A 455,830-nucleotide genomic window follows, 5' to 3' on the forward strand; every position below is an offset into this window, starting at 1 on the left:
ATCCACATCTTCACGCTTGTCCCGACGCAACAGGTAGGGGCTCAGCGCCGATTGAAAGGCACTGGCAGTCACCTGATAGTGCTGACGGGCAGTGTCACTGGAACGCCAATGGGCGCGCAGATGACGAATGGCCTGGGCAAAGTCATTGATCACCGGTTGCAGGCGATCACGCACCGGCTCGTCGAGGCCAAGCCGCTCGAAGGTTTGCCGCCACTGCTCGACATCAAGCTCCACCGGGGTTGCGGTCATGCATAAACGACGGCTCTGCAACGTGCTCTGCAGCACATTACCGAGCAATCGGCTCAAGCCGCTGTCACTGCCGCGACTTTTGTGCGCCTCATCAATCACCACCAGGTCGAAGGTCCCCAGGCCAAACCCGACCACCTGTTCCAGCCAGTCCCGATGCGGGGTACCGCTGCTGTAATCCGTCTGATTTCTGGGATCCGGCCAAGCATTTTGGTTGTTGAGGTTGGCCAGCCAGGTGCAAGCCGGTTGCCGAGGATCTTGGTTGATGTGCTTGACGATACTCGCGGCCGCCTGCTCGACCCAAGAATCATAAGGACAGGAGGCATGGAACCCGTTGGGGTATTTGAAACCTGCGTCCTTGCGCCAGCGCGCCAAGACTAACGGCAGCAACTCTCGACGCCAGCGCGAGGTGTGCTCGCCCATGCGCCAATTGGCAAAGGCCTGCGACAGCACCAGGGTGGGCGCCTCAAACCAGGGCTTGTCTGGTGTGATTTCTTCACCACTCCAAGCTTCAAGGTAGCGGTAAAGCCCACGCAGCATCGCCGGGGCATCGACGCCGCCGCGCTTCAACTCGTCATGCCACTGATAACCCAGCCCAGGTGGGGCCACAACGGCCACGCGACCGCCAGCGTGGTTAACCGCCCGAATCAACTCCACCGCGATACGGGTCTTACCCATGCCGACCTCGTCAGCCAGCACCACGCCGTGGTCGCCAATACGCTCGGCTAGCGCATGCAGACTGGCGCGCTGACCTGGATTCAGGTGGGCGGCCGCCTCACCCTCGGCACAGGCGAGTTGTTGCTGCTGGGACGCCCTTTCGCGCAGTGCAACCGCAACCGTTGCCCAGTTAAACGTTCCAGACGTCATGCTGGGGCTCCCAGGGGGTGTGAGTGATCTAGCGCCCAATGCGCCTCGATATGGTTCAACGCCGCCTCGTAGCGCTGTCCCGCCAGGTGCTCTGGCGTTTCCGCGAAGTGGGGCCTGAACGCTGCCTGGCGCAAGGCATGAATCGGGTTGAGCTTGAGGGCCAGAAACGCTTGCAACAACTCGCAGCCACTGGCCTGGATGAGCGATTGCTCCAGACGCGCACACCAGACAGGCCAATCGATGGGCTCAAGCGCGGTCTGTTTCGCCGCAATGCCCTCAATTAACGCCATCATTTGCCGGATTGGATAACGTGCCGTCTCTTGAGCACGCCGAGGGCTCTCCTGCCGGCTACCTGAACGCAGGCTGTGATCAAAGGCGTCGGGCAGCTCCTCCTCACTGGGCAGCTGCGGAAAACCCTCGAGCTGACGCCATGCATCCTCCAGGCTGATGTCCGGCAGTTCCGTGGCCGCCAGGCGACCAAAGCCATCGAGCACCGGCACGGCCATAAACTGCTCAGTATTTTCCACTTGCCAGCGTATGAGCACCTGACGTGGCCGCTGACCACACCATCTAAAACCTTGCCCGTCGACGTAAGTGCACGGTTGATGCGAAGGATCGAGCACCACATAATCAACTTCTAAGTCGTCTTCACTGCTTAACCAGCCTTGCTCCGGCGTTTGCGCTTCCCGCCACACCAAGTATGCCACGCGGGCCGCACTGAACACTTCGCTGCCCACTTCAAACGCCTCACCCGTCTGCAACGCTTCAGGCCTGCATGTGAGTTGCCGTTGAATCGGCAGGTAATAGCCAATCGACTCAGGGTCGGCGACGGCCATGTGTTGCGGGTGCCAGTTCAACGGCGTCGGTGCGAACACCACCCCAGCCTCAAGATTGCCCAGGTGACGTCCCATTTTCAGGGTAAAACCCTGCGGGGTAAGATTGCCTGACCCCAGATACAGCCAGGGATTGGCAGTCTTGTTCGAGTGCCCCGTCTCACTGGCGCTGAAGATAAACTTGGCATGTAAAGTACGTTTTTGCGCGTGGGAAAAATACCCCGGCTGAGCCGCTGGCCGCACGCTGATGTCGGCCGCAGTCAACATCGCCAATGCCTCAACAACACCCTGACAGCCGCCTTCGTTGACGAACAGATTGACATCGCTGGACATCGTCAACAGCCGCGGCCCTCCCCCTTCACCGCGCAAACCGCGGACAACCTGCAACGGCACCGACGGCGTTTTTCCGAGCAATGAGGACTCGTAAAATCCCGATCCCATGGCCAGGTAGTTACGCGCAACCCCTCGCCCCGAAGCGCTCACCACCTTCGCGGGCAATTGGGCGAGCAGCGACGCTGTGCGGTTATCGAAAAACCGCGCGCTCAAACCAGAGGCTTTCAATGTGATCTGCTTGAACAGCAGCGTATCCATATCCGTGATGGCTTTTGCCGTCAGCGGGTTGGCGAGTAGTACACGACTGTCGTATTGCTGACGCAGCCACGACAGTAAATCCCAGGCACCAGAGATGTCCGTGCGCGCCTGCTGCGTCGTTTCGGTAGGTGAGCGCAGGTCATCACTGTGCAAGTCCAGACGCCAGACCAGGTCAAGACTGTGCTCCAGGGTCTGGCGAGTCCAATTACCGGTGCAGACCAGCAAACGCACACTCCAGACGTCACTCCGGGCGGTGCTGCGGTAAGTCAGCACTGCCACCTTGGCGTGCATCAAGTTGAACGGCAAAGCAGCTTTCGCCCAAGGTAAATGCAACAGCCCGGGGACTTCGATGGGAGTGATTTGGGGCGCACGTGGATCCAGTAATAACGCCAGTGAGGTATCCCCAGTGTAGGCTCGCTGGTTGGCTTGCCGGAGAGTGAAGCGTTCAAGGGCATCGTTAAGAAAGCTATCGTCAGCCGAGAAGCCACACAACCAGCCGAAATGGCCGGTAAAACCATCTGGTGTTTCGAAATGCTGAGCCAGTGATGCCGGAACCTGACTCATAGACTCACCTCGGCCACTGCAGCGGATGGGGTCTGCGCGAGCCAGATGTCCAATTGGCCTTGCAGGTCCAGATCCAACTGATATAGGCGTTCCACACGCGGAGAAATCCAGGCCGGTAGCGCATTCTCGGCGACCTGACCTTGAGGTTCGCCAGCAGGTTGATCGGTGACCGCCAACACCTCAAACTGAAAGGCACTTCCAGGCAGCACCTGCGTGCCCTGCAAGCGCAGCACCCGACCGTCTCGGCTCACCAGGCTGGCCAGCACATGGGACTCTTCAGGAGCACTGCAATCAAGGCAAAAGCGCGCGGCGACCGCATCGGTTCGCTGCGCCAAAGGGTTATCCAAAAACAGACGGGCCAGCTCGCGCAAATGCCCGATACGGGTTGAGATCAGCTCGGGGATGCTCTCCCCTAACCGAAACTGTGGTCGACTCGATGCCGCCATGTACTGCTCCAAGCCATCCAGCACCTGGTAGGCGGCATCCTGAACCTGAAAGAACAGCGCCCCGTAGTGCAAGTCGTTCCAGTGTTCGACGTCAATGTCATTCGGCCGAGCGCCCCAGTCAAACACCGCAGGATGAGCGTCGCGGGCCTGCACCCAGCGGCGTATGGCAGCGCGCTGCAACCCACCACGGGCAGACGCGAGGTCGGTATTGAGGCGACGCGACAACAATGCTCGCGCTTGGGCAGGTAATAGCTGCAAGGGTGAAAGCACTGCCGCAGTGGGAGCTTTCAATTGATTGACCGAACGGCCCTTTTGCGCCCATTGCAATAAGAGTTCCAACTGCGCGCCGTCATCCCCACAGCAGGCGTTAATAAACTCATAACCAAACGCCGTGCACATAAAGGCATTGAATCGCTCTCCCTGGGCACGTACCAAACCCAAGGTCAACAACGCCTGGCCAGTGCCCATGCGCATTGGCTGGCTGACATAAAAGCCAGGTTTGCACAGCGCCTGGAAATCAAAATCGGCCTTGCCGCGCAGCTTTTCCGAACCCCGCACGCGGGAATCACCCTGGCCCTGGTTGTGCTTGAGGGCGAAGTAACAACCCAAGGCTTCAATAGCATTGGCAACCGTAATGTTCGACACATTGACCTGGCGCTCGCGCAACTTTTGAGCAAGTGCAATGCCCAGCATCGCCAGCAGCAGCTGTTTGGCGTACCACACCCCGCCCATGCCCGGTACCGCACGCTCATTGTACTCACGCACAGCAGCACCAAGGTCCAAGGTACGGGTTCGTCTCTCGCCCCCCAATTGCTCGGGGCCCAAAAGCCCCCACATCATGCTCATCAAGAGGCTTCCTTAGCGGTTTGGTCGGTGTACTGTCGGCGTAGTCGAGAACACGAGGCACTTTCGTGCAGGGTCCGCTAAATGCCAGCGAGGATAGAGGGGGAAGTGTGAACTGGAGCTCACTTCCGGATGACGGGCGAGCGCGCAAATTTACGCATGGCCAAGAACAGTAGCAAAATGCCACAATTGCGTCCATATCTGCCTTGGGACGGCTTGCAATGCCCATCCCTTCATAGCATAACCGTCTGCGCGCACAAGGAAGTTGCCCATGTCTGCCCCTGCGTTGATTGATACCCCTCTCATACCTGCACCGTCAAAACGGACATCCACCCTGCTCATATCAGCGTGGGTTCGGCACACTGCGCGCCCTGCACCCTGATACCGGACACGACACAAGATGTCGTCGGCAGGCTCGATCCTCACTCGCCTGTTCTCCATACAAATTAGCGAGAGATACGTTCATGCCTGAGTCCTTCTACCCATCACAAAAACGCTCGCGACATCCAACCATGTTCCTGGCCATCGACATGTGGGGGATCGAAGGCGAGTACGCTGACGGGAACTGGCATGTTTTGCTTCACCGGTTCGCAGTGGACTGGAGCCAGAAGCATCCTGAGCAGGCCACTGCCACCCTGTGGTCAAGCGTTCAACCCTGCAGCATTTTCACCAACGGATCTTCCTGCTACATCGCTGGCAGCGCCCACTTACCAGATGCTTTTTTTCAGCAACTGGAGGTTTTTCTGCGCGCAGCATTCGGCGACTGTGCACGTATTGGCGGAGAAATTCAGGTCAACGTGGATGAGTGGCGGGTGTACCTGCACTTCGAGAGCGGTGGTATCTGGGAAAAATACAACAGTTACGAATGGCGCGCGCTCGAGTTGTGAAGCGCCTTAGGCAGCAGTCGACGAACACATATTCATAATTAGACGCAAGGATTCGTACTGCGATGTTGAATACTCAACGCACCTACCTCAATTACCTGAACGCCATTTTTCCTGTTATTGCAGATACCGCTCTCCAGTCCGATGAGGTAACGCGACTGCAGAACGATATCGAGCATACCGAACTGCTTGTTCCTGTAATCGGTGCCTTCAGCGCCGGCAAAAGCAGTTTGCTGAATACTTTTCTGGGTGAAACTATCCTCAGTGTTGGCCTGACACCTGAAACAGAATTGGCCACAGAGTTGCGCTACAGCAGCGACCCGCACCTATTGGCCATGCGCCTGGACGGCAGCGCTGAACGCATGGACATCACGGCGCTGGCCACCCTCAAGGCGCGTGCCCACGAATTCACGCACCTTCAGTTGTACCTGGACAACCCACGTCTCAAGGCCTTGCCCTCACTGGTTCTGGTCGATATGCCGGGCTTCGGCTCTTCGCTGTCCAACCACAACAAAGCCATCGCCTATTACCTGCCCCGTGGTGTGCACTTCATCGTGGTCACCAGCGTTGAGGATGGCAATATCACTCAGTCAATGCTGCGCCAATTGGACGATCTGCACACCTACGGCCGCGCGTTCACGTTCCTGCTGAACAAGACCAACCTGCGCTCAGATGAGCAGGTGCAGGACGTCGCCGAACTGGTCGATGAACAGATCAAGATCAACTTTGCCGATACCCGTCCATTGGTGCGTGTTGGGCTCGACGCAGCCCCTCGTCTGACCGAAGTCCTGGCCTCACTGCAACCGGAACAGATCATCCGTGATGTGTTCGAAGATCGCCTCAAAGACCTGACCCACTCACTGCTCAACCAAATTAATCTGGCACTGGCATCATTGCAAAAAACCCAGGGCGAAAATCAACACGCACTAAACGAACTGGCCCAGGGCATTCGAAAAGTCGAGCGCCAGCGCGACAACATTCTCGAAGACTTACGCGATCAGCAACTAGAACGAACCGTGGAATATTGCCTCAGTGCCGCGGGTCGCGAGCTGGATAGCGTGCAGTCGGAACTGGTCAGTGCGGCCGTCGCGGGGAATCAGGAAGCGTTTTCGCGAATTGTCTCAGAGGTCGTTCGCGGCTCAATGACGCGCTCAATCAAGGACCAGATGGACCATCTCAGTAGCACCGTGGTGACGGATTTTGCTCAAGCCTTGGGCGATCTGGGCCAGAGCATGGGACAGTTCAACAATGAACAGAACTGGCTCGGGCAGATCACAGACAGGATCAACCGTACGCTGCACAAGACCGGAGAAACCCTGGGCCACTGGAATGGCACATTGGCTGAGCGCAATGGCCGCGAGCTGGAACGCCTTAAGCAGGAAACTGGCTGGGAGCATGGAAAGCCGCTGCCCCGTGTGACATACCAAGGCTTGACCACTGTTCTGGCAGTCACTACCTCGGTGGTCAACCCCCTCATCGAACTGGCGATCATCTTCCTCCCCAATATTCTCGCGTTCATCAATGAAGGGCGCCTACGCGAGCAACTGCGTCAGAAGGTAATCAACGAAGTAATTCCTGCGGTCAAGCGTGAAATGCGTGAGCGCCTGCACACCCTGCTCCACGAACAGATGAACACTTTAGTGACCCAGGTTAGCAGCGAGTTCGAGCGGGAGATCGGTGAAAAACAACGCCTGATTGACGAGATGATAGCTAATCGCCAGCATGATGCCGAGGCAGCACAGCAGCAGCTCGAGCTCTTGATTCAGTGCCGGGAACAACTGCAACAACTGGCCAAACAAGCCCTTTACGAGGTTCAGTCATGACCCCGCAACACGTCCTTGAACTGAACCAGCGCCTGCACCAGTGGATGCAAACCTACCACCCGGAGCTGGAAAAAGACCTTGCGCCCATGCTGAACCGGCACGCCATCGATCGCAGCGAAGACCTGGAACAAGCCTTCAGTGATCTGGTGGAGGAAAACCGCCTGCTGCAAATTGGTGTCGTGGGTCGCGTCAAGGCTGGTAAATCCTCCCTGCTCAACGCTTTGGTGTTTGATGGCCACGCCATTCTCCCCAGGGCTGCAACGCCGATGACGGCAGCGCTGACCACCCTGACCTACGGCGACACGTTCGGCGCCGATGTACAGTTCTACAGTGCAGCAGACCGGGACAACATCCAGCAGGATGCCTTGCGCTATCAACAGCGCTACCAGGAAGAACTGACCAAAGCTGTAGAAACCTTACGTCAGCGCCGCCAACGCAGCGGCCAACCGGTCGATGACGCAGGGCTTTATCGTGATGCAGAGAAGAGCGCCAAACGAGCCCTGCAGAGTGAACACACTCTGGTGGCCGCCAGTGAACAATGGCAGCACATTGAAGCCTCGACCGTTGACCTCGGGGCACTAGACGCCCTGGGCCACCTTCAAGCACCTGACGCGGCCACCTTGGCCGTTTTGCTGAGCGATTATGTCGCGGTGGGCGGAGCCTTTATGCCGTTGACCAAGAGTGTCGACATCTTCCTGCCGCTGGAGTCGCTGCGTAACGTGCGCATCATTGACACCCCCGGGCTTAACGACCCAGTGCAGTCCCGCGAAGAGCGCACCACGGCGCTGCTGAAAAACTGCGATGTGGTGTTTATCGTCAGCCCGGCCGGCCAGTTTCTCAGTGAACAGGACATCGAGCTGATGAGCCGAATCACGCAAAAGGAAGGGATTCAGGAACTGGTACTGATTGCCAGCCAGGTCGACAACCAGCTGTATGGCAGCGACACTCATCAACCGACACTTCAGGGCGCACTGGATAAAATCACCCAAACCCTCAGCGTGCATATGGTCGATACCCTGCAACGCTTGAAGGCCCAGCATCCGGAAATCGGCGCGACTTTCGACAACCTGATCCAACAAGGTACAGGCAAGGTGCTGTACACCTCTGGCATGTGCCACAGTCTGTCCGAGCGTTTTGACCAACAACACGCCTGGGACAGCGCTGAACAAAAAGTCTGGGAGAACTTGCGCACCCACTACGCCGATTTTTTCACCCCGGAACATGCCGATCGTTGCCGGGGCAACCTCGATCTGCTGGCGAATACCCACGCATTGCGCGCGGTATTGGACACTGTGCGCGAGCAGAAAGACCACATCATCGAACAGCGCCGTACCGAGTTAGTCCGCGCCAAGTTGACCGCCCTGGAAGCGCTACGCACCGACCTGTTGACGTTCAGCCGGGACAAGTATCAAGAAATCCGTAACACCGATATTGAAAAACTGAAGGCCGCACGCCACGAGCTGGACACCACTATAGTGACCGCCTCCTACGACCTCGACGTTATGCTTAGCAAATGCGTTGCGGAGTTTCGCGAACAACTCAAACGTGAACTCACTAAACACCTTGATGCAGCCTATTTCACTACAAGCAAGGGCGTCGAAGGCGCCTCGCAGGAAACCTCACATTCCAGGGAGGTGGTCCGCGACAGCACTTTTGCAAAAATGGCTAACTGGATGTGGGGCGGTGGCACTGAAACCCAGCACTACACCGTATTTAAATTGTTTTGGCGTCAGGTCCATAACCAACTGGAGGAGTTTGCCGAGGGACTGAGCGGCACCCTCAAGCATTCAAGCGAAACTCTAACCCAAACGTTTCGCGACAATCTAATGAAAGAGTCGACCCGAGTTGCCCGCCTGCACCTGAAGGACAATCTCGATGCCGGCTTGATCATTCTCACCAATCAGAATCTGGCAGCGGGCTTTCGCCTCCCAGCATTTGAGTTAAACAGCCAGGCATTAGGCAAGCTCAAGGGCTCCGGCAGTTATCTGCTGGATGACGCCGCACGGCAATTTCTGGATGACGCCAAGCATCTGCTGCACGACCTCAATGGGCAAGCCAAACGTCAAATCCGCCATCTGATCGATGACGTCACGCATTCACTGCCGCACTCTTACGGCAATGCGTTTTTCGCTGATTTGCAGGCCCGCATCAGCCAACTTGAGGCACAAGTCAGCAATGTTCTGCATACACTCGACCGCTTGCAACGCATGGCCCAAGAACTGGAGGCAGCATGAATAGCGAGCTGTTTCCGCCTGCGTTGCTGGCACAACTGGACAAGATCGGCCAACTGTTCGTCTGGCGGCGCAAGACTCTGCGCGACAGTATGATCGAGGCACTGCAGGTAGCAAATCGCAGTCACGAAGCCCTCGCCCTCGACCATCAAGCGACCCTGGCACGTTTGCAGGCCTTGAACGTGGAGCATGCGCAACTGACCGAGCTCCAGGCCAGTACAGTCGCTGAACTGAGCAATACTTGCCAGACACTGCAGGGCCTGCAGAATACCCTGACCCAGGCACAGGCCCAGCATCAGCAGGCTCAGGAACATGCCCGATTGCGTTTTGACAATTTGTCAGTCAGCTATACCCAACTGGTCGGGGAGCGTAACGGCATCGAAGCCGCTCGCCTGGCGCTCGAGCAAGCCCAGCAGCAAACTCGTCAGGCGCTCGAGGCCGAGCACACCCGTAATGCCCAGCTGACGCTCGAGCGCCAGGCGCTACAAGCCAGTCTTGACACCCTTAACAGGGAGCATGAGCGACTGACCGAGCATCAAGCCACCACCGCCGTCGAACTGAACCATACCCAAAGAACCCTGGAAGAGGTCCAAGCGTCGCTGGCACTGGCCCTGGATCAGCATCAACACCAGCAGCAACAGGCCGCCGAGCGCTTCGAAACCCTGTCAACACAACACAGCCAACTGGAACAGGCCCGCAAAAGCATCAAAGAGGACCTGGACCAAACTCGTCAGAACCTCCAGGTGACGAACGACACATTGCTGGCTGAGCACGCCCGCAATGACCAATTACTCCTCGACTGCCAGGCGCAACAAGCCCGCCTTGACGCTTTGAACGAAGAGCATCAGACCTTGAGTGAGCGCCAGGCCGCTACTGTGGCAGACTTGAATAACACCCGTCAGGCCGTACTGAACGTGCAAGCGTCGTTGGCGCAAGCCCTTGACCAGCATCAGCGCGCGGAGAGCCAGGCCGGTGAACGTTTCGAAGTACTGTCGAACCAACACCAGCAGCTGGAACAGGATCACAACCGTCTCCAGTTGGCCCGTCAAACGCTCGAACAGACACTTGAGCAGGCGCATCTTGAGCTGCGCACCACGGGAGAATCACTTATTGCGCTGCAACAGGCGCATGGCCAGGAGCAACAACAACACGCGCAACTGGCAGACCAGTTCCAATCCACCTGGACTCGCTTTCAGCTGATTTCACGGCTGCTGGCCGCCAAGCCGCGGGAAAGTGCCGGGCTTGCCCGTTTCAGGGAGTTACTGGACAACGACTACATGACATTTGCCGACGGCGAGTCGTGTCTGGGCGCGGAAGCCAAAGCCCTGAGAATGTTGCAATCGATCGAACAGGAACTGGCTTTGCTGGTCGGATTCCCCGATATTCACGAGCGCACCATTGTCGGGATTGTCGGCGGTTTCAGCAGTGGGAAATCCGAGTTTATCAACAGTTTCATTCGCGACCCCGAGGTGCGCCTGCCAGTAGGTATGCAGCCCGTCACAGCGATCCCCAGCTATGTGCTGGCGACTGATCAGCGAATGATCCGCGGCTACTCTGCGAACGGTGGCCACATGGAGCTGGATGTGGCCTTTTACAAAAACATCTCCCATGCGTTCATCAACTCATTCAGCTTCGACTTGAAGAGTTTAATGCCGTTCATGTGCGTCGGCGTGCAAATGGCACCTGAGCTTTTCAGCAACATCTGCTTCATCGACACGCCAGGCTACAACCCGCCTGCCACTGCGGCCGAACACAGCCAAGGCGACAAACGCACGGCCATCCAGTTCGCCCAACAGTGCGAGGCCATTATCTGGCTGATTGGCCTCGATGCCAACGGCACTGTGCCAGTGTCCGACCTGGACTTTATCCATGAGATCGGTGTGGAACAGCGCTCGGTGTATGTCGTGCTGACCAAGGCAGACCTCAAGCCGGAGGATGAGATCGAAGAGATCATGGACGAAGTCCAGGATGTGCTGCAGAGCGAAGGCATTAATGTGGTAGGGGTCAGTGCATACAGCTCGACTCAACGTCACGAGATCGCTTACCGGGACACACCACTGCTGGAGTATTTCTCACGGATCAACCAGCAAGGAGATTCAAGCCAGCACCTGGAAGGCCGACTGCAGGAAATCTTCACTATGTATGAAGACGCCATCCAGACAGATATCAACGGTATTCGTGCGCAAAAAACCGCTATCAACGGATTGCGCCTTGACTGCCTGGAGGTTGGCGGAGCAGACGTCTATGGCCGGATGTTCGAGCCTATTGCCAAGCTTGACCGCCATCTGGACACCGCACCCCAGGAAGGCTGGCTCAAGGAATCCAGGCGACTGCTGGAAGACTTCCGCGAGGCGGTACGCATGACTGCCGCCCCCCAAAAGACTCAAATTTAATGGACATCCACGAGCACCGACGCATAAGGCTGACTGCTCGCGGACAACTGCCACAGTTCAATGTACGCCCCAACATTTGAAGCGAGACAACATGTCAAACAATGCCTTTGAAAAAGACTACTCAGACGATTCGTTCTGGGACAAAGTGAAAACGTACGCCAAATCTGCCGGCGAGACCGCACTGGAACCAGCACTGAAGATGTATTACGCAGCCACCGACGCTGACACTCCCACCTGGGCCAAAACAACGATTTATGGCGCCCTCGGGTACTTTATCTCGCCCATTGACGTCATTCCGGATATCACCCCATTTTTGGGCTACACCGACGATATTGGTGTGCTGTGTGCGGCATTGGCCGCGACTGCGAGCCATATCAAGACCGAACACGTGGACAAAGCTAAAGACACCTTGAAACAGTGGTTTTCCTGACTTAACCGTCAACGCTAGGCTTACAGAACGCTGAACTGGGATCAGGCACGACCGAGCATGTCGAGTCTGATCCCTTGCCAAGCAGGATTAGTACGACACATTTTGACTCCCGCTGGCCTCATCCTGCTGACTCCACTGCATCAGGAGACTCAGCATGGGCAGACGCCTATCCCCCTTTGCACACGGCAGCCGCCGTGCTGCTGATACTTGTACGCTCTCGCTGAAGTGGTGTTATCAACTGCTGCTGGATCTGGGGGGGCATCGTAGCTTTATCAACCGCCACGGTCTGAGCGAGGATGATTTGGCTCACGAGCTGGGCCTGGCCGAATGGTTAGACGATGACCAGTACAGCCCTGCCCTGGCGCTGACGACACTGCGCACCCGCGCTCGCGCCTTCAATGCCGAGCACATGACAGCCCTCTATCCGAACAACCTACAGAGCAACCTGGAGGCGCTGGGGGCACTGTTAGGCTTGGGTGAGTCAGGACTGCAAGTACTCGGTTTCTGCGTGCTGATGCACAGCGACCCGACACTCAGTGATGCCACAGACCAGTTGGGCATGCTGGGGCTCAACCGGGCAATGAAAGTGCTGTCTGTACTATTGGGCCTACCGCTGGCAGAAGTCGAGGCATGCCTGGCACACAATAGTCCACTGATGCGCACGGGCCTGCTGGATCTGACCACCAATCACCGCGCCGTCATGGCACTGAGTTCAACCTTGTCGGTGAGTAATCCGGATCTGCCTGGCCTGCTACGTTTTAGCAAAGGCACACCGCTGGAGCTCTTCGCTTATGCGTTTCGTTTAAGCCCGCCAGGTAGCTTGAACAGGGAGCATTACCGTCATATCAGCCAAGCGCTCACGATCGCCGAGCGCTACCTGAGCAAATCCTTGGCCCAAGCGCGACAGGGCGTGAATATTTTGCTCTACGGCCCACCCGGCACAGGTAAAACTCAGCTTAGCCGGCTGATTGCTGAAACACTGGGCTGCGCGCTGTATGAAGTGGCCTGTACCGACAGCCAGGGCGATCCCGTCAGCGCCAAGCAACGTCTGTGCTCCTTGCGCGCGGCCAACAGCGTACTGCGTTCGCAACCTGCTCTGCTCGTGCTTGATGAAATCGAGGACATCTTCCAGGCCGCCCCTTCCGCGCCCAATAGCCATTCCCAGAAAGGCTGGATCAATCGCATGCTGGAAGAAAATAGCCAACCGTGTTTCTGGCTAAGCAACAGCATAGAGACTATTGATCCGGCACATATACGCCGTTTCGACCTGGTGATTGAAGTGCCCAATCCACCCTTGGCGCAGCGCAAACAAATGCTGCACACGTGCAGCGCCGGCAAGTTGAGCGAGGTCTTGATTGAACAGCTCTGCGCCCATGAGCAGATGACGCCGGCGGTTCTAGAGAGAGCCGTGCGCGTAGGGCGCAGCGTGTCACAACGCGCCAGCAAAGCACTGGACAACACGATTCGATCGATCGTCAATGGCACGCTCAAAGCGCAAGGCTTCGCTTCGCTACAACAGCACAGCAATGGTTTACCGAGCTTCTATTCGCCAGACTGGATCAATACCGACCTGCCCCTGCATGGTTTGATCGAAGGGCTGCGCGCCCATCCACAGGCGCGGCTGTGTTTTTACGGCCCGCCCGGTACAGGCAAAACCGCATTCGGCCATTGGCTGGCTCAGGAGCTGGGCAAACCTTTGATGGTCAAACGGGTTTCCGATCTGGTTTCCCCGTTTGTCGGGGTGACAGAGCAAAATATGGCACACGCCTTTGAACGCGCCCGGCAAGAGGACGCGATTCTGTTGCTCGATGAAGTCGACAGCTTTTTGCAGGACCGACGCAAGGCGCGACAGGGCTGGGAGGTTACGACCGTCAATGAAATGCTCACTCAAATGGAGAATTATTCAGGCCTGTTTATTGCCTCCACCAACTTGATCACCGACCTGGACGAGGCCTCCTTGCGCCGCTTCGACCTGAAGGTGCATTTCGGTTACCTGACGACGGAGCAAGCCCAGGCATTATTTGCTGAACACCTCAAGGCTTTGGCACTAAAGGATCCACAGCATAATGCCGCCCGCCGCTTGCGCGCCGAGGCACATCTGACACCTGGCGACTTTGCAGCAGTCGCGCGCCGAGGCCGTTTCAACCCATTCACCAATGCCGACGAATTGGCCCGTGCACTGTTGGCCGAGTGTCGCTTGAAACCCACTGGGCAACAACGGCCCATCGGCTTCGTACATTAAGCCCATTAAAGGTTGCCGGATTGACGCCGATAGGTGAGCAACCGACTTTCTTACTGGCTATAGGCCAGCCTGCACCCTACAAGGATGATTCTCTTGCCTTCAGCCAAGACCCATAGCGCCCTGAGCCGTCAGTGGGAACTGCTACAGCACCTGCCCAAACGCGCACCTGGCATCACGGTGAGTGAACTGCTCAGTCGCTTGGTGAGCGCGGGTTACTCGATCAGCCGCCGCAGTGTCGAGCGCGACTTGCGTGATCTGTCCGTGGTGTTTCCCTTGCAGTGCAACAATGGCGGGACGCCTTTTGGTTGGTACTGGAAACCAGGCGTAAGCGTGGAATTGCAGGGCATTACACTGGCAGAGGCGGTCAGTCTGACCCTCGTCGAAGATGCGATCCGCCCCCTCTTGCCCGGCAGCATGTTGAGCGTACTGGAGCCACGATTCGAGCACGCCCGGCAAAAACTCAAAGGCCTTGAAGACGGCAACCCCACTGCCCGCTGGCCGGATAAAGTGGCCAGTGTTCGCCCGGACTTCAATCTGCACGCACCGCAAATCCTGGCTGAGACCCTGGAAGCCTTGCAGCACGCCGTGATTAGCGAACAACAAGTACACTGCCACTATTACTCGGCACACACCAATAAAATCAGCGAACTTACCCTCAACCCGCTGGCCATTGTTCAGCGCGGCTTAATCACCTACCTCATAGCGACGGCAGCGCCGTATACCGATGTTCGTCAATTCGCCGTGCATCGCTTTCGTGAAGTAACGGTACTCGACACTCAGTGCCAAGGGGTGGCGTCATTCGAGTTACATACCTACTTGGCCAGCGACGCCTTGCAATTCGGTAACCCGGAAAAAATCCTTTTCAAAGCGTGGGTCAGTGAACACCAGGCGCGTTTGATTCGAGAGACGCCCTTGAGCGCGGACATGGTGCTACAAGCACTGCCAGACGGTTTTCAGATACAGGCGACCGTCAGCAATACCTGGCAACTGCACTGGTGGATTCTCTCCTTGGGCGCTTCGTTGGTGGTGCATGAACCAGCGGCATTGCGACAGCAGGTGGGCGACACCTTGCGACTGGCCGCAGCAGCCTATGGCTCTGAAAGCAGTTCGAAGTCATCTGACTAGTAGGGCCAACTGGGCTCACGGAAAAGGCTCTGAAGCCTGATTGACAACGCTCATGTCAAAGCACGCTTGGAGGACATGAGTCATTGGCTGATGCTCCCCGCCTGATTGCCCAACCTCAGCAACTGCGGCGGACGCTCTGCCGCTTTACCAAGCAACACCAACACACCCTACTCATCAACTGGCTCCCGCACCACGTTAATATGCATCACTCGTGCCCCACACTGCCTGGCGATATAGGGGATTTGCGCCGTAGGGTGAACCAGCCCGATGTACCGACGCAAATTAATACGTCCGCCTCCTTAGCCACCGCCAGTGCTTGGCGCCACGCAGGTTGAGTCGTGACAGGGGTTCCGCGGGACGCATTGGCCAAGCCCCCCTAACGGCGTAATCGGGTAAACCATTGCGCCAACGTACGGTCAACGACGCCGGCTATCTGCCGGGTCAACACGTCACTGCCACAGCGCTCACACCGCTCACACCAGTCGAGGGGCCCCAGTGCATCACTGAGCGGTGCAACGGTTTTCTTCCAGTGACACGCCTGACATACAAAAGTGAAAGGCTGTGGTCGGATAGGCATGTTCTTGCTCCTCTGCCACGCCTGTAGGTGCACGTGGCTATGGGTCATTGTCTAAGGCTGAGAGGTTGATGGCACTAGGGCTTGCAGGTTTTCGAGCTTTCGCTGGAGCTGATCGACGTGTGCATTTTGCGCCTGGAGCGCCGCTCTTAACTCTCGATTTTCCTGCGCGTGCCAACCCACCCGCCGCTCGCGCTCTTGCGTGGTCACCTGCCAGTGCGTGAGCAAATGCCACGTTTTATGGCCTTGTGAATACAGTGCGCAAAGGATTGCCAACATCAGCCCCAAGACCGCAATTGCCACCCAATACTCAATACCCATAGCCTGCCCCACTGAATGCGACCTTGGAGGTGATGGGCGATGCACAGACCCAGCGCAATCCGCAAACCAAATCAGAGCCAAGCCACAGCAGGCGCTCAACTTCTGCTCGTGCGGTACTCGGAACAAAGCAGACATTTAATGTTGGGGGCTTCTAGGCAGCCTTTACGTGAGTTATTCGATAGAAGGCATTATCACAATGGCTCACGACAGTTTGTGTCGTTACCGCGCCCTCCTCTGCACTCCAGGTCAAAACTCCTGAATGCCGCCACTAAGGCACTCTGGGTCTGGGTAAATAAACGGCTATCACACCTTCCGAACTTCGCTAGATAAACCATTGAGGCTATCGGCTGAAGATGTCTATGGTGCCGCGGGCAAGTGAGATTCAGGAACTGCTGTCGCATAGATGGCAAGCGATTTAATTGCGCAAGACGGAATTCCCGGACGGCCACATTAGAACTAAAAATTCCAATAGAACAATATGAAGATCATTTTTGCATAAAGGGCTATAAGATCAAGCAAGGAAGTCGCTATCACGCCAAAGGAAACAGAATAACTATAACTGACGGCGACATGAAAAACACAATAACCACAATAAAAAACACATCTGGAAAAAATAGAGATTCTTTGTTGCTCGAAGAGCCATGTAAACCATTAGAGCTCTGAGCGCAAACAATTGAACTCAACCCCAAAAGCCACCTTCTTAAAAAATGCCAAACATAAGTATCTTCGTACCTTTTAACTTCAAGGGCTTATTGGAATCTGAAAATACCACAACATGAAAGCTAGGCGCCGTTTGGCGCCTGCCCCCTGCATCAAGCGCCAGCTTACTACGACTAATACCTTGAATTTCCTAATGGCGTGTGAGTGGATCCAGAATCACTTTATTGCAATTATGATTGCATATCACGAGTGGTAGCAATCGGCCAGAAGTCACCAATTGGCACTCGCACATAAAAAAGCCATGAAAACCTCTTTAAAAACCCCTAACTACTGCTTCTGATTATTAATTACATCAGGTACTTTTAGGTAGTTAGTGATCTTTGAAATGGTATCATGAATGTAAATTTGCCCTTGAACCTGAAGTATCATCGTGGTCTCAGGGGACGCCGAGTTCTTATAGTTATTCACCAGATATGAACTTGGATGCACAAGCTTTGAGAACAGTTTGTAAACGCTTTTGTGCTCATCGCTAGAGTCTAGTTTTTTTGCTATTTGCCCTGCTGAGGCTGGGGTATTAATTTCTGGCAAGCTATATTTTTTTCTGACTTTTTTAAGCCGGTTAATCTCTTCGATTAATATTAATCTCTGATCAGCCAAGTCAGATGCAGTATTAATACTGAGTATCCCCTCCAGAACTTGAATATTGTCAGTAATGGCCTCTGAATTCCATTCGTCGAGATTATTTTTGCTACCGATTATCGAGCGGGCTATCAAGTTGAGCTCGTAAAGATTTCGGGTTGCAAGTGCCAGAATTGAAATATGGTTACCAATTGCTGTTTGAAAAATGTTTACACACTGTGAATTAGCGGCCAACAAATTTAGCAACGCTATATTTTCATCGTTTCTGGGGCAAGCAGCATCCACCCAGTCCATTATTAAAAGAATCTTATCTTCTAGGCTTTCTAGTGCAAGCTTTAGATCATCCTCAGTTCCAGATGCTACATAATCACTGATTGGTGCGGTATTATACATATCTAGCATCCTGCTGTTAATGTTTGGCGTTAACTATGGGGGATTATGCCATATACTCAGCAAACAAGTAATCGCCAATCGCAGGACTGAGGCAGCTCCCTATTAAGGTCATGCAGCATTCTGCAGACAACCGTCTGGCAATATCAGTAAATTGCGTTGCTACTGCTTGATCGTCTGCAGGCTCTGGGGTTTTTTGAACTTGGCGCGAGTAGAATCGACTAAAGCCTGACTGAAATTACCGCAACGGTTGACGCTCAGGACGTTTTTCATGCAACCGATCAGCAGTTTTTTCATACCTACTGACCAAGATCGTGATGCTCTCGTGCATCATCGATATAGTGACCAGTCAACAGCGCGGCATTTACAACTCGCTGCAAATCTTGATCGGCGTGGCCAAGCTTATGAATTGCAGATCATATTTAGCAAAGAGAGTGCAATGGTAATAAATTTCGGCTAGGTGTGAATGGCCCTTGATTTCTTAAACGCTTTTGACTAGCAGCTTTTGTCCGATTCTGTAGAAAAAGTAACTCCCCTGCCTAGTCTGCGGCAAGATTTCTGGATTGGACGACAGGGGATCACACAGCATGAAGGGACTGTTATCGAGTGGGCAGGGGCGGATGTTTTACTCGTTTAAATTTAAAGATCAAAGGTCGCGGTAGGGATGGCAGTTACCTGCCACCCCCCGCACAGATCCGTACGTGCGGAACTACCGCATACGGCTCCTGCCTTGGGTGCGTGACGCGAAGCGATCCTCAGGATACGGGTGTGCGTTCTTTGGGCTCGGTATGTAGTGATCTGTGAGCAACCCGAAGCGAGACCATTGCAGCCGATTTCGCTGGCTGCGTCGCCCGAGAGCCTGACGCCAATATCAACCTCGATATGGCGAGCATTCTCGCCTAAATGGGTGTCCGGTTTCATTAGACCACTACAGACGGATACAAAGATAGAAAGGTAGCGTCCACTTTATCTTAGGTGGACACCTTTCTCTGGCTCATTGAGTGCTTGGCTTAGCTCACGAGCAGGCTCATGTAAGTGGGCCAATCACCGTTGGGACTCATTTGCGCCATTTTATATTTCTCCAGCATTTGTAGCGCTTGGCTCTCGTGGTTAGCACGGAAGTCAAACCCCATCTGGTCGCGATACGGCAATTTACCTCGCCAGTATCCCATTCCTTGATCAAGGAAAACTTTGCTGCGCTTACCCGACACCCAATCTACTGTTATCACTCTCGCGTGTTGAAGTTCCCGGCTTCGTTCTTTGATTTCAATTTCAGGTGAGATGGAGAACTGGCTACCCAACCAAAGCTTAAGAAGTGCTTCTTGATCAAGTTGGAACCTCCAGTCATGACTAATTTGATTGCTGGACTGATCGCCACTGGATGCTAGCGTTTGAATTCGAAGCGACTCAAGCTTTTCATTTTTGAAAAGTTCAAGAAAACCGCTTAACAACATTAACGACCATGGTGATTTCAAATAACGGTCGGAATAGCTGACCACTGTTGCTTGATCCGTGGCAATCAACTCAGTCAATTCGGGCGCGTGCTTCTCAATGAGAGTAGCGAGACGCCTATGCAAGCTGCTGATAGGACCGTCAAGTTCGTGGGTGATTTCGATGACCCGTGCACCCTGCTCAAATTGGCGCCAGGTCCGGACGTCGATAGGCTGACCACCGCAATCAGAAACACAGTTGCTTCCAGCCCATACTATTCCATCGTTGCTACTCAGCCATCCGACTCCTGGAGTCGCAGCGGAGGCATCGCTGCTAAAAAGACTTTTGATGCCCGACTTGGAACGAATTTGAGCCACCAAGTAAGGTTTGATCGGTGGAAGAGTGTTGTCCATATCCTCAATCACCACCCCAAGACTAGCCAGGTCAAAGAGGGTGTTCTTCTGTGCTTTGCTTAGCGACGCTCCTGAAGGAATTGCCAGTTTCACCTTGAGTTTGTCAGCGATTGCCCAAGTGAGGATTTTTTCACGGAAGTAAGGGTGATCTAGGTCCCAGTCCTCTGCATCGCCCCTCATCACCAAGCAAATAGAGGTGTCATTTTCACTGCGATCCGCTGAATTGATCGCAGAGGACAAATAGCGGATCGGGCCGGTCGAGCAATAACTAGCCCCCACCACAGTCTCAAACTCGCAGGGCAAGTCTAAATGTTCAATCAGGCCCGACACAGTCAGCCACTCCATGGCGCGCCCACGATCTAGCTCCTCTCGCTCCACTCGACTGTCTTGACCTGCAAGACAGTGCGAGCAGACGTTTTCGCAGTTAACCGGGCAATGCAGCTTCCCTAACGCTTTACGTAATAGTTCCGTGGTATTCGCTAAGCCAGCCAGGACAAACCCAGCTCCTCCGCTGACTTCATCGAATAGCTGAATAACCGTTCGCTCTTGTCCACTTTCGATATCACGATCAAGACGGAAACCAAAGCCCATTTCTGTGCTGGCAATACCTAAGAGTTCGGCGATTACGTCGCGTAGTGCAACGGCAAGGGTCGTGGCTATGATTTGCTCTGCCAGACTATCCCCGAGCCACAGGCCTGTCTGGGGACTTCTCAAGTAAAGCTCCATGACGTCAGTGCGAATTTGATAGCCCAGGAAAAGGTTAGGCTTAACTGCCGTTCCGGGGCAGTCGAACTCTTTACGACTGCCTGTGATCCCGCCCACTGGCCGGTGTAGCTGATCTGGAAGCAGATTTTTAGGAATGTCTCCGGAGGCGAGCATTGAATCTGCACGTCCGCAGGTTAGGCACACGGCGTAACCTTTTTCGTGTTCACCGGATGAATGATGAAACACACTGCCATCGTGACCAAATCGAACGAAACCACACCGCTTGTCGGGCAGCGAGATCGTCTCGCCAGTCAGTTGGATGCGAGGTCGTTCAACTCGGATGAACTTCTGAGAAGTGATGTCGTTTGTTGTGGACTCATAAAAGTCGGTTACAAAGCCGCCAGGGCGAAGGACGGTTCGGCGCTCGCTTGGTTGAATTGCGTGCATGCAGTGTGAGCACGTTAGCTCGGAGCTGTTGGTATAAGCGTTTTCGATTACGCCTGTCGCTCCACAATTTGAGCATCGCCAGGCGATATCAAATTTTTGTGCTTCGTTTACTTGGCCTGACGAATGCCATTGCAAACTGATTCCTGCCGAACGATAGACTCGCCCATCGATTACCACTTGCGACCCAGGTGCATACTCTCGGATCGCAATGTTTAAGCCGCGAGACGGAAGCTCTTTGTTGTTGAAAATGCTGTCTTCACGACTCTCAGGATGAGTTCGCTGGTGCCTGAAGTCCTCAATATTGTAGGTATTGAGTGTCACGACATCGGTAGGGAATCCATATCCTGGAAGGAACGCACGGGACGCGAGATCGCGAAGCAAGTACTCACCGTCGTGACGTTTTTTCTCCAGCTCTAGCGCTTTTTTGTACGGCAAATCTGTCGCCGCTTGCAGCTTAGCGTTGAGCTTTCGAGACTCTTCAAGCCACCGGTCCTCCAGAATACGTACGCTTTCCTGAGTCTCTGCTGAGATTGTGCTGAGCAGGCAGCCATCTAAGCAGGTTCCGCTGACAAGGCGTTTGATTGGGTCTGCGAATTCTGCCTGACAACTAGTCAGCCAGCTTTTGAATTGCTGGCAGGGTGAGTCGTCCCCGCCAAAAAACCATTGGAGAGTCAGCCTGGTTCGATCACCGTCACTACTAGTTTTTGATTTTAGGAAAATAGACAAGAGCAGCGAATTGACGTGCCTCCGAACAATGCGAGAAGAGCTTAAAGTAATGGTGGGCGCGGGAATGGCGGTAATGAATGGCCACTTAGGCTGTGCAAACGCGCGCTGGTTATGAGGGTCCGCTTTACATAAGGTGTAGGCTATTGCGCGTGCCTCACTACGGCGTCCGGCGCGTCCCGCCCGTTGCAAATAGTTGGCAGGGTGGGGCGGCAGATTGTTCATCACTACAGCAGAGATGCCCCCAATATCTACGCCCATCTCCATAGTCGTGGAGCAGTTGAGTACGTTGATATCACCCTTCTTAAACAAATCAACATAGTCATCGAGTCGCTGCGCCGACTGCTGAGCCGAATGTTCTGCGGTTCGATAGTAAAATCCGCCTTCTACGGTACGGTCGCTAATATCGGTCCAGAGATTCTCGGACCGAAGGTGCTGGATGACCGGATCTTGTAAGACCTGCGACCGGATCTGCAATTGCTTGGTCACGGCGCTGCCATCTATCTGGAGGTTAGCTAGCGAGGCGAGTTGGATTTTCTGGCAACGGTAGTCTTGCGGACGCAACTTTATGGGTAAATAGGGGGTTAGCCCACGAAAAGTCGAATCGAAAATTCGATGCGTTATCGGGCAGAGCCACCCCTCTTCTAATAGCGAAAAGGTCAGTGTTTCTAGCTTGAGGCGATGCCCTGGATCTGCGGGTTCCAGGATGAGAGCCTGTGTTAGAGCAGACCATGCGGCCTCTAACCAAGCATTGATTTTGTCCGCATCTGTAGCGACCGTCCGATTCAATCCGGTGGCTTGTTCCAGTAGTTTTACTAACCGATGCGGATTCCCAGATTTAATTTGAGGCCATTTTTTTACTGTTGTGCTTTCTTCCATCTCGATTTTTGGAGAGAACAGCGATTTGGGGGTAAACCTGCTGCCCATCCAGGATTGCATGTCGCGATCCATGTTTATAAAGGTGTTCTCGCGCACGTAAAAATCAAGTGCAACTTTAAGGTAGTCTTGCCAATCCTCAAGCGTTAAGCGAGTTTCAGGCACCGAAAATGCTCCTGTCGCCGGTACGGCTTTTGTTTCTGTCCACATCGGCGGTGTAGAGCTAATTTCTTTGAGACCTCGGTAAGTTACTTTTACAAGGCCGAGAGTCTCCGTACTGTTTTGATTTTTTGGGCGTCGGGAAAATTCCCGAGCTAAAAGTAAGCGAGCCATGGTTGCGCCACCTTGGCTCCCGTCAAAAAGGACAGGGTTAGCGTAGCGGTTGTAACGCAGGATTGACTGCTCTACATCTTTGGAGGCCGCGAGCTCATACACCATGCTTGCCCAATCGACGCTGACGATTCGTTTTTGTAGGGCGCTGCCGGATCGTAGCGCGGCCGCTTTTCTGCGTAGCTCTGCCGCCATTACACCCATTCCCGACTGTTCTAAGCCTTCGGCCTGGTGCATCAGCAGATCATAGTCGCCAGTAGGAACGTCTTTAGGTTCCGCATCAGCTTTGGCCTGAACGTTCCGAAGCGTTTCAAATACTAAGCCACGCAACCGCGAACGCTCGGCTTCTTGTTGCATGCGCACGGCCATACGTGCCGTACCTTGACGGCTATCGGTGAACGTAATTAGCTTGCGACCCCGACCGGGTAATTCTTCTGGGGAGCGCTCATTGCTGTCTTTTTTGTCGGCATCTGGGCAAAACTCCAGCACCGTCGGGACTGCATTCGCAACATAGAATGGAGCGCCCAGGTACGCTTTTCTCAGAAAGCTTTTTTTGTTTGGAAGTTCGTGATCGCAGTGACTACAGCAAGCCGCTTTCTCTTCAGCGATTGTAATGTTGATAGGGCGCGCTGAGTTAGTAGCACATAACCCATGGGTGTCGAGATCGAGGCTGACGCTGAAAAAGGGATCTTGTGCGACCTGCAACCCGGCAATTACCAAACGTTGTGCGTAAGCACGACTAGTAGTGGGGCCGGTTGCCTCACGTTCAGGCGACGTCTCTTCTTCGCCGCTTTCGTAGCTCAGAGAAAACTCATCTCCTGCGTACGGACTCAATTGGTGAAGAACCCCGTTGCGATCCTCCGCAATCAAATGCGGAGTTTTACAGTCATCGCAAAATCCTAATTCGTACACTGGGGCGTTGCATTCGCAGCGTGCACGTTGATGAACGTAGACGTTGCCAAATGGCCATTCACTCAGACTGGCAGATTTGGCAGTGCAATTGGGGTCTATGCAGGACCATAGTCCATGAAGCATTCGTTGAAAAAGATGGGTCCGTAGCTTAAGAAACGGCGGTTCGTCCTTATGCCGTCGGGTGCCAGTTGATACATCGAGCCAACCTAACACTTCCCGTTGCTGCTCCAGCCGCGAGCCAGGCATCAATTCGGATTTCAGTATCGTCAGTAATTCATTTAAATCTAACGGTTTGGTCGAGTTAACAATCGCATGCCTTAACGAGCGTGCTATTGAATTGCGTCCTAAAGAATCAAAACGGGTCGGTGATATTTCTTGTTTATCCTCGATAGACTGCACGACCTCCAGCGAGGCCTTTTCGACTTTCGAGTCGAACAAGATATCCGGCCAAACACGAGATCCTCCAATGACGTCGACTTGTTCTAGCCGCACTCCTGCGAGATCTGCAAGGTAGCGTTTCAACTTTTCTTCGGCCTCACCCCCGGCGATGGTGGCCGATGTCGCGACAAAACGAATTTCCTCAGGATCTTTACCGAATGCTTGAACGACCCGGCGCAGCAGGAGAGACATTTCTGCGGCTTGAGAACCAACGTAAGTGTGTGCCTCGTCGAGGACAATCCAGCGTAGAGACTGCTGTTGCTTTGAAATCTCCAAGATAGGATTGTCTACCTGACGAACCAGCATGTATTCGAGCATTGTCGCGTTGGTCATTAATATTGGCGCGGGCTCTTTGCGCAAAAGCTCGCGTGACAAAACCTGGTTGGGTTTCTGTTCTTGAATCTTACGAATGACCCCTTCGCGTTCTTCAGTTTTACCGTTGTATAAACAAAACCGAATATCTTTACCGTACGCACGGGTCCATGCATCTAATCGCTCCTGTTGAGAGTTGATTAGGGCGTTGAGAGGATAGAGAAATAGCGCTCTCACCCCAATCAAGGATGACTGATTTCGCTCACGCTCCCGGATTAGATCTTCAAGGATAGGCACCATGAAACATTCTGTTTTTCCCGAGCCGGTGCCACTGGTAATGATGGCAGATCGAGGTTTCTCGTTAAGCAACGTTCGCCAAGCCTGAAGCTGGTGCGTATAGGGATGGGCTTCTCTTGGAAAGTCATACGCATGGGCGTTTTGTAATGTATTGAGCAGGCTTTTGGAGAGCAATGACCCCTCTAAGTCGAGAAGACGCTTTTCCGACTCTTTCCAACCAAACGTATGTTCGAAAACCGGCGGAGCCAAAAAACAGCCATCGGCCCCCAATTCATCAACCATTTTTTCGTTCAGATGACGGCGAAGCCCCGGTTCGTTAACTCCTAGGACACCTAGGGTTGCTTCCCGCGTGCGGTTAAGGCTTTGCTCAATTAAATCCGTGAAGAAACGCATCGGAACTCCTTATGCCTCGTCTTCGGAGGCTAGCAAATACGAAACCATCAGTGCGTGAGTAGGTGCGAACCATCCCTGACGGTCAAAATCAGAAACCAATCGAATGGCGAATTTTAGGTACGCCATCGGCACAGGAAGATCATCTAGGGTGGCTTTGCCTGCCGTCACATACGCCAAAAAAATTGGTAAGTAAGAAACCGCTTTAGGGAAACCAACAGGGGTAATCTCTCGCAAGAATTCAGGTACCGGATTCTGAAGGAGCCAGCTAGTCAACTCCGCAGTAAGATCGGTAGGCCACTGTCTGTCGGTAGCGTGTTGTTGGCGTAAGGCTTGATTCCAGCCTGGTACCACCAATTGGGGAGGGATTTTGGTCAGACTGCTTTTATTGCCAGTACTTAGGTAGTCGCCTAAATAATCAAAGCCGGAAACCACAAGTCGCAACACGGCCGCGCGATTCGTTTCAAGGTTCTTGATAAGAATCTCCGGCAAGCCACATGCTATCAGCCCTTGTAAAAATCGTGCATGCGCTTCGAACCAAATGGGGAGAGGAATTGCTTCCCAGATCACCGCCAACTCATCGCGAATTCGAGCGCAGAACGCGTCGTCCATTTCTAGTCGGAGCACCGCGAATGCCAGCGCGTCTGGTTGCTTTGACAGTGCCTTCCAGCTTTCAAATGACGACAACGGCAGGTGCGCGTAATGTTGCTTCAAATCCGCTAAATATTGCCAACCACTGTGCCCGAACTCTTTGGCCATGACGGTGATTTGTTGGCTGATGGCGTTTGGGTTGGTTTTTGGGTGGAAAACCTGTGTCGCTTTGTGCAGGGAAAAAACTTCAGTTTGAATTTCAGTAATCGACGAAGCCGACGCGAACAGTGCAGGGCGAAATTGAGTTTTACTATCTTTGGCTGGATAGATTAGCCATGGACCATCACGTTGCATGGCGTGGGGTAAAATAAATCGCCCGGTGCCAACATCCTGACTCTTGAGTTCCTCAATTTTGACTGGCGCTTGTTTAGGATCAGAAAGCAGCATTGCTTCAACTTCGGTGTCATTCAAAATTGTCGCGTTATTTATTTCGCAGATCGTGAATGTGTCTCGACTTTCCCATTGTAAGCGGCCGTTGTACCGTCTGATATTCAGGCTGAGCGCACGCTTTTCGGTTTCTAGAGTAAGTCTGATAAACGCATCTTGTTCGTCGACTGCTCCTAGCATTTGCAGCATGTCATTTTGGTAGCTAAATAAATTTAGCAGCGTGGGCGATGAGCTTACTTTGATCTCATAGTGCCGTTTTGGATGTGGCAGCGCCTCGCACACCAGTTCTAGTTGCATGTAGAAACATTGCCCTTGAGTTTGCCCTGAGGTCAATGCGATGCGATGACCTATCAGCTCAGGTAACGTAAGTTCGTGTACTCGTGAGGGCCGGTCGTCTGGTCCAATAAGCCGGGCTCCTTGATACGGGTATGGGAGGCGAAGTCGTAGTGGCTGATTGCTGTTTTTCTGGTCGATCTCCAGCGTAAAACCAGCAGGAGGTGTATCAGATCGATGAATAAGGCTGAAAGTGGTTGCGGAGTGATCAGACTCCAATCGCTTGGCCATTAGCAGCGAGCTGTCGATTTTCAAGTCAAGCTGGAGCGCACCTTTAACCTGCAATCGAGCAGGTTTTTCAGTGGTCGCAGGAAGCAACGAGGTACTGAATTCTTTGGGTAGGACGGCAAAGCGTCGTGTTAAAAGCGTTTTTCCCGTGCGATTTTTCAAGGTGTAACGAACGACACCGAAGGGCCCGGTACGGCGAAGAGTGTCCAGGGGTTGCCCATTGGCAAATTCTAGAATATCGCCCAACCCAAACTCATAGCCTTCGGGCAACTCCAGTCGTGGCCAACCCAAATATACAACACCTGGGTTACTGTAATAGAGCCCCTGAACACCAGCCAGAGCGGGTTTTCGGTGTTCGTTTTGATTCTGATTTAATTCGATTCGATAGAGGTCAGGGCCGTTTTGGAGCGATACATCGGCCCGTAGATCCAGCCACTGGCCGTTCTCTTTGTCGGTAGTCAGCAGGGATGGTGCGAGGCCGTCTGACGTAAAACTAAATTTGGTCGGAATGCGCATACGTGCGGACTCACCAGCGACACCGCAAGATGATGTTCCGACCAGTTGCCAGCAATCAGCCCGCTGTTCAAAAACTAACGGCGTTTCTTCGTAGTCCAACTCGCTGCCGTCGAATTGGTAACATTGAACAACTCGTCCATTGTCGAGTAAGCGCAGCGTGACAGGTTCGCCTAACCGGCGACGTTCTATTGATATTGAGGGCTTGGAGAAGCGGATCGTCAGACGCGACTCGTTCAGCTGGGCATACACTGCAGGCCCCCGAGTTAATATGTGCTCACCTTCGTAATAGGCTTGATCGAGCCGAGTGCTACCCAACTGCTGGGCATCAATATCAAATGAGTGTTCCTTTGGCAAGGCCAGCTCTGTCCTAATCCTCCAGTCCGGCAGTGCGCCTAATAGAAAATGCTCACAGGTGAATGCTCTGGATTGAATGAGGGCCTCATTCCTATCAAGCCGCTGCTTGCCAGCATCATGTAGCCAATCATTAATCAGGCCTCTAGCATTAGTTTCATCGAGAGGGATTGGAAAGGCTTCTGTCCACTCAGGAGCGACTTTATCCAAGTAAGCAGCAGGGTCTTTCTGATCCTTAAGCGGATATTGCCCAGCCAGATACATCAACTGTTCAACAATGCCGGCAAGCAGCTGTCTGGTTTCTAGATTTCGAAAGGAAATTGGCAATTCATCTTCGTGCGCCGCTATTAGGTCAGCAGTTGTTCGGTGGCTGCTCCCTGCACTGAAGAGATTAATACCTCGATTGACAGCTTTGCCAAAGCCATGCGATTCCTTTTGAACCAGGGGCCAAGGTAGCCCACCTTCTGCGAAAAGCGACCCTAACCAATCCCTACCGTTTTCACGGTACCGAATAGGGCGTTTCCAGTATTCCAGTCCTTTACTGGCCAAGGTTGCATGCTGGTTGTGTGAAAGTGAAACTGCTAACTCACTCTCAGCGCCTGACCAGGACCATGAGCTGTTGTAATTTCTACGATACTGCTCACTGACGAATAAACAAAAACATGCTCCCAGGTGTATGACCTGAACTGGACTGGACGCTAGCCGTAGGTACTTTTGAAGTAAATTGCGTAAGGATGCGTACTCGTGTTCGGACAGTTGGTAGCTGTACAGAGGTTTGCCGTTAGGTCCTTTGAATAGCTCGCGGGTGAGCAAAAACTCGCTGAGCCAGGCTTTTATTGGATTTACAGCAGGAGTGAACGCGGTCATTGACGCAAATCCTTATGCTGACGATTCAAAAGCATGCAACGCAGCACAGACGTCTCAGCGACGTCTACAGCTGCACCACCTCAGTTCTTGAGGCGTATAGCACTGTGCCATCTTAGAGAAACGCCGTCGACACTTGAATCTTGATAGGTCGGAGGCTCCAATCGGCATTTGTGCTCGCAATAGCGCCTCTGTTCATTCGGCAGGGCACTCTGCCCATGAGTTTATGTAACGCTTACTGCAAACCGCTTGCGGGTTGGTGGGGAACTCGACTCATGAGTGGGACTCACTATCGGGGGAGCCGAGGCGATTGTGGACTGAGCTTGACGTAAGCGTATGGGCATCCCATCTTGCGCATCTAAGTCGGTTGCCACCGTGGGGCAACAGCTCTCAGATATTACTCGCCCGCTGCGTGGGCAGACGAGCTACAACATCCTTCAAATAGGCATACTGGTCATGCCCGTTGAGCTTGGCCGACTGAATCAAGCTCATCAGCGCCGCCGCACGTTGACCACTACGTAATGATCCGGCGAACAGCCAATTCTTGCGTCCGAGCGCCCATGGCCTTATATGATTTTCGATGTGGTTGTTGTCTATGGGCACCGTGCCGTCGGCCAGGTAACGGTTCAATGCAGCCCAACGTTTGAGGCTGTAGTCCAATGCCTTAGTGATCACCAAATCACCATCGTCATCGAAGTGGCCGACGACCAAGAGCTCAAGCTTGCGTTGCAATCATTGCGCGGCCAGCTGACGGCCACCCTGATTGGCGAACCTGGGGATCTGCAGCGGTACCAATGGCTTGTGCCCGTGCTGGAGCAGAAGGTCGGGCGAATCCTGGTCAATGGTTATCCGACCGGCGTCGAAGTCTGTGAAGCCATGGTCCATGGCGGGCCATCCCCGGCCACCTCGGACTCGCGCGGCACGTCCGTGGGGACCCTGGCGATCGATCGTTTTCTACGCCCGGTCTGCTTCCAGAACTATCCCGATGCGCTTCTTCCCCCTGCCCTGCAAAACAGCAACCCCTTGCAGCTCAAGCGCTTGATCAATAGTGAGTGGAGCGAAACGGCAATTGGTTAACGCGTCGCGGATTGTTTAGCTCTAAAGTCTGCGGCGCAGCCCATTGCGCCGCAGGCTTGTAAAACAAGCCAGTTCCGTAGCCTGCTGCCTGAACAACATGTGTCGTCGAGGCTCAGGAGCCCCCGGCAAACCATTTAGGCCTTATCTGCTGAGACAGTTGCTTAAATTGGCCGACAAGTGCTTTGGCAGCGCCTCCTGAACTGGCAAAGTTTGCCATCATCGATGACAAGCGGGCGACATCGGCCAGCTTCAGCATGCCAGTGCCAGGCCTACAGATTGGCGACTCCGCCATCAACCAGCAATTCCGTTCCAACGACGAAACGTGATTCATCGGACGCGAGAAAAACAGCCGCCCTGGCCAGTTCCCAAGGGGTTCCCATGCGACCGACAGGTACCAGTTCACGTATCTGTGCTCGTAAAGCGTCCTGCTGCTCTGGGGCCAAACCCAATTTGTTCAGGGCAGGTGTTTCAGTCGGTCCGGGGCTCAGGCCGTTGACCCGGATCCCGCGCCCCAGCAACTCTCCCGACAACGTGCGTGCCAGTGATAGCAAGCCCGCCTTGCTCGCGGCATAGGCACTGCTTTGCGGCAAACCAATATGGGCGCTGGTTGAGCCACACAAGATCACCGACGCCGGGTTGGCCAGCAGCGGCAACAACGACTGGATCAGGAAAAATGGCCCCTTCAGATTGACAGCCATGAGTCGATCCCACACTTCCTCGCTCCACTCCTGCAAAGGCAAATGGGTCACGTCGCCCGCGTTGGCGTAGACCACATCGAGTCGCGGCCAGTTCTGCGCCAATGCTTGTGCCAGGCGGCGCTGATCATCCATGTCACCGGCATCACACTTTATCGCCAGAACGGTATCACCCAGCTCATGCCTTGCGCTCGCGAGTCCCTGTTCGTTTCGTCCCGTAATGGCAACCGTCGCACCTTCAGCCAAAAACTGGCGTGCTGTTTCCAGGCCAATTCCGCTGGTACCACCTGTGACCAAGGCGAACTTATCTTGCAATCGCTTCATGCTTGCTTCCCCATGGTTCTGTTGAGAAAGCAGCAGTATTTCCCCTACAGTATCCTTTGGATAGTAGGCACCAATTGGATACTAACGAGGCCAATGGAAAGTCATGTCGATTGAAAACGCTCCAGAAAGTACGCAGTTGCCAGCGCCTGTGAGCCAGGGCGAACCTTGCCCAATGGCGCAGTTCGTCAATCTTGTTTCCGGCAAGTGGGCCATTCCGATCCTGTATCGGCTGATGGTGTTCGACGCGCCTGTGCGCTTCAGCAACCTGCAACGCGCTGTTGCACCGATCACGCAGAAGGAATTGACCCGCCAATTGCGTCTGTTCGAACACCGCAACCTTGTTCAGCGAACGGTGTATGCCGAAGTACCGCCCCGCGTGGAATACCAAATCACCGAACTGGGCAAGTCATTGCGGCCGACGCTGGATTCTCTGGCAAGCTGGATGCGGGAGAACGCCGGGCAATGGGTTGATGATTGAACACAGAAATTAACCCATTGCCCGAACTGAACGAGTAAAACAGTCTCTCTTGTCCGCTCGACAATTGCCCCATCATGCTGCGAATCCTCCCGCTGGCCGATGACCTGATTTTTCCGCAGGCCAGTCAGGAGATCTACTTTTTCACAGAATAGGCCAGAAGCAGCCATACGTGGCCATGTTCAGACCACTTTGCACGTCAACCACGCCGCCCAGAAAAGGCTGCTGAAGAAACGGGTAGCGTTTCCAAATCCGGCGTCATGCAAGAGTCTTTGAACCGCTGCCTCGGAATGTGGAGGATCAGCGCCTAGAAGGATTTTCCCGAGCTTCACATTCACTTCATCCGCGCTGGCTCGATGCTGCCGCCACCGTTGCCCCCAGGCCGCTAGTAGTAACAGCTGGCTGGCATAGCCAGCAGCAGTTGTTGCCGTGTAATCGAAATGGGTTTGCCCTGCTTGCCGCCGTTGCATTCAATGGTGGTGATCCAGCCGCTTTGGGGGAAGACCTGCTTGACCGAGTCCACCAGGTACTCGCCATCAAGACCGGTTTTAAAGCCCTGGGCGCTGATGCTGCGCGCGGCAAAACGGTCGGTGCGGCCGGGCATTTCCAGGCGTACCGCAGCGGTGGAGCGGTTGAAGGCAAACAGCCGGGGCTTGGTCGTTGTCCAGGGGGATGATAGCCAACTTACCGGTTTTTTGTCCTGATGCTGGGTGGTGGGCCGGACAACTCGACCTCGTCCACGGTGTAACGCCCAAGACGGGTTAAAGCGGTGCCGCTGTAACCGAGAAATACCTCAATGCTAGCCCAGCTCAAAACCGTCGGATTCCATTCCGGGTTTGTTGATGGGGCGCAGTAGCAGCAGGCGGTCGTTGAGCAAGGTGGTGGTGTCGGCACCGTCGGCGATGATGCTGAAGGTGGAGTTCATGCAGACTACTGCCGGGAAAGATCCCACATAAAACGCGGATTAGAGGAAGGTTTAAAAGGCTCTAAAAAAAGCTAGTTTTGCTGCGCGCCATCGGTCTCTTTCTCACCAGTCACGGCTTGCCTGCTTATTTTTTTGTGAGTACGATAAAATAATGATCGTTTTCGACGAAGTAAAACGCCAAACCAACCTTGCCAAGCATGGTCTGGATCTGGCGGATGCAGGCTTGGTGTACCACGCGCCGAACAAGATCACGCTCTGCTCGCCGCGTCAGGGTGAACACCGGTTGATGGACGTGGCGATGGTCGAGATCGTGAATATCGTCCTTGTGCTCGTCTACGTTGAATGCGACCAGGACATCCGCGCAATTTCTTTGCGCCGCGCGTCAAAACAGGAGAGAAGATATTATGCAAACCTCCAGCAAGACTGACTGGGAACGGGTCAAACGCGAAGCGGCTGCCGATGCGCCAATCGCTCGGGAGCCCGGAGGGCTGTATGACCCTAATGATCCGGCAGCTGTTGACGCCTTTTTTGAGCAGACAACGGTGCGCCGCCGTGGCGAGCGCGGTCCGCAAAAAGCGCCGGTCAAGGAGCGGGTCACCTTGCGTCTTTCACCTGAGGTAGTGGACTACTTCAAGGCTGGCGGCAGTGGCTGGCAAACGCGGCTGGATCAAGCGTTGCAGCAATATGTGCAAGAGCATCAACGTTAATGATTTGCCCTGTTTGCGGTGTCACTGTGCTGGTGCGTGAAGCCCGTGACCTGCCCTACTCCTATAGGAATAAATCCACCTCGATAGCGGCGGTGACGGGCGACTTCTGCCCGGCCTGCGGGGACGCTCTTCTGGATGCCAGCGAATCGGCCCGTGTCAGCGCCGCGATGTTGGCTTTCAAAGAGCAAATTGACGCGACCAACTGACCGAAGCGCCTACTACCCCCACAACATCACCCCCTCCTCACTCGGCACCACCAGATCCGGCAGGACAATCATCACCCCTGCCCGAAACGGCTGCACCTCATCGGACAGCCCCTGATTCGCATTGAGCACCGCCTCAATCGAGCCATTGAGGTGGCCGTAGTAATTCTGGCAGATCGTGTCGAGCACGTCGCCGCTAGCGGTTCTGCAGGTCGTCGCCATAGGCTACAAACTCCAGGGTAAAGGCTTGTTTGCGCGGGATGCCGCCCTGCAGGAAGGCGCCCTGCTCTTCTTCAATGCTTTTCAGGCACCAGTTGCCCAGCACTTCGCCGTAGCCGGTTGTCAGGCCTAACGGCTGCAGTTGGGCGCCGATGCTGCGCAGGGTGTCCAGTTTTTTGAGTCCGCCCGAGACCCGGCGCAATCGCATGCTCAACATGATCGAGTGGTGGATCTGCCTGAACATGCCCCCGGACGAAGTTGAAAAAATCTCCCGTTTCCGCGAACTGACGCCCGCGTAAAAAGCCCTGATGCTCTCGGCGCGCAAAGAAAGCGGCAAATACACCGAAGGCGTCCTGCTCTCCAAGAGCATGGAAGTACTGTTCCGCGCGGTACCGCCCAGCCTGTACCTGGCGCTGGCCATGACCGAGTCAGAAAAAAAGAAAGAACGCTACGACATCATGCAAAGCCAGGGAGTCAGCGAACTCGATGCCGCGATCCAGGTCGCCGCCCGTATCGACCGCTTGCGCGGAATCGAACCTCACGTCATTACCTTCCTCGAACCCATCACGGCCTTGGAGCCTCCGGTATGAGAACGCTAAATGGCCTGACCCAGAATTTGATAGAAAGCCTGACCCTGTTGCTGCAAAAGCCAGGGGAAGATGCGCTGCTGCGCACTCAATCTTGAGCGTCGCCGTTACGGAGAGCTCCGCGTATGCCCATTGATCTATTTTCCCCTCAGGTCACCACCGCAGCGCAGCATCCGATCTTCAAGATGATGACGAGGAAATCTATGGCCCTGAGCGCGCGGCGCTGTCTCAATGGGCCGAAGGTTTCGTAGATCGTGATGGGAAGTTCGTAAAGGAACTTCAAACCACCTTCGAATCTTCGTTTTGTGAGCTGTACCTGTTCGCAGCGCTTAAGGAATGGGGGCTGCCGTCTGATCCTCGTCATCATGCGCCTGATTTTGTCGTCGAGGGTGAAGTCCCATTTTGCCTAGAAGCGACAATCGCAAATCCCTCGGCTGGCGGGCAGCCTGCTTACGGCTTCTCTATGACCCACCACCCCAAAGACTTTACCGACTTCAACATCGAATCCACCTTGCGGATCTGCAACAGCCTCGATACGAAAGTCAGGAAGTACAGGAAGTACAGGAACAGCTACTCAAAACTGGAGCACGTTCAAGACAAGCCCTTCGTCATCGGTCTCGCATCATTCGACAGACCGCACGCGCATTTTGCAGCTGGGCGTCCGATCATGGCTGCGCTTTACGGGCTCTATCACGATGAAGCCGCGACCACGCCCGGGGATACTCACGTTGCTTCTTACAACGTCACAGCAGCCCCAAAAAATGCCAACACCAACATCGAAGTGGGGTTATTTTGCGATGACACTTATGCGGACGTTTCCGCTGTCGTCTACAGCAGTCTCGCGACCTGGGGGAAATTGAGGGCGTTGGCTGATAATTCTGATGCAATGTCCGCGTACTTCACGCTTCACCCCAATCCGGGCAATCTGTTACCGATCATGCGTTCAGCGATGAAGAAAGACTACAGCGAGCACCTGATGGATGGGCTGTATGTGCTCCACAATCCCTTCGCTCGGCATCCCCTGCCATCGGGACTGCTGAGCCACCCTCGCCTGCGCGAAGTCAACGCCGTGTCGGACGGCGAGCTCATCATGGACTGCCCCCGACGATTTCCTGCTGCTGAGAATGATCAAAACGATAAAAGTGACTGACGTCCCCGGGCAGGCGTGACCATGGCCAACGCTTCAGGGCGGCGAGATGGGTGGCCAGCCTACTTAGAAACTGCTTAACCAGAAGCTCAGCGGATTGCGGGATCTCGATTGTAAATTCGTCCATCGAAACTGAACACGTCGCGCGGCCTGATTCGATCATCGGTGTCACATAGCGTCGTGTAGAAGCTATCGACCGGGTCCAGTAACCGAAGGTCTTCTTCGCCATTAATGCCAACTCGAATCACTTCAATGTCGTAGAAGCCATCTGAGCGCGGGACGCTACGCAGCGTGCTTTCCCATCCCTTGTTGTCCAACGACTGAAAAACAATCAGTTCGAGCACCTGTTGGAATCTATCGCCCATAAGAACGTGCAATGACTTACGACCGACCGACAGACCTTGGTTCGTGCTGCCATCCTGCTGTATCACACCAAACTTTGTTCTTGAGACAGGGATAACCGAGATCTCAGGCGGCTCACCCCATCCACCGCCTTGGAATACGCCAATATCTTCGCTTACGAGTGACCAGCCTGCATTTTTCTTGTGGTACTCGAAAAAACTGATATGCGGGGCGCAGGCATGGCAGTCATCACCAACAGTTTTCGTACTGTAGGCCAAGACAATGCCATCTTTGTCGGGGTAATGGAGGTTGTACTCGCCTGCGAAGTAATGCCCATAAGGTTTTTCGAGGTCAGGCACGAGAGCTTCCCAGTCAGCCTCATTGAGGAGCCTTTCGGCTATCTGCCGAGCCGCCAGCCCGTTCCACTTTCCCGGAAAATCCGCTACCTCCGGAGGCGCAGGGGCTGAAGCGTGATAGTGGTTCGTCAAGGTTACCTGACTGTGCGTGGCATTAACCAAGGTGCTTTTTTCGCCTGCGGTTTGATTTACAGACGGGTTCGAGGCGTCCTCTGAGGTTGGATTTTTTTTCCTCCATGGGCGCTTCACAATAAATAGGATAAAGCTGCCAACAGCTGTAGCAATGGTCGCGGCGGCTCCCACGTTCTGCACACTGAAAATATCCATATCGGTCGACATTACGAATCCGTAACTAGGTTTCGCCAGCGTTGCTGCTAAGGTGCGGCGGACCTGATTGATTAAGGCGCGTAGGATGCTCTACCCCGCTAGGTCAAATCAATCGCTCATCTACCTTGCGGGATGAACTGAGGCTGTACGCGGGCAGATACTTGCACCAGGCTCGAAGAAAACTCATCGCGCCTACGTTTGGGCCTATGCGACGACTAGGCTGCCGATATTAAGGCAGTGGTTTATGACTTCAACCCTGGTCGTTCGGGCGAGTATGCCCGCAACTTTCTGGGACACAGGAAAGGCAAGTTAGTCTGCGACGACTACGGCGGCCACCAAACTTGCTTTGCTCTGGGCGTGACTAAAATCGGCTGCATGGCCCATGCCCGGCAAGTTTTACGAGTTACACGCCACCAAAAAAGCATCCTCGCGGAACATGCATTTCAGTTGTGCCTAAAAACCAACAAGGAGACGTGGACCGCAATCTGAACCTCAACGTGCCGCCACCTTGACAGCTTCTGTCACGTCCACCTTGGCATCGTCCAGCCCTGCCGCATGGCGGGCCACTCGCCAGCCAAACACAATCGCCGGCCCCAGGGTCGTTCCCGGGCCTGGGTAAGTGCCGCGGAAAATCGAGGCCAAGTCATTCCCGCAGGCATAAAGCCCTTCTATCACCTGCCCCCGGATGTCCAGCACCTGACCATCGGCGTTGCCGTTCAAGCCGGCGCTACAGGCAAGGTCGGCCGGTTGCACAGTAACTGCGTAGTAGGGGCCCTCGCCCAGCGGGCGCAAGCAGGGGTTGGGTGTTTGTTGCGGGTCGCCGTTGTGGCGGTTCATGGGACTGCTGCCACGCTTGAACACCGGATCGTCGCCGCGTGCGGCGGAGACGTTGTAGGTGTTGACCGTGCTCGCAAGTCCCTCGGCATCAACCTTAAGCTTGCTGGCAAGCTCGGCAAGGGTGCGGCCTTTAACCAGGTAGCCAGCCTTTACGAAGCTGGCGATATTGACAGCGCTGCGTAGCGGCATCACCAGGCCCAGGCCGTAGCGGCGCAAGAATATTTCGTCGCAGATAAGGTGGGAAGTGGCGCTGCCATCGGCGAGCATGCCCATGACGAAGTCGTGGTAGGAGTCGGACTCATTGACGAAGCGCAAGCCCCGGCCATTCACAGCGATCAGCCCTGGTTTGGCGCGGTCTAGCAGGATGTGTGGCCAGACGGCCTGGTAGCCATCCTTACCTGTGCGGATCGAGCAGGGCATCCACAGACCGGGGCTGTCGTGGCCGTTGTCGAGCTGGGCGTTGGCCTTCAGCGCGCGGTCGATGCCGTCGCCGGTATGGGTCGTGGGCGCCAGTGAAAGGGGTTGGGCCGCAGCCGGGAACAATTGCTTACGCAAGGTCGGGTGGCGGGTCACTCCACCGGTAGCCAACACCACACCACGGCGGGCGCGGATGCGCTGGGACTGGCCGTTGTGCAGCACCACGGCGCCCACCACCTGGCCGTTTTCCAGGATCAATTCGTGCAAGGGGGTTTCATAACGAATTGCCACGTTGCGCTGGCGCAGGCTATAGAACAACCGGGCGACCAGAGCGTTGCCCATGACCAGGTTTGTGCCGCGAGGGTAACTCAGGCGGTCGATGCAATAGCGGCCGACCACACTCAGGGTGCGGGTCAGGTTTTTCATCGAGGCAAATGGCGACAGCAGCGCATCCAAGTCGGCGCGCGGCACCATCATACCGCCAAGCCCCATGAACTCCCGGCGTGGTGGTCGCACGCGGGCGAAGTCTTTGCCCAGTAACCTGCCGTCGAACGCAAGTGGTGCCAGGGCTCTGCCCCCGAACGCTGCGCCTGGGCCGCTGACGTAGTCGGGGTGGGCGGCTGCAGCCACGAATTTCACTTCGCTGATGCGCTCCAACTCATCAATTGCCTGCGGCCCGCTGGCCAGAAAGGCTTCGCGCAAGGCTTCACCACCGCGCTCAGCGACCACTGCCTTGAGGAAGGTGGCGGCATCCACCACGGTGTCCGGCACCCCGGCGCGCCGGCTCTGGGTGGTGCCGGGCACCCATGTGGTACCGCCCGAGGTCGCACTGATACCGCCCACGACCGCGGTCTTTTCACACAGCAACACGTCCAGCCCGTGGTGGTTAGCCATCAATGCGGTAGTCATGCCCGCAGTGCCTGCACCGAACACCAACAGGTCGACTTCCTGGTCCCAGTGCGGGGGGGTGTGGTTGATGGTGTTCTTCATGATTTCTCCTCAATGGTCAGGGCGAAGGTCTTGGCTGCAAACGACATGGTGGATACTTCGAAGGTTAAGGCCAGTAGTCTGGGCGTGTGGTTATTCGTAGGCTGTGGCCCCAGCCAGGTGGCGGCCGGCGATATAGCCGAACGTGGCGGCTGGCCCCAGGTTGATACCGCCAGCTGGGTAGTGGCCGCCCATGATGCTGGCCATGTCGGATCCAGCTGAATAAAGACCCGCGATCGGCTGCCCTTCACGATTAAGGACTTGCGCATGGGCATTGGTCTTGAGGCCCGCGAAGGTGCCGAAGCAGCCCGCTTCGACCTTCACCGCATAGAATGGACCCTGCTCGATCGGCGCTACGCAAGGGTTGGGCTTGTGCTGCGCATCACCCTGTTTGCGGTTGTAAGGTGTAGTACCGCGACCGAACTGCAGGTCTGCACCGTTGCGGGCGTGGCGGTTGTACTCGGCCAAGGTCTGGCTGAGACCTATGGGGTCAATGCCGCACGCCGTCGCCAACGCCTCGATGGAGTGGCCGGTCTTCAGATAGCCGGTGCGAATGAACGGCTCAACTGGCAGTGGGAATGGCCGGGAAACACCCAGCCCGTAACGCCGCTGAAATGCGTGCGTGCAGATCAACCAGGAGGCGACCTCGGTGCCGGGCGCGGCGGCGACCATCGCAGCAACATAGTCGTAGTAACCATTGGCCTCATTGACGAAACGCTTGCCGTTGGCGAGGACGCCGATGATGCCCGGCTTGCCACGTTCGATAATGTGCGGGAAGTGGCCGACGCTACCGTCCTTGTAGGGCACTCGCGACACGGGAGCCCAGGCGGCGGGACTCACTAGGTTATCGGCGACCTGTCCGCCGACGCTCTCGCCCAAGCGCAAACCGTCACCATTGACGCCCAGCGGCGGCAACGCCAGATGCTCATGGCCGGTTGGCGTGCGCGGGAAGAGTGCCTTTCGTCGTTCGATGTCATTGGCAAAGCCACCCGCAGCCAGCACCACGCCCTTGCGTGCACGAATGGCGATGCGGCCCTTTGCGGTTTCGACCACGGCCCCTGTGACGCGGTCGTGCTCATGGATCAGCCCGGTGGCCGGTGCCGATTCCCATAGCTGGACGCCAAGGTCTTCGGCCGACTTGGCCAGGCGGGCAATCAGAGCGACGCCGTTGACCAGGTACATGGCCCGCCCCTTGAGTGTCAGGTCGATCAAGTGTTTGCCGAAGCGTTTGATCACATGCAGCAGCGACGGCCAGGAGCGCGTCAGGGTAAGGAAAGCCGTCAGGTCACGGCCAGCCATGATTGGCATGCCCATGAATGAGGTTTCGCGCATGGTCTTGCGCAGCCGATTGAGCAGTTTGCCTGCCTCGTAGGCATTGTAGGGCGCGGCGATCACCGACCTTCCGCCGGTACCGGCGCCAGGTGTGTCACCGTGAATGTCGGCAATGGCGTTGCCGTCGGCGAATTGCAATGCAGTATGGCGCTCGAAAAATGAGACCATGTTGGGTGCTGCTTCGAGAAAGGCATCGATCATCGCCGGATCGAAATGTTCACCCAATTCGTGTTCGAGGTAGGTGCGCGGTAGACAGCGGTCTTCAATGATCCCGGCACGCTGCGCCAGCGGATTGCAGGGCACCCACATCCAGCCACCGGACCAGGCAGTGGCACCGCCGAACACCTCGTCCTTCTCGACCACGATCACCCGCTGGCCATGCCAAGCGGCGGTCACGGCTGCGCTGAGTCCGGCTGCGCCGGAGCCAATGACCAGGACATCGCAGTCCACCGTGGCGTGCAGGGAAGTGTCGGCATGCATTCAGCAGTCTCCTAGTGTGGTGTGTTTAGACATACGTCGATGATTTACAGCGGCTCAATGATTGCCTTGGTGGCGGCCAATGCCTGTCGGGCCCACGTCTCCACCCCCACTTGTGCAACCCTGCGGTCATGCGGGATTTCGATACTGAGCGGAACCTCAGCCGGGAGGTTGCGCCAGATCCTTGCCAGATCGATGGCACCTTCGCCAGGTAACAAGCGCTCGCAGCGAGCCGCGTGAATTAGCCCCTCATGGGTGTCCGGTCGTAGTGCAGGGCCATCGCATATTTGTGCGTAGTGCAGCCACTTAGCAGGGATTCGTTGCAGATCCTCGAAGCGGCTGTCGGAACGATCAAAGTGCAAGGCATCGACCAGAATGCCAGCGTTGGGTCGGTTGGCCTGTTCAACAATATGGAGTGCACAGGCCAGGTCGTTGACGGCCGTCCAGGGCATGAATTCAAGGTTTGCTGAGAGGCCGAAGGGCTGCATAGCCTCGCATAGCCGAGTGTAGTGCTCGATCAGTCGGCCTTGTTCCGGATCGTAGCCGGCCACCAGTACGGCCTTGGCCCCGAGCTGCGCACCGACCTCGAAAAAAGGCAGGTAACGTTGCACATCGAATTGCACATCGAGGCGAAGTATCTCCAGATCAAATACCTTCACCCCGGTGTCGTTCATCCGCGCGAGCGTTTCACGCAGCATGGGTTTGTCATCCATCAATGAATAGGCCACAGCACCTGGAACCACCGGCAGCAGGCGCACACCAGCCTGGTCATAGCCGGTGCGGGCAGCCAGTTCGATCATTTCGGGAGGACTGAAATTGAGAGCGGTGAGTTGGGCAATTGAATAGCTGGCATGCATGGCATGTCTCCATAGAGGGATTGAAAGCGCACTGGGTTTAGTGGGTTGCAGTGAGAATCGCCGGCGTTTTACGCTTGCGGCCTTTGATCCACAGCGCCGTGGCGCCCATCAGGGAAGGGATGGCGAGGAACATGAAGACTTGGCTGAAATTCCACTGGGCGGCGAGCATGAGCGCGCCGATGCCAGCGCCACTGATTGCACCCAGCCGACCGATACCGGTCGCCCAACACACCCCGGTGGCACGAATCTGGGTGGGGTAGAATCCGGCGGCCAGCGCGTAGCCACCGACGTTGACGCCATTGAGGAAGTAGCCCAGTAGCAGAATCAACGGGCAGAGAACCTGCATCGTCGGCTGCTGCAGTGCGATGAGTACCGCGCAGGCGCCACCACCAAACACCGTCAGACCGACCACCTTATGGTGATCCCAGCGGTCCATCTTCATGCCTACGGTGAAGTTGCCCAGCATCCCGCCGATCTGCAGCAACGAGCCCAATAGTGCCGCCTCACCCATGCTCAGCCCGGCATCGCGGCTGAGCAGCGGTAGCCAGCTTGATAACAGGTACATCGTCAGCAGGCCCATGAACAGCGTGACCCAGATCATGCAGGTACCAAGGCTGAAGCCGGACGCGAACAGCGCGCTGACCTTACCTGTCTCCTTGATCGACACTTCGCTGCTATGGAATTGGGTCCTGGTGTTGGCCAAGCCCGGGACAACCTTGTTGATCTCCTTGATCAGGCGCTCCTTTAAAGCGCTTTTTTGGGCCAGAAAGCGAATGGACTCCGGAAGGCTGAATACCAGCAAGAGGGCAAAGGCGATAGGCAGTACACCGCCGACCACCAACACTGATCGCCAGCCAAAGTGTTGGATCAGCCACTCACTCCCCAAACCACCCAAGGCCGCACCAAAAGCGAAACCACAGTAGATGAACGAGACCATATGAGAGCGATAACGCTTGGGCGCAAATTCGGAGATCAGAGTCGCGGTATTAGGCATTGATGCACCCAGACCGACCCCGGTCAGAAACCGCAGCACTGTCAGGCTGAGAATCCCGGTGGACCAAGCCGAAACCAGACTCCAGAAACCGAAGAGCAGTACTGATCCGATGATCACTGGCCTGCGGCCAAAACGATCAGCCAACGGGCCGGCGGTCAATGAACCGAAAGCCAGTCCGAGCAGGCCGCTCATCATCACGGGCCCAAGGTCTTGTCGCAGCAAACCCCAGTCATCGATCAGTGCGGGTGCGATGAAACCGATCGACGTCGTATCGAAGCCATCAAAGACCAGCACCATGAAGCCCAGGAACAGCACCACCCATTGCCTGGCGCTCATCTTTCTTGAGTCCATAAAGGTGCTGACATCGAGGGTTGAAGAGTTCGACATAGGTGACTCCTGTATTTTTTATTTTTATCAAAATGCCTTTCTTTGCCATGGCATTTTTCTGAGGGTGCCGAAAGCAATTCGAGAATTGTGGCGATGATACTATCATTATTGGAATATCATTCCACAAACAAAATACATTCCATTTGTGTTTTTGCTCGGCAGGAATCCTGCGCAGTGCAAAAGCGCTAGATATCAAGGTTTCGTTTGAGGATGCGGCCAGGTCGGGACGACAGGCCGCGTTCGATCGCAGTGACCGATCAGTCGTCCTATTCGCTGCCTCTGGAGGTCAGAGTCGACAGTTTGGGAAGACTGTCCAGGTTGATTGCGGTGATTTCATCAGCCGCTTCGAGCAACGCCGCTTTGAGGGTCTGCATACGCTCAGGGGTTAGGCGAACGCTTGGGCCGGCAATGCTGATGACGCCGATAACCTGATGCTGCGAGTCTCGGATCGCCGCTGCCATCGCCGCCGCGCCAATTTCAAAACTTTCGTCGACTGAGGCATAGCTTTGATCACGTGCGAGCTGCAGATTTTTGAGCAGATGGTCGATTGTGGTCGCTGCGTTAGGTCCATATTCACCGGGTTTAGCCAGGCCTTGACGGTAAACCAGTTCCAGTGCGCGTTCGTTGCTCAAGCTGCTCAGCCAGGCAAGTCCTGAGGCTGTGCAACAGAGTTTGGCTTCAGCCCCCGAATCAGGGTCGTAGCGCAGCCCGGAGCGCGTGCCTTGTGCCTTGGAGATCCATACCAAATTATCGCCATCTACAATGCTCAACCGCACGAGTTCACCGGACAGGCGGGCGAGGCGATCAAGTATCGGTTTGGCGAGGTCGACTATGTTGCTCTGGGACAGGTGCTTAAATGCAAGCGAGACTACTTTGAGGGCAAGAACATAATTGCCATGCTGATGGTCTTGGCGCACAAAACCCTGTTCGACCAAGCAATTAAGCATGCGGTGAGTAGCGCTCGGCGGAATGTCCAAGGCTTCAGCCACTTGCTGAAGGGCTAGCCCGGTGCTTTTTCCGGCCAACAGCTCAATAGCGTGCAGGCCGCGTTCCAGCGCATTACTCATTGTTGTTCCTTAGCGTGTGAGAGATAAGCTCCCGACGAAAATATATTGGAATACTATTCCAATCGTTATGAGGCTGCAAACCAAGGGCGTCGCCTCAATTTTCAGCCATTCGCTGCGGTAGCTCATGATTCATTGCCACGCAGAAAATCACTCAACGCTGCTGTCAGTTTACCGGGCCGCACAAATGAGGGTAATCACGCCAGTGCCGAGGATCATGGTCGCGAGGGACTCAGATCCCGAAAAACGTCTTGTAGCAGCCTAATTGCTCATTGAGCATGTAGCTCCCTGGCTGCACAGGGTGGCCCGCCGCATGCGCCTCGCGAAGCAAGCGAGTCTCGACGGGTTGCATGATGATATCTGCCACCAGTGCTCCGGCAGACAAGTTGGCGAGATCAATAGGCAGTGGGTCTTCATCCGAAAGCCCTAACGGCGTTGCGTTGATGGCAATGTCGACTAACTTAAGGTGTTGCGGCTGAGCAACCTCGCAACGCCCTGGCCAATGTTGATCCAACCTGGCGAGCAGATCTTGGGCTTTAACCGTATCCGGTTCTTGCAGATACAACCGGTCTATTCCTGCTTGCAGTAATGCTGCAGCTATCGAACTTCCCGCACCACCTCCTCCGGCCATTACGACAAGCTTCCCCGCCAGTTCGTATCCCTTGCGCTGCATGCCCAGGGCAAAGCCTGCACCATCGAAGTTATCAGCCTCCCACACTCCTTGTTCGTTGCGCCGCAATGCGTTGGTGCTGCCGGAGACCTGAACGGCGAGGCTTACCTTATCCGCGAATTCACGAGCGGCAAACTTATGAGGAATGGTAATCAGCATTCCCGAAAAATTTTCCATCGCTTGTAGGCCGCGAATCACGGTAGCGAGCTGTTCAGGCCGCGCATGCACCGCAATCATCACCGCATCCACGCCTTCCTCGGCGAATACCTTGTTCAGTAACTGTGGAGCCTTCACCTGTATTACCGGATCACCTACAACCGCAAAAAATCGGGTATTGCCTGTAGGACTGGGTATCAAAAACTCAGACATCACGTTCTCCTAGGGTATTCCATGGCTTTGTCCGGCTACTATCCGCCTGGGATGAAGGCGATGTGGGCCCGGCTAATTGACGAATGAGCATCACGTGTTGCGCACAGAGCCAGCGCTTTACGCAGTGCCTGGGTCGGCGGTAAAAACCTACCATATCAATACTGGAATACTATTCCAATAAAATAATTGATTCCTTTTAGCTAGCGCTGATGCAGGCCTACGCTTCCGTTTTGAACAATAATCCATGATCGATTGGTAATTTTTCCCATGTCATGTCAGCAGAGTCACGAGCTGCTCGGCTGGGTTCGTGCAATGACACCAACCGGTTGTTAACGCAGTGCTTCCCTAAAGGAACCGACCTTGTCGTAAGGCAGCTAAATAGCCGTCCTCGCAAGACACTAAACTACGAAACATCCGCTGAACGATTTAGCCCATCTGTTGCATCGTAAGCGAATGGTTCAGCGTTGAACGGCAAGTGTGTGGCGAGTGGGTCTGCAACGACTGCGAAACCATGATCCAAGCACCGGTTCCCGCGCCGGTCATTGATAAAGGCATCACTACAACCTTGGCCCAGTGGGTTGGTACCTACGGTGTGCAACTGCAGCCCTGGTCGATCGGGCGAGTATGCCCGCAACTTTTTGGCGACTGGAAAGGCAAGTTGGTCTGCAACGACTAGGACGGCTACAAAGCCAGCTTTGCTCTGGGCGTGACTGAAATCGGCTGCATGGCCCATGTCCGGCGCAAGTTTTACGAATTGCACGCCACCAAGAAAAGCTTCCTCGCGGAGCAGGCGTTGCAGTACATCGCTGCGATATACGAGGTTGAGCGCGAAGTTCGAGACCTTGAGCCTGATGAGCGACGACGAATACGTCAGGAAAAAGCAGTTCCGCTGATGGAAACCTTACATGCCTGGATGATCGATCAGCGCGGGCTTGTGTTTGAGGGGTTGGCCATCACCAAAGCCTTGGATTACAGCCTCAAGCGCTGGGCGGCGCTGTCGCGCTACCTCGATGACGGTGCTGTACCCATTGATAACAACTGGTGCGAAAACCAAATCAGGCCTTGGGCTCTTGGACGCAAAAACTGGCTCTTCGCAGGGTAGTTACACAGTGGCAAACGCGCTGCTGCGTTGATGAGCCTGATCCAGTCGGCCAAGCTCAACGGGCATGATCCGTATGCCTACTTGAAGGACGTTTTCACTCGTCTGCCGACGCAGCGGGCAAGTGAGATTCAGGAGCTGCTGCCGCATCGTTGGCAACCGGATTAGTTGCGCAAGATGGGATGCCCGGACGGTTACGCAACAACCAGGGGAAGATGCGCTGCAGACGCTGGAGGTGTGCGCGCCGGTGCTGGTTGAGCAGTTGCAGGAGGTGTTGGTGCGGGCGGTGGAACGTCGGGATTTTGAAGTTCAGTTGCGGGCTGTGCTGGAGGTTTGGTTTACGAAATACCCGCAATCTTCAGCAGCCGAGACGGCTTTGTTTGAAGGGTTGCTTAGGAGTGGGTTGGTGAGCCAAGCATAGGTAACAACGCTTTGAGGACAAAGAATTGGTGGAGATCTGTGATGGTTAATACATACAAGAGTGACGTATTTGAGTCGATTCACAGCTCCGCTGCTGCACTGCTGGAAATCGGTGCCATATACAAATCAGCTATGTGTGAATTCGACGCATCCTGTATCGCCGACGTACCTGCCGAATTAAAACCTGACCAGATTAAGCAGGCCAGCGCAAACTGAATTGCCCCGAACCTTCTAGACAGCAAGCCCAACCGATAGCCCTCAGTATTTCCCCGAGTTCCGACATAGTCCCGGTGCCGTCAGGCACGACGTAGATCCTTTTCTACGCGCTGCAAGCGTTTCAGATCCAACAACGGGTTGCCGTAAAGAAAGCTTGGTGCGATCTCCTCGTTTTTTTTCGAGGGCCGCTCATGTTCATGATCGGGAAAAAATGGCAAGTCAGGATGATCGGGCGCCGAGTCGGCACGGTAGATCTCCTTGCTTGCACCTGGCGGGTACAACATGTACGCATAGTCCATTAGTGTATGCAGGCGCAGCAACCAATGCCAACCATCCGATAGAGCAATGCGCAGGTGCCAGCCGCGCTTTCGTTTCAGCGCAGTACCAACCGTGCCGCCCAAGGCCTCGGCGACCATGGCGTGCAATGATGCGATCAGCTCATCCGGGATCGCCTCCCTTCGCTCGACCTCCGGCAGTCCAAGCGAGATCGAGAATAACGTTTCTAGAAAGAGCGCGACACACGGATACTCTTGGGCGGCCTGCAGGTGTTGAGCACATAACGGCAATTGAATCAGCAGACCATTGTCGGTGGCGCTGCTCAACGTAGTGCGTGCACTGGCGACGGAAGGCGCCTTACAAGCCAGACAACTGCCCACTCCAGTAAAAATTATCGATCGGGAGACTGCGGTGTTCTCAAAGCGTCCTTCAGCCATCGCGGCCTGTTCTGCCGTCGCGCGGGTCATCCAGGCCTGCCAGGCATGGAACACAGCCGCAGCCGCCGGCGTGTCGAGTTGTGCGTAAAACGTCTCAGGTGTCGACACAGCGCACCAACCCATGTCTGCCGAATCATGTTCGCCGATGCCCTGTGCATGCCGATATCGATAGGTTCGCACGCAGCCGCAATGTTCGGTCTGTGCAAAGACCAGCACCTCTTCTTGGGTCTGGCGGATCCTGAACTTCGCGGGGGCAGCGTCCACCAACGTCTGCCAAGTCACGGCTTTATAGGTCACGCTTTCAAGCACGAATGGTAGTCGCCGGGCAAAGCCGTCGAAGTTCTTAAAGGCGAGTGACGCAACAAATAGATCCAGGGTTTCGCCAGTGACCACTTCGTCCTGAAGCTCCTCGAGCAACAAATCGATATTGAACAACTGCGGCATCTGAGTGTGTGGCATGGCAGTTTCCTTCTGCTGGATAATAATACCGTGATAGTGCTTGTCCCCCGACTGCTGCAGGCGGCTGGGCACAATCATCGATCCAAAGCTGACGTTGGTGGAAGGCAGTTGTCGGCCAAAAGGAGCAAGTCGAGACTTTTACACATAAACACAGGCGTGGAGACTAGTCACTCAGCAACAGCCCTCCGTCGTAAAGCATTACGGAGGGCTTAGTCTCTTAGATCATCGGAGTAGTTCTAATTCATAGAGCCGGTCTTTAGCAAGGCCTATTCGACACTCAACATTATCGACGCGGGAGCCTTTTCACCGAAAAGATTTTCTCTACGTTTTTTCTGGACCTTGACAACCCTGTTACCGATCTCACGAACTGAATCGCCCCGGGTTTCCTAGACACCTCTTTGCCTTAAAATGAGGCCAATCAGGAGGTGCCATGAGCAACCCACGTAATCCCGAAGAATTCAAAATCCAAGCAGTCAATCAAGTGATCGAAAAGAAGCTGCCTGTCGCTGATGTGGCAGCACGTCTCGGTGTATCGACTCACAGCCTTTATGCGTGGGTAAAGCGCTACAGCAAGCCACAGGAAGAACGACAGCAAGGCGATGATCAGCAGGCTGAACTTCGACGTCTTAGGGCGGAGCTCAAGCGGGTCACTGAAGAGCGAGACATATTAAAAAAGGCCGCCGCGTACTTTGCCAAGGAGTGCGGTTGAAGTACGCCTTTATCAAGCAGCAGGCTGCCGACTACTCCGTTCGACGGCTTTGCCTGACGCTCAAAATCCACCCCAGTGGCTACTACGCTTGGTTATCGGAACCGCAATCTGCGCGCGCCAAAGACGACCAGCGCCTGTTGGGGCTGATAAAACATTCATGGCTGGAGAGCGGCGGCGTTTATGGCTATCGCAAAATCCATGATGACCTGCGTGAAATCGGTGAGGCTTGCGGTCGCCATCGGGTTGCCAGATTGATGCGTATTGAAGGTCTGCGCTCTCAGACAGGGTACCGCCGACGTCCAGGGAAGTACGGAGGTAAACCTGCGGTGGCCTCACCCAACTTATTGAAGCGTCAGTTTGATGTGGTGGAACCCAACACGGTTTGGGTCACTGACATCACCTACATCCGCACGTACGAAGGCTGGCTGTATTTGGCAGTGGTACTGGACTTGTTTTCTCGCCAAGTAGTTGGCTGGTCAATGAAACCGCAAATGACAAGCGATTTGGCCAATGATGCATTATTGATGGCCGTTTGGAGGCGTAAACCAAAACAAGAGGTGATGGTTCACAGCGACCAAGGCAGCCAGTACAGCAGCTCCGATTGGCGTAGTTTCTTGAAGGCGAACAATTTGGTTGCCAGCATGAGTCGTCGAGGTAACTGCCACGATAATGCTGTCGCAGAAAGTTTTTTCCAGCTTTTGAAGCGAGAACGGATCAAGCGAAAAATCTACATCACACGGGAAGATGCTCGTGGTGATGTATTCGATTACATCGAGATGTTTTACAACGCAAAACGTCGTCATGGTTTCAACAATCAGCTGTCCCCGGTAAAGTTTGAAAAGCGTTACGCAGCGAGCTTGGAGAGTGTCTAAAGAACCCGGGGCGATTCAGTGAGGTTCTACGAGACTCCTCCTGTCCTACAGACTGCTAGAGCTTATCAAACAGCAAGAGGGGAACAGTGGAGCGTGTACTGACGATTGGCATTGATGGTTGTGTCGACTAAGAACCGGTGAATATTTCCGGATACAGAGACGTCAATTTCATCTACCGTAAGCCCTGACTCACCAAGTTCAACAGAGATTTTGGTGCCGCTATCACAGCTCTCGATCTCTACGTCTCTATCTGGCAGGATGACCATTCTTCTGGGATTGCTATATAAGCAATGGAGCGTTAAATCAGCCTTACCCTTGTAGTTCATCTTGCACCTCCTATGTCGGTAAACCCGAGCGTATCATATGTGTCGAGCAATAGACGTTATGGCTGAATTCTCGCTGGGGCTTTCCGATTTTCCAAGATCGTATTCCGACTGTCCGGGCGCCCTTGCTACCATAACGTCGTTCCATAAGCGAAGCACTACAATCCTAATTTAGCATTGCAGATGCCTGTTTTTTTGCGTGTGTGATATTGTCTGTAGCATCTCCACAAGGACAATAATCGAACATGCTGCTTTATCATTTCACCCGTGCTGGTGCTATCAACGACATTCTCAAAAACGGAATTCTCCCTGGTAAGGTTCCATGTCAAGAGAACGGCAAACCGAAGCTTGTCTCCCTAACATCAAGGCTTGACCCGAGCGGACATGGATTGATAACCGGACAATTGCTTTACGAGCAGACGTCTCCAGAGTTCCAATTCATGGCCAGCGTTTATCCTCAACTGATCACAGGTCAATCGCCCAATAGACAGTTGCAACTATTCGACCAGACAGAGGTAGTTGTAGAGCTGGACATTAGCGATACAGATCCAAATTTATTGGACTACAACAGCTTTATTAATCTAATACTGACGCAGATGAACTACTCGAAAATACATAAAAACCTTTTCAAAGCAGCTATTCTGGTCAGCACTCGGTATCCATTAGGTCATGATCATATAGCAACCAAGAAATATGATAAGGAAGTACGAGATGTTCAATATTCAGGTGCCATCTCCGACCCTGGCTGGTTCCTCTATGATGGAACAATTTCGCCCAATATGATTAAGTGCATCAGGACTCGGGACAATCAGACCGGAAAATATATTTGATCACGGTCATGTAAAAATTAAATTTTCTACTAGCCGATCAATAAAATCTATAGAAGTCGGCAAGATATTGGCGAGAGCCTCTCTGATCAGGGCATCGATCAATTTTGAGTGAGCGTTGGTTTTTCGGACAAGCACGACTTTAGAGTTGGTTCAATCCTAGGCGATTGCAGATTTAGGGAAATAGTAGCTTTAGGGCCCTGAATTCATAGAATAAGCGCAACGCTTGAAACGAGAGGCAGAGAGCCAGCCACCGGTAGAATCCAGGCTCTCACACCGAAGGATTCAAGCGCAGATGACTACGCATTACCGGCAGCTGACTCAGGGACAACGTTACCAGATTGAGGCTGGCTTGAGCGCCGCAGAGAGCCAGGCGAGCATTGCAAAGCGGGTCGGCGTGCATCCCTCGACGATCAGTCGCGAGGTTCGCCGCAACAGCACCCAGAATATCTACAAGGCTGTTTCTGCGGCCCATGAAAGTGATGCTCGTCGAGCGGGTGCGCGCAAGTTTTGCAAGCCGGCGACATGGCTCAGCCATCATCTCCCGGTGTGGCTCAAGCATGGCATGAGTCCGGAGCAGATCGCCCAGCGGTTGAAGCAGGAGCAGCCAAGCCGGGCGGTCAGCCATGAGTGGATTTATCGGTTCATTGCCGCCGAACAGCGCGCCGGTGGTGAGCTTTATACCTATCTGCGACATCGCCGAAAGCGCTACCGGAAACGCTATGGAAGCCACGATCGGCGCGGGCAGCTGCGTAATCGCGTGTCAATCAGTGAACGCCCAGCCGAGGTCGAAAGCCGCGAGCGCCTGGGGGACTGGGAGGGCGATACGGTACATGGACTGGGCGGTAACCTGGTGACCCTGGTTGATCGCAAAAGCGGCTATCTGAGCGCCTATCCGGTCAAGCGCAGAACGCGCCGGCAGGTAACGCGGGCGATCAATCTGATGCTTCAGGGCCATGCCGCTCACACGCTGACGCTGGATAACGGAAGGGAGTTTGCCGGGCATGAACGCATCGCGCTACGGAGCCAGTGCCAGGTCTTTTTTGCAGACCCCTATTCATCCTGGCAACGTGGCACCAATGAAAACACCAACGGTCTGCTCCGCCAGTATTTCCCCAAGGGCAGCGACTTCAGCAAGCTGACCGTCGAAGCCGTCAATCGGACAGTAGCGAGGATCAATCTACGCCCGCGCAAGCGCTTGGGCTGGAAGACGCCGTACGAAGTGCATACAGGGGTGAGCGTTGCACTTATGTGTTGAATTCAGGGGCGGTTACAGCCAACCACCCTAAAGCTTTACTAAAATAGCCCCCCCAAAGCCTCCTGCTCCCAATTCATCACAATCAACTCTCCCGTCACCTCAGCCTTCCCCTGCCGCTGATTCGTGGTCGTGTACCTGATCTCGGTTGTCTCAAAATGAAACCCCTCAAACACTCGCCGAATGTCCGGATGGTCGTTGATGCTGACCATCACCTTACCTTTGCAGCGACGCATAAAATCAGCCATGCGCTCGTAGTTTTCAAAAGGGAAGTCCACACCGTAACCAGCGGTCTGCCAGTAAGGCGGGTCCATGTAATGGAAGGTATGCGGCCGGTCGTAGCGCTCTGCGCACTCAAGCCAGGGCAGGTTTTCAACGTAAGTGCCGGCCAGGCGCTGCCAGGCTGCAGACAGGTTTTCTTCAATGCGCAGCAGGTTGATTGCAGGAGCTGTAGTTGCGGTACCGAAGACCTGTCCTGTGATCTTGCCACCGGAGGCATGGTGCTGCAGGTAGAAGAATCGGGCCGCACGCTGGATGTCGGTCACGCTTTCCGGGCGGGTCATTTTTTGCCACTCGAAAATCTGCCGTGAGCTAAGGGCCCACTTAAATTGCCTCACGAATTCTTCCAAGTGGTTCTGCACCACGCGGTACAGGGTCACCAGGTCACCGTTGATGTCGTTTAGCACTTCGCAAGGCGCGGCCTGAGGGCGCAGGAAGTACAGCGCCCCGCCGCCGGCGAAGACTTCGACGTAACATTCGTGGGGTGGGAACAGGGGGATAAGGCGGTCGGCCAGGCGGCGTTTGCCGCCCATCCAAGGGATGATGGGTGAAGACATAATGCGCAAGACCTTTGCTGTATGGATAAACAGGTGTTAGGCTCGCTCCGCTTTGTGCACGAAGCAGGAGCCTTGACTGGGCTTGCAGGGCTAATCTGCGGGTTTGGTGGCCGGGTTGGATGTTGATGCATCCAGTTTCGACCGCTCCTTTTACTTTGTGCCTGATACTTCTTTGGCATAGGTCTGACAGGCCTGCAGCGCGATCAGTCCTTGATCGCCGTCGCCGGTGATTCCGATAATTCGTTGAGCATGCGCTGGGTCAAGTCGGGCTCTATGGGCGCCATAAACCATGCCGCTGGTGCAGGTGGTGGTTTGCACTGCGTCACAACCAGTTGCGGCGGTGGCGTCGAGTTGGACTGACAGCCGCAGGTCAGCAGTAGCAAGGCGATCACGCAGACGTGCCTGTTTGGTTTTCTCATCGGTAAGGGCTCGGTAATGGGATTGATCACTGGCTGCCAGCAATTGCTCCAGGCCGAGACGCTTGCCCTGCTCTGCCAGGATTTGCGCAGAGTTGGCATTGGCCAGATCGGTGCGTTCGGTTTCGGGAGGATCAGCAGCAGTTGCCGCGCTGTGATGGGCATGAGTTTCTTTAGATAATAAAAAACCCGCACTCGGCGGGTTTCTTTGAATCGGTGCAGGTATTTACTGTGGCTGGATACCTTTGATTTTCTCCAGGCGCATTGGATAGCCATTGGCTGGCTGAACCACAGTTTCGCTTTCAACCGTTTGAATGATCTTGCCGTTGGCATCTTTCGTCACTGAAATAGTCTTGCTATAGGTGCTCTGCACCACGCAGCCATTCATCAACAATGCCGCGCCGACTACAGCCAAAAACTGGATGCCCTTCACTTGGTACTTCCTTACCTGGATAATTTCGGCGCCGACTGTAGCAGGCTTTATGCCATCACTGCCAACGACATAGGCTGAAGCCTTGTTTCGCTGGAAGGCATGCCTATCTCAAGACAAATAAAACCCGCACTTGGCGGGGTTCGGTACTGCAGTTTCACTTCAGCAAGACATCACTTGTTCAGCCGTTCTGCCAGTCGCGTCATCAGGTCCATGCGTTCATGCAATATCGCCACAATCAAAGCAGGTGCACCTTCACGCGGCAGGGCAAATGCGTAATGGTGTTCGCAGTGAGCCATCAACAACGTCGGGTAGAGGTCGCTCATGTCCCTGTACGCGCCTTGACGGGCGGCAAGGCGCGCGATCCCGCGTTCCAGTCTGCCGATGTACACACGCACCTGCTGGTCACTCCACTGTTGGCGCGTGTAGCGGATGATCCCGCGCAAGTCGGCTTCAGCCTCAAGCGTGAGAACGTAGGCACCGCTCAAGCCCGGCTTTCCCCGGACAGTTCTTCGTCGAGGATGTCACCAATGCTCCTGTCTGAAACCTTGCCCGCCAGGCCATCATTGATGCGGGCGGTCAGTACGCCTCTGAGCTCTTGCCATGCCGGATCATTGTCGACATTGCCCGGAAACAGGCGCTCGATGGCGTATTGCTTGATCGTCTTGCCCTGCAAGGCGGCCAACGCTTTCAGGCTCTGATGCTGCTGCTCGGATATGTCGATGGTCAGGCGGCTCATGTGGCAACTCCATACGTGATCTACGCCCTGATCTTCGCACAAATGTGGGAATGTGGGCCATTGACTGGACGACCGGGACTTCTCCCAGGCTAGCTTGGGCGTAATGGCCGCATGTTTGAATCGGGATAGCCCTCTGCATCCAGCTTCCAGGCTCGAATCTGAGTACGGTAGTCGCGCCACAAGCGCTCCGTACCCGCACCTGCTCGCCATCCTCGATGGCCTCCAACTGCTCATCCACAAACTTACGCTCCTGCTCGATCCACTGAACTTCGACAGCAATCAAAGGCGCCAACCGCGTCCTGCGCGAAGATCACCCCCTGCGCCATAACTGATGATGCGTATACCCCATGTGATCAACATGCCATCTGCAAACTTTATAAAGCTGCCGCTGGCATTCGTCCCTTGATCAATAATCGCTCTGCTCGCCACGGAACCCACAACAGCTGCAAACGCTGCGCTTTTAAGCGCTGCTGCCTTGTCGTATAGCTCCCGCGTCATAAAGTTAATCTTCTGATTGGCCACACGCGGTGGGTCACCGGGAGGAGATTTACCTGCGCATTCAGGCATAGCGCAGCCTGAACGGAAAGCATCACTGCAGGCCGCTCGCTGAGCAGGTTGGAGGGAATGAAAGCTGTGGAAAGTCTACGGTGAAATGTCAGCCATCATAGAAAAGGTTTACCAGGCTCACGGACTAGAATTAGTGAGCTGAACATAAATACAAAAACCTGCAAGCAGCGCCCAAAAAATTACAAATAGCCATGGTGTCCTCATAGAGAACATTAGCGATTTGCGATACCCCTGCTGACTCGATTCTTTTTCGTTAAATAAGGGTGAGTCATCATAGGCCTCCCCCATAACCGGGTCACTGCGCAATAAGTGACTTTGTTTGAAATGCCAATGATCAATGATGACATACGAGGCCCTAAACCCAGGCCAGGCATGCAATGAGCTAAATATTCCTAGGATGGCCATCAAGGTTGGTACAACCAAGGTAAAAAGCTCGCCCCATCTGGGATTGAGGTTCGCCATTGAAGAGGCAAACGCAATAACCAAGAACGATTGGGCCGTTAAATATGCGTTCGTTCTATTCGAGAGCAAACTTGTTTCATAGTGAATTTCTCTCCGATAGAAATCTAGACGATCTTTAGGAGTGCCAAATAGAAAAACGTCTGAGGGCGACTCCTGATGAAGCCGGATTTCCTCAGTAATGATCTTAGTCACAGCACGCCTCCGATGGACTGAATGACTTTAGAAGCTCTCCCCTTCAAAGGGTTCATTAAATTTCAGCGCATAAATACTAAATCCTAGCCAACTTCAAAAACTCATTTCACCCCCATGAATGTCAGCGAAAGAAGTGAAGATGAATAATCCACAGCTCTGCAGGCGACCATGACCCCAAGTCAACGCGCTTACTATGATGTAGCGCTCGCAATAAACCAGCGCCGCAATATGTTCGTCGCGCTTCGCCTGGGCTTGACGGCGCCACCCCACCGAAGAACGCCCCGCGCTACCGGGTAGAGCCAGTGAGTGGCGAGTTCTTCCACATCGTCGATACCGGTACCGGCAAGGTGAAAGGCTTTCGCCGCGAGCATAACGATGCCTGTGCTTTCGCACGTAAACTCGAACAGGAGCCGCTGCCATGACTGACTTTCTGGATACCGTCGAAGGCCCGGACTTGCTTTACGATGCCATCAACAGCCTGATCTGCGGCGACACCGTCACGGCGCCGCGCCCCTTCGGTAAACAGGTGACATTGGTGACACCACAATCACTATACGAAGCACTGGCCGAACACCTCGGCGCACAAGAACACATCGCCCCTCTGCTGACCGACAACCGCGAATATCCGATCGAGCAGATGATTTGCGAAATCGTTGCCGGTGGACGCTGCATGCACGGCAAGGTCTACGACCTGGCCTGCACGGCTCTGGACCCAGCCAAGTCCAGGCAACACCCTACAGCCCTGCATGATCTTGCCGAGTCACTGATTCGTCCCCGAGCCAATGAGTACGGCCAGGCCCGCGCCGAGGAACTGGCGACAGACCTTGCTGCCGACCGGGCGGATCAACGCAAAGCCGACGTTGCGTAAGGTCAGCCCTTGCCTTTGTTCTTGTTCTTCGCTGCGCCCTGGCGAGCCTTGAATTTCGGATTGGTTTTGCAGATCACATAAATACGGCCACGGCGCTTAACGATCTGGCAGTCACGGTGACGATTTTTCGCTTCTTTGAGTGAGGACAGCACTTTCATCGGTGAGGCTCCTTGCGGTGAGTTGAAACGTAATAACATATCTTAAATACGAATGATAATGTTTAGCAACTCATATTTCCCCTACCCCTTCTTGATGCTGCGTAGATCGCGGCAAGGATTTTGTCGTGTCCATGAATATGCGGATCTGGGATCAAGTCGATAAGACCGATACCCGGTGCACAAAAGCTGCTTTGGCTGGACAGCGTGCCCATGCTGACAAAACTGGAAGAGAAGAAATCGAGCCGCAAGCCCTACCCCATGTCCTGGGAAGAGCAGTCGATTCTTTTTGGGGAGTTGCCCGCCCACTTGCAGACGATGGCCTTGTTCAAGGTGAACACGGGCTGTCGCGAGCAGGAGGTTTGCACATTGAAGTGGGATTGGGAGATTGCGGTAGCGGAACTGGGCACCAGTGTGTTTCTGATACCGGCCGATTTTGGCGGCCGGCATGAGCGGTCGGGAGTGAAGAATGGTGATGAGCGTCTGGTGGTGCTCAACACCGTGGCCATATCGATCATTGAGAAGCAGCGTGGTATCAGCAAGGAATAGGTGTTTCCTTACAACCGTACTGCGCTGCACCGCATGAATGACTCAGCCTGGAAGAAAGCCCGAGTGAGAGCGGCGAAACTCTGGCAGGAGAAAAACCTTCGCCCCGCTCACCCTGGCTATCAGTCGATCAGGATTCACGACTTGAAACACACGTTTGGCCGACGGCTTCGGGCAGCAGGCGTAACCGAGGAAGACCGCAAGGCATTGCTTGGACACAAGAACGGCAGCATCACCAGTCACTACTCCGGCGCCGAGTTGGGGCAACTGATTGAGGCTGCAAATATGGTATCGGCAACCGACTCACGAGGTCCGGTTCTGACAATTTTGAAGAGTAGTCAGGGATGAAAAGCGGAAAAGCCCCGAAAATCTCCCGAAAATGAAAAAGGCCAATGTCGGGGACATTGGCCTAAGTCATTGAAGAATATGGTCGGGACGGAGTGATTCGAACACTCGACCCCTAGCACCCCATTCAAGCTGGACTTGCTCAGCGCCAGAAAATACGGGACTTCAGCAACAGGTGCTCGCTGCAACGACGCCCAACGCTGCTAGACAACGAGTGACGATGTCACTCGAAAAGTCACTGAGGGTTTTCTTAACTCTCCCGGAGCTCTGCCGGGCAGGCAACCCCAAAAAAATTAAAGCTACAACGAGGGTCTTAAACCCCCCCGCTCGTAGCGGCGTCCCGGTTCAATTCCGGGTTCGGGCACGAAACAAATCAAGGGCTTGTATGAGACTCTTCGTGCAGACAGTTTGTTTTTTGCACCGCAAAAATTCAGACCGCTCCGCAATTCTGTTTTACCCCTCCCCTGGCGCCCTGCCACCGTACCGAAAATCCAAGGCACCCCAACCTCAGCCAAACTCCTAGGCCCTCACTCTTGTCCGAGGCAGTTTTAAATTATATCTAGTTCTTGATTGCTGATTAAACTGGTGACAGGATTGGATGGCCCAACAGGCAATTAATTACAAGTTAAAAAACTCAAAAGATATACTTTGCACCTCACGACAAGGAAAGTTCATGAACACAAAATTCAATAAATCCGACAAATATCCTGACCCCGCAAGCACATTTAGCTTTAGATTAGATCCAATCGACGACATGCGACAAACCTGCCTATTCGTCCTAGATACGAATATACTATTGTTACCATACGGCACAGACAACGAAAGCTTAAATACAATAGAAGCCGTGTACGAAACACTATCAGCTCAAAAGCGCATATTCATCCCAGCACAAGTTGCTAGGGAGTTTTTTGATAACCGCCCTAACAAGCTTTCAGCCATTCACGACGACCTTAAAAAGAAACAAAGCAGCGAGCTCCAGCTTTTCAAAAAACACCCTTTCCTTAATGAAGTTAATGAATTCAAAAAGGTTCTCGAAAAAGAAGTTCAATTACAATCATCATTCAAGGCATGGAAAGACGAAATAAATAAAACAATCGCTGTCGTTCAAGGATGGGGATGGGATGACCCAGTAAGCAAAATGTACCACAAGGTTTTAAAAAGCTCCGTCCTACCTGACATCGACTTCAACGACAAAGAATTCGAAGCTGATTTAGCCAGAAGAAACACATTAAAAATCCCTCCCGGATATAAGGATAGTGGTAAAACAGAAAATCAGGCGGGCGACCTTCTGATTTGGCATGAAATCCTCAAGCTTGGTTCACAACACAAGCAACATATCATTTTTGTATCGAGTGATGACAAAGCCGATTGGTGGCATCGAAGCAGTGGCAAACCACTATATCCACGATTTGAACTAGTAGATGAGTTCAGAGCAAAATCTGATGGCAAATCATTCCACATAGTCAAGCTATCCCAATTATTAAAGTGGTTTGATGCTGACAAAGCAGTGGTAGCCAGCATTGAGAACACAGAGCGCGAAGCCACAATACCTTCCCCCACTCCTGACATAGACAACGATTTATTCATTCGCGGTGCGCATAACTTTATCGACACTCTAAGAAACCATATCAATATATACGAACTAGAAATTAGAAGTATCGCCCAAGAACGCAACGGCTCACCAGAAACTGCAGAAAATAACAGACCATCATTCATATCACGAGAATTGAGCGCTACTCAAAAGCTAATGCAAGAATATAACCAGCGACATCATGAAGCGATTATCTTTAGAGACGGGTTGATCAATATACTTCCACAGTCAGCTAGCGCAAACAGATCTACAAGCTGGAAAGAAAAGTACGCAAACCCTGATGACCCAGTAGCTGTTAGAGAAATAACAGATGATCTTGCACAGCTGACTTGGGCTGTAGAAACTTACTAGCCGTAATAATAAAACATAGCGCCACCTGCAAAAGTGGCGCCCCTCCCTCAAATACTATTTCTCTCGATCTATTATCATAAATGCACAATAGCATAGTCGCATAAAAACTCCTGTGCCCAACTCCATCTGAATCTGTCACATGCAACTATCACGCACATACGCCTGTATACCTTTCAGAGCTGCCCGATCTTTTATGATTTCGGCCCTGATATCGAAAACAATCCGTCTAGTAGCTCCAGCGAGTTCGATGGCTGCGCCATCATCCAGGCGGGCGGTGCTGGTGGTAATGGGCAGATTACCGATGTCGGCACTACAGCGCCCGGCGATGCGCAGCCGGCGATCACCAGCGGCAACATCAGCGCGCAGCTTTTCATTCTCAGCAAGATCACGGGCTTTCTCCGTTGTGGCTTTATCGTCGAGTTCGGCCAGGGCCTTTTGGGTAGCCTGCTGCTTATCCAGTGCTTGGCGCACCTGGGCGGCTGCAGCGTTGGAAATGGTCGTCAGGTCGGCTTGATGTGACGCGCTCAGGTCGGCCAGCTGCCTGCCGTAGCGCCAGGCGTCCACTTTCCATGTGGCAAAACAAGCACTGGCCAGCAGCAACGCAAGGCCCAGCCAGCGAGCCAGGCTCACGCCAACACCTTCAGTGCCAGGGCGTACAGTGCCTGACGGTCAGCCAACCCGCTCAGTCCGCCGTTGATACGCCGGGTGATGGTTTCAATGTCGCCCGTGTCAGCCAGTGAGTTCAGCCCGTTACTGCCCCAGAACCACGCAGCGGCCATACAGGCTTGCTGCGGTTTCTCCAGCAGTTCAGGCTGTGCGAGCAGGTCCAGGCCCAGCGCTTCGCCGCACAGTTGGTAGTTGGTCTTGCCGGTGAGCTGGATCAGGCCGCGACCGCGATACTTCCAGCCGTTGCCCGGCGCGGTATTACCCATGCGCCCGGCGTAGACGTTGTTCGCGATCTGTTCAGGCTTGCCCGCAAGGCTCAGGCCCAAGGCGTTGGGCTTGTTGCGCAGCCTGTCTTTGACCATAACCTTGAGGTAGCCACCCTTGCCGTCTGGCTCGGCGTAGCGATTGGGCCAGGTGTTGGCCAGCCCATCTGCGCTGTAGTTCAGATTCTCTACCTGGCGCGTCATTTCGCCGGATTCGTGGCCAACTTGGGCAATGAAGGCCGCTATGCGTTTCTGGCCCACGATCTGGTACCGGTTCATTGCGGTGTTTAAGACAGGAACAAAAACGCTGGCAACTTGGCCGGCACTGGGGAGAATCTGCAGCAACTGCAGTGCTGTAACACTCATAGTGGACTCCATTTTCACAATACTTTACACAAGGAGCTATATCTCTCACTGGTATCAACTTGCTATGATTTTTGTCCAAATAGAACCAGCAGGAAGGCGAGCTATGGGCAGGCTATCTAAACGTGGATGGGCATGGGCGTACCGGAAGATTCGTGAACAGCATTGTTCCAGACTGTCTTCCGCCTATAGAGCATTTTTGTTTGTCATTCGAGGTGATACAGGTAGATTTCGTAGCGAAGTTACGTGGCAAGTAATTCGCATTCGGCGCTAAACAGTCTAAGAACTCCCAGTTGATACACATGACGTTTTCCAGGCAAAAAAAAGCCCGCACAGGGCGAGCTTTAAATTACGACTAGTTCGATCAAGTTAGCGCTCTAACACTGCTCTTTCTAGCAAATATAGAAGCTACTTTTTTTCCAGCATTCATCATAGGCTTTTCGAGATAATCAAACACTAACCAGCTCAGAGCTAGCGTGGCTAAAGCCGAGGCTGTGTAGCCAGCAGCGGCACCAAGCCCCAATTTTACGGCTAGACCGACCACTACCTTTGCTACAACTGGATGCAACAAATATATGGAATAACAAGCTGATCCAAAAAAACCAAGAACTTTTGCTGGCGCGGCTTTAAACGAAGGGTTCAAGAAATAGATCCCAGCTACAAAAGCCATACAGGAGAAAGAAAATATAAAACGCTCAACACCCGTTACTATTGAGATTGAATCTCCAGCCACAGGATAGAAGCAAAAAACCAAGAAGGAAGTCAACAATATGACTATCGACACAAAACCTGTCACCCTGATCATTTTCCCATAGACGCCAAGCGCAACACCACCCATGAACAAAAACAACTGATTAAAAGGGTTAATATAAGTACCCCACTGCTCTACGAGTGACCTGTCAGAGCCAAGGTAATACACAGCAAAGTAAACACCAGCCAATAGACTAAAAAGAATTGTTAGAGGCAGAGCCCATACAAACCGAACCGACAGCAAAAATACTAACGGAAGTATCGCATAAAACACCATTTCATTGCCAATGGACCATGCGCCAATATTAAAATATGCTGAAGGATCAACGAACCCAAACAATAACGAGTAATTAAGGAAAACCTTGTACAGATCAAGTTCGCCGGCCTTTCCGCCCAAAATACTAGCTAGCATCGTGGCTGTCAAAACCAACCAAAAAAGCGGGAAAATTCTGAAAATCCGTTTAATTATAAATGACCCAACGTCTCCTGCTGATGTAATCCTACCATAATAAACCAACCCCAAACTCAGCCCGCTTAGTATGTAAAACATTGACACGGCATAAATCCCAAGCTTGCCAATCAAATATTCACTACCTATCGGACCACTGCCCCAACTTATATAATGATAAACCATTACTGAGAGTGCCATGAGCCCTCTTAAGTAATCCAGCCCTTCAATTCTTTTCAAGGCAATATCCAAGGTTATGAGTGTTGATTTTTTTGGAATTTTATCCTTACCTATGGCCAAGTGCCAGAGTTTCTGTGCTCTGTTATTTTTTGTCTGAAATTTTATCTGGTTTTCGCCATAAAAACTCGCCGGAGCCCGGATTTATTAAAAGGTCGCCCCTCCAGCGTCAAGGGATCGTTCAATATCGATTGAGATTGAGCTAGCTGCAGCACCCGAATTTCGTAATGTCAAAATCATCTGGGTTCCGCCTAGAATTGCAGAGTCAACGACCCAGTTATTGTTCGCATGACCGCTAATTTTGGTTACGGTAATAGCGCACCCGAAGTCCCCATACTGAATAGGAATATATAAATCTCCAAACGCAGCTTGTCCATCACTATTACGCGAAACCCACTTCCCATAAAACAATAAGGTATTAAAAGTAATTGCAGGATAGGAATAATCAAGCGTTAGAACTATCTGGACTGTTGCCCCTATCGCAACGTTTTTCGCATGACCGCGATTTTTTCTCGGAATGTTGTTATACCTGGCCATATGCCCCATACAGCCTACGACCGTTTGACGCCACAAGCTCCCATGGTCTTCAAAGGCAACAGTTTTACTCAGAGTGCGCCAGAAGGCAAAAATATTATTTATACAATCACTACCTATCTGAAACACCCCAGCATAGTTGCTACCCGTATTAATATTACTACCACCTATCAGAGCATTTTCACTTGAGTCGCCCTCAAACTTCATGCCAACAGCATTTACATTCGCATTATTACCAATTTTCAATATATATGTACTCACAAGTCGAGCGCCACGCTGATCGTTAAATACAGCACCGGCAATACCTGGAGTATCAAGAAATAAATCCGAAACGTTTACTGGGGCACCGTTACTACTAAAACGTATAAGAATTGGAGCACGAACCAAATGAGCTTGTATTGACTCAAGCCCATGGCCATCGACATGAATGCAATATTGAGCACAATCTTGAATTAATGTGTTATTTAAAACCGTATCCCACGCCTTTACCCTTACACCGATGTAACTGCCAATAATGAAACCATCTTTTATGCTCGTCTCTCTTCCAAAAGCCACATCTATTCCGTAACGACCACCATTAACCCGAAAGTCCCGAAGGGCATTACCAAATGCGTTATCACTATCTACCTTGAACCCATCTACCGCAACTCCTGTGCCTGTTGTAGGATTGTAAACTTCAATGGGTATATTAAGGCCCATATTTTCAATTCGTGAAAAGGAAGCCGATATTTTCACCATCGCACTTTCGGCCGACACTGCCGGCGAGGCTATAAGCTTTGTTGCGTTCGGCCCTCCGCTGCCTTTAAATAGTCTATCCCCAAATAATTGGATGCCTTTGCTGAGATAGGCTCCCAGCTTAAGAGTTACTGATGTACCCCAGGCTCTGCTTGGCGAGTCAGTGATTATTGTATTCAAAGCAGCTTGTATAGGGACTTCCTGCGAGTCAGTGACCGCGTCACCGTTAGCATTGAACTGCTTTGATGATATTTTTCCGCCCGGGAAAAGCCCTTTAGCCTGAGCTCCTACTACGTTAATGAATTGGCCGCCATCTTCAATACCTGAACCCGCCGGCACTATTAAGTACTCATTAGCCCCGGCATCCCCGATAGCACTGTAACCCATGGTTCGTACGCGCTGCCCTATCTTCCAGCCACCCATGGCCACCATATCGGCCACAGTGCCTAGCGTAATGATGCTGTTTCCCAGCTGCCCAGTACCTTTAGAAGCGTCGACACTGGACGCCAACTCTTGACGGAGGGAGTCGTCGCCAACCAATTTAAACTTTGATTCATCAGCTGCCCAACTGGTGGTTAGCAGCGGCAGAAACTGACTTTTAACTCGGTACTCATTGCCAAGGTAGGTGACTGTTTGAGTTGTTCTGACCAGATCGAGGCCTGAGACATATGGCACAGGAGGCTCATAGCCGCTGGCATCCAGTAGCGCAGTGAACTGTGCTACGCGCTCAGCCTGGTCGCCCTCAAATTCGGAGTCACGATGGCCTTTATCTGCAGCGTACTCTCGCTCCATTCCCTTCCAAGACTTGCGTCCTACACCCTTACGATCTCGGTATGAAGGATCATCCCCTAGCAGTAATAGATCAAGATTTTGGGCGTTATCGGACAAGTCTTTTGGGGAGGTCGACCCAATTGGGTTGCCAGTGTTGTGAGCCATGGGCATTTTTCTCGCAGGCGCGCCCATGCCACCGCGAAGAGTGCGGAAGCGTGAACGCTGTTTTTAGTTCCCGGCGAGCTGCCGGTGGAATATGTGTGGGTACTGTGGTCAGGGTCGGTTGTTACAGGGCTGGTTCTGCCTTCGGCCACTTCTGGTTCATGGCAATATCGAAGATGTCAGCCATTGCGATGTAGTCCGGCGCCTCGATGATCCACTCGGCATCCATAATCGGGCGTTTGAACAGCTCAAGCTTCGCGGTAAAGCGCCAAAAGCTCTCACCGACCAGAATCGGCCCCTCGTAGATATCAACGAATCGCGCCCTGTGCTCATCCATGCCCAGGGGCGTTTTGAGCGGGCACTGGAACCACAAACTGCCCGATAGCAGGATGTGCTCAAACCACCCCTCAAACAGTTGCGCTTCTCCGTCATCCATCAACCAGGTGACTGACGCCACCGTGGGAACCGAGGTGAACCGCCGTCGCTGCCTGGCGCGCCCGCTCTGGAGTTCAGAGCGGGCCATCGGGCTTACCGGCTGGAAGCCATAACCGTCACGCTGCGGCTCGGGCAGACACTCGGGATATGCAATCATTTACTGCCTCTTTGTGCCGCTAGTGGGTTCATGTCGGCGCGCTGTTGTCGTACTGATAAACCCGGGCGTCATAGGGCATGCCTTCTACCGTGACGTTGCCGCCGCTCGATGGGTTCACTACGGTGACCAGCGTGGGGTAGCTCCAGCGGTTGACCGGGCCAAACAGCAGGTGTGGCGGCTCCGGGTCCCAACTGGTGTCAGGGTCGAAGTCCAGGCTGTTTACGCTTACCCGGTAGTCATCGACCTGGGTCGCTGGCCACGGGCCCGAAAGCGTGCCGTCCTGCCTACGCAACGCAATCACATGCGACCCGCCGGCGGACCAGTCGAATGGCTCGGTGCTTTCAAGCGCGATCCCACCAGGTACTGCCTCAACGCTGAGCAAAATCGAACTCTGGCCGTACCCCGGCACATCGTCGGCAACCGCCGCGTAGCTCATGTAACCGGAGTTGAGCGCGTCGAGCTCGGTTTCCCAGCGATACGTGTCGTTGCGATATTTCTGATGGCCACGGCGGCGCATACCGATGCGCCAGGCGCGAGTGCGATCGGCGATGCCCGGCACCTTGACCTTCTCGACCTTGTTGCCAAGGTCACCCGGCCATCGGCATTCGACGGTCTCCCACGCCCAGGTGATCGAGCTGAAGTACTCCACATCAACACCGTCAAAGTCGTCGCTCGATGGAAACACCAGTTGCCGCTTGAGGCCTTTGGTCATGTTCTGCGGCGTGTACATATGCTCAAACTGCGTGCGCGGCTCGTCGCGTACCGGCAGCAGCAGCCCGCGATTGATGGTCAGTTCGGAGAACCCGGCGGCCAGCGCGTCGTTCATCGCGTCCTTGACCGTGCTGGCATCGTCAATGGTCATGTCGAAGGTATCGCCGCGTGCGCGGTACACATCGTGCAGGCGGTCCAGTTCGGGCAGATCCAGATCGGCATCGGTGTACCCGGCCGACTTGGCGATGTACAGGAACCACGGCACGATATCCCGCGTCGGTGTCTCCACGGTCCAGGCGCCACCCGAGCGCACCGGCAGCACCCGGGTTGCCTCGACACTGACCAGGCTTTCAGATTGCGCCGAGAGCCGGTCACCGTTGCGCACGCGCACGGCAATCACGGTCATGTCGTTGTAGCGCGTCGGCGCGCCCATCATCTTGCCGCGCAGGCCGTACCACATGACGTCATCCATCACTTCGCCCGAGTTGACCCCACCCACCTTGGGCATGCGTTTGATGCGGCACTCAGGGCGCATGGGATAGGGCAAGGTCTGGCGATAGGTGAAACCCTGGGCATCCATCGAGTTGCCCGTGACGGACTGGGGCAGCACCGTCCAGGCGCCTGACGTGGCCATGTCCCGATACTCAAACTGGTGACTGGAGGAAACGGCGTACTGGTCGCCCTTTTTACCATTGCCGATCAGGCCGCCGGTGAAGAACACGTCCCACTCAATTTCGGTGACCAGTTCGCCTTCAGGGCACGCGGCGAAGGAGCCGCGATAGCCGCCCTCAAGGTTTGATGAGTCCAGTTCGATACGGCCGTGAATCGTCTCCTGCAGGCTGAACCCGGGCCAGTCTTCGTCGATATCGCCGCTGGACGTCAGGCGCTCCACTGTGAGGGTGCCAACAGCGGTGGTGATGATTCTGTAGCGCAGGCCACGCGGGCCGATGGTGGCCAGGCCCTCCCCCATTGCCAGGCCGTTGACCGGCTGGCCGCTGTCGTAGTTGAGGGTCATCTCGGCGCGGCGCTCTGAGGTGCCGCTGCTTGTGGCTGCGCCCTTCACGCTGACCGGGCTTGAGCCGAGCACACTTGAGCCGCCTGACGCAGCCAGGGCCAGCCCGGTGAACGGCGAAAGCTCGGTGATCCGCAGCCGCCCGGATGAAGCGCTGGCAATAAATGGCGCGGATCCTTTGGCCGAATTGAAGGCCACGACCAATCCCGCCAAGTCCGTCACATCACTCGTCAGCTCGACCGAATACGGCGTGGTGCCAAGGCGCACGGTGAATGTCAGCGGCGTGACGTCGAAGTCAAAACGAGACGGCGCTGCGCTGCCGGTGATCGTTGAGGCCGTGCCCGCGCTCGGCGGGATCGCCGGCGAATACGGGATGTATGAGTGCACCACATAGTTGCCCGCGTTTTCCCCGTTGACCTCGATCAGCATGCCCGGGTACGGCGCAAGCATGGCCAGGTCGCCGGTAATGATGTCCCGCCCCTCACCGCCATCAATCACCGTGTACGGATAAGGCGACAGTACGTTGATCAGCAGGCTGCTGGTCCAGTCCTCCGGGAAAAAGCCGGAGCCTGTTGGGATCGAGATGCTGTAGCCGTTGAATTGCAGCACGGACGCGGTGACAAAGCGGGTCAGGTTCGTGGAGGCGGTCAACTGCAAACCGGCAGAACCGTTGGCACTGGCGCCCACTTCCGGCGCGCTGTGCCACCACTGTGCAGCCGTCTCGCCGGACAGGTCATCGCCCGGGTTGAATAGGGTGAATTGCGCGTCGGCGCCCAGGCTGATCAGCGGGGTTTCGCCCACCTTCACCTTGTTAAGCGGGATCTGGTACTTGCCCTTGCCGACATACAGCAGCATTTCCACCCACTGCGCCCGGCGGTCAACAAAGCGGCGCACGGATGGCGTCAGGTAGCTGGGGTAAACCCGCTGATGGCCCGCAATCTCGCGGATCAGGTCGCCCAGCTTGACCTTGTTACCCTTTGCCGAAACTTCATCAAGCCCCTTGCCCTGCCCCATGGTCGCGGTGCCGGGGATCACCGCCATATTGCGCGACATGACCACGGCTACCAGAATCGCCGCGATCACCGCCGCGACAGCTGCCACCACGCCTTTGGGCTCAACGCGCACTTCGACGTCATCGGCAGCCGCAAACTCAAACTCGGCCCAGCGGTGCGCCTCGATGAGCTCGCCATTGACGGTGATGCTCACCGGCGGCGCCTCGCGGGGCTCGTAACTTGGGGCGATGGTTTTCAGCCAGGCAGCCAGGGTCATGCGCCGGCTGGTTTTGTGCACCTCAAGGGCCGCACCGTCGAGCTTATTGGGGAATACGCTGATCACGGTAATAAATAACCTTCAGGTAAGTGGATTCAAACTGCCGCAGGTACAGCCAGCGCGGGCCGGAGTTGGGGTTGGTTTCCAGCGCCGCCAGGCGACCGTCGATATCGACCACCACACCCACATGGATGCAGAGGTCACCGCGCAGCACCGCCGCGATTGCGCCGGGCTCAGGCTCGCAAACCTCCATCACACCCGAGAGCATGCGGAAGGCTTTGGTGCAGGCCTTGGGGTTATGCCGCCCTACACAGCCCAGGCTGGGCAGCAGCTGTAAACCAAACAGTTCGTGACGCACAGCAATGCAGAGCCCCCAGCAATCGAACGCAGCCGGGCCCCGCCCGCCGTCCACATAGGGCGCGAGTAAGAATTTGTTGAGCATGGGTTTGATCCGTTACAGGTACTTCATGCAGGGCGCATTAAGCGTGGTCAGCTTGTCGCGAGGGAATGCCCGGTTGATCAGGTCGCCGTAGCCCGCAGTGATTTGCACGGTGGTGCCCTCGATACCGGCGCCGAAGGCCTTCATGCGGATCGGCGGCTCTGCCGGTGCCGACAGGTCACTGGCCAGGTAACGACGGTAGGTTTGCGTGATCGGCGCCCCTGCCGCCTTGGCCTGGTCCATTTTCTGCTGCGCCTCCCCCAGCACGTTGTCGATAGCGAAGTTGAGCGTCTGGCTTGCGCTGTTGCTCTTCTTCGGCAGTGACACGTCGATGCCAGCAGCAATGAGGGGCAAACTGCGGCCATCTTCTGCGGTGCAGGCCACATCCTCAAAGCCGCCACAGATCAACACCGGTTCCGTCCAGGCCGGGCACGTCAGCTCCAGGGTATCGATGATCACGTCACCGCCCGAGGCATACACACGCTCGATCAGACTCATGCGCCTCTCCTCATGCCGTGGTAGGTGCCTTCGATGGCCCGGGAGTACGACGAGTCGCCCGAGGACACACCGCTTAGAAAGTCCTCGCGGACTGCGTCGATGATGACCTGCAGCTCACCTTTACGATCCTGCTTGGTGCGCACCTGGCTGTTGCTGTTGTTGATGATCTGGACGTTCATGCCGCCGCCGGAGCCTTGCGACATCTGATCCAGGGTTTGATCGAGCTTGGCGCTGGTTTGAGCGGTGGTGACCCGCTCCCCTTTTTCAAGCAACCAGGTGCCAGTTTGCGGAACCGAGTCGATGCCGTTGTGCGCCATACCGACCAGACTGCTCAGTCGGTCGACGCCGATGCGTTTGGTGTTTTCGGCATCCACCACAAACTCCTGGCCGTGGACCACGCCTACCACTTCGTTGACGCCGCCGGGGCCGGTATAGCCGCCCTCCTTGAAGCCCTTCATCAGTGCGTAAGCCGCAATCAACGCGGTACCGCCGACAACTGCAGCGGCGCCAAACGAACCAATCGAGGCAACAAGTGCCGCTGGCAGCCAGGCCGATGCCGTGGTTGCAGCTGCTGCAATTTGAGCGGCAGTGGTGGTTGCCGTTGCGGCAAGGGACGAGCCCGTGGTGACTGTATCGGCCGTGACTTTAGCAGCGGTTTTTGTCGCCTCGGCTGCAACCGTTGCGCTGGTTTCGGTGGCGATGCCGGCCATCTTCAGCGCCTGTGTTACAACCCACTGGGCAGCAATATCAGAGAGCGCACCAAGGATCGAACTGCACATGGTGCTGCCGAGACTGATAAATGCAGAACCCAGATCAGTGGTGCCCTTGACCAACCCCTGGAACTGATCAGACAGCGAGGACGTGGTATCGCCCAAGATGCCCGTGGTCGCGTCGCTCGCCTGCTGGCTGTAGTCGGTGGCCGTTTCCAGATAGCTTTCCCAGGCAGAAGAAACGCCGTCCAGCCAGTTGGACTGCGCCTGATCGAGCTGGTTGTAATAGTCCTGCTGCATGACCAGCCGGGTCGCCAGCGCTTCGCTGAGCAGCTCTGTTTCGCTCTCGTAGAGGCTTTCGCTGATTTTCCCGCTGTTCTGCTGCTCCTGCAGGTCGCGCATCTGCTTGTTGAAGTCTTGCTGGATGGCCAGCGTTTCCTTCAAGCGCACCTTGTACTTGTCACCGCGCCCTGCACCTTCCAGCTCAAGGGCAAAACCATCGGTCTGGGTCTGGATATCGAGTTTGAGGGTTGAGTCGAAGGCGGAGAGCTTGGCGGCGTCTTCAGATGCCACCTTGATTTTGTTCAGCGCATCCAGCTCGGCGGCCAAGCCTTCAAGACGCTGTTGCTGTTTGGCATTGATGCCTACCAACTTACCACTGGTGATCTCGAACGACAGCTTGGCGACTTCAGTAGCGTTTTTCTGCTTGTCGGTGGTGGTGTTGATCAGCTCAATTTGCCGCTGATAGTCCTCTTCGGTGCTGTCGAACGCTTTCTGGTTGGCTTTGACCGCCGAGGTGTTGTCTTTGGTTGCCTTGGTGGCTGCTTTGTTGGCATCGGTCTGCGCCTTGATCGCATGACTTGTCGACAAGATGGCAATCCGGTCGCTTTCAGATAAGTCCGTATGGTCTTCAATGTGCCGGGTCGCTTCCTTGACGGCATCACCGTTGTCCTGAAGCTTTTTAAGTTGCTCCTGCAACGTTGCCAGGTACTTTTGCCCACCGGCAGTCATCCCCGCTTTGGCTTGGGTGTTGAGCTGGGTTTCGGTGGTATTTCGGGTGAGCGAATTGCTGAGCACATCGAGGCGCTCGGTTGTTTGATCAAGAACCTGCTGGGCATCACCGACCTTGCCGGCCAGATCGATCCAGTTTCTTGCCGCTTCGGGACGCACGCCGGGGTTGCTGGCCAGCTCATCCAAAATAGGCGTCAGTGACTGGCCATTGGCGCGCGCATCCTTGAGGCGACTCGACAACTCTTCAAACGCTTTCAGCTGCTTGCTGTGTTCCGGGGACCGGACATTGGACAAGCTGACCATTGATGACTTGATTGATGTTTCAAGATCGTCGTAAGCGTCCTGGACCGCCAGCGTCGCCCCAAGCTGCTTGTCTTTCCACTCGCTGATCTTGGCGCGCTGCTGATCCTCGTTGAGCCCGGCAAAGCTTTGGCGCAGTTGATCGACTGTGGTTTGAAGATCGCTCAAATCACCCATCAGTTTTTGGGATTTACTGCTCCAGTCAACAAATGAAAGGGCTACAGCGCCCGCAATAAAGGCCAGCCCCAGCGGGCCGCCCATCATCGTCAGCAAGCCGGCACCCGCCGCACGCAACCCCGCAAAGGCGCGAGCTGTAACGCTTGCTGCGGCCGCTGCCCGGTCAGATGCCACAACTGCAGCGTTCACCACCGCCGTTGTCTCGCCATAAGCCAGTGTCGCGGCCGTGCGCATGGCATAGCCAGCCTGGATCTGGGCAGAGGTGGCCGATGTAGTGGCCGCGAGGGACCGCTCGGCGATTTCGACCTGCTTTATCGTCGCAACTTCAGCCAGTCGCAACTCCGCCAAACGCGCAATCGAGAGCGTGCGGCCCTTTGCAGAAATTTGCGCAAGTAACCGCTGTTGTTCCAAATTGCGCTCAGCAGTAAGCGTTGCCTGCACTGCTTGTAGATTGGCCAGTTCGGAAGTCTGTCGCACCCGGTCGGAGGCGAGCTTGCCTTGTGCTGCTGCAATTTCAAGTTCAGCCCGGGCAACCATGGCCTTGGCATCGATCTGTTTGGCCTGGGCGGCCCACAAATCCTGCTTTGCCGTTCGTGCGCTGGCCGTGAGTGCGGTTTGATTTGCCTGGGCGGCGTACAGCGCTGAAGCACCTTGCTGTGCATACCCGCCTGCAACCCGGGCAAGGGCTACAAGCAGCCCTGTAGTAAGCGCCTGAGCCAATGCATCTGAATTGTTTTTAACCCCTAAAATAGCACCCGGCAGGCTGCCATCAATGGCCTTGGACACACTGACAAATGCGGTCGCGATCTGATTGCTGGCTCCTGTGGCCTGATCAAGCTCGCCCACAAAGTGGGTCAGTGAGTTGCCAATTTTGGTGAAGCTGTTGCCAATAGTGGTCGCCGTTTTGTCGAACAGTGCATCCACTGCGCCGACCTGACTTTGCAGGGCTTTAACCACTGCCTGGGCGGTCAGTTCGCCAGCCGCGCCCATCGAGCGCAGCTCGCCAACGGTTTTGCCCATACCCGCCGCAATGGCCTGGGCCAGTGCAGGCGCTTGCTCCATAACGGAGTTCAGTTCTTCACCACGCAGCACACCCGAGGCAAAGGCTTGGCCCAATTGAATCAGTGCAGCGTTGGCACTTTCAGCGGACGCGCCGGACACCGCGAGTGTTTTACTGATGGTACCGACGACACCTGCCACACCCTCACCGGAGAGCTTTAGCGCTTCCTGGTTGGTGGCAATGCGTTGATAAAGCTCTGCGGTCGAGGCCAAAGGCTGAGCCGATGCCTGAGCGATGTTGAACACCGCCGATTGAGCAGCTACCAACTCCGCTGAGCTGCTGGTCACAAGCTTTAAACGGTTTGTCAGAGTGCCATAGGCCTCTGTCATGTCGTACACGCCCTTGACGCTCAGGGCTGCAGCCAACGGCCCTGCAATACTGGCGGCGACACTGGCCAACGACCTGAAGCTATTTTGCAGTGTGAGTACTTCCCGTGAGGATGCGCTGGCCACCGACGCAGTCCGGGACACAGAGCGGGAGGCGCGATCCATGCTCTGCTCAAAGCCGCCAATGCGCGCAATGAGATCGAGCGTCAACGTGCCAAGTGAGCGCGAGGCCATTTATCAATCTCCAAATGTGAAAAAACCCGCCGGGGCGGGTTTGATGTCCTGTTTTGGCTGGATCTCGAAAAAGCCGCAGCAGCGCCCTTAAGCCTCACTTCCATGTCGCCATGGCCTCTTCCAGACTGATCGTCCCTTCTGCCTGGCTGTAAACCATGAAATCGCTCAGATCCATTTTCCCGCCAGCCACCCTGCTGGTCAGGTGACTGAGCAACGCGAAATGACGCTCCAGACGGCGGTTTTGATCGAGAGTGCCGTACTTTTCTCGATAAGCGATCCAGTCCAGCACTTCGCGGTGGGTCAGCCGCTCCTTGGCTTCGGCAATGGTGCTGCCTCCGATGCGGTTCAGCACCAGTTCGTGCCAGAACTCATCGGAGGCGCTTAGTTTTTTGCCTGATCCTTCCCGGTGCCGTTGGCTTCATTGACCGCGTTGAGAATCGCAAAGCCCAGGGACGATTCCAGATTGAAGGCGTCTTCATAGGTGAGGGGTTCGGTACCCTCTTCGCCCAAAAGAACGCTGCCTGAAATGTACTTGGCATTTCGGCTTTGCTCGGCTTCGCCCGGAGCAAACAGGCGCTCGATGACGCCGAACGACTGACGGCGGATATGCACATCGAACTTCTCAGTTACTTCCTTATCGGTTTTTGAGTCGATGTGAACCCAGGTCACTTCCTTTTTAACCAGTGCGCCGTCGACGATGCCGCCTTTGGCTTTGAGTTGCTTGAGGTTCATGGAAAGCCCTTAGATGGTTTTGCGGATCCAGGCGAGACCGCCGGAACGCTGAATGGAAACGGTCGAGGCAACCACTGCGTTTGCCGCGAAAGAAAACGGGAAGTCGGCCACATAACCCTCAAAGGCACACCATGTGCGCGTTTTGGGAAATTCAAAGTCATCACCCGCCTCATTCAAGGTCGGCGACGCAGCCCCATCGGCCCAACCAATGGCCCACTTGATGTTGTCCTCGTCATCCGCTTCGGAAAGCTGATGCACACGGACGTGGCTTGCATTGGTGGGGTCAGCGTTGAGGCCAATGGATGCTTGGCCGGGCGTGCGCAAACCCTTCTTGTAACGGCGATCTTTATCGCTGAGGCACGTGTCTTCAATCTGGTCTGCCGGTGAGCCCGCCGGGTCGAAGGTGGTGATGCACTCCACCTCCATGACGGTCAGCGGACCGGTACCGGGCGCGGCCTGTACGAGGATGTAGGCCTGCGTGCCCTGTGTGAGAACGGACATGGGTGTCTCCTTTAAACGAAAAAGCCCGCTCAAGACGGGCCGGGGGTCGGTGTTGGGTTAGCGCGGTACCAGCCAGTCCACATCGAAGCTGTAGCGGTAGGACTTGGTGACCGGGTCACGAGAGTCGCCACCCCAACGCACAATATTGGCCTTGAGCTCGATGGCGTTTCTGATGGCTTGGGCCGTGTCACGGGTCTGTGTCACGGACACGCCATAAACATCGATTTGCAGGCTAAAACCGTCGACATCCGGGCGTTGCGCCAGATAGTTTTCAGGGTTGCCGCCGACCGTTTGCCATACCACATAGGGCTTGACGACACCTTCGGGCGCTTCGCCAAAGGGGTAGATCCGCACAGGCGAAACACCCAGCAAGGCCGTTACTGCCGGGTCAGCGGCGCACACAGCGAAAATCGGTGCGTACATCAGCGTGCCCCCAGCAAAGCGTTGATTTCAGTGTTCAGCACCGCGACAAAGCGATCGGTAACAGCCTGCACGTTGCTGGAAAACGCCGGGCGCATAAACGGCACCGCCGGGTTGTGCTCGGTACCGAGTTCAATGTAACGCCAATGCCGGGTGTCGCCGCCGGGGTTGCCGGAGGCGTCCTTGCTGTGCTGATTTGATCCCGAGCCGCCGCGCACGCCGACCCTCATCACAACCCCGCCTTCGCGCCTGGACTGCTTGCTCGATTCCTGGGTTATCAGGTTGCGGAACACCTTCTCTTTGGTGGCCGGGTCGTCGATTGCCTTAGCATTAGCTTTCGCGGCATCACGCACAATGTTCATTGCCGCCCGGGCCGCTTTGCGCAGGCCTTTCTTTTGCAGCCGTGGACCCAGAGTGCGCATTTTGTCGACCACTCCATTGAGCCCTTGGATATTGAACTGCATACCGTCAGCCATCATTCACCCCCGTAGCGACAACAAGGGTCAGGTACTCCAGGCCCGAGTTTCTGTCCGGGAGAGGCTGACCGATGATTGTGAAAATTTGCCCGCGATGCAGGATGCGCATGGTTGGCAGCACGCCCGGGCGATAGCGGATGGTGATACGTCCGCTGGCCAGGGACTGGCTGGCTTGCGCGGCAATCAGGTCGCGGGCGCTGAGTGGGTCGACTGCCGCCCATACACGCGCAAACTCAACCCAGGCCGTTACTACCTCGCCTGTGACCGGGTCTTGCTGTGTGGTTTGGTGCTGGATGACGATCGGGTGTCGCAGATCCCCCGCTCTCATGGCTCAGGCTCCTTTCTGGCCGGGCCTGTGAAGTTGCGGGACGACCACAGCAACGACTCTACCCCGAGCGGCACCTTGTCCGCCGTGGTGCCCACAACAACCGCTTCGCGGACGGCGTAGGAGTTGCCAAGCAGCAATAGCAGTGCTGATTTGAATGATGCGGGTATGTCGCTGGCTTGAAGAAATGCAGGGTTGTCGCAGAACCACAAGGCCCAGGCCAAAGCAGACTCGGCATACAGCTCGATCAGGTCGTCGTCCTCCTGGTGATCGACCCGCAGGTGCTTGCGCATCAGCTCAATCGACAGCAGATCCGCAACGGTGATGGTCATTTTTTCGAGCCTTTCTTCTCAAGGTCGACCTGAGTTGTGGGCTCTGGCTCTGGCTCTGGCTCTGGCTCTGGCTCTGGCTCTGGCTCTGGCTCTGGCTCTGGCTCTGGCTCTGGCTCTGGCTCTGGCTTCAGGATTGGATCGGCCTGGACCTCTTCTGCCAAGCCCATTCCGATCAATGCTTCTGCATATTCGTCTTTAACCACCCGCACTTCGAACTGGTTGAAGCTGCCAGCGTGATAGTGCGAGAACTGACGCAGTGCGCGAATTTTGGTCATTGCGGTACCGGGGCAGTTGCCTGCCCCGCCTCGATAATCAGCCGCCTGCAGCTGGGTTGAAAGTGCCTTTGATGATCGCGGTTGGACGGTAGTGAGCCAGGGCCAAACGCTCTTCACACAGGATGGTCAGCATGTTTTTGACGAAGTTGTCGCGATCCTGATTGCTGACCTCGACCGTGGCGTCCATGCGGTCCCATACCTGCGAGGCAAGGTCAAAACCGCCTACCGTGAAGGTGCCCAGCGCCTGAGCTTTGGTGGCCACCACCGGCAAGCCCCACATGACCTTCGCCGCAAATGCAGCTGGACCGCCGAAAATGTAGCGACCATCCGCGTCTTTCAGCAGCGCAATGGCGTGCCAGTCACGGGGGTTAAGGATCAAGCCAGAGGCTTCAAACTCGGACTCGCTGGTCTGGAAGATCGCATGGGCAATCTGGTCGGCGCGGGTATCGCCCTCGACATCCAGGCCTGCATCGTAGGCCGTGGCCACCTTGTTCAGGCCAATCAGGTTGTCGCCAGTGCCGTCACCGTTGAGCAGTTGGCCTTCTTCAACAAGCGCCAAACCAAACAGCAGGCGGTTGTTGACGTAGGACTCCAGCATCGGCGCGTCGTCCATCACCTGGCGCGATGCCTGAATCCAGTGAGCGATGGTTTTGACGTTGGCGGTTTCTTTGGTGAAGGTCAGCTGAGATTCAGGCTTCAGAGTGCCTTCGGCCACCGATGCGGCGCTGTTGACGAAGACGTTTTCACGAACGTACTCGATTGCATTGGACGTGGTCCGGCCCTGAGCCAACAAGTCACGGATGGTCAAGCGGCGCAGGCCGGGCATCAGGATGCCAGGGTTTTGCTGCGCCTGAATCAGCGCTCCCGCCGAGCCCGCGCCACTGCCCAAAGCCTTGTTGAACGTCTTCACGTCAACTTTCCCGGAGGTCGAGCCGTTCCAGGACTTCTTGAGGTCTTCAGCGGTGCGCTCGGCGAAGGACTTCTTCGTCTCAGGGTTGTCCAGGCTGCCAGCCGCCAGTTTCTGCTCCAGATCAAACAACCGGGTGCTGGATTTAGTCAGATCGGTCTGGACGGCCTGCAGGTCAGTTTGCAGTTTCTTGCTGATCTCGCCGGTGGCGGCGATCTCTTTTTTCTGCGCATCGAACAGTTGGGTCATGTTCGCTTGCGCGGTTTCGATTGCCTTTTGGATATCAGCCAATTCGGACATGAATTAGTTTCCTACAGATGGGAAGGACTTGATGCGATCAAGGATCGCGTTGATTTCGCCACCTTCGGAGTCGCTCCGAACTGCGGACTTGATGCGGGCGATAAACGCCAACGCTTCCGACTTGGAGAGCCCGGCGGAATCTCTCAGCCAGTTCTCCGCATCACGGATGGTTTCAATGGTGTCCATGCTCTTGAGCGCCGATACCGTGGCGTGCTCATTCGCGGGGAAGGTGCAAATGCTGATTTCGCTTAGCCGGGAGACGCTTTTGAACGAGTAGCCGGTCGCAATGGGCGCGCAGTCACCTTTGGCCGCCGAGAAGCCCACCGACATACCGCCCACGGTGCCGTGGATCATTGCCGCCTTGAGGGCGTCCGACTGCGGGTTACCGGGGGTCAGCTCACCCCGGACATGCAGGCCGGTGCTGTCTTCTGACAGATCCAGCCACTTGCCCACCGGGATTTCATTGCGCCGGTGGTTGAAGAACATGGCCACGGCCCGGGATTGGGTTTTCAGTGCGACAGCAAAGGCACCCGGCTCCATAATGTCGCCGTCGCTGTCAACCACGCTGAAGACACTGGCATAGCCTTCGAAAATGCCCTGGGCGCCGCCGCTGGAAAACTTGATTGCGGCCTGATCGAAGGCCAGTGTTTTGCAAATGCTCGGCATTTCAGTCTCCAGAAAAACTAAACCCCGCTGGGTGCGGGGTTAGTTTTGCCAAGTTGGGTAAGCGGCACGTTCTGAGACTGCCGGGTTGCGACGTCGCCGCCGGGAAGTGGAGGCCGGTTACCGACACGCCTGCCTTCGTTTACTGTGAGCAGACCCGTATCGATTTGGGTTTTCATGTAATTGGCCCGAGCCGTCGAGTCACCGCTCAACAGTCCGTCGCGGTTGTGTTCGGCGTGGATGCGGCCCAGATCGGCGGGCTTAATCAGCCAGCGCAAAATGCTGGTTTCCCAGATTTCGAGATATGGGTCCAAGGTGTACTGCAAGAAACCGAGGTTTTGCTGCTCGATGCCGGAGCCCCAACTGGTGGACTTTTCGACATCGCCCACCAGGTGCGGCGGCACGCCGAAGAACCGGGCCAGTTCGCTGACCTGAAACTTGCGCGCCGCCATGGTTTCGGCGTCCTGCGGGCTGACACCGATGGCCTGGGTGGTGAACCCCGCCTCCAGCACCCATAGGCGCTTTTTGACAGGCCCACCGGAGATCTCCTTGAAGTTCTCCTCAAGCTGATCGCGCTGGGCCTTGTTGAGCGTCTTGCCGTCGCCGGTCATAAGGATCTGCGGCGACTTCGCGCCATTGGCATAGAAGTCCCGCTGCTGATCTTCCATCGCCACAGCCACACCGGCTGTCTTGGCGCCAAAGGCAATCGGGGAAAGCCCCACCAGCCCGTTAAAGCCGAAACCCTTGAGGTGGAAAATATCCGACTGTTTGAAGTCGGCGTATTCACTGTCACGGCGGTAACGGTACACGACCCGCTTACCTTCGAGTCGCACGTCCATATTGACCGACATCAGCGGCACCAGGCTGATGATGTCGCCCACGCTATTGCGCTCGATCAGCGCGTAGGCGTTGCCGTAGTAGCAAAGCTGCATGGTCATGGCGGCGCGAAAGTCGAAGGCGGTCATAAACTGGTTGGGGCTGTAGCGCAGCAGGCGTGCCAGCGGATTATCAAAGCCAACCTTGGATCGATCCTCACCCTTGGTTTCAAACACATCCAGCGGTAGGCAGGCCGTTACGCTGGAGATGAGTCGCACGCAGGCGAACACGGTGGAGATTTGTAGCGAGCGCTCATCGTTGACGACTGAGTCGCCCACCACGCCAGTGGCGGAGACAGGCCCGGTCTGCGAGCCCTTCTCGGGAGAGACCAGGCGCCCACCAACGAAAAAGCTCGCCATACGCGCCCAGAAAGGACTGCGGGTGCGCAGGTCAATGCTGTAGTCGGTGTCTGCCATTACATACTCATTGGTCGGTTGAGAAAGTCATCGATGTTTGCCGAGGGCATTGGATTCAGTGACAGCAGCGTCACCGCGTTAAACGTGGCCATCAGCGGATCGATCTTGGCCGAGCCCGAAGCCTGCTTGGTGATCAGGATCGAGTTACCGCGTGGCTCGACTTTGGCGTTGCCGCAGCACCAGGCCATCATCGGCTGGCCGCCGTGGATCAAGGTGCCTTCGGCAAGCTTGCGCTCGGCGGTTTTGATCGCACCGCCCAGCTTCCAGCCCTGTGAAATACCGATAACCTTTTCTTCGGGTACGCCGGCTTCGACCAGGGCGTCGAGAATCGCGCCGATACCCGCCGGGTCGAGCCCGACCTTGTCCAGCAGGCCGGATTGCTCAACCCGGGCAACCAGATTGGCTACCTGCTCCACGTCCTGACCGATCTGGTCGACCAGGGTGAGGTTTCCGTCTTTGGCAAAGTCGTGGAAGTTGGCAGCGACGGACTGGCGACGGACCAACACCGAGGGGTGAGCCCAAGCGTGATTCCACAACAACCACTCGCGTGTCACCCGATGCCTACCAGCCGCTGCAAAGCCCAGCAAGTCATCCAGCCCGCCGCCGTCGATGCCGATATCAATCACTTCGCACTGGCGTAGCAGGTCATCGAAGCTCAAGCCAGGGCGCTTGCCCTGCACCTCCCAAAAGTCCGCCCCGGCCCAGCGTTCGGACAGCAGCGCCAGACCGACTTCGATATTGGCGTGCTTGGCCAGAAAGCCGCGCAGCTCTTCTTCGCCCGCTTCCTGCGCCATTTTGAAGCTGCGCAGCAGGAAGGCTTCATCCACCGAGAACCCCATGTTCGGATTCACCAGGTGGAAGTTTTCAACCAGGCGGGCTTCGCCGCTTTTGATCATCGCCTGCGGGAATTCGTAGATCACAGGCAGGAACTGGTTGTCATCGATACGCCCGTCACGCACGGCGCGGGAGTACTTGAGCTTTTCGCGGAACACACCGGCAGGCGGCTCGTTGGACTGCGTAGTCAGCCAGATAACAAAGCCTTCAGGCCGTGACGCCAAGCCGCCGGTGGCCTCGCGGATAATGTCCGGCGCCTTGACGTTCTTGCCGAACAACCAGGCTTCGTCGATCAGCACGCCCACGGCCTTTTTGCCGCCCACCGTGTCGCCATCGGCAGCCACCACTTTGAGCGTGGCGCCGGTTTCGCGATGAGTAATGGTGCGCAGATGCGGTTGGACGTGCATCAGGTCGCGCAACTCTTCATCGTGCTTGACCATATCGGCAGCAGGCTTGAATGAGTTGTCAGCAATTTCCTTGGTCGGGGCCAGGATGATGAACTCGGCCGACAGGCGCCAATTGCGGATCAGCGCGGTAAGCATGATCCCGGCAGCAATGGTCGACTTGGAGTTCTTCTTCGGAATGCACAGCATGTATTCCGAGATCATCCGGCGCCCGGTGGTGTAGTCGTAGGCGCCGAAGATCGCCCCGGCAAAGTCGAACACCCACTCGGCGCAGGACTCGCCAATAGTCGGGCTGCCTGGGGCGTCGACGATCTTCAGTTCGCGCAACACCGCCAGACCGGCTTCGGCCTCCTGCGGGAACAGCGGCGCCGGGATGATCGATTGCCCCAGGCGCAATTTCTGCTCCCAGTCCGAGCAGGCGGTCGTCCATTGCATTTACTTGACCGCCTTCAATGGGGGTGGGCTTGAGCCAAAACGCCCTGCCCCGGCAACCTTCGCCGCGTTTTCGCGCTCGGTCTTTTTGCCGGTCTCGCCTTTGCGCGGGTGCATAAAGGGCATCAGTGCTTTGGCAGCATCGACCCGCAGCTTTGCCTCAGCTTCATGGTCATTCATGGCAGCCAGCAGGAACGCTTTCGGGTCAGAGAATGACAAGGCCCTGTTCAAATCGAAGCCCGGGCCGTCATCGGGATCAGCTGCTTGTGTCGCATCAGCAGCCGGTTGTTGCGCTGCTGGAGCTTTAACAATTTTGTTAACTTTTTTGTTAAAGGTCGTCCCGGCCATGGCGGCCATGACGTAAGGGTCTTTTGCCAGCCGTGAACCGGCGGCCGATGCGCTGGAAGCCGCGTAGCCTGCGGCGATGGCTGCATCCTTATTTGAGGCACCGCCCCGCAAAGCGTCGACGAATGCCCGCTTCTTGGGTGTTAAAGCCATTAACAAAAATTCCTGAAAAGGGGAAAAAATGTGCACGTGCGGGGATGGGTGGTCTAGGAGCAAAAGGCCTCTGGAGTTTTACCCTCCCCCCTCCACCAAATGAGAAATATTCCCATTAAATCAAATAAGAATCATTCTCAGATTCATAAATGCGAATTAATTGCAACAACTTTATTGATACACATTCTTATTCGCATATCTTCACCCGAATCGCACAATAAAGTTTGACATTACAAGGTCGTGCAACCTGCTGATTCCTCACGCTTTTTGACGATATCGTGGCAAGGTCTGCACAGCGACTGCCAATTGCTCCGATCCCAAAACAGCGCCATGTCGCCACGGTGCGGGATGATGTGGTCGACCACGCTGGCTGCTGTCACCCGGTCATCACGCTCGCAGTAGACGCACAGGGGATGGGCATTGAGATGCACCAGCCGCGCCTGTTGCCATGCGTAACCGTAACCGCGTTGGGTCGAGGTGGCCTTGTCACTGCGCCATGACCCAGGCACTGCGGTTGCTATGCGATTAGCCTGGGGTTGCAGGCGTGTGGCCAGTGTCTTGAGGCGGCTCATGCTGGATGGCGCGGTGCGCCGCTCATGTAGGTCAGAGGCTCTGACTCGGGGTCCTGCTCAATCCCCTCCTCGGCCAAGGCTGTGATCAACTGGGTCTGTTGGGTCGCTATCCGTTGGAGGATCACTGTCTGCTTCATCTGTTCCGCCAGTACCTGGCTGAGCAGGCCAGCCAAAGAGTTCTGCTGCGCGCTCATATGCGATCGCCCTCCATTTGTTGAGTTGTTCGCGCCGGGCGGCGCAGCTGCTGCAGGCCATCACTCGGACCGCCGTGGTAGCTTGAAGTCAGCGAAGCGGTCAGCCAGGTCGGCGATCTTCTTCACACCCAAGAAACCAATCCAGATGCCTGCCGGTGTGGCCAGGCTGGACGGCAGGCCGAAGTACTCCAGCACGGCAATCAGGCTGGTGGTGAGCAGCATGCAGATGGTTGCTTCGAGCATTGCCTGCCGCCGAGTGCCGCCGCCGTAAATGATCCGCAGCGCCGCCATTACAAAGGACAGTGTGGCGGCATAGATCGTCGGCGAGTGCTGACTCAGCCACGCGAGCGCTATCACCCAGGTGTCTGGCTTATCAGGCATATGAGGCATCCAGTGTCCTCCCGAGCAGGGAGTAGAATGGGTTCGGCCCCGACAACACTCCCAGCTTAGGGCGATGGGTGTGGCGGGGCCGAAAACGAAAAAGCCTCGGCAAATGCCGAGGCTTCAGTGGCTAACTTAAGTTGAGGGAACTCAGAAAATTTTTCTTAACACTGACACCACCACTCGAGTCGCAATGTTTATAGCAACCTTTTGGGCTGTTTTCTTCATAGCTGGCGATAACAAAGGCTTTGTTGCTTTTCCATAAGGCTTCGATTGAGATTTATCGAACGCCAAGCCTTCACGCTGTTCGGCGCTCAACAGCTTTACTCTGCTGGTATTAGGTTTAGCTTCCTTAACAACGCTATCAACTAGCAAATCATCTTTATGCTCATCAACTTCGGTCAAAGCTTCCGGCACATGAAGTGGAAGGGCGGCCTTGCACTGCTCCCCTCCAGCCACTCGCGGAGCAGATGATGGCTGATGTACATAACCCGTTGCAGCCATCCACTTAAGGTGTCCCGAGGCAGTATCCTTACGAAGAGAGAGCATTTCGATTATAGAATCCACATTGGATATGTAGCTATCGAGAGCTCTCTGATCTATTTGAAATACGTGTTCATGCATGGCCTTGTTTCGCAGCTCGTAGACACGACGCATGCGGATAACACCAGCCTCATCGAATAAGTGGCTAACACTTTGGCTTAGCTCCTTAAGACCAGCACCTTGGGCACCCGCTTCGCGCAATTCACTTTCAAGCAGCTTACTTTTAACGGTAATTAACCCAAGGGCTTTGATTTGATCTGTCATGTCGTTTCCTCGTGATCCACTCGATGATAACGAAATAGTGGCTCTTCAGAAACGCAAAAGCCCAACGCAATGGCTGGGCTTTGGGGTTTATTCTGCGTTGCTGAGTACTGATCAGTATCACAGCACGCAAAATCGACATGATTGGATTAATATACGATCAAACCGCCATCATGGTCAAGCAGCATCTATAAAGATTTCTTCCCGGTCAAAGATCTCGGTTGCATGTATGGCAGCGTCCTCCTCCAATCGCTCAAGACATTTGGCAATGTCAGTCTTCCAACGGCGCCTTGTGGACTCAGGCTTGCCTTCAGTGTCCCAGGTGTTCATGTCATAGAACTCAGCTGGCAACACGATCATGTCAGTGGAGCGCTTGATGTATTGGTCACGCCCAACAGTCACATCAATCGTCCGGCCTGAAGCGATCATTTTGCCCACAGCCGCATGCTCAAGATCGTCGCGAAGGCTTCTGCTTACAACCTCTCGCCCTGTACGAGCAGGCACCTGTAGCCCTTTCATCTTGGGTATAGCCCAAGCAGTGACCGCTTTGTAGACGAACAACTGCGGGGCCGGGGATGTAATGCGGCCGATAAGCCGCCCAATTGCCCCGACCTTGTTGGCCTTGTGCGTCGAGTACTTCGCCACCAGCACATCCCACTGAGCCGGGGCCAGCTCACGGTGCAGCAGCGCATACAGACAGCAGTCATAGTCGAACTTGTCCCGCACCGAGATACCGGCGCCCTGCCCACCTGAGCGCAACTCAGCATCGATCAGTTTCTGCCAGCTCTGCTTGGTGGAGTTGTCGATGTTGTCTGCCGCAAGCACACGCACCAGGGTGCCCATTACGTCTTTGTACATACCCATCACTTGATCTCCAACGCTACTGACTGGGTGGACTTCAAAGCCCGCACACCACATCTGGCCAACACCATGTTCTGGCAGGCATGAATAGCGCTGCAGAACTCTTTCTGTTCCATCGGATGCTCGATGGGCAGCTTCAGGTATTCATTCCAAGCATCCCCCAGCATCTGAGCAACCTTGGCTTCTTGATCAGTCAACTCAGCAGCTGCGGTGGCCATTTTTAATCCTCACCTATGGTTGTTTTCTGAATAGCGCTGCAAGCCTTACCGTTAGCGGCCTGCAGCGTATTACGGGATTCTCCGAATCTAACGTCTGTCTGCCCGTGGATCAGGCTGAAACCCTTCTCGTCTAGATGGGCGTGCCACTTCTCCAGCGCGTCACGCTTGCGGTTCATCACGTCAGACTGGATGTACACCTTCACGTTGTGGCCCATCGCATGGTTGATCAGCAGCTCACCAATCAGGTGGTCGATGCCGAGGACTGCCCAGCCCGTGCGAGCCAACTTGCGCAGGTCGTGGCTGGTCCAGTCGCCCTTGCCCAACCGGGTGAACACGGCACTGGCCTGCCCTTCGCTCAAGGCCTTGCCGTTGCGCGCCGGGAACAGGTACTGGCCGTCATAGCCACGGGCGGTTTGGGTTTCGCGGTACTGGATCAACAGTTTCCGTACCTGGTCAGTCAGTGGCAGGTGATGCTCCACGCCGGTCTTGGTGTGCTCGGCTGGAATGAACCACTCGCGTTCGGCCAGGCTGATATGCGGCCACCGCGCTTGCCGGGTCTCTCCTATTCGCGTGCCGTGGCACAGCATCATCAGGGCCAGCATCGCGTCAGCCGGTTCGCTGTCCATGACCTGCTCCAGCTCGGCCAGCAGATCCTGCAGTTGCACACCACGCAGGCGCGAAGGCTTGATCCCGACCTTGGCTTTGGAGAAGTCGCTGAACTTGATACCCGCCATCGGGTTGGATGAGATCAGGCCCAGCTTCAACGCCTGCCGGAATGCCAAGGCCAGCAACTGGAACGCCAGACGCACATAATCGATTGAAAGGGCTTCCTGAAGGGGCCACATGAACAGGGTATCGAGCGTGGCCTTGTTGACCTCCACCAGCGGCAAGTCCCCCAGGCGCGGCAGCAGGTGGCACTTCATGGCCGAGGCGCCAGTGTTCTTGCGCTTGGCCGACAGGCTGCGGTCACGGGCCATACGATCGGCATACCAGGTGAGCAATTCGCCCGTGGTGACCCATTGGGAAATGGACGCCCCCGCATCAGCCGACACACGCAGGCGCACGGCTGGCAGCTCGGCCAAAACCTGCTTTGCGCTCAAGTCCGGAAAGGCTCCGATGCGGTGCCAGCGGCGTTTGCTTAGCAAGTACCAGGAGCCACGGGTGCGGTTCTTGGAGAAGCGAAAGTGTAGCGCCGGGTGGCCGGCATCGCGCAGGTCGCGCACATGCTCGAGCTTGGAGTTGCGGCCAATTTCCGCGTCCGACAGCTTCACGGTCAGGGTTTTGATTTGGGTCTTCAGCTCGCGCTTTTCGGTGGTTGACTGGCTCACTCGATCACCACCTTGCGCTCAAGCTCAATCAGGATTTCAAGAAAGTGCTTCGCCTTCTCCAAATCGGCAATGCCACCTTTGTCACGCCAACGGGTCACGTACTTGATAACGCTGCCCTCGGCAAACGGAATGCCATTAGCGTGAATGAACTCAATAGGTTGAATTTTCAACGACTTGTAGTGATCGCCAGACACCTGTTTTTCAAGTGCGCTCATCAGAACTTCTCCTTGCTGTATCGGCTAGCCATGCTGGTGACCTTCTGAACCGTTGGCGTCTCAACCCAGCCCGCCGCCAGTTGTTCGAATCGGCTGTACTGGCCAAGAAAGGCCGTGCGTACAGTTCCGGCTTCAATATCTCGGCCCTTGCCGATGATGATTTCTGCGATGCCTTTGGCGTCGCTGTGTTCGTGGTAAACCTCGTCGCGGTACACAAACAGGATGATGTCCGCGTCTTGCTCGATGGCGCCGGACTCGCGCAGGTCTGAGCACAGCGGGCGCTTGTTGGGGCGCTCTTCGCATTTGCGCGAAAGCTGGCTGAGCATGATCACCGGAATACCCAGCTCGCGAGCCATCAGCTTGGCGCAACGAGTCATGTAACTGACCTCCTGCTCCCGGCTGAACGTGCGCGAGTCGGATTCCAGGAGCTGCAGATAGTCGATCACGATCAAATCCAGACCGTGACGGCGCTTGTGACGGCGGGCAGACGAGCGAATCCGATTGATCGTCATCGAGCCGCGATCAGAGATCGACAACTTGGAGTGCTTGAGCTTTCCGGCAGCGCTCATCAGCTCGGCGCCGTGGCGCTGCGGTGCTGTACCGTTCTTGATCAGTTGCAGGGGGATACGCCCTTCGGACGCCATAAAGCGATCCATAAGGCCGGTTTTGTTCATTTCCAGACTGAACACCATCACGCTCTTGCTCTCGCGAATGGCGGCATGGGAGGCGATGTTCATGGCCAGGGTGGTCTTACCCATCGCGGGGCGCCCGGCGATGATGATCAATTGCTCGGCCTTGAGCCCTTGAAGCTTGGCGTCCAGATCAGGAATACCGGTAGACAGGCCGTCGATGCCCTCCCCGCGATCTGCCCGGGCCTGCAAAACCTCGATGTAGTCATCCAGAATGTCTTCGGCCATCACCACTTCGGACGTGGCCGACTGGCTATCGATGGCCTGGGCCTCAGCCTGCACAGCCGCGACCTTGTCCACGGTCGGCTGGTCGCTGTGGGCAATCTCGTTGATGCGATCGCTGAGCGCGATCATGGCCCGATCGAGGCTGCGCTCGCGCACGGTGATGGCGTATGAGGCGGCATTGGCAGCGCTTGGCGTGTTGCGGGTGATTTCAGCCGCATACCAAGTGGCGTTCTTGCTGCTGGGCAACTCACCCAAGTAAACGCCCACCGTGACGGCATCGGCCGGCTTGCCTTCGGCGTGCAAGGCCAGAATGCCGCGATACAGGGCTGCGTTGTCCTGGTAGTAAAAATCATCGACAGCCAGGTCCGCACTCAGGATGTCGATCAGCTCAGGGCGCAGGAACATCGCACCCAGCACGCCGTGTTCGGCCTCAACGCTGTAGGGATCACGCATTGTAATTACCCTCCACAACCTTGACGAAGTTGCTCGGGGCGATCAGCCAGTCGAAGGTGGCGCGGAATGGCTTGCCGCCGTTGCGGCCTTCACCCTGCCCCATCAGGAATTCACTTTCTCCAACCAGGGCGAAGAAGTCAGCCCAGAAATCCAGATCCTGGTGCACGTCACTTTCGTTCCAGCGCGCATTGATCTTGGTTTTTCGATCCTTGGTGAGCATCGCCACTTGTGGCAGCCCTGGAAGGGTGTTGTTGAACAGGTCAACGATGGCCTGTGGGTCGCACTTCGGCTTCGAGACTTTCAGTGGATTCGAACCATCCCCGAGAGGTGACGGTTCAATTGATGGTTCCTTTACGGTTCTGGGGGCAGCTGCTGCCGGGGTAACCGGCACCTCCTGCCGGGGTGGTGGGGCATCTGCTGCCGGGGGGCATTTAGTGCCGGGGGCATATCCTGCCGGGGTTATCGTGTACCAGGTTGACCGGCCATAACGCTGATTGCTGACCAAAACACCGGCCTCTTCCAGCCAGCGCAATGCGCCACGAACAGCGCGTTCTGACAAGCAAGTGCGAATACCGATGGTGTTGATCGAAGGCCAGCAAACGCCCTCATCGCTTGCATTGTCGGCAAGGCTGATCAGCACAGCTTTCTGGGTGGGGCTCATGCCTTGCAGCGGCCAGCAGGCGCTCATGATGATCGTGCTCATGCAGAAGTCTCCTGCCCAGGCACAAGCGATGCTTTCAGGTGTTCAAGGCACTCCCGACTGAACTGGGCTTTGGACTCGCTGGAGTACTGGTAACGCACCAGGAGTGCAGCGCGCATGGCCGCGGACTGGTGATTTCTGCCGGATTGCGCTGCGTTCTCAGAGGTGTTGCTTGATGATGGAATGGTGCTCATAATGACCCCGCAAGTGTTGTACTGAAGCCGGTCTAGCCACCGGCTTTTTTTCGTCTACGATTTGATTACTGGATGGATTAACAGCTAATCCGAGGCGCTGTTTATCGATCTCTAAGAGGCCGATAATTCGCTTATCAAATGGATTGGCTGTTCAGACTCAGCCGCAATTTCGGCCAGCCTCGGAAAAAAAGAGAACGCCGAAATCTCACCGGAAGTAGCCTTGTGCAGTTTTGCGGCAACGTACTCGGACGGCTTTCGGTGGCCCCCAGCGATCAGCCAGAGGTAGCCAACAGAGATCCCTGCTTCGTCGGCAACCCGCTGTCGCTCGTCGTTACAGGCTTTTGTGAGCCATCGCTGCATACCGGGAATCGGAATTTTCATGTGCAGTGCCTTTGCTGGATATTTATCAAATTTATCTCATTGATAATTTCAAGGCAAGAAAGCATTGATCGTTCTGATTATTTATCAGATAGATAAAAGGAGGGATCATTAGGGTATGGACACCAACAGCATTCGCAGAGAAAACCTCAGAGCCCTTGCAGCCACGCACAAATCCCAAGCGGATTTCGCAGCGGCCTGCGGAACAGCGGCATCGGTAATTAGCCTGATCATTTCCCCCAACCCAAAACGCAATTTGGGGCACAGGCTGGCCAGAAAAATCGAAGAGGCCCAAGGCTTGCCTCTGGGCTGGCTGGATAGTGAGCATTCCGCTTCAGCTGAGCCGCCAATAGAAGTTGATTTTCTGCCGGCCGCCCTGGCACAGAAAATTTCGTCTTACCGACCCGTAATTGAAATCGAACGCTTTGATGTAGCGGGCTCGATGGGCTCCGGCTCTGAACCGCCTGAATTCAACGGCGTTGTAGAGGCCATGAGCCTTGACGCCTCTTGGGTGCGCCAAAACCTGGTGTTCACATCCATCGACAATATCAAGCTGATTTCTGGTCGCGGGGACAGCATGTCACCCACTATTCGCAGCGGCGACCCGGTACTTGTAGACATTGGTGTTGTGTCGGTTGAATCAGATGCGATCTATTTTTTCCAGATGCGCGGGCAACTCCACATCAAGCGCATACAGCGAGACCTGGATGGGCTGACGATCATTTCTGACAACGACAAATATCAATCCATCAGGGTTCCTGCGGACCGCGAAGATGATCTGACCATCATGGCGCAGGTAATCTATTGGTGGAATGGCCGAAACTTTTGATGGCCCTGGCAGCATCTCGCTTCCCTTCGAGCATTAAGGCCACCCCATAGCACCTGCACAGAATTGATACACACGAAATCCCGCCGTCGAGCGGGATTTTTTGTGTCTGTGATAAAGCAATTGATCAAAAAACCAATGAACGCGGAGATAAATTTATCAAAATGATATTGACAGTAATTTATCGCAGAGATAAATTCACTCCATCGCCGGCCAACACCGGCAACGCTGCAGAGATGCCAGGGGCAACCCGAACGCTCTTTAACAACGAACAGCTACACAGCGCCGGACGGGAAAGGTCGTTAGCGCACTCAAAGGCTGGAGCCTCCCTGAGTGTTGCCGTATCGACCTCGGTAAGACGGCGCGCAACAACACACCTCAGCAAATGGAGGGTTTGCAGTCATGCACATGTGAGCGATTCACCTGCGTGGAGCGGAAAGCCTGAAGGCCGCTCCCAATACCTGGTCAGGCAGCGGACAGCGGGGCCGACGATGTGACCGCGCATCAGCCGAAAGGCAGGCCCAACCCAACGTACCAAGCAAACTTGATGCAACAACCCCGGGCCGTCGCCAGTAGCGAGCCCGGGTGCTTCACGGACAGTTTCACTTCTGCCACCGCATCGGTGGCAGCGGGAAAACAACCGGGTAAACATCATGGAATCGACAATCGTAGACGGTGCATGGAAAGGCCACCTCGGCCGAGGCCTTGCGCCGCGGGAACTGCAATTTCTTCTTGCCGTGGCACAAGGCATGACCGCAAAGGAAATCGCCAGAGCGTTCGGCATTGCGCCGGGCACCGTGGTCAAGCGACTGGCCTGCGCCATGTTCAAGCTCGGCGTTCACCGTCAGGGCGCTATGGTCGCCGAAGCGATGCGCCGCCAGATCATCACCCCGCTCTGCCTGCTGCTGGTCGCGGTGATGACCATGCAGGGTCTTGATGACAGCGGGATAGCTCGCCGTGATCGTCGCCCAACTGAGCGCCGAGGTGGCGAGCTGAGAATGGCGCGCCGCGCTGACTCTTTTGATCTGGTCGGTTAATCGAATCAACCAGCGCCACGACAGCCTGTCGCTAACTGCCCGAGCCCCTGGTACTCCCCAGCACCAGGCCGTATCGGTCTGATCTTCGGCATATTCCGGCCAGAGTACAGACCGATGCGGACGCCAACCCAGCAGACGCTGGAGACCTGCATCCCCCTTCCCTACAGACGCTCAAACCGGAGGACTCAGCCATGCACAAGTAACCAAGACGGGCACGCCCGCACAGCCAGGCTCTTACATACGGTGGCGTTTTAAGAGTGCAACACAGCCCGGTTTCGACTGGGCTTTTTAATACCTGCGTTTATCCGTCAGCAGTCCATTGCGCGCCCAGCGGCAAACAGTGTGATGCCTGAGTGCTGACGAATAACCGTAACCCTGTCGAGGATCGACCATGCACCCATCAATCGCCCAGCGCATCACCGTTCTCGACGGGTTGCGCGCACGTGCCCACCAGGCCACGGCCGAGTTCTACCAAAAGCCCGGTGTACAACCACCACCGCTGGCCCCGCTGATCATCGTCCGGCCGAGCGGCAACAACACCTTTTCGCTGATCAATCGGGCTACAGGCGTGGTTGTGGCCGAGCGCTTCGGCCACAACAACGCCACCAGCCATGCCCGGGCGCTGGAAGCCAAAGCGGCGCAGTTCGGCATCAAGCAATTCGGTCAGCTACTGAGAGACTGGGCATTACGCATCAGCGCAATACTGGCCGTACTTGCCCTTTTCAAAAGTCATCTGTGAAGCATATTAACACCTCAGTGGTACGCCACCCTCCCTAAGCCCAGTACCAATTGCGACTAAGCGAGTTTGAAATCAAGGGAAATAGCCAAAAACATCCACCGAAAAGGAGCGCGAACAGCCCGACCTCCATAAACGCCTGCAGCGAGTCCCAAACGATCGTGCGGAGCAAACCTATGAGCTTTATTATGTGACAAATTTGAAAACATACCGAACCCCCTGTAGCTCCGGACTAAAGTAATACAAGCCAACGATTGAAAATATCGAAACAAATATAACAAAGGCCAGAGCAAACCAAATAATTTTTACGTTTGAAAAAACCTTAAACTGAACTGAAATCATGATATTGAAACCTATGAGCAAACACCAAAAAATCAAAACAAGCACAGCCGCAGACACAACGCTTTCCGCCTTTGAGAAAACATTTATTGTTACTGCAATGAACGCAAAAAATGAAACAAAAACTGACAGCGCAGAAATCGCATTACCCTTTATATACTTCACCTCTTCCTGCAATTCAGCTTGAAGCTTTTGAGAGTTACTAGTCTGCGACTTAATATTTTCCAAGCTCAAATTAATAGAGGCAATTAAAGCTTCTGAACTTTCCAATCTTTGAGAAACCTTCTTCTCAGACTGCTGAACAAAAACTAACTTCTCAGTGAAAATTTCATTGATTTTCGCAGCAGCCGCTGCAGTTGACACCTGAATATACTCATCTATCTTTCTACTGATCACCTCTTCCGCAGTAAACGATGACGATCCTCCTACTGGTGAGTTTGGATTTACTGATCCCGTGTTGGTTGAGGATGATGGGTAAAAAGGAGATCCATTTGAGTTTGTAGATGACGTACTATTATTTTTGTTGTTAACTGCTGAACGATTACTTTTTTGGTTAGCCCCAGAGCTCTCATCTTTTGACATTTCATTACACCTTAATAAAGTCTTTTAAACTGCCGAGTTCAGTTAAAGCGCTGGCTTCAAGTACATAATCGATAACTTCTTTATCATCCAAACTCGACGAATCTGAAAGATCTGTATTTATATCCCTATTAAATGCGACTCCCGACTCACCAAAATCATTCTGCCCAGTTGAAAAAATAAAAATATTATTACTTTGCTTATTTGCACAAATTACTTTTTTTGTTAGCGATATAGTGACCTCACAGATATCATCAGAAGACACCTTCATCAATTCATCTATCAAAAAATCAGCCTTTGCTTGAGCAATAAAAAACAACCTAACAAATCCAACTCTTGAAAATACAATTTTCTTCTCGGATAGAATTGACATCAAACTTTGACAGCTAAGAATAAAAGAACAGATATCACCGTCATCTATTCCTAGAGGTAACGCTAAAAACAAATCAATTCTACTTTTACTCATAGCTAATCGATAGCCTTCCGAGGTATTAATTTGAAGCCTAGGAAACTCATCTGGCATCCCGGCCATTTCTGGAATAATCATTGGCTCAAACTCCCCAATATTCATTCTATTCCTAACAGCACTACTAAGCTCGTCTGCTCTGATCGATCCAGAACTTATAAATAATGCAAGCTGAACAGAGAGAGTTCTAATTCCTTTAAGCACGGTAATTACTCCTAAAAAATGGCCGACCATTATAGCATTATGATGCCATGATAAAAATCTACGGCGATATAGCCATTTCTAATATGACAGGTCAGGCTTACGTACAGGAGTGAGCGCTAGCAGAAGACGATGAGGCCGACATCAAAGTAAGGTGACTAATTTCAGCAACCTTTGGAGCCAGAATGGTTTGACGGCCCGAGGATGAACCCGCACCGATTCAACTGTGAGGCGTTTACAAACACGGCGCAGCTCATTGTCCTGAAAGAACGAGGGTAGTTCTGTTAAGGCTCGGTCAATGTACGTGTCCCGCTCGATATAGCTGAAGATATACGTAATTCACCTTCAACTGATCATCCTTACGGGGCGCATAGTGAGCCGATGACGAAACTTATCGGCGATGAGTGGTGGCACCTGTCTTGCGACTCCACCGAACCAAACCAATACTACATATCCCTTGAGCGAATCATTCTCGCGATCCAGCTTGAACTGGGCCAAGAACAGCATCACGCAGCAGAATGAGCGCATACGACAAATAAACCAAATCCAGCAAGTTGCGTCAGAGTGAAGCAGCTTATTCGTCACATGATCAAGACCTAGCAGATACTGCTGACAGCCAAGGTCCATATAGACCGCAACGTCCAGCGCTCCGAAGTGGTATCACGCCGCGATAGCAATGATATGTGGGCCATGGCCGAACAACTCGAAGCAATCGCCAAACGTAGCAGCAAGAAATACCCATAACCCCTCCCTCCCCTTAAATGCCTGCCGGTTATCGGCGGGCGAGGTACTCCTATGTCTGCACTTCAGCGATTCCACCAGGCGGCCAATGACACATTGGTAAAGCTGAGCGAGCACTGCCTGCCAGGCGCCAAACTAGCCTTGGTGATCTACACCACGGGCGAACCAGAGCGGGACATTGTCCTTGAGGATCAAGGCCTCGATAGAAATGAAGTAGTCAGCGCCCTGCGCCGGCGCGGCCTAAGCATTGATGGTGACAACGCCTACAAGCGCGACTTGTGCGACTCGATTGTAGGAGCCTTGGCCTCTGGCGCCCAGAACACCAACCCACCGCCGACCGATCACTGGGGCCAACGGTTTTGGAATATCGGTCGCGAGGAACGATCTTCCACCGAAGAACTGCTGAAAGCATTTATCAAGTTGGCCGAAATAGCCCGCGAATGTGAACAAATCGCCAGCAACTACAGCGGCACCATTGACGGGATTTTTGAACACGGCGGCGACGACCACGAAGACCCGAGCTGCGCAATTTTCCACAAACTGCATTACGCCATGTTCGATGCACGCACCGCCATCGCCAAAGCCACCCGATAACCCGTCCTATGCCGCCCAGCGCGGCGGCTTGGAGTATTTCACCATGGCAAACGCAACAGCCGCAAAGGTCGGACAGCACCTGCCGCGCATTCTTCGCGCCGGCGAAGCACCAGGTTACCTCGGAATGTGCCGCGGCGAATTCGACAAAACAGTCAGACCCCACGTCCGGGAATTTCGTATCGGCACCCAGGGTGTCGGCTTTGACCGGATCGAGCTGGACGAGTGGGTAGATGCGTACATCGCAAGCAAGCTGATTGAAAAAGCAGTCAATCAGGACAACAATCGGCCTCGCAGCGAGCGCCAAGGCAAAGATAACGGAGCTACGCCATGGCCCAAAAAGCAATCACCGGCCTCCAGAAAATGCCGAGCGGCATCTGGAAAATCGACAAAAAGTACAGAGGAGAACGAATTCAAGAGAGTACTGGCACTTGTGACCGCCAAGAAGCCGAGCAGTACCTGATCCACTTGCTGGAAAAGCTTCGACAGGAAAAGGTCTACGGTGTCAAAAAGGTAAGGACGTGGCGAGAAGCGGCTACCCGCTTCTTGCTGGAGGTGAAGGATCAAGCGTCAATCCATATATCTGCAACCTATATGGCTCAGCTTGATCCGTTCATTGGGGACATGCCGATCACGCACATCGATGACGACTCCCTGGCACCGTACATTCATTCCAAGCTGCACCCTGCCGAGGGCAAGCCTGTAACGAATCGCACGGTCAACATTGCCCTTCAACGGGCAATCAGGGTTCTCAATCTATGCGCGCGCAAATGGCGTGATGATGAGCGCAGACCATGGCTAGATGTTGTGCCGATGATCTCGCTCCTGGATGAGAAGACGAACTGTCGCAAGCCCTACCCGCTTTCTTGGGAAGAGCAGTCGATCTTGTTCGCTGAACTGCCGGCACACCTGCAGACCATGGCCATGTTCAAGGTCAATACGGGGTGTCGGGAGCAGGAGGTTTGCAAGCTTCAGTGGGATTGGGAAATCGCGGTACCGGAGCTGGATACCACGGTGTTTTTGATTCCGGCCGGGTTCGGCGGACGAAGCGCAAGGTCTGGCGTGAAGAACAGGGACGAGCGCCTGGTGATTCTCAACACGGTGGCCAAGTCGGTCATTGAGAAGCAGCGAGGCCAGCACAAGCTCTACGTCTTCCCTTTAGGCAAGCCAGACGGCGAAGGCGACGAAACAATGGTTCACCGCATGAATGACTCAGCCTGGAAGAAGGCCAGGGTCAGGGCGGCGAAGAAATGGCAGGAGAAGTATTTGCGGCCGGCACATGATGGTTTCGCCCGGATCCGCATTCACGACCTGAAGCACACCTTTGGCAGAAGGCTGCGTGCAGCAGGCGTGACTGAGGAGGATCGCAAAGCTTTGCTCGGCCATAAGAACGGCAGCATCACCAGTCACTACTCAGCGGCAGAGCTGGACCAACTGATTGAGGCGGCAAACAAGGTATCAGTAACCGACTCACGCGCACCAGCGCTGACGATCCTGAAGAGGAGGCAGGGATAACAGGAAAACCCAAGGTCACTCGAAAAGTCACTAGGGTAGAAATGAAAAAGCCACCGAGAAGGTGGCTAAGTCATTGAATAATATGGTCGGGACGGAGTGATTCGAACACTCGACCCCTAGCACCCCATGCTAGTGCGCTACCGGACTGCGCTACGCCCCGACTAGGCGTTACAACTTGCTAGAACGTTGAGAAATATACCTTAAGCTTTTGAAATACGAAAGTATTTTAAATGCCTCGGTTATTTCTTCAGTACCAGCAAGACATCCTCCAATTCGGAGATCGTTTGGCGGATCAGCTGCTTGTATTGCGTGGTGTCATCTTTGGCTTCATCACCGGAAAGCCGCAAGCGCGCACCTCCAATGGTGAAACCCTGGTCATAAAGCAGCGCACGAATCTGCCGGATCATCAGCACATCCTGGCGCTGATAATACCGGCGGTTTCCGCGACGTTTTACGGGGTTGAGCTGAGGGAATTCTTGCTCCCAGTAGCGCAGCACATGCGGCTTTACACCGCACAGCTCGCTGACTTCGCCTATGGCGAAGTAGCGTTTGCCAGGGATCGGCGGGAGCTCGTCGTTATGACTTGGTTCCAGCATAAGCCTCTACTCGGGCCTTCAACTTCTGCCCTGGACGAAAAGTGACTACACGGCGAGCCGTGATCGGGATTTCTTCTCCCGTTTTCGGATTGCGGCCAGGCCGCTGTCGCTTGTCACGCAGATCAAAATTGCCAAAACCTGACAGTTTGACCTGCTCGTTGTCTTCAAGAGCGTGCCTGATTTCTTCAAAAAACAGCTCGACCAATTCTTTGGCCTCGCGTTTATTCAGGCCCAACTCTTCGTAAAGACGTTCCGCCATCTCAGCTTTTGTCAGAGCCCCCATACGTCACTTCCTTAGCGTGGCGTTCAACCTTTGTTCAAGCGAGGTGAGGATATTTTGCGTTGCGGCGTTCACCTCATCGTCATTAAGAGTGCGCGATGGATGCTGCCAGGTCAAGCCAACTGCAAGGCTTTTTCTATGCGGATCAATGCCTTTACCCTGGTAAACATCAAATAACCTTAGGTCTGTCAGCCATTCGCCTGCATTTTCACGAATTACATCCAGCACAGCACTGGCTGCAACGTCACGATCGGCCAACAACGCCAGGTCACGACGCACTTCAGGAAAGCGCGATAACTCATGGAATTTCGGCATTTTACCTGCCGCCACTTCTGCCAGAACCAGTTCAAAAACAAACACTGGACGGTCAAGACCAAGGTTTTTTGAAAGCTCAGGGTGGATGGCACCGACATAGCCAACTTCGCGACCGTCACGCTCGATACGTGCAGTCTGGCCCGGATGCAGAGCAGGATGTTTGCCCGGCACGAAGGTAAACGCGTCCAGGGCACCGGCAAAACCCAGCACCGCTTCTACATCAGCCTTGACGTCGAAGAAGTCGACAACATCACGACCTTGAGCCCAGCCTTCAGGCAGACGACTGCCGCAAACAACACCCGCCAGCATCGGCTCTTGTTTCAGACCCTCAAGCTGGCCAACAAAACGCAGGCCGCTTTCAAACAGGCGAACGCGATCTTGCTGACGGTTCAGGTTGTGCTGCAACGACTTGACCAGGCCGGGCCACAACGAGGCACGCATGGCAGCCATGTCGTTGGAAATCGGATTGGCCAGCAACAGCGGTTCAACACCCGGGCTAAACAGTTCGAACTGTTTCGGGTCGATAAAGCTGTAGGTGATTGCTTCCTGATAACCACGAGCAACCAGCAAACGACGCAACTCTGGCAGGTCGCTACGCGCCTCTGCTTTGGCTTGCGGTGCCAGACGGGCCTGCGGGTAACGGACCGGCAGGCGGTTGTAGCCGTACAGGCGCGCCAGTTCTTCGATCAGGTCAACTTCCAGGCTGATATCGAAGCGATGGCTTGGCACTTCTACGCGCCATTGCCCTGCCCCTTCAGCGGTGATGGTCAGGCCCAGGGCGCTGAGCAGACGCTCAACTTCCGCCGCGTCCATTTCCATGCCGAGCATCTGGCTGATACGCGCTGCACGCAAGGTGATCGGTGCAATCGATGGCAGATACTGCTCGCTGACGGTTTCAACGATCGGTCCAGCTTCGCCGCCAGTGATTTCCAGCAGCAGGCCAGTGGCGCGCTCCATGGCTTCACGGGCCAGTTTCCAGTCCACGCCACGCTCGTAGCGGTGCGAAGCGTCGGTGTGCAGGCCGTAGGAGCGGGCCTTGCCAGCAACGGCGATCTGATCAAAGAAAGCGCTTTCAAGGAATATGTCGCGGGTCTTGTCGGTCACACCGCTGTGCTCGCCACCCATTACGCCGGCAATGGCCAAAGCGCGGGTATGGTCTGCAATCACCAGCGTGTCGCTGCGCAAGGTGACTTCCTGGCCGTCGAGCAGTACCAGCTTCTCGCCTTCTTCAGCCATGCGTACACGAATGCCGCCATTGATCTCGGCAAGGTCGAACGCGTGCAACGGCTGACCCAGTTCCAGCATGACATAGTTGGTAATGTCGACAGCGGCATCGATGCTGCGCACGTCAGCGCGACGCAGGCGCTCAACCATCCACAGCGGCGTTGGCCGGGACAGGTCGACATTGCGGATCACACGGCCCAGGTAGCGCGGGCAAGCAGCAGGTGCCAGCACTTCAACCGGACGCACTTCCTCGTGTACCGCAGCAACTGGCGCAACCACCGGGCGAGTCACCTGGGCGTTATACAGAGCGCCCACTTCACGCGCCAGACCTGCCAGCGACAGGCAGTCGCCACGGTTCGGCGTAAGGTCGACTTCAATGCTGGCGTCTTCAAGACCCAGATAGACGCGGATGTCCTCGCCCACCGGTGCATCGGCCGGCAACTCCATCAGGCCGTCATTGCCCTCGCCCACTTGCAGTTCTGCTTGCGAGCACAGCATGCCGTTGGACTCAACGCCACGCAGCTTGGCCTTTTTGATTTTGAAGTCACCCGGCAGTTCGGCACCGATCATGGCGAACGGGATTTTCAAGCCAGGGCGCACGTTGGGCGCACCACACACTACCTGAAAAGTCTCGGCACCATTGCTGACCTGGCAAACACGAAGCTTGTCAGCATCAGGGTGTTGCTCGGTGCTCAGCACCTCGCCCACAACCACGCCACTGAATACACCGGCGGCCGGCGTAACGCTGTCGACCTCAAGACCGGCCATCGACAGACGAGCAACCAGCTCGTCGCGACCTACCTGCGGGTTTACCCAACCACGCAGCCATTGTTCACTGAATTTCATCCTGCTCTCCTAAGAATTCGTTACGACTAGCGAAATTGCGCGAGGAACCGCAAGTCGTTGTCGAAGAACAGACGCAAGTCGTTCACGCCGTAACGCAGCATGGCCAGACGCTCAACGCCCATGCCGAAGGCAAAGCCCGAGAACTCTTCCGGGTCGATCCCGGACATGCGCAGCACGTTCGGATGAACCATGCCGCAGCCCATGACTTCCAGCCAGCCAGTCTGCTTGCAGACACGACAGCCTTTACCGCTGCACATCACGCATTCCATATCCACTTCAGCGGAAGGCTCGGTGAACGGGAAGTAGGACGGACGGAAACGCACGGCCAGTTCTTTTTCGAAGAACACCCGCAGGAACTCTTCGATGGTCCCTTTCAGGTCAGCGAAGTTGATATCGCGATCGATCAGCAGGCCTTCGACCTGGTGAAACATCGGCGAATGGGTGATATCCGAGTCGCTACGGTACACACGGCCCGGGCAGACAATGCGGATCGGCGGCTGCTTGGATTCCATGGTGCGGACCTGTACCGGCGAGGTATGGGTGCGCAACAACATGTTGGCATTGAAATAGAAGGTGTCATGCATCGACCGGGCCGGGTGATGGCCTGGGATGTTGAGCGCTTCGAAGTTGTGATAGTCGTCTTCAACCTCAGGGCCTTCGGCGATGCCGTAGCCAATATGGGTAAAGAACTGTTCGATACGTTCCAGAGTCCGGGTCACCGGATGCAGACCGCCAGAGGTCTGGCCACGGCCAGGCAGGGTCACGTCAATGGACTCGGCAGACAGTTTGGCGGCCAGTTCGGCCTCTTCAAACAACGCCTTGCGCGCATTGAGAACCTCTGTGACACGCTCCTTGGCAACGTTGATGAGGGCACCGACTTGCGGACGCTCTTCTGCTGGCAAATTGCCCAGGGTCTTCATCACCTGAGTCAATTCACCCTTTTTGCCAAGGTATTGAACCCGGATTTGCTCCAGGGCATTGATATCTTCAGCGCTTTGCACAGCCTCTAGTGCTTGAGAGACCAGCGCATCCAGGTTTTCCATGTACAGACTCCAGATACAAAATAGGGGAAGAGCTTGAAGGCTCTTCCCCTATTTATGACGTTTAGCACCCGGGCTTACACAGGCAAGCCCAAGTGACTGTCGGGGGTACTTAAGCCAGAGTGGCTTTAGCTTTCTCGACAATCGCAGCAAACGCCGCTTTTTCGTTCACTGCCAGATCAGACAGAACCTTACGGTCGATCTCGATGGAAGCTTTTTTCAGGCCGGCGATGAAACGGCTGTAAGACAGACCGTTGATACGAGCACCAGCGTTGATACGAGCGATCCACAGAGCGCGGAACTGACGTTTTTTCTGACGACGGTCACGGTAGGCGTATTGGCCTGCCTTGATTACCGCTTGCTTGGCAACACGGAATACGCGTGAGCGTGCGCCGTAGTAGCCTTTAGCCAGTTTCAGAATTTTTTTGTGACGTTTACGGGCGACAACGCCACGCTTTACACGAGCCATGAGTTACTTCCTCTAGTCTTAACCAAAAATTAACGAAGGCGCAGCATGCGCTCGACTTTTGCCACGTCAGACGGATGCAGCAAGCTGCTACCGCGCAGTTGACGCTTACGCTTGGTCGACATTTTGGTCAGGATGTGGCTCTTGAAAGCGTGCTTGTGCTTGATACCGTTAGCAGTTTTCAGAAACCGCTTAGCAGCACCACTTTTAGTCTTCATCTTTGGCATGTTCGGATACTCCGCATTCAGTTGATAAACATAATCAGAAGGCCTGCCGTGCCCAATTGATTACTTCTTCTTTTTCGGGGCGATGACCATGATCAGCTGGCGTCCTTCCATCTTAGGATGCTGTTCGACGGTACCGTATTCCGCAAGGTCAGCTTCAACCCGCTTCAACAGTTCCATACCCAGCTCCTGGTGGGCCATCTCACGGCCGCGGAATCGTAACGATACCTTGGCCCTGTCCCCATCACTCAGGAAACGTACCAGGTTGCGCAGTTTTACCTGGTAATCCCCTTCCTCCGTCCCTGGACGAAACTTGATTTCTTTAACCTGAATCTGTTTCTGGTTTTTCTTTGCAGCAGCAACCTGTTTCTTCTTTTCGAAGATAGATTTGCCGTAGTCCATCAGCTTGCAAACTGGGGGTACTGCATCAGCGGAAATTTCCACCAAGTCCAGTTTGGCCTCTTCAGCTTTAAGAAGCGCGTCTTCAATTGACACAATCCCAAGCTGCTCGCCTTCAGCCCCAATTAACCGAACCTCGCGTGCCGAGATATTCTCGTTGATCGGGGCTTTCGGTGCAGCTCGTTTATCTTGTCTCATTTCACGCTTAATAATAATTACTCCGAATCATGGCGACCACGCCGGGAAACCGCTTGTGCGAGGAATTCAGCGAATTGCGCGACGGGCATCGAGCCCAGGTCAGCACCTTCACGTGTACGCACAGCGACAGTCTGCATCTCGACTTCCCGATCTCCGATAACCAAGAGATAAGGAACCTTGAGCAAAGTATGCTCGCGGATTTTAAAGCCGATCTTTTCATTTCTCAAGTCAGACTTGGCACGAAATCCGCTCTGATTGAGAGTTTTTTCAACTTCAGCAGCAAAATCTGCCTGTTTGTCAGTGATATTCATGATCACTGCCTGGGTTGGAGCCAGCCAAGCAGGGAATGCGCCTTCGTAATGTTCGATCAGGATACCGACAAAACGTTCGAACGATCCAAGGATCGCGCGGTGCAGCATAACCGGGTGCTTACGGCTGTTGTCTTCGGACACATATTCTGCGCCAAGACGGATCGGCAGGTTGAAATCGAGCTGCAGGGTACCACATTGCCAGACACGACCCAGACAATCTTTCAGAGAAAATTCAATCTTGGGACCGTAGAAGGCACCTTCGCCCGGTTGCAAATCGTACGCCAGGCCAGCGCTATCAAGGGCTGAAGCCAATGCGCTTTCGGCGCGATCCCACAGCTCATCCGAACCCACACGCTTTTCAGGACGCGTCGACAGCTTGAGCTCAATGTCCTTGAAACCGAAGTCAGCGTAGACATCCAGCGTCAGCTTGATAAAAGCTGCCGACTCGGCCTGCATCTGCTCTTCAGTACAGAAGATGTGGGCATCGTCCTGGGTAAAGCCACGCACACGCATGATGCCGTGCAGGGCGCCCGACGGCTCGTTACGGTGACAGGCACCGAATTCGGCCAGACGCAGCGGCAGCTCGCGGTAGCTTTTCAGGCCCTGGTTGAACACTTGCACATGGCAAGGGCAGTTCATCGGCTTGATCGCGTAGTCGCGGCTTTCCGACTGGGTAGTGAACATGTTCTCGGCGTAGTTGGCCCAGTGCCCGGACTTTTCCCAGAGGCTGCGATCAACGACCTGAGGAGTCTTGATCTCCAGGTAGCCATTGTCGCGCTGTACTTTGCGCATGTACTGCTCAAGTACCTGGTACAGGGTCCAGCCATTCGGGTGCCAGAACACCATGCCCGGGGCTTCTTCCTGGGTGTGGAACAAGCCAAGGCGCTTGCCGATTTTACGGTGATCGCGCTTTTCGGCTTCTTCGATACGCAGGACGTAGGCCGCCAGCTGCTTTTTGTCAGCCCAGGCCGTGCCATAGATACGCTGCAACTGCTCGTTCTTGGCATCGCCACGCCAGTAGGCGCCCGACAGCTTGGTCAGCTTGAACGATTTGAGGAAACGCGTGTTCGGCACGTGAGGACCGCGGCACATGTCGACGTATTCTTCATGGAAGTACAAGCCCATGGCCTGCTCGTCCGGCATGTCTTCGATCAGGCGCAGTTTGTAGTCTTCACCACGGGCAGCAAACAGTTCGATCACTTCGGCACGCGGCGTCACTTTCTTGATGACGTCGTAGTCTTTTTCGATCAGTTGCTGCATGCGCTGTTCGATAGCAGCCATGTCATCCGGGGTGAACGGACGCTCATAGGCGATATCGTAGTAAAAGCCTTCGTCGATGACCGGCCCGATGACCATTTTGGCCGTCGGGAACAGCTGCTTCACCGCATGACCGACCAAGTGGGCGCAAGAGTGACGAATGATCTCCAGCCCCTCTTCATCCTTGGGCGTGATGATTTGCAAGGTGGCATCGTTTTCAATCAGATCACAGGCATCCACCAGCTTGCCGTTGACCTTGCCGGCCACGGTGGCTTTAGCCAGGCCGGCGCCAATTGAAGCGGCAACCTCGGCTACTGAAACTGGATGATCGAAAGAGCGTTGACTGCCGTCGGGAAGAGTAATAGTTGGCATGGCGCCTCCTCTCCTAGTGGTGACCCCTACCAAAGGTCACGTGGGTTGGGATGAGCCAGTACGCGATTCGGTGGTATGCCTGCCTCACAGTGGCAGGAGCCTTGCGGCGAACCTAAAACCGAACCAGAGTGACTGGAGTTCAAATCAAAAAGGTTAATGGCACTGCATGGCGGTTCAAGGAACACGCGAATGCAGGAAATAGCCAGGGCGGCATGCTAGCACAGATGGATACGCCTGTTGCGCACCCCTCCCCGCATCCGCGAGAAAACGGGGTTTTTTACAAAAGGGTGAACTTGAGCTCCACTTACCTTTCACATACTCAGTGATACACACTCGGTTTTAATGCCTACAAGGAGCATCTTATGCGCACGATCCGCTTACTCGCCTTCGCAGCCCCCCTGGCGCTGCTGCTACCCCTGAGCGCCCAGGCCGATAACTGGCCTGCAGGCGCCAAAAAAGACTACATGAAGGACTGCGTAGCGGCAGCCAGCCAAAGTGTTGACGCAAAAACGGCCCAACAGCATTGCGCATGCGGTGCGGACAAGCTGTCCGAGAAGTTTACAAGCGCCGAAATCACACAGCTGATGAGCAAGACAACCCAGCCTAGCGCAGAGCTTCGCACCCGGGCTCTGGACGCCATCCAGGCTTGCCGGGCCAAGAAATAACCACCCTCCTCACGGCTCGAATTGAGCCGTGAGGAGAGCAAAAACAGTCAAAAACGCTTTTGCACGTAAAAAATATTGATTCTCGACTGCTTTTTTTCTAACAGCCTTTAGCCCTCAACCCCCCGTAAACCGGGGGTCTTGAGCATTTCAAAGAGCAGACGAGGGTTAACATTGCAGCAATCTGTAGCTCAGGGGGGCTCCCAAAGCGCACATTTCGACTATGATACCTCGGTGTGCCCAGTTGGCCTGAGCAGCACAGTACTACTGAAAATATAAGTTTCTTGGAGATACACCATGTCTAATCGCCAAACCGGCACCGTAAAATGGTTCAACGATGAAAAAGGCTTCGGCTTCATCACTCCTCAAGGTGGCGGTGACGACCTGTTCGTACACTTCAAAGCTATCGAAAGCGACGGTTTCAAAAGCCTGAAAGAAGGCCAGACCGTTTCCTTCGTGGCTGAGAAAGGCCAAAAGGGTATGCAAGCTGCACAGGTTCGTCCGGAGTAAATCTCCCGCGAACAAAAAAACCCCGTCCATGTGACGGGGTTTTTTATGCCTGACGCAATGTCAGGCCAGGTTAGCCGCAGTTAACCCGGGTAATGATGCCAGCGTCGTCCGCGTTGAGATTGAGACGGTCCGAGCGGTACTCAAGCGTCATCACGTCATGCGGCATCAAAATACGCGCGTTCTGCGCACCAGCCTTGATACGGGCCTGCTCCAGAAGCTGCGCCGAAGCCTTTTGACCGACTGCAAATGCTGCTGATTTAGCATCGCAACGGCTATGCCCCGCCTCGGCGACAGGCTCCTTGACCGAACTTGCGGTGCTGCATCCGGACAGTGCCAAGACCGCCAACAACGAACCCAATGACACTAGCTTCCAAGACATGAAGCCTCCTTAAGATAAATAGTCTGAACCCTTGCGACAGCTTTTTCGCACATAGGTTGCATGACGCCTCTCAGCGCCTTCTGATTTGCCAGCACCGGCAAGTGTGCCCGAGCCGACTTTTACCGTGCACCCCTAATCATTGCCAAATATGTTCAGGTGTCAGTACACATCAATGTAATCGAACGGCGGATTAGGCCAGTTGTCCTTGAGGGCATTGAATATCTGCATGACCCAGACCTCATCGCTTGCTGCAACTTTTCCGACATAGCCAGAACCTGCCGCCCAGGTCTCCAGCCTGAAAAGCAGACCGTCGATATCGACACCGCCCACCACACCCGAAGAAATATAAGCGATACCCGTCTTGGTCACGCGCAACTGTGTATGGGCATCATCACTGGCCGAGGCCAGCAACTGACGCACAGCGCCAAGAGTAAAGCCCTCAGGGTTGTTTAGATCAATTTGCATGGCCTGCACCGCTCCCAAAAAGTGCAAGTGTGGCACGCAGTGCGGGGGTCATGGGCTGTTGAGGGTGCAAAAACCAATATTTACTTTGGTCTATTCATAGCGAAATGACGACTTTTTGCTAAAATCGCCTTTTCACGCCCCCTTCCCATGAGCACCCCATGACAACAGTCAGCATCGATGCAGATATCAAGGCCAAGTGGCATCAAGGACAGTGCTCATACAGCCCTGGCAGCCCTGAAGAGCTGGCCATTATCGGCATCGACCTTTTGGTTAAAGAGCTCGGCACGGAAGCTGCCCGAGCGTTCGTCAGTCAGGTGTTCGAAAAGTACAAACCGGCCGAGCCCGTCAGGCTGACCTGACGGCGCGCAACCTCACGTCACTTGAGCCGGCCCAGACGCGCGGTAAGCAAGTCAAAAAAGCCCTGCGCGTCACCGCTCTCGACCCAAAAGGCGTTTTTGGGCTGGTTCAAGGTGTTGTACCAGTCCGGGATAGTCTGGCCAAAGGTCGGCCCCTCGCGAGTATCCACGACCAGGTTGACTTCACGCCCGGAGAACAGCGCAGGATTGAGCAGGTAGGCAATGACACTGGCATCGTGAACAGGCCCGCCAGGCAGTCCGTAGTGCACCATGTCGCCTTTCACATATTCATTGAGAATATCGCCCACCAGTTTGCCGGCCGTATTGCCCAGTGCAGCGATCTGCTTCAGTCGCGCCTCGCTGGTAAGGATCTTGTGTGTCACATCCAGCGGTACATAGGTCAGTTTCACCCCGCTCTTCAACACCACGTCTGCCGCATGCGGATCGGCATAAAGGTTGAACTCGGCAACCGGGGTGATATTACCGCCATTGAAATGGGCGCCGCCCATGACCACGACTTCCTTGATTCCCTGCGTGATTTCCGGGGCCTGGATCAAGGCCAGGGCCAGGTTTGTCTGCGGGCCGAGCATGGCAATGGTCACGCTGCCTGGCTTGGCTGCACGCAAGGTATCAACCAGGTAATTGACCGCATTGGCCTTTTCGAGACCTTTGGCCGGCTCATGCACAGGCACACCGGTGACGCCTTCCTGGCCGTGAATGTTCTCGGCGTAAATCGGCGTACGCACCAGGGGTTTAGGGGCCCCGGCATACACCGGCACGTCTTCGCGCCCTGCCCACTCCCGGGCCAGCCGGGCATTGCGCGAGGTCTTGTCGAGCCGTACGTTGCCCGCCACGGTGGTAATGGCCCGCACCTGTAACTGCTCCGGTGAAGCCAGTGCCAGCAGCAGAGCGACCACATCATCGGCGCCGGGGTCCGTGTCGATGATCAAATCGATCTTGTCTGCGGCTTGAACACTCGACATCGTGATGGCGGACACGAACAAGACACTCCTGATCAATGGCTGAAAAATCCGGGTAAAACGTGGCATCACAACTCCCTGGTTATTTGTCTAAAAAGTCACGCCAGAGACCAAGGCAATATTGCAGTACGGGCGACACTCTCCAGTACGAACAATCACCTTTGCCTGCAGGCATAGTTCCTTGAAAGCATTATGGGTGAGCAGGCTCCTTGAGCCCAACTCCCCCTTGCCTGCATATTCGTCGATACATGACAGCGCCGGGCATGGCGCCTGCAACAACTCAGTGGCGAGCACATGGCTTTGCACCTGCATCTCACTGAGCAGGGCGCGCAACGTGCTGGCAACATCAGGCACGCCTTGAGTCAGGGCCAGATCAATCAGTTCGATGCCCTTGGGCACCGGCAAACCGGCATCGGCAATCACCACGATGTCGCCATGCCCCAGCGAGGCAACCAGCCGCGACAAGGCGATATTCAGCAGCGGTGTTTTTTTCATGGTGCTTTAAAGCCCTGAACATCACGCAACAATGGAATCGAAGGCTGAGCCCCCGCCCGAGTGACCGATAACGCGGCGGCGACCTGCGCAAAGCGTATCGCGTCGTCCTCTTCCATACCCGCCGCCAGCGCGGCAGAGAAGCCGCCGACAAAGGTATCGCCCGCCGCCGTGGCATCCACCGCCTCGACCTTGGGCGCAGTAAAGTGCATCACTCGGTGGGCACTGACAAACAAGGCCCCCAGCGCGCCCAGGGTGACAATCACCTTGCCCGCGCCCAGCTCGACCAACCGCCGGGCAGCCCGCCCGGCCGACTCAAGGGAATCAACCGGCACACTGCTAAGCGCCCAGGCCTCGCTCTCATTCGGGATCAGGTAGTCGATGGCGCCATACCAGTGCCCCGGCAACGGAGCACTGACCGGGGCGGGATTGAGGATCACCACTTTGCCCAGTTCACGTCCACGCGCCAGCACGCATCCGACTGTTTCCATCGGCACTTCAAGCTGGCAAACAAGCACTTGCGCACCTTGCAAGACGTGATCAAAGGCGCGGATATCTTCCGCGGCCAGGCAGCCATTGGCACCCGGCACCACCACAATGGTGTTCTGGCTGCAGGCATCCACCGTGATAAGGGCCACGCCGCTGGCACAATCAGGCACGGTGCGCACTGCCACACAATCAACCCGGTCAGCCAGCAAGCCGTCGCGCAACTGCACGCCATAGGCGTCACCGCCGACACAGCCGAGCATTGCCACCCGGGCACCCAGGCGCGACGCTGCTACCGCCTGGTTCGCGCCCTTGCCACCGTGCACGGTGGTAAAGGATTGCCCGAACACCGTTTCCCCCGGGCGCGGCAATCTCTCGGTACGCGTGACCAGATCCATATTCAGACTGCCTGCAACCACAACATTCGCTTGCATGTATCGACACTCATCCAGTGATTGTAGGGGGGGATTTCAACGGTGCTTGCGCATAAGCCCGGGTGGACTCGCGCAGCACAATGTCGGGCTTGACGATCCGCTGCTCCACCGCCCGCCCGGGTACGGCAATGCGGCGCAACAATAACTGGGCAGCGATCTCGCCCAATTGCAGGATCGACTGCCCGACAGTTGTCAGCGACGGATAGACATAACGGCTCATCTGTACATCATCAAAACCAATCACCGACAACTGCTGGGGTACCCGAATATTGCGCTCGGCCGCCGCTCGCAATACGCCGATGCCCATCATGTCGTTGCAGGCAAAAATGGCCGAGGGCGGGTTGTGCTGCAGCAAGCTGACCGCCGCGTTGTAGCCCCCGACACTGCTGAAGTCACTCTCGACCATCCACTGCCCCTGAGGCGTTATACCCGCCTCCAGCAGCGCACGCCGATACCCGGCCATACGCAACTGCGCGACACGGGTGGCGGCGGGCCCGCCAATGCAGGCAATGGCACGATGCCCCAGATCGAGCAAGTGCCGCGTAGCCAGATAAGCCCCCAGTTCGTGGTCGATGCACACCAGGTCAGCCTCAACCCCCTCAAAGCTGCGATCGACAATCACCATCGGCGTGCGTACGCCGACCAACCCGCTGGCCATCCCCAGGTCGCCTGTGGACGAAGCGACCACCAGCCCGTCCACACGCTTTTCCAGCAGCACCCGCAGGTAATTGCGCTGCTTGACCGGGTCATCATCACAGTTGCACAGGATCACGCAGTAATTGTTGCGCTCACAGTAATCCTCGATACCTCGCGCCAACTCGGCAAAGTACGGGTTCAGGCTATTGGCCACCAGCAGGCCGATGGTCGCTGTGGTCTTGGCCTTGAGCGAGCGTGCTACCGCGCTGGGTACATACTCCAGGTGTGCAATGGCTTGCTCAACCTTCAAGCGCACAGGTTCACTGACAGGGCGGGTTTTATTCAAAACATGAGAAACCGTCGTGTACGAAATGCCTGCCATTGCCGCGACATCTTTAATCGTTGCCATTGCTCAATTCCGTCGCTGTGCGCGTTGACTGCGGTAAGTGTCCAATACCACTGCTATCACAATGACAGCACCGGTAATAATACGCTTGGTGGGTTCCGTCGCGCCGATTTGAGCCAGCCCTGCGGCCAATACTGAAATAATCAGCACACCAAAAAACGTACTGATCACCGAACCGCGCCCGCCCATCAAGCTCGTGCCACCGATCACCACGGCCGCAATCACCTGCAGTTCAAGGCCCGAACCGGCATTGGGGTCTGCCGCCTCGAGGCGGGATATCTGAAACAGCGCCGCCACTCCTGCCAACAACCCCATCAGGCTAAAGACCAAAATCTTGTAGGGCTTTGGATTGATACCGGCCAGGCGCACGGCTTCTTCGTTGGTGCCAATGCCAATCAGATAGCGCCCAAACACCGTGCGCGTCAGCACCGCCTGGGCGATGACAATAATCAGCAACGCAATAATGAACGCGGGCGAGATGCCAAAGGCAACCGGATTGGCAAGCCAGGCGAACGCGTCGCCGATATACGCCGTGCGCGATCCTGTAAGCTGGTAGGCCCCGCCCCGGGCCATTTCCAGCACCCCCAGCGAGACAATAAAAGACGGGATTTTCCAGGCCACCGTGATCGACCCCGTAAGGGTCCCCGCCAGGGCCGCACAGCCCATGCCCAGCAAAGCGGCAGGCAATACACTCCAGCCCCAGCCCAGAATCGCAACGCTGACCGCCGACGCTGCCAGGGCCAACACCGAGCCGACCGACAGGTCGATGCCGCCGATGATCAGCACAAATGTCATGCCGACCGACAACACCATCAAGTCGGGGATCTGGTTGGCCAGCGTACTGAGCGTGTCATAGGAGAAAAAATGTTCACTCAGGCTGGAAAACAGAATGATCATGGCCAGCAAGGCGCCCGCCAACCCGAGGTAGGTGCCCATTCCGTAGTAGTTATGTGCACTTTTATGCGGCACGCGGGTAGGGTTCATGAGGCTTCCTTTGGCGTGGCTTCAGCAAGCAACGCATCTCGTTTTTGATAACCGGCAAAAGCTGCCGCCAGTAACTGTTCCTGACTCCAGCTGTCACGTTCAAAGGTATCGATCAGCCGGCCCGCAGACAGCACGCCAATGCGGTCACAAATCAGCATCAACTCGCGAAGATCGCTCGACACCACCACCAGCGCCTTGCCCTTGCGCGTCAGCTCGCCCAGCAGCCGGTAAATATCGAACTTGGCGCCAATATCGATACCGCGCGTAGGCTCATCGAACAGCAGAACCGAACAGTCGCGCTCCAGCCAGCGGCCAATGACGACCTTCTGCTGGTTGCCACCGGACAGTTGCGACACCACTTGTTCCGGGCCGCTGCTGCGGATGCCCATGGCGTCTATCTGACGCCGGGCCAATGCGGCCTCCTGCTCCCGGTTGACCAAGCCACGGCTTGAAATCCGATCCATATTGCCCAGGCCGATGTTGGCACTGATCGACTGGGTCAGCAGCAAGCCTTCACCCTTGCGGTCCTCAGTAATCAGTGCAATACCCTGCCGGACAGCATCTGCCGGCGAATGGATGGTCACTACCTGCACAGGAGTACCCACTGCAACCGTGCCGCTGTCGGCCACATCGGCACCATAGATCAGTCGCAGCAGTTCGGTGCGCCCTGCCCCGATCAGTCCGGAAATCCCGAAAATCTCGCTTTTTCTGACTTTAAACGATACATCTCGTACCTTGTCCGAGCGGCTGATACCACAGACTTCAAGTGCCGTTTCACCCAAGCTACGTTCGCCCAAATCCAGCTGGTCACCCAACTCGCGGCCCACCATCAAGTTGACCAGTTGTTCGCTGTTGTAATCGGCAATGGGCTCGACGCACACCAGGCAACCGTCGCGCAGTACGGCAATCCGCTGCGCCACCTGTGCCAGCTCTTCAAGTCGATGGGAGATATACACAATCGCCACGCCACGGGCCTGCAGCCGTTCGATTTGCACAAAAAGCATTTCAACTTCACGGGCGGTGAGCATGGCCGTGGGCTCATCGAGGATAAGCACATGGCAATCGCCGATCAGGTTGCGCGCAATCTCGACCATCTGCTGATGGCCAATGCCCAGCTCCCCGACCAGGGTGTCCGGGTCAATCGCCTCCAGACCCACCTGGCTCATGGCCTCAATGGCCGCTTTGCGCAACTGCTTGCGGCTGATCCAGCCCAGGTGGCCGGGCAATTTGTCCAGAAACAGGTTTTCCGCCACCGTCAGCGTGGGCAGCAGGTTCAGTTCCTGCATGACCATGCGCACACCCAATTGCTCGGCCTGCGCACGACTGCCCGGGGCATAGGCCTGGCCATTGAATTGCATGCGCCCGAGAGTCGGCACCTCCAGGCCACCCATGATCTTCGATAGTGTGCTTTTGCCAGCGCCATTCTCACCCGTCAGGGCCAGAACTTCGCCGCGATGCAACGACAGCTCGATAGCAGCCAGTACCGGCTGCTGAGTGTAGGTTTTACCAATCCCGCTGACCGTGAGGACCACGCTGGCATCAGGAGCAGACATGACATTTCTCCGGGCACCTGCCCGACCGGGCAAGTGCCTGCGACAGCGAGTGGGATTACTTGTTGATGACCAGTTCGACAGGGGTATCGATGACACCGTCCTTGAGGTTTTCAACCGGTTCTTTTTTGACCAGCTTGAGCGCCGTTTCGATGCCATAAACCGCCTGTTTGGCGGCAGCCTGATCGGCCGTTGCCAGCACACGGCCATCCTTGAGCATGGGTTTTATCGCATCGATGTTGTCATAGCCGACCACTTGCACCTTGCCGACCTTGCCTGCAGCCCGGATAGCCGATACCGCGCCCAGCGCCATGCTGTCATTGCCCGCCAGGATGGCCTTGAGGTTTGGATACTCGCTGAGCATGCCCGCCGCAACCTTGTTGCCACCGTCGATTTCCCAATTGCCCGACTGCACCGGCACAATCTTCATCCCGGCAGCGTTCATCGCATCCGTGAAACCCGCTGTGCGCATTTGCGCATTGGTCGTGGTCGATACACCCTCGATGATCCCGACCTCATCACCGGCCTTGAGCCTGGTGGCCAGGTACTCGCCGACCTCACGAGCCCCCTGCCTGTTGTTGGGCCCCACAAAGGGTACTTCGAGCCCTTTGCTTTTCAGCACCTGGGGGTCGAGCTGGTTGTCGATATTGACCACCACAATGCCACGGTCACTGGCCTTTTTGATGGCAGACACCAGCGCCTTGGAGTCTGCGGGCGCAATCACCAGCGCATCGACCTTGGCGATGATCATCTGATTGATGATGTCGATCTGGCCCGCAGTGTCCGTTTCATTTTTGATCCCGTTGGAAATCAGGTCGAAACTGGCGGCATTGGCCTTTTGATAATCCTCGCCACCCTTTTGCATGGTGACAAAGAACTCGTTTGCCAAGGACTTCATGACCAGGCCGACTTTGGGTTTTTGTGGCGTATCGGCATTGGCGACAGGGAGGGTAAGGGATGCCGCAGCCAGCATGGCGACAGCAAGAAGGCGTCCAGCAAATGGCAGCTTCATGGGGGCAACTCCGATCTTATGATTATTGTGAGCAACGTCCTGCTCGCACACGCCTGAGCGCCAAAAGCTGGGTGACTGGCATCAGGTCCTGCCTGACTGCCAGAAATACAGACTCAAGAAAACGGCGCAAACGTTTGCTAGGCCCTCACTATGGAAAGCCACCTGTTATTTGTCAATGTGAAAAAAAACGCGATCAGACACATCGATATTCGACTCTCCGAACAAAAAAAACGCTTCTGTTCGGAAAACCGTCCGATTTCTTTTCCAGAAAGCGGATCGTGGAAATAAAGACCCATAAATCAATACGTTGTGTGCGCCCCGAGAAACTTCGCTTAGTGGCACAAATAGTGCTTTCCAGTCTCTATGCATGGTCAATAAATGGCACATGCCGAGCAAAGTGTGCAGTCATCGGCATACTCACTAATAAGAGAAAAAACAATGAAAAATGCTGTTTTGAAAACTTTTGTTCCGGGCGCACTGGCCCTGCTGCTGGCACTGCCGACCGCTCAAGCGCAAGAGGCTGTCACCAAGCCCAACGTCATCATCCTCGCCACTGGCGGCACTATCGCCGGTGCAGGTGCCAGCGCTGCCAACAGCGCCACTTACACGGCCGCTAAAGTCGGTATCGACAAATTGATCGCCGGCGTCCCCGAGCTAAGCCAACTGGCCAATGTGCGTGGCGAGCAAGTGATGCAAATTGCATCCGAGAGCATCACCAACGAAAACCTGCTGCAATTGGGCCGCCGGGTCGCCGAACTGGCTGACAGCAACGACGTTGATGGCATCGTTATCACCCACGGTACCGACACCCTCGAAGAAACCGCCTATTTCCTGAACCTGGTCGAAAAAACCGACAAGCCCATCGTGGTGGTCGGCTCCATGCGTCCGGGCACCGCCATGTCGGCTGACGGCATGCTGAACCTGTACAACGCCGTTGCCGTTGCCGGCAGCAAAGATGCGCGCGGCAAAGGCGTGCTGGTCACCATGAACGACGAAATCCAGTCGGGCCGTGATGTCAGCAAAATGATCAACATCAAGACCGAAGCCTTCAAAAGCCCGTGGGGTCCGCTGGGCATGGTCGTTGAAGGCAAGTCCTACTGGTTCCGCTTGCCAGCCAAGCGCCACACCATGGACTCCGAGTTCGACATCAAGAACATCAAGAGCCTGCCAAACGTTGGCATCGCCTACTCCTACGGCAATGTGGACGACACCGCCTATAAAGCGCTGGCCCAATCCGGTGCCAAAGCCATCATCCACGCGGGTACCGGCAACGGTTCAGTGTCCTCCAGCGTGGTGCCGACCTTGCAAGCCCTGCGTAAGGATGGCGTACAAATCATTCGTTCTTCCCACGTAAACAACGGCGGTTTCGTACTGCGTAACGCAGAACAGCCTGACGACAAAAACGACTGGGTTGTTGCCCATGACCTGAACCCGCAGAAAGCCCGCATCCTGGCCATGGTCGCCCTGACCAAGACCCAGGACAGCAAAGAGCTGCAGCGCATCTTCTGGGAATACTGAGTGCTTGCTTGACGCCTTGGCGCGCTGAATAAGCAAGGCCGCCTCCCCTATGGGAGGCGGCCTTTTTATTGGCCGGACAAAAGCTGCGGCACAACCGGCAGTTGCACCAAACAGTTGCCAAACGTGGCGCAGTTAAATACTGTATGCGCATACAGCACACCAAGGATTGCATCATGGCTAAAAAAGCAGCAAAAGAGCCGACTCCGCCAAGCCCCTATGAAATTTTCGGCACACGTATACAAAAAATCATCAGCTCGCCAAAAGCTCAAAAAGACAAAATGGCGGTGCTTGAGCGACTCGAAGGCGATAACCCTGAGTTCTGGGAACGCCTGCTGGAAGAAATTTCTGAAAACGATAACGTCACTGTCGCCCACCGCGATGATGGCGGCGTGAATGTTTTCTGGACCGTGCTTGAGGAAGACTGAGTCAATGAGGGTTTGTTTACTGGTACTGCTCGGTCTTTTCACCGTTGCAAGCGCACAGGCCGCGGCCCCGAATACCTTCAGCGAAGCCAAGAAGGTTGCCTGGAAGCTCTACGCGCCGCAGTCCACCGAGTTCTACTGCGGTTGCAAATACACCGGCAACCGCGTCGACCTGAAAGCCTGCGGTTATATCCCGCGCAAAAATGCCAACCGTGCCGCACGCATCGAGTGGGAACATATCGTTCCCGCCTGGCAGATCGGCCATCAGCGCCAATGCTGGCAAAGTGGCGGGCGAAAAAACTGCACTCGCAACGACCCGGTGTTCAAAGTTGCTGAAGCCGACTTGCACAACCTGGTACCCAGCATCGGCGAGGTCAACGGGGACCGCAGCAATTTCAGTTTTGGCTGGTTGCCCGAGCAAAAAGGCCAATATGGTTCGTGCCTGACACAAGTCGATTTCAAATCAAAAAAGGTCATGCCCCGCCCCTCCATTCGCGGGATGATCGCGCGCACCTACTTTTACATGAGCAAGCAATACAACTTGCGTCTGTCCAGGCAGGACCGCCAGCTTTACGAAGCCTGGAACAAAACCTACCCGGTTCAAGCCTGGGAGCGCCAGCGCAATCAGGCGGTGGCCTGCGTGATGGGCCGTGGCAACGAATTCGTCGGCCCGGTCAACCTCAAAGCCTGCAGTTAAAATCCCCCCTGCCTGCACCCGCCTTGAGCCCTGGTTAAAACTGCGGTTCAAGGTGCTGTCCCTGCCCTTCGACGTTCGCTTTCGGCCAATCATTGTCCGACTGGATTCAGAGGGCGAATATTGCCGAACCGACAATGCTGAGCTATTACTTTCGGCATGATCAAACAGGTTCGATTCAATAAAAAACAACGGGTGGTAGACGAACTCGTCCACCGTATCGAAAGCGGGCTTCTGGCAGACGGTCACCTGCTGCCGGAAGCAGACCAATTGGCTCAAGAACTGCGTGTCAGCCACAGTACGTTGCGAGCAGCACTGGCCGAACTGGAAAAGCGAAAATACATTGCCAAACGCACCGAGGGCGGCGCCATCGTCACCTACGACGGTATTACGCTCGACCAAAACAACGGCTGGACACAGGCCCTGGCCAACACCGGCGCCCGTATCCACACCGAGCTGCTGCGACTCGAGGCCATAGAGCGTGCGGACCTCCTGCATCGTTTCGGCTTGAGCCAGTTCGTGATCCTTGAGCGCCGCCGTCGCCGCGATGATGGCACTGCGATTTCTCTGGAACGCTCGTTCGTGCCCGCAACAGGTGGCCTGGAAGGTCTGCCACGTATAGGGCTGATTGACGACTCGCTCACCATTACGCTGGCGGCCTATGGCTTTGTCGGTGATCGTGGCGACCAATGGATTGGCGCCGAGCCGCTCGATGAAGAAGACGCACTATTGCTCGGCCGCCCCGCCGGCACGGTTTTTCTCAAAGCCCTGCGCACCACCTACGACCGCCAAGGACGCTTTATGGAAATGGTCGAGAGCTGGCTGGATCCTGTGCACTTTCGCATGTACCACTCATTTGGCACGCCAACATGACGCAGCCGGATCTCGCCCTTGGCGCACTGTACGGCCTGGCCCTGGGTGATGCGCTGGGCATGCCGACCCAATCGTTCAGTCGCGGACAGATCCAGGCCCGCTTCGGGCGCATTACAACCCTTGAAAATGCCCCGGCCGATCAACCCATTGCGCCAAATATGCCCGCGGGCTCAATCACCGACGATACCGAGCAGGCAATACTGGTCGGCCAACTGCTGGTTGAAGGCAAAGGCAATATTGACCCCCACCAGCTTGCCCGGCGCCTGATCAGTTGGGAGTCCGGCATGCGGGCCAAGGGTTCCCAGGACCTTCTGGGGCCATCAACCAAGCGCGCAATCGAGATGATCCTCGCTGGCCACAGCCCCACCGAATCGGGCCGCTACGGCACCACCAACGGCGCGGCCATGCGCATTGCTCCGGTAGGTATCGCCAGCGATATCAACCAGCCGGAACGCTTCATCCATTGTGTGGTTCAGGCGTGCCAGGTGACGCACAACACCAGCCTGGGGATTGCCAGCGCAGCCGCAGTGGCCGCCGTCATCTCCAGTGGCATAAACGGTAAAAAACTTGAGCACGCCCTCAATGCTGGCACTGAAATGGCCTTTATCGCCGAACACCAGGGTCACTGGGTTGCCGGGGGCCGCATCGGCCCGCGTATTCGCTGGGCCAGGCAGGCCAGCAGCGAGTGCAACCCCGACAATTTTGGCGACCTGCTCTATGACGTGATTGGCACTTCGGTCGCCTCCCAGGAGTCCGTAGTAGTCGCCTTTGCCCTTGCCCAACGCGTGGCCAGCGCAGGGCTGAACCGTTTCGATGCCCTGTGCATGGCCGCCAGCATCGGTGGCGACACCGACACCATTGCCGCCATCCTCGGTGCCATGCTTGGTGCCTGTGGAGGAATGCAACAGTGGCCCGCGACACTGATCGAACAGATCACAAGGGTCAACGACCTGCATCTGCAGCCTCTGGCACGCGATCTGTTAGCCCTGCGCCTTGCGTAAAAAACCTGCCATGGACAGCAACACGACGGGCCTGGCACAAAGTCAGCGCCACACACAGCCTGCGACAACGATAACAAGCGCATCAGGAGCCATACGCCATGACTTCCCCTGACCCCGGGCACAGTGCCGGGCAACTGGAAACACGCGGCATCGAGCCGGTTCCCGAAAACGAGTGCAACGGCAACCCCGGGCAGCTGTTCTGGGTATGGTTTGCTGCCAATATCAGCATCCTCGGCCTGCCACTGGGCGCCACGCTGGTGGCCTTCCATCAACTGGCCATCTGGCAGGTGGTCATCGTCGCCTTGATCGGGGCTGGCGGCTCGTTCGCCCTGGTCGGCGTCATCTCCATCGCCGGTCGACGGGGCCGAGCACCAAGCCTGACCCTATCGCGAGCTATATTCGGCGTACGGGGCAATATAGGTCCTACGCTGGTTTCACTGATTTCCCGTGTCGGCTGGGAAACCGTAAACACCACCACCGCGGCATTTGTGCTGCTGGCCTTGTCTTCAATCCTGTTCAATACCCCCACCGAAGCCAAAAGCGCACCGGTGCTCACCCTGGTGTTTATCGCCCTCTTCACCCTGCTGACCCTTGCGGTTTCAGGCCTGGGCCACGCCACGCTGCTGCTGATCCAGAAGTGGGCAACTTATGTGTTCGGCGCGCTCAACCTGCTGGTCGGCGGTTTTCTCTGCGCCACCATCGACTGGCCAGGCGTCTTCAGCGCCAGCCCGGCACCCGTCAGCGCCGTGATTATCGGGATTGGCATCATGGCCGCGGGCACCGGTATCGGTTGGGCCAACGCCGGGGCTGACATGTCGCGCTACCAAAAATCCAGCGTCAGCGCCGCGCAACTGGTGGCCAGCGCAGCCTGGGGCGCAGGGATTCCACTGGTTCTGCTGATTACTCTGGGGGGGTTGCTGACGGTCGGCAACCACGCGCTGGCATCCGCAACCGACCCCATTGCAGCAATCCGCAGCCTGCTGCCCTCCTGGATGGCGGTTCCCTACCTGGTCAGCGCCTTTGGCGGCCTGTTGCTGTCCAATCATCTGTCCGTCTATTCGGCCGGTCTCACTACCCTGACCCTGGGTGTAAGGATCAAGCGGGTGCAGGCCGTCGTCGTGGATATCGTGGCGATTTTCTGTGGTTCGATTTACTTCATGCTATTTGCCGACAGCTTTTACGGCCCTTTCATCACTTTTATTTCACTCACTGCCATCCCGATTACCGCCTGGGTAGCGATTTTTGTCGTCGACCTGCTGCACCGTCACTGCTACAGCGCCAACGACTTGCTCAACGTCAGCCCCAGCAGCGCCTACTGGTACAGCGGCGGCATCGAATGGCGGGCCTTGAGTGCCTGGGCCGTGGCCCTGCTGCTGGGGTTATGCTTTACCCGGGTTGGCAGCAACGATGCCGACTGGTTTACCGGCCCGCTCGCCGATTCCTGGCTGGGCCACAACGGCCTCGGCTGGGTCGTGACTTTCATCGTGGCTGGCGGCCTGTATGCGCTGCTGGGCGGCGCCAGAGACCGCCGCCTGCCAGCACAGGACAGCGCCCATGCCTAGATTGCTGCACACAGGCCAGGTGATCATCGATCTGGCCATGAGCCTGGACACACTGCCCGCCTCCGGCGGCGACGCGCTGGCCCACAGCGCCAGCTTTCACGCCGGTGGCGGGTTCAACGTAATGGCCGCTGCCCAGCGCAACGGCCTGCAGAGTGTGTACCTGGGGCGTCATGGTCAGGGACAGTTCGGTGACATGGCTCGCCAGGCCATGCACGCCGAGGGCATACACATGACCCTGCCAGTAGACCCGCATAAAGACACCGGGCTGTGCGTCGCACTCACCGAAGCCAGCGCCGAGCGTACTTTTATTTCCTGCATTGGTGCCGAAGGCGGGTTGTCTGCCCACGACCTCGCGCACGTCAGCGTGCAGCCCGACGACCATCTCTATGTCAGCGGTTACAGCCTGCTCCATGTCGGCAAGGCGAGGCCGCTTTTGCAGTGGATACAGGGCCTGGCGCAGAGTGTCCAGGTGACCTTCGATCCCGGCCCGTTACTGACCGATATTGACCCGCAACTGCTCGACGCCCTGCTCCCGCGCCTGAACCTGTGGACCGGCAACACTGCCGAAGCGCTGAGTTTTACCCATGCCCCCACACTGACCGACGCCCTGCCTGCCCTGAGCGCACGCCTGCCCACACACTGCCTTGCGGTTGTGCGCGACGGCCCGCAAGGCTGCTGGATCAGTGACCGCCACGGTCAGCAACACATCGCCGGGTTCAAGGTGCAGTGCATCGACAGCAATGGTGCCGGGGATGCTCATACAGGCGTGCTGATTGCCGCATTGGCGGCCGGGCATCCCGCACCGCAAGCGGCGCAACGGGCCAATGCAGCAGCGGCAATCGCCGTGACCCGTCGGGGGCCTGCCACAGCGCCGGGCGCTGGCGAAATTGATCGTTTATTGGGCGAAAATGGTTTTCATTGATCGAAAAAGAATTCCCCTACATGCAAATACGACTATAGGCCTGCCCACAACAGGACTAAAGACTGTAAAAAACATCTGCAAAAACATGATGAAACGTTAGAAAATATTCAAAATACTGTTTTAACCCTAACCAGGCTCACGGAATGCAACTCCAGCGCCCGATAACTCTTCTAGAGGTCGGGCCATTTGTGCGTGTTTGCAGGGCTGCGTTTCTCCTGAATTGTGAAGATACTCTTGAAACTCATCATTATTGCTGTCTACGTCTTGTCCATCGCCTATGTCCACCTGCGGGGCAAGGTTCGCCATAAGCTCGGGCGTCAACTGACCGATCACTCCTCCTTCCTGGCTCCGATCAACTGCTTTTTGTATCTGTTTTCCAAAGTGCCCGGCCAGCCCTACCTCAAACCTGCCGATTTCCCGGAACTGCAACCCTTGCAGGATCACTGGCAGGAAATCCGTGAAGAAGCGCGAAACCTGATGCAGGCGGGCGAGATCAAGCGTTCCGAGCAACCCAACGATGTCGGCTTCAACTCGTTTTTCAAAAGTGGCTGGAAGCGCTTTTACCTGAAGTGGTATGGCGACAACCACCCTTCGGCGGTCGAACTGTGCCCGCGCACCATTGAGCTGCTCAACAGCATCGGTACGGTCAAGGCCGCCATGTTTGCCGAATTGCCCCCTGGCTCCAAACTGGTGCGTCACCGCGACCCCTACGCCGGATCGCTGCGTTTTCACCTGGGCCTGGACACCCCGAATGATCCAGGCTGCTATATCAACGTTGACGGCCAGAACTACGCCTGGCGTGACGGCGAGGCGGTGATGTTTGACGAAACCTTTATCCATTACGCCGAAAACACTACCGATAAAAATCGCATCATCCTGTTCTGCGATGTCGAGCGTCCGATGCAGTATCGCTGGGCCAGTGCCTTCAATCAGTGGTTCAGCCGCACAGTGATGGCATCCGCCAGTTCGCCTAACGATGCCAGTGACAAAACCGGCGCCCTGAACCGCGCATTTACCCGGTTATACAAGATTCGCCTGCGCGGCAAAGAGCTGAAAAAGCGCAATCGCACGCGTTACTACGTAGAAAAATGGTTGGTGTTCGGCGGGCTGCTGGGTGTGTTTTTGTTGGTCTAGCCTTGAAGCCGCTACGAGGCACGAAGCTGCGAAAGGCTGCGTAGCGGGCCCGCACTTTTAGAGTCCTGCGGCCCTTAATGCAGCCTCGCACCTCGTCAGCCGCTACACCACCAGCGGCGGCAAGGTGCCCAGCAATGACACGGCGGCGACTGCCGCCAAGCCAAACAGCCATTCCAATGCAACGCTTCTGCGCATCAGGGTGAAGCGACCCGCACGACTCATCAGCAGATTGAACAGCGCCAGCAGCAACATCACCCCCACCAGGGTCACCTTGATCAACAGAATCAGGGCGAAGCCTTCAAACAAAGGTGAAGGCCAGAGCGCACCGGTCAGCACGCGGGTATTGATCAGCCCGGTAAGAATAATCCCGGCGACCAACATAAACCCCAGATTGCTGAAGCGCTGCAACACAGCGCCCACGTCCTGACCGACAGGCCGCACAAGGATAAGCTGCAACCCCAACAGACCACCGATCCAGGCCCCCACACACGCCAGATGCACCCACTGGTTAAGCATCAGCAATTGCCCGCGCCAGCCATCCAGCATCGCGCCGTGACCCACCGGAGCCAACGTGCCCAACAACAGAAAACTCAGCAACCAGATAAGGTTAAATCCGCTACGGGCATACAAGGCGAGCAACAACAGCACGCAAAACAGCAGATGAAAAGCCCACACCTGGCCGAAAAAGGTACTGCCCAACACCAGCCACAACGTCGCCGGGGCCAGGGTTTCAGGCCAGCTTCCTGCCATCGAGTGGGTGGTCAACAGTAACCAGGCAAGGCCGCTGGCCAGCGCCACCCAGGCCAGCACCCGGTTGACCTTAAGCAATTGGCCATCAATGTCGAAGGATGGCCATGCCCCGCGCAACAGAGGCCTGAATGCACAGGCTCCGAAGATCAGCAACACCACACTGAAATGCACAAACCGGCAGATCACCATTGCACTGAGCATCAACTCAGTTGCTCACCGTAAAGCTGTAATCGCCGGCACTTTTGTGGGTATCGACAGACACGGCGTTCCATTTGACGTTATAGGTACCCGCCGGCAACGGCTGTGCCGGTGTCACAATCAGGGTTTTCTTGTTGCCGGGTTCGGTCTTGATGCTGCTCACCGGCACCGGCGCCTGGTCATGGCTGATCACAACCTGGGTAAACGCCTGCTCCACGCCTTCACTGAACACCAGGCGCAGTTCGTTGACGCTGTTCACCGTGCTGTCGGCGGCGGGGGTCGCCTGCTCCAGATGGGCATGGGCAAACGCAGCCCCGGCCCCGGTCATCAGTGTCAGTAACGCAGCCGTATTAAGAACTTTCTTCAAAAAAGCAGCAGCCATTGCACAGTACCTTGAGAGTGAATTACACGGTCATAATACTCGCCTAAACTGATTTGAAGGGCGAGCGCAGACAACACAAACACAACGTCTCCCCCGCAAGGATTCCGGTATGCCCACCCGCCTCAGCTTTATTTGTCATGCCCGCACAGAAGCCCAGCGTCTGGGCCGCTTTGCGCTGGATGAGGCGGCTGACCCGAAAGGTCTGCTGTTGGCCGCCGAATTGAGTGCCAGGCTGAAAAAGCCGGTACGCATACTCTGCGCGCCCGAAACCCGCACCCTGCAAACCGCGCAGGCACTGGGTGGCGAAATCGAGATTGTCCCGGCCCTGGGCGACTACGATATCGGCGACTGGCAGGGCCAGCGCCTGTCAGACCTGCAACAAAGCATGCCCCAGGCGCTAGCCAACTGGATCAGCAACCCCGATGCCGCGCCCCATGGCGGTGAGTCGATACAGGCCCTGTGCCTGCGGGTCAGCGCCTGGCTCGACGAGTTTCGCGAAGAGGGTCATTTTGCCGTGGTGACTCATCCTTTTGTGATCCGTGCTGCCATATTGCACGCCCTGGCAGCGAGCACTGCCTCCTTCAACCTGATTGACGTAGAGCCACTGGCGGTGGTCGACCTGCGCTTCAACGAGCGCTGGCGCTTGCGGGTGTAATTCACTCCTCCAGCGTCAGCCCGCCAGGAGGCAATGGCAGCGCAGTTTTGTAGCGCACCTGTTTGAGGGCGAAGCTGGAGCGGATATTGGCCACGCCGGGCACCTTGGTCAAAAAGTCCATCATGAAACGCTCCAGCGCCTGGATGCTGGGCACCAGCACCCGGATCAGGTAATCCGGGTCGCCGGCCATCAAGTAGCACTCCATGACTTCATGGCGATCGGATATCGCCGCTTCAAAATGCTGCAGGGCTTCCTCGACCTGTTTTTCCAGGCTCACATGGATAAACACATTGACATGCAGCCCCAGCATATCGGCGTCAAGCAGGGTCACCTGCTCGCGGATCAGGCCGCGCTCTTCCATGGCCTTGACCCGGTTGAAACAGGGCGTCGGCGACAGGTTGACCGAACGCGCAAGGTCCGCATTGGTGATGCGCGCATTCTGCTGAAGGCTATTGAGAATCCCGATATCAGTTCGATCTAGCTTGCGCATGAGACAAAAGCACCTGTTTTTTATGTTTATGCAGAATTCTTATCCTTAAACGCTGCAAAGCACAATGAACTACAGAGAAATATTCTTCGGCGTCAGGAATATGATTGTTGTAGGACAAGATCTTGGTTTTTATCAGACAGATCTTCGACAGTACTACCTAGCTCCCGCGCCTATAAACACGACAAGATCGAGCGTAGAGAAAGCCATGAATGAATATGCACCGCTGCGCCTGCACGTTCCCGAACCGTCCGGCCGCCCAGGCTGCAAGACCGACTTCAGCTACCTGCGCCTGACCGATGCCGGTCTGGTGCGCAAACCCCCGATCGATGTGGAACCTGCCGACACCGCAGACTTGGCCAAAGGCCTGATCCGTGTACTCGACGACAAGGGCCAGGCCCTTGGCCCGTGGGCCGAAGGCGTATCGAGCGAAGTGTTGCGCGAAGGCATGCGCGCCATGCTCAAGACGCGCATTTTCGACACGCGCATGGTGGTCGCCCAGCGCCAGAAAAAAATGTCGTTCTATATGCAAAGCCTGGGCGAAGAAGCCATCGGCAGCGCCCAGGCCCTGGCCTTGAACATCGACGACATGTGCTTCCCCACCTACCGCCAGCAAAGCATCCTGATGGCTCGTGATGTGCCGCTGGTCGACCTGATCTGCCAATTGCTCTCCAACGAACGCGACCCGCTTAAGGGTCGGCAGTTGCCGATCATGTACTCGGTGCGCGACTACGGCTTTTTCAGTATTTCCGGCAACCTCGCCACCCAATTCGTACAGGCGGTTGGTTGGGGCATGGCCTCGGCCATCAAGGGCGACACCAAAATCGCCTCGGCCTGGATCGGTGACGGCGCCACCGCCGAATCGGACTTCCACACTGCCCTCACCTTTGCCCACGTTTACCGCGCCCCGGTGATCCTCAACGTGGTCAACAACCAATGGGCCATTTCGACCTTCCAGGCCATTGCCGGTGGCGAGTCCACCACCTTTGCCGGACGCGGCGTGGGCTGCGGTATTGCTTCGCTGCGGGTCGACGGCAACGACTTTATCGCCGTTTACGCCGCCTCGGCCTGGGCCGCAGAGCGCGCGCGCCGCAATCTGGGCCCGACCCTGATCGAATGGGTCACTTATCGTGCTGGCCCGCACTCCACCTCCGACGACCCGTCCAAGTATCGTCCGGCCGATGACTGGAGCCACTTCCCGCTGGGCGATCCGATTCTTCGCCTCAAGCAGCACCTGATTGCCACCGGCAACTGGTCGGAAGAAGAGCACGCAGCCGTCAGTGCCGAGCTGGAAGCGGAAATCATTGGCGCGCAAAAGGAAGCCGAGCGTTTCGGCACCCTGGCAGGTGGGCAGATCCCCAGTGCCGCGAGCATGTTCGAAGACGTGTACAAGGAAATGCCCGAGCATTTGCGCCGGCAACGCCAGGAATTGGGGTTATAACCAGATGAACGACAACAATAAAATTCAGATGGAGAACGCCGTGAGTACCAGCACCATGACGATGATCCAGGCCCTGCGCTCGGCCATGGATGTGATGCTCGAGCGCGACGATAACGTGGTGGTGTTTGGCCAGGACGTGGGCTACTTCGGCGGTGTGTTCCGCTGCACCGAAGGCCTCCAGGCCAAGTACGGCAGTTCGCGGGTGTTCGACGCACCGATCTCGGAAAGTGGCATCGTCGGTACCGCCGTGGGCATGGGCGCCTATGGCCTGCGCCCGGTGGCCGAAATCCAGTTTGCCGACTATTTCTACCCGGCGTCCGACCAGATTGTTTCTGAAGCGGCGCGCCTGCGTTACCGCTCTGCCGGCGAGTTTATCGCACCAATGACCATCCGCATGCCCTGCGGCGGCGGGATTTACGGTGGTCAGACCCACAGCCAGAGCCCCGAGGCCATGTTTACCCAGGTCTGCGGCCTGCGTACCGTGATGCCATCCAACCCCTACGACGCCAAGGGCCTGCTGATTGCCGCCATCGAGAACGATGACCCGGTGATCTTCCTCGAGCCAAAACGCCTGTACAACGGCCCGTTCGACGGCCACCACGACCGTCCGGTAACCCCCTGGATGAAGCACCCGGCCAGCGCCGTGCCCGACGGTTACTACACCGTCCCGCTGGACTGCGCCGCCATTGTGCGGCCCGGTACTGAAGTCACCATCCTGACCTACGGCACCACCGTTTATGTGGCCCAGGCCGCCGCCGAAGAAACCGGCATCGACGCTGAAGTAATCGACTTGCGCAGCCTCTGGCCGCTGGACCTGGACGCCATTGTCACCTCTGTAAAAAAGACCCGCCGCTGCGTTGTTGTTCACGAAGCCACCCGTACCTGCGGGTTTGGCGCCGAGCTGATCGCACTGGTTCAAGAGCACTGCTTCCACTACCTGGAAGCGCCGATCGAGCGCGTAACCGGCTGGGATACCCCCTATCCCCATGCCCAGGAGTGGGCCTATTTCCCCGGCCCGGCGCGAGTGGGTGCTGCACTACAACGGGTTATGGAGGTCTGAATGGGTACGCACGTTATCAAGATGCCGGACATTGGCGAAGGCATTGCGCAAGTAGAACTGGTGGAATGGTTTGTCAAAGTCGGTGACATGGTCAGCGAAGACCAGGTGGTCGCCGATGTGATGACCGACAAGGCCACGGTAGACATCCCCTCCCCCGTGGCCGGCAGGGTCCTGGCCCTGGGTGGCCAGCCTGGCGAAGTCATGGCCGTGGGCAGCGAACTGATCCGCATCGAAGTCGAAGGCGCCGGCAACCTGCGTGAAAGTGTGCAAGCTGGCCCTGCAGCGGAACCTGTGGTCGCCGTAGTAAAAGCCGCCCCTCAAGCTCGCGTAGAAGTGGCCGTGGTGGCCGCCCCACCGATCAAGGCGGCACCGGCACAACGATCGGCGCCTGTGGCCCGTGAAGCCAACGAGCGCCCGCTGGCCTCCCCGGCCGTGCGCAAGCGCGCCTGGGATAGCGGTATCGAGTTGCGCTTTGTGGTTGGCAGCGGCCCGGCGGGCCGTGTCCTGCATGACGACCTGGATGCATACCTGGCCCGCGACACCGCAACCAGCGTGGCACCGGCCAGTGGTTACGCCCTGCGCAACGACGAGCAACAGATCCCGGTGATCGGCCTGCGCCGCAAGATCGCCCAACGCATGCAGGACGCCAAGCGCCGTGCCGCACACTTCAGCTATGTCGAGGAAGTGGACGTCACCGCCCTGGAAGAACTGCGTGCCCAGCTCAACCAAAAATGGGGGGACAGCCGCGGCAAACTGACCCTGTTGCCGTTTCTACTGCGGGCCATGGTCGTGGCCTTGCGCGACTTCCCGCAGATCAACGTGCGCTACGACGACGAAGCGCAAATCATCACCCGCTTTGGCGCCGCCCATATCGGCGTCGCCGCGCAAAGCGACGGTGGTTTGATGGTGCCTGTGGTGCGCCATGCCGAGACCCTCAACCTGTGGGGCGCCGCCGATGAAATCGCCCGCCTGGCCAACGCCGTACGCACCGGCAAGGCTACCCGCGAGGAACTCACCGGCTCGACCATCACCCTGACCAGCCTGGGAGCCTTGGGCGGAATTGTCAGCACACCGGTGGTCAACCTGCCCGAAGTGGCGATCATTGGCGTCAACCGCATCGTCGAGCGCCCGGTGGTGGTCAAAGGCCAGATCGTGGTGCGCAAAATGATGAACCTCTCCAGCTCCTTCGACCATCGTGTGGTCGACGGCATGGACGCGGCGCAATTTATCCAGGCCATGCGTGGCTTGCTCGAACAACCTGCCACCCTGTTTGTGGAGTGAACATGCAGCCAACCCAACACACCACGCTGCTGATTATCGGCGGCGGCCCCGGCGGCTATGTGGCAGCGATCCGCGCCGGCCAGCTGGGCATTCCGACGGTCCTGATCGAAGGCCAGTCGCTGGGCGGTACCTGCCTGAACGTCGGCTGCATCCCGTCCAAGGCCCTGATCCACGTTGCCGAACAGTTCCATGCCACCCAGCGCTACAGCACCTGTACTTCACCGCTGGGGATCAAGACCCAGGCCCCGACCCTGGACATCGGCCAGAGCGTGCAATGGAAAAACACCATTGTTGATCGCCTGACCAGCGGCGTCGGCGCTCTGCTGAAAAAGAACAACGTCAAGGTCATTCACGGCTGGGCCAAAATCCTCGACGGCAAGGCGGTTGAAGTCGGCGGCCAGCGCATCGAATGCGAACATCTGTTGCTGGCCACCGGCTCGCAAACGGTCGACCTGCCGATCCTGCCCATTGGCGGGGCGATCATTTCGTCCACCGAAGCCCTGCAGCCCACCACCATTCCCCGACGCCTGACCGTGGTTGGCGCTGGCTATATCGGCCTGGAACTGGGGATCGCCTACCGCAAGCTGGGGGCCGAAGTCACGGTGGTTGAAGCCCGTGACCGTATCCTGCCAACTTACGACAAGGACCTGACCTTGCCCGTGGCAGAATCCCTCAAGGCACTGGGGATTACCCTGTATCTGGAGCACAGCGTCGAAGGTTTCCAGGCCAGCAGCAAAACCCTGTCGATGCGTGACCGCATGGGCCAGAGCCAGACCCTGGAAACCGATCAGGTGCTGGTGGCGGTGGGTCGTCGGCCGCGTACACAAGGCTTCAACCTTGAAGCGCTGGCGCTGACCATGAACGGCCCGGCGATTCGCGTCGACAACCGTTGCCACACCAGCATGCGCAATGTCTGGGCGATTGGTGACCTGACCGGCGAGCCGATGCTGGCCCACCGGGCCATGGCCCAGGGTGAGATGGTTGCCGAAATCATTGCCGGCAAACAGCGTGAGTTCAGCCCTGCGGCGATTGCCGCGGTGTGTTTTACCGATCCCGAAATCGTCGTGGTGGGCAAAACCCCGGTTGAGGCGCAAGAGGCCGGTCTGGACTGCATCAGCGCCAGCTTTCCGTTCTCTGCCAATGGCCGGGCCATGACCCTGGAAGCCAAAACCGGCTTTGTGCGGGTTGTGGCGCGCCGGGACAATCACCTGATTGTCGGTTGGCAAGCCGTGGGGGTCGGTGTTTCGGAGTTGTCGACGGCCTTTGGCCAGTCATTGGAAATGGGCGCCTGCCTGGAAGACATCGCCGGCACCATCCACGCGCACCCGACCCTGGGCGAAGCCGTCCAGGAAGCCGCGTTGCGTGCGCTGGGGCATGCGTTGCACCTGTAATCCCCCCCTTACTGTGGGAGCGGGCTTGCTCGCGATGCAGGCGACGCGGTTTATCTGATAGACCGAGTGGCTGCTATCGCGAGCAAGCCCGCTCCCACAGCAAGTCAGGCCCTGCGCAATCCAACACTGGGCGTAATGGCTCAACACCAGTAGAATCGCGCTCTTTTTTCCAGGGCGCTCGCCATGACCTCTCTTAAAACCCCGCTCGAAGCCGAGTCCCAAACCAGCGAGCTGGTCTTAGGTCTTGAAGACCGTCCCAAGCCGTGGATCGCCTTTCTGGCCGCCCTGCAGCACCTGCTGGCCATTATTGTGCCGATCGTCACCCCCGGCCTGCTGATCTGCCAGGCCCTGGGTGTGTCCAGCCGTGATACCAACCTGATTGTCTCCATGTCGCTGGTGATCTCCGGTATCGCTACCTTTGTTCAGTGCAAACGCTTTGGCCCCTTTGGCGCCGGGCTGCTGATCGTCCAGGGCACCAGTTTCAACTTTGTCGGCCCGCTGATTGCCGGCGGCGCACTGATGGTCAAGCAAGGCACGCCGGTTGAAGGCGTGATGGCGGCGATCTTTGGCGTGGTGATTGCCGGCTCGTTTGTCGAAATGGGTATCTCGCGCATCCTGCCTTTTGTAAAACGCATGATCACCCCGCTGGTCACCGGCATCGTGGTGCTGATGATCGGCCTGACCCTGATCAAGGTCGGCCTGATCAGCATGGGCGGCGGCTTCACGGCCATGGGCAACGGTACCTTCGCCAACGGCGAAAACCTGATGCTCTCGGGTGTGGTGCTGGCCATTATCGTGATCCTTAACCGCATCCCGCTGGTGTGGATGCGCAGTTGCGCCATTGTTATCGCCCTGGCCGTGGGCTACGCCCTGGCAGGCTACCTGGGCCGCCTGGACTTCACCGGCATGCACCAGGCCGAGCTGTTCCAGGTGCCAATGCCCTTGCATTTCGGCCTGGGGTTTTCCTGGGCGCTGTTTATTCCCATGCTGGTGATCTACCTGGTCACGTCGCTGGAAGCCATCGGTGACGTCACGGCCACCAGCAAGGTGTCGCGCCAGCCGGTCGAAGGCCCGGTGTGGATGCAGCGCATCAAGGGCGGTGTGCTGGTCAACGGCGCCAACTCGTTTCTGGCGGGTATCTTCAACACCTTCCCGAGTTCGGTGTTTGCCCAGAACAACGGTGTCATTCAGCTCACCGGTATCGCCAGCCGCCATATCGGTGTGTGGATTGCCGGCATGCTGATCCTGCTGGGCCTGTTCCCCAGCGTTGCCGGTGCGATTCAGGCAGTGCCTGAGCCGGTACTGGGCGGTGCGGCCATGGTGATGTTCGGCGCCGTTGCCGCTTCGGGCATCAATATTCTGGCCAGCATTACCCTGGACCGCCGCGCCCTGCTGATCATTGCCGTGTCCCTGGCGCTGGGCCTGGGCGTATCGCAAGTGCCAGAGTTCCTGGCGCATATGCCTGCGGCTCTGCGTAACGTACTGGAGTCAGGTGTGGCTACAGGCGGTATCTGTGCCCTGCTGTTGAACTGGTTCCTGCCGGAAACAGAGAAAAAACCGACGTTGTAAGCGACGCAGCCAGGCAGGAGTGCCTTTTGCCCTCCTGCTTGTGCTTACAAAAACGGGTCGTTATTCACCGCCCATCTTTCCCAATTTCTTCATTTGGCCTACTATTTTTTCAAACCCTTTATGCCTGACATAGGCGATGTTTATGAACACATACGGTGAGCGACTCAAACATGAGCGTTTGCGCCTGAAACTGACACAGGCACAACTGGCGGATGCGGGGGGTGTGGGGCGCCATGCACAAAGCTACTATGAACGCGATATCACCTTGCCCCGCGCCGACTATCTGGCGGCCATTACTCTGCTCGGTATTGATGTGGTGTTCATCATCACCGGCAAGCACACCCTGCCTGTTTACGAGGAAATCAGTTGTGACCGAACCCGGCACCCGGCATCAAAAAGCACTTGATCGCTTTCTCAGTGACCACCCTGAACTGGTCGTGGCGCTTGAGACATTGAACCCATTGGCCGCCCGCGCTATCGGCCAATCGATAAAGGAATATCGCCAGGAACGCTTGAACGAAGCCTTTGAGGCCGAGGCTGAGCGTCTGGGTTTTTTCGCCTGGGAGCTGACCCTGCAATTGACCAGCGCAAGCCCGCAAGAATTCGAGGCCCAGCGCCTTGAAGTGCATCGCGAAGTGGCGCAAATGGCCGGCATGGAATGGGTTGAATACTGCGAACTGCATGGCCCGCTCCGTAGCAGTTGACGAGCCGTGCGAGGCTAGGGCAGCCAGATACTCGAACATACCTTCTGCAACAACGCCTTGTTGTGACTGAACACAATCATCCCCAGCTCCCGACGCCTGGTCTCTTCGAGCAAGACTTGCCACACCTGCGCCTGTACATGCGCATCCAGTTGCGCCGTCACTTCATCGGCAATCAGGTAGCGGGTGCGCGGATCCAGCGCCCTGAGCAAAGCGATACGCGCCAGTTCTCCGCCAGACAATTCGTCCGGGCGACGGGCCAACCACCCGGGATTCACCGCCAGGCGTGCCAGCCAGGCGGCATCTGGCGACCAGGCATCACGCAGGCTCTCGCCCGTTGTGCGATAAGGGTTGAAGGTCTGTTCAGGATGCTGCGGCACCAGCTGCACCGGGCAATAGCCCTTTTTCGCAAGCGCTTTGCCATCCACGGTGATGCTGCCCGAGGTTGCTGACTGCCATTGCGCCAGCACCCGGCCCAGGGTGGTTTTGCCATAACCGCTGGGCGCCGAGATGCCCTGACGCTCCCCCGGCCGCACCTGAAACGACACACAGTCCCAGAGCTGCTGGCCATCCTGGACAATGCTTAACTGCTGGACCTCAAGCATATTCCGGCACCCGCCGGGCAAAAAACTGTTGTTCCGGCAAGGCTGCCCACAACGACTGCAACCAGGGGCTGCCGCCGTTTTCGCGCAGTTCCAGGGCACTCAGGGTTTCGTGCAACTCGCCCTGATGCAACACAGCGATCCTGTCGGCAAAGCGCGCCGCCAGGGCCAGATCATGGGTCACCCACAAAATCCCCCGACCTTGCAGGCAAAAGCCCTTGAGATGGGTCAACAGTTGGCAGGCATGTTCGTCATCCAGCCATGAGGTGATCTCGTCCGCGAGGATATAACGCGCAGGAGTCAAGGCCGCGCAACTGGCCAGAACGCGCTTGGCCATGCCCCCTGACAACATGCGCGGGAATTCGTCCACCAGTTCTGGCTTGAGGTTGTAGTGCGTGAGCTGCTCGGCCACATCGCCAAGCCCCAGCCTGACCCCGCTCAAGTGCGCAGCACGCTGCAATTGCGGCCCGACCTTGATCAGCGGGTTCAGGGCGTTGACACCCTGGGGTACATAGCACAGGGCTTTGCCCCGCTGATTGACCTTGCCGGCCTCCCCCAACACCTGCCCGTCGAGCACTATTTCGCCGCGACAACGCATGTTTTCCGGGAGCAAGCCCAAGGCACTTTGCAGCAGCAGGCTTTTGCCTTCGCCGCTGGAGCCCACCAGCGCCGTCAATTCTCCGGGGCGTACTTCAAGGGAGATATTGCTCAGCAGCGGATGCCAGGTTTTATGGCCCAACCAATGATAGTGCGCAACGTCGATCGCAAACCGGTCGAATTTCAGCATCAGGTAATCCTTATCCAGAGCTGCTGCAATGCCCGTGCAAACTGGTCAAAAACCAGTACCAGGCCCACCAGAATCAAACCCGGAAAAAACGCCAGCCACCAGGCACCACTGCTCAAATACCTTAGCGCATCGGCCAGCAACAGGCCCAATGACGGATCATGGGGCGCCAGGCCGAAGCCCAGGAAACTCAACGCCGCCGAATGCAGAACTGCGTGGGGGAACATCAACAGGATACCGACGATCCACTGCGGCATCAGCAACGGCAACAAGTGATGACGCCAGCGATAGAAGCTGCTGTTGCCCAGGCGATGGGAGAGCATCACAAAATCGGTCTCGCGGATACGCAGGATCTCGCCGCGCAGGATCAGGGCCAGGCGTGGCCAGTGGGTCAGCGCCACGGCCAGGATGACCCCCTGCTTGCCACCGCCCAAGGTGAAGCAAATCAATACCAGCAGCAACAAATGCGGCAGCGCCAGCATGCTGTCGATCAGCCCGCGAATCAGGTAATCCAGGGTTTTGTTCAGCGCACACAGACTGGCGGCCAGCATCGCCAGAAAACCGCTGCTGAACGCTGCGGTCAGGCCGATCTGCAGGCTGGTGGTCATCCCCTGAAAACACCGCAGCCACAGATCACGGCCCAGGCTGTCAGTGCCAAACCAGTACTCGGCAGACGGTGGCAGGCGCCGTGCCAGCAGATCCATGGAGACATCAATATTGATGATTGAGATACCGTAGGCGATCAACCCCAGCAGCATCAGCAACGAGAGGCAGAGCCTTAGCAAGGCGCGATTGGGGTTGTAGGTCATACCTGGCGCGCCGCCCCGCGGTTAAGGCGCAGTAACAGCGCGTTGGCAATGCTGTTGCCGGTGAATACCAGCACCGCACAGAACATCACGATCCCCATCAACAATGGAATATCGCCGCGTAATCCGGCATCGATCGTGGCCTGCCCCAGGCCTGGATAAGCGAACACTTTTTCAGCCAGCAACGAACCGCCGATCAACTCCCCCACCGAGGCAAATTGCAGGCACAAGGCCGGGGTGATGGCATGGCGCAGGATATGAAAGTTGATCAGCGGCCAGCCTTTGTCGCCCTGGGCATGGGCGAAACGAATAAATTCGCTGTTCATCACTTCAGCCACCCGCGAGCGGGTATGCAGGGCGATATTGCCCACGCCCAGTACACCCAGGGCCAGCATGGGCAGGATCAAGTGTCGCAACTCGTCGCCCCAGGTTGCGGTTTCGGCATTGCTGCCGGGGGTCCAGGCGCAGCAGATCGGCGCCCAGTTGAGCGTCACGGCAAACAGTGACAGCAACAGCAGGCCAATCCAGAACGTCGGCATGGATGCCAGCACATAGGACAGCGTCGAAATAAGGCGGTCAGGCCAACGGTTCAAATAACGCCCGGCCGTCAGCCCCATGGCCAGGCCGACGATGCCGGAAAACAGCCAGGCCGAAAACAGCAGTGCAAAGGAGGTGGCAAAACGCTCTCCAATCACCTGCGAGACCGGCGCGTTATAGAGCATTGAATAGCCGAAATCGCCTTGCAGCATTTGCCCGAACCAGCGCAAAAAGCGCTCCCATAACGGCAGATCGAGCCCCCAGCGCGCCGCAATCAATGGATATTGCTCGGGCGGTACATGCAACAGATCGTTACCTATATAGGCCCGGATCGGGTCTACCGGAGAAAAACTGAGCAAGGCAAAGGTGCCCGCTGCCGTTACCAGCAGCAGGCCCAGCAAACGCAGCACAAACAGCGATAGGCCGCGGATCACCGGCAGGTCCACTTCCAGTGATCAACGCTGTTGAGCAGCGACCAGGAACCGTGGATTTCCGGGGCGCCCTTACCCAGATCGATGCACTCATCGGTGAGGTAAGTGTGCTGAACATTGAGCAACCAGGCCCAGGCGGCATCTCCTTTAACGCCGACGCCGGTTTTGCCGTCCCACTCCACTTGCTGCCAGAACGGCACCGCCTGCTGCCAGGTCGGCGCATCGAGGGCTTGCTGCAGATGCTGATCGACAACCGGGTTCTGGTAATAACCGGGGTTGTAGTATTCCACGCCTGCCGCCTTGCTGCTGTAGTGATGGTAAAGCTCCATCGGGTCGAGGCTGCCCCAGCCAAACAGGGTCGGGTTGGCGTGCATGTTGCGCTCAACGGTTTCCCAACTGCCGGACTTCAGGTCTACGTCGATGCCCACGGGCTTGAGCATTGAGCGCACGGCCTGGGCCAGATCCCGGCGAGTGGCATCGCCACTGGCGTACCACAGGGTGATTTTGGCCGGCAGGCCGTTTTTTTCACGGATGCCATGGGCGTTTTCAATCCAGCCTGCGTCTTCCAGTATCTGCCGGGCTTTGTCGGTATCGCCATCCTTGAACAGCGCATCCGGGTTATCCCACGGTAAACCCTGCACGCCGGTGTAGGCCGGGATCGCGTGGCCTTCGAGAATCTGATCGGCAAGCAGTTGGCGATTGATGGCGTAGTTGATGGCTTTGCGGATGGCCACATCAGCCGTCACATCATTGCCAATCGGGTAGCCCTGGGCATCTTTTTTACCGGACGCGAGGGTTGGCATCACGATGCCACGGTTTTCCACACTGGGGCGAACCCACAGTTTCATGCCCGCGGCAGGCGTCACGGCCAGCGCAGGGGCGATGCGCACAATACCCAGCTGCTTGCTTTGGGCGGCAGCGAAAGCGCTGTCTTCATCCAGGAACACAAACACCAGTTTGTTGAAATCGTTCTTCTGCCCTGCGTAGTACGGGTTGGCCTCAACGATCAACTGCTGACCCGGCTGGTAGCTGACCAACCGATAAGGCCCGGCGCCAATCGGCTTTTGCGCGTAGGTTTTGGCGTCGTATTGGTCTGCCGAGACAATCCCCAGCGAACCGAGCACATTGACGAACGTGCTTTGCGGCGCCTTGAGCTCAATACGCACCGTGAGCGGATCAACCGCCTCGGCCTTGAGGAAGTTGCCCATATCGACCTTGCCACCACTGGCCGCCGCATTGTTGTAGGTGTAAGCCACGTCCTTGGCGGTCAGTGGCGAACCGTCGGAGAACTTGAGGTCGGGCTTGAGCTTGAGGGTCCAGGTCTTGCCATCCGCGCTAGCCTGATAATCGCTGAGGAGAAAACCGCTCCAGGACAAATCTTCGTTTTGCTTGAGCAAAGGGCTGTGCAACAGCAGATAACTGCCGTGGCTCCAGCCCAGCATTGGATCAAAGCCTTCAGTGGGCTCATCACCAATGGCCAGTTGCAGGGTGCGATCCTGCGCTGAGACAACAGGCGCTGCCAACACACTCAACAAGGCCGCAGCCACCAGGGTGTTACGCATCCATGCGGGTTTTGACATCTATCCTCCTGATATGAAATGGCCTCGCCCAAACGGGCCGTACGCAGGTTATCGCGCCCCACAGTAATAGCAGGCTGATTTTAAATAGCCAGTTATGCATCTGATTTTTTAGGGGTTTTCCAGGCGATACGTCTTACCTTGTAACAATTGCCACAGGTCAGGTTCCCCGGGCATGACTGTGCTATACCAATGGGTACGCTTATTCAGTCACGCCATACAGACACAGCTGACAGAGGTTCGCATGTTCAAAGGATTAGCCGGTCACCTCACAGAAAAAAACGTTCACTCGATCAACACCTTGCCGTCCAACAATATCGAATTGTTCGACTGCTATGCCGGTTTGATCCTGGGCCACCTGTACCGTAACTTCCCCTTGCCCATCACCCTGACTGCCGAGCGCTTTATCGACTACAAAGGCCTGGCGGACAGCAACCGCGAGGCGCTGGAAAAAGAAGAGAACCTGTTCCTGGCCACGGTCAAATGGCTGGCGGATATTGGCTACATCCACTTCGACGGCATGTCGGGCGTAGCCTTTTACGAAGTGGTTCTGACCAACAGCGGGCTGCTGATCCTGCGCGCTTACCCGGAAGGCACCGACACTGCGCCGACCCTGGGCGAAAAACTGGCGCAGTGCGTCAACAACGAAAACACCGCCGATATGAGAGCGCTGGTAACCCAGGCACTGAGTCTGGGCGTGCGCATGATCAGCCCGATGAGTCGGTCGGGGATTTAAGCCAGGCCCATCAATGCACTTGGCCATGAACGCTCACCGTGACCAAGTGCATTTAAACAGCCATTATCCTCCACTCACTACCCGCCGCCCTCCCACCCGCCACCCCAGCTGAATCCCGGCTGCCGCGATTAAAATCGCCGCCACGCCCACCCATTGCAGCGGTTCCAGGCGATGGCCAAAGGCAAACCAGTCCACAAATATCGCTGCAATGGGGTAGATAAAGCTCAGTGCTCCGATCAATGCCGTGGGCAGTTTCTGGATTGCTCCGTAGAGCAGTACATACATCAAGCCGGTATGGACTACGCCAAGCGTCAGTAAGGCGCCCCACGCCTGTGCGCCAGCAGGCAGCTCAGTGACGTTGGCCAGGGGTGCCAGCAGCAGTGCGCCGGTGCTGACCTGGATCAGCGCGATCAGGTGCGGGGGGATCCCGCGCAGGCGTTTGATGATCAGCACGGCCACGGCGTACATCAAGGCCGCACTCAGCGCCAGGGCAATCCCCAGCAAGTACTCACTGCCGCTCTCCCCTTGCCCGTGGTGGGCGCTGACGATCGTCAACATGCCCACAAACGACACCACCAGCCAGGCCAGTTTGTGCAGGGTTATTCTTTCACCCAGGAACAACGCTGCCAGACCGAGCAGGATAAATGGCTGAACGTTGTAGACCGCCGTACCAATGGCGATTGAGGCCCTGGAGTAGGACGCGAACAACAACACCCAGTTGGCAACGATGGCCACGCCGCTCAAAACTACCAGCGCAAAGGTAGTGCGGTTCAGCAGACCGCGGCGTAAAAAACCCATCCGCGCACAGATCAGCAGCAACGTCACCGCGCCAAACACACAGCGCCAGAACACCACATCCAGCACTGCTTGCCCGCTTAGCAGGACAAGCCAGCCAATGGTGCCGGAGATAAGCATGGCTGCGACCATTTCCAGCGAACCGCGTTGCGTGGTTTTGTCCATATTTGCCTCCCTCAAAGTAGGAAACAGTATGGCAATCGCGATTCATGCAGCGCCATAATCCAGAAAAGGCAATTCGTCATTTTTGCCTTTAGTGTTAAGGCATTCTGCCAATTTGGCCTAAGGAGCAAAGATGAGCGACGAGATAGATCAGCTGTTGATCAGCGCACTGATGCAAGACTCACGCAGCTCCCTGAAAACACTGGCCAGCCTCAGCGGCCTGTCGTCACCCAGCGTCGCCGAGCGCATTCGCAAGCTCGAAGAGCGCGAAGTGATCAAGGGTTACACCGTGGAAGTCGATCCCAAAGCCTTTGGCTATCAACTCCAGGCCATCATCCGCATTCGACCGCTACCGGGGCAGTTGCAGGAAGTGGAGCGCCAGATCCAGAACATCCCCCAGTTCACCGAGTGCGACAAGGTGACGGGCGATGACTGTTTTATTGCCCGTCTGCATGTGCGTTCAATCGAGCAATTGGACAGCCTGCTTGATGGCCTCAATGCTTACGCCGAAACCAATACGTCGATCATCAAAAAAAGCCCGGTCAAACGCCGGTTGCCGCCCATGGCCTGAGTGCGCCCCTCCCTAAGCATGGGCCTGAACCACCCACTTCACTTTCGCGAGGCCCTCACGCAGGGCCGTCATGCCCACCGAGCCCAGCGCCAGCCTTATCGCATGGGGCACATGGGCCGAAGTTGCAAAGGGCTGCGCGGTCGACACCGAGACCTGCTCACGCGCCAACGCCGCAACAACCTGGTCCGCCCGGGCGTCCTCTGACAGAGGCAACCAGACAAAGTAGGACGAAGGATGGCGGATCCTGTGCAACCCCGCCAACTGCTCATCAGCAATGAGCTGCCTTGCCTGTGCGTCTTTGCGCTTTTGCGACTCCAGCCGGGTCACGGTGCCATCGTCGAGCCAGGCACTGGTGATAGCGGTCATCACACCGGGAGCATTCCAGGCAGTCACTCGGATTATCCGCTCAAGGACACTGACCTTTTCTGCGGGCGCGACGATAAAGCCCACGCGTAAACCCGCTGCGACACTTTTGGAAAACCCAGACACGTAAACGGTTCTTTCCGGCGCCAAGTCAGCCAAAGACGTCGGCGGGTTATCGACCAGAAAAGCGTAGGCCGCATCTTCGATGATATGCAGATCATGTGCCCGGGCGATCGCGACCAAGTGTTGGCGCTGCTCCAGGCTCATCACCCACCCCAACGGATTGTGCAACGTCGGCATGCTGTAGACAGCACGCACAGAGCGACGGCGACACAGCCTGGCGAGGGCATCCAGATCCGGCCCGCTTTCCGTGCTCGGGATGGGCAGCAATTCAAGGTGCAGGGCCAGCGCCAGTGCCTTGAAACCCGGGTAGGTCAAGGCGTCCACCGCGATCACGTCACCAGGCTGGAGCAGTGCCATCAGCACCACGCTCAACCCGTGTTGTGCGCCGTTGACGATCAACACCTGTTCGGCGGGCACATTCAACCCGCTCCTGGCCAGGTGCCTCGCGACCGAGGCGCGCTCATGCAGGCGCCCGCCATGGGGCTGGTAGCGCAACAACGATTCCAGATCGCCAGACAACGCCAACTGCCGCAGCGCAGTACGCAACAGTTCGGCCTGGCCCGGCAAGGAGGGATAGTTGTAATTGAGATCCAGCATCCCCGCGATCACGTCGGGCTGGTCTATACCGTGGCCTGGTGGTAGCGAGGTTTCCCGGACAAAAGTGCCACGCCCGGTTTCGCCACTGACCAGCCCCATGGCCTCTAGCTCGGCATACACGCGACTGGCCGTGACCAGCGCCAGCCCTTCGCTGGCTGCGAGCTGGCGATGGGTAGGCAAACGCGTACCCGGCGACAGACGGCCTGAGCGGATATCGGCAGCAAAGCCGTCAACCAGCGACTTGTAGCGGGAACGGGACATCGGGCTTTGTATCCATGACAATTTTTTGATTGTCATTAATCATCAGCCATAGGATGGACTGTATGCAATCCCGCGATTGGCCTTGAGCGTGAGACTCGATGGAACGTACTTCCAACTTGCAAATCCCCACCACCGAAAAAAACCTCAGCGGCTGGATCAACGGCTTTATCGGCGTGGTCATTTTCAGCGCCTCATTGCCCGCAACCAAGGTGGCGGTGCTGGAGTTCGATCCCGTGTTCCTCACCCTGGCCCGTGCCAGTATTGCCGGGGTACTGGCCCTGGCCATGCTCGGGTTGTTCAAGGCCCGGCGGCCGCAGCGCAACCAGCTGGTGCCCCTGCTGCTGGTGGCAACCGGGGTGGTGGTGGGGTTTCCGCTGCTGACCGCGCTGGCTTTGCAGCATGTGACATCGGCCCACACCATTGTCTTCCTTGGCCTGCTGCCGCTGTCTACCGCCATTTTCGCCGTGGTGCGCGGGGGTGAACGGCCACGGCCAGCATTCTGGCTGTTCTCGATCCTGGGCAGCGCGTGCGTCGTGGCCTATGCCCTTGCGCAGGGTCTGAGTGCAGCGCCCGAGGGTGACATCCTGATGCTCCTGGCTGTATTGATCTGCGGTCTTGGCTATGCCGAAGGGGCCAGGTTGTCGCGTACGCTGGGCGGCTGGCAGGTCATTTCATGGGCACTGGTGCTGTCACTGCCATTGATGGCTCCGCTGGCATGGTTGTGGGCCCCCGCTTCGTTCAAAGGCATTAGCGCACCTGCCTGGCTCGGCCTGGCTTACATCTCGATCTTCAGCATGCTGATAGGCTTTGTATTCTGGTACCGGGGGCTGGCCCAGGGCGGGATTGCCGCCGTTGGGCAGTTGCAGCTGCTGCAACCATTTTTTGGCCTGGCACTGGCTGCCACCTTGCTGCACGAGACTGTAAGCATGGGCATGTTTGGTGTTACAGCGGCGGTGATCCTGTGCGTTGCCGGGGCCAAAAAGTTCGCCCGGTAGCCTGTAGCCCCCGTGCTTGACCTCTGAGAAGTCGGTACTGACTATGCCGATGACACTTTTGGAGCGAATCGTTTCAGCCGCTGCCTCGATAATCATTGCTTACTGAGGACAGGTCGAGGTGCAGCATGACAAGCGTATCCATAGAGCAGGTCAGCCCTGAAACGCTGAGAAAAGTGATTGTCGCCGCCGCCATCGGTAATTTCGTCGAATGGTTCGACTTCGCCGTCTACGGTTTTCTGGCCACCACCATCGCTCAGCAGTTTTTCCCCAGTGGCGATGCCAGTGCCGCATTGCTCAAGACCTTTGCTGTGTTTGCGGTGGCCTTTGCCTTTCGCCCCCTTGGCGGGATTTTTTTCGGCATGCTGGGGGACAGGATAGGCCGCAAGCGTACCCTTGCCATGACCATTTTGCTGATGGCCGGGGCCACTACCTTGATCGGTATATTGCCCACTTATGCTGCAATCGGGGTTATGGCGCCGATCCTGCTCACCCTGATTCGTTGCGCCCAAGGCTTTTCTGCAGGCGGTGAATACGCCGGGGCCTGTGCCTATTTGATGGAGCACGCCCCCAGCGATAAAAGGGCCTGGTATGGCAGCTTTGTGCCGGTTTCGACATTTTCCGCTTTTGCCGCTGCGGCCGTAGTGGCCTACGCCCTTGAGGCTTCGTTATCCGCTGAAAGCATGGGCAGTTGGGGCTGGCGCCTGCCGTTCCTGATTGCTGCGCCACTGGGCCTGGTAGGGCTTTATTTGCGCTGGCAGCTGGATGAAACCCCGGCCTTCCAGGCCGTGAAGGAGGAGCATGCGGTCGCCCACTCCCCACTCAAGGACACCTTGCGCAACCATGGCGCGGCGATCTGCTGCCTGGGAGCCTTTGTGTCGCTGACGGCACTGTCCTTCTACATGTTCACCACTTACTTCGCGACCTACTTGCAGGTCGCGGGCGGCTTGAGCCGGGCAACCGCTTTGCTGGTGTCGCTGATCGCCCTGCTCTTCGCCGCCGCCATCTGCCCGCTGGCCGGGCTGTATTCGGACCGGGTCGGGCGGCGGGCGACCGTGGTGACCGCGTGCGTTCTACTGATGGTCGCGGTGTATCCGTCGTTCCTGATGGCCAGCTCGGGCGGGTTCGCAGCGTCCATCGTCGGTGTCATGCTGCTGGCAATTGGCGCGGTGTTGTGTGGCGTGGTGACCGCAGCTTTGCTCTCGGAGACGTTTCCGACCCGCACTCGCTATACCGCTTCGGCCATCACCTACAACATGGCGTACACCCTTTTTGGCGGCACCGCACCGCTGGTGGCGACATGGCTGATCAGCACCACCGGCAGCAATATGTCGCCCGCGTTTTATCTGATGGCCGTTGCACTGCTCGCCCTGGCTGGCGGCCTGGCATTGCCGGAGACCTCGCGGATTTCCTTGCATGATGTGGCGACACCCGAAAATGCGGCGCAAGCCGTCGCTGCGGTCTGAGGGGCCAAGAGGCTGAGAGTGCCGGGGCTGCCCGGCACTCTCTGCAGAAGATCATTCACCCTGCCCCCTTGAGCACCGGCAACACAACCCTCACCGCCAACCCGCCACCCGTGCGGTTGCTCAGGGTTAGCGATCCGCCGTGTTCCAGCACAATCGCTCTGGCTGCCGACAGTCCGAGCCCCACCCCGCCGGTGCTTTTGTTGCGCGATTCTTCAAGCCGATAAAAAGGCACAAACACCTGCTCATGACTTTGGACAGGAATGCCCGGCCCCCGGTCAAGAACGAAAACAGTGACCTGCTCATCGTCCCGACTCAGCTCGATGGCCGGCTCGCCTGCGTACTTGATAGCGTTATCCAGCAGGTTGGTCATCACCCGTTTCAGGCCAAGCGGCCGGCCCAAATACACCAGGTGCTCAGGACCGTTGAAGGCAATGTCAATGGACTGGTCGCGGTAGTCATCAATCAGGGTTTGCAACAACCCTGCCAGGTCAAATTGCGTGGCCTGCTCCAGCCGGGCATCGTCGCGAAAGAACTCCAGGCTGGAGTTGATCATGGCCTGCATCTCGTCTACATCGCGAAACAGACGCTGTTGTTGGTCCGGGTCGTCAATAAACTCACCGCGCAGTCGCATGCGTGTCAGCGGGGTGCGCAAGTCATGGGAAATGGCCGCGAGCATCTGGGTACGGTCTTTGATGAAATGCTGCAACTGCGCTTGCATGGCGTTGAACGCAAGAATGGCCTGACGGATCTCCCGGGGGCCAATCGGTTCAATGGGCGGCGCACGAAAATCGACACCAAAACGCCGAGCGCCCTCGGCAAATTGCTGTAAAGGCCTGGCCAGATGGCGAGTGGCGATCAGCGCCACAAGCACCGTGGACAACAACACCAGCAGGATCAAAATCAGGTTTCGCTGCCATTGGCCCAGGCCCCAGCTGCGCGATGCGATGCTGAACATAAGCCATGAGCCATCCTCCAGTTGCACCAGCAGGGCGTAATGCCCGTTGTGCTGTGGCCAGTCATCAGGCTGATAGGCTTCGAGGCGTCGCTCTGGGCTATTGAACAGTCGCTGCGCCAGCGGCGTGGCCGTGCGACTGGCCGCTTCGGCCACCTGCGGCAAATCCAGGCCGGCACGGCTGGCATGCCAACTGATGCTCAGGGCGCTGTCAGTGGCTGCCGCAGCCAGACGTTGGCGCTGTGGCGCCGGCGAAGCTTCGATCAGCTTGGTCGTCAGGGAAATCTTTTCCAGCAGCCCGATTTCACTCAGCGGCGGGTAAGCCCAAACACCCGCCAACTGAGTAAACAGCGCATTGAATGCCAGCGCCGTAAGCATCGCGACAATGGTGGTCAAGGCAATCCAGCGTGCGATGGTGTTGCGTGAGCGCAGGCGCCAGCCTGAAATCCAGCCCGTCACTGACAGGTCACCCCGGGCGTGAACAGGTAACCGACATTGCGCACGGTGCGAATCATCTCGACCCCTTTGCTGTCGAACTCCAGCTTGCGCCGCAAACGGCTGACCTGTACGTCGATGCTGCGATCGAACGCGTCATGGCCAGCGCCACGAGCCAGATCCAGCAACAGTTCGCGAGTCAGAATGCGCTGGGGATGTTCGACAAACACCAACAACAAATCGAACTCTCCGGCAGACAAGGGAATCATCACCTGATCCGGGGAACGAAGTTCGCGGCGGGTCAGGTCCAGTTGCCAGCCCGCAAACTTCATCAGTGGCCGCGGCACCTGCCCGACCGAGGGCTGGCCCTGCCCTGCCCGGCGCAACACGGCACGCACCCTGGCCAACAGTTCCCGGGCATCAAAAGGTTTGCTCAGATAATCATCGGCGCCCATTTCAAGACCGACGACCCGATCACTCAGCTCACCCATGGCCGTCAACATGATGACCGGCGTGGGGTATTGCTGACGCAAACGCTGACACAGCATCAGGCCGTTTTCGCCAGGCAGCATCAAGTCGAGAATAATCAGGTCCGGAGGTTGCAGCGCCATCGCCGCCCACAGTGACGTGCCATCGGTGGCCACCTCCACCGAATATCCGTGTTGTACAAAAAACTTCTTCAGAAGCGCGAGGACCTCCAGGTCATCGTCCACGATCAAAAGGCTGCTCACCGGCGCATTCCACTTAAGGTATGTAAAGGCTTCCATCTAAAACTATTCGTCCCGCTGCGTCATATATTTCAACTTGGTAACAAAGTTGCGGCCAGGCAAAAAAGCAGACATATCCAGGCAAACCGCGAATGCGAGGATCAGACCTCTTTCCTGCCAAGAACGCGTGTACCCATGCCTTGCGAAAACCCGGCCATGATCCTGGAGCAGCGACTGGTAAAGCGTGCCAACGCCGCCCTGCACTGTCGCGAAACAAGCCTGCGCCTGTCGAGCGATCGCGACACGCTGGTACTCAGCCGCTATATCGAGCATTACAGCCATGAAGGTGTTCAGTGGGTCGAGAGCACCCATACAGTGCCGGTGAGGGCTTTGCTGAAATGGATGATCAGCCACGGCGAACCGCAAACCCTGAGCCAGGATAAAGACCTGTAGCCATCTGGTGACCCCGGCGCAATAGACTTAGCATGGTGCTCCCTATCCCCAGCCAGAGGAACGGCCATGCCCCTGATCAAATCCGATGCGGCACTGATCATCATCGATATGCAAAAAGGGATAAGCCTTCCCGGGCTTGGTCGCAGAAACAACCCGCACACCGAGCTCAACGTACAGCGCCTGCTGGAAACCTGGCGGCATGTACAGCGTCCGGTAGTCCATGTCCGGCATATATCCCGATCGCCTGCCTCGGTATTCTGGCCCGGCCAGCCTGGCTGCGAGTTTCAGGAGGGGCTGGCCCCGCTCGATAGTGAGCACGTGGTTGAAAAGAACGTACCCGATGCATTTACCAACACAGGCCTGGAACGCTGGTTGCGCACGCGCGGGATTGAGCAGTTGGTCATCGTCGGCGTGATCACCAATAATTCCGTAGAGAGCACGGTTCGCTCAGCAGGTTGCCTGGGGTTCGATGTGATTGTGGGATCGGATGCCTGCTATACATTCGATCAGATAGACCTGAATGGACGCCTGTGGCCTGCCGAGGATGTACATGCACTGTCGCTTGCCAGCATGGCAATGGATTACGCCAGGGTCCGGGACGTCAACCAGATACTTGAACAGCAGGGCTAGGAAGGAAGCCGCCGAACTTGCGTTCGGCGGCAGCCGGGGTCAGGAGACCGCGTCCAGCGCGGTTTTTTCCGCCTTGGCCAGCGAGCGACTGCGCAGCCAGCTGAAGCAAATGGCGAGGATCAGCGCAAAGCCTACGTAGCCCAGCAGCGGATACACGGTGCCCACCAACTTGCTGAAACCACCCAGGCTCAAAGCCAGGCCGACACAAACGGTCACTGCACTAAACAACTTGAAACGGCCCGATTCCGGCTTGGCAAAGCGTGCACTGAAGGCAAAGAACATCCCAACCGCAGTGCTGTAGACCATGCACACCAGTGCGATGGACATCACCACCGAGAGTAGTGGCGAGATGCGTCCGGCCAGTGCCAGGGACGGCATTTCAATACCCTGCAGCTGGTTGATGTTGGCAAACAGGCCGATGTTCAACAACAGGATCAGGGCGCCCAAACCAAGCCCGCCGAGCACACCGCCGAGAGCGGCCGCCTTGGGTTGTTTGGTCATGCCACCGATCACTGCCAGCATCGGGAAACCTACCGCGATATTGAACGAAGCGTAGAGCAAGGCGCCGACAAACCAGTTGCCAGTGACCGTCTCGTTGTTTTCACGCGCCACAGCATCCAGGGTCTCGATTGGAGCGTTGTAGCTGAAAATCGAGTAGGTCGTGATGATTAGCACCATCGCCAGCAGAAAAGGCATGACTGCGCTGATCAGATCAATGATGCGCTTGACGTTCATGCACAGCGTGGCGATCACCAGCACGGTCATCAATACACCGCCAAACAATGGGGGCAGATCGTACTGCTGGGCAAAAATCGAACCGCTACCGGCCAGCATCACCACACCAACCCCATAGAGGAAGAATGACAGCACCACATCGACGACCCAGCCCAGACGTGCGCCGAACAGAGCGTAGAGTACTTCCTTGTGCGAGTTGGCCTGCATCTTCGAACTCATGCGGGCGATCTGCATACCGAGGAAGGCAAACATCAAACCGCTTACCAGGGTGCCCAGGATACCGATAAGCCCATAGCCGGTGAAAAACTGCAGCACCTCCTGCCCGGAGGCAAAGCCACCACCGATAACTACGGACATGTACGCAAGCGCAATCTGGATCGACTGTTTATTCATTACACTTTTTCTCATTCTTAGACTTATTAGGTGCAGGAAACAAGACGACGCGGACACCACCTCATTTACGCAGGGTGGCTATCGCCATAGCAGTTCGATCACTCATCGTGATTGGCTGAACTGTACAGGTACGTAGACACCGCGGGCAGTATAGGAAGTGTTGCGCAGGTAATTTCACCATATACACAACAAAATTCAGCTAAAACGTCATGCTGGAGAGGTTTTACCCTATCAATTATCTCGCAAGCGGCATTATTGACCGCAAAACCATCAGAAACATTTAGATACATGCTTATTTTTATAAATCAGTCACTTAGCTTATTTCTGTGCTGGCCTCTGCGCATTTTTGCACGCCCCCGCGTACAGCCCCGGGAACAGCCAATGACCACAAGAAAATGATGGAATGAACGAACAACATAATAACGACACACTAAACAAACATGACACACATTAAATTTCGCACAAATATGAAAAGAAATGAACCACGCAAGTAACAGAAAAAAACTACATACTTTAGCGAGCCCAAAAATCTATTGTTTTTACGCAGAAAACTTAAAACATGAACACCTAAAAACGTCTGACTCGCACAGCCAATCAAGCGTCATAAACCGGAAATCAAATAATGAAAGGCACGCCCCCAGCCATATTTATGTTGAGTGCCGTCCTCTGGGCGGGAGCTGCCATCGCAGACATGCCAACACCCGCAAAGTCTGACGTGTTGCAACGAATCGACATGCCTGATACCCACTATCAAATGGGCTTGCAAAAAGCAGTACTCGCCCCGAACGAAGTCAAGGCTCGCCACATACATACAGGACCAGAAGTCGCCTATGTGCTTGAAGGCGAGGTCATCATTACAATGGATGGGCAGCCTGAAAAGCGAATAAAGGCCGGTGACAGTTTTCAACACCTGGCGCACGAACCCCACATCAGCAAAGCGGGCCCGCAGGGCGCTACCGTTCTTGCCACCTGGGTAGTGGAAAAAGGCAAGAGCTTTTCTGTCCCTGCACCCTGATCCAGCGACTGCGCATCACACCGGGCAGCATCTTGCATGGCTAACATGAGGTAAATTAGGGGGAGGATATACTGCTTCTTTTTGCATGGTCACTGAAGACATTACAATGGATCCGTACTCTCATTGATGACCCCCCTGATGTTTAATCCGTTTCAATCAGCAGGCACAAAGTCCGCGACCTTTAACTTGGAACGCACATCCAAAAACCAACGACTCAGTTGCGAATCGAAACCCTGAGCAATCCGGTCTGCAGCATGGAGTGCCTCATCAGCGCTTCCCCTATTGCCCAGCCCTTGGCAAGCTTTAGACACTTGAAGCAGCAAGAATGCCCTGTCCACCTCCTCCACCCCGTTCGATTCGATAATGACCAGTGCCTTGCCAGCACTATCCAGAGCACTCTGCCACTGCCCGAACCGGTTAAAAGTCAACGCACATAAATAAAGGCTCCGCTCATGGTTCAACCAGGTTCCAAACTGCATCCAGAGCCGCTCACACACAACAGCCGCATCCATGATGACGTTTCGATGGGACAGCTCGTCACCCTGAAGGCGGGGGTCATCAATCAGCTTGGAAATAATATTATTCAAGGCCGCCGCCGCACCTTTACCCACCAGTGAATTCGACGGCTTACCCAGCAGGTCGACGCACCCTTCCACTGCGTTAACCGACTGAGCGATATCCACAGAACCTTGCAAACTTTGTACGCATAGCAAACCAACATGCGCCTTGGCCTCTATCAAAGAAGCGCCTGTAAGTTCGGCATATTCAAGTTCGGCAGCAAACGCATGCACAGGATGTGCAGAGCAATAGGCCGCACAGGCCAAAAACTTGAAATAAATAGCGGAGCCTTCCCACCTATTGCATAAAAGCAAGTCAAAAGCCGCGACCCAATCAGAAAGCAACTCTCCAACCACATGATTGACCAGCCAGATAAAAGTATTCTTCTCTTGATCAGTCAAATCACTAAAAACAATAGACTTCAATAAAACAGCCGCCAACCCTGGATCTTCATCATGAATATCCAGGACTCTTTCCAAACTGGACATGCAAGCACCTGACTTATAATAAAACGGCCTCTGACACCGCACAAACAACTCCATGTATTACACCGACCACAGACCTGATCGCACCCAACAGGACATCAACTTAGAAGAGCATTACACCACTGTCAATTAAAAACCAACAAGCCCATAGTTGGGCACTCACATTGCAAACGCATTATTTCAGTGCATACCTTGCATAAGACTTTGGCCTATTCACGTCTATAGCGAGGTTATTTCGGTGCCGCGAGCGCACCAAAAACCATCCCGGGCTTCTGGTGCACTCAGTTGGGGCTTGCTGTTACTTATCCAGGCTCACCCCGTAGAACGGTGTCAGCCCAAAGGGGCTGATTTTGAAATCAGTCACTTCCTTGCGCAGGGGCTGGAAAACCGTCGAGTTCGCAATGGGTGTAATCGGAACTTGCTCCTTGAGGATCTTCTGCGCCTCTTGATACAACTTGATGCGTTGTTCGCGGTCGCTGCTGAGTTTGGCTTGCTGCACCAGCTTGTCATAGTCTGGGTTGCACCATTTGGCGTAGTTGCTGCCCTTGACCGCCGCGCAGCTGTAGAGCACGCCGAGCCAGTTATCCGGGTCGCCGTTGTCGCCCGTCCAGCCGTAAATCATCACGTCGTGCTCGCCGTTCTTGGCGCGCTTGATGTACTCGCCCCACTCGTAGCTAACGATATTGGCCTTGATGCCGACCTTGGCCCAATCCTGCTGGATGATTTGTGCCGACATACGCGCGTTCGGGTTGGAGGCGCGTTGAACGGTCATCGCCCACAGGTTGATAGTGGTCCCTGGTGCAACCCCAGCTTCTTTTAAAAGCTGCCGGGCCTTGACCGGGTCGTAGGTGGCATCCTTGATTGTCGGGTCATAAGACCACTGCGCAGGTGGCAAGGCGTTCTGCGCCAATTGCCCTGCGCTCTGGTACACGGCCTTGATGATTGCCGGCTTGTCGATGGCCATGTCCAGGGCCTGACGCACCTTGAGTTGGTCCAGCGGCGGATGTGTCACGTTGTAAGCCAGAAACCCCAGGTTGAACCCGGCTTGCTGCAGCACTCGCAAGTTGGGATCCTGCTTCATCACTTCGATATCCGCCGGTCGCGGGTAACCGCTGACCTGGCACTCCCCGGCTTTGAGTTTCTGCAGGCGCGACGCCGCGTCAGGGGTGATGGCAAAAACCAGGTTGTCGAGTTTCACATCCTCGGGCTTCCAGTACTGTTTGTTGCCGACGTAACGAATCTGCGAGTCCTTCTGATAGCGCTTGAACACAAACGGCCCGGTGCCCACCGGTTTCTGATTGATCTCTTCAGCCTTGCCCTGCTTGAGCAGTTGGGCTCCGTATTCGGCGGACTGCACCGAGGCGAAGCTCATGGCCAGGTTTTGCACAAAGGCGGCATCAACGTTATTGAGGTTGAAACGCACGGTTCGGTCGTCGAGCTTGTCGACGCTCTTGATCGTGGTGTTCAAGCCCATATCGGTGAAATAGGGCGATTCGGACGGGTAAGCCTTGCGGAACGGACTCTGGGCATCCAGCAGGCGATCGAAAGTAAACAACACGTCATCCGCGTTGAAATTCCGGGTCGGGGTGAAGAAATCGGTGGTATGGAACTTGACGCCATCGCGCAGGTGGAAGGTGTAGGTCAGGCCGTCATTGGAGACATCCCAGCGGGTGGCCAGGCCAGGTTCGACTTCAGTACTACCCCGTTTGAACTGGATCAGGCGGTTGAATACGGTTTCGGCGGAGGCATCAAAATCGGTACCGCTGGTGTACTGGCTGGGGTCAAAGCCGGCGGGGCTGGCTTCGGAGCAGTAAACCAGCGTGCTGGCGGCGTGGGCCATTGGCATGAACGCCAGGAGGCCGGCGACGAGAAGGAGCGGTTTGAAGGCGATTCTATCCATGGAGACCCTTGAAGTTGCAGACATAAATATGCGCCTAGACGAAACCGGCACCCACCGAGATTAACGTCGTTGCCGAACATCAGATAGCGGAAACCTGAATTATTGGAGAACGGACGGCATACACGCCTGCAGAACTTCGAAATCAAGGGCGATAGAGTCGCCTCAGCGCCCTGGACACCTCCAGCCCCGAAAAAACAGCGGCCAGGCTCATTTCGCTGTATGTACAGCACAGGAGCCTTGAGTGGGCGGGAAGTTGGCGCACCCGGCTTTTGGCCCCGTATTTTATTTCGTGCCTGATGCTTCCTTGCCACAGGCTTTCAGCGCGATCAGGCTGATCATTGGTTGAGCATGCGCTTGGTCAAGTCGGGCTCTATGGACACCCTAAATCACACCGCCGGCGAGGCGGGTGACTTGTAATAAATAAACCCCTCGAACTGTTTCAGTCGTGCACTTTCAAGCGTAGGAATTCCTCTGAATAATCCACCATCGGGCTGCACACCCTCATGACCGCTTAGACCTGAACATGCCAATACCAGCCCTTGTATCCCCCTGCATACTTTAAACAGACGCCGCACAGGCCACTGCTTAGCGATGGCGCTGAGTGTTCTGTATCGCAAATCGTACAGGACACAATTAACAGCGGGCGCGGCAAAGTGCAGACAACAAACACCTTTATTCTGCAAGTGTGCCGCACCCACTTGAATAGTGACCCATCGAAACTTAATACATATTTGTCAAGACCACACCCGTAAAGTAATTACATCCGCCGCCGGATTCATCCAGAAGAGACACTTGCTGGCCTGTCAGCTTCGACAGGGACAGCATATTAAGCAGTGCATAACCTGTGGGATCATTCAGATTGCGCTCCCCATGAACTGCCCACCAGCGCGTTCCGGTCGAAGTTAACATTACGCTGATCCCATTGCCGCTGTCGTAGTTACCTGCCCCTATATGTATTTGCTTCACCGTGCCCTGCGCGCACTTTATATCCCGACTCACACCCATCAAGCCAGGCTCTTCGGCAAAAGCATTGACACTCAACACCAACAACAAGGCTGCAAGACGCATGCTCATACTCCTCAACGTTTATAGCTCATCATGGTTAATAATGGAGGTACTGCTGTTATAAACAGACTCCAGGGTAAACATTATTGCTGGAATATCTTGCTTCAGATCCGAACGCGACGCAGCCAGGCACGCCCCGACCATCGGGATCATGCCCAACCAGGTAGGCCTTCTTTCTCGTGGGGCTTCACCGTTGAAATAGGGCCTGTTCGTGGCTCGGGTATTATCGGCCACATAACGGGGGTTAACCTGAGCAGTTGAAACTTGCAACTCACCGTCGACAACAATATAGGACTCCACATCCCTGATATTTTGAGTAGGAATGAGGGTCGGCGTTATATATTCATTGGCTGCCCGTGAGGGATGGTAGTTCAAGGGGGTGATCGGGACTTGCGGGTTGTTGTCATGCAATGTCCGCAATGAGGCCTCGGCATTGAAGAAGTTGCTGTCCGGCCTGACGCGATAAAGATAAATACGCTGACCGGGTTGGGCAAAAGCCCTGGCAGCTGCGGCAGTGCGAATGAACTGAAAGTTTGCCGCGGTTGAGACAAAGCCTGAATCTCGCTGCCCCTGTTGCCTGTTGACGCATGACTCGCCGGTCACATGGTCATGAACATTAAAGTTACTACCCCAGGCCTGGAAACCAGCGTGAAATATCAGCTGTTCCGGCCGGGTATCCATTCGCCATACCGTACCTGGTGGCTCGGCCCATGAATAAGGAGCCTTTAATATAACTGTCACAAAAACCCATAGCAAAACCCCCAGCGTCTTCATGATCCCGCCCCCCGATAATTAAAGAAATGCCTGCAAAGCACACGCACTTAATTAATTTTACCGAAAAACAAATTACCCGCTATTCATTATGAGCCCCCACAGAACCATAATAAACTCAAAATATTGCATGACTGACCCCATACTTTTAATTACCCCCCACGCAGCACCTCGGCGTACAGAATCTCTATGACTGTTTCGTTAAAGTAGCAGGGCTACGTTCAATATTTAATTTAAAGCACAGACTGTGCGTGCTGGAACTCAAGCTCAAGACACCGCAGTACGTCGATGACCGCGGCAAACTACCCTTTTGCCTTGTGCTCATGCCCAAGAAGACGAGGCTCCCACCAACAACATCTCGTATCACCACAGCGCGTGTCGGTTGCGCTGGACGACCTTTAGTCTGAGTTTGATTGGCCGCGGCTTCCAAGAAGCATATGGGTATATGGCTGGCCAGCTCGAAGTCATGACGCTTCCTGCTCCTGCTTGCCAACCCGCTGATGCGCAGCTACTGTCAGCTCCATGAATCAATTACGAGTTGCCTTGACCACGACTACCACGACCGCCGAAGGCGGGTCGTGAGAGGTATCGTGAGGCCATAACGCACGAACTTCAAAGGCCCGCCAGTGATGGTAAGGGCCTTTTCTTTTGCCCTTGTGTCACTGGCCAAAACGCAAGGAAAAGCCCCATGTATGCACTGTTGATTCTTGATATGCAGGTAGGATTGGTGCATGGCCCGGACAAGCCATGGGCTGGCGAGGCCCTGTTGGACACATTGAACACGTTGCTGGATAAAGCCCGGAGCGCAGGTGCCCCGGTCTTTCTCGCCCGCCATGTCGGCCCTACCGGCTCACCGATTGAACCGGGAAGCCCGTTGACCCAACTGATACCGGAACTGGTGCTACAGGGCAACGAAGTGATTTTCGAGAAAAACCGCCCCAACGCCTTTGCCAGGACAAACCTGGCCGACCAGCTACAGGCTCTTGGTGTTGAGGGTGTGGTCATCACGGGCATGAAAACCCAATATTGTGTCGACAGCACCTGCCGCGCGGCACGAGACCTTGGGTTCGACGCAGTACTGATTGCCGATGGCCATACCTGCAGTGACACCCCTGCGTTGAAGGCACAGCAGATTATCGCTCATCACAATGCAACCCTGGCGGGGCCATTCTGTCGTGTCATCAACGCTGAGGACTGGGGGTTTTAGTCTCGGTCGACAGATCAGGCTGATCCAGGCTGATCCAGGCTGATCTGTTGCTAAAACAATGAGGCACAGAGGTAAAAATCGAGCGCTAATACCTGTCGAGGCCGGCTGCTTTCAAGACCTCTATGGAGAAATACAGCACGTGGCCTGTAGGCCACGTGCTATGTGGGAGTATTTTTCTTCCAGGCCGGTGTTTTTTTCAACTAAAAATCTATGGGGCAGTTGAATCAAGATCGAATTTCACGATATTGATCTCACCATCAACTTTAAACAATGAAATATTGTGAAACCCATAAATAACCCCATCAACTTTTAGTTTGACCCGATCATCTAAAACCTCGCGAACAGCTGCAGAGCTTTTTGTAACAAGGAATGGGGCGGTCTTCTTTGCTTCCTGAAGCGCTTCTTCATCGCCAGGTTGAAGATTCATCAGGAAATACCTATAGACAACTGGCACCGTAGCGCCACCAGAATCATATAAGACCTCATAGATGGCCCCGCCATGGCCAACATTTGTAACTGAAGTAATCTTGACAGGATTAGGTCTGCCTGGAGCAGACATATATATGTACAAAGCTTGCCCAAGACAAACAAAAAACAAACTCCAAACAACCCACTTAATACCCCTTCGACTTCGCATAATCTATTCCTGCTTTAATCCATACTTGATCAACAGGATCATCGCCGTAAGGAGCCTCTGACCACCATTTATCGAATTCTGCCTGAGAAGTCCCAGCTAAGGACTGTGCAGCACCAGCTGCTCTTAAAAGTACCGTTTCAGAAATCCCAGCTGCCGTACCAACAGCACCATAATTAAAATTGCCGAAGCTCTCATACTGAGGCTGGCCTTTTTTGTAATCCCACTCGCCCTTGTTTCTGACTTGGGTGTAAAACCAGCTGAGCAAAAAACCTCTACCTTTAATACTAAAGTATGCTTTTTGGCTTTTCGCAAATTCTAGGTTCTCATCTAAAGAGACGCCGGGTGGAGCGCTAGGATACTGTTTATGTCTGGCTTGCTCTTTCGCATCGCGCAGATTTGTCGCTTTAGCCACCTCTATGAGAGCCAATTTCTGCTGCTTTTCTTTCAAGCGTCGGGCCGTTTCTGAATAGACCTCAGACAACCTGGCAAATTCATACCTCTGTGCCCAATCAAGAAGTTTAGGTGTATTAACTATGACCCTCATCTTCCCGGCCTGAGTAAAACTCCCCGCACTTGGTCTTTTTTGAAGCTTGTACATCACTGCCGTCCCCAGAACCTTTAGAAGCCTTAACCTTTCTATCAGCCTCATTCTCTTTAGCCATATATAGTGTTACCAGGATATTTTTCTCTCTTGTGATTATTTTTCTTGACGTGGATACATCCATAGGCATATTTAGCCCGCCTGCACCCTTGATTTCCTGGTCAATCTCAAAATCTATGGCCGCAATATTATCTTTGTGCTGCATATCAAATCTATATGCATTATCAAAAATCCATTGAGTTACATTCTCAAGCGCCCTTATCAATAGACCGAGTATATCATGCATATAATCTGGCATCATAGACTCTCTCGATGTGCCAGGAATGGAGAAGTCTATTATTCTCCCCACAACAGATATCGGACCAAGCTCTAATGGCATATTCATACTCCTTATGAATCAATCCAGACTTTATATTATTCATCGAACTCCCTACTCATACAAATTTATAAAGTCACAACATATGTTCAGACCGAAATTTTAGTGACGAGTTTTTTTGTACGCATAATACGAAATGGCGCCTTCATGAGTTCATGGCAATAACGGCTCTCAAGTATATTGAATACTTTGCTTTCGTAGGCAAAACGAAAGCAGGTGAGGTACACGGGTATGCTGGTAACGGGGACTGTTTACATACGGGTTGTGAAAATTGTGAACGCTACCTGTTAAATCGGCGAAAAGTGCACAGCTAAAAAGCACTTTCCCTCCGACTAAAACACAGCCGTTAAAAACGCTGGATCGGGCTCTAAAATTGCCCCAGATGCGGACACGGTCTGAAGCTATGCGAAAACGACGAGCTCGGTGCAGCGCCCTTCCCCACCCCCCAGAAACGACAAAGCCCGCCAAAAGGCGGGCTCTGCGGTGTAGCAATATGGCGGAGGCGATGGGATTCGAACTCATGGACCTGTTACAGTCGACGGTTTTCAAGACCGTTGCCTTAAACCACTCGGCCACACCTCCTATACGTTGTTTCGGGCGCCATAATACCTGAATGAAACACGTTGTCAAACTCTCTTGATCGCTTGTTTCAGAGCCTCTGCTATGATCTTTGCTACTTAACATTTCTAAACACAGGAGTATCGCCATGCGCGAACAGGATTACGCAGTTAATAGCAGCGTGCAGGCCGAGCAGCTAGAGGTTAGCCGCGTCCTGCGCAATACGTACGGTTTGCTGGCCCTCACCCTGGCTTTCAGCGGTGTGATGGCTTATGTCTCGCAGCAGCTGCGGGTCGGCTATCCCAATATTTTCGTTGTGCTGATCGGGTTCTACGGCCTGTTCTTCTTGACCAACAAGCTGCGTGATTCGGCATGGGGCCTGGTTTCTGCCTTTGCCCTTACCGGTTTCATGGGCTTCTTGCTGGGCCCTATTCTCAACCGTTACCTGGGCATGCAGGGCGGCGCCGAGGTGGTCAGTTCTGCCTTTGCCATGACGGCTCTGGTATTTGGCGGCCTGTCTGCCTATGTATTGATCACTCGCAAGGACATGAGCTTCCTCGGCGGTTTCATCACTGCCGGTTTCTTTGTTCTGCTGGGCGCTACGCTGGCGAGCTTCTTCTTCCAGATCAGCGGCCTGCAGTTGGCTATCAGCGCCGGTTTTGTACTGTTCTCGTCGGTCTGCATTCTGTTCCAGACCAGCGCCATCATTCATGGCGGCGAGCGCAACTACATCATGGCTACCATCAGCCTGTATGTATCGATCTACAACCTGTTTATCAGCCTGCTGCAAATTTTCGGCATCATGAGCCGCGACGACTGATCAACAACCGCTATACAAAAGCCCGCTTCGGCGGGCTTTTTGTTGTCTGCCACAAGCATCTTTGGGCATCTGGCTTTATCATTGCCCCAGATTTGCCGACAGAGCCCACCATGAAATTCGCCATTGCCCTTTATTCAGCGGCCCATGCCCCCTCCTCCCGTCGAGCCTTGCGCTTTGCCGAGGCAGCGCTGGCAGGCGGCCATGAAATTGTCCGTTTGTTCTTCTATCAGGACGGTGTTCATATTGCCTCGAGCAATATCGTCACGCCGCAAGACGAGCAGGACCTTGCGCAACAATGGGCAACTTTTGTCAGCCAGCACCAACTCGATGGTGTGGTCTGTATTGCCGCTGCCTTGCGCCGCGGTGTACTCAATGAAGACGAGTCCGCACGCTATCAGCGGCCCGGGGTCAATGTTCATGCACCCTGGGAGTTGTCCGGACTGGGCCAATTGCACGATGCCATTCAATCGGCCGATCGATTGATCTGTTTCGGGGGACCTTGAAATGCCCAAGTCACTATTGATTATCAGCCGTCAGGCACCGTGGTCGGGGCCCGGCGCCAAAGAAGCACTGGATATCGTGCTGGCAGGCGGTGCATTTGATTTGCCGATTGCCCTGCTGTTTATGGATGACGGTATTTTTCAGCTGCTGGCGACTCAAAATGCCGCAGCCATCCAGCAGAAGAATCTAACGGCCAATCTGCAGGCCCTGTCCATGTTCGGCGTTGACGATCTGTTTGCCTGCAACCACAGCCTTGACGAACGCGGCATCTCAACCGAGGGGCTTGCGGCAATTGATGTGCAGCCCTTGTCGACTGAAGCTGTCCGCGCTCTTATTGACCGTTATGACCAAGTGATCACCCTCTGATGTCGACTCTACATGTTGTGAGCCACTCACCATTTTCTGACATACGCCTGAGCAGCTGTCTTCGCGTGTTAGGCAGCGACGATGCCCTTTTGCTCTGTGGCGACGCGGTGTATGCCCTGCAGCTTCAAGGCACTGCTCTCACAGCCCTGACTGGAAAAACCGTATTTATCCTTGAAGAGGACTTGCAGGCACGCAACCTGGAATGTCCGCCATGGGCGGCCTGCGTTGATTACCCGGCTTTCGTCGAGCTGTCGATTCGTTACGACAAGGTCAACAGCTGGCTATGAATACGCTCACCCTCAACGGTAAAAATATCGAGCTGGACAAGGACGGTTATCTGCTCGATCTCAACGACTGGTCCGCTGATGTTGCTCAGGCACTGGCGGCGCAGGCAGGTATTGAGTTGAGCGCCGAACACTGGGAAATCCTCGAGTTGTTGCGCAGCTTTTATCAGGAGTTCGAGCTATCGCCTGCCACTCGCCCTCTGATCAAGTACACGGCACTCAAATTGGGTCCAGAAAAGGGCAATAGCCTGCATCTCAACCGACTGTTTAACGGCACCCCTGCCAAACTCGCCGCCAAGCTGGCGGGCCTGCCCAAACCGACCAATTGCCTATGAACACTCCCGCTGCGCTGACACTTGAAACTCCCGCCGAACACCCTTTTGCGCAATTTGTACGCATCCTGGGCAAAGGCAAACGGGGTGCCCGCAACCTGACTCGGGAAGAAGCCCGCGAAGCCATGGGCATGCTGCTTGACGACAAGGCAGAAGACACGCAACTGGGCGCCTTCCTCATGTTGCTGCGGCATAAAGAAGAAAGCGCAGAGGAAATGGCCGGTTTTACCGAGGCCGTCAGGGAGCGACTGACACCTCCCGCGATCAAGGTCGACATTGACTGGCCGACTTACGCCGGTAAAAAACGCCACCTGCCCTGGTACTTGCTGGCAGCCAAGTGCCTGGCACAGCACGGTGTACGCATTTTCATGCATGGCGGCGGCGCCCATACCGCGGGCCGAATGTACAGCGAGCAGCTTCTCGACGCGCTGGCCATTCCACTGTGTCGCAACTGGCAAAGTGTCAACGAGGCCCTGGATGCGGGGAATCCGGCCTTTATGCCGCTGCAGGACTGGGCGCCACAATTGCAACGCATGATCGATCTGCGCAACACCCTCGGGCTGCGCTCGCCGATTCATTCATTGGCTCGCATACTCAACCCGCTGGGTGCGCGCTGCGGCCTGCAAAGCATCTTCCATCCGGGCTATCAAAGCGTGCATCGCGAAGCCAGCGGTTTGCTGGGTGACACCAGTATTGTGGTCAAGGGTGATGGCGGCGAAGTCGAAATCAACCCCGATAGCGCAAGCCATCTTTACGGCACTACAGCTGGTGTTGACTGGGATGAAGAATGGCCAGCACTGTCTTCACAGCGCCATGTCAAACCAGCGTCACTAGACCCTGAACACCTCAAGGCATTGTGGCGTGGAGAAGTCCAGGACAGCTACCCGCAACTGGCCTTGCTGTCGACCATGGCCCTGGCATTGCGCGGTCTGGGCACACCCCGGGCGCAAGCTTTTGAACTGGCTCAGCATTACTGGGACAACCGCAACAAGGCGATTTAAGCCCAAGGCCAACCACCTCAACACGCTTGTTTACGAGAGCCCAAGATGCTTATCCCCTACGACCAGCTTGAACCCGACACCCTCACCCGCCTGATCGAGGACTTTGTGAGTCGCGACGGCACGGACAACGGCGATGACACTCCCCAGGAAACCCGTGTACTGCGGGTTCGACATGCATTGAGCAAAGGCCAGGCAGTAATTTTCTTCGATCTGGAAAGCCAGCAATGCCAACTGATGCCCAGGCACGCGGTACCGAAGGAATTTTTTGATTAAACCTTGGCCGAAGATCCGGTTGCCTGCTGCCCGACGGGCTGGTTTTTTATCCGCTCATAAATTTCCGAGCGATGCACGCTGATATGCCTGGGAGCTTCAATCCCCAGGCGCACGTTGTTGCCGTTAACGGCGATGACAAACAGCGTTATATCTTCCCCGATTGAAAAATGCTCTCCGACGGTTCGACTCAGTATCTGCATGGCTCTCATCCTCAAGGGTGGGGAGCCACAAAGACTGCACGGCATAAAAACCGGCTTCAATACTTACAAGTTAATTCAGTTACAACCTACTGCATACAAGGCTTATTCCTACGTACTCCCTACGGAATTTTCCCTTTACGAGGGGGTAAAACGCGGTCCCAGCAAGATGATGGTCGCGCCAATCACGCACAGTCCTACCCCGAGCCAATCTGAGCCCAGTGGCCGGATACGTTCCACTACTGCCAGCCAGGCAATGGATGTCACGATGTAAATCCCGCCATAGGCCGCATAGGCCCGCCCGGCATAGGCTGCCTCAACCTTGGTCAGCAGCAGGGCAAACAGCACCAGGCTCAGAATAGCGGGCAAAGCCCACCAGGCACTTTTGCCCTGACGAAGCCACATCCAGAACCCGTAGCAGCCTGCAATTTCAAACAGAGCAGCCAAAAAAAACCAAACGTAATTGAGCATGTGCAGTGTTTCCAGGTGGGCAGCGCGCCACCCTACCTGCGCACCTGCCACCGATCAAGGCAGAACTGTTTTTGAGTACGGCATGAAAAAAGTTGAATTATTCATCGAGCTGGAGAGTCGGATTTTATAAGCACTGCCCATCCTTGTTCCTGAAGCGGCGCCCCGTAAAACTGAACGTTGGCGGAACACCACAAAAAGGAAATGCTCATGACCACAATTCTTCTGATCGTCCTGATTTTGCTGTTAATCGGCGGATTACCTGTGTTTCCGCACTCCAAAAGCTGGGGCTATGGCCCCTCAGGGATTATCGGTACCGTACTGGTTGTACTGTTGATATTACTGTTGCTCGGCAAGATTTGACCCAATAAAAAAGAGGCCCTGAGGCCTCTTTTTTATTTAACTGGCTGATTATTTCGGATCAGCCACACCTGCGGTGTTGTCCAGCAGGCTCTTGGTCGCGGTCTGCAGGAAGGATTCGAGCTTTTTCTTCAGCTCGGTCGCTTCAGGCGAGTCAGTGACCACTGTCGCTTCAGGGTTGGCACCCAATTTGTACTGCCAAACCTTGGCCGGCATGTCTTTAGGCTGCACCAGCAAGTGGTCGTCACTGATGATCGCCACGGTCTGGTCACTGCCAGACGGCTTGATCACACCACTGCCTTTGTCACCCTCAGGCAGAGTCAGCAGGTCACGGCCCCAGCATTGCTGACGGAACTCACCACCCAGACGCCCCATGATGGTTGGCACGATGTCGACCTGAGTGCCCACGATATCAGTGCGTGTACCAAACTTCTCCTGGATACCAGGGCCGATCAGCAGCAACGGCACGTTGAAACGCCCCAGGTCCATCTCGGAAATCTGCTGCTCGTTACCGAAACCGTGGTCGCCCACGATCACAAACAGGGTTTCCTTGAAGTAGGGTTCTTTGCGCGCTTTTTCGAAGAACTGCCCCAGCGCCCAGTCGGAATAACGCATCGCCGTCAAATGCTCGTTGAGCGAACCGCGATCGGTTACCGGCTCGACCGGCAATGGCGTAGGCAAGGCATACGGCGTGTGGTTGGACAGGGTTTGCAGCAGCGCATAGAAAGGTTCTTTGCCTTCACGCTTTTTCAGCTCTTCCAGGCCGCGGTTGAACATGTCCTGGTCGGACACACCCCAGGTAGGATCAGAGAACACCGGGTCAACGAAATCGTTACGACCTACAAAAGTGGTCATGCCCTGGTTACTGAAGAAACCAGACTGGTTGTCCCAGGCAAAGTCGCCGTTGTAGACATACACGTCATCGAACTTGCGAGCGCTGAGCAGTTCCGGCAAGCCGGACAGCTTGTGGCTGCCTTCCGGGGTCTGCATCAGGTATTCAAAACCCGGCAGGTTCGGGAAGCACGCCATGGTGGCGAACATGCCCTGGTGGGTATGGGTGCCATTGGAGAAGAAGCGCTCGAACAGCAAGCCTTGCTTGGACAGCTCATCGAAGTACGGGGTGATATTGCCCGGACGACCCAGCGCACCCACCGAGTGACCGGCGAAGCTTTCCATCAGGATTACGACGACGTTCTTGATAGGCAGGGTTTTTTCCGCAGGCGGCGTGGTATCGCGACGCACAGGAGCGGTATCAGGATCAACCAGCTTGTCATTTTCAGTCAGCAGCATGTCGCGCACGGTCTGCGTCGCTACGGGCTGCTCAAGGGTAGCCTTCCAGATATTGGTGCGATCGTCACCGAAGCGACTTTTCGCAGCGGCAATCAATGACAGAGAGCCGTTGAGCCCCAACTGATTGGCGAAGTTGGAGTCGGTTGTGTAGGCATCACCCCAACGCAGCGGAGGACCCTGACGCAATGTGCCACGGGCCAGGACCACACACACCAGCAGCAGCACGACAAATACCGCTGCACGGCCGTAGCAGGGCGCCACCGCACGCGAAGTGCCAGCAGCCGCGCGGGTAGCGCTGGAACGGGTCACGCGGTCGGCGCCGCGGAAGGCAAAGTACAAAATGACAGTGCCGACAGCCCAGGACAGCAGGTAACGCACCACCGGGAAGCCATACCAAAGCATGCTCATCACGGTTTTCGGGTCTTCCTTCACATACTGGAAAACCAGACCGTTAAGACGCTGATGGAACTCACGGTAGAAGTCCATCTCCATCAGGCCCAAAAACAGCGCCAGGCTGGATGCTGCAGTCAGCCAGAAACGCAGCACACCGCGCATGGCCATGGCCTTGACACTGAGCACCGCCAGCAGCAGCGGAATACTGAAGTACACGACAATCCGCGCGTCAAAGCGCAGACCGTTGCCGAAGGCTTCAAGGAACGTCGATGCCGGGGTGTCGAGGATCATTTCCCGGTTGTAAACCAGCAATGCCACCCGCAACAGGGTGAACATCACCATCATGATCAAGGCACAGAGCAGCGTAAACGCCAGATGCGATTTGACGGTCGGTTGCAACACACGCGTGGCCGCGTGCTGTTGGCTTGGGGCGTCCGGGTTTGCCATGTCGTTTTAGGACCCATTGGTTCAAGTTGAAGTGGCTTTATCACCGGTGGCTTGCCACGGGTGCATCGCTCTTTAATTACACAGATTTTGACCCGAGACCCACCAGAAACGCCTGAACTGAGGCGTTTACGAGTAGACAGGCAAAATTTTGCGTGCGAATTGTCTTAAAGGTACCGTGAAAATTTCGTGCAGAGCACATCTTGAAACATAAGAAAGGGCGCTCATTCCCTGTGGGAGCGGGCTTGTTAGCGATTGGAGCAACGCGGTCCAACTTTAAACCGCGTCGCCTGCATCGCGGGTAAGCCCGCTCCCACAGTTCTACAACTGACGCCCTGCCTTGCTACTGCACAGCCTCAGTCGTTGCTTGGCTTGTTGATAGCCTGCAAAACATATTGCGGCAAGGCGAAAGCACCGATATGAACTTCCGGATTGTAGTAGCGGGTCACGATACCGCTACCGGCAAAACGTTGACGCAGGGTCTCAAGCGGCAACTTGCGATAGCTCGCATCAGTCGAACCCCAGGCGAAGGTCATGGAGCCGCCGATATAGGTAGGCACGGCAGCCTGGTAGAAATGCCAGTCAGCAAACAGGCTGCGCATGCGCCCGGCGGTGGTCTGCACTTCCTGCAACTGCATAAATGGCGTGCCGTTCTGGGTGACCAGTACACCCCCTTCATTCAGGCAGCGATGGCAAGCCTGGTAGAAGTTCTCGGAGAACAGCACTTCGCCCGGCCCGATCGGGTCGGTGGAATCCGAGATGATCACGTCGAATTTTTCTTCGGTAGTGGCGACAAAACGCATGCCGTCGTCGATCACCAGATTCAGGCGTGGATCGTCGTACGCACCCTTGGAGTGGTTGGGCAGGAACTCTTTGCACATGTCCACCACGGTGCCGTCGATCTCGACCATGGTGATGTGCTCAATGCCAATGTGCTTGGAGACTTCGCGCAACATGCCGCCATCACCACCGCCAATGATCAGCACGCGCTTGACTGCACCGTGGGCCAGGATCGGCACATGGGTAAGCATTTCGTGGTAGATGAATTCGTCCGCTTCGGTGGTCTGGATCACGCCGTCCAGAGCCATTACGCGGCCCATGACCGGGTTTTCGAAGATCACCAGATGCTGGTGATCGGTTCGCACTTCATGGAGCAGCTTGTCCATGCGAAAGCGTTGGCCATAGCCTTCGTAAAGGGTTTCGAGATAGTGGTTGTCAAGCGATTCGGCCATGGGTAGTCCCCTTGAATGCTGGTGGCAACGGACGGTCACCCGCCCATGATCGACAGCCGAACCTCATACCGCTATCGCGACACGGGTCCAACTGCCCAAGAAAGGCGCGCATTCTACGTCGAGGAACATGACAGGTCGAACCTTGACGCCGACAATCTAAGCGGGCAACCACGATTTACCGTCGCTGCCCGCTGGCAAGCAGCTCAAATACGCACATTGCCCCGCGGCCCGGCGATGGCCCAAATCACCAGCCCCAGTACCGGCAGGAACAGAATCAGCAGCACCCAAAGCACTTTCGCGCCCGTCCCGGCGCCGCTTTTGATTACGTTGATGATGGCCCAGATATCCAGGGCCAGAATAATCAGACCGATCAGACCATTAAACGTTGAACCCATGATGACGCTCCCGAGTGAGTACTTGTGCTCATAGGATAGTCACCCGCGGCCAGGGTTCCGTTTTTTATTGCAGCAGCCAGGGTTTCAGACGTGGACGGCAACCTTGAGGGCTTCCAGCGATGGCGCAGCGGCGATGCCGACTTCGGCACACAGTTCCAGCACGCGCGGCACGTCATTGCCGTAAACCAGCACCACCTGGATTTCGTCGTCCAGCGGCTGGCTCAGGTTGACCAGCACATAACCGCCCTGCTCCGGGCTCATGCTGCCCATCTGGATCTGGATGCGGTTGAGCGCGGTCAGCGCTTCGGTCTTGGCCAATTGCTTTGGCTTGATATTGAACGCTACATCAGGACCGAAAGAGGCGACGATCTGGGCAAACAGGTCCATCCAGGTATCGGCCTGGAACAACACCGTTTCCGGCAAGCTGCCCACCACAACCCATTCACCCAGCGGGATCGGGAAGCTGTCGTCGTAGTTGATGTCCGGGTTGGCAAGCAGAAATGCTGCCTGATCGGCGTAGGCTTGAGCCGCCTCGTCCGCGATGGAGGCGATTTCGTCGTCGCCCATGCACCCAGAGCTGATTTTGCTGATGAGTTCAACGAGAGTGGTTTTCATGGGCGAGGCCTGTCACAAGGAAAATTAAGGGCGCGCAGGATATATCAATTGCGCCCTTCAAGGGGCGATCAGCCCAACAGCTTCTCAAGTTGCGCCACGGTTTCGGCTGCGCCCATGGTCCTGGCGGCATCCAGGGCGGTGATGCCATTGGCGTCCTTGGCTTTTGGATCGGCGCCCTTGCTGATCAGGTAATCGATGATTTCCCCACGATTGAACATGGCGGCCATCATCAGCGCTGTACGGCCATCAAATGATGCGCCTTCAACTTGTGCGCCACCTTCAACCAGGGTCTTGACCATTTCCAGGTCGCCCTTGAAGGCAGCACCTGCAATCGGGCTCTGGCCATTGTCATTGCGGATCTCGGGGTCGGCATTGTGCTCAAGCAGCACCTTCACCGCTTCAACGTGGCCGTGATAGCTGGCCAGCATCAACAGGGTATCGCCCTTGTGGTTGCGCAAATTGGCCGGCAAGCCCTTGCTCAGCAAGGCTGCCAGCATTGCAGCATCACCATCCCGTGCCTTGTTGAACACCTGCTCGGCAAAGTCGGCGGCCTCTTCCGGGGTCATCTGGCGGCTCTGGTCTGCTGGCTTGTTCTCTGACATGTAAGGTTCCACCCTGGCTACAAAAAAAACCTAGTTTCCTGAGACGCAGACACGGTGTCACCCCTTTTTTGCTCAATGCACCCATAGGAACAATCAATCAGCTGTCTGAGCCTGATACCGACTGGGCAAAATGCAGGATGCACGATGGCCACTCATGCAAAATGCACGATAAATGCTTTTTGCATAAATTATAAGCTGTTGATTTATATGGATTTTTTAAAAAAAGAATAGTGGCACAATCACTGCAATCTCTACTCCATACAAGCATTCAAGCGCTAATGGAGCTGAACATATGAGCCTGATCCAGGAAAAATTCGCATCGTTGTTCTCCAACCACACTGTCACCGTTAAACCCCGCCCGGATGGCGGCGTGCTGCTGACATTGTGTGACAACGAAGGCAAACAGACCCAGCGCACACTTTCTTACACCCAACTGCATACCGCCGAGGAACTGACCTGGGCCATCAGCGCGATTCGTCGTGACCTGGCAGGCACTGCCAGTGAATTGCCGACCATTTCGCTGCTGCAAAGCCAGCATCGTTTTGCCCTGCCGACCTATCACACCCGCTAAATCCAAGGGTAGTGCAAAGCAGTCCGCGATAGAGAACGGCATGACTGTGGGAGCGAGCAGGCTCACTCCCACAGCAGTGTTGTTTAAATTGCGGCAGGGTCAATCTCGGCAAAACTGCTCACGGTTTTATGTCCCGCCAGTTCCCCACCCTCACGGGCCAGGCCGCAGGTCAGCATGCCGGCCGCCTGTGCAGCATCGAGTTCTTCAACGATATCCGACAAAAACAGGATCTTCCCGGCCGGGCAGCCTATGGCCTCGGTAATGTGGCGATAGGATTGCGCCTCACGCTTGGGCCCGGAGGTGGTGTCAAAGTAGCCACTGAACAGTGGCGTCAGGTCACCCGCCTCGGAACAGCCAAAAATCAGCTTTTGCGCCTGTATCGAACCTGACGAGTAGACATACAGGTCATACCCCTTGGCATGCCACTCGCGCAGCGCTTCGACCGCGTCCGGGTAAACATGGCCCTTAAGCTCACCCGCGGCGTATCCCTGCTTCCAGATCATCCCTTGCAAGGCCTTGAGTGGTGTGGCCTTGCGGTCTTCGGCCAGCCATTGCTGGAGGATCTCGATGACCCGTTCGACATCGGCCTCAGGCTCGCCGCTATCCAGGCGTACTGCGCCCAGCTGCATGGCCACTTCAGGGTCTTCGGCATGCTCGCGCACAAACCCGGGCAGATGTTTGGCCGCATACGGAAACAACACGTCAAATACGAAGCTGACAGCGCTGGTGGTGCCTTCGATATCGGTCAGGATGGCTTTGATCGGCATGGGAGATCCTTAGTCTTCGAGGCGCGGGAAGCGTTCAGCGATGTCTTCGCCGGTAAAGTTGGCAACCCAGCCTTCCGGGTTGTTGAACAGGCGGATGGCGACAAAATGCGGATGCTCACCCATGTCGAACCAGTGCGGCGTGCCTGCGGGTACAGAAATTAGATCGTTCTTTTCGCACAACACCGCATACACATAGTCGCCAATATGTAGCGTAAACAAGCCACGACCGGCGACGAAAAAACGCACTTCATCTTCGCCATGGCGGTGCTCGTCGAGGAATTTGGCGCGCAATTCGGCTTTTTGCGGGTGATCGCTGTTGAGACTGATCACGTCCACGGTGACATAACCACCCTCGCTCATCAGCCGGTCAATCTGCACGCGATAGGCGTTGATCACTTCATCCTGACTGGCCCCCGGCTGGATCTGCGTGGCGGCCTGCCAGCGGTCAAAGCGCACGCCCTGCTCGGCCAGTGTTGAAGCGATATCATCAAAATGGGTGAGCACCTTGTTGGGGAGTTCCGGGCTCGATACGTGATAAACGGACAAACTGCTCATGGGGCGTGGTTCCTCGGCTTCGGCGCGCATTCGGCTTTTACAGGCCGTTCAGGCAGACCGTTCAAATCAGGGTGTGAGCTTCTTCACGGTGAAGTCAGCGTTAACGATTGAGTATTGCGCGAGCTTTCAGTTCGCATTCAAACAAAAACTCGAAGGCTTCGATCTGGCGCAAGGCGTCGCTCATGCGCGCGCCCCACGTGTAAAGGCCATGCCCGCGAATCAGATAGCCCACACAGTCCGGGTGGGCTTCAAGCCATGGCTGAACCTTGGCCGCCAGCCGCGCGATGTCTTGATCATTGTCAAAAATCGGCACCAGCACACTGGACTCATGGGTCGAGACGCCACTGAAAGCCTTTTGCAGTTCGTAGTCTTCAAATTCAATGCTGTCGCCCGGCGTCAGGCGCGACAGCACCGTGGCATTGACCGAATGGGTGTGCAGCACCGCGCCAATTTCGGGGCGCCAGCTGTACAACTGGGTATGCAGCAGGGTTTCAGCGGAGGGTTTCTTGCCTGGTTCCAGGCTGTTGCCTGCCAGGTCAGTGGCAAGCACATCATCAGGTCCCAGCTGGCCCTTGTGCTTGCCCGACACCGTCAGCAGCGCCTGGCTGGCCGACAGCCGGGTGGAATAGTTGCTGCTGGTAGCCGGTGACCAGCCACGCGCATATAAAAAGCGCCCGGCTTCAATGATTTCCAGGCTCAGGTGTTCACGGGTAAGGCTCATGGCCTGTCCTCTTGCAGTCGGGTGGCAATGATAACGGCTGCAGCCAGCGCTGCGACGCTCGCCATACTAAAGGTGAAAGCGGGGCCCAGGGTGTTCCAGCTGTAACCGGAGTACAGCGCCCCCACGGCGCCACCGATACCGGCCAGCGTGGCGTACAGGGCCTGGCCCTGGCCTTGCTGGCCGGGACCGAAACTGCGTTGCACAAAGGTCATGGCCGAGGCATGAAAACTGCCAAAGGTGGCGGCGTGCAGCAGCTGCGCCAACAGCAACACCCACAGGTGCTCGGCAAAAGACCCCAGCAACAGCCAGCGCAAGGCAGCGAGGATAAAACTGAACATCAGCACCCGGCGCACAGAAAATTTCAGCAGGATACGGCGCATGGCCAAAAACATCAGCACTTCGGCCACCACTCCCAGGGCCCAGAGCAAGCCGATCACACCACGGCTATAGCCGAGGTGTTCCAGATGCAGAGTCAGAAATGTGTAGTACGGGCCGTGGCTCATTTGCATCAGCGCCACACAGGCATAGAACGCCAGCACGCCCGGGCTGAACAGTTGCTTCAAGAACCCGCCTTCCACCTGCTTGCGGCCCAGGCTGGAGGGCTGCGCATTGGGCACCCACAGGCTGCACAGCACAATGCCAGCCATGATCACGAGCAGCGCCACCGGGTAGATATCCAGGCTCAGCCATTCGAGCAGGCGGCCCAGGATCACCACGGTAAGGATAAAACCGATCGAGCCCCACAAACGAATCTGACTGTAACGCTCAGGCTGCTCACGCAAGTGGGCAAAGGTAATGACTTCAAACTGCGGCAACACCGCATGCCAGAAGAACGCATGCAGCGCCATCACCAGCGCCAGCCAGGCATAGCTCTGGCTGACAAAGATCAGGGCAAAACTGCACAAGGTGCAGAGCGCACCCAGACGCACGATCAGCAGACGCTGACCGCTGTAGTCCCCCAGCCAGCCCCACAGGTTGGGCGCAACGCAGCGCATCAGCATCGGGATGGCCACCAGTTCGCCAATACGCGCACTGGAAAACCCCAGGTGATTGAAGTACAACGCCAGAAACGGCGCTGTGGCACCCAGCAAGGCGAAATAGAAAAGATAGAAGCCTGACAGACGCCAGTAAGGAAGTGTCGCCACGGCCGTCAGACCGTGACGCTCAACAATCCTTGCATTACAACTGGCCCAGTACGGGCGTGCTGACGCGTACGTCGGCGTTCTGGCCGCGATGACGCAACAGGTGATCCATCAGCACAATGGCCATCATGGCTTCGGCAATCGGCGTGGCACGGATACCCACGCACGGGTCATGACGACCCTTGGTAATCACGTCCACCGGATTGCCATGCACGTCGATCGAGCGGCCCGGGGTGGTGATGCTCGAGGTTGGCTTGAGCGCCAGGTGGGCAACGATCGGCTGGCCAGACGAAATACCACCCAGGATGCCGCCGGCGTTGTTGCTCAGGAAACCTTCAGGGGTCATCTCGTCGCGATGCTCGGTGCCGCGCTGGGCAACACTGGCAAAACCGGCGCCGATTTCAATACCTTTTACGGCATTAATGCTCATCAGCGCATGGGCCAACTCGGCATCCAGACGGTCGAAAATCGGCTCGCCCAACCCCGGGATCACGCCTTCGGCGACCACGGTGATTTTGGCGCCAACCGAGTCCTGGTCACGGCGCAGTTGATCCATGTAGGCCTCAAGCTCCGGCACTTTGTCCGGGTCAGGGCTGAAAAAGGCGTTTTGTTCAACCGAGTCCCAGGTCTTGAACGGGATTTCAATCGGGCCCAGCTGGCTCATATAACCGCGAATCACGATGCCTTGGGTGGCCAGGTACTTTTTCGCGATGGCACCGGCGGCCACACGCATGGCCGTTTCACGCGCCGAACTGCGCCCGCCGCCGCGGTAATCGCGCTCGCCGTACTTGTGGTGATAGGTGTAATCAGCGTGGGCCGGGCGGAACAGATCCTTGATCGCCGAGTAATCCTTGGACTTCTGGTCAGTGTTACGGATCAGCAGGCCAATGGCGCAGCCGGTGGTGCGGCCTTCAAACACCCCGGAGAGGATTTCAACTTCGTCGGCCTCCTGACGCTGGGTGGTGTGGCGGCTGGTGCCGGGCTTGCGTCGATCCAGGTCACGTTGCAAATCTTCAAGGGACAGCTCCAGCCCTGGCGGGCAGCCATCAACAATGGCGACCAACGCCGGACCATGGCTTTCGCCAGCGGTGGTGACAGTGAACAGCTTGCCGTAGGTATTGCCGGACATGCAGGGCGCTCCGCGAAAATCAGCCGATAAAGTTCAGCCCGGGATCAGTTCAAGTCTTGTTGCAACACAACAGATGTTGAACAGATCCCAGATAACCAAAAGCGCCAGTATACGCAGGCTACCTCTGTAGTTCATCCTCGAACCTTACTCATCCGGGTTTGTCCAACCGGCACACTAGACAATGATGGCGCTATGATGCTGCGAATACTTATATTAGCACTGACCCTGTTTGGCTTTGGCACCCAGGCCCTGGCGGCCCCGCCCTCCAATGTCTTGCTGCGGCCCATTGAGCTCGATACCGGCTCCGGCACGTTGTATGGCTCGCTGGTTTTGCCCAAGAGCGACAAGCCCGTACCCGTGGTGCTGATTATTGCCGGTTCCGGCCCGACTGACCGCGACGGCAACAACCCTATCGGCGGGCGCAATGACGCCCTGAAAAAACTGGCCTGGCGCCTGGCCCAGAGCAATATTGCCAGCGTCCGCTTCGACAAGCGCGGCATCGCCCAGAGCCAGCCTGCCGGGCCTGACGAGCAAAAGCTCAACTTCGATCAGTATGTGTCCGACGCCGTGGCCTGGGGCGAGAAACTCAAAAGCGACCCGCGCTTTGGCAAGGTGTTTGTGCTCGGGCACAGTGAAGGCGCAATGATCGCTAGCCTGGCAGCCCCACAAATCGGTGCTGCCGGCGTGGTTTCGATTGCCGGTACAGGGCGCCCGGTGGGCGTGCTGTTGCGCGAGCAACTGCAACGCAATCACCTTCCGCCTGCCCTGCTCAAACGCAGTTTTGAGCTGATCAGCAGCCTGGAAGCCGGCAAGACCGACGACAAGGTGCCCAAGGATCTGCAAGTGATCTTCCGCCCCAGCGTGCAGCCGTACATGATCAGCCTGCTGCGCCATGACCCGGCTGCCGCTTTCGCCGCACTGAAAATGCCGGCCATGATCATTCAGGGCACCCACGACATTCAGGTAGAGGTCAAGGATGCCCGCCTGCTCAAGGCCGCCAAGCCCGATGCCGTACTGACACTGATCAATGGCATGAACCACGTGATGCGCATCGTGCCAATGGACATGAAGCGCCAGGTGCAGTCCTATAACGACCCCAATCAGCGTCTGGCAGGCGAACTGGGCGACCGAACTGTGCGCTTTATCACGAAAGTCAATGCGGGCCAGCCCTACAGTACTGCGCACAACGGCCGATAAACCGGTGTCGGCCGTCTTTGCTTGGCTGACATCCAGCACAGGATCGAGCCGTTATGAGCGACACCCCAACACAACCCGCCGGGCCCGAGGCACCGGAAGTGCCCGAGGCCCCGCCGCTGCCTTGGGCCGATGTGCAGCCCGAGCATTTGCGCATGCTGCGCCTCGCCCCCCTGCCCACTGACCGCAACACCGGGGCACGGCCGTTACGCTTTGTGCAGTTTGGCCACGCCACACGCCACAGCAAAGACCTCAGCCTGCTGCGCATGACCATCACCCTGCCGGGCCAGCGCGTGCGCAGCGAACAGAACCAGCTTGACCTGTGGGTCGACCATAGCACCCACCGCGTGCGTTTCAGCCCTGAGCGCGGTTTGCAAGTTGAACCGGCGAACCGCGGGATCGGCCGTTTTCTGCTGGCTCAGGCCGCGTTGTGGGCGCAGAAAAAATGGTCGCACTACCGCGTTGACGGCACCGACCTGGCCAGCCGGGACGCCCTGAATGAAGACAGCCGCCTGCGCCGCGATCATGTTTTGCGGGTGCAGGGCTTTGATGTGGTGTATGCCGACGCCCAGTTTCTCAAGGCACGGATCGAAGACGTGCAAGTGGGCGAGTTGCTGGACAGCTGGAATGGCGAAAAGCTTCAGTTCCTCGACATTCTTGAGACTGCGCAAATGCTCCAGCAAGCCGAACAGAACTTGCAGGAACAAGAGGTAAAACTGCGGGAAAAAGAAGAAAAACTCGGCAGGTACCAGCGCGAAGAAATGGGCCTGCGCTTTACCATCACCTGCCTGGTAGCCTTTTCGGTGTTCCAGGCAGGGTTGTTGATCTGGATTGCGACGCACCGCTGATGGTACCCACCCGCTGCACAGGGTCACTATGGGTTACGGATAGCCAAGACCTGTTCCCCTGGGGTAGCGCAACGCCCCCGGCTGGCTGCCATCGGCCAGGGCAAAAATATCAACCGGCAAACGCCCCACGGGGACGCTCCGCCCCAGCATGACATCCACAGCAGCCGGCAAGGCTGGCCCCAGCAGACCTCGGTCATACCCCCTGGACGAGTAGGTCGCCAATGTGGCGCCGGCGATATCGTCAAATTCCACCACATCGTAGGGCGAGTTCATCGTCAGATGAATAGCCAGCTTGCCGCGGGACGTGGCGTATTCCATGGCACAGCGCAGCCATTGCAAACTGCTCTGCACGGTTGCTCCTGACAACAACTGATCGGCATGCGCATTTCGCACGACAGCACTGACACCGATTGAAGAGGTACCGAGAATCACCGTTTCTGCGGCGTTGATCGCCCGCTTTATCTCAACCCAGCCAACGCCTCTCAGCGCCTTGCCTGTCAACAGGAGCGCAGGATAGCCGGCCTCCTCGAACCTGCGGCGCAAGGCTTCGGCCTGCTCATTCCTCGGGGTCAGGATCAAGATCCGCGCGCACTGGTTCTTCAGAGGCAACGCGGCGCACTGATTACGAATCAATGTAATGGATTGCGCGGTAATACGTTGCTCGAGCGCACGATGTGCCGGGCTGCCAATTATATTCAACTCAGGTCGAGGCCTGGCGCCCTGCTCGGCGGTAATCCCGTTGCGCAACTTCATTCGCACAATCCGCAATACCGACTGATCCAGTTCCTGTCGATCAATATCGCCCGCCTCGACAGCCGCTACCACCTGATCAACCAACCCGGACAGGAGCCCGGCCTGGCGAGCGGTACGAAATTCAATGGGCATCAGGGCGATATCCACATCCGCCTGAAAAGCCTTTATCACGGCGTCGGCCTGACCGAAAAAACCGGCAATGGCCTTCATATCCATCGCATCCGTGATGCTCACGCCCTGAAAGCCAAGCTCACCCCGTAGAATATTGTGCTGAATTTTCCGCGACATGGTCGCAGGTGCAATAATCGGTTCACCGGTGCGCGTCTGAACCAGGGTGCTATCGAGCGCAGGATATTGAATATGGGCGGTCATGACCATTTCTGGCGCTTCACCCGCTTCAATGGCCAAACGATAGGGCGCCAGATCAATTGCCCAGGCATCTTCACGGGACTTGTTCACCACCGGCAGCCCGATATGCGAGTCCGTTTCCGTATCCCCATGCCCCGGGAAATGCTTGTACGCCGCGATCACGCCCTGTGCAGCCATACCTTGCATCATGCGTCGGGCCAACAGGCTGACCGTGCGTACATCATCACCAAAAGCGCGCACATTGATGACGGGGTTGAACGGGTTGCTGTTGACGTCCACCACCGGGGCAAAATTCAAGTTAAACCCCAGAGCCGCAATCTCGGCGGCCAACACCACACCCTGGTCATAAGCCATCCGCTCGTCACCACCGCCGTGCCAGGCCGCAGCCAATGCCATGTTGCCCGGGAAAACCGTGGCCGCCCTGCGCGGCAGGCGAAACACTGCCCCCCCCTCCTCGTCCACCCCCAGCAACAGGCCGAGTTCACCCGCGACCGGGGGCACAGCGCGCAGATCATCCAGAAGGGTTCTGCCCTGCTCAAGCGAACTCAAATTGTTACCAAACAAAATCACCCCGCCAATGGCGTTGTTACGCAGGGCATCGCCCATGGCGGAATTGAACCGGGTGGTACTCAGGGTGCACGCTGGCTGGTCGTCAGGACACCAATAACGAAAGGCCACGAGCAACTTCTGCCCGATTTTTTCGCGCAGGGTCAAGCCCTCAAGGAGGCATCGGGCGCGCGTGTCGAGATCAGTGTCGCTGGGAGCCAAAGGAAACCGGGACGCTTGTGTCATGCTTTGATCCTCGTATACAAACCAATACGGGCATCAAGCAGGCAGCCACTTCAGGGAGATGCGTGCCAAAACCGCTTCGCTTGATGCCCAGCCGTTGTCGAATGTATCGAGTTGCGGACGAACAAAAAGCGAAGAGGTATTGCAGCGTTTGTAATGCTCTTGCCTGATCAGATTCGAGAAGCAAACAGCCCCTGATGGGCACGGCACTGTTCGGCGGTCAACATGAATACACCGTGCCCCCCGCGCTCAAAATCAAGCCAGGCGAAGTCGACTTCCGGGTACAGCGACTCAACGTGTATCTGGCTGTTGCCTACCTCAACGATCAGCAAGCCTTTTTCGGTCAGATGATCAGCCGCTTCGGCCAGCATCCGGCGTACCAGGTTCAGGCCGTCGTCACCGCAGGCCAGCCCCAATTCCGGCTCGTGCTGATACTCGGCCGGCATGTCGGCGAAATCTTCGGCATCCACATACGGCGGGTTGGACACAATCAGGTCGAAACGCTGCCCCGGCAAGCCATCAAAGCCGTCGCCCTGCACGGTGTAAACCCGTGCGTCGACACCGTGGCGCTCGATGTTCTGGTTGGCCACTTCAAGGGCCTCAAAGGACAGGTCAGCCAGTACCACTTCGGCGTTCTGGAACTCGTAGGCACAGGCGATGCCGATACAGCCCGAACCGGTACACAGGTCAAGAATGCGTGCAGGTTCAGCACCCAGCCACGGTTCAAAACGCTTTTCAATCAGCTCACCGATCGGCGAGCGCGGGATCAGCACGCGCTCATCGACGATAAACGACATGCCGCAGAACCAGGCCTCACCCAACAGATAGGCCGTGGGCACGCGCTCTTCGATACGGCGCTTGAGCAGATGTTGCAGGTTCACCAGCTCATCGTCTTCAAGGCGGCAGTCGAGATAACTATCGGCAATTTCCCACGGCAGGTTCAGCGCACCCAACACCAATTGACGGGCTTCGTCCCAGGCATTGTCGGTACCATGACCAAAGAACAACTCTTCCCCATGAAAGTGGCTAACGGCCCAGCGAATATGGTCGCGCAGAGTGCGCAGGCGGGAAGTGATCAATGGTCTTACTCCTCAAAATCGATTGGCGATTCTAACAGCCAAACTCCGACGCGCCAAAGGTGGCCGGACGACTACACGTGACGGCGTTTCAAAAAGTAAGACCGTGTACAATAAAAAACTGAAATCGCTCCATTTTGTACATTTTATGGCTACAACATATTTGCTTGACATCGCTACAGGCCAGCAACCACAAGGCCTGCACGACTAGTCATTCACATAAACGCTCCGCCAGTGGAGAATGTCGCAAAAGCCCCATTCAAAGGAGCCCCCGAATGCCCGCTTTAAAGACGATGTTTCAACTCACAGGACGTGGCTATGCCGCAGCCAATCTGAGCAACGCCAGCCTGCTGATCATCGATGCGCAAAATGAGTACTTGAGCGGGCCATTGGCCCTTTCCGGCATGGACGCGGCCACCGCCAACATTGCCCGTCTGCTTGAAGCTGCCCGCAAGGCAAAGCGCCCGGTCATCCATATCCGTCACCTGGGCACCGTTGGCGGTATGTTCGACCCTCAGGGCGAGCGTGGCGCCTTCATCAAGGGCCTGGAACCACAGGGTGATGAGCAGATTATCGAGAAGCGCATGCCCAACGCATTCAACGACACCGGGCTGCAAAAGGCCCTGGATAACCTCGGCTCGCTGGATGTGATCGTCTGCGGCTTCATGAGCCACTCCAGCGTCAGCACTACCGTGCGTGCGGCCAAGGACTACGGCTTGCGCTGCACCCTGGTGGAAGACGCCTGCGCCACCCGCGACCTACCGACCGCGGACGGCATTATCAGCGCCGAGCAAGTGCAAAAAGCCGAAATGGCCATCATGAACGACAACTTTGCCACCCTGACGTTGACCCAAAACCTGATTTGATCTGAACCGGACGTTGACGGGCGGCCCCTGCAACCGCCCATCCCGGACCAGCTCCAGCCTGCGGGCGCTTTCCTATTTCACTACACTCAGGAACAACCTGACGAAGTCCCTGTCGAAGGGCCGATACCCTTTAAGGAAAGATCGGAATGAAGATCTCCGATGGTTTTGATGCTCGGCGTTTGCGCCCCAAGGCTCATCGCGACTGGCGCTCGCGCCTGGTACTGATGTTTGCAGCGCTGCTGGCACTGCTTGGCATGCTGTTGCTGTTGGCGGGTGCCGCCAGCCTGATTGGCCATCCAACGGCACTGGGCGAGCTCAATGCCAGCCCCGCAGGTGCAACACTGGTGTTGGTGTCCGGCCTGTTGGTGTGCTGGCTGGGGGTATGGATGTGGCGTCGACGCCGGCGCCTGATGCGCAAGCCATTTGGCCTGAACATGGCCCCGCACCTGATGAAAAAACACGACTGACGCATATCCGCCGCCCGATTGTCGTCGACTTGGGTAAACTGGCAGCCCTTCGCGGAGGCTGACATGCAAGACGACGATTTTTCCCTGTTCAAAAACGAGATTCGCGGTGTCAAACCGATCAAGCATGATCGTGCCGACACCGGCAAACCCAAGGCTGACCGTGCGCAGCTGGCCAAGTTGCGCCAGAACGCCATTGTGCGCACCAACGCGACCATCATCGACGGCCTGTCAGACCAGTTTGTGATTGATGTTGGCCCCGAGGACCAGCTGAGCTGGGCCCGTGACGGCGTGCAGGAAAGCCAGATGCGCAAGCTCAAGCTGGGGCAGATCGCCTTTGAAGGCAGCCTTGACCTGCACGGCATGACCGTTGAAAAGGCCCGCGAAACCCTTTGGGAATTCCTCGGTGAAGCCGTGCGCCTTGAAGTACGTTGCGTGCGCGTTACCCACGGCAAGGCCGTGCGTCTGGACGGCAAGCGCCCGATGATCAAAAGCCACGTCAATACCTGGCTGCGCCAGCACTCACAGGTACTGGGCTTCTGCTCCTGCCAGGCCAGGCATGGCGGAGCCGGCGCGGTCTATGTGATGCTCAAGCGCACCATGATGGAGGGGCGTGACGAGTAACAGCGTGTCATCACGCTTGCAGCGTCGTGTCAGCCCCCGTACCCTTACTCTTTGCGAAAAAACCCACAGGTAGATTAATGTCCCTGGAACAAAACTACACCGCGATCCTCGGTCAACTCGGCGAAGACGTTTCCCGTGAAGGCCTGCTGGATACGCCAAAGCGTGCCGCCAAGGCCATGCAGTACCTTTGCCGCGGCTATGAACAAACCCTGGAAGAAGTCACCAACGGTGCCTTGTTCAGCTCAGACAACAGCGAAATGGTGCTGGTCAAGGACATCGAGTTGTACTCGCTGTGCGAACACCACCTGCTGCCGTTTATCGGCAAGGCCCATGTTGCCTACATTCCGAGCGGCAAAGTGCTGGGCCTGTCGAAAGTGGCGCGTATTGTCGATATGTATGCCCGTCGCCTGCAGATCCAGGAAAATCTCAGTCGCCAGATCGCCGACGCCGTGATGCAAGTCACCGGCGCCCTGGGCGTGGCCGTTGTGATCGAGGCCAAGCACATGTGCATGATGATGCGCGGTGTCGAGAAGCAGAACTCGTCGATGATCACTTCGGTGATGCTGGGTGAGTTCCGCGAAAACGCCGCCACGCGCAGCGAGTTTCTCAGCCTGATCAAGTAACTGCGGCACAGAAAAAACCGGCGTTTATCGCCGGTTTTTTTTCGCCTGCACAATTTCAGGTAAGCTGCGTCCCTTCTTAATTTGCCCATGAGGCTTTTACTGTGTTTATCAAAGCGCTTCGCGTAGGCCTGGGTCAGCTCATCATCGCTGGCGATTTCGTGACACGTCCAAGCAAAAAGCAGCGCCCTGCCGCCGCTCAGGCGCAGGTCGACCAGGCTGCCAAGGGCCTGACCCTGTTTCAGTTCCACGCCTGCCCTTTCTGTGTAAAAACGCGCCGCACCCTGCGCCGCCTGAATGTGCCAGTGGCCCTGCGTGACGCGAAGAACAACGAGCAGGATCGCCAGACCCTGCTGGAGCAAGGGGGCAAGATCAAAGTGCCTTGCCTGCGCATCGAAGAAGGCGGCAAAACCACCTGGATGTATGAGTCCAAGGTGATCATTGACTACCTGAACCAGCGCTTTGCCAACGTTTAAGGCCATCCCCCGGTCTACCCTCTCTGTGGGAGCGAGCCTGCTCGCGAACGACCTTCGCGAGCAGGCTCGCTCCCACAGTTGAAGTTTCCTTCAGACCTCGTCAGCGGCTACAGAATGTGCGCACAAAAAAAACCGGCACTTGGCCGGTTTTTTTAAAGGGGCGATTTGCTCAATCGAGCATTCCCACATGCCGCGGATGGCTGGCCACCCGCGCCAGCCAGGCCTGAATACCCGGGTAGCCGCTCAGGTCAAACCCGCCCTGATGGGCCACATGGGTATAGGCATACAGCGTCACGTCGGCGATCGAGTATTGCTCACCCACCAGATACGGCGTGCGCGTGAGCTGTTGCTCCATCACGTCCAGCGCCTTGTAGCCACGCTTTTGCAGCTTGCGGTATTCCTCAAGGCGCTCTTCGGGTAGCCCCAGGTAAAACTGGATAAAGCGCGCCACCGCAATATAAGGCTCATGACTGTACTGCTCGAAAAACTGCCATTGCAGCACTTGCGTGCGCAAACGCGGTTCGGTCGGCAAAAACTCGCTGCCGTCGGCCAGGTAGTTGAGAATCGCGTTGGACTCCCACAGGCACGTACCGTCTTCCAGCTCCAGCACCGGCACTTTGCCGTTGGGGTTTTTCGCCAGAAACTCCGGGGTCTCGGTTTCACCCTTGAGAATGTCCACGGCAAACCACTGATACTCAAGCCCCAGCAAATGCAGCATCAGCTTGATCTTGTAGCAGTTGCCCGAGTTGTAATCGCCATAAACCTTGAGCATTGCGCCTCCTTCAGGCCGCCTGGGCAGCCTGGGCCTGACGAATCACGTTGGCCAGACGCTTGAGGCCCTCATGCAGACGTGCCGGATCGATGTGGCTGAAGTTCAGGCGCAGGCTGCCCACGTTCTGGTCCGGGTTGGCGAAGAACGGCTCGCCAGGCATAAAGGCCACGTTCTGTTCCAGCGCAGGCTTGAGCAAAGTGCGGGTATCGAACGGTTGCTTGAGGGTCAGCCAGAAGAACAAACCGCCCTGTGGCACATGCCAGTCAGCCAGATCCGAGAAATGCTCTTCCAGCGCCAGCTGAAAACCGTCACGGCGCACGCGGTAGAAATCACGCAGCTCGGCCAGGTGATTACTCATTTTCTCGGTGCCGATCCACTGCAAGGCTTGCCACTGGCCAACGCGGTTGGTGTGCAGGTCAGCCGATTGCTTGAGGCGCAGCAAGTGCGGGTACAGGTCGGGGCTGGCAATCAGGAAGCCAACACGCAGGCCCGGCAACAGGGTCTTGGACACCGTGCCGGTATAGATCCAGCTGGCTTTTTTCAGGCGGCTGACGATCGGTGTGGCGCTGCCACCGTCGAAGTTCAGCTCGCGGTAAGGCTCGTCTTCGATCAGGGTCACGCCGAACTCGTCGAGCAAGGCAGCAACCGCGTCGCGCTTGGTTTCGCTGTAACGCACAGCAGACGGATTCTGGAACGTCGGGATCAGGTAGATGAACGCCGGGCTGTGTTTTTCCAGCTGCACGCGCAACGCAGCCAGATCAGGGCCATCAGCTTGCAGCGGGAACGTCAGGCATTCGGCGCCGAACAATTGGAAGATTTGCAGCGCCGCCAGGTAGGTCGGTGCTTCGAGCATGATTTCGGTGCCCTTGTCGATATACAGCTTGGCTGCCAGATCCAGCGCCTGCTGCGAACCGCTCAACACCATCACCTGGCTGGCATCGCAATCAACCCCCAGTGCGCGAGCCTCTGCAGCCAGTACTTCACGCAGTGCCGGCTCACCTTCGCTCATGCCGTACTGACCCATCGAGGCAGGCATATCGGTCCAGTCGACCTTGGGCAGCATGGCCTCGGCCGGTAGCCCGCCAGCGAAAGACATGACTTCCGGACGTTGGGCCGCAGCCAGAATTTCACGAATCAAGGAGCTTTTCAGGCGGGAAACACGTTCGGAGAAGGCCATACAGATCACCGGTAGCGGAAGTAATTGGAAATAAGTCAAACTGTTTGACCGAAACTACGCCGCGAACCCTAGATACGTCAATATGCTTGACCTTAAAAATCCGACCACTCAGCGCGCCGCCATGGAAGCCTTCTTCTTTGGCTATCAAGCATTTACCGCCAAAGCGGATGAAATGCTGGCACGTCGTGGGCTGAGTCGGGTGCATCAGCGTATTGTTTTTTTTATCGCCCACCACCCCGGTGTCAGCGTCAAGGAACTGCTGACCTTACTGGGCGTGAGCAAGCAGGCCCTGAATACGCCATTACGCCAGTTGATCGAGATGGCCCTGGTGCGCAGCGTCGCGCCCGAGACCGACAAGCGCAAACGCCTGCTGGAACTGACTGCCGACGGTGTGGCCTTCGAAAAGAGCCTGCGCCGCGAACAGGTCAAGCTGCTGCAAAGGGTATTTGCTCAGGCAGGTGAAGACGCGGTGAATGGCTGGCTGGCGGTCAATCATGCCCTGGGACAAAGCCGCCAGCTCTAGAGCAGGGTTCCTGTGGAAGGTGGCTTGTTCTGTGAGCGGGCTTGCCCGCGATGCAGGCGCCGCAGTACTCCAGTTGTACCGCAGCGATCCAATCGCGAGCAAACTCGCTCCCACAGAAAACAGACACCCACCCATCACTTTCTGATCACAATCTGAAAAACATTATTTGCTTTTTTTGTATACAAAAGCATAATTCACTTCGCCTGCGTTTCTGACCCGAAAGTCAGAAAAACATCTCCCGCCACACCCAGTGCCCTTAAAAATAATAAAAGCCTGAGGAAATCACCGTGGACAGCCAAAAGTCAGAAATACCCGTTGTCGAACTTGCCACGCCCGCCGCCCGCAGCTGGCTGGAACGCCTGTTCAAACTGTCACTGCATGGCACCACGGTCAAAACCGAGCTGATTGCCGGGCTGACCACCTTCATCACCATGGCCTACATCATCTTCGTCAACCCCAACATCATGGCCGATGCTGGGATCGATCATGGTGCAGCCTTCGTCGCCACCTGCATTGCCGCCGCTCTCGGCAGCCTGTTGATGGGGCTTTACGCCAACTGGCCAGTAGGCCTGGCGCCAGGTATGGGACTGAATGCGTTTTTTACTTACACCGTGGTCGGAACCATGGGTTACAGCTGGGAAACAGCATTGGGTGCCGTGTTTGTCTCCGGTGTGCTGTTCCTGATTCTGACCCTGTCGCGGGTGCGTGAATGGCTGCTCAACAGCATTCCCGTCAGCTTGCGGTACGCGATGGGTGCCGGGGTGGGGTTGTTCCTGGGGATTATCGGCCTGAAAACCTCGGGCATTATCGTCGACAGCCCGGCCACCCTGATCAAGCTCGGTTCATTGCGCGATCCTGCCCCGCTGCTGGCAGCGGTGTGCTTTTTGATGATTGCGATTCTGAGCTATCACCGCGTCTTCGGCGCCATCCTGATCAGCATTATCGCCGTGACCCTCGCCGGCTGGGGCCTGGACCTGGTGCATTACAACGGCATCATGTCGGCACCGCCAAGCCTTGCACCGACCTGGATGGCCATGGACCTCAAGGGCGTTTTCAACATCAGCATGATCAGCGTGGTGCTGGCCTTTCTGTTTGTACACATGTTCGATACGGCCGGCACCCTGATGGGCGTGGCCCAGCGTGCCGGGCTGGTGAAGGCCGATGGCAGGATCGAAAACCTGTCCCGGGCCCTCAAGGCCGACAGCGCCTCCAGCGTGTTCGGTGCCGTGGTCGGCGTGCCACCCGTGACCAGCTACGTGGAAAGCGCCGCAGGCGTTGCGGCAGGCGGGCGTACCGGGCTTACTGCCGTCACCGTGGGCGTGTTGTTTGTGGCCGCCATGTTCTTTGCCCCTCTGGCTGGCATGATCCCCGCTTACGCCACGGCAGGCGCTCTGATTTATGTGGCCATGCTGATGATGGGCGGCATGCAGCACATCAACTGGGACGAACCCACTGACTGCATCCCGGCCATAGTGACCGTGATCATGATGCCTTTGACCTTCTCGGTCGCCGACGGGATAGCCCTGGGCTTTATCAGCTTTGTCGCACTCAAGGCAGGCACCGGCAAATACCGGGAAATTTCCGTCAGCCTGTGGGTGCTCTGCGCTATTTTCATCGCCAAGTTTATTTTCCTGTAAACCGGGCGGTATCAATCGGCCCCGCAATGACGCGGGGCCTTTGTTGTTTGGGAGGAAGTGATGAGTCTGGAAACCTGGCTGCTGTTCAGCAGCGCGGCATTGGTGGTAATCCTGATTCCAGGGCCGCTGTCGTTATTGATGATCAGCAACAGTTTGAACTACGGCTTGCGCCGTTCGTACCCGGCTTTTCTGGGAGGTGTATTTGCCTCGATCTGCCTGCTCAGCGCTTCGGCACTGGGTTTGGGCGCCTTGCTGCTGGCCTCGGAAAAACTCTTCAGCGCCCTGAAGATCGTGGGCGCGCTGTACCTGTTTTACCTGGCCTGGCAAAGCTGGAAACAATCGCGTCAGCCGGCCACCGTCACCAATGTGCCCGAAGCCGCACCAATACCGCGCTTTAGCGCCCTGTTTGGGCGCGCGTTCGTGCTGGGGGCCAGCAATCCTAAGGACATTCTGTTCTTTGCTGCCTTTTTGCCGCAGTTTCTCAACCCCGATCTACCGTTCCTCAACCAGTTACTGGTGATGATCGCCACCTGGACCGTGCTCGACCTGCTGTGCAAGCTGGCCTACGGCCTGGGTGCCCACGGTGCCGCGGGGTACCTGCGCAGCGGCAAGGGCCAGAGCTGGTTCAACCGGGTCAGTGCCGGGCTGTTCAGCGTGGCAGGCACGGCGTCGTTGTTGAGCCGCTGATTGCACACAAGCCCGTAGCAGCTGCCGAAGGAACGAGGCTGCGTTCGATTGCGAAGCAATCGTAAGACCTGAGTTCGCGATTTATCTGATGGACAGCGGATTCAGGTTCTACGACGGCTACGCCGCCGAACGCAGCCTCGTTGCTTCGGCAGCTGCTACGGACATGGCATTTAGACAGGCAAAAAAAAGCCCGCAGTGTGAGCGGGCAAATAACCACATGCGCAGATCGAAAACGATTAGCTACCGCGATAGGTCGAGTAGCTGTACGGCGAAATCAGTAGCGGTACATGGTAGTGATCCTGCTCGGCGCTGATCCCGAAACGCAGTACCACCACATCCAGAAACGCCGGCTCCGGCAATTTCACACCCCGTGCGCGGTAGTAATCACCGGCACTGAACTGCACCTGGTAAACCCCGGAACGGTAAGCCTCCCCCTCCAGCAACGGCGCGTCGCAACGGCCATCGCTGTTGGTCAGGGCTGTAGCGACCAACTCCAGCCCCGAACCTTCAACCCGATACAGCTCGACCTTGATCGAGCTGCCCGGGCAGCCGTGTGCGGCATCCAAAACGTGCGTAGTCAAACGTCCCATTGATTGTGCGACCTCCCGAGTCGTGAAAAAAACGGCTGCCGCCCTCTTTTGGCGCACCAAAAGGCTCGGCGAAGAAACGATTAAGACATTTATCAAAAAAATTGTACACAATTAAAAATGACAATCTGCGCATCCCCCGAAGCTACGGGGCCTGCACGGCATTAATCGTCAAAGCCGCAGTCCTTAGAGACCTTTCGCCCATAAACTGACCAATCAGGCAGGTTTCTTGCAAGTACTCTTTCTGTACAAATCGTGGTAGAAATAGCAAAAATCAGGGTTACAAATAAAATGTAAAGTTGTATACAATCAGCTCATCGCAGTGACGCCAGGTCTGGCCAATCGACTGTTACCACGAACAATAAGGAAGACTGCAGTGAGCGCTGACTACCCACGCGACCTGATTGGTTACGGTCCAAACCCTCCACATCCGCATTGGCCGGGCAACGCCCGCATCGCCCTGTCTTTTGTTCTCAATTACGAAGAAGGCGGCGAGCGCAACATCCTGCACGGTGACAAGGAGTCTGAAGCCTTTCTGTCGGAAATGGTCTCAGCCCAACCATTGCAGGGCGAGCGCAACATGAGCATGGAGTCGCTGTATGAGTACGGCAGCCGTGCAGGCGTGTGGCGCATCCTCAAGCTGTTTCGCGAGTTCGATATTCCGCTCACGGTGTTTGCCGTGGCAATGGCCGCCCAGCGCCATCCGGATGTGATCCGCGCCATGGTCGAGGCCGGGCACGAGATCTGCAGCCACGGTTATCGCTGGATCGACTACCAGTACATGGATGAAGCGCAAGAGCGTGAACACATGCTCGAAGCCATCCGCATCCTCACCGAAATCAGCGGCGAACGCCCGCTGGGCTGGTACACCGGCCGCACCGGTCCCAACACCCGGCGCCTGGTGATGGAAGAAGGCGGCTTTTTGTACGACTGCGATACCTATGACGACGACCTGCCCTACTGGGAACCCAACAATCCCACCGGCAAACCGCATCTGGTGATCCCCTATACCCTGGATACCAATGACATGCGCTTTACCCAGGTGCAGGGCTTCAACACCGGCGAGCAATTTTTCCAGTACCTCAAGGATGCTTTCGATGTGCTGTACGCCGAAGGCGCAGAGTCGCCGAAGATGCTTTCCATCGGCCTGCATTGCCGCCTCATTGGCCGCCCTGCGCGCCTGGCCGCCCTCAAGCGTTTCATTGAGTACGCCAAGGGCCACGAACAGGTCTGGTTCACCCGCCGCGTGGACATTGCCCGCCACTGGCACGCCACCCACCCTTTTGTTGCCGAGACCGCCAAATGAGCGCCTTCAAGACCCTCAAGCCTTCACAACTGAGCCGTGAAGCCTTCGTGGCGGCTTTTGCCGATATCTACGAACACTCGCCCTGGGTTGCCGAAAAGGCCTACGACCTGGGCCTGGACAGCAGCGTCGACCAGATCGAAACCCTGCACCAGCGCATGAGTGACATTTTGTTGAGCGCCGATCACGCCAGCCAGCTGGCATTGATCAACGCTCACCCTGACCTGGCCGGCAAAGCAGCCGTCCAGGGCCAACTGACCGAAGCCAGCACCAATGAACAGGCTGGCGCCGGTATTCACCAATGCACGGCCGAAGAGTTTCAACGCTTCACCGAGCTGAACGAGGCCTACAAAGCCAAGTTCAAGTTTCCCTTCATCATGGCGGTAAAAGGCAGCGACCGGCACCAGATCCTCGCCGCGTTCGAAACCCGCATCCATAACCCGGCAGACGTCGAGTTCAAGTGCGCGTTGGCAGAAATCAACAAGATCGCCCTGTTCCGATTACTCCAGCTCTAAGCCGAACCGGCACCCGCCGATGACGCATCTCCAGCCACTCATTTAAAGGCAGACAAGAAGAATGAAAGCTTACGCCGTACCTTTCGAGAAGTTCGTCAACCTGGCCGATGCCCGCCTGGGCACCAAAATCGTTTCGGTAACCGATGACTGGTTTGCCGACGCCAACCGCATGTTCCAGCCGACCCCGGCCGTATGGAAGGAGGGCGTTTTCGATGACAACGGCAAGTGGATGGACGGCTGGGAGTCCCGCCGCAAGCGCTTCGAAGGCTATGACAGTGCCGTCATCCGTCTTGGCGTTCCGGGCTCGATCAAGGGTGTGGACATCGACACTTCATTCTTCACCGGCAACTTTCCACCATCGGCCTCGCTGGAAGCCTGCTTCCTGGCCTCGGGCGAACCGAATGAAAACACCCAGTGGGTGGAAGTACTGTCGGCCGTCGAGCTGCAGGGCAACAGCCATCACTACCACGAAATCAACAATGACCAGGCCTTCAGCCACCTGCGCTTCAACATTTTCCCGGATGGCGGCGTAGCGCGTCTGCGCGTGTACGGCGTGCCGTTCCGTGACTGGTCGGCAGTAGGCGACAACGAGCAGGTCGATCTGGCCGCAGCTCTCAACGGTGGCCGCGCCCTCGCCTGCTCCGACGAACACTTCGGACGCATGAGCAACATCCTCAACCCTGGCCGCGGCATCAATATGGGCGATGGCTGGGAAACCGCACGTCGTCGTACCCCGGGCAATGACTGGGTCATCGTCGCGCTGGGCCACCCGGGCGAGATCGAAAAAATCATCGTCGACACCCTGCACTTCAAGGGCAACTACCCGGACAGCTGCTCGATCCAGGGCGCGTACGTCAAGGGCGGTACCGACAGCCAGATCGAAACCCAGTCGCTGTTCTGGCGTGAACTGCTGCCGAGCCAAAAAATGGAAATGCACGCTGAACACACCTACAGCGAGCAACTGAAAAACCTCGGCCCGATCACCCACATTCGCCTCAACCTGTTCCCGGATGGTGGTGTAAGCCGCATCCGCGTATTGGGCAAAGTCGCCAAATAAGCGCTGCACCCAGCGCGGGCAAGTTCGCTCCCACATTTGAAATGTATTCATTCTGTGGGAGCGGGGTTACCCGCGATAGCGACAAAACTGACACCACAGAAACCCGAATAAGAAGACCACCATGCGCACATTGATGATTGAACCTCTGACCAAAGAAGCCTTCGCCCCTTTCGGTGACGTGATTGAAACCGATGGCAGCGACCACTTCATGATCAATAACGGTTCGACCATGCGCTTTCACCGTCTGGCCGAGGTCGAAACGGCTACGCCAGAGGACAAGGCGATCATCAGCATTTTCCGCGCCGAGGCGCAGGACATGCCATTTACCGTACGCATGCTGGAGCGCCATCCGCTGGGCAGCCAGGCTTTTATACCGCTGCTCGGCAACCCCTTTCTGATCGTGGTCGCGCCCGTTGGCGATGAACCTGTATCGGACCTGGTCCGCGCCTTTGTCAGTAATGGCAGGCAGGGCATCAATTACCATCGCGGCGTCTGGCACCACCCGGTGCTGACGATCGAAAAGCGGGATGACTTCCTGGTGGTTGATCGCAGTGGCAGCGGTAATAACTGCGATGAGCATTTCTTTAAAGAGGATCAGTTGCTGTTCCTCGCCCCCCACCAATAAGAGAAGGTCCAACACTCACAAAAGAGTGACGGGCAAGAGGTAAAGACTGTGGAAGCACATCTAATGGAATGGCTGAATCTGAGCGTGCGCTGGATTCATATGATTACCGGTGTGGCCTGGATTGGCGCGTCGTTTTATTTCGTCTGGCTGGAGAACAACCTTAACCGGGCCAACCCCAAGGATGGCCTTGCTGGCGATCTATGGGCGATTCACGGCGGCGGTATTTACCACCTCGAAAAATACAAACTGGCCCCACCCACCATGCCGGAAAACCTGCACTGGTTTAAATGGGAAGCCTATTTCACCTGGATGTCGGGCATCGCCCTGCTCTGTCTGGTGTTCTACTTCAACCCCGCGCTGTACCTGATTGCTCCAGGCAGCAGCATGAGCGGCCCTGAAGCGGTTGCCATCGGTATCGGCTCGCTGATTGCCGGCTGGTTCGTTTACGACTTTCTGTGCGACTCCGCCCTGGGCAAACGCCCGGCGTTGCTCGGTTTCGTCCTGTTTGTGCTGCTGGTTGCAGCAGCGTTCGGCCTGAGCAAAGTGTTCAGCGGGCGCGGTGCCTACCTGCACGTGGGCGCCATTATCGGCACCATCATGGTCGGGAACGTATTCCGCACCATCATGCCGGCACAACGTGCCCTGGTAGCCGCGATCAAGGAAGGCCGCAGCCCTGACCCGGCACTGCCGGCCAAAGGCCTGCTGCGTTCGCGACACAACAACTACTTCACCTTGCCGGTGCTGTTCATCATGATCAGCAACCACTTCCCGAGCACCTATGGCAGCCAGTACAACTGGTTGATCCTGGCCGGGATTGCGGTGCTGGCAGTGCTGGTACGTCACTACTTCAACACCCGCCACGACAGCCACAAATATGCCTGGACCCTGCCGGTCGCAGCCCTGGGCATGATTTGCCTGGCTTACGTTACCGGTCCAAAGCCTGTGTCGACAGCGCCAGAAACCGCCAAGGTGATCAAGTACCAACCGCTGCCGGAAACCGCCCTGGGCGGCGTCAAGGCTGCAGATGCTCCGCCAGCGGCACCGGCACAGGCACCCGCGGCAGCGCCAGTGGCCACCGTCGATTTTGAACAAGTCCACAAGGTGATCCAGGAGCGCTGCACGGTCTGTCATTCCGCCACCCCCAGCAGCCCGTTGTTCAGTGCGGCTCCGGCAGGCGTGATGTTCGACACCGCGCAACAGATCCAGCTGATGGCCCCGCGCATTCAGGCTCAGGCCGTTGTCACGCCGATCATGCCGCTGGGCAACATCACGCAAATGACGCAACAGGAGCGCGACCTGGTCGGCGCCTGGATCAATGCAGGGGCACGGACCAACTGACGCACCGCCTTTGCGGTCGCAGCCCCGCTGCGGCCGCAAGAACACACCACTAGCTCACAACAATAAAAATGACCGAGGTGTTGCATGTCCGATTTAACCGAACCGCGCATACCCGCCGTGACCGCCCCGCCCCCGCTGGCGCGGCTACCCATGCTGCAACTGATCCTGGTCGGTTTGCAGCATGTGCTGCTGATGTATGGCGGCGCCGTGGCCGTGCCGCTGATCATCGGACAGGCTGCAGGCCTGAGTCGTGAAGAGATCGCGTTTCTGATCAACGCCGACCTGCTGGTGGCGGGTGTCGCTACCATCGTGCAGTCGATGGGTATCGGCCCCATGGGTATTCGCATGCCGGTCATGATGGGCGCCAGCTTTGCCGCCGTTGGCAGCATGGTGGCAATGGCCGGGATGCCGGGTATCGGCTTGACCGGGATCTTCGGTGCGACCATCGCCGCGGGCTTTTTCGGAATGATCATTGCGCCATTTATGTCCAAGGTGGTGCGCTTCTTTCCTCCCCTGGTCACCGGTACTGTCATCACTTCGATCGGCCTGTCGCTGTTCCCCGTTGCGGTCAACTGGGCCGGTGGCGGCAGTGCTGCGGCGCAATTCGGCTCGCCGGTGTACCTGGCCATCGCGGCTCTGGTGCTGGGCACCATCCTGCTGATCAACCGCTTTATGCGCGGCTTCTGGGTCAATGTGTCGGTCTTGATCGGCATGGCCCTGGGCTATGTGCTGTCAGGCGCCATCGGCATGGTCGACCTCTCCGGGCTGGACAATACGCCGTGGTTCCAGGTTGTCACCCCCTTGCACTTCGGCATGCCGGAGTTTCATTTGGCACCGATTCTTTCAATGTGCCTGGTGGTGGTGATTATTTTTGTCGAGTCCACCGGGATGTTCCTGGCGCTGGGCAAAATCACCGATCAGGAAGTCACCCCGCGCATGCTGCGTCGCGGTTTGCTGTGTGACGCAGGCGCTTCTTTTATCGCCGGTTTTTTCAACACCTTCACCCACTCCTCCTTCGCCCAGAACATTGGCCTGGTGCAAATGACCGGCGTGCGTTGCCGCTCGGTAACCATCATGGCCGGTATCTTCCTGATCACCCTCAGCCTGCTGCCGAAAGCGGCGTACCTGGTGGCCTCGATTCCGCCTGCAGTGTTGGGTGGCGCCGCCATTGCCATGTTCGGCATGGTCGCGGCAACCGGGATCAAGATCCTCCAGGAAGCCGACATCGCCGACCGCCGCAATCAGTTGCTGGTGGCCGTGAGCATCGGCATGGGCCTGATCCCGGTGGTGCGTCCTGAGTTTTTCGCCCACCTGCCACTGTGGATGGACCCCATCACCCACAGCGGTATCGCCATGGCCGCTGTCAGCGCGGTGTGCCTGAACCTGATGTTCAATGTGCTGGGCGGTTCCGAACGCGCAGCCATGAGCGGGCATGTGCACCAGCACTGAGCCCTGACCCTCACCCCAACCCTCTCCCCAAGGGAGAGGGCTAGGGAGAGGGGCTCTCGCTTTACAAAAACAATAAAAAAGGGAGTTACCCATGAAGTGCAAACACTGGGGCGTCACGCTCGCAGGTGGACTTTTGGCTGCCAGCCAGACAATGGCCGGGGACCTGTTTTTATGGCAAACCAACAGCCTGACCTACCTGTACGGCAAGAACTTCGCGATCAACCCGTCGATCCAGCAAACCGTCACTTTCGAACATGCGGACAAATGGAAGTACGGCGACAACTTCCTGTTTGTCGACCGGATTTTCTACAACGGCAAAGAAGACCCCAACAAAGGCCCGCACACCTATTACGGCGAGTTCAGCCCGCGCCTGTCGTTCGGCAAGATCTTCGACCGCAAATTCGAATATGGCCCGATCAAGGACGTGCTGCTGGCCATGACCTATGAATATGGCGAAGGCGACAGCGAGGCCTACCTGATCGGCCCGGGCTTTGATCTGGCGGTACCGGGCTTCAACTACTTCACCCTCAACTTCTATCGCCGCCATACCGAGGGCCCACGCCCTGGCACCGGGGTCTGGCAGATCACTCCGTCGTTTTCCTACACCATCCCCCTGGGCCGCTCCAACGTGTTGATCGACGGATATATGGACTGGGTGGTGGACAACGACCAGAACTCACGCGGCACCTACCACTCCAATCTGCACTTCAACCCACAGATCAAATATGACCTGGGCAAGGCCCTGAACCTGGGTGAAAAACAGCTCTATGTCGGGATTGAATACAGCTACTGGAAGGACAAGTACGGCATCGAAAGCAGCAGCCGTCTTGATACCAACCAGAACACCGCCAGTGCCCTGATCAAAGTCCACTTCTAAGCTCTAGACTGTGCATGCTCTGTTATTGCCCGCCCTGGGCTTTAACAGAGCGCTTGAGTGCACGCGCCAGAGCCCGTATCCTGCGCGCCCGCTTAAACGCGACGTTTTTCAAAGCTGACTTTAAAGCCAACTTTTGCCTTTATATCAAAGGTTTACGGCCTGCCTGCCGCCCCCTGCACTCAACTGCCAACGCGCAGTCGAGGGTTTATTCATGGCTATAAAACAGGTATGGCCCCGAACTTGCTAAAAGCACTGAAGCTGACCGTAAAGGCAACTTTTAAAACCATGAACCAAGGCGCCACAACAGAGCGCCACGTTCGCACTACTTGCACAACTTTCTATATTTTGGAGCTAACCGAATGAAGCGCACACTTACCGGCCTGATGCTTGCGGGGAGCATGCTGGGCGGGGCTCCGGCAGTCGCCGGCGACCTGCTGCAATGGCAAACCAACAGCCTGACTTACTTGTACGGCAAGGACTTCCAGGTCAATCCAAAAATTCAGCAGACCATGACCTTCGAGCATGCTGACAGCTGGAAGTACGGTGACAACTTCTTCTTCCTTGACCGTATCTTTTACAACGGCAAGAAAGACGGCAACGTCGGCCCGAACACCTACTACGGTGAATTCACCCCGCGTTTGTCGTTCGGCAAGATCTTCGACCAGAAGTTTGAATTCGGCCCGATCAAAGACGTGCTGCTGGCCATGACTTACGAGTTTGGCGAAGGCGATACCGATGCCTACCTGATCGGTCCGGGTTTCGACCTGAACGTGCCGGGCTTTGACTACTTCCAGCTGAACTTCTACCAGCGCTTCCCGGAAGGTAGCCGCGCCGGCAAAGGTGTGTGGCAGATCACCCCGGTGTGGTCCTACACCCTGCCCCTGGGCAACTCCGATGTGCTGATCGACGGCTACATGGACTGGGTGGTCGACAACGACCAGAACTCACGCGGCACCTACCACGCCAACCTGCACTTCAACCCGCAGGTTAAATATGACCTGGGCAAGGCCCTGAGCTGGAGCGCCAAGCAACTGTATGTCGGTGTGGAATACGACTACTGGAAAAACAAGTACGGCATCGAAGACAGCGGCGCGTTCAAGACCAATCAGAACACCACCAGCCTGCTGATCAAGTACCACTTCTGATGCACGGGCCCGGGCCGCGTCAGCGCGGCTCAGGCACCCGCAGCAAACCGCGCAGCATCAGGTCCAGGCTGTCCAGCGCAGCGGCCAGACGCTGCGGCGGGTTGTCGGCCTCGGCAATCCAGAACGACGCATCCATCAGCCCGCCCTGAATCAGACGCGCCAGCGCCTCGGGATCGGTGCGTTGAATCACCTCGGTGTCCATCAGCCCCTGCAGCATCGACGCCATCGACAGGCAGCACACCGACTGGGTGTTCTGCACATATTGCGAGCCCAGCACCGAAGGCGCATCGCGCAACAGAATGCGCTGTACCTCAACTTGCAGGGCCATCTCCAGATACAGCCGGCACTGATCCTTAAACCCTTGCCAATGGCTGTCCGCCTGCTCAAACACCTGCGCCAGCTGCGCATCCAGCTCGGCATCGATCTGCTGGGCCACGGCCTTGAACAAGCCTTTCTTGTCGCCAAAATGGTGGTACAACGCGCCACGCGTCAGCCCGACCGAAGCCGTCAATTCGTCCATCGATGTCCGGGCATAGCCCACCGTACTGAATGCCAGGCGAGCCGCCTCAAGCAGCTTGCCACGGGTTTCTTCGATCATTTGCGACCGCGCTTTGGGCGCCATGCCTTTCACCTTTATTTTTGGATACGCGACGTATGTTAATTGACATACGCTGTGTATGCGTATATTTCTACATACGCCGCGTATGTGATTACCGGCACTTACACATTCCCGTAGCAGCTGCCCAAGGCTGCGTTCGACAGCTGCTACGAAAGCAATCCCCAACACTGTTCCGGAGCTTGTATGGCCAACCCCTATCGCGAGATTTTCAGCGCCCCCGGCACCAAGGCTTTCAGCGGTGCGGGCCTGATCGCGCGGATGCCGATCTCAATGGTCGGCATCGGCATCATCACCATGCTGGCGCAACTGCAAGGTTCCTATTGGCTGGCCGGTGGCGTAGCCGCCACCTTTGCCCTGGCCACAGCCCTGCTGGCTCCGCAGATTTCACGCTGGGTCGACCGCTACGGCCAGAGCCGCATCCTGCCCGGTGTCACCGCCATTGGCGTCAGCGCCTTGCTGGCCTTGCTGCTGTGCAGTCATTTTGGCGCGCCGGACTGGACGCTGTTTGTGTTCGCCGCCCTGTCGGGCTGCATGCCGAGCATGTCGGCAATGGTGCGGGCACGCTGGACCGAGCTGTATCGCGGCTCGCCCAAACTGCATACGGCGTTCTCGTTCGAGTCGGTACTCGATGAAGTGAGCTTTATTATCGGCCCGCCGATTTCCGTGGGCCTGAGTGTGGCGCTGTTCCCCCAGGCCGGACCACTGGCGGCAGCCATCCTGCTGGCCATCGGCGTCAGCGTGTTTGTGCTGCAACGCAGCACCGAACCACCGGTACACCCGCGTAGCAGCGAGCACCAGGGCACAGTTTTACGCCAGGGCGCCGTGGTGGTTTTGCTGTTGGCCCTGCTTGGGCTGGGCACGATTGTGGGAACGGTGGATGTGGTTAGCGTGGCCTTTGCCCAGCATCAGGGCCAACCGGCTGCCGCAAGCATTGTATTGTCGATGTACGCCTTGGGATCGTGCGCTGCCGGGCTGGTGTTCGGCATGCTCAAGTTGAACATGCCGCTGCCCAGGCTGTTTGTGCTCGGCGCCCTGGCCACCTCCATCACCATGGTGCCGCTGCTGTGGGCCGACAGCATCGCCACCCTGGCCGTGGGCATGCTGATCGCCGGGCTGTTTTTTGCCCCCACCCTGATCACCGCCATGGGCCTGGTGGAAAACATTGTCCCACCTGCCAAGCTGACTGAAGGCCTGACCTGGATGATCACCGGTCTGGGCATGGGCGTGGCCCTCGGTGCGGTACTCGGCGGCTGGGTGGTGGACGCGTACGGCGCCCAGGCCGGTTTTAGCGTGTCGCTGGCCGCCGGCGGCGTCATGCTGCTGTTCGCGGTGCTGGGCTATCGATTGCTGCAGGACAGTACCCTGCCCCGCGCCGTCGCGGCCTAGGACTTGATGGCCCGCCAGACCTTGCTCGCGACAGACACCACGGCCAACACCACCGCGCCGGCAATAATGCCGGCCACGGCGTTGAGCAGGGTCGGCACAATCACCGACACCACACCCAGCCATTGCGTGCTGCCTTGCGCAACGCCTTCAACCCAATGATGCAACGGCGGTACACCGTGGGTCAGGATACCGCCGCCGACCATGAACATTGCCGCCGTGCCGATCACGGTCAGACTTTTCATCATGTACGGGGCTGCGCTCAACACACCACGGCCAAAGCTGCGCTGGAACCGCGGCCAGGCGCCGTCGCCGGTCTTCTTGCTCAGGTACAGGCCACCATCGTCGAGTTTGACGATGCCACCCACCACGCCATATACCCCGACTGTCATCACGATGGCGATACCCGACAACACCACCACCTGCTGCATCAGCGGTGAGTCGGAAACGATGCCCAGGGTGATGGCAATGATTTCGGCGGACAGGATAAAGTCCGTACGAACGGCGCCCTTGACCTTATCCTTTTCAAACGCCGCCAGATCGACTTCAGCACCGGCCAGCGACTCCTGCAAGGCCTGGCGCTGGCTCTGGGCATCGGCCTTGCTGTGGGTGAAACTGTGGGCGACCTTTTCGAAACCCTCGAAACACAGATAAGCCCCACCCACCATCAACAGCGGCGTCACCGCCCAGGGCGCAAAGGCACTGATGGCCAGCGCTGCCGGTACCAGAATCGCCTTGTTGCGAAACGAACCCTTGGCCACGGCCCACACCACCGGCAACTCCCGGTCGGCACGCACGCCCGATACCTGCTGGGCGTTGAGCGCAAGGTCATCGCCCAGCACACCGGCGGTTTTTTTGGCGGCCACTTTGGTCATCAGAGCGACGTCATCGAGCACGGCGGCGATATCATCGAGCAACATCAGCAAGCTACTGCCAGCCATAGAAAAACGTCCTGAGAGATGGAATGGACACAAGCATAGCGCGTGCCGCGCGCAAAGCGGCAATCTTGAGCCACTTGCAAGCCCGGTGCTACCATGCCCGACCGCCCCAGCAGGCAAGGACATATCGGGTTTATGAGCAGTATCCGCGAGCGTAACAAAGAACTGATTTTGCGTGCCGCCAGCGAAGAATTCGCTGACAAGGGTTTCGCCGCCAGCAAAACCAGCGATATCGCGGCCAAGGCCGGCGTGCCCAAGCCCAATGTCTACTACTACTTCAAATCCAAGGAAAACCTCTATCGCGAGGTGCTTGAAAGCATTATCGACCCGATCCTGCGGGCTTCGACGCCGTTCAACGCCGATGGCGAGCCGAATACGGTATTGAGCAATTACATCCGCTCAAAAATCGTGATTTCCCGTGACCTGCCCTTTGCCTCGAAAGTATTCGCCAGCGAAATCATGCATGGCGCCCCGCACTTGAGTGAGAAACAGGTAGAGCTGTTGAATGCCCAGGCCCAACACAACATCGCCTGCATCCAGACCTGGATCGACCGCGGCCAGATTGCCGCCATCGACCCGCACCACCTGATGTTCAGCATCTGGGCGGCAACCCAGACCTACGCCGACTTCGACTGGCAGATCTCGGCCATCACCGGCAAGACCAAGCTTGAAGACAGCGACTACGAAGCGGCAACCCAAACCATTATCCGGTTGGTGCTGAAGGGCTGCGAACCGGACCGATAAACCACGCTGGGACCTTCGCGAGCAGGCTCGCTCCCATCCTGCGCACAATCTGTGGGAGCGAGCCTGCTCGCGAAGCCCTTTCAAACCCAGATTGCATCCCACAGGGGATAGTCACCGAGCTTCTCGACCAGTCGTGCCCGCAACGGATTGGCGACAACATAACGAGCAACATTCACCAGATCCTCTTCTCGCCTTAATGCCCGGTCATGGAAGCCATTTTGCCAAAGGCTGATTTTGCGATCAGTTGATCGCCTGACAGCCTGGGTACTCAAAGACTTGGTTCGTTGCATCAAGCCACCGAGCGTCCCACGGTGTAATTCGATCAACCAATGAACGTGATCTGGCATGACGACCCAGGCCAACGAGTCTGCAAAACCCTGGTCTTGGGCAGCGCGAAATTGTGCGACGACTAATCGTCCCAAGGTAAAGTCTTTAAAGATGGGCTCTCTGCAGAGCGTGTTGGTGCTCAACAGGTAAATTCGATTTGGCTCGGAACAGCGGCCGATACGCAGGCGGTTTGAAGCAGCTAAAGACGGCATTCCTTTGCCTTTTCATAGATGAGTAATGAAAAGGCTAGCCCTGAAAGAACAATGAGGACGGGGCGTTTTTTAGCTGAATGTGTCTCAACAATGCCTTCGCGAGCAGGCTCGCTCCCACCCTGCGCACAATCTGTGGGAGCGAGCCTGCTCGCGAAGGCGGTCAATCACTCAGCCCAAATCAGACCGCCACCCCCGCATCCGCCCGCAGGCCCAGCGCTTCTACCGCGCTGATCGCGCATTGCTCGTCGATATCCGACGTATCGCCGCTGATACCAACAGCACCGATTACCTGCCCCGCCTCATCACGAATCAATACCCCACCCGGCGCAGGCACCACGTCACTTTGCCCCATGCCATTAAGCGCCGCGAAGAACGCCGGGCGCTGTTGCGCGTCCAGTGCCAGCAGACGCGAGCCCTTGCCTAAGGCAATCGCGCCCCAGGCTTTGCCAATCGCAATGCTGGGGCGCAGCAGGCTGGCGCCGTCTTCGCGCTGCAACGCCAGCAAATGCCCGCCACTGTCGAGCACCACTACCGTCAGCGGCGCAGCACTGATCTGACGCCCGACGCTCAAGGCCTGAGCGGTCAGTTCTAAAGCGACTTTCAAGGTTAAAGCACTCATGGTTGCCATCCTTATCTTGTTATGGAAAGCCTTCGGCGCACCTCGCGAGGCGCACTCAATAACACCAATAGAACACAATACAAATCTATTTTGTATACAATTTTCAGCAATCAAAAAAACAAAACCCAGCGAACAAGCCTGAATACAAGGCTTGCTTGTGATCAACCATCGAATCGATAAAAGCCATTGACCTGCACAGCGGAGGATGAATACACTCGCTCAACAGCCACTTGTATACAATTACAAAACGTAAGAGGCACAAAACAATGAGCAAAATGAGAGCAATCGAAGCCGCCGTTCTGGTGATGCGTCGCGAAGGTGTCGATACCGCATTCGGTATCCCGGGCGCCGCCATCAACCCGCTGTACTCGGCCCTGAAAAAGGTCGGTGGCATCGATCACGTCCTTGCTCGCCACGTCGAAGGCGCCTCGCACATGGCCGAGGGCTATACCCGCACCAAGGCCGGCAATATCGGCGTGTGCATCGGCACCTCGGGGCCTGCCGGTACCGATATGGTGACGGGCCTGTACAGTGCCTCGGCCGACTCGATCCCGATTCTGTGCATCACCGGCCAGGCCCCACGGGCACGGATGCACAAAGAAGACTTCCAGGCGGTGGATATCACCGCCATCGTCAAGCCCGTCACCAAGTGGTCGACCACGGTGATGGAGCCGGGCCAGGTGCCTTACGCCTTCCAGAAAGCCTTTTACGAAATGCGCTCCGGGCGCCCTGGCCCGGTGCTGATCGATCTGCCGTTCGATGTGCAGATGGCCGAAATCGAATTCGACATTGACGCCTATGAACCGCTGCCACTGGCCAAACCAACGGCAAACCGGCTGCAAGCCGAAAAAGCCCTGACCATGCTCGATCAGGCGGAACGCCCGCTGCTGGTCAGCGGTGGCGGCGTGATCAATGCCGACGCCAGCGACCTGCTGGTGGAATTCGCCGAACTGACCGGTATCCCGGTGATTCCGACCCTGATGGGCTGGGGCACCATCGCCGATGACCACCCGCTGATGGTGGGCATGGTCGGCCTGCAAACCTCGCACCGTTATGGCAACGCCACCCTGCTCAAGTCCGATGTGGTATTGGGCATCGGCAACCGCTGGGCCAACCGCCATACCGGTTCGGTGGATGTGTACACCGAAGGCCGCAAGTTCATTCACGTGGATATCGAACCGACCCAGATCGGCCGGGTATTCAACCCGGATCTGGGCATCGTTTCCGACGCCGGTGCCGCGCTCAAGGTATTCCTTGAAGTAGCCCGCGAATGGAAAGCTGCCGGCAAGCTGAAAAACCGCAGCGCCTGGCTGCAGGACTGCCAGCAGCGCAAGGCCACGATGCAGCGCAAGACCCACTTCGACAACGTGCCGGTCAAGCCACAACGCGTGTACGAAGAAATGAACCAGGTGTTCGGCAAAGACACCTGCTATGTCAGCACCATCGGTTTGTCACAGATTGCCGGCGCACAATTCCTGCATGTGTACAAACCTCGCCACTGGATCAACTGCGGCCAGGCCGGCCCTCTGGGCTGGACCATTCCGGCGGCGCTGGGGGTGGTCAAGGCCGACCCTGATCGCAATGTGGTGGCACTGTCCGGCGACTACGACTTCCAGTTCATGATCGAAGAACTGGCCGTGGGCGCTCAGTTCAACCTGCCCTATATCCACGTGGTGGTTAACAACTCCTACCTGGGGCTTATCCGTCAGGCCCAGCGCGGGTTTGAAATGGACTACTGCGTGCAGTTGGCTTTCGACAACCTCAACGCACCGGAGCTTAACGGCTATGGCGTTGACCACGTGGCCGTCGTTCAAGGCCTGGGTTGCAAGGCCTTGCGCGTGTTCGAACCGAGTGAAATCCAGCCTGCCCTGCGCAAGGCCCAGGAGCTAATCAAGGAATTCCGCGTGCCGGTGATGGTGGAAATCATCCTGGAGCGTGTGACTAATATCTCGATGGGCACCGAAATCAACGGCGTAAATGAATTTGAAGACCTGGCGCTGGTGGGTAACGATGCACCGACCGCCATTTCGATGCTGGATTAATTTATAGCCCTCACCCCCTCTCCCGAGGAGAGGGGACAAAAAGCAGGAGTTCACCATGCCGCGTTTTGCCGCCAACCTGTCCATGCTGTTCACCGAGCAGGATTTTCTTGTCCGTTTTCAAGCGGCCGCCAACGCTGGTTTTCATGGCGTTGAATACCTGTTCCCTTACGATTACAACTCGGCCGATATCAAGGCCCAGCTCGATGCCAATAAACTGACCCAGGTGCTGTTCAACCTGCCGGCCGGTGACTGGGCCAAGGGCGAGCGCGGGATTGCCTGCCTGCCGGACCGGGTTGAAGAGTTCCGCGCCGGGGTCGACCTGGCCATCGCTTACGCGCAAGTGCTGGGCAACGACCAGATCAACTGCCTGGCCGGCATCCGCCCCCAGGGCGTGGACGACGCCACGGTCGAAAAAACCTTCGTCGCCAACCTCAAATACGCCGCCGACAAGCTGCAGGCAGTCGGCATCAAGCTGGTGATGGAGTCGATCAACACCCTCGACATCCCCGGCTTTTACCTGAACAACACCCAGCAGGCGCTGGCGATCCAGGAAAAGGTCGGCAGCAGCAATCTGTTCCTGCAATACGACATCTACCACATGCAAATCATGGAGGGTGACCTGGCCCGCACCATGCAGACTCATCTGCCGCAGATCAACCATATCCAGCTGGCCGATAACCCTGGTCGCCACGAACCGGGCACCGGCGAAATCAACTACCGCTTTTTGTTCGATCACCTGGACCGCATCGGCTATCAGGGTTGGGTTGGCTGTGAGTACAAGCCGCTGACCAGCACCGAGGCCGGTCTGGCGTGGCTCAAGACCCATAACGCGGTGTAACTCTGTGGGAGCGATCCCATCGCGAGCAAGCCCGCTCCCACATCAGACCACCTACTCTGAATCGCCCTAAGAAAAACAAGAGGATTTGTCATGGCTAAAATCGGATTTATCGGCACGGGCATCATGGGCTCACCCATGGCCAGCAACCTGCAAAAGGCCGGGCACAGCCTGTTTCTGTCGACCCATCACGGTGCCGCACCGGCCGATCTGGTTGCCGCTGGCGCAATCGCCCTGGCCAGCCCGCGAGAAGTGGCCCAGGAAGCCGAATTCATCATCGTCATGGTGCCGGATACCCCTCAGGTTGAGGATGTGCTGTTTCGTGAAGACGGCATCGCCGCGGGCCTGAGCCCGAACAAGGTGGTGATCGACATGAGTTCGATCTCGCCTACGGCCACCAAAGCGTTCGCCGAAAAAATCAACGCCAAGGGTGCTCAGTACCTCGACGCGCCGGTATCCGGCGGTGAAGTTGGCGCCAAGGCCGGCTCACTGAGCATCATGGTCGGCGGTGACGAAAAAACCTTCGCCCGCGCCCTGCCGCTGCTGCAGAGCATGGGCAAGAACATCACCCTGGTGGGCGGCAATGGCGACGGTCAAACCGCCAAGGTAGCCAACCAGATCATCGTCGCCCTGAATATCCAGGCCGTGGCCGAAGCGCTGGTATTTGCCGCGAAAAACGGCGCTGACCCGGCCAAGGTTCGCGAAGCGCTGATGGGTGGCTTTGCCTCCTCGAAAATCCTCGAAGTGCACGGCGAGCGCATGATCAAGGGCACTTTTGACCCGGGCTTCCGTATCAGCCTGCATCAAAAAGACCTCAACCTGGCCCTGGCCGGTGCCCGTGAGTTGGGGATCAACCTGCCCAACACCGCCAATGCCCAGCAAGTGTTCAGCACCTGCGCGGCTATCGGTGGCAGCAACTGGGACCACTCGGCGCTGATCAAGGGCCTGGAACACATGGCCAACTTCTCGATTCGCGACAAGTAAGCCCACCGGTCTGCCCTTTTTGGGGAGACCGCACTACTTGTAGTCGCTGCCGAGGCACGAAGGCTGCGAGTTCTTGATCATGCAGGGAGCCAATCAAGAGCTCGCAGCCTTCGTGCCTCGGCTGCGACTACCAGGTAACAATCATGAGTTCAAACCCCTGCCCCGACTGGGCGACGGCCCTGTGCGCCGGTTTCGGCCAGATCTTCCTCCAGCGTCATCCTCTGTGCGGCGTGCTGTGCCTGCTGGCCATTCTGATCAGTGCCCCCACCCTGCTTGGTGGCGCCTTGCTCGGCGGTATTGCCGGGCTCCTCACCGCGCAACGGCGCGACTATCCCAAGGCCGAACGCCAGGCGGGTCTGTACAGCTACAGCGGTGTCTTGCTGGGCTTGCTGATAAGCCACCAGCTTGAATGGTCTGCCCTGTTGCCCTTGCTGATCATTGCCAGTGCCGGACTGAGTACGATGCTCGTGCACCAGTGGCTCAAGCGCGCCACCCCCGGGCAAAGCCTGCTGGCCTACACCGCGCCGTTTGTGGGTATTGGCTGGATCCTGCTGCACCTGACCAACCCGCCTGCACAAGCCATGGACCACACCCAGGCCGTCAATGGCCTCACACTGGCACAGGGGCTATTCAAGGGCATTGCCCAGGTCATGCTGCTGCCACACCCGCTGGCCGGGTTGCTGATTGTGATCGGCCTGTGGCTGAGCAACTGGCGCGCGGCACTATGGGCCATCACCGGTTCACTGGCCGGCATGCTGTTTGCCTTGTATCAACAGGACAGCGCGGCTGCACTGGACGGCCTGGCCGGCTACAACCCGGCACTCGCCGCATTGGCCCTGAGTCAGCAAGCACGGCGTCCCTGGCTGCCCGTGGCGGGGATTATCGTGACCTTGCTGATCACCCCGGGCTTTATTGCCCTGGGCCTCGCCCCTCTGACCGCACCCTTTATCCTCGGATGCTGGCTGGTGCACGCCAGTGTGCGCATCCTGCACCCTGCACAAGAACAATGCAGGTTGCGCATTGAGCGTTAATACTCGAACCTTCTGACCTTTGGGCATCGAGCAACCTGCATGGATAACAATGACTGGCGCCAGCGCTTGTATGTGATGGTCTTTCAGGCCGATACCCCGGCGGGGCGGCGTTTCGACACCGCCCTGCTGCTGATCATCCTGTGCAGTCTGGTGGTCGTGGTGCTCGACAGCATCAACAGCATTCACCGCGACTACGCCAAACTGCTGGCCTATATCGAGTGGGGTTTCACCTTTGTATTCGCCGTGGAATATGGCCTGCGTCTGTATTGCTCGCCCAAACCTCTGCGTTACGCCTTCAGCTTCTACGGCCTGGTGGATTTGCTGGCCATTGTGCCGGGGATTCTGGCGATCTATTACAGCGACGCGCAGTACCTGTTGATCATCCGCATCATTCGCATGTTGCGGATTTTTCGTATCCTCAAGCTGCGCCCCTACCTGAGCCAGGCCAACTATCTGCTCTCGGCGCTGCGCGGCAGCAAGCAAAAAATCATCGTGTTCCTGGTCAGCGTCTCCACCCTGGTTACGGTGTTCGGCAGTCTGATGTATGTGGTCGAAGGACCTGCAAACGGCTTTACCAGTATTCCGGTAAGTATCTATTGGGCCATTGTCACCCTGACGACTGTGGGTTTTGGTGACATAGTGCCCAAAACCGTACTGGGGCAAGTGATCTCGGCGATGGTGATGATCACCGGCTACTCGATCATTGCCGTGCCCACCGGCATCTTCACTGCCGAATTGGCCAACGCCATGCGTGGCGAGCAACTCAAGCACGACTGCCCGACCTGCAAAAAGAACACTCACGAACAATCGGCGTCTTTTTGTTCACGGTGCGGCAATGCTCTTTTTACGAAAAAAGCATAACCACAGCACTTTTTAATCTTTTAAGGACTATGCGACAGTCGCTATAGTTACTGGCAATTTGCCCTTATTGCTCCCTATAACAAGGAATGCGCAGTGAAAAAACTCTTTAGTGCCTCAATTCTGGCCGCTGGCCTGGCCCTTGGCAGTGTCGCGAGTGCAGCGACCCCACCGCCACTGCTAAACGTGTCCTACGATGTGATGCGTGATTTCTACAAAGACTACAACGCAGCCTTCCAGAAGCACTGGGCACAAGAACACAACGGCGAAAAGCTCAACGTACAAATGTCATTTGGTGGTTCCAGCAAACAGGCCCGCTCGGTCATCGATGGCTTGCCGGCGGACGTGATCACCATGAACATGGCCACCGACATCAATGCCCTGGCCGACAACGGCCATCTGGTCCCGGAAAACTGGGTCACCCGCCTGCCGGACAACAGCGCACCGTTTACCTCGGCCACCGTTTTCATCGTGCGCAAGGGCAACCCCAAGGCTCTGAAAGACTGGCCCGACCTGCTCAAGGACGGCGTACAGGTCATCGTACCCAACCCGAAAACCTCGGGTAACGGCCGCTACACCTTCCTGTCGGCCTGGGGCTATGTACTGAAAAACGGCGGTGACGAAACCAAGGCCAAGGACTTTGTGGCCAAGTTGTTCAAGCAGGCTCCAGTGCTTGATACCGGCGGTCGTGCAGCCACCACCACCTTTATGACCAATCAGATCGGCGATGTGCTGGTGACGTTCGAAAACGAGGCGGAAATGATCGCCCGTGAATTTGGTCGCGACCAGTTCGAAGTGATCTACCCGAGCGTATCGGCAGAAGCCGAGCCGCCTGTGACGGTAGTGGACAAAGTGGTCGACAAAAAAGGCACCCGCGCCACGGCCGAAGCCTACCTCAAGTACCTGTGGTCGCCTGAAGGCCAGGAAATCGCTGCTAAAAACTACCTGCGCCCGCGTGACCAGGCAATTCTCGCCAAGTACAACGACCGCTTCCCGAAAGTCGACTTCCTGTCGGTTGAAAAAACCTTCGGCGACTGGCGCGACGTGCAGAAAAAGTACTTCAACGACGGTGGCGTGTTCGACCAGATCTACAACGCGCAATAATCCCCTGTCCTGTTGCAAGCCCGCCTTCCATTGTGGGAGCGGGCTTGCTCGCGAAGGGATGCCCCCGGCACGCCTGACTGCCCCCCTCGCCTGCATCGCAGGCAAGCCAACTCCCCCAGGTTTTGCAGTACCTGCAAAAGCCTGTACATATCAACAGTAAAAAAACTTGCTCTCGCGCCTGTCTCTGCCCATGCTGTGCATCTTCTGCGATGCGTGAATGAGTTGAGCGATGCGGCTGTTTCTGTGTGAAAAACCCTCCCAGGCCAAAGATATTGCCGCCGTGCTCGGTGCCAGCCGCCGCGGTGATGGCTGCTGGGTGGGCGCCAATGCCACCGTCACCTGGTGCATCGGTCACCTGCTCGAAACCGCCCCGCCCGACGCCTACGATGAGCGCTACAAGCGCTGGGTTCTGGCTGACCTGCCGATCATTCCGGAAAAATGGAAAATGCGCGTCAAGCCCAAGACCGCCAGCCAGTTCAAGGCCGTCAAGCGCCTGCTCGGTGAAGCCACAGAACTGGTCATCGCCACCGACGCCGACCGCGAAGGCGAGATGATTGCCCGCGAACTGGTCGAGCACTGCCGCTACCGCGGCCCCATCCAGCGCCTGTGGCTGTCGGCCCTGGACGACGCCTCGATCCGCAAGGCCCTGGCTGCGCTCAAGCCCGGCAGCGAAACCTTCAACCTCTATCATTCGGCCCTCGGCCGCTCGCGGGCCGACTGGTTGATCGGCATGAACATGAGCCGCCTGTTTACCCTGCTCGGCCGCCAGTCGGGCTATCAAGGCGTATTGCCAGTGGGCCGTGTGCAGACCCCTACGCTGCGGCTGGTGGTCGATCGTGATCGCAGCATCAGCGACTTTATCCCCGTGGCCTACTGGGCCATAGACGTACAGCTCAGGCACGACGGGCAGTTATTCACCGCGCAATGGCGGGCCGATCCCGACACCTGCGACGACCAGGACCGCTGCCTCAACCCGGCCCACGCCCAACAGGCCGCAAGTGCAATGCAAAACGCCAGCAGCGCCCGGGTGATCAAGCTGCGCACCGAGCGCATGCGTGAAGTCGCGCCATTGCCGTTCGATCTGGGCACGCTGCAGGAAGTGTGTTCAAAAAAGCTCGGCCTCGGCGCCCAGGAAACCCTCGATATTGCCCAGGCCCTGTACGAAACCTACAAGGTCGTCACCTATCCGCGCAGCGATTGCGGCTACTTGCCACAGAGCCAGCACGGCGAAGCCGCGTCGATTCTCAGCGCCTTGCAGCAGGCCGATCCGTCACTGGCACCACTGGCCAGCCATCTGGACCCGCAGCGCCGTTCACGGGCCTGGAACGACGCAAAAGTCAGCGCCCACCACGGCATCATTCCTACAGCTGCTGCAAAGAATATTGAACGCCTGAGCGGCAAACATCGCGCGGTATATACGCTGATTCGCGCACGCTACCTCGCGCAGTTTCTGCCCAACCATGAATACGACCGCACCCAGGCCGACTTTGATTGTGTAGGGCAAAACCTGCGGGCCGTCGGCAAGCAGATCGTCGAGCCCGGCTGGAAGCGCGCCCTGCCCGAAGCACTGGCCCCGGCCAAAGGTCGCGAAGCCCCTGCTCCACAGCCCCTGCCGTTATTGCGCGAAGGGCTGGACTGCGCGATTGCCGCGGTCAACCTCAAGGACTTGTGGACCCAGCCGCCCAAGCCGTTCACCGAAGGCGACCTGATCAAGGCGATGAAAAACGTCGCCAAGCTGGTGCAGGACCCGCTGCTCAAGCAAAAACTCAAGGACACCACCGGTATCGGCACCGAAGCCACCCGCGCCGGCATCATCCAGGGCTTGCTCGATCGCGGTTACCTGAGCAAAAAAGGCAAGGCCCTGGCGGCGACCGCCCCCGCCTTTAGCCTGATCGACGCGGTACCGCGCGCCATTGCCGACCCCGGCACCACGGCCATCTGGGAGCAGGCGCTGGACATGGTGCAAAGCGGCGAAATGACCCTCGACGTATTCGTCGCCAAACAGGCGGCGTGGATGAGCAAACATATCGAACGTTGCAGCGCCATGACCATGACGATCAGCGGTCCGGCCAGCCCGGCCGGTGCGGCGCCAGCCTGGAAGAAGAAACGCAAGGCCGCTACGGGCAAGGCCAGACCCAAGCGGGCGGTGAAAGCAAAAGGGGCATGAGGCTCAGAGCGTCAATTGCCCGCTAATACAGGTCACCGCCGGGCCGCCCACCCAGATATCCTCGCCGATCTGCTCGATCGACACCCGCCCTGCCCGCCCCATTGCCGTACCCTGGCTGGCCACATAATGCGCCGGGGCAAGGCCTGCGCCGATCAGCCACTGCGCCAGCCCGGCATTCAGGCTACCGGTCACCGGATCTTCGGGCATGCCCTCGCCGGCACAGAATGCGCGCACTTCAAACTGCGCCTCGTCGCCATCGAGTTCAGGCTGCCAAGGGGCAACCACACCGATCGACAGTCCGAGCAACTGCGAGTAATCGGGCTCTAAAGCCAGCACCTGCTCACGGTCACGCAACATCAACGCCACCCAGCCCGGGCCATTATCGACCCAACGCGCCTGCACCACCGCCTGCGCCTCGATGCCCAGGCCACGGCAGATACGCTGCAGCAAATCCCCCTCAACAGCACCCGTACGCAACAGGGGCGGTGCAGTAAAAGCCAGTTGCCCGGCCTGGCGACGAAGACGGATCAACCCCGCGGCGCACTCCTGCACGATCTCTTGACCACGGGGCACGCCGCCGGCTTCCAGCCAGGCGTGGCAACTGCCCAGCGTAGGGTGGCCAGCAAAAGGCAGCTCGTTGAGAGTGGTAAAAATTCGCAGGCGGTAATCGGCATCAGGGTTTTGCGGCTTGAGCACAAAAGTGGTTTCACTCAGATTGGTCCAGCGCGCAAAGTCGGCCATTTGCGTGTCACTCAGGCTGTCGGCATTCAACACCACGGCCACCGGGTTGCCCTTGAGGGCAACGCTGCTGAAAACGTCAACTTGCTTGAATTCGAATGGGCGCATGACCGGCTCCTGATAGTGATCAGCAAGCACCCTACACAATTTGCGTAGCCGCTGGCGAGGCAGCGGCTACCCCATCAAACATTCAGACCAGATCCGTACCCTCACGCTTGGCCTTGCGCATATCGCGCCACAGGCTGACGCACAGGGTCAACATTACGGCCCCGGCAATGGCCGGCCAGATCAGGACATACAGGGTCAAAGCGAAACTGGACATGGGGTGGCTCCTTTTTCAGTGGCAGGTTCGACGGTGTGGTGGAAGGCCACAACACGTTCGTTGATACAGTCAAAATCAAAGGTTTCATTGGCCAGCAAGCTCACCAGCACACACACCACGGTGCTGACACCGTAAGCGGTCAATGAACTGAGCAACACCGGGTAATCGCGGAGAAAACCGAACGCGAATGGCGCCAGTACCAAGAACGCCAATCCGCCCATCACAAAGCCCACGCGCTTGCCAAAAAAGCCGAACGCCATCAGGCCAATCACCACCCCGCCGCCGATCGAGGCACAGAGTTCGAAGAACAGCGCCACCGCACCTTGCATCTGCAACAATTCGAAGCGGGCGACCAAAAACATCACAAACCCGGCAATCGCTGCACTGGTAAAGGCCGCGTTGGTAATCCGCTGCCAATACAGGCTGGCAATAACAGGAAAGACAATCGCGCCCCATAGCGCGCCGACAAAAATCAGCATGGTCAGGATATCGAGTTTCATGCTGGCAAAAATCATCGCCAGCATGGTTGCCAGCACCATGGTCAGGCGCCCGACAAACAACATGGTTTTTGGATTGGGTTTGCCCTTGGCTATGTTCTTGCCATACACGTCAGTCATCACCAGCGCCGACAAGGCGGACAGGTCGGAATCCGCCGTGGACGACAGCGAACCGATCACCATGATGAAAAACAGCCCCACCGCAAACGGCGGCAAGTAGGTCGAGGCCATTTGCGGGATCAGGTTATTGAGGTCGCCATCCTGCGGCTCGATACCTGCCAGCAGGGCCAGAAACCCCAGCATGCCCAGCCCGATCACAATCGAGGCATAACCGATGGTGGCGGTGACGAATGTCGACTTCATCAAGTCTTCACGCACGGCAAACAGCCGCTGGGCGATGGTCTGGTTACCAATGGCGTAGGCCAGCACGGCCACGAAGTAAGGTGCGCCCTGCTCCAGAATCGCGGTTTTCGAATAGAAGCTGGCTTGCTCGGGGGTGATCCTCGGCATGCCCTGGGCGAAGATTTCAGGGCCGCCCAACTGGAAGAAAATAATCGGAATAATCACCACCGCAGCGAAGATCATGGCGAATAGCTGGCCGAAATCAGTAAGCACCGATGAGCGAAACCCTGACCAGATGGTGTAAGTCAGAATCCCGACACCGGCGATAAGCACACCATGGGTAAAGCTCAGCGGCGACAGCACCGCGACCAGTGCCCCGGCGGCGGTGAAATTGACCATCAGGCTGATCAGACTGCCGACGATATTGGAACCCGCCAGAATCATCTGGCTGGAACGCCCGTGCCGTGCGTGCATGATCTCCGCCAGGGTATGGGCCTTGGGCGCCAGTTGCCGGAAACGCCGGCCAAAGGGGTAGATAAACAGAATCATCAGCGCGCCCCAGAAGCCATAGTGCAACGCCCCCGAGAGACCAAACTTGTAGCCCGCACTGGCGGCGGCGTAAAAGGAAGCGGCCCAGATCCAGGTGGCCGTCATGCTGGCGGCCGACATGCCAAAGCCGATGGAGTTATTGGAGACCATATAGCCGTCGACGTTTTCGTCCTTGCGCCCCACGCGCAACGACACCAAAAAGGTCAGGCCATAAAAACAGAACAGAAGCAGCAACACGGTGAGGGTGGAAAGTTGGAACATTCCTTTCTCCTTTCTTATGCGCACACAGTCGTTACAGACGCAACGAAAGGCCGAAATCGGCAGGTGCAACAACCCGGGTTTCCTGACAGGCAGGCGATAGCGGACAGCGGTCCGTGGGTTGTCAAAGTGATGGCTGGCAAGTGACGGAACGCAAGAGGCGTTCCAGGTCAAAAGGCAAAGCGTGCGCTAGCACGTTGAGCCGGTGCTTGCAGCAATGGCCGGCAAGGTGCCGGGAGATAAGTCCGGTATCAGATGCACAAAGCCCTGACACGAACGGAAAAGAAGTATACAGATTTAGGGGGTGACCGGAAGAGGCCGAGACAGGCCGCCACTAAAAGCGCCTCGCAAACCTGCCCGCTCCCACAAGCGCTTGCCAAGGTATCATGCTCACCGTCTTTAAATAGGGAGCACACCATGACCCAACGTACCTACCTTGTCACCGGCGCCAGCAAAGGCATCGGTCGCGCGTTGTGCGAACATCTGGCCCAGGCAGGCCACACCGTGGTGGGCATAGCCCGCAATGCAGACGACCCGGATTTCCCCGGCACACTGGTCGCCCTTGATCTGGCCGACCGCGAACGCAGCGCACAGGTACTCAAGGAACTCAGCGAACGTTTCGCCTTCGACGGGCTGGTCAACAACGTCGGCCTGGTGCGCCCGCAAGCATTGGGCGAAATTGATCTGGATGCATTCGATGACGTCATGCGAGTTAACCTGCATTCGGCGTTGCAAGCCACTCAAGCCTTACTGCCCGGCATGCGCAGCCGGGGCTGGGGGCGAGTCGTGAATATTTCCAGCCTGACCGTACTCGGCATCACCCAGCGCACCGCATACGCGGCGGCCAAGGCGGCGCTGGTGAGCTTTACCCGCTCCTGGGCCCTGGAACTGGCACAAACAGGCATAACCGTAAACGCCGTGGCCCCCGGCCCGACCGAGACGGAGCTGTTCCGCGCCAACAACCCCCCAGGATCGGCTGGCGAAGCCCGCTATCTGGCAGGCGTGCCAATGGCACGTCTGGGCCAGCCCGCAGAAATCGCCTCGGCGATTGCCTTTCTACTGTCTGAGAGCAGCGGTTTTATTACCGGCCAGACGCTGTTTGTCGATGGTGGCGCATCGGTGGGCAAGGCGGCGTTTTAACCACAGCCCCAAACCAAAACGGCGACCCGAAGGTCGCCGCTTGGCTTTACTTGAACTGCCGACTCAACCCCGGCGGTACGCCGCTGATATCGGTCTCTTCCCACGGCCCGTTGGGGCTCACCGCGCGGCTCCAGCCGTTGTCCCAGCGGTAGTAGGCGCGCTGGCGGTAGAAGATATTGGTCTGGTTATCCAGCACATACACGCCCAGGCGCGCATCCCAGTGGCTAGGCCCGCCCGGCGGCGGCGCAAAGGTCGCCGAGGTGCGCGGCAACGGTTTTGGCGCCTTGGGAATCGGCATGTCCGGCAGGGGCTTGCCCGAGGGCTGGGGTGTCGGCTGCGGCATCGGCGTTGTTGGCGCAGGCGGTTCGTAAGGCTGTTGAACCGCACAGGCGCTCAGGCCTAGAGCTAGCGCGAGCAAGGTAATACGGGCGAATACGGCCATGGCGGCTTCTCTTGTAAGTCAGCTAAGACCCCCTGTGGCAGCGGATTTGCTCGCGATTCAATCAATGCGGATTCACTGGAGGACCGCGTCGTCTGCATCGCGAGCAAGCCCGCTGCCACATTCGGGGCATTTATTTATCCGGGCTGTCGATGGTCAGTTGTTGCAGCTCCCGAGTGCTGCTGGACAGCGGCTGGCTGCGCCCTACCCACTCGCCTGCTGTTGGCTGGCCAGCACGGGAGATGCGTGCCATTAATTGGACTTCAGGAAAGTTGGACAGTTTCAATTGCGGCATCATTGCGTCGACATCGCCCAGCTCAACCGTGATCGGCAGGTCCGCCACAGTCACGCGCTTGACCGCCAACGGTGCCGGCGGGCCGGAGACCGCACGGGCAAAGATAAACACGCTGTCACCCGGCAAGGCACTGGCCTTGACCGCATCGGCCAGATCCACGTTGACCTTGATCGAGGCCATCGCCTTGGCCACAGGTGCAGTTTCAACCTTGCCACCGCTGGCCTGCAGTTGCTCACGGGCCTTTGCAATACCCCCTTCCAGCGCCGCACGGGAGGCGTCGCCTTCAGGCAGTTCGGTCATCAACCGTTGCCAGTAGCCAATGGCCTGTTCGAAGCGCTGGTCCTCGAAGGCGGCGATGCCCAGCAGGCCCAGGCTGGTGACTTCCTTCGGGTCGGCCTTCAAGGCTTCATCGGTCAGCGCCTGGATTTTGTCGCTCCACTTTTTATCGTCGGCAAAGTACTGCGCCTGTGCCCACTGGCCCAGCAACTCGGGCTGACGACCGGCCAGGTTGGCCGCGCGTTCGAACACCCTGGCCGCATCCGCAGGACGGTTTTGTGCCATATAGGCACGGCCCAGGAAGTACAGGCCTTCGGCCGAGTCAGGTTGCGCAGCCGCGGCACGCTCAAGGCGCGCGACCATTTCTTCAAGGGATTGCGGCGGCTGGGAGAACTCGCGGGTCAATTCGACCTTGTCGCTGGAACCAAAATGCAGGTACAGGCTCAAGCCCAGCACCGGCACCAGCACTGCGGCCAACAACGGAATGGCCTTGCCCAGACTGGACACCCGCCCCGGCGCCACACCTTCGGTGTCCGCGAGCAATTCGCGGGCCGCTTCGGCGCGGCCGGTTTCGAACTGTTCAGCGGTCAACACGCCCTCTTCGCGCTGGGCTTGCAACTCGGCCACCCGCTCTTGATACAAGGCAACGTTCAAAGCGGTACGGTCTTCTTCGCGCTGGGCACGGCGCCCGCGCAATACCGGGATCAATAAAAAGCTGAGGGCTATCAGTAGCAGCAAGCCTGCTGCGAGCCAGAAATCAATCATCTTTGGTTTTATCCAGCAAAGTGTCGAGGCGCTTGCGCTCCTCGGCAGAAAGTGTGTCCGAGCCTTCAACCTGCTCTGTACGACGACGGCGCCCGACGATGACGCCAATCACCACCAGACCGCCCACCAGCAGGGCCAGCGGGCCAAACCAGAGCACTGCGGTCTTGCGCGTCAGGGCCGGTTTATAGAGCACGAAATCGCCGTAGCGGGCGACCATGAAATCGAGGATCTGCTGGTTGTCCTTGCCTTCACCGAGCATGCGATAGATCTCGCGGCGCAGGTCGGTGGCAATAGGGGCGTTGGAGTCGGCGATGTCCTGGTTCTGACACTTGGGGCAGCGCAGTTCCTTGGTCAGCTCACGAAAACGGTCGCGCTCGGCGTCGTTGGCAAACTCGTAGGTATCGATGGCGGCATGGGCAACCCCGGCCAGGGTCAAACCGAAAACCACGGCGGCTAGCCAGCGCTTCATGGTTTGGCCTCGTCAACCAGTGCCTGATATTTACCCGCAAGCTGCTCACGCCACACGGTCTCGTCGATCACGCCGACAAACTTGTGGCGGATGATGCCCTTGCTGTCGATCAGGAATGTCTCAGGAGCGCCGTACACGCCCAGATTCAGGCCCAGGGAGCCGTCTGCGTCGTTGATGTCCAGCTGATAAGGGTTGTGGAAATCCTTGAGCCACTTCTTCGCATCTTCGTTGACGTCTTTGTAGTTCACGCCGTAGATCAGTACACCCTGATCGGCCAGTTTGGTCAGCACCGGGTGCTCGACCCGGCATGAAATGCACCAGGTAGCCCACACGTTGACCAGCGCAGGCTTGCCCTTGAGGTCAGCTTCGGTGAGGGTTTTGTCCCCCTCCACCGAAGGCAGGCTGAAGGCCGGGAACGGCTTGTCGATCATCGCCGACGGCAGCTCGGTCGGGTCCAGATACAAGCCCCGGTAGAGAAACCACGCCATACCGAGAAAAACGGCCAGCGGGACCAGCATCAACCAACGTCTCATGCCGTGGCTCCTGTCATGCCCAGTGCTTCACGCACGCGGCTTTTCACCTTGACCCGGTAGCGACGATCCATCGCTGCCAGCAATCCACCAAAGCCTGTGAGCAGACCGCCAAACCAGATCCAGCGCACAAACGGTTTCACATGCACCCGCACAGCCCAGGCGCCGTTGTCCAGGGGCTCACCCAGCGCAACATAGAGGTCACGGGTGAAACCGGCGTCGATCCCGGCTTCGGTCATCATCGAGTTCTGCACCGTGTAGAGGCGTTTTTCCGGGTGCAGTACGCTGACTTCCTTGCCATTGCGGATGACACGCACGGTACCTTTGTCAGACGTAAAGTTCGGACCCTGGAAGTGCTTGGCGCCTTCAAAAATAAAGTGATAACCGCCAAGCTCCATCGACTCGCCCGGTGCCAGGCGCAAGTCGCGCTCGGCACTGTGCTGGCTCGACAACACCACCCCCAGCGCACACACGGCGATACCCAGGTGGGCAATCTGCATGCCCCAGTAGCTGCGGGTCAGGCTGCGCACGCCTTTGATCAGGCCCTTGTGACGGGTTTTGTCACCGATGTCACGCACCCCGGCCAGCAGCACCCAGGCCGCCAGCATAAAGGTGGTCAGCACCGCCCAGTTGAAGTCGCCATAGGCCACTCCGGCAATTGCCGACAGCGCGGCGCTGCCCAGCAGTACGGGGGTGAGCATGCCCAACAACCATTTGACCGGAGTGTCTTTCCAGCGCACCAGCACTCCGACGGCCATCACCACCATCAGCAAAGCCATGAGCGGGATAAACAGGGCGTTGAAGTACGGCGGGCCCACTGACATCTTGGCGCCACTGATGGCATCCAGAATCAGTGGGTACAGGGTGCCGAGCAGAATCATCGACGCGGCCACCACCAGGATCAGGTTGTTGCCCAACAGCAGGGTCTCACGGGACCACAGCTTGAAACTGACATGGCTTTTCACCACCGGCGCACGCAGGGCAAACAGGGTCAGCGAACCGCCGACCACAAACAGCAGGAAGATCAGGATGAATACGCCGCGCTCTGGGTCGGAAGCGAACGCATGCACCGAGGTCAACACGCCGGAACGCACCAGGAACGTACCCAGCAGGCTCAGGGAAAACGCAGCTATCGCCAGCAGTACGGTCCAGCTCTTGAACACACCGCGCTTTTCGGTCACGGCCAGCGAGTGAATCAGCGCCGTACCCACCAACCATGGCATGAACGAAGCATTTTCTACCGGATCCCAGAACCACCAGCCGCCCCAGCCAAGCTCGTAATAAGCCCACCATGAACCCAGGGTGATGCCGATGCCGAGGAAGGCCCATGCCACGATGGTCCATGGACGCGACCAGCGCGCCCAGGCTGCGTCCAGCCGACCGCCGAGCAAGGCAGCAATGGCAAAGGCAAAAGCCACGGAGAAACCGACATAGCCCATGTACAGCATTGGCGGGTGAACAATCAGGCCAATGTCCTGCAGTAGCGGGTTAAGGTCGTTGCCATCCGAAGGAATCTGCGGCAGCAAGCGCACGAAAGGATCTGAGGTCAGGATCAAAAACAGCAGGAAGCCGACACTGATCATGCCCATGATTGCCAGCACCCGCGCCAGCATCACTTGTGGCAGCTGCCGCGAAAAGATCGACACGGCAAAGGTCCAGCCGCCGAGGATCATCGCCCACAACAACAGCGAGCCTTCGTGGGCACCCCACACCGCGCTGAACTTGAAGTACCACGGCAACGCGCTGTTCGAGTTGCTGGCTACGTACGCCACCGAAAAGTCATCGGCCATAAAGGCATAGGTCAGGCAGGCAAAGGAGAACAACAAGAAGGAAAATTGCCCCCAGGCAGCGGGTTGCGCCAGGCTCATCCACAATTTGTCGCCGCGCCAGGCGCCCAGCAGCGGCACAATGGCCTGCACGATGGCAAAGCACAGGGCCAGAATCATGGCCAGATGGCCCAATTCGGGAATATAGAGTCCAGACATCAGTACTTACCCTCACTTGCAGGCACAGGCGCGGATTGGCCACTTTCGTTCAGCGCCTTGGTCACTTCGGGCGGCATGTATTTTTCGTCGTGTTTGGCCAGCACTTCATCAGCCACCACCACACCCTGGGCATTGAGCTTGCCCAGCGCGACGATGCCCTGCCCTTCACGGAACAGGTCCGGGAGGATGCCGCGATACTGGATGGTCACCGACTTGTTGAAATCGGTGACCACAAACTGCACGTCCAGCGAGTCACCTGAACGCTTGAGCGAACCGTCCTCGACCATGCCACCGGCACGGATCCGGGTATCCAATGGTGCTTCGCCATTGGCGATCTGGGTCGGGGTGTAAAACAGGTTGATGTTCTGCTGCAAGGCGCTCAGGGCCAGGGCCACGGCAGCGCCGACCCCTACCAGAATCGCCAGGATGATGATCAAGCGTTTTTTGCGCAGCGGATTCACTTCGAATTCTCCCGACGCAAACGACGCGCCTCTTGTTGCAGATAACGCCGGCGCGCCATGATTGGCAGTGCCACGTTCAACCCCAGCACCGCCAGGCAAATGCCATAGGCCGACCAGACATATACCCCGTGATGGCCCATGGCGAGAAAGTCGCCAAAAGAAGCAAAACTCATCGCGCACCCTCCAGAGCTTTCAACACCTCAGCCTTGACCCAGCTACTGCGGGCCTCGCGCTTGAGCACCTCAAGACGCATGCGCAACAGCAGCACCGCGCCAAAGAAGCAATAAAAGCCCAGCACCGTGAGCAACAGCGGCATCCACATTTCCATGGGCATGGCCGGTTTTTCGGTCAGGGTGAAGGTCGCGCCCTGGTGCAGGGTGTTCCACCACTCCACCGAGTACTTGATGATCGGAATATTGATCACGCCCACAATCGCCAGCACCGCGCAGGCCTTGGCCGCACTGTCGCGATTGGTGATGGCGTTGCCCAGGGCAATCAGGCCGAAGTACAGAAACAGCAGAATCAGCATCGAGGTCAGACGCGCATCCCAGACCCACCACGAGCCCCAGGTCGGCTTGCCCCACACCGCACCGGTGACCAGCGCCACGGCTGTCATCCAGGCGCCAATGGGTGCGGCGGATTGCAGGGCCACGTCGGCGATTTTCATCTTCCACACCAGCCCTACCACACCGCACACCGCCAGCATCACGTAGCAGGATTGCGCCAGCATGGCCGCAGGAACATGGATATAGATGATGCGGAAGCTGTTGCCCTGCTGGTAGTCCGGCGGTGCAAAGGCCAGGCCCCAGACCACCCCGCAGGTGATCAGCAACACGGCGGCAATGCTTAACCACGGCAACAGCCGCCCACTGATGGCATAGAACCATTTGGGCGAGCCGAGTTTGTGAAACCAAGTCCAGTTCATCACGCTGCTTCCATCACGGTGCCGGTCACGACAGGTGTGCTGTCATGCCAGCCAGGGTCTTTACTGGCCCACGCAGGCCAGACCTCATTATTCGCCGACGCTGATTTTCAGGCCGGCAGCTATTGCAAAAGGTGTCAGGGTTACAGCCAGGGCGGTCAGGCTACCAAGCCACAGCAAATAACCGGTTGCAGGCATGCCCTGCAATGCCGCCTGCAGGGCGCCACTACCAAGGATCAATACCGGGATATATAAAGGCAAAATCAGCAGCGCCAGCAGCAAGCCGCCGCGCTTGAGGCCCACGGTCAGGGCAGCGCCCACGGCACCAAGCAGGCTCAACACTGGCGTCCCCAGCAGCAACGACATCAGCAACACCGGCAGGCACGCCACCGGCAGCCCGAGCATCAGGGCCAGCAGGGGTGACAGGATCACCAGCGCCAGACCGGAAAACGCCCAGTGTGCCAGCACCTTGGCCAGTACCAGTAGAGGCAGGGGGTGCGACGAAAGGACCCACTGCTCAAGCGATCCGTCCTCGAAATCACTGCGGAAAAGCCCGTCCAGCGAGAGCAAAACCGCTAAAAGGGCCGCGACCCACAGCAGTCCTGGAGACAAGGTTTGCAACAATTTCGTCTCCGGGCCAACGGCCAGCGGAAACATTGCGATGACAATCGCGAAGAACACCAACGGGTTGGCCAATTCGGCCGGGCGACGGAACAGCAAACGCGCTTCGCGCGCCACCAACACGGCAAACACACTCATACAGCCCACTGCCCCAGGTCGATATTGCGGTAACCGGCCGGCATCCGGGTCAAGGTATGGTGCGTGGTGAGCACCACCATGCCGCCGCTTTCGCAGTGGCGGGCCAGGTGTTCTTCGAGTTGCGCCACGCCCTGTTTATCGAGCGCGGTAAACGGCTCGTCGAGAATCCACAACGGTGGGCTGTCCAGATACAGGCGGGCCAGCGCCACACGGCGCTGCTGCCCTGCCGACAAGGTGTGGCAAGGCACATCCTCAAAGCCCTGCAAGCCGACCTTGTGCAACGCAGCCCAGATGGCATCACGGCTTGCCGGGCGATGCAAGGCGCACAGCCAGCTGAGGTTTTCTTCGGCCGTGAGCAAATCCTTGATCCCCGCCGCATGGCCGATCCACAGCAAGTTGCTGGTCAATTCATGACGTTGGGCGCTCAGGGCCATACCGTTAAGCCGTACTTCGCCAGCCGTTGGCTGCATCAGGCCCGCCAACAAGCGCAGCAGGCTGGTTTTGCCGCTGCCGTTGGGGCCGCTGATTTGCAGCATGTCGCCGCTGCTCAGACGCAATTCGAGGTGTTCGAACAGCATCCGCCAGTCACGCTCACAAGCGAGCGCTACGGCTTCTAAAAGAGGGCTGGTCACGTAATTGAGGCCTTCACGGTTCAAGTCGGCGCAGGCATGGCCGTTAAAGTGATGCAGGATAAATGCATTTGCGGCCTGATTCAGAGAGCTGGATCAAACAATTGTTATGTTTTTTAGGCGCTCTGAACGACGGGGCAGCATTATACATGCCATGTCCTACGCTAAAGAGGGCAATTTCGACAGGTTGTTACGATGAAAGGCGACATGAATATTCCACCCATCCCACAACCCGCCCCCAGCAGTGTGCGTCAGGGGCTTGTGGGCGGTGAAGTGCTCAAGTTGCTGCAGCCCGCAGAGGGCCTGATAAAGCCCGGCCAAAGTGCCCAGGCCGAGGTGCTGTCACTCAAGCAAAACGATCTGAGCTTCCAGCTTTTGCTCAAGTTGACCCTGGCCAGTGGCCGCGAAACCAACGTGCAGGCCAGCAGCAATTTTCCCTTGCCGCTGGGCACCCAACTGGCCGTGACCCAGCCTTCTGCGGGAAACCTTGCGATCAGCCTGCAACAGGCCCTGAGCAGCAGCGTCGCCACTCTCACCCGCCTCGACACCCGACAGTTGCCAGTGGGCACGCTGCTGCAAGGCAAGGTACTGACCACTCAGGCCCTGGCGCAGCCCGCAGGGCAACCGACGGTTTATCGGTCACTGGTGACCTTGCTCAACAGCGCACTGAGCGGCACGACCCTGACCTTGGACAGCCCGCTGCCCTTGCGTATCGGCAGCTTGCTTAGCGCCCGTGTGGACGGCCCGCAGAGCCTCGAGTTTGTGCCGCTGAGCGGGCGCCAGGAACAACTGGCTGTGGCGCAACAACTGGCAACACAACAGAGCCGGCAAGGCTCGTTGGAGGGCCTTTTCAACGCCCTGCAAAAACTGCCGGCCACAGCCGACATGCCTGCTGAGCTGCGTGCATCCATCGACAAACTATTAGCCGGTTTGCCTACGCCCTACCAACTGAGCAACGCCAAAGGCCTGGGTGATGCCCTGCTCAACAGCGGGGCATTTCTGGAGGCCCGACTGCTGACCGGGCAAACCCCGGCACAGGCCCCTGACATGAAAGCTACCTTGCTGCGCCTTATTGCGCAGATCCTGCCCGGTCTACCGTCAAGCACCAGTTTCAACCCCGGCATGGCTGCCAGCACCCAGGCCCAGGCCTTGCCGACTTTTGTGCGTAATGCCCTGGGCATGCTCGGCCAGGTCAGCGCCAAACCACAGCCCGGCGGCTTCCCCTTGCCCCAGCGCTTGCTGCAGAACGGTGAAGGTGAAGACAGCCTGGAGAACTTGCTGAAACTGGCAGCAGCAGCTGTCTCGCGGCTGCAAAGCCATCAGCTGTCCAGCCTGGAACAGAGTGGGCGCACGGCCGAGGGTGGTGTACTGACCACCTGGCAACTGGAAATCCCCATGCGCAATGCTCACGACATCGTACCTTTGCAGATCAAGTTCCAGCGTGAAGACCCGCCGGAAAAACAAGCGCAAGGCAAAACCGAATCCCGGGAGATCAAGGATCAACTATGGCGCGTGGAGCTGGCCTTCGACCTCGCCCCCCTGGGCCCGCTGCATGTGCAGGCGCAGCTGTTGCGAGGCAACCTGTCGGGCCAGCTCTGGGCAGAACAGGCATACACCGCCCGCCTGATCGAAAGTCAGCTGGGCAACTTGCGTCAGCGTCTGAGTGAAGCCGGGTTGAGCGTGACCGATCTGGATTGCCATCAAGGCATCCCGCCGCAAAGTGGCCATACCCGTCTGGAACAACGCTGGGTCGATGAAACCGCATGAATACACCTGCAGAACCGCGCCAGGCGATTGCCCTCAAATACGACGGCAAACAGGCCCCTACCCTCACCGCCAAGGGCGATGACGAACTGGCCGAAGCCATCCTGGCGCTGGCCCGTGAACACGAAGTGCCGATCTATGAAAATGCCGAGCTGGTCAAATTACTGGCGCGCATGGAGTTGGGTGACAGCATCCCGCAAGAGCTGTACCGCACACTGGCAGAGATCATTGCCTTTGCCTGGCAGCTTAAAGGTAAATTCCCAGAGGGTTTTGCCCCCCAAACCGAGCCGGAGGAACGCGACATCACTCCCCGTTAAACACTCTATCGCCTTCGTAGCAGCTGCTACAGACCGGGCGTTGAGCGCAGGGCGCTATCCACCTGCTGCGCCGCTTCGAGCAGCCTACTGTCCTGACGAAATCCGCCAATCAGTTGCAACCCCACTGGCAGCTCCCCCGACGCCCGGGGCATCGGAATATTGAGCTGGGGCAGGCCGAATGCCATCCAGAACTTGCAGAAGTCTGATGGCCCGGTGCTCTGCAACCCCAGTGGCGCAACCATGCCGCATGTGGCACCCAGCATCGCGTCAAAGGCTTCGAAATGCTTCTTCAACACCGGCGCCAACGCCGCCAGCCGAGCCTTCGCTGCCGTTTCCTGCTGCCAACTGGTGGCCCGCGCCCTATCAATCATGGCCAGCACTTGCGGGCTCAGTTGCTCGGGGTTCGATTGCCACTCCTTGCTCAGTGAACGGGCACCCTCGCAGTCATTGATCAACTGATGATCATCGAAAACACTGGCAAACTCGTCCTCCAGTATCACCTCGGTGACGCTGTGGCCTGCGGTTTTCAATTGTTCCATAGCTGCCAGCAGGGCCTTAGCCACCGGAGGATCGATCTGATCCCAACGCGACGTACGACAAAACCCGAATGAACGGGCGCCATTCTCCCCGTTCATTTGCGGCAAGCCGGGCACCAGTACCCGGGCGAGCAGCGCCAGGTCGCGAACCGAACGGCCATACCAGCCCAGGGTGTCGAAGCTCGGCGCCAGGGGCTTGACCCCTTCCAGGGAAACCAGCCCATGGGACGGCTTGAAGGCATACAACCCGCAATAGGATGCAGGCTTAAGCAGCGAGCCCGCCGTTTGCGTGCCCAGGGCAAGGGGGAAAAAGCCCGCGGCCATGCCCGCAGCAGAGCCGGCACTGGAGCTGCCCGGCGTCCTCTGCAGGTCATGGGGATTACGCGTCGGCCCCGTGTGCATATAGGCAAATTCAGTGGTATGGGTTTTACCCATGATCACCGCCCCGGCCTGACGCAGCAGCGCAACCACATGGGCATCCCGCGAGGGCCGGTTATGGGCGTAGATCGGCGAGTAAAATGCTGTCGGATGGTCGCCGGTATCAATGATGTCCTTGACCCCCACCGGCACACCGGCCAATAAACCATTGATCTGCGGGCTGCCCAGGCACAGCGCCTGTTTACGTACGCACTGCGCATCGAGCGCGGCAAACGCCTGGATTGCAGGTTCGCGGGCATTGGTTTGCGCCAGAAAATGCTCAGCCACCTGCCCGGGGCCAAGCAGCGCCTTGCGTACGTGTTCGGCGATCGCGCAGGCATCTGCAGTGTCAAGAAAGCTCATGTGATGTTTAACCTCGGATTATGGCTGTGTTACACGGCATATACCGCTGCCCAATCGGCAAAACCCTTGATCTCAATGGGGTTGCCCGAGGGGTCGAGGAAAAACATCGTCGCCTGCTCCCCCGCTGTCCCGGCAAAGCGCAGGGTCGGCTCCAGTACAAACTGCACGTCACGGCTCAGCAGGCGTTCTTTGAGAGCGTGCCAGTCGGGCATGGCCAGTACCACGCCAAAATGTGGCATGGGCACCCGGTGCTCGCCGACTTTCCCGGTATTGCTAACGGAAAACGGCTCGCCCAGATGCAACGACAACTGATGGCCGAAAAAGTCGATATCTACCCAGCTCTCCGTGCTGCGGCCCTCAGCACAGCCCAGCACGTCGCAATAAAAGCGCCGCGCCGAGACCAGGTCGTGAACGTGATAGGCGAAATGAAAAAGCGATTGCACAGTGACCTCCTCAAACCGGAACAGGCCAGATGGCCCTTGCGCCAATGATGCATTGCCGTCTTCAATAGAACTAACCTGTAATTTTATCCGTGAAAGAAAGAAATTCTTATGGATACGCGCTACCTCAAAAGCCTGATCGCCGTGGTGGATTGCGGCTCGATTGCCAGGGCAGCACGCCTGGAAAACCTCACTGCCGCCGCCGTCAGCCAGCGCATTCTGGCCCTTGAGCGCCAGCTCGGGCTGGAGCTTCTGGTGCGCATCGGGCATGAGGCCAAACCCAGCCTGGCCTGCCTGGATTTACTGCCCCGGGCACGTGCCATCGTCAATGAAGTAGCGCTGCTGGCAGGTGATGCCGATAGCCAGGGCCTGACCGGCCCCTTGCGCATCGGCGCCATTTCAACCGTGCTCACGGGGCTTCTGCCACAGGCCTTGCGCGCCTTGACCCGCTCAACCCCGCAACTGAAACCGGTCATAGTGCCCGGCACATCGCGCGCGCTGTATCAGGCGCTGGAGGCCAATGAGCTGGATGCCGCGATAGTGGTCGCACCGCCCTTTGCACTGAGCAAAACCTTCGAGGTGGTAGTGCTGCGCAAGGAGCCTTTGCTGTTTATTTCCAATGAACCCTCCACGCAAGGCATCGACGCCCGCCTGCAACACTGCCCGTACATTCAGTATGACCCCGATGCCTGGGGCGGCCGCCATGCCCTGCAGTATTTGCAGGATCACAGCCTGTCACCCGCTGCCCTGCTCGATCTGGATGCACTGGAAACCATCGCCCTGCTCACGGCACAGGGCCTTGGGGTGAGTCTGGTGCCATGCTGGTCGGGAATTGAGCGCTGGACCGGCAGTTGTGTGCTGGAGCCGGTCGGGGATGAGCGCTATGACCGAGAAATTGTGCTGCTCAGCCTTGCCCAAGGGCCAAGGTTGCGGATGGTAGACGTATTGCAGCGGGCGCTGCTGGAGACTGCAGGCAGTCATCTGTAGCCGCTGAGGAGCGCAGCCTCGCTGCGCACTTCAGCGGCTACGGTCAGTCACCCAACTCAACCCTTGTACATTTTGCTCATCAGTTCGGCTTCAGCCTGGGTCAGGCCGCATGCCTGGGTCAGCTCATCAACACTGGCACCCATGCTCACCAGCCGCGCCGCCTGGTTGAACGACAAGCTGGTAGGGTCACGCTGCTCAAGCTGAGTCAGCTTCTCGGGCAGCGGCGCAACCACGGCGCGCAATTCGTGCAGGGCTTCGCCCATCTGCACATTGCCGTTCTGGTAGGTATCCAGGCGCCGTGCCAGTTCCCGCAGGCGCCGGTCTCGCTGTTCATCGGCCGCAGCCTGTTGCGCCACAAGCACCCGCTGACGGCGCACGTGGCTGACAAACAGCCACAGGGTCACGGCCCATAACAGGCCCAGGACGATTACCGCCGCCTCAAGGATCAATCAGATGTTCTCCAGATCCGACCATTCTTCCTCGGTCATCATTTTGTCCAGTTCAACCAGAATCAGCAGTTCGCCGTTCTTGTTGCACACACCCTGGATAAACTTGGCCGATTCGTCATTGCCCACGTTAGGCGCCGTTTCGATTTCGGACTGACGCAGATACACCACCTCTGCCACGCTATCGACCAGAATCCCAACCACTTGCTTGTCGGCTTCGATGATGACGATGCGCGAGTTATCGGTGATTTCGGCGTTGTACAGACCAAAACGCTGACGCGTGTCTATGACCGTTACTACGTTGCCGCGCAGGTTGATAATACCCAACACGTAGGAAGGCGCACCCGGTACCGGGGCGATTTCGGTGTAACGCAGCACTTCCTGCACCTGCATCACATTGATGCCATAGGTTTCGTTGTCCAGCTTGAAGGTAACCCATTGCAGGATCGGATCTTCAGAACCCTGTGCCGCTGACTGTTTCATACCCCAAACCCCTGACTGAAATACTGCTCGATTCTGATAACTGGCGATCCGCCCTCGCAGGTGAATCGACCACGATTATTGTTATGACTTGCCCTTGGCGATCAATGCCGCCAGTTGCTCCACATCCAGCAATGCGCACATGTGTTCAATCACCGTGCCCGCCAGCCACGGCCGTTGCCCGCGCTGTGAACGCCATTTGATTTCATTGGGGTGCAGGCGCAACGAGCGGCTGACCTGATGCACCGCCAGCCCCCATTCGTAACCCTGTACCGAAATGACATATTGCAGGCCTTCGCGCAGGTCGTCGCGATAGCGTTCAGGCATCACCCAGCGCGCGGTATCGAGCACGTTGAGCTTGCCGCTCTGGCTGGGCAGGATCCCCAGAAACCAGTCTGGCTGGCCAAACAGCGGAGTGAGTTCACGCCCGGCCAGTGAGTAGATCGAGCCCAGGCACACCAATGGCACCGCCAGGGTCAACCCCGCCACGTCGAACAGCAGGCACTCGAAAGGTTCGGCAGCCCAGGCCGGGCGACCATCATCGGGAACCGGCAAATGCGCCCCGGGGGCACTGGGCCGATGGACTTCAACCAGCGGATGGGCCAGCGCCTCGGCAGGCACACCGACCTCAGACAGCTCCACCGGCATCGCCAACGGCGCTTCAATGGGTTGCGCGGGTGCGGGTTCAGCCGCTTCCAGTGCCTGGGTTGCATCAAACAGCAAGTCGTCGAGGTACGACTGCAAGGCCACTTGCGAGCGGTTGGAAAGTGCTACTGGCTGCGTCATAAAGTGCCCCACTCATCAGCCTCGCGACAGAGACCTGTAGACGTTATCGGCCAGACCCGACCGATACTTGAATGCCCGCCCACTTCACGCCACCTGCGGTGCAAGCTGGCGGGTGAGGACGTGCTTGAGCAACGCACGGTAGGCGATCACTCCACGGGTTTTCTCATCGAACTGCGAAGGCGTCTGCCCGGCACGGCTGGCATCGCGCAAACGAGTATCGACCGGGATAAAACCCTGCCACAGGGTCTCGGGGTACACATCGCGCAATACTCGCAAGGTACTCATCGACGCCTGGGTACGACGGTCGAACAACGTCGGCACGATACAGAACGGCAGCTCCTGGGGGCGCGAGCGGTTGATCATGCGCAGGGTATGCACCATGCGCTCCAGGCCCTTGAGCGCCAGATGCTCGGTTTGCACCGGGATGATCAACTGCTGGCTGGCCGCCAGCGCGTTGACCATCAACACACCCAGAATCGGCGGGCTGTCGATGATCGCGTAGTCATAGTCCTGCCACAGTTGCGCCAGGCTGCGGGCAATCACAAGGCCCAGGCCGCTTTGCCCCGGAGCCTGACGCTCGAGGGTCGCCAGGGCCGTGGTGGCCGGCAGCAAGGAAATTTTCTCGTGGCTGGTGGGCAACAGCAATTGCGCGGCCAGGCCCTCAGGCACCTGGCCCTGATGCAGAAACAGGTCGTAGACACTGTGTTCCAGACCATCGGGGTCATAACCGAAGTAGCTGGTCATGGAGCCGTGCGGGTCAAGATCGACCACCACCACGCGCTTGCCCGCCTCTGCCAGCAAACCGGCCAGGGCGATGGATGTGGTGGTCTTGCCGACCCCACCTTTTTGATTGGCTACTGCCCAGACTCTCATTCAGTTGTTCCTCCCGGCTGCATGCGTGCCGGCCGAGATTTATAGGGTTGGCGACGGGGAATTGACGGCATTCCCGCGAACCAGTGGCTGTGTCTGTGGCGGTGCAGTTTGTGTGCCAGCCCGCTTCAAGGCGGCATCCGGTGTTGCATGGGCGCTGCCCGTGCCAGTCAGGCTGCGGCGTACCTCAAGGTTGCGCGACACTACCAGCACTACCCGGCGATTGAGCGCGCGCCCCTCTGGCGTAGCGTTGTTGGCCACCGGCTGAAACTCGCCGTAGCCCACCGAGGCCATGCGCCCGGGGCTGACCCCCTGCATGGCGAGCATGCGCACGATGCTTGCCGAGCGCGCCGATGACAATTCCCAGTTGGTCGGGTACTGCGCGGTCCGGATCGGCAGGTCGTCAGTAAACCCTTCGACATGTATCGGGTTTTCAAAGGGTTTGAGTACTGCGGCCACTTTGTCGATGATCTCGAAAGCTGCATTGCTGGGCATCGCATCACCGCTGCCGAACAGCAGGCTGGAGTTGAGTTCGATCTCGACCCACAGCTCATTGCCGCGCACCGTCAATTGTTTGGACGCGATCAAATCACCAAAGGCATGGGTGATGTCATTGGCAATGGTCTTGAGCGGGTCATCGGGGCGCTGCCCCAAACCGGCGTCAGTATTTTCGCTGTCTTTTATCAAGGGTTCGGCAGGCTGGGTGGTCAGCGGGCGCTCCTCTCCGATGGGCACCGGCTTGATGCTGCGCTCGGTGTCATTGAACACACCGACCAGCGCCTGGGAAATCACCCGGTACTTGCCCTCATTGATTGAAGAAATCGAGTACATGACGACGAAAAAGGCAAACAGCAAGGTGATGAAGTCCGCGTAGGACACAAGCCAGCGTTCGTGATTGACGTGTTCATCCGCGTGGCGACGGCGCCGGCTCATAGTTAACCTGTAAAGCCTTGAAGTTTGAGTTCAATGGAGCGCGGGTTCTCGCCCTCGGCAATCGACAGGATGCCTTCGAGCAACATCTCACGGTACAGCGACTGGCGCATGGCAATGGCCTTGAGCTTGCTGGCAATGGGCAGCAACACCAGGTTGGCGCTGGCCACCCCGTAAATGGTCGCGACAAACGCCACCGCAATGCCACTGCCCAGTTGCCCTGGATCGGCCAGGTTGCCCATAACGTGGATCAAGCCCATGACCGCGCCAATAATGCCGATGGTCGGGGCGTAACCGCCCATGCTCTCAAACACCTTGGCGGCCTCGATATCGCGGCTTTCCTGGGTCATGTAGTCGACTTCCAGCACGCTGCGAATGGTTTCCGGCTCTACTCCGTCGACCAGCAATTGCAGGCCCTTGCGCGAATAGCTGTCGGGCTCGGTATCGGCCATGCCTTCCAGGCCGAGCAAGCCTTCCTTGCGGGCCGTAAGGCTCCAGTTGACGACACGGTCGATACCGCCCGTCATGTCGATACGTGGCGGAAACAGAATCCACACCACGGTCTGCATTGCGCGCTTGAACGCACTCATGGGCGACTGCAGCAATGCCGCGCCCACAGTGCCGCCCAGCACGATCAACGCCGCCGGGCCATTGGCCAGAGCGCCCAGATGGCCACCCTCCAGGTAGTTGCCGCCGATAATCGCGACAAACGCCATGATGATGCCAATCAGGCTGAGCACGTCCATCAGTGGCAAGCCTCGGCCAGGTGCCGGCCAATGTCATCGAGGCTGTACACCGCATCGGCCAGGCCGGCTTTGATGATGGCCATGGGCATGCCGTAAATCACGCAACTGGCTTCGTCCTGGGCCCATACCTGGCTGCCGCCCTGTTTGAGCATGCGCGCGCCTTCGCGGCCGTCCGCGCCCATGCCGGTCAATACCACCGCCAAAACTTTGTCACCAAAGGATTTGGCCGCCGAGCCGAAGGTGATATCCACGCACGGTTTGTAGTTGAGGCGCTCATCGCCCGGCAGGATGCGTACGGCACCACGGCCGTCGATCATCATTTGCTTGCCGCCAGGTGCCAGCAAGGCCAGACCGGGGCGCAGGATATCGCCGTCCTCGGCTTCCTTGACACTGATGCGGCAAAGCTTGTCCAGCCGCTCGGCAAACGCCTTGGTGAACGCGGCCGGCATATGCTGCACAAGCACGATCGGCGCCGGGAAATTGCCCGGCAACTGCGTCAGTACCCGTTGCAAGGCCACCGGCCCACCGGTTGAGGTGCCGATAGCCACCAGCTTGTAAGCCTTGCGCTTGGGTGCGGCAGCCGCCGGGGTTGGCACAGGGCCGCCACGGCTGGCAATGGGTGTGGTGCGCACCGGCGCGGCCACCGCGGCCGGCGCCACGAAACCGCCCAGCCCGGGCCGGGGCGTAGGGGTCGGGGTCGGGGCCGCCGCTGCCGGTACAGGTGCGCTGTAGCTGGACATGCGCCTGTTGCTGCGCGAGATGCTGTGTACTTTTTCACACAGCATCTGTTTGACCTTCTCGGGGTTACGCGAGATGTCTTCAAAGTTTTTCGGCAGAAAATCCACCGCCCCGGCGTCCAGCGCATCGAGGGTCACGCGGGCACCCTCGTGGGTCAGCGAGGAGAACATCAACACCGGGGTCGGGCAGCGCTGCATGATATGGCGCACGGCAGTGATGCCATCCATCATCGGCATCTCGTAATCCATGGTGATCACGTCCGGCTTGAGCGCCAGCGCCTGATCAATCGCTTCCTTGCCGTTGGTGGCGGTGCCGATCACTTGAATCGTCGGGTCAGCCGACAGAATTTCCGAGACACGACGGCGGAAAAAACCGGAATCATCCACCACCAGGACCTTGACTACCATAAACACTCCGTTAGGCGGTACGGGGCACGAGCCCCGAGGCACCAGAATCAAATACGCCGTGATGCGTAATGCTTGAGCATGCTCGGAACATCCAGAATCAAGGCAATACGACCATCACCGGTGATGGTTGCACCCGACATGCCTGGCGTGCCCTGGAGCATCTTGCCCAAAGGCTTGATCACCACTTCTTCCTGGCCGACCAGTTGATCGACCACAAAACCGATGCGCTGGGTGCCGATCGAGAGAATCACCACATGCCCTTCGCGCTGCTCTTCGTGGGCAGCAGATGCCACCAGCCAGCGCTTGAGGTAGAACAGCGGCAGCGCCTTGTCGCGCACGATCACCACTTCCTGACCGTCGACCACATTGGTGCGCGACAGGTCGAGGTGGAAGATTTCGTTGACGTTGACCAGCGGGAAAGCAAACGCCTGATTACCCAGCATCACCATCAGGGTCGGCATAATGGCCAGGGTCAGGGGCACCTTGATGACGATTTTTGAACCACGGCCCAGGGCCGACTCGATACTCAACGAACCATTGAGCTGGGCAATCTTGGTTTTCACCACGTCCATGCCCACGCCACGCCCGGACACATCGCTGATTTCGGTCTTGGTCGAAAAACCCGGGGCAAAGATCAGGTTGTAGCAGTCGTTTTCACTCAGGCGATCGGCCGCATCCTTGTCCATCAAGCCTTTTTTCACCGCCAGGGAACGCAGGAAGTTGGCGTCCATGCCTTTGCCATCGTCAGAGATCGACAGCAGGATATGGTCGCCCTCCTGCTCGGCCGACAAAATCACCCGACCACAGCTCGGCTTGCCGGCAGCGGCGCGTTCTTCCGGGGTTTCGCAGCCGTGGTCGACGGCGTTGCGCACCAGGTGGACCAGCGGGTCGGCCAGGGCCTCGACGAGGTTTTTGTCCAGGTCGGTCTCTTCGCCCACCAGCTCCAGGCTGATTTCTTTTTTCAGCTGCCGTGCCAGGTCCCGTACCAGGCGCGGGAAGCGGCCGAAAACTTTCTTGATCGGCTGCATCCGCGTTTTCATCACCGCGGTTTGCAGGTCGGCGGTGACCACGTCGAGGTTGGACAGCGCCTTGGCCATCTCCTCGTCATGACTGTTCAGGCCCAGGCGCACCAGACGGTTACGCACCAGCACCAGTTCGCCGACCATATTCATGATGTCATCGAGCCGCGCGGTATCGACGCGCACGGTGGTTTCAGCCTCGCTGGCCACCGGTTTTTCTGCAGGCGCAGCCGCGCCACGGGCCGGGCCCGGTCGTGCCGCCGCTACCGGCTTGGCCGGGGCAACTGCAGCCACCACGGCTGCCGAGTCGGCGCTGAATTTGCCTTTGCCGTGCATCTGGTCGAGCAGGGCTTCAAATTCGTGATCGCTGATCAGGTCAGGGTCGCCCGCAGGCACCACGGCAGTGACCGCAGGCTCGGCAGGTGCCGCGGTCGCGGTGTCCAGCCCATCGGTATTGAACGAACCCTTGCCATGCAATTGATCAAGCAGAGCTTCGAATTCATCGTCGGTGATTTCATTGCTGACTTCGGCGGCCACGGCGGGCGCTTCGTCGGCCACAGTGGCCACCGCCGCTTCCATCGAAAACTGGCCCTTGCCGTGCAATTGGTCGAGCAGCAATTCAAACTCGGCGTCGCTTATTTCGTCGCTGGTCGTGCTTTGTGTTGTGGCCACCGCTTCAGGCTCGGCCGCGGCCGCCTTGACCGCATCGAGGGAATCGAGCAACTGCTCGAACTCGCTGTCGGTGATATCGGTCACTGGGGCTTCACCCACCGGTTCAGGCACTGCAACAACCGCTGCTTGCACAGCAGCAGGCTCGGCCAGGCGCGCCAGGGCCGCCAGCAACTCGGGAGTCGCGGCAGTGATCGGGCTGCGCTCACGCACTTCGCTGAACATGCCATTGACCGCATCCAGGGCCTCAAGCACCACATCCATCAGCTCCGCGTCAACGCTGCGCTCACCCTTGCGCAGGATGTCGAAGACGTTTTCGGCGATGTGACAGCACTCCACCAACTCATGGAGCTGCAGGAAGCCGGCGCCCCCTTTTACAGTGTGAAAACCGCGAAAAATGGCATTGAGCAGATCCGCATCATCCGGTCGGCTTTCCAGCTCGACCAGTTGTTCGGACAACAACTCCAGAATTTCGCCGGCTTCAACCAGGAAATCCTGAAGGATTTCTTCATCGGCGCCGAAGCTCATGTAGGTGCTCCTTGAAATAGGCTCTTCGACGCCGGGCAACAGCGCCCGCACGCCTCTTCAAGTCCTAAAAACCCAGACTGGACAACAAATCGTCAACATCATCCTGACCGGATACGACGTCATTACGTGTATCGGCATGAATCTGCGGACCTTCACCCTTGGCCTGGTTTTTTTGCAAATTATTTTCAGCGCGCAATGCATCGCGGTCGTGCTCGATCCCGGCAAAGCGATCGACCTGGCTGGCCATCAGCACCAGCTTGAGCAAATTGCTCTCCACGTCCGTGACCAGTTGCGTCACCCGCTTGATCACCTGACCGGTCAGGTCCTGGAAATCCTGAGCCAGCAAAATATCAGTCAGATTGGCGGACACGATGGTGTTTTGCGTTTCGCTGAGCGTCAAAAAACTGTCAATCCGACGCGCCAGCTCGCGAAACTCTTCGGCACCGATTTCGCGGCGCATAAAACGCCCCCAATCCGCGCTCAGTTCCTTGGCTTCCTGACCCAGGCCATTGACCAGTGGCGTGCTGTTTTCCACCAGGTCCATGGTCCGGTTGGCCGCCGCTTCCGTGAGTTTCACAACATAAGCCAAACGTTCGGTGGCATCCGTGATCTGCGACACCTCTTCGGCTTGCGGCATGCCTGGATCAATATGGAAATTGACAATGGCGCTGTGCAGTTCGCGGGTCAGCTTGCCGACTTCACGATACAGCCCGCGGTCACGGGTCTGGTTGAGCTCGTGAATCAACTGCACGGCATCGCCAAACTGGCCTCGTTCAAGGCTTTCGACCAATTCGTGGGCATGTTTTTTCAGGGTCGATTCAAAATCGGCCTGTGTGCAATCTTTATGCTCCATAGTGCCCCCAAGGCAACCGCTCAACCGATGCGTTCAAAGATCTTTTCGATTTTGTCTTTGAGTGCGATAGCGGTGAACGGCTTGACTACATATCCATTAACACCGGCCTGGGCCGCTTCGATAATCTGCTCGCGCTTGGCCTCGGCGGTCACCATCAGCACCGGCAAGTGTTTGAGTTTTTCGTCGGCACGCACATGGCGCAGCAACTCGATGCCGGTCATGCCCGGCATGTTCCAGTCCGTCACCAGAAAGTCGATGTGCCCCAGGTTGAGGATCGGCAACGCGGTGGTGCCGTCGTCCGCCTCGACCGTGTTGGTGAACCCCAGGTCACGCAACAGGTTTTTAATGATCCGCCGCATCGTTGAAAAGTCATCAACGATGAGGATTTTCATGTTCTTGTCCAATTCGACCTCCAAGCAGTCTTTAACGCACCCATGTGCAGGGCACGCCATTCAATCAATTCGTTTTCAAACACGCCTAATCGACTGTGGGAGCGGGCTTGCCCGCGATGGGGTCGACGCGGTCTGTCTGATTCACCGTGTCGATCCCATCGCGGGCAAGCCCGCTCCCACAGGTATCAAGGGCCCTAGTGCGCGCGCCACTGCCCCAGACGAGCCCGCAAGCGTGCCGCGCACTGGCTGTGCAGCTGGCTGACCCGGGACTCGCTGACCCCCAGCACTTCGCCGATTTCCTTGAGGTTCAGTTCTTCGTCGTAGTACAGCGCCAGCACCAACCGTTCACGCTCGGGCAAATGGGCGATCGCATCGGCCAGCGCGGCCTGGAAGCGTTCATCTTCAAGGTCGCGCGACGGCTCCGTGTGGGCACTCGCGCCATCTTCATGCAACCCTTCATGTTCGCCGTCCTGCAACAGATCGTCGAAACTGAACAGGCGGCTGCCCAGGGTGTCATTCAAGATGGCGTAATAATCATCAAGGCTTAACTGGAGTTCGGCCGCAACTTCATGATCTTTAGCGTCACAACCGGTTTTTGCTTCAATTACCCGAATGGCGTCACTGACCATGCGGGTATTGCGGTGTACCGAACGCGGTGCCCAGTCGCCCTTGCGCACTTCATCGAGCATCGCGCCACGGATACGGATGCCGGCATAGGTCTCGAAACTCGCGCCCTTGCTGGCGTCGTATTTGCCCGAGACTTCGAGCAGGCCGATCATCCCGGCCTGGATCAGGTCATCCACCTGCACGCTGGCCGGCAAACGCGCCAGCAGGTGGTAGGCAATGCGCTTGACCAGGGGCGCGTAGCGCTCGATCAGCTCGTACTGGCTGTCACGGGATGACTTGCTGTACATGCGATAACCGCTGGCCGTCATTAAAAGCGCCCCCCTGCCTGCTGCACCAAGCGTTCGACAAAGAACTCAAGATGCCCCCTCGGGTTGGCTGGCAACGGCCAGGTGTCAACTTTCTGTGCAATGGCCTTGAACGCCAGCGAGCACTTGGAGCGCGGAAACGCTTCGTAGACGGCGCGCTGTTTTTGCACGGCCTTGCGCACGCATTCGTCGTAAGGCACGGCGCCCACATATTGCAGGGCCACATCGAGGAAACGGTCGGTAACCTTGGTCAGCTTGGCGAACAGATTGCGCCCTTCCTGCGGGCTTTGCGCCATATTGGCCAGCACGCGGAAGCGGTTCATGCCGTAATCGCGGTTGAGCAACTTGATCAACGCATAGGCGTCGGTGATCGAGGTCGGCTCGTCGCACACCACCAGCAGCACTTCCTGGGCTGCGCGGACAAAGCTGACCACCGACTCGCCAATCCCGGCGGCGGTGTCGATCACCAGCACATCGAGGTTGTCGCCCAGGTCGCTGAAGGCCTGGATCAGACCGGCATGCTGCGCCGGGCTCAGGTGCACCATGCTCTGGGTGCCCGAGGCCGCCGGCACGATGCGGATCCCGCCGGGCCCCTGGAGCAATACGTCGCGCAGCTCGCAACGCCCCTCGACCACATCGGCCAGGGTGAATTTTGGGGTCAAGCCCAGCAAAACATCGACGTTCGCCAGCCCAAGGTCCGCGTCCATCAACAGAACGCGCCTGCCCAGCTCGGCCAATGCGATGGACAAGTTGACTGACACGTTAGTTTTACCGACGCCACCCTTGCCGCCGGTCACTGCGATCACCTGTACGGGATGCATGCTGCCCATGATCTTTCTTTACCTTGTCTTACTTAGACGCGGCTACATGCGTTGGCTGCTCGTTCCCCTGCGGAACAAAACCTTCAGACCAGCCGATGTAGGTACATTTCAACGTAATCTTGACTACCTCAGCCGACCCGCTTGGGTGGGCTGTGGTAGATATCAGCGAACATATCGGCCATGGCCTCTTCGCTGGGTTCTTCCTGCATTTGCACACTCACTGCGCGGCTCACCAGCTGGTGACGCCGCGGCAGATGAAGATCGTCCGGGATCCGCGGGCCGTCGGTGAGGTAAGCCACCGGCAGCTCGTGACTGATCGCCAGGCTCAACACTTCGCCCAGGCTCGCGGTTTCATCCAGTTTGGTGAGGATGCAACCGGCCAGCCCGCAACGCTTGTAACTGAGGTAAGCGGCCGTCAGCACCTGCTTCTGGCTGGTAGTGGCCAACACCAGATAATTCCTGGCCTTGATTCCGCGCCCCGCCAGGCTTTCGAGCTGCAGGCGCAACGCCGGGTCGCTGGCTTGCAGGCCCGCGGTATCGACCAGCACCACGCGCTTGCGCACCAGCGGTTCAAGGGTCTGGCCCAGCGACTGGCCGGGGGCAACATGGGTTACCGGCACATTCAAGATGCGCCCCAGGGTCTTGAGTTGTTCCTGGGCGCCAATACGGAAACTGTCCATGCTCACCAAGGCGATATTCTGCGCGCCGTACTTGAGCACATAACGGGCCGCCAGCTTGGCCAGGGTGGTGGTTTTACCCATCCCGGCGGGCCCCACCATGGCGATTACGCCACCCTCTTCCAGCGGCTCCAGCTCCGGCGTGGCAATCATCCGCGCCAGGTGCGCCAGCAACATCCGCCACGCCTGGCGTGGCTCTTCGATACCGGCCACCTGCGCCAGCAGATCACGGGACAACGGCCCGGACAAACCGATGCGCTGCAAACGGCGCCACAAGTTGGCCTGCGCGGGCTTGGCGTCCTGCAACTGGCTCCAGGCCAGCGAGCCCAGTTGCACTTCCAGCAACTCGCGCAAACCGTTGAGTTCATGGCGCATATTGTCGAATGCACGCTGATCGATCGTCGGTGCCGCGGGCGCCGGCGCAGGGCGCGGCGGTTCTTCCAGGGTCGGCTCAATCAATGGCTCGGCAGCCGTGAGCGGCAAACCGGCAAACAGCTGGCGGTTATCGCCGGCCTCGCCTTCACCGCGCAAGCTCAACTCGGCCTGGGCCGAAACAATCCGCGACTGGGTCTTGCGCAGCTCTTCTTCCAGCTCAATGTTCGGCACCCGGGGTGCCAGCGCGGACAGCTTGTAGTCCAGGGCCGCGGTCAACTCAACGCCCCCGGCAATCCGGCGGTTGCCAATAATGGCGGCGTCAGCCCCCAACTCATCACGAATCAGCTTCATGGCCTGACGCATATCGGCGGCGAAAAATCGCTTCACTTGCATAAACCAAACCCTCAGCCGTTAGGGCCTACTGTCGCAACGATCGTGACCTGCTTGTTGTCAGGGATTTCCTGGTAAGCCAGTACATGCAGGTTGGGCACCGCCAGACGGCCAAAGCGCGACAGCATCGCGCGTACCGGGCCTGCCACCAACAAGATGACCGGATTGCCTTGCATCTCCTGACGCTGAGCAGCGTCGATCAACGAGCGCTGGAGCTTCTCTGCCATGCTGGGCTCCAGCAAAACGCCCTCTTCCTGGCCTTGTCCGGCCTTCTGCAAACTATTGAGCAATATTTGTTCCAACCTGGGCTCCAGGGTGATAACAGGCAGCTCGGAGTCAACGCCTACAATGCTTTGCACGATGGCACGAGACAAGCCCACGCGTACGGCGGCAACCAAAGCGGCAGTATCTTGACTCTTATGAGCATTGTTGGCGACGGCTTCGGCAATACTGCGGATATCCCGCACTGGCACCTGTTCGGCCAACAAGGCCTGCAGCACCTTGAGCAATTGCGACAGGCTCAACACCCCCGGCACCAGTTCTTCGGCCAGTTTGGGCGAGGACTTGGCCAGCAGCTGCATCAACTGCTGAACTTCTTCATGACCAATCAACTCATGGGAGTGTTTGTACAGGATCTGGTTAAGGTGCGTTGCCACTACGGTACTGGCGTCCACTACGGTATAGCCCAGTGACTGCGCCTGGCTGCGCTGGCTGACCTCGATCCACACCGCTTCCAGACCAAAGGCCGGGTCTTTGGTGGTAATCCCGTTAAGCGTGCCAAATACCTGCCCCGGATTGATCGCCATCTCGCGGTCCGGATAGATTTCGGCCTCCGCCAGAATCACTCCCATCAGGGTCAGGCGATAGGCGCTGGGGGCCAGGTCGAGATTGTCACGGATATGCACGGTGGGCATCAGAAAGCCCAGGTCCTGGGACAGCTTCTTGCGCACCCCCTTGATCCGCGCCAGTAACTGGCCACCCTGGTTGCGATCCACCAACGGGATCAGGCGATAACCGACCTCAAGCCCGATCATGTCGATGGGGGTAACGTCATCCCAGCCCAGCTCCTTGGTTTCCTGGGCGCGGGCTGGCGAAGGCAGCAGCTCCTGCTGGCGCTTGACCTCTGCCAGGGCCTGGACCTTGACCACGTTCTGTTTTTTCCACATCAGGTACGCCGCACCACCGGCGACTGCAGCCAGGCTCAGGAAGGAGAAATGCGGCATGCCGGGCACGATGCCCATGATGGCCATGATGCCTGCCGAGACAGCCAGCGCCTTGGGTGAGGTAAACATCTGCCGGTTGATCTGCTTGCCCATGTCTTCGGAGCCCGAAGCACGGGTCACCATGATCGCGGCAGCCGTGGACAGCAACAGGGACGGCAATTGCGCCACCAAACCGTCACCGATGGTGAGCAAGGCGTACACCTTGCCGGCTTCGCTGAAGCTCATGCCGTGCTGGAAAATCCCAACTGCCATGCCGCCGATCAGGTTGATAAACAGGATCAACAGACCGGCGATGGCATCACCGCGCACGAATTTGCTGGCACCGTCCATCGAGCCATAGAACTCGGCTTCCTGGGCGACTTCCTGACGGCGCATCTTGGCCTGATTCTGGTCGATAAGGCCGGCATTGAGGTCGGCGTCAATGGCCATCTGCTTGCCGGGCATGGCGTCGAGGGTGAAGCGCGCACTCACTTCCGAGATGCGCCCGGCGCCCTTGGTCACGACCACGAAGTTGATGATCATCAGGATCGCAAACACCACGATGCCCACCACGTAGTTGCCGCCGATCACCACCTCGCCGAAGGCCTGGATCACCTTGCCCGCGGCGGCGTGGCCTTCCTGACCGTGGAGCATCACCACCCGCGTGGAGGCCACGTTGAGCGCCAGCCGCATCAGCGTGGCCACCAGCAGGATGGTGGGGAACACGGCAAAATCCAGCGGCCGCAAGGCGTAGACGCACACCAGCAACACCACGATGGACAGCGCGATATTGAAGGTAAAAAACACATCCAGCAAAAAGGCGGGGATCGGCAACATCATCATTGCCAGCATCACCAGCAACAACAGCGGCACACCCAACTGTCCCTGACCCAGGCCGGCCAGACCGCTGCGAGCGGTGTTGATTAACTGAGAGCGATCCAATGACATTGCGGCAAACCTTTAGCAAACTTTTGACGCCATATGCGCCGTGGAGCCTGCCACTGCAAGAAACCTTCCAACTTTGGCAAATGGCCATATGGAAGGCTTGCAGGGTGTGCGAATCCTTGTAGTGCCGATGAGCGCAGCAGGGCTGAAACCAGGAAAAAACGCCGTTCATTGCCAATAAGGGAGAATCCTTCCCCCTTGTGCTGTTGCAGCTTTTATTTTGCAGCCGATGGGATGGCTCTTACTTGGCGAGTCAAGGAAACTCCACCACAAGAGTACCGCTCCCAGCAAAAGGGCCGGCAGGTGGAAAAGTGCCACGTTTACGAAAAAGAGAAAAAGTATATTCCTCCGTTGTTTCACCGTTGATCAAATAGACATAATAACTGAGCCCGGAAGACGGTAAAATAATTGCATCATCACTTTTACGAATCATGGCGATGGCTATATCAGGCTTGCCCGATACAAAACCTTCAGCACTGAATATAGAAGGCGTTGCCACCAGTTTAAGCCTGGCGCTTTGAAGAGCCCTGTCACACACAAATTTTACGCCGACCGTTTTCCGGGCAAGTGAAGTGCTCGCACTTATTCCGATGGCCGCGGGATCCACAGAACCAAAATCAACATTAACGGGCCTGTTATCATTGATAGCACACTCCGCTGGAACAGGTGGTGTTGTGTCCAAACTGTTGCGTGCCCTGATTTGAACGTACATCGAAAATGGCGCATACGAAGCATGGGTGAAATTATACAGCTTGAAAAAATGAAAGTTACCGATCACATCACCCGCGTCAATTTTAATGTTCAAGCCTGGACTTGAAGAAAGTTTGAGATACATACCAAGCCAGAAAAAATAGTTAGGTCCACCTCTAGAGCCTTCGGCAAGGTACCTGCCAGGCCCCAAAGGCCAAGGGTATTCGTTCCCGCCAACAATCATCCCGGAGGAGAAAGCAGAAAATTTTGGAGCCTGATTAAACGTATCAGAGGTTGAAGCTATCCACTCCCGATAACTAAGAGGAAACGTCACCGGGAAATTATGCCTGCACACGGTCGGCACAGCACTTTTCATAGTAACCCTGCTATTTTCCGCATCCAGTTTTACGTCAGTGTAGATAATAAGAGTTTCTGCTCTCATATCCCTCCAGACCCGGTCATCCGTTTGGCAATGAACAGCAAAAGCAACTTGTGCAAACAGCCAAAAAAATACGCCAGCAAAACACCTCATAATATTCACGACTTTTGATCCTGTATGTAGTTTTACCTCGACACGCGTCTTGGGGGCATCCAGCGCAAATATAAACACCGCCACAAATCCATCCAGATCAGGTTAAGAGTCCAAGTCAACAACTATAGTATTTTCCACACCAAAGGTGATCAATGATACGCAGTGCAAACACGTCAGTTTATTGTCGGTGCCTCATCTGCCTTTACTTCTCAGCGCAGTGATATGACTATCGTTGCGGAAGCCGAAAAAACTCCTCCCGCAAGAGTGCTACCCGGTTTTGCCACCAGCACCGCTTCCATTTGAGGCAAAGTTGGGTATGTAAAATTAACGGGACTGTTAAGGGACCAGGTTGCACCCCCCACCAGGAACTTGATCCCGAGATTACTTTTACTGGTCATCAACAACGCGCGATCAAAACTGGCTCCACCCCCCTGCAACTCTATTGTCATGTCATTGGTTGGCTGCGGCCCGCACGTCACTGTATAAGGCACCTGCTTGCGATAATTGACCCCATCGATCTGTGCAGCTACCAGATTGCTGCCGAAAGGGACAGTGAGCGTGTTGTTGCCATTAACAATGCAAGGCGCAGGCGCAAGGATTACCCCACTCACATTCACGGCCACCTCCGAGGTACGCGCCGTAACACTCTGGCCAAGAGACAGACACAGACAATAGCAAGTGATTGCAAAACGCGAAGTTACCGACCTGATCATCGTTGCGCCCTCACTCATAAATAAGCCTGAAATCAACCCGGGCCCGAAACGCGCCATTGCTCAGTGCTGTGGCAGTGCGCGTGGGTTGCACCTGCCACGTCAGGGTGTCGCTGCCATGCGCCAGAAACAAAGGCTCTCCACGAGCGCCCAAACGCACATCCCGGCCAAGGGCATCGGTCAGGCGCAGGCCCATGCCGGTGACACCCTGAACTTTGACCAAACGCGGATCATCCTTATCGGAAGGCGCCAGAAAAGCGACGGACACCACCGGCTGATAGGCACTCCACACCAGATTGCCCGTGCGCTCATTCAGGAGGCTGCCGGATGCGCGCATGCAATCGACAAAGCGCAACTGCAAAACCACGGGCGATGCCATATCGCCCGGGCGCATCAATTGGCTGCGGGGCACATTTCCAAGGTCCACGGCCTGGTCTGCCGAGGCCATGTCCAGGACGCAAGGGGAATTGATCAGTGAGCCCGAAATATCCAGAACTCCACTCATCCCTTGAATCTCGGCCTGGCCCTGGGCGGCATGCAACGTCAGCAACAAGGCACTCATGGCCGTCACCGTACAAGGTTTCATGACGCCTCTTCTGAGGCGCGCACTAGTCATCGGTCGTAGACACATTTGCGTCCACCTTGCAGGTGTTGCCAGTGCAACTGAACGCCAGTGCCGGGCGGCCGCCGTAATCATTTACATAGGTCAGCCAGGGTTTACTACCCAGTGCCGCCGCACTCACGCCCAGCTTGAGCGTGCCTTTTGGCAGCACCATCAGCGGCTCAAAACCGGGAGAGGTTTTGCCCTCTTTGCTGCTGCGGACATCGATCAGCGTGATGTAGTACGGGGTAGGATTATTGACTTGAAAGTCATCGGCCTCACGGGTCAGGATCAGTTGTTTCTGCCAGGGGTCCGAGCGTTCCTGCTGGCTCGGCACTATCGAAGCCGGACGATAAAAAAGCTTGATGCGGGTCTGCAGGGCGATCTGCAGGCTGTTGGCCTTGTCGCTACGGGGCGGAATTTCGCGCAAATTGAAGTAATAGACGGTCTCCCGGTCCTGGGGCAGCGACTTGACCGCAGGTAACGCCTGAACTTTCACCTGGCTTTTTTTACCGGGCTCCAGGCGCTGGACCGGTGGCAACACGATCAGCGGCGAGGTGATCTTGTTGCCTTGCTCATCCTCGATCCAGCCCTGGGCCAGGTAAGGCAACTGGGTGTTGTTGTTGGTGATGGTCATGCTCGCGGCATCCTTGCTGCCATCAAACACGACCCGGGTTCGATCAAGACCAATGGCGGCATTGACGTTGCCGGTCTGCGACAGCATCAGGAGGACAAGCGACGAGTACGCGCAACTGAACGTTTTAATTTTCATGACTTTTTCTCGCTATCAACAATCCTGCCCAGAGAGGCTGACGCGGGCATGGTCTTGTCCGCTGCGACCCCCTGGCAGGACAGACTGAGGGTGGAAGCCAATCCGTCGACCGGTAAATCTTCAGGCATTACAAAGGTGCAACGCTCGGCACCACCCCAACTGACTATCATCCGCCCGCCGGGCTGAATACCACTGAGGTAGACGCTGCCAGCATCATTGACGATGCCGGTGCCCTGCTGTTTTTCGTTTTTCACCATGGCGCCGAACGGCGGCACGCTGCCATCAGGCAGGCTTAACACAGCCATGGCCTTGAGCCCGGCAATCACCTCCAGCGTGCGATAACCGATGGCGCCCTCTGTCAGGGTCAACTGGGTCATGGACTCTGTCGCCTCCACATCGGCAGGCAAGCTTTCCAGATCGACACTGGCCGCAGTGCGCGTAAAGCTGCCGACATCCGAGACAACAGCCTTGCCGAAGGCATTGCTGCGCGTCGGGCTGCCATAGCCCCGGATCGGCACGCCAGGTACTCCACCGGTATCGATCATCAACCGGGTACCGCCCGTACCCGCAGTTCGATGCCCTGCGCCACCGTATGGCGTCAGTGTGCCGCCACCACGAGCAGACAGGGTGAGGCTGTTGTAGCTGTTCTCTTGCAGGGCAGCGCTGATGGAGACATCCGCCTGATCACCGGCATGGTTCAGGTACCCGCTAACCGAGGTGTTGCTTGCCGACAGTTGATAGCTGTTGCGCTGATCGAGCCGGTCACTGTAGTTCGTGGAATAGTTATTTTGGCCCTGAGAGCTACTGTTGACGCTGCTGGTGAGCGTCCCGGAGCGACCCATTGGCAGGCTTACTGACAGGTACATACCGGTGTGGTTGCTGGAGATGCCACTGTGCTGGTTTTTCTCCTGATTACGGAAAGCGTTCAGGGAAAGGCTCATGTTTCTTATCGAGCCCACGCTGAAATAGCGCGCCAGGGACAAGTTCCATCGCTCACTGCTCGGACGATCCCAATAGGACTGGTTGCTGTAGCTCAGATAAGCGGTAAGCCCCATATCCCGAAACTGCTTGTTGACTGTCGCAGTGTAAAGCGACTTGCTGCCCCCCACCGGACCACCGTAATGGCGCGCATTCAGGTACTCGCTCATGCTCATGTAGTTTTTTTGGGAAAAACGGTAACCCGCAAAGGTGACCTGACTGTCGTACTGGTCGAAGTTTTTCGAATAGCTCAACTGAAAGGAATCGCCCGACAAGGACGTGCCCTGCAGCTTGGCGCTGGCCCGGGTCACATCGAATGAGATCGCTCCCAAGGCCAGCAGGTCGCGCCCCACCCCTACAGAAAGCGCCGTGTAATTATTGTCACTGAGACCACCGCCATACAGGGACCAGCCATTGCTTACGCCCCAGGAGAATTCGCCTGCACCGAAGACGTCGCCCTGCCCTCCGTTGTGAAGAGAAGACGGTCGACCGCTGGCCAGTTTGTAACGCACAGTGCCGGGACGCGTCAGGTAGGGAATGTTGGCCGACTCAACCTGGAAGGTGGTGACGCTGCCGTCCTGCTCTTCGACGCGCACCTCCAGGGTCCCGGTTACGGCATCATTCAGATCCCGAATACGAAAAGGGCCCGCCGCAACCAGCGCTTCATAAAGCACACGGCCTTGCTGGCTGATAATGACCCTGGCATTGGTTTTGGCAACGCCGACAACTTCCGGTGCATAGCCACGCAAATTGGGCGGCAACTGGTTGTCATCCGAGTTGAGTGCAACGCCGGTAAAACGGAAGCTGTCGAACACGTTCGAATACAGGTAGTTTTCTCCCAGAGTCAGACGCGCCTGAATCGCAGGCAGCGCTCGATAGGCATAAAAGCGGCTCCACTCCAGCCGTCGCGCACGACTGTAGCTTTCGTCTTCGATACGGCCCTGCCAGTCTGCACGCAAGCGCCAGGGGCCCGCGTTTGCGCCGAACGTGCCATTGCCGCTCAAGTCGGTTTGACGGGCTGAGCCCTTCCGCCCGCTGGACTTGGCCGTGAGGTTGTAATCCATCAGAACGCCCGGCACGCCGTTGTCCCACCGGGAAGGCGGATCCCAGTTCCGGGCGTTGTACTCCAGATAGGCTTGCGGCACGGAAATATGCAGGCTAGAGGTCGCCAGATCGCCACTGACTTCCATGCCCGCCAGGCTATTGATATGCAGGCACTCGCCGCTCTTCCACCAGCCGAGCCGAGCTTGCATTTCAGGCTTGAGCCCCAGTTGCTCAACCAGCTCGGTCGACAGGCAGGCCTGGCTACCTTTGGGGTCATCGTCAGGAGGGTAAAAAGCTATGCGCTGCTCAGGCAGCCATTGCGAGTTGACCTGCACCTGCAGCGGATAAACGCCAGGCAAGATAAAACCGCTGCGAGAAAATTGGGACAAGTCGATATTGGTACGATCGCTGAGGTCCAGAATATCGGTATTGAACTGAATCTCATCCCCGGCCCATACCTCAGCGCCCAGCGACATCAATCCGCTCAACACGCCGGTGCGCAGTATCATTTGGGCGGCTGAGAGATCCCGCCCGGTAAACAGCCCGTACATTCAGAAATACTCCAGGCGGAAACGCACCGCAGTTCGGTGAGAACCAACCGCTACAGGACGACCATTGCCAACCAGTTGAAGGGTGTAATGCAGCTCCTGGTCCGCTCCGGTCAGAGGCGCCAGGGGCATGGGTACTCCCGGGATGCTTTCCTGCCCTTGGGTATCGGCAATACGCAGGGCCAACCCCCGGGCCGCTCCGCCAATGGCAAACAAGCGCCCGCTGGCATCCGCCAGGCCATCAAACGTCACCCTTACATGCTGCCAGTCAGGCAAGTAACTGCCTGGACGAAAAGAGTCAGGCCTGGCCAATGAGCATTTAATTAAACGCAATGTGAATATCTTTGGCAAAGATTGACCCTGACGAATAAGTTGCCCCATGGGCAAAGGGTCGAATTCAACGAGTTGATAAGCGCTACTCGCATCAAGTGCACACGCAGAATCAACAATTTGCCCTTCAAGTGTTACGCGCCCACCCCCCTGACTTGCTAGTGCAGTACACACACCGAAACCCAACGTTATAAACACAAAGAACGAGGTAACCACTACTGAAATCGAGAGTGCTTTCACAGGAAACTCCCACCTGCAATTGCCCTGCTGTCGAACTTCCTACAACAGGGCAACCGGACAACCTACTGATATGCCAGCGCGAAGTTCGTAACAGCAGTAAAAGTACCTGTACCTACAGTAGTGGTTGTAGATGTTTGACCTTTCAACTGAGCACCAAAGGTCAGCGTATTGCTACCCGCCGTAATACCTTTCGGGCGGGTTGCAGTACCCAGCGTTATGGCGGTACCGTCGAACTCGGTCAGAAGGATGCCCGCACCGGCAACGCCGTTCAGGGCCAATGCTCCTGGCACTGCTGTCGCCCCCGTACCGGTAAAGGTGGCCTTGACTGTATTGTCGGTGAGACCGGTCAATGAACAACCGGTCAACTCGATGTTGAAATATTGCTTGGTACCGATGCCACCATTATTCAGCTGAGATTTGGACACCGAACCCAGCGGAACAGGTTGATCCACACTTTCAGGTGTAATGGAGCAGGCCGACTCCAAAATTTCACCGCTAAACGTGACAGTACCCGATCCTGCTCCCGCAGCACTGGCAACTGATGCCGAACAAGCCAGCAACACCATAGACGCCAAAGCAGACTTGGCAGACTTCATTGCAACACCCATCAAACACCCCCTACAAAAATGCATTACAACAATTGTTTAATAAACTGAAGATTTAGTTTAAGTTTAAATCCCGACACTTATTCATACCCCAAGGAAATAAAAGCGAAAGCCATTAGCTGACTTTTACCCATCCCCACACACCGAAGTAAGAAGCAACTAAACTAACAGCTAACTTTCAAACAATAAGTAAGGCACTTCCAACTGTCTTGTAGGATCCCACCTAATACAAGATAGATATATAACACCGCACTAGCAGAGATTATTTGACGGAGGCGAATTTAAAAGTAACTACTCGACGCAAAATACCTGCACTCCACCCCGTCAACTGACACGCTACTCGTCACGGCGCAAATCCGCCGGGATCGGCAAGTCCTTGAGGGGGTCCGGGCGCTTGCCCTTGCCGGCCTGGTACTGGCGGATCTGGTAGACGTAGGCCAGCACCTGGGCCACGGCCAGGTACAAGCCGGCGGGGATTTCCTGCTCCAGCTCCGTGGAGTAATAGATCGACCGCGCCAGCGCCGGCGACTCCAGCAGCAGGATGTTGTGCTTGGTACCGATCTCGCGAATTTTCAGCGCCAGGAAGTCACTGCCCTTGGCCAGCAACATCGGCGCCCCGCCCTTCTCCGGGTCGTACTTGAGGGCCACGGCGTAGTGGGTCGGGTTGGTGATTATGACGTCGGCATCCGGGATCGCCGCCATCATGCGCCGCTGGGACATTTCACGCTGCACCTGACGTATGCGCTGCTTGACCTCCGGGCGCCCTTCCTGATCCTTGTGCTCGTCGCGTACTTCCTGCTTGGTCATCAGCAATTTCTGATGGCTTTCCCATAGCTGTACCGGTACGTCCACCGCAGCGATCAGGATCAATCCGCAGGCCATCCACAACGCACTCCAACCCACCACTTGCAGGCTGTGGATCACTGCCAGTTCCAGCGGCTCATGGGCGATGCGCAGCAGGTCATCGATGTCGGACTTCAACACCAGCAAGGCCACGATCAGGATGATAAAGAATTTGGCCAGGGCCTTGAGCAGCTCCACCAGCGCCTTGGCCGAGAACATGCGCTTGATCCCGGCGGCCGGGTTCATGCGGCTGAATTTGGGCGCCAGGCTGCCCGCAGCAAAGAGCCAGCCGCCAAGGGATATCGGGCCGACCAGGGCCGCGATCAACAACGTGATCAGTACTGGCTGCACCGCGATCAAGGCGATTTTCCCTGAATGCAGCAGAAACGCGCCCATGGAATCCGGATTAAGCAGCACTTCGCGGCTCAAGCTGAAGTTGTAACGCATCAGCTCCATCAAATCCTGCGCCAGCGCACCGCCAAAAATCAGCAAGCCCGCCGAACCAGCCAGCATGATGGCCAGGGTGTTCAGCTCTTTGGAACGTGCAATTTCACCCTTTTCCCTGGAGTCCTTTTTTCGTTTCTCCGTGGGGTCTTCTGTTTTATCGGCGCCACTCTCGCTTTCGGCCATGGCTATCTGGCCTGCGCAAGATCACGTAAAAACTGCAGGGCCTCAGAGGCCAGCGGTTGATACTGGTTGAGAATGTCCGCCATGCTGATCCACAGGATCACCATGCCCAGCACCAGGGTCAGCGGAAAACCGATGGCAAAGATATTCAGTTGCGGCGCGGCCCGGGTCATTACGCCGAAGGCAATGTTGACCACCAGCAGCGCAGTGATCGCCGGCAGTACCAGAAGCAACGCCGCACCCAGCACCCAGCCGAGTTTATTGGCGATTTCCCAGTAGTGGTTGGGCAACAAGCCACCGCCCACCGGCAAGGTGGTGAAGCTCTCGGTCAACACTTCAAATACAACCAGATGGCCATTCATGGACAAAAACAGCAAGGTCACCAGCATGGTGAAAAACTGCCCGATTACTGCCACGTTGACCCCGTTGGCCGGGTCGACCATGGACGCAAAGCCCATGCCCATCTGGATCGCGACAATTTGCCCGGCGACCACGAACGCATGAAAAAACAGCTGCAATGCAAACCCCAGTAACGCACCGATGACGATTTGCTCGGCAATCAGCATCAGGCCACTGAGATCCAGCGGGTTGACGGCGGGCAACGGCGGCAGGCTGGGCATGATTGCCAGGGTAATCGCCAGGGACAAAAACAACTTGATGCGTTTGGGCACCAGGGTGGTGCCGATGATCGGCATGGTGGTCAGCAGCGCGCCCACCCGGAATAGCGGCAGCATAAAGCTGGCGACCCAGGTACTGATCTGCGCGTCTGTCAGGGCGAGCAGCGACATTTAGCCGATCAACTGCGGAATGCTGCCGTACAACTGCAGGATGTATTCCATAAAGGTCTGCACCAGCCACGGCCCGGCCACGATCAGGGTGACCAGCATCACCAGCAAGCGTGGGAGGAAGCTCAGGGTCTGTTCGTTGATCTGGGTCGCGGCCTGGAACATCGCCACCAGCAACCCCACCAGCAAGCTGGGTATTACCAGCACGGCAACCATCAGGGTGGTCAGCCACAACGCACTGCGAAACAGGTCTACCGCGACTTCTGGGGTCATGGGGTCAAACTCCGCCGAAACTGCTGGCCAGGGTGCCGATAATCAGCGCCCAGCCATCCACCAGTACAAACAGCATGATTTTAAACGGCAACGAGATGATCAGTGGCGAGAGCATCATCATGCCCATGGCCATCAGCACACTGGCCACTACCAGGTCGATAATCAGAAACGGAATAAAGATCATAAAACCGATCTGGAAGGCGGTTTTAAGCTCCGAGGTGACAAACGCCGGCACCAGAATGGTCAGGGGTGCGGCATCCGGGGTGGCGATATCGGTACGTTTGGACAGGCGCATAAACAGCTCAAGGTCGCTGCTGCGGGTCTGCGCCAGCATAAAGTCCTTGATCGGCACTTCAGCCTTGAGGATCGCATCCTGGGCCGAGAGCTTTTCGGCCAGATAGGGCTGCAAGGCATCGTTGTTTACCCGATCGAAAACCGGCGCCATGATAAACAGGGTCAAAAACAGCGCCATGCCGGTAAGGATCTGGTTCGATGGGGTTTGTTGCAAGCCCAGGGCCTGGCGCAGGATCGAAAACACAATGATGATCCGCGTAAAGCTGGTCATCAACATGACAAATGCCGGAATAAAGCTCAGCGCAGTCATGATCAGCAGGATTTGCAGGCTGACCGAGTACTCCTGCTGACCATTGGCCCCGGTGCCCAGGGTTATCGCCGGAATCGACAACGGGTCAGCCCCGAATGCCAATGGCGCGGCCAGTGCCAACAACAGCGCGACTACAAAACGCATCAAGGCTTGTCCTTTTGCTGACCGAGTATTTCCATCAGGCGCTTGGCAAACTCGGGGGTGGCCGGTTGCGCACTACCCGGCACCTGCACCGGCTCCTTGAGCACATGCAGCGGGGTTATCCGGCCCGGCGTAAGGCCGAGCAGGATCTGTTCATTGCCCACCTGCACCAGCACCAGCCGGTCCCGCGCACCCAGGGCCCGGGAGCTGATCAGTTCGATCACCTGGCCCTGGCGCGGGCCCGCCTGCTGTACACGGCGCAGCAACCAGGCCAGGGCGAAAATCAGCCCCAGCACCAGCAGCAGACCCAGTACCAGCTGGGTCAGCTGCCCGCCAACACTGGCGCCAGCCACCGGAGCCGCTGCGGTCGCAACCACCGGCTCGGCCGCCAGCACACTCAAGGGCAAGCCCAGTAAACCGCCAAGTAGCCGTTTCATTCAGCGCAGCTTCTTGATGCGTTCACTTGGGCTGATCACGTCGGTCAGACGGATGCCGAACTTCTCGTTGACCACCACCACTTCACCGTGGGCAATCAGGGTGCCGTTGACCAGCACATCCAGTGGTTCGCCGGCCAGACGGTCCAGCTCGATCACCGAGCCCTGATTGAGTTGCAGCAGGTTGCGGATATTGATGTCGGTACTTCCCACTTCCATGGAGATCGACACCGGAATATCCAGAATCACGTCGAGGTTGGGGCCATCCAGGGTCACCGGCTGGTTGTTGCGCGGCACACTGCCGAACTCTTCCATCGGCAGTCGGCTGGAAGAGGGCTTGGTTGCCGCATCGGCCGCCAGTAGCGCGTCGATATCGGCCTGGCCAACATCGCCGGTTTCTTCCAGCGCAGCTGCCCATTCATCAGCCAGCGCCTGGTCTGCAGCGGTTGTATCGTGTTCGTTAGCCATGGGGGTGTCCTCGGCGGGCATTCAATCATTAGCACAGCAAATTCTTGTGGCCAGGCGCCTAGCGCCGACCGATGGGCTCAACCACTTGCAAGGCCAGATTGCCTTTGTGCGAGCCCAGTTTGACCTTGAATGACGGCACGCCATTGGCACGCATCACCAGTTCATCTTCCAGCTCGATGGGGATCACGTCGCCGGGCTGCATATGCAAAATATCGCGCAGGCGTAACTGGCGGCGGGCCACGGTGGCGCTCAGCGGCACACTGACGTCGAGCACGTCTTCGCGCAGGGCCTTGCTCCAGCGTTCGTCCTGATCGTCGAGGTCGGACTGGAAACCGGCGTCGAGCATTTCGCGCACCGGCTCGATCATCGAGTACGGCATGGTCACATGCAGGTCGCCGCCACCGCCGTCGAGTTCGATATGGAAGGTCGACACCACAATGGCTTCGCTGGGCCCGACGATATTGGCCATGGCCGGGTTAACTTCAGAGTTGATGTACTCGAAATTGACTTCCATGATCGCCTGCCAGGCTTCCTTCAAGTCGATAAAGGCCTGCTCCAGCACCATGCGTACCACGCGCAATTCGGTGGGGGTGAATTCACGGCCTTCGATCTTGGCGTGACGGCCATCGCCGCCAAAAAAGTTGTCCACCAGCTTGAACACCAGCTTGGCGTCGAGGATAAACAGCGCCGTTCCGCGCAGCGGCTTGATTTTGACCAGGTTGAGACTGGTGGGCACATACAGCGAATGCACGTACTCGCCGAACTTCATCACCTGCACCCCGCCCACCGCCACATCCGCCGAGCGGCGCAACAGGTTGAACATGCTGATGCGGGTGTAACGGGCAAAACGCTCGTTGATCATTTCCAGGGTCGGCATGCGACCCCGGACAATACGATCCTGACTGGTCAGGTCGTAGCTTTTGACACTGCCGGGCTCGGCAGCGGTTTCGGCCTGTACCAGACCGTCATCGACGCCATGCAGCAGCGCGTCAATCTCATCCTGGGACAGCAGGTCTTGCACGGCCATGTCGTGATCCTACTGCAATACAAAGTTAGTAAAGAGCGCCTGATCGATAACCACTTTGCCGAGTTCTTTTTGCGCAACTTCCTGCACGCTGGCAGTGGTTTTCTGGCGCAATATTTCCTGGCCAACCGGTGTGGCGAGGTCGTCAAAGGCCTGCCCGGAAAACAGCATCACCAGGTTGTTGCGAATCACCGGTATATGCACCATCAGCGCCTTGAGATCGGCAGGGTCGCGCGCTTGCAGGGTCACACTGACTTGCATATAGCGCTGACGGCCATTGGCGTTGAAGTTGACCACAAAGGCCGGGGCCATCGGTTCATAGAGGGCAGGCAGCTTGACGTTCACGTCAGCTTGCGGCACAGCTTCGCTCTTGGGGCTGTGCATGAAATACCAGGTGGCGCCAACAGACAGGCCAATCGCCAGCAGCACAGCCACGACGATCAGGATAATCAGCTTGAGTTTGCCTTTAACAGCGGGGTCTTTTACTGCGTCGCTCGTCGCCATGCCAATAATCCGTCACTTTTCGGTTTTCACAGGTGCCGAGGGTAGGCAGAGCAAGTGTTATGCCAGAAGTGGAGGGATCGAAGGCTTCACGCCAATTCAAATTGCGTAGCAGCTGGCGAAGGAACACTGCAACTGTGGGAGCGAGCCTGCTCGCGAAGGTCGTTCGCGAGCAGGCTCGCACCCACAATAGGGCTTGACCTGCAACAGAGTATCTACAGGTGTTTTAGTGCTAGCGCTTACGCGTAGTAATCCACCGCGCTGGAGCCCAGCACCACGCTTGGCGCAACCGCAGCCACTTCCACCGGCTCGTCATCAACAAAGCTGTCCAGTCGCTGGCCACCGCTACCGCTACGGGCCTGTTGCTCCTGGCCCTGCTGGCCTTGCCAGTTGCGCTGCTGATCCGACACGTTGACGTCCACCTGGCCCATGCCCTGCTGAGCGAGCATTTCGCGCAAGCGGTGCATCTGACTGTCCAGCGCCTCACGCACACCGGCGTGGCCACTCACAAAGTTGACCTGCGCCGACTGGTCAGCCGCAATATTGACCCGAATATCCAGACGCCCCAGTTCGGCAGGCTCCAGCTGGATATCGGCTGATTTGAGGTTGGCGCTGGAGAGGTACATCACGCGGTTTACAACTTCTTCGGACCAGCCGCTCTGATGCATGGCCAACGGCTGGTTGACCGGCAGCGCATTGGTAGTTTTCGGCACCGCCGCCTGGGTCAGCGCCGCCAGGCGGTTGGCGAAGTCATCCACACGGGTATCGCTGGAGGCGCTTTTCAGGTCCTTGAGACCCTCATCGACCAGGCCTTTAAAGGATTTCTCGCCCCCTTCACCAGTGGTCGAGTCATCGCTTTTATCATCGACCAGCATGGCTATCCCGCTGGCCTGCCCCTGGGCTGCGGCAGGAGCCGCGTCGCTTGATGGAGTTTTGACCGGGGACTGGCTACTGGCCGATACATGCCCGCCCTGCTCCATCGCCAGGCGCACGGCAGGCATTGCGTCCAGAGGATCGGCTTGAGGATCGAAGGTGTCGTCTTCGGCCGCCAGCGGTGGCGGTGCCTGGGCCGCCAGTTGTGCCACTTGCACCTCAGGGGTGGCCGGTTGCGCGGGCGGCGCAGCCTCAACAGCCGGCACCGGCACTGGCACCACCGGCTGCGTGGCCAGCGGATCGGCCGTTGCCACGTCATCGCCCGGCTTGTCAGTACTGTCATCCTGATCAGTGCTGACTGCGCCTTCCGTCTTGCCGGCAGGCAAGGGGTTGCCGCTACCGGCAACGGCTGGCGCCGGGTCGGCTGCCTGGGCATAGACCTTTGCAAAAGGCTGCGCATCAGCCTTGGCAGGCTGCACAGGACTGCCCGCCGAGGCTTTAGGGGCTGCGGCGGCAGGTGTCAGAAGCAGGGTTTGGGCAGCAACGGGCATTAACGGCTCTCCGCTGTACGGCTGGCATGGGTACAGGTCAGAGAGTCACAGCAAGGTTCGGGCCAGCTTTAGTGCACAGTCAGCGGGATACAAAATGCGGCGATACCGAACGCTGGCGCTCGGCGCGATACAGGCGCCGGACCATCTGGTATTCATCGTCGATTTTGATCACCAGCTCCTGGATTTCGGCCAGTTGCTTCTTTTGCGCACGCTCTTCAAGCAGGCCGCACAAATGTGCCAGGCGAATGGCACCCATATTGCTGCTGCTGCCTTTGAAACTATGGGCAACCAGCGTCAGGTCGCAAGCCTCGCGGGCGTTGTGCAGTTGGCCAAGACGCTCTTCGGAGTCGGAGAGGAAGGTGTCCAGCAGGTCGGTAAACCCTCCCTCCATCACGTCTCGCAACGCATTGACCACTTTCGGGTCCATATGAATGTCAGACACTTGCTCACTCCTTGATCAAGAATGAGCGGATTATGCCAGACCCCCCCACGAAAACTCCACGGTCGCGCTACGACCATCAGGTGCCCAGCGTGCTGCAGGGCAGAGTTGACGCACCAGGCTCACCCCGCGTCCCGACAGACGGTCTAAATCCAGTGGCCTGGCCATCACCCTGGCAACATCAAAACCCGCACCACTGTCTTCTACCTGGATCAGCAGGCGACCGCTTTCGCCGATCGGCTCGACTTGCAACGAGAACCGCACAAACCCGTACTTGAGCGTTGCCAGACGCTCCTTGCGCTGCTGATAGTAATGGGCAAAGCCCCCTGTATCGCGCTTGAGCCGTGAATCGAGGCCCAACACCCCGTGCTCCAGGGCATTGCTGTAGAGCTCGGCAAGCACCGCATGAATCACCGGCCCCTGGGCGCGCAGCCCGTGGACTTCCATCAGCAACTGCAACACGTAAGGCAGTGGATTGAACTGCTGCAGGCTGGGCGCCCGAAACTCGAAGCTGGCCGACCAGTCCCGCGGGCTGCATTGGCCACTGTCGGAATAGACAATCGCCGGCACCCCCAAAAAAGCCGGCAGCTGTGAAGTGATCTGCACCATGCTCACATCATCCCGGGCCTGCCCCTGAAAATCCCGCAAAGCCTGTTCGACCTCGGCAATCAGTTGCAACGGATGCCGATTGGCATCCAGCACCCGCTCCAGGCGCTCAACCCCGAACAATTGCTGATTGGGGCCACAGGTATCGATCACACCGTCGGTCAATAAAAACACCTGATCACCGGGCAGCATCGGCAACACCTGGGTGGTATGGTCAAACACTTCGGCGCGCAAGACACCCAACGGCAAGTGCTGCGAGGTCAGTGCCGTGCGCTGACCGCTGAGTGCCGCTTGCAAATAGCCATCGGGCATACCGCCATTCCAGACTTCGACGCAGCGCCGCTGGGCACTTACACAGAGCAACGCGGCGCAACAGAACATGTCCACGGGAAGGATGCGCTTAAGCTTGGCGTTCATTTCCCTGAGTATTTCCGCCAAACCGTAGCCCTTGGCCGTCATGCTGTAGAACACCTCGGCCAGAGGCATGGCGCCAATCGCCGCAGGCAAACCGTGGCCGGTAAAGTCGGCGAGCAGCAGATGGGTATCCCCTGAGGGCGTATAGGCGGCCAACAGCAAATCGCCATTGAACAAGGCATAGGGCGATTGCAGATAACGGATATTGGGGGCATCGAGACAGCCCGAGTGCGCCACCCGGTCAAATACGGCTTTCGCCACCCGCTGTTCGTTGAGCAAGTAGTCGTTGTGCCGGGCGATCTGGTCGCGCTGCTGCACTATCGTTTGCTGCAGCCTGCGCAGGCGCTGCATCGATCCGCTCAATTGATATCGAACAACTTGTCGAAATTGGAAACGCCCAGAATCTTGCGCACATCCGGGCTGCTGTTGACCACGCGAATATCAGAATCATCACCGCCGACATGCTCACGCAACAGCAGCAGCATGCCCAGGGCCGAGCTGTCGAGATAGGTGGCATCCTTCAAATCCACCACTACGCAGGCGGGCGCGGGGCTGAGTTCTTCGTAAGCGTCACGAAATTCCTGGTGCTTGGCAAAGTCGAACCGGCCCTTGATGGCGATCGTCAGCTTACTGCCATCTGCCGAGACTTCAGATGTCACTGCCATGTGAATTGCTCCCGAGATAGTCAGTGCAACTATAGACGCTTCTGTGAGCACCGCCGCAGGCCAATACCCGTAGCAGCTGCTACGGGATGCAGAGGACGTACGCGATCAGTACACGTCTTTGCGCGGCAAGCGCTGGGACAGTTCGTCCATCAGCTTTTGCTCGCGCTTGTCTTCCAGCTGGCGCGCTTCGTCGGCGTAGCGCTGTACCAGTTTGCGCAGCCCCTCAACCCGGGCATAGGCCTGTTGCCAGGTCTCGCGGGCCTTGTCGAGATTGTTCTGATGCCACACCAGGCTTTGACGCTGCTGGCCAACGGCGGTTTCCAACTGGCCGAGGAAGTACTGATAGTTACGCAGCCATTGGCCCGTGACTCCCTGGCTGCCGCGGTCTACCCATTGCGCCTGGTATTCCCCGCGGAAATTTTCCAGATCACCCAGTTTGCTGTTGGCCAGGTTGACCTGCCCCTGGAAGTGACCCAGACGCTGGGCCGCAGCCTTCTCGGTCTTTTCCGCCATGTCCACCACCGGCGCCAGACGCGAAGCCCTGTTGTCACTGGCCATGGTCGATTAACCTCCGGCTGCCGGGGCGAAGATACTGCCCAGATGACCGCCGCTTTCGGCCAGGCTGATATTGTCGTTCAACCCCTGGCGCAGATACCCCACCATCGCCGGTTGCAGGGCAATGGCGGTATCGGTCTCGCGATCGCCGCCCGGCACATAGGCGCCCACGCTGATCAAGTCCCGCGCCTGCTGGAAGCGCGACCACAGCTGCTTGAACTGCTGGGCGCGGCGCATATGCTCTTCACTGACCACCGAGGGCATGACCCGGCTGATGGATGCTTCAATATCGATGGCCGGGTAATGGCCCTCTTCGGCCAATCGACGGGATAACACAATATGACCGTCGAGCACGCCCCGCGCCGAATCGGCAATCGGGTCCTGCTGGTCATCCCCTTCAGACAGCACGGTGTAAAACGCGGTGATCGAACCACCCCCGGCCTCGGCGTTGCCGGCGCGCTCCACCAGCTTGGGCAGCTTGGCAAACACCGACGGCGGATAGCCCTTGGTCGCGGGCGGCTCGCCAATGGCCAGGGCGATTTCCCGCTGGGCCTGGGCGAATCGGGTCAGGGAGTCCATCAGCAACAGGACGTTCTTGCCCTTGTCGCGAAAATATTCGGCAATCCGCGTGCAATACATCGCCGCGCGCAAACGCATCAAGGGCGCATCATCGGCAGGCGATGCCACCACCACCGAGCGCTTGATGCCTTCGGCACCCAGGATATGTTCGATAAATTCCTTTACCTCACGGCCCCGCTCGCCGATCAGGCCCACCACGATAATGTCGGCCTCGGTAAAGCGGGTCATCATGCCCAGCAACACACTCTTGCCCACGCCTGTACCGGCAAACAGGCCCAGACGCTGGCCGCGACCCACCGTCAATAAACCGTTGATGCTGCGAATGCCCACGTCCAGCGGCACGCTGATGGGGTCGCGCTTGAGCGGGTTGATGGTGGGGCCGTCCAGCGGCACCCAGTCTTCGGCCTTCATCGGCCCCTTGCCGTCCAGCGCACGGCCGGCGCCATCGAGCACCCGCCCGAGCATGCTCATGCCCATCGGCAGGCGACCATTATCGGCCAGCGGCACCACTCGGGCGCCCGGCGCAATGCCGGCGACACTGCCTACGGGCATCAGAAAAATTTTACTGCCACTAAAGCCCATTACCTCAGCTTCGACTTCTACCGGGTGAAAGCTGTCGTCGTTGATCACCAGGCAACGGCTGCCCATGGCCGCGCGCAGGCCTTCGGCCTCCAGGGTCAGACCGACCATGCGCAGCAGGCGCCCTTCAACCACCGGCTGCACCGGCAAGGACACCGCCGGAGCGTAGCTGCCCAGGCGCTTGGCAAAACTGGTGCGCTTAAGGTGCATCAAGATCGATGTCGATATCAGGCGCCGCCGGGTGCAGGGCCTGTTCGTGGAGCTGGTCAAGCAACTGGCTCATGGCCTGCTTGATCCGTGTTTCGATACTGGCATCGATGCGGCTGTGCTCGGTTTCAATGCGACAGCCTCCCGGTTGCAGGCTGTCGTCTTCGACAATCCGCCATTGCTCGTCATGACGCTCACGCAGGGCCTTGATCTGGTCAAAGTCCTGCGGATTGATAAACAGGCGAATATTCTCGGCGCCCATCGGCAAGAGCTTCAAACCCTCGCGCAGCACTTGCCCGATCTGGCTCGAATCGGTTTTCAGCTCGCGCTGGATCACTTGCCGGGTCATGTGCTCGACCAGCCCGATCATGGCTTTTTCAAGCTGCTGATCCTGCTCGGCAAGCGGTGCCAGCAGGCTGCCCATCAGGCGCTCGAGGCTGGCAACCTTGGCCGTCAGGGCCACTTCGGCTTCCTGGCGAACCTTGAGCTGGGTGCTATGAAAACCTTCTTTCTCACCCGTGGCGAAGCCTTCGTTGTAGGCCTCCTGGCGAATGCTTTCGAGCTCTTCAAGGGTCAACGGCTGGACTTCTTCCAGCGGCACCTCTTCCATCTCGGGCAGTTCTTCAACCGGCTCGGGTTCGGGCTCTGCTTCGGGCTCGCGCCACGGATCGAAGCTGGGCAGGCCCCAGACATCAAAAGCACCGACATCCTTGGCACGGATTACATCACCGGGGGTTTCGCCGCTGCTCACTTAGATCATCTCTTCGCCGCCCTTCCCGCCGAGAGCAATTTCTCCGGCTTCGGCCATACGGCGGGCGATGGTGAGGATTTCCTTCTGCGCAGTCTCGACATCGCTGACGCGCACCGGGCCTTTGGCTTCCAGATCGTCGCGCAGCAATTCGGCGGCACGCTTGGACATGTTCTTGAAGATCTTTTCCTGCACGTTCTCGTCGGAGCCCTTGAGCGCCAGTACCAGTACGTCAGAAGACACTTCCCGGAGCAACGCCTGGATACCGCGGTCGTCGACATCGGCCAGGTTGTTGAACACGAACATGAGGTCTTCGATCTGGCCCGAAAGGTCTTCGTCGATATCCCGGATCGAGTCCATCAACTGCGCTTCCATCGAGCTGTCGAGGAAGTTCATGATATCGGCCGCGCGCTTGACCCCACCCAAGGAGGTACGCGCCGCGTTGGAATTACCGGAGAACTGCTTCTCGAGGATCTGGTTAAGCTCCTTGAGCGCCGCCGGTTGCACGGTGTTGAGCGACGAGACCCGCAGGATGATGTCCAGGCGCGCCTTCTGGTCAAAGTGGCCGAGCACTTCACCCGCCTGGTCAGGGTCGAGGTAAGCCACCACAATGGCCTGGATTTGCGGGTGCTCAAAGCGGATCACATCGGCAACGGCACGCGGTTCCATCCACTTGAGGCTATCCAGGCCGCTGGTGTTGCCACCCAGCAGGATGCGGTCGATCAGGCCGTTGGCCTTGTCTTCGCCCAGGGCCGAGGTGAGCATTTTGCGGATGTAGCTGTCCGAGCCCACGCCGAGGCTGGTCTGGTCGCCGACGATCTCGACGAATTCGCTCATCACCTGCTCGACCTGCTCGCGGTGCACGTTGCGCATTTGCGCCATCGCCACACCCACCCGCTGGACCTCCTTGGGGCCCATGTGGCGCAGCACCTGGGCGGCATCGGATTCGCCCAGCGACAGGAGCAAAATGGCGGCCTTGTCGACCCGGGTCAACTTGGCGTTGGCGGCGGCGCGGTTATCACTCATCGGCATTGATCCACTCTTTTACTACCTGGGCCACACGGCCCGGATCTTCTGCGACCAGACTCTTGATTGCATTCAACTGCGCGTCATAGCCTTCGCTGGGGCTTGGCAACATGATGCTTTGCGGGCCGCCAAGGCTGACACGGTCGTTGGCCAGCTCGCCATCCAGACCGCCCAGGCCGCCCATCTCGGCATCACTGCCAATACCGGCCACCTGCTTGTTGCGGCCGTGACCGGTGATGTTGTTGAGCACCGGGCGCAACACACCGAACACCAGCACCAGAATGAACAGCACGCCGAGCACTTGCTTGACCACATCCCAGAACCAGGGCTGGGAATAGAACGGGATATCGGCAATCACTTCACCCCGCTCGGTGGAGAACGGCACATTGATCACGCTGACGCTGTCGCCACGGCTGGCATCGAAGCCCACGGCGTCCTGCACCAGACGGGTAAAGCGCGCCAGCTGATCGGTGGTCCATGGCACCTGGGTGATTTCACCGTTGGCCGGGTTGACGCTGATCTTGTCGTCGATCACCACCGCCACCGACAGGCGATTGACCCTGCCCTGCTGCTGTTTGGTGTGGCTGATGGAGCGGTCAAGCTCGAAGTTGCGGGTCGACTGCGAACGTTTGTCGGCCGGGTACGGCGCCAGCATTGGCTGGCCGGTGCCCGGATCCATGATTTGCTGGCCGTTGGCATCGAGCAACGGCTGGCCCGGCTGGATCATCCCCGCCCCGCCAGCAGCTCCCTGGCCGGTTTGCTGCGGTGCGCTGGCCGGGCTCGGCGGTTGATTGCTCAGGGCCCCCGGCACACCTTGCGGGCCGTTGCTGGCAGTACGCTGCTCGCTGGTCGATTGCTCGCTGCGCAGGGCTGGCTGGTCTGGGTTGAACTGCTCGGAGGTGGACTCGACCGCACTGAAATCAACATCGGCCGACACTTCGGCCTTGTAGCGGTCATTGCCCAGCACCGGCTGCAGAATGTTGTGCACGCGCTGGGTAAGCATGCCTTCCATGCGGCGACTGTAGTCGAACTGCTTGCCGGCCATGGTCAGCTCGGAATTTTCACCCTGATCCGACAGCAGATTGCCTTTTTGGTCGACCACGGTGATCTGCGACTTGCTCAACTCGGGCACGCTGGTAGCCACCAGGTTGACGATCGCCAGCACCTGCCCAGGCTCCAGTGAGCGGCCCGAGTACAGCTCTACCAGTACCGAAGCGCTGGGTTTGCGCTCATCACGGACAAACACCGAGCTTTTCGGAATGGCCAGGTGAACCCGCGCGCCCTTGACGTTGTTGAGGCTGGAAATGGTCCGTGCCAGCTCGCCTTCAAGCCCACGACGATAGCGTGTGGCCTCCATAAACTGGCTGGTGCCCAGGCCCTGGTCCTTGTCGAGAATCTCGAAACCGATATTGCCGTCGGTGGGCGTCACGCCTGCGGCGGCCAGTTTGAGGCGGGCACGGGAGACGTCATCGGCCTTGACCAGCAAGGCGCCAGAATTAGGTTCGACGGTGTAGGCAATGTCTGCAGCGGCCAGGGTTTCCATGACCTGCTTGGCATCCATACCGGCCAGGCTGCCGTACAGCGGCCGGTAGTCGGGTTGCTGGGACCACAGCACCACGGCAAAACCGATCGCCACGCTCGCCGCCAGACCGACCATCAGGCCGACCTGACGCAGCATGGTCATGTCGCCCAGATTGTCGAGAAAGGTCAGGCCAAACAGCGGTTTGCCGCCTGCGCCTGCTTTGGCCGGAACGTTATCCGGGAGTGCATCTGCCATGACTTGATATCGCCCTTAAACCGGCATCTGCATGATGTCTTGGTAAGCCTGAACCAGCTTGTTACGTACTTGGGTCAAGGCCTGAAAGGAAACGCTGGCCTTCTGGGAGGCGATCATCACGTCAGTCAGGTCGACACCGCTTTTACCGATCTCGAACGCGTTGGACAGCTGACTCGACGCCTGCTGGGTTTCGCTGACCTTGTTGATCGCATTACCGAGCATGTCGGAGAAGCTGCTGGCACCCGCTTCGGGAGCGGCCTGCACAGCCGATTTCGGTTGTGCCATGGCGTCCATCTGCATGGCCCGCATGTCCAACATCAATCGATTAAATTCAATACCTTGGCTCATGGACCAGTGCCTCCGACGACCCGCATTTTTTTGACACTTTCACAGCGCATATTGAGGTGTAGCAACAAGGGTGCCAGCTCCTTGCCGTTTTATAACAATTAACGTTACAAAACGTCGCAGACAAGGATAACACCTGCCCCTGCGGGAGCGGGCTTGCCCGCGATTTAATCGACGCGGTGAATCAGGCGCTGCGCGGTGATGCCTTCGCGGGCAAGCCCGCTCCCACAGGGGTTTAGTGACGCTCTCAGGTGGCAGCAAACAAATAAGCCTCAACATCCATCCCCGCATCACGCATTTGCGCCAGCTTGTAGCGCAAGGTGCGCGGGCTGATGCCCAGACGCTCGGAAGCTTCCTTGCGTCGCCCGCGCTCGGCACGCAAGGTGTCGATAATCATCTGGAACTCACGCCGGCGCAGATCATCGCCCAAGCCGCCCGCCGACTCCACAACTTCCACCGCCAGCGGCTCAGGGCGCGTCAATGGCGGCAAAGGTGCACAGGCCACAGGCCCGGCCAGGCAAAAATCTGCCGCCTCGATCAAGCCGCGCTGCTGCAAGATCAGCGCCCGTTGAATCGCGTTATCCAGTTCGCGCACGTTGCCCGGCCACGGGTATGCACTCAGGCACGCCTTGGCATCGGGCGAAAACCCTACAGCAGTGTGCTTCATTTTGCTGATGTGTTTGGCCAGCAGCCGCTCTGCCAGCGGCAGGATATCGGCGATGCGCTCACGCAACGGCCTCCAGGCCAGGGGGAATACCGAAAGGCGGTAGTACAGATCTTCGCGAAAACGCCCCGCTGCCACCTCCCCCGCCAGTTCGCGGTTGGTGGTGGCGACAACACGGATATCCAGCGCAACCGGCTTGCGCCCGCCCACCCGTTCAACTTCGCGCTCTTGCAATACGCGCAGCAGCTTGGCCTGCAAACCCAAGGGCATTTCGGAAATTTCATCCAGCAGCAAGGTGCCGCCATCAGCCTGCTCGAACTTGCCGGCCTGGGCGGCAATGGCGCCGGTGAAGGCGCCTTTTTCATGACCAAACAGGGTCGCCTCGAGCATATTGTCGGGGATCGCCGCACAATTGATCGCCACAAACGGCCGATCCACCCGATGGGAATGCTGGTGGATATAACGCGCCAGCACCTCTTTGCCAGTGCCCGACTCGCCCGAGATCAGTACCGTGGCATCACTGCGCGCCACCCGTGCCGCCAGCTCCAGCAACTGTGCGCTGGCCGGTTCCACCGCCACCGGCCCTTCGCTGTCGGCCACGCCGAGGCTGCCCAGAGCATGGCGGGCCACCAGATCGAGCAAGGCTTTGGGCTCGAACGGCTTGACCAGATAATCCACCGCCCCTTCACGCATGGCATCCACCGCCCGCTCCACCGCACCGTGAGCCGTCATCAGCAGCACCGGCAATTGCGGCTGGCAGGCGCGCAGGCGGGCCAGCAACTGATGGCCATCCATACCGGGCATATTGACGTCACTGATCACCAGGCTGAACGGCTCCAGCATCACCGCAGCCAGGGCTTCTTCCCCCGAACAGACGGCGCGAAAACCGTGACCTGCCAGCAACAGTGTGTCTGCCAGGGCCTCACGCAACGCATGGTCGTCCTCGACCAACAGCACGTTAATTCGCATCACCATCAGTTTGCCTCCGCTACAACGGGAATCAGCGGCAAGCTGAGCAAGGCACAGGTGCCACGCCCCAGCCGCGAACGTAATTGCAATTGCCCCTGGTGCGCACGCACCACGGCATTGACCACCGCGAGGCCCAGACCTGTACCAGTGGCCTTGGTGGTGAAAAACGGCTCGCCCAGGCGCGCCAGCACTTGCGGCTCAATGCCACTGCCGTTGTCGCTGACACACACCCTTAAACTGTTGTCGCGGCGATACAGATGCACCTTGAGCCGCACCTGTGGCGTACCGGCTTGCAGGGCGTTTTCGATCAGGTTGAGCAGCGCGCCGACCAGGGTGTCGCGATTGCACAGCAACTGCCCCGTGTAGGCATCGCACTGCCAGCGGATCGCCACACCCTGCACATGGGTTTGCGCGGCGGCTTGCAGGGCCTGCATCAATACTTTGGGGGTGACCCTGTCCGTAAGCGGCAGTTCGCCACGCGCAAATACCAGCATGTCGCGCACCTGATGCTCCAGCTCGTGCAGGCGCTCCTTGAGACGCCCGGCGAAGCGCTGCTGGGTTTCCACCGGCAGCGCCTGCTCGGTGAGATGACTGGCGTAGATCAGCGCCGCCGACAGCGGCGTACGAATCTGGTGGGCCAGGGAAGCAACCATGCGCCCCAGAGACGACAGGCGCTCATGGCGGGCGAGCTGGTCTTGCAGGCGCCGGGTTTCTGTCAGGTCATTGAGCAACACCAGTTGCCCGGGCTCAGGGTCAAGCGAACGGGTGGCAATCGACAGGCGCCGACCGTCCTTGAGCGATACTTCGTGGCCGTCGTCTTCCCGAGGTGCAAAACAGCGGGCAATCACATGGCGCCACAACTCGCCTTCCAGCGGCAGGCCCAACAGCTCGCAGGCTGCGGGGTTGGCCTCGCGCACGTGACCACGATCATCAATCACGATGATCCCGCCTGGGAGCAGATCGAGCAGGTGTTGCAAGCGATTGGCCAGCCGCTCTTTCTCTGCAAGCTCGGCCATGCGCTGCGCACTGACCACTGCCAGCTCGCCGGTCAGCTCCGAGACGCGGGCTTCCAGCAGACTGTAGGGATCGGGGGCCGAGGACAACTGGACGGCGGCTTGAGGCATGGGGCGTACTCGCTGGGCTGACCGTCATAAAACGGTCCGTTACACCAAGCGAAGCAATACCCGTGCCTGAATAGCTAACACAAGCGAACCGCTATGCAAGCCCCGACTTATGTGGGAGCGGGCTTGCTCGCGATTTGGGCGCCTCGCAGTGTCAGGAATAACGCGGTGATGCTATCGCGAGCAAGCCCGCTCCCACAAAGTCACGCGTCAATCATCCGCCTGCTCTTCACCTTCGCGACGGCTCATGCCGTACTTGCGCATTTTTTCCACCAGGGTGGTACGACGAATCCGCAGACGCTCTGCCGCCCGCGCAACGATGCCGTTGGCGTCATCCAGTGCCTGCTGGATCAAACCCTGCTCCAGCCCGCCCAGGTAGTCCTTGAGGTCCAGGCCTTCCGGCGGCAGCATCGCATTGGCGCTGGCCACGAAGTCCGTTGTGGCATTGTTGATCGCCACACGCTCTTCCATATCGCTGCGCAGGCTGTCGACCAGTTGCTCGTCCTCGTCATCCACGTAGCGGAATTTTTTCGGCAGCTCAACAACGCCAATCACCCCGTACGGATGCATGATCGCCATGCGCTCCACCAGGTTGGCCAGCTCGCGAACGTTGCCCGGCCATGCATGACGGCACAACGACATGATGGCGGCGGAATTGAAGCGGATCGAACCGCGTTTTTCGTGCTCCATGCGCGAAATCAGCTCGTTCATCAGCAACGGAATATCTTCGACCCGCTCACGCAGCGGTGCCATTTCAATCGGGAATACGTTGAGGCGGTAGTACAGGTCTTCGCGGAAGGCGCCGACTTCAATCATGCTTTCAAGGTTTTTGTGGGTGGCGGCAATGATCCGCACATCGGCACACTGGGTCTTGTTGCTGCCCACACGCTCAAATGTACGTTCCTGCAACACACGCAACAGCTTGACCTGCATCGGCAGCGGCATATCGCCGATTTCGTCGAGGAACAGCGTGCCGCCATTGGCCAGTTCAAAACGCCCGGCACGACTGGTGATGGCCCCGGTAAAGGCGCCCTTCTCATGGCCAAACAGCTCGCTTTCCAGCAGCTCGGCAGGAATCGCCCCACAGTTGACCGGCACAAACGGCGCATCGCGACGCTTGGAATGGTAATGCAGATTGCGCGCCACCACTTCCTTGCCGGTGCCGGACTCGCCGAGGATCAGCACGCTGGCATCGGTATCGGCCACTTGCTGCATCATCTGGCGCACATGCTGGATCGCCCTGCTGGTACCGACCAGGCTGCGGAACAGGTTGGGCTCACGATGACGGCCGCGCTCGCGGGCCTGGTCATACATCTCGCGATAGACCTGGGCACGGTGCAGGGAATCAAGCAATTTGCTGTAGCTGGGGGGCATTTCGAGGCTGGACAACACCCGGCGGCGCTGGTCTTCAGGCAGGTCGAGAGAAGAAACTTCACCTAAAAGCATGATCGGCAGGAACTCATCCCACGCGGCCAGTGTCTTAAGCAGTCCTGATAAGCCACCGGCAGTACTCACGGTGCCGACCAGCACGCAAAGCACTTCGCGACTGGACGGCAAGGCACTGACAGCCTGCTCCCATTCGTGGCTGGGGCTGGTCAGATTTTCTTCGCCAAGAAAATTCAGGATCACCGCCAAATCACGGCGGCGGACGCTATCGTCATCGATCAGCAGGATTTTGGTTTCACGCCACATGCAATAGCAACTTCCCTAGTCAACTCAATGCCCCGGATGGCAGGACATATGTAGACGTCCTAACCCTGTTGGATATCTAAGACGACTGAATACAGAATAACGTGCTAGTTAAGTCAAAAAACTGTGCCGAGTCAAATTTATGGCGGTTTAAAACGCAATTAACCACATATTCTTTAGGCCTTAACCGAATAGATGGTAAACCTTTGACGCATTTTTTGCTTGGTTGATCTGCCCCATCTGCTCAACGACCGCCTGGCGCTCATCAGTAGCCGCCTCCAGCAACATGCGATACACCACCAATAACCCCTCCAGATTTTCGCGCAAAACAGCCTCGTCCAGTGGCGCTTCGTCCAGCACATTCTCGACACACACCCGGCAGGCCGAATCCAGCTCGCCGATGGCATCCCAGTTGCGCTCGGCCAGGGCATCAATCAGCGCTTCGCGGGTTTCCTGAATACGTTGCAGTTGGCTCATGACGCACTCCTCTGGCTTATTGCGGGGCGATGGCATCCCAACCACTTTTTACAGTGATCAGCAGGCGCGCCACTTCATCGATGATTTCCGGGTCGTTCTTGGCATTGGCCAGGGTCAGGCGCACGGCCATGTACTCGTACAGGCTGTCCAGTTGCTCCAGCGCGGCCTTGTCATCGGTCTTTTCTTCATCCAGGCCCTGACGCAGGCCGGTGATGATATCGATGGCCTTGGTAATCAGCATGGCCTTCTGCGGGATATCACCACGGCTCATCGCGCCCTTGGCCTGGGCCATACGGTCCAGGCCGCCTTCCATCAGCATCTGAATCAGACGATGGGGGCTGGCTTCGGAAATTTGAGCGTGGGAATTAACCTTCTGATACTGACGAAGGGCGCGCATCGGGTTCATGTTTCTACCTCATTACGGTGTCAGGCAAAAATGACTGGTTCTTGATTTTTATATCGACCGAGCTGCCGGAAGCTTTAGCGGTGAGGCTCAGTGCGATCAGGTTGTTTTAGGGTTATTAAGCGAATTCAGAGTAGTCATGACGCTGGAACTTGTGGCATTGAGCTGGGCAACCAGTGTATCCATCGCGTTGTATTTGGCAGAGAGAGTGGTTTGCAGCGTTTCCATACGGCGATCCAGATCCGCCTGCTGCGTCGTCAGGTCTGTCAGCTTGTTGTTGAGATCGCCGGTACGCTGAGTCAAGGTGCCAGCTGAGCCCACATACGAAGCCGTGGCTTTGGTCATCCGTGCTATCAGGCCCGTATCACCGGTGAAAGTCTTGGCGATATCCATCGCACCCGTGGGTTTGGCGATTGCCTTGCTCCACGCCGCATCATCCAGAGTCAGCAGGCCCGTTTTGGCATCCGTCTTGACCCCCATCTGCGACAACCCCATGGTCGTTTCCGAAGCCGCGCCATTGAGCAACTCGCCACGCAAGCTGGACACCAACTGACGCATGGAAGCATCGCCTGTCAGTGCGCCCGACATAGTGGTTGAGGAGTCCCCCGTGGCCGTGACCTTGGTTTGAGCATTGATGGTCGTCATCAATGCGTTGTAGGCCGTGACGAAAGCCTGCACAGAGGTTTTCAACGTCGTGGAGCTGGCCGCAACCGTAATAGTAGTCGCCGCCTTGTCCCCGGCCAGAAGCTCGATCGTCACACCACTGATGGCCGAGTCAACCTTGTTACTGGCGGACTCCATCTTCAAACCATCGATGGTGTAAATGGAGTTTTGCGGTTCAACCAGCGAGGTATATCCGTTCGCCAACTCCGAATCGCCACCCATGGTGATCTCGGTATCCTTGCCCATCTTCGACGAGGTCAGTACCAGACGGGAACCACTGGCATCGGTCAATACGTTGGCACTAATACCCTTGTCCGACAACTGCGTGTTAATAGATTCACGCACTTGCTTCATGGTTGCACCAGGGGCGATGCTCACGTTGTAGTCAACACCAGATTGAGAAATCTTCAACGTGGTGGCCTCGGTGCCGCTATTAACCACTGCTGAAGCACCCTTCTCGTACACCGGACTACTGACCTTCGACGCAGTGGCCAACTGCTCGACTACTAGACTGTAAGTTCCGGTTGACGCCGTGGCATCAATGGTGACCTTGCTTTTTTTATCGTCTGAAGTTGTACCTGCCAAGCCGCTGAAGCTGGAAGGATCCTTAAGTTTGTCGATGGCCGCACGATAAGAATCAAGAGCGCCCTTTACCGTACCCAGTGCCGACAGTTGCGTTGTCGTTTGCGTTTGCTGGGTAGTAATTTGCGTCTGCTTGGGCGCTTTTTCCGCAGCGACCAACGCCTTCACAATGGACTGGGTATCAATACCCGAGCCGACACCGCTTACCGTTGAACTGGCCATCTTTATTCTCCTTTTACTGCCTGCCGTTTTATTGGCTAACTACACCTATCCAGTAGACAGCAACAAAATTCATGCCACCTCGGGCATTGGTATTCACCAAAAGCCTAAAACACAGAAGGGCGCGTAAACGCGCCCTTCTGTTTTCAAACCGTTGCCGTTATTACTGAAGCAGTTTCATAACTGCGGAAGGCAACTGGTTGGCCTGGGACAGGATCGCTGTGGAGGCCTGCTGCAGGGTTTGTTGCTTGGTCAATTCAGCGGTTTCCGAAGCGAAGTCAGCATCCTGCACACGGCCACGCGCAGCGGAGGCGTTTTCATTGATGCTGTTCAAGTTAGAAACAGTGCTGTCGAAACGGTTTTGCACCGCACCCAGTGAGGAACGCTGGCTGTCGATCTGCTGAATCGCAGCGTCAAGCGCCTGAACGGTATTCTGGGACGCAGTAGCATCCAGAATATCCAACTGATCGACGGTAGTTTGTGAGGTCACTGCGCTAGTGGTGCCAGCTTCCAGCCCCAGATCAGCCAAGGTACCAGTACTGCCAGCGCTGATAACTATGTCTTTGTTGGCGGACAGAGAGATTTTGCCATCTTCAGTTTTGGTAGCTGTTGCACCTGCACTAGCGCTGTTGATCGACGAGATCACAGAGTCAATGTCGCTGCCTTTGGCGATCTTGATTTCAGTTGCGCCAATTTTCAGCGAGGTATCTGAAACGGTTTTTACGTTAGTAGTACCACTGGTCAGCCCCAGTGCAGCAAGCGAACCAGGGCCGCCGTTAGCCTTGTTGCCGTCTGCCAAAGTCAGCGCTTTGCCATCCGCAGAGGTCAGCGAGATACGGCCATTTTTGTCGATTGTTGCAGAGCCTACGTCGGGCAGAGCATTAAGCTGATCGAGGACATCCTGAACGGTGTCTTTACCAGTGGCGCCCAGGGTTACTGCCTTGCCATTGACAGTGATTTCGCCCGCAGCCAACTTCGATGCGCCAGTAGTGACCGTATTGGTAGTACCAGCAGTAAGGCCAAACTTATCCGCATCAGCACCGGCAATGGCAACCCCACCATGGGTATTCGTCAGGACGAGAGCACCACCAGCAGATACAGTGGCGTCAATTGTATTAGTTGGATCTTTATCCAACTCAGTCTGGATGGCAGTCGCTTGGGTAGCAACGGTGGCCAAACCAGCAGCAACAGTTATATCTCGACCGTTGATATTGAGCTTTTCAGTGCCAGTTGTCGTGTATGCAGGAGCTGGTACCGCACCCGTCACTGCAGTTTCGCCACCGTTCTTGGCACCGCCCGTAACCGAAGCAGCCATACCCGCCAGGTTCTCACCCGCCACCGAAGCAGTGCTGTACTGGCCTTTAAGACCTGCCGAGCTCAGGTCACCCACGCCGAAGGAGATGGTTTCGTTGGCGTTAGCGCCGACCTGGAACTTGGCGTTCTGCATCGTACCGTCCAGCAGGTTTTTGCCACCGAAGGTGGTAGTGCTGGAGATACGGTTGATTTCACCCTTCAGGGCAGTGAATTCCTGGTTAAGGGATTTGCGGTCTTCATCGCTGTTCGAGCCGTTCGCCGATTGCAGGGCCAGTTCACGCATACGCTGCAGAATGTTGGTCGATTCCTGCATCGCGCCTTCAGCAGTCTGAGCCATGGAGATGCCGTCATTGGCGTTCTTCACGGCAACGGTGAGGCCTTTCATCTGGCTTGTCAGACGGTTAGCGATTTGCATGCCAGCCGCGTCGTCTTTGGCGCTGTTGATTTTCAGACCGGAAGACAAACGAGTCATCGAGGTGCTCAAGTTGGTGGCAGCCTTGTTCAAGTTGTTCTGAACAATCGACGACGTTGCGTTTGTGTTAACTGATAAACCCATGACGAAATCCTCATTAGATGAATACTGCGGCTTCCGGCCCTGGCAACCGCCGGGTGTGGCCTAGAGAACCTTCGTAATGGTTATCGTCGTAAACGCAGGTTGCTTGAGGTTTATTTTGATTTTTTTTGCAGGCAAGGGGGCCATGCCTTGTAATTCAGGGGGTTAGCGGGGCGATGAGTTGCCGGGCACCCCCCAGTGTGGGAGCGGGCTTGCTCGCGATTCGGGCGGCGCGGTGCTTCAGGCAAACCAGGGTGATGCCATCGCGAGCAAGCCCGCTCCCACAGTTTCAATCAGCCCTGCCAGAAAGCAAAACGCCCATGGCTTTAGGGCCACGGGCGTTTTGTGTTTCAACGTAATGCTTACGGGCGATAGATAATCGCCGAGCCCCACGACAGGCCCACGCCAAAACCGCTCAGCGCCACCCGCTTCCAGGTGGCATCCATCACGTGTTTTTCCAGCAGCAGCGGAATGCTCGACGACACGGTGTTGCCGGTCTCGACCATATCCTTGATAAATTTCTCCGGCTCGCCTTCAAAGCGACGGGCCACGGCGTCAACGATGGCCGCACTGCCCTGGTGGATGCAGAACGCGTCGATGTCCTTGGAGGTCAGCTCGGACTCTTCCAGCAACTCGTTCAAGTGCGCAGGCACTTTGAGCAGCGCGAAGTTGAACACCTGGCGGCCATTCATAAAGAACACACCATCACTGACTTTCAGATGCGGCGCACCCGAACCGTCGGTGCCGAACTTGGCCTTGCCCAGCTGCCAGGGAGCGTCTTCGCCCATCCAGGTAGCGGTGGCGGCGTCACCAAAGAGCATGGTGGTGTTGCGGTCTTCCGGGTCAACGATTTTCGAGTACGGGTCGGCCGTCACCAGCAGACCGTTCTTCAGGCCCGCGGCTTCCATAAAGCCTTTCATCGCGTAGATACCGTAGACATAACCCGAGCAGCCCAGGGAGATATCAAAGGCGGCAACGTGGGTCGGCAGACCGAGCTTGTCCTGGACAATGGCCGCGGTGTGCGGCAGGCCTTCAGCGTCGCCGTTCTGGGTGACAACGATCAACGCGTCGATGGATTCGCGTTTAAGCTGAGGATTGTTGATAAACAGTGCGTTGACTGCCTCAACACACAGGTCGGAGGTTTCCTGGTCAGCGTCTTTGCGCGGCAGAAACGCCGAACCGATCTTGCCCAGAATGAATTCTTCGTCTTTGGAGAACTTCGCGCCCTGCGCGTAGTTGTCTACACCGCTTGCTGGCACGTAACTGGCGATGCTTTTAATGCCAATCATTGTGGCTTCCCAATACTAAATAGCTGGAGATCACCCGCTCACATAATCGAGGGGCGCTGACAATAAAAGGGCTTGTGTGGGTGCGTAAAAATAAACAAAACAGCCCGAAAAAGGCCCGGCACCCGCCCGTACGTTTCACACGATACAGTGAAGATGCGCGTTATGACTCATAGGTCACGCTATTTTGTGCGGTTTTATACAAAACATTACAGCCATAAAGGCGATTTTGTGGGAGCGGGCTTGCTCGCGATGGCAGCAACACGGTATTACCGGCATACCGTGTCGCCTGCATCGCGGGCAAGCCCGCTCCCACATCACCCCCCTGCACCGCTGTTTAGAGCTGGTTGAACAGGCTCAGCTGGGAGATTTTCACGAACGCCAGTTGCGAGGCTTCGAGCATGGCTTTCTGGAACGCCAGTTCGATGGACGCCCCCGCCATATCGGTGTTGCCGATCGCCGCCGTGGTGGAATCGTTGGCCAGGCCCAGGCTGATATTTTCATCCGCCTGAATATCCACCGCCTTCAGGCGCGCACCAATCGAGCCGCGGGCGCTGTCAACGCCGGCACTGGCGTTTTTCAGGTTGCCAATCGCGGAGTTGATTACATCCCGCTGAGTTTTCTGGGCATCAGGATCTTTGTCAGTCGGAATAACCAGCGCCTTACGCAACTGACTAATAGTGTCCAAAGCGCTCTGGCTTTGATGGTTGTTACCACTGACCACAAATTGGTCGCCAGCAGCTCGCGCACCGCTAAAGTCAAATCTGACTCCCAGAGCTGTGATCGAGTCGCCAGCCATGGTTCCGCTGGCAATCAATTTGCTACTGGCAGTAATCGGCTGGGCATAGATTTCATATTCGCTATCGCTGGTGAATTTAATCACTGCACCATTGCTCGGGAAACTGTCACTGTAAGCCTTGGTATCATCAACCGTAGAGTCAGTGATTAGCGCAGTCGAGGGATTGCTTGGAGTGCGCGATACATTGAACGAATCGGGCTTGGCCTCCAGGGTAAAAGCGTATTTAGCCGCCTCGGTATCCTGATCCGCCGCCGGGATATCCTTAAGGTTCATGCTTAAATCGAACGACACGCCATGCAGACTGATACTCTGCCCACCTTCCTTGGTAGGGTCGAACGCACCATTGCCCGACACCTGCGAAGTGATATCTGCCCCATCGGGGCTGCTCGTCAATTTGAACTGGGTTCTGCTGATAAACGTCAGCGTGTACGGCTGCCCTTCAGCGAAACTTTTATTGAACTGCGGGCTTGACGTGATTAAGCCCGCCGATACGGATACCTTTCCACCGTTGCTAGACACCGTACCGTCGGCAGCCGTCACCGGCGTAAATACAGTCTGGGTGCGTCCAGTATTGATCGCCCCTTCCATAAAGCTTTTGGCAGTATCACTGCTGGCCAGGCTCAAAGTATCCGAAACTTTAAGGTTAAGTTGAGTGTCGTCACCTTGATAGCTATAAGTGCCGTCGTTGTTACGCGCATAAGGTGGCGTGTTACTTTTTGAACCCGAGAACATGTAGTTGCCCGAGGCGTCCTTACTGTTGAGCAGGCTGAACACCTGATCTTCGATGCTGCCCAATTCATTGGCAATTGTAGCCCGATCCGCATCGCTGACACCGCCGCCACCCGCCTGCAGGGCCAGTTCACTGGCTTTTTGCAATGAGTTATTGATGCTGTCGAGCACCGCTTCCTGAGCACCCAGCGACGACTTGATGCTGTTCATATTGGTGCTGTACTGCGCCAGCATGTCTTTTTGCTGCTGCAATTGCAGCAGGCGCGCCGCACCTACCGGGTCATCGGCAGCGGTCTGGATGCGCACGCCGGAGTCGATCTGGCTCTGGGTCTTGATCACCGACGAGAAGTTGTTCTGGTAGGTGGCACTGGTCGATTCAAAAAACTGCGAAGTTGAAATACGCATCGTCGCGGGCTCCCTTAAAGACTGTTGATCAGCGTGCTGAAGGTTGCTTGCGCCGCTTTGATGATCTGCGACGAGGCGGTGTAGTACTGCTGGAACTTGACCAGGTTGGAGGCTTCTTCGTCCAGGTTGACCTGGGATACCGAGTTGCGCACCTCTTTGGCGTAGGCCAAAGCCGCGCCATTGGCGGTGCCGTCGACCGCCGCCTGGCTGGCTTTACCGCCCACCTTGGATACCAACTGACTGTAGGAAGTAGCCATGCTGACGCCGCCAGTGCCGTCCTTGCCTACGCCCACTGTGGCCTTGGTTTGCAGGCCCAGCAGTTCGTTGGCGTTGCGGTTGTCGGCCTTGCCGTCCTTGTTGAACTTGATATCGAAGCTGTCACCCTTGCCCGGCGAACCGCTGATCACCGTGTCGAACCCCACGTTTGTAGTGGTGCCGTCCGCGTTGGTCACGGGCACATTGATCGTGACCTTGTTGTCCTGGCCCGGCACGATGCTGCCCTTGCCGATTTCCTTGCCGGCCTCGTTCAGTACCCGGTAGCTCTGGGTGCCATCCGCGCTGGCTTCGTCAAAGGCAATGCGCACCGGCATGGCGCCTTCAATATCGCTTTGCGCTTTGCCCAGATTGACGCCGCCGTAGATATCCAGCGCTGACGACAGATTGAGGCTACCCACTGCACCCGTACCGGTATTGGAGCTGCCCGGGCCAGCCACCAGCGGCCCGGCAAATGCCAATTTATTGGCATCGCTCATTTGCACGCCGATATTGCCTGCACCACTGCGGGTGGGGCTGACCTTGAACGCGTCGCCAGCGGTCATCGGGCCGCCCTTGAGATCCAGGGTGAAACCGTCAATGACCTTGGCCGGGGTGTCGGTGGTAGCGAACGCCCCCATATCGGTGCCGTCGGAGCGCTTGACCGAGTACTCGGTGGCGCTGGTGAACGTGACCTGATAGTCGTAGGCGGTCAGCGCGCCGCTGTCAGCGATGCTGACATTGAAGTTGCCTGCGCCAATATTTCCGGTCGCCGCCTGGCTGCGCTGGCTGATGGCCGTGGCACTGTTGATGCTGTTGAACAACGACGAGCCGAACTCGCCATTGGCATCCAGGCCCTGGCCCAGCTGCTGGTTGATCGCATCGGCGACCACAATGGCTGTACGGCCCAAATCGTTCATCGCCGGGGCCAGCACATCGTCGCGGTAACGCAGCAGGCCGCCGATCTTGCCGCCACTGATCACCGAGGTCACATCCGAACTCGATTGCTGGAAGTTGACCTGGATGCTGTATTGGCTTTTATCGACCTTGCCCGGCACCGCCGAAATCGTGTTCGAGGTGCTGCCCTGCACCAGCGATTGGCCGGTACCCAGGGTAATGTCGTAGACGTTGTCGTGCTCCTGAACCGTCACCCCGACCAGCTCGTTGAGGCTGCGCACGGCTTCGTTACGCGCATCCAGCAGGTTGTTCGGCGTATTGCCAGCCGTGGTGGCCTGGGCGATCTGCTTGTTCAGCGAAGCAATGGTGGCCGTGTGCTGGTTGACCATCGAAGTCAGGGTGTCCAGCTGGCTGTTGATGCCTTCGTTCTGCTGGTTGAGCTGGGTCGAAATCGAGTTGAAGCGGTTGCTCAGGGTTTGCGCACTGGTCAGCAACAACTGCCGCGCGGACACATCACCGGGCGCCGCGGCGGCAGTTTGCAATGAGCTGAAAAAGCTGCTCAGGGCTGCCGATACGCCCGTGTTTTTATCCGACAGCAGTTTGTCGACCGTGCCGATCTGGTCGAGATAAGCCTGGGCATCGCCATTGAGCGAGGTGGTGGTTTGCAACTGGGCGTCGAGGTAGGAGTTGTACACGCGGCGCACGTCGGCCAGGGTGGTGCCGGTGCCGATAAACACCCCGCCCACCTGTTGCGACGCGGCGCTGCCCTGGACGATCTGCTGACGCGAATAGCCCGAGGTATTGGCGTTGGCAATGTTGTTGCCGACTGTCGCCAATGCGCCCTGACTGGCGTTGAGCCCCGACATCCCGATGTTGATCAAACTCGCCATGGTTCAAACCTTATAAATTCGTGAGAGAACCCGTCGAGGCGTAGCTCTGGTAGGTTTTCATTTGCTTGGCTATCTGCGAAATCTTGCTCGCGTACTCAGGGTCGGTCGCATAACCGGCCTTCTGCAATTCGCGTACAAACTGCTCCGGTTTATCGGCCGCATTGAGCACTTCTTTATAACGATTGTTGCTCTGCAACAGCGTCACCAGATCATGGAAGCTGTCCTGATAGGAATCGTAGGAACGGAATTCCGCTGTCTCCTTGACCATCTGCCCGCCCCTGAACTCGCTGGTGATGGCCCGCGCCTGGGCGCCCTGCCAACTGCCGGTGGCCTTGATGCCGAACAGGTTGTGACTGCTGCTGCCATCTTGCTGGCGCATCACCGACTTGCCCCAGCCGGTTTCCAGTGCGGCTTGCGCCACCAGGTACAGCGGGTCGACGCCGATGCGGTCGGCGGCCTGTTGCGCCATCGGCAACATGGTGGCGACAAACGCATCCGGCGACTCGAAGGCCTGTTTGGCCGGGGCCAGCGGCGGCTGCGCCACGGCACGACCGTAAACCTGCATGCGCCCGTGCACGCCACTGGCACTGAGCATCGGCTGGCGGCTGCCCTTGAGCACGGCATCCAGCCCCGGCGAAGTGCGCCCCGGCACGGCGGCGGTATTGAGCGTGGAACGCGCCGGATCGGCCGATGGCACGATCCCGGCCAGCAAGCGGTCAGTCAGCTTGCTCGGCAACGCCAGACGGCGCTGATTGAGCAGGGCCATGTCATTCTGATGGCCGCCGCCGGCTGCCTGCGGCGTAATGGCGACCCGCGAAGCCCACAATGGACGCTGACCACTGGAGCGCACAAAAGGGCTGTCGACGGTGGTGGCGGCCGGGGCTTTGGCTTCGGCAGTCAGCGCCGTGGTCGCCGCAGCCTCCCCCGGCACCGCAGCTTTGTTTTTCGACATCTGGCGCATCAACACATCGGCCAGGCCGATACCACCGCCCTGCCGGGACAGGGTCACGGACAATTGCTGGTCGTACATTTCCTGATACTGCTTGGCCGCCGGGGTGTTGAGCGGGTTGTCCTTGCCCAGCACTTCGTTGGCCGAGCGCATCGACTTGAGCATTTCGTTGAGAAACAGCGACTCGAATTCCTGGGCAACTTTGCGCATATTGCCGTCGCTTTCGCGGTCGCCGACTTTCAGATTGTTCAGCCGATTCAGGTCGGTGAACGCCCCGGAATCGCTGCCACTGACTACTCCACTCTTACGCATATCCATGACGTCGACCTCAGATCACGATCAGGTCGGCTTGCAGCGCGCCGGCCTGTTTCAGCGCTTCGAGAATCGCCATCAAGTCCCCTGGCGCTGCGCCGACCTGGTTTACCGCCCGCACGATTTCGTCGAGGGTGGTGCCCGGGCCGAACTTGAACATCGGCTTGGCTTCCTGCTGGGCATTCAGTCGCGAACGCGGCACCACGGCGGTCTCGCCGTTGGACAGCGGGCCGGGCTGGCTGACAATCGGGTCTTCGGTGATGGTCACGGTCAGGCTACCGTGGGTCACTGCGGCGGGCGAAACCTTGACGTTCTGGCCAATCACGATGGTGCCGGTGCGCGAGTTGATGATGACCTTGGCCACCGCCTGCCCCGGATCGACTTCGAGGTTTTCCAGGATCGACAGATAGTCGACCCGCTGGCTCGGGTCCAGTGGTGCGGTCACGCGAACCGAGCCGCCATCGATGGCCTGCGCCACACCGGGGCCGAGCAGGTCATTGATCTTGTCGACGATACGCTTGGCGGTGGTGAAGTCCGAGCGATTGAGGTTCAGGGTCAGGCTGTTGCCCTGGTTGAAACCGCTGGGTACGGCCCGCTCAACCGATGCGCCACCCGGAATACGCCCGGCCGACGGCACGTTGACGGTGATTTTCGAGCCGTCGCGGCCTTCGGCATCGAAACCGCCGACCACCAGATTGCCCTGGGCCACCGCATACACATTGCCATCAATGCCTTTAAGCGGTGTCAGCAGCAGCGTACCGCCGCGCAGGCTTTTGGAGTTGCCGATGGAGGAAACGGTGATATCGATCACCTGCCCCGGCTTGGCGAATGCCGGCAAATCGGCGCTGATGGACACCGCCGCAACGTTTTTCAGCTGCACATTGCCCGAACCCGGCGGTACCTTGATGCCAAACTGCGACAGCATGTTATTGAACGTCTGCAGGGTAAACGGGGTTTGTGTGGTCTGGTCACCCGTACCATTCAAGCCCACCACCAGGCCATAACCAATCAATTGGTTGGAACGCACGCCGGAAATGCTGGCGATGTCTTTCAACCGCTCGGCGTGGGCGCCCAGGGAGGTCGACAACAGCAACACGGCTGCCAGCAGATGCTTGAGGTTGGGCATGGTGAGCTTCATCACTAAAAGGGAAACAGCGGGCTAAGGAAGAAACGGTCAAACCAGCCCGGCTGGCTCGCATCGGCAAACGAGCCGGTGCCCGAGTAGGTGATGCGCGCATCGGCCACACGGGTCGAAGACACAGTGTTGTCAGTGGCAATGTCATCGGCCCGTACCAGGCCGGCAATGCGTACCAGCTCGTCGCCGGTGTTAAGGGTCATCCACTTTTCACCGCGCACGGCGATGATGCCGTTGGGCAGCACGTCGGCGACAGTCACGGTGATCGAACCGGTCAGGCTGTTGCCCTGCCCGGCCTTGCTGTCGCCCTTGGTGGCACGGCTGCCGCTGTAACCGGCATTGAGGCTCAGGTCACCCCCGCCCAGCGGGTTGTTGGTGGTCAGGCCGCTGCCGAACAACGAGGTCAGGCCGATGCTGGTGTTGCTGTTTTTACCGATCGCCGAGTTGGCGTTTTTACTCGCCTGGGTCTTCTCATTAAGGGTAATGGTAATGATGTCGCCGATGCGGTACGCCTTGCGGTCGCTGTACAGGTTCTGCTCGAAACCGGCCTGGTAAATCGAGCCGTTGTTGGCGGCAGCCGGCAGCGGCGTACGCGGCAGCACAGGTGCGTAGTACGGGTCGTTGGCCCGCGGTGGCGGGCTGACGCAGCCGGCCAGCAAGGTGATGGCGCCCAGTGCCAGAACAGAAAACAAGCGCTTCATGAGCTCTCCCGCTATTTCACGTAATTACAGGTTTTGCGTAACGAACGACAACATCTGGTCAGCGGTAGAAATCACTTTGGAGTTCATCTCGTAGGCGCGCTGGGTGGTGATCATATTGACCATTTCTTCCACGGTGCTGACGTTCGAGGTCTCGAGCATGCTTTGCATGGTCAGGCCAAAGCCGTTCAGGCCCGGGGTGCCGATTTGCGGCGCACCGCTGGAGGCGGTTTCCAGGAACAGGTTGCCGCCCTGGGACTGCAAGCCGGCCGGGTTGATAAAGTCGGCGGTCTGCACGTTGCCGATCACTTGCGCCGCCGGGTTGCCGGAAATGGTCACCGATACGGTGCCGTCCTGGCCGACGGTGAAGGTCTGGGCATCGGCCGGCACCACAATCGCCGGTTCCAGGGCAAAGCCGTTAGCGGTGACGATCTGGCCATTGGAGTCCAGATGGAAAGTACCGTCACGGGTGTAGGCCGTTGTGCCGTCGGGCTGCATGATCTGGAAAAAACCACGGCCGTTGATGGCCATGTCCAGCGGCTGCTCGGTAGTTTGCAGGCTACCGGCAGTGAAGTTCTTTTGCGTGCCGACAATACGTACCCCGGTGCCCACTTGCAGGCCCGATGGCAGTTCACTGTCCTGGGTGGACTGGGCACCTGGCTGGCGCTTGATCTGGTAGAGCAAGTCCTGGAACTCGGCGCGATCACGTTTGAAGCCGGTGGTCGAGACGTTGGCCAGGTTGTTGGAAATGGTGGTCAGGTTGGTGTCTTGTGCAGCCAAACCCGTTTTTGCAACCCACAGTGCCGGAAGCATGGAGCTCTCCTCGCGCGCCGGTTTTTCGGCGCCGCGTTCAAGTAATTAGCTGATGGACAGGACGCGAGTCATGGCCTGGTCGTCTTCTTTGGCGGTGTTCATCATTTTGATATGCAGCTCGAACTGCTTGGACAGAGCCAGCACCGAGGTCATTTCATCCACGGCATTGACGTTGCTCGCCTGCAGAAAACCCGAGGTCACCCGCACATTGGCATCGGCCGGGGCCGGCTGACCGTCATTGGTGTGGATCAGGCCGTCGAGGCCCTTGCTCATGGTTTTAAGGTCCGGCTGGACCAGCTTGATGCGGTCCACTTGCGCCATCACCCGCGGGCCTTCGCCCTGGGCGCGGATGCTGATGGTGCCGTCTTCGCCGACTTCGATCTGCTGCTGGGGCGGCACCGCGATCGGCCCGCCGTTGCCCATGATCGGCATGCCGTTGCCGGCACGCAGGATGCCCAGGGCATCCACGTTCATGCTGGCGGTTCGCACATAGGCCTCACTGCCGTCGGGGGCCTGCACCGCCAGCCAGCCGTCGCCGGACACGGCCACATCGAGGTCGCGGCCGGTCTCGACCAGGGCACCTTGGCTGAAATCGGTGGCAGGGCGCTCGGTCAAGGCAAAGGCACGCGCCGGAAAGCTGTCACCAAACACCGGCATCGAGCGGGCCTGTTCCAGGTCACGCTGAAACCCGTTGGTCGAGATGTTCGCCAGATTGTTGGCATGCGCCTTCTGCGCCAGTGCGTTCTGACTGGCGCCGGTCATTGCCACATAAAGGTACTTGTCCACAGTCTTTCCTCTGTCTGACGGACGCTTGCCGCCCACCGCTGTACTGAAGAGGTCATTGCAATTTGCGCACCAACTTTATTTTGACGCGCTGCGGCGCGGGTTTGCGCAGGGATGAGGGAAGATTCGGTGCGAGGAGACGGCGGGGTTCTGCCGGTTGCGGCAAGGGGTGGCCTGCCGAGTCACGTTGATCTTGTGGGAGCGGGCTTGCTCGCGATTCTGGCGGCGCGATATGTCTGGCACACCGCAGCGATATCATCGCGAGCAAGCCCGCTCCCACAGATCAGCACTTACAGGCTCAAGCGTCCTTGCCCGGCTTAATAATGTCGTGCTCGCGCAGTTTGTTGGCGATGGTGGTATGGGACACCCCCAATCGCTTGCCCAGCAATCGGCTACTCGAGTGCTCGGAATACAGTTGCTCCAGCACCGCCTTTTCGAAACGCCCGACAATCTGCTCCAGGCCGCCCTCCAGCGAGAACTCGCCCAGGGGCTGGCGCACGCCGTAATCCGGCAGGCGGATATGCTCGGCCTTGACCACCCCGCCATCGCACAACGACACCGCCTGGAACAGCACGTTTTCCAGCTGGCGCACGTTACCCGGCCAATGGTAGTGGCTCAACCGATCCATTGCCGCTGGCGCCAGGCGCGGCAGCGAGCAACCAATCTGGCGACTGGCCTGATCGAGAAAATGCTCCACCAGCGGTTCCAGCCCGTCCAGGCAATCGCGCAGCGGCGGAATATGCAGCGATAGCACGTTGAGCCGGTGATACAGGTCCTGGCGAAACTCGCCACGGGCGCACAGCTCGGACAGGTCGACCTGAGTGGCGCACATCACCCGCACATCCAGATACACCTCTTCATCACTGCCAACCCGACGAAAGCAACCATCCTGCAAGAAGCGCAGCAATTTGACCTGCAAGCGCGGGCTCATTTCACCCACGCCATCGAGAAACAACGTACCTCCTGCTGTCAGCTCCAGCAGGCCGAGCTTGCCTTCCGCCCGCGCCCCTTCAAAGGCACCGGGGCCGTAGCCGAACAGTTCGGTTTCAGCCATCGACTCAGGTAAGCCGGCGCAGTTCAGCGCCATCAATGGCGACTGGCCACGAGGGCTGGCCAGATGGCAGGCCCGGGCCAGCAGCTCCTTGCCGGTGCCGGTTTCGCCTTCTATTAATAGCGGCGCATCCAGCGGTGCCATTCGCCGCGCTTCGCGCACCACCGCGGCCATGACTTTCGAGCTTTGGAAAATACTGTCGAAGCCGCGCAGCTCCTGCTTGCGCACATTGTAGATTTGCTCGCCCACACGGTCGGCGCGGTGCAGGGTCAGCACGGCCCCGGCCATCGCCTCGCTTTCGTCGTGTTCCAGTTGCAGCGGGGCGATATCGGCCAGGTACACCAGGCCCTTGATCTTGACCCGCAAGCCATTGATCCGCGACTTGTTGGCCCGCACCAGTTCGGGCAGGTCGAAGTCTTCGGCGTAGCGTGACAGGGAAATCCCCGGCACTTCATCCACCCGCACCCCAAGCAACTGTGCGGCGGCACGGTTGGCCGCAACAATGCAACCGCCCATATCGATAGACAGCACCGGAAATTCCAGCGCCCCGAGCAAGGCGTTAAGCTCCATATGCCGGCGCTCGCTGGGCATCAAGCCCACACGCTTGACGCCAAACACCCCGGGGATGGTTTCAAACTTCGGACGCAAGGCCTGAAATTGCAGATTAATCAGATTGGGGCAGTACAGATAAATCGCATTGCCCTGATCACCCCCGACCTCGCCGCGCTTGACGTTGATGCCGTAGGCCACCAGCAGATTGAGAATGTCGCGAAGGATGCCAATCCGGTTTTGGCAGTGGACTTTGATACGCATGGGCAGGGCTCGGGAATAACTAACAATGGATGTCCTATGTGGGAGCGAGCCTGCTCGCGAAGGCTCAAAGAGCGCCATTCGCGAGCAGGCTCGCTCCCACAGGGAGGTTTTCCGGCTTCAGAGGCATTTCATCGTCACGATTTTGTGACAGTTGTGCTGTCGCACAATCAAGAATGACAGCCTGCCCCTCACATCGTAACGAATACTTTACGAATAAGCGCCATCATCCCAGCATTACTGGCTTTAGGCTAGCTGCACATGACAATCACTTGAGGTATCACTAAGGCATCGCAACAACACCGAATAATAAAAACGATTTCCTTGCGGAGAGCCCCATGAAGCAAACGAAATACGTCGCCCGCGAGCCTGATGCCAATGGCTTTATCGACTACACACCTGCCGAGCACGGGGTGTGGAACACGCTGATTACCCGTCAGCTGAAACTGCTGGAAGGCCGCGCCTGCCCCGAGTACATGCAAGGCATCGAAAAGCTGGGCCTGCCCCACGACCGCATCCCGCAACTCGACGAGATCAATCAGGTACTGGGCGCCACCACGGGCTGGCAAGTTGCCCGGGTACCCGCACTGATCCCCTTCCAGACCTTCTTCGAGTTGCTGGCCAACAAGCAGTTTCCAGTGGCCACCTTTATTCGTACTCCCGAAGAACTCGATTACCTGCAAGAGCCGGATATTTTTCACGAAATCTTCGGCCACTGCCCGCTGCTGACCAACCCATGGTTCGCCGAATTCACCCACACCTACGGCAAGCTGGGCCTGCAGGCGAGCAAAGAACAACGGGTGTATCTGGCACGTCTGTACTGGATGACCATCGAGTTCGGCCTGGTCGACACGCCGGAAGGCAAACGCATTTACGGTGGCGGGATTCTGTCGTCGCCCAAAGAAACGGTTTACAGCCTGTCTTCAGAGCCGGAACATCAGGCTTTCGATCCGCTGGAAGCCATGCGTACGCCGTATCGCATCGATATTTTGCAGCCGCTGTATTTTGTCCTGCCGGACTTGAAGCGACTGTTTGACCTGGCCCATGAAGACATCATGGGTATGGTCGAAAAAGGCATGACAATGGGCCTGCACGCGCCGAAGTTCACGCCCAAGCCGAAAGCGGCTTAACCCTTTTTTAGTCATCTATAAAAACTGATTTCAGGAATCCACCATGAACGCACTGAACCAAGCCCACTGCGAAGCCTGCCGCGCCGATGCCCCACAGGTCAGCGACGAAGAACTGCCGATCCTGATCAAACAGATCCCGGACTGGAACATCGAAGTTCGCGACGGCATCATGCAGCTGGAAAAGGTCTTTCTGTTCAAGAACTTCAAATTCGCCCTGGCCTTTACCAATGCCGTGGGCGAGATCGCCGAAGCCGAAGGCCATCACCCGGGCCTGCTGACCGAATGGGGCTCGGTCACCGTGACCTGGTGGAGCCACTCGATCAAGGGCCTGCACCGCAACGACTTCATCATGGCCGCACGCACTGATGAAGTCGCCAAAACTGCCGAAGGTCGCAAGTAATGCACTTTGCCGATATTGGTCGGGTACCGGGCGACCCGATTCTCGGTTTGATGGACGCCTATCAACAGGATACCAATCCGGACAAGTTCGACCTGGGCGTGGGCGTCTATAAAGACGCCAATGGCCTGACGCCGATCCTGCAATCAGTAAAGTTGGCCGAGCAGCGCCTGGTCGATCAGCAACAGACCAAAACCTATATCGGCGGTCATGGTGACAGCCGATTCGGGCAACTGATCAGCGAACTGGTGCTGGGCGAAGACTCACCCCTGCTGGCCAGCAAGCGCGCTGCAGCGACCCAGACCCCGGGCGGTACCGGGGCCTTGCGCCTGAGCGCCGATTTTATCGCGCAATGCTTGCCGGGCCGTGGCATCTGGCTGAGCGATCCAACCTGGCCGATCCACGAAACCATCTTTGCCGCAGCCGGGCTGAAGATCAGTCACTACCCTTACGTGGGCAGCGATAACAAGCTCAATGTCGCGGCCATGCTCGAAGCCCTGGAACACGCGCCAAAAGGCGATGTAGTGCTGCTGCACGCCTGCTGCCACAACCCGACCGGCTTTGACCTGTCCCAGGCGGACTGGCTGCAGGTGCTGGACGTGGTCCGTCGTCGTGAATTGCTGCCTTTGATCGATTTTGCCTACCAGGGTTTTGGCGACGGAATGCAGGAAGACGCCTGGTCGACCCGCCTGTTCACCCGTGAACTGCCGGAAGTGCTGATCACCAGCTCGTGCTCGAAGAACTTCGGCCTGTACCGCGAACGCGTCGGTGCATTGATTGTGTGTGCCAATGACGCCGAAAAGCTGACCGACATCCGCAGCCAGTTGGCCTATATTGCGCGAAACTTGTGGTCCAACCCGCCGGATCACGGCGCGTCGGTGGTAGCAACCATCCTCGGCGATGCCCAGCTGAAAAGCGTGTGGATCGCAGAAGTGGAAGCCATGCGTAGCCGTATCGCGCAATTGCGTAGCGGTTTGGTGGAAGCCCTGATCCCGTTCGGGCTGGCGGAGCACTTTGCCCATATTAATGAGCAACGCGGGATGTTTTCGTACACTGGCCTGACCCAAGAGCAAGTCCAGCTGTTACGCGAGAAACACAGCGTGTACATGGTTGGTTCGGGGCGCGCCAATATGGCCGGGGTCGACGGCACGCGCCTGAGCCTGCTGGCCAAGGCGATTGCGCAGGTGTGCACACACTAGCCCCCCCACCCGTAGCAGCTGCCGAAGGAACGAGGCAGCTGCTACAGGGCTTTGCCTTTTGCAGCGACAGCTGCAATATGAAAAGTTCGATACAAATCCCCCCAGACGCAATAAAAAGACAAATTGTCACACTCCCTCCTGTATCCTTAGCAAGCTACTTAAAACACACCTTACGAGGAGCGCGACGATGCACGAGATCCCAAACCTCCCCTTCCCAAGCCTGCACGAAACCGAGCAGCCAACCCCGCAACACACCAGTGGCGAAAACCCCGCACTGGACGAGGCTTCTGAAAGCCTGCAGGCCGAAAGCGAAGACTGACGGCGCACAATCAGACGGTGCGAAAAGCATTCAGTTTTTCACACCGTCTGACACAATCGCCCCTTATTGCGGAATCAAGCGTGACTGACACCTTCAGCGATACCCAGGCCAGCGTTCTGATCGGCACCGCCGAGAAAATGATCGACCTCTGGGAGCGCCTCAGCCCCGAAAAACAAGCTCTCCTGCTCAAACGGTTCGGCACCCAGGAAAATGCACTGGCCGCTTTAATCGCGACGCAACTGGTTACACCACTATAATCTGCACCAACCCGCTCCCCGCAGGACCCCTACCCCATGCCTGAAACACAGCGCCCCATGGCAATCACGCTGCAAGTGGTTTCCATCGTCCTGTTTACCTTTATCGGCTATTTGAACATTGGCATTCCGCTGGCCGTACTGCCGGGTTACGTGCATAACCATCTCGGTTACGGCACGGTGATCGCCGGGCTGGTGATCAGCGTGCAATATTTGGCTACGCTGCTGAGCCGGCCTTACGCCAGCCGCTACATCGATACCCGGGGCAGCAAGCGCGCCGTGATGGTTGGCCTGGCCGGCTGCGGCCTGAGTGGCGTGTTTATGCTGGTGTCCAGCTGGCTGACGAGCATGCCGGCCTGGAGCCTGGCCAGCCTGTTGATCGGCCGGCTGGTGCTGGGCAGCGCGGAAAGCCTGGTGGGCTCCGGCTCCATCGGCTGGGGCATAGGCCGGGTCGGCGCACAGAACACGGCCAAGGTGATTTCCTGGAATGGCATCGCCAGTTACGGCGCCATTGCCATTGGCGCACCTCTGGGCGTGGTCATGGTCGGCCACCTGGGCATGTGGAGCCTGGGCGTAAGCATTATTGCCCTGGGAGCGCTGGGCGTACTGCTGGCCTGGCCAAAACTGGCAGCACCCATTGTCAGCGGCGTGCGCCTGCCGTTTCTGCATGTACTGGGACGAGTACTGCCCCACGGCACCGGGCTGGCCCTGGGCTCGATCGGCTTTGGCACCATCGCCACCTTTATCACCTTGTATTACGCGACCAACCACTGGGAAAACGCAGCGCTGTGCCTGAGCCTGTTTGGCGCCAGCTTTATCAGTGCGCGTTTGCTGTTTGGCAACCTGATCAACCGTATCGGCGGTTTTCGCGTGGCGATTGCCTGCCTGAGCGTCGAAACCCTGGGCTTGCTGCTGTTGTGGCTGGCGCCCAACCCGGAGTTGGCCCTGGCGGGCGCGGCCTTGAGCGGCTTTGGCTTTTCGCTGGTGTTCCCGGCGCTGGGGGTTGAGGCGGTCAACCTGGTGCCGGCCTCCAGCCGGGGGGCTGCGGTGGGTGCGTATTCGCTGTTTATCGACCTGTCGCTGGGCATCACCGGGCCGCTAGTGGGTGCCGTGGCGGCAGGGTTCGGCTTTGCTTCGATCTTTCTGTTTGCGGCGCTGGCGGCGCTTGGCGGGTTGATGCTGAGTGTTTATCTGTATCGTCAGGCGCAGAACGCAAGAGCGTCCTAGCTCGCGCTCAGGGTGATTAAACCTGTGGGAGCGGGCTTGCCCGCGATGCAGACGGAGTGGTGTGCCAGGTAAAGCACGGTGATGCCATCGCGGGCAAGCCCGCTCCCACAGGACTGCTGCTGCCCTCTAGAAATCCACCCTGCCCCGCCCCGCCTTGATGTTGCCGCGCTTGGTCTTGGATTCCAGCCGACGTTTTTTTGAGCCCAGGGTCGGCTTGGTCGGGCGGCGTTTTTTCTCCACTTTGGTGGCGCTGACGATCAACTCCGCCAGACGCTCCAGCGCATCAGCCCGATTCTGCTCCTGGGTGCGGTATTGCTGGGCTTTGATAATCAGCACGCCATCACTGGTGATGCGGCTGTCACGCAGCGCCAGCAGCCGCTCCTTGTAAAAATCCGGCAACGACGAATTGGGAATATCAAAGCGCAGGTGCATGGCGCTCGAAACCTTGTTGACGTTCTGCCCGCCCGCACCCTGGGCGCGAATGGCCGTCAGTTCGATCTCGGCATCAGGGATATGCACGTTGTTGGAAATCACCAGCATCAAAAAAGGGTCCGTGTTCAGAGCATCAAGGATACCCCACAAACAACAAACCCGGCGCAATGGCCGGGTTTGCAGGGTTAAACACAGCGTTTATTTGGCAGAGCTGTAAGCCGCTGCCTGCGCCTGTACCGCGCGCTTGTTCTTGATCACGAAGCACAGCCACATAAAGGCCACCCACACCGGAATCGCGTACACCGACACGCGAATCCCCGGGATCAACAGCATGATCACCAGGATAAACGCTACAAACGCCAGGCAGATGTAGTTGCCGTACGGATACCACAGCGCCTTGAACAGCGGGACTTGCGCGGTCTTGTCCATATGCTGGCGGAACTTGAAGTGCGAGTAGCTGATCATCGCCCAGTTGATCACCAGGGTCGCCACTACCAGGGACATCAGCAGTTCCAGCGCATCATGGGGCATCAGGTAGTTGAGCAGCACTGCAATGACCGTCACCGCCGCCGAGGCCAGGATCGAGTTGACCGGCACGCCGCGCTTGTCGATTTTGGCCAGCACTTTCGGCGCATCGCCCTGCTGCGCCATACCCAGCAACATGCGGCTGTTGCAGTAGGTGCCGCTGTTGTACACCGACAATGCTGCGGTCAAGACCACGAAGTTGAGGATGTGCGCAGCGGTGTTGCTGCCCAGCATCGAGAACACTTGCACGAACGGGCTGCTGCTGTAGCTGTCGCCACCGGCATTCAGGGTTTCAAGCAGCGAGTCCCACGGAGTCAACGACAGCAGAACTACCAGGGCACCGATATAGAAAATCAGGATGCGGTAGATCACCTGGTTGATCGCTTTCGGGATCACGGTGCGTGGTTTGTCGGCTTCAGCTGCGGTGAAACCGAGCATTTCCAGGCCGCCGAAGGAAAACATGATAAAGGCCATGGCCATGATCAGGCCGGTCGTCCCGTTCGGGAAGAAACCACCGTGTTCCCACAGGTTGCTGACCGAAGCCTGAGGGCCACCGCTGCCGCTGACCAGCAGGTAGCTGCCCAGGGCGATCATGCCGACAATTGCCACGACCTTGATGATCGCGAACCAGAACTCGGCTTCGCCAAACACTTTGACGTTGGTCAGGTTGATCAGGTTGATCAGCACGAAGAAGGCCGCTGCCGAGGCCCAGGTGGGGATCTCCGGCCACCAGTAGTGCACATATTTGCCGACGGCGGTCAGCTCCGACATGCCCACCAGGATGTACAGCACCCAGCAGTTCCAGCCCGACATAAAGCCGGCGAAACCGCCCCAGTATTTATGGGCAAAGTGGCTGAAAGAACCGGCAACCGGCTCTTCGACGATCATTTCACCGAGCTGGCGCATGATCATGAACGCGATAAAGCCGCAGATCGCATAGCCCAGAATCATCGATGGACCGGCCGACTTGAGCACCCCGGCCGAACCGAGAAACAGGCCAGTACCAATCGCGCCACCGAGGGCTATCAGCTGGATATGACGATTTTTCAGGCCGCGTTTAAGCTCGCCCGAATGCGAGGTATTTCCACTCATTGCAAAGGTCCCACACAAGGTTTGATGTGATTCAGTGCGTTGTAACTTGAGCACCAGAGGCAGTGATCGAAGGGTCTACAACACAAATCAAACCCCAGCGCAGGCGCCAGGAATCCAAGGTTGTTTCACGAGTCATGCGTCACCTGTTTGTTTTTATCTGTGACGGAATCGAACCCGCAACGCTTGTGGCATTGCGGAATTATCAAGGCGGATAGCCTTGAGGTTTTGGCCGTTCGGTGTAACGCCGAGCGGCGCAAAATGCGCGGGTACGCAATTGAGTCACAGTTAAAACGCGGCGCATTGTACACCCGCACGAAGGCAAGATCCCATCACACAGCCGATTGCAATACGAAACAAGCCGCAATTTATGTAGGAACTGTCCTAATTCTGTAAATCTCGGAAGGTTTTCATTACAAAGGGATGATTTCAGCGGTTTAGGGTCGGTAAGTGGCTGAATTCGTATAGGTTTATTGACATGGTGTAACGATTATTTGCCACGCGAATTACGACCCGTAGCAGCTGCCATCAGCATTTCGCAGACATAAAAAAACGCCAACCCCTGGGGGTTGGCGTTTTTTGTACCGCGCTTACCGCTTACCGCTTACTGCGGCTTGCGACGACCGAAGCCCGGGCGCTGGCCCGAACCTGCCGGGGCACCACGACGCTTGCCCGACGGCGCATCGTCAACCAGCTTTGGCCCGTTACGGGTTGGCTTGGTTGGACGCTTGTTGATTTCGCTCGGACGCTCGGCAACTGGCGCACCACGACCTGCTGGCACACGATCAGTACGGCCGGCAGGCTTGCGCGCCGGACGAGCCGATTCATCACGAGCCGGACGGCCCGGACGCTCGCCTTCGATATGCGGCTGGCGTGCCGGACGCGGCGCAACAGGTGCACCTTCAGCCGGGCGCAGCACGCGGGCAACACGGTCACCACGGGCCACAGGGCGCGAGGATTTGCGCTGCATGCGCTCAAGCTTGTCTTTGCTCTTGGCGTTCATCTCAGGCATGGCAACCGGCGTGAGGCCGACTTCAGCGCTGAGAATGTCCACTTCGAACTGGCTCATTTCGCGCCAGCGACCCATCGGCAGATCGGAGTTGAGGAACACCGGACCGAAACGTACGCGCTTCAGGCGGCTGACCACCAGGCCCTGGGATTCCCACAGACGACGCACTTCACGGTTACGGCCTTCCATCACCACGCAGTGGTACCAATGGTTGAAGCCTTCGCCGCCTGGCGCCTGCTTGATGTCGGTGAAACGCGCCGGACCGTCTTCCAGCACAACGCCGGCCTTGAGGCGGGCAATCATGTCGTCATCCACTTCGCCACGCACACGTACCGCGTATTCACGGTCCATTTCGTACGAAGGGTGCATCAAGCGGTTGGCCAGCTCACCGTCAGTGGTGAACATCAGCAAGCCGGTGGTGTTGATGTCCAGACGACCGATATTGATCCAACGGCCTTCTTTTGGACGCGGCAGTTTGTCGAACACGGTCGGACGGCCTTCAGGGTCGTCACGGGTGCAGATTTCGCCGTCGGGTTTGTTGTACATGATCACGCGGCGAACCGATTCGGCTGCCTCTTCACGCTTGATCACCTTGCCATCGATGGTGATGGCGTCGTGCAGGTCTACGCGCAGACCCAGGGTTGCATCCTTGCCATTGACCTTGATCCGGCCCTGGCTGATCCAGCTCTCTACGTCGCGACGCGAGCCAACGCCAATACGGGCGAGGACTTTTTGCAGTTTTTCGCCTGCAGGGCCAATTTCCTGGCCGTCTTTAGGGTCGAGATCTTTCATCTGGGCACCTCCCGGTGTGTCAATTCAGGCGAGCGCCTGAAGTGTTAAAAATGGGCCTTGGGGCTCTGCTGAGCCCCAGAGGGTCGCGAATCATACGCGGATATTGACCATTGCGCATCAAAGGCTAGTCACGAAGTGCGTGGCTCACTTGGTTTTCCGCCGGCCGGTGGCCTCAAGCGCCAGTAAACGCAGGGCGGATTCGGCCAGCACCGCACGTTTTTCGTCTTTGTCGAGTTTCTTCCAGGCCTTGATTTCACGCTTGGTCCGCCCGCAGCCCAGGCAAATGTCGTCAGTGAATTTGCAGACTCCGATGCAGGGGTCTTTGGTTGAACTCATGACAGCCCTCCGAAAATTGTGTGGGAGCGGGCTTGCTCGCGATGGCATCGCTGCGGTGTGCCTGACAGTCCGCGTCGTCTGCATCGCAGGCAAGCCAGCTCCCACGGGTCATGCATTGCCCGCAGAATCCGCGGCTTGCCAGGATCCTTAATGGGAGTGCATCAGTCTTCCTGCTCGCGGCGTTCCTGTTCGATGGCTTCGGCCAGGGCCTGAGCCTCAAGCTCTTCGTCGCTCAAGGCAGATCGCTGCTCAAGTGCAGCAACCGCAGCGCGCAATCGCTCGCGGGCCAACTCGGCCGCAGAGGGTTGCTGCGGTTGTGGTTGGGCTTCTATTTCCGGCTCGGACTCAGGCTCAGGCTCAGGCTCAGGCTCTAGAGCTTCAACTGGCGCAACGTCGCGCAGCAAATCATCAAAGTCAGTTTTAAGACCCTCCTCCATCGAGTCCAGTTCCGTCAGCAGGGTGCGGAAGCTGGTTTCGTCTTTCGGCTCTTCCGGCTCGGCGCTTTCGTCGGCCAGCGCCTGAAGATGCGCAGGCACCGGGGCATCGTCAAAATCGAGGATCGGATCCGGCTCCAGCTCGCGCAGCTCGGCCAGTGGCGGCAATTCATCGAGGCTCTTGAGGTTGAAGTGGTCAAGAAAGCCCTTGGTGGTGGCAAACATCGCGGGCTTGCCCGGCACGTCACGATAACCCACCACGCGAATCCACTCGCGCTCCAGCAGTGTCTTGACGATATGGCTGTTGACCGCCACACCGCGCACATCTTCGATCTCGCCACGGGTAATGGGCTGGCGATAAGCGATCAGCGCCATGGTCTCCAGCATGGCTCGCGAGTAACGTTGCGGGCGTTCTTCCCACAGACGTCCGACCCAGGGCGAGTACTTTTCGCGGATCTGCAGGCGATAGCCGGAGGCAACTTCTTTCAGTTCAAAGGCGCGGCCGTCGCAGGATTTGCGCAGCAGTTCCAGGGCCTTCTTGAAGACCGGCGGTTCCGGGCGCTCGCCCTCTTCAAACAGTTCGAACAGGCGCTCAAGGCTCTGCGGCTTTCCCGAGGCCAGCAGAAAGGCCTCAAGCAAGGGGGCCAGCTCGCGGGGTTCAGTCAAATTCATGGTTTCAGCTCTTTATTCGGCTCTTGCCCGCACATGGATCGGCGCGAAGGGTTCATTTTGTACCAACTCGATCAGCGACTCTTTGACCAGTTCAAGAATGGCCATAAAGGTCACGACTACACCCAACTTGCCTTCTTCAGCGGTAAACAGCTCGACAAAGGGCACAAAGCCACCCCCCTTGAGACGCTCAAGCACGTCGCTCATGCGTTCGCGGGTCGACAGGGCCTCACGGCTGACCTGATGACTTTCAAACATGTCGGTGCGGCGCAGCACTTCGGCCATCGACATCAGCAGCTCTTCGAGCGCCACTTCCGGTACCAGTTTGCGCGCCCGTGCTTCGGGGGCATCGAGCTTGGGCACATAGATCTCGCGCCCTACCCGGCTGAGCCCCTCAATGCCTTCAGCGGCAGCCTTGAAGCGCTCGTATTGCTGCAGGCGGCGAATCAGCTCGGCACGGGGGTCACCCTCGTCCTCCTCGATTTCGGCCGAACGCGGCAACAGCATCCGCGACTTGATCTCGGCCAGCATCGCGGCCATGACCAGATACTCGGCCGCCAGCTCCAGGCGCACGGTTTTCATCAGCTCGACATAACCCATGTACTGGCGGGTAATTTCCGCCACCGGAATGTCGAGAATGTCGATATTTTGCTTGCGGATCAGGTACAGCAGCAGGTCGAGCGGGCCTTCAAAAGCATCAAGAAACACCTCCAGTGCATCCGGGGGAATATACAGGTCTTGCGGCATTTCGATGACCGCCTGGCCATAGACCATGGCCAGAGACAGTTCTTGCTGGGCACCGGCCCGGGCCTCAGGTGCTTCTACGTCAGACATCAGGCCTCGACCATAAAGGGTTGAGGATCACCGCAGCCCACCCGCACGATCTCGGGGTCACCACTGTCCACCAGGCTGATGACAGTGGAGGCCTTGTTGCCGCCAAAACCGCCGTCAATGATCAGGTCGACCTGTTTTTCCAGGGCATCACGGATTTCATACGGGTCTTCCATCGGCTCGCTCTCGCCCGGCAGGATCAGGGTCACGCTCATCAGCGGTTCGCCCAGTTCTTCAAGCAATGCCAGCGCAATCGGATGGCTCGGTACGCGCAGGCCAATGGTACGGCGTTTAGGGTGCAGCAGCAGGCGCGGCACTTCGCGGGTGGCATTGAGGATAAAGGTGTACGGCCCCGGCGTATGCGCCTTGAGCAGACGGAAGATGCCGGTATCCACCTTGGCAAACAGCCCCAGCTGCGACAGGTCACAGCACATCAGGGTGAAGTTGTGCTTGTCGTCCAGGTTGCGCAGGCGCTTGATCCGCTCGATCGCACCCTTGTCGCCCATCTGGCAACCCACGGCGTAGGACGAGTCGGTGGGATAAATCACTACCCCACCCTTCTTGATGATTTCAACGGCCTGTTTGATCAGACGCGGTTGTGGGTTTTCCGGATGAATCTGGAAAAATTGACTCACAGTGTTTACCTGTTCAGACGTTGGCAGTGGGTTTGTCATATTTGAATCGACACCACAATGGCGGCAAGTCTTCCGGAAGCGGACGGTATTCGCCGATCTCGGACCACCCTCCTGGACCATGAAAATCACTGCCGGCACTGACCAGCAGACCGAACTCACGCGCAAGGATCGCCAGGCTGCCAACCTGATCGGCCGGCTGGTACCCGTTGACCACTTCAATCGCGTGACCCCCAGCTTGAATATAGTCGCCAATCAGCCGTCGGCGCTTGCTGCGGGTAAAATCGTAGTGCGAGGGGTGCGCCAGACTGACCCAGGCGCCTGCTGCGCGCAGGGTGGCGACGGTGTCTTCCAGGGTCGGCCAGTGCAGCTTGACGTCCCCCAGCTTGCCGGCCCCCAGCCATTTGCGGAAGGCTTCGGCGCGATCCTTGACGTAACCGGCCTCGACCAGAAAATCGGCAAAATGCGGACGGGCCGGGGCGTTGCCGCTGTCACCCAGGGCTTGCTGGATACCCCGTGCGCCTTCAAGCGCACCAGGCATACCCTTGAGCGCCAGCTTGCGACTGATCTCTTCGGCGCGCAGCCAGCGGCCATCGTGCAATTTGGCAATGGCCTCGACCAGCGCCGGGGCGTTGACATCGAAACCGTAGCCGAGCACATGAATCGTCGCCCCGCCCCAGGTGCAGGACAACTCCACGCCGTTGACCAATGTCATGCCCAGCGCCTGCGCCGCCGCGCGGGCTTCGTCGAGGCCTTCAAGTGTATCGTGATCGGTCAGGGCCAGGACTCGCACACCTTTCTCGAACGCACGCGCGACCAGTACCGCAGGCGCCAAGGCGCCATCGGATGCCGTGCTATGGCAATGCAAGTCAATTTCCACGGGGATTTAATAACCTCTAGCTGACGCTTTCGCTGTCATTGATGTTTGTTATTATGCCGCCACATCCTGCTTCTGGCTGCCACTGTGAAACAATTCATCGACTTCATCCCGCTGTTACTGTTTTTCATCGTTTACAAAATCGAACCGCGCATCGTCGAAATCGGCGGGCACAGCCTGTCGGTCGGCGGTATCTACAGCGCTACCGCCATGCTGATAATCAGTTCGCTGGTGGTGTATGGCGCGCTGTTTATCAAGCAACGCAAACTCGAAAAAAGCCAATGGCTGACCCTGATCGCCTGCCTGGTATTCGGCAGCCTGACTCTGGCCTTCCACAGCGAAACCTTCCTTAAATGGAAAGCCCCGGTGGTCAACTGGCTGTTTGCCCTGGCGTTTGCCGGCAGCCACTTTATCGGCGACAAGGTCCTGATCAAGCGCATGATGGGCCACGCCCTGAGCCTGCCAGATGCCATCTGGACCCGCCTGAACGTGGCCTGGATCGGGTTTTTCCTGTTCTGCGGCGCGGCCAACCTGTTCGTGGCATTCACTTACCAAAGCATCTGGGTCGACTTCAAAGTGTTCGGCAGCCTGGGCATGACTGTGTTGTTCCTGATCGCCCAGGGCATTTACCTGTCGCGCCATCTGCATGACACCGACCCGACTGATACCACCCCCAAGACCAAGGACTGACATGCTCTACGCCATCATTGCAACAGACGTCGCCAATTCCCTCGAAGCTCGCCTGGCTGCCCGCCCTGCGCACCTTGAGCGCTTGCAACAACTGAAAGCCGAAGGCCGCATCGTACTGGCCGGCCCGCACCCGGCCATCGACAGCAATGACCCTGGCGCTGCCGGTTTTAGCGGCAGCCTGATCGTGGCCGAGTTCGAATCCCTGAACGCTGCCCAGGCCTGGGCCGAAGCCGACCCTTACGTTGCCGCTGGCGTATATGCCAATGTCAGCGTCAAGCCGTTCAAGCAAGTCCTGCCGTAACCTGTATCTTTACCGGCAGCCGGCGCAAACAGCACCGGCACCGGTCAAATCGAGTAAGTCATGAGCGACCTGTTACTGATAGATGATGACCAGGAGCTGTGTGAGCTGCTGGTCAGTTGGCTGAGCCAGGAAGGCTTTCAGGTTCGCGCATGCCACGACGGTGCCAGCGCCCGCAAGGCGCTGGCAGAGTCCAGCCCCGATGCCGTGGTGCTGGATGTCATGCTCCCCGACGGCAGCGGCCTTGAGCTGCTCAAGCAATTGCGCAACGACCACCCTGATCTGCCGGTGCTGATGCTTTCGGCCCGAGGCGAACCGCTGGACCGCATCCTGGGCCTGGAGCTGGGCGCCGATGACTACCTGGCCAAGCCTTGCGACCCTCGCGAGCTGACAGCCCGCCTGCGCGCCGTATTGCGCCGCAGCCACCCGGCGGCGGTGTCCAGCCAGATGGAGCTGGGCGACCTGTGTTTCAGCCCGATGCGCGGCGTGGTCACCATCGACCAGCGCGACATTACCCTGACCGTGTCTGAAAGCCGCATCCTTGAAGCCCTGCTGCGCCAACCGGGTGAGCCGCTGGACAAACAGGAACTGGCGCAGATCGCCCTGGGCCGCAAGCTGACCCTGTACGACCGCAGCCTGGACATGCATATCAGCAACCTGCGCAAAAAGATCGGCCCGCACCCGGATGGCAGCCCGCGCATCGTGGCACTGCGCAGCCGCGGGTATTTCTACAGCGTCTGAGAAAAGCGCCCTCACCCTGTGTAAATCCCCGGCAAAACCGTCTTTACCAAAGCTTTACCCACGGTTGACAGCGATTGACCTTGATCTCCCTAAACTGGGCGCATCCGGAACAACCGGAATCCAAATTCAAAGGAGACACACCATGCGTAAGACTCTAATTGCTTTGATGTTTGCTGCAGCACTGCCAACCGTCGCAATGGCCATGCCTGGTGGTGACGGCCAGATGGGCCCTCGTCACGGCGGCGAGCACCACGGTCGCGGCGACGCCCCTTACAGCCAGCTGGACCTCACCCGCGAGCAGCGCCAGCAGATCGGCAAGCTGATGGGCGAGCAAATGCATGATCGCAAGCAACTGGTCGAGAAGTACCTGGAAAAACTGCCAGCCGCCGACCAGAAAGCCCTGAAAGACGAGATGAAGGCCAAGCACGACAAAACCCAGAGCGATATTCGCGCCTTGCTCAAGCCTGATCAGCAAAAACGCTTCGACGAGATGCAAAAGAAACGCGCCGAGCGTCAAGCCGAGATGAAAGAGTTTAAGGACTGGAAAGCACAGCAAGCGCCAAAAGCGCAATAATCTGTCTGCCCACCAAGCCCAACGGCTCACGCCGTTGGGCTTTGGTCGTTTCAATCAATGACTTGTGAGGAATTACCGTGCGATCACTGTTTTGGCGCATTCTGGCCAGCTTCTGGCTGGCGATTGCCCTGGTCGCAGGGTTGTCGATCCTGCTGGGGCATATGCTCAATCAGGACGCATGGATTCTCAGCCGTCATCCCGGGATCGCCAATCTGGCGCAACAGTGGACCGAGCGTTACGAAACTCAGGGCGCCGATGCGGCGCAGGATTTCCTTGAACGGCGCAAGCGCCGTTATCACATCGACGTGCAAGTGCTCAACGAAAGTGGCGACCCGCTGGTACGTGGCACCTTCCCGCGTCGGGCAGCCGCCTGGGAAGCCCGCCAGAATCCGGGCACAGAACAGTTGCCATGGCGTCGCCTGACCGTCGAATACACCAGCCCGAAAACCGCCGAAACCTATTTGCTGATTTACCGCATTCCGCACCCGGAACTAGATGCCTGGCACCGCCAGAGCCTGATCTGGCCCCTGAGCGCACTGGGGATAGCGCTGGTGGTGCTGACGCTGTTCAGCCTGATGGTGACGCTCTCGATTACCCGCCCGCTCAAGCGTCTGCGCGTTGCCGTGCATGACCTTGGGCAAACCACTTACCAACAGAACAGCCTGGCGCAGTTGGCGTCGCGACGTGATGAATTTGGCGTGCTGGCCACCGACTTCAACCGCATGGGTGCCCGCCTGCAAAGCCTGATCGGCAGCCAGCGCCAACTGCTGCGTGATGTGTCCCACGAGCTGCGCTCGCCCCTGGCCCGGCTCAAGATCGCTCTGGCCCTGGCTGAACGCGCCGGGCCTGAAGAACGTGAAAAACTGTGGCCACGCCTGACCCGCGAGTGCGACCGGCTGGAATCGTTGATCAGCGAGATTCTGACCCTGGCCCGAGTCGATGCCGATCAGGCCAGCGCCGAGCAGGTCGACCTCAATGCACTGCTCAACACCGTACAAAAAGACGCCTCGCTGGCGGCTCCCGAGCAGTCCGTACTGCTGCAAGCCGAACAGGGGTTGGGCCTCAACGGCTGGCCAACGATGATCGAGCGCGCCGTGGATAACCTGTTGCGCAACGCGCAGCGCTTCAACCCGCCTGGCCAGCCGATTGAACTGAGTGCGGAGCGCGAAGGCGAACACATCACCATCAAGGTTCGCGACCATGGCCCGGGGGTCGCTGAAGAGTACCTGGCGCAATTGGGTGAGCCGTTTTTCCGCGCACCGGGCCAGACAGCGGCCGGCCACGGGCTGGGATTGGCCATTGCGCGACGGGCGGCGGAACGCCATGGCGGGCGGCTGATGCTGGGCAATCACCCGGATGGCGGATTTGTTGCCACCCTGGAGTTACCGCTGAAACCGGACGGTAACCTGTAAAGGTTTCGCAGCAATTTGATCGCGTAGCAGCTGCCGTAGGAACGAGGCTGCGTCCGATTGCAAAGCAATCGTAAAATCAGAATCCGCGGTTTAACTGAATAATCGCGTGCGCTGATTTTGCGGTGGCTACGCCGCCGAACGCAGCCTTGTTCCTTCGGCAGCTGCTACGGATATTGGTACAGGGCTACTTAACCGACCACGCCTGCACAAACTCGGCGCTGTCCACCTTGGGCGCAACGCGCAACTCGTTCTGCGGCGTGCCCAAATACAGGAACGCCACCACTTCCTCGCCCTCACCCAGCCCCAAACCCTTGGCCACATGCGGTGCATACGACAACTCGCCGGTGCGCCATACCGCGCCAATGCCCTGGGCATAAGCTGCCAGCTCAATGGCATGGGCCGCACAGCCCGCGGTAATCAGCTGTTCAGCCTTCGGCACCTTGAAGTGATCCTGCAAACGGGCAATCACTACCACCACCAAAGGGGCGCGCAAAGGCATGGCGCGAGCCTTGTCCAGGGCGGCCTGGGTCACTTCGCCACCTTGGGCCAGCACGGCCTCGGCGAGGATTTCACCCAGTTGATTGCGCGCAGCGCCTTCAACCGTCAAAAACCGGTAAGGACGCAACTGACCGTGGTCCGGCGCACGCAAGGCGGCGGCGAAAAGTACTTCACGTTGCTCAGCCGTTGGCGCCGGATCGAGCAGGCGCGGGGCAGAAACACGGTTGAGCAAAGCGTCGAGAGCCTCCATTGGCCACCTCCTGAAGAAAATGTGCAGCTATTCTAACGGTATCTCCCGAAGGCTTGGCGGTTTACATAGCCCGGACCACAGGTAGAATGGCGCCCCTCTTTCATCCCCGAGCTGACTTCATGGCGTTGCCGACATTACGCATCATCGGTTTCATTATCGGCATCTTCCTGATTACGCTCGCGATCAGCATGGCCGTGCCCATGCTGACCCTGGTGATTTACGACCACCTGGGCGACTTGCCATCCTTTTTGTGGGCCAGCCTGATTACCTTCATTGCCGGCCTGGCGCTGGTCATACCGGGCCGCCCCGAGCAGGTGCATCTGCGCCCCCGGGACATGTATCTGCTGACTGTGTCCAGCTGGGTGGTGGTGTGCATCTTCGCCGCACTGCCGTTTTTGCTGACGCAGCACATCAGCTATACCGATTCTTTTTTTGAAAGCATGTCCGGCATTACCGCCACCGGCTCCACCGTGCTGAGCGGCCTGGACACCATGTCCCCCGGCATTCTGATGTGGCGCTCGATGCTGCACTGGCTGGGCGGCATCGGCTTTATCGGTATGGCGGTAGCCATCTTGCCCCTGCTGCGCATCGGTGGCATGCGCCTGTTCCAGACCGAGTCCTCTGACCGCTCCGAAAAGGTCATGCCGCGCTCGCACATGGTGGCCCGCCTGATTGTCGCCACTTACGTCGGCATCACCATTCTGGGCAGCCTGGCATTCTGGTGGGCGGGCATGAGCGTGTTTGATGCGATCAACCACGCCATGTCGGCCATTTCCACCGGTGGTTTTTCGACCTCCGACCAGTCACTGGCCAAGTGGTCGCAACCGGCGGTGCACTGGGTCGCCATTGCCGTGATGATCATGGGTAGCTTGCCGTTTACCTTGTATGTGGCCACCCTGCGCGGTCATCGCAAGGCCCTGATCAAGGATCAGCAGGTACAAGGCTTGCTCGGCTTGCTGGTCGTGACCTGGTTCGTGCTCAGCATCTGGTTGTGGTGGACTACCAACATGCCGTGGTGGGACGCCTTCCGCCATGTCGCGCTCAACGTGACCTCGGTAGTAACGACCACGGGCTTTGCTCTGGGTGACTACAGCCTGTGGGGCAATTTCTCGCTGATGCTGTTCTTCTACCTGGGCTTTATCGGCGGTTGCTCGGGCTCGACTGCAGGCGGGATCAAGATTTTCCGCTTTCAGGTCGCCTATATCCTGCTCAAGGCCAACCTTAATCAACTGATCCACCCTCGAGCGGTGATCAAGCAGAAGTACAACGGCCACCGCCTCGACGAAGAAATCGTACGCTCGATCCTGACCTTTTCGTTTTTCTTCGCCATCACCATCTGCGTGATCGCGCTGGCCCTGTCGCTGCTGGGACTGGACTGGATGACCGCCCTGACCGGCGCCGCCAGCACGGTGTCGGGCGTAGGGCCAGGGCTGGGCGAGATCATCGGGCCGTCCGGCAACTTCGCCAGCCTGCCGGATGCGGCCAAATGGATTTTGTCGTTGGGCATGTTGCTTGGGCGACTGGAGATCATTACCGTGTTTGTATTGTGCATTCCGGCATTTTGGCGGCACTGATCCACAGAAGAGACCTGTCATGGACCAAATCCTGTCACTGCGCCATTACCGCCACGACCTGATTGCCCATAGCCATGAACATGCGCAGGTGGTGATCAGCTTGTCGGGCAAGCTGGATTTCGAAGTCGAGGGCCGGCCCAGCCTGCTGCGCCAGCAACAGCTGATGGTCGTGCCTGCGGGCGCCCACCACACCTGTGGCAGCTCGCAAGGCAGCCACTGCCTGGTGCTGGACGTGCCTGGTGACAACTGGCTGGGCCAGTCCCTGGGTGGGCACGCCGATGCCAGCCGCCGATTGCTCGACAACCCCGCACAGCTGCCTCTCGACCCGAAACAGCATCAACTGGTCGACTGGCTCGCCACCAGCCCGATAAACGACCCGTTGATTGCCCGCCAGGGTGCGATTCTGCTGCTCGCCAGCCTGGCTAACCTTGCCGGCGAACGGGCGCAACCCAAACGCCTGCCCTACGCGGCCATGGATGCCTATATTGAGCAGAATACTGCCTACCCGTTACAGGTTGCGGATCTGGCTCAAATTGCAGGCTTGTCCTGCGCCCGCTTGCACAGCCGCTTTGCCAGCGAGTGCGGGCAAACGCCAATGGACTACATCCGCCAGCGACGCCTGCGCAGTGCCCTGACGCTGCTGCGCCAAAGCGCCCTGGCCATAGGCGAAATAGCCAGCCGCGTTGGCTACAACTCGCAAAGCGCGTTCGCCGCCGCCATGCTGCGCGAATTCGGCGCCTCGCCTTCGGTGCTGAGACGCGAGTCTGGCGACAACTGACGCCAGTGTCGCGACAGACAGCTCCCTGCCCTGCCCCGTAGACTGCACGCCTTGCCTGTATTGAACCAAGGATTGCAATGACTCCGCGTACTGCCCTGGGCGCCCTGCATATCGGCGCTTTGATGTTTGGCCTGACTGGCGTGTTCGGCAAACTTGCCGCTGCATCGGCTTCGATCATCGTATTTGGCCGCGCCGCTTTCGCAGTGCTGGCATTGCTGTGCTTCACCGCGCTGGCCAAACGCAGCGCCTGGTACCGACTGACCCTGCGCGACGCCCGCAGTTTGCTGCTGAGCGGTGTGCTGCTGGCCGGGCACTGGATAAGCTTTTTTGTCTCGGTAAAAATCGCCGGGGTCGCGATTGCAACCCTGGGCTTTGCCAGTTTCCCGGCGTTCACGGTGATTCTGGAAGGACTGATTTTTCGCGAACGCATTCGTCCCAACGAAATAGTTCTGGTGGCGCTGGTCAGCATCGGGCTGATCCTGGTCACGCCAAGCTTTGACCTGGCCAGCCAGGCCACCGAAGGGCTGCTGTGGGCCGTCGCTTCCGGGTTGCTGTTTTCACTGCTGTCGCTGAACAACCGCGCCAACTCGGGGCGGATGCCCGCCGTGCAGGCCGCCATGTGGCAAAACGCGGTGGTCGCGTTGTGCCTGCTGCCCTTTGCCGGCCCGGGATTGAGCGAAGTCCGCCCGCTGGACTGGCTATGGATCGGTCTGCTCGGGGTGTTTTGCACCGGCGTGGCACACAGCCTGTTCGTCGCCAGCCTGGCAGTAATCAAGGCGCGCACTGCCGCCGTGGTCTTTGCCATGGAACCGGTCTATGGCATCACCCTGGCATGGTTGCTGTTCCACGAAACACCCTCGCTGCGCATGTTGCTGGGCGGTGTACTGATAATCGTCGCCATCGTGGTGTCGAGCCGCATGCGCAGCGGCCCCGCACCCGATAAGGCAGGGCTGGACGCCGCCGCTCACTGAGCCCGGTCGTTGTGCCCCAGGTCGCGCTGCGGGTCAATTTGGTCACGCACTCGCTGCTTGAGCACCTTGGCTTCGGGAAAGCCGCCGTCAGCCTTGCGTTCCCAGATCTGCACACCGTCGCAGGTGATGCGAAACACCCCACCGGTGCCAGGCTCCAGCACGACCCGGCCCAGGTCTTCGGCAAAGGTGCTGAGCAACTCTTGAGCCAGCCAGGCGGCACGCAGCAGCCACTGGCATTGGGTGCAGTAGGTAATGACAATTTCGGGTTTATTGATCGACATGATTTCAAAGGCTCTTGAAAGGAAGGCGCCGCTATAATAGCCGCCTTTCTCGCTTGCCCAGAGACTCATGATGCGCCGCCTGCTCTGTTGTTTGTTCCTGTGTCTTTGCCCTTTGGTGCTGTTTGCCGCCGAAGCCGCCAAACCCAAAGTCGGCCTTGTGCTGTCCGGCGGCGCGGCCCGTGGCCTGGCCCACGTTGGCGTATTAAAGGCCCTGGAAGAACAGGGCATTCATATCGATGCCATCGCGGGCACCAGCATGGGCGCAGTGATTGGCGGTCTGTATGCCTCCGGCTACAAAATCGATGAGCTGGAAAAACTCGCGCTGAGCATCGACTGGCAAGAGGCCCTGTCCGATGCGCCGGAGCGCGAAGACATACCTTTTCGGCGCAAGCAGGATGACCGCGACTTTCTGGTCAAGCAACAACTCAGTTTCCGCGACGATGGCAGCCTGGGCCTGCCATTGGGCGTGATTCAGGGCCAGAACCTGGCATTGCTGCTCGAAAGCCTGCTGGCCCACAGCAGTGATGTGCGCGACTTCGACAAACTGCCAATCCCGTTCCGCGCCGTGGCCACTGATATCGTCAATGGCGAAAAAGTGGTGTTTCGCAAAGGGCATCTGCCCCAGGTGATCCGCGCCAGCATGTCAATCCCGGCGGTATTCGCCCCGGTCGAGATCAACGGCCAGCTGTTGGTCGATGGCGGCATGGTCGACAATATCCCGGTGGATGTGGCCCGGGAGATGGGCGTGGACATGGTCATTGTGGTGGATATCGGCACCCCGTTGCGGGGGCGCAAACAACTCAACACCGTGTTCGACATCCTCAACCAGTCGATCACCCTGATGACCCGAAGCAATTCAGAAGTGCAGCTGGCATCATTGAAGCCTGACGATATTTTGATTCAGCCCGCCCTGGCCAGCTATGGCGCCACTGATTTTGGCCGCTCACTTGACATCATCAATGCAGGCTACAGGGCCACGCAGGTGCTTGAGAAACGCCTCGCCAGCCTGCGTCAACCTACGGACGTGCAACTGGCTGAAGCCCGCACCCCCGAAGAACGCACTCCGGTGATTACCGCGATCAAGATCGAAAACGACTCGAAAATCGGCGATTCGGTAATCCGCTACTATATTCGCCAGCCCATCGGCGAGCCCCTGGACCTGGGCCGCCTGCAACGTGACATGGGCACGTTGTACGGGCTCGATTACTTCGATCAGGTGCAATACCGCGTGGTGCACAAGGGCAAGGAGCGCACCCTGGTCATCAGCGCCAAAGGCAAGCGCAGCGGTACTGACTACCTGCGCCTGGGGCTGAACCTGTCGGACGACATGCGCGGTGACAGCGCCTTCAATATTGGTGCCAGCTACCGAGTGAACGGCATCAACCGGCTGGGTGCCGAATGGCTGACGCGGGTGCAGATTGGCGACAAGCAAGAGCTGTACAGCGAATTTTACCAGCCCCTGGATGCCGGCTCGCGCTACTTTGTCGCCCCCTATATCCACGCCCAGTCACAAAACGTGGAAATCATCGACGAGAACGACCCTATTGCCGAGTACCGGCTAGAGCGCTATGGCTTTGGCCTTAATTTTGGCCGCCAAATCGGTAACAGCGGTGAAATTCGCCTGGGCATCGGTGAGGCATGGGGCAAGGCTGACGTACGCATCGGTGAGCGCGACATGCCGAGCCTCAGCTTCAAAGAGGGATCCTATGATTTGAAGTACTCATTCGACTCACTGGATAACGTGTACTTCCCCCATTCAGGAGAAGACATCAGCCTGAGCCTGCGCCAGTTCGACCCGAGCCTTGGCTCGGATGAGCGCTATCGACAGTGGGAATTCAAACTGGACAAAGCCATGAGTTCAGGCCCCAACACCTGGGTATTGGGCGGGCGTTACGGACGTACCCTGGACAAGACTGAAATTGTCACCTCGAGCTTCTTGCTCGGCGGGGCACGACAACTCTCGGGTTTCAGGGAAGATGCGATTTCGGCGCAGAATATAAGCCTGATGCGCGCCGTTTATTATCGTCGCCTCACGCCCCGCTCGTATTTGCCGTTTGATTTTCCGTTGTATGCCGGCGCTTCTCTGGAGCGCGGACGGGCCTGGAACAACGACAACGAGTACAACAGCGGCTATATCAATGCGGCGAGCATTTTTATCGGCTTTGACACTCCGCTGGGTCCGCTGAACTTCAGCTACGGCTTCAACGATGATGACCAGAAAGCGCTGTATCTGAACCTGGGGCAGACGTTCTGACGGCTGAAAACAGACTACTGTGGGAGCGAGCCTGCTCGCGATGCTGGCAGCGTGGTCTTTTAGACAGGCCGCAGTGATGCCATCGCGAGCAGGCTCGCTCCCACAACAGGGATGTGTGAGATCAGTTCTTTTCGAGGTTATCCAGAATCCGCTTGTGCACACGCAGGCAAATGCGCGCTTCTTCTTCATCAATACCCACGAACAGTTCCTGACGCAACGCCGTGGCAATGGCTTCGATCTGTTCGATCAGCGGGCGGGCAGAATCACTCAAGACGATTTTTTTCGCACGGCGGTCTTCAACCACCGCGTGACGCTGCACCAGCCCCTGCGCCTCGAGGCTGTCAAGCAGACGAGCCAGTGTCGGACCTTCAACGCCAACGCTCTGGGCCAGCTCGCGCTGCGTGGGCGCCTCGTCAAAACGGGCCAGATGCAAAAGCACCAGCCAGCGTGCCTGGGACAGGCCCAGGCCAGCGAGACGACGATCCAGCTCGGCACGCCAACCACGGGACATTTGGGCCAGTTGCATACCAAAACGGTGTTGATCGGTTAACGGCATAAAAAACTCAATGTTTAGACTGAAAATAGAGTGAAACTAATTATTAGTCAGCTAAGCATGCCGTTTGCTCATAGGCAAGGCCTATAAGTCAATCAATCGTTACATAATCCCCGTAATAGCTAGATTTCAAACTCCGATTGCAGGGCTGCACGCACGCAATACAGCACGCCCTCAGGTACCCGCCCCTTGAACTGCTCGGCGATGCTGGCCACGCTCGGCAGCTCGCCTTCACCATCGAGGAATGCATCCTGCACTTCCTCCATCAGCTCTTCAGGCAAGTCCAGTGCCTGCTCCAGCGACAGCTCCTGACGACCTATGGCTTCGGCCAGCATGGTGTAAACGTTCTTTTCCGAGCACTGCAATTGCCCGCTGATCTGCAGCGGAGTCATGCCGGCGCGGGCCAGGCTGATCAATTCGTGGCGGATATCGGCCACCACCTTCGGTGTTTCGCCCTGCCCGCCCAGCACTTCGAGGAATGCCTCGCCATAACGCTCCAGCTTGCGTGCACCGACACCGCTGACCCTGGCCATCTCGGACATCGAGGTGGGCTGGCTGCGCAGCATTTCGAGCAGCGTGGAGTCGGGGAAGATGACATAGGGCGGTACGCCGTGCTCCTCGGCCAGTTTGCGCCGCAGGGCACGCAGGGCTTCCCACTGTTCGCGCTCTTCGCCACGCACCAGCTGGCTGGCCGGGCTGGCAGAGCTGCTCTTGACCGAGGTTTGCGGCTTGAGCTCGCGACGCAGCTCCAGGGTCACTTCGCCACGTAGCAACGGCCGGCAGCTGTCGCTCAGGCGCAGGCCGCCGTAGCCTTCAATATCGATGTCAGCCAGACCACGGGCCACCAGCTGGCGGAACAGCGTGCGCCACTCGCCTTCGGCGCGGGCTTTGCCCACACCAAAAACAGACAGATGTTGATGGCCAAAGCTGCGGACTTTTTCGTTTTCGCGACCCAGCAACACGTCGATCAAGTGTCCGGTACCATAACGTTGGCCCGTGCGATAAATGGCTGACAGCGCCTGGCGTGCCGGTTCGGTGGCGTCCCAGGTCTGCACGCCGTCCACGCAGTTGTCGCAATGCCCGCAAGGTTGTGGCATTTCTTCATCAAAGTAAGCGAGCAGGGTCTGACGGCGGCAGCGGGTTTCTTCGCACAGCGACAGCATGGCGTCGAGTTTGTGGTGCTCCAGACGCTTGTGTCGCTCGTCGCCTTCGGAGTTTTGCAGCATCTGCTTGAGCATCACCACGTCTTGCAGGCCGTAGGCCATCCAGGCATCTGCCGGCAGACCATCACGGCCTGCGCGGCCGGTTTCCTGGTAATACGCCTCTAGCGACTTGGGCAAGTCCAGATGCGCAACGAAACGCACGTTGGACTTGTCGATGCCCATACCGAACGCAATGGTGGCTACCATGATCAGCCCTTCCTCGTTGAGGAAGCGCTTCTGGTTGGCAGCCCGGGTGTCGCTGGGCAAGCCGGCGTGATATGGCAAGGCCGGGAACCCCTGATCGCAGAGGAACTGCGCGACTTCATCGACTTTTTTACGGGACAGGCAGTAGACGATGCCCGCATCGCTGCGACGCTCCGACAAGAACGCCAGCAACTGCTTGCGCGGCTGCTCTTTGGGCACGATGCGATAGAAAATATTGGGACGGTCGAAGCTCGACAAAAAGCGTTCGGCATTCTGCAAATGCAGGCGAGTGACGATCTCTTCGCGGGTGCGCTTGTCGGCCGTGGCCGTCAGGGCAATTCGCGGCACAGTGGGAAACACTTCAGCCAGTTGGCCCAGCTGCAGGTATTCAGGGCGGAAGTCGTGGCCCCATTGCGATACGCAGTGAGCTTCGTCGATGGCAAACAAGGCGATGTCCAGGCTCTGCAAAAACGCCATCATGCGCGGCTGCACCAGACGCTCCGGCGCAAGATAGAGCATCTTGACTTCGCCGCGCTTGATACGGTTGGCCAGCTCGCGCTGCTGCTCGGCACTCAGGGTCGAATTCAAGGACGCCGCGGCCACCCCGAGTTCTTCAAGGGTCGCGACCTGGTCGTCCATCAAGGCAATCAGCGGCGATACCACCACGGCCAGGCCATCGCGCAGCAAGGCCGGCACCTGGAAGCACAAGGACTTGCCGCCGCCGGTGGGCATCAGCACCAGGGCGTCGCCACCATTGGCCACGCGCTCAATAATGTCACCCTGGCGGCCACGGAAACTGTCGTAGCCGAAGATGTCTTTGAGTACGCGTTGAGCCTGTTCGAGCATAGAAACTCCAGAAATCGCCGAAACACCCCTGCGCCAGCACGATCCGCCACGCCCGCAAGCCTCTAAAAGGCTCGGACCCAGGCCACCGGTACGCGACATTTAACGCAGGGCATCACAAAACGCGGCAGTATACCCGAGCACTCCCCCGCTGCGGGGGGTGTAATTGCAACACCGATAACCGGGAACTGATGGCAAATGTGCCCTGCGACTGGCTTGGAAGCTCAAGAAAGCCTAGAATTCACTATCGTTTATTTACTAGGTAACACTTAATGTCCTTCGCTGAGCAACTAACCCGCCTGCAAGCCTTCCTCGACGCCGACGAGCTGCATGACGAGGCGCTGGACTACGTGGCCACCCACGGCTATCTGACTGCCCTGTCCATCTGTTCCGAGGAAGTGCCAGAGCGCGAATGGATCGACGCGATCTTCTCCGAAGCCCCGCACTACAAGGACGACGCCCAGCGCACCGAAATCGAAGGCACGCTGATCCAGCTCAAGGCTCACATCGCCCGTCAACTGGCGTCCGATGAAGAGTTCGAACTGCCATGCGACCTGGATCTGGGCGACGAGCCGGATGATTCCGACCTGCGCGGCTGGTGTGTAGGCTTTATGGAAGGCGTATTCATGCGCGAAGCCGCCTGGTTCGAAACCGCCGAAGAAGAAGTCAGCGAAATGCTGCTGCCAATCATGGTGGGCTCGGGCCTGTTCGATGATCAGCCAGAATTCGAAGACATCGCCAAAGATGCCAACCTGATGGACGACATGATCGTTCAGATTCCGGAAGCGCTGACCGCCCTGTACCTGCTGTGCCAGGCGCCAGACGAAAAGCCGGCGATCCTCAAACCGCGCCACCACTGATCCTTTAGTGGTTCAGCCCCCACTCGGCAACCGCCCGCGGTTGCTGCGCTACGCTTTGTTTGCCATCGGCTGGCTGAGCGTAGCCCTGGGGGTGATCGGCATATTTCTGCCGGTACTGCCTACAACCCCCTTTCTGCTATTGGCTGCCGCATGCTTTGCGCGCAGTTCGCCGCGTTTTTATCAATGGCTGGTCGAGCACCCACGGCTCGGGCCATGGATCCGCGACTACCTGGACGGTAATGGCATCCCGCTCAAGGGCAAGGTCTACGCCATAGGCCTGATGTGGCTGAGCATTGGCCTGTCCTGCTACCTGGTACCCTTGCCATGGGCCCGGGGCTTTATGCTGACCAGTGCCGTGCTGGTGAGCATCTACATCCTGCGACAAAAAACCCTCGAAAAACCCTGAAACCCTGTGGGAGCGGGCTTGCTCGCGATCGCCCCAACTCGGTTTCCCTGACATACCCCGCCGCCTGCATCGCGAGCAAGCCCGCGCCCACAGATTACGACTTGTGCCCGTGATTTTTCAGATAGGTATCGGCGCCCATCGCTTCGATCTGGCCTTCAATCAGCGCCTCGAACGAGCGCAGCAACGGCGTGAACGAGGTGGCCGGCTCCAGAATTTCCAGCGCCTGCACAATCGCTTCCAAAGTAGACAGGGCACCCGGCCCCGGCGCCTTGCGCAACCGGTAACGTGACACAGCGCCCTCGGGCAACGTCACCCGCGGCAATTGCGCCAGCAGCGGATTAAGGTGCAGCAACTTGCGCGCTTTGCGCCAGGTGCCATCGGGTACCACCAACAGCAACGGCAGGTCTTGCTCGCCGACAACATCGGCCACGATCAGTTGCGCATCGTCACCGGGGAACAATAACCGCGCCCGATACCCCGGCGGGTTGAGCAAGGTTGCCAAATCTTCGAACACCTCGCCAACCACCAATTGTGCGTTGGTCAGCCCCAAGGCTGCCAGTCGGGCGGTGTTCAGTGCGTGATTGACCTCACTGGGGTGCTGCAACAGCAACACGCGGGTACGGCTTGCCAGTTGTGGAATAAGTTCGCACAGGCAGTGGGACTGCGGGCGCATACAGCGCGGGCATTGGGCTCGGGACATAGAGTAAACGGGCTCGTTCAAGGTTTATGAAGCTGGGCTTTGAGCAGGTCGCGAAACGTCTGGATCAAGGGTTCGCGGCTGCGACCACGGCGCACGATCATCGAGAACGGCGCCTGATAGCCAAAGGTCGCGGGGAGCAGCACGCGCAGGTCACCCTTCTCCACCCAGGGCTCGGCATAGTGTTCGGGCAGGTAACCGATGTAGGCGCCCGAGAGCACCAGAATCAGCTGTGCCTCCATGCTGTCCACCGTCGCCGCGCTGTGCTTGAAGCCGTGGCGCGCCAGTTCAGCCTGGCTCCAGTAGCCGCGCCCGACCATCCGCTGCTGGGTAATCACCGGCCCGGGGATACGCCGTTCACTAAATAGAGGGTGTCGCGTGCTGCAGTACAGCCAGTGCTGCTCGCGGTACAACGGCTGGTAGACCAGCCCGCTCATGCGCGTGGAAAACGCTCCGATGGCCAGGTCCAGGCGATTGTCCTGAACCCCGAGCTGCAATTCATACGGGCTCATCACCGATAAATGCAGGTGCACCGCTGGATGCTCCTGGCTGTAGGCACCAATGGCCTCGGCAAAGGGCAAGGCCTTGTCGTTGACCGTCGAGTCGATCACACCCAGGTTCAGGGTACCGCGCAACTCACCCTTGAGCGCTGCCGCGTATTGCTCGAAACCTTCCAGTTCGCCCAGCAGGCGCAGGGTTTCCTGATGGAACAACTCGCCCTTGCTGGTCAGGCTGAACCCGCCACGACCGCGATGGCACAGCACCAGCCCCAGATTGGTTTCAAGCTGGCTCATATAAGTGCTGATGGCAGACGTCGAGAGGTTGAGCGCCTGCTGGGCATTGGCGAACCCCTGGTGCCTGACCACGCTGGCAAAAATTCGCAATAGTTTCAGATCGGGTAAAGCGTTGGCCATCAGTAACTCACTTTCCACCGTGGGAGCGGGCTTGCCCGCGATACAGGCGCCCGGGTTTCAGCCTGCTCTGTGGTGATGCATTCGCGAGCAAGCCCGCCCCCACAGGCAATGATGAATGATCAAAGTCTACCGCTATCAGTTTAGAAAAACCTGAACTAAGTATTTGTTCGCAGCGATTCTTCCCGCCTCGTACCTTTCGCAGAATCGAGCGCCATAACTCCTACAAAACGACGAGGCCTTACCCGTGGACAAAATTCTTCATCAACCACTGGGCGGTAATGAAATGCCGCGCTTCGCCGGCATCGCCACCATGATGCGCCTGCCCCACCTGCAATCGGCCGCCGGCCTTGACGCTGCTTTTGTCGGTGTGCCCCTGGATATCGGCACTTCGCTGCGCGCCGGCACCCGCTTCGGCCCCCGCGAAATCCGCGCCGAATCGGTAATGATCCGCCCGTACAACATGGCCACCGGCGCCGCCCCCTTTGATTCATTGTCGGTTGCCGATATCGGCGATGTGGCGATCAACACCTTCAACCTGCTGGACGCCGTGCGCATCATCGAAGAGGCCTACGACGAAATCCTTGAACACGATGTCATCCCCATGACCCTGGGCGGTGATCACACCATCACCCTGCCCATCCTGCGGGCCATCCATAAAAAGCACGGCAAGGTTGGCCTGGTGCATATCGATGCCCATGCCGATGTAAACGATCACATGTTTGGCGAGAAAATCGCCCACGGCACCACCTTCCGCCGCGCCGTGGAAGAAGGTCTGCTGGACTGTGACCGCGTGGTGCAGATCGGCCTGCGTGCCCAGGGCTATACCGCTGAGGACTTCAACTGGAGCCGCAAACAAGGCTTCCGCGTAGTGCAGGCCGAAGAGTGCTGGCATAAATCCCTGACGCCATTGATGGCCGAAGTGCGCGAGAAAGTCGGTAACGGCCCGGTGTACCTGAGCTTTGATATCGACGGCATCGACCCGGCCTGGGCGCCGGGCACCGGCACCCCGGAAATCGGCGGCCTGACCACCATCCAGGCAATGGAGGTGATCCGCGGTTGCCAGGGCCTCGACCTGGTCGGCTGCGATCTGGTAGAAGTCTCGCCGCCGTACGACACCACCGGCAACACTTCATTACTGGGCGCCAACCTGCTCTACGAAATGCTCTGCGTGCTGCCCGGCGTAGTACATCGATAAGGACATCTCTGCGGTGCCAGCAAGCCTTGCGCTTATGGCACCAAGCCACCGTGCTTTAGCTGCATCCATAAAAAAAATAATCGGAGATTCGCCATCATGGCTCTAGATCTACTGGTCGTCCTTATCTACGCAGCGGCAATGCTGGTGCTCGGTTACTACGGCATGCGCAAGGCCAAAACCCACGAAGACTATCTGGTTGCCGGACGAAATCTGGGACCCACGCTGTATATGGGCACGATGGCCGCCACCGTTTTGGGCGGTGCCTCTACCGTCGGCACCGTGCGCCTGGGCTATGTTCACGGGATTTCCGGCTTCTGGCTATGTGCCGCTCTGGGTTGCGGGATCATCGCGCTGAACCTGTTTTTGGCCAAGCCGCTGCTCAAACTGAAAATTTTTACCGTCACCCAGGTGCTGGAAAAACGCTACAACCCGATGGCCCGCCAGGCCAGTGCGGTGATCATGCTGGCCTACGCACTGATGATCGGCGTGACCTCAATCCTGGCCATCGGCACCGTTCTGGAAGTGCTGTTCGGCCTGCCTTTCTGGATCTCGGTATTGATCGGTGGTGGCGTGGTGGTGATCTACTCCACCGTGGGCGGCATGTGGTCGCTGACCCTGACCGACATCGTCCAGTTCGTGATCAAGACGGTCGGTCTGATGTTCGTGCTGCTGCCCATCTGCCTGTACCGCGTCGGCGGCTGGGACGAACTGGTGAGCAAGTTGCCAGCCTCGAACTTCAGCTTCACCAGCATCGGCTGGGACACGATCATCACCTACTTCATGATTTATTTTTTCGGCATCCTGATCGGCCAGGACATCTGGCAACGGGTATTCACCGCCAAAACTGCCAAAGTGGCCAAGTATGCTGGCACATTCGCCGGGTTCTACTGCATCCTCTATGGCCTGACCTGTGCACTGATCGGCATGGCCGCACACGTGCTGATTCCCGATCTGGATAACGTCAACAACGCCTTTGCCGCCATCGTCAAAGTGTCGCTGCCAGACGGTATTCGCGGGTTGGTGATTGCAGCAGCACTGGCGGCCATGATGTCCACCGCCAGCGCCGGTTTACTGGCAGCCTCCACCGTACTGACCGAAGACCTGTTGCCAAGGCTGCGCGGCGGCAAGCAGTCGAGCCTGCGGATCAACCGCCTGTTTACCCTGCTGACGGGCATTGCCGTACTGGGTATCGCGCTGGTGGTGTCTGATGTGATCAGCGCCCTGACCCTGGCCTACAACCTGCTGGTGGGCGGCATGCTGGTGCCATTGATCGGCGCGATTTTCTGGAAACGCGCCACTACAGCGGGCGCCATCTCCAGCATGAGCCTGGGTTTTATCACCGCATTGATCTTCATGATCACGGACGGCCTGGACGCCAACACCCCGATCTACTACAGCCTGGCCGTGGCACTGGCAAGCTTTGTGCTGGTCAGCCTGATAGATCGGCGCCCTGTGGCGGTGGCCAGCGTCGCCTGAGAAGGTCTTCTTGAGCGGGTCCGACGTTCCTGTTCGTACCCGTTTTTCTGCCGATCTCATTTCATACAACCGCAAACACCAATACCCCGCCCACGCAGCGCCTTGTCGCTGCCAGCCCATTAGTCAGTCCAACTACGCTTGAAAAGCGGCTACAGGGGATGTAGCCGCTCAACTTCAAACTACCTGTGATTGATTAAATGGACTTAACACCATGACCCACTTCAAGACGTACCTGGCTATTGCCGTGGTGGCCACCACCACGATGCTCACCGGCATGAATGCTCAAGCCGATGTCACCACACTGACATTCGAGATCATCAACAACACCTCCGGGCCGCTCAAACTCAATCGTTCAAACTGGAACCTGTCGCTGGTCGAACCTGGCTACTTTGATGTCGATCCGTTAAGCGAGCATTCGATTGCAGTCAGCTATAAAACCAGCTTCGGCTACCCGCGCAAAACCCCTGCGATACTTCGCGAAGTCTTTTCATACGCCAATGGCAATCGGGAATGCACCTTCAACACAGCACTGCGGGTTACCCAGTCATTTGGCGTATTCAAACCCACACTGAGCTCTACACGATCTGCCAGTGCAACCTCGACGGGTATGGATGATGCGAAATGTGAAGCGCGAATAACGGAGAAAACAGACCAGGCGCCGCTAAACTACAGCGTGCGTTTTACCATGGGCTGACAAGCCCTGATGGATGGGGGCAGTTCACACTGCCCTTGTGTTGCCTGCAGCCCTTCACCCCTCTCGCCGGCAATCACCGGGAGCCGTGAACAGCACGCGACGCAAACGCAACTTTAGCGGCGACGTTGCGGACGACGACGCGGATCCTCGACAGGGATAGGCACAGGTTGCATTGGCGGCTCGATCAGGCCGAGGGCCACGCCCAGGTCATGGAGCCAGGTTTGCAGTTTGTCTTTCATATATCCCCCTTGGGGTCACTCGAGCGACGGGAATTCAGTGGTCGCTTCGTACAGATAATAGTCCTAAGTACTACAAGATGCTTGCTTAAGGTCAATGAACTTTAGGCTAAGTCGCCCCATACATCGGATTCAGGCCAGCACTTGAAGTTGCAGCGATTAATCATGAACTGGCAGCGAACGGGCCTGTTGCAGCTGTATCCAGGCATTCAGGTTTGCCCCCGTCATGCCTTTTCGCCACATCAGCCAGGTCGTGGCGCATGCAAAAGGTTGTTTCAAAGGGTGTACACGGACATTTTCACGCCCCGGCAAGCTGGCCAGCATCGAAGCCGGCATCAATGCGACCCCCGACCCCGCCGCCACGCACGCCAGCATGCCTTGATAGGATTCAATCTCCATTACCCGGCCCATGGCTGCGCGATCACTGGCGTACCAGGCTTCAAGCCGGGCCCGATAAGAACAGCCCTGGCGAAAAGTAAACACTTCACGCCCCTGCACATCCTTGGCGTGGGTGATCTGCGGATGATCCAGATCACTGATCAGTACCAGGCGCTCGTCACAAAACTCCACCCCGTCCAGGCCTGCCAATTCCAGCGGGCCATCCACCAGGGCGGCATCCAGGCGCCCGCCCAGCAGCCCTTCGAGCAACTCGCCGCTGGGTGCCGATTGCACATGCAGATTCACCGCCGGGTAGGTGCGATGGTAGTGCGCCAGCAGGTTCGGCAAATGGATTGCCGCAGTGCTGTACATGGTGCCCAGGGTGAACTTGCCCGAAGGCACGCCACCCTGCACCGCGCTCAGCGCTTCATCGTGCAGGGCAAACAAACGTGCGGTGTAATCCAGCAGCACCTGCCCTGCCGGAGATAACTGCAAGCGCTGACGCTCACGCATAAACAGTTCGACCCCCACCTGCTCTTCCAGTTGCTTGAGCCGGGTCGACAGGTTGGAAGGCACTCGGTGCAGACGCTCAGCCGCACGGGTGATCGACCCTTCTTCAGCCACGGCCTGAAAAATACGTAATTGGCTGAACTCCACACGATTCTCCAAAACAGAATAAGTAGATCACTATTATTCATTTTTAGAGAAAGTCAAATACCACTAGCCTGACGGTCATTGTTCACTATCGGGAAATCCCAGCATGTCACCCCTGATTCGCCTGCTCGCCAGCCTTGTTGCACTCATGATGGCCATGGGCATTGGCCGTTTTTCCCTGACGCCTCAACTGCCGCACCTGATCAGCGAAGGCCAGATCGACCTGACCGGCGCAGGACTGATTGCCGCCGCCAACTACCTGGGTTACCTGCTCGGCGCCCTGGATGCCATGCGCGCCAGGCGCCCCGACCAGGTGCGTAATCGATTGCATACAGGCCTGTGGCTGTGCGTTGGGCTGACGCTGGCGTCGTACTGGGCCCAGGGGTTTTGGGCGCATCTGTTATTACGATTCGGCTCCGGGATCGCCAGTGCCTGGGTGATGGTGATGATCACCGCACTGAGTCAGCACATCGCTATCACCGCCAATCGACCGCGTCTGGGCGCTCTGGTTTTTGCCGGGCCCGGTCTCGGGGTGATGCTGACCGGACTGCTGGCCCTGGCCGCCAATTTAACCGGGCAAGACTCGGCCTCGCTCTGGATGATTTATGCCCTGGCGGCACTGCTGATGTTGCTGGTGATTTTGCCCGCGCTACCGCAACCCGCTGCACTTGCCGCCCGGCCTCAAACGATGCAGCCCGATAACCGGCAACCCGGGATCGCCCGTCTGGGAGCAATTTATGGGCTCTATGGCCTGGGCTATATCATCCCGGCGACATTTTTATCCCAGATGGCCAATGCCCGGTTTCATGGCCAGTGGCAAGCCGATCTGTTCTGGCCAGCATTCGGGCTATGTGCTGCCATTGGCGTGGCACTGATCAGCTTTCGTCGGCCGCGCCCTGCTACCACGCGCTTCTGGCTGATGGGCGGGTTATGGATTCAAGCCCTTGGTGTGCTGGCGTGCCTGCTTCCGAGCAGCGCGGGGCTGGCACTTGGTGTAATCCTCTGCGGCACACCGTTTCTGGCCTGCATGCCGCTGGTGATGCAGTGCTCACGGGATCTGGCGCCCAATGCCACAGCGCGCAATGCGGCCATGCTGACCGCCTGTTTCGCCGTGGGCCAACTGTGCGGGCCATTGCTGGCTGCATTGAGCAGCCATTTCAGCGGCGGCTTGCAACCGGCACTGATCATCGCGGCCAGCGGGCTGCTGCTAGCGGGCACTCTGGCCTGGCAGTCGGTCAGCCCCCCAGCAGAGCACGCACTTTGCGACGCACCCACTGCTCGGCGCTGACAAACGTAATACCGCACAGCACCAGCACTGCGCCCACCACAAAGTTGACGCTCAGAGGCTCATGCAGCACCAGCACACCGAATGTCACTCCGAACAGCGGGGTCATGAAGGAGAACACCGCCAAGTTGGAAGCCATATAACGCTTGAGTAACCAGAACCACACCAGATAACTGAAGAACGACACGACCAGCCCTTGAAACAGCACACTGGCCACCGCCACGGTGGTCAGGCTGACGTGGCTGATCTGGCCGCTGAAAGCGGCAATCACCAGCAGGCCGAAAAAACCGACAATCAACTGATAGAACAGGGTCAGGGTCACAGGTGCCTCCGACAACCGCGAGCCGCGCACCACCACCGTGGTCGCGCCCCAGGCCATGCCCGCCAGAATGGCGTAGGCATCGCCCAGCAGCACGTTGCGGTCCATGTCAGCAAACGACATACCGCCCGCGAATGAGAAGGCAATCCCGGCAAACGCGAGTAATATCCCCAGCCATTGCAAAGGCCGCAAGCGCTCGCTGGGCAACAGCCAGTTAATCCCGAGTGCGGTGAAAATGGGCGCGGTATAGAGAAATACCGACATATGCGCGGCACTGGTCAGTTGCAGGCCTTCGGAAATAAAGAAGAACTCCAGGCCGAACAAGCTGCCTGCCAGTAAACCGCCACGCCAGGTGGCAGGCACCTGGCTCCAGCCACCCTTCCAGCAGATCAGCAGCCCAACCAGCAGTGCTGAAATACCGGAGCGCATGGCGGCCTGCATCACGGGTGCGATATCGGGTGCCGCCAGCTTGATGATGACCTGTTGCACACCCCAGATCAGGCACAATCCCAGCATCACTTGCAGTGCGAAAGCATCCGTTGCTCGCCGCGAAACACTCATAGTTCACCCGAAAAAAGCCACACCTAAAAAGGTCGAAAACAATCAGGACGCCAGCTTGCGTGCCGCCCAATAACCCGACAGGGCTGCAAGACAGGTCAGTAACCCGCCCCAGGCCATGTCCATCAATGCCAACTGGGGCGACCAGCCTTGCAGCGTGGCCCAGTTCGTCATGTCATAGGTGCCATAAGCCACCAGCCCGAAAAACGCACCTGCCAGAGCAGCCCTGCGCGCACTGGCCCGGGCAAGGGCCGGCAACACCACAAAGAACACCACGCCCAGCACATACAGCAGGTAAAACACGATGGCCGGGCCCCACTTGGGTTGAGCCAGCATCAACGAACCCAACAGCTCTTTATAGGTAGAGCTCATAAGCAGGCCCAGCCACAGGCCGTCAAGCACCAGAAAAGCCAGTAACGCACCAATATACGCCCACACTGCCTTGCTCATGTCGCCAGCCCCTCGTGTTGGATCAGATCAGTTCGATACGGTCCGGGTGGATCGCAATCTTGCCTTCCTTGTAGAGCGCACCAATGGCTTTCTTGAAGTTGCCCTTGCTGACGCCAAAATGAGTACTGATGACTTCAGGGGCACTTTTGTCGCTCACGGCGAGCACACCGTTGTTGTCGCGCAACTTGCTGAGGATCTTCGAATTCAGGCTGCTGGCTGCTTCCTGGCCAACCGGTTGCAGGCTCAGGCTGATCTTGCCGTCCGCACGGACTTCCTTGATATAGCCCTTTTCCTGCTTGCCCGCACGCATGAACTTGAAGATTTCATTCTTGTGGATCAAACCCCAGTGCTTGTTGTTGATCACGGCTTTAAAGCCCATGTCCGTGGCCTCGGCCACCAACAGATCAACTTCCTGGCCGACCTGATAATTGGCCGGGGTTTTGTCCAGGTAGCGGTCCAGACGGGCAGTCGCGGTGATACGACGCGTGTGCTTGTCGAGGTAGACGTGCACCACGACATATTCGCCGGCGGTCATCTGGCGCTTTTCTTCGGAATACGGCAACAGCAAATCTTTTGGTAAACCCCAATCGAGGAATACGCCGATGCTGTTAACTTCAACCACTTTCAAGCTGGCAAATTCACCGACTTGAACTTTTGGTTTTTCAGTGGTGGCAATTAACTTGTCAGCGCTGTCCAAATAAACAAAGACGTTGAGCCAGTCTTCATCTTCGCTGGGAATATCTTTTGGAATATAACGATTGGGCAACAGGATTTCGCCGTCAGCCCCACCATCCAGATACAAACCGAAGTTTGTATGTTTAACCACTTGCAAACTGTTGTAGCGACCGATTAAAGCCATGTCCAATACCCTCATTACGTAGGCGGCATTCTACCCGAGTTTAGGGGGGCAAATTGGAGTGCCGCAGCCCGCCATCCAAAAAATCTGCGAAAGGTTTGATTTATCAGGTTTTTCCAACGCGCCTTGGACGCCACTCGTCAGCCTGGCGGATGCTCAAAGGCCATCTGCGCACGGCCGGACACGTATACAAAACCTCCCACGTTATGAATTAAAACAGCGAGTTAGCCGACAATTATGCAGTCGTTCATGCTGACTCATACTGCACCGATATTATTTTACGAAGATATTTAACAAGCAATTGTCAAGTATTTCAGGTACTATCGCTGGCCAAGTTATTTTCTACAGGTCAATAGCCGCCATGCGTGTAAAAGCATCCGCCAGCAAAGCAAAGCCAGCTCCCGCTGTTGAAACCAGTGATTCCATCAATGCTCAAATCGAAGCATTCCTGAAATCCGGCGGCGAGATTCAGCAAATCAGCAAAGGCGTCAGCGGCCAAACTTTCGGCCCGTCCAAGCAAATCACGCTCGGCAAGAAGTAATACCCCCTCGCTTCATCTGGTCCTTATGCGCTTTGCCCTTCAAGGCGCTAGGACTCTCGATTTATCCCCTTTGTTCCCCTGCCCCGCCCCCGATTCGCATCGATAAATCGACGAACGGCACTTTGTTGCCGATATTCCTGCGTATGCTCCGAAGGCTCTGAATCAAGCCTTTGAGCCCAAATAGGGAGCCGATCATGCTGACACGGACGGTGTTGCTGGCCAGCACGCTGCTGACCAGCACCATTGCAGACGCACAGGTGTTTTCCCGCGAGCTGGGCGACTTCGACCTGAAGCTGGCCACCCAGCCCAGCCGCAGCATGGCCCAGGGCCTGGTCAAGCCCACCAGCCCCGGCTCGACCTTTCATGGCGGCCTGGACCTGACCCACGACAGCGGCTGGTATGTCGGGCAATGGGCGCCAACCATGGGCATCAAGCCTGGCAGCAACCTGGAAGTGGATTCGTATCTGGGCTACAAGCGCCCCTTTGACCAGACCCTGAGCTATGAGCTGGGGGTGATCCATTACAGCTACCCCAAAGTCGACTCACTCGACAGCCAGCAGATCTTTGCAGGCCTCACCGTGCTGGGCACGCGCTTTGGCGCCGCCTTCAGCAATGATCCGGGGCGCCGCGACAGCACATTGTTTGCCGACCTGGGGGTCAACCAGCCCTTTGGCATCGGCGTAAGCATGAAATACACCACCCACCAACTGGGCACACCGGTGTCCATTGCCGACGGTGGCAGCGTACGCGCATTCAATGACTGGTCGATCAAACTCTCGCGCCCCTGGATGGGCATTGACCTCAACGTGATCTACAGCGATTCCAGCCTGGACGGCAGCGACTGCTCTGCCTACTCAGGGCAGAACACCCAGTGTGATGGCTTACTGACATTTAAGGCCGAGCGGACGTTCTACTGAAACGCCCGGGTTTTGTCGGAGCGGGCTAGCTCGCGATGCAAACGGCGCGGTTTCCCAGTCACCCCACGATGACACCATCGCAGGCAAGCCAGCTCCTGCAGACATTGCGGCGCTCACAAAATCTGCGGCGTTTCAGGCAACAAAAAACCCGGCGCAGGCCGGGTTTTTTGTGAGCCATGCCAGCGATTTACTCAGCCGCTGGTGCTTCTGGCTTGCGGCGCTTGAGCGGCGCCATGCCGTCCTTACTGACCAACGAAAGAGCGTCGGTCTTCGGGCGGTTGGCGATCTTGCGCTTGGTCGGTGCCTTGGCGCCCGACTTCTTCTTGACGCCCTTGGCGTCGGTCTTTTTCTTCTTCACACCAACAGCCTTACCCGAAGCCTTGACGTTTTTCGGGCCGCCGTAGACGCCTTTGACTTCCTTGATGGTACGGCGCTCGAAGCTTTGCTTCAGGTAGCGCTCAATGCTGGACATCAGGTTCCAGTCACCATGGCAGATCAGCGAGATCGCCAGGCCATCATTGCCCGCACGGCCAGTACGACCAATACGGTGAACGTACTCGTCGCCGCTGCGAGGCATATCGAAGTTGATCACCAGATCCAGGCCTTCAACGTCCAGACCACGGGCCGCCACGTCGGTAGCCACCAGAATCTTGACGCCGCCCTGCTTCAGGCGATCGATGGCCAGCTTGCGGTCTTTCTGGTCTTTTTCACCGTGCAAGACGAACGCCTTGTACTCCTGAGCCACCAGGCGACCGTAGATGCGGTCAGCCATGGCACGGGTGTTGGTGAAAACGATGGCTTTTTGATAAGTCTCGTTAGCCAGCAGCCAGTTAACAATTTGCTCTTTGTGCTGGTTGTGGTCTGCCGTGATGATCTGCTGACGCGTGGTGGCGTTCAACTGGCTGACCTGGTTGAGCTGCAAGTGCTCAGGGTTGTTCAGTACCTTGCCGATCATCTCACGCAGGCCCGAACCACCGGTGGTGGCCGAGAACAGCATGGTTTGCTGACGGTTCGGGCACTCATCGACCAGACGTTGCACGTCTTCGGAGAAACCCATGTCGAGCATGCGGTCGGCTTCGTCGAGTACCAGAACTTCAACTTCTTTCAAGTCAAGGTTGCCGGCATTCAGTTGCTCGAGCAAACGGCCAGGGGTGCCGATCAGGATATCCGGCACCTTGCGCAGCATGGCCGCCTGAACCTTGAAGTCCTCACCGCCGGTGATCAGACCGGACTTGATGAACGTGAACTGCGAAAAACGCTCAACTTCTTTTAGCGTTTGCTGTGCCAGCTCGCGGGTCGGCAGCAAAATCAACGCTTTGATACTGACGCGGATTTTGGCAGGACCAATCAGACGATTCAGAATCGGCAGTACGAAAGCGGCGGTTTTGCCACTCCCGGTTTGAGCTGTAACCCGCAGGTCACGCCCTTCGAGCGCGAGCGGGATGGCCGCTGCTTGCACAGGCGTAGGCTCGACAAATTTAAGCTCGGCCACAGCTTTAAGCAGGCGTTCGTGCAGGGCGAAATCGGAAAACACGGGTGCTACCTCGAAGAAATACAAAAAATCAGCGGCATAGAGTAACGGTTTCGAGCGCCAAGGCCGAGTTACTTTGCACGAACGGCGTGAAACAAATGGTTTTTTAGGGTCTTTAGTCCAATCAGGGCCCACAAATCGCCCTGAAGTGCTCTAATCCCATGGCCATTTATTACCGGATATCGTTTTAGCTTATGGATACTCAAGCACTCTGGAGCCAAATCCAGGACCTGTGGGCCAATCTGGATCAACATCCCTGGGTTTCGGCCATACTGGGCCTGATCGTTCTCGTGGGCGTCGCCCTGCTGGCCGGTCATATCGCACGCATTATTATCCTGCGCGTGACCAAAATGCTCGGCCGCCAACCGGCCCTGCACTGGATCAATGATTTACGCGAACACAAGGTGTTCCATCGCCTGGCGCAACTGACTCCCTCGCTGATAGTGCAGTTCGGGCGCAATCTGGTGCCGGACATGAGCGACAACGGTCGCCACTTCCTTGGCAACCTGGCGCTGGCCATCACCATCTTCGTACTGACGCGGGTTATCAGTTCACTGCTGGACGCCTTGCTCGACATCTATTCGCGCACCAACTACGCCAAGACGCGCCCGATCAAGGGCTACATTCAGCTGACCAAAATGTTGCTGTATGTGTTCTCGGCCATCATCATTGTCGCGACCCTGATCGACCGCTCGCCAATGCTGCTGCTTTCCGGGCTGGGGGCAATGTCTGCGGTTATCCTGCTGGTCTACAAGGACACCCTGCTGTCGTTCGTGGCCAGCGTACAGTTGACCAGCAACGACTTGCTGCGGGTTGGTGACTGGATCGAAATGCCTCAGGTCGGGGCCGATGGTGATGTGATCGATATCACCCTGCATACCGTCAAGGTGCAGAATTTCGACAAGACCATTGTCTCGATACCCACCTGGCGCCTGATGTCCGAGTCGTTCAAGAACTGGCGCGGCATGCAGCAGTCCGGCGGCCGGCGGATCAAGCGCAGCCTGTTTATTGACGCAAGCGATGTTGCGTTCCTGACCGATGAGCAGGAGCAACGTCTGGAGGGAGTGCGCTTGCTGAGCGACTACCTGCATCGCAAGAAAGCCGAACTCAAAAGCTGGAATGAAGCCCAGGGCAACGTGGCAGCCATGTCAGCCAACCGTCGACGCATGACCAATATCGGTACTTTCCGCGCCTATGCCCTTGCCTATCTGAAAAGCCATGCCGATATCCAGCCGAACATGACCTGCATGGTGCGCCAACTGCAAACCACGCCTCAAGGCGTACCCCTGGAGGTGTACTGCTTTACCCGAACCACTGTGTGGGACGAATACGAACGCATTCAGGGCGATATCTTCGACTATCTGCTGTCAGTACTGCCCGAGTTCGGTTTAAGCGTGTACCAGCAACCAAGCGGCAATGACCTGCGCAAGGGGCTGTTGACCAGAATACCGATCGAAGAGTGATGTGTAGCCGCTAAGGAGTACAGAGAGGCTGCGAGAATCTGAAAGCCCTGCGGGGCTTGTCGCAGCCTCTTGTCTCGTCAGCGGCTACATGTTCAGGCGTGCTTGAACTGCGGGTCGCCAGTGAGTTTGAACAACAACTCGATGCCCTGCGGCCAGGTGCCATAGCCACCTTCGCCATTGATATGCCCGGCATTCTCCAACCATACCAGTTCACTCCCCCAGGCCTGGCTGAAGGCCTCGGCCCGCTCGCGGGTGACATAGGGGTCGTTGGTGCTGGCTACGGTGATGGCATCAAAAGGCAGGGTATTGAGCGGCATGGGGCTAAAGCCTGAGGTCCCGGCCGGGTAGCTGTCGGCCTCGGTATCACTGGGCGCCACCAGCAACGCCCCGCGCACCCGCCTTGCCTCCTTGGGGTGCTGCTGGGCCCAGCGGGCTATCAGCGTACACGCCAGGCTGTGACCCACCAGCACTACGGGGCGCTCGCTCTTGGTGATTTTTTTATGCAGGTTCTGCACCCAGTCAACACAGGCGGGGGTTTCCCAATTGTCCTGCTTGACCCGATGCAAACCGCTGTAGCGCTGCTCCCAGTGAGATTGCCAATGCTCTGTTCCTGAATTGAACAGGCCCGGCAAGATCAACACCCTGACTGTCATTCCGACTCTCCCTTAAGGCGATAGATGGACTGAGATTGACCTTAGACCGTCACAGCCCTGCGGTCTAGCCGGCTTATCCAGACGGCAATCAATATCACCAGCCCGCCCAGGAACAACCGCCCCAGAGGCTCGTGTTGATTCCAGATCAACAGGCTGAAAAACAGACCCACCGGCACATGCACGTTGTTCATGACCGCCAGGGTCGCGCCACTGACCATGCAAGCGCCCTTGTTCCACCAATACAGGCCAAGTGCAGTGGAGACCAGCCCCAGAAACACCAGCACTCCCCACTGCAAGGGGGCTTCAGGCCAGAAATCGGCTTTGCCGAACAACACAAAAGCAGGCAGTACCACAGCCAGCGCACCCAGATAGAAGTAACCGAAGCGCCGGTAATGCGGCAAATCGCTCGGGTAGCGGGCGACCAGATGCCGGTACATCACCTGACCGGCGGCATAAGTGAAGTTGCCCAGTTGCAGGAGCAGGAAGCCCTTGAAAAATTCGGGGCTGATGGTGTCAAAACGAATGACCGCAGCCCCCATAACGGCGACCAGTGCCGCAACAAGCGCCCACGGGTTGAAACGGCGGTTGATTGCATCCTCGATTAGGGTCACGTGCAGGGGGGTCAGGATGGTGAACAACAACACCTCCGGAACCGTAAGCACTCGAAAACTCAAGTACAGACAGACGTAGGTGACACCGAACTGCAGCGCCCCGATCAACAGCATGCCGCGCATGAAACCGGGTTCGACCTGACGCCAGCGTGTGAGCGGAATAAATACCAGCCCCGCCAGTACCACACGCACCAGTACCGCAAAGTAACTGTCGACGTGCCCCGCCAGATACTCGCCAATCAGGCTGAATGAAAACGCCTGAATCAGGGTAACAATTAACAGATAGCCCATGAATCTCTCGCTCAAAAACCGTAGTTGCCTGTTCGTTTACGCCGTGGCGAATTCGAAAGAATGGGCGACCTTAGCGGGTTTGCCGGGGAAGTAAAATGCTGGCTTGCCAATCTCATCCGCTCCAGGGCAATTGAGAGCTCAGGGCGCACAGCACTAGAAACCGGTCAGCCGCTTCCATTCCTGCAAGGCGTCCGGGCCCAGCGGCCTGAACAACGCCGGATCGTGAAAGAGTGCCTGCTGGATCTCAACCAGGTTCATGGTTGCGCTTTGACTCATAAACGGCACCAGTTGCCCGTGCCACAGGGCTCCGTCCGCGGTGAAATAGCCGCTTTTGTAGGGCCGTCCGGGATAAATCTGCGAGTAGATTTTTTCCGCGAAATAATCCACCACACTTTCATCATAATTGACCCCCTCCCCGGAAATGACCTGCAAACCGGCTCTGCGATGAGAGGCCGCATGGACATACTCATGCACTACCGTGGAGCGCACCTTGTCGGAGTCCACCAGACCGTTTACCACATAATCCGGATGATCCGTGGCGATATGGATCTTGCCTTGCGGGGAGGTCCAGGCGACAGGGCTGGCTTTCGTAGAGGCCGCGTCGTAGGGGATATCCATCCTGACCGCCAAATCACTGGCCGTTGTCGAAATGACTTCAACGCCCTCCAGTTCAACATTGAACCGGGTGCGGATTTCCTGCTCAATTCGCTTGAAGTCGATGCCGCTCTCAACCTGCCAGGGGGTACTTGCCGGCAGCTTGTTCAGGTTGCGGTAAAGCTGCGGCCCGTCCGGCTCCGGGGTGAACATGATCTCGGGGGCGGTCTCCCATTTCGATCTTGGCTTGGGTTGCAGAGTAATCTGCGGGGCCAGGTCCCAGACACCTGAGGTCTGGCCCTGAGCTGGCCTATACGCAACAAAGGGGCCAGCCTGTTCACCATCCGTATGCAACTGCCAGAATCTGTTTCTGACCCGCACCACCTCATAAGCCTCGGGCGGATCTCCAACCGCGATATAGGATCTATTGTTGAAGGTATGGACACCTGTTGTCGTATCGGGCTGCCGCCCTTTCAATGAAACGTCGCTGCGCCGGAATGTGGTCATGTCCCCCAATGAGGCCAGCCCGTTATCGTCCTGCAGTCTCCAGGTATGCAAACTGGCGGTCTCTGGCACTTCATCTCCCCCGCCCTTGATCCCTCTTCTTTTCCATTGCCCCGCAGCTCCCGCTTCAGGCTTGGCAATTACCCCGCTGCTGAGCAGTTGCGAGGGATTGTCAGGACTTCTGACTCGCAGCAAGTAATAACCATCGGGAAGATCAGGGCTGGCAGAAACAAAGAATTTTTGCTGGCCGAAATGTACTGACCGGGCGCCTGAGGCCAAGCGCGGCCCATAGGGAAGACTGGATACAGGATCAATCAGGCGGTAATCACTGGTCGTGACGCTGCCCGTATTGCGAACCTGCACGTCTTTGACATCACTGACCGTACGCAGCTCATCGCCCTGAGCCACAGGCTTCCAGGCCCCGGGATCCGCGACCGTTACCAGCCCCTGTTTAATGTTGTAACGCGCCACGCTTAAAAGGCCGGTCACTTGCCTGAAGTGCCCGAGACCTTTCTCAGCCAGACAAGCACCACCCTCAAGCAGTTTGGCACCGCTCCACTTGAGCAAACGGGGCAAGCCATCCAGGGGATTCAGCTCCTGAGCCAGAGACACCAGCAGGGTTCTGGCGAGCTTGCCCATCCGGGGCAACACGGCCTTGAAACCGATCTTTCCAGCCAGGTTGATCACCCGCACTGCCCCCCCGGCAAATCTTACGACGGGGACCAAAAACAGCAGATCCAGGAGCATCCCGAATGCCCCCGAAGCTCTGCGTTTCTGATCATCCGAAAGCAGATCCTCGATGCCCCCCCAGAAAGGCGTAATCGCCTTTAGCAATGACAGGGCAGGATGTGCCTGGTCAAAAGCTGTCACTCCCCGAGCAGCCGCACGAGCTTGTCCCTTGTCGATATAGAGCGGAATCAGCCTGGCAATCTGTTTGCTGCGCAAGGAGTTGAACGTATCGGGCAGATGACTGCTCGTCTCGTCTCCCGCTGGCACGCTACCAAGCTCCTCAATAATCAGCCTGGATCGGGAGGTCTCATGGGGCATGGGTTTGTGCCCGGTCCGATAGGCATTTTCGTCAATATTCAAAACCGTGCCATGCCGAAAAGTGTGGACCCAGGTGTGAATACCGATTTTCTTTGGAGCGATTACGCCTCCTACCAGCAATGGCTTGAGCCTTGGACTCTCTTGTATGTGCAGCGCCCTTGGGAAAATCTCGTAGAGATCACAGGTTTCTTTTTTGCACACTTCGAGAATAAACCCCTGACGCAACATCAGTGAATCCGTGATTTCGGGGCTGTCCTCACTGACACTGCCGGTACTTTCAGCTCTGACACGCAATACCCTGACATGGCTGTATTCAATGTCCTGACGCTGCCGCGGGGGCAGGCTGTCCAGTAAAAACCTGACAACCGCCTGTTGTGCTGCCACCAGCGCCGCCTCATAGGCATTGTACTGCCGGTTGAATTCCAGCTCGATATTCACCGGCAACTTCTTGAGCCGTGAGAAGCGCTCGGCACTTGCACGAACCTCCTCGACACTCGGTATGGTGGCTGACGTGTAGGGCGGAAAATCCAGCTCCAGATGCTTGCCGGCAGCATAAAGCTCAAACAGCGGCATTCTGCCCCTGGCAGCCGTGAACTCGCTGAAATAGGGATTCAGGCCGCGCCTGGCAAGCTCTTTTTTTGCAATTTCAAACCTGTTGGGGGCAGGCTTGAACAGGTCATTGGTTGCTTTGAAAATCGCGTATTCATACGCATCCAGCGCTTGTACTGCGCGCTGGATCTCCACACTGGAATAAGCAGCCAGGGGCATTTTTGGTACAACGCCATGCAGAGCCGCCCAGGCCATCAGTGGAGGCAGGCGCAAGGCAAGAATGGCTGAAGACTTCTCGCGGAGCAGAACCTGTTCCTGCTCGTTTGCTTTGGCGGAAAAAACGAGCCCCTGCCCCTGCTTGCCAGGCAACAGGATGACTTCCTGAAATGTCATGCGCAGTGTCGAGCCTGGCTCGATGGCATGCGCCAGTTCGGCACCATGGCGCAGGTTGACCCAACTGGCCGAACCGTAAGTCAGTTCGCCAGGAATATCGCGGACACTGAAATCCGGTGGCATGGCCGTTCGCAACAACCGCGCCAGCAACGCGGCAAACGCCGAGGATGCAGCTTGTCGCGAAGTAAGCAAAAAGGTCTCAAAATCGCTGCGGATCCACGCATAGGTCCTGCCCCATAGACGATCCGAGTGCAAATCGTAACCGGCCACTTCACCAGCCTGCGAGTATCGAAGCACAAGAGTCTTCCAAACCAGTTGGGTACATAGCGTCACCGGGCTGGTCTCACCATCGCGTGCGCCATGCCACCCCAGGACCTTGAGCAATTCGCGACCGAGACACTGACCGCATTCTGAAGTCAGCAGCTGTTGCAGCGCGACTGCAGGCCTGGTGTGAGCGAACCGGGCAGGGTCAAAATCAGGCAGGTAATGTGCCAGCAATTCCAGCGGCGGCAGAGCGTTAACACCTTGTGAAGGCTGCCGGGACGATATAAAACCCTTGACGGCATTCAGCAGCTTTCGCTCCTGATCCGCAGTGAGAAGGCAGTCAATCAGGGGCGTGCCCCGCTCCATACCCATACACCGAACTGCATACTGCTCTTCAAGATCGTTCAGTGCCTGCAGCCTGGCAGGAGCCGTAGTCGGGTCAGCCGGAATGACACGGTAGTACTCGAGCATTTCCGGCAGAGTTACAGACTCACCGTAATCAAAAAGATAGGTTTGCCCGTCACCCTGCAGGTAGGTCTCCAGATGCCCGCGCAGTCTCACCGGCAGTGTTTCTGCAAGCGGCAGGCGCTGGTACAGCACCTGTATAGCCTCGCCACGCAAGTCATCCTTGAACAACTGAAACTGGCGAATTACCTCACTGATGGCGCACTGCAGCTCTGAATGCATGGCTGGACGCAGCCTGCGCGAAGACGGTACAGCAGACTGCTTGAGCATTTCGGACATAGCCTGCAAGTCCGCCAAGGTAGCGTCTGCCTGCTGTTTGAACGTGTTTATCGGTTCATCTGGCACCGCCTCGGGTGCTACAGGCAATTGGTACTCGACAGCGATGTACCTCAATGGGCGAACAAGAGCCTGTATGCTTTCACGAAACTCCTGCGCTGCCATTTCGATGCAATTGTCACCTGCACAGATAAAGAAAAGATCTGCTTGGGCAAAAACGTTGAATGCCTCGAGATTGGCAACCATTTCACGTAGCACATCGCCGAGCGGACTGGTACTGACAAGCTGCAAATGCTCTGGATTTATCCTCCCGGCTGACAGATCTGTGACTTTGCTGTCATCGCGGTAACCCTTGAGATTCAGACTGTCCATATCGAATGGTGAAACCAGTGGCTGGATCAGGGGGAATGCCTGCACCAACCCGTCATTCAGGGCGGTGTTCCTGAACGCTTGCGCGATGTGCTTTCCCTGTCGGGCTGACTCGCACACCTGCAGCGCATGCCCGACACGAAACCTGGCCCTGAGATCAATTGCCTGCTCCAGATAAAGGGGCTCCACCGAGCCAGAACGGATCAGATGCGTACAACTGTCCTGCTGCCAGCTCAGCAGTGTTGTCAGGCAGTGGGCAAAGGCATCGCCGCCGGGTACACCCGGATAGTCCACAAGCGCACGTGGACGATGGGCAAAAACAGCGTCCCGGTGGCCCAACGCAACCCCGGCTCGCAACCAGGGATGGTTTTGTGGTTGATCCAGCCAGAGCGTCATGCAGTCACTGAACTCACTGCCCGAGGAAAACTCGATCAGTCCCTGACCTGCAATCAACAGGATGACACCCGCAGGACTGTAGATGGGCAGATCCCGCGGACTGCTGGTAAGAACCAGACATCCGGCAACCCGGGCCTCGATTCCAGGCACCCGCAGAAACAGCTCATACACGCCAGGGCTGTGCAGATCCATCGCATCGCGCACGCCGCCGGTTATCCCCTTGATCATGGCCGCCCCTTCCGCCGTCAAGGTGCCGTCGCGCATACGCAGATTGGCTTCAGCAGCCCTTTGCCTGGCCATTCTGTGTGCCAGCCAGGCCTTGAGAGGCTCGTTCATCGGCAGGTCACGGGCATAGCGATTATCGGCGTCCTGCAGAAGTTTAAGCAGAACCCCAGGCTTCTCCAGACCGGAGTGACTGCGATAAAAATGGCCCGCACTGGCCGCAGGGTATGTCCAGGCAGTCATTTGGCCGTCCGTGCTCATGCCGTCCGGATGCGCAGCCAACTCGCCGCTCTCCCTGTAGGCCGCGAACAGCTGGACAATGCTGCGGCTCTCCCATTCATGGCCGGATACCCCCAGGACGCCGAAAACAAGTCGCTGCGGATCGACACCTGCCAGCTCATGGGGCGAGGCAACAGTCATGGCCGACTTGAGCCCGTCCAGCGGTGTACCGCTATAAAAAGCCGCTACCTGTTGCTGGTAGTTCAAGCTGGCCCGGACACCTGCATCCTGCAACATGGCCACGAGCTCACTGCCGGTATTGTCGCCGCCAACAATGCGCGCCCCCAGATCCCCATAGACTCCCGCCTTGTCGAAGATACCGACCAACCCCTGAAAAACCGGCAGCTCACGGCTCGCCAGATATCGACTCAGTTCCTCACCCAGAGTCCGGGAAGTGGCGGGACTGGCAACCTGCTCGGTCTGATCCTGATTCCACACAAGCCGATAATCAGTGACATGCATTGCATCCAGGTCAAATGCTTGTGACACAAACGCAAAGCGCCGGTGCAACGTTGTGCGAAACGAATCTCTGGCGGCCGCAAGAAAAGTGGGCTGTCGGGATAGGTGGCCGGCAATGGCCAGCGCTTCTCTTTGGAGTTGCGCCTCTGGGCGGGACGAAAGCATGGACATGGCACACAGCCCTTAATCAGTGATGTTTTGCCATCCGATAAGGATCCCGGGCAAAACAATTAAAGGGCAAAGCTAACAGAGCATGGACCTGTAAAAAGATAGATACATAGCGCACTTGAAAGGCGTGAACATGCTTGTACGCAACAAATGCTCCAGACAAAAAAAGCCCGATCCAGCGCAAAGGCTGATCGGGCACGGGCACTCAATAAAGTGCAAAGGGAGGTTCGATGCGCGAACCGCATGCTTGAAGGAGCAATGAAACAATTAAGCCATCGGGCGATTATCTGTCGATTAACAGACTACGCGATGGCAGACAACCTGGCCTTGGCCTGATTCAAACCTTTCTCCTGGAAGTCACCGCCCAGGTTCATCCCTTCGGCATGGATAAAGGTCACATCGTGAATGCCGACAAAGGCCATGACCTGACGCAGATATGGTTCCTGATGGTCCGAGGTGCTACCCGCATATAGCCCGCCGCGAGCCGTCAACACGTATGCTTTCTTGCCGGTCAAAAGCCCCTGTGGACCGGTTTCGGTGTACTTGAAGGTCACCCCGGCGCGCAATACGTGGTCCAGCCAGGCCTTGAGCGTGCTCGGTATCGCAAAGTTGTACATGGGCGCCGCCAGCACCAGTACATCAGCGGCCAGCAACTCGTCGGTCAACTCATCGGAGCGCTTGAGGGAGGCGTGCTCGTCTGCACTGCGTTGTGCTTCGGGCTTCATCCAGCCACCCAACAGGTTGGCATCAAGGTGCGGTACCGGGTGCAGGGCAAGGTCGCGAACGGTGACCTGATCGGTCGGATGGGCTGCTTGCCACTGGCTGATGAACTGCTGGGTCAACTGACGGGAAAACGAGCCTTGCTGGCGGGCGCTACTTTCAATGATCAGAACATTGGACATGGCGGACAAGCTCCATCTGTAAATGCTGTAAGAATGGAGCCAAGATTAGGGGTCATTGATTCGATAAAAAAGCGCAATTACCTGCTACAACCTATCTATAAATCTGTTTGTTTAACGGTATCCTGTAACCACTCCAAAATCAGAGGAATTCATTGTGAAAGCGCCCCGCGTGACCCTTGATCAATGGCGCACCTTGCAGGCTGTGGTCGACCACGGAGGCTTCGCACAAGCCGCTGAAGTTCTCCACCGCTCACAGTCGTCTGTCAGCTATACCGTGGCCCGCATGCAGGACCAGCTCGGCGTGCCGCTGCTGCGCATCGACGGACGCAAGGCGGTGCTGACAGAAGCCGGTGGCGTGTTGCTGCGTCGCTCCCGGCAACTGGTCAAGCAGGCCAGCCAGCTCGAAGACCTTGCCCATCATATGGAGCAAGGCTGGGAAGCCGAGGTGCGCCTGGTCGTCGACGCAGCCTACCCCAACGCCCGGTTGGTGCGCGCCCTGACCGCTTTTATGCCGCAAAGCCGGGGCTGTCGCGTACGTCTGCGTGAAGAGGTTCTTTCCGGCGTCGAGGAAGTGCTGCTCGAAGGCGTGGCTGACCTGGCCATCAGCAGCTTCAATATTCCCGGCTACCTGGGTACCGAGTTGAGCACCGTGGAGTTTGTCGCCGTGGCCCATCCCGACCACCCGTTGCATCGCCTGCAACGCGAGTTGCATTTCCAGGACCTCGAAAGCCAGTTACAAGTGGTGATTCGTGACTCCGGGCGCCAGCAACCACGCGACGTTGGCTGGCTGGGCTCCGAGCAGCGCTGGACCGTCGGCAGCCTGGCCACGGCGGCTGCCTTTGTGGGCAGCGGGCTGGGGTTTGCCTGGTTGCCACGGCACATGATCGAGCGCGAGCTCAAGGAAGGTCTCCTCAAGCCGTTGCCGCTCAACCAGGGCGGCAATCGTCACCCGGTGTTTTTCCTGTACGCCAACAAGGACAAACCCCTGGGCCCGGCAACTCAAATCCTTGTCGAATTGTTGCGAACTTTCGACACGGCACCGCTCGAGGCACCTTTCGCCGCACCGCAGCAAGCGTGATGAGCAGTGGGCAGGAACCTGATTCGAGAATATCCTGTCCAACACCCGCCGCCCGTGAACATCTGCCATTGCAAGATGTGGCACGGGCACTGGTTCAATGCCCCCCAGCTTCACTGACGGTGCGGCATAGAACGGTCACCCAACTTTTCAGGATCACTGAACCATGCTTAAAAAAATTGCTCTTGCCGCTGGCGCCCTGCTGTTCGCTGCCAACCTTATGGCGGCTGAAACTGCCAAAGCGCCTCACGTGGTACTGGATACCAGCTTTGGCAAGATCGAAATCGAACTGGACCCGGTCAAGGCTCCGATCAGCACTGACAACTTCCTCAAGTATGTCGACAGCGGCTTTTACAACAACACCATTTTTCACCGCGTGATCCCGGGTTTCATGGTGCAAGGTGGTGGTTTTACGTCGCAGATGGTGCAAAAACAGACCCGCGACCCGATCAAGAACGAAGCCAGCAACGGCTTGCATAACGTTCGCGGGACCCTGTCGATGGCACGCACGTCGAACCCGAACTCGGCCACCAGTCAATTCTTCATCAACGTGGCAGACAATGCGTTTCTGGACCCGGGCCGTGATGCCGGTTACGCCGTTTTTGCCAAGGTAGTAAATGGCATGGATGTTGTTGACCAGATCGTCAACTCGCAAACCACCACCAAACAAGGCATGCAAAATGTGCCCATCGATCCGGTCCTGATCAAGTCGGCCAAGCGTATCGACTGACAGGCGCTATCACGCAGGAAGCGCTGACTGGAAACAATACACGGTCGCTGCTGCCGCAGACGGCTATGCTGCCTTCGCCTGCAGCGACCGTGTTTTGCTCTGCCGGTCACACCACTATAAGGAGAGCCCGCGCTGCGGGCGTCAGTGCCAATGCTCTATCGTCGCTTCGAACAACTGATCGATATTTTTCGCGAAGCCCCCACTCCGGCTCCGCCCAGCACTGTCTGGGCATTTTATCTCTACTACCTGCGCCAGGTCTGGCCCGTGTTTGCCGCCTTGCTGGTGGTCGGGCTGATCGCGGCACTGATCGAAGTATCGCTTTTCAGCTACTTGAGCACGCTGATCGACCTGACCCAGGGCACGCCCAATACTGACTTTTTCAAGGTCCACAGCGGTGAGCTGATCTGGATGGCCGTGGTCGCACTGATCATCCGCCCGGTGTTCTTCGGCCTGCATGACCTGCTGGTGCACCAGACCCTGAGCCCCAGCATGACCAGCATGATCCGCTGGCAAAACCACAGTTATGTACTCAAGCAAAGCCTCAACTTTTTCCAGAACGATTTTGCCGGGCGCATCGCCCAGCGCATCATGCAAACCGGCAACTCCCTGCGTGATTCGGCGGTACAGGCCGTCGATGCGCTGTGGCACGTCCTGATCTATGCCATCAGCTCGCTGGTGCTGTTTGCCGAAGCCGACTGGCGCCTGATGATCCCCCTGCTGACCTGGATCCTGTGCTATGTCGGGGCCTTGTATTACTTCGTACCACGGGTCAAGGAACGCTCGGTGGTATCTTCTGATGCACGCTCCAAACTGATGGGCCGCATCGTCGACGGCTATACCAACATCACCACCCTCAAATTGTTCGCCCACACAAACTTTGAGCAGCAGTACGCGCGCGAAGCCATTATCGAGCAAACCGAAAAAACCCGACTGGCCAGTCGCGTGGTCACCAGCATGGACGTGGCAATCACCAGCCTGAATGGCCTGCTGATCGTCAGCACCAGCGGCCTGGCGCTGTGGCTGTGGAGCCAGTCGCTGATCAGCGTCGGCGCAATTGCCCTGGCCACCGGCCTGGTGATTCGTATCGTCAACATGTCCGGCTGGATCATGTGGGTGGTCAACGGCATTTTTGAAAATATCGGCATGGTTCAGGACGGCCTGGAGACCATCGCCCAACCTGTCGCCGTGACTGACCGCGACCAGGCTCCACGCTTGATCGTCAACCGTGGCGAAGTGCGTTTTGAACACGTTGACTTCCACTACGGCAAGCGCAGCGGGATCATCAGCGACCTCAACCTGGTAATTAAACCCGGTGAAAAAATCGGCCTGATCGGCCCTTCCGGTGCCGGCAAGTCAACCCTGGTGAACCTGTTGTTGCGCTTGTATGACCTACAAGGCGGTCGCATCCTGATCGACGATCAAAACATCGCCGAAGTGACGCAGGAAAGCTTACGCGAACAGATCGGAATGATTACCCAGGACACCTCGCTGCTGCATCGTTCGATCCGCGACAATTTGCTGTACGGCAAGCCGGACGCCACCGACGAGGAGCTGTGGGAAGCCGTGCGCAAAGCCCGGGCCGATGAGTTTATCCCGCTGCTATCCGATGCCCAGGGCCGCACCGGTTTTGACGCTCATGTGGGCGAGCGCGGCGTCAAGCTGTCCGGCGGCCAGCGCCAGCGTATCGCCATTGCCCGCGTGCTGCTCAAGAACGCTCCGATCCTGATCATGGACGAGGCCACCTCGGCACTGGACTCCGAAGTCGAAGCCGCGATCCAGGAAAGCCTGGAAACCCTGATGCAAGGCAAAACCGTGATTGCCATCGCCCACCGCCTCTCCACCATTGCACGGATGGACCGTCTGGTGGTCCTGGAAAACGGCCGTATCGCTGAATCCGGAACCCACAGCGAGCTGCTCGCCAAAGGTGGCTTGTACTCGCGTTTGTGGCAACACCAGACCGGTGGTTTTGTCGGCATCGACTGAACCAAAAAAGCGCTAACTGCAAAGCGCGTGGAGCACAACGCCAGCCCCCGATTTCAAAGGGGGCTGGCGTTTTTTATGGCACTGGAAAAAAAATCGGCGAGTGCTGTAATTAGTAAAGGATTCGGGAGAATCCTGTAGTAAATCGCAGGAGGCAACGCCGCTTCAATTGCTCGATGGATTTATCCATCCGGGATCTCCTCCATGACCTTGTTCAAACGTTCCGTCACTGAGTTGCTGGGTACTTTCTGGTTGGTATTGGGCGGTTGCGGCAGTGCTGTGCTCGCAGCCGCGTTTCCTGATGTCGGCATCGGCCTGCTGGGGGTGGCTCTGGCATTTGGCTTGACCGTGGTGACCATGGCCTTTGCCATCGGCCATATAAGTGGTTGCCATCTCAACCCGGCCGTGTCTTTCGGCTTGTGGGTTGGTGGACGCTTTCCTGCAAAAGAACTGCCTGCCTACATCATTGCCCAGATCCTCGGCGGTGTGATTGCTGCCGGGCTCCTGTACATGATTGCCAGTGGCAAACCCGGCTTTGATCTGGCTGCCAGCGGGCTCGCAGCCAATGGCTATGGCGACCACTCACCCGGTGGCTACTCCATGGTGTCGGGGCTCATCTGTGAAATCACCATGACCGCCATGTTTATCCTGATCATCATGGGCGCCACTGACAAACGGGTATCCGCGGGGCACGCCCCTCTGGCCATCGGCCTGGCGCTGACGCTGATCCACCTGATTTCGATCCCGGTGACCAACACGTCGGTCAACCCGGCGCGCAGCACAGGCCCGGCGCTGATCGTAGGCGGCTGGGCGCTTCAGCAGTTATGGATGTTCTGGTTGGCGCCAATGCTGGGTGCGGCCATTGGCGCACTGGTCTATCGCTGGCTGGGCAAGGAAGGCAGCTAAACGGCCGGACGCGAGGGTCAGGCCTGCCGATATGGCAGCGCCGACCTCGCCTCTTCAGCATACGCCAGCACACCGACCCGCTCACGCTGCAAAAAGTCACTTACGGCCGCCTTCAAGCCCTGATGGCGCAGGTAATGCCATGAGTGTGTGATCACCGGTTCAAAGCCGCGAATCAGCTTGTGCTCGCCCTGAGCACCGGCATCAAAACGCCTGATACCGTGGGCGATAGCGTAATCCATGCCCTGGTAGAAACACGTCTCGAAATGCAGGCGGTCAAACTCGCCAAGACATCCCCAGTAGCGACCATAGAGACTGTCGCCGCCGATCAGGCTGAACGCCATCGCAACCGGGGTCGAACCCTGTTTGGCCAGCACCACGCGAATCGATTCGGGCATGCGCTCGGCCAGCAGGCTGAAGAAATCCCGGGTCAGATACGGCGTTTGCCGTCGCACAGCATAGGTGTTGGCGTAGCAGGCGTAGACAAAATCCCATTGCGCTTCACTCACCTGCTGGCCTTCCAGCCACTCAAACTCAAACCCCTGCCCTGCCACTTGCTCACGCTCTTTGCGCATCTGTTTGCGCTTGCGTGAGCTCAGGGCATCGAGAAAATCCTGAAAGTCCCGGTACCCGCGGTTCTGCCAGTGAAACTGACAACCCAGCCGTTGCATCCAGCCGGGTTGTTGCGCCAGCGCCGTATCGGCGAGCAGGTCGGTGAAATTGATATGGGCGCTGGACAACCCTTCGATCTGCAGATAACCGGGCAAGGCCGCCAGCAGCTCAAGCCCGTCCTCGGCACGGGCGGCCAACAACCGGGGGCCGCTGACCGGACTGAACGGTACTGCCGCAAGCAGCTTGGGGTAGTACTCGATACCTGCCCGCTCACAGGCTTGCGCCCACTCGTGATCGAACACGTACTCACCGTAGGAATGCCATTTTCGATAACTGGGCAACGCCGCCTGCAACTGCCCATTTTCATAATGCAGTAAATGCTCGGGCTGCCAGCCTGAATGCGGGCCCAGGCTGGCACTGTCTTCCAGGGTAGTGAGAAAGGCATGGCGCAAAAAAGGCTGGGCCACCGGCACCAGCGCATCCCATTCATGGGCGGGGATGGTGGACAGGCTGTCGAGTCGTTGAAGCGGCATTAATAGTCCTCAAGGCGCGGCGTAGACGCGATGGTATCACCCAACCACTGAATCGCTTCACTGTCACAGACTTGCTATCAGTCTGCCACTTTTCTGTCATATCCACCCGCGATACTGACGCCGCTTCTTAGAACACGGGGTTATGAGCGACCTGTTTGCCAACACGCTCATGACACGCCAAGCCTCGTTAACGTGAGCCCGTAAAGGGCCGATTTTTCTTGGGGTGGCTAGGGCCATCTCAGCACTGGGAGATTCATAATGCGTCTTGTATCTACACGGGTTGCTGCGGGACTGTGTGGTGGCCTGGTATTGGCCATGAGCGTTCCGGCCAGCGCTGCGGTCGATGCCAAACTGCTCGAAATGCTAAAAGCCAACGGCTCTATTTCGCCTGCACAGTACTCCGAGCTGCAAACTGAACTCGCCAGTGAGAATCAAGCCAAGCAAGAAGCTGCCGCCAATCAGGTGAAAAAATCCGATCTCAGTGCCTTCGAACAGAAAGTCGCCTGGGCCGCCAAAACCGAACTCAAGGGGGATGTACGGGTTCGTCAGGAAACCGTCAAGATCGACGGCGAATCCGATGGCAAGAACAAGGACCGCCAACGTATTCGTGCTCGCCTGGGCGCCTATACCGAAATCAACCCGCAGGTGAATACCGGTATCCGTATCGCCACTGGCGGCGGTGACGATGCACGTTCCACCAACCAGGATCTGGACAACTACTTCGACAAGAAGCAACTGTGGCTGGACATGGCGTTCATCGACTACCACCCGACCGCCGTCAAGGACCTGCACCTGATTGCCGGCAAGATGCCACAGCCGTGGGTCAATATGGGCGATGTAATCTGGGATAGCGATATCAACCCGGAAGGTCTGGCCGCCACTTACAAACACAATCTGGGCAACAGCGGCGTCGAAATGTTTGGTAGCGCCGGTTACTACACCCTCAAGGACAACGTTGACGGCGAAGGCGTGCAATTCAAGCACGACCTGAGCCTGTACGCCGGCCAGCTGGGTGCTCGCTTCGCCCCTACCGACAGCCTGAAAGTGACCTTGGGCGGCAGCGTTTACAGCTACAACAACGACAAGGACAGCAAGTGCCCGACCACCGGGACCAAGACCACCCCATGTGCACTCGGCGTCAACGGTAACAGCACTGACGAGTTCCGCCTGTACGAAGGCTTCGGCCAGGTCGATATCGCCAACCTGCCCGTGCCGCTGTCGCTGTACGGCCAATACGTGCATAACGCTGCCACCGACAGCGATCAGGATGATGCCTGGTTGGTGGGTTTCAAATCCAAGCTCAACGCCTTCAGCCTGGACTACAACTACCGCGATATTCAGCGTAACGCCGTGGTCGGCGCTTTCACCGATTCTGACTTCGCCAACGGTACTACCGGTTCCCGCGGTCACAAGTTCAAAGTGGGTTATGAAATCGACAAGAACTTCGGTGTCGGCGTGACCTACTTCCTGACCAAGGCCGACTACGCGACCTCCACCCAGAAAGATGCCAAGGCCAACACCTTGCAGCTGGACCTGGAAGCCAAGTTCTAAAAGAAAGGTTTACTCAATAGACAAAACGCTGAAGTCATTCAGCGTTTTGTGCCGTAAAAGCAGAGCGAGGATGCCGTCGGCCCCCATCACATCCACCGACAGTGTTCTCGTTCATGCCCCGCCATCAGCGCGACTGCTCGCGCATCATTCGCTCAACCGTCTGCTCCAGATCCTCCGGTGGCGGTTCGGGAAGTTTTTGCAACGTGCCCCTCAACAAACGCATTTGCCTGATAAAACGCCTGCAGTTCGGACAGAACAGCAAATGATGGCGTACCAACAACCGCTGACGAAAACTCAGCTGGCCATCCAGATAGTCACTTGAGACCGCTACTTGCTGTTTGCAGGTCAACATTCGCCAGTTTCCTCGAAATGTTCCACGGTCGCGAAGACTTTGAGTCGGGCGCGATGTATCAACACCCGGACATTAGAGAGCGATATCTCAAGAATATTACAAATTTCTTCGAGTTCGAGCCCCTGGCGCTCGCGCAACACCAGCACACTGCTCTGCAACTGCGGCAGACTGAGGAGCGTTTGCTCAAGACATTCGCGCAACTCATCTTCGCTGAGCAATGCGTCAGGGCTGTCCTGATGCCAGGAATAAGGGGCAAGCAACCAGTGGCCATCGCTGGAAAACCGCTCATCGTCGACAGTACCGTGGGGCGAAGGCAAATCGTCGAGCAGCACTTCACGACGATTTTGCTTGTAGCGTTGTTTCGCCGCATTGGCCGTGATGGTCAGCAGCCAGGTTTTCAGGCTCGAACGGCCTTCGAACCCGGACAGGTTGCGCACCACTGACAGCCAGGCGTCCTGAACGATTTCGTCAGCATGGCGATTGCCGACGATCGCATAGGCCACAGCGCGCATGGCACCTTGATAGGTAGTGACCAGCTCGCGGAAGGCCTGTTGCTCGCCGTTAAGCAGACGTTTGAGCAGGTCAGCGTCGTCAACAGTTGCCATGCAGGTCTCCGCAACCGGAAAGTGATTTTTCTGTGTGGGAGCGGGCTTGCTCGCGATAGCATCACCGCAGTTTGCCTGTCAGACCGCGCTGCCTGTATTGCGAGCAAGCCCGCTCCCACCACAAACCAGCTGTGACCTTAGCGTTTACGCAGAATCACGCTGCCAATCGAGTAGCCGGCACCGAACGAGCTGAGCACCGCCAGCGAACCGCTTGGCAAGTCGTCCTGGTACTTGTGGAAGGCAATCACCGAACCGGCCGAACTGGTGTTGGCATAGGTGTCGAGAATCACCGGAGCTTCTTCGACCGAAGCTTCGCGGCCCAACAGCTTGCGCACGATCAGGTGGTTCATGCTCAGGTTGGCCTGATGCAACCAGAAACGTTTGACTTGCGCCACGTCCAGCTGGTTTTCCTGCAGATGCTGGCCGATCAGTTCAGCCACCATCGGGCAGACATCGCGGAAGACCTTGCGCCCTTCTTGTACGAACAGTTTGTCCGGGCTGTCAGCTGGCTCGTCGGATGCACGGTTGAGGAAGCCGAAATTGTTGCGAATATTGTTCGAATACGTAGTCAGCAGTTTAGTGCTGACGATGTCGAACTGGTGTTCGGACGTTGCCAGGTCGGCACGCTCGACCACTATCGCGGTCGCGGCATCGCCAAAGATAAAGTGGCTGTCACGGTCACGGAAATTCAAGTGGCCGGTGCATACTTCAGGGCTGATAAGCAGTACCGCGCGAGCCTGGCCCAACTGGACGCTGTTGCTGGCGGTCTGGATACCGAACGTTGCGGAAGAACAGGCCACGTTCATGTCAAAACCAAAACCCTGAATGCCCAGTGCATGTTGCACTTCGATGGCAATGGCCGGGTACGGGCGTTGCAGGTTGGAGCAGGCCACGATCACGCCGTCGATGTCAGCGGCGGTTTTACCCGCGCGTTCCAGCGCTTGTTTGGCAGCGCCAACGGCCATTTCGCAGAGTACCGACATTTCGTCGTTGGAGCGCTCCGGCAAATGCGGGCGCATGCGCTGCGGGTCAAGGATGCCTTCCTTGTCCATCACAAAGCGGCTTTTTATGCCCGAAGCCTTTTCGATAAAGGCGGCGCTGGACTCGGCCAGAGGCTGGATTTCACCGGCCTCGATAGCCACGGCGTGGTCCGCGTTGAACTGTTGTACATAGGTATTGAAAGACTGCACCAGCTCTTCGTTGGAGATGCTGTTGGCCGGGGTGTACAGGCCGGTGCCGCTGATGACGACGTTATGCACGATCGTTCCTCTATTCTGTTCAAGCAGAAGATATTGAAATCGTTTCAGGTACGGATAGCCGCGAAGTTTGCCATAAATGCCAGCATTTGGCGTTATTTACGGATCTTGCAGTGATCCCCCGTGGGAGCTGGCCTGCTCTCGATTGCAGCAACACGGTGCAAATGCATGACCGCGTCGCCTGCATCGCGAGCAAGCCCGCTCCCACAGGACTGCAGGCTCAAGCCTCCACCAAACTCCACTGCTTACTCAGGCGCTTGTCCGAAATCGGCACCTTGGTCCCCAGTTGCTGGCCGAATAACGACACCCGATATTCTTCCAGCCACCAGCGGTACAACTCAAGTTGCGGATCGCGCTTGCCCTCCTGCGCATGCTTGGTCGCACGCGCCTGGTACTGCGCCCACAAACCACTCAGCTCACCACTCCAGACCCGGTCTTTTTGCACCTGGCCCGGCAGTTTTTCAAGACGCATTTCTATCGCCTTGAGGTAGCGCGGCAACTCTTTAAGCCACAAAGCCGGGGTTTCGCGCACAAAACCCGGGTACACCAGATGGCTCAGCTGCTGCTTTATGTCATTCAACGCCACCGCCTGGGCCAGATCGATCTTGCCCTTGAAGCGTTTTTGCAGACCATGCCACAGTTTGAGGATTTCCAGCGTCAGTCTGGCCAGCTTTTCCGCATGTTCGGTCCAGGCTCCGCGCTTGCGCTCGGCAAGCGATGCCAGCCCCGCGCCATCACGGGGTAGTACCGCCTCGCCTTCCAGGATGCAGCTGTCGAGGCTGGCCAGCAGAATGTCCTCCACCAGGCTCTCGACCCGACCCAATTCGCGGTACAAAAGGCCAAGCTCAGTCAACCCTGGCAGCTTGCCACGCAAAAATTTCGCCGGTTCCGCCAGTTGTTGCATCAGCAAACGCTGCAACGCACGGCGATGCTGGAACTCAGCCTCGGCCGGGGTAGAAAAGCGCCCTTCCTTGACCGTATTGCCCTCTTCCACCAGCGCCGGGTAAACCGTCATCGACAGCCCGGCGATCTTCTGCTGGGTTTTCTCCGCCACCGGGGCAAACACCTTGGCCTCGACCGGCTGCTGATTTTTCGCGGTTTGCGGTACGGCCAGTGCTGCCTGACTGGCCTGGGCAAAGCGGGCCGTCAATTCGGCCAGATCACGACCCTCGCCGAGAAACTTGCCGTCGGCGTCGACCACTTCGATATTCATCTTCAGATGATTTTCAACTTGCTGCGCGGCTTGCGCCCAGGCCTCGTCGCTCACCCGAGCGCCGGTCATGCGCAGCAATTCGCGGCCCAGGGTTTGTGGCAATGATCCCTCAGCAAATTCCATGCGCTGCAACGCGGCCTTGACGAAGTCCGGCACCGGCACGAAGTTTTTGCGCAATGCCTTGGGCAAACTGCGCACCAGGGCGATGCATTTGGCTTCTATCATGCCGGGCACCAGCCACTCCATACGTTCCGGCGGCAAAACCGGGAGCAGCGGCGCTGGCACCTTGACCGTCACGCCATCGCGGGGGTGGTTGGGTTCAAAGTGATAGCTGAGCTCCAGGGTCAAATCCCCCAGATGCAAAGTGTCAGGGTAATGCATGGCCGTGATTTCGGTGGCTTCGCGGGCCAGCACGTCTTCTTCGCGCATGATCAGCAACTGTGGATCTTTCTGGCTGTTGACCCGATACCAGCTGTCAAATGTCGCGGTCTGATGAATCTCGGCCGGCAGGCGAGCGTCGTAAAACGCGTAGAGGGTTTCTTCATCCGCCAGAATGTCACGGCGCCGGGCCTTGGCCTCCAGTTCGTCGAGTTGTTCAAGCAACTGCGCGTTGGCCGTCAGGCATTTGGCCCGCGACTGAATTTCGCCACGCACCAGCCCTTCACGGATAAACAGCTCGCGGGACAGCACCGGGTCAATCGGCCCGTAATGCACGGCACGGCGACCGACCACGATCAGGCCGAACAGGGTGATCTGCTCATAGGCCACCACCTGCCCGCGCTTCTTCTCCCAATGGGGCTCGAAGTAGTTCTTTTTCACCAGATGCCCGGCCAGCGGTTCGATCCAGTCCGGCTCGATCTTGGCCACCATCCGCGCATACAATTTGGTCGTTTCTACCAGCTCGGCAGTCATCAGCCACTGCGGACGCTTTTTACCCAGCCCCGAAGACGGATGGATCCAGAACCGCCGCTGGCGCGCCCCGAGGTAATCTCCGTCCTCGGTTTTTTGCCCGATCTGGCTCAGCAACCCCGACAGCACCGCCTTGTGCAGTTTTGCATAATCGGCCGGTTCCTGATTGACCGTGAGCTGCATATCGCGACAGATCAGGCTCAATTGACGGTGGGAATCACGCCACTCGCGCAACCGCAGGTAGTTGAGGAAGTTCTTGCGACACCAGTTGCGCAGCGGGCTGGCCGTCAGCGCCTGGCGCTGCTCCTCAAAACCGCGCCATACGTTGATCAGACCGGCAAAGTCAGAGTCGACATCTTTCCATTGCGCGTGGGCCTGATCTGCCGCTTGTTGACGTTCCGGCGGACGTTCACGCGGGTCTTGCACCGACATCGCACTGGCGACGATCAATACTTCCTGCAAACTGCCGAGCTTGGCGGCTTCGAGCAACATACGGCCCATGCGCGGGTCCACCGGCAGGCGGGCCAACTGACGGCCCAGCGGTGTGAGCTGATTTTCGCGGTTAACCGCCGACAGTTCTTGCAGCAGATTGAAACCGTCGGTGATTGCCTTGCCGTCCGGCGGCTCAATAAACGGAAACGCGGTGATTTCGCCCAGGCGCAGGTGCAGCATTTGCAGGATGACTGCCGCAAGGTTGGTACGAAGAATCTCGGGGTCGGTAAACTCCGGGCGACCGTTAAAGTCTTCTTCGGCATACAGGCGCACGCAGATACCCGGCTCGACCCGGCCACAACGGCCCTTGCGCTGGTTGGCGCTGGCCTGGGAAATCGCTTCTATCGGCAGGCGCTGGACCTTGGCCCGGTAGCTGTATCGGCTGATGCGCGCCGTGCCGCTGTCAATCACGTAACGGATGCCCGGCACAGTCAATGACGTTTCCGCTACGTTGGTGGCCAGCACCACACGGCGGCCCGGGTGCGACTGGAAAATCCGCTGCTGTTCGGCAGGCGACAACCGCGCATACAACGGCAGGATCTCGGTGTGCTTGAGTTGCGCCTTGCGCAGCATGTCGGCGGCATCGCGGATTTCCCGCTCGCCTGGTAAAAATACCAGCACATCGCCGGGGCTTTTACGCTCACTGCGCTCGAACGCGGCAATCTCGTCCAGGGTGGCAATAATGGCCTGGTCGACGCTCAGGTCTTCTTCAACGTTGTTGCCCTCTTCGTCCTGCTGGGAGGTCAACGGGCGATACCAGGTCTCGACCGGAAAGGTACGGCCCGACACTTCGACAATGGGCGCGTCATTGAAGTGTTTGGAGAAACGCTCAAGATCGATGGTTGCCGAGGTGATGATGACCTTCAAATCGGGACGACGGGGCAGCAGGATCTTCAGATAACCGAGCAAAAAGTCGATGTTCAGGCTGCGCTCGTGGGCTTCGTCGACGATGATCGTGTCATAGCGTTCGAGATAGCGGTCGTGCTGGGTTTCGGCCAGCAGGATACCGTCGGTCATCAGCTTGATCAGGGTATTGGAATCGCTCTGATCCTCAAACCGCACCTGATAGCCGACCAGCGCACCCAGCGGCGTGCCCAGCTCTTCAGCCACCCGGCTGGCCACACTGCGGGCGGCGATGCGCCGCGGTTGGGTATGGCCGATCAGGCCGTGCTGCCCACGGCCGATTTCAAGGCAGATCTTCGGTAACTGGGTGGTTTTGCCCGAGCCGGTTTCACCGGCCAGGATCAGCACCTGATGCTTGAGCAGCGCGGCCTTGATCTCGTCCCGCTTGGCCGCGATCGGCAGATTTTCGTCATAGCGAACCTGCGGCACACTGGCCGCCCGCGCTGCCACCTGCGCGCACGACGCCTGCACCCGCTCGGCCCAGGCGGCCAGCTTGGCGTCGTCAGGCTTTTTGCGCAGCTCATGCAATTGCCGGCGCAGCTTGTGGCGGTCGGCAATCATGGCTTGATCGAGGTTTTTCAACAGTTGGTCGATAGCAGGCGATTCGTCAGTCATCAGGTGCGCAGAATTCTTCGTAAATGCAGGGGGCGGATTGTCGCAGATTTGGACGCTCATGCACGAATCTGTAGGAATTAGCGCGTTGTCTTGTCCGCTGCATCCCCTACACTGCCCGCCTTGAAACTTGTAAGGAAAATCCCGTGAGACTTGTCGATTTGCTGCGCATGCTGTCGCTGGCAGGCATTTGGGGCGCCAGCTTTCTGTTTATGCGGATCATTGCACCGGTACTCGGGACCATCCCGACAGCTTTTTTCCGGGTTTCCATCGCAGCAACCGGTCTGGTAGTGATTCTGGCGCTGATGCGCGTGCGCTGGGATTTCGGCGGCAAACTCAAGGTAATCCTGATACTGGGGGTTATCAACTCCGGGGTACCGGCCACACTGTATTCGGTGGCGGCCCAGGTGTTGCCTGCCGGTTACTCATCGATTTTCAACGCCACCACACCGTTGATGGGCGTATTGATCGGCGGTCTGTTTTTCAGCGAAAAATTGACCCTGACCAAAATGGCCGGGGTGTTTCTGGGCTTGCTCGGTGTAGGCATTTTGACCCGTGCCGGGCCGGTTGCTTTCAATCTGGACTTGCTGATGGGCGCCCTCGCCTGTCTGCTGGCCACCACCTTTTATGGATTTGCCGGCTTTTTGGCACGCCGCTGGCTGGATCAGCAAGGCGGTCTCGACCCTCGTCTTTCGGCACTGGGCAGTATGCTCGGGGCTACTTTGTTCCTGCTGCCGCTGTTCGGGCTGAGTGTGATCAATCAGCCACCGGTCAGTTGGGGCGGGACGAGTGTCTGGTTATCGTTGCTGGGTCTGGGGCTGGTGTGTACGGCGTTTGCCTATATCCTGTACTTCCGCTTGCTGACCAGCATTGGCCCGGTCAAATCCATGACCGTGACCTTTATGATCCCGCCGTTTGGCGTGCTGTGGGGCGCGCTGTTTCTGGGCGAGCCGCTGTCGATGGCGCACCTGTACGGAGGTCTGCTGATCGCTGTGGCGCTGTGGCTGGTGCTCAAGCCCGGGGCAATGGCAGCGTCCAAATAATCACATGCCGTGGTGGGGTTTTGGCAGGCAATTGACATAAAAAAATCCAAAAAAAACCGCTCTCGAGAGAGCGGTTTTTTGTGTCTGATGCAATCAGCCAAACAACCAGCGCCACAGCAGTATCAGTACCAGCACCGCCAATATCGGCCGGGCGATACGATAAAGCTTGGGATTGCGGCGCTTCCACTGTTTGACCACGCCACTGAAACGGTCACTGAAGGTTTTGCTCCAGGCGTAGGCCTTGTTGATCCCGCCAACGCGTTCGTCGTCCAGGTTCTGCGGCGCAGTCGCCTTACCCAGTTGCGCGCTGACCCAACGGTTGATACGGGTCATCAGCGGGCTGGTCAATGGCCGCTCGATATCGCAAAACAGAATGACGCGGGTGATATCGGTTTCGTTCTTGACCCAGTGCACGTAAGTCTCGTCGAACATCACGTCTTCACCATCACGCCAGGCGTATTCCTCGCCATCGACAAAGATGCGGCAAGCGTCGGAGTTGGGGGTCGACAGGCCCAGGTGGTAACGCAGCGATCCGGCAAACGGGTCGCGGTGCGGGTTGAGGTGGCTACCGCCCGGCAACAGGGCAAACATCGCACCTTTGACGTTGGGGATGCTGTTGACCAATTCAACGGTTTTGGGGCACAGCAATTCAGCAGATGGCAGCGCCTTGTCGTACCACTTGAGGTAAAAGCGCTTCCAGCCCTTTTTGAAGAACGAACCGAAGCCTGCGTCGTTGTTCTTCTCGGCGGCGCGTATATAGCCCTCATCGAACAAGTGCATGGCTTCTTCGCGGATCGCTTGCCAGTTGTCCTTGAGCACATCCAGCTCGGGGAACTTGCTGCGGTCCAGGTACGGCTTGGACGGTACCCCGGAGAACAGGTACATCAGGGCGTTGTAGGGCGCAAAGAACGCGGAGTGGTTGACGAATTGGCGCAACACCGGCAAGCGTGCCTTGCCGCGCAGGTGCACGTAAAGAATGCTGCCGACAAATAACAGTATGAGCCCTGCCTTGATGGCGAAGGATAAGGTCATGCAACAACTCCTCAAAAATACCGTGCAGCATCAATAGCCCGATGTAGCAGCAGGCCATGATAAACACTACAGGCGTAGGACAAAACCCACGAATCCAAATAATCAGTATTAAGTCTTACGCAACAGCAGGCTGATTATTCAGAAACTTGGGCATTAGCCACTTGATTTGAGTCAGTTGCACAAACTCTGCGGGGAACGGGCGCGCCACCCCCCGCACAATGTTACGGGTGCAATTCCTGCTCGCTGAACAGGTCGCTGAACAGGAAGCTCGACAGATAACGCTCGCCCGAATCGGGGAGGATCACGACGATGGTCTTGCCTTGCATTTCCGGGGTTTCCGCCAGTCGCACCGCCACGGCCATCGCTGCACCGCAGGATATACCGCACAAGATGCCCTCTTCCTGCATCAGGCGCAGGGCCATGGCCTTGGATTCGTCATCGCTGACCAGTTCGACCTTGTCGACGATCGACAGATCAAGGTTTTTGGGGACGAAACCGGCACCGATGCCCTGGATCTTGTGCGGTGAAGGCTTGATTTCTTCTCCGGCCAACGCCTGGGTGATCACCGGCGAGGTGATGGGCTCGACGGCCACCGACAGAATCGGCTTGCCCTGGGTGTGCTTGATGTAGCGTGAAACTCCGGTGATCGTGCCGCCGGTGCCGACGCCAGACACCAGTACATCAACGCCGCCATCGGTGTCGTTCCAGATTTCCGGGCCGGTGGTTTTTTCGTGGATCGCGGGGTTGGCCGGGTTCTCAAACTGCTGCGGCATAAAATACCTGGCCGGGTCGCTGGCCTGAATTTCTGCGGCTTTGTCGATCGCGCCCTTCATGCCCTTGGCCGGCTCGGTCAAGACCAGCTCGGCACCCAGCGCCTTGAGTACCTTGCGCCGCTCGATGCTCATCGATGACGGCATGGTCAGCATCAATTTGTAACCACGCGCCGCTGCGACAAACGCCAGGCCGATCCCCGTGTTCCCCGACGTAGGCTCGATGATGGTCATGCCCGGCTTGAGTACGCCACGGCTTTCGGCATCCCAGATCATGTTGGCGCCAATCCGGCATTTAACTGAATAACCGGGGTTGCGGCCTTCGATCTTGGCCAGGATGGTCACGCCGCGCGGCGCAATGCTGTTGATCTGGACTAAAGGCGTGTTGCCGATGGATTGGGCGTTGTCTGCATAAATGCGGCTCATGGCGGGGTCCTTGTGCACCTTTTGGGAAGATCCCAAGGGTAGGCCTCACGCTGACATGCGTCCAGTCATGGCGTGACGCCTCATTCTGGGACTGAATGGCGCGTCTGCGTTCACGTCAGGCGGGCAGCGCGTTATAGTCGGACATACTTTTCAGTTCTCCCGCCCTGCCCCTTGCAGGACCCGGGTCATGGTTTGAGGAATTGCAGATGAAGTTTGAAGGCACACGCGCCTATGTGGCCACCGATGACCTGAAACTGGCGGTCAACGCGGCCATTACCCTGGAGCGGCCGCTGCTGGTCAAGGGCGAGCCCGGCACCGGTAAAACCATGCTTGCCGAGCAACTGGCTGAATCCTTTGGCTGCAAGCTGATCACCTGGCACATCAAGTCAACCACCAAGGCCCACCAGGGCCTCTATGAGTACGACGCAGTCAGTCGCCTGCGTGACTCGCAACTGGGTGTCGACAAGGTTCACGATGTGCGCAACTACCTTAAAAAGGGCAAGTTGTGGGAAGCCTTCGAGGCCGAAGAACGCGTCATCCTGCTGATCGACGAAATCGACAAGGCAGACATCGAGTTCCCCAATGACCTGCTGCAAGAACTCGACAAGATGGAGTTCTACGTTTACGAGACGGACGAGACGATCAAGGCCAAGGTGCGCCCGATCATCATCATTACCTCCAATAACGAAAAAGAACTGCCGGACGCCTTCCTGCGCCGCTGCTTCTTCCACTACATCAGTTTCCCGGACCGCACCACGCTGCAGAAAATCGTCGACGTGCACTTCCCCAACATCAAGAAAGAGCTGGTCAGCGAAGCGCTTGATGTGTTTTTCGATGTGCGCAAGGTCCCGGGCTTAAAGAAAAAACCTTCAACCTCCGAGCTGGTCGACTGGCTCAAGCTGCTGATGGCCGACAATATCGGCGAGGCGGTGTTGCGCGAACGTGATCCGACCAAAGCCATTCCGCCACTGGCCGGTGCCCTGGTGAAAAACGAGCAGGATGTGCAATTGCTTGAGCGCCTGGCGTTTATGAGCCGCCGCCCCAATCGCTGATTTCCGAGAAGGCGAAAAGCATGCTGCTTAATCTGTTCAATGAAATGCGTGCGGCCAAGGTGCCGGTTTCAGTGCGTGAGCTGCTGGACCTGATCAACGCCCTGAAAAACCGGGTGACCTTCGCCGATATGGACGAGTTCTATTATCTGGCCCGTACGATCCTGGTGAAGGACGAGCGCCATTTCGACAAGTTCGACCGCGCATTTGGCGCCTATTTCAATGGTCTGCAAAACCTCAATGAACACCTGGAGGCACTGATCCCCGAAGACTGGCTGCGCAAGGAGTTCGAACGCTCGCTGAGCGACGAAGATCGCGCCCAGCTGCAGTCACTGGGCGGGCTGGACAAGCTGATCGAGGCGTTCAAGCAGCGTCTGGAAGAGCAAAAGGAACGCCATGCCGGTGGCAACAAATGGATCGGCACCGGTGGCACCAGTCCGTTCGGCTCGGGCGGTTATCACCCCGAAGGCATCCGCGTGGGCGATGCTGGCGCACGTCAGGGCAAGGCGGCCAAGGTCTGGGAACAGCGCGAGTACAAGAACCTGGATGATCAGGTCGAGCTGGGCACGCGCAATATCAAGGTCGCGCTGCGTCGGCTACGTAAATTCGCCCGCCAGGGCGCAGCGGATGAGCTGGATATCGACGGCACCATCGACCACACCGCTCGCGATGCCGGGTTGCTGAATATTCAGATGCGCCCGGAGCGGCGCAACAATATCAAACTGCTGTTGCTGTTCGATATCGGCGGTTCGATGGACGCCCATATCAAAATTTGTGAAGAGCTGTTTTCCGCGTGCAGAACCGAGTTCAAACATCTGGAGTACTACTACTTTCACAACTTTATCTATGAATCGGTGTGGAAGAACAACCAGCGTCGTCAGGTTGAGCGCATCTCGACCCAGGACCTGCTGAACAAATATGGCGCGGATTACAAAGTGATCTTTATCGGTGACGCGACGATGGGACCCTATGAGATCACCCATGCCGGGGGCAGTGTCGAGCACTGGAATGAAGAGCCGGGCTACAAGTGGATGCAGCGTTTTATGGAGAAATACAAAAAGCTGGTGTGGATTAACCCGTATCCCAAGGACACATGGCATTACACGGCTTCGATCGGGATCGTACGTGATCTGATCGAAGACCGCATGTATCCGCTCACCCTTGAAGGGCTGGAAGAAGGGATGCGGTTTTTGGCCAAATAATTCAGCGCGGTGAGTGTGGCAGCGGGCTTGCTCGCGATTGTTCGACGCGGTGTTCCTGCTTTACCGCGCCGCCTGAATCGCGAGCAAGCCCGCTCCCACATAAATGGCGCTAAGCCACAAACCGCCGCATAAACACCACATGCTGGCGTTGCGCCGCCTCCTGCGTGGTCGGACGCATATGCACGCCCTCCCCCGGCAAGCACTGGGCCAGTCGCGCCAGCGCCAAAGGCGTCAAGGCGCCAAGTCGCGGGTAACCGCCAATGGTCTGGCGGTCATTGAGCAGCACGATCGGCTGGCCATCCGGCGGCACTTGAATGGCGCCCAGCGGTATCCCTTCCGAGATCATCGGTGCGCCCTGATACACCAACGCAGGCCCCAGCAAACGGATGCCCATGCGATCGGCGCGAGTGTCCAGCGTCCAGGCGCTGTTGAAAGCATCGAAGGTACTTTGCCCGCTGAAAGCACCCATTTGCGCGCCCATTACCACGTCCAGCGCCGGATTGGCGCTGAATACCGGTTGCAGTTCGCATGGCAACTCTCGCAATTGCCCGGCATGCCCGGCGTACGTCAATTCATCACCTGCCACCAGCCCGCGACCAAAACCATCCGGCCCGCCGAGCTGCTCACGGGCGACAGTCGCGCAACTGCCCAGCACTTGCGGCGCAACAAAGCCCGCGGGCGCTGCCAGATAAGCCCGAGCACCGCTCAGCGGCCGGGTAAATACAAGGGTCTGGCCTTGCTTCAGGACAAAACTGCGCCAGGGCTTGAGCGGCTGCCCGTCAATGGTGGCCGCCAGGTCCGCGCCCGCCAATGCCAGAGTGCAATCGGCCTTGGCAACAAGGGTCAGGCCGCCCAGGGTGATTTCAATCACCGCTGCATCCGGCGAATTGCCCAGCAGCCAGTTGGCCCAGGCCATCGACAGCCAGTCTGCGGCGCCGCCCTGGGTTACGCCCAAATGCCGCACGCCAAAACGCCCCGCGTCTTGCAGCAGGCACAATGGAGTGCTGGCCTGAATCAATAAGTGGCTCATGCCAAGGCCTCCTGAGGCGTGTCGTCACCGCCCAGGCGGATAAATTCAGCATGGGACACGGGTGCAAACTGCACCCTGTCACCGGGTTGCATCAGGCTGTAGCCATCACGTTCACGATCAAACAGTGCGCTCGGCGTACGCCCGACCAGGTTCCAGCCCCCCGGGGATTGCGCCGGGTAGGCTGCCGTCTGTCGCTCGGCAATGCCCACGCTGCCACTGGCCACACGCTTGCGCGGGGTGTTCAGGCGTGGCGCGGCCAGAGCCTCTTCAACCAGCCCCATAAAGGCAAAACCTGGAGCAAAACCCAGGGCAAACACCTGGTATTCGTGCTCACTGTGCCGGCGAATCACTTCGCTTACCGAGCAGCCGGCGCGCTGGGCCAGCAACGTCAGTTCCGGGCCCACGCTCACGTCGTACCACACGGGCAGCACATGACACTGGCCAAGGTTGCGGGTTTCCGGGCGCAGGTCGGTCAAGGCCTGGGCGATCAATTCACGGGCCTGGGCCGGGGTCAGCGCCAGCCCGTCGTAATGCACCATCATTGTGGTGTAGGACGGCACCAGATCGATCAGATGCACCGCAAAGCAGGTGCGGATCCGCTCGCTGGCAGCCAGTATCCAGGGCATGTTGCTTTCGGCAATTTCATCAAACAGGCGCAGCATCAGGCAATCGATGGCGACCACTTCGATACGCGGCTTCATGCCCGCGCCTGCTGCTCAAGGGCTTCGCGAATACGCTGCACAGCAGCAATCGAGCTAATGTTGTCGCCATGCACACACAGGGTATCAGCGTGCAAATGCAGGGCACTGCCGTCACTGGCAAGCAGGGCCTTGCCCGCTGCAATGGTCAGGGCCTGCTGCACGATGACATCCGCATCGTGGTGGACTGCCCCCGGTAGTTGTCGCGAGACCAGCCGCCCGGCGTTGTCGTAGGCGCGGTCGGCAAACGCTTCAAACCACAGTGTTACCCCAAACTCGTCGCCGATTGCCTGGGCGGCACTGTTGTCTCGCGTGGCCATCAGCATGAGCGGCAAGCTGGAATCGTAAGCGGCCACAGCCTGAACCACTGCCCGCAGCTGTACCGGGTTGGCCATCATGTCGTTGTACATCGCGCCGTGGGGTTTGACATAGCTGACCTGCACACCCTGTGCGCGGCAAATACCGTCCAGTGCACCGATCTGATAATGCAGCAGATCCTGCACTTCCTGCGCCGAATAGCTCATGGATCGGCGCCCAAAGCCCGCCAGATCCTGATACGCCGGATGAGCACCGATCTTCACATTATGCGCCACAGCCAGGGCCACGGTTTTGCGCATGATGCCCGGGTCGCCGGCATGAAAGCCGCAGGCAATGTTGGCGCAATCGATAAACGGCATGACTTCGGCATCCAGGCCCATGGTCCAGCTGCCAAAACTCTCACCAATGTCACAATTCAATAACAGGCGGCTCACGATGATGCTCCTGTGGTCTTTTTATAGATTAGGTAGGAGCATTTTTCGACAGGCGCGGGCCATTCGTCCAACTAATAAAAGCCGGGCTCGGGCATAAGAAAAATTTGATTGCTTAACATTTCTTGTGAAAGGGGATATTCCCCCGGGGTCAGTAGCTGCGCTCGCGGCGGGCAATGCGCTCACGCTGGCGTTTGCCGCCGAGCACGACCCAGTCCACCAGCCGCAGGAAACCTTCGATAATGAAGGAGAACAGCAAGGCACCCGCCATCGCCCAACCAATGGCGCTCGGCGACAACAACACCTGGTAGGTGTAGGCGTTCAGGGTTTCTTCGCGAATGGCCGGATCAGCCGCATAGGCCACTTGCAGGGCGCGCATGTACCACGGGCCCTGCATGGCCTGGAACTGCTCATCAAGCAGGCGTTGACGGTTGAGCAAGGTGCCGAGGCTGCCGGCATCACTGCGAAAAACCGGGTCATCGCTGGCCTGGTAATGGGCCACCAGCGCTTGCAGGTCACCCTTGAAAAACTGGTTGGCGGTGTTCTGGAACCCCGCCAACCCGGTCTGGGCCTCGATCAGATGAGCTTCAACACGGTTGGCGTAATCATTGATAAACCCCGGCACTTGCACACCGATCAGCAGGCCAAGGGTAAACAATACCAACCGCAGGTAGCTCAGGAACATACACACCCATCCTTATTCGGTTATGCCCTGGCTGACGCATTCACCGCGTCGCCACAGACTCCATTGGCCCGGTTCGTAGCGTGTCCAGGTTTCGTTTTCAGTCAGTGGCTCGGTGGCAATCACGGTGACTACATCGTTGGGCGTGGTCTCTGCCTGAAAATCGACGATAACATCGACATCTTTCAGGCGCGCCGGGCCAAACGGGGCTCGCCGGGTAATTTGCGCCAGCTTGGTCGAGCAATAGCAGAAAAGCCAGTCGCCATCACTGAGCAGGCAATTGAACACGCCTTTGCTGCGAAACTCGGCGCAGGCCTCAACCAGCACCGGCAGGATGCGTTCGACGTCGACCGGCTCCGGGAAGGCTTCACGGACCCGGTTGAGCAGGTCACAGAACGCCGCTTCACTGTCGGTATCACCAATAGGGCGGTAAAAACTCGTACTCGGAGAAAAGTCGGCCAACTGGCCATTGTGCGCAAAACACCAGTTGCGTCCCCACAGCTCGCGAACAAACGGGTGGGTATTGGACAGGCACACCTTGCCCACGTTGGCCTGGCGGATATGGCCAATCACCACTTCGCTTTTGATCGGGTAACGCTGTACCAGCAGGGCGACTTCGGAGTCGCAACTGGCGGCAGGGTCCTGGAACAAGCGCAGGCCCCGGCCTTCATAGAAGGCAATGCCCCAGCCATCACGATGCGGGCCAGTACGCCCGCCGCGCTGCATCAGGCCGGTAAAGCTGAACACAATATCAGTCGGGACGTTGGCGCTCATGCCCAATAATTCACACACGCTCGCACTCTCGCATTCAGGCTGGACGAAACAAAATTACAACCGCGGCTCAACCCGTGACGGGCCCGATGCACGCGGCGCACTCTTTGGAACATGACGGTCATCGCCGGCCGGGCCAAAAGGCTGGTCGTCTTCAGGATCGGCCTGACGGGCTTTGGCGGCCGCGGCGGCTTGAGCCTTGCGGGCTTTGCCGGAGCGCTCGATCGGCCAGCGGATCAGCACAAATATAGCGTAAACGCACAGTGCAATTATGGCGTACATCAGCAGGTCAGAGACCGCGCGCCAGGCGTTGTCGCCCACTTTAAAGGCCAGATCCAGAGCAGCAATCGCCACTGCAGGGGCAAATTTTTCCTTGACCGGGTCAATGATGGTCGGGCTGAACAGCAACACGGCCATTAATACCCGCAACGGTTCGCGCAACCAGCGCCACATAAAGCGGGTCATGCGGCACCATACGAGCAGGCAGCCCAAAGCAGCAAAGGCGTAAAGGCCCCAGGCGATCAGATAGTCGTTCTCGGTCATGGTATCCATGGTCGGCAGGCAATGAGAGGCTATGATAACGGCTTTTAGGCAGTGCGGCTGCAACGCCGTCAGCGTCACTTATTTTTCATGCAGATTTCAGAGCACACTCAATGACCCAATCAGCCTCCCCAATCAGCGCTCCTATCGCACATAAGATCGAGGGCTCAGACCCTTACTCGTGGCTGCAAAACCGCGACAGTGACGAGGTTTTGGACTACCTGAAAGCCGAAAACAGTTATCAGGAGGCGCAGTTGGCCGACCAGGCTGAATTGCGGGAGACGCTATTTCAAGAGATCAAGGGACGGATTCGCGAGACTGATCTGTCGCTGCCCTCCCCCTGGGGCCCGTATCTGTATTACACGCGCACCAACGCCGGCGATGAATACGCCCGCCACTACCGTTGCCCGCGCCCGGCCGATGACAGCCAGCAGGTGGACGAGAACGCCGAACATTTGTTGCTGGACCCCAATGCATTGGCCGATGGTGGCTTTATTTCTCTGGGGGCGTTCAGTATCAGCCCCGATCACCAGCGCCTGGCCTACAGCCTGGACACCAGCGGCGAAGAAACCTACCGCCTGTTTGTAAAAGAGCTGGGCAGCGGCACGGTCACCGAGCTGCCGTTTGAAGACTGCGATGGCAGCATGACTTGGGCGAATGACAGCCAGACCCTGTTTTTCGCCGGGCTGGACGACACCCATCGTCCGCACAAGTTGTTTCGCCACACCCTCGGCGAAACAGCTGCCCATGAAGTATTCCATGAAGCGGACGGGAGGTTTTTCCTGCACTGCTACCGCTCTAGTTCTGAACAGCAACTGATTTTGTTGCTTAACAGTAAAACCACCAGCGAAACCTGGGTGCTGGACGCCAACCTGCCGCGCCAGCCCTTCAGCTGTCTGGCACTACGGGTTGAAAACCACGACTACAGCGTCGATCACGGCCTGTTTGAAGGCCAGTGGGCGTGGTTTATCCGCACCAATCAGGACGGCATCAACTTTGCCCTGTATTACGCCTTCGGCGAGGTGCCGTCACGCAATGACTGGCAGCCACTGATTGCCCATAGTGACAGCGTGATGCTGGAAGGCATGACCCTCAACGCCCAAGCCTTGTGCCTGAGCCTGCGCGAGGGCGGCTTGCCCATTATCGAAATCCGCCCCGACGGCCTGACGCCATATCGCGTGCAATTGCCGGACGCGGCCTACAGCCTGTATGTGCAAGACAGCCTGGAATTTGACAGCAAGTACATTCGCCTTCGCTACGAGGCGCTGAATCGCCCGGCACAAGTGCGCCAGTTGACCCTTGCCACAGGCGAGCAAAGCGTTCTCAAGGAAACCCCTGTGCTGGGGCCATTCAACGCCGATGATTACGTCAGCCATCGTTTATGGGCCACCGCCCCCGATGGTACTCAGGTGCCGATCAGCCTGGTGGTCAAACGCGATGTGCTGGGCAAACCTGTGCCGCTCTACCTGTATGGCTACGGGGCCTATGGCGAATGCCTTGACCCGTGGTTTTCCCATGCCCGTCTAAGCCTGCTTGATCGTGGCGTGGCCTTTGCCATTGCCCATGTACGTGGCGGCGGCGAGTTGGGCGAGGCCTGGTATCGCGCGGGCAAGCAGGAACACAAACACAACACCTTCACCGACTTTATCGCCTGCGCCGAACACCTGATCGACCAAGGGCTGACCCGCAGCGAACAACTGGTCATCAGTGGCGGCAGCGCCGGTGGCCTGTTGATCGGTGCCGTACTCAATCAGCGCCCGGAACTGTTCAAGGCAGCGATTGCCGAAGTGCCGTTTGTGGATGTGCTCAACACCATGCTCGACCCGGAACTGCCGCTGACCGTCACCGAATACGACGAATGGGGCAACCCGCAAGACCCCGAGGTCTATGAACGGATCAAGGCTTACGCGCCCTATGAAAACGTTACCGCGCAGGCTTACCCGTCAATGCTGGTGATTGCCGGGTACAACGACAGTCGCGTGCAGTACTGGGAAGCGGCCAAATGGGTGGCCAAGCTGCGCGCCAGCAAGACCGACAACAACCTGCTGTTGCTCAAGACTGAACTGGAGGCGGGCCATGGCGGCATGAGCGGGCGTTATCAGGGCTTGCGCGACGTGGCGCTGGAATATGCATTTGTGTTCAAGGTGCTGGGGATTTGACAGCCCCGCCGATCACACCCCTCTTCAACCGTTAGAGATACTGTAACCGTGGGAGCGAGCCTGCTCGCGAAGATCGTTCCCGAGCAGGCTCGCTCCCGCAAAGGCAAAGCATCAGCTCGGTGGATGCACGGTCAATCCTGCGAGCTTTTGCCCTTCGGGTCTTTAAGCTCCAGCCCCGGCAGTGGCTGATCCTTGGGCGGCTGCGGCAGGTCGATCGGTGGCAGCGGTATCAGGCTGCCACTACCGGCCACAGGCTTGGGCACGGCGCGCGGGGTGATTTGCGGGTACGGGGTTGGCGTGGCGGTGCCCGGCGAACCCGGCGCGGCTGTCACGGGGGTAATCGGTACTGTGGTCAATTCCGCTGCCTGGGCCGCACTTATCAAGAGCGCGCACCCTGCAATGGCCGTTAGAATAGTGCGTTTCATCAATCACTCCGTTGCCAGACCGGCTTGTCTGCCCTCAGGCTACTCGTAACCTGCGGTTTTTGCCCCCCTCAATGAGATTTTCATGAAACGTTTTGTTTTGCTCGACACCACTCCGATCCCCGAAAACGGCGGCGCCTTGTGCCTGTTCGAGTATGGCGAAGACTTCGTGATCAAGATTCAGGGTGGTGATGGCGGCCAGCTGATGAACACCCGCATGCACGGCTCCGAAGACGCACTGGCCGAAATACCTTGCCGCAAAGTCGCAGGGCGCCAGCAATCGCGGGTACTGATCGGCGGGCTGGGCATGGGCTTTACCCTGGCTTCAGCACTCAAACATCTGGGTAAAACGGCTGAAGTGGTGGTTGCCGAGCTGGTACCCGGCGTTGTGGAATGGAACCGCGGCCCGCTTGGCGAAAAATCGGGCAACCCGTTGCAAGACCCACGCACCGTGATTCGCATGGAAGACGTGGCCAAGGTGCTGCAAGCCGAACCCAACGGTTTTGACGCAATCATGCTCGACGTCGACAACGGCCCCGAAGGCCTGACCCAAAAAGCCAATAGCTGGCTGTATTCGGCCGGCGGCCTGAGTGCCTGCGCCAAGGCCTTGCGCCCCAAAGGCATACTGGCGGTATGGTCTGCCAGTGCCGACAAACAATTTTCGGACAAACTGCGCAAAGCCGGTTTCAAGGCTGAGGAAGTCCAGGTGTTTGCCCACGGCAACAAGGGCACCCGACACACCATCTGGATTGCAGAAAAAATCAAAGGCTGATCAACAGCTAAACTTAACGACATAACCGTCATTAGTCTTACAAGGTGAACCCATGAGTTCGGCGAATCCACCCTCCCACACCGCCAAGCTGGATCGCATCCTGGCCGATGCCCAGCGTGACCGCGAAATGGGCTATCGCGACAAGGCCCTGAAAATGTACCCCCACGTGTGCGGCCGCTGCGCCCGTGAATTTGCCGGCAAGCGCCTGAGCGAGCTGACTGTTCACCACCGCGACCACAACCACGACAACAACCCGCAGGACGGCTCCAACTGGGAGCTGCTGTGCCTGTACTGCCATGATAACGAGCACTCGCGCTACACGGACCAGCAGTACTTTTCGGACAGTTCCACCAGCAGCCCGAAAATTGCCAAGGCCACCCACAACCCGTTCGCCGCGCTGGCCGGGCTGATGAAAAAAGACGAGTAGCCTGTTTTCGTTGCAACTGCCGAAACTGCGTCCGATTGCGCAGCGATCGTAAAACCAGAGCCCGCGACTTCACGAGCAGACCGCAAGGCTCGGGCTTTACGACGACTCCGTCGCCGGACGCAGCCTGCGGCAGCTGCTACGGAGTTTGGGACAACACAGGTATACTCGCGTCTTTTTTCGCAAGGGCTCGGGCACGTGGCAAACAAACGGTACAGCTGCATTGGTTTGTATAACCCCAAATCACCGGAAAACGTCGGCTCGGTGATGCGTGCGGCTGGTTGCTACAACGTGGCGTCGGTGTTTTATACCGGCAAGCGCTATGAACGCGCCCGCGACTTCATCACCGATACCAAGAAAGTCCATCAGGATATCCCGCTGATCGGTATCGATGACCTGAAAAAAATCATCCCCCTGGGCTGTATCCCCGTCGCCGTAGAAATGGTCGAGGGCGCGCGCCCATTGCCCGAGTACACCCACCCGGATCGGGCGATTTATATCTTTGGCCCGGAAGACGGATCCCTCGGCAAGGATGTGCTGGAATGGTGTGAGGACGTGATTTACATCCCCACCACCGGCTGCATGAACCTGGCTGCAACAGTCAACGTGGTGCTCTACGACCGCTTGGCCAAGGGCAACAATACCCGTTCCGGGCCCAAGTTCGGCTAGGTCAGACCTTGCCTCTGTTCTGCTGGCTGGCACTCCAGTCCACCAGCAGGCTGTAGGCGATGGCGAGCAAGGTGGGGCCGATGAACAGGCCGATAAAGCCGAAAGCTATCAAGCCGCCAAACACGCCTAGCAGCACGATCACCAGTGGCAGGTTGCCGCCCCGACTGATCAGATAAGGCTTGAGCACGTTATCGACACCGCTGATGATCAGCGTGCCCCAGATGCCGAGAAAGATCGCCATCCCGTAGTCACCCTTCCAGACCAGCCAGGCCGTGGCAGGCACCCAGATCAGCGGCGGCCCCATCGGAATCAGGCTGAGCAGGAACGTAGCCAGCCCAAGCACCAGCGCCCCCGGCACGCCGGCAATCAAGAAGCCGATCAATGCCAGCAATGCCTGCGCCGCTGCGGTGCCGATCACACCGTTGACCACGCGCTGCACGGTACCGGCCACCAGCTCCTGATAATAATCCGCGCGCTCACCAATCAGGCGCTCCAGCAGCCCGTGGACAAAACTCGCCAGACGCGGCCCGTCACGATAGAAAAAGAACACAAAGACAATACTCAGCGTCAGTTCCAGAATACCGCTGCCGATCTGTGCACTGCGCGCCAGCAACCAGTTACCGACCTGCCCCAGGTAAGGCTTGATGGCCACCAGCATTGCCGCACCCTGCTCGTCGATGGTGTTCCAGATGCCCACCAGACGCTCCCCCACCAGCGGCAGACCGGCCAGCCAGGCCGGCGCTTCAGGCAAACCTTCAAGCTGCACATCCTTGACGAAGGTGGTGGCATCGCGAACATGATCTGCCAGGTTCAACCCCAGCCACACCAGAGGCCCGGCCACCAACAGCATCCAGCCCAGGGTAAGGATGCCGGCAGCGAGCGACTCGCGCCCACCGAGCAAGCGTGTCAGCAGGCGCATCAGGGGCCAACTGGCAAATGCCAGTACCGCGCCCCAGAACAAGGCCGACCAGAAAGGGGCCATCACCCACAGGCTGGCACCGAACAACACCAGGAGCAGAATCTGCACCAGCAGGCGATCGTTATTGAGCATGTGTGTTCCACAGAAAATTCAGAAATCAAAGAAGGACGACGACTACGTAGAGTGTAGTCGTCGTTTACACAGGCTTAACGCAACAGTTCGATGCGCAACCCTTTGGCCTGACCGTCACCCAGTTCCAGGCGCGACGCCCGTACACCGTTAGCGATCAGCGCATCGCGCCAGGCGCCAGCCTTGGCACCGGTTAAACTGACCCTGGAGGTTGCATCCAGGTTCAATGCCCTTGAAATTAACGTCAGCCACTGAGTGTCCGGGTCGCCCGCAAGCTTGGGAAAATCCAGCTCGCCCGTGCTTTTAAGCTGGCGTTGCAGGGTGGCCGAGGTAGGCAACAGTTCTCCCAGGTCGGCACTCGCCTGCATCTGCTCAACGTGCAGATAGGCCTTGCGATTGCCCCGATTGATCCCGTACAGGGCAACCAGCTGGTTCTGAGCGGGGGCCGCACGGCGCAGCAGCAAGTAAGACTGCTGCTCGTCGGAGCCCACCAGCTTGGAATTGCCGAACACTTCATTGGCCCACAGGCTGCTTTCGCCACAGTCACGAGCCTGACACCAGAACAACAACTCGGCGCCCTGCTTTTGCAACGCCTCGCGTGCAGCGGTAAAGGCTTCGGTGGCCGAGTGCTCGGCAGGCAGCTCGTAGGTGACGGCCGTTATCTGACCACGGGCATTGACCTGCCCTTCGAATCGCAGGCGGCCGCTGATCTTGCGGATCGAGCCCATCGGGTAGATACGTTCGACATCGGGCCGCACGCTGTAATCGACAATCTGCGCGTCCGCGAGGCGCGGCACATCCGGCAAATCACTGCTGCCGGGCACATCGCTGGCCCAAAGTAACGGGCTCAAACAGCCCAGGCCCAGAGCCAGGATAAATCGGCTGGGTATTTTCATCGGCGCACATCACCGGGTGATGACGTGTGGCTGAGCATCCTCACGATAGAGACCGGGTGGCCTTTCGGGGTCGCAGCGGTGTACAGATCTATCATGGTTGTCTCCCATTTCAACCCGCCAAGCCTCGACAGTTGCTAGCCGCAAGTCAAGGAACAGCGAAGAAGCGATTGAAACAGTCTGCAACAAGGATCGCTCCCGCCTCGTCATTCAGGTGCAAATGATGGCCACCCGGCAACCGTTCCAGGTTGAAGGGTAGCCGATCCAGTAGCTCGGGGTGGCTGGCCAGCATGCCCTGCTGCGCCACCACCAGGGTGGTCGGGCAACTCACCCGTCGTACAAAGGACATCGCCTGCTCGTCACTCAGGCGCAAGGGCGATGGCAAGGTGAGCCGGCTGTCGCTGCGCCAGCTGTAGCCGCCGGGCACTGGCATCAGCCCGCGCTGGGCGAGCAGCTCGGCGGCCTCACGGCTGACGGCTACCAGGCCTTTCATCCGCGCTTCGACAGCCCGGTCGAGTGTCGGATGCACCGACTTGCGCTTGTGCTCCAGATCGAGCTGCGCCTGCAGGGCCTGGCCCATGCGCTCGGCGGCATCACCCTCGGGGCCGCTGCGCGCGACAATGCCATCAATCAGCCCCATGCGGGTCACGCGCTCCGGGAACGAACCGGCAATGACCACAGACACAATGGCACCCAGTGAGTGCCCAAGCAGAGCAAAGCGCTCCCAGCCCAGTTGCTCGGCCACGCACAGCACATCAAAGGCATAGTCCGCCAGCGCATAGCCGGCGCCACGGGGACGGTGATCGGAATGGCCATGCCCGGCAAAATCCAGGGCCACGATACGCAAGCCCGTCAGCTTTGGCGCCAGCCGGGCAAAGCTGTTGGCGTTATCCAGCCAGCCATGCAGGGCGATAACAGGCAAGCCATCCTCGGGGCCGAATATATGTGCAGCCAGCTCGATATGCGGCAGGCTCAGACGAATTTCTTCAACCACAGGGCTCATGCGAAATGCTCGTTAAAGGCCGGGATGACGGAGTTCCCAGCGGGCAAAAATCTGTTTCAGCAGGCTGGCGGTATCCTGCGGCTGCTCAAGCGGGAACATGTGCCCGCCCGGCACGCTCAACGCCTCGCCGTTGGGCATGCGCGCCACCGCCCTGGCATGATGGTTCATGACCACGCGGCTGTCGCGACCACGCACCACGGTCAGCGGCACCTGCAGCTTGAAGGCCTGCCCCGGACTGGTATGCGGAACGCTGCGATAGATATCGATTTCGGTGGCAGGGTCAAAGCGCAACCGCAAACACTCATCCACAGGTTGCAAGCCGTGCTCCAGATAGGCCTCGAAGCAATCGGGGTCAAAGCTGCGAAACAGTGATTTGCCGGCAAAGTAAGCGCGTGCCGCTTCACGGTCGGCAAACTCTTCACGCCGCCCCAGCGTGCGACCGGCGGGGGTCAGGCGATCAATCAGGCCAAAGCGCTTGGCCGCGCGAATCACCCATTGATCAGTGCGCGTCAACACCGGCGAATCCAGCATGACGACGCCCCGGTAAAGCTGCGGGCAGCGGATTGCGGCATGCAAATGCAACATCCCGCCCAGCGAGTGACCCACGCCCAGTACGGGCCCGGCTTGCTGGCGAAGATGATATATCAGCTCATCGACCAGGTTATGCCAGTTGTTGTCCACCGGGTAACGCGGGTCATGCCCGTGCTGTGACAAATGCGTCACGCAAAAATCCGGCGCCAGGGCATTGAACAACTTCCCGTACGTGGCTGAAGGGAAGCCGTTGGCATGGGCGAAAAAAATCTGCCGAGACATACAAGGCATCCAGATGTAGGAAGAATGCCGTATTGTCTGCAGGAATATTCTTCATATCAATGACCGTATGCGCCATGAGTGACGACACTACGGCCATTGACTGACCGTTTGATCACCGCGCTGGGGGTGTTTCACCCAGGGGCACAACGGCGATGGTCAGGCGCGAGATGCAGTTTATTTTACCGCTGTCGTCGCTCAGGCGGATATCCCACACATGGGTGGTGCGACCGATATGGACCGGGCGTGCGATTGCACTCACCCGGCCGCTACGCACGCCACGCAAGTGGTTGGCATTGACCTCAAGGCCCACACAATAGAATTTTTGCGTATCGATGCACATGTAGCTGGCCATCGAGCCGAGTGTTTCTGCCAGCACCACCGAGGCACCGCCATGCAGCAAGCCGAAGGGCTGGTGGGTACGATGGTCCACTACCATGCTTGCGGTGATGGAGTTGTCGTCAAACGCATCGAACGTGATATCCAGCACATCGCAAATGGTATTTTTGCGCATTTCATTGAGGCGTGCCAGATCTGGCTGGGTCGTCCACAAGCTCATGTGGTCATTCCTTGGTCAGTGAGTGTTGATGACGGAGCCACTGGCCCTCGACGCAAGCGTCAAATGCCATTAACCCGCCTCCAACTATCTTGCACTACGACCGTACTGTGCAACCGCTGCAATGCTCAGGGGTGATATGCGCTGAGCAATGTCATGCTGCCCGCCAGCGGCCACTCACCTTCAAACTCCACCAGGCTGGCCGTGTGCATGGGCTGCGGTTGCCGCATGTGCCCGTGCAGCATCAGGCTGATCAATTCACCTACAAACGGCTGATGACTGACCAACAGCACATTGCCGCTGTCCGGCAGTTTGCCGAGCGCATACTTGGGTTCGCTTTCGGGCGTCAGCCAGGGCACGGTGACGGGTGGCGATGAAAAGCCCAGGGCCTGGCAAACCAACGCGGCGGTTTGCTGGGCGCGCACATAAGGACTGACCAGAATGCAGTCCAGCGGCTGGCCAATCAAATGAGCGGCGCTGCCCAGCACCTGCTCACGCCCGTGGGGGGGTCAGCTCACGCTCGGCATCACGGCGGGCATGGGGCTCGGCTTCGCCATGACGCAGAATCCAGACTTTCATGGCTTGGTCCCTTCACCATTGGCGCCTGGCGTGTAGGGCGCTTCGCCTTCAGGTGCCCGCGGCACTGGCCAGTCGGCGAACGGCCAGGGTTTCTGTTCGGTGTGAAAACTGCCGAAACGACCGATCTGCGCCAGGTAAAGGCTCAGGCTGTCACCAAAGTTCATCAAGCCGCCATTGGGCGCACCGTAGACCACACGGTAAATCAACTGCACCAGCACCAGCCCGCCAAGAACCAGTTGTGCCACCTGCCAGACCAGCAGGAAAACCAGCATCCACAGCACGCGCAAAACAAGCGACTCGTACTTGGGTGCGTTTTTAGTGTCGTTCATGTGCTGCTCCTGTGGTGCTCAGTTAAAACCGCTGGTGGAGATAAAGTCGACATCGGTCTTGGGCTCGCCACGCATCAATTGCCCGATCACCTGCTCCAGGGTGTAGCCCTCGAACAGGATTGCGTGCAACCCGGCAACCAATGGCATGTAAACGTTCAGTTCCTGCGCCTTGGCCTTGAGTACCTTAAGGGTATTCACGCCTTCGGCCACTTCACCCAGGCGGGTAACGGCATCTTCAAGGCTCAGCCCCTGCCCCAGGGCAAAGCCGACCTGATAGTTGCGGCTTTTAGGCGATGAGCAGGTAACGATCAAGTCGCCTACTCCTGCCAGCCCGAGAAAGGTCATGGGGTTGGCACCCTGGCTGACGGCGAAGCGAGTCATTTCTGCCAAGGCACGGGTAATCAGCATGCTTTTGGTGTTCTCGCCCATACCCAGCGCCACGGCCATGCCGGCGATGATCGCGTAAACGTTTTTCAGGGCCCCGCCCAGCTCCACGCCAAAGCGGTCGGCACTGGCGTAGACACGGAACGTGCGGCCATGCAGTGCAGCCTGCACGCGGGTGCAGAGTTCTTCGTCGACGCTGGCGACCACGGTGGCAGTCAGCGCATGTTCGGCCACCTCGCGGGCGAGGTTGGGCCCGGACAGCACACCAATGCGTGCCTGCGGGGCGATTTCTTCAAGGATCTCGCTCATCAGCTTGAAGCTGTGGGCTTCAATCCCCTTGGTCAGGCTGACCAGCATCTTGCCGCTCAGGCGCCCGGCATGCTCCGCCAGCACACTGCGCAAGGCGCTGGACGGCAAAGCCACGAAGCACAACTGGCAGGCATCGAGTGTGGCCTGCAAGTCAGTGACCGGCTCGACCCCGGGATGAATCTTGATACCTTTAAGGTAACGAGGGTTTTCACGGTTGAGGCGAATGGCCTCGGCTTGCTCGGGGTCGCGCATCCACTGATGCACTCGATGACCGTTTTCTGCCAGCAAGTTGGCCACGGCGGTGCCAAAGCTTCCGCCTCCCAAGACCGCAATAGCGTGCTGTTCAGTCATATGCAATCCCGTTATCCATCTAGCAGTGGCAATGACGGCATTATACGGAGCACATCCCCCGCGACCAGCCCCACAGCATATAGATGGCCATGACTGAAAAAGAACAGGACCTCGGTTACCATGCGGTTCCGGTACTCACACCCAGAGGCAGCATTGCTGCACTTCAAAATGAACACGCGCAGGTCAAGGATGACAATGGACAGTGGAAATGGACTGACGCACTGGCGACTGACCGACGGAGCCGCGTTCCCATGATGACTCGCAGCCGGTGGGACATCCACACCCGCACGCAGATGATGAGTCTGGGCCCGGCCCTGCTATTGACGCTGTTGCTGATCAGCTTTTTTACCTTCGTACGAATCCAGGATTTGCGCCAGGAACTCAAGCACACCGGCCAATTGATCGCCAACCAGCTGGCACCCGCCACCGAGTACGGGATCATGTCGGGGAACAACGATGTGCTGGAAACCCTGATCAACGCCTCGCTGAACATTCCCCATGTTCAATTCGTGCAGGTACAGAACCGGGCCAACGACATACTGGCCCACGCCGAGCATCCCGCGCCCAATGCTGACAAGAGCTCGCAGGTTGAAGTGTTTCAGGCGCCGGTCAGAGTGCAGAAGAGCCCCTCCGGCGGTTATTTACTGCTCGGCAATCGACAGGCTGCGGACCTGACAGAAGATTATCTGGGCCGGGTACTGGTCGGCATGTCCGGCGAAGCGTTCAGCACGCGCCAGCAGGAAATCCTGCTCAAGGCCGTGATTCTTGCCTTGTTTGCCCTGGGCTTCACTTATCTGCTGGCCAAGCGCCTGGCGTCCAACCTGTCCAGGCCCATCAGTGACATGAGCAAGGCGGTCAAGGCCATCCAGTACGGCGACTATAAAACCCCCTTGCCCGTGGTCGACGACGGCGAGCTGGGCACATTGGCCCAACACATCAACAACCTGGCCACAGGCCTTGAGCAAGCCAGCCGCGAGCAACAATCTGCCATTGCGCAATTGATCCAGACACGTGAAGAAGCCGAGCGTGCCAACCGTGCGAAAACCGACTTCCTGGCCATGATGAGTCACGAACTGCGCACCCCCATGAACGGCGTACTGGGCATGCTGCAACTGCTGGAAACCACGCAGATGACCGAAGAGCAGGCCGAATATGCCGCCCTGGCATCGGAATCCACCGAGCACTTGCTCAAGGTCATCAACGATATCCTCGATTTCTCCCGAATCGAACGCTCAGCGCTGGAGCTGGAGCGTATCCCCTTCAACCTCGCCGAAATGGTCAGCAACTGCGCCCAGGCATTCCAGCACAACGCCGTGCAACGTGGCCTGCACTTGCAACTGAACATTCCTGAAGGGCTGCAGGACTTGCCTGTACTGGGCGATCCGACCCGGATCCGGCAAATCCTGGTCAACCTGATCGGTAATGCCCTGAAGTTCACTGAACGGGGTCAGGTCATTATCGAACCGCTCTGGCAACAACTGGATCACGAACTGATCTGGTTTACCTGCGCCGTACGTGACAGCGGCATCGGGATCAACAGCGAAAAACTGGACGCCATGTTCACCGCCTTCCAGCAGGCCGACAGCTCTATTTCCCGACGTTATGGCGGCACCGGGCTGGGCCTGCCCATCGCCCGCACGCTGGCGGAGCGAATGGGCGGCACGCTGCACGCCATGAGCGAAGAGGCCCAAGGCTCGGTGTTCACTCTCGAAATCCCGCTGCAACTGCATCAACCCGTCACGCTCAGCCAGAGACCGTTGCTGGAGCCTGGGGCCATCTGTGCACCCGGGCGCAAAGTGCTGCTGGTGGAAGACAACCAGGTTAACCAGACCGTCATTGAGGCCATGCTAAGCAGCCTGGGGTATGAAGTGACTATGGTCAGTGACGGTGCACAGGCCATTCACTTTGCCAACAGCGAGCGCTTCGCCGCGATCTTGATGGACTGCCGGCTGCCGATCATCAACGGCTATGAAGCCACCCGGCAAATCCGCCAGTTGCCCGGTTGCCGGGCCCTGCCCATCATCGCCCTGACCGCCAATGCCCTGCAGGGCGACCGGGAGACCTGCCTGCAGGCCGGAATGAACGATTACCTGGCAAAGCCGTTCAAACGCGCTGACCTGGAACAAATTCTGCAGCGCTGGGTCCAGTAACTTATGGCTAAAAGGCCACCTGCGACTGGCGTAAAAGACAAAAGTGCGGCAGTCTTAGGCACCCGAATGGGCCACTGAACCGGCCCGATTTAAATTTTCAGTGCACAAGTGTACATTCTTGTCCTTTGCGCTGTGACTTTCACTACAACGCAATAGTCTATGTGTAGGCTGGCGAACTGAAACACCTGTGTTTCAGTTGGTCGGGAAGATTTGCCCCACCCGCCGCATGGGATTATTGAGGAGCTCGCATGACCAAACAAAACGCCTTTACTCGGGAAGATCTGCTGCGCTGTAGCCGCGGCGAACTGTTCGGCCCGGGTAACGCGCAACTGCCCGCCCCTAACATGCTGATGGTAGATCGCATCACCCATATCAGCGAAGAGGGTGGCAAGTACGGCAAAGGTGAATTGGTCGCCGAGCTGGATATCACCCCGGACCTGTGGTTCTTCGCCTGCCATTTCGAAGGCGATCCGGTGATGCCGGGCTGCCTGGGCCTTGATGCCATGTGGCAGCTGGTCGGCTTCTACCTGGGCTGGCAGGGCCTGCCGGGCCGCGGTCGTGCCCTGGGTTCGGGCGAAGTGAAGTTCTTTGGCCAGGTCTTGCCGACCGCCAAGAAAGTCACCTACAACATTCAAATCAAGCGCGTCCTCAAGGGCAAGCTGAACCTGGCCATTGCCGATGGTTCGGTAACTGTCGACGGTCGCGAGATTTATACTGCCGAAGGCCTTCGGGTCGGCGTATTTACTTCCACTGACAACTTTTAAGGGTTATCCGCATGCGCCGCGTCGTTATCACTGGTCTGGGCATCGTTTCGTGCCTGGGCAATGACAAAGAGACCGTCTCCGCTAACCTGCGTGCAAGTCGCCCTGGCATCCGATTCAACCCGGAATATGCCGAAATGGGTCTGCGTAGCCAGGTTTCCGGCTCCATTGACCTGCCTCTCGAAGAACTGATCGATCGCAAGATCTATCGCTTCGTCGGCCACGCAGCGGCTTACGCCTACCTGGCCATGAAAGACGCCATCACTGATTCGGGCCTGACCGAGGAGCAAGTCTCCAACCCGCGTACCGGCCTGATCGCCGGCTCCGGCGGCGCGTCGACCCTGAATCAGATGGAAGCACTCGACATCCTGCGTGAAAAAGGCGTCAAGCGTGTTGGCCCGTACCGCGTTACGCGGACCATGGGCAGCACCGTTTCCGCCTGCCTGGCCACCCCCTTCAAAATCAAGGGCGTGAACTACTCGATCTCCTCTGCCTGCGCCACCAGCGCCCATTGCATCGGCACTGCAGTCGAGCAGATCCAGCTGGGCAAGCAGGACATCGTATTTGCCGGCGGCGGCGAAGAAGAACATTGGAGCCAGTCGTTCCTGTTCGACGCCATGGGCGCCCTGTCCACCCAGTACAACGACACGCCTGAAAAAGCGTCCCGTGCCTACGACAAAAACCGCGACGGCTTCGTCATCGCCGGTGGCGGCGGCATGGTTGTTGTTGAAGAACTGGAACACGCCCTGGCCCGTGGCGCCAAGATCTACGCTGAAATCGTCGGCTACGGCGCAACATCCGACGGCTACGACATGGTTGCCCCAAGCGGTGAAGGCGCCATCCGCTGCATGCAGATGGCAATGGCCACCGTTGACGGCCCGATCGACTACCTCAACACCCACGGCACCTCTACTCCGGTAGGCGACGCCAAGGAAATGGAAGGTGTGCGCGCGGTATTCGGCGACAAGGCCCCGGCCATCAGCTCGACCAAAAGCCTGTCGGGTCACTCCCTGGGCGCCGCAGGCGTTCATGAAGCGATCTACTGCCTGCTGATGATGGAAGGCAATTTCATCGCTGGCTCGGCCAACATCGAAGAGATCGATCCTGTCGTTGCCGACATGCCGATCCTGACCAAGACCCGCGAGAACGTCACGCTCAACAACGTGATGAGCAACAGCTTCGGCTTCGGTGGCACCAACGCCACTCTGGTCCTCAAGCGCTGGGCTGGCAAATAAGCCACCCGCTCGCGACGTAAAAAATGCCCCGACTGGTTCGGGGCATTTTTTTGTCCGAGGGAACGTACAGCCGCCAGCATGCTCTATAAAGATCAGGACGTTTAATCACTCCACGCTGAGGTTTGCCATGACTGTTACCGTTAATACCGTGTCACACGAAGGTTTTCGTCACAGCATCAAGATCGACGATTACGAAGTGTTCACCGATCTGCCCAAAACAATGGGCGGCGAAGGCAGCGCCCCTACCCCCCATGATTATTTCGATGCCGCCCTTGGCGCCTGCAAAGCGCTGACGCTCAAGCTATACGCACAGAGAAAAGAGATCCCGCTCACCGGAGTCACGGTTGAAGTCAAACACGACGCCAGCGAAGAACTTAAGGGCAAATATGCCCTGCACGTCAAACTGACCCTCAAGGGCGTACTGACCGACGCTCAGCGCGAGGAACTGCACAATGTGGCCGACAAGTGCCCGTTGCATAAACTGATGACCACCGCCGAGGTCACCATCGAAACCCACCTGTCTGAAGGCGCTTTCAGCCAGTAACGGCCTGCCGCCCGGATAAGCGCTGGGTTATGCTCAGCGCTTATCCATTGCCGGGCCAGCACCATGCGCGCACTCACAGTGATCCGACCTCGGGCCGAGGACGTAGAAGGCCAACCGATTTTGCGCCCCCTGCCCTCGGCAAAATGCCGCAGCGTCGGGCCATTCGTATTTTTCGACCACATGCTGCTAACCCATTACCCTGCCGGTAGCGGCATGAATATCCGACAGCACCCGCATATTGGTCTGTCTACGCTGACTTATCTGTTTGAAGGCCAGATTCAGCACAAGGACAGCCTGGGATCTGACCAACTGGTGGGTCCCGGCGATGTCAGCTGGATGACCGCCGGTGCAGCCATTACCCATATCGAACGCACGCCGGTATCATTGCTAGAGCAGGGTTCACATTTGCACGGCCTGCAGGTGTGGCTGGCATCACCCAAAACCCACGAGCAAGGTGCAAGCCACTACAGTCATCACCCCGCCGACAGCCTGCCCGTAAGCGACAACCTCGGGGTACGGATTCGCCTGATAGCCGGAACAGGCTTTTGCCTGACTTCGCCGGTACCGGTGCTCTCGCCTACCCTTTACGCAGACGTGCATATGCAAACGGCCACCACCTTGCTGATCCCGGCCGACTACCCGGAACGCGCGCTTTATATGCTTGAAGGTGACGTGCAACTGGATGGCCAGGCACTGGAGCCCCACAGCCTTGTGCTGCTGGAAGCAGGCGAAGAGATGACCCTGAGTGCCGACAGCGACTGCCACCTGGTGCTGATCGGCGGCGCACCGCTGGATGGCCCGCGGCGTATGAACTGGAACTTCGTCGCCAGCGACCCGGCCCTTATCGAAAAGGCCAGAGCGCGCTGGGCGGCAGGCGACTGGCCGACCGTTCCCGGAGAAATCGGCCGGATCGAACTGCCGTAAAACCCGTGCCTTACAAGACCATTGCCGCAACCCAGCCAAAGGCCAGCAGTGGCAAGTTGTAATGCAGGAAGGTGGGCACCACGGTGTCCCAGATGTGGTGATGCTGACCGTCAATATTCAGACCGGAAGTCGGGCCCAGGGTGGAGTCCGACGCTGGCGAACCGGCATCGCCCAGAGCGCCCGCCGTACCGACGATACACACGATGGCCATGGGGCTGAAGCCCAGTTGCACACACAGCGGCACAAAAATGGCCGCCAGGATAGGCACCGTTGAAAAGGACGAGCCGATGCCCATGGTCACCAGCAAACCCACCAGCAACATCAGCAGTGCACCTACCCCCTTGCTGTGGTTGATCCAGCCGGCAGACGCTTCAACCAGCGACTTGACCTCCCCCGTGGCTTTGAGCACTTCGGCGAAACCCGAAGCGGCGATCATGATGAAACCAATCATGGCCATCATTTTCATGCCTTCGGTAAACAGATCGTCGGTCTCACGCCAGCGCACGATCCCCGAGGCCGAGAAAATCAGAAAGCCTGCCAGCGCACCAATGATCATGGAGCCCAGCCACAGCTGTATGATAAACGCCGCTGCAATGGCCACCCCAGCCACCAGCAATGTGCGCGGGTTATAACTAATGGCCACCTGCTCGACCTGCTCGATCTTGCCCAGATCATAATCGCGCTTTTTGCGGTAGCTGATAAATACCGCCACCAGCAAGCCGAACAACATGCCCAAAGCCGGGATTGCCATGGCGTGGGTCACGTTGACAGCGCTGATATCCACGCCACTTTTGCTGACGTTGGCGAGCAGTATCTGGTTGAGGAAGATGTTGCCAAAGCCCACCGGCAAGAACATGTAGGGCGTGATCAAACCAAAGGTCATGACACAGGCGATCAGGCGCCGATCGATTTTCAGTTTGGTCAGCACATACAGCAGCGGCGGAACCAAGAGCGGGATAAAGGCGATATGAATAGGAAGAATATTCTGCGATGAAATAGCCACCACCAGCAGCAAGCCGATCAATAGCCATTTGACCCGATTGCCACCCACGGCTTGCTGCTTGTTGACCATGCGCAGCGCTTTATCGGCCATGGCATGGGCCAGGCCAGACTTGGCAATGGCTACTGCGAAAGCGCCCAGCATCGCATAGGACAAAGCGACCTGAGCACCGCCACCCAAGCCGCCATTAAACGCATTGAGCGTAGCCTCGATACCCAGCCCGCCGACCAGGCCGCCCACAAGGGCACCCACAATCAGTGCGATAACCACATGCACACGGGACAGACTGAGCACCAGCATGATGCCGACCGCGGCAATTACTGCATTCATCATTACAACCTCATAGCGCGCACCACGATAAAAACACCGTGAAGCGGAAAATTTCGGGCAAAAGAAGACTGTTCCAATCGCCGGATCTGGAAGTGTGGGTGTATTTGGGGGCGCACACTTTGCAGCACCATCAGCGTCATGTCAAAGCGCATGCCGATAGCGGCCCCACAATCGTCCACAATCGGCCTTAACCCTAGTATTTGCAGGGCCAAATCGTACTTTTAAAGGGAGGGTCACATACTAAAAAAACGGGGTTTGGCATAAAGAAATACCACCTGCGGCCGCTAACAGACAAAGCCTCTTTTAGTCAGGATGTCTCCATGTCGCTCAGACAGCTTTCCATCCAATGGAAAATCACCCTTCTCGCCGGGCTCAGCCTGCTGGGTGTTGTTACCCTGCTGGTGGGGCTTTCGCTCTATCGCATGGACCACACTGCCGATCTGGTGGAGGCATCCAGCTCGCAGATGCTCAATGAGGCGGCACAGGCACGCATTGAAGCGCAGGGTGAAGCCCAGGCACTGGCAATCAGCCGCCAGTTTATGGACGCCTACCAGTACGGCAACGGCTTCGCCCGCCAAGTCCTGTTTTTGCGTGAGCAATCGGAAAAACGCTTTCTGGATGCCTTCGACCTGCGTGAAGACCTGACCCGTCAGGTCAAAGCCGCCCTGCAGGCCAACCCGGACTTGCTGGGGCTCTCGCTGGTTTTCGAAGCCAACGCACTGGATGGCAAGGATCAGCTGTTCGATCATCAAAAAGAACTGGGCAGTAACGACAAGGGCCGCTTTGCCCTGTACTGGTCGCAACCGACGCCGGGCAAGCTGACCTCGATGGCACTGCCCGAATCAGACATGGCCGATACCAGCACCGGGCCCAGCGGCCAGGCCAACAACGCATGGTTTACCTGCCCGCGCACCACACGCAAACCGTGCATCATCGAGCCTTACTTTTATACAATCGACGGGCAAAGCGTACTGCTGACCAGTATCGTTTTCCCATTGATCGTGGACGGTAAAGTCATCGCTTCGCTGTCGGTGGATATCAACCTCAACAGCTTGCAAGCCCTCAGCCTGCAAGCCAGCCAGCGACTGTACGACGGGGAAACCCGGGTGGGCATCATCAGTTCGGCAGGCATCCTGGCCGGTTTCAGTGCTGATGCCAGCAAACTTGCCCAACGCCTCGACCAGGTCGACAGCAACGATGGCACGGCCCTGATCCGAATGATGGCCAGCGGTGATCAGGTACAAAGCATTCGCAGCCAGCAACGCCTGAAGGTGCTCACACCCTTCCTGCCGATTCCGGGCAGCAAGCCGTGGGGCGTGTTGCTCGACGTACCCGAGAAAGTTCTGATCGGCCCGGCCCAGGCGTTGCAGGCCGAACTGGACGAACGTAATAAAGCCGGAGCTTTGATCGAGCTGGCCTGGGGCTCACTGGCGGCCATTATCGGGCTCTTGCTGGTGTGGCTGATGGCCCGTAGCGTGACCCGGCCAATCCTCGGCGTGGCCCATATGCTGGAAGATATTGCCAGCGGTGAGGGAGACCTGACCCGTCGCCTGGCCTACGATAAAAAAGATGAATTGGGGCAACTGGCCAGCTGGTTCAACCGCTTTCTCGACAAACTGCAACCGACCATCGCCGAGGTCAAACGCTCGGTGCAGGATGCCCGCAGTACGGCCGATCAGTCAGCGGCGATTGCCACCCAGACCAGCGCAGGCATGGAGCAGCAATACCGTCAGGTCGATCAGGCAGCCACTGCTTCCCATGAGATGAGCGCTACCGCACAGGATGTGGCACGCAGCGCAGCGCAAGCGGCCCAGGCCGCCCGTGATGCCGACCAGGCCACACGACAGGGCTTGACCATCATCGATCGCACCACCGCCAGTATCGATCATCTGGCCGCCGACATGAGCGTAGCCATGACCCAGGTTGAAGGGCTGGCTGCCGATAGCGAGAAAATCGGATCGGTACTGGAAGTTATTCGTGCAATTGCCGAACAGACCAACCTCCTCGCCTTGAACGCAGCGATCGAAGCGGCACGAGCAGGCGAAGCCGGACGCGGGTTTGCCGTGGTGGCCGACGAGGTACGCAACCTGGCACGCCGGACCCAGGAATCGGTTGAAGAAACCCGCCAGGTCATCGAACAACTGCAAGCCGGCACCCAGGAAGTGGTGAGCTCCATGAGCAACAGCCATCGCCAGGCCCAGGGCAGTGTCGAGCAGGTGGGCCAAGCCGTGACCGCCCTGCAACAGATCGGCGATGCCGTGACCGTGATTACCGACATGAACTTGCAGATTGCCAGTGCGGCAGAAGAACAAAGTGCCGTGGCGGAAGAGATCAACAACAACGTTGCTACCATTCGCGATGTTACCGAGTCATTGTCTGAGCAAGCCAATGAATCTGCACGGGTCAGCCAGTCGCTTAACTCACTGGCCAACCAGCAGCAAAAACTGATGGATCAGTTCCGCGTCTGACCCTTTGGCGATGACGGCTTTAAGCCGTCGTCGCCTTTTGCTTACGCGCCGGTAGCTTGATGCTCACCAGCAACCCGCCTATCTCAGCCGTTCCAAGCTGCAATTTGCCACCCCACGCTTCAACAATATCCCGCACGATGCCAAGCCCCAAGCCGTGACCACTGGCTTGCTCGTCAAGGCGCATACCACGACTGAACACCTGATCACGCTCAGTCTCGGGAATGCCCGGGCCATCGTCCTGTACTTCAATGACAAACCCGTCGCCAGTTTGGCTGATGCTCAGTTCGACTTGGGAGTCCGCCCATTTGCAGGCGTTATCCAGAAGATTGCCGAGCAATTCGAGCATGTCTTCCCGATCCCAGGGCAACAGCAACCCCGGCGCAACGTTGTGCGTCAGTTGCAGATGCTCGCCGTGGATCATCCCGAGGGTCGACAGCAGCCCCGGCAACTCTGCATCCGCATCGAATTGCGCACCCGGCAAGGCATCGCCCGCAAGACGCGCACGGTTAAGCTCACGGCTCATGCGCTGCTGTATCTGCTCCAACTGTTCACACAATGTATTTTGTATCTGCGGATAAGCCGCAAGCCGCGGATCGTTGGCCAGGCTGATCAACACCGCCAACGGAGTTTTGAGTGCATGCCCCAGGTTGCCCAGCGCATTGCGCGAGCGTTTAAGGGTGTCTTCGGTATGAGCCAGCAAATGGTTAATCTGCGTGACCAGTGGCTCAAGCTCAAGGGGCACCCGGGCATCCAGCTGAGAGCGCTGCCCCGACTGAAGCTGAGAAATTTGCTGGCGTGCTGTTTCCAACGGCCGCAGGGCACGGCGAACCGTGACGCGCTGCAGCAGCAAAATCACAATAAGGGCCAAGACCCCCATACCAAGACCGATCCGTTGAACTTGACGCAAGCTATCGCGTATCGGCGTGTAGTCCTGAGCCACCGTGATCGATACCGCCTGGCCAAGGCGCTGATAGTCGCTGCGCAAGACCAGTAACATCTGCCCTTCCGGGCCAGGCTGTAGTTCACGACTCAGGCCCGGTCGGTCGGGGCGCGGCAATTGAGCATCCCACAGCGAGCGTGAACGCCAGTGAGTCTCCCCGAATTCAATACTGAAATAGTGCCCGGAAAATGGCCGCTGATACGCCGGCGACAAACGCCGCTCATCCAGTTGCAAGCCCTGGGGGCCACGACTCAAGGCAATCAGCAAGTTCTCGCTGTCGTTTTGCAGGCCTGACTCCAGATAACGCTGAAGGCCATTTTCAAACAACCACAGACTGACCTGGCCTACTACCAGACCGGCAATCAAGAGCACACTGATCAAACCCAGGCTCAAGCGCCTTTGCATGGACTTCACTGACTGGCCGTACCGAACATATACCCCTGACCACGACGGGTTTCGATGACTGTACGCCCAAGCTTACGACGCAGATGGTTCACATGAACCTCAAGCACATTGGAATCACGCTCGGTCTCACCGTCATAGAGATGCTCGGCCAGATGGCTTTTCGAGAGGATCTGTTGCGGGTGCAACATGAAATAGCGCAAAAGCCGAAACTCGGCGGCAGTCAACTGCACCTCGGTGCCGTCATGGATAACACATTGACGGGCTTCATCCAGTTGCAGCCCGGCAGAACTCAATAAAGGCTGATTCGGTTGCCCGTGGGAGCGGCGCAACAACGCTTGTACCCGTAACTGCAGTTCTTCAGGATGAAAGGGCTTGGTCACGTAATCATCAGCACCGGCCTTTAGCCCGTCGATGCGCTCGGACCATGAACTCCGGGCAGTCAGAATAAGCACAGGTGTGGCCAGGCCTTTGGCACGCCACTGCTTGAGAACATCGATACCGGACATCCCGGGCAAGCCTAGATCAAGGATAATCAGGTCATAGGGTTCGCTCTGCCCCTGATAAAGAGCATCACGGCCATCAGCCAACCAATCAACGGCATAGCCCAAACGGGCCAAACCGGCCATCAGCTCATCAGCCAAGGGGACGTGATCTTCAACCAGCAGCAACCGCATTAATCATCTACCTCGTCTTTGAGCAATTGACCATTACTGGCGTTCAGCTTGATCTCGCGCACTACGCCACTGGTGGTAAGCAGCTCAACCTCGTAAACATAAATATCGTCATCCTCCTCCAGCTCTACCTCCAGCAACTTTGCGCCCGGGTGCCGCTCCAGAGCTTTTTGCAGCAGTTGCTCCAGGGGCTGAATAAGCCCTTGCTCACGCAAACGCAATGCCTCGTCTTGCCCCAGGTCACGTGCAATGGCCAAGGAGCAGAAAGCACAGAGCACAAGTACGACAAGTCCGCCAACTCGCAGGTTCACTGTCATCACTGACCTCCAGGGCCTCCCTTAGCGTCATTCTTACGATATTAAAAGGTCGAAGCATAACGCCACGAGCTTAATTGAAACTGAATCGGCCGCCCTGATACCGCATGGCTGGAGGTATGCACCTGCTGCGGGCGTTAACTGTTAAACTGCTGCCCTGTATTTATCGCTCAGGCGATAGTCACCTCTTCAGAGCTATAACTATTGTGGAAATTTTCAAAGAGTTTACCTTCGAATCTGCGCACCGCCTGCCTTACGTTCCTGAAGGCCATAAATGCGGGCGGTTGCACGGTCACTCCTTCAAGGTTGCTATCCATCTAAGCGGCGACATTGACCCGGCAACTGGCTGGATCCGTGATTTTTCTGAAATCAAAGCGATTTTCAAACCGCTTTATGAGCTGCTAGATCACAACTACCTCAACGACATCCCTGGCCTGGAAAACCCGACCAGCGAAGTTCTGGCCAAGTGGATCTGGCAACAGCTCAAACCCTTGCTGCCAGAGCTGTCGGCAATACGCATTCATGAAACCTGCACCAGTGGCTGTATTTACTACGGCGACTGAGTCACAGGCTCGAAAAAACCACCTTGCGAGGTGGTTTTTTTTGCTCTGAAAAACGCATGGGGCAGCGAAAAAGTGAGCACAGGTTGCGCCGAAACTTTTCTCGGCGCAAAAACAAACCCCCTGTCTGCGTGAGCAGACAGGGGGTTTGGAATTTAATCTTGACGATGACCTACTCTCACATGGGGAAACCCCACACTACCATCGGCGATGCATCGTTTCACTACTGAGTTCGGGATGGGATCAGGTGGTTCCAATGCTCTATGGTCGTCAAGAAATTCGGTAGCCAGGTCGTTTACCTTTCGGTTTACGCTCCAGCGAATGGGTATGTAATAGATGTGGTGTTTTGTGAACTGCAAACTTTCGGTTTGTATCGTCTTCACACACCGCAATTCGCATGCTCTTGTGTTCAAGGGCGCAAATTGCTTGGGTGTTATATGGTCAAGCCTCACGGGCAATTAGTATTGGTTAGCTCAACGCCTCACAGCGCTTACACACCCAACCTATCAACGTCGTAGTCTTCGACGGCCCTTTAGGGAACTCAAGGTTCCAGTGAGATCTCATCTTGAGGCAAGTTTCCCGCTTAGATGCTTTCAGCGGTTATCTTTCCCGAACATAGCTACCCGGCAATGCCACTGGCGTGACAACCGGAACACCAGAGGTTCGTCCACTCCGGTCCTCTCGTACTAGGAGCAGCCCCTCTCAAATCTCAAACGTCCACGGCAGATAGGGACCGAACTGTCTCACGACGTTCTAAACCCAGCTCGCGTACCACTTTAAATGGCGAACAGCCATACCCTTGGGACCGGCTTCAGCCCCAGGATGTGATGAGCCGACATCGAGGTGCCAAACACCGCCGTCGATATGAACTCTTGGGCGGTATCAGCCTGTTATCCCCGGAGTACCTTTTATCCGTTGAGCGATGGCCCTTCCATACAGAACCACCGGATCACTAAGACCTACTTTCGTACCTGCTCGACGTGTCTGTCTCGCAGTCAAGCGCGCTTTTGCCTTTATACTCTACGACCGATTTCCGACCGGTCTGAGCGCACCTTCGTACTCCTCCGTTACTCTTTAGGAGGAGACCGCCCCAGTCAAACTACCCACCATACACTGTCCTCGATCCGGATAACGGACCTGAGTTAGAACCTCAAAGTTGCCAGGGTGGTATTTCAAGGTTGGCTCCACGCAAACTGGCGTTCACGCTTCAAAGCCTCCCACCTATCCTACACAAGCAAATTCAAAGTCCAGTGCAAAGCTATAGTAAAGGTTCACGGGGTCTTTCCGTCTAGCCGCGGATACACTGCATCTTCACAGCGATTTCAATTTCACTGAGTCTCGGGTGGAGACAGCGCCGCCATCGTTACGCCATTCGTGCAGGTCGGAACTTACCCGACAAGGAATTTCGCTACCTTAGGACCGTTATAGTTACGGCCGCCGTTTACCGGGGCTTCGATCAAGAGCTTCGCGTTAGCTAACCCCATCAATTAACCTTCCGGCACCGGGCAGGCGTCACACCCTATACGTCCACTTTCGTGTTTGCAGAGTGCTGTGTTTTTAATAAACAGTCGCAGCGGCCTGGTATCTTCGACCGGCAGGGGCTTACGCAGTAAATGCTTCACCTCCACCGGCGCACCTTCTCCCGAAGTTACGGTGCCATTTTGCCTAGTTCCTTCACCCGAGTTCTCTCAAGCGCCTTGGTATTCTCTACCCAACCACCTGTGTCGGTTTGGGGTACGGTTCCTGGTTACCTGAAGCTTAGAAGCTTTTCTTGGAAGCATGGCATCAACCACTTCGTGTTCTAAAAGAACACTCGTCATCAGCTCTCGGCCTTAGAATCCCGGATTTACCTAAGATTCCAGCCTACCACCTTAAACTTGGACAACCAACGCCAAGCTGGCCTAGCCTTCTCCGTCCCTCCATCGCAATAACCAGAAGTACAGGAATATTAACCTGTTTTCCATCGACTACGCTTTTCAGCCTCGCCTTAGGGACCGACTAACCCTGCGTCGATTAACGTTGCGCAGGAAACCTTGGTCTTTCGGCGTGGGTGTTTTTCACACCCATTATCGTTACTCATGTCAGCATTCGCACTTCTGATACCTCCAGCAAGCTTCTCAACTCACCTTCACAGGCTTACAGAACGCTCCTCTACCGCATCATCCTAAGATGATACCCGTAGCTTCGGTGTATGGTTTGAGCCCCGTTAAATCTTCCGCGCAGGCCGACTCGACTAGTGAGCTATTACGCTTTCTTTAAAGGGTGGCTGCTTCTAAGCCAACCTCCTAGCTGTCTAAGCCTTCCCACATCGTTTCCCACTTAACCATAACTTTGGGACCTTAGCTGACGGTCTGGGTTGTTTCCCTTTTCACGACGGACGTTAGCACCCGCCGTGTGTCTCCCATGCTCGGCACTTGTAGGTATTCGGAGTTTGCATCGGTTTGGTAAGCCGGGATGGCCCCCTAGCCGAAACAGTGCTCTACCCCCTACAGTGATACATGAGGCGCTACCTAAATAGCTTTCGAGGAGAACCAGCTATCTCCGAGCTTGATTAGCCTTTCACTCCGATCCACAGGTCATCCGCTAACTTTTCAACGGTAGTCGGTTCGGTCCTCCAGTTAGTGTTACCCAACCTTCAACCTGCCCATGGATAGATCGCCCGGTTTCGGGTCTATTCCCAGCGACTAGACGCCCTATTAAGACTCGCTTTCGCTACGCCTCCCCTATTCGGTTAAGCTTGCCACTGAAAATAAGTCGCTGACCCATTATACAAAAGGTACGCAGTCACCCAACAAAGTGGGCTCCCACTGCTTGTACGCATACGGTTTCAGGATCTATTTCACTCCCCTCTCCGGGGTTCTTTTCGCCTTTCCCTCACGGTACTAGTTCACTATCGGTCAGTCAGTAGTATTTAGCCTTGGAGGATGGTCCCCCCATATTCAGACAAAGTTTCTCGTGCTCCGTCCTACTCGATTTCACTGCAAAGATGTTTTCGCGTACAGGGCTATCACCCACTATGGCCGCACTTTCCAGAGCGTTCCGCTAACATCAATACAGCTTAAGGGCTGGTCCCCGTTCGCTCGCCACTACTAAGGGAATCTCGGTTGATTTCTTTTCCTCAGGGTACTTAGATGTTTCAGTTCCCCTGGTTCGCTTCTTAAGCCTATGTATTCAGCTTAAGATACCTAACTTATGTTAGGTGGGTTCCCCCATTCAGACATCTCCGGATCAAAGTCTGTTTGCCGACTCCCCGAAGCTTTTCGCAGGCTACCACGTCTTTCATCGCCTCTGACTGCCAAGGCATCCACCGTATGCGCTTCTTCACTTGACCATATAACCCCAAGCAATCTGGTTATACTATGAAGACGACATTCGCCGAAAATTCGCTGCTCAATTAAGAGCAATCACAAATTTTACCTTAGCCTGAATAAACACCAGTGAAAGTGTTATCCAGTCTAACTTTCTATTACATACCCAAATTTTTAAAGAACGATCTAATCAAAAGATCAGAAATCAACATTCACCATCATTTGATGAAATGCTCATTTCTAAGCTTTACGACAGAAAAACCGCAGATCAACTCTGCAGTTATCGTCTTCTACAATGAATCAAGCAATTCGTGTGGGAACTTATGGAGCAGCTGATGTCGTCGATTAAGGAGGTGATCCAGCCGCAGGTTCCCCTACGGCTACCTTGTTACGACTTCACCCCAGTCATGAATCACACCGTGGTAACCGTCCTCCCGAAGGTTAGACTAGCTACTTCTGGTGCAACCCACTCCCATGGTGTGACGGGCGGTGTGTACAAGGCCCGGGAACGTATTCACCGTGACATTCTGATTCACGATTACTAGCGATTCCGACTTCACGCAGTCGAGTTGCAGACTGCGATCCGGACTACGATCGGTTTTATGGGATTAGCTCCACCTCGCGGCTTGGCAACCCTTTGTACCGACCATTGTAGCACGTGTGTAGCCCAGGCCGTAAGGGCCATGATGACTTGACGTCATCCCCACCTTCCTCCGGTTTGTCACCGGCAGTCTCCTTAGAGTGCCCACCATTACGTGCTGGTAACTAAGGACAAGGGTTGCGCTCGTTACGGGACTTAACCCAACATCTCACGACACGAGCTGACGACAGCCATGCAGCACCTGTCTCAATGTTCCCGAAGGCACCAATCTATCTCTAGAAAGTTCATTGGATGTCAAGGCCTGGTAAGGTTCTTCGCGTTGCTTCGAATTAAACCACATGCTCCACCGCTTGTGCGGGCCCCCGTCAATTCATTTGAGTTTTAACCTTGCGGCCGTACTCCCCAGGCGGTCAACTTAATGCGTTAGCTGCGCCACTAAGAGTTCAAGACTCCCAACGGCTAGTTGACATCGTTTACGGCGTGGACTACCAGGGTATCTAATCCTGTTTGCTCCCCACGCTTTCGCACCTCAGCGTCAGTATCAGTCCAGGTAGTCGCCTTCGCCACTGGTGTTCCTTCCTATATCTACGCATTTCACCGCTACACAGGAAATTCCACTACCCTCTACCATACTCTAGCTTGCCAGTTTTGGATGCAGTTCCCAGGTTGAGCCCGGGGATTTCACATTCAACTTAACAAACCACCTACGCGCGCTTTACGCCCAGTAATTCCGATTAACGCTTGCACCCTCTGTATTACCGCGGCTGCTGGCACAGAGTTAGCCGGTGCTTATTCTGTCGGTAACGTCAAGACAATCACGTATTAGGTAACTGCCCTTCCTCCCAACTTAAAGTGCTTTACAATCCGAAGACCTTCTTCACACACGCGGCATGGCTGGATCAGGCTTTCGCCCATTGTCCAATATTCCCCACTGCTGCCTCCCGTAGGAGTCTGGACCGTGTCTCAGTTCCAGTGTGACTGATCATCCTCTCAGACCAGTTACGGATCGTAGCCTTGGTGAGCCATTACCTCACCAACTAGCTAATCCGACCTAGGCTCATCTGATAGCGCAAGGCCCGAAGGTCCCCTGCTTTCTCCCGTAGGACGTATGCGGTATTAGCGTCCGTTTCCGAACGTTATCCCCCACTATCAGGCAGATTCCTAGGTATTACTCACCCGTCCGCCGCTCTCAAGAGAAGCAAGCTTCTCTCTACCGCTCGACTTGCATGTGTTAGGCCTGCCGCCAGCGTTCAATCTGAGCCATGATCAAACTCTTCAGTTCAAACATCTTTGGGTTTTTAAGAAACCCTAAACTTGGCTCAGCAATCGTTGGTTACATCTTTGATTTCTCGCGGAGTAACTTGTGATGCTGATAATCTTGTTGACTATCAGTCTGACTCCACAAGAACCCACACGAATTGCTTGATTCAATTGTTAAAGAGCGGTTGGTCAGCTTTCGCTGTACCGAGGCGCGCATTCTACAGCAGCCTCTGTATCTGTCAAGCGGTTATTTTAAGATGTTTTCAAAGTTTCCTCTGTAACATCAACCACTTGCGCTTTCGATCTCTCGTTAGCGGGAGGCGAATTCTACAGCGTTGCACGCTGCTGTCAACACCTCATTTCCTGCTTCGATGACTTGAAGCTGACACCGCCGAAAACCATCCAACTCATTGAAACTCAAGGAGTTTTCCGTTTCGACTGCGCCGGAAGTGGGGCGAATTATAGACAGTTACAATTTCGAGTCAAGCATTAATCGAAACTATTGATCTGTAAGCGCCTATAGCGTGAAAAACGCCAGAAGTTGCGCACTATATTGCACATTCTCAATCAGTTAAGCATCATGCCTGCCTTAAAGCCCCTCAAACCCAGGCACACTCCGTAATGACAAAGCTCCCCCGCAACCTGATGGCGACGCTTTTCCCTGTTGGCTTGCTGCTTATTGCCATGGCTTCGATCCAATCGGGTGCATCGCTGGCTAAAAGCATGTTCCCCATCATTGGCGCCCAAGGAACAACCAGTCTGCGCCTGGCATTCGCCAGCATTATCATGTTTCTGATACTGCGCCCCTGGAGAGCCAGGCTCAGCGCAAAATCCTTAAAAACCGTGATTGTTTACGGGATAGCGCTGGGGGGGATGAATTTCCTCTTCTATATGTCATTGCGCAGCGTTCCGCTGGGTATTGCTGTGGCCCTTGAGTTCACGGGACCTTTGGCCGTGGCTATTTACACCTCCCGCCGGCCGATCGACTTCATATGGATAGGTCTGGCAATCACCGGACTGCTGCTACTCATACCCTTTGGTGAAAGCACGCAAGGAATCGACCCTGTCGGCGCGGGTTACGCGTTGAGCGCCGGGGTCTGCTGGGCACTGTACATTCTTTATGGGCAACGGGCCGGAGCGGATAATGGCGTGCAGACCGCTGCTTTAGGCGTAATTATTGCAGCACTTTTTTTCGCACCTATAGGTGTGTACCACGCTGGCGCCGCATTATTGACTCCAGGCCTGATTCCCATAGCCATTGGCGTAGCCCTTATGTCCACAGCTCTGCCCTACACACTTGAGATGATTGCCCTGACACGCATGCCAACTCGAACATTTGGCACACTGATGAGCATAGAACCCGCCTTCGGAGCACTGTCGGGCCTGTTGTTTCTGAATGAGATCTTGTCATTTACGCAATGGATGGCCATTTCCTGCATCATCATGGCTTCGATCGGGGCGACTTTAACCATGCGCAACCATTCCACACCTGTTGCTACTGACAAAAAAGGCGCCAGTTGACACAGTTATTGTAATTGACTCTCATTTAAGGGATGTTTGTCACTCCAGATTCATCAGGCCGATTCAGGATACGGACATCTACAGGGGCCACGGACAGGCAGCCTCACACATGCGTATCCCGTAAACCCGATGCAAACGCTTAAGGACAGGAATGAAACGTATTTTGGTAGCTTTAGCCGTACTTGCTTTAACCGGCTGCGCTGCAACCTCCGAAACCTCCGTCAAGCATGGCAAGCGAGGCCTGCATATCAATTGTTCGGGATTGTCCTCCTCGTGGAACAAATGCTATGCCGAAGCCGACAAGTCTTGCGGAACCAAGGGATACCGGGTGATTGCCAAATCGGGTGATGCGGCCGAAGAGCCAGGGGACTACCCGTTCGGCCTTAACCCCGCGGGTTATACCAGTCGCAGCATGATTGTCATCTGCAGGTAGTAACACCTGTTGCCATGCTGTCGACCCGACCGGCAGCATGGCATCAAGATCAGCGCTTGATCGCGACGGGTGCCGTACGAACCTGCAACCACTCCAGAGCGGCGCCTGCAAGCAGCGGACTCAAACGCTCGAGAACCTGGGCGTGGTAGCCATCAAGCCACTCGACCTCCTCACGCGTCAGCAATGATGGTTCCAGACAGCGAGTGTCAATCGGACATAGCGTCAGGGTTTCAAACTTCAGAAACACTCCAAACTCCGAATCACCCGCTTCCCGGTTCAACACCAGGTTTTCGATGCGCACCCCCCAACGACCCGGACGGTATGTCCCCGGCTCGATCGAGGTAATCATCCCCGGCTGCATTGCCGTGTGCGGCGCCGGTGCAGCCTGATAGGCGATAACCTGTGGCCCTTCGTGCACGTTCAGGAAGTAACCGACGCCATGCCCAGTGCCGTGCCCATAATCGACGTTTTCAGCCCAGATCGGTGCCCTGGCAATCGAGTCCAGCAAAGGCGAGAGGATGCCCTTTGGAAAGCGAGCACGAGACAAAGCGATCACGCCTTTTAGTACACGGGTGCAGTCACGTTTTTGCTCATCGGTCGGCGTACCGACGGGAACCATGCGCGTGATATCGGTCGTGCCCCCCAGGTACTGCCCGCCCGAGTCAATCAACAGCAAGCCGTCACCTTCAATGACTGCATGTTCTTGTTCGGTGGCATGGTAATGGGGCATTGCGCCATTGGCATTAAACGCAGCAATGGTGTTGAAACTCAGTGATACAAACCCGGGACGACGGGCACGGGCCGCGGTCAGCTGTTCATCAATCGTCAGTTCGGTAATGCGCTCACGCCCAAAAGCCGTTTCCAGCCAGGCAAAAAACTCACACAGTGCAGCACCATCCTGCTCCATGGCCTGGCGAATATGAACGGCGTCATCAAGACTCTTTTGCGACTTGGACAGGGTCGTAGGGTTCAAACCCTCAACCAGCTTCACTTCAGGCTTCAGGTGGCCGATCAGCCCACAGGTCACGCGGACAGGGTCTACCAGCAACCGGGTAGTGGCCGGCAAGGACGCCAGCGCCGCATTGATCCCGGTGTAGTCGCACAGCTCTATGCCTTCGCGGGCCAGGGTGCCACGCAGTTCGGCACTGACCTTGTGCAGATCGACAAACAAGGTAGCCCGGGCCTCCTCGATTAATGCAAACGACACGAATACAGGGTTGAAAGAGACATCCGAGCCACGCAAGTTGAACAACCAGGCAATGTCATCCAGGGTTGCAATGAAATGCGCGTCTGCTTTGCGCTGCTTGAGTGTTTCGCGCAACTGCTGGAGCTTGTCGACCCGACTGACCGTCGCTTGTGGTGGCAAGTGCTCATACACCGGCTGCACCGGCAGTGTTGGCCGATCCTGCCAGACAAGGCCAAGCAAATCGATATCCGTGCGCAAGGTTGCACCGCGATCCTTGAGCCGGCTTTCAAGGGTTCGTGCTGAAGCCAGGGCAAGAACGGCGCCATCAACGCTAACCGTTGCACCTTCTGGCGTTTGTTCAGCCAGCCACTCCAGAGGACCCGGCTGCCCGGGCAACAGTTTGACCAGTTCAATGGTGCTGCCACTGAGCTCTTTGCCCGCTTGCTCCCAGTAACGGCTGTCAGCCCACACGCCGGCGAAGGTCGGCGTGACAATCAATGTGCCCACTGAACCGTAAAAGCCTGACAGCCACTGACGGCCCTGCCAGTAGGCAGGCAAGTACTCCGAAAGATGGGGATCGGCCGAAGGCACGAGAAGCGCATGGATCCCGTGCTCGCTCATCACTGCCCGGGTGCGTTTCAAACGCTCCACAACAGACCCCGAATTCAACACCTGAGTACTCATTTATTCTCCTGCCAGTCACTGGTAATTATTATTCGTCGCTGATGATGGATCAGCCATCAAGGTTGGGCAACCGCCCAAAAAGGTGCGGGCGCTGCTACGCAAGCCTTGATTGCCTTTGCAGCTACATCGATGTCCTGCTCGCGGGTGAAGCGGCCAAGGCTCAGGCGGATGGTACGCCCGGCCTGGCGTGCATCATGCCCCAGCGCCAGCAGCACATGGGAAGGGGCATTGCTGGCCGAGTTGCATGCCGACGTTGCCGAGTACGCCAGCTCGCTACTCAAGGCAGCGCTGTTAAAGTGTCCTTCGCTGAAGGTCAGGCTCAAGGTATGAGGAATACGTTGGGTCGGACAACCATTGCATAGCAGGCCCGGCACATCGGCCAGTTGTGCAAGCAAACGCTGACGCAATTCACGAATATGCTCCAGCTCTTCGGCAAACGACTGGTTGGCCAATGCAAAAGCTGCGCCCATACCGGCAATTTGATGCGTCGCCAGCGTTCCAGAACGCAAACCGGACTCATGCCCACCACCGTGAATCTGCGCCTGCAAGCGATCCTGTGCCCGCGAGCCCACATACAACGCGCCGATACCTTTGGGGCCATAAATCTTGTGCCCCGAAAACGACATCAGATCGACGGCCCACTCATTCAGGTCGATGGCTACTTTGCCTGCACCTTGCGCAGCATCTACGTGAAACAACGCACCATGCTCGCGCACGCGACGGCCAATCTCCGGGATGTCATTCACCGTCCCCAGTTCATTGTTGACCAGCATCAGCGACACCAGCAGCGTATCTGCCCGCAGGGCGGCGCTGACCTGATCGGCGCTGACAAGCCCGTTGGCATCAGGTGCCAGGTAGGTCACGTCAAAGCCTGCATCCTGTAAAAAACGTGCGGTATCCAGCACCGCTTTGTGCTCGATCTGGCTGGTGATGATATGCCCGCGCAACTGGCCACCGGCCTGTGCCACACCTTTCAGGGCCAGGTTGTTGGACTCGGTAGCGCCCGAGGTCCAGATGATCTGCTCCGGCCTGGCATTGATCAGTTGCGCGACCTGCTCTCGGGCCAGTTCTACCGAATGCCGGGCTTGCTGACCAAAGACGTGGGAGCCGGAAGCTGGATTGCCAAAGTTGCCTTCAAAGCCCAGGCATTCGACCATCACCTGGATGACACGAGCGTCCACGGGAGTGGTGGCCGCGTAATCGAAATAAAGAGGTCGCTTGTTCATTGTTCAAATCCACTGAGCGCTTTCCTGAATCAGGGCGTCCCTGATTGAGGATTAATGAGACCACTTGAAAATGCGGCCGTTAGAAATAACTGATTGAGCCGGGTGAAAACAGGTAAATAAGAGAAAACCCTCCCAGGCTCAATCCTAAATTAAGGAGGCCTGGAAAGCAGTGTCTTATAAAGCGCTAAAAACAGGTCGCGATGCAAGTCCGATATGCAATATCGATATATAAATATGGAATTAGGTTAGTTTACGGAATAACAAAATAACTTTATAAAGCTGCCTCCGGCTTTCCTTTTGTGGGCAGAGCCCCTGTTAAAAGGAGCTGTCAATGCAGCTTTTAACATTACCTGCCACCCCGGCACTGGCCACGTCCGTACGCGCCACGGCCCAAGTATTTGAAGACCCAGCGTCCAAAGCGCTGTTGACGCACTTGCAACAAATTGCCCCCAGTGATGCCAGTGTGCTGATCATTGGAGAAACCGGCACCGGCAAGGAACTCGTTGCACGCCATATCCATCAGCTCAGCCACCGGCACCAGCAGCCATTCGTGGCGGTCAACTGCGGGGCGTTTGCCGAGTCACTGGTTGAGGCTGAGTTGTTCGGCCATGAAAAAGGTGCTTTCACGGGCGCCCTGAGTGCAAAATCCGGCTGGTTTGAAGAGGCCGATGGCGGCACGTTGTTTCTGGATGAAATCGGCGACTTGCCGCTGGCCATCCAGGTCAAGCTGTTGCGCGTCCTGCAAGAACAAGAGGTTGTGCGGCTGGGTTCGCGCAAAAGCACCCCGATCAACGTTCGGGTGCTGGCTGCCACCAACGTCAACCTGGAGCAGGCCATCGATGCCGGACATTTCCGCGAGGATCTCTATTACCGCCTGAATGTTGTCAGCCTTGCGTTGCTGCCCTTGCGCGAGCGACCTGGAGATATTCTGCCGCTGGCCCGCCACTTCCTGAAAACCTATCGCCAACGCCTGCCCCACGGGCCAACGGCCCTGAGCGAGTGCGCCGAGCAAGTCCTGGTGCATCACCCCTGGCAGGGCAATATTCGCGAGCTGGAAAACGTCGTGCACCACAGCCTGCTGCTGTGCCGCAACCAGACCATCACGGTGCAGGACCTGCGCCTGTCCCAGTCACGCAGCAGGCGCCAGGACTTGCCGACGCAACAACCGGTTCAACACACTACCCGGGATCTGTTGCAGCGCGCATTTCGCAAGCTTTTCGAAGAAGAACCGGGAGCCCTGCATGAAACCGTCGAAGACGCCCTGCTGCGCAGCGCTTATGAATTTTGCCATCACAACCAGGTGCACACGGCCAAATTGCTGGGCTTGAGTCGCAACGTCACCCGCACCCGGCTGATCAAGCTCGGTGCACTATCAGTCAACGTCCGGCGGATGGATGCCGACGCTCTCGTCTATTAAAAGATCGCCCGCTGACGCAATTGCCTGACCGTAGCGCCAAACGATCCCCATGATCGTTCATGGCGCCGTCGGGCAATCACAAAAGCCCTATCGCCGCTGTTCTCGCTTATCGGTAAGATGACGTCCTTCCCGCGCGCCTGCGCTGTACGTCCCGCCGAATTAAGTCGATCCCATGCCTTTTGAACTCAGCGTAGATTTGACCACCCTCGCCATTCTGGCCGCCGTTGCTTTTGTTGCCGGTTTTATCGATGCCATCGCAGGTGGTGGCGGCTTGCTCACCACCCCTGCCCTGCTCACCGCAGGCTTGCCGCCACATCTTGTGCTGGGGACCAACAAACTCAGTTCGACCTTCGGCGCAGCCACGGCGAGCCTTACATTCTACCGTCGCAAACTGTTCCATCCCCGCGAGTGGAAACTGGCCATTTTCGGCACCTTGGTCGGCAGCCTGATTGGCGCAACTGCCGCCCATTACATGCCCGCAGAATGGCTCAACAAGATGCTGCCGGTGATTGTCTTCGGTTGCGGGATTTACCTGTTGTTTGGCGGCACCCCAAAAACACCCGTCGACAACGACGCGCCGATCAAAAAGAAATGGCAATTGCCGCAGGGTCTGGGCCTGGGGTTCTATGATGGCGTGGCCGGCCCGGGCACCGGTGCGTTCTGGACTGTCAGCAGCATGCTGATGTACCCCATCGATCTGGTGAAGGCCAGCGGTGTGGCCCGCAGCATGAACTTCGTCAGCAACATTGCAGCGCTGTCGGTGTTTATCTTTTCCGGGCATGTGGACTGGATAATCGGCCTGACCATGGGCTTTGCAGTGATGGTCGGCGCTTACTTTGGCGCCCGCAGCGCGATCAGCGGCGGCGCCAAGTTTATTCGTCCGGTATTTATTACCGTGGTCCTGGGCCTGACCGTGCGCCTAGCCTGGCAGCACTGGTTCGGCATGGCCTAAGCGACGCGCCACATACAGGTCGATAAGATAGCGCGCAATCGAGCGCGACGCCGGCAACGGCGGTAATTGATGCACATTGAACCACTGCGCATCTTCTATCTCATCGGCCTGGGGCACAATCTCGCCCCCGGCATATTCCGCGTGAAACCCCAGCATCATCGAGTGCGGGAACGGCCAGCACTGGCTGCCCACATACTGGATGTTCCTGACCTCCAGCTGCACTTCTTCGCGCACTTCACGAATCAGGCAATCCTCGGCCGACTCGCCTGGCTCGGCGAAGCCCGCCAGGGTGCTGTAAACCCCCGGCACAAAGCGCGGCGAACGGGCCAGCAGCACTTCATCACCACGGGTAATCAACACGATCATACTCGGCGATATGCGCGGGTAACTGCGCAAGTCACAGGCAGCGCAGTACATCGCCCGCTCCCTTGACACCTGCGTCATGGCCTGCCCGCAACTGCCGCAAAAACGATGTTCACGAGCCCAGGTGCCGATTTGCGCGGCATAACCCAGCACTTTATAAAGCGTGTGGTCGTCGCCCAGCATAAAGGCGCGCAAGCCCTGCCAATGGCAGCCCTCTACCTGAGCGGCGCCCTTGAGCTCCAGCAAATATACCGGCTCGCCGTCGAGGTGGCCGATGCCATGCTCGGCCAGTACCGGCAAGTTCTGGCGTTTGAGCCATTCGCGAGGGAACAGCGGGCCATTGTCATCATTCAGAAAACCGTCGGGGCCGCGCGCCACGGCCCAGCCGCCAGTCAGGTCTGTATCCAGTACTGCCGTGATCCAACGCGGTGTCATCAAGTGATCCTTGTTCAGGTTACAAAGCCTTCAATCGAGAAATTCGGGTTTCTGCTTGGTCATATGCGCGGTCATTGCCAGGCGCAGATCGCTGGATTGCAGCATCGCAGCATTCCACGTCGCAACATATTCCAGGCCATCCTCCACTCGGTGATCGCGCATATAGCCGATCATCTGCTTGGTGCCAGCAATGGCAATCGGCGATTTACTGGCGATTTCCTGGGCAATCGCCATAACGCCCTCAAGCAACGCCTGTTGATCACTGTAGACCCGGTTTACCAGGCCGATGGCGCGAGCTTCATCTGCCGCGACCATTCGCCCGGTATAGGCCAGCTCGCGGAGCATGCCATCACCGATGATACGCGGCAGGCGTTGCAGTGTCCCGACATCGGCGGCCATGCCCATATCGATTTCCTTGATCGAGAACTGTGCATCTTCAGCGGCGTAGCGCATGTCGCAGGCGGCAATCAGGTCTATCGCCCCGCCAATGCAGTAACCCTGAACCGCCGCCAGAACTGGCTTGCGGCACTGGTCGACGGCAGTGAACGAGGCCTGCATTTGCAGGATTTTTCGTCGCAGCATGCGGGCGTTGCGCCCCACATCCTTGCCCATTTCATTGGCCACCGACGCCAGCAGCATCAGGTCGATGCCGGCCGAGAAATGCTTGCCCGCCCCACTGAGCACCACCACTCGCACCGCGTCAGTTTCATCAATCCACTGGAAGATATCGATGATTTCGGACCAGAACGCAGCATTCATCGCATTGACCTTTTCAGGTCGATTGATCTGTACATGGGCGATATTGCCGTTCAACTCAACCTGAAAAGCCTGGTAATCGGACATAACCTGAATCCTTTGCGGGGCGCCGTCGCCGGCCGATAAGCGGCGGACTATAACAAGGCTTGCAGGCTGCAGGCAGGCCGCGATCACGCCAAAATACGGACAAAACGACCTGTCACAGCCCCCTTCAGCGCGTCAGGATAAACCGCTCGATCGCCTGGGCAACGCCATCTTCAGTATTGCTGCCGGTGACATGCATCGCCTGCTCGCGAATAGGCGCATCGGCCTGGCCCATGGCAATCGACAGCCCGGCACGCTGGAACATGGCCGGATCATTGCCGCCATCTCCTATCGCCACCGTGCGCTCAAGAGGCACACCCAGGTGTTCGGCCAGCGTGGCAAGGGCATCGCCTTTATTAGCCCTGAGCGCGGTGATATCAAGATAACGGGCCTGGGAGCGGCTGGCAGAGGCCTCCCCATGCAGTAACTGCTGCAAACGCTGCTCCAGCTCGACCAACAAGGGTGCATTGCCGGTAGTGGCCACGATCTTGTCCACCCGGTGCAGGTAGGGTTCAAAACTCTCGACTACCAGCGGGGCATAACCCAGGCCCTGCTGCTCGTGGGCAACCATCGGCCCCGTCGGGTCGCGCAACAGCCACTCATCGTCGGCAAACACCCAGACCTCAACGTCATGCCCGGCCAAAAACTCGAGTGTCTTGAGTACGGCCTGGTACGGCACATGGTGGGACTGCAGCACGCTGCCATCGGCGTTGACCAGCACCCCGCCATTGAACCCGGCAGTCGGCAGCTCAACCCCCAACTGCCGGATATAATCGCGCATGGCCCGTGGCGGGCGGCCGGTAGCCAGGGTGAAATGAATGCCGGCGGCCTGCAGCGCCTTGACTGCCGCCAGGTTGCGCGGGCTGATGCTGTGATCAGGTAAAAGCAGGGTGCCATCCATGTCACACAACACCAGCTCAATCGGGTTTTGCTTCACGTCTCTCATCCTATGTTGAGCCAGACACGCCCATCGCGACCCAGCAATTCTTTAGCGGCCTCAGGACCGTCTTCACCGGCCTTGTACGGTTGCACGTCCGTTTGTTCCTGCCACGCGTCCAGAAAAGGTTGCACACCCCGCCAGCCGTTTTCAATGTTGTCCGCACGTTGAAACAAGGTCTGGTCGCCAGTAAGGCAGTCGTAGATCAAGGTCTCGTAGCCTGTTGAAGGCTGCATTTGGAAAAAGTCCTTGTACGCAAAACCCAACTCGATATTGGCCATTTTCAGCCCCGGTCCGGGTTGCTTGGCCTGCAGGTCAAACCACATGCCTTCATTGGGCTGGATCTGGATCCGCAAATAGTTGGGCTGCAACCGTTCAACGTCGGTGTCACGGAATTGCGCATAAGGCGCAGGCTTGAAGCAGATGGCGATTTCAGTGTCCCGCGCACTCATGCGCTTGCCGGTGCGCAGATAAAACGGCACGCCCACCCAGCGCCAGTTGTCGATCATCACCTTGAGCGCGACAAAGGTTTCGGTAGTGCTGTCTGGCGCCACATTGTTCTCTTCGCGATAACCCACGACCGGCTTGCCGCCGGACTCACCCTGAGTGTACTGCCCGCGCACCGAGTTCTTCAGCGCATCTTCTTTGGACCAGGGGCGGATTGCGCCAATCACCTTGGCCTTTTCACCGCGCACCGCATCGGCACCAAAGGCCGCAGGGGGCTCCATCGCGACCATCGCCAGCAGTTGAAACAGATGGTTGGGCAACATGTCGCGCAAGGCGCCGGTGTGTTCGTAAAAACTGCCACGTGTCTCAACCCCGACGGTTTCTGCCGCCGTGATCTGCACATGGTCAATGTAATGATTGTTCCAGAAAGCTTCGAAAAGCCCGTTGGAGAAACGGCTGACCAAAATGTTCTGGACGGTTTCCTTGCCCAGGTAATGGTCAATCCGGTAGATCTGCTTCTCGCTCATGACGCTCAGCAGGCATTCGTTCAATGCCTGGGCTGTTTGCACGTCAGAGCCAAAAGGTTTTTCAATGACTACCCGGCGAAAAGCCTCCGGGGTTTCCTTGAGCAACCCGCTGGCGCCCAGCCGCTGCACGACTTCGCTGAAAAAGCGCGGTGCAGTGGCCAGATAGAACACCGCATTGGCGGTGCCACTGGCGAAAATCTTCTGTTCCAGCGCCGCGTAGGTACTGTCATCGAGAAAATCGCCCTGCACATAGCTGATGTTCTTCGCCAGCGAGGCCCATAGAGCGGCATTCAAGCCCTCGCCGTCAGGATGATCCACTTTGCTGGACGCTTCATTGCGAATGAAGTCTTCCAGCTTTTTGGCAAATCCCTCATCACTGATCGCATTGTGGTCGACGCCCACAATGCGCAGGCCACCGTCCAGTAAACCATCACGACTCAAGTTGTACAGCGCCGGCATCAGCAAGCGCTTGACCAGATCACCGTGGGCACCAAACAAAAAAAGAGTGGTGGGCGGCGCAGGCTTGGCATCAGGTTTACTGGACAGATCGGTCATTTTTTAGGCGTCTCCACGTGGCCGCCGAAACCAAAGCGCATGGCTGACAACAATTTGTCGCCATAGAGGCTTTGCTGGCGTGAACTGTAGCGGGCAAACAGGGCTTGCGACAACACTGGCACCGGGGTCGACTGCTCCATTGCGGCCTCGATGGTCCAGCGGCCTTCGCCACTGTCTGCGACGGCGCCCGAGTAGCCATCCAGCGGCTCATCAGTGGCCAGAGCATCGGCGGTCAAATCCAGCAACCAGGAGGACACCACGCTGCCACGACGCCAGACTTCAGCGATATCACCCAGGTTCAGGTCAAAACGCTGCTCTTCAGGCAGGTTTTCACCGCCTTTCATCTTCATCAGGTTGAAACCTTCGGCGTACGCCTGCATCAAGCCGTACTCGATACCGTTGTGCACCATTTTGACGAAATGGCCAGCGCCAGCCGGGCCAGCATGGATGTAACCACGCTCGGCACGGTCATCGTCAGAGGTGCGATCCTTGGTCCGCGCAATATCGCCCATGCCTGGCGCCAGCGCTGCAAACAGCGGGTCCAGATGTTTCACGACAGCGCTGTCTCCGCCGATCATCATGCAATAACCGCGCTCCAGGCCCCACACGCCGCCCGATGTACCCACGTCAACGTACTGGATGCCTTTCTCGGCCAGCGACTGCGAACGACGAATGTCATCCTTGTAGAAGGTGTTGCCGCCATCAATGATGATGTCATCGGCGTCCAGCAACTCGCTCAAAGTCTCGATGGTGTCTTCGGTCGGCGCACCGGAAGGCAGCATGACCCAGACAGCACGGGGTTTGGCCAGGCCTGCGACCAGCGCTGGCAAATCGGCAACGGCGGTGGCGCCTTCCTGTTCCAGAGCGCTGACAAAGTCGGTATTGCGGTCAAAAACCACGGTTGTATGCCCATTGAGCATCAGACGCCGCGCGATATTCCCGCCCATACGGCCCAATCCAATAATTCCCAACTGCATGTACTGTTGCTCCCAACGACAAATAAATAGGTGTACAGCACCTCGGTGCAGCATTGCCCAAGGTGCCCGATCAGGATCAGCCCTGACACATGCTGCATAGTTTCGCACAAGCTGGAGGGCAGATTCCCGATTCAATACACTCAACAGACGGACGAAGCAGTAAAGACTGCAAAAAACGTAAAATTTTCAAGGTGCGACAAGACCGATCCATGTCTACCAGCCCGATCATGGGTGACAAAGTTTTCACATCCCCTTGGCGATACTTAAACACTTTGTGACTGCCCACTCTTGAGGCAGTACTCATGTGCTGTGCCTGGCTACATGGCACTGACCATTCAAGTAGTTATCAGCTGGAGCGCTGTATGGGGATGTTTAAACGCAGTAATACATCTGCGAAGGGATTCGATTGGGCAGGCCTTGGCTGGCTGTTCCTGTTCTTTTGGTATTTTTCCGGCATTACCCAACTGCTTATCCAGCTGACTGGCACTTCCGGGTTCTCAGGCTTTCGCCAAGCCTTTGTGATGAGTGCCATCTGGCTGGCCCCGATGCTGATGTTTCCCAGGCACACCCGGGCAATGGCGGCGGTCATTGGTGTCGTGCTGTGGGCCTGTTCGATGGCCAGCCTGGGCTACTTCTTTATCTATCAACAGGAATTCTCGCAAAGCGTCATCTTCATCATGTTCGAGTCGAACATCTCTGAAGCTGGCGAATACATGACCCAGTACTTTGCCTGGTGGATGGTGCTGGCATTCCTGGCACATACCGCCTTTGCGGTGTTTCTGTGGACCCGCCTGCGCCCGGTGTATTTGCCGCGCATGCAGGCCTGGGCTGCAGCGGTGGCCATATTGGTGGCGGTTATCGGCTACCCGCTGGTCAAACAGACGATCAAGCACGACAACCTGGCCACGGCCATGGAAAGCTTCGAAAGCCGTGTTGAACCTGCAGTACCGTGGCAGATGTTAGTAGCTTATCGCCGCTACCTGGAGCAACTGGACAACATGCAGGGCATGCTCGCCAGCGTCAGCAAGATCCCGCCACTGACCAACCTCAAGGACAACGAGGCCGGCAAGCCGACTACCCTGGTACTGGTCATTGGCGAGTCCACCAACCGCCAGCGCATGAGCCTGTATGGTTATCAGCGCGAAACCACGCCAAACCTCGACAAGTTGCGCGATCAACTGGCCATTTTCGACAACGTGGTGACACCGCGGCCCTACACCATTGAAGCGCTGCAACAAGTGCTGACCTTTGCCGACGAAGAAAACCCCGACCTGTACCTGAGCACCCCGTCACTGGTCAGCGTGATGAAGCAAGCCGGTTACAAAACCTTCTGGGTCACCAACCAGCAGACCATGACCAAGCGCAACACCATGCTCACGACCTTCTCCGAGCAGGCTGACCAGCAGGTTTACCTCAACAACAACCGCAACCAGAACGCCCGCCAGTATGATGGCGACGTGATTGAGCCCTTCAACAAGATCCTGGCCGACAGCGCCCCGCGCAAGCTGATCGTGATTCACCTGCTCGGTACGCATATGAGCTACCAGTACCGTTATCCACCGACCTTCGACAAATTTGTCGACCGTAGTGGCGTACCCGCCGGTTTGAGCGATGCACAAGTACCCACCTACAACAGCTACGACAATGCCGTTCTGTACAACGATTTTGTTGTATCGAGCCTGATCAAGGACTTTGCCAAGACCGACCCCAATGGTTTCCTGCTGTACCTGTCGGACCACGGTGAAGACGTGTTCGACTCGGTCGGCCACGCGACGCTGGGCCGCAACGAGGCCAAGCCGACAGCCCCGATGTACACCATTCCGTTTATGGCCTGGGCCTCGCCCAAGTGGCGTGAAAACCATGCCTGGAATTTCGCTGCCGACCTCGGGCGACCTTACAGCAGCTCGCAGTTTATCCACACCTGGGCAGACCTGGCGGGCCTCAGTGCCGACGAACTGGACGACAAAAAAAGCCTGGTCAGCGACACGTTTGTCGCCCGCCCGCAGCTGATTGGCGACCCCTACTCGCGCCCACAAAAGGCCTTGATCGACTTCAGCCTGATCAAGCCCAAACAGCCCGCCCCTGCCAACGTGGTCCAGCAATAATCAACGTGCGGGGCGCACGGCGCGCCCCGCAGGTTTCCGACACTTCTTTACAAATAATTCTCTTTTCGCCTAACTCCGCGCCTTGTCATTCGTTTGAAGCACTGAACAACTTCATAACAACGACAAGGAGTCGGCAGCGATGTTCGCGCCAATCACCCGTTCCATGACCCTCACCCTCGGCCTCATCAGCAGCGCCGCATGCCCGCAATTACTGGCGGATACCGAGCAGGAAGAGGTCAAGAAAACGACCCGCTCACTGGAGCTGGGCACCACCAGCGTCACAGCCCAGGGCCTGGGTGCCACCACAGAAAATACCGGTTCCTACACCACGGGCTCGACCAGTACCGCGACCAAACTCAACTTGAGCATTCGCGAAACTCCGCAGTCGATCTCGGTCGTCACCCGTCAGGAAATGGACGACTTCGACCTCAACACCCTGACCGAAGCCATGCGCCATACCACAGGCATTGTGGTACAGCACAACGACTCGGACCGGGTCAGCTACTCGTCCCGCGGCTACACCATCAATAACTTCCAGATTGACGGCATGCTCAACACCTTCAGTTTTATGAAGACTGATGCCGACACCATTATCTACGACCGTATTGAAGTAGTGCGCGGCGCCACCGGCCTGACCACCGGCGCGGGCGACCCGTCGGGCACCATCAACATGATCCGCAAACGCCCCACCCACCAGTTGCAGGCCAAGGCCGGTGCTTCGGGCGGCAGCTACGACAACTATTACAGCTATGTCGATGTGGGCGGCCCGCTGGCCTTCGACGGCCGCCTGCGCGGGCGCACGGTGCTGGCCTATCGCGACAGCAAATCGTTTCGCGATATCTACGCCCTCAAGCGCGAAGTGGCTTACGGCATTCTGGAAGCCGACCTGAGCGACAGCACTGTTCTGGCCGTGGGTTACGACTACCAGGACAAGCAGGTAAAGGGTTCTTCCTGGGGCACCACACCTTACTGGACCGGCTCGGGCGACAAAGCCAATTTCGGGCGCTCAACCAACCTGGCGACTTCCTGGAGTTCATGGCCGATGAAGGACAAAACCGCCTTCGCCACCCTCGACCAGCAATTGGTCAATGACTGGCGCCTCAAAGCAGCCTACACCCATCGCACCAGCGACGCTGAAGGTAAGGTTTATTACGCCGGCGGCGGCTTCCCCAACCCCGATGGTACGGGCATGTCGGCCTATGCCAGCCACTTTATCGGCGAAGAGAAGATGAGCGCCGTTGACGTCAATATCTCGGGCACCTACCCCTTGTTCGGGCGTGATCACGAGTTGATGGTGGGTTATGGCCAGGCCAAGAACGACAACACCTCGCCCCTGATGGTTGACCTCAACCCGGACGACTACTACAACATCCCCAATTGGCAAGACATGAGCGCGATTCCCAAATATCAGGATTTCAATACCGGTATTGAAGGGACTCACGACGTCATCAAGCAGAAATCCGGCTACCTGGCCACGCGTTTTAACCTGACCGATCAATGGCATGCCGTACTGGGCACCCGGTATGGCAGCTGGCAAAGCTCCAGCACCAACTTCCCTGCCCCGAAAGTCAGCCAGACCCAAAACGATGTGATTACGCCTTACGCCGGCGTGCTGTACGACTTCACCGACGAGTTGACGGCCTACGCGAGTTATACCGACATCTTCAAGCCAACCACCAGCAAGGACGCCAGCAACTCCTACCTTGAGCCGGTGGTGGGCAGCAACTATGAGCTGGGGCTGAAGGGTAGCTTCTTGCAGGAGCGCCTCAACCTGTCGACGGCGGTGTTCTGGAGCAAGCAGGACAATGTGCCGGAAATCGATGACTCAGTACCACGCGGCCCCAAGGGCGAGGAATATTACAAATCCGGCGGCAAGGGCAACAAGATCAACGGTTTCGAAGTCGAGCTGGCCGGTGAAGTGATGCGCGACTGGAATATGCTTGCAGGCTACACCTACACCCATTCGCGCAACGCCGCAGGCCAGCGCATGAATACTGCAGCGCCTTTGAACATGCTGAAGATTTCGAGCACCTACCGCCTGCCTGGGGACTGGAATGCAATGACCGTGGGGGCGGCCGTCAACTGGCAAAGCGATATCTATCGTGCCGCCAATCGCCCGACCGGCGAGAAAAATGACAAAGGCAACCCGATTACCTTCAAGGAAGACATCACTCAGAAGTCCTACACCCTGGTCGACCTGATGGCCCGCTACAAGTTTGACGAACACGTCTCGGCATCCCTGAACGTCAAAAACCTGTTCGATGAAAAGTACTACGAAAACGTAGGTTTCTATAACGGCGTGTTCTGGGGTGATCCGCGGACGGTGAGCGTTGGCCTGGAGTGGACACTGTAGGCAGAGGAGGCAAACCTTGTAGCTCGTCAACTGCTACAAGGTTTTTCTACAGTTACAAATATTTGTTCCAGAACAGCATGCGCCCGTGCGCCGGGTCGAGCTGGCCATCGCTGAAGCCGAATTTGCGATAGGAACCTTGCGCCACAGGGTTGCCCTCGAGTACTTCGAGGGTGATCTTGCAGCAGCCGCGTTCGCGGGCGATGTCTTCCACCTTGAGCAACATCTTCTGGCTCAGGCCCAGACCGCGAAACGTATCGACCACCGACACATCATGCACATTGACCAGGGGTTTGCCGGCAAAGGTGGAAAAGCCTTCAAAGCAGTTAACCAGACCCGCCGCCTCACCATTGACGAACGCCAGTACGCTGAAGGCATGAGGGCGCCTGGCAAGCTCTGCCGGCAAGTGCGCCAATACCGTTTGCGACAACGCTTCACCTCCGCCCATCGGGTCCCGGGCGTAGTGATTCAACACGTCCCTTAACGCCTGGGCATGAACCGGGTTGGTATAGTCTGCTTGCACTACGACGACATCCGACATTACGGGTTTTCCTTGACGAGTCCGGGCATTGGTTTGTTGGAACAACGCCAGACCTTATCGCGGCCCCGGCAATGCAGACAAGTGCCTGTTTCAGGGGTTGGCAGAAACATCCAGCATCGGCATCACACTGGCAAGCTGATTCACAAAACTGTCGGCATCCGTGTAAATCAGTACATGCCGAAACTGCGAGTTGTCCTTGCGATATTCGACCTCATCCGCAATAACCTCACCTGCCATTTTCTGACTGATCAACAACACATCATATTCATTGGTGGGTGCTGCCTTCAGGCTTACCAGCGCCTCGCCATGGTACAAAGGCGCGATCCGGTAATAGCCCAGAATATTAAGAGCCCTTTCTATTTTCAGAGCCTCGTTCGGGTCTGCATCGGCAATCAGTATTCGTAAAGATTTTGTTGGCATTGCAGCCTCGTCATCCATGTGATTGATTAGCTTGAGCATAATGTTCAAGTTCGTCAGCCAACTGCTCCATACTGCTGTGAAGTGCATCGACCGCGACGGTGAGTTCTTCTGATTTTCCGGACTGGCAAACCGCTTCCAGTTGTTCGCAACACTCAATCAGCTTCCTGGCCTGAATAAGTCTGCCCCCTCCTTTGATGCCATGGGCCAGGGCAGCCAGGCCTGCGTAATCATCTTTCAAAAAGAGTTCGATCAGGGCAGTGAGATCGAGACGATTTCTTGTAGAAAGCTCTGCAAGAAGTGTATGAATCATCTGCTCATCACCCTGACTCAACTGTTTAAGATACGTCAGATCAATCTTATCGCCTTGATCAGATTCATCGGCATCGGTATATATCAGGTTCTGCGCCTGACCAGTTGCCAGGCAGGCGCTCAAGTCTTTCAGGCTGATGGGCTTGAACAGGCATTGATCCATTCCCGCATCGAGACAACGCTCAACTTCGCCGGGCTGTGCGTTCGCAGTAAAACCAAAAATCTGGCAAGGGGCCTTTCCCAGCTGCGCCTCTTCGGCTCGTATTGCCTGGGCCAACTGATAGCCATTGATGACCGGCATCGAGCAATCAGTAATTACCAGGTCGAAAGCCCCCTGCCGCCACGCCTTGAGGCCCAGCTCGCCATTCTCGGCGTCTGACACACGGTGCCCCAGATAGCTGAGTTGCTGGGCCAGCAGCATCCGGTTAGCCGGATAATCATCCACGACCAGAATGTTCAGCGACCGGGTAATGGCCGGGGCTTGCTCGAGGGCGTCTGCAGCTTGCTCTTCATGTTCAAGCAGAGGCACTACCATCATGATCTCAACTTGGGTGCCCAGCCCCTCAACACTGCTGAGGTGCAACTGACCTCCCATCATTTCGCAGAGCTCACGGCAAATCACCAGGCCCAGGCCTGAGCCCTGACGCGCAGATTGCGTGTTGTTACTGGACTGAACAAAAGGGTTGAACAGCAGGTTCTGGTCTTCCTCAGAAATACCCACACCGGTGTCCTTCACGCGCAAACAGATCGCTGTATGCTGCGCATCTGCAGCCAGCCCCAATGTCAATATCAGCCGGACCTCCCCCGTGTCCGTGAACTTGATGGCATTACTCAGCAAATTGGAAACGATTTGCTTGAAGCGTATCGGATCAATCAGCACATCCACATCCGCTGCCGGGCTCGATTCACAGACCAGGCTCAATTGCTTCTGCCGCGCCAGCCCATCAAACATTCGTGCCACGGCTTCTACCAGCGACTTGATATTTGAGCGTTTGGGGTGCAATGAAAGATGACCGGACTCAATGCGCGCGATATCCAGAATATCGCCAATCAAATCGAGCAACTCGTGGGCCGAGACTGAGGCCACTTCGATTGCGAAACGATCAATAACGCCTTGGTCGGCCTTTTTCATGGCCAATTCGAGCATGCCAATGACCGCATTCATGGGGGTGCGGATCTCATGACTCATGGTTGCGAGAAAGGTGGTCTTTGCCCGGTTTGCCGCATCGGCACTTTGCTTGGCAGCATTCAACTCATTCACCAGCTGCTGGCGCCTGCCTATGACTCTCTGCAAATAGGTAATCCATACAATGGCAACCAATAGCAACGCCGCGGCAATGGCAAACCCTCTTACAATCGCAGGACGGTTGCGCAGCCAGTAGCTCTCAACCTCTGGTGTGTCAGTGAACCAACGACCGGTCAGCTCACTCAAGTCTCCTGGAGTGATATTGAGCAAGGCCTTGTCCAGAATGGCGCTTAACTGCTGATCATTGCCGGCAGTGGCAAAACCGATCTGCTCGGGTTGAGTACCTACGGTGCTGGTGATTTTCAGCTGATTGTCAAAGCGTCGCGAAACCAGATAACGCGCATTGACCAACACGCTGATCGCGGCATCAGCGCTTCCCTCTGCCACCATGGCCAGGGCCGCAGGCGGGTTGTCTGCTTCCTGAATCTGAACCTGCGGATAGTTCTGCGCAATAAAGTCGCGCAGTACATTGCCGCGAACCATCACGACACGCCCGCCAGCCATTTCATCCAGGGTTTGAGGTCCCTCTGAGCCGATACGGGAAATAAGCACAAAAGGGGTTGTGAGGTAGGGCCGGGTAAAGCTCAGTTGATTTTCTCGGGCGGTACTGCTCGTGATAGCCCCCAACACATCTGCCTTGCCCGACTTGACCAGTTCAATCCCCTGCGCCAGCGTATACACACGCACTGCCTCGAAATTAAGCCCTGTGCGTGTACTGATGCTGGATAAAAGATCGGCAATCAAGCCTTTGAACCTGCCTTGCTCATCAAAAAAGGACAGTGGCTGGAACGCATCATAAATTGCCACTTTTAACCGCGGATGCTCAGCTATCCAGCGCTGCTCGCTGGCTGCAGGGGTAAACTGCCATGGGGCATACGTTTTTGGCCCGTCGAAGCTCCAGCGGCGCAGAATTGTCATGCGGTCACTGGCTGGGATCGCCGCCAGCGCTGTATTGACGATACGCAGTAACCCCGGATTTTTACGATTCACCGCAAAGGCGAAGGGGTTGTCTTCCAGTCGCGAGAAATCGGCCAATTGCACATTGTTCAGGTAGTTCTTGTGAATCAGGTAACTGGCACTAATAAAATCCCCAAGATATACATCCGCTTGGCCAAACGCCACGGCGCCAATGGCCGTCAGGGTTGACGGATACAACTGCAAGCTAGCTTTGGGGTAGAAGTCCTGGACCTTCTGCGGCGGCAGGTAGTGATCGAGCATGGCCACACGCAGCCCCGCCAGATCAACTGGCGGACGCTCCTGGTTACTGCTGCGGGTCACCAGAGAAGGCGAATCGTCTGCGTACGCACGGCTTAACACCAGCTCAGGATATTGCGCTTCGAAACCATTGGAACTGCTCAACAAATCCAGCTCACCACCCTTGAGCGCTTCTATCGCCTGCGGCCTTGAAGGGTAACGCTTGACCACAATGTCAGTGCGTAGCAACTGCGACAGCAGTTGCGCGTAGTCGGCCGTCAACCCTTCAAAGTCCTGACCGTTTACCGTCATTTCAAAAGGACCGTAGTCAGGTGCGGAGATACCCAGACGCAAAGGTCCGTGTTGCTTGAGCCACTGCCTGTCTGATGGTTCAAGTGCCACGCTGTACGCCTCGACATTGGAGCGCCCCATCAATTGCAAGGTCTGTACTTTTGGGTCAGCGGCTGCAACGGGCTGTCCAAGAACCAGGAGCAGCCCTGCAAGCCCCAGACATTGAAGGATGTTCAATTAAATCAAATCATTGCGCTTGGCAAATTCAGCCAAGTAGACGACCGATTTTATATTCAACTTTTCGATCAGGCGCGCCTTGTAAGTACTGATGGTTTTGCTGCTAAGAATCATATCTTCAGCAATCTTCTTATTACTCAGGCCCCGGGCAAGCTGTTGCAGTATGTACAATTCTCGCGCCGACAAATTCTGTATCAATTCTATGTCGCTCATACTTGTATCACTGTTTCGCACTGAGCTGGCCGCCAAAAATGGAAAAAAGGTATAGCCGTCCATCCTGAATTCAACACATAAGTGCAACGCTCACCCCTGTATGCACTTCGTACGGCGTCTTCCAGCCCAAGCGCTTGCGCGGGCGTAGATTGATCCTCGCTACTGTCCGATTGACGGCTTCGACGGTCAGCTTGCTGAAGTCGCTGCCCTTGGGGAAATACTGGCGGAGCAGACCGTTGGTGTTTTCATTGGTGCCACGTTGCCAGGATGAATAGGGGTCTGCAAAAAAGACCTGGCACTGGCTCCGTAGCGCGATGCGTTCATGCCCGGCAAACTCCCTTCCGTTATCCAGCGTCAGCGTGTGAGCGGCATGGCCCTGAAGCATCAGATTGATCGCCCGCGTTACCTGCCGGCGCGTTCTGCGCTTGACCGGATAGGCGCTCAGATAGCCGCTTTTGCGATCAACCAGGGTCACCAGGTTACCGCCCAGTCCATGTACCGTATCGCCCTCCCAGTCCCCCAGGCGCTCGCGGCTTTCGACCTCGGCTGGGCGTTCACTGATTGACACGCGATTACGCAGCTGCCCGCGCCGATCGTGGCTTCCATAGCGTTTCCGGTAGCGCTTTCGGCGATGTCGCAGATAGGTATAAAGCTCACCACCGGCGCGCTGTTCGGCGGCAATGAACCGATAAATCCACTCATGGCTGACCGCCCGGCTTGGCTGCTCCTGCTTCAACCGCTGGGCGATCTGCTCCGGACTCATGCCATGCTTGAGCCACACCGGGAGATGATGGCTGAGCCATGTCGCCGGCTTGCAAAACTTGCGCGCACCCGCTCGACGAGCATCACTTTCATGGGCCGCAGAAACAGCCTTGTAGATATTCTGGGTGCTGTTGCGGCGAACCTCGCGACTGATCGTCGAGGGATGCACGCCGACCCGCTTTGCAATGCTCGCCTGGCTCTCTGCGGCGCTCAAGCCAGCCTCAATCTGGTAACGTTGTCCCTGAGTCAGCTGCCGGTAATGCGTAGTCATCTGCGCTTGAATCCTTCGGTGTGAGAGCCTGGATTCTACCGGTGGCTGGCTCTCTGCCTCTCGTTTCAAGCGTTGCGCTTATTCTATGAATTCAGGCATGATTACTTTTACCGCTCTCATCAACTCAGTGAGATCCTGGCCTTTGGTAATAAAACCTGCCGCCCCTGCTTTCATGCTCCGCTGCGAATAAAACAGGGGGGATTGGGACGTGACCACCAAAATGCGACTTTTAACCTCCGAAGCCCTGATTCTGTTGATCACCTCCAGACCATCCAGGCCTGGCATGGTGATATCAAGGATGATCAAGTCAACATTATGCTTGCGAGCCAATTGAACAGCATCGGCGCCATTGTCTGCTTCAGCCACGACTTCATGACCATCACTCTCCAGCAACAACTTCATCGCCGATCGAATAAGTGGATGATCATCAGCAATCAACACTCTCATACATTTAACCCTCTAGTAGTAAGCCGGGCATCAGCGTATGTCAGGCGTGAATGTATCGTTTTGAATAGGTTCAATTGGTTATTCTCAAAAAAACAACCGAATGAGTGATACTGAAATTATAGGATAAATCCTGCAATCAGCGTCCACCATTGCGACAATATTCGCGCATAACACACATAGCCCGTTCGCAATCGCGCCGCGCATAATCACTAATCGAATACGATTTACGAGAAGGGAAATAGCTACACGTCATGTGCGAATTTTCTTAATCTTCCAAATGGTTGTGGGTAAATCACTGCAGTCTGTTGATCCATCACACCGGCCCTTTAAGACCAGGGCCCACGCAAAGACAAAAGACTGCAGTTTTTCGGCCAACTGCCCCGGCCAGGCCTTATTGCCAGCCAAACCTGCGAATATAAAAGCTTTTCACGGCCTGGGTCAGCGCCATGTAAGCCAGTAAAATCACGGGCAAGAACACAAAGTACAGCGGCGGCAGCGCCTGCAATTTGAAGTAGCCCGCCAGTGGCCCCATCGGCAGGAAGATGCCCACTGCCATGATCACCCCTGTCATCACCATCAGCGGCATCGCTGCGCGGCTCTGCAGAAACGGGATTTTAGGCGTGCGAATCATGTGCACGATCAGGGTTTGAGTCAGCAACCCGACCACGAACCAGCCCGACTGGAAAAGGGTCTGGTGTTCAGGTGTGTTGGCCTTGAACACGTACCACATCAAGCCAAACGTCAGGATGTCGAAAATCGAACTGATCGGCCCAAAAAACAGCATGAAACGGCCTACATCCGCAGGCTGCCAGCGCTGTGGCTTTTTCAGCATTTCCTCATCGACGTTATCGAACGGGATGGCAATTTGTGACACGTCATACAGCAAGTTCTGAACCAGCAAATGCATTGGCAACATCGGCAAAAAAGGAATGAATGCACTGGCCACCAGCACCGAGAACACATTGCCGAAGTTCGAACTGGCTGTCATTTTGATGTACTTGAGCATATTGGCGAAGGTTCTACGCCCTTCCAGCACGCCCTCCTCCAGCACCATCAGGCTTTTCTCCAGCAGGATGATGTCAGCTGCTTCCTTGGCAATATCCACGGCACTGTCCACCGATATGCCGATATCCGCCGTGCGCAGTGCCGGAGCGTCGTTGATGCCATCACCCATAAAACCCACAACATGGCCATTAGCCTTGAGTAAACGCACGATGCGTTCCTTGTGCGTGGGTGTCAGTTTGGCAAATACGTTGGTGGTCTCCACAGCCACGGCCAGTTGGGCATCCGTCATCCGTTCAATATCATTGCCCATCAGCAAGCCTTGCTGCTCCAGGCCCACCTCACGACAGATCTTGGCCGTAACCAGCTCGTTGTCACCTGTCAGAACCTTTACCGCTACCCCGTGCTCGGCCAGGGCTTTAAGCGCCGGTGCGGTGCTCTCCTTGGGCGGGTCGAGGAACGCCACATAGCCAATCAACGTCAACTCCTGCTCATCACTCAGGCTGTAAGCGTCACGCCCATCAGCCATGGACCGCGCAGCCACGGCCACAACGCGCAAGCCCTCTTCGTTGAATGCCGCAGTCACTTGGCGAATGCGCACCAAGAGTTCATCGCCAAGAGTTTCTTCCTTCTCCCCATGACGAACTGTCTTACATACGGAGAGTACTTCCTCGACAGCTCCCTTACAGATCAGCAAGTGCGGCCGGTCCTGCTCGACCACTACCACCGACATGCGCCGACGGGTAAAGTCGAACGGAATTTCATCGACCTTGCTGAAGGCCGTCCCCACGTTCAATTCGCGGTGGACCTCGACGTGCTCCAGTACTGCCACGTCCAGCAGATTTTTCAACCCGGTCTGGTAATAGCTGTTGAGGTAGGCCATTTCCAGTACGTCGTCAGACTCCTGCCCCCAGACATCCACATGCCGGGCCAGAAAAATCTTGTCCTGTGTCAGGGTCCCCGTTTTATCGGTGCACAGTACATCCATCGCACCAAAGTTCTGGATGGCATCCAGGCGTTTGACGATGACTTTTTTACGCGACAGGAAGACGGCTCCCTTGGCCAACGTCGAGGTCACAATCATTGGCAGCATTTCCGGAGTCAGCCCCACCGCAACGGAAAGTGCGAACAGCAAGGCTTCAGTCCAGTCGCCCTTGGTGAAGCCGTTGATAAACAGCACCAGCGGCGCCATCACAAACATGAACCGGATCAGCAACCAGCTGACTTTGTTGACCCCGGCCTGGAATGAGGTCGCACCGCGCTCAGTGGTCCCGACGCGCTGCGCCAGAGCACCGAAATAGGTGTTATTACCGGTCGTCAGCACGACCGCAGTGGCGGCCCCGGACACCACGTTGGTGCCCATGAACAAAATAGTGTCCAGTTCCAGCGGGTTGCTGGTCTGGCTGTCGAGCTGACGCGCAAACTTTTCCACGGGCATGGATTCGCCCGTCATCGCGGCCTGGCTGACGAACAAATCCTTGGCGCTGAGCACCCGGCAATCTGCCGGGATCATGTCGCCAGCAGACAATACGATCAGATCGCCCGGCACCAACTGCTTGATCGGCAGCTCGATACGCTGCGCCCCCCTGATCTGGCGTGAGGCGCCGGAAAACTTGCCGAACACGGGCGAAGCGTCTGCACTGAAGTCGCGACGCATCACCGTCGCGGTGTTGCTCACCATGTCTTTGAGCGCATCGGCGGCTTTGTTGGACTTGGCCTCTTGCCAAAAACGCAGCACGGTCGACAGCACCACCATGGTGCCGATCACCACCGCCGCCTGAATGTCATCAGTGGCCAGGGAAACTGCGGCCAGCAAGGTCAGCAGCAAGTTGAACGGGTTTTTGTAGCAATGCCACGCGTGTACCCAGGGGCTTAGCGGCTGCTCGTGTTCGATCTCATTGAGGCCGTGGCGATCGCGCAGCACATCGACCTCGGCGTCGCTCAAACCGTCGGTGTGGGTGCCTAGGTTGTCGATCAGTACCGCGCTGTCACTGTTGGCCGCGACCACCAGCATCTGTGCCAGCGTGGGTGGTACTTCGCGGTTGACCGTGGTGTTGGTCAGGCTGTCGAGCAGGACCAGACGCCGGAAATGCCGGCCAATATGGCGAGTCCGCAAAAAGCCGGCGAAAAATTCTTTCAGGGAGAGTTTCATGGTGCTGCTCCTGCGCCGCCTGCGCTCACGCCATGCAGAGTACCTGCGCAGCCGGCATTGATCTGAGGCCTTCGTTCATGGGGTCAAACTCGTGAGCGAGCCAAAAGGCACGCGCATGCAACGTGCTGCGACCTGCCACTGGAGGGGCGTAATCACATACGTTTCTGTGTCGATAAGTGGACTTGGGCAATCAGGCCAGAACAGCCCAACCAAGACGCCAACTGCTTATGCGCGACGTTTTCGAGATTAAACCTTGGTGGGGTTTGTGGTGTGCATATAAGAAAGTTCTTCAGGCGCAGTTCAGTTTCATCTCTGAAATGTCATGCAATCTGATTTTTTAGCGCCACTCAGGCGTTGTCCCACTGCCTGATACGGATTCGGCAATGCTTCATGGCGTTAACGATATGCTTCTCGACCACACTGCGCGATACCCCGAGGCGTTCGGCGATTTCAGGGTGCGACAGGCCTTCGATCTTGCGCAGCAGAAAACACTCGCGACACGCCGCAGGCAGCTCAGCCAGGGCTTTCTGGATCATGGCCAGGCGCTGGTCGTGGTCCATTAATAGTTGAGGCGAGGGGCTGTAAAAACGCTCTTCGCTATCCAGCACTTCCAGCGGTTCGGCCTGGCGCAGGCTGCTGCGGCGATGGCCGTCGATCACCAGATTAAGTGCAGTGCGATACAAAAAAGCACGTGGCTGCGCGATCGGCTCGTCGCCTGAACGCTCCAGCACTCGCACATAAGCGTCATGCACCACGTCTTCGGCCGCCTGGGCATTACCCAGCCTGGCACTCAAAAAGCCCACCAGTTCGCGATAGTAGTTTTCCAACAGGACTCCTGGCCGCAACAGCAGCGGCAACACTCCATGAGCGCAGAAACAGATCTAATGGGATAACGGCGTGATGATGGCACTTTTGTAGATGTAATTTATAGTAATTCTCATATAGATTTAAACCCCAACCCCTCAAACAACTGCGAAACATTCAGCAGCATCCCAATCGGCAAACCGCTAATGGGGTGGCAGTCGGGGGGGGGGGGGGTCAGCTGAAGATTCATGATCTGTGGTCAAGAGTGCTTTGCTTGGCCAGCGGTTTTTCCGCCGGTGAAGGGCGAGGATACTCAACCTCATTCTTACGTCCACCAAGGAGATATCCATGACAGTTCCAGCATTTGGCCTCGGTACATTTCGCCTTAAAGGCCAGGTAGTCATAGACTCGGTCAGCAATGCCCTGGACCTGGGCTACCGCGCCATCGACACCGCACAGATTTACGAAAATGAAGCTGAAGTCGGCCAGGCCATTGCCGAAAGCGGCGTGGCGCGTGACGAACTGTTTATCACCAGCAAAATTTGGGTCAGTAATTTCGCCAGGGAGCAACTGATCCCCAGCCTTGAAGAGAGCCTGAAAAAACTGCGCACCGACCATCTGGACCTGACCCTGATTCACTGGCCGAGCCCTGACAATGCAGTGCCGGTAGCCGAGTTTATGGGCGCATTGCTTGAAGCCAAAGAAAAGGGCCTGACCCGGCAGATTGGCGTCTCGAACTTCACCATCGCCCTGATGAAAGAAGCCATTGCCGCGGTGGGCGCGGAAAATATCGCGACCAACCAGATCGAATTGCACCCCTACCTGCAAAACCGCAAAGTGGTGGAATTCGCACAAAGCCAGGGCATCCATATAACCTCGTACATGACCCTGGCTTACGGCGAAGTGCTTAAAGATCCAGTGATCATGGCCATTGCCGACCGCAATAACGCCACTGCGGCACAAGTGACCCTGGCCTGGGCCATGCAATTGGGCTATTCGGTGATTCCGTCTTCGACCAGGCGCAGCAACCTTGAGAGCAACCTCAAGGCCTGCTCACTGAAACTGAGCGATGACGACATGGCCCGGATTGCAGCCCTGGACCGCGGCCATCGCCTGACCAACCCGCAGAGCGTTGCGCCAGCGTGGGATTGACCTTGAATCCTTCAAGCCCCTTGTAGTCGCTGACGAGGAACGAAGGCTGCGAGCGGCTGGACACGTTCAGAAGGGGCACCCTCCCATTGCTTTCAAGCCCCCCTCGCAGCCTCGCTCCGCGAGTCAGCGACTACACGGCCCACGCAATCACGGGTTATTGGAGGCCAAACCGCTGCAACTGCATTTCCTGCAGCCGGCTCAAGGTGCGGCGAAAGGCAAACTCCAGGTACCCCTGGGTATACAAATGATCCATCGGCACCTGCGCTTCAATACACACCGGTACCTTGCGGTCATAGCACTCGTCGATCAGGGCAATAAAACGCCGCACACTGTCATCGTATTTTGACAGTTGCGGCAGCTCACGATCCCCCGCCTCGACCTTCACCGCCCCGTCTTCCGTACCACGGGCTATTTTGCCTTCGCGCTGCTCGGCACTCAGGCAGGGCACTTCGCTGAGCAACATGACCTTGTAACGATCACAAATCTGCATGAACTCAGTGGCCGCCAGCGGCTGCTCGCACAGCTCATGAAAATTGCACCACAGCACCCCATCACTGGCCTGCACCACGTTCAGCGAGCGATGGCCCACATCAATGGGTTGGTCAGACACCGCCTGGCCCTCGGTCAAGGATCTGAACACCGGCTCTATGGCACTCGGCCGGCCCGGCCCGGTCACCCAGTAACGCTGATGTGCAATGCCGGGATGCAGGCGGTGGTCTTCAATACCGTTTACCGCCACCACCTCCATATGCTTGAGAATCGCCGTAATACCGGGAGCAAAACGATCACGGTTAAAACCGTGACCATAAAGGTCGTTCGGTGGCTGGTTTGAGGTACAAACCAGCACCACGCCTTCATCGAACATCACCTGAAACAGACGCCCAAGAATAATCGCATCGGCAATGTCATTGACGAACAGTTCGTCAAAGCACAGCACCTTCACTTCCGCGCCCAAGCCTTTAGCCAGTGTCTTGAGCGGGTCCGCCGTACCGGTCAGCTGAAACAGGCGCTGATGTACCCATTGCATAAAGTGATGAAAATGCTGACGCCGTGCGGGCACCCGCAGGCTTTGATAGAACTGATCCATCAACCAGGTTTTGCCCCGCCCCACCGGCCCCCACAAATACACGCCATTGACCGGCTGCGCACCCGAGTGCAGGGCCTCATGGCAGCGCTGCAAGGCCTGGACTGCAACCCATTGGGCGGGATCGTGGACAAAGCCCTGGTGTTCGACAGCTTGTTGATAGGCATTAAGGGGGGACACGACATTCATATCGATAAATGGCTCCTGAACCAGAGAGGCCAGTATGCCAGCCAGGAGACGACCCAGGCACTTGAAAAATAACGCAGGGCCCTCACATTGTTACCCATGTGGTAACAGAGCATTTTGCCATCAGCTATTTTTACTTTTGCAAATCAGCGTAACCTCACTCACATGACTCAACTATCAGTTGCACTTGAAACTTCGGTACTTCGTACGCACCCGGCGACCTTGCCGGGTGTCGTAACTTCTTCCCGCCTTATCGGCAAATGAAGTCAGTCAGCTTTAAATCTTGATTACTTTAGAGGCCAATCACATGAAAAATCTTATTGCACTGTTTCTTGCCGGTTTTGCCACATTGGCTGTTGCAGGTGAAACTTCCACTGTTCAGCCTGCGACTGTAGAACACTACCACTACGGTACCCAACTGGATATTGCGCGGGTGGTCAGCCTGTCCAACATACCCAAGGTGTGTGAAGTGGTACCGGCCACCATGGTCTATGAAGACTCTCAGGGCCAGCGCCACACCCTTGAATACCAGGTGATGGGCGACGGCTGCAGCACCCACTAAAGTTCAATGGTTGCACGCACGGATGCGACCCCAGCCCCCTCTTTGAGGGGGCTTTTTCGTGGTGCAGCGGAAAAAGCGTCGATTGTTACTGATCCGGAAAGACTCCATGACGATCTTTTGACTTTAATCAATACGCAGCGCGCGTATTCTATGTACATCCCTCAACGCAACACTGAAACAGGGCACGGTACTTCGTGTTACGCCACTTACTCCAGGGCGTAACAACTTCGACCGCCACCATGGCAACTGAAGTCAGTGATTCGTGATTGTTTTAAGGTCTTATAAATGAAACGTTTGATCGCTCTTGCACTTATTGGCTTTTCTACCCTGGCGGCTGCTGACGAACTTCAAGTTACGCAACTACAACCGGTGGTCGAGCATTACACTTATGCCACCGACCTGGATATTGCCAAAGTTATCAGCGTGTCACCGGCTGCCGATGTCTGTGAAGTAGTACCCGCACAAATGACCTACGAAGACCACCAGGGTCAGCGTCATATTCTTGAGTATCGCGTGATGGGCAATGGTTGCAGTAACGGCTGATATTATCGCCAGGCGCAACTATCCCCATACAGCCCCCGTTTAACGGGGGCTTTTTTATGGATGGCATTGCGCGGTACTCTCGACGCAAACCAATGGCAAGGAGCCACCCACGATGCAGCCCCTACCTACCCTCCAGACCTCGCGACTGGTACTGCAACCCCTGCAACTAAGCGACGCGCCCGCCATCCAGAGGCGCTTTGCCCACTGGCAAGTCGTGCGCTACCTGAATGCAGTCGTGCCATGGCCCTACCCGGACGATGGCGCACTGAGCTATGTGCGTGACGTGGCGCTGCCAGCCATGGCCCGCAGCGAAGAGTGGCACTGGACGATTCGCCTGTTAGCAGAGCCAGATGAGCTGATTGGCAGCATCAGCCTGATGGATGCCGTGGACAACAACCGGGGGTTCTGGCTGGCGCCGCAATGGCAGGGTCAGGGGTTGATGAGCGAAGCCTGCGAGGTGGTCGATGCCTACTGGTTCAAGACCTTGCACCGCGCGTGCATGCACGTGCCCAAAGCGGCGCCCAATACGGCTTCACGACTTATTTCCGAGCGAGGCGGAATGCGCTTGATAGGCAGGGAAGAGAAAGACTTTGTCAGCGGCAGGCTGCCATGCGAGCTGTGGGGAGTAACTCGCGAACAATGGTTGGCCCGGCAGAAAACCTGAGGCGTAAAAACACCCGACCCTGTCAAAACAAACGATCAGGGCCGGGTAGAAACGCTCAGTGCACGATTCGTTTCAGGTACCGGGAATCAGTCTTTCTTCTCGGAAATTACCTTACCGGTCGAATCGAAAATAATTTCGTATTCCAGGCCATCGACCTTCTTGATGCCTTCGGCCTTCCAGATACCGGCAGCCGGGTCCTGGGCTTCAATTTTCTTGATCACGGTGTAGCCGTTCTTGTTCTTGAGAACTTCGACCAACTCCTTGGAGAATGCCCAGTTCGGATCAACAGGCTGAGCCATCGCTGCACCGGCACCCAACAAAGCAGCAGTAGTGATCACAGCAGCAAAGGTTTTCTTCAACATTGTCTTAACTCCATTAATTGATGTTGCGTCTGGTACTCAATGTGACTGGAACAACCGTAGCAGAGAAAAACCCGGCCATAGGGCTAAATGACATGCTTTTGACATGGCTCATGTTCTCGTTAGCTCTGGCACGGGGTTAGAATGCGCAAAACCGGGAAATATCAATGAGTGAAACACGCCACACAGACGCTGAAAACGAGGCCATCACCGAAGCTGCGGCTCAGTGGTGCCTGCGTTTGCACGAGCCCGACTGCACCTGCCAGGAACGTGAAGCTTTCGCTGTGTGGCTAAATGCCAACCCCCTCCACGCGCTGGAATATGAAGCGATGCTGGATGTCTGGGACATCAGTGCGCACCTGACACGCCCGGCCCCCGCTCCAGCCCGGGTGGTTGCATTGCCTCCCGCACCGCGTCGCAGCACCTGGCAGCGCTTTGCCGTGGCCGCCGCCATTACCCTGCTCGCCCTTCCCGTGGCGGCCTACAGCGGCTGGCAACTGGGCTGGGTGCCCAATGCCCATGAGCGCTACAGCGCCGATGCCAGTGCCAGGACGGTGACACTGCCCGATGGCAGCCAGGTCGAACTCAACCTGGGCAGCCAACTGACCTTCAGTAACTACAAGGATCAGCGCCAGGTGACCCTGAGCAAGGGCGAGGCCTTTTTCAAGGTCAGTCACGACGCATCCCACCCGTTTCTGGTGCAGGCGGCAGAAGGCCAGGTGCGTGTCACAGGCACCCAGTTCAATGTGTGGATGTACGAAGACCAGGTGCGGATCACCCTGCTCGAAGGTTCGGTGCTGGTCACCAGCAACAAGCGCCTGAGTGGCGATGGCCTGCGGTTGGAGCCGGGCATGCAGGCGCGTTACAAGGCAGGCGACCATGCCGCGCAAATTGGCCCGGTCGCGGCCGTCACCTCCGAGCTGGCCTGGCGCAACGGCCAGCTGGTGCTGGACAACCTGTCACTGGCTGACGCCTTGCCCCTGATCAACCGCTACCTCGACACTCCCCTCGCCCTGGCCGACAGCGCCACCGGCAAACTGCGCATTGGGGGTGTATTCAATACCCGGGAAATCGATCATCTGGTGACCTCCCTGCCCAAAGTGTTGCCGGTATACCTGAGCCGCAACACCGAGGGTCGGCCGGTGCTGACTGCCCGCCAGGCCCTGTAGAGGGCCAGAGCATGCCCTTCACGATTAAAAAAATTTAATAATCGCTCCAAACCCCCGCCTACACTGGTCGCAAACGCGATTGAGACGAATTCACGACAAAATTTCTACATTTGAATGTTCATGATTTCTGTCGCTCATTCGTCTAGTTAAGTAAGAGCATTTTTTTCTTTTCCTGATCAGGCTCTGAAAAGGAGTTTTTTGCATGCATAACCAGCAAATACCAACGGATGGTAGAAACCCGCATCGCGAAGTCGCTTTTCAGCCCGATACCGGGCTGCTGGAAGCGCTCGCGCCCTTGCAAGGCAACGAACGGATCCGCCACCTGCTCAAGTGTTTCGGGCTGCGTACCAGCCTGGTGCGGCTCAAGGTCATTGACGCGCTGTTAACGGCTGCAGGCAATGATCGCAGGCTGGGGGTGCGCGGCATGCACAGCCACTTGCAGGCGCTGGATATCCCGCTGTCATTCTTGAGTGTGCGCGAGGTACTCAAGCGCCTGTGCAGCGAAGGGGTGGTGGTACTCAACAGCGACAAGAGCTACAGCCTGCATCCACAGGCTGAAGCCGTTTTGACCGGCAAGATCGAAGCTTAGATCTTGGTCTTGCGGCGCATGACGCCGTTGATGACAACCACGACCACGGCCACACCGATGGCGATGTACTGGAACATCTTCTCGGTGATCATGCCGGCGTTTTGCAAGTAAGAAAGGCCGAACATGATGCCCAGAACCACCAGTGATATCAAAATCGAGTATTTCAAGCGCTGCGAAGGGGTCATGACCTGTTCCTGACAGTAAGTCCGTATACGAAAGCCGCCAACCGGGTCGGCTTTCATGGAGAAATTGAAAAAATCGGGCCCCATCTTACAGCCAAGCCAGCTTTTTGGCTGCCACCAACGAACATCCCGGGCCTGCCCTGCAGGCCCGGACTAACGTTTGAAGGCACTCCCCGGCCGGGCACACAGGTCCACCAGCCAGTCCACAAAGACACGTACCCGCGGCGACAATTGCCGATGGTGTGGATATAAGGCTGTTAACGCCAGCCGCGGTGGCAAACAGTCTCTGAGCACTTCTTGCAGGCGCCCTTCGCGCACCAGCTGCGCAACATGGTAATGGGGGGTTTGCACCAGCCCGTACCCCGCCACACACGCCGCCAGATACCCCTCGGCACTGTTGACCGCAAGCCGCTTGGGCAAGTCGACGAGGCGCACTTCATCATCGACCTGGAATTCCAGCCCGTAACGCTTGCCCGAGGCGCTGGAGAAATATTCCACCACCTGATGCCCGCTCAGGTCTTCGAGCGATTGCGGTACACCGCGAGCTTGCAAATAGGCAGGGCTGGCGCATGTCACCTGATCCATCTGCACCAGGGGCCGCGCCACCAGGGAGTCGTCCATGGTCAGTCCACCGCGGATCACACAATCCACACCTTCCCGAATCAGGTCCACCGGGCGGTCGTTGAGGCCGATTTCCAGTTCGATCTGCGGGTAACGGTCCGTGAACTCCGGCAAGGCCGGCAACACCACCAGACGCCCCACCGAAGCGGGCATCTCGACCCGCAGCGTGCCTTTGGGCTGGCTGCCGCGAAACAGCCCTTCGGCATCTTCAAGATCATCCAGCAGGTTGACGCAGCGCTGGTAGTACGCCGCGCCGTCCAGGGTCGGACTGACCTGGCGAGTGGTGCGATGCAGCAGCTGCACGCCCAAATGCGCTTCCAGTTGCTTGATCAACACCGTCACCGATGCACGAGGTAATTGCAGACTGTCGGCAGCCTTGGTAAAGCCGCCCAGTTCAACGATGCGAGTGAAGACCCGCATCGCGTTGAAACGGTCCATAACCCCTCCATTGTTTAGAAATTACGAACAGTGATGGTGTATTTACCCTGTTTATCTTGCCACTGTCGAGGTGAAGAATAGCTCTACCCCACTCATTCAGGAGCACCTCGCATGCACACTCGCCAACTGGGTAAAGACGGACCTCAGGTCAGCGCTATTGGCCTGGGCTGCATGGGCATGAGCGACTTCTACACCACCGGCAGCGACACCCGCGAAGCCGTGGCCACCCTGCACCACGCTCTGGAACTGGGCATCAACCTGCTCGATACCGCCGACATTTATGGGCCACACACCAACGAAGAACTGATTGGCCAGGCCATTCGCGGGAAACGCGAGCAAGTGTTTCTGGCCAGTAAATTCGGCATCGTCCGCGACCCGGCCAATCCGGCCTTTCGCGACATAAATGGTCGCCCCGAGTACATCCGCCAGGCCGTCGAAGGCAGCCTCAAGCGCCTTGGGGTTGAGACGCTCGATCTGTACTACCAGCACCGCATGGACCCGAACGTACCGGTTGAAGAAACCGTCGGCGCGCTGTCAGCTCTGGTCAAGGCAGGCAAGGTGCGTTATCTGGGCCTTAGCGAGGCATCGGTGGCGACCCTTGAACGAGCGCACAAAGTGCATCCGATCAGCGCATTGCAAAGTGAGTACTCGCTGTGGAGCCGCGACCAGGAAGGCAACGGTTGCCTTGAAGCCTGTCAGCGCCTGGGCATTGCCTTTGTGCCCTACAGCCCGCTGGGTCGGGGGTTTTTGACCGGTGCGCTAAGAACCGTGGACGATTTTGCCGCAGACGATTTCCGCCGTTTCAATCCCCGTTTCCAAGGTGAGAACTTCGGCAAAAACCTGCTGTTGGTCGAACAAGTGCAAACCCTGGCTGCCGAAAAAGGCGTGACGGCCGGGCAACTGGCGTTGGCCTGGGTACTGGCACAGGGCGATTACCTGATCCCGATTCCGGGCACCAAGCAACGCAAGTATCTGCAGGAGAATGTGGGAGCGCTGGAGGTCAAGCTGAGCGCCAGCGAGCTGGCCGCACTGGAAAGCATATTCCCGGCCAGTGCCGTGGCCGGGTTGCGCTATGCCGAAGCAACGATGAAGCAGCTCACGCTCTGAGACTGCACTACCTTTACCCTATCCTGTGGGAGCGAGCCTGCTCGCGATACAGGCAAACCGCGTCGCCTGTTTCGCGAGCAGGCTCGCTCCCACACCATCAGGTCATATCACAGCACGTCAGAAATCCCGTTTGTAGAAGATATCCAGCGAGCTGGCAAAACCGCTGGCTACTTCGACATACACACGCTTGCTCAGTTTGTAGCGCAGGGCAATGGTACTGGCAGGTTCAAACACACCCACACCATAGCGTACGCTCAGCCGCTCGTTGATCTTGCCACTGGCCACCACTGCAGTGCTGTTGCCGGTGCCTTCGGTATCAAGCTCAAAATCCTTGATCCCCAGGTGGTTGGCCAGGCTGGTGGTAATCCCCGAACTGCCCATCAGGCCCAGGCCCAGCGCCGCCTGCGCCAGCAGGTTTTCATCTTCCCCGGTACCCGTCAGCGGACGCCCAAGAATCAGGTAGGACAACGCCTGTTCCTGACTCATGGCCGGTTCCGAGAAGATTTGCGTAGTGGGCTGTTCCGCACTGCCTGTCAGGCGAATCCCGGCAATCACGTCGTCGGTCTGGCGGACCGCTTCGATATCCAGATAAGGCTGGTCAATCGGCCCGGCGAACAGCAAACGCGCACGGCGTATGGTCAGCTTCTGGCCATAGGCACGGTAGCGACCGTTATTGAGGCGCAGCTCGCCACGGGTGTCCATGTCGTTGCCAATATGCACCTGCCCCGCCAGATCGGCGTTCAGGCCAAAGCCGGAGAATGTCAGCAACTCCTGCCCCACCACCACGGTGATATCCATGTCGACCTGCATCGGCGCGGCTTCACCCGTCGTCTGCTGGCCCACAATCACCGTGTCATCTGACACCTTGACCGTCGAGGGTGGCAATTCCCGTACCACGATTTCACCCTTGGGCACGTTCACCGTACCGGCGATCAACAGGGTGTTGTCGGGGTTGAGGGAGATTTTCAGGTCCGGGGCGACTTCCAGCTTGGCATAAGGCTCGACCGTCACCGGCAGGTTGTTGCCCTTGACCAGCACATTGACCGCCACTGCCTGACCCCAGGCCACATTGCCGCTGACGCTGCCCTGGCCCTTGTCGCCGCTGGTCCAGCCGCCATTGATCTGCGCCGTTTCGCCGTTGATGGCCAGCGAAAGCTGCACATTCTCGAAGTTGGTCGGCAGCTCCGGCCCCGAGATTTCACCGCCGGTCAGGGCCACATTGCCGTTGACATGGGGCGACAGCAAAGCACCCGATATCGTGCCAGAGCCGTTGAGCTGGCCGGTGAGTTTTTCCACCATCGGCGCAAACGGACGAATCATCGACACATCCAGCCCGGTGAGACGGAATTCACCGGTAACAGGTTTGCTTTTGGGCAGCGGATTGATCCGCGCTGCCAGCATCAACTGCCCCAGCTTGCCACCATCGAAATCAAGCCGCGATTCAACCCGGTTAGGGGTCAGGTTGCTGGTCAGCTTGAACGCCTGGTATGGGAAGTCCAGCCACTGGCCCTTGTCTTTGAAGCGCAACGTGCCACCACTGGCATCCACCACCACCTGGCCTTTAGGCCCGCTGGCAGGCAAGTCCAGCATCAAGTCGGCATTGAGCTGGCCCTGCCACTGGAAGTCCTTGGGCAACCACTCAGCCAGGCTGTCGAGGGGGAACTGCTTGAGGTGCAGACGCAGTTTCGGGTCCGGCACCAGGCGCTGCTCTTCGCTGCACAAGCTCGCCGGGCCGGAGAGCCAGCACTGCGCGCCCAGATTGAGCCGGCCATCGGCCAGGCGCTCCAGCCGTGCCGGGTTTTGCAGCACCCAGGCCTGGCCGCCGGCCTTGACGTCGCCACTGGCCAGTCGCCCGCGCCAGTTGCCTTTGTCCAGGCCGCCATCCACGGCCAGGCCCAGTTGCACCAACGGTCCTTGCAAATCCAGCTTGAGCTGCTGACGCTTGATATCGCCACTGCCGTTGGCGGTGAGCACGCCCAGTTGGGTGTCACCGGCGCGGATGCCGCTGCCCTTGAGGTCGATGCGGCCACGCTGGTTGCGATCGAGGCTGGCATCCAGGGTCAGGCTTTGCAGATGATTGTCGGCAAACGCAAGTTGCTGCCCATTGAGCGCCACTTTGCCTTGCGGTGCCTTGAGGGTTCCGCCTACATCGACACGGCCCTTGAGCTGACCGCGCAGTTCGGGCCACAGCTGGCCCAGACGCGGCATATTGAGATCAAGCTGGGCCTTGATTTGCTCCTGCAAACTGGCGCTACCATTGATGCGATTATCGCCCAGGCGAATATCCAGCGCACTGACGGTCCAGGCCTCACCGGCGCCCTGGGCCTTGGCTTGCAGCACCGCAGGCAGGCCGCGCAAACGGCCCTTGAGGTCGAGATTGGCATCCAGCTCCAGACGCTCGTTTTTAAATGAACCCTTGCTGCGCAACGGGCCTGCCAGCGTACCCGGCAACTCGGCCACCCAATACGCAGGGTTGAGCGCACTCAGGTCCAGCGCCGTGTCCCACACCACGCCATCGGCAAACTGCACATTGACGTGGCCCTCGGCTTTGCCCTGCCCGGCCACCAGTTTGAGCTGCGGCAGGAAGACCTTGCCCAGATCGCCACTGAACGGGCTGCTGAGGCTGAACTTGCCCGCCGGGCCATCAAGGTCCGCCTTGAAGTTGCCCAGATAGTTACCGTCGCGATAGGACACTTCAGCCACAAACGTGCGCAAATCCACATCAGGCTTGTCGATCAGCGGATACAGGTTGTGCCAGGGAAACTCCAGCCAGTCGATTTTGGCCTCGGCGCTCAAGCCTTCATGCCAGTCCACTTGCCCCGACAGTTTCAGGCGCTGCTGCGGGTTGGCGGTCAGGTCCAGCGCAGCGATCTGCGCACCCTTGGCATCCACGCGGCCTTTGAGCTGCAGGTTCACTGGCTGTTTTTCGGCAGGCAACAGGGCGCTGCCATTCAATTCATAGCCGTCCTTGAGGTCGCCCTTGGCCGTCAGCAACAACTGATTGAGCACCAGGGTGTCCGGCAGATCGGGGCTGGCCTTGAACGGTTCGGCGGTGATTTTCAATTGCGCCGGCAAGTTGTCGGCCAAAGGCTGCAGCTCGCCCGTCAGGTGCGCATTGATATAACCGGTGGTGTCGGCCTTGAGGTTCAAGCTAGTACGCAGATTGCCATCAACCTTGAGCGCGATCGCCAGGGGTTTGCCATCCGGAGCTGGCAGGCTGACGTTACCTTGCAAGGTCAACGGCCAGTCGCCATTGGGTTGCAGCAGGCCGGACAGGTCAACATTGAGGTCTTCGCGCTCGACCTGCACCGAGTCGAGCTGCAAGCCCTTGGCCGTCCACTGCGCCGACATCTGCATGCCCTTGAGCTGCTCGATGCCGTTGAACAGTACATTGCCGACCTTGACCACACCCACTTCAATCGCCAGCGGCAATTTCAGCTCCGGCAGGCTGATCGGCCCGCTGCTGCTGTCTTCACTGGGCGGAAATTGCAGGCTGATGGCGTCAGCCTGCAATTGATCGATACATAGCGTCATGCGGGTCAGACAGCCCGGCGACCAGGCAAAGATCGGCCGGCTTACCTCCACCCGGCTGGTGCCTTGCTCCCACAAGAGATGATCGGCACCCCACTGGCCGCCCAGGCGCCCGGCAAAATTCTCCACCTGCAAACCCGGTACCTGCCCCAGCACCCAGCGGCTGCCTGCTTGCGTACCCAGAATCACGCCCACACTGACAACGGCCAGCAGCACCAACGCCACCAGCACCAGCCCGGCTATTTTCAAACCACGAATCACAGTTCTGGCCCCATCGAAAAGTGCAAACGGACACCGCCATCGTCATCCAGCGCATGGGCCAGATCCAGACGTATGGGGCCTACCGGCGAGATCCAGCGAATACCAACGCCGACCCCGGTTTTCAGGCTCGGAAAGTCCAGTGTGTTGAACGCATTGCCCTGGTCGACAAAGGTCGCCCAGCGCCACTTTTCGGCGAACTGATATTGATATTCCAGGCTACCCGCGAGCATGTAGCGCCCGCCAATACGATCACCTTCGGAGTTTTTCGGCGACAGACTCTGGTAATCATAACCACGCACGCTCTGGTCGCCACCGGCGAAGAAGCGCAGGGACGGTGGAATCGATTTGTAGCCGTTGGTGGCACTGCCACCAAACTGGATCCGGCCCAAAAAGCGGTGTTTTTCCCACAGGGTGGTCAACGCCTTGAACTGCACATCGCCATGCAGCAGGTTGGTATCGGACATCAACCCTTGCTTGGCCACCTGCATATCCGTGGTCACACTGTAGCCGTGACTGGGGTCGATGCGGTTGTCGCTGCGCAATACCGAATAGCTGACGCCCGGCATCAGCAAGGTACTCAGGCCCGAGTCATCGCCCAGGCGGTACTCTTCATGCTGCCATTTGAGCGAGATGACGCGCGTCCAGCCGTTATCCAGTTTGCTGTGCCACTCCGGGCCGACCGTGAGCAGCTTGCTCAAGGTGTCGGTGTTGGCGATTTCTTCGTTTTGATAACCGGCGGCAAGACGCAGTTTATCGGTCAGCGGTGGATCCAGCGGGATGTCATACCAGGCACCGACGTTTTGCTTGGGCTGGGATATTTCGGATTCAAAGCCGTAGCTGTCACCGCGCGGGTTGCCCCAGTGGCGCATCCAGCTGGCCTTGCCACGGGCTCCGGTATCGGTCGAGTAACCCAGGCCCAGGGTCATGGTGCGCGGCTTGCGGGTTTCCAGGTCGACGTCGACCGGGATCACCTGCCCCACCGCAGTACTGGGTGCGGCATCGACGCGCACCACTTCAAAGTAGCCACTGCTTTGCAGGTTCTGGTTAAGTTCGGCAACCAGTTCCGAGTCGTACGGGGTATCCGGGGTAAACGGCACCATGCGTTGCAGCAAGGTCTGGTCAAAGGGTGCATCGCCGGCAAAACTGACTTTACCGAGAAAAAAACGCGGGCCGCTTTCGTAGACCAGATTGATATCGGCAAAACCGCCCTTGGGGTCGACCAGCAGTTCATGCTGAGTGAATTTACCATTGAAAAAACCGTAACGCAGGGCACGGTTCTGGATCAGGCGTTTGGCGTCTTCGTAGTTGCCCTGATTGAGCACCGCGCCGGGTTTGAGATCATCGCTGGCCGGTATCTGAAAGGCCTTCAGCGAAGCGGCCGGGCCTTCGACGCGCACGTTGACGTTGCGCAGATGCACCGGCTCGCCGGGATCGATGCTCAACACCAGACGCGGCGGATCGCCGGGCTTGACCTCGGCGTCGATGGAGGGCTGGTAGTAACCCAAGGCCTGGGAGGCTTTCAGGGCCTGCTCCTGCGCGCCACGTTGAAAACGCAAAAGCGCTTTCTCGTCACGATCGCCGAGGCTGCCAATATAGCCTTCCACGTTGGCCTTGAGGGCGTCGTTTGCCGGTTTGACCTTGACCACCAACTCGCTTTGGGCACACGCCGCAAAACTGCTGAGCAGCAGGACAACACCACTGGTAAATCTTCCTGGGAACGTCATAGGCGCGGATGCTATCACGGGCTGGGGTGCTCATAGAGCGCGTCAACGGGCAAAAAGTTCGTGTTCAAACCGTTGCGGTATGTGACACCTGCGGATTGGCATGGAAGAACACATGTTCTATCACCGGCCCCACCGCAACTTCCCCGATCTCCACATAGCCCTGGCGCTTGTAGAATTCAAGGTAATGCGGGTTTCCGGTGTCGAGCACCACACCTTCGGAGTGCTCGTCCTCGGCGCACCAGTTATGCACTGCTTCAAGCAACTGCTCACCGTAATGCAAACCCTGGAATTCGGGATGAATACCCAGCAACGGCAGCATATGCACGGCATCTCCCGGCACGCAGGCCTGCACTGCCTGGTGATAGTCCAGATACCGCCGCGTGCAGTTCAGCCCGGCACTGAGCACCATGCGCAACTGCCAGGCCCAGCTTTCGGTAATCCCCAGGCGCCGCTGCGGCGGGGCAATCAGGGCAATGCCCACCAGGCGGTCATTGACCAGCAACCCCAGCGCCGGCAAGTCCTGAAAAAAATGTTGCCTGACCAGCTCCCGCACTGTCGCGCGAACCCGTTGTTCGTAACCGCTGCGCTCGGCGTTGAACAGAAAGCGGAATGTCGGCTCATGGCGATAGGCCTGATACAGCAAGGAGCGCGCTTCTCTTGAATAGCCACTGTCAAGCAACTGGATCTGACTGGTGGCGTTCGGCGTTTGCGTCATGCGATCAACTCCCCGGCGCGGCCTGGATAGCGGCGCTTCTAATGCGTACGAACCCCCGAGGGCCACAACAGTTCCATCATGGCCAAGTGCATCCTACGTTAGCAGTGCATTTGCCCCACTGCACGCTGGCAGCCAGAGCGTCAGTCCGCTAGCATCGCAGTTTTGTTCAGGACTGCCCGCCCATGAAAATCGTTTCATTCAACATCAACGGCCTGCGCGCTCGGCCACATCAGCTGGCAGCGCTGATCGAGAAACACCAGCCTGACGTGATCGGCCTGCAGGAAACCAAGGTCCATGACGATCAGTTCCCCATCGCCGACATCGAAGCGCTGGGGTATCACGTGCACTTCCATGGTCAAAAAGGCCATTACGGGGTCGCCCTGCTCTCGCGCCAGGCACCTCTGGAGCTGCACAAGGGTTTTGCCGGTGATGAAGATGACGCCCAGCGGCGTTTTATCTGGGGCACTTTCGCTGACGAAAACGGCCAGCCGGTGACCATCATGAATGGTTACTTCCCACAAGGCGAAAACCGCGATCACCCCACCAAATTCCCGGCCAAGCAGCGTTTCTACAGCGACCTGCAGCAGCTGCTTGAAAGCCAGTTCAGCAATGAACAACCACTGGTGGTAATGGGCGATATCAATATCTCGCCGCAGGACTGCGATATCGGTATCGGCCCGGACAACGCCAAGCGCTGGCTGAAAACCGGCAAGTGCAGCTTTTTGCCGGAAGAACGCGAGTGGCTGGAACGTCTCAAGGGCTGGGGCCTGGTGGACAGCTTTCGCTACCTGCACCCGGACGTGGCCGACCGTTTCAGCTGGTTCGATTACCGCAGCCGTGGTTTTGAGGATGAGCCCAAGCGTGGCCTGCGCATTGACGTAATCCTCACCTCCCAGGCGCTGGTGCCACGCATCAAGGCAGCGGGTGTGGACTACGACCTGCGTGGCATGGAAAAACCATCGGATCATGCGCCGATCTGGCTGGAATTGAGCTAAGAACAATCCCGTAGCAGCTGCCGAAGGAACGAGGCTGCTGCTACAGAGGGGCCTGTCATCGGCTTGAAACCTTTCTGACTTAAATTGCAGGCCTTTCTATGGCTCCAGGAAGGTGCCTGCCGATGCTGCGTTTTATGTCCTTGACCCTGTTATGCGCGCTGACCGGCCTGGTCTGCGCTGCCGACCTGCGCATCCAGGGCTCCAACACCATCGGCGCCAACCTTGGCCCTGCACTGGTCAGCGCCATGCTCGCCGAGCAAGGCCTGCATGACATCCACAGTGTCCCGGTCATCCCGCCCAACGAGCACACTATTGTCGGCACCACGGCGCAGGGCCGGCAGATCCGGGTGGATGTCGCCGCCCATGGCTCGGGTACCGGCTTTACTGCCCTGGCCGCCGGGCATGCGGATCTGGTGGCGTCCTCGCGCCCCATCAAGGACCGCGAACTGGTAGACCTTGAGCGCCTGGGAGACCTGAAAAGCCCGAGCGCCGAACAAGTGATTGCCATCGATGGCCTGGCGATCATTCTCCACCCGCGCAACCCGCTCAATCAGCTTGATACCGAGCAACTGGCACAGGTTTTCAGTGGCCAGATCAGCCGCTGGGAACAGCTGGGCGGGGTCGGTGGTGCCATTCATTTATATGCCCGCGATGGCCAGTCCGGCACCTGGGAGACCTTTAAAGAGCTGGTCTTGAACCGCAACGGGCAGTCCTTGAGCAGTACGGCACAGCGTTTCGAATCCAGCGAAGAGCTATCCGATGCCGTCAGCCGTGACCCACAAGCCATCGGCTTTATCGGCCTGCCGTATATCCGTGAGGCCAAGACCCTGGCTATCGTTGATGGCGCATCGCAGCCCATGCTGCCGCTCACCAGCCTGATTGCCAGCGAAGACTACCCCTTGTCGCGGCGTCTGTTCTTTTACCTGCCTCCCTCGACGATAAATCCCTGGGCAAAAGCACTGGTTGCCTTCACCCAAAGCCCGCAAGGTCAGGCCATTGTCGGGCAAAACGGCTTTGTCGCCCAAAGCGTACAAGCTGGCAGCGTGCTACCGGGCGGGCACATGCCCCAGGCGTATCAGGCGCTGACGCGGGAGGCACAGCGCCTGTCAGTCAACTTCCGTTTTGAAGAAGGCAGCGCCTCACTGGATAACAAGGCGCGTCAGGACTTGCTGCGTGTGGCCGACTACCTGAGCGCCCATGGCAAACTCGACAAACAGATCACACTGGTGGGTTTTGGCGATGCCAAGGATGACCCGCAGCGTGCACAATTGCTGTCAACGTTGCGGGCGATGGCCGTACGCCGCGAGCTGGTGAAAAGCGGCGTGGTGCCCAGGGAAATTCGTGGCTATGGCGCACAAATGCCGGTGGCAGCCAATATCGAAGATGAAGGGCGCCAGAAGAATCGTCGGGTTGAGGTGTGGGTTTATTGAGTGTGCAAGGTCAAATGCCCCCTCTCCCTAGAGTGCATATTTATCCAGCTCAAACTTGCCCACTGCCGCCCGGTGTACTTCGTCCGGACCATCCGCCAGGCGCAGCGTGCGCTGCATGGCGTACATATAAGCCAGCGGAAAATCCGCCGAAACCCCTGCCCCGCCATGCATCTGAATGGCCCGGTCAATCACCTTCAAGGCAACGTTGGGCGCGACAACCTTGATCTGGGCGATTTCACTTCTGGCCACCTTGTTGCCTACCGTGTCCATCATATACGCAGCCTTGAGGGTCAACAGGCGCGCCATGTCGATCTCCATGCGCGAGTCGGCGATCTTGTCGATATTGGCCCCCAGACGTGCCAGCGGCTTGCCGAACGCGGTACGTGCCAGCGAACGCTTGCACATTAAAGCCAGTGCCCGCTCGGCCATGCCAATCGAGCGCATGCAGTGGTGAATCCGGCCCGGCCCAAGACGCCCCTGGGCAATTTCAAAGCCCCGGCCTTCACCCAACAAAACGTTTTCATACGGCACTCGTACGTTGTCGAACAGCACTTCGGCATGACCATGAGGAGCATCGTCGTAGCCGAATACCGGCAGTGGCCGTACGATTTTCACCCCTGGGGTGTCTACCGGCACCAGGATCATTGAGTGCTGCTGATGCCGCGGATTTTCAGGGTTGCTCAAGCCCATGAAAATCATGACCTTGCAGCGAGGGTCACAAGCTCCCGACGTCCACCATTTGCGGCCATTGATCAGCCACTCGTCACCGTCACGCACGGCGCATGCCGTCATATTAGTAGCATCCGACGAGGCGACGTCCGGTTCGGTCATGGCAAACGCCGAGCGAATGTCACCCCGCAACAGCGGCTCCAACCACTGTTTTTTTTGTGCCTCGCTGGCGTAGCGCACCAGTACTTCCATATTGCCGGTATCCGGTGCCGAGCAGTTGAAGGGCTCGGAACCCAGCATCGAGCGCCCCATGATTTCTGCCAGCGGCGCGTATTCAAGGTTGGTCAGCCCGGCGCCCAGTTCGGACTCTGGCAAAAACAGATTCCACAGCCCTTCAGCCCTGGCCTTGAGTTTCAACTCTTCCATGATCGCTGTGGGCTGCCAGCGATCACCTTCAGCCACCTGCTGATCAAAAATCGCCTCCGCCGGGTAAACATGGGCGTCCATAAACGCTGTCACACGCTCACGCAGTGCCTGAACTTTCGGAGAGTAAGCGAAATCCATAAGTGACTACCTTCTACCGGGCTGCTGAAAAGTGATACCCGATGCTAGATTAGCCACCCTTTATTTGCGCCATCTATTAACGACGCGTATTACCATTCATAAGCAATATATGATCGGGGCGCGTTTTCCTTTCCAACAACAAGAGCCAGCGCGTCATGAACCTGAACAAGGTCGATCTCAATCTGTTTATCGTCTTCGACGCCATCTATACCGAAGCCAACCTGACCCGCGCCGGGCAGATTATCGGCATCACCCAGCCAGCCGTGTCCAATGCCCTGGCGCGATTGCGCGAGAGCTTCAATGACCCGCTGTTCGTGCGCACCGCCCAGGGCATGGTGCCCACCCCCATGGCACAGAACATCATCAGCCCGGTGCGCAGTGCCCTGGCGCTGTTGCGTGTTTCGGTGCAGGAAAGCCGCACCTTCAACCCCCTGCAAGCCAACAAGACCTACCGCATCAGCATGACAGACCTGTCAGAAGCGGTGATTTTGCCGCCGCTATTCCAGCGGCTACGGCGTCAGGCGCCTTCGGTGGTGGTCGAGAGTTTTCTCTCTCATCGGCGTGAGACCACCAGTGATCTGGCTGCCGGGCGTCTGGATTTTGCGATAGATGCCCCCCTCAATACCGACCCGCAGGTACGCCATGTCAAATTGATGGAAGACCGTTACGTCTGCGCCATGCGCCAGGGCCACCCATCGGCCGGCAAGGCAACCCTGAGCCTGGATGAATACCTGGCGCTGACCCACATTCATATCTCGACCCGACGCAACGGCCTCGGCGAGGTCGACCTGGCCCTGGGCAAGATGGGCCTGCAGCGCAAGATCACCCTGCGCTCGCAGCATTACCTGATGGCCTCTAATGTGCTGCAGCAAACCGACATGGCAATGACCGTGCCCGAGCGTTTTGCCCGCCGCCATGGCCTGCACTTTGTAGCCTTGCCCCTCAATGAACTGCCCAATGTGGAAACCCATTTGTACTGGCACGAAAGTACCGAGCAAGACCCGGCCAATCGCTGGATGCGCGAGCAACTGATAGAGCTGTGCCAGCAACAACAGAAATTCGAAGCCGCAAGCCTGCTTGACGTATACGTCAACCAAGCTTTAGTTTAGCAACACGATTTCTCCAGAGCCCGCCCATGAGCAGCCAGACGTACAGTATTTCCGACCTTGCCCGTGAACTTGACATCACCACCCGTGCCATTCGCTTTTATGAAGAGCAAGGCCTGCTCGCCCCTGAACGACGCGGTCAGGAGCGGGTGTATTCGGCGCGGGACAAAGTCAGCCTGAAACTGATTCTGCGCGGCAAGCGCATCGGCTTTTCGCTGGCCGAATGCCGCGAACTGATCGAGCTTTATGACCCCACCAGCGGCAACCAGAAACAGCTCAACAGCATGCTGGCCAAAATCGCCGAACGCCGCGAGCAGCTTGAGCAGCAGTTGCTGGATATCCAGCAGATGCAGCTGGAGCTCGATACCGCTGAAGAGCGGTGTCTCCAGGCGCTGGAACAGACCATAAAAAAACAGACGACTAACAGTCCCTCGCTCTGACTGACCGCCTGCGAACTCCAGCACACCCCCATCTGCCCCCTCTCCCTCCGGGAGAGGGCTGGGGTGAGGGTTGGGCAAGACCCCATTTCAACGGACACGGTGATCCCCATGACACTTCCAACCCATGTGCGGCTGATCGAAGTAGGCCCGCGCGACGGTCTGCAAAACGAGGCCCAACCCATCAGTGTCGCGGACAAGGTGCAACTGGTTGACGCCCTGACCGACGCCGGATTGGGCTATATCGAAGCCGGCAGCTTTGTCTCCCCCAAGTGGGTGCCGCAAATGGCCGGTTCGGCTGAAGTCTTCGCACAAATCCGCCGCAAGCCGGGCGTGGTCTACGGTGCGCTGGCACCGAACCTGCGTGGTTTTGAAGATGCCGTGGCCGCCGGGGTAAAGGAAGTCGCGGTATTTGCCGCCGCATCCGAAGCGTTCTCGCAACGCAATATCAATTGCTCGATCAGCGAAAGCCTGGCGCGCTTTGTGCCCATTATTGAAGCGGCCAGGCAGCACGGCATCAGCGTACGCGGCTATGTGTCCTGTGTGCTGGGCTGCCCTTATGAAGGCCAGGTCAGTGCGCAGCAGGTGGCACAGGTAGCGCAGGAGCTGTACGCCATGGGCTGTTACGAGGTGTCACTGGGCGACACCATCGGCACCGGTACACCGACAGCCACACGCACCCTGTTTGAGACGGTAGCGGCTTGCGTCCCGCGGGAAAAACTCGCCGGGCATTTCCACGATACCTACGGTCAGGCGCTGGTAAATATCTACGCCAGCCTGCAGGAAGGCATCGCGGTATTCGACAGCTCCATCGCCGGCCTCGGCGGTTGCCCCTATGCCAAGGGTGCCAGCGGTAACGTGGCCACGGAAGACGTGCTGTACATGCTCAACGGCATGGGCATCGATACCGGGGTCGACATGGACAAGCTGTTACTGGCCGGCGCGCACATCTGCAAGGTGCTGGGTCGTGTTACCGGATCACGGGTGGCAAAGGCCCGCCAGGGCTAAAAAGTGTTCCGGGGTGTTACCTCGCCGCCACACAAACGAGTAACACGGAAACAAACCGGCCATGCCCAAGGCCGGTTTTATATTGTCTTATTTTTCAAGTAGTTGATTTATAAGGGTTTTTAAAAGTTGGCACGGCTCCTGCTATCTCTATGGCATAACAAGAATAAAAACCGCAGCAACATAATAAAAACAATACGAAACGACTCTGACATAACAAAAACAACACGGCAGAGACGCAGCTAACAGATTTTTTTGGAGAAGGTTTACTTTTCCGAGGCGCCTAAAAACCACCTCGCAACCGGGCAGAGAAGAATAAAACTACCTTCAGGTAGCACCCGCACAGGTTGGATCACGGGTTTGATAGCCGGTGATAAAAGTGGATCAGCGCTCAAAAAAATACGTTTGCTCTTGACCCCGGATGGGGGTCGCACAAAAACGCAGCAAAAGGGCGAGTTCCAAAAACAACAATAGACCGCCCTTCAATAATAAAAAAAGAGCACGCAACGACATATTAAAGGGGAGCCTCGGCTCCCCTTTGTGCTATCTGTGGTTTGATAATTTGCTTAACTGCATACCCCCGTGGGAGCGAGCCTGCTCGCGATTCAGGCGGCGCGGTCTGTCTGGCAAATCGCGGTGATGCCATCGCGAGCAAGGCCGTTCCCACGGGTTTGGTCATTTCTGTTGGCACTCCTGAATACTGATCTCGCGCATTTTGAATTTCTGGATCTTGCCGGTCACGGTCATCGGGAATGCATCGACAAACTTGAAAAAACGCGGCGCTTTAAAGTGCGCAATCCGCGACTTGCACCAGGTTTGCAGCTCAAGCTCATTGGCCGTATGACCGGGATGAAACTTGATCCAGGCAACGATCTCTTCGCCATATTTGGCGTCAGGAATACCCACAACCTGCACGTCAGCCACTGCCGGGTGGGTAAAAAAGAACTCCTCCAGCTCCCGCGGGTAAATATTTTCTCCACCGCGAATAATCATGTCCTTGTTGCGCCCCACAATGCGTACATAGCCCTGCTCATCCATCTGCGCCAGGTCACCGGTATGCATCCAGCCGTCACCGTCGATGGCATCAGCAGTGGCCTGCGGGTTGTTCCAGTAACCGAGCATCACGCTGTAGCCACGGGTACACAACTCGCCAATCTCACCCCGGGCAACGGTGTTGCCCGCAGCATCGATCAACTTGCTCTCAAGTTGTGGCTGGGTACGCCCCACCGTGGTAACCCGCAATTCCAGTTCATCCGCAGGCCCCGTCTGTATCGATACCGGGCTGGTTTCGGTCATGCCATAGGCGATTTGTACTTCGCCCATATGCATTTCACTGATGACGCGGCGCATGACCTCGATCGGGCATGTGGCCCCGGCCATAATCCCCGTGCGCAGGCTCGACAGATCAAACGAGGTACGCTGCGGGTGGTCGAGCATGGCGATAAACATGGTCGGCACACCGTACAGCCCGGTGGCGCGCTCTTGCGCAACCGCTTGCAGCGTAAGGCCCGGGTCAAAGGCCTCCGCAGGGTAGATCATGGTAGTGCCATGGGTCACGCAACCCAGATTACCCATCACCATGCCAAAGCAGTGATAAAGCGGCACGGGGATTACCAGACGGTCGCTGGCCGTCAGCCCCAGGCTTTCGCCTACCATATAGCCATTATTGAGAATATTCTGATGGCTAAGGGTCGCCCCCTTGGGGAAGCCTGTGGTACCGGAGGTGTACTGGATATTGACCGGCTGGTCGACGTGCAGGCTGGCTTCGCGGCAGCGTAACTGCTCCGGTTCGACCTCGTCAGCCAACATGGCAAGGTGCGACCACGGCAAAAAACCTGCCGGCGGCTCAGCCGCGAGGCTGATGACCCCACGCAAATCGGCAAAGCGCACACAATCCAGCGCCCCGACCGATTGCTCCGCCAGCTCAGGGATCAACTCCTGGAGCATGGCGTGATAGTTGGACGTCTTGAACGCGCCCGCACACACCAACCATTGACACGCCGATTGCTTGAGTACGTATTCGAGTTCCGAGAGCCGGTATGCCGGGTTGATATTGACCAGAATCACGCCAATCTTGGCGCTGGCAAACTGGCTGATAAACCACTCGGCGCCATTAGGCGCCCACACCCCCAGCCGGTCCCCTGCCTGCAAACCCAAAGCCAGCAGTGCCCTGGCATGCAGGTCGACCTCCTCGGCCAATTGTGCCCATGTATAACGTTGCTGCTGATGGCGTACCACCAACGCCTCCCCCTGCGGGTAACGCGCAGCAGTCTGATCAAAAGCCTGGCCTATCGTCATCGCCAGCAGCGGTTTGTCCAGCGCACCCTGGCTGTAACTGGGGACGGATTGCAACTTCATGGCAACTCCTCTTGTGATTGTTTTGGGAGCATGAGCAAGGCGCGTACTGCACCGGCTCATTTGAAGAACAACAAATACTCTGGCCTAAGTTGACGTTAACGTAAAGGTCGTTGACAGTTAAAGGCGCCAAGTTTACGTTAACGTAAAGGTTATCAATGGCGACGCAGTAACCGCCTCCACAAGAACAATGAATATAGGTGCCCCATGAGCTACCCGACCCTGAACTTCGCCCTGGGCGAAACCATCGATATGCTGCGCGATCAGGTCCAGGCATTCGTCGCTGCCGAACTGGCGCCACGGGCGGCGCAAATCGACAAGGACAACCTGTTCCCGGCCGACATGTGGCGCAAGTTCGGTGACATGGGGTTGCTCGGCATCACCGTCTCAGAAGAGTACGGCGGCACCGGCCTGAGCTATCTGGCCCATGTGGTGGCCATGGAAGAAATCAGCCGCGGCTCGGCATCGGTGGCCCTGTCCTACGGCGCCCACTCCAATCTGTGCGTCAACCAGATCAACCGCAACGGCACCCACGAACAGAAACTCAAATACCTGCCCAAGCTGATCAGCGGCGAACACGTCGGTGCCCTGGCCATGAGCGAACCGAACGCCGGTTCCGATGTGGTTTCGATGAAACTGCGCGCCGACAGACGCGGCGACCACTTTGTCCTCAACGGCAGCAAAACCTGGATCACCAATGGCCCGGACGCCAGCACCTATGTGATCTATGCCAAGACCGACCTGGAGAAAGGCCCGCACGGAATCAGCGCATTTATCGTTGAGCGTGACTGGAAAGGCTTCAGCCGCAGTAGCCATTTCGACAAGCTTGGCATGCGCGGTTCCAACACCAGCGAGCTGTTTTTCGACGACGTCGAAGTGCCTCAAGAGAACCTGCTGGGCACCCTCAACGCCGGCGTAAAGGTCCTGATGAGCGGCCTGGACTACGAGCGTGTGGTGCTCTCGGGCGGCCCCACCGGGATCATGCAGGCGTGCATGGACCTGATCGTGCCGTACATTCACGACCGCAAGCAATTCGGCCAGAGCATCGGCGAATTTCAGTTGATCCAGGGCAAGGTGGCTGACATGTACACCCAGCTCAATGCCAGCCGTGCCTATCTGTATGCCGTGGCTGCCGCGTGCGAACGTGGCGAAACAACGCGCAAGGATGCAGCCGGCGTGATTTTGTACAGCGCCGAACGCGCCACGCAAATGGCCCTCGATGCCATTCAGATTCTCGGCGGCAACGGCTACATCAATGAATTCCCTGCCGGGCGCCTCCTGCGCGACGCCAAACTGTATGAAATCGGCGCTGGTACCAGCGAAATCCGACGCATGCTGATTGGTCGCGAACTCTTCAACGAAACCCGCTAAGGAGCGCAGGCATGTCCATCTTGCAGACGACAATCAACCCGCGTTCGGCCGAGTTCGGGCTTAACCGCGACGCCATGCTCAAACAGGTCGACGCCTTGCATGCCCTGCTAGCGCAGGTGCAACAAGGCGGTGGCGCCAAGGCGCAGGAGCGGCATACCTCACGAGGCAAGTTGCTACCTCGCGAACGGATTGACCGCCTTTTGGACAGCGGTTCGCCCTTCCTTGAATTGAGTCAGTTAGCGGCTTACAACGTGTACGGCGAAGACGTTCCGGCAGCCGGGATCATTGCCGGCATTGGTCGGGTCGAGGGCGTGGAGTGCATGATTGTCGCCAACGACGCGACGGTCAAAGGCGGTTCGTACTACCCACTGACGGTCAAAAAACACCTGCGGGCGCAAACCATCGCCGAGCAGAACCGCTTGCCGTGCATTTATCTGGTGGACTCGGGGGGTGCCAACTTGCCGCGCCAGGACGAGGTGTTCCCGGATCGCGAGCACTTTGGACGGATCTTCTTCAACCAGGCCAACATGAGCGCAGCGGGCATCCCGCAAATTGCCGTGGTCATGGGCTCCTGTACCGCAGGCGGTGCCTATGTACCCGCCATGGCCGACGAAGCCATTATGGTGCGTCAACAGGCAACGATTTTTCTCGCTGGCCCGCCGCTGGTAAAGGCCGCCACGGGCGAAGTGGTCAGCGCCGAAGACCTCGGCGGGGCCGATGTGCACTGCAAGATTTCCGGGGTGGCCGACCACTATGCCGACAGCGACGAACACGCCCTGGCGCTGGCCCGGCGCAGCGTTGCCAACCTCAACTGGCGCAAGCTGGGCCAGTTGCAGCAGCGCACACCACAGGTACCGCTGTACGACCGTGATGAGCTGTACGGCATAGTCCCGGCTGATGCCAAGCAGCCTTTTGATGTACGCGAAGTGATTGCGCGGCTGGTGGATGGCTCGGTATTCGATGAGTTCAAGGCCCTGTTCGGTACCACGCTGGTGTGCGGCTTTGCCCATTTGCAGGGTTACCCGGTGGCGATTCTGGCCAACAACGGGATCCTGTTTGCCGAGGCCGCGCAAAAGGGCGCGCACTTTATCGAGCTGGCCTGTCAGCGCGGCATCCCCCTGGTGTTTTTGCAAAATATCACCGGCTTTATGGTCGGGCAGAAATACGAAGCCGGTGGGATTGCCAAGCACGGTGCCAAATTGGTCACCGCCGTTGCGTGCGCCAGGGTGCCCAAATTCACCGTGATCATTGGCGGCAGCTTTGGCGCCGGCAACTACGGAATGTGCGGCCGCGCCTACGATCCACGCTTCTTGTGGATGTGGCCAAATGCCCGAATCGGCGTGATGGGTGCGGAGCAAGCCGCGGGTGTGCTGGTGCAGGTCAAGCGCGAACAGGCCGAGCGCAATGGCGTCGGGTTTACAGCCCGGGAAGAGGCCGAGATCAAGCAGCCGATCCTCGACCAGTACGAGCATCAAGGCCACCCCTACTACTCCAGCGCGCGCTTGTGGGATGACGGCGTGATCGATCCGGCGCAAACCCGAGTGGTTTTGGCCCTTGGCCTGTCGGCGGCCTTGAACGCCCCTGTCGAAGCCACCCGTTTCGGTGTGTTCCGGATGTAACCCCACAGCCTTTCAGGACTGACAAACATGATGGATTTCAACACCCTCGAACTGCACACCGATCCCCGGGGCTTTGCCACCCTGTGGTTGAGCCGCGAGCAGAAGAACAATGCATTCAATGCCGAGATGATTCGTGAGCTGATTCTGGCGCTGGAGGCCGTACAAGCCGACCCTGCCCTGCGTTTTCTGGTGCTGCGCGGGCGCGGCAAGCATTTCAGCGCCGGTGCCGATCTGGCCTGGATGCAGCAATCGGCCGAACTGGACTACCACACCAACCTTGACGACGCCCGCCACCTGGCCGAGCTGATGTACAACCTGGCCAAGCTGAAAATGCCCACCCTGGCCGTGGTCCAGGGCGCGGCCTATGGTGGTGCGCTGGGCCTGATCAGTGCCTGCGACATGGCTATCGGCGCCGAAGACGCGCAGTTCTGTCTGTCGGAAGTGCGTATCGGCCTGGCACCTGCGGTGATCAGCCCCTTCGTGGTGCAGGCCATCGGTGAGCGCGCTGCCCGGCGCTACGCCTTGACGGCTGAACGCTTCAGCGGCGAACGTGCCCGGGAACTGGGCTTGCTATCGGAGTGCTACCCGCTCGCCGAGCTTGAACAGCACATCGACCTCTGGATTGACAACCTGCTGCTCAACAGCCCCCAGGCCATGCGCTCATGCAAGGACCTGTTGCGGGAAGTCAGCCACGGAGCACCGACCCTGGCTATTCGCCGTTACTGCGAAAACGCCATAGCTCGCATCCGCGTCAGCCCCGAAGGCCAGGAGGGCTTGCGCGCCTTTCTGCAAAAACGTGCCCCCAGCTGGCAAGCCGATCCATCGACCCTGGAGCCGCGTTCATGAGCGCCCCTATTCTGACATCCGTACTGGTTGCCAACCGTGGCGAAATCGCCTGCCGGGTAATGCGCACAGCCAGGGCCCTGGGCCTCACCACAGTAGCCGTCCACAGCGCGACCGATCGCGATGCGCGGCATTGCCGCGAAGCCGATATCTGCGTAGACCTGGGGGGCAGCAAAGCGGCCGACAGCTACCTGAAAATCGACAAGATCATTGCAGCCGCCAAGGCCAGTGGGGCCCAGGCCATTCATCCCGGTTATGGCTTTTTGTCGGAGAACGCAGGCTTTGCCCGTGCCATTGAAGCTGCCGGGCTGATATTTCTCGGCCCGCCCGCCAGTGCCATTGATGCCATGGGCAGCAAGTCCGCCGCCAAGACCTTGATGGAAGTGGCGGGCGTACCGCTGGTGCCGGGTTACCACGGCGAAGCCCAGGATCTGGAAACCTTTCGCCTCGCCGCAGAACGCATCGGCTATCCGGTGCTGCTCAAAGCCACGGCAGGAGGTGGCGGCAAGGGCATGAAGGTGGTCGAGGACGTCGCCCAGCTGGCAGAGGCGCTGGCCTCGGCACAGCGCGAAGCCCTGTCGTCCTTTGGCGATGCGCGCATGCTGGTGGAAAAGTACGTACTCAAGCCACGACACGTGGAAATCCAGATTTTTGCCGACCAGCACGGCAACTGCCTGTACCTCAATGAGCGCGACTGCTCGATTCAGCGCCGCCACCAGAAAGTCGTAGAGGAAGCGCCAGCACCGGGCCTGAGTGTCGAACAGCGTCAGGCAATGGGCGAGTCCGCCGTGCGTGCGGCCCAGGCCATCGGTTATGTGGGCGCGGGCACTGTAGAGTTCCTGCTGGATGCGCGAGGCGAATTCTTCTTTATGGAGATGAATACGCGCCTGCAGGTTGAGCACCCGGTCACTGAAGCCATCACCGGCCTCGACCTGGTGGCCTGGCAAATCCGCGTGGCACGAGGTGAAACCCTGCCCATCAGCCAGGCTCAGGTCCCGTTGAACGGCCATGCCATAGAAGTGCGACTGTATGCAGAAGACCCGGGCCATGATTTCCTTCCGCAAACCGGCCGTCTTGAGGTGTATCGCGAGTCGGCCGCTGGCCCGGGCCGTCGCGTGGACAGCGGTGTCAGCGAGGGCGACGAAGTTTCACCGTTCTACGACCCGATGCTGGGCAAGCTGATTGCTTGGGGTGAAGACCGCGAACAGGCACGTTTGCGCCTGATGGCCATGCTCGATGAATTCGCTATTGGCGGGCTGAAAACCAACCTGAATTTCTTGCGCCGCATTATCGGCCACCCTGCCTTCGCCGCAGCCGAACTCGATACCGGATTTATCCCACGCTACGAAGAAGAATTACTGCCTGCTGCCGAACCTTTGCCTACGGCATTCTGGTCTGCCGCTGCCCAGGCATTCAGCCAAAGTCAACCGCTACGGGTACGCAACGATGACCCGGCATCGCCCTGGTCGACAGCCAATGGCTTTCGTAGCGGTCTGCCGGCAAACACCTTGCTGGTTCTGGCCTGCAAGGGTGAACAGCAGGTTATCCACCTCAGTGGCAACACCACCACTTTGCGCGATGAACACTTGCTCATCGAGCAGGACGGTGTACGCCGTCAGCACCTGGCCATCCGTCGGGGCGATGCGCTGTACCTGCGCTGGGACGGTGAACTGCACTGCGTGCGTCTGCACGATCCGATCAGCGCCGTGGACGCCAGTCACACGGCCCAGGGCGGCCTGACTGCACCGATGAACGGCAGCATCGTACGTGTGCTGGTCGAGGTCGGGCAAACCGTCGAGGCCGGTGCTCAGCTGGTGGTACTGGAAGCCATGAAAATGGAACACAGCCTGCGAGCCCCCCATGCAGGCGTGATCAAGGCGCTGTTTTACCAGGAAGGTGAAATGGTCAGTGAGGGTTCGGCACTGGTCGAGCTGGAATGAGAAAAGGCGGGTACCGTGACCGGTATCCGCCTTTTCACTTGCAGTATGGACACACCGCTTCTAAAACTTGGCAGTGGCCTGTACCACCACGCCGATAATCCGGCAGTTTTCATCAAACAGGGTTTTCGGGTAGGTCGGATTAAGTGGCTTGAGGTAACGTTGCCCGCTTTCTTCGATCAACTGCCGGAAAGTCGTGGCATCGGATTCCGGCGTAAGAGCGATGACCATTTTGCCTGGCGTGGCCTCGATGTCCGGATCAACCAGAATCATCATCCCCTGCGCAATGCTGACCCCCACCGGGGCAGTCATTGCGTCTCCCGTGACCAGCAGCCAGAACGCAGCGCCTTTGGCGTAGTGATCACTCACTTCAAACAGCGTACCGGGCGGTGCATAACCGGGCAGCAGCTTTTCGCTGACGTGACCCGCCGCTACCCAGTCGCGCACCGGGTAGCGGAATGCCGATGTGATCTCGTAGGTGTATTCGTCAAACCCGGGCTTGTCGCCCGCCTCGTTGCGCTCACGAATCACCAGGGCGACCTCAAGGTGCTCCAGCCCAAGGGCGTGAAGTACGTTGTTCATCGTCGGCAAGTCGGGTTGACGGCGTTTATTGAGCCAATGGCCGACCCCGCCCTGGGAAGCCCCGACGCGTTCGGCTAGTTTTTCTTGCGTGAGTTTCAGCTCGCGCAATTTGGTTCTGACTAAAGCGATCCATTTATCCATCTGCCGAACAATACGGATTGAATTCGACGCAACAATACACGAATTGTATTATTTACTTATAATACAAAAATACTTAATGTACTAATCTGCTTTAGCTGACTCGATCAACTCCTGAGACGCAGGTAAATCATGACTCCCATAACAAAAATCCCTTTCGAAACCGAGTCCGATGCCGGGCTTGAATCCATCAAGGACAGCATCGCGACCCAGCGTGCCCTCGACTATTATTTGAAACCTCCTGTTTCTCAACACGCTACGGGTAAGAAAATTTTCCAGGTCAGCGATGACGTGAGCCAAGAAGAAGCTCTGGTGCTGGCCTCGGATTACTTGCGCTGCGCAATTGCCAATGCGCAAAGCGCCAGCGAGCATCAGCAGGGCTCTCAACGGGATCTGCTGCTGAGCCTGCTGCTGCTTATGGAGCCATCCCGGCAATTGCTGGACAAGGCTATCGACATGCAACAACTGACTGCCCGCTGAAGTGAAAAGGCGCTGATTGCCTGCTGCGGGCACCAGCGCCCTGGCTATCACGCGTTCAGACGCTCCTGGGCGAGGCTGTCGGCAATGCGCGTGGTGTTCATGTCCTGCGCTTTAGCCCTTAGAAAGATCTGACGCAACGTCTCGCCAATGCCTTCAACGTGCTGGCGAACCTGCTCAGGCGTGCCACCGTTGTACTCGTAAGACACGTCAATAATGCCGCCCGCATTGATTGCGTAATCCGGTGCGTGCAAGCAACCCCGACGCCACAATTCATCGGCATGGGAAGCCTTGGCCAATTGATTGTTGGCCGCACCGGCAATCACCGGTGCACGCAGTACCTGCAAGGTTTCATCGTTGATGATGGCACCCATGGCACAGGGCGAGAACACGTCGACATCGAGCCCGTAAATATCCAGTGCACTGACCGCATGGGCACCGAGTTCGTCGACAGCACGGCGCACATTGGCCTCCTGGATATCGTGAACCCACAGCTCGGCGCCCGCCTCCTTCAGGTGCCGGGCCAGGTTGTATCCCACCTGACCCAGCCCTTGAACGGCCACCCGCAGGCCCGTCAGGTCGTGGCGCTCCAAACGCTGCAACACTGCCTCACGCAGGCCAATAAAGACCCCGAGGGCGGTAGCCGGAGACGGGTCACCACTGCGCGTGCCACCGCCCAGTTGTTCGCGGGTGCCAGCACCCACCACGTGGCGGGTGCGCTGGCCCATGAGGGCCATTTCAGCAACCCCGGTGCCGGAGTCCGCCGCCGTGATGTAGCGTCCGCCCATGCTCTCGACAAAACCACCCATTGCCTGAAACAGCGCCTCGCTCTTGTCTTTGCGCGGGTCACCAATGATCACCGCCTTGCCGCCACCCAATGGCAACCCGGCCAGCGCCGACTTGTACGTCATGCCACGGGACAGGCGCAGCACATCGTTCAAGGCTTGCTGCTCGTCGGCATAGGGCCACATGCGGCAACCGCCCAGGGCTGGCCCCAGGCGCGTGTTGTGCACCGCAATAATGGCCTTGAGGCCCGTGGCCTTGTCATGACAGAACTGGACTTGTTCGTGGTGATCGAATTCGGGGTGGGTAAAAATCGGCATTGCGTTCTCTCTCTTGTTTTTAGCCAGAATGCGAGCCAGACCTTAAAGTCAGTCTGTGACCCGTGGCAAAAGAGTGAGGGTTTTACCTAGGATTTTTCTTTCTAAATTGCAGGAATTGTTCTGCTAATCTGCATGCATCATTCAAAAACAATAAGAAAACAGATCAATTCATGCAGATAAAGTTAAGCGCCATCGACCGCAAGATCCTTCGCCTGCTTCAGCACAATGCCGACCTGTCTGCCGCCGAGGTGGCGGAACGCGTGGAATTGTCACAGTCACCCTGCTGGCGGCGTATCCACCGTCTGCAAGAGGAAGGGCTGATCGAGCGCAAGGTCGCCCTGCTCAACCCGAAAAAACTCGGCCTCAATGTAGTGGTGTTCGTCAATGTGCGGCTGTCGGGCCACGGCCGTCGCCATCTGACCGAGTTTGAAGAGGCGATTACCGATTACCCCGAAGTGATCGAGTGCTACACCATGGCCGGGGACATGGACTACCTGCTCAAGGTGGTCACCCACGATATCGACAGCTACGAACGTTTTTTGCGCGATCACTTGCTACAGAAACCACACGTACAGGAAGCCCACTCCAATATCGCCATGAGTGAGGTCAAACGCACCACGGAACTGTTACTCGATTAGGTCTGCAGGCCGCTGGATAGAGCATTGGGCCGGGGAGCGAAAAATTAATTTCGGAAAAGCGCGGGAAATAGCTTGATTTGCAAATGATAATGATTATTATTATTGCATGCAGCTGGTCGCGAGATCAGTCGATAATTCAAGGGACCTTAGGTCGGTCTTTTGAATTACCTCCTCATCAGGCTAATCACGGTTATTTGACCCGGCTTCTGGCCGGGTCTTTTTTTTGCGGCCAGTTATCTGGCTCTGCGTGCTTCAGGCTAATGAAGTCTGGTGTGCAGCCATTTTCTTGGGTGGCCGTCACGATAGGGTGATGATAGCAAAAGAACATCGAGAAACGGAAGCCTGAAGTCTAGGACTATAGCCGTAATGGCAATCTAGCACTTGAGAATCAATCGCAAAAACCCTACAATTGCGATGCGTCAAGGATGACGCCCCCCTTCGCTATTTCCTTCTTCCTCCCGCCTAAAATTCTGTATTGGCCTATCGCCATAGCACGGTACAGTAACGTCCACAATTATCAGATTTCGGGATTTGGACGATGACCGTGGCGCCCTCTTCACTTCATATCAGCAGCGACTTCGACAGCGGCAATATCCAGGTGCTGGATACCAGCAACCCGTTGCAGGTAAAACTTGCCATCAAGCCGGACACCAAGAGCCCGCATTTTCAGTGGTTCCATTTCAAGGTCGATGGCCTGACACCCGGTCACACCCACCATTTCCAATTGAGCAACGCCAGCCAGTCTTCCTACAATAAAGCGTGGGATGGCTACCAGGCAGTGGCGTCTTACGATCAAGAAAACTGGTTCAGGGTACCGAGCGATTTCGACGGCACATCCCTGAATATTCATTTTGCAGCCGAGCAACCTCAGGCCTGGTTTGCCTACTTCGAACCCTACAGCCGCGCACGTCATGATCAGTTGATCAAAAATGCCCTGCAGTGGTCAGGTTGCGAGCTGCTGGCCACCGGCAAGAGCGTTGAAGGTCGCGACATCCAGTTGTTGCGCAAAGGTAGCGGCGCCAGCCACAAGCGCAAGATCTGGATCATCGCCCAGCAACATCCCGGCGAACATATGGCCGAATGGTTTATGGAAGGCCTGTTGGAGCGTCTGGAGCAAGGCAGCGACCCGCAAATGCGCAAGCTGCTGGACTACGCCGATCTTTACCTGATTCCCAACATGAACCCTGATGGCGCCTTCCACGGGCACCTGCGGACCAATGCCAACGGTCAGGACCTGAACCGCGCCTGGCAAAACACCAGCCCGCAGGTCAGCCCCGAAGTGTTTTTTGCCCTGGAGCAGATGAGCCAGTACGGCGTCGATCTCTTCCTGGATATCCACGGCGACGAAGAAATCCCCTACGTGTTTACCGCAGGCTGCGAAGGTAACCCGGGCTACACCCAGCGCCTGGCAACTCTGGAAGAACGCTTTCGCACGCACCTCAGCGCCCTGACCAAAGATTTCCAGACCACCCACGGCTACACCCGCGACGAACCCGGGCAAGCCAATATGACCCTGGCCTGCAACAGCGTTGGCCAACGCTTCGACTGCCTGTCGCTGACCCTGGAGATGCCGTTCAAGGACAACAACGATGCGCCGGACCCGCAGACCGGCTGGGATGGCAAGCGTTCTAAGCAATTGGCCAAGGACGTGCTGACCACCCTTTCGACGATGGTCAGAGAGCTGCGTTAAAAGCTGCATAAGCAGTACCGGGCCCGACCAAGGGCCCTTTACCGCTGACTGGCCAGAGCCCAGGTGCATCACGTTTTGCGCTCATAACCCGCCGACAAATCCTCGGCCCCAAGCCGATAAATCGCTATCATGCGCGACACTTTTTGTCCTGCTTACGAGTCCCGACCCTGCATATGGATACCCTCGCTAAACTGCGCGCTGGCCAACTGGCGGGCCTCAAACGTCTTGATCTGTCGTGCGGGCTGACCGAGTTTCCGGCCGAGATATTCCAGTTGGCCGACACCCTGGAAATCCTCAACCTCAGCGGCAACGCCCTGAGCAGCCTGCCCGCTGACCTGCATCGCCTGACCCGGTTACGCATCCTGTTTTGCTCGGACAATCAATTCACCGAGCTGCCGGTTTGTCTTGGGCAGTGTGCGCAATTGAGCATGATTGGTTTCAAGGCCAACCGGATCGCCAACGTACCCGGTGCGGCACTGCCTCCTTTACTGCGCTGGCTGATCCTGACCGACAATTGCATCGAGCAACTGCCCGAAGAGCTGGGCCAGCGGCCACTGCTGCAAAAGCTGATGCTGGCAGGTAACCGCTTGCAGCAACTGCCCGCCAGTCTGGCCAAGTGCGAACGCCTGGAGCTGATCCGCCTGGCTGCCAACCAGTTCAGCGAACTGCCCGACACCCTGCTGGCCTTGCCGGGCCTGAGCTGGCTGGCGTATGCGGGCAACCCGCTGCGTGAAGATGCCAGCACCCGGCACCAGCCCGACACCACGCCAAATATTGACTGGTCGCAGCTCGAGCTTGAGCAAAAGCTGGGCGAAGGCGCCTCCGGGATCATTTATCAGGCTCAGTGGCGCGCACCGGGGCAATCCCTGCAACCGGTGGCGGTCAAACTGTACAAGGGCAGCATCACCAGTGATGGCTCGCCGCTCAATGAAATGAATGCCTGCATCGCGGCAGGCCAGCATCCAAACCTGATCAAGGTACTGGGCCGCGTCACGGGTCATCCCGACGATCAGGCCGCATTGGTGATGGAACTGATCGACCCGTCCTTTATCAATCTCGCGGCCCTGCCCAGCTTCGACACCTGTAGCCGCGACGTGTATGCCGACAGCACCCGTTTCACCCGCGACAGCGCCTTGCGCATTGCCCGCGGTATTGCCTCGGCGGCCGGCCACCTGCACGCGCAGGGCATCTGCCATGGCGACTTGTACGCGCACAATATTTTATTCAATGCCCGGGGTGACTGCCTGCTGGGCGATTTCGGTGCCGCGTGCTTCCATGCCCTGGACGACAGCCCGCAAAGCCGGGCGCTGCAACGCATCGAAGTGCGAGCGTTCGGGATTTTACTGGGCGAATTGCTGGAGCGGATCGACTCGGGCTTGAGCGATCAACAGCGCATTGAGCTGCAAGGGTTGCAACAGCGCTGTATTCAGCCAGAGGTACTGGCACGGCCGGGATTTGCCGAGGTTATACGGGCATTAGAGTAAGTCCTGTAGCAGCTGCCTTCGTTCCTCGGCAGCTGCTACGGGATAGGCTCGATGGCTTACGCCAACGCTACAAACATGTCCTGCACGTCGTCCTGCTCTTCCAGCTTGGCCAGAAACTCTTGTACTTCGGCCATTTGCTCGTCCGTCAAACCGCTTACCGGGTTCTTCGGCTGGTAGCCCAGCTTGGCTGAAACCACGGTAAAACCTTGCTCGGGCAATGCTTTCTGTACAGCGTCGAGGTCAGTCGGCTCGGTGATGAACAAGGTCGTGCCTTCTTCTTCGCCTTCTTCGAAATCCTGGGCACCGGCTTCAATCGCGGCCATTTCAGGGTCTGCGTCCGGGGTATCAGGCTTGGCCTCGATCATGCCGACATGATTGAAGTCCCACGCCACCGAACCCGAAGCGCCCAGTTGGCCCTTGCGGAAAGCCACGCGGATTTCAGCGACGGTACGGTTGATGTTGTCCGTCAGGCACTCAATGATCAGCGGCACCTGGTGGGGAGCGAAACCCTCGTAGGTAACGCGGTGGTATTGCACGGCCTCGGTGCCGATACCGGCGCCCTTGTTGATCGCGCGCTTGATGGTGTCAGCCGGCATCGAGGCTTTTTTGGCCTGCTCATAGACCAGACGCAAGTGCGAGTTCATGTCCGGGTCGGCGCCGTTGCGCGCAGCAACCGTCAATTCCTTGGCCAGCTTGCCAAAAATCTTGCCGCGGCTGTTGGCGGCGTCCGCTTTATGTTTAACCTTCCACTGTGCGCCCATTACTCACTCTCTCAATCTGGTGTGTCGCAGCCTGTCGGCCGTCGAATGGGCGCAAGTTTATACGGCAAGAAGTCGGCAATCGACCAAAAAATCCAATTGATACCTGCTTAACCCTTGTCAGCCTTGCCCGCCGCCGCGGCAAATCTGGCCAGGCGCACATCCAGATGCCGAGGCCGGCGACCATGATCTTCGGCCCGTTCCTTGCGCCGAATGGCGTTGCGCACCATCAGCGACCCCAGGTAACGAATGGGTTCGGGCGGGAAAAACCCCAACGGTCCGTTGACCAGCGGCGAGCGGGTCCAGTCGTTGGCCAGCCCCAACACCAGCGAGGTGAGAATCTGCCCGCCCATATGGCAAGGCCCCACCCCGCTGCCTGAATAACCAAAGCCATAAAACACATTGCCGTGGCTGCTCATCTGACCAAAAAACGGCAAACCGGTGACAGAGCGGTCTGAAGGACCATTCCATGTCGCCTCGATCCCAACCCCGGCAAACGCCGGAAAGAACTGCTCCAGGCTTTTGCCCAGCAGCCCGGCGTAGGGCGACGGCTGATCGAACACAGGCAGCATGCGCCCACCGTAGGCAAAGGTATTGCCACCCTTGCCCAACATGATTCGTCCGTCCGGGGTGTTGTGGTAGTAGTGCACGAATATTCTCGAATCGAGCACGGTGACACCACTGGTCAGGCCGATGTCCTGCAGCAGGTCCGGGCGCGGTTCCGTGATCAGCATATCGCTGGAGACAATCGCCACACTGCCCTCGAACTGCGGGAATGCCCGGGCCATCCAGGCATTCATCGCGAGCACCACGCGGTCAGCACGAATGCTTCCGCCAGGCGTGCGGATCAGCGCCGGCGCGCCCTCTTCCAGCCCGGTCATTGGCGTGTTTTCGTGGATTTTAACCCCCAACTGCAAGGCCACCCGACGCAAACCACGCACCAGTTTGCCAGGCTGTACGCTGGCAGCAGCGGGAGAAAACCAGCCCTCCAGATGCTGGGCAGAACCGGCCCGGCGCTGCACGTCATCAACCGCCAGCTTGCTGAACGAGTTGATGGCCTGGCGCTCCAGCGCAGCAATCACGCCATCCGTCGATCCGATCTGGGCCTGATTGGTCGCGGTGTATAACGTGCCATCGAGGCGGTAATCAGCCTCCACACCATAGCGCTCACAAAATGCACCGATTGCGTAAATGCTCTGTTCCGAGGCTTTGACCAGCCGCACGGCCTCCTCCACCCCGAACAACCGCTCAAGGGTGAAGTACTTGGCCGACCATGACAGCGCACAGCCACCGTTGCGCCCGCTGGCACCTGCGCCGCATATATCGGCTTCAATCAGCACTACATCCAGTTCAGGGCTTTGCTCCTTGAGCATGATCGCCGTCCATAACCCGGTATAACCGCCCCCCACAATGCACACCTGGGCACGGGTTTCACCCGCCAGCGCCTCGCAGGGTGCTTCATTTTCCAGGGCCAGTGCCTGTTCCAGCCAAAAAGGTCGCATGGGTCATTCTCCTGCTCAGGTGCGTAAAGGCTTGATCAGCAATGGATGATTGGGCACAAACGGGCACGCGGCTTTGAGCCCCGCAGGTCGGCTGTTCCAGTGCGGAATCAGCACCAGCGAGGAAAACAGCGCGCAGCAGGCAAATACGATAAACACCGTGACCGTGTCGAAATAACCGGGCAGCAGGCCGCCCAGAATCGCCCCGACCGAGCCGCAGCCATTGACGAACCCCGCCGCCGTGGCTCCGGCCTTGGCGGTGCCGAAATCAATGGCTGCAGCGCCGCTGATCATGGAGTCAGGCCCATACAGAGTCAGGCCCATGACAAACAGCAAGGCCACCACCAGCACCACGCTGCCGGAATGCAGTGCACCCATGAAAAACGCCAGGGAAACGGTCAGCGCCAACAGGCTCAAAATGCAGGCGGGCATGCGCCGGGCACCGAACAGCTTGTCGGAGGCCAGGCCGATCATGATCGGCCCCAGCAAACCCGCCAACTCAAAGGCCGTAGGAATAATCGCGGCGCCGACCTTGCCCACTTGCGGCATTTGCTCGAACACAATCACCGGCCCCCACAGCAGAATCGCGTAGCGTGCCGGCTTGAGCATGAAGTACGCCAGACCCAGGGTCAGCACCGTGCGATTGCGCATGATCTCGCGCAGCGGCGCCCAGATGCTGATGCGTTTTTCGGCAGCGATTTCCTCAGCACTCATGTCGGGCTCTGGCTCGACAGCGGGCAGGCCAACATCTTGCGGCGTATTGCGCTGGAAGATAAAGAACAGCACCGCCACCAGCGCCACCACCGCCGCGCTGGAAATAAACGCCGCATGCCAGCTGCCGATCAGCGTATACGCCCACCACCCGGCAAAGGGTGAGGCCACCAGCCCGCCAAAGGCGTAGCACGAACTCCACAGTCCCAGCACCCGACCACGTTGCTGCGCCGGGAAAAAGCTGCCGATGTTTTTGCACAGCCCCGACCAGCCGGTGGATTGCGCCAGACCCTGGATCAGCATGCAGGTGGCAAAGATCGGCAAGGTGGCGTAAGTGCCCATCACCAACGCCGCCAGTGCAGAGATGATCAAGCCGCCCAGCACCACAACCCGCGGGCCGAAGCGATCGGCGAGAATGCCCCAGGTAAATTGCCCTACGGCGTAGGCTGCCAGGTAGATGGCATCGAGGTTGGCCATTGCCATCTTGTCCAGATGGAAGCCGGGGTCATCAGCAATCCCCAGTTTGGCCACGGAAAAGGCTTTGCGAGTGAAGTAAAAGGCCGCGTAGGCCAGCCAGGTGATGGCAAAAATCTGCACGCGCCAGCGCTTGATGGTGGCAAAGGAGTTGTTCATGTCGGGTCTGACCTCAGAGGTGGAATGTGCCGGCAGAATCAGAAGAGAACGCCTGTTTTTTTATTGTGTTGAGCACTTCAATACCGCCCTTCAGACAAGAGCCGTATTTGACAGACACACCCTGAACGGCCCTTTTTTTGTTGGAGTTAGGGGCTGCACATCAGTGTGTCGCGACCCACCGTTATCGAGGACATAACGCCGGGCTGAGGTCGATCAAAGCAATTACTGACTAATAGGTAAAATCGATTTATCGTATTTCACTCATAAGCTCAGCTTGTAAGAGGTTTTTCAATGTCAGTTTCCCATGCGCAGTTGAAGGCCTTTCATGCCGTCGCCGTTCACGGCAGTTTCACACGGGCTGCCGAACGTCTGTTTTTAAGCCAGCCGGCCATCTCCGATCAGGTCAGAAAACTTGAAGAACGCTTCGGGGTGTTGCTGTTCCACCGCAACAAGCGCTCGGTGCGCCTTACCGACCTGGGTGAGCGGTTGCTGAGCATCACCCAGCGCCTGTTCGGGGTACAGGCCGAGGCCCAGGAGTTACTGCAGGACTCCCAGGCCCTGCAAACCGGGAGCCTGATCCTGGCCGTGGACGCCCCTGTTCATGTGTTGCCGCAAATCGCCCGCTTTTGCCAGCGCTACCCCGGGATCACGGTAAAAATCGAAACAGGCAACACCGACGAATGTCTGGCGCGGCTGTTCAACTACCAGGCAGACCTGGCCCTGCTGGGGCGCGATGTGAATGATGACCGGCTGCTGAGCGTGCCCTTGCGCAGCGACCCGATGGTGGCGTTTGTAGCACGCACGCACCCTTGGGCAAGCCGCCGTTCGATCTGCCTGGCCGACCTGGATGACACACCGCTGGTATTGCGCGAAGTCGGTTCGGTAACCCGGCAAACCCTGGAAGAAGAAATGAGCCAGGCCGGCCTGCGCATCCGCGCCGCGATCCAGGTAGAGGGTCGTGAAGCTGCGCGTGAAGCAGTGGTGGTCGGGATTGGCGTGGGGGTGGTATCGGCGGCGGAGTTTGGCTCGGACTCCCGGGTGTGCGCCCTGCCCATCATCGACTGCAAAAGGCGCCTGACCGAAACCCTGGTGTGCCTGCAGGAGCAGAGCTCACGGCGGGTAGTGGCAACGTTTCTGGAGATTGTGCGGGCAGACCTGTAACACACCATTCGTAGCAGCTGCTACGCGTGTTATTCCCGCACAAATCACACCGCCAGCTCCATAAACGCCTTGATCAACCGCAACTCGGCCCGCCGTTCCATGCAGCCGAGCATATGCAGATTGACCAGCCCCGCGCCGTTGATCGGTACCGCACGCACGCGGGGGTCATGACTGACTTCCACCGACGACACAATGCCCACACCCAACTGCGCAGCGACGGCTTCGGTCACCGCCTCCCGGCTGTCCAGTTCCAGTAATACCCGTGGATTGACTCCAGCCTGCTCACAGGCATTGTCGAAAGTGCGACGGGTAATCGAGGTTGGTTCACGCAGCACCATGATCACCTGATCCAGTTGCCCGATCGCGATGCCATCAGGCAAGGCCAGCCACGGGTGGTTGGCGGGAACCAGCGCACAAATCCGCGACTCGTTCAGCGCACGCAAGGCCAGGCCCTTGCGCGGCTCCACTTCGGTCAGCACCGCCACATCGGCATGCTCCGACAGCAACGCCGCCAGGGTTTCCTGAGCGTTGCCCAGGCGCAAATTCACGGTAACCCCCGGATAACGTGCGCGCAGGCTTGCCAGCATCGGCATCACCAGATGCGGACCATCGGCCGCCACCTCAAGTCGCCCGGTGAGCAACTGGCGGTTGGCCTCCAGCATGACCTGCGCTTCATCCACCAAACCGAACATGGCCCGGGTGATGGCCGCCAGCTTGGTGCCTTCTTCAGTCAACTCCACCCGCCGCGCCGTACGCCGCAGCAAGGTGATCTGGTAGTGCTCCTCAAGCGCCTTGATATGCCCGGTCACCGCCGGCTGGCTGATAAACAGCCGGGCCGCAGCCCGGGTAAAACTGCCCTCGCGGGCCACGGCATCAAACGCACGGAGCTGGAATAAATTCATTTATAAGCCTCACTGATGGCAGGCATAACAACAAACAATTTGATTGATATCAACACAAACTGCAATTTATGTCCTGTACCAAGTAGCCATCCCATGCTTGTGAGGAATTCAGAATGAGTACTGCCGCGCCGATCCTGCTGACCCCTGGCCCACTGACCACCTCGGCGCGTACCCGCCAGGCGATGATGGTTGACTGGGGCTCATGGGATGACAGCTTCAACCAGCTGACTGCCAGCCTGTGCCAGCAACTGCTGGCCATTATCAACGGCGCCGACAGCCATCACTGCGTGCCCCTGCAAGGCAGCGGCACCTTTGCCGTCGAAGCCGCCATCGGCACCCTGGTACCACGGGATGGCAATGTACTGGTGCTGATCAACGGTGCGTACGGCAAACGCCTGGCGAAAATCTGCGAAGTGCTGGACCGTCGCTACAGCACCTTTGAAACCGCTGAAGACGAGCCCACCACGGCGGCAGACGTCGACCGCCTGCTGCATGCAGACCCGAGCATCACCCACGTGGCGTTGATCCACTGCGAAACCAGCACCGGCATCCTTAACCCGCTGCCCGACATTGCCGCAGTGATCGCTCAGCACGGCAAACGCCTGATCATCGATGCCATGAGTTCCTTCGGTGCCCTGCCGATCGATGCCCGGCAAGTCCCTTTTGATGCATTGATCGCTGCCTCCGGCAAATGCCTCGAAGGTGTGCCCGGCATGGGCTTTGTATTCGCCCGCAAAGAAGCCCTGGGCAATGCCGCCGGTAACAGCCATTCACTGGCAATGGACCTGCACGATCAGCACGTTTACATGAGCAAAACCGGACAATGGCGCTTTACCCCGCCGACCCATGTGGTAGCCGCCCTGCACGAGGCACTGCTGCAATACAACGAAGAAGGCGGCTTGCCTGCCCGCCATCAGCGTTACGCCAACAACTGCCAGGCCCTGCTCGACGGCATGGCCAAACTGGGCATTAGCAGTTTTCTGCCCGAAGCTATCCAGGCGCCGATTATCGTCACCTTCCATGCGCCAAAAGACCCCCGCTATCAGTTCAAGGAGTTCTACGAGCGGGTCAAGGCCAAGGGTTTCATCCTGTATCCGGGCAAATTGACCCAGGTTGAGACTTTTCGTGTGGGCTGCATCGGCCACGTCAATCAGGCCGAGATGCAGGCAGCCGTAGACGCCATAGGCCAGGTGCTGCAGGAAATGGAAGTCTTCGATATTTGATGGTGCAGGAACAGGCTAGAACAACCCTATTTACTTCGTGCGGCACAGCCCGCTCTTACAGGATTAACAGACATGAGCTACACCAACCCGAGCAAGCTGCAAGCCGCCATCCTCGACTGGGCCGGCACCGTGGTCGATTTCGGCTCGTTCGCCCCAACCCAGATTTTTGTCGAAGCCTTTGCCGAGTTTGACGTGCAGGTGTCCATCGAAGAAGCTCGCGGGCCGATGGGCATGGGCAAGTGGGACCACATTCGTACCCTGTGTGATCAGCCGCAGATAACCGAGCGCTATAAAAAAGTGTTTGGCCGTGCACCGACCGACGATGACGTCACCGCGATTTATGAGCGCTTTATGCCGCTGCAGATCGAAAAGATCGCCGAGCATTCGGCCCTGATTCCCGGCGCACTGGACACCATTGCCCAACTGCGTGAGCAAGGTATCAAGATCGGTTCCTGCTCGGGCTACCCCGCGCAGGTCATGGCCAAAGTGGTTGAACTGGCCGCCACCAATGGCTATGTGGCCGACCACGTCGTGGCCACCGATGAAGTCCCTAACGGTCGCCCCTGGCCGGCCCAGGCACTGGCCAACGTGATCGCGCTGGGCATTGATGATGTGGGTGCCTGCGTCAAGATCGACGACACCGTACCGGGCATTCTTGAAGGTCGCCGCGCCGGCATGTGGACCGTGGCGCTGGTGTGCTCGGGCAACGCCCTGGGCCTGACCTGGGAACAATACAAGGCACTGGCCCCGGCAACCCTGGACAGCGAACGCAACCGCATTCACGCCCTGTTCGCCGGCTCTCGCCCCCACTATCTAATCGACACCATCAGCGACCTGCCCGCAGTGATTAGCGATATCAACCAGCGCCTGGCCAAGGGCGAGATGCCGCAGAGCAGCTGATAGCTACAGGTTGATAGCTGCAAGCTGCAAGTTTCTGACTTGCGGCTTGCGACTGCTGTAGTCCTAGCGCTCTACCCACCCGGCAAACTGATCGATAAATTTCTGCAAAAACGGTCGGGTTTTATCCGACAGTTTACCGGATGCATCAAACGCATCACCGGCTCCTCCCAGATAGGCCTCAGGCTGCTGCATGCACGGCACATCGAGAAACACCAGCGACTGGCGCAAGTGATGGTTAGCCCCAAAGCCACCAATGGCCCCAGGCGAAACGCTGATCACCGCGCCCGGCTTGCCACTGAACACACTCTGCCCATAGGGTCGCGAACCGACATCAATGGCGTTTTTCAACACGCCTGGCACCGAGCGGTTGTACTCGGGGGTCACAAACAGGATGGCATCGGCCGGGCGGATCTGATCGCGAAAAACCGTGTATGGCGCAGGTGGCGACGCACCATCAATGTCTTCGTTGTAAAGCGCCAGCTCACCGATTTCGACAATAAACAGTTTCAGGCTTGGCGGAGCCAACTCTGCCAGAGCCTGAGCCACTTTTCGATTGAGGGAATCCTTCCTCAAACTGCCAACCAACACTGCAACGCTGTAGACCTTGCTCATGGAAAACCCCGAGTCAGTAGCTGTAGGAAGAGTAGTTATAGATGATCGGACGGCTTTCTTGCACCCCAGTTCACCCTATCGGCCTGCAAGCCTGTAAAGTAGGGGGACTATTTTTTTCACATGGTTAAACTTCCCCTGCTGAACAACGGTCTACAGAACCGCAAATTGGGTGTTTATCTCCAGAGGTTCTCTACAAATGGCGGCAGTTCTCGTTGGACAATTTCATGCAAGAGATGCGGAAGGTCGCGTCTATTCCGTGCATGAGTTTGAAGATTCACAAGCAACCGGCGATCAACCCGTAATGACCTACAAACTGGCCATTGGCGATCGTGTCAAAAAGAACGATGACAACAACTTCGAGCTGGTGCAGTCGGGTGTCATCCTGGTTCGCGACCCGTCGCCCGTCGTCGCAGCCTGACCTGCCACTCAGGGCGTACAGGTTGAAGTCAAAGGATGAGAGACGGATCAGGCTTCGCAACGCTGAAACCTCATCTGCCGGGCACTGGTGTCCGGCCTCATGATTACGATCCTTTTTGACGACAACAGACGCCGTCAAAAAGGATCAGTATTTGCGAGACAGGACACCAGTATGCGTCTACGCCACATCGAAGTGATTCAAGCCATCTTGCAAACCGGCAACCTCGGCCATGCTGCCGAATTGCTGCAATTGCCCACGGCCACCCTCAACGCAACGCTGCAGGAAGCCGAACAGCAATTGGGCTTTATGCTGTTTGCCAGTATTCGCGGGAGGCTGCAAGCCACCCGCGACACCCTTGTGCTGCAACCCCTTATCAATCAGCTGTACCAGGCACTTGAGCCTCTGCGCCAGCTGGGCAACGAGCTGCGCCAGCATCAGGAACCGGCCTTGCGCATAGCCTGCAGCGAAACCCTGGCCCAACCGCTGCTGCCTCATTGCATAGGCGCTCTCAGACGGCGCTTTCCCGATACCCCGACAACCTTGAGCAGCCAGCCTTGCGCCGAAATTGTGCGCCGTCTGTTAATGGACGAATGCGATCTGGGCTTGAGCCTGCAGCAATCGGAGCAATCCGGGATCGAATCTCAGCCACTGGTTCAAGGCAAGGTGCAGTTTCTGGCGCCTCATGGCTGGTTGTCACCCAAGCACAAATACATCGCACTGCAAGAGCTGGCGGGACAGGCAATGATCGGCCTGCATCAGCACGACCCGTTGAGCCGCCTGCTCGACAGCAAGCTGCAAGCCTTGCGTCCGGCACCGGTGGTGCAGATTCAGGTGCAGAGTTACCAGATGATGCGCAGCATGGTCGAAGCGGGAGAAGGACTGGCGCTGGTCGACCCGTTCACGGCAGTGGGTGCCAGGGCAAGCGGGCTGGATGTGTGCCCGATCTCACCGGCGATCCCGGTGACGCTCTATGCGCTTACACGCAAAGGCACCCGGCACGGGCTGGCACTGGATGCCTTGCTGGAGATTGTGCGGCAAAAGGCCGAGGCATTGCTGGCGGATCAGGGCTTGGTGGTGCTTTAAAACACGATCCCTGTAGCAGCCGCCGAACGCAGCCTCGCAGAGCCCGACAACTGCTACAGATCCCTGCGCTCAAATATCAAATACCAGAAAATAGCCACTTCACGGGTCTGCGGGTCAATACCGCGATAGCGCAAATCATCGATGCCCCCTACCTGATAACCGCAACGCTCATACAACCGGCAGGCGCCCAGGTTGTTGTTCTGGGTCTCGAGCATGATCCCCGGCAGGTTTTTTTTATGGCTCCAGAACCTCACCACTTCCAGCAATGACCTGGCCACACCGTGGCGACGGGCGCCCGCGATAACGGCCAGTTCATCGACATGGGCAAAGCCGTTCCAGTGGGTGCTTACCACCACATGCCCCACGGGCTGGTTGTCCAGGTACGCCATAAAGATGTCGCTGCCCTTGCCACCGCGGTAGCTGGCGAACTCATCCGGGTCGATGCCGTAGCACTTGCGATAGGGCGTAATCAGCTCCAGCGGCCAGTGCTCGACCTTTTTATACCGGTCGGCACGGGCATAGGCACGAACTTCAAAGCTGAAATCGTTGCACCAGACATAGGGCGCAAAACCCTCGTCGGCCAGGCGTACCGAGACTTGAGGGTCTTGGGGGTTGATAACCAGATGCATGAAAAATCCTTCTTTCCTGTCGTCGACGCTGACAATAAGCGGCAGCGGCAGTCAGGTAGGCGCCAGGTTACTGCAGCGTCTGCCCTTTCGCGTCGAGGAGTTGCGCCCACAACGACGGGCCGCCAGCCGATTTGGCAATGGCTTCAAGTCGAGCCGCATGCTCGGTCAAGTCGCTTTCACTTGCACGAATAATCCGGCCCGGTTGACGGTCCGCCGACAGGCGGCGAATTTCGCTGGCCTGATTGCCCGACCCCTCACCCGAGCCATTACCGTCAGAAGCATTCCCGGCCAACGACAGGCTGGTCTGGCCACCGGTCATGGTCAGGTAAACGTCGGCCAGGATCTCGGAGTCGAGCAAGGCGCCGTGCAGCTCACGGCCCGAGTTGTCGACACCATAGCGTTTGCACAGCGCATCGAGGCTGTTGCGCTGGCCCGGGTGACGGGCCCGTGCCATGGCCAGGGTATCGAGGATGGTGCAGTGCTGAGTCAGGTCGGCGCGATCGGTCTGGCCGATCAGGGCAAACTCGTTGTTGAGGAAGCCCACGTCAAACGCAGCGTTATGAATAATCAGCTGTGCGCCCTTGATGAATTCGAAAAACTCATCGGCGACTTCAGCAAAACGCGGCTTGCCCACCAGGAATTCATTGGTAATGCCGTGGACGCCAATGGCGCCTTCGTCACTTTCACGGTCGGGTTGCAGATACACGTGAAAATGGCGACCGGTCAAACGGCGCCCCATCAACTCGACGCAACCGATCTCGATCACCCGGTGGCCGTCGGTGACCGGCATACCGGTGGTTTCGGTATCGAGTACAACACTACGCATGCTTGATTCCCCGTACCTGATCGACCCCACGATTGGCCAACTGGTCGGCGCGCTCGTTGCCGGGATGGCCGATGTGACCGCGTACCCACTGCCATTTCACGGTGTGACGACTGACCTGCTCATCGAGCAGCTTCCACAGGTCGGCATTTTTTACCGGCTCCTTGGAGGCGGTTTTCCAGCCGCGTTTTTTCCAGTTGACCATCCACTCGGTGATGCCTTTCATCACATACTGCGAGTCAGTCACCAGCAGCACCTCACACGGACGCTTGAGCTCTTCAAGCCCGCGAATGGCGGCCATCAGTTCCATGCGGTTGTTGGTGGTATTGGCCTCGCCACCCCAGAGCTCTTTCTCGACACCCTGGCAGATCAGCAAGGCACCCCAGCCACCCGGGCCAGGATTGCCCTTGCAGGCACCATCGGTGAACATTTCAACGCTATCAATCATTGCAAACTATCCAGGTAAGGCTGCTTATGGCCTGACCATCAGCAATGGCCAGCACCTGAGCCGGGCAAACCCGGCCCAACATAAATTTAGGAGTCTGTGTGGCGCCGATTGACCTTGGCCATCTGCAAGGGAATCAGCTTGCCCATCGGTTCCCGGCGCATCGGGTTGACAGGGCGCAAGCCCACCACCATTTTGCGAGCAACCAATACATAGAAGCCGCCACCTGCCAATTGCCAGCTACCGGCCTTGCGTTCCCAGCCGGACAAGCGGCTTTGCCACACTTTGGAAGCAAGCGGCGGACGATAGCACCCGAAGCGGCGTTTCTCCAGCGCAAAGCCCAGCAGGTTCAGCCAGTCGGCGACCCGTGAAGGTGAGATACAGCGTGCCTTGCGCAGGGCATCCTTGGCGAAGACATGGCGCAAGCCCCAGCTGCTCCAGGGGTTGATCCCGACAATCAGCAGGTGCCCGCCAGGGCGTACGCTGCTGGCCGCTTCGCGCAACAGACCGTGGGGCGACAGACAGAAATCCAGCCCGTGCTGCAGCACCACCACGTCGGCAGCGTGCTCGCACAATGGCCAGGCCTGTTCTTCGCAGATGATTTCAACACCCGGTAATGGCGCGCCCAGGCGTACGTTGCGCTGAACCTGCGGGGCCTTGGGCGGGGTGTCGGCAGCAGGGCCGTAATGCACCAGATAGCCGCCGAAAAAGCGTCCCAGCTCGTCCTCAAGCACCCGTTGCTCATCTTCGAGCAACAACTGCCCATGGGGGCCAGACAGCCACTCACGCGCCGAACTGATCAGTGCCAGCCACTCAGGATCAGCCTGAGCCAATGCTTTATCGGTCATTGCTCCTCCAACTCGCCCTTTATCTGTCGCAAGCCCTGACGACGCGACTCGCAATAAAACGTCAACAGCCCCTAAGATGCGCCATTGTTTCACACTTGGGAATTGCACCATGTTACAGATCGACGCCCTGCCCGCCTTCAACGACAACTACATCTGGTTGTTACAGGACACTACCCAAAAGCGCTGCGCCGTGGTCGACCCGGGTGATGCCGCGCCTGTTCTGGAGTGGCTGGCCAGGCACCCGGACTGGGTCCTCAGCGACATTCTGATCACCCATCACCATTTCGATCATGTAGGCGGTGTCGCGCAACTTCACGCACACACTAACGCGAAGGTCTGGGGGCCGGCGCTTGAGACCATACCGGCCCGACAAGTGGCACTCAACGACGGCGACCGCATCGAGGTACTGGGCCTGGAGTTCCAGATCCTGCTGGTACCCGGCCATACGCTTGGGCATATCGCCTACTATCACCAAGACCCGACAGCGCCCCTGCTGTTCTGTGGCGACACCCTGTTCGCCGCGGGTTGCGGCCGACTGTTCGAGGGCACCCCGGAACAGATGCATCACTCCCTGACTCGCCTGGCCGCGCTGCCCGCCCACACCGGCGTGTACTGCACCCACGAATACACCTTGAGCAACCTGCGCTTCGCCCAGGCCGTGGAACCGAACAACCCGGATATTGCCGCGCGTGTAGCGCAAGTCACGCAGTGGCGGGCTGAAGGTCGTATCAGCTTGCCATCATCTATGGCACTGGAACTACGCACAAATCCCTTTCTGCGAGTCCACGAAACATCTGTTAAAGAAAAAGCTGACGAGTGGAACTCCCGCGACAACGACTCGCCCAGTGCGGTCTTTGCCAGCCTGCGCAGCTGGAAAGACAGGTTCTAAAACCGGCCGCGGTCAGAACAAAAATTCTCAACAGTTGACCGCGCCCCCCCTGCTTTCTAGAATCCCCCGACATTTTTTCCTGACTTTTTTCAAAACAATGTCGTCATTTAAAGGTAACTCCATCAATTCAGACGCATTGACGCGCATGGTCAAAGCCATTGCGGTGGCTGTCTGCGCCACGCTCGCGGGCTGCCAGTCCATGGATCATTCGGCGCAGACCACGGAGCGGGCCAGCCTTAAAATCGCCAAACGCATTCCCCAGGATCCACTCTGGCTCAGCCAGAAGCCCAGCCCCCTCCCCCCTCAAGATGTGTGGGAGCGCATGCGCCAGGGTTTCAAGTTGCAGGACGGCCAGAACGTCAACCCCCGAATTGAACAACAGCGCCTGTGGTTTGCGAGCAACCCGTCGTTTCTCGAGAATGCGGGCGAGCGCGGCAGCCTTTATATCCACTACATTGTAGAGCGCCTCGAAGAACGCAATATGCCGCTGGAACTGGCCCTGCTGCCAGCCATTGAAAGCGCCTACAACCCAATGGCGTATTCCCACGCAAATGCGGTCGGGCTCTGGCAGTTCATTCCGTCGACAGGCCGCTACTTCAACCTGCGTCAAACCCGTGCCTACGATGGTCGCCGTGACATTACCGCCTCGACGCTGGCAGCCCTGAACTACCTGAACCGTCTGCATGACATGTTCAACGGCGACTGGCTGCTGGCCCTGGCGGCCTACAACGCTGGCGAAGGTACCGTCAGCCGGGCCATCGAGCGCAACGAAAAGCTCGGCCTGCCGACCGACTACTGGAACCTGCCACTGCCGCAGGAAACCAAAGACTACGTGCCAAAACTGCTGGCCCTGTCACAAGTGGTTCTGGCCCCTGAAGCCTACGGCATCAACCTGAACCCGATCGCCAACGAACCCTACTTCGAAATGGTCGAGATCAAACAGTCCATGGACCTGTCCCGCGTGGCAGCCCTGGCCGAAATCGACGAAGACGAAATGTTCCAGCTCAATCCGGCCTACAAACAGCGCGCCACCACCGATGGCCCCCAGCATCTGCTGGTACCTACGGCCAAAGCCCAGCTGTTGACTGCCAGCCTGTCCAATCTCAGCTCCGACCAACTGGTCAGTCTGCGCCCCAACAAGCCGGTATTTGACAAGGTTGCAAGCACATCCCCAGCTCGCCTGAACCGCAAGTACCGGGTCAAGAGCGGCGACAACCTGACCCTGATTGCCAAGGCCAACAAGGTCAATGTCAAAGACTTGCAACACTGGAACAAGCTCAGCGGCAACAACCTCAAGGCCGGCCAGGTCCTGGTGATGCAGGACACACGCAAGCCCTCGGGCAAAAAGCCGACCCAATACAAGGTCCAGAAAGGCGACTCGCTGTATATGGTGGCCAAGCGTTTCAACGTTGAAATGCAGCATCTCAAGCGCTGGAATCCAAACAGCGCAAAAGCCCTCAAGCCGGGGCAAATGCTGACCGTTTCCAAACCCCGATAAGCACAGCGCTGACATCCCCCGCGGGCAAGCTGATTCCTACACAAAAGTAGGCCGCAGCTTGCCCGTCGTGCTTACCAGCGTGGCCTTTTTCCTACAGATACAAGCTGTTACTGTACGGAAACCTTAAGCCCAATGCCTGGATCGGATCTCTGACTTGACGCATCCCCTCCTTACGCTATTTATCTGCCTGGCCTTGAGCTTCACCGCCAGCGCAAACCTGAGCGAAAGCCACGGTTATGCGCAGTTCGGCACACTCAAGTACCCCGCCACCTTTACCCATTTCGACTGGGTAAACCCTGACGCCCCCAAGGGCGGCACCTTGAAGGTCATGGCGTTCGGCACGTTCGACACGCTCAACCCCTACACCTTCAAAGGCACCAGCCCGGTTTCGACTCCCAACTTCCTGCAGTACGGGGTCAATGAACTCAATGAAACCCTGATGGCCGGTACGGGCCAATATGCCCCCTCCGGCGATGAACCAACATCCAGCTATGGTTTGATCGCTCAATCAGTGGAGTACAACGAGGAC

At 57.5% G+C, this 455,830-nt stretch carries 440 protein-coding genes, 2 tRNA genes, 3 rRNA genes and 13 pseudogenes (2 of these 458 only partly in view); 174 read left to right on the forward strand and 284 right to left on the reverse strand.

Going from position 1 to position 455,830, the window contains the following annotated elements:
* The 3 genes in view from V6L81_RS17275 to V6L81_RS17285 are tightly spaced (each overlapping or abutting the next) and all read right to left on the reverse strand, a layout consistent with a single transcriptional unit that may run on beyond the window.
* Window positions 1–1,113 carry the beginning of a DEAD/DEAH box helicase gene (locus V6L81_RS17275; RefSeq protein ID WP_271350432.1) on the reverse strand. The gene continues 1,521 nt to the left of window position 1, outside the view, so the window shows 1,113 of its 2,634 coding nt (coding positions 1–1,113); its start codon is at window positions 1,111–1,113; its stop codon lies beyond the left edge, outside the window.
* Entirely contained in the window at window positions 1,110–3,101 is a 1,992-nt protein-coding gene (locus V6L81_RS17280; protein ID WP_095025344.1) for a hypothetical protein, read from the reverse strand. Before V6L81_RS17280 ends, V6L81_RS17275 begins: the two co-directional genes overlap by 4 nt.
* Window positions 3,098–4,393: a hypothetical protein gene (locus tag V6L81_RS17285; RefSeq protein WP_095025343.1), complete on the reverse strand. Its 1,296-nt coding sequence runs from the start codon at window positions 4,391–4,393 to the stop codon at window positions 3,098–3,100. The genes V6L81_RS17280 and V6L81_RS17285 overlap by 4 nt, the downstream gene beginning before the upstream one ends.
* 509 nt (window positions 4,394–4,902) lie before the next feature.
* Here V6L81_RS17285 and V6L81_RS17290 point away from each other — a divergent pair.
* The 7 genes from V6L81_RS17290 (at window position 4,903) to V6L81_RS17320 (ending at window position 15,518) form a co-directional block, all read left to right on the forward strand.
* A complete protein-coding gene (locus V6L81_RS17290) occupies window positions 4,903–5,277 on the forward strand; it encodes a hypothetical protein (RefSeq protein WP_095025341.1) in 375 nt (124 codons plus the stop codon).
* Between the two features lie 62 nt (window positions 5,278–5,339).
* Window positions 5,340–7,097 carry a dynamin family protein gene (locus V6L81_RS17295; RefSeq protein WP_095025340.1) on the forward strand — a complete coding sequence of 586 codons (1,758 nt, stop codon included), beginning with the start codon at window positions 5,340–5,342 and terminating at the stop codon, window positions 7,095–7,097.
* Window positions 7,094–9,331 carry a dynamin family protein gene (locus tag V6L81_RS17300; protein WP_095025339.1) on the forward strand — a complete coding sequence of 746 codons (2,238 nt, stop codon included), beginning with the start codon at window positions 7,094–7,096 and terminating at the stop codon, window positions 9,329–9,331. The genes V6L81_RS17295 and V6L81_RS17300 overlap by 4 nt, the downstream gene beginning before the upstream one ends.
* Window positions 9,328–11,721: a dynamin family protein gene (locus tag V6L81_RS17305; protein ID WP_095023679.1), complete on the forward strand. Its 2,394-nt coding sequence runs from the start codon at window positions 9,328–9,330 to the stop codon at window positions 11,719–11,721. Before V6L81_RS17300 ends, V6L81_RS17305 begins: the two co-directional genes overlap by 4 nt.
* A gap of 91 nt (window positions 11,722–11,812) precedes the next feature.
* On the forward strand, window positions 11,813–12,151 hold the full coding sequence (locus tag V6L81_RS17310) for a YkvA family protein (RefSeq protein ID WP_095025337.1): 339 nt from the start codon (window positions 11,813–11,815) through the stop codon (window positions 12,149–12,151).
* 154 nt (window positions 12,152–12,305) lie between these two features.
* Window positions 12,306–14,393, forward strand: coding sequence for an AAA family ATPase (locus V6L81_RS17315; RefSeq protein ID WP_338660190.1), 2,088 nt, complete (start codon window positions 12,306–12,308; stop codon window positions 14,391–14,393).
* 93 nt (window positions 14,394–14,486) lie between these two features.
* The gene (locus V6L81_RS17320; RefSeq protein ID WP_176465204.1) at window positions 14,487–15,518 is read left to right on the forward strand and encodes a YafY family protein; all 1,032 of its coding nucleotides are present in this window, start codon (window positions 14,487–14,489) and stop codon (window positions 15,516–15,518) included.
* A 376-nt stretch (window positions 15,519–15,894) separates the two neighbouring features.
* Here V6L81_RS17320 and V6L81_RS17325 read toward each other — a convergent pair whose 3' ends face one another.
* The 6 genes and pseudogenes from V6L81_RS17325 to V6L81_RS17350 form a co-directional block, all read right to left on the reverse strand.
* Window positions 15,895–16,095 carry a hypothetical protein gene (locus tag V6L81_RS17325; RefSeq protein WP_095023675.1) on the reverse strand — a complete coding sequence of 67 codons (201 nt, stop codon included), beginning with the start codon at window positions 16,093–16,095 and terminating at the stop codon, window positions 15,895–15,897.
* Between the two features lie 1,305 nt (window positions 16,096–17,400).
* A complete protein-coding gene (locus V6L81_RS17330) occupies window positions 17,401–18,105 on the reverse strand; it encodes a DUF5677 domain-containing protein (RefSeq protein ID WP_218723167.1) in 705 nt (234 codons plus the stop codon).
* Window positions 18,106–18,264: 159 nt separating this feature from the next.
* Window positions 18,265–18,399, reverse strand: coding sequence for a hypothetical protein (locus tag V6L81_RS17335; RefSeq protein WP_254925236.1), 135 nt, complete (start codon window positions 18,397–18,399; stop codon window positions 18,265–18,267).
* 713 nt (window positions 18,400–19,112) lie between these two features.
* Window positions 19,113–25,379 (reverse strand): DEAD/DEAH box helicase, encoded by a 6,267-nt coding sequence (locus V6L81_RS17340; RefSeq protein WP_338660191.1) that lies wholly within the window; start codon window positions 25,377–25,379, stop codon window positions 19,113–19,115.
* 9 nt (window positions 25,380–25,388) lie between these two features.
* Complete coding sequence (locus V6L81_RS17345) at window positions 25,389–28,709, reverse strand: STY4851/ECs_5259 family protein (RefSeq protein ID WP_338661106.1); 3,321 nt, start codon at window positions 28,707–28,709, stop codon at window positions 25,389–25,391.
* Window positions 28,710–29,096: 387 nt separating this feature from the next.
* Window positions 29,097–29,372 (reverse strand): annotated as a pseudogene (locus V6L81_RS17350) (transposase); the annotation flags it as partial.
* A gap of 15 nt (window positions 29,373–29,387) precedes the next feature.
* On the opposite strand from V6L81_RS17350, the pseudogene V6L81_RS17355 reads away from it, so the two are divergent.
* Window positions 29,388–29,783: pseudogene (locus V6L81_RS17355) on the forward strand (aldehyde dehydrogenase (NADP(+))); the annotation flags it as partial.
* A 112-nt stretch (window positions 29,784–29,895) separates the two neighbouring features.
* Here V6L81_RS17355 and V6L81_RS17360 read toward each other — a convergent pair.
* Window positions 29,896–30,039, reverse strand: a complete 144-nt coding sequence (locus tag V6L81_RS17360; RefSeq protein WP_271350427.1) for a hypothetical protein — start codon at window positions 30,037–30,039, stop codon at window positions 29,896–29,898.
* A gap of 13 nt (window positions 30,040–30,052) precedes the next feature.
* Window positions 30,053–30,802 carry an SDR family oxidoreductase gene (locus V6L81_RS17365; protein WP_218723172.1) on the reverse strand — a complete coding sequence of 250 codons (750 nt, stop codon included), beginning with the start codon at window positions 30,800–30,802 and terminating at the stop codon, window positions 30,053–30,055.
* Between the two features lie 103 nt (window positions 30,803–30,905).
* Between V6L81_RS17365 and V6L81_RS17370 the strand changes: the two genes are divergently transcribed.
* Entirely contained in the window at window positions 30,906–31,280 is a 375-nt protein-coding gene (locus tag V6L81_RS17370; RefSeq protein ID WP_095023668.1) for a helix-turn-helix domain-containing protein, read from the forward strand.
* 179 nt (window positions 31,281–31,459) lie between these two features.
* Here the strand turns inward: V6L81_RS17370 and V6L81_RS17375 are convergent.
* Window positions 31,460–31,687: pseudogene (locus V6L81_RS17375) on the reverse strand (SAM-dependent methyltransferase); the annotation flags it as partial.
* Window positions 31,663–32,202: pseudogene (locus tag V6L81_RS17380) on the reverse strand (hypothetical protein). The pseudogenes V6L81_RS17380 and V6L81_RS17375, both read right to left, overlap by 25 nt.
* 151 nt (window positions 32,203–32,353) lie before the next feature.
* Between V6L81_RS17380 and V6L81_RS17385 the strand changes: the two are divergent.
* Genes V6L81_RS17385 through V6L81_RS17395 form a run of 3 tightly spaced genes read left to right on the forward strand, consistent with a single transcriptional unit; the run spans window position 32,354 to window position 33,115 of the window.
* Entirely contained in the window at window positions 32,354–32,629 is a 276-nt protein-coding gene (locus V6L81_RS17385) for a BrnT family toxin (protein ID WP_095023667.1), read from the forward strand.
* Window positions 32,607–32,909, forward strand: coding sequence for a BrnA antitoxin family protein (locus V6L81_RS17390; RefSeq protein ID WP_218723174.1), 303 nt, complete (start codon window positions 32,607–32,609; stop codon window positions 32,907–32,909). Before V6L81_RS17385 ends, V6L81_RS17390 begins: the two co-directional genes overlap by 23 nt.
* The gene (locus tag V6L81_RS17395; protein WP_095023665.1) at window positions 32,909–33,115 is read left to right on the forward strand and encodes a type II toxin-antitoxin system MqsA family antitoxin; all 207 of its coding nucleotides are present in this window, start codon (window positions 32,909–32,911) and stop codon (window positions 33,113–33,115) included. The genes V6L81_RS17390 and V6L81_RS17395 overlap by 1 nt, the downstream gene beginning before the upstream one ends.
* Before the next feature lie 12 nt (window positions 33,116–33,127).
* Here the strand turns inward: V6L81_RS17395 and V6L81_RS17400 are convergent, their stop codons facing one another.
* On the reverse strand, window positions 33,128–33,334 hold the full coding sequence (locus V6L81_RS17400; protein ID WP_218723176.1) for a tail protein X: 207 nt from the start codon (window positions 33,332–33,334) through the stop codon (window positions 33,128–33,130).
* A pseudogene (locus V6L81_RS17405) lies at window positions 33,309–33,518 on the reverse strand (phage tail protein); the annotation flags it as partial. The pseudogene V6L81_RS17405 and the gene V6L81_RS17400, both read right to left, overlap by 26 nt.
* Before the next feature lie 19 nt (window positions 33,519–33,537).
* Here V6L81_RS17405 and V6L81_RS17410 point away from each other — a divergent pair.
* Window positions 33,538–33,921: pseudogene (locus V6L81_RS17410) on the forward strand (conjugative transfer ATPase); the annotation flags it as partial.
* 460 nt (window positions 33,922–34,381) lie between these two features.
* Entirely contained in the window at window positions 34,382–35,068 is a 687-nt protein-coding gene (locus V6L81_RS17415; protein ID WP_257010088.1) for a hypothetical protein, read from the forward strand.
* Between the two features lie 86 nt (window positions 35,069–35,154).
* Here V6L81_RS17415 and V6L81_RS17420 read toward each other — a convergent pair whose 3' ends face one another.
* Window positions 35,155–36,102 (reverse strand): hypothetical protein, encoded by a 948-nt coding sequence (locus tag V6L81_RS17420; protein ID WP_218723177.1) that lies wholly within the window; start codon window positions 36,100–36,102, stop codon window positions 35,155–35,157.
* 225 nt (window positions 36,103–36,327) lie between these two features.
* On the opposite strand from V6L81_RS17420, the gene V6L81_RS17425 reads away from it, so the two are divergent.
* A complete protein-coding gene (locus V6L81_RS17425; protein WP_301447441.1) occupies window positions 36,328–36,579 on the forward strand; it encodes a transposase in 252 nt (83 codons plus the stop codon).
* A 3-nt stretch (window positions 36,580–36,582) separates the two neighbouring features.
* Here the strand turns inward: V6L81_RS17425 and V6L81_RS17430 are convergent, their stop codons facing one another.
* From V6L81_RS17430 to V6L81_RS17455, 6 genes are all read right to left on the reverse strand, one after another.
* Window positions 36,583–38,334, reverse strand: a complete 1,752-nt coding sequence (locus tag V6L81_RS17430) for an FAD-dependent oxidoreductase (RefSeq protein WP_218723179.1) — start codon at window positions 38,332–38,334, stop codon at window positions 36,583–36,585.
* A 90-nt stretch (window positions 38,335–38,424) separates the two neighbouring features.
* On the reverse strand, window positions 38,425–40,143 hold the full coding sequence (locus V6L81_RS17435) for an FAD-dependent oxidoreductase (RefSeq protein WP_218723181.1): 1,719 nt from the start codon (window positions 40,141–40,143) through the stop codon (window positions 38,425–38,427).
* Window positions 40,144–40,187: 44 nt separating this feature from the next.
* Entirely contained in the window at window positions 40,188–40,997 is an 810-nt protein-coding gene (locus V6L81_RS17440; RefSeq protein WP_271350425.1) for a sugar phosphate isomerase/epimerase, read from the reverse strand.
* 37 nt (window positions 40,998–41,034) lie between these two features.
* Complete coding sequence (locus V6L81_RS17445; RefSeq protein ID WP_095023653.1) at window positions 41,035–42,378, reverse strand: aromatic acid/H+ symport family MFS transporter; 1,344 nt, start codon at window positions 42,376–42,378, stop codon at window positions 41,035–41,037.
* Window positions 42,379–42,644: 266 nt separating this feature from the next.
* On the reverse strand, window positions 42,645–43,445 hold the full coding sequence (locus V6L81_RS17450) for an IclR family transcriptional regulator (protein ID WP_095026740.1): 801 nt from the start codon (window positions 43,443–43,445) through the stop codon (window positions 42,645–42,647).
* 229 nt (window positions 43,446–43,674) lie between these two features.
* Window positions 43,675–44,481: a shikimate dehydrogenase gene (locus V6L81_RS17455; RefSeq protein WP_095023651.1), complete on the reverse strand. Its 807-nt coding sequence runs from the start codon at window positions 44,479–44,481 to the stop codon at window positions 43,675–43,677.
* 302 nt (window positions 44,482–44,783) lie between these two features.
* Here V6L81_RS17455 and V6L81_RS24250 point away from each other — a divergent pair.
* Together V6L81_RS24250 and tnpC are read left to right on the forward strand one after the other, a co-directional pair.
* Window positions 44,784–44,930, forward strand: a pseudogene (locus tag V6L81_RS24250) (IS30 family transposase); the annotation flags it as partial.
* Window positions 44,931–44,938: 8 nt separating this feature from the next.
* A pseudogene (gene tnpC / locus V6L81_RS17460) lies at window positions 44,939–45,748 on the forward strand (IS66 family transposase); the annotation flags it as partial.
* Between the two features lie 548 nt (window positions 45,749–46,296).
* On the opposite strand, the gene V6L81_RS17465 reads toward tnpC, so the two are convergent.
* Complete coding sequence (locus V6L81_RS17465; protein ID WP_256938019.1) at window positions 46,297–47,466, reverse strand: hypothetical protein; 1,170 nt, start codon at window positions 47,464–47,466, stop codon at window positions 46,297–46,299.
* A 352-nt stretch (window positions 47,467–47,818) separates the two neighbouring features.
* On the opposite strand from V6L81_RS17465, the gene V6L81_RS17470 reads away from it, so the two are divergent.
* A protein-coding gene (locus V6L81_RS17470) for an IS3 family transposase (RefSeq protein ID WP_153326990.1) occupies window positions 47,819–48,969 on the forward strand; the annotation gives its coding sequence in 2 pieces (ribosomal slippage) (window positions 47,819–48,056 and window positions 48,056–48,969; 1,152 coding nt in all).
* Between the two features lie 65 nt (window positions 48,970–49,034).
* Here the strand turns inward: V6L81_RS17470 and V6L81_RS17475 are convergent.
* Window positions 49,035–49,295 carry a hypothetical protein gene (locus tag V6L81_RS17475; protein ID WP_095023647.1) on the reverse strand — a complete coding sequence of 87 codons (261 nt, stop codon included), beginning with the start codon at window positions 49,293–49,295 and terminating at the stop codon, window positions 49,035–49,037.
* A 242-nt stretch (window positions 49,296–49,537) separates the two neighbouring features.
* Here V6L81_RS17475 and V6L81_RS17480 point away from each other — a divergent pair, with 242 nt between their 5' ends.
* Together V6L81_RS17480 and V6L81_RS17485 are read left to right on the forward strand one after the other, a co-directional pair.
* On the forward strand, window positions 49,538–50,122 hold the full coding sequence (locus V6L81_RS17480) for a hypothetical protein (protein WP_095023646.1): 585 nt from the start codon (window positions 49,538–49,540) through the stop codon (window positions 50,120–50,122).
* Window positions 50,123–50,414: 292 nt separating this feature from the next.
* A complete protein-coding gene (locus V6L81_RS17485; protein ID WP_004577240.1) occupies window positions 50,415–51,377 on the forward strand; it encodes an IS30-like element ISPpu17 family transposase in 963 nt (320 codons plus the stop codon).
* A gap of 38 nt (window positions 51,378–51,415) precedes the next feature.
* Here V6L81_RS17485 and V6L81_RS17490 read toward each other — a convergent pair whose 3' ends face one another.
* From V6L81_RS17490 to V6L81_RS17515, 6 genes and pseudogenes are all read right to left on the reverse strand, one after another.
* Window positions 51,416–52,210, reverse strand: coding sequence for a DNA adenine methylase (locus V6L81_RS17490; protein ID WP_218723183.1), 795 nt, complete (start codon window positions 52,208–52,210; stop codon window positions 51,416–51,418).
* Between the two features lie 150 nt (window positions 52,211–52,360).
* Window positions 52,361–52,753: pseudogene (locus V6L81_RS17495) on the reverse strand (lysis protein); the annotation flags it as partial.
* Window positions 52,754–52,852: 99 nt separating this feature from the next.
* Window positions 52,853–53,059: a hypothetical protein gene (locus V6L81_RS17500; RefSeq protein WP_138738271.1), complete on the reverse strand. Its 207-nt coding sequence runs from the start codon at window positions 53,057–53,059 to the stop codon at window positions 52,853–52,855.
* A gap of 170 nt (window positions 53,060–53,229) precedes the next feature.
* Window positions 53,230–53,544 carry a type II toxin-antitoxin system RelE/ParE family toxin gene (locus V6L81_RS17505; RefSeq protein WP_338660193.1) on the reverse strand — a complete coding sequence of 105 codons (315 nt, stop codon included), beginning with the start codon at window positions 53,542–53,544 and terminating at the stop codon, window positions 53,230–53,232.
* The gene (locus V6L81_RS17510; protein ID WP_130872442.1) at window positions 53,541–53,795 is read right to left on the reverse strand and encodes an antitoxin; all 255 of its coding nucleotides are present in this window, start codon (window positions 53,793–53,795) and stop codon (window positions 53,541–53,543) included. Before V6L81_RS17510 ends, V6L81_RS17505 begins: the two co-directional genes overlap by 4 nt.
* Window positions 53,796–54,479: 684 nt before the next feature.
* A complete protein-coding gene (locus V6L81_RS17515) occupies window positions 54,480–55,016 on the reverse strand; it encodes a hypothetical protein (RefSeq protein WP_095002910.1) in 537 nt (178 codons plus the stop codon).
* Between the two features lie 418 nt (window positions 55,017–55,434).
* On the opposite strand from V6L81_RS17515, the gene V6L81_RS17520 reads away from it, so the two are divergent.
* Window positions 55,435–55,884, forward strand: coding sequence for a hypothetical protein (locus tag V6L81_RS17520; RefSeq protein WP_338660194.1), 450 nt, complete (start codon window positions 55,435–55,437; stop codon window positions 55,882–55,884).
* A 2-nt stretch (window positions 55,885–55,886) separates the two neighbouring features.
* On the opposite strand, the gene ykgO is transcribed toward V6L81_RS17520, so the two are convergent.
* On the reverse strand, window positions 55,887–56,042 hold the full coding sequence (ykgO, locus tag V6L81_RS17525) for a type B 50S ribosomal protein L36 (protein WP_095020762.1): 156 nt from the start codon (window positions 56,040–56,042) through the stop codon (window positions 55,887–55,889).
* Window positions 56,043–56,234: 192 nt separating this feature from the next.
* Here ykgO and V6L81_RS17530 point away from each other — a divergent pair.
* Window positions 56,235–56,933: pseudogene (locus V6L81_RS17530) on the forward strand (tyrosine-type recombinase/integrase); the annotation flags it as partial.
* Between the two features lie 670 nt (window positions 56,934–57,603).
* Window positions 57,604–58,872, forward strand: a complete 1,269-nt coding sequence (locus V6L81_RS17535; protein ID WP_338660195.1) for a PIN domain-containing protein — start codon at window positions 57,604–57,606, stop codon at window positions 58,870–58,872.
* 135 nt (window positions 58,873–59,007) lie between these two features.
* Here the strand turns inward: V6L81_RS17535 and V6L81_RS17540 are convergent, their stop codons facing one another.
* From V6L81_RS17540 to V6L81_RS17700, 33 genes are all read right to left on the reverse strand, one after another.
* Entirely contained in the window at window positions 59,008–59,502 is a 495-nt protein-coding gene (locus V6L81_RS17540; protein WP_338660196.1) for a lysis system i-spanin subunit Rz, read from the reverse strand.
* Entirely contained in the window at window positions 59,499–60,167 is a 669-nt protein-coding gene (locus V6L81_RS17545) for a glycoside hydrolase family 19 protein (protein ID WP_338660197.1), read from the reverse strand. Before V6L81_RS17545 ends, V6L81_RS17540 begins: the two co-directional genes overlap by 4 nt.
* 361 nt (window positions 60,168–60,528) lie before the next feature.
* Window positions 60,529–61,662 carry an acyltransferase gene (locus V6L81_RS17550; RefSeq protein WP_338660198.1) on the reverse strand — a complete coding sequence of 378 codons (1,134 nt, stop codon included), beginning with the start codon at window positions 61,660–61,662 and terminating at the stop codon, window positions 60,529–60,531.
* 84 nt (window positions 61,663–61,746) lie between these two features.
* A complete protein-coding gene (locus tag V6L81_RS17555) occupies window positions 61,747–63,804 on the reverse strand; it encodes a hypothetical protein (protein WP_338660199.1) in 2,058 nt (685 codons plus the stop codon).
* Between the two features lie 121 nt (window positions 63,805–63,925).
* Entirely contained in the window at window positions 63,926–64,393 is a 468-nt protein-coding gene (locus V6L81_RS17560; protein WP_338660200.1) for a hypothetical protein, read from the reverse strand.
* Window positions 64,394–64,421: 28 nt separating this feature from the next.
* On the reverse strand, window positions 64,422–67,451 hold the full coding sequence (locus tag V6L81_RS17565) for a host specificity factor TipJ family phage tail protein (protein WP_338660201.1): 3,030 nt from the start codon (window positions 67,449–67,451) through the stop codon (window positions 64,422–64,424).
* Window positions 67,429–67,827, reverse strand: a complete 399-nt coding sequence (locus tag V6L81_RS17570) for a hypothetical protein (protein ID WP_338660202.1) — start codon at window positions 67,825–67,827, stop codon at window positions 67,429–67,431. Before V6L81_RS17570 ends, V6L81_RS17565 begins: the two co-directional genes overlap by 23 nt.
* Before the next feature lie 12 nt (window positions 67,828–67,839).
* Window positions 67,840–68,322, reverse strand: a complete 483-nt coding sequence (locus tag V6L81_RS17575) for a DUF1833 family protein (RefSeq protein WP_338660203.1) — start codon at window positions 68,320–68,322, stop codon at window positions 67,840–67,842.
* The gene (locus V6L81_RS17580; RefSeq protein WP_338660204.1) at window positions 68,319–72,140 is read right to left on the reverse strand and encodes a phage tail tape measure protein; all 3,822 of its coding nucleotides are present in this window, start codon (window positions 72,138–72,140) and stop codon (window positions 68,319–68,321) included. Before V6L81_RS17580 ends, V6L81_RS17575 begins: the two co-directional genes overlap by 4 nt.
* A 94-nt stretch (window positions 72,141–72,234) precedes the next feature.
* Window positions 72,235–72,492, reverse strand: a complete 258-nt coding sequence (locus V6L81_RS17585) for a hypothetical protein (protein WP_338660205.1) — start codon at window positions 72,490–72,492, stop codon at window positions 72,235–72,237.
* A 29-nt stretch (window positions 72,493–72,521) separates the two neighbouring features.
* Entirely contained in the window at window positions 72,522–72,872 is a 351-nt protein-coding gene (locus V6L81_RS17590) for a phage tail assembly chaperone family protein, TAC (RefSeq protein ID WP_133078712.1), read from the reverse strand.
* A gap of 9 nt (window positions 72,873–72,881) precedes the next feature.
* Window positions 72,882–73,373, reverse strand: a complete 492-nt coding sequence (locus tag V6L81_RS17595; protein ID WP_338660206.1) for a phage tail tube protein — start codon at window positions 73,371–73,373, stop codon at window positions 72,882–72,884.
* 57 nt (window positions 73,374–73,430) lie between these two features.
* The gene (locus V6L81_RS17600; protein ID WP_338660207.1) at window positions 73,431–73,796 is read right to left on the reverse strand and encodes a DUF3168 domain-containing protein; all 366 of its coding nucleotides are present in this window, start codon (window positions 73,794–73,796) and stop codon (window positions 73,431–73,433) included.
* A complete protein-coding gene (locus V6L81_RS17605) occupies window positions 73,796–74,269 on the reverse strand; it encodes an HK97-gp10 family putative phage morphogenesis protein (RefSeq protein WP_338660208.1) in 474 nt (157 codons plus the stop codon). Before V6L81_RS17605 ends, V6L81_RS17600 begins: the two co-directional genes overlap by 1 nt.
* The gene (locus V6L81_RS17610) at window positions 74,262–74,597 is read right to left on the reverse strand and encodes a phage head closure protein (RefSeq protein WP_338660209.1); all 336 of its coding nucleotides are present in this window, start codon (window positions 74,595–74,597) and stop codon (window positions 74,262–74,264) included. Before V6L81_RS17610 ends, V6L81_RS17605 begins: the two co-directional genes overlap by 8 nt.
* On the reverse strand, window positions 74,594–74,926 hold the full coding sequence (locus tag V6L81_RS17615) for a head-tail connector protein (protein ID WP_019822885.1): 333 nt from the start codon (window positions 74,924–74,926) through the stop codon (window positions 74,594–74,596). The genes V6L81_RS17610 and V6L81_RS17615 overlap by 4 nt, the downstream gene beginning before the upstream one ends.
* A complete protein-coding gene (locus tag V6L81_RS17620; RefSeq protein ID WP_338661107.1) occupies window positions 74,923–75,201 on the reverse strand; it encodes a hypothetical protein in 279 nt (92 codons plus the stop codon). The genes V6L81_RS17615 and V6L81_RS17620 overlap by 4 nt, the downstream gene beginning before the upstream one ends.
* Before the next feature lie 37 nt (window positions 75,202–75,238).
* Window positions 75,239–76,408, reverse strand: a complete 1,170-nt coding sequence (locus V6L81_RS17625) for a phage major capsid protein (protein WP_338660211.1) — start codon at window positions 76,406–76,408, stop codon at window positions 75,239–75,241.
* 3 nt (window positions 76,409–76,411) lie between these two features.
* Complete coding sequence (locus V6L81_RS17630) at window positions 76,412–77,074, reverse strand: HK97 family phage prohead protease (RefSeq protein ID WP_338660212.1); 663 nt, start codon at window positions 77,072–77,074, stop codon at window positions 76,412–76,414.
* 17 nt (window positions 77,075–77,091) lie between these two features.
* Complete coding sequence (locus V6L81_RS17635) at window positions 77,092–78,363, reverse strand: phage portal protein (RefSeq protein ID WP_338660213.1); 1,272 nt, start codon at window positions 78,361–78,363, stop codon at window positions 77,092–77,094.
* On the reverse strand, window positions 78,363–80,036 hold the full coding sequence (locus tag V6L81_RS17640; RefSeq protein WP_338660214.1) for a terminase large subunit: 1,674 nt from the start codon (window positions 80,034–80,036) through the stop codon (window positions 78,363–78,365). Before V6L81_RS17640 ends, V6L81_RS17635 begins: the two co-directional genes overlap by 1 nt.
* A complete protein-coding gene (locus V6L81_RS17645) occupies window positions 80,037–80,531 on the reverse strand; it encodes a terminase small subunit (RefSeq protein ID WP_338660697.1) in 495 nt (164 codons plus the stop codon).
* A 230-nt stretch (window positions 80,532–80,761) separates the two neighbouring features.
* Window positions 80,762–81,103 (reverse strand): HNH endonuclease signature motif containing protein, encoded by a 342-nt coding sequence (locus tag V6L81_RS17650; RefSeq protein ID WP_338660215.1) that lies wholly within the window; start codon window positions 81,101–81,103, stop codon window positions 80,762–80,764.
* Complete coding sequence (locus tag V6L81_RS17655; RefSeq protein ID WP_338660216.1) at window positions 81,100–81,297, reverse strand: hypothetical protein; 198 nt, start codon at window positions 81,295–81,297, stop codon at window positions 81,100–81,102. The genes V6L81_RS17650 and V6L81_RS17655 overlap by 4 nt, the downstream gene beginning before the upstream one ends.
* 60 nt (window positions 81,298–81,357) lie before the next feature.
* Window positions 81,358–81,687, reverse strand: coding sequence for a phage holin, lambda family (locus V6L81_RS17660; protein ID WP_019829116.1), 330 nt, complete (start codon window positions 81,685–81,687; stop codon window positions 81,358–81,360).
* A 141-nt stretch (window positions 81,688–81,828) separates the two neighbouring features.
* A complete protein-coding gene (locus V6L81_RS17665; RefSeq protein ID WP_338660217.1) occupies window positions 81,829–82,485 on the reverse strand; it encodes a hypothetical protein in 657 nt (218 codons plus the stop codon).
* Window positions 82,486–82,659: 174 nt separating this feature from the next.
* Window positions 82,660–83,346: a hypothetical protein gene (locus V6L81_RS17670; RefSeq protein WP_338660218.1), complete on the reverse strand. Its 687-nt coding sequence runs from the start codon at window positions 83,344–83,346 to the stop codon at window positions 82,660–82,662.
* Window positions 83,346–83,561 (reverse strand): hypothetical protein, encoded by a 216-nt coding sequence (locus V6L81_RS17675; RefSeq protein WP_095023624.1) that lies wholly within the window; start codon window positions 83,559–83,561, stop codon window positions 83,346–83,348. The genes V6L81_RS17670 and V6L81_RS17675 overlap by 1 nt, the downstream gene beginning before the upstream one ends.
* A gap of 2 nt (window positions 83,562–83,563) precedes the next feature.
* Window positions 83,564–84,859, reverse strand: coding sequence for a site-specific integrase (locus V6L81_RS17680; protein WP_338660698.1), 1,296 nt, complete (start codon window positions 84,857–84,859; stop codon window positions 83,564–83,566).
* A 26-nt stretch (window positions 84,860–84,885) separates the two neighbouring features.
* Window positions 84,886–85,104, reverse strand: a complete 219-nt coding sequence (locus V6L81_RS17685; RefSeq protein ID WP_120265928.1) for a DUF3310 domain-containing protein — start codon at window positions 85,102–85,104, stop codon at window positions 84,886–84,888.
* Window positions 85,104–86,471, reverse strand: coding sequence for a replicative DNA helicase (gene dnaB / locus V6L81_RS17690; protein ID WP_338660219.1), 1,368 nt, complete (start codon window positions 86,469–86,471; stop codon window positions 85,104–85,106). Before dnaB ends, V6L81_RS17685 begins: the two co-directional genes overlap by 1 nt.
* Window positions 86,464–87,174, reverse strand: a complete 711-nt coding sequence (locus V6L81_RS17695) for a helix-turn-helix domain-containing protein (protein ID WP_338660220.1) — start codon at window positions 87,172–87,174, stop codon at window positions 86,464–86,466. The genes dnaB and V6L81_RS17695 overlap by 8 nt, the downstream gene beginning before the upstream one ends.
* A 302-nt stretch (window positions 87,175–87,476) precedes the next feature.
* Entirely contained in the window at window positions 87,477–87,746 is a 270-nt protein-coding gene (locus V6L81_RS17700) for a hypothetical protein (RefSeq protein WP_053225490.1), read from the reverse strand.
* A gap of 115 nt (window positions 87,747–87,861) precedes the next feature.
* Here V6L81_RS17700 and V6L81_RS17705 point away from each other — a divergent pair, with 115 nt between their 5' ends.
* The 3 genes from V6L81_RS17705 to V6L81_RS17715 all read left to right on the forward strand — a co-directional run bounded on the left by V6L81_RS17705 (window position 87,862) and on the right by V6L81_RS17715 (window position 90,345).
* Window positions 87,862–88,572, forward strand: a complete 711-nt coding sequence (locus tag V6L81_RS17705; RefSeq protein WP_338660221.1) for a S24 family peptidase — start codon at window positions 87,862–87,864, stop codon at window positions 88,570–88,572.
* A gap of 650 nt (window positions 88,573–89,222) precedes the next feature.
* The gene (locus V6L81_RS17710) at window positions 89,223–89,606 is read left to right on the forward strand and encodes a response regulator transcription factor (RefSeq protein WP_106117438.1); all 384 of its coding nucleotides are present in this window, start codon (window positions 89,223–89,225) and stop codon (window positions 89,604–89,606) included.
* A gap of 391 nt (window positions 89,607–89,997) precedes the next feature.
* Window positions 89,998–90,345, forward strand: coding sequence for a hypothetical protein (locus tag V6L81_RS17715; RefSeq protein WP_338660222.1), 348 nt, complete (start codon window positions 89,998–90,000; stop codon window positions 90,343–90,345).
* 183 nt (window positions 90,346–90,528) lie between these two features.
* Here the strand turns inward: V6L81_RS17715 and V6L81_RS17720 are convergent, their stop codons facing one another.
* Both V6L81_RS17720 and V6L81_RS17725 read right to left on the reverse strand, forming a co-directional pair.
* Window positions 90,529–91,263, reverse strand: a complete 735-nt coding sequence (locus V6L81_RS17720) for a hypothetical protein (RefSeq protein WP_338660223.1) — start codon at window positions 91,261–91,263, stop codon at window positions 90,529–90,531.
* A 4-nt stretch (window positions 91,264–91,267) separates the two neighbouring features.
* Window positions 91,268–91,930 carry a hypothetical protein gene (locus tag V6L81_RS17725; protein ID WP_338660224.1) on the reverse strand — a complete coding sequence of 221 codons (663 nt, stop codon included), beginning with the start codon at window positions 91,928–91,930 and terminating at the stop codon, window positions 91,268–91,270.
* Window positions 91,931–92,722: 792 nt separating this feature from the next.
* Here V6L81_RS17725 and V6L81_RS17730 point away from each other — a divergent pair.
* Genes V6L81_RS17730 through V6L81_RS17740 form a run of 3 tightly spaced genes read left to right on the forward strand, consistent with a single transcriptional unit; the run spans window position 92,723 to window position 94,774 of the window.
* A complete protein-coding gene (locus V6L81_RS17730) occupies window positions 92,723–93,262 on the forward strand; it encodes a hypothetical protein (protein ID WP_338660225.1) in 540 nt (179 codons plus the stop codon).
* Window positions 93,263–93,305: 43 nt separating this feature from the next.
* Entirely contained in the window at window positions 93,306–93,722 is a 417-nt protein-coding gene (locus tag V6L81_RS17735; RefSeq protein WP_338660226.1) for a hypothetical protein, read from the forward strand.
* Window positions 93,623–94,774: a tyrosine-type recombinase/integrase gene (locus tag V6L81_RS17740; RefSeq protein ID WP_338661120.1), complete on the forward strand. Its 1,152-nt coding sequence runs from the start codon at window positions 93,623–93,625 to the stop codon at window positions 94,772–94,774. The genes V6L81_RS17735 and V6L81_RS17740 overlap by 100 nt, the downstream gene beginning before the upstream one ends.
* An 83-nt stretch (window positions 94,775–94,857) precedes the next feature.
* On the opposite strand, the gene V6L81_RS17745 is transcribed toward V6L81_RS17740, so the two are convergent.
* The 9 genes from V6L81_RS17745 to thrS all read right to left on the reverse strand — a co-directional run bounded on the left by V6L81_RS17745 (window position 94,858) and on the right by thrS (window position 102,302).
* Window positions 94,858–94,934: transfer RNA gene (locus tag V6L81_RS17745), tRNA-Pro, on the reverse strand.
* Window positions 94,935–95,013: 79 nt separating this feature from the next.
* Entirely contained in the window at window positions 95,014–95,370 is a 357-nt protein-coding gene (locus V6L81_RS17750; protein ID WP_095001969.1) for a MerR family transcriptional regulator, read from the reverse strand.
* Window positions 95,351–95,653 carry an integration host factor subunit alpha gene (gene ihfA / locus V6L81_RS17755; RefSeq protein ID WP_002553164.1) on the reverse strand — a complete coding sequence of 101 codons (303 nt, stop codon included), beginning with the start codon at window positions 95,651–95,653 and terminating at the stop codon, window positions 95,351–95,353. Before ihfA ends, V6L81_RS17750 begins: the two co-directional genes overlap by 20 nt.
* Before the next feature lie 3 nt (window positions 95,654–95,656).
* Window positions 95,657–98,035, reverse strand: a complete 2,379-nt coding sequence (gene pheT / locus V6L81_RS17760) for a phenylalanine--tRNA ligase subunit beta (RefSeq protein ID WP_095001970.1) — start codon at window positions 98,033–98,035, stop codon at window positions 95,657–95,659.
* Window positions 98,036–98,061: 26 nt separating this feature from the next.
* A complete protein-coding gene (gene pheS / locus V6L81_RS17765; RefSeq protein ID WP_095001971.1) occupies window positions 98,062–99,078 on the reverse strand; it encodes a phenylalanine--tRNA ligase subunit alpha in 1,017 nt (338 codons plus the stop codon).
* A gap of 109 nt (window positions 99,079–99,187) precedes the next feature.
* Window positions 99,188–99,544, reverse strand: a complete 357-nt coding sequence (gene rplT / locus V6L81_RS17770) for a 50S ribosomal protein L20 (protein WP_003442184.1) — start codon at window positions 99,542–99,544, stop codon at window positions 99,188–99,190.
* A gap of 29 nt (window positions 99,545–99,573) precedes the next feature.
* Complete coding sequence (rpmI, locus tag V6L81_RS17775) at window positions 99,574–99,768, reverse strand: 50S ribosomal protein L35 (RefSeq protein ID WP_002553160.1); 195 nt, start codon at window positions 99,766–99,768, stop codon at window positions 99,574–99,576.
* A 60-nt stretch (window positions 99,769–99,828) separates the two neighbouring features.
* Complete coding sequence (gene infC / locus V6L81_RS17780; RefSeq protein ID WP_169916631.1) at window positions 99,829–100,380, reverse strand: translation initiation factor IF-3; 552 nt, start codon at window positions 100,378–100,380, stop codon at window positions 99,829–99,831.
* Window positions 100,380–102,302 carry a threonine--tRNA ligase gene (gene thrS, locus V6L81_RS17785; protein WP_095001972.1) on the reverse strand — a complete coding sequence of 641 codons (1,923 nt, stop codon included), beginning with the start codon at window positions 102,300–102,302 and terminating at the stop codon, window positions 100,380–100,382. The genes infC and thrS overlap by 1 nt, the downstream gene beginning before the upstream one ends.
* 362 nt (window positions 102,303–102,664) lie before the next feature.
* Between thrS and V6L81_RS17790 the strand changes: the two genes are divergently transcribed.
* The gene (locus tag V6L81_RS17790; RefSeq protein WP_095001973.1) at window positions 102,665–102,967 is read left to right on the forward strand and encodes a hypothetical protein; all 303 of its coding nucleotides are present in this window, start codon (window positions 102,665–102,667) and stop codon (window positions 102,965–102,967) included.
* A gap of 294 nt (window positions 102,968–103,261) precedes the next feature.
* Window positions 103,262–103,474 carry a cold-shock protein gene (locus tag V6L81_RS17795; protein WP_003179963.1) on the forward strand — a complete coding sequence of 71 codons (213 nt, stop codon included), beginning with the start codon at window positions 103,262–103,264 and terminating at the stop codon, window positions 103,472–103,474.
* A gap of 70 nt (window positions 103,475–103,544) precedes the next feature.
* On the opposite strand, the gene V6L81_RS17800 is transcribed toward V6L81_RS17795, so the two are convergent.
* Window positions 103,545–103,853, reverse strand: a complete 309-nt coding sequence (locus V6L81_RS17800; protein WP_095001974.1) for an I78 family peptidase inhibitor — start codon at window positions 103,851–103,853, stop codon at window positions 103,545–103,547.
* A 159-nt stretch (window positions 103,854–104,012) separates the two neighbouring features.
* Window positions 104,013–104,318 carry a hypothetical protein gene (locus V6L81_RS17805; protein ID WP_095001975.1) on the reverse strand — a complete coding sequence of 102 codons (306 nt, stop codon included), beginning with the start codon at window positions 104,316–104,318 and terminating at the stop codon, window positions 104,013–104,015.
* 158 nt (window positions 104,319–104,476) lie between these two features.
* On the opposite strand from V6L81_RS17805, the gene V6L81_RS17810 reads away from it, so the two are divergent.
* On the forward strand, window positions 104,477–104,677 hold the full coding sequence (locus V6L81_RS17810) for a hypothetical protein (protein WP_095001976.1): 201 nt from the start codon (window positions 104,477–104,479) through the stop codon (window positions 104,675–104,677).
* 17 nt (window positions 104,678–104,694) lie between these two features.
* Here V6L81_RS17810 and V6L81_RS17815 read toward each other — a convergent pair whose 3' ends face one another.
* From V6L81_RS17815 to V6L81_RS17845, 7 genes are read right to left on the reverse strand one after another with little or no spacing between them, the layout of a single operon-like run.
* The gene (locus V6L81_RS17815; RefSeq protein WP_095023610.1) at window positions 104,695–105,723 is read right to left on the reverse strand and encodes a nucleoside hydrolase; all 1,029 of its coding nucleotides are present in this window, start codon (window positions 105,721–105,723) and stop codon (window positions 104,695–104,697) included.
* A gap of 21 nt (window positions 105,724–105,744) precedes the next feature.
* Window positions 105,745–106,149 carry a D-ribose pyranase gene (gene rbsD / locus V6L81_RS17820; RefSeq protein ID WP_095001978.1) on the reverse strand — a complete coding sequence of 135 codons (405 nt, stop codon included), beginning with the start codon at window positions 106,147–106,149 and terminating at the stop codon, window positions 105,745–105,747.
* On the reverse strand, window positions 106,146–107,066 hold the full coding sequence (gene rbsK / locus V6L81_RS17825) for a ribokinase (protein ID WP_338660227.1): 921 nt from the start codon (window positions 107,064–107,066) through the stop codon (window positions 106,146–106,148). The genes rbsD and rbsK overlap by 4 nt, the downstream gene beginning before the upstream one ends.
* 10 nt (window positions 107,067–107,076) lie before the next feature.
* Window positions 107,077–108,111 carry a LacI family DNA-binding transcriptional regulator gene (locus tag V6L81_RS17830; protein WP_095023609.1) on the reverse strand — a complete coding sequence of 345 codons (1,035 nt, stop codon included), beginning with the start codon at window positions 108,109–108,111 and terminating at the stop codon, window positions 107,077–107,079.
* Window positions 108,112–108,114: 3 nt separating this feature from the next.
* Window positions 108,115–109,092: an ABC transporter permease gene (locus V6L81_RS17835; protein WP_095001981.1), complete on the reverse strand. Its 978-nt coding sequence runs from the start codon at window positions 109,090–109,092 to the stop codon at window positions 108,115–108,117.
* The gene (locus V6L81_RS17840) at window positions 109,089–110,645 is read right to left on the reverse strand and encodes a sugar ABC transporter ATP-binding protein (RefSeq protein WP_338660228.1); all 1,557 of its coding nucleotides are present in this window, start codon (window positions 110,643–110,645) and stop codon (window positions 109,089–109,091) included. The genes V6L81_RS17835 and V6L81_RS17840 overlap by 4 nt, the downstream gene beginning before the upstream one ends.
* 55 nt (window positions 110,646–110,700) lie before the next feature.
* Window positions 110,701–111,654 (reverse strand): sugar ABC transporter substrate-binding protein, encoded by a 954-nt coding sequence (locus V6L81_RS17845; RefSeq protein ID WP_095001983.1) that lies wholly within the window; start codon window positions 111,652–111,654, stop codon window positions 110,701–110,703.
* 438 nt (window positions 111,655–112,092) lie between these two features.
* Between V6L81_RS17845 and V6L81_RS17850 the strand changes: the two genes are divergently transcribed.
* The 8 genes from V6L81_RS17850 to lpxO all read left to right on the forward strand — a co-directional run bounded on the left by V6L81_RS17850 (window position 112,093) and on the right by lpxO (window position 119,780).
* Window positions 112,093–113,172 (forward strand): asparaginase, encoded by a 1,080-nt coding sequence (locus V6L81_RS17850; protein WP_095023608.1) that lies wholly within the window; start codon window positions 112,093–112,095, stop codon window positions 113,170–113,172.
* A gap of 173 nt (window positions 113,173–113,345) precedes the next feature.
* Entirely contained in the window at window positions 113,346–113,597 is a 252-nt protein-coding gene (locus V6L81_RS17855) for a DUF1654 domain-containing protein (RefSeq protein ID WP_095001985.1), read from the forward strand.
* A gap of 4 nt (window positions 113,598–113,601) precedes the next feature.
* Complete coding sequence (locus V6L81_RS17860) at window positions 113,602–114,291, forward strand: endonuclease (protein ID WP_095020767.1); 690 nt, start codon at window positions 113,602–113,604, stop codon at window positions 114,289–114,291.
* Between the two features lie 156 nt (window positions 114,292–114,447).
* Window positions 114,448–115,161, forward strand: a complete 714-nt coding sequence (locus V6L81_RS17865; protein WP_095018572.1) for a GntR family transcriptional regulator — start codon at window positions 114,448–114,450, stop codon at window positions 115,159–115,161.
* The gene (locus V6L81_RS17870; protein WP_095001988.1) at window positions 115,158–116,162 is read left to right on the forward strand and encodes an ADP-ribosylglycohydrolase family protein; all 1,005 of its coding nucleotides are present in this window, start codon (window positions 115,158–115,160) and stop codon (window positions 116,160–116,162) included. Before V6L81_RS17865 ends, V6L81_RS17870 begins: the two co-directional genes overlap by 4 nt.
* 98 nt (window positions 116,163–116,260) lie before the next feature.
* Window positions 116,261–117,724, forward strand: coding sequence for a cytosine permease (locus tag V6L81_RS17875; RefSeq protein WP_095001989.1), 1,464 nt, complete (start codon window positions 116,261–116,263; stop codon window positions 117,722–117,724).
* A complete protein-coding gene (locus V6L81_RS17880; protein ID WP_095018570.1) occupies window positions 117,717–118,646 on the forward strand; it encodes a PfkB family carbohydrate kinase in 930 nt (309 codons plus the stop codon). The genes V6L81_RS17875 and V6L81_RS17880 overlap by 8 nt, the downstream gene beginning before the upstream one ends.
* Window positions 118,647–118,880: 234 nt before the next feature.
* A complete protein-coding gene (lpxO, locus tag V6L81_RS17885) occupies window positions 118,881–119,780 on the forward strand; it encodes a lipid A hydroxylase LpxO (protein WP_095001991.1) in 900 nt (299 codons plus the stop codon).
* 102 nt (window positions 119,781–119,882) lie between these two features.
* Here lpxO and copD read toward each other — a convergent pair whose 3' ends face one another.
* Together copD and copC are read right to left on the reverse strand one after the other, a co-directional pair.
* The gene (copD, locus tag V6L81_RS17890) at window positions 119,883–120,731 is read right to left on the reverse strand and encodes a copper homeostasis membrane protein CopD (protein ID WP_337859446.1); all 849 of its coding nucleotides are present in this window, start codon (window positions 120,729–120,731) and stop codon (window positions 119,883–119,885) included.
* Window positions 120,732–120,735: 4 nt separating this feature from the next.
* Complete coding sequence (copC, locus tag V6L81_RS17895; protein WP_095001993.1) at window positions 120,736–121,110, reverse strand: copper homeostasis periplasmic binding protein CopC; 375 nt, start codon at window positions 121,108–121,110, stop codon at window positions 120,736–120,738.
* Between the two features lie 109 nt (window positions 121,111–121,219).
* On the opposite strand from copC, the gene V6L81_RS17900 reads away from it, so the two are divergent.
* Window positions 121,220–121,765, forward strand: coding sequence for a histidine phosphatase family protein (locus tag V6L81_RS17900; protein ID WP_095018568.1), 546 nt, complete (start codon window positions 121,220–121,222; stop codon window positions 121,763–121,765).
* Window position 121,766: 1 nt separating this feature from the next.
* On the opposite strand, the gene bkdR is transcribed toward V6L81_RS17900, so the two are convergent.
* Entirely contained in the window at window positions 121,767–122,255 is a 489-nt protein-coding gene (bkdR, locus tag V6L81_RS17905) for a Bkd operon transcriptional regulator BkdR (protein WP_016781430.1), read from the reverse strand.
* 205 nt (window positions 122,256–122,460) lie between these two features.
* On the opposite strand from bkdR, the gene V6L81_RS17910 reads away from it, so the two are divergent.
* From V6L81_RS17910 to V6L81_RS17940, 7 genes are all read left to right on the forward strand, one after another.
* Window positions 122,461–123,693, forward strand: a complete 1,233-nt coding sequence (locus V6L81_RS17910) for a 3-methyl-2-oxobutanoate dehydrogenase (2-methylpropanoyl-transferring) subunit alpha (RefSeq protein WP_095018567.1) — start codon at window positions 122,461–122,463, stop codon at window positions 123,691–123,693.
* A gap of 4 nt (window positions 123,694–123,697) precedes the next feature.
* On the forward strand, window positions 123,698–124,753 hold the full coding sequence (locus V6L81_RS17915) for an alpha-ketoacid dehydrogenase subunit beta (RefSeq protein WP_016781432.1): 1,056 nt from the start codon (window positions 123,698–123,700) through the stop codon (window positions 124,751–124,753).
* Window positions 124,754–126,034, forward strand: coding sequence for a dihydrolipoamide acetyltransferase family protein (locus V6L81_RS17920; protein WP_095020772.1), 1,281 nt, complete (start codon window positions 124,754–124,756; stop codon window positions 126,032–126,034).
* 2 nt (window positions 126,035–126,036) lie between these two features.
* Window positions 126,037–127,425, forward strand: coding sequence for a dihydrolipoyl dehydrogenase (lpdA, locus tag V6L81_RS17925; RefSeq protein WP_338660229.1), 1,389 nt, complete (start codon window positions 126,037–126,039; stop codon window positions 127,423–127,425).
* Between the two features lie 183 nt (window positions 127,426–127,608).
* The gene (locus V6L81_RS17930) at window positions 127,609–128,994 is read left to right on the forward strand and encodes a nucleobase:cation symporter-2 family protein (protein WP_095018566.1); all 1,386 of its coding nucleotides are present in this window, start codon (window positions 127,609–127,611) and stop codon (window positions 128,992–128,994) included.
* Window positions 128,995–129,136: 142 nt separating this feature from the next.
* Complete coding sequence (locus tag V6L81_RS17935; RefSeq protein ID WP_095020774.1) at window positions 129,137–129,400, forward strand: helix-turn-helix domain-containing protein; 264 nt, start codon at window positions 129,137–129,139, stop codon at window positions 129,398–129,400.
* Window positions 129,363–129,698, forward strand: a complete 336-nt coding sequence (locus V6L81_RS17940) for a DUF6388 family protein (protein WP_095002000.1) — start codon at window positions 129,363–129,365, stop codon at window positions 129,696–129,698. Before V6L81_RS17935 ends, V6L81_RS17940 begins: the two co-directional genes overlap by 38 nt.
* Window positions 129,699–129,712: 14 nt before the next feature.
* On the opposite strand, the gene V6L81_RS17945 is transcribed toward V6L81_RS17940, so the two are convergent.
* The 5 genes from V6L81_RS17945 to V6L81_RS17965 are packed head-to-tail and all read right to left on the reverse strand — an operon-like array spanning window position 129,713 to window position 134,435.
* The gene (locus V6L81_RS17945) at window positions 129,713–130,300 is read right to left on the reverse strand and encodes an ATP-binding cassette domain-containing protein (protein ID WP_095018564.1); all 588 of its coding nucleotides are present in this window, start codon (window positions 130,298–130,300) and stop codon (window positions 129,713–129,715) included.
* Window positions 130,293–131,084, reverse strand: coding sequence for an ATP-binding cassette domain-containing protein (locus V6L81_RS17950; protein WP_095002002.1), 792 nt, complete (start codon window positions 131,082–131,084; stop codon window positions 130,293–130,295). The genes V6L81_RS17945 and V6L81_RS17950 overlap by 8 nt, the downstream gene beginning before the upstream one ends.
* Window positions 131,084–131,890, reverse strand: a complete 807-nt coding sequence (locus tag V6L81_RS17955) for an ABC transporter permease (protein ID WP_338660230.1) — start codon at window positions 131,888–131,890, stop codon at window positions 131,084–131,086. The genes V6L81_RS17950 and V6L81_RS17955 overlap by 1 nt, the downstream gene beginning before the upstream one ends.
* Window positions 131,887–132,858 (reverse strand): ABC transporter permease, encoded by a 972-nt coding sequence (locus V6L81_RS17960; protein WP_338660231.1) that lies wholly within the window; start codon window positions 132,856–132,858, stop codon window positions 131,887–131,889. The genes V6L81_RS17955 and V6L81_RS17960 overlap by 4 nt, the downstream gene beginning before the upstream one ends.
* Window positions 132,855–134,435 (reverse strand): ABC transporter substrate-binding protein, encoded by a 1,581-nt coding sequence (locus tag V6L81_RS17965; RefSeq protein ID WP_095018563.1) that lies wholly within the window; start codon window positions 134,433–134,435, stop codon window positions 132,855–132,857. The genes V6L81_RS17960 and V6L81_RS17965 overlap by 4 nt, the downstream gene beginning before the upstream one ends.
* 241 nt (window positions 134,436–134,676) lie before the next feature.
* Between V6L81_RS17965 and V6L81_RS17970 the strand changes: the two genes are divergently transcribed.
* A complete protein-coding gene (locus tag V6L81_RS17970; protein WP_095002005.1) occupies window positions 134,677–135,168 on the forward strand; it encodes a hypothetical protein in 492 nt (163 codons plus the stop codon).
* Between the two features lie 63 nt (window positions 135,169–135,231).
* Here V6L81_RS17970 and V6L81_RS17975 read toward each other — a convergent pair whose 3' ends face one another.
* Complete coding sequence (locus V6L81_RS17975) at window positions 135,232–136,128, reverse strand: DMT family transporter (protein ID WP_095020775.1); 897 nt, start codon at window positions 136,126–136,128, stop codon at window positions 135,232–135,234.
* Window positions 136,129–136,258: 130 nt separating this feature from the next.
* Between V6L81_RS17975 and V6L81_RS17980 the strand changes: the two genes are divergently transcribed.
* Window positions 136,259–136,696: an Lrp/AsnC family transcriptional regulator gene (locus tag V6L81_RS17980; protein WP_095002007.1), complete on the forward strand. Its 438-nt coding sequence runs from the start codon at window positions 136,259–136,261 to the stop codon at window positions 136,694–136,696.
* A 12-nt stretch (window positions 136,697–136,708) separates the two neighbouring features.
* Here the strand turns inward: V6L81_RS17980 and V6L81_RS17985 are convergent, their stop codons facing one another.
* Complete coding sequence (locus V6L81_RS17985; RefSeq protein WP_095020776.1) at window positions 136,709–138,040, reverse strand: PLP-dependent aminotransferase family protein; 1,332 nt, start codon at window positions 138,038–138,040, stop codon at window positions 136,709–136,711.
* A gap of 98 nt (window positions 138,041–138,138) precedes the next feature.
* On the opposite strand from V6L81_RS17985, the gene V6L81_RS17990 reads away from it, so the two are divergent.
* On the forward strand, window positions 138,139–139,035 hold the full coding sequence (locus V6L81_RS17990) for a DMT family transporter (RefSeq protein WP_095020777.1): 897 nt from the start codon (window positions 138,139–138,141) through the stop codon (window positions 139,033–139,035).
* A gap of 125 nt (window positions 139,036–139,160) precedes the next feature.
* Complete coding sequence (locus V6L81_RS17995) at window positions 139,161–140,498, forward strand: MFS transporter (protein WP_095020778.1); 1,338 nt, start codon at window positions 139,161–139,163, stop codon at window positions 140,496–140,498.
* A gap of 55 nt (window positions 140,499–140,553) precedes the next feature.
* Here V6L81_RS17995 and V6L81_RS18000 read toward each other — a convergent pair whose 3' ends face one another.
* Entirely contained in the window at window positions 140,554–141,909 is a 1,356-nt protein-coding gene (locus V6L81_RS18000; RefSeq protein WP_095020779.1) for a cell wall metabolism sensor histidine kinase WalK, read from the reverse strand.
* Window positions 141,906–142,616, reverse strand: a complete 711-nt coding sequence (locus V6L81_RS18005) for a response regulator (RefSeq protein WP_095002098.1) — start codon at window positions 142,614–142,616, stop codon at window positions 141,906–141,908. The genes V6L81_RS18000 and V6L81_RS18005 overlap by 4 nt, the downstream gene beginning before the upstream one ends.
* A 171-nt stretch (window positions 142,617–142,787) precedes the next feature.
* Between V6L81_RS18005 and V6L81_RS18010 the strand changes: the two genes are divergently transcribed.
* Together V6L81_RS18010 and V6L81_RS18015 are read left to right on the forward strand one after the other, a co-directional pair.
* Complete coding sequence (locus V6L81_RS18010; RefSeq protein WP_095002012.1) at window positions 142,788–143,045, forward strand: hypothetical protein; 258 nt, start codon at window positions 142,788–142,790, stop codon at window positions 143,043–143,045.
* Between the two features lie 66 nt (window positions 143,046–143,111).
* Window positions 143,112–143,675: a cysteine hydrolase family protein gene (locus V6L81_RS18015; RefSeq protein WP_095002013.1), complete on the forward strand. Its 564-nt coding sequence runs from the start codon at window positions 143,112–143,114 to the stop codon at window positions 143,673–143,675.
* A 39-nt stretch (window positions 143,676–143,714) separates the two neighbouring features.
* On the opposite strand, the gene V6L81_RS18020 is transcribed toward V6L81_RS18015, so the two are convergent.
* On the reverse strand, window positions 143,715–144,803 hold the full coding sequence (locus V6L81_RS18020) for a hypothetical protein (protein ID WP_095002014.1): 1,089 nt from the start codon (window positions 144,801–144,803) through the stop codon (window positions 143,715–143,717).
* Window positions 144,804–145,425: 622 nt separating this feature from the next.
* On the opposite strand from V6L81_RS18020, the gene V6L81_RS18025 reads away from it, so the two are divergent.
* The gene (locus V6L81_RS18025) at window positions 145,426–145,818 is read left to right on the forward strand and encodes a cupin domain-containing protein (RefSeq protein ID WP_095025816.1); all 393 of its coding nucleotides are present in this window, start codon (window positions 145,426–145,428) and stop codon (window positions 145,816–145,818) included.
* A 152-nt stretch (window positions 145,819–145,970) separates the two neighbouring features.
* Here the strand turns inward: V6L81_RS18025 and V6L81_RS18030 are convergent, their stop codons facing one another.
* From V6L81_RS18030 to V6L81_RS18045, 4 genes are all read right to left on the reverse strand, one after another.
* Window positions 145,971–146,864 (reverse strand): hypothetical protein, encoded by an 894-nt coding sequence (locus V6L81_RS18030; protein ID WP_169916538.1) that lies wholly within the window; start codon window positions 146,862–146,864, stop codon window positions 145,971–145,973.
* Between the two features lie 295 nt (window positions 146,865–147,159).
* Window positions 147,160–148,761, reverse strand: a complete 1,602-nt coding sequence (locus V6L81_RS18035) for an ABC transporter substrate-binding protein (protein ID WP_138738228.1) — start codon at window positions 148,759–148,761, stop codon at window positions 147,160–147,162.
* Window positions 148,762–149,481: 720 nt separating this feature from the next.
* Window positions 149,482–149,829 carry a hypothetical protein gene (locus V6L81_RS18040; RefSeq protein WP_095002018.1) on the reverse strand — a complete coding sequence of 116 codons (348 nt, stop codon included), beginning with the start codon at window positions 149,827–149,829 and terminating at the stop codon, window positions 149,482–149,484.
* 18 nt (window positions 149,830–149,847) lie between these two features.
* Window positions 149,848–150,600, reverse strand: a complete 753-nt coding sequence (locus V6L81_RS18045) for a hypothetical protein (protein ID WP_095002019.1) — start codon at window positions 150,598–150,600, stop codon at window positions 149,848–149,850.
* Window positions 150,601–151,285: 685 nt separating this feature from the next.
* Here V6L81_RS18045 and V6L81_RS18050 point away from each other — a divergent pair.
* Entirely contained in the window at window positions 151,286–151,804 is a 519-nt protein-coding gene (locus tag V6L81_RS18050; RefSeq protein WP_138738227.1) for a cysteine hydrolase family protein, read from the forward strand.
* A 208-nt stretch (window positions 151,805–152,012) separates the two neighbouring features.
* Here V6L81_RS18050 and V6L81_RS18055 read toward each other — a convergent pair whose 3' ends face one another.
* The 4 genes from V6L81_RS18055 to V6L81_RS18070 all read right to left on the reverse strand — a co-directional run bounded on the left by V6L81_RS18055 (window position 152,013) and on the right by V6L81_RS18070 (window position 154,000).
* Entirely contained in the window at window positions 152,013–152,363 is a 351-nt protein-coding gene (locus tag V6L81_RS18055) for a hypothetical protein (protein WP_141232530.1), read from the reverse strand.
* A gap of 55 nt (window positions 152,364–152,418) precedes the next feature.
* The gene (locus V6L81_RS18060; protein WP_338660232.1) at window positions 152,419–153,039 is read right to left on the reverse strand and encodes a polymorphic toxin type 44 domain-containing protein; all 621 of its coding nucleotides are present in this window, start codon (window positions 153,037–153,039) and stop codon (window positions 152,419–152,421) included.
* Window positions 152,969–153,421, reverse strand: a complete 453-nt coding sequence (locus V6L81_RS18065; protein ID WP_338660233.1) for a hypothetical protein — start codon at window positions 153,419–153,421, stop codon at window positions 152,969–152,971. The genes V6L81_RS18060 and V6L81_RS18065 overlap by 71 nt, the downstream gene beginning before the upstream one ends.
* A 491-nt stretch (window positions 153,422–153,912) precedes the next feature.
* Window positions 153,913–154,000 (reverse strand) — tRNA-Ser (locus tag V6L81_RS18070).
* Between the two features lie 124 nt (window positions 154,001–154,124).
* Between V6L81_RS18070 and V6L81_RS18075 the strand changes: the two genes are divergently transcribed.
* From V6L81_RS18075 to V6L81_RS18105, 7 genes are all read left to right on the forward strand, one after another.
* Window positions 154,125–154,796, forward strand: coding sequence for a Bax inhibitor-1/YccA family protein (locus V6L81_RS18075; RefSeq protein WP_095002022.1), 672 nt, complete (start codon window positions 154,125–154,127; stop codon window positions 154,794–154,796).
* Between the two features lie 110 nt (window positions 154,797–154,906).
* The gene (gene tusD / locus V6L81_RS18080) at window positions 154,907–155,299 is read left to right on the forward strand and encodes a sulfurtransferase complex subunit TusD (protein WP_095019560.1); all 393 of its coding nucleotides are present in this window, start codon (window positions 154,907–154,909) and stop codon (window positions 155,297–155,299) included.
* A 1-nt stretch (window position 155,300) separates the two neighbouring features.
* Complete coding sequence (gene tusC, locus V6L81_RS18085) at window positions 155,301–155,663, forward strand: sulfurtransferase complex subunit TusC (protein ID WP_095002024.1); 363 nt, start codon at window positions 155,301–155,303, stop codon at window positions 155,661–155,663.
* Complete coding sequence (gene tusB, locus V6L81_RS18090) at window positions 155,663–155,950, forward strand: sulfurtransferase complex subunit TusB (protein WP_095002025.1); 288 nt, start codon at window positions 155,663–155,665, stop codon at window positions 155,948–155,950. Before tusC ends, tusB begins: the two co-directional genes overlap by 1 nt.
* Window positions 155,947–156,282 (forward strand): TusE/DsrC/DsvC family sulfur relay protein, encoded by a 336-nt coding sequence (locus V6L81_RS18095; RefSeq protein ID WP_095002026.1) that lies wholly within the window; start codon window positions 155,947–155,949, stop codon window positions 156,280–156,282. Before tusB ends, V6L81_RS18095 begins: the two co-directional genes overlap by 4 nt.
* Window positions 156,279–157,280, forward strand: a complete 1,002-nt coding sequence (locus V6L81_RS18100) for a glycosyl transferase family protein (protein WP_095021346.1) — start codon at window positions 156,279–156,281, stop codon at window positions 157,278–157,280. The genes V6L81_RS18095 and V6L81_RS18100 overlap by 4 nt, the downstream gene beginning before the upstream one ends.
* 45 nt (window positions 157,281–157,325) lie before the next feature.
* On the forward strand, window positions 157,326–157,553 hold the full coding sequence (locus V6L81_RS18105; RefSeq protein ID WP_095002028.1) for a YheU family protein: 228 nt from the start codon (window positions 157,326–157,328) through the stop codon (window positions 157,551–157,553).
* Here the strand turns inward: V6L81_RS18105 and csrA are convergent.
* Complete coding sequence (gene csrA, locus V6L81_RS18110; protein ID WP_095019562.1) at window positions 157,550–157,753, reverse strand: carbon storage regulator CsrA; 204 nt, start codon at window positions 157,751–157,753, stop codon at window positions 157,550–157,552. The genes V6L81_RS18105 and csrA overlap by 4 nt on opposite strands.
* Before the next feature lie 135 nt (window positions 157,754–157,888).
* Window positions 157,889–158,221, reverse strand: a complete 333-nt coding sequence (locus tag V6L81_RS18115; protein WP_095002030.1) for a YnfA family protein — start codon at window positions 158,219–158,221, stop codon at window positions 157,889–157,891.
* 201 nt (window positions 158,222–158,422) lie between these two features.
* Here V6L81_RS18115 and V6L81_RS18120 point away from each other — a divergent pair, with 201 nt between their 5' ends.
* Window positions 158,423–158,581: a DUF3309 family protein gene (locus V6L81_RS18120; protein WP_095002031.1), complete on the forward strand. Its 159-nt coding sequence runs from the start codon at window positions 158,423–158,425 to the stop codon at window positions 158,579–158,581.
* 48 nt (window positions 158,582–158,629) lie between these two features.
* Here the strand turns inward: V6L81_RS18120 and V6L81_RS18125 are convergent, their stop codons facing one another.
* From V6L81_RS18125 to V6L81_RS18145, 5 genes are all read right to left on the reverse strand, one after another.
* A complete protein-coding gene (locus V6L81_RS18125) occupies window positions 158,630–160,708 on the reverse strand; it encodes an LTA synthase family protein (RefSeq protein WP_338660234.1) in 2,079 nt (692 codons plus the stop codon).
* 353 nt (window positions 160,709–161,061) lie between these two features.
* Window positions 161,062–161,937, reverse strand: a complete 876-nt coding sequence (gene speE / locus V6L81_RS18130) for a polyamine aminopropyltransferase (RefSeq protein WP_095002033.1) — start codon at window positions 161,935–161,937, stop codon at window positions 161,062–161,064.
* A gap of 203 nt (window positions 161,938–162,140) precedes the next feature.
* Window positions 162,141–162,332, reverse strand: a complete 192-nt coding sequence (locus tag V6L81_RS18135) for a PLDc N-terminal domain-containing protein (RefSeq protein ID WP_016781476.1) — start codon at window positions 162,330–162,332, stop codon at window positions 162,141–162,143.
* A gap of 84 nt (window positions 162,333–162,416) precedes the next feature.
* Window positions 162,417–162,947, reverse strand: a complete 531-nt coding sequence (locus V6L81_RS18140) for a hypothetical protein (protein WP_095019565.1) — start codon at window positions 162,945–162,947, stop codon at window positions 162,417–162,419.
* Window positions 162,948–163,015: 68 nt separating this feature from the next.
* On the reverse strand, window positions 163,016–163,549 hold the full coding sequence (locus V6L81_RS18145) for an ankyrin repeat domain-containing protein (RefSeq protein ID WP_095002035.1): 534 nt from the start codon (window positions 163,547–163,549) through the stop codon (window positions 163,016–163,018).
* Window positions 163,550–163,841: 292 nt separating this feature from the next.
* Between V6L81_RS18145 and V6L81_RS18150 the strand changes: the two genes are divergently transcribed.
* The gene (locus V6L81_RS18150) at window positions 163,842–164,120 is read left to right on the forward strand and encodes a DUF3509 domain-containing protein (protein WP_095002036.1); all 279 of its coding nucleotides are present in this window, start codon (window positions 163,842–163,844) and stop codon (window positions 164,118–164,120) included.
* Between the two features lie 83 nt (window positions 164,121–164,203).
* On the opposite strand, the gene mtnC is transcribed toward V6L81_RS18150, so the two are convergent.
* The 5 genes from mtnC to aroC form a co-directional block, all read right to left on the reverse strand.
* On the reverse strand, window positions 164,204–164,887 hold the full coding sequence (gene mtnC / locus V6L81_RS18155) for an acireductone synthase (protein WP_095021345.1): 684 nt from the start codon (window positions 164,885–164,887) through the stop codon (window positions 164,204–164,206).
* A gap of 9 nt (window positions 164,888–164,896) precedes the next feature.
* Window positions 164,897–165,442, reverse strand: coding sequence for an acireductone dioxygenase (locus tag V6L81_RS18160; protein WP_095002038.1), 546 nt, complete (start codon window positions 165,440–165,442; stop codon window positions 164,897–164,899).
* A gap of 100 nt (window positions 165,443–165,542) precedes the next feature.
* Window positions 165,543–166,163, reverse strand: coding sequence for a methylthioribulose 1-phosphate dehydratase (locus V6L81_RS18165; RefSeq protein ID WP_095019566.1), 621 nt, complete (start codon window positions 166,161–166,163; stop codon window positions 165,543–165,545).
* Entirely contained in the window at window positions 166,160–167,308 is a 1,149-nt protein-coding gene (locus tag V6L81_RS18170) for an MFS transporter (RefSeq protein WP_338660235.1), read from the reverse strand. Before V6L81_RS18170 ends, V6L81_RS18165 begins: the two co-directional genes overlap by 4 nt.
* 34 nt (window positions 167,309–167,342) lie before the next feature.
* Window positions 167,343–168,434, reverse strand: coding sequence for a chorismate synthase (gene aroC / locus V6L81_RS18175; RefSeq protein ID WP_095019567.1), 1,092 nt, complete (start codon window positions 168,432–168,434; stop codon window positions 167,343–167,345).
* Window positions 168,435–168,626: 192 nt separating this feature from the next.
* Between aroC and V6L81_RS18180 the strand changes: the two genes are divergently transcribed.
* Both V6L81_RS18180 and V6L81_RS18185 read left to right on the forward strand, forming a co-directional pair.
* Entirely contained in the window at window positions 168,627–169,631 is a 1,005-nt protein-coding gene (locus V6L81_RS18180) for an alpha/beta hydrolase (RefSeq protein WP_240882308.1), read from the forward strand.
* 53 nt (window positions 169,632–169,684) lie between these two features.
* On the forward strand, window positions 169,685–170,476 hold the full coding sequence (locus tag V6L81_RS18185) for a hypothetical protein (RefSeq protein ID WP_095021343.1): 792 nt from the start codon (window positions 169,685–169,687) through the stop codon (window positions 170,474–170,476).
* A gap of 33 nt (window positions 170,477–170,509) precedes the next feature.
* Here the strand turns inward: V6L81_RS18185 and V6L81_RS18190 are convergent, their stop codons facing one another.
* Together V6L81_RS18190 and prmB are read right to left on the reverse strand one after the other, a co-directional pair.
* Window positions 170,510–172,390, reverse strand: coding sequence for a glycoside hydrolase family 3 protein (locus V6L81_RS18190; protein WP_338660236.1), 1,881 nt, complete (start codon window positions 172,388–172,390; stop codon window positions 170,510–170,512).
* A gap of 167 nt (window positions 172,391–172,557) precedes the next feature.
* Window positions 172,558–173,466: a 50S ribosomal protein L3 N(5)-glutamine methyltransferase gene (gene prmB, locus V6L81_RS18195; protein WP_338660237.1), complete on the reverse strand. Its 909-nt coding sequence runs from the start codon at window positions 173,464–173,466 to the stop codon at window positions 172,558–172,560.
* Window positions 173,467–173,738: 272 nt separating this feature from the next.
* Here prmB and V6L81_RS18200 point away from each other — a divergent pair, with 272 nt between their 5' ends.
* The 5 genes from V6L81_RS18200 to V6L81_RS18220 all read left to right on the forward strand — a co-directional run bounded on the left by V6L81_RS18200 (window position 173,739) and on the right by V6L81_RS18220 (window position 176,513).
* Window positions 173,739–174,329: a cysteine hydrolase family protein gene (locus V6L81_RS18200; protein WP_338660238.1), complete on the forward strand. Its 591-nt coding sequence runs from the start codon at window positions 173,739–173,741 to the stop codon at window positions 174,327–174,329.
* 146 nt (window positions 174,330–174,475) lie between these two features.
* Window positions 174,476–174,796 carry a hypothetical protein gene (locus tag V6L81_RS18205; protein ID WP_095002046.1) on the forward strand — a complete coding sequence of 107 codons (321 nt, stop codon included), beginning with the start codon at window positions 174,476–174,478 and terminating at the stop codon, window positions 174,794–174,796.
* A gap of 63 nt (window positions 174,797–174,859) precedes the next feature.
* Window positions 174,860–175,417, forward strand: a complete 558-nt coding sequence (locus tag V6L81_RS18210) for a Smr/MutS family protein (protein WP_095002047.1) — start codon at window positions 174,860–174,862, stop codon at window positions 175,415–175,417.
* A gap of 77 nt (window positions 175,418–175,494) precedes the next feature.
* Entirely contained in the window at window positions 175,495–176,040 is a 546-nt protein-coding gene (gene folE, locus V6L81_RS18215; RefSeq protein WP_003442011.1) for a GTP cyclohydrolase I FolE, read from the forward strand.
* Window positions 176,041–176,141: 101 nt separating this feature from the next.
* Window positions 176,142–176,513: a glutathione S-transferase N-terminal domain-containing protein gene (locus V6L81_RS18220; protein ID WP_095002048.1), complete on the forward strand. Its 372-nt coding sequence runs from the start codon at window positions 176,142–176,144 to the stop codon at window positions 176,511–176,513.
* Window positions 176,514–176,682: 169 nt separating this feature from the next.
* Here the strand turns inward: V6L81_RS18220 and V6L81_RS18225 are convergent, their stop codons facing one another.
* Window positions 176,683–177,285: a glutathione S-transferase family protein gene (locus tag V6L81_RS18225; RefSeq protein ID WP_095002049.1), complete on the reverse strand. Its 603-nt coding sequence runs from the start codon at window positions 177,283–177,285 to the stop codon at window positions 176,683–176,685.
* Between the two features lie 10 nt (window positions 177,286–177,295).
* Window positions 177,296–178,462, reverse strand: coding sequence for a PLP-dependent aminotransferase family protein (locus V6L81_RS18230; RefSeq protein ID WP_095019571.1), 1,167 nt, complete (start codon window positions 178,460–178,462; stop codon window positions 177,296–177,298).
* A gap of 82 nt (window positions 178,463–178,544) precedes the next feature.
* Between V6L81_RS18230 and V6L81_RS18235 the strand changes: the two genes are divergently transcribed.
* The 3 genes from V6L81_RS18235 (at window position 178,545) to V6L81_RS18245 (ending at window position 181,309) form a co-directional block, all read left to right on the forward strand.
* Window positions 178,545–178,985: a MarR family winged helix-turn-helix transcriptional regulator gene (locus V6L81_RS18235; RefSeq protein WP_095002051.1), complete on the forward strand. Its 441-nt coding sequence runs from the start codon at window positions 178,545–178,547 to the stop codon at window positions 178,983–178,985.
* Window positions 178,986–179,272: 287 nt separating this feature from the next.
* Window positions 179,273–180,622 (forward strand): NCS2 family permease, encoded by a 1,350-nt coding sequence (locus V6L81_RS18240; RefSeq protein WP_095019572.1) that lies wholly within the window; start codon window positions 179,273–179,275, stop codon window positions 180,620–180,622.
* 60 nt (window positions 180,623–180,682) lie between these two features.
* The gene (locus tag V6L81_RS18245; RefSeq protein ID WP_095019573.1) at window positions 180,683–181,309 is read left to right on the forward strand and encodes a LysE family translocator; all 627 of its coding nucleotides are present in this window, start codon (window positions 180,683–180,685) and stop codon (window positions 181,307–181,309) included.
* 236 nt (window positions 181,310–181,545) lie between these two features.
* Here V6L81_RS18245 and uraH read toward each other — a convergent pair whose 3' ends face one another.
* Window positions 181,546–181,899, reverse strand: a complete 354-nt coding sequence (gene uraH, locus V6L81_RS18250; protein WP_095002054.1) for a hydroxyisourate hydrolase — start codon at window positions 181,897–181,899, stop codon at window positions 181,546–181,548.
* 373 nt (window positions 181,900–182,272) lie between these two features.
* Between uraH and puuE the strand changes: the two genes are divergently transcribed.
* From puuE to V6L81_RS18290, 8 genes are all read left to right on the forward strand, one after another.
* Entirely contained in the window at window positions 182,273–183,202 is a 930-nt protein-coding gene (puuE, locus tag V6L81_RS18255) for an allantoinase PuuE (protein WP_095002055.1), read from the forward strand.
* Entirely contained in the window at window positions 183,199–183,714 is a 516-nt protein-coding gene (gene uraD / locus V6L81_RS18260; RefSeq protein WP_016781499.1) for a 2-oxo-4-hydroxy-4-carboxy-5-ureidoimidazoline decarboxylase, read from the forward strand. Before puuE ends, uraD begins: the two co-directional genes overlap by 4 nt.
* A gap of 61 nt (window positions 183,715–183,775) precedes the next feature.
* Window positions 183,776–184,771, forward strand: coding sequence for an allantoicase (gene alc / locus V6L81_RS18265; protein WP_086797829.1), 996 nt, complete (start codon window positions 183,776–183,778; stop codon window positions 184,769–184,771).
* Between the two features lie 121 nt (window positions 184,772–184,892).
* Window positions 184,893–185,396, forward strand: coding sequence for an ureidoglycolate lyase (locus V6L81_RS18270; protein WP_016781501.1), 504 nt, complete (start codon window positions 184,893–184,895; stop codon window positions 185,394–185,396).
* Window positions 185,397–185,444: 48 nt separating this feature from the next.
* On the forward strand, window positions 185,445–186,734 hold the full coding sequence (locus tag V6L81_RS18275; RefSeq protein ID WP_095002056.1) for a urate hydroxylase PuuD: 1,290 nt from the start codon (window positions 185,445–185,447) through the stop codon (window positions 186,732–186,734).
* Window positions 186,735–186,818: 84 nt separating this feature from the next.
* Window positions 186,819–188,183 carry a nucleobase:cation symporter-2 family protein gene (locus V6L81_RS18280; RefSeq protein ID WP_095002057.1) on the forward strand — a complete coding sequence of 455 codons (1,365 nt, stop codon included), beginning with the start codon at window positions 186,819–186,821 and terminating at the stop codon, window positions 188,181–188,183.
* A gap of 91 nt (window positions 188,184–188,274) precedes the next feature.
* Complete coding sequence (locus V6L81_RS18285; protein ID WP_095002058.1) at window positions 188,275–189,060, forward strand: outer membrane protein OmpK; 786 nt, start codon at window positions 188,275–188,277, stop codon at window positions 189,058–189,060.
* Window positions 189,061–189,419: 359 nt separating this feature from the next.
* Window positions 189,420–190,205, forward strand: coding sequence for an outer membrane protein OmpK (locus tag V6L81_RS18290; RefSeq protein ID WP_138738217.1), 786 nt, complete (start codon window positions 189,420–189,422; stop codon window positions 190,203–190,205).
* Between the two features lie 19 nt (window positions 190,206–190,224).
* Here the strand turns inward: V6L81_RS18290 and V6L81_RS18295 are convergent, their stop codons facing one another.
* On the reverse strand, window positions 190,225–190,827 hold the full coding sequence (locus V6L81_RS18295; protein WP_095002060.1) for a TetR/AcrR family transcriptional regulator: 603 nt from the start codon (window positions 190,825–190,827) through the stop codon (window positions 190,225–190,227).
* 180 nt (window positions 190,828–191,007) lie between these two features.
* Here V6L81_RS18295 and V6L81_RS18300 point away from each other — a divergent pair, with 180 nt between their 5' ends.
* Window positions 191,008–192,210, forward strand: a complete 1,203-nt coding sequence (locus V6L81_RS18300; RefSeq protein WP_150629305.1) for an MFS transporter — start codon at window positions 191,008–191,010, stop codon at window positions 192,208–192,210.
* Here V6L81_RS18300 and V6L81_RS18305 read toward each other — a convergent pair.
* Window positions 192,207–193,148: a DUF808 domain-containing protein gene (locus V6L81_RS18305; RefSeq protein WP_095002062.1), complete on the reverse strand. Its 942-nt coding sequence runs from the start codon at window positions 193,146–193,148 to the stop codon at window positions 192,207–192,209. The two genes, V6L81_RS18300 and V6L81_RS18305, sit on opposite strands and share 4 nt — an antisense overlap.
* Before the next feature lie 132 nt (window positions 193,149–193,280).
* Between V6L81_RS18305 and V6L81_RS18310 the strand changes: the two genes are divergently transcribed.
* A complete protein-coding gene (locus V6L81_RS18310; RefSeq protein ID WP_095021338.1) occupies window positions 193,281–193,889 on the forward strand; it encodes a TetR/AcrR family transcriptional regulator in 609 nt (202 codons plus the stop codon).
* A gap of 80 nt (window positions 193,890–193,969) precedes the next feature.
* Here V6L81_RS18310 and V6L81_RS18315 read toward each other — a convergent pair whose 3' ends face one another.
* Window positions 193,970–194,428 (reverse strand): REP-associated tyrosine transposase, encoded by a 459-nt coding sequence (locus V6L81_RS18315; protein WP_338660239.1) that lies wholly within the window; start codon window positions 194,426–194,428, stop codon window positions 193,970–193,972.
* 178 nt (window positions 194,429–194,606) lie between these two features.
* The gene (locus V6L81_RS18320) at window positions 194,607–195,047 is read right to left on the reverse strand and encodes a heme-binding protein (protein WP_095002064.1); all 441 of its coding nucleotides are present in this window, start codon (window positions 195,045–195,047) and stop codon (window positions 194,607–194,609) included.
* Between the two features lie 266 nt (window positions 195,048–195,313).
* Between V6L81_RS18320 and gcl the strand changes: the two genes are divergently transcribed.
* The 7 genes from gcl to V6L81_RS18355 all read left to right on the forward strand — a co-directional run bounded on the left by gcl (window position 195,314) and on the right by V6L81_RS18355 (window position 204,068).
* Window positions 195,314–197,089 carry a glyoxylate carboligase gene (gene gcl / locus V6L81_RS18325; protein WP_095002065.1) on the forward strand — a complete coding sequence of 592 codons (1,776 nt, stop codon included), beginning with the start codon at window positions 195,314–195,316 and terminating at the stop codon, window positions 197,087–197,089.
* A gap of 55 nt (window positions 197,090–197,144) precedes the next feature.
* Entirely contained in the window at window positions 197,145–197,927 is a 783-nt protein-coding gene (hyi, locus tag V6L81_RS18330) for a hydroxypyruvate isomerase (RefSeq protein WP_095002066.1), read from the forward strand.
* 90 nt (window positions 197,928–198,017) lie between these two features.
* Window positions 198,018–198,908 carry a 2-hydroxy-3-oxopropionate reductase gene (locus V6L81_RS18335; protein WP_046809691.1) on the forward strand — a complete coding sequence of 297 codons (891 nt, stop codon included), beginning with the start codon at window positions 198,018–198,020 and terminating at the stop codon, window positions 198,906–198,908.
* A gap of 143 nt (window positions 198,909–199,051) precedes the next feature.
* Window positions 199,052–199,939 (forward strand): urea transporter, encoded by an 888-nt coding sequence (locus V6L81_RS18340; RefSeq protein ID WP_338660240.1) that lies wholly within the window; start codon window positions 199,052–199,054, stop codon window positions 199,937–199,939.
* A gap of 39 nt (window positions 199,940–199,978) precedes the next feature.
* Window positions 199,979–200,800, forward strand: a complete 822-nt coding sequence (locus V6L81_RS18345) for an ion transporter (RefSeq protein ID WP_095002068.1) — start codon at window positions 199,979–199,981, stop codon at window positions 200,798–200,800.
* A 93-nt stretch (window positions 200,801–200,893) separates the two neighbouring features.
* Entirely contained in the window at window positions 200,894–201,901 is a 1,008-nt protein-coding gene (locus V6L81_RS18350) for a sulfate ABC transporter substrate-binding protein (protein ID WP_095019582.1), read from the forward strand.
* 229 nt (window positions 201,902–202,130) lie between these two features.
* On the forward strand, window positions 202,131–204,068 hold the full coding sequence (locus tag V6L81_RS18355; protein WP_338660241.1) for a DNA topoisomerase III: 1,938 nt from the start codon (window positions 202,131–202,133) through the stop codon (window positions 204,066–204,068).
* A gap of 3 nt (window positions 204,069–204,071) precedes the next feature.
* On the opposite strand, the gene V6L81_RS18360 is transcribed toward V6L81_RS18355, so the two are convergent.
* From V6L81_RS18360 to V6L81_RS18370, 3 genes are all read right to left on the reverse strand, one after another.
* The gene (locus V6L81_RS18360) at window positions 204,072–204,914 is read right to left on the reverse strand and encodes a PhzF family phenazine biosynthesis protein (RefSeq protein WP_095002071.1); all 843 of its coding nucleotides are present in this window, start codon (window positions 204,912–204,914) and stop codon (window positions 204,072–204,074) included.
* 82 nt (window positions 204,915–204,996) lie between these two features.
* The gene (locus V6L81_RS18365) at window positions 204,997–205,128 is read right to left on the reverse strand and encodes a putative transporter small subunit (RefSeq protein WP_016781520.1); all 132 of its coding nucleotides are present in this window, start codon (window positions 205,126–205,128) and stop codon (window positions 204,997–204,999) included.
* Window positions 205,110–206,777, reverse strand: coding sequence for a sodium:solute symporter family protein (locus V6L81_RS18370; protein ID WP_095002072.1), 1,668 nt, complete (start codon window positions 206,775–206,777; stop codon window positions 205,110–205,112). Before V6L81_RS18370 ends, V6L81_RS18365 begins: the two co-directional genes overlap by 19 nt.
* 414 nt (window positions 206,778–207,191) lie before the next feature.
* Here V6L81_RS18370 and V6L81_RS18375 point away from each other — a divergent pair, with 414 nt between their 5' ends.
* A complete protein-coding gene (locus V6L81_RS18375) occupies window positions 207,192–207,914 on the forward strand; it encodes an SDR family oxidoreductase (RefSeq protein WP_095002073.1) in 723 nt (240 codons plus the stop codon).
* A 46-nt stretch (window positions 207,915–207,960) separates the two neighbouring features.
* Here V6L81_RS18375 and V6L81_RS18380 read toward each other — a convergent pair whose 3' ends face one another.
* From V6L81_RS18380 to ccmA, 10 genes are all read right to left on the reverse strand, one after another.
* Window positions 207,961–208,356: a hypothetical protein gene (locus V6L81_RS18380; RefSeq protein ID WP_095002074.1), complete on the reverse strand. Its 396-nt coding sequence runs from the start codon at window positions 208,354–208,356 to the stop codon at window positions 207,961–207,963.
* A gap of 130 nt (window positions 208,357–208,486) precedes the next feature.
* Entirely contained in the window at window positions 208,487–209,689 is a 1,203-nt protein-coding gene (gene ccmI, locus V6L81_RS18385; protein ID WP_095021431.1) for a c-type cytochrome biogenesis protein CcmI, read from the reverse strand.
* Window positions 209,682–210,158, reverse strand: coding sequence for a cytochrome c-type biogenesis protein (locus tag V6L81_RS18390; RefSeq protein WP_338660242.1), 477 nt, complete (start codon window positions 210,156–210,158; stop codon window positions 209,682–209,684). The genes ccmI and V6L81_RS18390 overlap by 8 nt, the downstream gene beginning before the upstream one ends.
* Window positions 210,155–210,691 (reverse strand): DsbE family thiol:disulfide interchange protein, encoded by a 537-nt coding sequence (locus V6L81_RS18395; protein WP_088377708.1) that lies wholly within the window; start codon window positions 210,689–210,691, stop codon window positions 210,155–210,157. The genes V6L81_RS18390 and V6L81_RS18395 overlap by 4 nt, the downstream gene beginning before the upstream one ends.
* On the reverse strand, window positions 210,688–212,673 hold the full coding sequence (locus tag V6L81_RS18400; RefSeq protein ID WP_338660243.1) for a heme lyase CcmF/NrfE family subunit: 1,986 nt from the start codon (window positions 212,671–212,673) through the stop codon (window positions 210,688–210,690). The genes V6L81_RS18395 and V6L81_RS18400 overlap by 4 nt, the downstream gene beginning before the upstream one ends.
* The gene (gene ccmE / locus V6L81_RS18405; protein ID WP_016781527.1) at window positions 212,673–213,134 is read right to left on the reverse strand and encodes a cytochrome c maturation protein CcmE; all 462 of its coding nucleotides are present in this window, start codon (window positions 213,132–213,134) and stop codon (window positions 212,673–212,675) included. Before ccmE ends, V6L81_RS18400 begins: the two co-directional genes overlap by 1 nt.
* On the reverse strand, window positions 213,131–213,307 hold the full coding sequence (gene ccmD, locus V6L81_RS18410) for a heme exporter protein CcmD (protein ID WP_016781528.1): 177 nt from the start codon (window positions 213,305–213,307) through the stop codon (window positions 213,131–213,133). The genes ccmE and ccmD overlap by 4 nt, the downstream gene beginning before the upstream one ends.
* Window positions 213,304–214,062: a heme ABC transporter permease gene (locus tag V6L81_RS18415; RefSeq protein WP_176464856.1), complete on the reverse strand. Its 759-nt coding sequence runs from the start codon at window positions 214,060–214,062 to the stop codon at window positions 213,304–213,306. Before V6L81_RS18415 ends, ccmD begins: the two co-directional genes overlap by 4 nt.
* Before the next feature lie 84 nt (window positions 214,063–214,146).
* Complete coding sequence (gene ccmB, locus V6L81_RS18420; protein WP_016781529.1) at window positions 214,147–214,815, reverse strand: heme exporter protein CcmB; 669 nt, start codon at window positions 214,813–214,815, stop codon at window positions 214,147–214,149.
* Window positions 214,812–215,447, reverse strand: coding sequence for a cytochrome c biogenesis heme-transporting ATPase CcmA (gene ccmA, locus V6L81_RS18425; RefSeq protein WP_338660244.1), 636 nt, complete (start codon window positions 215,445–215,447; stop codon window positions 214,812–214,814). The genes ccmB and ccmA overlap by 4 nt, the downstream gene beginning before the upstream one ends.
* Window positions 215,448–215,639: 192 nt before the next feature.
* Between ccmA and V6L81_RS18430 the strand changes: the two genes are divergently transcribed.
* Window positions 215,640–217,211, forward strand: a complete 1,572-nt coding sequence (locus V6L81_RS18430; RefSeq protein ID WP_338660245.1) for a flagellar hook-length control protein FliK — start codon at window positions 215,640–215,642, stop codon at window positions 217,209–217,211.
* Complete coding sequence (locus V6L81_RS18435; RefSeq protein ID WP_095002080.1) at window positions 217,208–217,525, forward strand: EscU/YscU/HrcU family type III secretion system export apparatus switch protein; 318 nt, start codon at window positions 217,208–217,210, stop codon at window positions 217,523–217,525. Before V6L81_RS18430 ends, V6L81_RS18435 begins: the two co-directional genes overlap by 4 nt.
* 26 nt (window positions 217,526–217,551) lie before the next feature.
* On the opposite strand, the gene V6L81_RS18440 is transcribed toward V6L81_RS18435, so the two are convergent.
* Together V6L81_RS18440 and V6L81_RS18445 are read right to left on the reverse strand one after the other, a co-directional pair.
* On the reverse strand, window positions 217,552–218,841 hold the full coding sequence (locus V6L81_RS18440; protein WP_338660246.1) for an amidase: 1,290 nt from the start codon (window positions 218,839–218,841) through the stop codon (window positions 217,552–217,554).
* 29 nt (window positions 218,842–218,870) lie between these two features.
* On the reverse strand, window positions 218,871–219,284 hold the full coding sequence (locus tag V6L81_RS18445) for a VOC family protein (protein WP_095002082.1): 414 nt from the start codon (window positions 219,282–219,284) through the stop codon (window positions 218,871–218,873).
* Between the two features lie 108 nt (window positions 219,285–219,392).
* Between V6L81_RS18445 and V6L81_RS18450 the strand changes: the two genes are divergently transcribed.
* Complete coding sequence (locus tag V6L81_RS18450) at window positions 219,393–220,268, forward strand: LysR substrate-binding domain-containing protein (RefSeq protein WP_153327649.1); 876 nt, start codon at window positions 219,393–219,395, stop codon at window positions 220,266–220,268.
* Between the two features lie 56 nt (window positions 220,269–220,324).
* On the opposite strand, the gene V6L81_RS18455 is transcribed toward V6L81_RS18450, so the two are convergent.
* The 55 genes from V6L81_RS18455 to V6L81_RS18725 all read right to left on the reverse strand — a co-directional run bounded on the left by V6L81_RS18455 (window position 220,325) and on the right by V6L81_RS18725 (window position 277,054).
* Window positions 220,325–220,717, reverse strand: a complete 393-nt coding sequence (locus V6L81_RS18455; RefSeq protein WP_095002084.1) for a DUF2802 domain-containing protein — start codon at window positions 220,715–220,717, stop codon at window positions 220,325–220,327.
* A complete protein-coding gene (locus V6L81_RS18460) occupies window positions 220,718–221,197 on the reverse strand; it encodes a chemotaxis protein CheW (protein ID WP_016781537.1) in 480 nt (159 codons plus the stop codon).
* A gap of 81 nt (window positions 221,198–221,278) precedes the next feature.
* Entirely contained in the window at window positions 221,279–221,980 is a 702-nt protein-coding gene (locus tag V6L81_RS18465; protein ID WP_338660247.1) for a CheW domain-containing protein, read from the reverse strand.
* Window positions 221,981–222,064: 84 nt separating this feature from the next.
* The gene (locus V6L81_RS18470; protein WP_095002086.1) at window positions 222,065–222,853 is read right to left on the reverse strand and encodes a ParA family protein; all 789 of its coding nucleotides are present in this window, start codon (window positions 222,851–222,853) and stop codon (window positions 222,065–222,067) included.
* 39 nt (window positions 222,854–222,892) lie between these two features.
* Window positions 222,893–223,783, reverse strand: coding sequence for a flagellar motor protein MotD (gene motD / locus V6L81_RS18475; RefSeq protein WP_095002087.1), 891 nt, complete (start codon window positions 223,781–223,783; stop codon window positions 222,893–222,895).
* A gap of 2 nt (window positions 223,784–223,785) precedes the next feature.
* Window positions 223,786–224,526 carry a flagellar motor protein gene (locus V6L81_RS18480; protein ID WP_095002088.1) on the reverse strand — a complete coding sequence of 247 codons (741 nt, stop codon included), beginning with the start codon at window positions 224,524–224,526 and terminating at the stop codon, window positions 223,786–223,788.
* The gene (locus V6L81_RS18485) at window positions 224,526–225,671 is read right to left on the reverse strand and encodes a chemotaxis response regulator protein-glutamate methylesterase (RefSeq protein WP_338660248.1); all 1,146 of its coding nucleotides are present in this window, start codon (window positions 225,669–225,671) and stop codon (window positions 224,526–224,528) included. The genes V6L81_RS18480 and V6L81_RS18485 overlap by 1 nt, the downstream gene beginning before the upstream one ends.
* 47 nt (window positions 225,672–225,718) lie before the next feature.
* Window positions 225,719–227,887, reverse strand: a complete 2,169-nt coding sequence (locus V6L81_RS18490) for a chemotaxis protein CheA (protein ID WP_338660249.1) — start codon at window positions 227,885–227,887, stop codon at window positions 225,719–225,721.
* Between the two features lie 64 nt (window positions 227,888–227,951).
* The gene (locus V6L81_RS18495) at window positions 227,952–228,740 is read right to left on the reverse strand and encodes a protein phosphatase CheZ (RefSeq protein ID WP_095018900.1); all 789 of its coding nucleotides are present in this window, start codon (window positions 228,738–228,740) and stop codon (window positions 227,952–227,954) included.
* A 20-nt stretch (window positions 228,741–228,760) separates the two neighbouring features.
* Window positions 228,761–229,132 carry a chemotaxis response regulator CheY gene (locus V6L81_RS18500; RefSeq protein WP_162939305.1) on the reverse strand — a complete coding sequence of 124 codons (372 nt, stop codon included), beginning with the start codon at window positions 229,130–229,132 and terminating at the stop codon, window positions 228,761–228,763.
* 194 nt (window positions 229,133–229,326) lie between these two features.
* Window positions 229,327–230,067, reverse strand: coding sequence for an RNA polymerase sigma factor FliA (fliA, locus tag V6L81_RS18505; protein ID WP_016781546.1), 741 nt, complete (start codon window positions 230,065–230,067; stop codon window positions 229,327–229,329).
* Window positions 230,067–230,894 (reverse strand): flagellar synthesis regulator FleN, encoded by an 828-nt coding sequence (gene fleN / locus V6L81_RS18510; RefSeq protein WP_016781547.1) that lies wholly within the window; start codon window positions 230,892–230,894, stop codon window positions 230,067–230,069. The genes fliA and fleN overlap by 1 nt, the downstream gene beginning before the upstream one ends.
* Before the next feature lie 119 nt (window positions 230,895–231,013).
* Window positions 231,014–232,330, reverse strand: coding sequence for a flagellar biosynthesis protein FlhF (gene flhF / locus V6L81_RS18515; protein ID WP_095002596.1), 1,317 nt, complete (start codon window positions 232,328–232,330; stop codon window positions 231,014–231,016).
* 11 nt (window positions 232,331–232,341) lie between these two features.
* Window positions 232,342–234,471 (reverse strand): flagellar biosynthesis protein FlhA, encoded by a 2,130-nt coding sequence (flhA, locus tag V6L81_RS18520; RefSeq protein ID WP_095002707.1) that lies wholly within the window; start codon window positions 234,469–234,471, stop codon window positions 232,342–232,344.
* Window positions 234,472–234,727: 256 nt separating this feature from the next.
* Window positions 234,728–235,780: a fimbrial protein gene (locus tag V6L81_RS18525; RefSeq protein ID WP_095018902.1), complete on the reverse strand. Its 1,053-nt coding sequence runs from the start codon at window positions 235,778–235,780 to the stop codon at window positions 234,728–234,730.
* Window positions 235,781–235,905: 125 nt separating this feature from the next.
* Window positions 235,906–236,307, reverse strand: coding sequence for a fimbrial protein (locus tag V6L81_RS18530; RefSeq protein WP_338660252.1), 402 nt, complete (start codon window positions 236,305–236,307; stop codon window positions 235,906–235,908).
* Window positions 236,308–236,419: 112 nt separating this feature from the next.
* Window positions 236,420–236,992 carry a fimbrial protein gene (locus V6L81_RS18535; RefSeq protein WP_218723679.1) on the reverse strand — a complete coding sequence of 191 codons (573 nt, stop codon included), beginning with the start codon at window positions 236,990–236,992 and terminating at the stop codon, window positions 236,420–236,422.
* A gap of 22 nt (window positions 236,993–237,014) precedes the next feature.
* The gene (locus tag V6L81_RS18540) at window positions 237,015–237,779 is read right to left on the reverse strand and encodes a fimbria/pilus periplasmic chaperone (protein ID WP_338660253.1); all 765 of its coding nucleotides are present in this window, start codon (window positions 237,777–237,779) and stop codon (window positions 237,015–237,017) included.
* Window positions 237,776–240,352 (reverse strand): outer membrane usher protein, encoded by a 2,577-nt coding sequence (locus V6L81_RS18545; protein WP_338661108.1) that lies wholly within the window; start codon window positions 240,350–240,352, stop codon window positions 237,776–237,778. The genes V6L81_RS18540 and V6L81_RS18545 overlap by 4 nt, the downstream gene beginning before the upstream one ends.
* A complete protein-coding gene (locus tag V6L81_RS18550) occupies window positions 240,353–240,625 on the reverse strand; it encodes a fimbrial protein (RefSeq protein WP_232527673.1) in 273 nt (90 codons plus the stop codon).
* A gap of 356 nt (window positions 240,626–240,981) precedes the next feature.
* Window positions 240,982–241,515, reverse strand: coding sequence for a fimbrial protein (locus tag V6L81_RS18555; protein WP_095002710.1), 534 nt, complete (start codon window positions 241,513–241,515; stop codon window positions 240,982–240,984).
* Between the two features lie 345 nt (window positions 241,516–241,860).
* A complete protein-coding gene (flhB, locus tag V6L81_RS18560) occupies window positions 241,861–242,997 on the reverse strand; it encodes a flagellar biosynthesis protein FlhB (protein ID WP_095002601.1) in 1,137 nt (378 codons plus the stop codon).
* Window positions 242,998–242,999: 2 nt separating this feature from the next.
* Window positions 243,000–243,782: a flagellar biosynthetic protein FliR gene (gene fliR, locus V6L81_RS18565; RefSeq protein WP_095002602.1), complete on the reverse strand. Its 783-nt coding sequence runs from the start codon at window positions 243,780–243,782 to the stop codon at window positions 243,000–243,002.
* The gene (fliQ, locus tag V6L81_RS18570; protein WP_095002603.1) at window positions 243,783–244,052 is read right to left on the reverse strand and encodes a flagellar biosynthesis protein FliQ; all 270 of its coding nucleotides are present in this window, start codon (window positions 244,050–244,052) and stop codon (window positions 243,783–243,785) included.
* A 4-nt stretch (window positions 244,053–244,056) separates the two neighbouring features.
* Complete coding sequence (gene fliP, locus V6L81_RS18575) at window positions 244,057–244,800, reverse strand: flagellar type III secretion system pore protein FliP (protein WP_095002604.1); 744 nt, start codon at window positions 244,798–244,800, stop codon at window positions 244,057–244,059.
* The gene (gene fliO, locus V6L81_RS18580; protein ID WP_095002605.1) at window positions 244,800–245,234 is read right to left on the reverse strand and encodes a flagellar biosynthetic protein FliO; all 435 of its coding nucleotides are present in this window, start codon (window positions 245,232–245,234) and stop codon (window positions 244,800–244,802) included. Before fliO ends, fliP begins: the two co-directional genes overlap by 1 nt.
* Window positions 245,235–245,699 (reverse strand): flagellar motor switch protein FliN, encoded by a 465-nt coding sequence (fliN, locus tag V6L81_RS18585; RefSeq protein WP_095002606.1) that lies wholly within the window; start codon window positions 245,697–245,699, stop codon window positions 245,235–245,237. It lies immediately after the preceding gene.
* Between the two features lie 58 nt (window positions 245,700–245,757).
* Window positions 245,758–246,726, reverse strand: coding sequence for a flagellar motor switch protein FliM (gene fliM, locus V6L81_RS18590; RefSeq protein WP_019828822.1), 969 nt, complete (start codon window positions 246,724–246,726; stop codon window positions 245,758–245,760).
* Window positions 246,727–246,735: 9 nt separating this feature from the next.
* Window positions 246,736–247,227 (reverse strand): flagellar basal body-associated protein FliL, encoded by a 492-nt coding sequence (fliL, locus tag V6L81_RS18595; RefSeq protein ID WP_095018906.1) that lies wholly within the window; start codon window positions 247,225–247,227, stop codon window positions 246,736–246,738.
* A 236-nt stretch (window positions 247,228–247,463) separates the two neighbouring features.
* Window positions 247,464–248,648 (reverse strand): flagellar hook-length control protein FliK, encoded by a 1,185-nt coding sequence (locus V6L81_RS18600; RefSeq protein WP_338660256.1) that lies wholly within the window; start codon window positions 248,646–248,648, stop codon window positions 247,464–247,466.
* A 79-nt stretch (window positions 248,649–248,727) separates the two neighbouring features.
* On the reverse strand, window positions 248,728–249,090 hold the full coding sequence (locus V6L81_RS18605) for an Hpt domain-containing protein (RefSeq protein ID WP_315266549.1): 363 nt from the start codon (window positions 249,088–249,090) through the stop codon (window positions 248,728–248,730).
* A gap of 30 nt (window positions 249,091–249,120) precedes the next feature.
* Entirely contained in the window at window positions 249,121–250,458 is a 1,338-nt protein-coding gene (locus tag V6L81_RS18610) for a SpoIIE family protein phosphatase (protein WP_404824638.1), read from the reverse strand.
* Window positions 250,459–250,466: 8 nt separating this feature from the next.
* Window positions 250,467–250,772 (reverse strand): STAS domain-containing protein, encoded by a 306-nt coding sequence (locus V6L81_RS18615; RefSeq protein ID WP_095002611.1) that lies wholly within the window; start codon window positions 250,770–250,772, stop codon window positions 250,467–250,469.
* Between the two features lie 105 nt (window positions 250,773–250,877).
* On the reverse strand, window positions 250,878–251,330 hold the full coding sequence (fliJ, locus tag V6L81_RS18620; protein ID WP_095002612.1) for a flagellar export protein FliJ: 453 nt from the start codon (window positions 251,328–251,330) through the stop codon (window positions 250,878–250,880).
* A 6-nt stretch (window positions 251,331–251,336) separates the two neighbouring features.
* Entirely contained in the window at window positions 251,337–252,695 is a 1,359-nt protein-coding gene (gene fliI, locus V6L81_RS18625; protein WP_095024152.1) for a flagellar protein export ATPase FliI, read from the reverse strand.
* Window positions 252,685–253,443 carry a flagellar assembly protein FliH gene (gene fliH / locus V6L81_RS18630; protein WP_095025521.1) on the reverse strand — a complete coding sequence of 253 codons (759 nt, stop codon included), beginning with the start codon at window positions 253,441–253,443 and terminating at the stop codon, window positions 252,685–252,687. Before fliH ends, fliI begins: the two co-directional genes overlap by 11 nt.
* Entirely contained in the window at window positions 253,444–254,466 is a 1,023-nt protein-coding gene (gene fliG / locus V6L81_RS18635; RefSeq protein WP_083369860.1) for a flagellar motor switch protein FliG, read from the reverse strand.
* Entirely contained in the window at window positions 254,459–256,243 is a 1,785-nt protein-coding gene (fliF, locus tag V6L81_RS18640) for a flagellar basal-body MS-ring/collar protein FliF (protein WP_095002615.1), read from the reverse strand. Before fliF ends, fliG begins: the two co-directional genes overlap by 8 nt.
* A 15-nt stretch (window positions 256,244–256,258) precedes the next feature.
* The gene (gene fliE, locus V6L81_RS18645) at window positions 256,259–256,591 is read right to left on the reverse strand and encodes a flagellar hook-basal body complex protein FliE (protein ID WP_016781577.1); all 333 of its coding nucleotides are present in this window, start codon (window positions 256,589–256,591) and stop codon (window positions 256,259–256,261) included.
* 244 nt (window positions 256,592–256,835) lie between these two features.
* On the reverse strand, window positions 256,836–258,221 hold the full coding sequence (locus tag V6L81_RS18650; protein ID WP_271350435.1) for a sigma-54 dependent transcriptional regulator: 1,386 nt from the start codon (window positions 258,219–258,221) through the stop codon (window positions 256,836–256,838).
* Between the two features lie 5 nt (window positions 258,222–258,226).
* Window positions 258,227–259,345, reverse strand: a complete 1,119-nt coding sequence (locus V6L81_RS18655) for a PAS domain-containing sensor histidine kinase (protein ID WP_095039312.1) — start codon at window positions 259,343–259,345, stop codon at window positions 258,227–258,229.
* A 207-nt stretch (window positions 259,346–259,552) separates the two neighbouring features.
* Window positions 259,553–261,034: a sigma-54 dependent transcriptional regulator gene (locus V6L81_RS18660; RefSeq protein WP_095002617.1), complete on the reverse strand. Its 1,482-nt coding sequence runs from the start codon at window positions 261,032–261,034 to the stop codon at window positions 259,553–259,555.
* A 180-nt stretch (window positions 261,035–261,214) separates the two neighbouring features.
* On the reverse strand, window positions 261,215–261,508 hold the full coding sequence (locus tag V6L81_RS18665) for a flagellar protein FliT (RefSeq protein WP_095002618.1): 294 nt from the start codon (window positions 261,506–261,508) through the stop codon (window positions 261,215–261,217).
* A gap of 16 nt (window positions 261,509–261,524) precedes the next feature.
* Complete coding sequence (fliS, locus tag V6L81_RS18670) at window positions 261,525–261,914, reverse strand: flagellar export chaperone FliS (protein ID WP_016781581.1); 390 nt, start codon at window positions 261,912–261,914, stop codon at window positions 261,525–261,527.
* Window positions 261,915–262,010: 96 nt separating this feature from the next.
* A complete protein-coding gene (gene fliD, locus V6L81_RS18675) occupies window positions 262,011–263,378 on the reverse strand; it encodes a flagellar filament capping protein FliD (protein WP_338660257.1) in 1,368 nt (455 codons plus the stop codon).
* A 160-nt stretch (window positions 263,379–263,538) separates the two neighbouring features.
* Entirely contained in the window at window positions 263,539–265,245 is a 1,707-nt protein-coding gene (locus V6L81_RS18680; RefSeq protein WP_338660258.1) for a flagellin, read from the reverse strand.
* A gap of 359 nt (window positions 265,246–265,604) precedes the next feature.
* A complete protein-coding gene (locus V6L81_RS18685; protein WP_095002622.1) occupies window positions 265,605–266,531 on the reverse strand; it encodes a ketoacyl-ACP synthase III in 927 nt (308 codons plus the stop codon).
* A gap of 334 nt (window positions 266,532–266,865) precedes the next feature.
* The gene (locus V6L81_RS18690) at window positions 266,866–268,461 is read right to left on the reverse strand and encodes a flagellar hook-associated protein 3 (RefSeq protein WP_338660259.1); all 1,596 of its coding nucleotides are present in this window, start codon (window positions 268,459–268,461) and stop codon (window positions 266,866–266,868) included.
* Between the two features lie 14 nt (window positions 268,462–268,475).
* Window positions 268,476–270,500: a flagellar hook-associated protein FlgK gene (gene flgK, locus V6L81_RS18695; protein ID WP_095002624.1), complete on the reverse strand. Its 2,025-nt coding sequence runs from the start codon at window positions 270,498–270,500 to the stop codon at window positions 268,476–268,478.
* Between the two features lie 10 nt (window positions 270,501–270,510).
* Window positions 270,511–271,767, reverse strand: coding sequence for a flagellar assembly peptidoglycan hydrolase FlgJ (gene flgJ, locus V6L81_RS18700; protein WP_240882291.1), 1,257 nt, complete (start codon window positions 271,765–271,767; stop codon window positions 270,511–270,513).
* A 10-nt stretch (window positions 271,768–271,777) separates the two neighbouring features.
* On the reverse strand, window positions 271,778–272,887 hold the full coding sequence (locus tag V6L81_RS18705; RefSeq protein WP_095002626.1) for a flagellar basal body P-ring protein FlgI: 1,110 nt from the start codon (window positions 272,885–272,887) through the stop codon (window positions 271,778–271,780).
* 14 nt (window positions 272,888–272,901) lie between these two features.
* Window positions 272,902–273,597 (reverse strand): flagellar basal body L-ring protein FlgH, encoded by a 696-nt coding sequence (gene flgH, locus V6L81_RS18710; RefSeq protein ID WP_095002627.1) that lies wholly within the window; start codon window positions 273,595–273,597, stop codon window positions 272,902–272,904.
* Between the two features lie 24 nt (window positions 273,598–273,621).
* The gene (flgG, locus tag V6L81_RS18715; RefSeq protein ID WP_095002628.1) at window positions 273,622–274,407 is read right to left on the reverse strand and encodes a flagellar basal-body rod protein FlgG; all 786 of its coding nucleotides are present in this window, start codon (window positions 274,405–274,407) and stop codon (window positions 273,622–273,624) included.
* 45 nt (window positions 274,408–274,452) lie between these two features.
* The gene (locus tag V6L81_RS18720; RefSeq protein ID WP_095002629.1) at window positions 274,453–275,193 is read right to left on the reverse strand and encodes a flagellar basal body rod protein FlgF; all 741 of its coding nucleotides are present in this window, start codon (window positions 275,191–275,193) and stop codon (window positions 274,453–274,455) included.
* Window positions 275,194–275,488: 295 nt separating this feature from the next.
* Complete coding sequence (locus V6L81_RS18725; protein WP_338660260.1) at window positions 275,489–277,054, reverse strand: sigma-54-dependent transcriptional regulator; 1,566 nt, start codon at window positions 277,052–277,054, stop codon at window positions 275,489–275,491.
* Between the two features lie 335 nt (window positions 277,055–277,389).
* Between V6L81_RS18725 and phhA the strand changes: the two genes are divergently transcribed.
* The 6 genes from phhA (at window position 277,390) to V6L81_RS18755 (ending at window position 281,577) form a co-directional block, all read left to right on the forward strand.
* On the forward strand, window positions 277,390–278,181 hold the full coding sequence (phhA, locus tag V6L81_RS18730; RefSeq protein WP_095002631.1) for a phenylalanine 4-monooxygenase: 792 nt from the start codon (window positions 277,390–277,392) through the stop codon (window positions 278,179–278,181).
* 43 nt (window positions 278,182–278,224) lie between these two features.
* Complete coding sequence (locus V6L81_RS18735; protein ID WP_016781595.1) at window positions 278,225–278,581, forward strand: 4a-hydroxytetrahydrobiopterin dehydratase; 357 nt, start codon at window positions 278,225–278,227, stop codon at window positions 278,579–278,581.
* The gene (locus tag V6L81_RS18740; protein ID WP_095002632.1) at window positions 278,581–279,777 is read left to right on the forward strand and encodes an amino acid aminotransferase; all 1,197 of its coding nucleotides are present in this window, start codon (window positions 278,581–278,583) and stop codon (window positions 279,775–279,777) included. The genes V6L81_RS18735 and V6L81_RS18740 overlap by 1 nt, the downstream gene beginning before the upstream one ends.
* 187 nt (window positions 279,778–279,964) lie before the next feature.
* Window positions 279,965–280,096 carry a hypothetical protein gene (locus V6L81_RS18745; RefSeq protein WP_254925257.1) on the forward strand — a complete coding sequence of 44 codons (132 nt, stop codon included), beginning with the start codon at window positions 279,965–279,967 and terminating at the stop codon, window positions 280,094–280,096.
* 80 nt (window positions 280,097–280,176) lie between these two features.
* The gene (locus V6L81_RS18750) at window positions 280,177–280,353 is read left to right on the forward strand and encodes a hypothetical protein (protein ID WP_095002633.1); all 177 of its coding nucleotides are present in this window, start codon (window positions 280,177–280,179) and stop codon (window positions 280,351–280,353) included.
* A 36-nt stretch (window positions 280,354–280,389) separates the two neighbouring features.
* On the forward strand, window positions 280,390–281,577 hold the full coding sequence (locus tag V6L81_RS18755) for an MFS transporter (protein ID WP_095002634.1): 1,188 nt from the start codon (window positions 280,390–280,392) through the stop codon (window positions 281,575–281,577).
* 126 nt (window positions 281,578–281,703) lie between these two features.
* On the opposite strand, the gene arfB is transcribed toward V6L81_RS18755, so the two are convergent.
* From arfB to V6L81_RS18795, 8 genes are all read right to left on the reverse strand, one after another.
* Window positions 281,704–282,117, reverse strand: a complete 414-nt coding sequence (gene arfB, locus V6L81_RS18760) for an alternative ribosome rescue aminoacyl-tRNA hydrolase ArfB (protein WP_086799653.1) — start codon at window positions 282,115–282,117, stop codon at window positions 281,704–281,706.
* Between the two features lie 90 nt (window positions 282,118–282,207).
* Complete coding sequence (locus V6L81_RS18765) at window positions 282,208–283,626, reverse strand: amino acid permease (protein ID WP_095002635.1); 1,419 nt, start codon at window positions 283,624–283,626, stop codon at window positions 282,208–282,210.
* A 601-nt stretch (window positions 283,627–284,227) separates the two neighbouring features.
* Window positions 284,228–285,424 carry a 23S rRNA pseudouridine(2605) synthase RluB gene (rluB, locus tag V6L81_RS18770; RefSeq protein ID WP_088377744.1) on the reverse strand — a complete coding sequence of 399 codons (1,197 nt, stop codon included), beginning with the start codon at window positions 285,422–285,424 and terminating at the stop codon, window positions 284,228–284,230.
* A gap of 144 nt (window positions 285,425–285,568) precedes the next feature.
* On the reverse strand, window positions 285,569–285,760 hold the full coding sequence (locus tag V6L81_RS18775; RefSeq protein WP_095018927.1) for a DUF1289 domain-containing protein: 192 nt from the start codon (window positions 285,758–285,760) through the stop codon (window positions 285,569–285,571).
* A gap of 161 nt (window positions 285,761–285,921) precedes the next feature.
* Window positions 285,922–286,866 carry an SMC-Scp complex subunit ScpB gene (scpB, locus tag V6L81_RS18780; RefSeq protein ID WP_095002637.1) on the reverse strand — a complete coding sequence of 315 codons (945 nt, stop codon included), beginning with the start codon at window positions 286,864–286,866 and terminating at the stop codon, window positions 285,922–285,924.
* Between the two features lie 12 nt (window positions 286,867–286,878).
* Window positions 286,879–287,577, reverse strand: coding sequence for a ScpA family protein (locus V6L81_RS18785; protein WP_179291765.1), 699 nt, complete (start codon window positions 287,575–287,577; stop codon window positions 286,879–286,881).
* 119 nt (window positions 287,578–287,696) lie between these two features.
* Window positions 287,697–288,329: an L-threonylcarbamoyladenylate synthase gene (locus V6L81_RS18790; protein WP_088377747.1), complete on the reverse strand. Its 633-nt coding sequence runs from the start codon at window positions 288,327–288,329 to the stop codon at window positions 287,697–287,699.
* Between the two features lie 13 nt (window positions 288,330–288,342).
* Window positions 288,343–289,206 carry a PHP domain-containing protein gene (locus tag V6L81_RS18795; RefSeq protein WP_095025656.1) on the reverse strand — a complete coding sequence of 288 codons (864 nt, stop codon included), beginning with the start codon at window positions 289,204–289,206 and terminating at the stop codon, window positions 288,343–288,345.
* A gap of 84 nt (window positions 289,207–289,290) precedes the next feature.
* Here V6L81_RS18795 and V6L81_RS18800 point away from each other — a divergent pair, with 84 nt between their 5' ends.
* The 5 genes from V6L81_RS18800 to V6L81_RS18820 all read left to right on the forward strand — a co-directional run bounded on the left by V6L81_RS18800 (window position 289,291) and on the right by V6L81_RS18820 (window position 292,918).
* The gene (locus V6L81_RS18800; protein WP_095002641.1) at window positions 289,291–289,893 is read left to right on the forward strand and encodes a septation protein A; all 603 of its coding nucleotides are present in this window, start codon (window positions 289,291–289,293) and stop codon (window positions 289,891–289,893) included.
* Between the two features lies 1 nt (window position 289,894).
* A complete protein-coding gene (locus V6L81_RS18805) occupies window positions 289,895–290,194 on the forward strand; it encodes a YciI family protein (RefSeq protein WP_095002642.1) in 300 nt (99 codons plus the stop codon).
* Between the two features lie 60 nt (window positions 290,195–290,254).
* Window positions 290,255–290,932, forward strand: coding sequence for a response regulator transcription factor (locus tag V6L81_RS18810; RefSeq protein WP_095002643.1), 678 nt, complete (start codon window positions 290,255–290,257; stop codon window positions 290,930–290,932).
* Between the two features lie 142 nt (window positions 290,933–291,074).
* Entirely contained in the window at window positions 291,075–291,506 is a 432-nt protein-coding gene (locus V6L81_RS18815) for a Spy/CpxP family protein refolding chaperone (protein WP_095002644.1), read from the forward strand.
* Window positions 291,507–291,583: 77 nt separating this feature from the next.
* On the forward strand, window positions 291,584–292,918 hold the full coding sequence (locus tag V6L81_RS18820) for a HAMP domain-containing sensor histidine kinase (protein WP_337859640.1): 1,335 nt from the start codon (window positions 291,584–291,586) through the stop codon (window positions 292,916–292,918).
* A 184-nt stretch (window positions 292,919–293,102) separates the two neighbouring features.
* Here V6L81_RS18820 and V6L81_RS18825 read toward each other — a convergent pair whose 3' ends face one another.
* Window positions 293,103–293,666 (reverse strand): nitroreductase family protein, encoded by a 564-nt coding sequence (locus tag V6L81_RS18825; RefSeq protein WP_095002646.1) that lies wholly within the window; start codon window positions 293,664–293,666, stop codon window positions 293,103–293,105.
* 119 nt (window positions 293,667–293,785) lie between these two features.
* Here V6L81_RS18825 and V6L81_RS18830 point away from each other — a divergent pair, with 119 nt between their 5' ends.
* The 3 genes from V6L81_RS18830 to V6L81_RS18840 all read left to right on the forward strand — a co-directional run bounded on the left by V6L81_RS18830 (window position 293,786) and on the right by V6L81_RS18840 (window position 296,989).
* Window positions 293,786–295,240, forward strand: a complete 1,455-nt coding sequence (locus V6L81_RS18830; RefSeq protein ID WP_095002647.1) for a TrkH family potassium uptake protein — start codon at window positions 293,786–293,788, stop codon at window positions 295,238–295,240.
* Window positions 295,241–295,259: 19 nt separating this feature from the next.
* Complete coding sequence (locus tag V6L81_RS18835) at window positions 295,260–296,018, forward strand: AraC family transcriptional regulator (RefSeq protein ID WP_095021120.1); 759 nt, start codon at window positions 295,260–295,262, stop codon at window positions 296,016–296,018.
* A 77-nt stretch (window positions 296,019–296,095) separates the two neighbouring features.
* Window positions 296,096–296,989 (forward strand): DMT family transporter, encoded by an 894-nt coding sequence (locus V6L81_RS18840; protein WP_095002649.1) that lies wholly within the window; start codon window positions 296,096–296,098, stop codon window positions 296,987–296,989.
* Here the strand turns inward: V6L81_RS18840 and V6L81_RS18845 are convergent.
* Window positions 296,983–297,270 (reverse strand): SelT/SelW/SelH family protein, encoded by a 288-nt coding sequence (locus V6L81_RS18845; RefSeq protein WP_095002712.1) that lies wholly within the window; start codon window positions 297,268–297,270, stop codon window positions 296,983–296,985. The two genes, V6L81_RS18840 and V6L81_RS18845, sit on opposite strands and share 7 nt — an antisense overlap.
* A gap of 70 nt (window positions 297,271–297,340) precedes the next feature.
* Between V6L81_RS18845 and V6L81_RS18850 the strand changes: the two genes are divergently transcribed.
* Complete coding sequence (locus V6L81_RS18850; RefSeq protein WP_338660261.1) at window positions 297,341–299,524, forward strand: patatin-like phospholipase family protein; 2,184 nt, start codon at window positions 297,341–297,343, stop codon at window positions 299,522–299,524.
* Window positions 299,525–299,645: 121 nt separating this feature from the next.
* On the opposite strand, the gene V6L81_RS18855 is transcribed toward V6L81_RS18850, so the two are convergent.
* Window positions 299,646–300,080 (reverse strand): MarR family transcriptional regulator, encoded by a 435-nt coding sequence (locus V6L81_RS18855; protein WP_095002651.1) that lies wholly within the window; start codon window positions 300,078–300,080, stop codon window positions 299,646–299,648.
* A 119-nt stretch (window positions 300,081–300,199) separates the two neighbouring features.
* On the reverse strand, window positions 300,200–302,329 hold the full coding sequence (gene recQ / locus V6L81_RS18860; RefSeq protein ID WP_095024137.1) for a DNA helicase RecQ: 2,130 nt from the start codon (window positions 302,327–302,329) through the stop codon (window positions 300,200–300,202).
* Between the two features lie 269 nt (window positions 302,330–302,598).
* Here recQ and V6L81_RS18865 point away from each other — a divergent pair, with 269 nt between their 5' ends.
* A complete protein-coding gene (locus V6L81_RS18865) occupies window positions 302,599–303,186 on the forward strand; it encodes a YecA family protein (RefSeq protein ID WP_095025660.1) in 588 nt (195 codons plus the stop codon).
* A gap of 7 nt (window positions 303,187–303,193) precedes the next feature.
* Window positions 303,194–303,592: a YbaN family protein gene (locus tag V6L81_RS18870; RefSeq protein WP_169916488.1), complete on the forward strand. Its 399-nt coding sequence runs from the start codon at window positions 303,194–303,196 to the stop codon at window positions 303,590–303,592.
* Between the two features lie 94 nt (window positions 303,593–303,686).
* Here the strand turns inward: V6L81_RS18870 and V6L81_RS18875 are convergent, their stop codons facing one another.
* A complete protein-coding gene (locus tag V6L81_RS18875; RefSeq protein ID WP_338660262.1) occupies window positions 303,687–304,292 on the reverse strand; it encodes a DTW domain-containing protein in 606 nt (201 codons plus the stop codon).
* A gap of 17 nt (window positions 304,293–304,309) precedes the next feature.
* A complete protein-coding gene (locus V6L81_RS18880) occupies window positions 304,310–305,203 on the reverse strand; it encodes a LysR family transcriptional regulator (protein WP_095002655.1) in 894 nt (297 codons plus the stop codon).
* A gap of 244 nt (window positions 305,204–305,447) precedes the next feature.
* On the opposite strand from V6L81_RS18880, the gene speB reads away from it, so the two are divergent.
* The 3 genes from speB to V6L81_RS18895 all read left to right on the forward strand — a co-directional run bounded on the left by speB (window position 305,448) and on the right by V6L81_RS18895 (window position 308,568).
* Window positions 305,448–306,398, forward strand: a complete 951-nt coding sequence (speB, locus tag V6L81_RS18885; RefSeq protein ID WP_095002656.1) for an agmatinase — start codon at window positions 305,448–305,450, stop codon at window positions 306,396–306,398.
* A 96-nt stretch (window positions 306,399–306,494) separates the two neighbouring features.
* Window positions 306,495–307,874 carry a sodium:solute symporter gene (locus tag V6L81_RS18890; RefSeq protein ID WP_095039323.1) on the forward strand — a complete coding sequence of 460 codons (1,380 nt, stop codon included), beginning with the start codon at window positions 306,495–306,497 and terminating at the stop codon, window positions 307,872–307,874.
* Between the two features lie 211 nt (window positions 307,875–308,085).
* Window positions 308,086–308,568, forward strand: a complete 483-nt coding sequence (locus tag V6L81_RS18895; RefSeq protein ID WP_095002658.1) for a hypothetical protein — start codon at window positions 308,086–308,088, stop codon at window positions 308,566–308,568.
* A 113-nt stretch (window positions 308,569–308,681) separates the two neighbouring features.
* Here the strand turns inward: V6L81_RS18895 and V6L81_RS18900 are convergent, their stop codons facing one another.
* Window positions 308,682–308,807, reverse strand: coding sequence for a PA1414 family protein (locus tag V6L81_RS18900; RefSeq protein ID WP_254924894.1), 126 nt, complete (start codon window positions 308,805–308,807; stop codon window positions 308,682–308,684).
* A gap of 156 nt (window positions 308,808–308,963) precedes the next feature.
* Window positions 308,964–309,839: a putrescine utilization regulator PtrR gene (locus V6L81_RS18905; protein ID WP_338660263.1), complete on the reverse strand. Its 876-nt coding sequence runs from the start codon at window positions 309,837–309,839 to the stop codon at window positions 308,964–308,966.
* Window positions 309,840–309,942: 103 nt separating this feature from the next.
* Between V6L81_RS18905 and V6L81_RS18910 the strand changes: the two genes are divergently transcribed.
* A complete protein-coding gene (locus V6L81_RS18910) occupies window positions 309,943–311,124 on the forward strand; it encodes an MFS transporter (protein WP_095002660.1) in 1,182 nt (393 codons plus the stop codon).
* Here V6L81_RS18910 and V6L81_RS18915 read toward each other — a convergent pair.
* From V6L81_RS18915 to V6L81_RS18925, 3 genes are read right to left on the reverse strand one after another with little or no spacing between them, the layout of a single operon-like run.
* The gene (locus tag V6L81_RS18915) at window positions 311,072–312,001 is read right to left on the reverse strand and encodes a DMT family transporter (RefSeq protein WP_095002661.1); all 930 of its coding nucleotides are present in this window, start codon (window positions 311,999–312,001) and stop codon (window positions 311,072–311,074) included. The genes V6L81_RS18910 and V6L81_RS18915 overlap by 53 nt on opposite strands.
* 42 nt (window positions 312,002–312,043) lie before the next feature.
* Window positions 312,044–312,448, reverse strand: a complete 405-nt coding sequence (locus V6L81_RS18920; RefSeq protein WP_095002662.1) for a DUF2177 family protein — start codon at window positions 312,446–312,448, stop codon at window positions 312,044–312,046.
* A 22-nt stretch (window positions 312,449–312,470) separates the two neighbouring features.
* Complete coding sequence (locus V6L81_RS18925; RefSeq protein ID WP_095002663.1) at window positions 312,471–313,307, reverse strand: S1 RNA-binding domain-containing protein; 837 nt, start codon at window positions 313,305–313,307, stop codon at window positions 312,471–312,473.
* Window positions 313,308–313,665: 358 nt separating this feature from the next.
* On the opposite strand from V6L81_RS18925, the gene V6L81_RS18930 reads away from it, so the two are divergent.
* On the forward strand, window positions 313,666–313,845 hold the full coding sequence (locus V6L81_RS18930) for a hypothetical protein (protein WP_016781632.1): 180 nt from the start codon (window positions 313,666–313,668) through the stop codon (window positions 313,843–313,845).
* A 194-nt stretch (window positions 313,846–314,039) separates the two neighbouring features.
* Complete coding sequence (locus V6L81_RS18935; protein ID WP_130872352.1) at window positions 314,040–314,762, forward strand: TorF family putative porin; 723 nt, start codon at window positions 314,040–314,042, stop codon at window positions 314,760–314,762.
* A gap of 187 nt (window positions 314,763–314,949) precedes the next feature.
* On the opposite strand, the gene V6L81_RS18940 is transcribed toward V6L81_RS18935, so the two are convergent.
* Window positions 314,950–316,296: a DEAD/DEAH box helicase gene (locus V6L81_RS18940; protein WP_095002665.1), complete on the reverse strand. Its 1,347-nt coding sequence runs from the start codon at window positions 316,294–316,296 to the stop codon at window positions 314,950–314,952.
* Window positions 316,297–316,487: 191 nt separating this feature from the next.
* On the opposite strand from V6L81_RS18940, the gene V6L81_RS18945 reads away from it, so the two are divergent.
* Window positions 316,488–317,756 carry a mechanosensitive ion channel family protein gene (locus tag V6L81_RS18945; protein ID WP_095002666.1) on the forward strand — a complete coding sequence of 423 codons (1,269 nt, stop codon included), beginning with the start codon at window positions 316,488–316,490 and terminating at the stop codon, window positions 317,754–317,756.
* A 92-nt stretch (window positions 317,757–317,848) separates the two neighbouring features.
* On the opposite strand, the gene V6L81_RS18950 is transcribed toward V6L81_RS18945, so the two are convergent.
* The 4 genes from V6L81_RS18950 to V6L81_RS18965 all read right to left on the reverse strand — a co-directional run bounded on the left by V6L81_RS18950 (window position 317,849) and on the right by V6L81_RS18965 (window position 326,198).
* Entirely contained in the window at window positions 317,849–318,409 is a 561-nt protein-coding gene (locus V6L81_RS18950; protein WP_095002667.1) for an alpha/beta hydrolase, read from the reverse strand.
* A 41-nt stretch (window positions 318,410–318,450) separates the two neighbouring features.
* On the reverse strand, window positions 318,451–319,311 hold the full coding sequence (locus V6L81_RS18955) for a carboxylate/amino acid/amine transporter (RefSeq protein WP_095002668.1): 861 nt from the start codon (window positions 319,309–319,311) through the stop codon (window positions 318,451–318,453).
* 153 nt (window positions 319,312–319,464) lie between these two features.
* The gene (locus tag V6L81_RS18960; protein ID WP_338660264.1) at window positions 319,465–325,299 is read right to left on the reverse strand and encodes a hypothetical protein; all 5,835 of its coding nucleotides are present in this window, start codon (window positions 325,297–325,299) and stop codon (window positions 319,465–319,467) included.
* 299 nt (window positions 325,300–325,598) lie between these two features.
* Complete coding sequence (locus V6L81_RS18965) at window positions 325,599–326,198, reverse strand: FMN-dependent NADH-azoreductase (RefSeq protein ID WP_095002670.1); 600 nt, start codon at window positions 326,196–326,198, stop codon at window positions 325,599–325,601.
* Between the two features lie 154 nt (window positions 326,199–326,352).
* Here V6L81_RS18965 and V6L81_RS18970 point away from each other — a divergent pair, with 154 nt between their 5' ends.
* From V6L81_RS18970 to aqpZ, 4 genes are all read left to right on the forward strand, one after another.
* Entirely contained in the window at window positions 326,353–327,276 is a 924-nt protein-coding gene (locus tag V6L81_RS18970) for a LysR family transcriptional regulator (protein WP_095002671.1), read from the forward strand.
* Window positions 327,277–327,439: 163 nt separating this feature from the next.
* Window positions 327,440–328,003, forward strand: coding sequence for a peptidylprolyl isomerase (locus V6L81_RS18975; RefSeq protein ID WP_095002672.1), 564 nt, complete (start codon window positions 327,440–327,442; stop codon window positions 328,001–328,003).
* A gap of 150 nt (window positions 328,004–328,153) precedes the next feature.
* Window positions 328,154–329,986, forward strand: coding sequence for an ABC transporter ATP-binding protein (locus tag V6L81_RS18980; protein ID WP_095002673.1), 1,833 nt, complete (start codon window positions 328,154–328,156; stop codon window positions 329,984–329,986).
* A gap of 201 nt (window positions 329,987–330,187) precedes the next feature.
* Window positions 330,188–330,889 (forward strand): aquaporin Z, encoded by a 702-nt coding sequence (gene aqpZ / locus V6L81_RS18985; RefSeq protein WP_095002674.1) that lies wholly within the window; start codon window positions 330,188–330,190, stop codon window positions 330,887–330,889.
* Between the two features lie 17 nt (window positions 330,890–330,906).
* On the opposite strand, the gene V6L81_RS18990 is transcribed toward aqpZ, so the two are convergent.
* Complete coding sequence (locus tag V6L81_RS18990; protein ID WP_095021281.1) at window positions 330,907–332,031, reverse strand: GNAT family N-acetyltransferase; 1,125 nt, start codon at window positions 332,029–332,031, stop codon at window positions 330,907–330,909.
* A 258-nt stretch (window positions 332,032–332,289) separates the two neighbouring features.
* On the opposite strand from V6L81_RS18990, the gene V6L81_RS18995 reads away from it, so the two are divergent.
* The gene (locus tag V6L81_RS18995; RefSeq protein WP_271350927.1) at window positions 332,290–333,582 is read left to right on the forward strand and encodes a putative porin; all 1,293 of its coding nucleotides are present in this window, start codon (window positions 332,290–332,292) and stop codon (window positions 333,580–333,582) included.
* A 124-nt stretch (window positions 333,583–333,706) separates the two neighbouring features.
* Here the strand turns inward: V6L81_RS18995 and V6L81_RS19000 are convergent, their stop codons facing one another.
* The 4 genes from V6L81_RS19000 to hrpA form a co-directional block, all read right to left on the reverse strand.
* Window positions 333,707–333,934 (reverse strand): anti-sigma factor, encoded by a 228-nt coding sequence (locus V6L81_RS19000; RefSeq protein WP_095002677.1) that lies wholly within the window; start codon window positions 333,932–333,934, stop codon window positions 333,707–333,709.
* Window positions 333,928–334,539: an RNA polymerase sigma factor gene (locus V6L81_RS19005; RefSeq protein ID WP_095002678.1), complete on the reverse strand. Its 612-nt coding sequence runs from the start codon at window positions 334,537–334,539 to the stop codon at window positions 333,928–333,930. Before V6L81_RS19005 ends, V6L81_RS19000 begins: the two co-directional genes overlap by 7 nt.
* Before the next feature lie 137 nt (window positions 334,540–334,676).
* Window positions 334,677–335,798 (reverse strand): beta-ketoacyl-ACP synthase III, encoded by a 1,122-nt coding sequence (locus V6L81_RS19010; RefSeq protein WP_095018937.1) that lies wholly within the window; start codon window positions 335,796–335,798, stop codon window positions 334,677–334,679.
* A gap of 217 nt (window positions 335,799–336,015) precedes the next feature.
* Entirely contained in the window at window positions 336,016–339,927 is a 3,912-nt protein-coding gene (hrpA, locus tag V6L81_RS19015; RefSeq protein ID WP_095018956.1) for an ATP-dependent RNA helicase HrpA, read from the reverse strand.
* A 143-nt stretch (window positions 339,928–340,070) separates the two neighbouring features.
* On the opposite strand from hrpA, the gene V6L81_RS19020 reads away from it, so the two are divergent.
* The gene (locus tag V6L81_RS19020) at window positions 340,071–340,967 is read left to right on the forward strand and encodes a DMT family transporter (protein WP_095002680.1); all 897 of its coding nucleotides are present in this window, start codon (window positions 340,071–340,073) and stop codon (window positions 340,965–340,967) included.
* 93 nt (window positions 340,968–341,060) lie between these two features.
* On the opposite strand, the gene V6L81_RS19025 is transcribed toward V6L81_RS19020, so the two are convergent.
* A complete protein-coding gene (locus V6L81_RS19025; protein ID WP_088377780.1) occupies window positions 341,061–341,999 on the reverse strand; it encodes an aspartyl/asparaginyl beta-hydroxylase domain-containing protein in 939 nt (312 codons plus the stop codon).
* A 221-nt stretch (window positions 342,000–342,220) separates the two neighbouring features.
* A complete protein-coding gene (gene cysK / locus V6L81_RS19030; RefSeq protein WP_095002681.1) occupies window positions 342,221–343,195 on the reverse strand; it encodes a cysteine synthase A in 975 nt (324 codons plus the stop codon).
* 206 nt (window positions 343,196–343,401) lie between these two features.
* Here cysK and V6L81_RS19035 point away from each other — a divergent pair, with 206 nt between their 5' ends.
* Together V6L81_RS19035 and V6L81_RS19040 are read left to right on the forward strand one after the other, a co-directional pair.
* Complete coding sequence (locus tag V6L81_RS19035; RefSeq protein ID WP_095021285.1) at window positions 343,402–344,247, forward strand: MoxR family ATPase; 846 nt, start codon at window positions 343,402–343,404, stop codon at window positions 344,245–344,247.
* Window positions 344,248–344,267: 20 nt separating this feature from the next.
* Entirely contained in the window at window positions 344,268–345,446 is a 1,179-nt protein-coding gene (locus V6L81_RS19040) for a VWA domain-containing protein (RefSeq protein WP_095002683.1), read from the forward strand.
* 109 nt (window positions 345,447–345,555) lie between these two features.
* Here the strand turns inward: V6L81_RS19040 and V6L81_RS19045 are convergent, their stop codons facing one another.
* The 6 genes from V6L81_RS19045 to V6L81_RS19070 all read right to left on the reverse strand — a co-directional run bounded on the left by V6L81_RS19045 (window position 345,556) and on the right by V6L81_RS19070 (window position 349,928).
* Window positions 345,556–346,476 carry a biotin-dependent carboxyltransferase family protein gene (locus tag V6L81_RS19045; RefSeq protein WP_095002684.1) on the reverse strand — a complete coding sequence of 307 codons (921 nt, stop codon included), beginning with the start codon at window positions 346,474–346,476 and terminating at the stop codon, window positions 345,556–345,558.
* The gene (locus V6L81_RS19050) at window positions 346,473–347,177 is read right to left on the reverse strand and encodes an allophanate hydrolase subunit 1 (protein ID WP_095002685.1); all 705 of its coding nucleotides are present in this window, start codon (window positions 347,175–347,177) and stop codon (window positions 346,473–346,475) included. The genes V6L81_RS19045 and V6L81_RS19050 overlap by 4 nt, the downstream gene beginning before the upstream one ends.
* Window positions 347,174–347,926, reverse strand: coding sequence for a 5-oxoprolinase subunit PxpA (locus tag V6L81_RS19055; protein ID WP_095026952.1), 753 nt, complete (start codon window positions 347,924–347,926; stop codon window positions 347,174–347,176). Before V6L81_RS19055 ends, V6L81_RS19050 begins: the two co-directional genes overlap by 4 nt.
* A 148-nt stretch (window positions 347,927–348,074) precedes the next feature.
* Window positions 348,075–348,608 carry a DUF2937 family protein gene (locus V6L81_RS19060; RefSeq protein WP_095002687.1) on the reverse strand — a complete coding sequence of 178 codons (534 nt, stop codon included), beginning with the start codon at window positions 348,606–348,608 and terminating at the stop codon, window positions 348,075–348,077.
* Between the two features lie 12 nt (window positions 348,609–348,620).
* Window positions 348,621–349,397 carry a class II glutamine amidotransferase gene (locus tag V6L81_RS19065; protein WP_095002688.1) on the reverse strand — a complete coding sequence of 259 codons (777 nt, stop codon included), beginning with the start codon at window positions 349,395–349,397 and terminating at the stop codon, window positions 348,621–348,623.
* 36 nt (window positions 349,398–349,433) lie between these two features.
* A complete protein-coding gene (locus V6L81_RS19070) occupies window positions 349,434–349,928 on the reverse strand; it encodes an MFS transporter (RefSeq protein ID WP_095002714.1) in 495 nt (164 codons plus the stop codon).
* 101 nt (window positions 349,929–350,029) lie between these two features.
* On the opposite strand from V6L81_RS19070, the gene V6L81_RS19075 reads away from it, so the two are divergent.
* Window positions 350,030–352,075 carry a S9 family peptidase gene (locus V6L81_RS19075; RefSeq protein WP_338660265.1) on the forward strand — a complete coding sequence of 682 codons (2,046 nt, stop codon included), beginning with the start codon at window positions 350,030–350,032 and terminating at the stop codon, window positions 352,073–352,075.
* A gap of 131 nt (window positions 352,076–352,206) precedes the next feature.
* Here V6L81_RS19075 and V6L81_RS19080 read toward each other — a convergent pair whose 3' ends face one another.
* Window positions 352,207–352,500, reverse strand: coding sequence for a hypothetical protein (locus V6L81_RS19080; RefSeq protein WP_095018947.1), 294 nt, complete (start codon window positions 352,498–352,500; stop codon window positions 352,207–352,209).
* A gap of 82 nt (window positions 352,501–352,582) precedes the next feature.
* Between V6L81_RS19080 and V6L81_RS19085 the strand changes: the two genes are divergently transcribed.
* From V6L81_RS19085 to V6L81_RS19095, 3 genes are all read left to right on the forward strand, one after another.
* Entirely contained in the window at window positions 352,583–353,269 is a 687-nt protein-coding gene (locus V6L81_RS19085; RefSeq protein WP_095002691.1) for a spermidine synthase, read from the forward strand.
* 52 nt (window positions 353,270–353,321) lie between these two features.
* A complete protein-coding gene (locus V6L81_RS19090) occupies window positions 353,322–353,696 on the forward strand; it encodes a YajD family HNH nuclease (protein ID WP_016781673.1) in 375 nt (124 codons plus the stop codon).
* A 195-nt stretch (window positions 353,697–353,891) separates the two neighbouring features.
* Complete coding sequence (locus V6L81_RS19095; RefSeq protein ID WP_016781674.1) at window positions 353,892–354,362, forward strand: RNA methyltransferase; 471 nt, start codon at window positions 353,892–353,894, stop codon at window positions 354,360–354,362.
* Between the two features lies 1 nt (window position 354,363).
* On the opposite strand, the gene V6L81_RS19100 is transcribed toward V6L81_RS19095, so the two are convergent.
* The 8 genes and pseudogenes from V6L81_RS19100 to V6L81_RS19135 all read right to left on the reverse strand — a co-directional run bounded on the left by V6L81_RS19100 (window position 354,364) and on the right by V6L81_RS19135 (window position 360,624).
* Entirely contained in the window at window positions 354,364–355,413 is a 1,050-nt protein-coding gene (locus tag V6L81_RS19100; RefSeq protein WP_095002692.1) for an AI-2E family transporter, read from the reverse strand.
* 74 nt (window positions 355,414–355,487) lie between these two features.
* The gene (locus tag V6L81_RS19105) at window positions 355,488–356,306 is read right to left on the reverse strand and encodes a DUF4892 domain-containing protein (RefSeq protein WP_095002693.1); all 819 of its coding nucleotides are present in this window, start codon (window positions 356,304–356,306) and stop codon (window positions 355,488–355,490) included.
* Window positions 356,307–356,451: 145 nt separating this feature from the next.
* On the reverse strand, window positions 356,452–357,306 hold the full coding sequence (locus tag V6L81_RS19110; protein WP_095018948.1) for an alpha/beta fold hydrolase: 855 nt from the start codon (window positions 357,304–357,306) through the stop codon (window positions 356,452–356,454).
* Between the two features lie 12 nt (window positions 357,307–357,318).
* Complete coding sequence (locus V6L81_RS19115) at window positions 357,319–358,119, reverse strand: alpha/beta fold hydrolase (RefSeq protein WP_095002695.1); 801 nt, start codon at window positions 358,117–358,119, stop codon at window positions 357,319–357,321.
* Between the two features lie 112 nt (window positions 358,120–358,231).
* On the reverse strand, window positions 358,232–358,675 hold the full coding sequence (locus tag V6L81_RS19120) for a hotdog fold thioesterase (protein ID WP_095002696.1): 444 nt from the start codon (window positions 358,673–358,675) through the stop codon (window positions 358,232–358,234).
* Window positions 358,676–358,800: 125 nt separating this feature from the next.
* Window positions 358,801–359,251 (reverse strand): annotated as a pseudogene (gene sixA / locus V6L81_RS19125) (phosphohistidine phosphatase SixA).
* A complete protein-coding gene (locus V6L81_RS19130; protein WP_095002698.1) occupies window positions 359,248–359,580 on the reverse strand; it encodes a DUF4389 domain-containing protein in 333 nt (110 codons plus the stop codon). Before V6L81_RS19130 ends, sixA begins: the two are co-directional and overlap by 4 nt.
* Before the next feature lie 18 nt (window positions 359,581–359,598).
* Complete coding sequence (locus V6L81_RS19135) at window positions 359,599–360,624, reverse strand: NAD(P)H-dependent glycerol-3-phosphate dehydrogenase (protein ID WP_218723610.1); 1,026 nt, start codon at window positions 360,622–360,624, stop codon at window positions 359,599–359,601.
* 251 nt (window positions 360,625–360,875) lie between these two features.
* Between V6L81_RS19135 and V6L81_RS19140 the strand changes: the two genes are divergently transcribed.
* The 5 genes from V6L81_RS19140 (at window position 360,876) to V6L81_RS19160 (ending at window position 366,238) form a co-directional block, all read left to right on the forward strand.
* Window positions 360,876–362,774, forward strand: coding sequence for a response regulator (locus tag V6L81_RS19140; RefSeq protein WP_095002715.1), 1,899 nt, complete (start codon window positions 360,876–360,878; stop codon window positions 362,772–362,774).
* Between the two features lie 248 nt (window positions 362,775–363,022).
* On the forward strand, window positions 363,023–363,538 hold the full coding sequence (gene fabA / locus V6L81_RS19145; RefSeq protein ID WP_003210552.1) for a 3-hydroxyacyl-[acyl-carrier-protein] dehydratase FabA: 516 nt from the start codon (window positions 363,023–363,025) through the stop codon (window positions 363,536–363,538).
* An 11-nt stretch (window positions 363,539–363,549) separates the two neighbouring features.
* Complete coding sequence (fabB, locus tag V6L81_RS19150; protein WP_095002700.1) at window positions 363,550–364,770, forward strand: beta-ketoacyl-ACP synthase I; 1,221 nt, start codon at window positions 363,550–363,552, stop codon at window positions 364,768–364,770.
* A gap of 127 nt (window positions 364,771–364,897) precedes the next feature.
* On the forward strand, window positions 364,898–365,314 hold the full coding sequence (locus tag V6L81_RS19155) for an OsmC family protein (protein WP_338660266.1): 417 nt from the start codon (window positions 364,898–364,900) through the stop codon (window positions 365,312–365,314).
* Between the two features lie 63 nt (window positions 365,315–365,377).
* Window positions 365,378–366,238 carry a pirin family protein gene (locus tag V6L81_RS19160; RefSeq protein ID WP_138738191.1) on the forward strand — a complete coding sequence of 287 codons (861 nt, stop codon included), beginning with the start codon at window positions 365,378–365,380 and terminating at the stop codon, window positions 366,236–366,238.
* Between the two features lie 10 nt (window positions 366,239–366,248).
* On the opposite strand, the gene V6L81_RS19165 is transcribed toward V6L81_RS19160, so the two are convergent.
* Window positions 366,249–367,568, reverse strand: a complete 1,320-nt coding sequence (locus tag V6L81_RS19165) for a Na+/H+ antiporter family protein (protein WP_095002716.1) — start codon at window positions 367,566–367,568, stop codon at window positions 366,249–366,251.
* Between the two features lie 1,463 nt (window positions 367,569–369,031).
* On the opposite strand from V6L81_RS19165, the pseudogene V6L81_RS24255 reads away from it, so the two are divergent.
* A pseudogene (locus V6L81_RS24255) lies at window positions 369,032–369,178 on the forward strand (HAMP domain-containing protein); the annotation flags it as partial.
* A gap of 345 nt (window positions 369,179–369,523) precedes the next feature.
* Window positions 369,524–370,036 (forward strand): annotated as a pseudogene (locus V6L81_RS24260) (methyl-accepting chemotaxis protein); the annotation flags it as partial.
* 19 nt (window positions 370,037–370,055) lie between these two features.
* Here the strand turns inward: V6L81_RS24260 and V6L81_RS19175 are convergent.
* The 3 genes from V6L81_RS19175 to V6L81_RS19185 are packed head-to-tail and all read right to left on the reverse strand — an operon-like array spanning window position 370,056 to window position 372,369.
* Window positions 370,056–371,390: a sensor histidine kinase gene (locus V6L81_RS19175; RefSeq protein WP_095021292.1), complete on the reverse strand. Its 1,335-nt coding sequence runs from the start codon at window positions 371,388–371,390 to the stop codon at window positions 370,056–370,058.
* A complete protein-coding gene (locus V6L81_RS19180; protein ID WP_095002705.1) occupies window positions 371,387–372,055 on the reverse strand; it encodes a response regulator transcription factor in 669 nt (222 codons plus the stop codon). The genes V6L81_RS19175 and V6L81_RS19180 overlap by 4 nt, the downstream gene beginning before the upstream one ends.
* Complete coding sequence (locus tag V6L81_RS19185; RefSeq protein WP_095002706.1) at window positions 372,055–372,369, reverse strand: PepSY domain-containing protein; 315 nt, start codon at window positions 372,367–372,369, stop codon at window positions 372,055–372,057. Before V6L81_RS19185 ends, V6L81_RS19180 begins: the two co-directional genes overlap by 1 nt.
* A gap of 203 nt (window positions 372,370–372,572) precedes the next feature.
* On the opposite strand from V6L81_RS19185, the gene queD reads away from it, so the two are divergent.
* A complete protein-coding gene (gene queD / locus V6L81_RS19190; protein WP_019410510.1) occupies window positions 372,573–372,929 on the forward strand; it encodes a 6-carboxytetrahydropterin synthase QueD in 357 nt (118 codons plus the stop codon).
* 156 nt (window positions 372,930–373,085) lie between these two features.
* Here the strand turns inward: queD and rrf are convergent.
* The 3 genes from rrf to V6L81_RS19205 form a co-directional block, all read right to left on the reverse strand.
* Window positions 373,086–373,201, reverse strand: a 5S ribosomal RNA gene (rrf, locus tag V6L81_RS19195).
* Window positions 373,202–373,363: 162 nt separating this feature from the next.
* Window positions 373,364–376,257, reverse strand: a 23S ribosomal RNA gene (locus V6L81_RS19200).
* Between the two features lie 323 nt (window positions 376,258–376,580).
* A 16S ribosomal RNA gene (locus V6L81_RS19205) occupies window positions 376,581–378,117 on the reverse strand.
* Together the 16S, 23S and 5S rRNA genes form the textbook arrangement of a ribosomal RNA operon.
* Before the next feature lie 599 nt (window positions 378,118–378,716).
* Between V6L81_RS19205 and rhtA the strand changes: the two genes are divergently transcribed.
* Window positions 378,717–379,616, forward strand: a complete 900-nt coding sequence (rhtA, locus tag V6L81_RS19210) for a threonine/homoserine exporter RhtA (RefSeq protein WP_095019288.1) — start codon at window positions 378,717–378,719, stop codon at window positions 379,614–379,616.
* Between the two features lie 151 nt (window positions 379,617–379,767).
* Window positions 379,768–380,049: a hypothetical protein gene (locus V6L81_RS19215; protein ID WP_095001639.1), complete on the forward strand. Its 282-nt coding sequence runs from the start codon at window positions 379,768–379,770 to the stop codon at window positions 380,047–380,049.
* 49 nt (window positions 380,050–380,098) lie between these two features.
* Here the strand turns inward: V6L81_RS19215 and V6L81_RS19220 are convergent, their stop codons facing one another.
* A complete protein-coding gene (locus V6L81_RS19220) occupies window positions 380,099–381,919 on the reverse strand; it encodes an aminopeptidase P family protein (protein ID WP_338660267.1) in 1,821 nt (606 codons plus the stop codon).
* A gap of 56 nt (window positions 381,920–381,975) precedes the next feature.
* Complete coding sequence (locus V6L81_RS19225; protein WP_153400016.1) at window positions 381,976–383,145, reverse strand: cysteine desulfurase family protein; 1,170 nt, start codon at window positions 383,143–383,145, stop codon at window positions 381,976–381,978.
* 331 nt (window positions 383,146–383,476) lie between these two features.
* Here V6L81_RS19225 and V6L81_RS19230 point away from each other — a divergent pair, with 331 nt between their 5' ends.
* Together V6L81_RS19230 and V6L81_RS19235 are read left to right on the forward strand one after the other, a co-directional pair.
* A complete protein-coding gene (locus V6L81_RS19230) occupies window positions 383,477–384,562 on the forward strand; it encodes a sigma-54 dependent transcriptional regulator (RefSeq protein WP_338660268.1) in 1,086 nt (361 codons plus the stop codon).
* A 172-nt stretch (window positions 384,563–384,734) separates the two neighbouring features.
* Window positions 384,735–385,514 (forward strand): TSUP family transporter, encoded by a 780-nt coding sequence (locus V6L81_RS19235; protein WP_095001643.1) that lies wholly within the window; start codon window positions 384,735–384,737, stop codon window positions 385,512–385,514.
* Here the strand turns inward: V6L81_RS19235 and nudC are convergent.
* The 5 genes from nudC to gnd form a co-directional block, all read right to left on the reverse strand.
* Entirely contained in the window at window positions 385,482–386,312 is an 831-nt protein-coding gene (gene nudC / locus V6L81_RS19240) for an NAD(+) diphosphatase (RefSeq protein ID WP_095001644.1), read from the reverse strand. The genes V6L81_RS19235 and nudC overlap by 33 nt on opposite strands.
* 30 nt (window positions 386,313–386,342) lie before the next feature.
* Window positions 386,343–387,155, reverse strand: coding sequence for a crotonase/enoyl-CoA hydratase family protein (locus tag V6L81_RS19245; RefSeq protein WP_095001645.1), 813 nt, complete (start codon window positions 387,153–387,155; stop codon window positions 386,343–386,345).
* Window positions 387,156–387,279: 124 nt separating this feature from the next.
* The gene (locus V6L81_RS19250) at window positions 387,280–388,098 is read right to left on the reverse strand and encodes an HAD family hydrolase (protein ID WP_153381242.1); all 819 of its coding nucleotides are present in this window, start codon (window positions 388,096–388,098) and stop codon (window positions 387,280–387,282) included.
* On the reverse strand, window positions 388,095–389,618 hold the full coding sequence (gene zwf / locus V6L81_RS19255; protein WP_095020881.1) for a glucose-6-phosphate dehydrogenase: 1,524 nt from the start codon (window positions 389,616–389,618) through the stop codon (window positions 388,095–388,097). The genes V6L81_RS19250 and zwf overlap by 4 nt, the downstream gene beginning before the upstream one ends.
* Window positions 389,615–390,595, reverse strand: coding sequence for a phosphogluconate dehydrogenase (NAD(+)-dependent, decarboxylating) (gene gnd, locus V6L81_RS19260; RefSeq protein ID WP_095001647.1), 981 nt, complete (start codon window positions 390,593–390,595; stop codon window positions 389,615–389,617). The genes zwf and gnd overlap by 4 nt, the downstream gene beginning before the upstream one ends.
* Before the next feature lie 362 nt (window positions 390,596–390,957).
* Here gnd and V6L81_RS19265 point away from each other — a divergent pair, with 362 nt between their 5' ends.
* Window positions 390,958–392,700, forward strand: a complete 1,743-nt coding sequence (locus V6L81_RS19265; protein WP_095001648.1) for a phosphoethanolamine transferase CptA — start codon at window positions 390,958–390,960, stop codon at window positions 392,698–392,700.
* A 139-nt stretch (window positions 392,701–392,839) separates the two neighbouring features.
* The gene (locus V6L81_RS19270; protein WP_095019293.1) at window positions 392,840–395,053 is read left to right on the forward strand and encodes a TonB-dependent siderophore receptor; all 2,214 of its coding nucleotides are present in this window, start codon (window positions 392,840–392,842) and stop codon (window positions 395,051–395,053) included.
* 52 nt (window positions 395,054–395,105) lie between these two features.
* Here the strand turns inward: V6L81_RS19270 and V6L81_RS19275 are convergent, their stop codons facing one another.
* The 8 genes from V6L81_RS19275 to V6L81_RS19310 form a co-directional block, all read right to left on the reverse strand.
* Window positions 395,106–395,591: a GNAT family N-acetyltransferase gene (locus V6L81_RS19275; protein ID WP_095019294.1), complete on the reverse strand. Its 486-nt coding sequence runs from the start codon at window positions 395,589–395,591 to the stop codon at window positions 395,106–395,108.
* A 90-nt stretch (window positions 395,592–395,681) separates the two neighbouring features.
* Window positions 395,682–396,050, reverse strand: coding sequence for a hypothetical protein (locus tag V6L81_RS19280; protein ID WP_232527641.1), 369 nt, complete (start codon window positions 396,048–396,050; stop codon window positions 395,682–395,684).
* Entirely contained in the window at window positions 396,022–399,288 is a 3,267-nt protein-coding gene (locus V6L81_RS19285) for a transporter substrate-binding domain-containing protein (protein WP_338660269.1), read from the reverse strand. The genes V6L81_RS19280 and V6L81_RS19285 overlap by 29 nt, the downstream gene beginning before the upstream one ends.
* A complete protein-coding gene (locus tag V6L81_RS19290; RefSeq protein WP_404824640.1) occupies window positions 399,289–399,564 on the reverse strand; it encodes a response regulator transcription factor in 276 nt (91 codons plus the stop codon).
* 7 nt (window positions 399,565–399,571) lie between these two features.
* Entirely contained in the window at window positions 399,572–400,534 is a 963-nt protein-coding gene (locus V6L81_RS19295) for an IS30-like element ISPpu17 family transposase (protein ID WP_004577240.1), read from the reverse strand.
* Window positions 400,535–400,612: 78 nt separating this feature from the next.
* Window positions 400,613–400,981: a response regulator transcription factor gene (locus V6L81_RS19300; RefSeq protein WP_338660270.1), complete on the reverse strand. Its 369-nt coding sequence runs from the start codon at window positions 400,979–400,981 to the stop codon at window positions 400,613–400,615.
* 391 nt (window positions 400,982–401,372) lie between these two features.
* The gene (gene mgtA / locus V6L81_RS19305) at window positions 401,373–404,135 is read right to left on the reverse strand and encodes a magnesium-translocating P-type ATPase (RefSeq protein WP_095022879.1); all 2,763 of its coding nucleotides are present in this window, start codon (window positions 404,133–404,135) and stop codon (window positions 401,373–401,375) included.
* 347 nt (window positions 404,136–404,482) lie between these two features.
* Entirely contained in the window at window positions 404,483–404,962 is a 480-nt protein-coding gene (locus V6L81_RS19310; protein WP_095019296.1) for a sigma-70 family RNA polymerase sigma factor, read from the reverse strand.
* A gap of 325 nt (window positions 404,963–405,287) precedes the next feature.
* On the opposite strand from V6L81_RS19310, the gene dkgB reads away from it, so the two are divergent.
* Window positions 405,288–406,091, forward strand: coding sequence for a 2,5-didehydrogluconate reductase DkgB (gene dkgB, locus V6L81_RS19315; protein ID WP_095020885.1), 804 nt, complete (start codon window positions 405,288–405,290; stop codon window positions 406,089–406,091).
* A 154-nt stretch (window positions 406,092–406,245) separates the two neighbouring features.
* Here the strand turns inward: dkgB and zapE are convergent, their stop codons facing one another.
* Window positions 406,246–407,364, reverse strand: coding sequence for a cell division protein ZapE (zapE, locus tag V6L81_RS19320; protein ID WP_095020886.1), 1,119 nt, complete (start codon window positions 407,362–407,364; stop codon window positions 406,246–406,248).
* A 304-nt stretch (window positions 407,365–407,668) separates the two neighbouring features.
* Here zapE and V6L81_RS19325 point away from each other — a divergent pair, with 304 nt between their 5' ends.
* From V6L81_RS19325 to V6L81_RS19335, 3 genes are all read left to right on the forward strand, one after another.
* Window positions 407,669–407,923 carry a DUF2790 domain-containing protein gene (locus V6L81_RS19325; RefSeq protein WP_095001658.1) on the forward strand — a complete coding sequence of 85 codons (255 nt, stop codon included), beginning with the start codon at window positions 407,669–407,671 and terminating at the stop codon, window positions 407,921–407,923.
* A gap of 285 nt (window positions 407,924–408,208) precedes the next feature.
* Window positions 408,209–408,466, forward strand: a complete 258-nt coding sequence (locus V6L81_RS19330; protein ID WP_095019298.1) for a DUF2790 domain-containing protein — start codon at window positions 408,209–408,211, stop codon at window positions 408,464–408,466.
* A gap of 112 nt (window positions 408,467–408,578) precedes the next feature.
* Window positions 408,579–409,130 (forward strand): GNAT family N-acetyltransferase, encoded by a 552-nt coding sequence (locus V6L81_RS19335; RefSeq protein ID WP_095025478.1) that lies wholly within the window; start codon window positions 408,579–408,581, stop codon window positions 409,128–409,130.
* Between the two features lie 86 nt (window positions 409,131–409,216).
* Here V6L81_RS19335 and V6L81_RS19340 read toward each other — a convergent pair whose 3' ends face one another.
* The gene (locus V6L81_RS19340; protein ID WP_095001661.1) at window positions 409,217–409,492 is read right to left on the reverse strand and encodes a PepSY domain-containing protein; all 276 of its coding nucleotides are present in this window, start codon (window positions 409,490–409,492) and stop codon (window positions 409,217–409,219) included.
* A 164-nt stretch (window positions 409,493–409,656) separates the two neighbouring features.
* Here V6L81_RS19340 and V6L81_RS19345 point away from each other — a divergent pair, with 164 nt between their 5' ends.
* On the forward strand, window positions 409,657–410,658 hold the full coding sequence (locus V6L81_RS19345) for a FecR family protein (protein WP_095001662.1): 1,002 nt from the start codon (window positions 409,657–409,659) through the stop codon (window positions 410,656–410,658).
* 202 nt (window positions 410,659–410,860) lie between these two features.
* Window positions 410,861–411,247 carry a fe2+ zn2+ uptake regulation protein gene (locus V6L81_RS19350; RefSeq protein WP_095001663.1) on the forward strand — a complete coding sequence of 129 codons (387 nt, stop codon included), beginning with the start codon at window positions 410,861–410,863 and terminating at the stop codon, window positions 411,245–411,247.
* Here the strand turns inward: V6L81_RS19350 and V6L81_RS19355 are convergent.
* Together V6L81_RS19355 and V6L81_RS19360 are read right to left on the reverse strand one after the other, a co-directional pair.
* Window positions 411,244–411,432, reverse strand: a complete 189-nt coding sequence (locus V6L81_RS19355; RefSeq protein ID WP_095020889.1) for a hypothetical protein — start codon at window positions 411,430–411,432, stop codon at window positions 411,244–411,246. The genes V6L81_RS19350 and V6L81_RS19355 overlap by 4 nt on opposite strands.
* A 150-nt stretch (window positions 411,433–411,582) precedes the next feature.
* Window positions 411,583–412,488 (reverse strand): LysR family transcriptional regulator, encoded by a 906-nt coding sequence (locus V6L81_RS19360; RefSeq protein ID WP_095001665.1) that lies wholly within the window; start codon window positions 412,486–412,488, stop codon window positions 411,583–411,585.
* A gap of 111 nt (window positions 412,489–412,599) precedes the next feature.
* Here V6L81_RS19360 and V6L81_RS19365 point away from each other — a divergent pair, with 111 nt between their 5' ends.
* Entirely contained in the window at window positions 412,600–413,595 is a 996-nt protein-coding gene (locus tag V6L81_RS19365) for an aldo/keto reductase (RefSeq protein WP_095001666.1), read from the forward strand.
* A 117-nt stretch (window positions 413,596–413,712) separates the two neighbouring features.
* On the opposite strand, the gene V6L81_RS19370 is transcribed toward V6L81_RS19365, so the two are convergent.
* The 3 genes from V6L81_RS19370 to V6L81_RS19380 all read right to left on the reverse strand — a co-directional run bounded on the left by V6L81_RS19370 (window position 413,713) and on the right by V6L81_RS19380 (window position 419,826).
* On the reverse strand, window positions 413,713–417,387 hold the full coding sequence (locus tag V6L81_RS19370) for a translocation/assembly module TamB domain-containing protein (RefSeq protein ID WP_218722853.1): 3,675 nt from the start codon (window positions 417,385–417,387) through the stop codon (window positions 413,713–413,715).
* Window positions 417,384–419,111, reverse strand: a complete 1,728-nt coding sequence (locus V6L81_RS19375) for an autotransporter assembly complex family protein (protein ID WP_095001668.1) — start codon at window positions 419,109–419,111, stop codon at window positions 417,384–417,386. Before V6L81_RS19375 ends, V6L81_RS19370 begins: the two co-directional genes overlap by 4 nt.
* 64 nt (window positions 419,112–419,175) lie before the next feature.
* Complete coding sequence (locus tag V6L81_RS19380) at window positions 419,176–419,826, reverse strand: GNAT family N-acetyltransferase (protein ID WP_095001669.1); 651 nt, start codon at window positions 419,824–419,826, stop codon at window positions 419,176–419,178.
* A gap of 182 nt (window positions 419,827–420,008) precedes the next feature.
* Here V6L81_RS19380 and xthA point away from each other — a divergent pair, with 182 nt between their 5' ends.
* Window positions 420,009–420,821: an exodeoxyribonuclease III gene (gene xthA / locus V6L81_RS19385; RefSeq protein WP_095020891.1), complete on the forward strand. Its 813-nt coding sequence runs from the start codon at window positions 420,009–420,011 to the stop codon at window positions 420,819–420,821.
* Between the two features lie 122 nt (window positions 420,822–420,943).
* Window positions 420,944–422,251: a substrate-binding domain-containing protein gene (locus tag V6L81_RS19390; protein ID WP_404824641.1), complete on the forward strand. Its 1,308-nt coding sequence runs from the start codon at window positions 420,944–420,946 to the stop codon at window positions 422,249–422,251.
* Between the two features lie 27 nt (window positions 422,252–422,278).
* On the opposite strand, the gene V6L81_RS19395 is transcribed toward V6L81_RS19390, so the two are convergent.
* A complete protein-coding gene (locus V6L81_RS19395) occupies window positions 422,279–423,484 on the reverse strand; it encodes an acyl-CoA dehydrogenase (protein WP_095020893.1) in 1,206 nt (401 codons plus the stop codon).
* Between the two features lie 155 nt (window positions 423,485–423,639).
* Between V6L81_RS19395 and V6L81_RS19400 the strand changes: the two genes are divergently transcribed.
* The 3 genes from V6L81_RS19400 (at window position 423,640) to V6L81_RS19410 (ending at window position 426,035) form a co-directional block, all read left to right on the forward strand.
* Window positions 423,640–424,593 carry a LysR family transcriptional regulator gene (locus V6L81_RS19400; RefSeq protein ID WP_095019303.1) on the forward strand — a complete coding sequence of 318 codons (954 nt, stop codon included), beginning with the start codon at window positions 423,640–423,642 and terminating at the stop codon, window positions 424,591–424,593.
* Window positions 424,594–424,619: 26 nt separating this feature from the next.
* Window positions 424,620–425,030 (forward strand): MerR family DNA-binding transcriptional regulator, encoded by a 411-nt coding sequence (locus tag V6L81_RS19405; protein WP_095001674.1) that lies wholly within the window; start codon window positions 424,620–424,622, stop codon window positions 425,028–425,030.
* 108 nt (window positions 425,031–425,138) lie between these two features.
* Complete coding sequence (locus V6L81_RS19410; RefSeq protein ID WP_095019304.1) at window positions 425,139–426,035, forward strand: hydroxymethylglutaryl-CoA lyase; 897 nt, start codon at window positions 425,139–425,141, stop codon at window positions 426,033–426,035.
* Between the two features lie 672 nt (window positions 426,036–426,707).
* On the opposite strand, the gene V6L81_RS19415 is transcribed toward V6L81_RS19410, so the two are convergent.
* The gene (locus V6L81_RS19415) at window positions 426,708–428,390 is read right to left on the reverse strand and encodes an AMP-binding protein (RefSeq protein ID WP_323166024.1); all 1,683 of its coding nucleotides are present in this window, start codon (window positions 428,388–428,390) and stop codon (window positions 426,708–426,710) included.
* A 204-nt stretch (window positions 428,391–428,594) separates the two neighbouring features.
* Here V6L81_RS19415 and V6L81_RS19420 point away from each other — a divergent pair, with 204 nt between their 5' ends.
* Genes V6L81_RS19420 through V6L81_RS19435 form a run of 4 tightly spaced genes read left to right on the forward strand, consistent with a single transcriptional unit; the run spans window position 428,595 to window position 434,160 of the window.
* Entirely contained in the window at window positions 428,595–429,758 is a 1,164-nt protein-coding gene (locus tag V6L81_RS19420) for an isovaleryl-CoA dehydrogenase (protein ID WP_095022892.1), read from the forward strand.
* Window positions 429,759–429,769: 11 nt separating this feature from the next.
* The gene (locus V6L81_RS19425) at window positions 429,770–431,377 is read left to right on the forward strand and encodes a carboxyl transferase domain-containing protein (RefSeq protein WP_338660271.1); all 1,608 of its coding nucleotides are present in this window, start codon (window positions 429,770–429,772) and stop codon (window positions 431,375–431,377) included.
* Window positions 431,378–431,404: 27 nt separating this feature from the next.
* Entirely contained in the window at window positions 431,405–432,223 is an 819-nt protein-coding gene (locus V6L81_RS19430; protein ID WP_095038682.1) for a gamma-carboxygeranoyl-CoA hydratase, read from the forward strand.
* A complete protein-coding gene (locus tag V6L81_RS19435; RefSeq protein ID WP_218722850.1) occupies window positions 432,220–434,160 on the forward strand; it encodes an acetyl/propionyl/methylcrotonyl-CoA carboxylase subunit alpha in 1,941 nt (646 codons plus the stop codon). The genes V6L81_RS19430 and V6L81_RS19435 overlap by 4 nt, the downstream gene beginning before the upstream one ends.
* Before the next feature lie 60 nt (window positions 434,161–434,220).
* Here the strand turns inward: V6L81_RS19435 and V6L81_RS19440 are convergent, their stop codons facing one another.
* Complete coding sequence (locus V6L81_RS19440) at window positions 434,221–434,880, reverse strand: S24 family peptidase (protein WP_338660272.1); 660 nt, start codon at window positions 434,878–434,880, stop codon at window positions 434,221–434,223.
* A gap of 129 nt (window positions 434,881–435,009) precedes the next feature.
* On the opposite strand from V6L81_RS19440, the gene V6L81_RS19445 reads away from it, so the two are divergent.
* Entirely contained in the window at window positions 435,010–435,357 is a 348-nt protein-coding gene (locus tag V6L81_RS19445) for a DUF6124 family protein (RefSeq protein WP_095001682.1), read from the forward strand.
* Window positions 435,358–435,404: 47 nt separating this feature from the next.
* On the opposite strand, the gene V6L81_RS19450 is transcribed toward V6L81_RS19445, so the two are convergent.
* Entirely contained in the window at window positions 435,405–436,457 is a 1,053-nt protein-coding gene (locus tag V6L81_RS19450) for a Glu/Leu/Phe/Val dehydrogenase dimerization domain-containing protein (protein WP_338660273.1), read from the reverse strand.
* Between the two features lie 170 nt (window positions 436,458–436,627).
* On the opposite strand from V6L81_RS19450, the gene V6L81_RS19455 reads away from it, so the two are divergent.
* The 3 genes from V6L81_RS19455 (at window position 436,628) to V6L81_RS19465 (ending at window position 440,269) form a co-directional block, all read left to right on the forward strand.
* On the forward strand, window positions 436,628–437,095 hold the full coding sequence (locus V6L81_RS19455) for an Lrp/AsnC family transcriptional regulator (RefSeq protein ID WP_095001684.1): 468 nt from the start codon (window positions 436,628–436,630) through the stop codon (window positions 437,093–437,095).
* 538 nt (window positions 437,096–437,633) lie between these two features.
* Window positions 437,634–438,785, forward strand: a complete 1,152-nt coding sequence (locus V6L81_RS19460) for a M14-type cytosolic carboxypeptidase (RefSeq protein WP_095001685.1) — start codon at window positions 437,634–437,636, stop codon at window positions 438,783–438,785.
* 173 nt (window positions 438,786–438,958) lie between these two features.
* Window positions 438,959–440,269: a protein kinase gene (locus V6L81_RS19465; protein ID WP_138738448.1), complete on the forward strand. Its 1,311-nt coding sequence runs from the start codon at window positions 438,959–438,961 to the stop codon at window positions 440,267–440,269.
* Window positions 440,270–440,325: 56 nt separating this feature from the next.
* Here V6L81_RS19465 and V6L81_RS19470 read toward each other — a convergent pair whose 3' ends face one another.
* The 3 genes from V6L81_RS19470 to V6L81_RS19480 all read right to left on the reverse strand — a co-directional run bounded on the left by V6L81_RS19470 (window position 440,326) and on the right by V6L81_RS19480 (window position 443,870).
* A complete protein-coding gene (locus V6L81_RS19470) occupies window positions 440,326–441,030 on the reverse strand; it encodes a YebC/PmpR family DNA-binding transcriptional regulator (RefSeq protein ID WP_016782338.1) in 705 nt (234 codons plus the stop codon).
* Window positions 441,031–441,137: 107 nt separating this feature from the next.
* Entirely contained in the window at window positions 441,138–442,529 is a 1,392-nt protein-coding gene (locus V6L81_RS19475) for an FAD-dependent oxidoreductase (protein ID WP_338660274.1), read from the reverse strand.
* Between the two features lie 15 nt (window positions 442,530–442,544).
* Window positions 442,545–443,870: an MFS transporter gene (locus V6L81_RS19480; RefSeq protein ID WP_095025489.1), complete on the reverse strand. Its 1,326-nt coding sequence runs from the start codon at window positions 443,868–443,870 to the stop codon at window positions 442,545–442,547.
* A gap of 291 nt (window positions 443,871–444,161) precedes the next feature.
* Here V6L81_RS19480 and V6L81_RS19485 point away from each other — a divergent pair, with 291 nt between their 5' ends.
* Window positions 444,162–445,031, forward strand: coding sequence for a LysR substrate-binding domain-containing protein (locus V6L81_RS19485; RefSeq protein ID WP_095001689.1), 870 nt, complete (start codon window positions 444,162–444,164; stop codon window positions 445,029–445,031).
* Between the two features lie 44 nt (window positions 445,032–445,075).
* On the opposite strand, the gene V6L81_RS19490 is transcribed toward V6L81_RS19485, so the two are convergent.
* Window positions 445,076–445,933 carry a LysR substrate-binding domain-containing protein gene (locus V6L81_RS19490; protein WP_095001690.1) on the reverse strand — a complete coding sequence of 286 codons (858 nt, stop codon included), beginning with the start codon at window positions 445,931–445,933 and terminating at the stop codon, window positions 445,076–445,078.
* A 113-nt stretch (window positions 445,934–446,046) separates the two neighbouring features.
* Here V6L81_RS19490 and V6L81_RS19495 point away from each other — a divergent pair, with 113 nt between their 5' ends.
* Together V6L81_RS19495 and phnX are read left to right on the forward strand one after the other, a co-directional pair.
* The gene (locus V6L81_RS19495) at window positions 446,047–447,156 is read left to right on the forward strand and encodes a 2-aminoethylphosphonate--pyruvate transaminase (RefSeq protein ID WP_095001691.1); all 1,110 of its coding nucleotides are present in this window, start codon (window positions 446,047–446,049) and stop codon (window positions 447,154–447,156) included.
* A gap of 72 nt (window positions 447,157–447,228) precedes the next feature.
* Window positions 447,229–448,056, forward strand: coding sequence for a phosphonoacetaldehyde hydrolase (gene phnX / locus V6L81_RS19500; RefSeq protein ID WP_095025490.1), 828 nt, complete (start codon window positions 447,229–447,231; stop codon window positions 448,054–448,056).
* Between the two features lie 63 nt (window positions 448,057–448,119).
* Here the strand turns inward: phnX and V6L81_RS19505 are convergent, their stop codons facing one another.
* Entirely contained in the window at window positions 448,120–448,668 is a 549-nt protein-coding gene (locus V6L81_RS19505) for an NADPH-dependent FMN reductase (protein ID WP_095001693.1), read from the reverse strand.
* Window positions 448,669–448,864: 196 nt separating this feature from the next.
* On the opposite strand from V6L81_RS19505, the gene V6L81_RS19510 reads away from it, so the two are divergent.
* Both V6L81_RS19510 and V6L81_RS19515 read left to right on the forward strand, forming a co-directional pair.
* Window positions 448,865–449,086, forward strand: a complete 222-nt coding sequence (locus V6L81_RS19510; protein WP_095001694.1) for a hypothetical protein — start codon at window positions 448,865–448,867, stop codon at window positions 449,084–449,086.
* A gap of 171 nt (window positions 449,087–449,257) precedes the next feature.
* Window positions 449,258–450,169: a LysR substrate-binding domain-containing protein gene (locus V6L81_RS19515; protein WP_095001695.1), complete on the forward strand. Its 912-nt coding sequence runs from the start codon at window positions 449,258–449,260 to the stop codon at window positions 450,167–450,169.
* A 53-nt stretch (window positions 450,170–450,222) separates the two neighbouring features.
* On the opposite strand, the gene V6L81_RS19520 is transcribed toward V6L81_RS19515, so the two are convergent.
* From V6L81_RS19520 to V6L81_RS19535, 4 genes are all read right to left on the reverse strand, one after another.
* Window positions 450,223–450,798: a GNAT family N-acetyltransferase gene (locus V6L81_RS19520; protein ID WP_095019315.1), complete on the reverse strand. Its 576-nt coding sequence runs from the start codon at window positions 450,796–450,798 to the stop codon at window positions 450,223–450,225.
* Window positions 450,799–450,865: 67 nt separating this feature from the next.
* A complete protein-coding gene (gene dnaQ / locus V6L81_RS19525; protein WP_095001697.1) occupies window positions 450,866–451,624 on the reverse strand; it encodes a DNA polymerase III subunit epsilon in 759 nt (252 codons plus the stop codon).
* Window positions 451,617–452,069 (reverse strand): ribonuclease HI, encoded by a 453-nt coding sequence (gene rnhA, locus V6L81_RS19530; RefSeq protein WP_095001698.1) that lies wholly within the window; start codon window positions 452,067–452,069, stop codon window positions 451,617–451,619. The genes dnaQ and rnhA overlap by 8 nt, the downstream gene beginning before the upstream one ends.
* Window positions 452,070–452,155: 86 nt before the next feature.
* On the reverse strand, window positions 452,156–452,914 hold the full coding sequence (locus tag V6L81_RS19535) for a class I SAM-dependent methyltransferase (protein ID WP_095001699.1): 759 nt from the start codon (window positions 452,912–452,914) through the stop codon (window positions 452,156–452,158).
* A gap of 109 nt (window positions 452,915–453,023) precedes the next feature.
* Here V6L81_RS19535 and gloB point away from each other — a divergent pair, with 109 nt between their 5' ends.
* From gloB to V6L81_RS19550, 3 genes are all read left to right on the forward strand, one after another.
* On the forward strand, window positions 453,024–453,803 hold the full coding sequence (gene gloB, locus V6L81_RS19540) for a hydroxyacylglutathione hydrolase (protein ID WP_095019317.1): 780 nt from the start codon (window positions 453,024–453,026) through the stop codon (window positions 453,801–453,803).
* A gap of 97 nt (window positions 453,804–453,900) precedes the next feature.
* A complete protein-coding gene (locus tag V6L81_RS19545) occupies window positions 453,901–455,301 on the forward strand; it encodes a lytic transglycosylase domain-containing protein (RefSeq protein ID WP_095001701.1) in 1,401 nt (466 codons plus the stop codon).
* A gap of 154 nt (window positions 455,302–455,455) precedes the next feature.
* Window positions 455,456–455,830, forward strand: the beginning of a protein-coding gene (locus V6L81_RS19550; protein ID WP_338660275.1) for an extracellular solute-binding protein. The gene runs 1,458 nt beyond the window's last position; the window shows 375 of its 1,833 coding nt (coding positions 1–375); its start codon is at window positions 455,456–455,458; the stop codon falls past the right edge of the window.

Source organism: Pseudomonas bubulae (assembly GCF_037023725.1).
Lineage (GTDB): Bacteria > Pseudomonadota > Gammaproteobacteria > Pseudomonadales > Pseudomonadaceae > Aquipseudomonas > Aquipseudomonas bubulae.

Excerpts from the sequence above, each read along its gene's own strand:
- V6L81_RS17280 (WP_095025344.1), bottom strand. The coding sequence starts at position 3,101 with ATGAGTCAGGTTCCGGCATCACTGGCTCAGCATTTCGAAACACCAGAT.
- V6L81_RS17285 (WP_095025343.1), bottom strand. The coding sequence starts at position 4,393 with ATGAGCATGATGTGGGGGCTTTTGGGCCCCGAGCAATTGGGGGGCGAG.
- V6L81_RS17290 (WP_095025341.1), top strand. The coding sequence starts at position 4,903 with ATGTTCCTGGCCATCGACATGTGGGGGATCGAAGGCGAGTACGCTGAC.
- V6L81_RS17295 (WP_095025340.1), top strand. The coding sequence starts at position 5,340 with ATGTTGAATACTCAACGCACCTACCTCAATTACCTGAACGCCATTTTT.
- V6L81_RS17300 (WP_095025339.1), top strand. The coding sequence starts at position 7,094 with ATGACCCCGCAACACGTCCTTGAACTGAACCAGCGCCTGCACCAGTGG.
- V6L81_RS17305 (WP_095023679.1), top strand. The coding sequence starts at position 9,328 with ATGAATAGCGAGCTGTTTCCGCCTGCGTTGCTGGCACAACTGGACAAG.
- V6L81_RS17310 (WP_095025337.1), top strand. The coding sequence starts at position 11,813 with ATGTCAAACAATGCCTTTGAAAAAGACTACTCAGACGATTCGTTCTGG.
- V6L81_RS17315 (WP_338660190.1), top strand. The coding sequence starts at position 12,306 with ATGGGCAGACGCCTATCCCCCTTTGCACACGGCAGCCGCCGTGCTGCT.
- V6L81_RS17325 (WP_095023675.1), bottom strand. The coding sequence starts at position 16,095 with ATGCCTATCCGACCACAGCCTTTCACTTTTGTATGTCAGGCGTGTCAC.
- V6L81_RS17330 (WP_218723167.1), bottom strand. The coding sequence starts at position 18,105 with ATGTATAATACCGCACCAATCAGTGATTATGTAGCATCTGGAACTGAG.
- V6L81_RS17335 (WP_254925236.1), bottom strand. The coding sequence starts at position 18,399 with ATGAAAAAACTGCTGATCGGTTGCATGAAAAACGTCCTGAGCGTCAAC.
- V6L81_RS17340 (WP_338660191.1), bottom strand. The coding sequence starts at position 25,379 with ATGCGTTTCTTCACGGATTTAATTGAGCAAAGCCTTAACCGCACGCGG.
- V6L81_RS17345 (WP_338661106.1), bottom strand. The coding sequence starts at position 28,709 with ATGACCGCGTTCACTCCTGCTGTAAATCCAATAAAAGCCTGGCTCAGC.
- V6L81_RS17360 (WP_271350427.1), bottom strand. The coding sequence starts at position 30,039 with ATGCTGAAGCTGGCCGATGTCGCCCGCTTGTCATCGATGATGGCAAAC.
- V6L81_RS17365 (WP_218723172.1), bottom strand. The coding sequence starts at position 30,802 with ATGAAGCGATTGCAAGATAAGTTCGCCTTGGTCACAGGTGGTACCAGC.
- V6L81_RS17370 (WP_095023668.1), top strand. The coding sequence starts at position 30,906 with ATGTCGATTGAAAACGCTCCAGAAAGTACGCAGTTGCCAGCGCCTGTG.
- V6L81_RS17385 (WP_095023667.1), top strand. The coding sequence starts at position 32,354 with ATGATCGTTTTCGACGAAGTAAAACGCCAAACCAACCTTGCCAAGCAT.
- V6L81_RS17390 (WP_218723174.1), top strand. The coding sequence starts at position 32,607 with ATGCAAACCTCCAGCAAGACTGACTGGGAACGGGTCAAACGCGAAGCG.
- V6L81_RS17395 (WP_095023665.1), top strand. The coding sequence starts at position 32,909 with ATGATTTGCCCTGTTTGCGGTGTCACTGTGCTGGTGCGTGAAGCCCGT.
- V6L81_RS17400 (WP_218723176.1), bottom strand. The coding sequence starts at position 33,334 with ATGGCGACGACCTGCAGAACCGCTAGCGGCGACGTGCTCGACACGATC.
- V6L81_RS17415 (WP_257010088.1), top strand. The coding sequence starts at position 34,382 with ATGACCCACCACCCCAAAGACTTTACCGACTTCAACATCGAATCCACC.
- V6L81_RS17420 (WP_218723177.1), bottom strand. The coding sequence starts at position 36,102 with ATGTCGACCGATATGGATATTTTCAGTGTGCAGAACGTGGGAGCCGCC.
- V6L81_RS17430 (WP_218723179.1), bottom strand. The coding sequence starts at position 38,334 with ATGAAGAACACCATCAACCACACCCCCCCGCACTGGGACCAGGAAGTC.
- V6L81_RS17435 (WP_218723181.1), bottom strand. The coding sequence starts at position 40,143 with ATGCATGCCGACACTTCCCTGCACGCCACGGTGGACTGCGATGTCCTG.
- V6L81_RS17440 (WP_271350425.1), bottom strand. The coding sequence starts at position 40,997 with ATGCATGCCAGCTATTCAATTGCCCAACTCACCGCTCTCAATTTCAGT.
- V6L81_RS17445 (WP_095023653.1), bottom strand. The coding sequence starts at position 42,378 with ATGTCGAACTCTTCAACCCTCGATGTCAGCACCTTTATGGACTCAAGA.
- V6L81_RS17450 (WP_095026740.1), bottom strand. The coding sequence starts at position 43,445 with ATGAGTAATGCGCTGGAACGCGGCCTGCACGCTATTGAGCTGTTGGCC.
- V6L81_RS17455 (WP_095023651.1), bottom strand. The coding sequence starts at position 44,481 with ATGTCTGAGTTTTTGATACCCAGTCCTACAGGCAATACCCGATTTTTT.
- V6L81_RS17465 (WP_256938019.1), bottom strand. The coding sequence starts at position 47,466 with ATGATTGTGCCCAGCCGCCTGCAGCAGTCGGGGGACAAGCACTATCAC.
- V6L81_RS17475 (WP_095023647.1), bottom strand. The coding sequence starts at position 49,295 with ATGAACTACAAGGGTAAGGCTGATTTAACGCTCCATTGCTTATATAGC.
- V6L81_RS17480 (WP_095023646.1), top strand. The coding sequence starts at position 49,538 with ATGCTGCTTTATCATTTCACCCGTGCTGGTGCTATCAACGACATTCTC.
- V6L81_RS17485 (WP_004577240.1), top strand. The coding sequence starts at position 50,415 with ATGACTACGCATTACCGGCAGCTGACTCAGGGACAACGTTACCAGATT.
- V6L81_RS17490 (WP_218723183.1), bottom strand. The coding sequence starts at position 52,210 with ATGTCTTCACCCATCATCCCTTGGATGGGCGGCAAACGCCGCCTGGCC.
- V6L81_RS17510 (WP_130872442.1), bottom strand. The coding sequence starts at position 53,795 with ATGAGCCGCCTGACCATCGACATATCCGAGCAGCAGCATCAGAGCCTG.
- V6L81_RS17520 (WP_338660194.1), top strand. The coding sequence starts at position 55,435 with ATGACTGACTTTCTGGATACCGTCGAAGGCCCGGACTTGCTTTACGAT.
- ykgO (WP_095020762.1), bottom strand. The coding sequence starts at position 56,042 with ATGAAAGTGCTGTCCTCACTCAAAGAAGCGAAAAATCGTCACCGTGAC.
- V6L81_RS17535 (WP_338660195.1), top strand. The coding sequence starts at position 57,604 with ATGAACACAAAATTCAATAAATCCGACAAATATCCTGACCCCGCAAGC.
- V6L81_RS17545 (WP_338660197.1), bottom strand. The coding sequence starts at position 60,167 with ATGAGTGTTACAGCACTGCAGTTGCTGCAGATTCTCCCCAGTGCCGGC.
- V6L81_RS17555 (WP_338660199.1), bottom strand. The coding sequence starts at position 63,804 with ATGGCTCACAACACTGGCAACCCAATTGGGTCGACCTCCCCAAAAGAC.
- V6L81_RS17560 (WP_338660200.1), bottom strand. The coding sequence starts at position 64,393 with ATGATTGCATATCCCGAGTGTCTGCCCGAGCCGCAGCGTGACGGTTAT.
- V6L81_RS17570 (WP_338660202.1), bottom strand. The coding sequence starts at position 67,827 with ATGCTCAACAAATTCTTACTCGCGCCCTATGTGGACGGCGGGCGGGGC.
- V6L81_RS17575 (WP_338660203.1), bottom strand. The coding sequence starts at position 68,322 with ATGAGTCTGATCGAGCGTGTGTATGCCTCGGGCGGTGACGTGATCATC.
- V6L81_RS17580 (WP_338660204.1), bottom strand. The coding sequence starts at position 72,140 with ATGGCCTCGCGCTCACTTGGCACGTTGACGCTCGATCTCATTGCGCGC.
- V6L81_RS17590 (WP_133078712.1), bottom strand. The coding sequence starts at position 72,872 with ATGAACCTCAAGCAACTCAAAGCCAAAGGCGGCATCGTCGACGGCGCA.
- V6L81_RS17595 (WP_338660206.1), bottom strand. The coding sequence starts at position 73,373 with ATGTCCGTTCTCACACAGGGCACGCAGGCCTACATCCTCGTACAGGCC.
- V6L81_RS17600 (WP_338660207.1), bottom strand. The coding sequence starts at position 73,796 with ATGTACGCACCGATTTTCGCTGTGTGCGCCGCTGACCCGGCAGTAACG.
- V6L81_RS17605 (WP_338660208.1), bottom strand. The coding sequence starts at position 74,269 with ATGGCTGACGGTATGCAGTTCAATATCCAAGGGCTCAATGGAGTGGTC.
- V6L81_RS17610 (WP_338660209.1), bottom strand. The coding sequence starts at position 74,597 with ATGAGAGCGGGGGATCTGCGACACCCGATCGTCATCCAGCACCAAACC.
- V6L81_RS17615 (WP_019822885.1), bottom strand. The coding sequence starts at position 74,926 with ATGACCATCACCGTTGCGGATCTGCTGTCGATTGAGCTGATGCGCAAG.
- V6L81_RS17620 (WP_338661107.1), bottom strand. The coding sequence starts at position 75,201 with ATGACCAAAATTCGCGCACTGCGTCAGTTCTCGCACTATCACGCTGGC.
- V6L81_RS17625 (WP_338660211.1), bottom strand. The coding sequence starts at position 76,408 with ATGTCCGAATTGGCTGATATCCAAAAGGCAATCGAAACCGCGCAAGCG.
- V6L81_RS17630 (WP_338660212.1), bottom strand. The coding sequence starts at position 77,074 with ATGCCGAGCATTTGCAAAACACTGGCCTTCGATCAGGCCGCAATCAAG.
- V6L81_RS17635 (WP_338660213.1), bottom strand. The coding sequence starts at position 78,363 with ATGGCAGACACCGACTACAGCATTGACCTGCGCACCCGCAGTCCTTTC.
- V6L81_RS17640 (WP_338660214.1), bottom strand. The coding sequence starts at position 80,036 with ATGCAATGGACGACCGCCTGCTCGGACTGGGAGCAGAAATTGCGCCTG.
- V6L81_RS17645 (WP_338660697.1), bottom strand. The coding sequence starts at position 80,531 with ATGGCTTTAACACCCAAGAAGCGGGCATTCGTCGACGCTTTGCGGGGC.
- V6L81_RS17650 (WP_338660215.1), bottom strand. The coding sequence starts at position 81,103 with ATGAGCCGCCTCAAGACACTGGCCACACGCCTGCAACCCCAGGCTAAT.
- V6L81_RS17655 (WP_338660216.1), bottom strand. The coding sequence starts at position 81,297 with ATGAGCGCGCAGCAGAACTCTTTGGCTGGCCTGCTCAGCCAGGTACTG.
- V6L81_RS17660 (WP_019829116.1), bottom strand. The coding sequence starts at position 81,687 with ATGCCTCATATGCCTGATAAGCCAGACACCTGGGTGATAGCGCTCGCG.
- V6L81_RS17665 (WP_338660217.1), bottom strand. The coding sequence starts at position 82,485 with ATGACAGATCAAATCAAAGCCCTTGGGTTAATTACCGTTAAAAGTAAG.
- V6L81_RS17670 (WP_338660218.1), bottom strand. The coding sequence starts at position 83,346 with ATGGGTATGTACAAAGACGTAATGGGCACCCTGGTGCGTGTGCTTGCG.
- V6L81_RS17675 (WP_095023624.1), bottom strand. The coding sequence starts at position 83,561 with ATGGCCACCGCAGCTGCTGAGTTGACTGATCAAGAAGCCAAGGTTGCT.
- V6L81_RS17685 (WP_120265928.1), bottom strand. The coding sequence starts at position 85,104 with ATGAGCGCACTTGAAAAACAGGTGTCTGGCGATCACTACAAGTCGTTG.
- dnaB (WP_338660219.1), bottom strand. The coding sequence starts at position 86,471 with ATGCGTGATCCCTACAGCGTTGAGGCCGAACACGGCGTGCTGGGTGCG.
- V6L81_RS17695 (WP_338660220.1), bottom strand. The coding sequence starts at position 87,174 with ATGAGCACGATCATCATGAGCGCCTGCTGGCCGCTGCAAGGCATGAGC.
- V6L81_RS17700 (WP_053225490.1), bottom strand. The coding sequence starts at position 87,746 with ATGAAAATTCCGATTCCCGGTATGCAGCGATGGCTCACAAAAGCCTGT.
- V6L81_RS17705 (WP_338660221.1), top strand. The coding sequence starts at position 87,862 with ATGGACACCAACAGCATTCGCAGAGAAAACCTCAGAGCCCTTGCAGCC.
- V6L81_RS17710 (WP_106117438.1), top strand. The coding sequence starts at position 89,223 with ATGGAATCGACAATCGTAGACGGTGCATGGAAAGGCCACCTCGGCCGA.
- V6L81_RS17715 (WP_338660222.1), top strand. The coding sequence starts at position 89,998 with ATGCACCCATCAATCGCCCAGCGCATCACCGTTCTCGACGGGTTGCGC.
- V6L81_RS17720 (WP_338660223.1), bottom strand. The coding sequence starts at position 91,263 with ATGTCAAAAGATGAGAGCTCTGGGGCTAACCAAAAAAGTAATCGTTCA.
- V6L81_RS17730 (WP_338660225.1), top strand. The coding sequence starts at position 92,723 with ATGTCTGCACTTCAGCGATTCCACCAGGCGGCCAATGACACATTGGTA.
- V6L81_RS17735 (WP_338660226.1), top strand. The coding sequence starts at position 93,306 with ATGGCAAACGCAACAGCCGCAAAGGTCGGACAGCACCTGCCGCGCATT.
- V6L81_RS17740 (WP_338661120.1), top strand. The coding sequence starts at position 93,623 with ATGCCGAGCGGCATCTGGAAAATCGACAAAAAGTACAGAGGAGAACGA.
- V6L81_RS17750 (WP_095001969.1), bottom strand. The coding sequence starts at position 95,370 with ATGCTGGAACCAAGTCATAACGACGAGCTCCCGCCGATCCCTGGCAAA.
- ihfA (WP_002553164.1), bottom strand. The coding sequence starts at position 95,653 with ATGGGGGCTCTGACAAAAGCTGAGATGGCGGAACGTCTTTACGAAGAG.
- pheT (WP_095001970.1), bottom strand. The coding sequence starts at position 98,035 with ATGAAATTCAGTGAACAATGGCTGCGTGGTTGGGTAAACCCGCAGGTA.
- pheS (WP_095001971.1), bottom strand. The coding sequence starts at position 99,078 with ATGGAAAACCTGGATGCGCTGGTCTCTCAAGCACTAGAGGCTGTGCAA.
- rplT (WP_003442184.1), bottom strand. The coding sequence starts at position 99,544 with ATGGCTCGTGTAAAGCGTGGCGTTGTCGCCCGTAAACGTCACAAAAAA.
- rpmI (WP_002553160.1), bottom strand. The coding sequence starts at position 99,768 with ATGCCAAAGATGAAGACTAAAAGTGGTGCTGCTAAGCGGTTTCTGAAA.
- thrS (WP_095001972.1), bottom strand. The coding sequence starts at position 102,302 with ATGCCAACTATTACTCTTCCCGACGGCAGTCAACGCTCTTTCGATCAT.
- V6L81_RS17790 (WP_095001973.1), top strand. The coding sequence starts at position 102,665 with ATGCGCACGATCCGCTTACTCGCCTTCGCAGCCCCCCTGGCGCTGCTG.
- V6L81_RS17795 (WP_003179963.1), top strand. The coding sequence starts at position 103,262 with ATGTCTAATCGCCAAACCGGCACCGTAAAATGGTTCAACGATGAAAAA.
- V6L81_RS17800 (WP_095001974.1), bottom strand. The coding sequence starts at position 103,853 with ATGTCTTGGAAGCTAGTGTCATTGGGTTCGTTGTTGGCGGTCTTGGCA.
- V6L81_RS17805 (WP_095001975.1), bottom strand. The coding sequence starts at position 104,318 with ATGCAAATTGATCTAAACAACCCTGAGGGCTTTACTCTTGGCGCTGTG.
- V6L81_RS17810 (WP_095001976.1), top strand. The coding sequence starts at position 104,477 with ATGACAACAGTCAGCATCGATGCAGATATCAAGGCCAAGTGGCATCAA.
- V6L81_RS17815 (WP_095023610.1), bottom strand. The coding sequence starts at position 105,723 with ATGCCACGTTTTACCCGGATTTTTCAGCCATTGATCAGGAGTGTCTTG.
- rbsD (WP_095001978.1), bottom strand. The coding sequence starts at position 106,149 with ATGAAAAAAACACCGCTGCTGAATATCGCCTTGTCGCGGCTGGTTGCC.
- rbsK (WP_338660227.1), bottom strand. The coding sequence starts at position 107,066 with ATGCAAGCGAATGTTGTGGTTGCAGGCAGTCTGAATATGGATCTGGTC.
- V6L81_RS17830 (WP_095023609.1), bottom strand. The coding sequence starts at position 108,111 with ATGGCAACGATTAAAGATGTCGCGGCAATGGCAGGCATTTCGTACACG.
- V6L81_RS17835 (WP_095001981.1), bottom strand. The coding sequence starts at position 109,092 with ATGAACCCTACCCGCGTGCCGCATAAAAGTGCACATAACTACTACGGA.
- V6L81_RS17840 (WP_338660228.1), bottom strand. The coding sequence starts at position 110,645 with ATGTCTGCTCCTGATGCCAGCGTGGTCCTCACGGTCAGCGGGATTGGT.
- V6L81_RS17845 (WP_095001983.1), bottom strand. The coding sequence starts at position 111,654 with ATGAAGCTGCCATTTGCTGGACGCCTTCTTGCTGTCGCCATGCTGGCT.
- V6L81_RS17850 (WP_095023608.1), top strand. The coding sequence starts at position 112,093 with ATGAAAAATGCTGTTTTGAAAACTTTTGTTCCGGGCGCACTGGCCCTG.
- V6L81_RS17855 (WP_095001985.1), top strand. The coding sequence starts at position 113,346 with ATGGCTAAAAAAGCAGCAAAAGAGCCGACTCCGCCAAGCCCCTATGAA.
- V6L81_RS17860 (WP_095020767.1), top strand. The coding sequence starts at position 113,602 with ATGAGGGTTTGTTTACTGGTACTGCTCGGTCTTTTCACCGTTGCAAGC.
- V6L81_RS17865 (WP_095018572.1), top strand. The coding sequence starts at position 114,448 with ATGATCAAACAGGTTCGATTCAATAAAAAACAACGGGTGGTAGACGAA.
- V6L81_RS17870 (WP_095001988.1), top strand. The coding sequence starts at position 115,158 with ATGACGCAGCCGGATCTCGCCCTTGGCGCACTGTACGGCCTGGCCCTG.
- V6L81_RS17875 (WP_095001989.1), top strand. The coding sequence starts at position 116,261 with ATGACTTCCCCTGACCCCGGGCACAGTGCCGGGCAACTGGAAACACGC.
- V6L81_RS17880 (WP_095018570.1), top strand. The coding sequence starts at position 117,717 with ATGCCTAGATTGCTGCACACAGGCCAGGTGATCATCGATCTGGCCATG.
- copD (WP_337859446.1), bottom strand. The coding sequence starts at position 120,731 with ATGCTCAGTGCAATGGTGATCTGCCGGTTTGTGCATTTCAGTGTGGTG.
- copC (WP_095001993.1), bottom strand. The coding sequence starts at position 121,110 with ATGGCTGCTGCTTTTTTGAAGAAAGTTCTTAATACGGCTGCGTTACTG.
- V6L81_RS17900 (WP_095018568.1), top strand. The coding sequence starts at position 121,220 with ATGCCCACCCGCCTCAGCTTTATTTGTCATGCCCGCACAGAAGCCCAG.
- bkdR (WP_016781430.1), bottom strand. The coding sequence starts at position 122,255 with ATGCGCAAGCTAGATCGAACTGATATCGGGATTCTCAATAGCCTTCAG.
- V6L81_RS17910 (WP_095018567.1), top strand. The coding sequence starts at position 122,461 with ATGAATGAATATGCACCGCTGCGCCTGCACGTTCCCGAACCGTCCGGC.
- V6L81_RS17915 (WP_016781432.1), top strand. The coding sequence starts at position 123,698 with ATGAACGACAACAATAAAATTCAGATGGAGAACGCCGTGAGTACCAGC.
- V6L81_RS17920 (WP_095020772.1), top strand. The coding sequence starts at position 124,754 with ATGGGTACGCACGTTATCAAGATGCCGGACATTGGCGAAGGCATTGCG.
- lpdA (WP_338660229.1), top strand. The coding sequence starts at position 126,037 with ATGCAGCCAACCCAACACACCACGCTGCTGATTATCGGCGGCGGCCCC.
- V6L81_RS17930 (WP_095018566.1), top strand. The coding sequence starts at position 127,609 with ATGACCTCTCTTAAAACCCCGCTCGAAGCCGAGTCCCAAACCAGCGAG.
- V6L81_RS17935 (WP_095020774.1), top strand. The coding sequence starts at position 129,137 with ATGAACACATACGGTGAGCGACTCAAACATGAGCGTTTGCGCCTGAAA.
- V6L81_RS17945 (WP_095018564.1), bottom strand. The coding sequence starts at position 130,300 with ATGCTTGAGGTCCAGCAGTTAAGCATTGTCCAGGATGGCCAGCAGCTC.
- V6L81_RS17950 (WP_095002002.1), bottom strand. The coding sequence starts at position 131,084 with ATGCTGAAATTCGACCGGTTTGCGATCGACGTTGCGCACTATCATTGG.
- V6L81_RS17955 (WP_338660230.1), bottom strand. The coding sequence starts at position 131,890 with ATGACCTACAACCCCAATCGCGCCTTGCTAAGGCTCTGCCTCTCGTTG.
- V6L81_RS17965 (WP_095018563.1), bottom strand. The coding sequence starts at position 134,435 with ATGTCAAAACCCGCATGGATGCGTAACACCCTGGTGGCTGCGGCCTTG.
- V6L81_RS17970 (WP_095002005.1), top strand. The coding sequence starts at position 134,677 with ATGTTCAAAGGATTAGCCGGTCACCTCACAGAAAAAAACGTTCACTCG.
- V6L81_RS17975 (WP_095020775.1), bottom strand. The coding sequence starts at position 136,128 with ATGGACAAAACCACGCAACGCGGTTCGCTGGAAATGGTCGCAGCCATG.
- V6L81_RS17980 (WP_095002007.1), top strand. The coding sequence starts at position 136,259 with ATGAGCGACGAGATAGATCAGCTGTTGATCAGCGCACTGATGCAAGAC.
- V6L81_RS17985 (WP_095020776.1), bottom strand. The coding sequence starts at position 138,040 with ATGTCCCGTTCCCGCTACAAGTCGCTGGTTGACGGCTTTGCTGCCGAT.
- V6L81_RS17990 (WP_095020777.1), top strand. The coding sequence starts at position 138,139 with ATGGAACGTACTTCCAACTTGCAAATCCCCACCACCGAAAAAAACCTC.
- V6L81_RS17995 (WP_095020778.1), top strand. The coding sequence starts at position 139,161 with ATGACAAGCGTATCCATAGAGCAGGTCAGCCCTGAAACGCTGAGAAAA.
- V6L81_RS18010 (WP_095002012.1), top strand. The coding sequence starts at position 142,788 with ATGCCTTGCGAAAACCCGGCCATGATCCTGGAGCAGCGACTGGTAAAG.
- V6L81_RS18015 (WP_095002013.1), top strand. The coding sequence starts at position 143,112 with ATGCCCCTGATCAAATCCGATGCGGCACTGATCATCATCGATATGCAA.
- V6L81_RS18020 (WP_095002014.1), bottom strand. The coding sequence starts at position 144,803 with ATGAATAAACAGTCGATCCAGATTGCGCTTGCGTACATGTCCGTAGTT.
- V6L81_RS18025 (WP_095025816.1), top strand. The coding sequence starts at position 145,426 with ATGAAAGGCACGCCCCCAGCCATATTTATGTTGAGTGCCGTCCTCTGG.
- V6L81_RS18030 (WP_169916538.1), bottom strand. The coding sequence starts at position 146,864 with ATGTCCAGTTTGGAAAGAGTCCTGGATATTCATGATGAAGATCCAGGG.
- V6L81_RS18035 (WP_138738228.1), bottom strand. The coding sequence starts at position 148,761 with ATGGATAGAATCGCCTTCAAACCGCTCCTTCTCGTCGCCGGCCTCCTG.
- V6L81_RS18040 (WP_095002018.1), bottom strand. The coding sequence starts at position 149,829 with ATGCGTCTTGCAGCCTTGTTGTTGGTGTTGAGTGTCAATGCTTTTGCC.
- V6L81_RS18045 (WP_095002019.1), bottom strand. The coding sequence starts at position 150,600 with ATGAAGACGCTGGGGGTTTTGCTATGGGTTTTTGTGACAGTTATATTA.
- V6L81_RS18050 (WP_138738227.1), top strand. The coding sequence starts at position 151,286 with ATGTATGCACTGTTGATTCTTGATATGCAGGTAGGATTGGTGCATGGC.
- V6L81_RS18055 (WP_141232530.1), bottom strand. The coding sequence starts at position 152,363 with ATGTCTGCTCCAGGCAGACCTAATCCTGTCAAGATTACTTCAGTTACA.
- V6L81_RS18060 (WP_338660232.1), bottom strand. The coding sequence starts at position 153,039 with ATGTACAAGCTTCAAAAAAGACCAAGTGCGGGGAGTTTTACTCAGGCC.
- V6L81_RS18065 (WP_338660233.1), bottom strand. The coding sequence starts at position 153,421 with ATGCCATTAGAGCTTGGTCCGATATCTGTTGTGGGGAGAATAATAGAC.
- V6L81_RS18075 (WP_095002022.1), top strand. The coding sequence starts at position 154,125 with ATGCGCGAACAGGATTACGCAGTTAATAGCAGCGTGCAGGCCGAGCAG.
- tusD (WP_095019560.1), top strand. The coding sequence starts at position 154,907 with ATGAAATTCGCCATTGCCCTTTATTCAGCGGCCCATGCCCCCTCCTCC.
- tusC (WP_095002024.1), top strand. The coding sequence starts at position 155,301 with ATGCCCAAGTCACTATTGATTATCAGCCGTCAGGCACCGTGGTCGGGG.
- tusB (WP_095002025.1), top strand. The coding sequence starts at position 155,663 with ATGTCGACTCTACATGTTGTGAGCCACTCACCATTTTCTGACATACGC.
- V6L81_RS18095 (WP_095002026.1), top strand. The coding sequence starts at position 155,947 with ATGAATACGCTCACCCTCAACGGTAAAAATATCGAGCTGGACAAGGAC.
- V6L81_RS18100 (WP_095021346.1), top strand. The coding sequence starts at position 156,279 with ATGAACACTCCCGCTGCGCTGACACTTGAAACTCCCGCCGAACACCCT.
- V6L81_RS18105 (WP_095002028.1), top strand. The coding sequence starts at position 157,326 with ATGCTTATCCCCTACGACCAGCTTGAACCCGACACCCTCACCCGCCTG.
- csrA (WP_095019562.1), bottom strand. The coding sequence starts at position 157,753 with ATGCAGATACTGAGTCGAACCGTCGGAGAGCATTTTTCAATCGGGGAA.
- V6L81_RS18115 (WP_095002030.1), bottom strand. The coding sequence starts at position 158,221 with ATGCTCAATTACGTTTGGTTTTTTTTGGCTGCTCTGTTTGAAATTGCA.
- V6L81_RS18120 (WP_095002031.1), top strand. The coding sequence starts at position 158,423 with ATGCTCATGACCACAATTCTTCTGATCGTCCTGATTTTGCTGTTAATC.
- V6L81_RS18125 (WP_338660234.1), bottom strand. The coding sequence starts at position 160,708 with ATGGCAAACCCGGACGCCCCAAGCCAACAGCACGCGGCCACGCGTGTG.
- speE (WP_095002033.1), bottom strand. The coding sequence starts at position 161,937 with ATGGCCGAATCGCTTGACAACCACTATCTCGAAACCCTTTACGAAGGC.
- V6L81_RS18135 (WP_016781476.1), bottom strand. The coding sequence starts at position 162,332 with ATGGGTTCAACGTTTAATGGTCTGATCGGTCTGATTATTCTGGCCCTG.
- V6L81_RS18140 (WP_095019565.1), bottom strand. The coding sequence starts at position 162,947 with ATGAAAACCACTCTCGTTGAACTCATCAGCAAAATCAGCTCTGGGTGC.
- V6L81_RS18145 (WP_095002035.1), bottom strand. The coding sequence starts at position 163,549 with ATGTCAGAGAACAAGCCAGCAGACCAGAGCCGCCAGATGACCCCGGAA.
- V6L81_RS18150 (WP_095002036.1), top strand. The coding sequence starts at position 163,842 with ATGAGCCTGATCCAGGAAAAATTCGCATCGTTGTTCTCCAACCACACT.
- mtnC (WP_095021345.1), bottom strand. The coding sequence starts at position 164,887 with ATGCCGATCAAAGCCATCCTGACCGATATCGAAGGCACCACCAGCGCT.
- V6L81_RS18160 (WP_095002038.1), bottom strand. The coding sequence starts at position 165,442 with ATGAGCAGTTTGTCCGTTTATCACGTATCGAGCCCGGAACTCCCCAAC.
- V6L81_RS18165 (WP_095019566.1), bottom strand. The coding sequence starts at position 166,163 with ATGAGCCTTACCCGTGAACACCTGAGCCTGGAAATCATTGAAGCCGGG.
- aroC (WP_095019567.1), bottom strand. The coding sequence starts at position 168,434 with ATGTCCGGCAATACCTACGGCAAGCTGTTCACTGTCACCACCGCTGGC.
- V6L81_RS18180 (WP_240882308.1), top strand. The coding sequence starts at position 168,627 with ATGATGCTGCGAATACTTATATTAGCACTGACCCTGTTTGGCTTTGGC.
- V6L81_RS18185 (WP_095021343.1), top strand. The coding sequence starts at position 169,685 with ATGAGCGACACCCCAACACAACCCGCCGGGCCCGAGGCACCGGAAGTG.
- V6L81_RS18190 (WP_338660236.1), bottom strand. The coding sequence starts at position 172,390 with ATGACACAAGCGTCCCGGTTTCCTTTGGCTCCCAGCGACACTGATCTC.
- V6L81_RS18200 (WP_338660238.1), top strand. The coding sequence starts at position 173,739 with ATGCCCGCTTTAAAGACGATGTTTCAACTCACAGGACGTGGCTATGCC.
- V6L81_RS18205 (WP_095002046.1), top strand. The coding sequence starts at position 174,476 with ATGAAGATCTCCGATGGTTTTGATGCTCGGCGTTTGCGCCCCAAGGCT.
- V6L81_RS18210 (WP_095002047.1), top strand. The coding sequence starts at position 174,860 with ATGCAAGACGACGATTTTTCCCTGTTCAAAAACGAGATTCGCGGTGTC.
- folE (WP_003442011.1), top strand. The coding sequence starts at position 175,495 with ATGTCCCTGGAACAAAACTACACCGCGATCCTCGGTCAACTCGGCGAA.
- V6L81_RS18225 (WP_095002049.1), bottom strand. The coding sequence starts at position 177,285 with ATGCTCAAGGTTTATGGCGATTACAACTCGGGCAACTGCTACAAGATC.
- V6L81_RS18230 (WP_095019571.1), bottom strand. The coding sequence starts at position 178,462 with ATGGCCTTCTCCGAACGTGTTTCCCGCCTGAAAAGCTCCTTGATTCGT.
- V6L81_RS18235 (WP_095002051.1), top strand. The coding sequence starts at position 178,545 with ATGCTTGACCTTAAAAATCCGACCACTCAGCGCGCCGCCATGGAAGCC.
- V6L81_RS18245 (WP_095019573.1), top strand. The coding sequence starts at position 180,683 with ATGAGTCTGGAAACCTGGCTGCTGTTCAGCAGCGCGGCATTGGTGGTA.
- uraH (WP_095002054.1), bottom strand. The coding sequence starts at position 181,899 with ATGGGACGTTTGACTACGCACGTTTTGGATGCCGCACACGGCTGCCCG.
- uraD (WP_016781499.1), top strand. The coding sequence starts at position 183,199 with ATGAGCGCCTTCAAGACCCTCAAGCCTTCACAACTGAGCCGTGAAGCC.
- alc (WP_086797829.1), top strand. The coding sequence starts at position 183,776 with ATGAAAGCTTACGCCGTACCTTTCGAGAAGTTCGTCAACCTGGCCGAT.
- V6L81_RS18270 (WP_016781501.1), top strand. The coding sequence starts at position 184,893 with ATGCGCACATTGATGATTGAACCTCTGACCAAAGAAGCCTTCGCCCCT.
- V6L81_RS18280 (WP_095002057.1), top strand. The coding sequence starts at position 186,819 with ATGTCCGATTTAACCGAACCGCGCATACCCGCCGTGACCGCCCCGCCC.
- V6L81_RS18285 (WP_095002058.1), top strand. The coding sequence starts at position 188,275 with ATGAAGTGCAAACACTGGGGCGTCACGCTCGCAGGTGGACTTTTGGCT.
- V6L81_RS18290 (WP_138738217.1), top strand. The coding sequence starts at position 189,420 with ATGAAGCGCACACTTACCGGCCTGATGCTTGCGGGGAGCATGCTGGGC.
- V6L81_RS18295 (WP_095002060.1), bottom strand. The coding sequence starts at position 190,827 with ATGGCGCCCAAAGCGCGGTCGCAAATGATCGAAGAAACCCGTGGCAAG.
- V6L81_RS18300 (WP_150629305.1), top strand. The coding sequence starts at position 191,008 with ATGGCCAACCCCTATCGCGAGATTTTCAGCGCCCCCGGCACCAAGGCT.
- V6L81_RS18305 (WP_095002062.1), bottom strand. The coding sequence starts at position 193,148 with ATGGCTGGCAGTAGCTTGCTGATGTTGCTCGATGATATCGCCGCCGTG.
- V6L81_RS18310 (WP_095021338.1), top strand. The coding sequence starts at position 193,281 with ATGAGCAGTATCCGCGAGCGTAACAAAGAACTGATTTTGCGTGCCGCC.
- V6L81_RS18315 (WP_338660239.1), bottom strand. The coding sequence starts at position 194,428 with ATGCCGTCTTTAGCTGCTTCAAACCGCCTGCGTATCGGCCGCTGTTCC.
- V6L81_RS18320 (WP_095002064.1), bottom strand. The coding sequence starts at position 195,047 with ATGAGTGCTTTAACCTTGAAAGTCGCTTTAGAACTGACCGCTCAGGCC.
- gcl (WP_095002065.1), top strand. The coding sequence starts at position 195,314 with ATGAGCAAAATGAGAGCAATCGAAGCCGCCGTTCTGGTGATGCGTCGC.
- hyi (WP_095002066.1), top strand. The coding sequence starts at position 197,145 with ATGCCGCGTTTTGCCGCCAACCTGTCCATGCTGTTCACCGAGCAGGAT.
- V6L81_RS18335 (WP_046809691.1), top strand. The coding sequence starts at position 198,018 with ATGGCTAAAATCGGATTTATCGGCACGGGCATCATGGGCTCACCCATG.
- V6L81_RS18340 (WP_338660240.1), top strand. The coding sequence starts at position 199,052 with ATGAGTTCAAACCCCTGCCCCGACTGGGCGACGGCCCTGTGCGCCGGT.
- V6L81_RS18345 (WP_095002068.1), top strand. The coding sequence starts at position 199,979 with ATGGATAACAATGACTGGCGCCAGCGCTTGTATGTGATGGTCTTTCAG.
- V6L81_RS18355 (WP_338660241.1), top strand. The coding sequence starts at position 202,131 with ATGCGGCTGTTTCTGTGTGAAAAACCCTCCCAGGCCAAAGATATTGCC.
- V6L81_RS18360 (WP_095002071.1), bottom strand. The coding sequence starts at position 204,914 with ATGCGCCCATTCGAATTCAAGCAAGTTGACGTTTTCAGCAGCGTTGCC.
- V6L81_RS18365 (WP_016781520.1), bottom strand. The coding sequence starts at position 205,128 with ATGTCCAGTTTCGCTTTGACCCTGTATGTCCTGATCTGGCCGGCCATT.
- V6L81_RS18370 (WP_095002072.1), bottom strand. The coding sequence starts at position 206,777 with ATGTTCCAACTTTCCACCCTCACCGTGTTGCTGCTTCTGTTCTGTTTT.
- V6L81_RS18375 (WP_095002073.1), top strand. The coding sequence starts at position 207,192 with ATGACCCAACGTACCTACCTTGTCACCGGCGCCAGCAAAGGCATCGGT.
- V6L81_RS18380 (WP_095002074.1), bottom strand. The coding sequence starts at position 208,356 with ATGGCCGTATTCGCCCGTATTACCTTGCTCGCGCTAGCTCTAGGCCTG.
- ccmI (WP_095021431.1), bottom strand. The coding sequence starts at position 209,689 with ATGATTGATTTCTGGCTCGCAGCAGGCTTGCTGCTACTGATAGCCCTC.
- V6L81_RS18390 (WP_338660242.1), bottom strand. The coding sequence starts at position 210,158 with ATGAAGCGCTGGCTAGCCGCCGTGGTTTTCGGTTTGACCCTGGCCGGG.
- V6L81_RS18395 (WP_088377708.1), bottom strand. The coding sequence starts at position 210,691 with ATGAGACGTTGGTTGATGCTGGTCCCGCTGGCCGTTTTTCTCGGTATG.
- V6L81_RS18400 (WP_338660243.1), bottom strand. The coding sequence starts at position 212,673 with ATGTCTGGACTCTATATTCCCGAATTGGGCCATCTGGCCATGATTCTG.
- ccmD (WP_016781528.1), bottom strand. The coding sequence starts at position 213,307 with ATGAGTTTTGCTTCTTTTGGCGACTTTCTCGCCATGGGCCATCACGGG.
- ccmB (WP_016781529.1), bottom strand. The coding sequence starts at position 214,815 with ATGAGTGTGTTTGCCGTGTTGGTGGCGCGCGAAGCGCGTTTGCTGTTC.
- V6L81_RS18430 (WP_338660245.1), top strand. The coding sequence starts at position 215,640 with ATGAAAGGCGACATGAATATTCCACCCATCCCACAACCCGCCCCCAGC.
- V6L81_RS18435 (WP_095002080.1), top strand. The coding sequence starts at position 217,208 with ATGAATACACCTGCAGAACCGCGCCAGGCGATTGCCCTCAAATACGAC.
- V6L81_RS18440 (WP_338660246.1), bottom strand. The coding sequence starts at position 218,841 with ATGAGCTTTCTTGACACTGCAGATGCCTGCGCGATCGCCGAACACGTA.
- V6L81_RS18450 (WP_153327649.1), top strand. The coding sequence starts at position 219,393 with ATGGATACGCGCTACCTCAAAAGCCTGATCGCCGTGGTGGATTGCGGC.
- V6L81_RS18460 (WP_016781537.1), bottom strand. The coding sequence starts at position 221,197 with ATGAAACAGTCAGCGGCACAGGGTTCTGAAGATCCGATCCTGCAATGG.
- V6L81_RS18465 (WP_338660247.1), bottom strand. The coding sequence starts at position 221,980 with ATGACGCAGCCAGTAGCACTTTCCAACCGCTCGCAAGTGGCCTTGCAG.
- V6L81_RS18470 (WP_095002086.1), bottom strand. The coding sequence starts at position 222,853 with ATGAGAGTCTGGGCAGTAGCCAATCAAAAAGGTGGGGTCGGCAAGACC.
- motD (WP_095002087.1), bottom strand. The coding sequence starts at position 223,783 with ATGAGCCGGCGCCGTCGCCACGCGGATGAACACGTCAATCACGAACGC.
- V6L81_RS18480 (WP_095002088.1), bottom strand. The coding sequence starts at position 224,526 with ATGGACGTGCTCAGCCTGATTGGCATCATCATGGCGTTTGTCGCGATT.
- V6L81_RS18485 (WP_338660248.1), bottom strand. The coding sequence starts at position 225,671 with ATGGTAGTCAAGGTCCTGGTGGTGGATGATTCCGGTTTTTTCCGCCGT.
- V6L81_RS18490 (WP_338660249.1), bottom strand. The coding sequence starts at position 227,887 with ATGAGCTTCGGCGCCGATGAAGAAATCCTTCAGGATTTCCTGGTTGAA.
- V6L81_RS18495 (WP_095018900.1), bottom strand. The coding sequence starts at position 228,740 with ATGGAGCATAAAGATTGCACACAGGCCGATTTTGAATCGACCCTGAAA.
- V6L81_RS18500 (WP_162939305.1), bottom strand. The coding sequence starts at position 229,132 with ATGAAAATCCTCATCGTTGATGACTTTTCAACGATGCGGCGGATCATT.
- fliA (WP_016781546.1), bottom strand. The coding sequence starts at position 230,067 with ATGACGGCCAGCGGTTATCGCATGTACAGCAAGTCATCCCGTGACAGC.
- fleN (WP_016781547.1), bottom strand. The coding sequence starts at position 230,894 with ATGGGCAGCATGCATCCCGTACAGGTGATCGCAGTGACCGGCGGCAAG.
- flhF (WP_095002596.1), bottom strand. The coding sequence starts at position 232,330 with ATGCAAGTGAAGCGATTTTTCGCCGCCGATATGCGTCAGGCCATGAAG.
- V6L81_RS18535 (WP_218723679.1), bottom strand. The coding sequence starts at position 236,992 with ATGAAACCTTGTACGGTGACGGCCATGAGTGCCTTGTTGCTGACGTTG.
- V6L81_RS18540 (WP_338660253.1), bottom strand. The coding sequence starts at position 237,779 with ATGAAAATTAAAACGTTCAGTTGCGCGTACTCGTCGCTTGTCCTCCTG.
- V6L81_RS18545 (WP_338661108.1), bottom strand. The coding sequence starts at position 240,352 with ATGTACGGGCTGTTTACCGGGCGGGATCTCTCAGCCGCCCAAATGATA.
- V6L81_RS18555 (WP_095002710.1), bottom strand. The coding sequence starts at position 241,515 with ATGAAGTCTGCCAAGTCTGCTTTGGCGTCTATGGTGTTGCTGGCTTGT.
- flhB (WP_095002601.1), bottom strand. The coding sequence starts at position 242,997 with ATGGCCGAAAGCGAGAGTGGCGCCGATAAAACAGAAGACCCCACGGAG.
- fliR (WP_095002602.1), bottom strand. The coding sequence starts at position 243,782 with ATGTCGCTGCTCGCCCTGACAGACGCGCAGATCAGTACCTGGGTCGCC.
- fliQ (WP_095002603.1), bottom strand. The coding sequence starts at position 244,052 with ATGACCCCAGAAGTCGCGGTAGACCTGTTTCGCAGTGCGTTGTGGCTG.
- fliP (WP_095002604.1), bottom strand. The coding sequence starts at position 244,800 with ATGCGTTTTGTAGTCGCGCTGTTGTTGGCACTGGCCGCGCCATTGGCA.
- fliO (WP_095002605.1), bottom strand. The coding sequence starts at position 245,234 with ATGAAACGGCTACTTGGCGGTTTACTGGGCTTGCCCTTGAGTGTGCTG.
- fliN (WP_095002606.1), bottom strand. The coding sequence starts at position 245,699 with ATGGCTAACGAACACGATACAACCGCTGCAGACCAGGCGCTGGCTGAT.
- fliM (WP_019828822.1), bottom strand. The coding sequence starts at position 246,726 with ATGGCCGTGCAAGACCTGCTGTCCCAGGATGAGATTGACGCGCTGCTG.
- fliL (WP_095018906.1), bottom strand. The coding sequence starts at position 247,227 with ATGGCGACGAGCGACGCAGTAAAAGACCCCGCTGTTAAAGGCAAACTC.
- V6L81_RS18600 (WP_338660256.1), bottom strand. The coding sequence starts at position 248,648 with ATGCCCGTTGCTGCCCAAACCCTGCTTCTGACACCTGCCGCCGCAGCC.
- V6L81_RS18610 (WP_404824638.1), bottom strand. The coding sequence starts at position 250,458 with ATGCAGCGCCTGCGCAGGCTGCAGCAAACGATAGTGCAGCAGCGCGAC.
- V6L81_RS18615 (WP_095002611.1), bottom strand. The coding sequence starts at position 250,772 with ATGGCAGTGACATCTGAAGTCTCGGCAGATGGCAGTAAGCTGACGATC.
- fliJ (WP_095002612.1), bottom strand. The coding sequence starts at position 251,330 with ATGGCCAGTGACAACAGGGCTTCGCGTCTGGCGCCGGTGGTGGACATG.
- fliI (WP_095024152.1), bottom strand. The coding sequence starts at position 252,695 with ATGCACCTTAAGCGCACCAGTTTTGCCAAGCGCCTGGGCAGCTACGCT.
- fliG (WP_083369860.1), bottom strand. The coding sequence starts at position 254,466 with ATGAGTGATAACCGCGCCGCCGCCAACGCCAAGTTGACCCGGGTCGAC.
- fliF (WP_095002615.1), bottom strand. The coding sequence starts at position 256,243 with ATGGCAGATGCACTCCCGGATAACGTTCCGGCCAAAGCAGGCGCAGGC.
- fliE (WP_016781577.1), bottom strand. The coding sequence starts at position 256,591 with ATGAGCCAAGGTATTGAATTTAATCGATTGATGTTGGACATGCGGGCC.
- V6L81_RS18650 (WP_271350435.1), bottom strand. The coding sequence starts at position 258,221 with ATGCGAATTAACGTGCTGTTGGTCGAGGACGACCATGCGTTGCGTGAG.
- V6L81_RS18655 (WP_095039312.1), bottom strand. The coding sequence starts at position 259,345 with ATGCCTCAAGCCGCCGTCCAGTTGTCCTCGGCCCCCGATCCCTACAGT.
- V6L81_RS18660 (WP_095002617.1), bottom strand. The coding sequence starts at position 261,034 with ATGTGGCGTGAAACCAAAATCCTGCTGATCGATGACGATAGCGTCCGC.
- V6L81_RS18665 (WP_095002618.1), bottom strand. The coding sequence starts at position 261,508 with ATGAGCCAACTGCAACGTATTCAGGAAACCCGCGAAGCGCTGATTGAT.
- fliS (WP_016781581.1), bottom strand. The coding sequence starts at position 261,914 with ATGAACCCGATGCGCGCCCTTCGTCAGTATCAGAAGGTTAATTCCCAC.
- fliD (WP_338660257.1), bottom strand. The coding sequence starts at position 263,378 with ATGGCCAGTTCAACGGTAAGCGGTGTCGGCTCGGGTATTGATACCCAG.
- V6L81_RS18680 (WP_338660258.1), bottom strand. The coding sequence starts at position 265,245 with ATGGGTTTATCAGTTAACACAAACGCAACGTCGTCGATTGTTCAGAAC.
- V6L81_RS18685 (WP_095002622.1), bottom strand. The coding sequence starts at position 266,531 with ATGATTGGCATTAAAAGCATCGCCAGTTACGTGCCAGCAAGCGGTGTA.
- V6L81_RS18690 (WP_338660259.1), bottom strand. The coding sequence starts at position 268,461 with ATGCGTATTTCAACTTCGCAGTTTTTTGAATCGACCAGTGCCACCTAC.
- flgK (WP_095002624.1), bottom strand. The coding sequence starts at position 270,500 with ATGGCGAGTTTGATCAACATCGGGATGTCGGGGCTCAACGCCAGTCAG.
- flgJ (WP_240882291.1), bottom strand. The coding sequence starts at position 271,767 with ATGGATATGCGTAAGAGTGGAGTAGTCAGTGGCAGCGATTCCGGGGCG.
- V6L81_RS18705 (WP_095002626.1), bottom strand. The coding sequence starts at position 272,887 with ATGCCCAACCTCAAGCATCTGCTGGCAGCCGTGTTGCTGTTGTCGACC.
- flgH (WP_095002627.1), bottom strand. The coding sequence starts at position 273,597 with ATGAAGCGCTTGTTTTCTGTTCTGGCACTGGGCGCCATCACCTTGCTG.
- flgG (WP_095002628.1), bottom strand. The coding sequence starts at position 274,407 with ATGCTTCCGGCACTGTGGGTTGCAAAAACGGGTTTGGCTGCACAAGAC.
- V6L81_RS18725 (WP_338660260.1), bottom strand. The coding sequence starts at position 277,054 with ATGCGTATCAAAGTCCACTGCCAAAACCGGATTGGCATCCTTCGCGAC.
- phhA (WP_095002631.1), top strand. The coding sequence starts at position 277,390 with ATGAAGCAAACGAAATACGTCGCCCGCGAGCCTGATGCCAATGGCTTT.
- V6L81_RS18735 (WP_016781595.1), top strand. The coding sequence starts at position 278,225 with ATGAACGCACTGAACCAAGCCCACTGCGAAGCCTGCCGCGCCGATGCC.
- V6L81_RS18740 (WP_095002632.1), top strand. The coding sequence starts at position 278,581 with ATGCACTTTGCCGATATTGGTCGGGTACCGGGCGACCCGATTCTCGGT.
- V6L81_RS18745 (WP_254925257.1), top strand. The coding sequence starts at position 279,965 with ATGCACGAGATCCCAAACCTCCCCTTCCCAAGCCTGCACGAAACCGAG.
- V6L81_RS18755 (WP_095002634.1), top strand. The coding sequence starts at position 280,390 with ATGCCTGAAACACAGCGCCCCATGGCAATCACGCTGCAAGTGGTTTCC.
- arfB (WP_086799653.1), bottom strand. The coding sequence starts at position 282,117 with ATGCTGGTGATTTCCAACAACGTGCATATCCCTGATGCCGAGATCGAA.
- V6L81_RS18765 (WP_095002635.1), bottom strand. The coding sequence starts at position 283,626 with ATGAGTGGAAATACCTCGCATTCGGGCGAGCTTAAACGCGGCCTGAAA.
- rluB (WP_088377744.1), bottom strand. The coding sequence starts at position 285,424 with ATGAAAGATCTCGACCCTAAAGACGGCCAGGAAATTGGCCCTGCAGGC.
- V6L81_RS18775 (WP_095018927.1), bottom strand. The coding sequence starts at position 285,760 with ATGAGTTCAACCAAAGACCCCTGCATCGGAGTCTGCAAATTCACTGAC.
- scpB (WP_095002637.1), bottom strand. The coding sequence starts at position 286,866 with ATGAATTTGACTGAACCCCGCGAGCTGGCCCCCTTGCTTGAGGCCTTT.
- V6L81_RS18805 (WP_095002642.1), top strand. The coding sequence starts at position 289,895 with ATGCTCTACGCCATCATTGCAACAGACGTCGCCAATTCCCTCGAAGCT.
- V6L81_RS18810 (WP_095002643.1), top strand. The coding sequence starts at position 290,255 with ATGAGCGACCTGTTACTGATAGATGATGACCAGGAGCTGTGTGAGCTG.
- V6L81_RS18815 (WP_095002644.1), top strand. The coding sequence starts at position 291,075 with ATGCGTAAGACTCTAATTGCTTTGATGTTTGCTGCAGCACTGCCAACC.
- V6L81_RS18825 (WP_095002646.1), bottom strand. The coding sequence starts at position 293,666 with ATGGAGGCTCTCGACGCTTTGCTCAACCGTGTTTCTGCCCCGCGCCTG.
- V6L81_RS18830 (WP_095002647.1), top strand. The coding sequence starts at position 293,786 with ATGGCGTTGCCGACATTACGCATCATCGGTTTCATTATCGGCATCTTC.
- V6L81_RS18835 (WP_095021120.1), top strand. The coding sequence starts at position 295,260 with ATGGACCAAATCCTGTCACTGCGCCATTACCGCCACGACCTGATTGCC.
- V6L81_RS18840 (WP_095002649.1), top strand. The coding sequence starts at position 296,096 with ATGACTCCGCGTACTGCCCTGGGCGCCCTGCATATCGGCGCTTTGATG.
- V6L81_RS18845 (WP_095002712.1), bottom strand. The coding sequence starts at position 297,270 with ATGTCGATCAATAAACCCGAAATTGTCATTACCTACTGCACCCAATGC.
- V6L81_RS18850 (WP_338660261.1), top strand. The coding sequence starts at position 297,341 with ATGCGCCGCCTGCTCTGTTGTTTGTTCCTGTGTCTTTGCCCTTTGGTG.
- V6L81_RS18855 (WP_095002651.1), bottom strand. The coding sequence starts at position 300,080 with ATGCCGTTAACCGATCAACACCGTTTTGGTATGCAACTGGCCCAAATG.
- recQ (WP_095024137.1), bottom strand. The coding sequence starts at position 302,329 with ATGCTCGAACAGGCTCAACGCGTACTCAAAGACATCTTCGGCTACGAC.
- V6L81_RS18865 (WP_095025660.1), top strand. The coding sequence starts at position 302,599 with ATGTCCTTCGCTGAGCAACTAACCCGCCTGCAAGCCTTCCTCGACGCC.
- V6L81_RS18875 (WP_338660262.1), bottom strand. The coding sequence starts at position 304,292 with ATGTCCCGAGCCCAATGCCCGCGCTGTATGCGCCCGCAGTCCCACTGC.
- V6L81_RS18880 (WP_095002655.1), bottom strand. The coding sequence starts at position 305,203 with ATGGCCAACGCTTTACCCGATCTGAAACTATTGCGAATTTTTGCCAGC.
- V6L81_RS18890 (WP_095039323.1), top strand. The coding sequence starts at position 306,495 with ATGGCTCTAGATCTACTGGTCGTCCTTATCTACGCAGCGGCAATGCTG.
- V6L81_RS18895 (WP_095002658.1), top strand. The coding sequence starts at position 308,086 with ATGACCCACTTCAAGACGTACCTGGCTATTGCCGTGGTGGCCACCACC.
- V6L81_RS18900 (WP_254924894.1), bottom strand. The coding sequence starts at position 308,807 with ATGAAAGACAAACTGCAAACCTGGCTCCATGACCTGGGCGTGGCCCTC.
- V6L81_RS18910 (WP_095002660.1), top strand. The coding sequence starts at position 309,943 with ATGTCACCCCTGATTCGCCTGCTCGCCAGCCTTGTTGCACTCATGATG.
- V6L81_RS18915 (WP_095002661.1), bottom strand. The coding sequence starts at position 312,001 with ATGAGTGTTTCGCGGCGAGCAACGGATGCTTTCGCACTGCAAGTGATG.
- V6L81_RS18920 (WP_095002662.1), bottom strand. The coding sequence starts at position 312,448 with ATGAGCAAGGCAGTGTGGGCGTATATTGGTGCGTTACTGGCTTTTCTG.
- V6L81_RS18925 (WP_095002663.1), bottom strand. The coding sequence starts at position 313,307 with ATGGCTTTAATCGGTCGCTACAACAGTTTGCAAGTGGTTAAACATACA.
- V6L81_RS18930 (WP_016781632.1), top strand. The coding sequence starts at position 313,666 with ATGCGTGTAAAAGCATCCGCCAGCAAAGCAAAGCCAGCTCCCGCTGTT.
- V6L81_RS18935 (WP_130872352.1), top strand. The coding sequence starts at position 314,040 with ATGCTGACACGGACGGTGTTGCTGGCCAGCACGCTGCTGACCAGCACC.
- V6L81_RS18945 (WP_095002666.1), top strand. The coding sequence starts at position 316,488 with ATGGATACTCAAGCACTCTGGAGCCAAATCCAGGACCTGTGGGCCAAT.
- V6L81_RS18950 (WP_095002667.1), bottom strand. The coding sequence starts at position 318,409 with ATGACAGTCAGGGTGTTGATCTTGCCGGGCCTGTTCAATTCAGGAACA.
- V6L81_RS18955 (WP_095002668.1), bottom strand. The coding sequence starts at position 319,311 with ATGGGCTATCTGTTAATTGTTACCCTGATTCAGGCGTTTTCATTCAGC.
- V6L81_RS18960 (WP_338660264.1), bottom strand. The coding sequence starts at position 325,299 with ATGTCCATGCTTTCGTCCCGCCCAGAGGCGCAACTCCAAAGAGAAGCG.
- V6L81_RS18965 (WP_095002670.1), bottom strand. The coding sequence starts at position 326,198 with ATGTCCAATGTTCTGATCATTGAAAGTAGCGCCCGCCAGCAAGGCTCG.
- V6L81_RS18975 (WP_095002672.1), top strand. The coding sequence starts at position 327,440 with ATGCTTAAAAAAATTGCTCTTGCCGCTGGCGCCCTGCTGTTCGCTGCC.
- V6L81_RS18980 (WP_095002673.1), top strand. The coding sequence starts at position 328,154 with ATGCTCTATCGTCGCTTCGAACAACTGATCGATATTTTTCGCGAAGCC.
- aqpZ (WP_095002674.1), top strand. The coding sequence starts at position 330,188 with ATGACCTTGTTCAAACGTTCCGTCACTGAGTTGCTGGGTACTTTCTGG.
- V6L81_RS18990 (WP_095021281.1), bottom strand. The coding sequence starts at position 332,031 with ATGCCGCTTCAACGACTCGACAGCCTGTCCACCATCCCCGCCCATGAA.
- V6L81_RS18995 (WP_271350927.1), top strand. The coding sequence starts at position 332,290 with ATGCGTCTTGTATCTACACGGGTTGCTGCGGGACTGTGTGGTGGCCTG.
- V6L81_RS19000 (WP_095002677.1), bottom strand. The coding sequence starts at position 333,934 with ATGTTGACCTGCAAACAGCAAGTAGCGGTCTCAAGTGACTATCTGGAT.
- V6L81_RS19005 (WP_095002678.1), bottom strand. The coding sequence starts at position 334,539 with ATGGCAACTGTTGACGACGCTGACCTGCTCAAACGTCTGCTTAACGGC.
- hrpA (WP_095018956.1), bottom strand. The coding sequence starts at position 339,927 with ATGACTGACGAATCGCCTGCTATCGACCAACTGTTGAAAAACCTCGAT.
- V6L81_RS19025 (WP_088377780.1), bottom strand. The coding sequence starts at position 341,999 with ATGACCTTATCCTTCGCCATCAAGGCAGGGCTCATACTGTTATTTGTC.
- cysK (WP_095002681.1), bottom strand. The coding sequence starts at position 343,195 with ATGAGCCGCATTTATGCAGACAACGCCCAATCCATCGGCAACACGCCT.
- V6L81_RS19035 (WP_095021285.1), top strand. The coding sequence starts at position 343,402 with ATGAAGTTTGAAGGCACACGCGCCTATGTGGCCACCGATGACCTGAAA.
- V6L81_RS19040 (WP_095002683.1), top strand. The coding sequence starts at position 344,268 with ATGCTGCTTAATCTGTTCAATGAAATGCGTGCGGCCAAGGTGCCGGTT.
- V6L81_RS19045 (WP_095002684.1), bottom strand. The coding sequence starts at position 346,476 with ATGAGCCACTTATTGATTCAGGCCAGCACTCCATTGTGCCTGCTGCAA.
- V6L81_RS19050 (WP_095002685.1), bottom strand. The coding sequence starts at position 347,177 with ATGAAGCCGCGTATCGAAGTGGTCGCCATCGATTGCCTGATGCTGCGC.
- V6L81_RS19060 (WP_095002687.1), bottom strand. The coding sequence starts at position 348,608 with ATGTTCCTGAGCTACCTGCGGTTGGTATTGTTTACCCTTGGCCTGCTG.
- V6L81_RS19070 (WP_095002714.1), bottom strand. The coding sequence starts at position 349,928 with ATGGATACCATGACCGAGAACGACTATCTGATCGCCTGGGGCCTTTAC.
- V6L81_RS19075 (WP_338660265.1), top strand. The coding sequence starts at position 350,030 with ATGACCCAATCAGCCTCCCCAATCAGCGCTCCTATCGCACATAAGATC.
- V6L81_RS19080 (WP_095018947.1), bottom strand. The coding sequence starts at position 352,500 with ATGAAACGCACTATTCTAACGGCCATTGCAGGGTGCGCGCTCTTGATA.
- V6L81_RS19085 (WP_095002691.1), top strand. The coding sequence starts at position 352,583 with ATGAAACGTTTTGTTTTGCTCGACACCACTCCGATCCCCGAAAACGGC.
- V6L81_RS19090 (WP_016781673.1), top strand. The coding sequence starts at position 353,322 with ATGAGTTCGGCGAATCCACCCTCCCACACCGCCAAGCTGGATCGCATC.
- V6L81_RS19100 (WP_095002692.1), bottom strand. The coding sequence starts at position 355,413 with ATGCTCAATAACGATCGCCTGCTGGTGCAGATTCTGCTCCTGGTGTTG.
- V6L81_RS19105 (WP_095002693.1), bottom strand. The coding sequence starts at position 356,306 with ATGAAAATACCCAGCCGATTTATCCTGGCTCTGGGCCTGGGCTGTTTG.
- V6L81_RS19110 (WP_095018948.1), bottom strand. The coding sequence starts at position 357,306 with ATGAGCCCTGTGGTTGAAGAAATTCGTCTGAGCCTGCCGCATATCGAG.
- V6L81_RS19115 (WP_095002695.1), bottom strand. The coding sequence starts at position 358,119 with ATGTCTCGGCAGATTTTTTTCGCCCATGCCAACGGCTTCCCTTCAGCC.
- V6L81_RS19120 (WP_095002696.1), bottom strand. The coding sequence starts at position 358,675 with ATGAGCTTGTGGACGACCCAGCCAGATCTGGCACGCCTCAATGAAATG.
- V6L81_RS19130 (WP_095002698.1), bottom strand. The coding sequence starts at position 359,580 with ATGAACGACACTAAAAACGCACCCAAGTACGAGTCGCTTGTTTTGCGC.
- V6L81_RS19135 (WP_218723610.1), bottom strand. The coding sequence starts at position 360,624 with ATGACTGAACAGCACGCTATTGCGGTCTTGGGAGGCGGAAGCTTTGGC.
- V6L81_RS19140 (WP_095002715.1), top strand. The coding sequence starts at position 360,876 with ATGATGACTCGCAGCCGGTGGGACATCCACACCCGCACGCAGATGATG.
- fabA (WP_003210552.1), top strand. The coding sequence starts at position 363,023 with ATGACCAAACAAAACGCCTTTACTCGGGAAGATCTGCTGCGCTGTAGC.
- fabB (WP_095002700.1), top strand. The coding sequence starts at position 363,550 with ATGCGCCGCGTCGTTATCACTGGTCTGGGCATCGTTTCGTGCCTGGGC.
- V6L81_RS19155 (WP_338660266.1), top strand. The coding sequence starts at position 364,898 with ATGACTGTTACCGTTAATACCGTGTCACACGAAGGTTTTCGTCACAGC.
- V6L81_RS19160 (WP_138738191.1), top strand. The coding sequence starts at position 365,378 with ATGCGCGCACTCACAGTGATCCGACCTCGGGCCGAGGACGTAGAAGGC.
- V6L81_RS19165 (WP_095002716.1), bottom strand. The coding sequence starts at position 367,568 with ATGAATGCAGTAATTGCCGCGGTCGGCATCATGCTGGTGCTCAGTCTG.
- V6L81_RS19180 (WP_095002705.1), bottom strand. The coding sequence starts at position 372,055 with ATGCGGTTGCTGCTGGTTGAAGATCACGTCCCCTTGGCTGATGAGCTG.
- V6L81_RS19185 (WP_095002706.1), bottom strand. The coding sequence starts at position 372,369 with ATGACAGTGAACCTGCGAGTTGGCGGACTTGTCGTACTTGTGCTCTGT.
- rhtA (WP_095019288.1), top strand. The coding sequence starts at position 378,717 with ATGACAAAGCTCCCCCGCAACCTGATGGCGACGCTTTTCCCTGTTGGC.
- V6L81_RS19215 (WP_095001639.1), top strand. The coding sequence starts at position 379,768 with ATGAAACGTATTTTGGTAGCTTTAGCCGTACTTGCTTTAACCGGCTGC.
- V6L81_RS19220 (WP_338660267.1), bottom strand. The coding sequence starts at position 381,919 with ATGAGTACTCAGGTGTTGAATTCGGGGTCTGTTGTGGAGCGTTTGAAA.
- V6L81_RS19225 (WP_153400016.1), bottom strand. The coding sequence starts at position 383,145 with ATGAACAAGCGACCTCTTTATTTCGATTACGCGGCCACCACTCCCGTG.
- V6L81_RS19230 (WP_338660268.1), top strand. The coding sequence starts at position 383,477 with ATGCAGCTTTTAACATTACCTGCCACCCCGGCACTGGCCACGTCCGTA.
- V6L81_RS19235 (WP_095001643.1), top strand. The coding sequence starts at position 384,735 with ATGCCTTTTGAACTCAGCGTAGATTTGACCACCCTCGCCATTCTGGCC.
- nudC (WP_095001644.1), bottom strand. The coding sequence starts at position 386,312 with ATGACACCGCGTTGGATCACGGCAGTACTGGATACAGACCTGACTGGC.
- V6L81_RS19245 (WP_095001645.1), bottom strand. The coding sequence starts at position 387,155 with ATGTCCGATTACCAGGCTTTTCAGGTTGAGTTGAACGGCAATATCGCC.
- V6L81_RS19250 (WP_153381242.1), bottom strand. The coding sequence starts at position 388,098 with ATGAGAGACGTGAAGCAAAACCCGATTGAGCTGGTGTTGTGTGACATG.
- zwf (WP_095020881.1), bottom strand. The coding sequence starts at position 389,618 with ATGACCGATCTGTCCAGTAAACCTGATGCCAAGCCTGCGCCGCCCACC.
- gnd (WP_095001647.1), bottom strand. The coding sequence starts at position 390,595 with ATGCAGTTGGGAATTATTGGATTGGGCCGTATGGGCGGGAATATCGCG.
- V6L81_RS19265 (WP_095001648.1), top strand. The coding sequence starts at position 390,958 with ATGGGGATGTTTAAACGCAGTAATACATCTGCGAAGGGATTCGATTGG.
- V6L81_RS19270 (WP_095019293.1), top strand. The coding sequence starts at position 392,840 with ATGTTCGCGCCAATCACCCGTTCCATGACCCTCACCCTCGGCCTCATC.
- V6L81_RS19275 (WP_095019294.1), bottom strand. The coding sequence starts at position 395,591 with ATGTCGGATGTCGTCGTAGTGCAAGCAGACTATACCAACCCGGTTCAT.
- V6L81_RS19280 (WP_232527641.1), bottom strand. The coding sequence starts at position 396,050 with ATGCTCAAGCTAATCAATCACATGGATGACGAGGCTGCAATGCCAACA.
- V6L81_RS19290 (WP_404824640.1), bottom strand. The coding sequence starts at position 399,564 with ATGGACGGCTATACCTTTTTTCCATTTTTGGCGGCCAGCTCAGTGCGA.
- V6L81_RS19295 (WP_004577240.1), bottom strand. The coding sequence starts at position 400,534 with ATGACTACGCATTACCGGCAGCTGACTCAGGGACAACGTTACCAGATT.
- V6L81_RS19300 (WP_338660270.1), bottom strand. The coding sequence starts at position 400,981 with ATGAGAGTGTTGATTGCTGATGATCATCCACTTATTCGATCGGCGATG.
- mgtA (WP_095022879.1), bottom strand. The coding sequence starts at position 404,135 with ATGAAACTCTCCCTGAAAGAATTTTTCGCCGGCTTTTTGCGGACTCGC.
- dkgB (WP_095020885.1), top strand. The coding sequence starts at position 405,288 with ATGACAGTTCCAGCATTTGGCCTCGGTACATTTCGCCTTAAAGGCCAG.
- zapE (WP_095020886.1), bottom strand. The coding sequence starts at position 407,364 with ATGAATGTCGTGTCCCCCCTTAATGCCTATCAACAAGCTGTCGAACAC.
- V6L81_RS19325 (WP_095001658.1), top strand. The coding sequence starts at position 407,669 with ATGAAAAATCTTATTGCACTGTTTCTTGCCGGTTTTGCCACATTGGCT.
- V6L81_RS19330 (WP_095019298.1), top strand. The coding sequence starts at position 408,209 with ATGAAACGTTTGATCGCTCTTGCACTTATTGGCTTTTCTACCCTGGCG.
- V6L81_RS19335 (WP_095025478.1), top strand. The coding sequence starts at position 408,579 with ATGCAGCCCCTACCTACCCTCCAGACCTCGCGACTGGTACTGCAACCC.
- V6L81_RS19340 (WP_095001661.1), bottom strand. The coding sequence starts at position 409,492 with ATGTTGAAGAAAACCTTTGCTGCTGTGATCACTACTGCTGCTTTGTTG.
- V6L81_RS19345 (WP_095001662.1), top strand. The coding sequence starts at position 409,657 with ATGAGTGAAACACGCCACACAGACGCTGAAAACGAGGCCATCACCGAA.
- V6L81_RS19350 (WP_095001663.1), top strand. The coding sequence starts at position 410,861 with ATGCATAACCAGCAAATACCAACGGATGGTAGAAACCCGCATCGCGAA.
- V6L81_RS19355 (WP_095020889.1), bottom strand. The coding sequence starts at position 411,432 with ATGACCCCTTCGCAGCGCTTGAAATACTCGATTTTGATATCACTGGTG.
- V6L81_RS19360 (WP_095001665.1), bottom strand. The coding sequence starts at position 412,488 with ATGGACCGTTTCAACGCGATGCGGGTCTTCACTCGCATCGTTGAACTG.
- V6L81_RS19365 (WP_095001666.1), top strand. The coding sequence starts at position 412,600 with ATGCACACTCGCCAACTGGGTAAAGACGGACCTCAGGTCAGCGCTATT.
- V6L81_RS19375 (WP_095001668.1), bottom strand. The coding sequence starts at position 419,111 with ATGACGTTCCCAGGAAGATTTACCAGTGGTGTTGTCCTGCTGCTCAGC.
- V6L81_RS19380 (WP_095001669.1), bottom strand. The coding sequence starts at position 419,826 with ATGACGCAAACGCCGAACGCCACCAGTCAGATCCAGTTGCTTGACAGT.
- xthA (WP_095020891.1), top strand. The coding sequence starts at position 420,009 with ATGAAAATCGTTTCATTCAACATCAACGGCCTGCGCGCTCGGCCACAT.
- V6L81_RS19390 (WP_404824641.1), top strand. The coding sequence starts at position 420,944 with ATGCTGCGTTTTATGTCCTTGACCCTGTTATGCGCGCTGACCGGCCTG.
- V6L81_RS19395 (WP_095020893.1), bottom strand. The coding sequence starts at position 423,484 with ATGGATTTCGCTTACTCTCCGAAAGTTCAGGCACTGCGTGAGCGTGTG.
- V6L81_RS19400 (WP_095019303.1), top strand. The coding sequence starts at position 423,640 with ATGAACCTGAACAAGGTCGATCTCAATCTGTTTATCGTCTTCGACGCC.
- V6L81_RS19405 (WP_095001674.1), top strand. The coding sequence starts at position 424,620 with ATGAGCAGCCAGACGTACAGTATTTCCGACCTTGCCCGTGAACTTGAC.
- V6L81_RS19410 (WP_095019304.1), top strand. The coding sequence starts at position 425,139 with ATGACACTTCCAACCCATGTGCGGCTGATCGAAGTAGGCCCGCGCGAC.
- V6L81_RS19415 (WP_323166024.1), bottom strand. The coding sequence starts at position 428,390 with ATGAAGTTGCAATCCGTCCCCAGTTACAGCCAGGGTGCGCTGGACAAA.
- V6L81_RS19420 (WP_095022892.1), top strand. The coding sequence starts at position 428,595 with ATGAGCTACCCGACCCTGAACTTCGCCCTGGGCGAAACCATCGATATG.
- V6L81_RS19425 (WP_338660271.1), top strand. The coding sequence starts at position 429,770 with ATGTCCATCTTGCAGACGACAATCAACCCGCGTTCGGCCGAGTTCGGG.
- V6L81_RS19430 (WP_095038682.1), top strand. The coding sequence starts at position 431,405 with ATGATGGATTTCAACACCCTCGAACTGCACACCGATCCCCGGGGCTTT.
- V6L81_RS19435 (WP_218722850.1), top strand. The coding sequence starts at position 432,220 with ATGAGCGCCCCTATTCTGACATCCGTACTGGTTGCCAACCGTGGCGAA.
- V6L81_RS19440 (WP_338660272.1), bottom strand. The coding sequence starts at position 434,880 with ATGGATAAATGGATCGCTTTAGTCAGAACCAAATTGCGCGAGCTGAAA.
- V6L81_RS19445 (WP_095001682.1), top strand. The coding sequence starts at position 435,010 with ATGACTCCCATAACAAAAATCCCTTTCGAAACCGAGTCCGATGCCGGG.
- V6L81_RS19450 (WP_338660273.1), bottom strand. The coding sequence starts at position 436,457 with ATGCCGATTTTTACCCACCCCGAATTCGATCACCACGAACAAGTCCAG.
- V6L81_RS19455 (WP_095001684.1), top strand. The coding sequence starts at position 436,628 with ATGCAGATAAAGTTAAGCGCCATCGACCGCAAGATCCTTCGCCTGCTT.
- V6L81_RS19460 (WP_095001685.1), top strand. The coding sequence starts at position 437,634 with ATGACCGTGGCGCCCTCTTCACTTCATATCAGCAGCGACTTCGACAGC.
- V6L81_RS19465 (WP_138738448.1), top strand. The coding sequence starts at position 438,959 with ATGGATACCCTCGCTAAACTGCGCGCTGGCCAACTGGCGGGCCTCAAA.
- V6L81_RS19470 (WP_016782338.1), bottom strand. The coding sequence starts at position 441,030 with ATGGGCGCACAGTGGAAGGTTAAACATAAAGCGGACGCCGCCAACAGC.
- V6L81_RS19475 (WP_338660274.1), bottom strand. The coding sequence starts at position 442,529 with ATGCGACCTTTTTGGCTGGAACAGGCACTGGCCCTGGAAAATGAAGCA.
- V6L81_RS19480 (WP_095025489.1), bottom strand. The coding sequence starts at position 443,870 with ATGAACAACTCCTTTGCCACCATCAAGCGCTGGCGCGTGCAGATTTTT.
- V6L81_RS19485 (WP_095001689.1), top strand. The coding sequence starts at position 444,162 with ATGTCAGTTTCCCATGCGCAGTTGAAGGCCTTTCATGCCGTCGCCGTT.
- V6L81_RS19490 (WP_095001690.1), bottom strand. The coding sequence starts at position 445,933 with ATGAATTTATTCCAGCTCCGTGCGTTTGATGCCGTGGCCCGCGAGGGC.
- V6L81_RS19495 (WP_095001691.1), top strand. The coding sequence starts at position 446,047 with ATGAGTACTGCCGCGCCGATCCTGCTGACCCCTGGCCCACTGACCACC.
- phnX (WP_095025490.1), top strand. The coding sequence starts at position 447,229 with ATGAGCTACACCAACCCGAGCAAGCTGCAAGCCGCCATCCTCGACTGG.
- V6L81_RS19505 (WP_095001693.1), bottom strand. The coding sequence starts at position 448,668 with ATGAGCAAGGTCTACAGCGTTGCAGTGTTGGTTGGCAGTTTGAGGAAG.
- V6L81_RS19510 (WP_095001694.1), top strand. The coding sequence starts at position 448,865 with ATGGCGGCAGTTCTCGTTGGACAATTTCATGCAAGAGATGCGGAAGGT.
- V6L81_RS19515 (WP_095001695.1), top strand. The coding sequence starts at position 449,258 with ATGCGTCTACGCCACATCGAAGTGATTCAAGCCATCTTGCAAACCGGC.
- V6L81_RS19520 (WP_095019315.1), bottom strand. The coding sequence starts at position 450,798 with ATGCATCTGGTTATCAACCCCCAAGACCCTCAAGTCTCGGTACGCCTG.
- dnaQ (WP_095001697.1), bottom strand. The coding sequence starts at position 451,624 with ATGCGTAGTGTTGTACTCGATACCGAAACCACCGGTATGCCGGTCACC.
- rnhA (WP_095001698.1), bottom strand. The coding sequence starts at position 452,069 with ATGATTGATAGCGTTGAAATGTTCACCGATGGTGCCTGCAAGGGCAAT.
- V6L81_RS19535 (WP_095001699.1), bottom strand. The coding sequence starts at position 452,914 with ATGACCGATAAAGCATTGGCTCAGGCTGATCCTGAGTGGCTGGCACTG.
- gloB (WP_095019317.1), top strand. The coding sequence starts at position 453,024 with ATGTTACAGATCGACGCCCTGCCCGCCTTCAACGACAACTACATCTGG.
- V6L81_RS19545 (WP_095001701.1), top strand. The coding sequence starts at position 453,901 with ATGTCGTCATTTAAAGGTAACTCCATCAATTCAGACGCATTGACGCGC.